The organism is Candidatus Poriferisodalis sp., from assembly GCF_965205175.1.
Classification (GTDB): Bacteria; Actinomycetota; Acidimicrobiia; order Acidimicrobiales; family Poriferisodalaceae; genus Poriferisodalis.
Genome location: NZ_OZ242038.1, coordinates 2,390,001 through 2,804,331, shown reverse-complemented (window position 1 = coordinate 2,804,331; position 414,331 = coordinate 2,390,001). Strand labels below are relative to the sequence as shown.

Below are 414,331 nucleotides of genomic sequence, written 5' to 3'. Positions count from 1 at the left end.
TCGGGGGCGCAGGCAGCGCATCCGCCACTTGCCTAGCCGACTTCATGACGGTTCACCGGACTCGGCGGCGGAGGTCCATTACAGACTTCGTGCCGTACATCAATATCAGCGGGACTTCACGACGGTTCAGCGGACTCGGGGGCGCAGGGCCGATGCCCGCAAGTCTCAGGGCCTGTCGGCCCGCAATTCGTCAAGGCGGCGCCCGAGAAGACGTGACCGCCGGGCCACCGGCTTGGGCTGTGCTTCGTTTCGGCGAGGCGCTCGACAGCGGCGCCGCTGATGCCTGCCCGAGCCGAGTATTCCGCAGTAGGTCGGATGACGATTGTCCTGCCCAATTCAGCTCGCCTGCTGGCGGTCCGGTCGCTGGTGCAGCACCTACTGGGAGCTTGCCTGGCGCATGCAACTGGTAACGGCCGGTTACGGCGTTGTGTTCGACGGTGAAGCCCTGTTGGTGGATGCTGTTGTGGTGGCAGTGGTGGCAGACTGAGACGAGGTTGTCGAGGTCGGTGTTGCCGCCGTGCTGCCATTCGACGATGTGGTGTGCTCGGCAGAGTTCGGGTGATGCGCCGCAGCCGACGCAGCCTTGGTCGCGAACAGCGAGCGCGCTGCGCTGCAGCTCGCTGGCTGAACGGCGGCGTCTGCCCATGCGCAAATCGCCGGTTGCCTTGTTGAAGATCATCGGCAGAATGTCTGCATCGACGGCTACCTTGGCAATCTCGCTGATCGGCACCGTAGTTCCGTTCGCGAGCCGCGCGTTTGCGATCTGTTGGTTGAGAACGTCGTAGTCGGCGACGAGCACCAGCGAAGTGCCCGCTGGTCGGGATGTGTCGGGTTCGCAGCGGAGTTTGGCGACTGCGTCCGCAGTGCGCTGAGCGGGCGTCGAACGACACTTGGGGTCTTCGTCGTGAAACAAGCGGCTTACTGCGGCGTTGACGACTGCGGTAATGCGGGCGCCGACGATCGGATCAAACTGGCCGTTCACCACCGTCATCCCGGTCTCGCGGCTGGTGAACACGCGCGCTGAACGCTGTTGGCGCTGCCGTTCGAGCAGGGAGGCACCGTCGTCATCGGTGCAGTCGGCTACGTGACGGGCAACGGTTCGACGGAATTCGTCGAGGCCTTGCCGCTGAGCGATTTCGACAAGGAACCCTTCGTTGATCGGAGTATCGCTTGCGGCGCGGGCGATGATCTGCGCATGTCCAGCAGGTACCGACCCGGCTGCCAGACCTTCACGAGTAACGTCCAATTTTGCGAGTGCTGCAGCCGTCTTCACGTTGTCGCGGGCAGCGCGAACTGACACCGACAGCACGTTCGCTGCGGTATGCGCGGCGACGGTTTCGCCTTCGCAGCGGGCGATCTCACACAGAGCGGATGCTTCGGCTGCGGCGAGCTGCGACCGGGCATGTCCGATCTGTGCCAGCCGCAACCGCAAGCCGTCTGCATCCAGTGCAGGCACGTCCACTCGCAACCACCTCTCCGACAATGCACCCGACGCCACTCGTGAAGCCGACGGAGCGGCATCCGCAGCACGGTTGCCGCCGCCACGCTTGCCGATACCACGGTCCCCACTCGGTACGCCGATTGCCATGGGGACAACGGTAGGCAGGGGGTGTGACACGGTTGCCAGGGCTTCGCCGCTGTTGGCGAGTTCGCCGCGAAGGTTGATGCCAGTTGGGCAGTTCAACGGCGCAAGCTCGTCGCCGCCTTGATGTCGCGCGTCGGGTTGGCCGCCATCGTACTCGCTGCCACAAGCGTCAATCGCCATGGGGACAACGGTAGGCAGGGGGTGTGACAAGCTCGCGGGTATGTCGGCAACCACCGAAGATGGCAAGCAGGAGCGTTACGGGGTGTGACACGCTCGCGGGCATGTCGGTGCATCGTGCCGGCGCGGCCACTCGGCGTATCGAAGTTGTGTAGGCCATCAGACGATTCGCGCCATGTTCGCTGCTACGCGTGCCGTCGTTCGCTACGGGCACTGCCGTCGGACGGGCCATGAACCCCGGCCAAATCTCACGTGACGACTGGGGCAGACCTTCGAGTCACGGCCACAAACTCTGCAGTGTTCGTCGCCTAGATCCGTTGCCCGAAGTTGACGCCTTTGCGGTGTTGCCCTTCGGATCGAAGCCCGTTACCCAAGAAACACTGCTACGTTTAGGACTCGCTGAGGCTGCAATATAGCCCCAGAAAACACTTGCGTGCGTAGAATGCGCGGGAGGTGCTGCCGTGTCCGGTGCCCTTAGTTCGCGGTTGGATGTAGGTGCCCATCCTCCCTGTCAGTGCATCAAAGCCGCGCCTTGAGTCAGCGATGCACTCCCGCACCAGCTCATAGTCACGCTCAACAATCGTATAGGCTGCGCCAGTCAAGTCAAGCGTCACAACTGCATGTATGGGGGACGGCGACATGACATCATCACCTACGATTCGCGCCACGAGAACGGCCTTGCGAAGCTTTGTCAAGAGATGACTGTGTTCAAAGGGCGTGGTGACAACATGTACGGAATCGATCATGGTTATGGCCATAGTTTCCTTGAATGCCAGATAGCCCGTTTTGCGTCGCTTGATGGGAATGACCTTGAGTTCCCATGATCCAAAATTCGGCGCTCGTGCCGAGTTGAGCTGAAGACCTAAGTACCGTTCGAGAGCGTGTCCTGCCCATCCCTTGTTGACCTTCCCGGTTGGACCATGTACGTTGACCTGGTGTGTGCGGGCTAGAACGTGGACATCGGTTCCAATAAGTTGGTTCAGCTTCGCTACTGCAAGATGCCGCTCCATTATACGAAGCGGCTTTGACGTTCTTGAATAGCATCGCGAAGTCTAGGGATGGCAAGCTGGTCCAAGTATCCTTGATTGGATTCAATGCCAATGAACCGTCTCCCCCCCCCCCGCTTACTGCGGCCACCCCTGTCGTAGCCGAACCACAAAAGGGATCAAGAATCAGGTTCCCGGGCTCCGTGCTGGCCGTAATGATGCGCTCCATCAAGCGAAATGGCTTCTGTGTCGGGTGCCTACCGTAACGTTTCTCAGATGTTCCTGGCGTAGCTATAGCCCAGACACTTCGCATCTGTTTGTTAGGTTTCTTGATGAAATCGGCCCGAAAAGTACCGCGCTTCATGTCAAGGTAATTGAATGTGTGTTTGGCTGTCTTGCCCTTGCTGGCCCATAAGATTGTTTCGTGGCTAGCAGTGAACATCCGACAACCGAGATTAGGTGGAGCGTTTGGCTTAAACCACGCGATGTCGTTCAAGATACGCCATCCTTGAACCTGCAAAGCGTGTCCACAAGCGTAGATGCTGTGATAGGTGCCCGAAACCCAAAGCGTACCATCGGGCTTCAATAGACGATGGCATGCTTCGATCCATGAATAGTGAAAATCGAAGTCTTCTGCAACGCCGCGGCTCTTGTCCCAGCTACCCTTATTCACCGAGACTCGACGACCCGCGTGAACCGAAGTGCCGTCGTTCGACAGATTGTACGGTGGATCAGCGAACACCATGTCGACACTACCAGATGGCATGACGGACATCACCTGTATGCAGTCGCCAAGATAGAGAACGCAGTCCCCGATTTCGGCATATGGCGACACGGACTGCACGGGCTAGTTGTTTCGGCTTCTCTGTGGTGGTGTGCTCTGTCGGAAGCTCATTCCTGCACGTCCATCTCTGCGATTGAGCAGATGCAGCTCATGGTTTCGGCTCGGCTCAACTCTCTGTCAGCGTACGCTTTGGGAGGCACAACGAACATCGCATGATGGTATCCAGCGCTGGCGTGTTTCGATCCGTTAGGCGGGAGGCTTCGGGCGGGGTCAGATCAGCAGGTTGGCTTGGAGTATCTCTAGAGCGGCTGGGTCGAAGCCGTGGTGCAGCAGGTAGCCCTCGGCGCCGCTGCGCACACCGTGGGTATCCCACAGGTCGTGCCTGCTCGGCTCCTGCCCTTGGCTCTGCCTTACCGGCGGCTCTCCTTCGCTCTGCCCGGCCCGGCTCCGCCCCGTCCCGGACGCGTTGGGCAGTTCGCGTTGGCCGTAGCGGTTGTCCAGCTCGTCGAGCACGGTGGCCATCACTGAGCGGGGAGCGCTCAGAATGGGCCGCACGTCGTCGATGGCGATGCCGGCGCGCTCGAACTGCGGCGTCAGTTCCGCGATGCGCTGATGCGACCGGAGCTCGTTCGTAAGGCAGTAGTCGTCGAGCACGGCCTCGCGGGCCACGCCGAGGGCTTCGAGCAGGAGCGCTGCGGCAATGCCGCTGCGATCCTTGCCAGCGGTGCAGTGGAACAGCAGCGGCAGATGGTCGACATCGGCCGCCACGGCAGCGAGCTGAGCGAACCGCTCGCCGTGCTCGGCCACGATCTTCAGGTACAACGCGGCCATGTCGGCTTCGCTGATCGACCGCAATCGACCTTCGAGGATCTGGTCCACCATCGAGATGTCCCCGTCCACGGTGTCACCGACGGGCAGTGAGACGTGTGAGGTCACGCCTCGCCACAGCCGCGAACGGTCCCGCTCGGTCTCCGGCGCAGCGCGCAAGTCGACCACAGTGCGGATGCCACGGCTGGCCAGTTCTTCGAGATCGTCGCTGCTGAGCGCGCTCAAGCGGTCCGAGCGGAACAGTGCTCCCGTACGCACATGGCGGCCGCCTGCAGCGGGGTAGCCGCCTAAGTCACGACAGTTGTTCGCGCCTTCCAGCGCTACCACGGCTTCTCGGCGCACGGGTTCGCAGACTATCGACAGACGGAATTCCTGGCGGGACGGGTATCGGGCAGGCAGTGCCGCCGAGTTCGGAAACCACCTTCGCACACCGACCCGGTCGGGCTACCGTCGTCACCCATGCGCGCAGTAGTCATCCCCGAGTACGGCGGCGTCGAGGTGCTGCAGGTCCGCGACGTCCCTGATCCGGTCCCCGGTCCCGACGAAGCGCTCGTGGAGGTGGTGTGCTCGGCCATGAATCGAGCTGACCTGCTGCAGCGGATGGGCCTGTACCCGGCACCGGGACCCCGCCCCGAACACGAGATACCCGGCTTGGAGTTCGCCGGACGCATCGCAGCGCTCGGCGAGCGCGTCACCGCGTGGTCAGTCGGCGACGAGGTCATGGGCATCGTGTCGGGAGGTGCCGCGGCAGAACTCGTCGTCACCCACGAGCGCATGCTGCAACGCGTGCCAGACTCGGTGAGCCTGCGCGACGCTGCGGCCATTCCAGAGGTCTTCGTCACGGCGCACGATGCGCTCGTCACCTTAGGCGGCCTCGCATCCGGCGGCGCAGCGCTGGTGCATGCAGGCGCCTCCGGTGTCGGCACAGCGGCGATCCAGATCGCCAGAGCCATCGGCGCGCGAGTTGCCGTCACCTGCTCGACCTCCAAGGTGCAAGCATGCGCAGCACTCGGCGCAGACTTGGTGGTCGACTACACCGAGGCCGATTTTGCTGACGCTGTCCGCGACTGGACCGCCGGTCGAGGCGTAGATGTCGTGCTCGACGTGATCGGCGGCGACTACTTGGCTCGCAACATCGCATCGGTGCGAGTCCAAGGCTGCATCGTCCAAGTCGGCGTCATGAGCGGGCCTGCGGCCACGATCCCGCTCGGCGCCTTGCTGCCGAAGCGAGCGGCGCTCATCGGCACGGTGCTGCGCTCGCGGCCCATCGAGCAGAAGATCGAGGCGAACCAGCGATTCTGCGCCGAGCTGCTCCCGCGGTTCGACGACGGCTCGCTGCGACCGGTCATCGACTCCCGCTTCGACCTCGACGACATCGCAGCAGCGCACGAGTACATGGCCACCAACGCGAACGTCGGCAAGATCCTGCTGGATGTGAGCTAGTGTTCTACAGTTTCGCTGGCACGCCGTGCCGAGTTGTCGGGTTTGTGTCGTGCGGTAGTTCTCGGGTCTTGGCGATGTTGGGAGTCTGATGGTGTCGAGTGTTGGGCGTGTAGTGCGTTCTGTGCGTGGTCCTCGGGGGGGGGGGGGTGTTGGGTGGCTGATGGGCTGCGCGCTGGTGCCGGCGGTTGGCGCAGTTCGGTTTGGGGGTTGGTTGGGGTAGTGCTGTTGGCGGCTGGGGTGGTGTTGGTGCCGTCGTCGGTGGGGGGTCAGGGTTCGTCGGGGCCTGCGGCGCCGACGGGGTTTGTGATGGTTGGTGTGTTGGGTGGGGTGCAGTTGTTTTGGGATGATCCTGGGGACAGCAGCATTACGAAGTATCAGTATGCGACGGGTTCGGACAACTGGTTGGACTTGCCTAACACGGACGGGTCGTCGACGTCGGCGGCGCTGTCGGGGCTGTCGGGGACGGTGCGCATGAAGATCCGGGCGTTCAGTTCGGTGGGGGGCGCGGCGACTAATGTTCGTGCGACGGTGGTGCCCACATCGGTGCTGACGGTGTCGGTGGCGCCTGCGACGGTGGCGGAGGGCGATTCGGGGACGGTTGATGTGACGGTTTCGGTGACGTTGCCGGCTGCGGCGCCGTCGGGTGGCGCGACGGTGACGTTGAGCCGTGTGGAGGGGGGCGGCGACAAGGTGACGTGGAACACGAACACTTCGGGTTCGACGTCGTGCAGTGCGCCGTCGCCGGCGTCTGCTGATGTGTGCTGGCCGAACGGGGTGTCGTTCCCGATCGCGCAGGGCAACACGACGGGGTCGATGGTGTTCAAGGTGAGGGCCGACACGGTGCAGGAGGCCGCGACGGAGTATCTGATCTTGCGGGCGGATGCGACGCCGGGCAATGTGCGCGGCTATGCCCGCCTGCTCGTCACCGACGACGACGGCGCGAATGATCCGTTGCCGGCGAGGCCTGCCGGGTTCTCGGTGTTCGGTGTGGTGGGCGGGCTCGGGATGTATTGGCATGATCCGGGGGACAGCACGATTACGAAGTATCAGTATGCGACCGGTCCCACTTGGGGTTCGGCGACTCGTTCGACGGACTGGAAGGACTTGCCGGGGACGGATGCGTCGTCGACGGAGGCGACGTTGTTGTCGGCGTCGTTCACGAACGAGACGTACATCAAGATTCGGGCGGTGAACGCGAACGGGCCGGGCCCGCAGTCTTTTTTGGACTCAGGAGAGTCGGCGAGTTCGGTGATGACGATGACAGTGTCGCCGGCGAAGGTGACCGAAGGCAATTCGGGGACGACGGATGTGACGTTGTCGGTGACGCTGCCTGCTGCGGCACCGGCGGGCGGCACGACGGTGACGATGCAGGGGCTGTCGGTGACGGCGCCGGCGACCGCGAAGTGGAACTCCAATTACACGCCGGCGACGTCGTGCTCGGCGCCGGAGCCCGCCGATGCGGATGTCTGTTGGCCGAACGGGGACAAGATCACGATTGCTGAGGGGCAGACGGAGGGCTCTTTGACGTTCGGCGTGCGCGGGGACACCACGCAGGAGACAGCGATCGAGTATCTGGTGCTGCATCCCTATGTCGGTGATTTGAGGGGCGTGGCGCGTCTGCTGATCGCGGACGACGACGGCGACAACGTCCCGACCACCACCACCACTACGACCACAACATCAACGACCACCACGACTACGACAACGACGACCAGCACTACGACTACGACGACACCGCCGACTACCACCACTACGACTACGACGCCGGCGACGACAACAACCACAACGACCACCACGACCACGACCACGACCACTACGACTACGACGGCGCCGCCGACTACTACGACCACTACTACGACCACGTCGTCGACGACGACGACGACGGTGCCGGTGCCTGCGAAGCCGACGGGGTTGTCGTTCAGTCGGCGTGGCAGCACGAACACGTTCGATGCGTCGTGGACGAATCCGAACAATGCGTCGATCACTCGGTGGGCGTATCGGTGGGGGACTCCTGCGGGGACGAAGTCGTCGTGGAGGAATGTGCCGGGTTCGGGCAGTTCGACGACGTCGTTGGCGTTCAGTCCGCCGTCGGGGATCACTGCGGGCAGGTGGAGGTTGCAGATTCGGGCGCGTAACGCGAGCGGGCTGGGGCCGGTGTCGTCGTGGGCGTCGTTCACCGTCCCCACCACCACCACAACAACCACCACGACCACCACCACCACCACGACGACCACAACAACCACCACGACTACGACACCGCCAACTACGACTACGACGACGGCACCGACGACCACCACTACGACGACGACCACGGCGCCGACTACGACTACGACATCGCCGACTACGACGACTGCTGCGACGACCAGCACGACGACGACGGCGCCGCCGCGGTCTTCGTCGGGTGGAGGCTCCGGCGGCGGTTCAGGCGGCGGCGGGGGTGGCGGCTCCGGCGGTTCTGGTGGTGTGGTGGTGTCTGGGAGGCCGTGGCAGCCGTCGGGGGTGCGGGTCGTGTCGGGCGGCGGTGTGCTGTTGGTGTCGTGGTCGGTGCCGGGGGGCGGTGCTTGTGAGGCGTCGGGGTTTCTGGTGCGGGTCCGAGAACGGCTTCGTGGCGGCGGGTCGGGTGTGGGGCGTGTGGTGGCGGAGTCGCTGGTGCTGTCGGGCACCACGAGCTGGCTGGTGACCGGCCTTGACCCCGGGATGAGCTACACCGCGGAGGTGCTGGCGTACAGTGCTGTGTGCTGGAGTTTTTCGCTGCCGGTGACGCGCGCGTTCGCTGTGACCGCGGCGGGCAGGCCGCCGGTTCCGCCGAGGCGTCCGTTGATGAGCCCGATGCCGGTGCGAGAACTGAAAGTGGACACCGGCAAGCCGGGTCGGGTGACGGTCACCTGGACGAAACCCGCGGCCATGCCCGATGTGCAGCGTGATGTGCGTTGCGCGTACACCCGTGCGGGTGTGCCGCATTGGGTGAAGACCGTCCGTTACGCCTATGAGGTGCGCAATGTGACCACCGGCGAACGCGTGGGGGCGGGCGCCTTCGAGTCCGCCGGCCCCGCTCTCACTCGCACCGTGAGTCTCACCGGCCATGCGGCAGGCGCCGGTTATCGGCTGCGGGTCAGCGTCGTGGCCTATTCGGAGACCTGCAAACGCTGGTCCGCGATACGCCGCGTCTTCTGGTGGACCACCCCATAACCCCCCCCAGCACCGCCAGCAAGCTCACACCGCCGCCGCAGCAAGCCCACCGCACGCGGAGCGCAATGGGACCGGCTTCGGCGAGCAGCACGATGGGCGCGAGACACAGCCCGACCGCCTAGGGCGAACGGTCACACCAGCCATAGCGGAAAGAATGCACTCAAGCAGCGAACAGCCGACCGGTGCCAGTTGTTGGGGGGGCACCTGATCTCTCCGGCGGGGGCGGAATGTTGCCAAGGAAACGGTGAACGACCGAGCAGCATCTGTAGCACGGAGCCGGCGGCCATGTCAGCCACAGCGGTGCATGGGCAGCGGAGCGGCTAAGGACCGACCGGTGACCGCTGTGCGGGGCGAGTGATGTCACCGGTGAGGGCGGAGTGTGGGCAGGGGCCTCCGCGCGCAGTTCTGCGACGCCACGCACCCCGCGCGTTCAACAGATGCGTCGCAGCTGTTTGAGCACGGAGGCCCCTGCCCTCGCTCCGCCCGGACGAGACGTTGCTGGAGGCCCCTGCCCTCGCTCCGCCCGGACGAGACACAGCCGACAGTCGCGCTCGCAGCTGTGCTGTCACCCACCCCGCGCGTTCAGCAGATGCGTCGCAGCCGACAGCATCTCCTGCTCAAGCGCCGACTGAGCGATGCCAGCTAGCGAACGTCGATCGGCAGGTAGTCGCGCATTGCTGGCCCGGTGTACTTCTGGCGGGGCCGGTAGATCTTCTGTTCGGGATCGCCGAGCATCTCCACCCAGTGCGCCAGCCACCCAGGCGTGCGCCCGATAGCGAACAGCACGGTGAACATGTCCAGCGGGAAGCCCATCGCCTCGTAGATGAGACCCGAGTAGAAGTCCACATTCGGATACAGCCGCCGATCCTTGAAGTACGAGTCGCTGAGCGCAACGTCCTCGAGCTTCATCGCGATGTCCAGCAGCGGGTTCGTGCCGGTCACCTTGAACACAGCGTCAGCGGTCTCTTTGATGATCTTGGCGCGCGGGTCGTAGTTCTTGTACACCCGATGTCCGAATCCCTGCAGCAGAACCTCGCCGGCCTTGGCTCGTTCCACGTAGGCCGCGACATTGTCGAAGCTGCCGATCTGGTGCAGCATCCGTATGACCTGCTCGTTCGCTCCGCCATGGAGTGGCCCGTACAGCCCGCAAGTGGCCGCCGCCACCGCCGAGTACGGATCGGCCCGGCTGGAGCCGACTGTTCGCATCGTGGTGGTCGAGCAGTTCTGCTCGTGGTCGGCGTGCAGGATGAGCAGCACGTCCAGCGCTCTGGTGAGTGTCGGGTCGGGCTCGTAGTCGGGATCGGCCACATTCCACATCATCCGCAGGAAATTCGCCGTGTAGCTGAGGTGGTTGACCGGGTATTCGTAGGGCAGGCCCACTCGATTGCGGTAGGTGAATGCCGCCATCGTGGGCATCTTGGCCATCAGTCGGATGATCTGCACCAGGCGGGTGTAGGGATCGTCGATGTCTTTCGCCTCGGGGTAGAAGGTGGACAGCGCAGCGATGGTCGAGACCAGCGTGCCCATCGGGTGGGCGTCATAGCGGAAGCCCTTGATGAAGCGCGTGATGTCCTCGTGGACGTAGGTGTGGAACGTGATCTGATGAATCCACTCGGCGGCTTCGGCTTCGGTCGGCAGGTCGCCGTGTATGAGCAGGTAGGCGACTTCGAGGAAGCTGGACTGCTCGGCGAGCTGCTCGATGGGATAGCCGCGGTAGCGCAGCACGCCGCCGTCCCCGTCGATCTCGGTGATCTTCGAGTTGCAGTTGGCCGTGGACAGATAGGCAGGGTCGTAGAACCACAGGCTCGGATCCAGCTCGCGCAGTGCCGTTGCGGAGATGGTGCCGTCGACCACCGGCACGGTCACCGAGTCGCCGGTCCGGTTGTCGGTGATCGTGAAGCTGTCCTGCGTCATTCGTCCCCCTTGTTCATGCCGCCGAATGTACCCAACGCGTCGCCGCGACGCGGTGCATGATCTCGGCCGTCCGGCCAGGCTGCGCGCCAGCGTGACGCACCGGCGACACCACGGTCACGCGCCGAACGGCACGCGCCGGTTACAGGGGGGCGTTGTCGTGGCGACGCCGCGGCAGCCGTTCGCGCTTGGTGGCCAGCATCCCGAGCGTGTCGATGAGCTCGCGACGGGTGTCGGCGGGGTCGATGACGCCGTCGACGTAGCCTCGTTCCGCGGCGACATACGGGTTCAGGTACGTGTCCTCGTACTCGGCGACGTACTGTGCGAGCTGGCTTGCATCGGCGCCGCGGCGGAGGATCTGGGCCGCTTGGGAGGCACCCATGACGGCCAGCTCTGCACTGGGCCACGCCAAGTACACGTCGTTGCCCATCGTCTTGGAGTCCATCACGATGTAGGCACCGCCGTAGGACTTGCGCAGCACCACCGCCACCCGCGGCACGGTGGCGCGGGCGTAGGCGAAGGCCAGTTGAGCGCCGTGGCGGATCATGCCGCGCCATTCCAAGTCCTTGCCAGGGTAGAAACCTGGCGTATCCACCAAGGTGACCAGCGGCAGGCCGAACGCATCGCAGAGATTGACGAAGCGAGCGCCCTTCTGGCTGGCGGCGATGTCCAGGGTGCCGGCGACGCTCATCGGCTGGTTCGCCAGCACACCTACCGACCATCCGCCCAGCGAGGCGAAGCCCGTGACGAGATTCGGCGCCCATTGCGCCCGCAGCTCGGTGAGCCAGCCGTTGTCGACCAGCTCGACGATGATGTCGCGCACGTCATAGGCGCCCGTCGGCGTGCCGGGCAGCAGTTCGCCGGCGCGTGGAGTCGGACGTCCACGCGGATCACTCGTGCTGATACGCGGCGGCAGCTCGTCGCAGTGCGACGGCAGATAGCTCAGAATTTCGGTGAGCTTGTCGAGCACCGCATCGGCGTGGGTGACCGCCGATGCAGTACCCGAGGCGGTGGCATGTATCGGGGCACCGCCCAGCTCGTGCGGCCCGATGGCCACGCCGGTCATCTCGCGCACCGGAACTGGTCCGCTGACGAACGCGCATGCGTCGTCCGACATCACCACGGCATCGGCCAGTCCGATCAGCAGGGCGATGCCCGAGATGGCCTGTCCCTGCACACCGGCCACGACCGGGACCACGCCCGAGCACTGCACGAGCACGCGAGCGGCCTCACCCCATCCGTGCAGTGCAGCGACGCCGTGGTGCGCGTCCGCGCCGCTGGACGACAGCATGAGCACGACCGGCAGCCGCTTGGCGAGCGCAGCTTGCAGGCCGGCGACGATGGTCTCGCTGTCGGCAGGCGACAGGGCACCGCGCCGGTGGGCACTGTCGGCGGAGATGAGCATGGCTGCCCGCTCCCCGATGGTGGCGATGCCGGCAGTGACGTGCCCGTGCGCGCCGGCGCGCAGCTGCAGGTCCACTGCTAGGAGGTTATGGCTCGTGCGGGGGAGTCATGGGCCGACTTTTCCGGCGTCTCCGGCCTAAGCAGTTCGGGATCGCCGGCTTACGCAGCTGTGACTCCTGGGATGCGGCGCGACACGCGCTGTATCACCGTGCGAAGGATGTCGCGCGCGGCGGCAGCCGGCGCAGACAGCATGCCGCGTCGACGGCTTGCCAGCGCAACCCGGCGAGGAGGCAGATCGGCAACGGTCAGCACGCTCCAGTCGCCCCGCTCGGTCCAAGCCGGGATCGACGTGATGGGCACAATCGCGGGGCCGTAGCCTTGGAAGGCCAGCGTGGCGGTCAGCCGGATCCCGTCGAGCTGCGCCATGGTTCGCAGCGTCACGCGCTGTCGGGCCGCTGCCGTGTCGATGAGCGCACGCATGACCGAGCCGGGCGGCCCGAGCAGCAGCTCGTGCTGCTCGAGTTCGGCGAAGTGTACTTCCCTGTCGCCGAGCGCTGCGAGCTCGTGGCCGGCGGGCGCGATGACGACGAACTCTTCGGTGAACAGCGGGGTCGCCACCAGTTCCTCGTGCTCGAGCGGGGCGTTCACTACCGCGAGATCGAGTTCGCCGCCTCCGAGCAGGCGAGTGAGCGCCAGCGTGGTCGAGTCGACGACGGTTGCGTCGACGTCTGGGTGCCGTCGCCGGAGTTCGTCCAAGAACGGCGGCAGCAGCCAGCGTCCGGGCGTGCCGATGATGCCCAGATGCACGTCGCCGGTCACGTGCGAGGTCATGGACGCCACGTCGGCGCGCATGGCGGCGATCTCGCCGTTGATGCGCTTGGTGCGCGCGAGCACCACTTCGCCCTCGGGTGTCAACGACCCGACTGCGCGATCCACGAGCACAGCGCCCAGCTCCTGCTCGAGCTTGGCGACATGGCTGGACACGTTCGACTGCACCGTGTGCAGCGCACGCGCCGCTGCGGAGAATCGGCCGTGCGCGGCCACTGCCGCGAGCGCGTCGAGATACTTCAAATCCATCAGGCCCACACTAGCAGTGCCGACTCTAATCCATCGCTCAAAGAGATTGAGATTATCTGTGCTAACTGCCGGTCAGATAGCGGGAGGCTGGGTAGCTTGATCATTGAGCGGTCACCCCAAGCCGCTCCACATATCGCACCGCCGCACGGTGTCCCCCCACCCAGGCGGGCGATTGCCGGTTCGGAGTCCCCCCTCTCCGGCCGGCAACAGGTCGAAGCGTACCCCACGCCGAGCGACCTTTGCGAAGGAGCCGGCCCAATGAACGGGCCGGCTCCCTCGCGTGCTGGACTACTTTGGCTTCGACGACCATGGCTGGCGCCGACGAGCATGGCATTGCCTGCGTCGCTTGCTCCGCGCTGTCTGCTCAGAGCGGCCTGCTCAGCACTGCCTGCTCGGCGCGCCCCGGTCAGCGCCTCTGTCGGATGATGTTGAGCGCGGCGCCCGCCTTGAACCACTCGAGCTGGTCGTCGCTGAAGGTGTGGCGGGCCTCGAACGAGATCGTGTCTCCCGACGGCTTGTGTACTTCCACCTCGACGGGCTGCCCGGGTGCCAGCTCCGCGAGCCCGAGGAACGAGAGCCGGTCGTCCTCGTCGATGCGGTCGTAGTCGGCAGGCGCCGCAAAGGTGAGCGGCAGCATGCCCTGTTTCTTGAGATTGGTCTCGTGTATGCGCGCGAAACTGCGGCACAGCGCAACCAGGCCGCCCCGGAAGCGAGGTTCCATGGCGGCGTGCTCGCGGCTTGAGCCTTCGCCCATGTTCTGGTCGCCGATCACCACCCAGTTCACGCCGGCAGCGTGATAGGCCTCGGCAATCTGCGGGAACGGCTGGGTCTGGCCGGTCAGCTGGTTCTTGCCGTGCCCGACGTCGTAGCCGTCGAAGGCGTTCACAGCGCCGAGGTACAGGTTCCCGGAGATGTTCTCGAGATGCCCCCGGTAGCGAAGCCACGGACCGGCCATCGAGATGTGGTCCGTGGTGAATTTGCCCTTCGCCTTGACCAGCACGGCCAGGCGGTGGTAGTCATTGCCGTCCCAGGCCTCGAAGGGCTCGAGCAACTGCAGGCGGCTCGACGTCGGCGAGACCCGCACGTCAACGCTGCGACGATCCGTCGGCGGGGCCACGAATCCGCTGCGGCCCGGGTCGAAGCCGTCCGGCGGCAGCTCTACACCCACCGGCGTCGGCAGTGTGACCGGTTCTCCCGCATCGGTGTGCAGCACGCCGTCGACCGGATCGAAGTCGAGCGTGCCGGCCAGCGCCAGCGCCATCACGGTCTCGGGCGAGGTGACGAATGCCAGTGTCGCGGCGTCGCCGTCGTTGCGCTTGGGGAAGTTGCGGTTGTAGGACGTGACGATCACGTTCGGCTGGCCCGCCACGTAGTTCTCGTCACCGGAGCGGTCCCACTGGCCGATGCACGGCCCGCAGGCGTTGGCCAGAACCACCGCCCCCAGTGCCTCGAAGTCGCCGAGCAGCCCGTCGCGCTCGATCGTGGCGCGTATCTGCTCCGAGCCAGGGGTCACCAGCAGTTGAGTTCGCGCCCGCAGACCCTTCGCTGCCGCATCCCGGGCGATCCCGGCGGCACGGGTGATGTCCTCGTAGCTGGAGTTGGTGCAGCTGCCGATGAGCGCCGCGCTGATGCGCAGCGGCCATCCTTCGTCCCGAGCCTCCGCGCCCAGCGCGGGCACCTCGCGGGCACGATCGGGGGTGTGCGGGCCGTTGATGTGGGGCCGCAGCTGCGACAGGTCCAGCTCGATGACCCGGTCGTAGTGCGCAGCGGGGTCGGCCATGGCTTCGTCGTCGGGCCGCAGGTGCTCAGCGACGGCGTCGGCAGCAGCGGCGACCTCCGCGCGGCCGGTGGCCGACAGGTACCGGGCCATCGCTGCGTCGTAGCCGAACAGCGAGGTCGTGGCGCCGATCTCGGCACCCATGTTGCAGATGGTTGCCTTGCCGGTAGCGCTCAGCGACTCCGCTCCTGGGCCGAAGTACTCCACGATCGCGCCGGTGCCGCCGGACACGGTGAGGATCTCCGCCACCTTCAAGATCACGTCTTTGGGGGCGCTCCAGCCGCTCAGCTCGCCGGTGAGGCGCACGCCGATGATCTGCGGCCAGCGCACGTTCCACGCGAAGCCGGTCATCACATCGACGGCGTCGGCGCCGCCCACGCCGACTGCCAGCATGCCCAGCCCGCCAGCGTTCGGCGTGTGACTGTCGGTCCCGATCATCATGCCGCCAGGAAATGCGTACTGCTCGAGCACGACCTGGTGGATGATCCCGCTGCCCGGCTTCCAGAAGCCCGCGCCGTAGCGAGCGCACACGCTCTCGAGAAAATCGTAGACCTCTTCGTTGCTGTCGGCCGCTGCGAGCAGGTCGCGCTTGCCGTCTTCGCGGGCTTCGATGAGATGGTCGCAGTGCGTCGTGGTAGGCACCGCCACCTCGTCCAGCCCCGCCGTCATGAACTGCAGCCACGCCATCTGCGCCGTGGCGTCCTGCATGGCGACGCGGTCGGGCGCGAGGTCCACGTAGGAGACGCCCGTCACGAGTTCTTGGCGACGGTGGGAGAGGTGCGCGATGAGGATCTTCTCGGACAAGGTGAGCGCGCGTCCGAGTTGGTCGCGGCCGTGTGTCACGGCACCCGCCAAGCCGGCGTATACCGCTTCGATCAGCTCGATCGGCGTGCTCGCGTGAACGGCCATTCGCCCTCCCGTGTTTCTCTGTCGTTGCCAGTAACTCGGTTGCCTTGCTTGCCCTCCAAACTACGGCCCGGACTTCCGGCCCGGACCTCAAGGCCGAACTTCGTAGTAGAGGTTCGCGGCGTCGTTGAAATCGTGCTCGGCGAAGCGTGTGAAGCCGGCGGCCGTAGTCATCTCCCGCGCTACCTGCGGATGCAGACCCAGCGTTCCCAGTCCCATGCCGTCGGGCTCGCTCAGCGCGGACTGCAGGCAGCTCGTCACCGAGAAGCCGTAGAACATTGCCAGCATCGGATTTCGTCGGTCCAGCTCGAAGTCGCCCTTCGAACGGATGTCCTTGATGAGCAGCGTGCCGTCGCCGTCCAGCGCGGCCCGGATCGCTCGCAGCGCCACGTCCGGTCGGGGCATGTCGTGGAGGCAGTCGAAGGCGAGTGCTAAGTCTACATCACCGGTGGCAGGCACCTCGGCGGCAGCGGCCTCGACGAAGGTGGCGTTCGCCAAGCCGTGGCTCTGGGCTCGCTCCTGTGCTTGGCGCACGGCGGTGCCCGACGGATCGAGACCCACGACTTCGGCATTCGGCCACTCCTGTGCGATCAGGCATGCCGACACGCCGGCGCCACAGCCAACGTCGAGCACCTTGGCGCCCCGTTCCAGCTTGGCTGTCACGCTGTCGAGACCGCTCAGGATGACCGAGGTGAGGTTCTGGCGGCTGAAGGGCCCGGTGGTGCGTGCCAACCCGGCAGCCGCACGGGGACCCTGCTGCTCGTAGGTCATCCCGATGCCGGTGCGGAACGACTCCAGGATCAACTCCAGCGCGTCGTCGCCGAGCCCTCCACGAAATGCGCCCATGGCAAAATGCAGCGAACCCTCTTCGTCGACCAGCAGCGCCTCGGCTTCCGGCGACATCGTGAAGGCACCGTCGTGATGCTCGACGAGGCCGCCCGCCGCGACGCCGTACAGCCACTCCCGCACCAGCCGCTCGGAAAGCTCGGTCGCCGCCGCGAGATCATGGCTCGTGGCGGGCTGCGCTGCGGCGAGGGCCGCGAACAATCCCAGCTGGTCGCCGATGTGCAGCAGCGCCGACACCATCTCGCCCTTCTTGTAGGTCCATACCTGGAACGAGAATTGCTTCAGGCGGTCGGGATCGACTTCGCGTCGCTCCGCAGTACGAGTCGCAGCAGACGTCATCGTGGCCACATGGTCATCGGGGTCACGTTACTGCGGCACTGCGGCCAAGTAATTCGGCCAAGTAACTCTGACAGCGCAGCTGCGCATAGCGCGCAGCCGGCGGTGACGGGCAGCCGGCGGTCACGGTCAGCCTGCGCACAGTGCATCTAGGGTGCGGAGCGGTTGGTGGAAGCACAGGATCGCCTCTACGCCGACGTAGGTGAACTCCCACGGCTCGGGCACCGGGCCTTGCCGGCCCCCGTCGGGCGGGTAGCTCGGAATCCAGCCATGCCGCTTGGCGTTGGCGAAGTTGTCGTCCGACAGCCACCGATAGGCAGGAGAGCTGCCGAAGTGGCGATAGCCGACTTGGCCGATGTCGATCGCATAGCCCGTGTGGTGCTTGGAGTAGCCGGGCGGTGCCGACAGCTTGAGCCGTTCTGCGAGGTCGCCGAGCACATACGGCGCCCGCAGCGGCCGCAGGAACACTTGGCGCTGGTACTCATGGCCCCGGTAGGCCGAGTCAAGCCTCAGCGCGAAGCCGTGGTCGGCGGCGTCTTGGCGCAGTGCTCGCCACGCTGCGGCAGCGGGTCGCTGCAGCGCAAGCCCGTCGTCGATGAGCAACATCTGCGCGTTGTCGGCGGGCAGGGGCCGACGCTGGTAGCCGCGTTCGGTGGCCACGGCGCGGATGCGCGCGTCCAGCTCGGCCGAATCGGTGATCGTCGGCAGGGCCGAGATCGGCAGCAGGTTGGCCAGTGTCGCCGTAGTGAACAGTGCGTTGAATTCCGGACCGGTGAAGTGCGGGAATGTCAGCGCTTGCGCACCCGCGGGAACTGCGGGCGTCGGATCGCGCCAACGCGACTGGGGTTCGTCGACGGTCGCCTGAGGTGCCGACGGTGCGATCATCGGCTGTTCGGCCGTGGCTTCCGGTGCCGAGATCGACGCCCCGAGCGCTCCGGTGGACACCAAGCTCGTCAACCCGAAGATCACCGTTGCGATCGCCCAGCGGCAACTCTGCCAGCGGGGCTGCGATGCCAGCCGTCCCGAGCTGGCTGCCGACTGCTGACTGCCGGTTGCCGGTGGTCTGCCAATCTCGCTGTCCGGCGGAACTTCGGTGCGATTGTCCAACAGTCCGGTGTCTAACAGTTCGGTGTCCAACAGTCTGGTGTCCAACAGTCTGGTGTCCAACAGTCCGGCTGCTGGCTGACCTGTTGCAGCGCGTCCGACCGCCAGCAGTCCGTCTGACCGGTTTCCGTCGGCAGCGAGATCCGACATGGCGAGTTCCAAGGTGCCGTGAGACGGGGTGCCGCGGGCTGACGTGATGTGAGCTGAGGCCGTCATCACGATCCAAACCACACGATCCGAACGATACGAGCGCCCCGGCAGAGCACCGCGAATCGGTGAGGCAGACGACGCCTGCGTCCGGCTGAACAGGTGGCTGTTCACGCAACACCTTGGGCTGCTTGGTACACGGGGCTGCTTGGTGCTGCCTGTTTGCTTGCTGTTTGGTGCTGCGTGCAGCGCTACACGAAGGGCCAGCGATGCTTGGCGGCTGATCGCCCTGCGGCACGGTCCGACGATGCGGGCTCGGTCAGCGCCCAGCGGCGGCGCCAAGCCGACACCGCAGGACCCTTGAGGTCGGGGCTGTCGGCACTGTGCAAGCGCCGCCGAGCAGCGAACCAGTTCCCCGTGGCGGTCTCGTCGGCGAGACTCTCCACTGCGGCTTGCAGCCGGTGCGTGAAGCGTCGATTGTTCTCCTCCGCACCGAAGCTCAGCGGACGGCCGAAGTTGACCACGGCGCTGGCTCGCTTGGGCCAGGCACGGCCCTTGCGCAGAATGTCGAAGGTGCCTCGGATGTGTACTGGCACCACCGGCACGCCGGCTCGTTTGGCCAAGAATGCCGCGCCGGGGCGGAACTGCTGGCCCCAACCGTCGCGGGACCGGCCTCCCTCCGGGTAGATCACCAGACTCCAGCCATTGCGCAGCAGCGCGACGGCCTTGTCGATCGTGCGGCGGTTGAGTGCGGTGCGCTCGATGGGAATGGCGCCGACGAACAGCGCGGAGATGGTCGAGGTCACTCGATTGCCGAAGAAGTAGTCGGCTGCGGCGCCGACCACGAGTCGATTGCACCACGGCTCAGGGATCGAGGTGATGATCACCGCAGTATCGGCGTGACTCTGGTGATTGGCGGCGAACACCGCCGGCCCTTCGAGTTCGCTGAGACGATCGACCCCTTTGATCGTGGGCTGGGCGTAGTAGCGCACGAGCGCGCGCGCCACCGTGTCGCGCGCCGCCCGTCGTGCAACCCTGGCCGGGAAGCGCCGGGCCCAATCGGTGTCGTAGTTCGGCCCGCAGTGAGTCGGCAGCGGTGCATGACCACGGGGGGCAACAGCAGCCCGCAGCGGGAATTCGGCGCCGCGCAGGATGCGCGTCACCGAGGCTCGCTTGCGCCGGCTGCGCTTGGTGCTCAGATGCGACAGCTCCCGCTGCCCAGACTTCTGTCCAGCCATCTGCTCAGCCATTTGCTCAGACTACGTCGGCCATCAGCATCGGCGGATTGTGAATATGGGTGATCGACGGGTCGCGTCCTACCACGTCGGTCGCCATCTCGAGCGCGTCACGCAACGTGGTAGCGCACCGGAATCCCAGGCGAGCCACCGCCGCGCTGTCGCCGCCCACGATGATCACCCCGCCCACATGCTCGAGCGCGTGCGCACACCAGTACCACATGTAGAGCGGATGTACGCCGTGGTAAGCGTATGACGTGCGGTACAGGTGCCGATACCACTCGTCTTCCGCATAGCGCCGCTCGTACCGATTCTCGATGACGGCTGGATCGGTGCTGTCGGCAAGCACCTCTTCGAAGAAGTCGATGTAGCTGGGGTGATGTACGGGGTGGAACTCCCACGGAGTGGGGTGCGTCATGATCACAACGCCGCCGCGCCGCACCAGCGGGCGGCCCCGGTACATGTTGAAGAAGTACCCGAGGCCGAGGCAGGCCACCAGGATCGGATTCATGATCGAGTTGACGTTGTAGGGGCACAGATAGGGCAGACCCATCGTCAGCACGTCGGTTTGGCCTTCTACCCGCACGAGATGTTGGCGGTAGACGTGCTCCAGCGTCTGGCGGTGAACCGCTTCAACCTCGCCTGCCTGCACCGAAGTCAGTCCGTACGGCGCTCGGATGCCGTGGAAGATGCGTCGGGCCTGGCGGCGCGACATCAGGTCCAGCGCCGTCTTGGTTCCCATCAGCATCATCCGGTCACGTGCGGTCATCTCCCACTCGCGGCGCTGCAGGAAGCCGTACTGGGCGGGAAACGTGTCATTGTTGAGCGTCGTCTCGATCTGGAACACCTTGACGCCCGCTTCGGCCAGCAGGCGACCTTGACGCCAGTTGCGGGTGTGCAGCTCGGAGTGCTCCGGGTCCATGAACGACGTCGAATGGCGCATCGTGTGGACGTTGTGGTGGTGGCGCAGCGCGGTGTACGGCGACAGCCCGGTGGCGACGCTCTTGTGGCCGCCGTCCATCGACACCAGGTTGATGTTGACGTACACCAGCAGATCCGACTCTGCGGCCCGCTTGGAGATGATTGCTTCCTCGCCGGCTTCGGTGGTGCCCAGATGGGTGAGCGCGTCGGGGTCCTCGGCGTCGAAGTTGTAGAGCTGGCCGTGGGGGGCGAAGGCGTCGTAGACGCGATCGCCGACCGCGTGTCGCAGCTCCGCCTCGGTCATGCGGCGATGCAGCGCCAGCGCAGCAATCAACTCGACGTCGTCGATGCCGGCTGCGGCGGCCAGGTCCAGCACCTGCTCGATGATTCGGCCGCGGATGTCGGGGGCGACCATCGGCGGCAGCGGCAAGGAGACGTCGTCGAAAGCAATCGTCAGCTTCATGCCTGGTCGCATGTAGGAGGCGAGCGGCTCGCGGTCTCCCAGCGGATTCGCCAGAGCCTCGCTGATGGCCAGTTCGGGATCGCGCACTGGTTCCAGCGGCTCGTTGGGGTACACGACGCGGCTGCCGATCGGCAGCTTCTCCAACCGGAGTCCTTCGCCGTGGTGGAAGAGAATCGGCGGAGTCGTGCGGTCGACCTCCAGTACGAGGCCTCTGCGGGCAGTCATGGTGCAGTCACTCTGAAGTCATAGTGCAGTCGCGGCGAAGTCAGAGTGCACTGCGAAGTCATAGTGCAGTCACGGCAGCCACGCGACGCCGTCATGGCAGGTGTGGCCCGGTCGGCCCAGTCGGCCTGCCGCTGGTGGCAGCGCCGGCTCGGGCTCGGCGCGAGAGGTGCCGCGGGTCTGCGGTGCCGGAATCTCTGCGACCGGCATCTGTGCGGTGCGGCTGTCTGCGCCGGGGGACTCTGCGGTCGAACTTGGCGCGCGCACGGGACGGCGGGGCAATCGGCAGCAGCGGCCTGGGACCGCCAGGAGCGCGTTCCCAGTTCTCGCACAGCCACCCCCGCTTGTCGGCGATGGTCACGAGCCGGGTCTCGGGATTGACGGCGACCGGATAGCCCACCGCCTCCAGCATTGGCATGTCCGAGGCCGCGTCGGCATAAGCCACGCCTTGGGCCAGTTCAAGACCCTCTCGGGCGGCCCAGTCGACCATCACTTGGGCGCGCACCTCGCCGGTGGGCGGCACGTCGATCATCTCGCCGGTATAACGCCCGTTTCGGCTGTCGATGCGGGCCGCGATGATGTGGTCGAACAGCGGTGCCAGCGGCTGCACGGCCAACTCGAGCGCGCCGGTGATCAGCACCGTGCGATGGCCGGCTGCTCGGTGCTCACGGACTCGTCGAAGCCCCGCGGGGAATGCCTTGGTCAAGAACAGGTAGCTGAGCATCTCTGCGGCGTCGGCGTCGAGTCGGCTGACCGGTGCCCCCTTGTAGCGCCGGTAGAAGTAGCGCAGGAAGTCGGTGCGGTCGCGGCGGTCCCGTCGCCACAGCCCGGGTGCTTCTGCGAGGGTGCGCAGGGCGAAGCGCACCCGCTGGGGAGTGTCGAGCCGTCGGGTCGCCAGCCAGGCGTAGGTCTCGACGACGTTGCTGGCGATCAGGGTGTTCTCCAGATCGAACGCTGCGAAGTGGCGCTTGGGGTCCAGCACGGCGGACCGCAGTCGCTCGTTGCGGCTCGGCCCGGTTCGGGGTTGCGGCGTGGTCTTGACGCGTGCTTGGGTGATGACCGACGGCAGGTGTACTTCCGCGATGTAGGAGGCCCAGTCGATGACGCGGGGATCGAAGCCGAACGTGTCTCGGTCGGCTTGCGGCAGCGACTCCCACAGTTGCGTTGTGCGGTCGATTTCGTACAGTGCTTCGCACCTGCCGTAGGCGCCGTAGAGCAGTACGTAGTCGCGCATCTGCTCGAGGCTGGCCCGCCGCTTTGCGAGCCGGACGGTGACCTCGTTGCGGCCGCGTATCGGCAGGCGATGCACGACCTTCTCGGCTGCGTCGAACAGCGTCATGGCTCGATCGAGTTGTTCTTCGAGGCCGCTGGCACCGGCGAAGCGCCATTGGGTGCTGGCGGTGGGATGACCTTTGGCGTCGTAGACGGGATGGTCCTGGAACCACTGCATGGTCGTCTCGGTGAGCACCTTGAAGCGCAGCGGGTTGACTGCGCCCGATGCCACTTGGAAGATCTCCGGCTCGGGCACCGGCCCCCGTGCTGCGACCGCGATGATCGCGGCTGCGACCATGTCGACCGGGATCACGTCGATGATGCCCTCGGGGTAGCCCGGGAAGGTGTCGAGTTCGCCTTTCGCGAAGGACACGAACAGTGGCTCGGCCATGCGGAATCCGCGGATCCAGCCTGGTGAGGGTTCGGCGAGCGCCGATTCGATAATGGACGGGCGAACGATGGAGACCGGCACGTCGCCCCGCAGCTCCACCAGCGCTTGCTCGCCGAGCGCTTTCGAGTAGGTATAGACGTCGGGCCAGCCCAGCGAGGTGGCGCGGCTGCGGCCTGCGAGCACCATCTCGGCATCCACCCACTCCAGCCGCAGTTGCTCGGTCTTGGCGGCGAGCAGCGGCAGGCCGGCGGCGCCGAGTTCTTCGCGAGCTGCTCGATGCAGGCGGCTGAGCCGTTGCGGGGATCGACTGGCAGCGTCGAGATCGGCGCGTGCTCGCCGCGCAGCGGCTACTTCGGCCCGCCAGTCCACATCCATCGAGAAGGGCGAGTCCGCCAGGAAGGCTTCGGCCGCTGAGCCCCGCCGGTTCCCGGCCACGTAGCAGGTCGACACGGCGATGAAGTGCGGGGCGGTGCCTTCGCGCTGGCAGGCCTCGAGCAGGCGATTCGGTCCCAGCAGGTTGGTCTCGATCGATGTGTCGAGTGGGCTGTCGAAGCTGACGGTGGCGGCGGCGTGGATGATGACGTCGCAGCTGCACAGCAGCGTGAGATCGGCTGGGGCGAGCCCGAGCCCGTCGATGCCGACATCACCTGGCACGGTGGTGATTCGCCGGTTGCAGATGTCGTCGAAGTCGCTGTCCCACGCTGCACGGAGCCGCTCGAATGCCTCGTTGCGCAGGACCTCGCGCTGCACTCGGCGGTCTGGGTCGCCGCGGCGGCCCGGTCGTACTAGCAGCACCAGCTCGCAGTCAGGCACGCAGCGCAGCAGCCGCTCCACGAGCGCCGTGCCCAGAAAACCGGTGGCACCCGTGATGGCGATGCGCTTGGGTGCCAGGGCCTCGGCAATCACGGCGTGTTGTTTATCCCCAACGAGCCCCCGATGCGCGCTCAGCCCCACCGCACGCAGCCCGCGCTGATGCCGCGCGCTACTATGCGGCGCGCATGAGACGCGTGACTGCCGACATGCTCGCCGGCCCGCCGGAGCTGGGGCGCAGCGTGCTGGTGCGTCCATGCCAAGCTGCGCCAGCACCCTGGCGAGAATGCCCGCGGCCCACGATGCACCCGAACGACTGCGATACAGAGATGCGCTGCCGACTGCGCCGGGCTCTCGCACGATGTGTCCGACGGCCTAACGTAGATGGCTGCTGACAGCAGGAGCCACTGCGTGCCCAAGAAGGTCGGAGTTCACGAGCTATCCAAAGAGTTGGGCATATCGCTCAGAGAGTTGCTCGACACATGCGCCTCGCTGGGCATCAGTGTCAAAACTCACTCGTCCAGCATGAACACCCAACAAGCGGACAATGTTCGGGGCAAAGTCGCTCGTAACAGACTGAAATCTAGGGTTGTAGAACCGCAACAGCGAACGGAGCCTACGGTAGTCTCTGCCGCTCAGGCCAGAGCGTCGCAACCCGCTCTAGGCAATCGATCACTTGCTAAATTGAGGCAACAGCGAGCTTGTATCGTGCAACAGATTCCTGTCGGAATACCAGCCTGTAAGAGCTTGCGAATGTCCGACATTAGTGAGCTGTACCACATCACCCACTATCTCAACTTGCCTTCAATATTCGAACGAGGCATACTGAGTCGTAGTCTAGCTGAGCCGTACAAGCCAAAACAGATCGCTAACCCTGATGTGCCAAGTAAGCGCACCAATCGTACCCCGAAGATGTCGAACGGCGAGCCTGTGCGGCCACTAGATCAGTACGTTAGTCTATACTTCAATCCCAGAAATGCTATGTTGTATGAGGTCACTAGTAAGTATGGATTTGATGTGTGCATCTTATCGGTTTCTTTGAACACGTTTGAACGTCACAATGCTCTTGTGAGTGACGGGAATGCTGCGAGCGAGCGTACCAAGATCTATTCTGTGTCTACCGACTTTGTTCAGGTTTGTCCAGATTGCACTCTTCACAGGGGGTGGTGGAGAGACTTCGGTGAAGACAACGAAAAGGAGCTCAAACGTCGTATGGCGGCCGAAGTGCTGCTACCGAAGCCAATAGCGCCTTCGAATATTACGGCGATCAATGTCAACGACAGATCAACGTATCAAGCTGTTCGAGATATGGAATTGGGTCGAGACATCGTTTGTGGTCCCCAGCGACCTCAGCTCTTTTTCCGCTAAATCCATAATGTTATGCTCGGCAGATTCAAGTGACAGTAGAATCCTGCTGATTTGCGACGGTGATGTCTCCACGGCTGATCGTGAACACGTTGGGGTACAGACGTTGGTGAATACGGTCAACTGCGTCGGTGTGATGGGGAAGGGAGTCGCGCTCGCGTTTCGGGAACAGGAGCGCTTTGCGGCGATGTACCGTGACTATCGGCGGCGATGTACCAATGGCGAAGTGAAGCCCGGTGAGCCGTACATGTTTCCACCGCAATCTAGTGGCGCACTTGAGACTGTCGAACAACGAAGCTTCTTCGATCCCGGCGAACCAATGGCACCTGAAGTGCAGCCAGAGCCGTGGGTGCTCAACTTCCCAACGAAGCAGCACTGGCGGGGCAGGTCAAAAATCGAGTATATCGAGAACGGTCTGGCCCACCTTGAGCGACACTACGAAGAATGGAACATTACTTCGCTTGCTCTGCCCGCGCTCGGCTGCGAGAACGGCGGCCTGCGTTGGACTGTCGTCGGTCCGCTCTTGCGAGAACGGCTCAGCCAGCTGCGTATTCCAGTGTTCTTGTATCTGCCTCGGAACGTACCCGAAGAACAAGCCCGAGCGGAGTACGCAGCCGACAGTACTTGAGTGACAGCGAGCAGAATGAGCTTCTTGGCGGTATCGCTGTTCCTGCGCTCCTCTGGGCTCAGTTGCACGCCCGCTGCTCTGGTTGGCCTGGGTATTGCTTGGGGGCGCCGCGACCCATGCTCACTCGGGCGGCGCTCGGCTCACAGCGTCCGCGGTTGTGCCGGTGTTGGCTGAGGGCCCTGCGGGCGGTTCGCGCGGCGGCTGCTTGGTTGCCGACCTCTCGCTCGGTGCCTCAGTTCGTTCGTTCATGCGGGCGGCGCTCGGCTCGCAGCGTCCGCGGTTGTGCCGGTGTTGGCTGGGGGCCCTGCGGGCGGTTCGCGCGGCGGCTGCTTGGTTGCCGGCCTCTCGGTTGATGGAGTTGCCGGGCTTGGCCGCCGCGCGGCTGATGCCCGTTTGGCCGGCTGTGCGGCTGATGTCTGTTTGGCTGGCTTCGGTTTCTCGGGTAGGACTGTGTCTGGTGGGGGTATGTCGGGTGGCTGGAGCTGGTAGCGGCCGGTGTTGGGGTTGCGTTCGACGGTGAAGCCGTGTTGGTGGATGTTGTGCTGATGACAGCGGTGGCAGACCGACACCAGGTTGTCGAGATCGGTGTTGCCTCCGTGCTGCCATTCGACGATGTGATGTGCGCTGCACTGCTCCGGGGCTGTGCCGCAGCCGACGCAGCCTTGATCGCGTACTGCGAGCGCGCTGCGCTGCAGTTCGTTGGCTGAACGGCGGCGTCGGCCCATGCGCAGGTCCCCGGTGGCCTTGTCGAAGATCGTCGGGAGGATGCCTGCGTCGACGGCGATCTTGGCAATCTCGGAGATCGGCACCGGTGTGCCGTTCGCGAGCCTCGCGTTGGCGAGCTGCTGGTTCACGGCGTCGTAGTCGGCGACGAGCACCAAGGAGGTGCCGGCAGGGCGTGCTGCGTCGGGTTCGCAGATCAGTTTGGCGATCGCGTCAGCGGTGTGCTGAGCCGGAGTCACCTGAGCTTCGGGGCCTTCGTTAGCCTTGGGGTCTGTACTGCAGAACATACGGCTGGTTGCGGCGTCGACGGCTGCGGCGATGCGGGCGCCGGTGATCGGGTCGAACTGGCCGTTCACGACGGTCATGCCGGTGTCACGGTTGGTGAACACCCGTGCCGCAGGCTGACTGCGCTGACGTTCGAGCAGCGAGGCACCGTCGTCGCCGCTGCGGTCAGCGACGTGTCGGGCGACCGTGCGACGGAACTCGTCATGGCTCTCGCGCTTGGCGCGCCCGACCAAGTACTGCTCATTGACCGGCACGTCGCCGGCGGCACTGGTGATCATCTGGGCATGCCCCGCAGGAACTGCGCCCGACACCAGACCGTCACGGGTCGCCGTCAGCTCGCTCAGCGCTGCGGCGGTCTTGACATCGCTGCGCGCCGAGCGAACCGACACGGAAAGCGCCTGCGCAGCGGTGTGGCCTGCTGCGGCCTCGCCTTCACGAGCGGCGAGCGCGTTCAGCGTGTCCGCCTTGGCTGCGGCGAGCTGCGATTCGGCACGACCGATCTCGGCCAGCCGCAGCCGCAGGCCATCGGCATCCAACGCGGGCACGTCCACCCGTAGCCACCGACCCGACAGCGCACCTGAAGCAGCTCGTGCACTCGGCGCAGCGACGCCCGCGGTACGGATGCCATGACGCCGTCCGCCACCGCCAAGACCCGGATCGTTGCCGCCGATCGACATAGCAGCAACCGTAGGGAGGGGGTGTGACACGGTCATCGGCGTGCCGCTGCTGGCTGACGTGCTTGGTCGCCCGGTATCGCTTGGCCCGCTTGAGGGCGCAGGCTCACTGGTGTTGCGCGTCTCGGCATCACAGTCGTAGCGATGGGCGCCGTCGCTGGTCATGTACGTGAATGTAGGGAGGGGGTGTGACACTGTCGGCCACGCACTGGTGTCGGCGGGCTCACCCCGCAGCACAGTGGCACAGCGCAGCACAGTCCTGTTATGAGACTTCCGCAGCAACCGAGTACGACGAGAAGGCAGTTCGGCAACACCGCGCACGATGACGCGTAGCACGCGAAGCGCTTCCTCTTGGGTGTCGAGCACACGGGGCGTCGAGCGCAGCGCTGGCCATCATGGCCGTCACTCCCATCGAAGCCGGACCGCCGTTTGCTGGCCGCGATTGCGTCCGACTTCGTATCGGCTCAGTACTGAAGCTGGGCCGCCACTTGCCGGCAGCGCTACTGCCGACCTCGTATTGGCTCAAGGCTCAGGTTCGGCGGCGGCGAGTTCTGCGAAGAGGCGGGCGCAGGCTCGCACGGCTCTCCATCCGCACGACAGCGCGAAGCGTTCGTAGTCGCTGCCCGGCGGGCCGAAGGTGGCGAGGTCGCGGCACGCAAGAGCGTCGGCGGCACCGCAGCGGTCCCACAGCTGGTCCAGGTAGCTGTCGTCGCCGGGCGGCGGGTTCTCAGGGGAACGACCGGCCAGCGCAGGCGGAGGGCCGTCGTCGCCTACCAGCAAAGCGCAGTCGCGGGTGGTGCGGCCGCCGCAGGTCCACCCGAAGCTGGCGTAGACCGAGCCTCCTGGCGCAGACAGCACCAGCTGCGCGCACCCACGGCTGCTGCCCCCGCCGCAAGCCCGCCACCAGCGGTCCAAGTCGGGAATCGTGCCCGGAGCGGCAGAGTCGGGGTCAAGCTCGAAGCCCAGCAGCCCGGCGTCGGCACCGCGGTCGCCGAGCAGCACGCTGCAGTGCAGATTCTCGCGCCCTCCGCAACTGAAGGCGAACGCCTCGTAGTCGCTGCCCGCCGGCGACGTGAACAGCAACGAATTGCAGGCACTGGCACTGCCTTGCCCGCACTGGGTCCACAACTCGTCCAGTGCAGCATCGTCGCCGGGCGGAGCGTCGTCGGGGTCATAGAGCGCAGGCGCACGCACCAATGATGCGGGCAGTGTGACGTCGCGCTGCTGCGCGGGGGAGCGCACCTGGCGGATTGACGGCGCACTGTCCGAATGCACATTGTCCGACTGCGCATCGTCTGCCTCGTCCCCCGTCGTGGGAGGGTCGCTGCGCAGCGCGCAGACATCCCGTGCGATGTCGGCGAGCGGCTCATCGCCAGGGTCGAGCGGCAACGACAGCTCCGCCGGGTCGCTCAAGCCCAACGCAGCAGCCAAACGCTCGCGTTCGCACATCGTGAGGTCGCTGCTGCGGTCCGACTCGCCGCCGGCGCCTGCGTCCCCCGAACCGCTGCATGCCGCCGAGAGCACGACTGCTGCCGCACACCCGATGAGCGCCCGACGCAGCGGCACCCGATTTGCGGGCCCGATGAGCGCCCGGCGCAGCAGCACCCGAGGCGCACACCCGATGAGCGCCCGGTACAGCGCCACCCATGTCGCAGGCTCGATGAGCGCCCGGCGCAGCGTCACGCGAGCTTCGCGGCGATCGACCCCACGGAGCGCAGGGCAGCGCCGTCGGCACCGTGGGTCACGAAGCGCCGAGCCGGCGCTGCCAGTGCTTCAGCGATGAGATCGTCCAGCAGATCAACGAGGCTGTCGCCCTCGTGGGACCAGAAGTACCAGCTCAACGAGCCGGGGATCGGGTTGATCTCGTTCAGCCACAAACCGCTCGGATCATCCGCGCCGTCCCACAAGAAGTCGATGCGCATGACCGACCGGGCCATCACCAGACCGGCCACGGCAGTCGCCGCATCGCGCAGCGCCTCGGTGATCTGCGGCGGCAGGCTGGCCGGCAGCTCTCGGGGGGCAGTCGCCATGCCGCCTCCACCCGTCAGGTACTTCTGGTCGTAGCCGTAGATGGAACTGTCGTCGCGCAGCGGTCGCTCCACGGCGCTCAGTCGCAGCTGCGGCCAGGTCCGCACCGAGACGTTCAGGTCGACCACCTCGCTGAGGTAGCGCTGCACCACCGCACCGTCGCGCAGCAGCGGTGATGACTTCGCGAGCGCGCGCGCTGTCGCGAGGTCAGCCACGATCTCGATGCCGATCGAAGATCCGCCGTGTCGCGGCTTGACAATCAACGGTCCCTGCGCCAACGCGTCAATGGCGCCGTCGCGGGGCAACTGCTCGGTGAGCAGCCACAGCGGCAGCGTGTGGAGTTCGGCTGCCTGCGCCGTGCCCGCGAACGCCAGCTTGTCCATGCAGAGCGCGGCGCTGTGCTGCTTGGGACCGGTGTAGGGCAGCCCCGCGAGGTCCAGCAACGCCGACAAGCCGCCGTCCTCGCCAGGGCCGCCGTGGCAGCAGTTCACCACCACATCCACAGGCACCGGGCGACGGCGTCGTTCAGCGCGGACGAACCCGCCATTGGGGCCTGTGGTCAGCTCGACGGCAGATGCCGAGCGCGGCAGTCCTTGGGAGAAGGCGGAGGCCTCGATGTCGGCAGGCACTTCGTGCCAGGCACCGACTGGCGACCAGTACAGCGCCACCGGGTCGCGCCCGGCGTCGGTGAGCGCATGCACCGCCTGCAGTCCCGTGAGAACCGAGATGTCGTGCTCCGGCGACGGGCCGCCGAAACACACGCCGGCGCGAGTCATTGGCATCTCACGAGCGAACGTTGGCACACAAGCACGCCTGTCATGTTCTCACGGGATACCCAAGAACGGCACGCGCAAGGCCGGGGCGCGTCTGGGCGGATTGCGCACCCGCGGGAGTGCGCGGCGATGGTGGGTGCCGATGGCAGAATGCGCACGGACGGCGCGCGCAGCCACGATGCACTCATGGACGGCGCTCCTGTGGGCAGCATGCGTTCAGGGATAGTGGTCGGGAAGATCGTTCTCGTAGAGCACTGCGTCACCGTCGCCCAAGTGCTTGCGCACCCAGCGAACGGCCGCCTCGCGATCCTCCATGCAGCGGATCGTGGCGCGCTCTGTGCTGCGGTCATGCACGAGGCTGCGGGCGGAGCGTCCTCGCGTGGCGCGCCGCGCAGTCGCAGCGTCCCAGCTGGCTGCGCCGCCCAGCAGGGCCGTCCGGTTGGTCCGGCCCACGATGAGCACGTCGTCGGCAACCCGCGCGGCCAGTTCGCCGAAGCGACGGTTCTCGCTCGCTTGCGTGCGTCCGAGTTCGACCATGCCCGGCGTGACCACGACTCGCCGCTCCGCCTCCGTGCTGGACAGCATCGACAGCGCAGCGCGTGCCCCGGCAGGGTTGGAGTTGTAGGTGTCGTCGATCACCATGACGCCGCTGGGGCTGCGCACGGCAGTGCGGCGATGCTCGGGCGCAGACAGTCCGGCGAGGCGACCCGCGATGTCGGCATCGGACACCCCCAGCACCGATGCCGCGGCAACGGCGCACGCCACGTTCTCCGGTGCCGCGTCGCCGAGCGGCACGGCGGCGATCGTCCTGCCGAACAACGTGACACGCGGCGCAGTGCCGGCCGCCTCGTCCGTCGCAGCAGCGGGAGTGTGCATGTGCGAGCCGCTGCGGTCGTCGAGGCCACCGTCGTCGGGACCGTCGCAGTTGTCGAGCAGCAGCTGCGCCTCGGCGGTCGCAGCACGCGCAGCCGGCTCCGTGCCGGCGGCGAGCACGGTCACGTCGGCGCTTGGATCGCGCGCCGAGCACCGAATGACGCGTAGGCCTGAAGCCGCCAGACGGTCCGCTTCTGCTGCCAGTCCGTACGCGTCCACATTGAGAATGGCCGTCCTGCTTGTGGCGAAGATCTCCGTCTTGGCAGCCACGATGCGCTCGAGGCTGCCGAAGCGTTCGAGATGGACGGGGCCAATCGAGGCCAGTATCGACACCGACGGGCGCACCCAGCGTGTCATGGCCGCGATCTCCCCGGCGGCGAAGGTGCCCATCTCGGCGATGAACACCTCGGTGCCGGCCGCTAAGTGCTCGTTGACGGTGCGACAGATGCCGGCGGTGTTGTTGAAGCTGGCCGGCGTGGCCACCACGGAACGAGAGTCCTCCAGCAGCTGGCGGAGGTATCCCTTGATGGTGGTCTTGCCGTATGAGCCTGTCACCGCCACCCGCACCGGATCCACGTGATCTAGGCGCTGGCGGGCCCGGCGCACCCAGCGGCGCGACAGCACGGCTTCGAACGGTGCGAGCAGCGCCAGCGAGGCGTCCACCCATAGCGGCATGCCGAACAGCAGCACGGCGACCACCGGTGATGCCAGCCCGACCAGCAGCCCGACGCCGACCAGCACCGCCCACAGCACTGCCAGCGTCGTTGCCACCGTCGCCAGCCGTCGTGTCCAGGCCAGCGGGCCGGTCCGTCCGCGCAGGCCGAGACCGTGCGGACCGGCCGCCACCGCCGCCGCTGTGAGCGCCGGCGCCCACCAGAATGCCCCGCTCAGCACGACGCCGGCGACTGCCAGCAGCGACAGCGAGCGGTTGTGCCAGCCGAGCAGCCACCAGCGCCGTGCAAAGCGTGAGGCGCGCCCGATGCCGTAGTGCTCGCGCTGAGCGACGCGCAGCCAGCGGCAAGCGCCGAGCGCACCCGCCGCCACCGAACTCCACAGAACGATCTGGTTCATCAGCGCTGCCTCATGGACGCAATCTCACGAGCACAGTCTCACGAGCGCGGGTCTCACCGGCACTGGTCTATGAGCACTCGGCAAGCCGCTGCCGGATCGTCGATGCGAGCGCGTCCGGGGCCTCGGTCGGCACGAAGTGGCCGACTCCGTCGAGCACGCTCAGCCGTGCAGCTGCCAGCATCGAGCATGCCCGATGCGCAGTCTGCACCGGCACCGCGTCGTCGTCGCGGCCCCACACCAGCTCGACGGGCTGCGCGATGCGCGCCAGATGGGTTTCGTAGCTCTCGTTGACCGCAGCGACGAGCACCGAGCGCATGACCCCTGCAGCAGCGCGGTAGTCGGCGCTGCCGTAGCGCTGCCGCGCCCGCTCCATCGCGTGCTCTCCGAGCATCCCGCGCCGATGCAGGCCGCGCAGGAGCCGGTAGCCGACGGGAGGCTTCGCTGCAGCGCGGTCGCAGCGCCGCAGCAGCGGAACGCCGCACAGCACCAGTGCCGCAACCACATCGGGCCTGCGAACCGCCAGCTCCGCGGCGATCCGGCCGCCGAAGCTGTGCCCCACCACGACGACGCGTGCTGCACAGTCCTCCAATATGGGTTCCACCAAGTCGGCGTATGCAGCGGCGCCGCCGGCTTGTGCTGGGGCCGGGCTGGCACCGAAGCCTGGCAGGTCGAGCGCGATGGCATCGAGGCCGTCGACGCAACCCAGCCAGTCCCGATGCGTGCGACCCCATCCGTGCAAGCACAGCACTGCGGCGGGCGCAGTCCCCACCTGGCAACCGAACAGGGCGCCTCCGGCGAAGCTGACGAGCGGGCTCAGCGCGCCGGCACCTCTTCGTGTGAGCGGTTGATCGCCGACAGCAGCGCTCGGAAGCTGGCCGTGACGATGTTCGGGTGCAGCCCGACGCCCCAGAACACGTCGCGAGACGGGGTCTCGATCTCCACGTAGGCGGCGGCGGCGGCGTCCGCGCCTGCGCCCACGGCGTGCTCGTGGTAATCGACGAGGCTGACCTCGACGCCGAGCGCGTCGACCAGAGCGCTCTTGAAGGCAGACAGCGGCCCGTTGCCTCGACCCTTGGCCCGCACCTCGCCGTCGGGACCGGCAATGGTGGCCTCGACTTCGGACTCGTCGGACGACTCCGAGTCGAAGTAGCTGCGGTGGCCGACATAGGAGTACGGCGACTCCGCATGCAGGTACGTCTCGTCGAAGGTCTTCTTGATGGCCTCGGGCAGGATCTCGCCGCCTTCGTCGGTGATGGCCTGGATCACGCCGCTGAACTCGATCTGGAGCCGCCGCGGCAGGTCGAGGCCGAAGCTGTTCTTCATCACGTAGGCCACGCCGCCCTTGCCGGACTGGCTGTTCACGCGGATGACGTCCTGGTAGGTGCGGCCGACGTGCGCCGGGTCGATCGGCAGGTAGGGAACCTCCCAGAAGTCGTAGTCGTCGGCCAGCGCTTCGAAGCCCTTCTTGATGGCGTCCTGGTGGCTGCCGCTGAATGCGGTGTACACCAGATCGCCGCCGTAGGGATGACGTGGGTGTACCGGCAGCTGGTTGCAGTACTCCGCGATGCGGCGCAGATGGTCGATGTGGCTGATGTCCAGCTCGGGGTCGACGCCTTGGCTGAACAGGTTCATCGCCAGCGTGACGATGTCGACATTGCCGGTGCGTTCGCCGTTGCCGAACAGCGTGCCCTCCACTCGATCGGCACCCGCCATCACGCCGAACTCCGCTGCCGCCACGCCGCAGCCGCGGTCGTTGTGCGGGTGCAGCGACAGCACCACAGCGTCGCGTGCTTCGACGTTGCGATGGAAGTACTCGATGAGGTCGCCGTAGGTGTTGGGTGTCGCCATCTCCACCGTCGCCGGCAGGTTCAAGATGATCGGGTCCTCGGCGGTGGCGCCCCACTCGGCGCGCACCGCGTTGCAGATGTCCAGCGCGACGCCGATCTCGGTGCCGGTGAACGACTCCGGTGAGTACTGGAAGCGGATTGCGCCGCCGACATGGCGCTGCGCCAGCTCCTTGCACTGTCGGGTGCCGGTGACGGCGATGTCGGCGATGCCGTCGATGCCCAGCCGGTACACCACTCGCCGCTGCAGCTCCGAGGTCGGGTTGTACAGGTGAACGATGGCCTTGTTGGCGCCGGCGATCGCCTCGTAGGTGCGTTCGATCAGCTCCGGTCGGCTCTGGGTGAGCACCTGAATCCACACGTCGTCGGGCACCAGATCCTGCTCCACGAGCTTGCGGCAGAACTCGAAGTCCGGCGCCGATGCCGACGGGAAGCCGACTTCGATCTCCTTGAAGCCCATCTCCACCAGTGCCTCGAACATCCGCCGCTTGCGCGTCACGTCCATCGGGTCGATGAGGGCTTGGTTTCCGTCGCGCAGATCCACCGAGCACCACAGCGGCGCCTCGGTGATGTGCCGGTCGGGCCAGGTGCGGTCCGGAAGGTGCGCCGCGAATGCGTACGTGCCGTACAGGTGGAACGGCATCGAGCTGGGCTGCTGAGCGCTGATGCGCTTGACGTCTGCCATGGAAGCCTCCTGAGAGTGCGGGCAGAGGATTGCGTGAGGGTCGGGAATGCGGGCTGGGGATGGGGGAGCTGGGGGCAGGCCAACAAAAAACCTCCTGGCCAGAGGCGCAGGAGGCAGGGCGAGGACCGGAGCGGTCCCCGCCTAGGCGAGAAGGAGCAGCCCGAATGCGGGATGCGGTGTGGTGTGCGTCGAGACGCGAATCACAACAGCGATCTTAGCAAGAGCAACTGCACGTCGCGGCGAGCACTCGGCTAGCGGTCGCGCCGCTCGGCGTGCAGCGCCAGCATCAGCTCGTGGAGATCGTTCCCGGGGTGACGGGTCCACGTGCCGTCGCTGCCGAGTTCCCAGCGGGCAATTTCGTCGGCGAGGTACATGTCGGTGAGCCTGCGGAGCTCGCCGACGAGTGCAGGCGATTCCACCGGCGCCAACGCCTCGACGCGATAGCGCAGATTGCGCGGCATGGCGTCGGCCGAGCCGAGCAGGATCGTGAAGCCCCGGTCCGACGTCCCGAAGCGGTACACCCTGCTGTGCTCCAAGAAACGGCCGACGATGCTGCGCACGGTGATGTTCTCGCTCATGGCCTCTACGCCGGGGACCAGACAGCAGATGCCGCGGACCACCAGATCGACGCGACAGCCCCGCTGCGACGCCACGTACAGGGCATCGATGACTTCGGTGTCCACGATGGCGTTCATCTTCATGAAGATGTGCCCGTCAGGCTCGGCCGCCTCCGCCTCGATGTGCTCGACGAGCGACTGGCCGAGGCTGTGCGGCGCAACAGCCAGCTTGCGGTAGTCGGTCTTGCGGCTGTAGCCGGTGAGCGAGTTGAACAGCCCCGCTACGTCGGCTGCGAAGTCACGGTCTGCGGTGAAGAGTCCGAAGTCCTCATAGATGCGCGCGGTGTCGGCATTGAAGTTGCCGGTGCCGATGAAGCAGTAGTGGGCGATGCCGCGCGGCTCGCGCCTCACCACCATGGCCAGCTTGCAGTGGGTCTTGAGCCCGACCACGCCGTAGGCGACATGGACGCCCGCGCGTTCGAGAATCCGGGCCCATTCGATGTTGGCGTGTTCGTCGAAGCGCGCCTTGAGCTCGACGACGACGACGACTTGCTTGCCGCGTTCAGCGGCCCGGATCAGCGAGTCCACCAAGCGGGTCCGCTCGGAGGTCCGGTACATCGTCATCTTGATGGCGAGCGCCTCGGGGTCGTCCGCAGCCTGACGGATGAAGGCATCCAGGCTGGTCGTGAATGACTCGTACGGCAGATGCACCAGGACGTCTTCGCGCCTGAGGACACCGAAGACGTCGATGCCGGTCTCGGCATCGTCTGCGGTTCCCGCCCGGCGCCCGGTGCCGCCTGCGAGCAGCGCGCTGTCCTCGGTCGAGGCTCGTAACGGCAGGGGGGTTCTCGGGTTGTGCGGCGGCGTCTTCAGGTCGTCCCGGTCGATGCTGTACAGCTCGGCCAAGTCCGCCAGCCCGAGCAGCCCCGCCGAGGTGTAGACGTCGTCGTGGGTCAGCTTCAGCTCGCGTGTCAGCAGGTCCAGCGCCTCGTCGGCCAAATCCGGTGCGGCTTCGATCCGCACCGCGCCGCCGAAGCGTCGCCGGCGCAGCTCGAGCTCCAAGTGCTTGAGCAAGTCGTCGGTCTCGGTGTCGTCGATGTCGAGGTCTGCATCGCGTGTGACTCGGAACATGCTGTGACTCAGCAGATGCACGCCCGGAAACAGATCGCCGAGGTGGCCGGCGATCACCGACTCCAGCGGGACAAAACGGTGCTCGTCGGGCAGGCGCAGGAATCGCGGCAGGATCGGCGGCACCTTGACACGGGCGAACGACGGTCCGTTCTGGGAGCGCTGCACGAACACGGCGAGGTTCAGTGACAGGTCCGAGATGTAGGGGAACGGGTGAGCCGGATCGACAGCGAGGGGGGTCAGCACCGGAAAGACCTGTTCGCTGAAGCACTCCGCGATCCACGCGCGATGCGCGGCATCGAGCTCCTCGGGCCGGACGAACGAGATTCCCTCCGCAGCCAGTGCCGGACGCAGCTCGTGCTCGAACAGCGACGAGGCTGAGCCGAGCTGATCGGCAGCCGCCGCTCTGATCTGCTTGAGCTGTGCGCGCGCAGTCAGCCCGTCGGCGCCGGCTGTGCGCACTCCGGCTGCGACCGAATCGAGCACCGTGGGAACTCGGACTTGGAAGAACTCGTCGAGATTGGATGCGTGGATCGCGACGAACTTGACGCGCTCGAGCAGCGGCAGCCTTCGGTCGTGCGCAAGAGCGAGGACGCGATGGTTGAAGTCCAGCCAGGACAGCTCTCGATTGAGATAGCGCTGAGATGTTCGGACCCCGCTGGCGTCGGACATGACGGCTCAGGCCCCAATGTGGTCGACGCATGGGACGAGGGGAGTGGCCGACGCAGGGGCCGTGGGGCAAGGCACCTTGCGCTGTCAAGCGTACGCGAACGGCATGGCTCTCGCCGGCGACAGCGCAGCCGGGCGATGCCCAGTTCAGCCCGACGCGAATTCGAAGGAGTCGTTGACGACGATGCCGGCACCGACGAACTCGGATTGCTGCATCTCGTCCATCAGCGACGGATCGCTGCTGCGTGCCCATTGGCGGCCACTGGGTGTGCGCACCGCGGCCAACGCTGCTTCGGGCGCCTCGCGGCCATGCATGACGGTGTATGCCTCTACCGTGGCGCGTCCGGTGTAGCCGGCATCGAGCTCGACGGAGCTGAGCCGGTCGATGTCGCGTTGGCAGTCCTCGTGGCGAAAGCCGTGCTGAGGCGGCGTCGTCGAGTAGATGCCGAACGCGTGCTTGGTGAGGTAGCCGCCGTTTGCGGAGCACAGGCCGATGCTGCCGGGGTGCTCGCGCAGCTTGCCCGCCATGGTGGCGATCGAATGGCTGACGTAGTTGTTCAGTGGGCCTCCGGCGAACGTGAGACCGCCGGTGACCGTCAGCTCGCGCTCGAGGCCGAGGCCCAGTTCTGTCGCCGAGACCTGCACGGCCGACGGGAAACAGGAGTATAGGTCCACGTACTCGATGTCGTCGGCTGCAACTCCGGCCAGTTCCATTGCTCGACGACCGGCTACGCGAATGGCAGGCGAGCTGTGCAGGTTGTCGCGATTGGACACGTGATCGGTGTCGCGGCCGTCGGTGCCGGCATGCGGGAACACCCAGCGGTCGGCAGGCACCCCCGCGGCGGTCGCTGTCTCAGCCGAGCACATGATGAGCGCCGCTGCGAGGTCCAGGTCCCAGTTGGAGTTCATGCACTTCGTGTACGGGAAGCCGACGAGCCGATTCGTCGGGCTCGGCTCGCGTATCTCCTGCGCGGTCATCGGCGTGCGAACCCAGGCGTACGGGTTGGCGACAGCGGCCCGATTGAAGGACTCCCACATGGCCGCAATGCGGTCGCGATGCCCGTCGACGGTCTCGCCCCGCGAAGCCCGAAATGCAGATTCGAACAGCGGGTACACGTTGATCGGGTCGCGCAGACCGCGCTCGATCTCCACCTCGTTGTTCATGACGACGTCGACGCCCAGCAGCTCGTCGGGGGCTTTGTCGGTCTGGCCGGTGTACGGGATGCGCTGGCCTGCGCGGCGGGCACGCCGACGACTCCATATGCCCTCGGCCCCGACGATGAGCACGACATCGGCCTGCCCGGCTGCAATGCGATTGCAGGCCATGTTCACCAGCGTCTGCGGAACGTGGCCGCCGTCGGTGGACAATCCGGTCCTCGCAGCGATGCCGAAGCGCTCATTGAGCAACGCGGCAGGGTCCGAATACGGCCAAGCACCCTTCACGACCCACGTGTGGGTGGCTCGCTTGGCCAAGCCCGGCGCCGCGGCGTCGGCCAAGGCGGCGTTGAGCGCTTCGGCCATCATGGCGACCGGTTCGAGCGCTTCGACGGGCACCTCGGGGCGCTGTTTGAACTGTCCGGCACCCACAAGCACCGGAGTGCGAGGATCGACGTTGGCGCTGGTCATGGCTGGCACCTCGTTGCTGGCACTTCATGGCTGGCGGTTCACGGCTGGCGGGTGAGGGCGGTACGGCCGCGTCTTCTGCGCATGCCTCGGCGGACGGGACGCAATGCGACGATAGCGACCACCGGCGCAGCGCACCGAAGACGGGCACGCCAGTAGCGTCGCGTGCGGGAGGCCTGCCGATGGCCCAGTTGCCCGACCACTACTTGGCGCTCGGCGTGCGTCCCGATGCCGATGTGGCGGAGATTCGGCGAGCGTGGATCCGCGCTGCCCGCGCAAATCACCCGGATCGGCGCGGCAACACCAGCGCGGAGCAGACCGAGCGCGCAGATCGGCGTATGCGAGCGGTCAATGAGGCATGGCGAGTGCTGGGGAGCGCGGAGTCGCGCCGCACCTACGACCGTGTGCGTGCGCAGACTGCCCAGTCGGCGCCATCAGCAGCACGCACCGCGGGACAGGCGCCGGCCGGCGGCGTTGCCACAAACGAACCTGGGGGACCTGGCGGTTTCGTGGTGCGCCATCGCAGTGCGGCACTGGTCGTGCGGGTGCTGCCGTGGCTAGCCATCGCCGTGGTGGGGCTGGTGATCTTCGTGGCCAGTGCGTACATGACGGCGAGTAATGGCGCCGATCAGTCCCCGGTGGCGGCGTTCGAGGTGGGCGAGTGTTTTTGGACGACACCTGACGGCGCACTGGCGACGGTGCCTTGCGACTGGCCCCAGAACGACGGCGTGCTCGACCAGATCATCACGATGTCACCCAGCCACCGGTGTCGCCACCCCGCTGCCGAGGCGCACGCAGCGCCGATCGCCGGGCGCCGGCTCTGCTTGGTTCCCGTTGACCGATGGGTGCCACCCGCGTCGTCATGAGCAGAGGCGGTGCGCCGGCGGCAGTGGAGCGGTCTTGTCACGACGGATTGGCCGCCGGGCGTGTCATTGGTGCGGTGCCGTGAGGTACGTGGCGTGTATCCGGCAGCGGTTGGAGCGCGTGCGGGGCCCGTGTGTCGGGTGACTGGGTGATGGGACAGGGTAGTCTCGGCGCACATTCCTGCCGGATGGGAGCTGTGTCGATGCCGGGTTGTAGTCGCACTGTGCGTTGTGTGAGCCGTTCCCGCGGGGGGGGGTCGGAGCGTAGTTGAGCGGCCGCGTGCCGCTGGTGGTGGGCGTGGGGGTGTGTTGTGGGGTTTGGTGGGGGTGGTGGTGTTGGCGGTGTCGGTGGTAGTTGTGGTGCCGTCGGGTGTGTCCGGTCAGGGTTCGGTGCCTGCGAAGCCTGCCGGGTTCGTGGCGGTCGGTGTGGTGGGGGGACTCGGGATGTATTGGCATGATCCGGGGGACAGCACGATTACGAAGTATCAGTATGTGACGGGTAGCATTTGGACTTTGGTGAATCGTTCGACGAACTGGACGGACCTGCCGGGGGCGGATGCGTCGTCGACGGAGGCGACGCTGTTGTCGCCGTCGTTCACGCGCCAGACGTATGTGAAGATTAGGGCGGTGAACGCGAACGGGCCGGGCCCGCAGTCTAATGTGAGCTCAGGGACGCCGGCGAGTTCGGTGATTACGGTGACAGTGTCGCCGGCGAAGGTGACCGAAGGCAATTCGGGGGAGACTGACGTGACGGTGACGGTGAGGCTGCCGGCGGCGGCCCCGGCGGGCGGCACGACGGTGGCGATTGAGCGCCGGTCGGTGACGGCGCCGGCGACCGCGAAATGGAACCTAAATTACACGAAGGCGACGTCGTGTTCGGCGCCGAATCCGGCCGATGCGGATGTCTGTTGGCCGAACGGGGGCACGATCATGATCGCTGAGGGGCAGACGGAGGGCTCTTTGACGTTCGGCGTGCGCGGGGACACCACGCAGGAGACAGCGATCGAGTATCTGGTGCTGTATCCCTATGCCGGTACTTTGAGGGGCGCGGCGCGTCTGCAGATTGCGGACGACGACGGCGACAACGCTCCGACCACGACAACGACGACTACGACGACGACTGCACCGCCGACTACGACGACAACAACCACAACGCCCACGACCACCACCACCACGACAACGACGACTACGACGACCACCACCACGACTACTACGACTACGACTACTACGACCACGACATCAACATCGACGACGACCAGCACTACTACTACGACGACTACGACGACGACGGTGCCGGTGCCGGCGAAGCCGTCGGGTGTGGGGTTGCAGCGGGTTGGGACGTCTAATCGGTTGAGGGTGTCGTGGAGCGATCCGGGTGATTCGACGATTACGGGTTGGCAGTATCAGTGGCGGCCTCCGGGCGGGTCTGACAGTGGTTGGTATTCGATTGGGGGTTCGGGGGCGTCGACGACGTCGCACACGATTAGGCGGTCGGGGGGTTTGGCTGCGGGTGTGTGGCGGATGCAGGTGCGGGCGGTGAACGCGACCGGCACGGGGCCTGCGTCGGACTGGGCGAGCTTCACCGTCGGCGCCGCCGCGACCACCACTACGACTACGACGACGACCACCACTACGACGACGACCACCACGACTACAACAACGACGACCACGGCACCGCCGACTACGACTACGACGACGACATCGCCGACCACGACAACCACTACGACCACGACCACGCCGCCGACTACGACTACGACGACTGCTGCGACCACTACGACATCGCCGACTTCGACGACTGCTGCGACGACCAGCACGACGACGGCGGTGCCGCGGTCTTCGTCGGGTGGCGGCTCCGGCGGCGGTTCGGGCGGCGGCGGGGGTGGCGGCTCTGGCGGTTCGGGTGGTTCTGGTGGTGTGGTGGTGTCTGGGAGGCCGTGGCAGCCGTCGGGGGTGCGCGTCGAGTCGGGCGGCGGTGTGCTGCTGGTGTCGTGGTCGGTGCCGGGCGGCGGTGCTTGTGAGGCGTCGGGGTTCTTGGTGCGGGTCCGCGAACGGTCTCGTGGCGGCGGGTCGGGTGTGGGGCGTGTGGTGGCGGAGTCGCTGGTGCTGTCGGGCACCACGAGCTGGCTGGTGACCGGTCTCGACCCCGGGGTGAGCTACATCGCAGAAGTGCTGGCGTACAGCGCTGTGTGCTGGAGCTTCTCGCCGCCGGTGACGCGCACGTTCGCTGTCGCCGCGGCGGGCAGGCCGCCGGTTCCGCCGGGGCGTCCGTTGATGAGCCCGATGCCGGTGCAGGAGCTGAAAGTGGACACCGGCAAGCCGGGTCGGGTGACGGTCACCTGGACGAAACCCGCGGCCATGCCCGATGTGCAGCGTGATGTGCGTTGCGCGTACACCCGTGCGGGTGTGCCGCATTGGGTGAAGACCGTCCGTTACGCCTATGAGGTGCGCAATGTGACCACCGGCGAACGCGTGGGGGCGGGCGCCTTCGAGTCCGCCGGCCCCGCTCTCACTCGCACCGTGAGTCTCACCGGCCATGCGGCAGGCGCCGGTTATCGGCTGCGGGTCAGTGTCGTGGCCTATTCGGAGACTTGCAAGCGCTGGTCCGCGATACGCCGTGTCTTCTGGTGGACCAAAGCCCCATAAGCCGCCGGCCCGCTTGGCCGGAGGCACCGCCGGCCCAGTGATCGGCTGCTCAAGCGTGAGCAGTGAGCAGCAGGCGTACGCCGAGGTTGTGCTCTGGCTGAACGACGAACATTGCTTCCTGCCGTTCACCCGCCCCGCATACGTTGACGCGTTGCGCGCCGGGCACGAGGCCGGGGTCGTCGACTTCGAAATGCAGCAGCTGAAGACGTCCGGGCCGGTTGCCCATCCAGTGCGTCATGTTGGGCTCGGTGGGCTGGATCACCCTCAGGTACCACGGCCCAGAACGCAGCGTCACCCAAGTGCCGACATTGGGGTCCTTGCCTTCGTCCTCGCGTTCCATGCCGAGCGGGCCTTCGAACAGGCTGGCTGCCGCTTGGGCATCGGCGGCAAGGTGTACCACTCCGGCTAGGGCGGTGGCGCGCCGGTGTCGAGTGGGTGGCAGCGGCGGTGCGTCGGCCCAGCCGCCGCCTCCGTCCCACGCGACTTGGATGACGATGCCCCAGCTGTCCTTGGGGTGCAGGAACGCCTCTTTCCAGTCGGGATCGTCCTCGTTGACGCCGATGACCTGGTAGCCCGCAGCGGCCAGTGCCCCTATGGTGCCCCGAAAGTCGGGCGTCTTGAAGGTGAAGTGGTGTGGCCCCGGGCCGTTACGGGCCAAGTAACGGCGCAGGAAATCGCTGCCCTCGCATTCGATCGGCTCCAGGATCTCGATCTTGGTTCCGGCGTCGAAGACCATCTGGCAGAAGTAGAAGTCGTCACCTGCGTGCGACGATGGGTCGTTGTCGGGTCCTCCGATCCAACGGCCGCCGAGATCACGCCCGTAGCGGATGACGTTGTCCCACGCGCGCTCGCTGACCACTGCGACATGGTCCATCACGATGTCATCTCTCAGCGTAGTCAGCATGTCGCCACAGGCTACGCGCCGCAGCTCAGCCGAAGTTCATGGCGGCAGGGTTGCCGCCGTCCACCACGACGGTCTGGCCGGTGATGGAATCGGCTTGGCACAGCATCACGGTGGCGTTCGCGATGTCGATCGGGTTGCCGACCTGCCCGAGCAGCGCCCCTCGGCGAGCGCCTTCGGAGACTGCATCGGGCAGCCGCGCGGCCATACGGGTGCCTTCCACGAGGCCCGGTGCGACGCAGTTGACGGTGACCTCCGGTGACATGGCCACTGCCAGGCAATGCGTGAGGTGAATGAGCGCTGCCTTGGAGCAGCTGTACGCGATGCTGCTCGACGCGGGGTACAGGCCGCCCACCGACGCGATGTTCACCACTCGGCCGCCGCCGCCGGCCGTCAGCAGTCCGGCCAAGGCTCGGGTCAGCAAGTACGGGCCGCGCAGGTTGGTTTCCTGCACTCGGTCCCATGTCGATGAGTCGAGCGATTCGAGCTCTCGGAACGGGATGCCGATGTTCCATGCCGCGTTGTTGACGAGTACGTCGCAGCGCCCGTGTTCGGCCACCGCGGCGGCTGCGGCGTCGATGGATGCCTCGTCGCGTTGGTCCAGCTGCAGCACGCTGGCTTTGCGACCGGCTTCGCGCACCCGTGCTGCGCTGGCGTTGGCCCGTTCGAGATCGCCGACATAGGTGACGATCACCTCCGCGCCGGCCGCCGCAAGCGCTTGGCAGATCGCGCGCCCGATGTCGCCCGACCCGCCGGTCACGACGGCCAGCTTGTCTGACAAATCCATGTTCCGACGAGGTCCTTTCGCTTCAGCCCGAGCCCGAGGCGCGGACGAGATCGGCCATGGTCTCGAGCAGCTGCGGCGGGCCGGAAACCTGCAGCGTCGTCACCACCGTGTCATCCCAGCGCCGCAGATCCTCGGCGATCTTGTCCAGCGGCCCGATTAGCGCCACCGCCTCGACCAGCTCGAGCGGGACCGCAGCTGCTGCTTCCTGCTTGCGACCGTCGAGGTACAGCTCTTGCACTTCGTCGGCAACGTGCTGGTAGCCCATGCGGCAGAACACGTCGTAGTGGAAGTTGGCGTCGCGTGCGCCCATGCCGCCCATGTACAGGGCCAGCATGGGGCGGACACGGTTCGCCGCACGCTCGACGTCGTCGTCGGGCACGACGCTGACCGGGCACACCACCTCGAAGCCGGATGCCGCCGGAATGCGGCCGTCGGCGCCGATCAGCGGCTTGCCCGCCGTCGCGAACCCGGCATTCAGCGCGTCTGCGTAGAACTGATTGTCCTTGGGAGCGAAGAACAGCGGCAGCCAGCCTTGGCACAGCTCGGCTGCCAAGGCCACGTTGCGCGGTCCTTCCGCGCCCAAGTAGATGGGCACCTCCGCGCGCAAAGGATGCACGGTGGACTTCAGCGGTTTGCCGAGCCCCAGCCCACCTGGGTAGGGCATCTGGTAGTGGTCGCCGCTGAAGCTGACGGGCTTGTCCCGCTCCAGTACCGCCCGAACGATCTCGATGTACTCCCGGGTGCGCGCCAGCGGGCGAGGATACGGCTGGCCGTACCAGCCCTCCACGACTTGGGGACCGCTCACGCCGAGCCCCAGGATGAACCTGCCGCCGCTGAGGTGGTCCATGGTGATCGCCGCCATGGCAGCGGCGGCCGGCGTGCGCGCCGATATCTGCACGATTCCGGTGCCCAAGCCGATGCGCTCGGTGCGGCTGCCCCACCACGCCAGCGGCGTCAGCGCGTCCGAGCCGTAGGCCTCGGCTGTCCAAAATGAGTGAAAGCCGAGTCGCTCTGCGAGCAGCAGTGACTCCAGCGCATCGGGGGGCGGTCCTGCCGCCCAGTAGCCGACTCCGGTAGCGAGTTTCATGTCACGCCGCCTCGTGTGCAGTGCGGGCACCTGATCCTCGAGAACTCGAGAATCAGGGGTTACCGCAGGATGCCACATCTGGGTGCGATACTGCGGCGTCGCAGATGGCGCGAGGCCAGCTCATGGCGATGCGGCCTCTCATCGATTCTCATCACTACGGCTTCATGCCCCGAGACCGCGCCGGTCATGGCGCGCACCACGTGCCGCACAGGGCGCACAGAAGGAGCACGCAATGGGTACAGCACGCAATGACGGCCCGACCAAGGTGACGCTCGACGAATCCGCCATGCCGACCCAGTGGTACAACCTGATCCCGGACCTGCCCGCGCCGCCCCCGCCGCCGCTGCATCCGGGCACGCGTGAGCCCATCGGCCCCGACGACTTAGCGCCACTGTTCCCGATGGGCTTGATTGCCCAGGAAGTCACTGGCGAGTCCTACATCGACATCCCAGGCGAGGTACTCGACGTGTACCGCCTGTGGAGGCCGAGCCCGCTGTACCGCGCCCGCCGGCTCGAAGCAGCGCTGGACACTCCTGCCAGGATCTACTTCAAGTACGAAGGCGTCAGCCCCGCCGGCTCGCACAAGCCCAACACCGCAGTGCCCCAAGCCTTCTACAACCACGCTGAGGGAGTCACCAAGCTCACTACCGAGACGGGTGCCGGCCAGTGGGGCTCGGCGCTGGCGTTCGCATCGGCTCAGTACGGCCTTGAGTGCGAGGTGTGGCAGGTAGCCGCGTCCTACCGGCAGAAGCCGTACCGCAAGACCATGATGGAAATCTGGGGCGCTCGGGTGCATTCGAGTCCGTCCGAGGTCACCGAGTACGGCAGGTCGCTGCTGGCCGCAGACCCCGAGCATCCCGGGTCGCTGGGGGTGGCGATCTCCGAAGCGGTGGCCACCGCTGCCGCAGACCCCAACGCCCGTTACGCGCTGGGCAGCGTGCTGAATCACGTGCTGATGCATCAAACCGTGATCGGAGAGGAAGCGCTGCTGCAGCTTGCGCAGGTCGACGAAGTGCCAGACGTCATCGTGGGCTGCACCGGCGGAGGCTCGAACTTCGCGGGCCTGGCTTTTCCTTTTCTGCGGGAGAAGCTGGCGGGACGCATGAAACCGACCATTCGCTGCGTCGAGCCGGCTGCGTGCCCCACGCTCACCCGCGGCCAGTACCGCTACGACTTCGGCGACACTGCGATGATGACGCCGTTGCTGAAGATGCACACGCTCGGCCACGACTTCATCCCGCAGCCGATCCACGCTGGCGGCCTGCGCTACCACGGCATGTCGCCGCTGCTGTCGCACGTGTATGACCTCGGATTGGTGGAGGCACTGGCGCTGCCGCAGCAGGAGTGCTTCGCAGCTGCTGTGCAGTTCGCCCGCGCCGAGGGCATCGTGCCCGCGCCCGAGCCCACCCACGCCGTGGCCGCGGCACTGCGCGAAGCGCAAGCTGCCAAGCAGGCGGGCCAGCAACGCACGATTCTGACCGCGATGTGCGGACACGGCCATCTCGACCTGCCGGCCTATGAGGCCTACTTGTCGGGTGCGCTGACCGACGTCGACCTGAGCGACGAGGCGATTGCCGCTGCCATTGCAGGGGTGCCGGCGGTGAGCTGAGCGGCGCCGGCCGGCGGCTGTGTAGGCGGCCGGGGCCGACTACTCCCAGTCGAGCCAGAGCTGCTCGGGGCCGCGGAACGTGATGTTGGGGAACGTCCGGTAGTCCTGCGGCGGCAGTCTCAGCGACGGCACCCGTTGCGTGAGTATCTCCAGCGCAATGCGGGCTTCCATGCGGGCCAGGTTCGCGCCGAGGCAGAAGTGAATGCCCTTGCCGAAGCTGATGTGGCGATGCGGGTCGGGCCGAGCGATGTCGTAGGAGTCGGCGTCGAACGTGTCGGTCTCGGCGAACGCGCACGGCTCGCGGTTCGCCGCCGCGAAGTTCAAGAACACTCGCGTGCCTGCGGGCAGCTGGACGCCGCCGAGTTCGGTGTCGCGGGTGGTCACCCTCCTCCAGGCGACCTGGCTGGAGTCGAACCGCAGGGTCTCCTCTACGGCGGTGGGGATCAGCGTCGGGTCGGCGCACACCGCACTCCACTGCTCGCGTCGTGGCAGCAGGCATCGAAGCGTGTTGCACAGCAGGTTGGTGACCGGATCGTGCCCGGCGAAGGAGATCCCGTAGATGATCGACTCGACTTCCCGATAGCTGAGGCCGGTGCCGCTTCGGGGGTCAGGGTCGGCATCGTGCGCGTCCAGCAGTTCTGAGCAGAAGTCATCGGCGCGGCGGCGATGGCGCTCGGCCACGAACTCCCGGCAGTAGCGCCAGTACGCCAGCATGCCCTCGGCCATGTGCGCCTGCTCGGCGGGCGTCGGCTTGCCCCAGGCGAATGCCTTGCGGTTCACGCACCATGACTTGAGCAGCAGATCGTCCGAGGGCGGAAAGCCGATGAAGCGGAAGACGATCTCCGCCGGCAGCGGGAAGGCCACGGCTGCGACGTAATCGGCGGGCTTGGGGCCACCGAGCATCTCCTCGATGAGCTCGGTTGCCCGCGACCGCATGTAGTCCTCCAGCGTGCGCAGTCGCCGCATGGAGAATCCGCCCCGAGTGTGTACCCGGATGCGGCCGTGATCCGGCTCGGCCCGATTCGACATGACCGCCTGCGGGTCGTAGTCCGGTGCAGCGAGCACCGCGGCTGCAGCAGGTGCCAGCGGGAAGATCGGGTCCTGTACGTTCGACGACGCGTAGGTATCGGGGTCCAGGAACACCGCCTCGATGTCCGCCATGCGGGTCACCACCACGTGGCCCATCTCGGCGGCGTAGAAGACCGGATGGTCCTCGCGCAACTTGGCGGCGACGGGGTAGGGATCAGCCAGATACGCTTCGCTGAGCGGCGACCAGCTGTCGTGGACGGGACACCCCGGCGGTGCCGGTGAGAGTTCCACAGGGGCTGTGTGGTAGCTGTCTGAGCTGTCGTCGTCAGAGCTCATGGCGCCTTCCGGTCAGGGCCTGCTCGTGCTCGCCAGCGTAGAGGGGGCCTATCATCGGTGCCGACGGGCGATTGGCTCAGATGGTTAGAGCGCTGCCTTCACACGGCAGAGGTCACTGGTTCGAGTCCAGTATCGCCCACTGCGCCTCGTCGCCCGGCGCACCCGCTCGCTCATCAGGCTGGGGAGCGGCCATGACCACTGAAGTCATCATTACCGGCACGGGTTCCCCCATCCCCGACGCTCACCGCGCTGGACCGGGGGTGCTCGTGCGCTGCGGCGAGGTCACGCTGCAATTCGACGCAGGCCGCGGCACCGTGCAGCGGCTCGCAGCGCTCGGCATGCACAGCCCGAGCCTCACGGCGTTGTTCGTGACGCATCATCACAGCGACCATCTCACTGGCCTGGCCGATGTCGTGCTCAGCCATTGGGTGATGGCGCGGGGCGACGAGTACACGCCGATGGAGGTCGTGGCGCCCCGAGGACCCGCCGTCGACTACCTCAGCGAGATGCTCCATCCGTGGCGCCACGACCTCGGGGTGCGGGCACAGCACGCGCAGCGCTCGACGCCCGCGCAGGTGCGCATCACGTCGTTCGAGCCGCCGAACGCGCCCGGCGAAGTGTGGCGTCGAGGGGATGTCGCGGTCAGTGCCGCGCAAGTGCGACACGAGCCGGTGTTCCCCGCGGTCGGCTATCGAGTCTGCACTCCCGACGGCACCGTCGTCATCACCGGTGACACGCTGGTCTGCGACGAGGTGGCCGAGCTGGCAGCTGAGGCCGACGTGCTGGTGTACGAAGCGATGCTGTTCGACCGCATCACCGCAGGCCCCCCTGCTCGTCATTTCATTCTCGACTATCACGCCGATGCCCGCCTCATCGGCCGCCAAGCGGCAGCGCTGAACACCCCGACGCTGGTGCTCACTCACCTCATTCCCGCGCCGCAGACGGATGCGCCCGCGGCGCCCGGCCACTCGGTCACCGAACGGGACTACGAGCGCCAGATCCGCGAGAGCGGATACACGGGCGAGCTGCTGGTTGCCAAGGATCTCGACCAAGTAGTGCTCGACGCAGCGTCACCACCCCGCATCGAACGCTGGACCTGACGGCACACCAGCAGCCTTCTCGAACTCTTCAGCGGGATGTGAATGTGCGCCTCGGGAGGCTGGGGGCCGTGGAGGCGGTGGCGCGCGGCGGGGCGATGATGCGCTATCACATTCCCTGTGGCTGAGTTCCGCAGGCCCGACCCGGGCATCGCGGCCTACGACGAGGCGTTTGCTCTCAACGGCGAAGTCCGACCGCTCTATGCGGCCATCGTGAAGCGGTTCTCACAGTTCGACACGGCCGAGCTGCGACGCCGTGAGCGTGTCATCGAAGAGGAGTTCCGTCGTCAAGGCATCACCTTCACGGTGTACGGCGATGCACGCGGCACCGAGCGGACCTGGCCGATGGACCTGTTCCCCCGGCTCATCGCCGCCGCGGAGTGGCGCGAGATCGAGCAGGGACTCACCCAGCGCGTCACCGCGTTGAACAGGTTCCTCGCCGACATCTACACCGGAGAGGGCGCCGCCATCGCAGACGGCGTGGTGCCAGGATGGCTGGTGCGGTCCTCGGACGGCTTCGAGCGCAACGCCTACGGGGTCAGCGTTCCCCACGATGCGCACTGCGTGATCGCCGGCATAGATCTGGTGCGCGATGCGCAGGGCCAGTACCGAGTGTTGGAGGACAACCTGCGAAATCCCAGCGGGATCAGCTACGTCATCGAGAACCGGGCGGCGATGACCAAGGCGTTCCCCCTCGTGTGGGAGGATCACACCGTCGAGCCGGTGGGCCAGTACGGCCGGATGCTGCGAACAGCGCTGGAATCGGTGGCGCCCACCGGTGCCGGCGACCAGCCGCTCATCGTGATCCTGACGCCGGGCATCTACAACTCGGCGTACTTCGAGCACGCTTTCCTGGCGCGGGAAATGGGTGTGGAGCTGGTCGAGGGCCCAGACTTGGTGGTGGACGAGCACGTCGTGTACCTGCGCACGATTGAAGGCTTGGTGCCCGTCGACGTGATCTACCGACGCATCGACGACGCGTTCTTGGACCCGGTGTCGTTCCGCCCGGACTCCACCTTGGGGGTGCCGGGGCTGCTCGGTGCCATGCGTGCCGGCACCGTGACCGTGTGCAACGCCGTCGGCAACGGCGTGGCAGACGACAAGGCCATTCACCCCTACGTGACCGACCTGATTCGGTACTACCTCGGCGAAGCGCCGATCCTCCCCAACGTCGAGACCTACGTGATGTGGGAGCAGGACCAGCGCGAGGCGGCGTTCGAGCGGCTCGACGAGCTGGTCGTCAAGCCGGTGGGGGCGTCGGGCGGCTACGGCATCGTCATCGGGCGCGACGCCACCGACGCCGAGCTGGCGCACGCGCGAGCCCAGATCGAGGCCGATCCGCGCAACTGGGTGGTGCAAGAAGTCGTCGAGCTGTCGACGCTGGCCTCGCTGTGCGACGACACACTCGAGCCGCGCCATCTCGACTTGCGTCCCTTCGTGATCACCGGGGACCGCACGCAGGTGTTTCCCGGCGGCTTGACACGCGTCGCCATGCAAAGGGGTTCCCTGATCGTGAACTCCTCGCAAGGAGGCGGATCCAAGGACACGTGGGTGCTCGCGCCCGAGGATGCCTCGCGCGAGCACCTACGCAGCCCGCCGCCCGGACCGCGCACATGATCCTCGCTCGCCACGCCGATTCGATGCTGTGGGCCGGCCGGTACCTGGAACGAGCCGACACCATCGCTCGGTGCGTGTCGGTCGAGGCCAACGCAGTGATGCATCGGCAGGCGACCGAGGCGCGGCTGGCATCTCGCCGGCTGGTGCAAGCGCTCGGGCTGCAGGACGCCTTCGTCGCAGCGCAGGTCGGCACCGGCCCGTACGCAGTGATGGACTTTCTGGTCTGCGACGACTCGCATCCCGGCTCGGTCGTGTCTGCTGTCGCAGCTGTCAGAGAGAACCTGCGCATCGTGCGCGACCGCATTCCGGTGGAGCTGTGGGAGGAAGCCAACAGCTTGCACATCCTCATGCAGAGCGCGAAGTCGGTCGGTACCTCGGCGCGAGAGCAGACCGGCGGCGAGGTATCCCGCGTTTCGGTCATCACTGCGCGGCGGGGGTGCCGCTCGCTCAGCGGCGTGATGACCGAGTCGATGAGCCGAGACGAGGGCTACGCGTTCATGCAGGCGGGCCGACTGCTCGAGAGATCGATCCTGACGGTGGAGCTGCTCAAGTCCGGTCTGGGAACCGGCGGCGGAGTCTTCGACGGCAACCGCCTGCTGGCGTTCACGCACTCGCTGCAGGCGGCCCGGCGCGAACTGGGCCACTCGCCGCAGTGGCATGCCGTGGCCAAGTTCCTGTTGCAGCACGAGCATCTTCCACGATCAGTGCTGTGGTGTCTTGGCAGAGTCGAACAGCGCCTTGAGGACCTCGCAGCTGCCGCGGGCGCGGTCGCCATTCCCCGACGGCGCGCAGGCGCATTGCGGGCGCACGTGGAGTACGGCGAACTCGACGAACTGCTGCGCGAGCCGGAGGCAGAGCTGTCGCACTTGAGCAGCGCGCTGGCCCAGCTTGCCGGCGCCGTGCATGCCAGCACGGTGGCGAAGTCGGACGCTGCTGAGGTGCATGCGCAATTCGTGCGCCCGGGCGACGGCAGGGCTGCATCGCGATGAGGCTGGACATCGCCTACCGGCTGCACTTCACGTACTCTGCGCCGGTCGCGGAGTCGCAGAACGAGGTCCGGGTGCGGCCCCTCGACGATGTGCGTCAACAGGTGCTGTCGTATCGGCTGACGACGACGCCGGCGACCCGTGTGCTGCAGACCCGCGACTACTTCGGCACCACCGTTGACCATCTGGGCATTCGCTCGCCGCACGACGACCTGCTGGTGGTGGCAGAAGCATCGGTGGAGACAGCAACGACTGCGGCCGCTCACGTGCCGGTGACTGGCGAACGGCTGCGTGAGCAGACGTTCATCAACCAGCACTTCGAGTACTTGACGCCGTCGCAGCACGTGCAGTGGGGAGACCTGGTCGACGAAGTGGCGTCATGGGCGGTCCGCGACGCTGCCGACGATGTGTACGAGCAGGTGCTCGCTGTCGTCCGGGCGGTGCCCACCGTGCTCTCCTACAGGCGCGGATCCACCGCGATCGGCGTGACGTTGGAGGAGCTGATCGACGGGGGCGCAGGAGTGTGTCAGGACTTCGCGCATCTCGCGGTGGGCATGCTGCGGTGCATCGGTGTACCGGCCCGCTACGTCTCGGGATACCTGTTCGCCTTGGACGAGACCCGGCTCGACGAAGGATCACACGACACCGAACCACACGACGCGCGACTTGCCGGCGAACGACCAGACGGAGACCTGCGCTCGGGCCGCGAACGAGCGACCGCCGGTGCAGGCGGCGACGCTAGAGCCGAGTCTGGCGCAGCTGTCGGGGACCAGTCGGCGGCTCGACGTCCAAAGTCTGCCGACCCGACGGCAATCTCGGTGCAGACGCATGCCTGGATCGAGGCTGCCGTGCCCGGATCCGGATGGCTTGGGCTGGACCCGACGAACGGCGGATCGGTCGGCGAGCGGCATGTGGTGATCGGCCACGGACGCGACTACCACGACGTGCCGCCGGTACGCGGGGTGTTCAACGGCACGGCTGAGGCCAAAGTGGACGCCGAGGTGATCATCGCTCAGCCCTCGGCGCCGGTCTCGATGGTCACTGAGCCGATCCGCAGGCAGACGCGCGTCGCAGTGAACGCTGCGCCCGAGGTGCCCACCCAGCAGGCGGCACACCAGCACCAGCAACAGCAGCAGCAGTAACCAGCGGACTCAGTGGCCAGTCGCTGCGTTCGCTGAGCGCGACCTGAGCGACCCGCGCCGGACGCGGCGGTCAGCCCAGCGGTCGGCCGAATGGCAGCTCGTCCTGCCATGTCCGCAGAAACGACTCGGCTCGGTAGCAGGCGGCCATGAACGGGCCGTCGTCGTGGCGGACAGTCTCGGACATGGCTGCGTCGACGGTCTCGGTCACGGCCGAACGCAGGTCGCCGTGGGTGAGTGCCTCATCCGCCCACCAGCACAACGCCGGCCCCGCGGCGGCCACGAAGTCGGCAGCGACCGGAGTGCCTGCGGCGCGCAGCACCGCCAAGGCCTTGGACGACACCGCGGCCGCGCTGTAGGCGACCACCGGCACTGAGGCGGCCACCGACGCCCCCTCTCCGGACATCGCGCCGGGCTTCGACCCGCAGAAGACCACGTCCACATCGTCTGCCCAGATCTTCCATTGCTGCTCGGGCCCGTCATCGCCCGACAGTGCCTCCACGCAACGTTCTGCGGCCGATGCCCACGCGTCTGCGAGTGTCACGGGGTCGAACCTTCCGTTGGCACAGCCCTTGGCGGTCGCGATCCGGGCGACGACCGCTCCCGCCGCAGCCGTTTCGCGCGCGATGCCGAGTCCGGCGGGTCCGAATCCTTCGATCGCCACCCGCTTGCCTTCGAGGTCGCCGAGCAGGCCGGCTGCTGCTGCAGCAGCGCCGACGCCGACGAGTTCGTCATTGAACGAGATGCCGTCGCGGTCGTCGTTGCCGATGAGATTGCGCTGATCGTGGGCCAGCACGGGTGCCAACAGCTCTGCATCGAGTCGCAGGCCCGGGCTGGTCGACAGCCGACCGCTGGAGAAATCGACGGCCAGTTCGGCTGCCAGTGCCTCGACGGCGGCGGCGGCATCGGCGGCGTCGGATCTCAGGCCGATGCTGGCACCGCTGCGCTGCTGTTCCAGCATCGCGAAGATGTAGGTGGTGTGCCGGGCCAGCATCGTCGCATTGCCGGGGATCAGACGGCTGCCCAGCCGCGCCTCTCCGACGTAGTGCTGGGCGCCGGGCAGGTCGAAGATGACGAAACCGGGTGTCGTTTCGAGCTGACGGGTCTCCACAGGCCAAGTCTGCCATCACGCCTGCCGCGCATTCAGGGGCATGGCTGGTGCCTTCTGGTGCCGGGCCGGGTCGTGCCTAGCCTTGAGCATTGTGAGACGAGTCGCATTCGGCGTGTGCGCCCTGCTCTGGATGCTGCTGGCTGTGGGGTGCGGCGGCGAACCTTCGGGGTCCGCTGCGACTGGCGCCGCGGCCGCAACGACGGCAACGAGCGCCGCTGTGTCGATGACCACGGAAGACGCGCCCGCGGGTCCCACGCAAGTGTCGGGCAGGGCGCTGCCGTTGTTCGCGCAATCCCCGAACGACGCCGCGATCGGTCGTGCTGCCCCGGTGGTGCTCGGCACCGACCTGCTCACCGGTGCCGAAGTGCGCATCGAAGCTCAAGGGCGTCCGCTGGTGGTGGCGTTTTACGCTCACTGGTGCCCGCACTGCCAGGCCGAGGTCACCGCGCTCACCGAGTGGCTGGCGACGAACGAGCTGCCCGCCGGCGTGGACTTCTACGCGCTCTCGGTGCTCGAAGACCCCTCGCGCGGCAACCATCCGCCCGCGCAGTGGCTGCGCGACGAAGGCTGGGCGCATCCCGTCGTTGCCGACACGACACGAGGGTCCGCGGTCGAGGCATTCGGATTGGCATCGGTGCCGTATCTCGTTGCCGTGGATGCGGACGGAGCGGTGGCGCTGCGACACGCAGGCAGCGTGGCCCCGCAGGATCTTGCGGCGCTGTTCAGCGCGCTGCTCGAATCGGCTGCCTGACAACAGGCGCACATGCGTTGAACCCCCGACCTGCCCGCAAGCGGCGCGTCGGAGCGGTCCGCAAGATGTCGTCGGAGCGCACGCTGCATCGACCCGCCGTCAGGTTGCACCCGCTGGGCTTTCTGCGGGGTCTGCTGGGCCCCGATGTCATCGGTGCGCGTCAGAGCCTCTCGGCGCTGGCTGTCAGCAGCGTGACGGCCACTGCAGCAGGAGTGCTGCTCGCGGCCGTCACCGGCACGCTTGAGCGCATGCCGGGTCTGCTGGTGCTCGTTCCTGCCGCAATCGGCATGCGGGGCGACATCTTCGGCGCGCTCGGCAGTCGTCTCGCCACCACCATTCACGCGGGCACGTTTCGGGCGACTGCCCGTCGCGACACGATCGTGGGCCAGAACGTCATCGCGGCTGCGGTGCTGACGCTCGTCACTGCCGTCGTGCTCGGTGTGATGACCAAGGTGCTGGCGCCAGTCTTCGGGCTCTCGGGCATCATCGGCGTCGCCGACCTCATCGTGGTGTCAGTCGTGGGCGCCGAGTTGGCATCGGTGGTCGTGTTGATGGTGACCCTCGGTCTGGCGACGATGTCGACGCGCCGAGGCTGGGATCTCGACAACGTCAGCGCTCCGGTCATCTCGGCCGTCGGCGATGTCGTCACGCTCCCGGCGCTGTTCCTGGCGAGCTACCTGGTCGGCATCACCGCGCTCACGCCAGTCCTCGCAGCGGTAAGCACCATCGGTGCTGCAGCCGCGACTGTTTGGGCGTGGCGATCAGGCCTGGATCAGCTCTGGGCGATCTTGCGCGAGTCGATGCCGGTGCTGTGCGTCGGCGGCTTCGTGCTCATCGTCGCAGGTGTCGTGATCGAACATCGCTTGGAGGACTTCATCGACAAGCGGGCCGTGCTGATCCTGGTGCCGGCATGCCTAGCAGCCGCGGGCGCCATCGGGTGCATCTTGTCGGGCCGGCTGGCGAGCAAGCTGCATCTCGGCGTGATCGAACCTCGAGCGCTGCCGCAGCGAGGTGCACGGTTCGACATCTCCTTCGCGTTCGTCTTGACGGCGCCGGTGTGCTTGCTCAACGGCGTGCTCGCGCACGTTGCGGCGGCGGCGTTCTCGCTGTCGACACCAGGTCCGCTCCGGCTCGTGGCCATCTCGCTGGTCGGCGGAATGATTGCGACGGCCTTGGCTGTGTTCATCGCCTACTACGGCACCGTGGCTGCAACGCGGGTCGGCGTGGACCCCGACACCATCGGCATCCCGCTCGTGAACAGCACCGTTGACCTTGCCGGCGCTGCGGCGCTGGTGCTGGCAATCGGCTGGGTGGGACTGTCGTGACCGACGCGGTGCGATCGCCGGTGGTGAATTTGTCCCGGCCCGCCGCGTCACCGTGCCTACGCTGGACGCGGCGATGCCACGCGCTCCCCGAGCCGAACGGCGCCCGTCGCGTCGCTCGCTGACGACCTGCAATGCGATCAGATCCTGAAGACAAGCCGCGCAACCTGAAGTCCATGCTCTCCGAGGCCAAGGACGCCTCCGAGCTCATGGTCGATCTGGCCTATGCGGCGCTGTACTTCGACGACGAGGGCATGGCCGACGCCGTCCTGGGCCTCGAAGGTGACATGTCGGCGCTCGTGCATGAAATGCGCTCGCTGGCGATGCTGGCCGTGCGCCATCCGCGTGAGGTGGACGGCATGAGTTCGGTGCTGCAGGTGGTGTCGTCGATCGAGCAGATCGCCAACGCTGCGGTGGACATCTCCAAGATCGTGCTGCAGCACTTGGGCATTCCCCGGGCGCTCATCGTGGATCTGGCCCAAGCAGCCGAAGTCTCGCACCGGCTGGTCGTGGCGAAGGGCAGCCACCTCGCGAATCGGCCGCTGCGCGACATGGAATTGCCGGTGGCGGTCGGCATGCGTGTCGTGGCCGTCCAGCGGGGCCGTCACTGGCTGACCGACGTCGGCGGAGACAGCATCGTGGAGCCGGGCGACGTGCTGTTCATGCGCGGCGACCCGGCAGGCATCGTTCGGCTGCGGGAGCTGGCAGCGATGGAGCGCTGGCACCCGCCCGAGCCCGACGAGTCGCAGGCCCCGAACGATCTCGACCGGGCCGTGGACACGCTGGTCGAGATGAAGAACCTCTCTGAGGCAGCGATCGGGCTGGCCTATTCGGCGCTTGTGCTGCGTGACCTGTCGCTGGCTCGCGAGGTGCGTTCCATGCACGAGCTGCTCGAAGGCATGAAGGTGTCCATGCAGACGTGGGTGCTGCGTGCCGCGGCAGAGGGTGCCGACCCAGCCCAGGCCGATCCGGCGGCGCTGCGCGGACTGCTGCACGTGGCAGAGGCGGCTGAGGACATCGGGGACCAGGCCCGCAACATCACGTCGCTCATCTTGGAAGACGAGGACATTCACCCGGTGCTGGCGCTCGCGCTCGGCGACACCGAAGATGTCGTCGTGCAGGTTCCGGTAGCGCCTGAGTCGCGAGCCGACGGCTCGACCCTGGGGTCGCTCGGGCTGGCGGTGGACCCCGGGTACCACGTGCTGGCCATTCGCCGCGCCGCCAGCTACGTCTACAACCCGACTCGCACGGTGCGCCTCCAAGTCGGCGACGAGCTGCTGGCGTCGGGTCCCGAGGAGGGGCGCGACCGGCTCGCGGCTGTCTGCGGCTACTTCATGCAGATCGACGAGGAAACCGGACGCGTGCAGCTGACTCCGGCCGCAAAGCCGTCGAGTCCGTAGTCGGCGTCCTTGGAGCGACGCTGCGCACCCACGAGCAGCTCTGGCCGAGGAGTTCTGGCCGGCCCCGCTAGCTTGACCGCCGATGTCGCAAGACACGGGACTGTCTATCCTCGCAGTGCATGCCCACCCCGACGACGAGGCGTCGAAGGGGGCAGGCACCATCCGCCGATACGCCGACGAAGGCATCCGCACCACGCTGGTGTGCTGCACTGGAGGCGAGGAGGGTGACATCTTGAACCCGGCGATGGACCGGCCCGAGGTGAGCCAGAACCTTGAGGAGGTCCGGCGCGCGGAACTCGACGCCTCTGCGGCAGTCATCGGCTACGACGAGGTGGTGATGTTGGGCTACCGGGACTCTGGCATGCCCGACGCCGAGGCCAACTCGCGCGCTGACGCCTTTGCCAACGCTGACCTTGACGAAGCAGTCGCCCGGTTGGTGACGGTGATCCGCCGAGTGCGTCCGCAGGTGATCTTGACCTACCCGCTCGTGCAGTCCCGCTACCCCCACCCCGATCATCTGCAGGTGACCGCCATCTGCGTGCCGGCGTTCGCTCATGCCGGCGAGGCGGCTTGGCGACCGGAGTGCGGTCCGCCGTTCACGCCGATGAAGATGTACGCGCCGGTCTGGTCGCACAAGCGCATGCAGCTCACCCATCAGGCATTCCTGGACTTGGGCTTGGAGTCTCCGTTCGATGAGAAGTGGCTGGGCAGGCCGGGTCGGGACGACCGCATCACTGCGGTCATCGAGGTCGACAATGCGGTGCGGCGCAAGGCGCTGCTCGCCCATGCCACCCAAGTCGACCCGGACTCGCCGTTCTGGTTCGGCTTGTCCGACGACGTCGCCGACACCGTCCATCCCTACGAGGAATTCATGCTGCTTGAGTCGCGTATCTCGACCGAGCAGATGGAGCATGATCTCTTCGCGGGCCTGCGCACCTCTGGACCGCTCAGTTCCGGGCTCAGCGTCTAGGGGACCGGGCAGGTGGACTTCCTCGACGAGGAGTACTTGGCGCAATGGGCCGCCGGCCGCGATGGCGCCCTCGCCGGGGTGTCCGGCACGGTCGTGCTCAAGGCAGTTGGGGGACCAGACGGCAACGCCGCTGTCACGTTGATCTTCGAAGCCGGCGTGGTGACCTCGGCAAAGGCAGGCGCCACCCGCGGTGCTGATCTGACCTTGGAGGCACCGTGGCGCCTCGCCGCGGAAGTGGTCTGCGGCGGCGGCGATCCGGCGCGCCACTACATGGCCGGCGACCTCAAGGTTTCTGGCGACATGGCGCTCTGGCTGCAGTTGTTGCCGGCATGGCGGGCGGCTGGCTCGCTCGCGGCCCCAAACTGACGCTGTACTGACGTCGCCGCAGGGTCCGACTAGCCGGTGCCCGAGCGCTGCATTTCCCGCAGCTCGCGATAGCCCACCAGCCGGATCCCGCTGCGTTCGATGTGAGCTCGCAGCTCGGCGTTGTCCCGCAGGTGGAGCAAGTCCTCCACCCGCGAGCCCCATTCGGCCGTCAGCGACCGCAGCTCCGGCAGGTCAGCCGCAGGCTGGAGCTGCAGCTCGGTCAGCCCCGGTTCGAGCGAGTCCAGCAGTGCCTCGATGCGCCGGTAGCGCCCGATGGTCCCAGGCGGAATGCGCACCACGCGATCAGGGGTCGCCACGCCGGCGGAGGTGACCAGCTCTTCAGCGGGGAACCCCAGCTGGCGTCGTGCGTCGGAGGAGATCAGCCGCACGGGCAGCCCGAACTCGACTGCGAGTTCCAAGTACACGTCGAAGAATTCCGGGCGGACGCTGAGCACGTCGAGATGGCTGTCGAGATGCGTCACATCGAAGCCCCACAGGATTGCTCGCTCGATCTGCACACGGCACTCGCGCCGGACCTCGTCGAGGTCGGCGTGGTCCCACACGTCGGTCACCGTGGCGGGCATGCCGCCGTTGCCGTCGAGCAACGACGGGGCGTAGGTGACCGGTCCCCATCGGTACAGCGCAAATTCGGCGTTCAGTGTGAGCGCGACGCCGATGTCCTCGCCCCGGAATCTGGCTGCAGCCTCGCGCGCCCACGGGCACGGCACGAGCAGCGTGCCGGTGGTGGCCAAGCCGTCGCGCAAAGCGGCGTACACGCCTTCGTTCATGGCGTGCGATCCGCCGAGCCCGGCTGCGCTGATGATCAGCAGCCTGTCGTCGGGGCCGTAACCGAGCCGCTGCGGCAGCGGTGCCACGCCCACACGCTAACGGGCGGGTTCGAGCTGCCGGTTGGGCCCGCCGCAGTCCGCCCAGATGCCTCGGCGGGCGGCACGCGCCTCGGCTTCGGCGCTGTCGAGCACGGCTTTGTGCTCGGTATTGGGCTCGACGTGCATGGTCGCCGCGTAACCGTCGAGCACGAGGTAGAGGTTCACGAACAGGCCGTCGTCGGCTCGGTAGACGTAGGCCAGCAGTCGGTCGTAGCGGTCGATCAGCTCGATGTCGCGCTGCAATAGCACGGGGGTGCCGGGCGGCAGAAGTTCGGACGTGCGCCGAGTAGCCGCATCGCCGCCGCACTCGGCAGCCAGGAAGCCGCCGGTCTTCTCCGGTGTGTCGATGCCGATGAGCCGCACCAACTTGCGAAGTCCGCCGAGGTCTGCCTCGATGGTGTCGCCGTCGATCACGCTGAGCACCGTGGCGTTGGCCTCCAGCGCAGGTTCTACGGCATGAGCAACGGTGTCGGACACGTTCGGAACGAAAGCAGGTGACGCGGCATCGAAGGTTGCCGGCTCAGCGTGATCGGCGAAGCCGCAGCCGCCGAACGCAGCAGCACATGCGACGGCAAACGCCGCGATGCGAAACGGTGCGCGGACGGAGGAAGCGGCTATGCGTTGCTCAGAGTCGCTCGATGATGGTGCCGGTCCCCAGCCCGCCCCCGCAGCACATGGTGACCAGCGCCGTGTTCTTGTCAGCTCGGTGCAGCTCATGCACGGCCTTGGTCAGCAGGATCGCGCCAGTGCCGCCCAGCGGATGGCCTAACGCGATCGCGCCGCCGTTGGGATTGACGCTGTCCATGTCGGGGTTCACCTCGCGCTGCCACGCCAGCACTACCGACGCGAAGGCTTCGTTGATCTCCACCAGGTCGATGTCGGACATCTGCATGCCGTTGCGTTCGAGCAGGTGGTTGGTGGCCTCGATCGGGCCCGTCAGCATCAGCACCGGGTCGCTGCCGACCAAGCACGTATCGACGATCCGTGCCAGCGGGCGCATGCCCAGCTCGTGAGCATGACCGGCCCGCATCAGCAGCACCGCGCCTGCGCCGTCGCTGATCTGCGACGAGCTGCCCGCCGTGTGTACGCCACCGTCCATCACCGGCGAGAGCCCTGCGAGCGCTTCCGCCGTCGTGGGCCTGATGCCGCCGTCGCGCACGACGTGGCGAACCTCGTCGGTGGGCTTGTTGTCCTCGTCGAGCACCGGCGCGTCGATGTCGACGATCTGGGTGGCGAAACGGTCCTCCTCCCAAGCACGAGCCGCGTGGTTCTGGCTCCGCAGGCCGTAGGCGTCGCACTCCTCGCGGCTGATACCCCACTGCTTGGCCAACAGTTCTGCGCCTTGGAACTGCGTCGTGTACTCGTAGTGCTCCTTGTAGCGGCTGGTTGCCGTGCGCTGACCCTTGCGATAGCTCGAGCCCATCGGGTTGCGCGTCATGGACTCGACGCCGCAGCCGATCGCCGAATCGACCACCCCGCTGCGTACCAAGCCGTACGCCAGCGTGGTGGCCTGCTGGCTCGAACCGCACTGCGCGTCGACGGTGGTGGCTGCGACCGACAGCGGAAAGCCTGCGCCGAGCCAGGCCGTGCGTGCGATGTTCGCTGTCTGCTCGCCGGCTTGGCTGACGCAGCCGCCGACGATCTGGCCGATGTCGGCAGGGTCGGCCTGGGTGCGCTCCATCAGCGCAGTCAGCACATCGCTGAGCAGATCGGACGGATGGATGCCGCTCAAGTCGCCGCCGCGGCGGCCGATGGGAGAACGGACGGCATCCACGATGACGATGTCGTCGGGGTGCTGGTTCGCAGGAGTGTTGCTCATGGCCAGCACTGTAGTTGCGCTCTCGCCCCGACTGCGGAGCAATATTGGCCTGCAGAGCAATATTGGCCTGCGGAGCGACATGGGCGAGACCGATGCCGGCAGCGGACTGCCTGCTTGGCCGGTGGGCCGGCTCAGCGGCCATCAGGCGGCGTGGAGATCGATCTGGGGCGGCTGGGGTGTCGCAGCCAACGCGGCCCGAGCCCGAGCAACGCCACGCAGGCCTTCCTGACGGGTAGCTCGGCTGAGCCGGTGCGGCATACGGCTTGTCGTCACCAGACGCAACGGCGGAGCGAGATCAAGCTGTTTGTTCATGCTCTCAGCGTGACCGAGGGGTGTGACACGCTCGCCTGCCGGCGCACAACTAGCCTGCGCCGGGTGAACGACCATCGAGGCGGTTGGCGCTACGGCATCACCGTTCCCTTCGGCGACCCGCTCCGCGCCCAAGCAGACCTGTACCGAGAGTTTGCGGATCTCGGCTACACGGAGTTCTGGAGTTCGGAGGCCGACGGGACCGACGGTTTCACCCCCTTGATCCTCGCCAGCCAGTGGGTTCCCGACGTGCGGCTCGGCGTCGCCATCATCCCTGCCTTCACCCGAGGCCCTGCGCTGCTGGCTCAGCAGACGGCCGCCATCTGCGAGGCAGCGCCGGGCCGCTTCGCTTTGGGCATCGGGGCCTCGTCCAACGTGATCGTCGAGCGCTGGAACGGCGTCCCTTTCGCCGAGCCCTTCAAGCGCACCCGCGACACCGTCCGATTTGTGCGCCACGCGCTCACGGGTGAGAAAGTCACCGAAACCTACGACACGTTCGCCATCGAGGGCTTCCGCCTCGGCCGCCCGCCCGAGCAGCAGCCTCCGATTCTGCTGGCCGCCCTGCGAGCGGGCATGCTGCGGCTGGCGGGCAGCGAAGGCGACGGCGCCATCATCAACTGGCTCTCCGCCGACGACGTGGCCACCGTCCGTCCCTACGTCGACGAGGGAGGCGACGACAAGGAAGTCGTCGCCCGCATCTTCGTGTGCCCCAACACCGACGCCGAGGCGGTGCGAGCGGGCTTCAAGCGCGCGATCGCGGCGTACCTCAATGTCCCGGTCTACGCCGAGTTCCACCGCTGGCTCGGCCGGGGCGACCGTCTCGCCGGCATGTGGCAGCGCTGGTCAGACGGCGACCGCCGCGGCGCGCTCGAAGCCATCGACGACGGCTTGGTGGACGAACTGTTGGTACACGGTCACCCGGCGGCATGCCGCGAGCACATCGACCGCTACCACGCGAACGGCGTCGACGTGTCGGCCATCTCGATCATGCCGTTCGGCGACATCGACCCGGTTCAAGCCGCCCGGGATCTCGCTCCGGCGGCTCGCAGCTGAAGCGCTCGATCAGACAAAAGCATCCTGCATCACGCACGAGGAGAAGCGATGGAACTGGAAACGATGATCTATGAGGTACGCGACGGCGTAGCCCACGTGCGGCTCAACCGCCCCGAGGGTGCCAACGCCGTCAATCCGCAGTTCTCCCGAGAGCTGCGCGCCGTCATGCTGGAGATCGAGTTCGACGACGCGGTCAAAGCAGCGTCGGTCACCGCGGAAGGGCGTGTGTTCTGCGCAGGCGGCGACCTCAAGGAGTTCCATTCCGCAGGCGACGGCTTGCCCCAGCTCGCTGCCGACATGGTCATCGACCTGCATGGAGCGATCAACAAGATGAACCGCACGCCGAAGCCGTTCGTGGCCGGCGTGGGCGGCAGCGTCGGCGGGGCCGGCTTGTCGCTGGCCGCATCGTTCGATCTGGTGGTTGCCGGCGAGTCTGCGAAGTTCACCATGGCCTACACCCGAGCGGGCGTGACTCCCGACGGCACGTCGTCGTACTTCCTGGCCCGCCACATCGGGCTGCGCCGGATGCTGGACCTGACGTTGACCAACCGTGTGCTCAGCGCGCACGAAGCCGAGCAGTGGGGCTTGGTGAACCGGGTCGTCCCCGACGACGAGGTGGATGCGGCAACAGCAGAACTCGCTCAGTCGCTGGCCGACGGCCCGGCATGGGCACTCGGCCACGCCAAGCGGGTGGTGTACGAAGGCATCGACTCGCCGCTCGAGCAAGCCGGCGAGTTCGAAGGCAAGACGATCACCACCGCCATGGGGACCCACGACGGGCGTGAGGGCATTGCCGCTTTCGTGGAGCGCCGAGCGCCGAACTTCACCGGCAACTAGCGCTCGCGTACGACGGGCACACCGGCGCAACAGCTGCGCGCTACCGCTGGCCGCGCTGCTCAGCTGGACGTCGGCGACACAAACGCACGCATGCGATCGACGCGGGGGCGCACGCCGCGGCGGTCGGTCTCGATGAGTCCTGCGCCTTCGAGCCGGTTCAGGTCGCGGGCGAGCGTGCGCGGTCCGGTGCGCGCGTACATCTGCGCGAGCTGAGGTGTGAGCCCGGCTACGTCGGCCTTCGGGACGAATTCGTCCGGTGGCAGCGCCATCACGAGCGCATGCTGGCGTTCGGCAGCGGGGCTGGTGGGGAACTGCGACATGGTCTCCGCGATGAAGCTCTGCCATGCGAGCCGGAGATGCTGTTCGCGCACAGACGCCGAGTGTTCGTTGAGGCCGTCCACGAGCCCTTCGATGCCGTAGGCCAAGAAGCCGAGCACGTCCCGCTGCTGGCTGGCCGCTGCCAGTCGCGCGTAGTACCGGTCGTGGGTGAGGTTGAAGTGGTTCGCCATGAGATTCGCGGCGGCGAGAGGAACCGTGCCCGAGCGGGCCAGGATGAGGTACTCGAGCAGTCTCGCGGTTCGACCGTTGCCGTCGTCGAAGGGATGGATCCACGCGATGTACAGGTGAGCGAGCAGCGCGCTCAACACCGTGAGCGCAAAGCGGACCCGCTCGGCGTCGCTGTCGGCAGCGGCCTGGGGGTGAAACGCTTCGCCGTCGATCCACTCGGCCAATTGCTCCAGCAGTCGCTCGCAGGTCCGCGCTGGCGGACCGAGGTAGGGGCCCACGGCAACCGAATGGGTGCGCAAGACGCCTGGCGTGTACGGGGCCTCAGGGTCGACACCGTCGAGGACCCAGCGATGCATCTCGCAGATCAGCTCGACGCTCAGCGGCGGCCTGCCGTCGGCGGTCACCAAGTCGTCGATTCGATCGAAGGCCGCGAGGATGTTGCGCACCTCACGTTCTTGGTACGCACGCGAACGCGGCGCAGTGAACGTGCCGGCGCGGATGCCCGCAACTTGCTCTTCGGTCAACGTGTTGCCTTCGATGGCGACTGTTGCCTGCGCGCCGCGCACCAGTGCTACCTGGTGAAGTTCCTCGGCGACAGCCGGGGTGAGCGGCGTGCCGGACAGCTCGTTGCACAGCGCGTATGCCTCGCCGAGCCTCATCCACGATCGGTGGTCGAGCCGGTTCGCGACACTGGCGTCGAAGTCGATCCACGGGTGGGTATCGGCCAGGTCGCCTAGTCGGCGGCCCCGATTCACCGCTTGTTCTTCCGTCTAGGAGGCCTCATCAGTCCAGTCTATGTAGGACAATCCCGTTATCTGAACGAAAAATGACCAGCAGATTGACGAGCAGATTGACCAGTGCATTGTCCAACACCGTGACACTCGCACCGACTAGGACCGACTAGCACGGCTGACCGGTACCGCCGATCAGCAAGGCAGAGCTGCACGGCTGAGCATCACCGCTTTGCCGGCCCGACCGGAGCTCAGTTGCTGTGCAGTTCGGGGTTGATGCCCTCCCACCGGCCCGGGTCGCCAATCCGCATCTCGACGGCGCCGGTGGTGCTGTTGCGGATGAGCAGCATGCCCGAGCGGCCCGAGATGTCCCGGCCCTTCACGACTGAGCCGTCGGGCATCGTGACGCGGCTGCCGGCGGTGACGTAGAGGCCGGCTTCGACCGTGCAGTGGTCGCCGAGCGCGATGCCGATGCCGGAGTTGGCCCCGAGCAGACAGTGCTCGCCGATCGACACTCGCTGCTTGCCGCCGCCCGACAGCGTTCCCATCGTGGAAGCACTGCCGCCGAGGTCGGAGTGGGCGCCCACCACGACGCCTGCAGAAATGCGCCCCTCGACCATCGCCGGGCCGAGGGTGCCGGCATTGAAGTTGACGAATCCCTCGTGCATGACGGTGGTGCCGTCGGCGAGATGCGCGCCGAGGCGCACTCGGTCCGCGTCGCCGATGCGCACACCAGCAGGAATCACGTAGTCGACCATCCGCGGAATCTTGTCGACAGCCGAAACCGTGACCGACTGGCAGAGCGCCGCCGCCGCGCTTCGCAGACCGTCCACGCGCTCGGGCAGCACCGGGCCGGCGCTGGTCCAGGCGCAGTTCGTCAGCAGACCGAAGATGCCGTCGAGGTTTGCGTCATGCGGCCGGATGTCACGGCGGCTGAGCAGGTGCAGCCGCAGGTAGGCGTCGGCGAGGTCGGCAGGCGGCGAGCTGAGGTTGTCGATGGTGACCGTGACCGTCTCGCCGACGTTGACGCCGAGTTCGACCGCGAGGCACGACCGCAGCGGCGGGGCATCGGCGGCGCCGTCCGCCGGGAACCAGGCGTCGAGCCGAGTGCCCGTCGCTGCGTCCACGTAGCTGTGCCCGACTGCGCTGATGCTGGCGGAAATGCTCATGGGCGCATCCTGCCAGTTCAAGCGGCCTGCTCCTTGCGCCCTGCGCCGCCCCGTTTGCGCCCACTGCGGAACTGCCGGCGCAGCGCAGCATCTTCGTGGCGCGGTAGGTTCGCCCCATGAAGACACCTGTGTGCCAGATGCTGGGCTGCGATGTTCCGATTGTCGCATTCACCCACTGCCGGGACGTGGTGGCAGCAGTGACCAAGGCAGGCGGCTTCGGTGTGCTCGGCGCAGCCGGCCATACGCCTGAACAGCTTGACATCGACATGGGCTGGATCCAAGACGAGGTGGGCGGCCGTCCCTTCGGCGTGGACATCATCGTGCCCGCGAAGTACGAGGGCAAGTCCGAGGGCGAGCTTTCCGTCAAGGACCTGAAAGCCATGATCCCGCCTCAGCACAGGGCGTTCCTCGACGAGATGATGGAGCGTTACGACGTGCCGCCGCTGCCCGCAGACGACAAGCCGGGCGCCATCGCCGGCGATGCCGAGCCGCCCATGACGTACGCGCAGGCGGTTCCGCTGATGGACGTGGCGTTCTCGTATCCCATCCGTCTGGCCGTCAATGCGCTCGGCCCGCCGCCTCCCGACATGATCGCTCGGGCGCACGACAACGACGTGCTCGTGGGTGCCTTGGCCGGGAAGAAGGTGCATGCCGAGCGCCATGTGGCTTCGGGCGTGGACATCGTCATCGCGCAGGGCCACGAGGCGGGCGGCCACACGGGCGAGATCGCCACCATGGTGCTGGTGCCCGAGGTGGTCGATGCCATCGCTCCCACGCCGGTGCTGGCAGCGGGAGGCATCGCCAGCGGCCGCCAGATCGCCGCAGCGCTGGCGCTCGGTGCGCAGGGGGTTTGGTGCGGCTCTGTGTGGCTCACGACCCAAGAAGCCGAGACGCACCCCGTGGTCAAGGAGAAATTCTTGGCAGCGGGCTCGTCGGACACGCTGCGATCCCGCTCGCGCACCGGCAAGCCCGCCCGCCAGCTCCGCTCGGCGTGGACCGACGAGTGGGAGGGCGAGAACTCGCCGGGAACCCTGCCGATGCCGCTGCAGCCGATGCTCGTCGGCGCCGCCAGCCGTCGCATCGACCGAGCCGCGATGAATCCCGCCAACAAGGGCGCCGTCGAGCTGGCCAACTACTTCGTGGGACAGGTGGTCGGGCAGCTGAACGAGTCGATCTCGGCCACGCGGGTCATCGAGGAGATGGTCAGCGAGTACGTCGACGTGATGGAGCGCTTCGAACAGCTCAACGCCTGAGGCCGGCATCGCCGGCTCAGCTCGGCTGTCGTCGCAAGAGAGGGAGAGACGCAGATGGAGTCCATGGCAGGACGTGTCGCTGTCGTGACCGGCGCGGCATCGGGAATCGGCAGGGCCTTGGCACTGGGATTCGCAGGACAGGGCGCCAACGTCGTGCTCGCCGACATCGAGGAAGCGCCGCTGCGGGAGGCCGAAACCGAAGTCGCAGCGCGAGGCGTCGAGGCCATCGGCGCGGTCACCGACGTGACCGATGCCGACTCGGTCGGTGCGCTGGCGCAAGCGACGATCGACCGCTTCGGCGCCGTACACATGGTCTGCAACAACGCAGGCGTGGGCGGGGGAGGGCTGGTGCGCAACCAGCAGCTCGTCGACTGGAAGTGGGTGGTGGATGTCTGCCTGTGGGGCGTGATCCACGGTGTCCACCACTTCTTGCCGCACCTCATCCAAGCCGAAGAGTCGCACATCATGAGCACTGCCTCGGTTGCGGGGCTCATGTCGGTGCCCGGGCTCGGTCCCTACAACGCGGCGAAGTACGGCGTGGTGGCCATCATGGAGACCCTGCACTTGGAGATGACGCGGGACCCCGATGCCGATGTCGGGGTGTCGGTGCTGTGCCCCGGCGTGGTGCGAACCAACATCGCCACGGCGCAGCGGAACCGTCCCGCCGAGCTGCGGCGGGAGCGTCGCCGCCGACCCGAGAACGAGGCAGCGTCGGACACCGCCGATGCCCGTCGACGCAACGCCAACATCGCTGCTGCACTGGAACGGGGCATGGACCCCGCCGAGGTTGCCGCCAAGGTCATCGAGGCGATGTACGAGCGAAGGTTCTGGGTGCTCTCCCACCCTGAGCTGCTCGCAGACGTGAACCACCGCAACCGGCAACTCGCAGATCTCGAGAATCCGACGCTGCGGAGCAGTTTCGCCGACGGCGGGGAGTAGCGGCGAGGCCCAGCCCAAGCGGCGCGCCTGGAGATGCCCGAAGGAGATGCCAAACGTCTCCGCCGGCCGGTCTCAGGCCGACGCGTGCTGCTCGGCTGCTGCGGCCGCTTCGCGGTCCGGCCGGCGAACGGCGCGCAACACGTTGGTGAGCAACATCGCGAAGAACAGCAGCACCACAGTTGCGAGCGCCATCGTCGCGCCGGCGGCGGTGTCGTGGTGGTAGCTCACGAGCAGACCGATGACAGCGGCAATAGCGCCTAAGCCCACGGCGCACACCATGATGCGCGGCACCCTGCGCACGAGCAGGCTCGCCGTGGCCGCCGGGGCAACGAGGAAGGCCAGCACCAGCAGACTGCCCACCGTCTCATAGGAGGCTACGACCGAGATCGCTAGCAGTGTCAACAATGCGGCATGGGCCAGCCTCGGACGCATGCCCGCGAGCCGTGCCTGCGTCTCGTCGAAGGTCATCACGAAGAACGCCCGGTGCCCGACCACGATGCCGACGACCGAGATCGCAGCGGCGACAGCCTGTCGGCGGAGGTCGCCGTTGTCGATGCCGGTGATGGAGCCGAACAGGAAACGGGTGAGGTCGCCGGAGTACGCGCCCGCACCGCTGGACATGACCACCACCGCCAGCGCCAGGAAGCCCACGAACAGCACGCCGATGGACGTCTCCTCCGACAGTGGCGAGCAGTTGCGGATCAGGTAGATGCCCCCGGCCATAGCCACGGCAGCCGCCAGCGCGCCCAAGGTGGTGCTGAACCCGACGATGTAGGCCGCGGCGATGCCCGGCAGCACGCCGTGTGCAAAGGCGTCGCCCAGAAAGGTCATGCCTCGCAGCACCACCCAAGTGCCTACGACCGACGTGGTCGCAACGGTGAGCAGCGCTGCCCACAGCGCGTTCCGCATGAAGGCACTCTGGGTGAACGGATCGATCCACCAGGCGATGGGATCGGTCAAGAACTGCATGTCGGCGTCCCTGCAGGTCCGTGTAGCCCAGCCCGTTCAGATCGCTAGCTCAGCTCGCCGGCATCAGTGCTTCGACGATGCGTTCGGCGTTGCTGACGAGCATGTCTATGTACGTGCTCGCTGGGCCGTCCGCGCCGGTGAGGCTGCCTGTTGTGAGCTGCACCACCTCGATGTCGTCGAGCACCGAAGCCACGGCCTCCGCAGTGTCGGTCTCGTGGGTGTTCTCGCTGAAGATCGCCGGCACGCCCTCGGCGTCGATGATCTCCGACAGCTCTTCGAGCTGCGCCATGCTCGCTTCGGACCTCGTGGAGCGGGAGGGGATGACGGTGCCGATCACCTCGAATCCGTAGCGGTCGGCGAAATACCCGAAGGCGTCGTGATTGGTCACCATCTTGCGATGCTCGGGCGGCAGCTGGTCGATGAGGCGGGACACTTGGTCGTGCGCATCGTTGAGGGCGTCTGTGTAGTCCTCCAAGCACGCCTCGACTTCGGTTGCGTCGACTCCTTCGATGGCAGAGATCGCCTTCGCTAGCTCCGGCAGCGATGCCGCGACTCGCACCGGGTCGAACCAGACATGGGGGTCCATTCCGCCTGCGTGCGAGTGGTCGTGGCCTTCGTGGCCGTCGTCTTCGTGGTCGTGGCTTTCGTGTTTGTTGTCTTCGTCGTGTTCGTCTTCGTGGTCGTGCCCCTCGTGCTCGTTGTGTTCGTTGCCTTCGTGGTCGTGACTGTCGTGTTCGTCTTCGTGGTCGTGCTCTTCGTTCTCATCCGAGTGATCGTCATGGTCGTCGTGGCTTTCGTCGTCGTGGCCCTCGTGCTCGTCGTGCTTGGCCTCGTCGTGCTCATCGGTGTGATCGTCATGGTCGTGGTGACCGCCTGCGGCCTCGATCGTGTTGATGTGATCGGTGAAGCGGAAGACAGGTATCCCCTCGCCTTCGACTGCTTCGAGCGTGTTGACAAGCCCTTCCTCCAGGCCGAGACCGTTCGCCACAACCAAGTGGGCGTCCGACATGACCGAGCGGTCCTGCAGCGATGCCTCGAACGTGTGCGGATCCGCACCCGGCGGCATGACGGTCACGACCTCTGCGATGCCGTCACATGCCACGTTCGCGACCACATCGGCCCAAATGCTCGTGGTCACCACCATCTGAGGACGCTCTTCGTCCTCCGCGCCGCTCGACATCGCGGTTGTCGGCGTTGCTGCGCTCGATGTCTCGGTATCGCCATCGGTGCAGGCCGCACCGAAGAGCGCCACTGCTGCGAACAGCGATGTCCACGCTGCGGTGCGGCGTCCTCGCGAAGGGCCATGCGACGAGGGAGCGGCGCAATCTGGAGGCGTAGCTGTGGTTTGTGACGTAGCATATTGCATGGATGGCACTATAGTGAGACTCAATCTCACCAACAACCGGCTCACTCCGTCGGTTGGCGCGGCGCTCAAGCATTCGGCGCTGAGGCGCACGCTCTGTCATGCAACCGATGCAGTCTTGGAACCGAAAGCAGGCCCGGTGTTCACTCTTGACGATGTCACGGTGGCGTTCGGCAACCGCACCGCCCTCGCCGTCGACAAGATGCGGCTGGATGCGGGTGCGACAGTGGCGCTGATGGGCTCCAACGGTGCGGGCAAGACGACGCTGCTGCGCCTGCTTGCAGGCTTGCTGGTGCCGACGACGGGCGCTGTGTGCAAGGACTGTGAGATCACCGTCGGCTACGTGAGTCAGGATCACAGCCCTCACGCCTACATGCCGATGACCGTGGACGAGGTGCTCACCATCGGCCGGTATCGCCGGCGCGGGCTGCTCGGCCGGATGCGCTCGTCGGATCACCAAGCAATGGACCGTGCCGCGGAGCAGCTCCGCATCGGCGACCTTCGCAAGCGCTCTTTCGGCCAGCTCTCGGGAGGTCAGCGCCGGAGGGTGTTGATCGCTGCGGCGCTGGCGTCGCAGTCGGACTGCCTGTTGCTCGACGAGCCCATCACCGGACTGGACATTCCGAGCCAGGACATCGTCGTCGAGGTCCTCGAGGCCGAGCGGTTGCGCAACAAGCTGGTGGTGCTGTCGACGCACCATCTCAGCGAGGCATGCCTGTGCGAGCGGATCGTGCTGCTCAAGGGCGGCGTGCTGGCCGACGGCCGACCCGAAGAAGTGCTGGGCGAGAAGAACATTGCTGCGGCATTCGGCGAGAACGCCCTGACGCGTCTCGAACTGGGCGAGGGCAACGGTGCCTCGTCGATATTGGTTCTCGAGGAGCACGACCACTGCATCGATTCCAGCTTCGGTCGCGTGAGCCATGTCGCGGGCGAGTCGCTGTGGTCGATCGGGCCGCGTGAGCGATGGTGACCATGCAACCGACGTCCACTGCACCGCTGGAGTCTGTTGCGCCAGCGGGAGCGACCAGTCAGCGCACTGTGGCGAGCGCGACCAACGAGTCTGGACCGACGAACGCGGACACCGTTGGGCTCGACGTCGTCCACGCCGAAGCAACGGCCCGATTGCAGGAGGCCGGCCAGCGCTACACGAGTGGCCGCCGCCGATTGGTGGAAGTGCTTGCCGCAGCGGCACGGCCGGTGCGTTTGCCCGACATCGAGGCGCTTGCACCAGACCTTGCCCGCAGCTCCGCCTACCGCAATCTGGAAGCGCTGGAGCGCTGCGGCGTCGTCGAGCGACTGAACGCCGGCGGCGACCACGCCTACTTCGAGTTAGCGGAGTCGTTGATCGGCCATCACCATCACCTCATCTGCGAGGACTGCAGCGAGATTGCGGACATCGAGCTGGACAGCGCTCTGGAACATCGTCTGGCCGGCACGCTGGCAGCCATCGCCGACGTTGCCGGCTACGTGCCCTCGCATCACAGCGTGGACCTGTACGGCCGCTGCTCTCGCTGCGTTGCCGCCGGCTGAGCTGCGTTGCCGCCGGCTGAGTCGGGCGTCCGCTCGTCAGCTGCTCGAGCCGGTGTTCACCACCGGGGTGGTCTGCTGCTCGCTGGTGAGCACCACAAGCAGGTTGGCCACCATCGACGCCTTGGCCGCTTCGTCGAGTTCCACCACTGAGCGCTGCGTCAAGAGCTCGAGGGCGTCCTCCACCATGCCTACGGCCCCCTCCACGATGGTTCGACGGGCGGACACCACTGCGGCGGCCTGCTGTCGGCGCAGCATTGCCTCGGCAATCTCGGTCGCATACGCCAGGTGGTTGAGCCTGGTCTCGATCACCTCGACCCCGGCTCGCTCCAGGCGTTCTTGTACTTCTGCGTGCAGCGTGGCGGCCACCGTGTCCGGGTCGGACCGCAGCGACACCCGGTCCCCCTCGAAGTCGTCGTAGGGGTACTGGGTGCCTAGGTGGCGGATGGCTGTCTCGCTCTGGACCAACACGAAGTGCTCGAAGTCGTCCACCTCGAACACGGCGGCAGCGGTGTCCACCACCCTCCACACCACCACGGCGGAGATTTCGATGGGGTTGCCCTCGGCGTCGTTGACCTTCGACACGCTGGTCGTGAAGTTGTGTACCCGCAGGGAAATCTTGCGCGATTCCAGGCGGGTGAACGGATTGGCCAAGTGCCAGCCGGGTTCTGCCACGGTGCCCCGGTAGCGGCCGAACAGGATCAGCACGAGCGCTTCGTTGGGCTGCACCAAGTACTGCCCCGGCGTTGCCGCAATCGCTGCGATCGCGCCGATCGGCACCAGGAAGATGAAGGGCCAAGCCACTGCTGCGGTACCCACGATGCCGCCTGCGACCAGCACCAAGCCCGCCAAGATGATGAGCACGCCGACGATGCCCGGCCTAGTGGGGGCGGTGCGGGCGGTGACGGCTGGCGCGTCGGTTTCGCTGAGCGGTTCGCTGGAGTTGGCGTCGGTGCTGTCGGTCATCGTCGCCAGTGTTGCACGCTGCCGCTGTTCCGCCCAGCAGTAGACAGCGACGCGGTCGCTAGGGCCGCTGAAAGCTGCCCTCATCCGGGCGCATACGCTCTTGCCGAATTCTATTCCGGTTCCTTTCGGGGGGCGAATGGCTGTTCGCAACAACGCTGTGACCTGCGGTTTTGCTCCTTCAGCACCCGCCTTACGTTCTATTCCGGTTCTTTTCGGTATCAAAGGAGCCGTTGAGGCCGGGGTCCGTCGTCAACGGCAATGTCGAGCGTCCAGCGCGCACCACGGCCATGCCCTACGACGCGCACGAGACCGAGATGCCGCAGGTCATCGAGCATCCGACGCGCATCGGTCACGCTGATGTCGAGCTTCCCCGCAAGCTCGCTGCGCGCTGCAGGTTCCTCGGCCAACGCAGCCAGAACAGCCGCTTCGTGTGCCGAGATCGGGTGTCCTTTCCCGTCTGGCGCTAGCCAGTGTCCTCGACGCGGCACGCTGCAGGTCACCGCTGTGCTGTCTGCTGTGAAGATCGGGCGGCCAAGCCCTGCAGCGGCGCACTGTCGCACCATTCGCAGCGTTCCGGAGCCGAGCTGCTCAACGATGCCCCGCCGGTAGAGGCAACCGAGCATGATCGGATTCCAGGGGTACGAGCTGTGAGGTCGGTACAGGTCGGCTGGCGTCAGCCCGAAATGCAGCTGACCCGGCGATGTCACCTCAAGGCGGTCGGCGAATACGCGCACCTGAACCAATCCGGGAATGACGTAGTCGCGATGACCGAACGCATTCGCAAGCGCCTCGCGCACGACTGCGCCGGGAATCTCCGACTCGCTCAATGCCTGCAGCCCGTTCCCGATGCGAAACGGCCGATGAAGATGCTCGTCGCAGAATGCCTGCGCCCGGCGCAGCGAGGCGTACACGTTGGTCTCCAAGAGCACGCCGTCTCGGTATTCCTCGCCCAGCTCGGTGCCGTCGACTGCCACGAGTCGGCAGCCGAGGCTCGGGAATCTGCCGGCGAGTGTCTCCACGTGCCCGAACAGCGCGATCGCTGCTCGGTTCGGCCGGCCATCGTCGTCGAGCAGGTTCAACGCTCGCAGCACTTCTGGGACGTCGGCATCAGGTTCGAACCTTGCCCGCCCGGCCGTGATGGCGTCGTCACGGAAGTGATGCACTTCGCGTTCGTCGATGTGGCCGAAGTCACACTCTGAGGCTTCGAGTTCCCACCGTTGCAGGCCGTGAGCGCGTTCGAGCACCATCGACAGCTGGGTCTCGTCCGGCATGCCCACGGTCGCAGCACCAGATCTCATGTAATGGATGCCATTGAAGCTGTAGGGCTTGTTCGCTCCGGCGGAGACGGTCGCCACGATCAGCTCAAGGTCCGCGGCGCCCGGAAGAGGAATGCGATCGATTGACGGAGGATGTTGCGGATGAATGTTGTTGCAAGCGTTGGTGATGTCCGTGAGGGTGCGTTCCCCGACCTGCTGTCCCGTTGCCTCGCCCTTGGGGCTGACGCCGAAGATGACCCGCCCGCCTCGGCCGTTGAGCATCGCCGAGAGCGTCTTGGCCGCCTCGTGCCGTTGACCGGTGGACGCCTTGAACTCGAGCGTCTCAGATTCGCCTTGCTGTGCGAGGTCTGCGACCTCCTCGGGTGTCATCGCCTGTCAGTATCGCCGAGGCGGCGATCGGTTCGCAGTCATTGCGAGCGCTACGCCGTCTCTAGGTCTGGCGCCTGTCGTGGGTGCATGCTGGTCGGCTGCGCCGGCGGGCGAGCATTGGCGGACGGCCCTCACCGAGGTACCCGTATCCGGGCGCTCAGGCACTTGCCGAATTCTATTCCGCTTCCTTTCGGGAGGCGAATGTCTGTTCGTAACAACGCTGTGACCTGCGGTTTTGCTCCGCTGGCACCCGCCCCGCGTTCTATTCCGGTTCGTTTCGGTTCTATTCTCGGGTTGGGTGCATCGGCCGGCGGTTGGCCTCTAGCCCGATGGAGCGAGAGGGGCCGTGCCAGTGCTGGGCGCCCAGTGCGGAGACGGCCCAGGGTCCGCGGGTCGGGCGGGTGCTCGGTTTACGCTCGCTGGCTACGCAAGCAGCCGCAGCCGAGACGCTGGCTGCCCGGGGTGACGGGTGAACGAGATCTACTTGGACTACAACGCCTCTGCGCCTTGCGATCCGCGAGTGACCGAAGCGGTGACGAAGGCCATGACCGATGGCTTCGGCAATGCCTCGTCGGTTCATCGCTTCGGTCTACGTCAGGCGGCCGCTGTCGACGAGGCTCGTCAACACGTGGCCGCCTTGGTCGGCGGCCGGCCGGCAGGAGTGATCTTCACTTCGGGCGCGACCGAGGCCAACAACCTCGCGCTCGGCGGACTGGTTGCCTCGGACGCTGAGACGTGGGGTCCCCGCACACCGTCGCTGGTCACACCAGAGGCTGAGGCGCCAGGGCCCCTCGCACCGCGGCTGGTGATCTCAACGGTCGAGCACGCATCGGTGAGCCGCACCGCAGAGTCGCTCGCCGCAGCCGGCCGGTGCGAGCTGGAGCGCGCTCCGGTGACACCGGGCGGCTTCGTGGATCTCGAAGCGCTGGCGGCGATGCTGCAGCCAGTCGGACGGGTGCTGCTGGTGTCGATCATGGCGGCCAACAGCGAAACCGGCGTGCTGAATCCCATTGCTGAGATAGCTGACTTGGTGCATCGAGCAGGCGGGCGCTTCCACTGCGACGCCACGCAGATGATCGGCAGGCTGCCGTTCGACATGTCGGCGCTCGGTTGTGATCTCGTCTCGCTCAGCGGCCACAAGATGTGCGGTCCCACGGGCGTCGGCGCGCTCGTGGGCACGCGGCAGACGTTGGCGTCCATGCGCCCGATCGGTTGGGGCGGCGGCCATGAACGCGGCCTCCGCTCGGGCTCGCTCAACGTCGCTGGCATCGTCGGACTGGGGGTCGCAGCGGAGCTCGCTGCCCGCGAACAGGCAGCCGAGGCCCAAGCTGTGGGGGCACTGCGCGACCGCTTCGTGGGGGCACTGCAGCGTCAGCTTGCCGATGTCGCGCAGAACGGCGATGTCGGCCGGCGTCTGCCCAACACTGCCAACTTGCGGTTCCGCAGGGCGGATGCAGACGCGGTGATGGCGAACCTGGACCCGGTCGCAGTGTCTACGGGCAGTGCATGCAGCGCTGGCGCGGTCGAACCGTCGCCTGCGCTGACCGCGATGGGAATGTCGCGCGAAGCAGCGTTCGAGTCGCTGCGCTTCAGCCTCGGCCGTTTCACCACCGCTGCCGACATCAATGCTGCCGTCGGGAAGGTTGTCACAGCGGTCCGTTACGTTCGCAGCATGACCACCGAAGCGGCATGAGATGCGGCTGAGCGAAGCTGCTGAGCCGGTGTTCGCGCGTCACGAGACGTTCCATCCGCGATTCGGCTGGTTTCGGAAGGCCTATGCGGCAGCCGCCCGCGACCCGCATGTCTTCGCGAGCGAAGACGCACCCGTGCAGCTCGGCGTGGGCAAGAACATGGTTCGGTCGATTCGCTTCTGGGGGCTGGCGTCGAAGGTCCTCACCGAGGTGCCCGATCCCGCTGCGCCCTCGTCGGGTCGCAAGCCCAAGCTCGTCGTGCCGACCCGCTTTGGCGAGGCGCTGTTCGGCGCCGGCGGCTGGGACCCATGGATGGAAGACCCGGGCACCCACTGGCTGCTGCACTGGCGCCTGCTGGCGCCGCCGTGTCGCCTGCCGGTGTGGTGGCTCTCGCTGTGCGAGTTCGGCGCTGTCGAGTTCGAGGCAGAGGACCTCGCCACGTCGGTGACCACGCAGCTGCGTAGCGTGCCGGGCTGGAAGGTGCCGAGCGAGTCCGCCGTCCACAAAGACGTCACGGCGTTCGTGCGCACTTACGGACCGGCGACGCGTTCGAGTCGTGAGTCGCTCGACGACGCTGCCGACTGCCCGCTGCGCCTGCTGCGCTTGGTCGGCCGCTCCGAAGCGAGCGGCGCTCATCGCTACCAGTTGGGTCCAAAGCCGACGCTGCCGGGCGCCGTCGCGGCTCACGCGGTACTCGACTGGGTCGCACGCGCAGGGCTAGGTGGACAGACGGCCACGCTCGAGCGGCTGGCAGCCGAGCGCGGCTCGCCGGCCGACGTGTTCAAGCTGAGCGCCGCCGACCTCTTTGCCGTCCTGGTGCCGGCGGTCGAATCGATGCGCTCGTTGGACATTGCAACCCCGGTCGGCGTTCCTCAGCTGGCGTGGCGCGGCGATCCTGGCGAGATCGCTGCGGAGCTGCTGTCGCTCCACTACGGCAGGACCTCGTCGGATTCAGCGGCGGGACCGTCGGGGGACGAGGCGGCGGCGTTCGGGGACGAATCGAACGCCGGCGCGGCGACGCCGGACGTGCTGACGCGCCTGGACAGCTTCCAGGCACGGCGCGACACTGCCCAAGCAGGGCGCCGGCGCGTGCCCGACATGGAGCGAATGCGGTGACGACGCTGGCCGACGTATTGAGCGTGCGGCGCCAGTTCGCCCGGTCGGCGAATCTCGAGCGTGATGCGGAGAACGCCGAGCCGCTTGACGGCTACGTCGCCACGGCGCGGGCGCTCGACGTGGTCGAACGCGTGACCGCTGCGGCACTCGGTCCGGCCGGTGGTGCCTGGTCCATCACCGGTCCCTACGGCTCGGGCAAGTCGTCGTTGGCGTTGCTGCTCGATGCCGCCTTCGGCCCTGCGGGCACGTCGCGCGGTCTGGCGCTCGACAAGATCTCGGCCGCGGCGCCGCACACCGGTGATGATCTGCTGCGCGCGCTGTCACGCCATGACTGCGGCTCAGCCGGTTTCTTCCGAGCCTCGGTCACGGCTGGTCGTGAGCCCGTGGCCCGAACGGTGCTGCGCGGAGTGCACCGGGCGGTGGTGCGGCGCTACGGCAAGGTGCCCGGTTCGGCCGAGTTTCCGGCTTCGTCGGTGCTCAAGCTCGCGCAACGGCGAGCCAGCAGTGCGCAGCAACCGGCAGATGCGTCCTCCGCCGAACTCATGGAGATTGTGTGCTGCATCGCTGCCCAAGCGCCGCTGCTCGTGGTCATCGACGAGTTCGGCAAGAACCTCGAGCACGCGAGCGACGGCCCCGCCGGAGACACGTACCTGCTGCAGCAGCTTGCCGAAGCCGGTCAAGGTGCAGGGCTGCCCATCTTTGTGGTCACTCTGCAGCATCTGTCGTTCGAGGATTACCTCGCCGATGCGGACGACCGCTGCCGCCGCGACTGGGCCAAGGTGCAGGGCCGGTTCGTGGACGTCGCGTTCACCGAATCGGCTGCGCAGACGCGCACGCTGATGGCCGAAGCCCTGCACGTCGACGACCGCCGACTGCGCCGCCGCGTCGATGCGTGGGCTGCATCGCATGCTGCTTGGTTGGCAGCCGCCGGCATCACCGAGTTCAGCGATCCCGCAGCGATTGCAGCCTGTTGGCCGCTGCACCCCGTAGCGACGCTGGTACTGCCCGAGCTGTGCAATCGGTTCGGCCAGCACGAGCGCACGCTCTACTCGTTCCTAGCAGGAGGCGAGCCGGGCACGGTGGCCTCGCTCGCCGCGGGCATCGCAGTGAGCGAAGGGGCGCCGCTGCCGGCTGTCGGGCCCGAAGCCGTCTACGACTACTTCATGGACATCGGCGGTGCCGGCGTGCATGCGGTAGGGCGTCCGGGACGTTGGACGGAGATTGCGACTCGGATCCGCGACGCCGTCGGCCTCTCGGCATCCGAACGGCGCTTGATGAAGTCGGTCGCGTTGTTGAACTTGGTTGCAACGACCGGGCCTGCGCGCGCCAGCGCCGCGGTGCTCGGACTGGTCGATCCAGCTGCTGGGAACGTCTTGACCGATCTCGAGGGTCGTGGCTTGGTCACCTATCGGGCCTTTGCCGACGAATACCGCGTCTGGCAGGGCACCGATGTCGATCTGGCCGACTTGACGGCGGCCGCGTATGAGCGCATTGCTGCTCAGCCGCTGGCAAAGCTGCTCAGCGAGGTGTACCAGCCTGAACCTGTCGTCGCAGCGCGCCACAGCGCTCGCAACGAGACGGTGCGGTGGTTCCGGAGTCGGTTCGCAGTGAGCGGCGAGTTGGTCGACCCGCCAGCGGCGCTCGACGCTGCCGACGGCGAGCTGCTGCTCGTCGTCGACGCCGCCGGCCCGCCTCCACGGCTTTCCGACGAGGCAGCTCGTTCGGCGGCGCGCCGGGGCGCTGTCTCCGGCCGGCGCTGGCAGCTGCGATCCAAGCCTGTGGTGGCCGTGATGCCGAAAGATGTCGCCGAGCTTGAGCGTGCGTCGCGTGAGGCCGCTGCGCTCCTCGATGTACTGTCGATGCCCGAGGTCCGCGACGACTGGGTGGCGCGCCGCGAGGTCGGCGAACGGCTGGCCTCGGCCCGATCGCTGCTGGAAGCGGCGCTGTCGTCGGCCTACGACGGGACTGACTGCCGTTGGACGCTGCTCGACGGGGCTGCGGGCATTCCGTTGCAGGCCGGGCGAGGGAGCGCGCCGTTGTCGGAGGCTGCGGACCTTGCCTATCCGACTGCGCCATACATCCCCAACGAGATGCTGAACCGTGCCGAGCTGACTTCACAGGGTGCGAAGGCTCGCCGCCTGTTGCTCGAAGCCATGATCGAGCGCGGTGCCGAATGTCGGCTGGGGTTGGAGGGCTACGGCCCTGAAGTGGCGATGTACGAGGCGACACTGAGGCATTCGGGCGTTCATCGTCTGCGCAGAGGGGCCAGAGCAGGGGGCGGAGCGTTCGTTTTCGGACGGCCGCCCAAGCGCACCGGCAGCGCCTCGACGGGTGCCGCCGAGCAGACCGAGCACGGCGGCCAAGGCGGTCTCTCGCCGGTGTGGGAGACGATCGAGGCAGCGTTTACGGCGGCGAAGGCGTCGCGCCTGAACCTTGGGGACCTGTACATCCGGCTGGCGTCGCCGCCGCACGGAGTGAAGACCGGCGTGATTCCGGTGATCGTGACCGCCGCGCTCCTTTCGAGAGCCGACCGAATTGCCGTCTACGAACACGGCACGTTTCAGCTCGGACTCTCGCCCGAATTGTCCGAGCGGATGGTGCGCAACCCTCACCATTTCGAGGTCAAGCACTTCGCCAACGTCACGGGCCCGCGTAGGACGGTGCTGGACGCGCTTGCGGCTCGTTTCGGCATCGACCCAGGCATCGGAATCGCGCGGGTCGGTAATGTGTTGACAGTGACACGCCATCTCGCTGCTCGAACTCGCCGGCTGGAGAGCTGGACACGGTGTACGTCGCACCTGAGCCGGCGGGCGCTTGCCGTGCGCGACGCGCTCACGCAAGCCACCGAGCCCGACGTGCTGCTTTTCGAGGCGCTGCCCGAAGCGCTGGGCTACCCGTCGGTTCCTGCCGCGGCTGCGCAGACTGAGACTGGCGCGACCGAGATTCGGGGGGGGGGGGGGGTCATGGCGAGGCGTTCGCGAATGACCTGTCGCGCTGTCTCGACGAGCTCACTGGACGCTGCCGCGAACTAGTACTGGAGCTGCGCGATGAGCTGCTTGCGGCAGCGGGCGAGCGCGCTCGTGCCGCGGTGTCGGGTCCGGCCGTCGGGCTGATCGATGAAGTGCTCGACCCACGGATGCGCAGCTTCGTGCTGGCGCTCGCGAACGATGTCTACGACGACGACCACGACTGGATGGCATCGGTCGCGACGGTGCTGGCGGGCAAGGCGCCGAGCGAATGGACCGACCGGGACGTGGCAGCCGTGCGTGCACGGCTGCCCGAACGGCTCGCGGCGTTCAATCGCCTGAGAGCGCTGCACGCCGAGCGACGGGCAGCGGACGGGCTGCCGTTCGATGCCTTGCGGGTGTGCGTGACCGATCCGTCGGGTGCCGAAGAGGCGCGTCTGGTGGGTGTCGCCCATGACGAGCGGGAGCTCATCGGGTCGGCAGTTGAGGATCTGCTCGACCGTGTTGCTGAGCGGGTCGGTTCCGCGCAGCGGGCTCGTCATGTGGTGTTGGCATTGCTCGCCGAAGCGTTGTTGGCATCGTCTGGCACTCGAGACGCTGAGGTGGAACCGCCCGCGGTCGCGATTGCCGGAGGCGGTGCATGACTTCAGCGGTCCGTCACATCTGCGGCATCTCCGGCGGCAAGGACTCGAGCGCGTTGGCACTGCACTTGCGCGACCGCGTCCCGCAGATGGAGTACTTCTTCTGCGATACCGGCGCCGAACTGCCAGAGACATACGAGTTCTTGACGCGCCTCGAGGTGATGCTGGGCAAGCCGATTGTGCGCCTGAACTCGGCGCGTGGGTTTGACCACTGGTTCGAGGTATTTCGCGGTGCGTTGCCCTCGCCGCAGATGCGCTGGTGTACCAAGGTGATGAAGATCAAGCCGATCGAGGCGTGGATCGGCGATGAGCCTGCGGTCTCTTACGTCGCCATCCGGGCCGACGAGGCAAACCGCAAAGGCTATATCTCCACCAAGCCCAACATCGAGAGTCGGTTCCCGTTCGTCGAGGACGGTATCGACCACGAGGGTGTCCTGAAGATTCTCGCGGATGCCAGCATCGGCTTGCCTGCCTACTACGACTGGCGCACGCGTTCGGGCTGCTACTTCTGCTTCTACCAGCGCAAAGCCGAGTGGATCGGCCTCGCCGACCGTCACCCGGAGCTGTTCGATCGTGCAGTGGCCATCGAGCAGAAGGTCCTGCTCGACGCCGGCGTAGACGGCAACGCCGATTTCGGCGACCGGGCGATGACGGGCCGCCAGTACACGTGGAGCGGGGGCGAGACGCTCGTGCAGCTCCGCGCCCGCCGCACAGAGATCCTCGACCGACACGCCGATTCTCTGGCACGCGCCAAGACCACCCGCCGCAACATCCCGCTTATCGAAGTGCTGGCAGGCGCCTTAGACGAAGACGACGACACCGAGCCATGCACCGTGTGCGCGCTGTGACCACGCCCACTGAACCCGCTACCACTGGCGGCAGCGCACAACACGCTGGCGACGATCGCTCCGATACGGCTCCTGCTGGCGCTGCCACCGCTTCTGACGACACTTCGCACGCTGGCGCCGATCCTGCAGCCACCGGCACGGCCGAGGCGGTGGCAACTGCCCAGTGGCTGCGCCCCGGCAACGAATCGGAGATCGCCCAGATCATCCGCAACGCGATAGTTGCCGTAGAGGCACTGATCGCAGAGACCAACGACGTCGGCCTGCTAGTACTCGAGCAGCGCATCGCAGCCGACGAGCCCGTCGCCCTGGCAGAGATCGGCCGTCAAGTAGGGCGAACCGGGGAGCGTATACGCGGTATCCAGTGGAAGCTGCAATCTCAGATCAATACAGCGCTTGAGCCGTATCTCTCACAGGTAGCCGAGCCGCTCACCGTGTGGCTGGGCGATTTTGTCGGCGGTGACCGGCTACACGGTGCTGTCGCCGCTCTCGCCGGTGCCGAGGGCGGCCTCGCCAACCGGATCATCTCACGACGACTCATGGTGGAGCTCGGATACCAGCAGAAGTGCAATGCCTGGGTCAACAGCTATGCGATCGCTGCTGCGAGCAGCCTCCGCAAGCACGCTCGCGCCGCTGCCGACTGCTACGGCTGCGTCGACGAGGGGGCGCTGCGACAGACCCAACTAGGCCATCGCTGGGCTGACGACTGGGACGAACTGGTGCTGCTCGCCGAGCTGACGCGCGTCTGCGGGATGCTTGTGGTCGCTCCGACTCGTCAGGCACAGATAGCCGCCGCACTGAGATCTATTGGCCGACCGGCATCAAAGGAAGAGATCGCAGATCGGCTAGGCGCCGAGATCGGCGGGCCCGTGACTGGCATCGCTGGAGCTCTCGGTTCCATGAACGGCGTGGTGCGCGCCTCCAAGACCACTTGGGGCTTCGAGAAGTGGGTCGACGACGTTTACGAGGGCATCCCAGCCGAGATTCGTCAGCGCATCGAGGAGGATGGCGGTTCGACGCGGCTCGGCCGACTGCTCGACGAGCTGCCGCGGCTGTTCGGAGTCGGGGTAGGCAGCGTTCGGGCAACGTTGAACACTCCGGCCTTTGTGGTCGAGCACGGTTGGGTGCGGGAGGCCACCGAGGGTCCGACGGTAAGCGGCGATCTCGAAGGGGTAGCCGATGCCGTCACGCACGACGGCGACCTCGTATGGACGTTCGAAGTCGAGAGCGACCATCTGCGCGGCTACAGCCTGACTAATGTGCCGCCCGAGGTGTCGGTTGCGCTCGGCGCCCGGTTTGGGGACAACGTGCTGGCCGAAGTGCGGTCACCCTCCGGTTGTCCCAAAGTCTCCGTCATCTGGCGCAAGACTTCGATGCGCGGGCCCGAGATCGGCCGCCTCGGGGATGCGCTGCGAACCCTCGGAGCGCGAGCTGGATCGCGCATCGGACTGCTGATTCACGGCCCTTCCGCGGTCTCGTTACTCGTTGCCGAGAGCTTCAGGAATCGCACTCGTCAGCACGCAAGCTCGGCGGCTCCCGCTCATGGTGTCGCCTGGATTCCCGGACGACGATTCAGCGGCGTGAGGACGGTTCGCACTCTGCACGCGCATACGCCCAAGCCGGCATCGAGCGGAACTGCTCAGGGGTCGGACAGCACGAGCCAAGGCGAAGTCCCAAGAGTTGTCGGGCCGATCTCGCATGGAGCAGGTCAGATTGCCCGCAGTCACGGTTAAGGAGTCGTCACAAGGTGAATTTTGACGGCTGGTCGCTAGAAGTAACCGAATGGCGTCAGCTGGAATCTGTGCTGCATGGCGCGAAGTGGCGCAGTTTGCCTCTCGATGGCCTCTTTCGTGACAGCGTACCAGAAAGTCCGGGCATCTATCTGCTCTTGACCAAGCGGGACGGCCTAGGCGAGCGCTACCAGATACCCGAAGACTTGGTCAACGCCCTGTATGTCGGCCGTTCCGAAAATCTTCGACGGCGCTTCTTGGAGCACGCAAGTATTTCTCGGAAGAATATCCTGATCGATCGCTGTCGTGAAGTATTCGGACGTTTGAGCTTTTCGTATTCGATGGTCCCGAGTGACCGCCAAGCCGACTACTCTGGGTGGATCGGCGATGCCGAGTCGAGGCTCATATCGGTGCTGTCGCCGCCCGCTAATCGCAGCGTGCCCAGTCGGAGACCAATTGCCGCTCGATTGGGCGAGCCTCAGCCCATCTGACCGCTCACGCAGCATTCAAATGGCCAGCGGAAGCAACTTGCTTAGTGCTCCCTGAAGGAGAAGACAAAATGACCCAGATATACCCAGCGATCCGAGCTAGGATGGGGCGATGGGATTACTTCATGGTGCGAATGTCGATGCGCGAGCTCGCCGAAAATGTGAAGTTCGCCGAGGAAATCCACGCCGCAACCGAACTCTCGGATGCAATACAACGGGTGCTGAAGCAATCTCGGGCAAAGGGTGAGATTGCAAGCTATCTCGCAAGGCACGAGGACCGATTCTTCAATTCCCTAGTGGTTGCTGCGATCGACGGGGAACCACAATGGTATCCCGTCAGCGTCGAAGACATCCCCGAATTTCGGATCCTGCGCGGCGACAGACGGCTGACGGAGGCGTTCGGAGTGCTCACCTTCGACGGAGGTCAGCAATACTACGCGCTCGACGGACAGCACCGCCTCGCTGCGATTCGCTCACTAGTAGAGGGTGACAGCGAATGGTCGGCTCCGGAGGGCTTCAGAAACGAAGAAGTATCCATCGTCATCGTGACTCCTCGTCAGCTTGAACGCATCGAAGATTTCATGGTTCGCTACCGCCGCTTGTTCGGCCATCTCAATCGTTATGCGAAGAACATGTCGGAGTTCGAGAACATTGTGATGGACGAGGATGACGCACTCGCGATCATCACGCGCCGGCTGGTCACGGAGCATCCTTTCTTCACATCTGGAAGTGACCAGTTTGTGTCGAGCCGGATCAAGATGAGTTCCGGCAAGAATGTGACCTTTGGCTCTACCCATTGGACCAGTCTGGAGATGCTGTACAATCTCAACATCGAGTTTCTCAATACTCCCGAGCGCCGCAACAGCGGATGGGGTGCTCGCCACGACAGGCTCAACGACTACAAACGCTTCCGCCCGGAGACCGAAGAGGAGATTGATGCCCTCTACGATGAGCTGAAGGTCTGCTGGGACGGGTTCATTGAGGCGGTACCCGACCTCAGCGAGGATCCGTCGTGTATGCGTGACCACGGTGCAGATGGCGAAAACGAAACACGTGACAATGTGCTGTTTTGGCCAATCGTTCAGTTGCTTGTGGTGAGTTTGGCGCGCGATATGCTCGATGAAGCAATCGCCCGGCAGAGTACGTTTGGCGTTCCCGTGCGGTTAGACGTCACAGCGACGGCAGATGCGCTCCGTCCTTTGGCCCGCATCAACTGGGAGGCTCACTCCCCGCCCTGGAGGCATCTGCTGCTCGTTCGCAACGAGGACGAAAACTGGCGCATCACCAACGAATCGCGGAAGGAACGCCTGCGTGTAGCCGAGCGCATCATCCGCTGGCAGCTTGGACTTGACCCGCAGTCCGAGGACGAGATCATGGGTGAGAACGGTCTACGTGCAAGATGGGAAGCGCTGCTGCCGCTCGATGCCAGCGGCGAGGATGGATCGATGTGGCTGGAGATCGAAGCTGGCGTGCTCGATTGAGCGTGCGACACTGTGCTGCGGAGGTGGGCGATTGAGTGGCAGGAGGCGTCGGCGGTGACTGATCCGATTGATGGCCATGCTGCTCTGGTCGCCCGAATGCACCTGCTGGTCAGTGACGTGCCAGTCGAGGCCCGGCTGTCGCGCTGCAACGGCCGAGGAGTGCTCAGCATCCGCCAAGCGCAATCGGACGCCCCCGCAAAGATCGACGTGTCAACGCGCCGACGTGCCGTTGCTGCTGTGAACTGGCTGCTCACGAATGACGCTGCGGTTGTTCACAAGGTGCGGCGAATGGACGCCGGTCCGCTGGAGTGGAACTTCAACTGCGCTCCGGGGCATGAGCGCGACCACGATCGAGTGCTGCGGCGCGTCCTGCCGCTCCTCCTGCCTCGCAGGATCGACGACTCCCTCTACAAGTACCAGCGACGCGGCGTGCGCTTTCTCATGCGAAGTGATCGCGCTGTGCTGGCCGACGACATGGGGCTCGGCAAGACGGTCCAAGTGATCGCCGCAGTGCGAAGGCTCTATCGCGCTGGCCGATTGGATTCCTGTCTGGTGGCGGCGCCTCGGACCCTCCTGGCCAACTGGGCGCAAGAGTTTCGAAGATGGGCGCCGGAGCTAGCCATATGCGAGCTTGACCGGTGCGGGGGCAAGTTCTCAGGGATGCACTGGCGTAGCCTCGTCACTCGCTCGCACGCCGTCCTCGCCAGCCACGAGGACGTGCGCGACCTGTGGGAGCATATGGCATGCAAGCTGCCCGGCCTGATTGTCGCCGACGAAGCGCATCGGCTCCGAAAGGCAGACTCCCAGCTGAGCAAAGCGATGCGCCGACTGCGTGCCGAGCGGCTTTGGATGCTGACGGGGACACCCGTAGAGCGGGACGCAGCCGACTTGGCGTGCCTGCTGTCGCTGCTGGCGCCGAATCTGTACGCAATTGACGATCACCTGCATTTCGGGACCGACGTGCTTCGTGCCCGTGCGCGCCCCTACTTGCTGCGCCGCACCAAAGAAGGGGTCCTGCCCGAGCTGCCGCGGGCTCGTGAGCATCGAGTTCTGTGCGAACTCCTGCCCGAGCAGCGCGTCGCCTACGAGGAGGCCGTCCAGCGGGCGCTGCGGGCGGCCGACCCGCGGCACTTGGCGGTCTTCAACAATCTGCTTCGAGTCTGCGACGCAGACCCTGCGACAGGCAAGAGTTCCAAGATCGACAGGGCCGTCGAGCTGGTGAAGCGGGCCGCTGTAAGTGGGCGCAAGACGGTGGTGTTCTCCTATACTCTTGACCCGCTGCGGTACCTTCGCGAGCGGCTTTGGCGCAGCAGCACTGGGTGTTTGCTCCTGAACGGAGAGCAGTCCAAGATGGAGCGCGGCCGTGTAATTCAGAACTTCATGGAGGATCCGGACTGCATTGCGCTCGCTGCATCACTGCAAGTGGGCAGCGAGGGATTGAATCTGACGGTTGCTTCACAAGTAGTGTTCCTCAACCGATGGTGGAACCCGTCCACGAACGACCAAGCCGTTGACCGTGTGGTGCGTATAGGTCAGGTTCACGAGGTTGACGTCCACTATCTCACCTGTGTTGATACTGTCGAGGACCGGCTCGAACCGATGTTGGAGCGCAAGTCGATGACGTACCAAGAACTGATCGACAAACTGAAACGCGATCCGGATCCGGCGACGGTCTCCGAGCTCTTCGGCAGCAAACCAGAGGTAACTAGTGCTTCCTGCGGCATGCAGCAGGTCGGATTGATGCCACAGCCTGAGACGGCCTGAGGACAGGTGAGCCTTGATGCTGCCTGATTTCCCTACCGTATGACCGTATCTGGCCAAACGCGGAGCATGAGTGATGCTGATGCCGAAGTGTGGCTTGGCCGACTGCGAGACCTCAAGCAGGGCAAGGCGTTCGGCAAGCCGGCGCCACACAAGCCGCTGCTGCTGCTGTTGGCGATCGGGCGTTTGTTGCACGATCACAACTCGCGCATGACCTTCGAAGGCATCGAGCAGCGGCTCCGTGGGTTGCTGTTCGAATTCGGGCCGCCGACGGCCCAGTTGCACCCCGAGAAGCCGTTCTGGCACCTGCAGGGCGACGGTCTGTGGTCGGTCAGTGCTGCCGACGCCGATGCGGCTGGCCGGAAACTCTCGGTGGATGACTTCGCGCGGACTCCGACACCCGCAGAGTTGAGGCGCCTGGGTGCCATCGGGCGTTTGGATCCCAGCTTCGAGACTGCTCTGTTGCGCGACCGCCGGTTCATGCGCGATGCGGTGCTGTTGCTGCTCGACACCAACTGGACATCCGGCCTGCATGAGGACATCTGCGAGATGGTCGGATTGGATGTCGCCGTGCTTGAAGAGTCCGTTGCTGCTCAACGGATGCCCGAAAGCCTGCCGCCGGAACACCGACACAACCCCATGTTCCGGGAGTGGGTGCTGAACGCCTACAGCTATCGGTGTGCCATGTGCGGCTACGGCGGACGCTTGGGCGCAGCCGCCGTCGGCCTCGCTGCCGCGCATGTGCGTTGGCGAAAGGCAGGTGGGCCGGACTCTGTGGACAACGGCCTGTGCCTGTGTGTCATACATCGTCAGCTCTTCGACCGTGGTGTGCTGGGCGTTACTGCGGATCGGCGCATCATGGTCTCTGAGCAGTTCCGCGGGTGGGGCCGCGCTGACCATGCGCTTGTAACAGCGTTGGTGGGTGCCGACGTGTCCGCGCCGCGCTCGAAGCGCGACGAGGTCAGCGAACAGCATCGGCGCTGGCACGAACGGACGGTCTTCCGAGGCCCGCCGCTCTCAACAGGGTCCGTCCTCAGGTAGGGCCGTCGCTGTCGCAATAGGCCGCCGCGTGGGGCCGCAGGCAGGTGGGCTAACGCTTCGCGCTCCGCCGAGCCGGTAACGATGCCCACGGGCCGCACAGGCTCTCGCACAGGTCGTTATCCGAGATGGGTTGTGAGCCAAGCACCACGATGTCTTTGTTGAGACGGCACGGCGTCTGAATCGAGACGGTCAGCTTGCTGCTGCAAAGCCGCGTCCTACGCTTGGATGCGTGAGCAATCCCGAGGCCGAAGCTTGGCTTGAGCGCGTCCGAGCGATCAAGCGAGGCCGATCATTCGGCCGACGCGCGCCGCACAAGCCGCTGCTCCTGCTGTTCGCGATCGGGCGGTTGTTCCACGATCACCACTCGCGCGTCACGTTTGAGAGCCTTGAGCTGCCGCTCCTGCGGCTGCTGCGTAACTTCGGGCCACCGAGCAAGAAGCCGCATCCCGAGCAACCGTTCTGGCATCTGCAGAGCGATGGCCTATGGACGGTGAGTGCGACTGACATCGATAGGGCGAGTATCGCGCTGGCCAAGGACCGCCTGCCGACAGGCTTCGCTCATTCTCCCACCGCGGCTCAACTGAGACGCCTCGGCACTGTGGGGCAGTTGCAACCTGACTTCGAGGCTGCGCTGCTGGCTGACCGTCGGCTGATGTGCGATGTTGTGCAGACGCTGCTCAAGGCCAACTGGCCGCCCAGCCTCCACGAGGACGTCTGCACGTTGGCCGGGCTCGACATCGCAGCCCTCGAAGGTGCGGTCGCCGCTCAGCGCGTGCGCGAAGCACCTGTGCCAGAGCGCAGACGCGACCCGGAGTTCCGTGTGAAGGTGCTGCGTGCGTATCGCTACCGGTGCGCGATGTGCGGCTACGACGGCCGGCTCGATGCCGCAGCGGTTGGACTCGAAGCGGCGCATGTGCGGTGGTGGGCGGAAGGCGGGCCCGACGAAACGAATAACGGTCTGTGCCTGTGCGTCATGCACCACAAGCTGTTCGACCGCGGCGTGCTCGGCATTCGCCAGGACCGCTGCATCATGGTCTCGGGCCAGTTCGTCGGCTGGGGCAACGCTGCTGAGGAGATCGTCATGGCGTTGGCGGGTCATCACCTTGCGGCACCACGTGCGGGCGAGTCCAAGGTCAGCCAAGAGCACCTGCGCTGGCACGAAGACGAGGTATTCCGCAGCCCAGCGCTATAGGTGCCTCCCCCCCCCCCGGCTCTGCAGGAATCCGCCATTTCTCCGGTGCTCACTCAGCGCCCGGGCTTCCAGCGGCTACGGACTCGGGACAGCAGTCTTGCGACGTGAACAGCCCCGTGACTGCGCGTCCACCGGCAGCGGGCGATGGCGAAGACGCCTTCTGCTAACGAGACTCCCGTGGCCGCGCGTCCACCGGCAGCGCGTTCTCCAGATCGTCGTGTCACACCCCCTTCCTACGGTGTACCGCATGTTCAGAAGTGGCTTGAGCGGCTTGCGGGGTACCAAGGGCACCGATGCCAGCGGCGTTCACGGCCGCTTGCAAGATGCGTTCGAACCGGCAGCCGGCGACGAGACCGGTAGCGGCAGCGAATGGGCGGGGGCAGCCTGCAGCCTCGGCAGCGCAGAGGTTCCCCGCACCCCCGAGTCGCACCGCGTTAGCGGCCGCTCCACCGTGCGCCCGGGGACGCTGGTCGCAGACGTGCCCACGACGCGAGAGCCCAATACGGAGCGAGGCGGCTCGACATCAGCGCCGGAGATGCTGGCGCTGAGACGTTTGAGCGGGGGTGAACTCGCTGAGCTGTCCCGCGACGATCTGGTAGGGGTGCTGGCGAGCATCGAGCGGCTGGCGAACAGTCTGGCGGGCTACCGGGTGGACGTGCTGGGCGCGCTCGAGGAGCTGCGCCAATCCGGTGCGGTCCCCGATGCGAAGCCGCATCTGACCGTGCGCGATGCCACCGGCGTCTCCGAGCGAGAAGCACGCCGGCTGCATCGCGTCGCCGCAAAGGCGCGTGACCACGCTGCGGTTCGTGAGGCTCTCAACGAGGGGGCGATCAATCCGATGCAGGCTGAAGTGCTGTGCGATGCGAGGGTGCCCGAGCCAGTCCGTGCTGGGCTCGTGTCCGCCGCCGCGGCGAGCAACACTGACAGCACACGGCGACAGGTGCGCGAAGCCGAGCGGCAGCACAGCGTCGAGACGGCTGCCCAACGGTTTGATCGCCAACGCACGGCGCGTGGCGCCGGCTGGGGTCGCAACCACGACGGGATGGTTCGGCTGTGGGCGAGCTTCGATCCTGAGACTGGCGCCCGCGTCGAAGCGGCGCTGGATCCATTGCGGCGCGCCCTGTGGCACCACGACAAGTTGCAGCGCACGAACAGGCGCACACCAGCCCAGCGCGACGCCGACACGCTCGCATACGCATTGGCCGGGGTGACCCTGACTGCCGAAGACGCCGCGATCGTCGAGAGATTGTGCGCCGGTGCTCGGGCTGACCACCAGCGCGCCAGCGACGAGTCCGCCCGGACGACGGCTGCTGGCCGGCCGAGCACTCAATCCGCTAACGCTGGAGGTTCGAGTGGCGTCGAGTCGGCCGACGCGCAGTTCTCCGCATCGCACTTGCTTATGGGCTTCCAAGCCGGCACTCGGCCCGCGGCTGCGAGTCGGCCACTGTTCGATCCCGCGACGCAGCGAGAACGACCGCGGCAAGCGCAATCGCCGCAAGAACAATCGCGGCAAGACCAACACAGCCAAATCCGCGACCGCCAAGCTGACCAGCGCAGCTCTGACAGGGTGGTGTCGGCGGGAGTTGTGGGCGCCGCCCTTTACGGCCTGGGTGATGGAGGCGAGTGTGGCTCTTACTGCGCGGTATCGGCGGTATCGGCGGGAGCGCCGATGCAGCGGCTGGGCAGCAGCCAGATCAGCGTGACCATCAGCCTCGACGCACTGCGCGGCCATCTCGACGAGGCTGGCTTCACCGACGCGGGGACCGAACTTGAGCCCGAGACCGTGCGCCGCCTCGCGTGCGATGCGGAGATCATTCCCATCGTGTTGAGGGGACCGGGCGGCTCAGCGGACATCGGACGTGCCCGGCGTACCGTGCCTCTCCGGCTGAGGAGGTTGCTCGTCGCACGCGACAAGCACTGCCAGTGGCCCGGCTGCGATGCACCCCCGTCGCGTTGCGATGCTCACCACGTCGTCCATTGGGCGAACAACGGAACCACCGACTTGGACAACCTGGTGCTGCTGTGCCACGCCCACCATCAGCACCTCCACGAGCACGGCTTTCGGTTCGTGGCTGGCCCGCACGGCTGGGTTCCGTCCCGCTCCCACTCCGGCGCTCAGTCAGCAGCAGAAGTTCGACCTACGAATGAAGGCCGCCCCAGGGGGTCGAGACAACCCAGCGGGTCAAGACAACCCAGTGGGTCAAACCGGTCTGACGGCACGCGACACGAAGCGCGACACGAAGCGCGACACGAAGCGCGACACGAAGCTACCCAGCCTCGAGCGCCCTGACGGTGCTCTCTGTGTGGACTCGAACTTGTTGGCGGATTTGAGCAATGATCGAGCGGGGCGGTTACTGTGAAGCATTCGGGCGACAGCGCGTTGGGAAGCCGCTATCGGCAGCCAGCGCAACGAGCAGGCGCAACGAGCAGGCATCTGCCAGCAGCGATGAGCCCTGATCTGCAGGAATCACAGAACGGAGTTGGCCATGGATCTCGGCGAAGCAGTCCTCACCTCGATGACGACGCGGTACTTCACGACCGACCCGGTGTCGGACGCAACGCTGGAGCGGGCATTCGACTACGCACGCCACGCGCCCCAGGGGGGCAACCGTCAGCCGACGCGCTTCATCGTGGTTCGCGACGAAGCCAAGAAGCGCCAGCTGCAGGAGTGGTACCTCGAGCCGTGGAAGGCCTACCTCGGTATGGCACGATCCGGCGACATCGACATCATCGGAGACAAGACCAGCCGTCTGCTCGACCGCGCCGACCACTTCGCTGAGCACTTCGCCGACGTGCCGGTCATCGTGGTGGCATGCGGCTACATCGACGGCCTGCATCCCACCGACACCGAGCTGGACCGGCTGAGCGTCGTGGGCGGAGGCTCGATCTACCCCGCCGTGCAGAACTTCCTGCTCGGCTGCCGTGAGGCCGGCCTGGGAACGGCGCTCACGACGCTGCTGTGCATGTACGAGCCCCAAGTCGCAGAGATGCTGAGCATCCCCGAAGGTGTTGCTACGGCCGCCCACATCGCCGTCGGCTACCGGGCCACGCCCTTCCCGCGCAAACTCGACCGCCTGCCGCTGTCGGACATCGTCTTCGACGAGACGTGGGGCACCCCTACCTACTAGCGGACCCGCTAGCCGGCTGCTCGCCTGCACCCACGGCCAACAGTCACGGTGCGCGACATGCAGGTGCCGCACAAGCCGCAAGCGCAAAGGCAGACGGTGGCGCGCCGACAGCGGCGAGCGTCCCGTAACGACAGCGATGGAGTCCGGACATGGCGATGACTGACCAGCAGCGACGTGAAGCAGCGGCTGCGCTGCTTCACGCCGAGAACACCCGCGAGTGGATCGACCCGATCACCGACACCTACTCAGGCGCCGACATCGAGGACGCGTACGCCATCGGCCAGTACGTCACCGACGCCAAGGTTGCGGCCGGTCGCGTGATCAAGGGCCACAAGGTGGGCTTGACCTCCAAAGCCATGCGCTCCACCACCGGCGCCACCGAGCCCGACTACGGAACGCTGTTCGACAACTGGTTCCTCGACGAGGGCTCGATCGTGCCCGCCTCCATGCTCAACGCGCCGCTGGTGGAGATCGAGCTCGTGTTCGTGCTGAAGTCCGACCTCGGCGGTCCCGACACCAACGCCATCGACGTCATTCGGGCCACCGAGTTCATCCTGCCCGCCGTCGAAGTCGTGGACCGGCGCTACAACCGGCGCAGCACTCAAGCAGGCGTGGTGGACAGCATCGCCGACGCCGCCTCGTGCGGGTTCATCATCGCGGGCGGACGTCCGACCGAGCTGACCGACGTCGACATTCGCCACATCGGCGGGGCGCTGTACCTCAACGGCGACTTGGAGGAATCCGGCACCGCCGCAGCGGTCATGGGCAACCCGCTCAACTCGGTGGCCTGGCTCGCACGCAAGCTCGACGAGTTCGGCGTGGCCATGTCCGCCGGCCACGCCGTATTGTCGGGCTCGTTCATCCGTGCCCGCACCATTGGTCCAGGCGATGCCGTCGTGGCCGACTTCGGACCCCTCGGTCAGATCAGCTTCGGCATCGGTCCCGTCGATAGCAGCGACGACTGAGCCAACTCCTAAGGCAGAGCGGACACCGTCAGCCTGCCCCCGGATACAGGTCGTCCAGCGTCCAGCAGACCGCCCTGCGGCGCGGCTCGACGACTTCGCGGAATGAGTCGCTGAAGCCGCTCGCCGATACGAAGTAGAACGCAGCGTCGGCCTCCAGTGCCTCGTGGGCCCAGCCGTGGCCGCTGTCGGCGAGTCGCTGCAGCGCATCGACATGTGTGAGATAGGTGCGCGCATCGGCCGGACGGGAGCGGAACTTCACTGATCCGGTGATCACGGCGCCATTGAGTGTGCGGCCCACAAGGTCGATCTCCACGTGCCGTCCAGTGCGGTCTCGGCCGCTCCAGCGCTTCCAATCGGGCACCGCAGGAAGCTCGCGCTCCGCGCCCCAGCGCTGGTATGCCTGTGCAGCGACATCCTCGAAGACATGTTGGCCGACGTAGGTCGGCCACTGCTGAGGCATGACGTGCGTACGCCACACCTGCTCGGCGCCCGCGGTGGCGATCGCCGACTCCAGCGGCAGCGTGATGCCGTAGTAGAAGCGCTCAGCCGGGTCAGCGAGCCGGTAGCGGATGCCGCGGTCGGTGCCGAAATTTGCAGACGCGGAGAGCATCGAGAGATCGACCAGGTGCTGCAGCTGATGGCGGATCGTCTCCCTCGAAACACCGATCGAGGCCGCGATGCTACCCGCAGTCGGCCGACCCACGCCGACGCTTGCCAGGATCGCGCGGTAGCGGGCCACGTTGCGCAGCCCTTCTTGCTGCTCGATCGCCGAATGCACGAGATGTCGGACAGACCCTGAGTCCGCCAGCAGCCCGCTGACGATGTTCTGATCGAGCGCCAGCGAACTGTCGATGCGCGCCAAGTATGCGGGCATCCCCCCGAACGAAGCATACGCGCCTACTTTGTCGGCTGCCGCGAACTGCGGCACCATCTGGCCGGCGTCGAGATAGTCGAAGGGTGTCAGTACCAACGACGCGTCGAGCCGTCCGTACAGCGGTGATCCGCCGCGTTCGAGTTCTGCCAGCAAGGACAATGACGAACCCGACAGCACGAGCAGCAACGGTGCAGTTCGCCGTTGCTGTGGCAGCTCCCACACGGCGTTCAGCTCCGAAGTTACTTCGCGGAGGCCTCGCGAACCCTCGGAGAGGTACTGAAACTCGTCGATGACGATGACGGTAGAAGCATCGGGTCGCAGGCTGAGCAGCATGCCGAACAACGTGCGCCAGGTGGGGTAGTCATCGGCGCGTAGCTCAGTACCGGACCAGCGGGCCGCCTGATCGACCAAGGCGCGTCGGTTGACCTGAGCGCCAGTGTCGGAGGCGATGTAGTAGAGGACCCGTTCAGCCGGCCAAAGACTGTTCAGCAAGTACGTCTTGCCGACCCGCCGTCGCCCCCGCACCAGCGCCAAGGCGAACCGGCCCGAATCGGCCAGCTCTCGCAAGTGCTGCGCCTCTGCCTCTCTATCGATGAGCATGTCGTGTCCTGCCGGTTCGGGACTCGTCGCGGAGCGAGGAGCGCGCTGCCCCGGCGCCGAGCATGAGTCACGTGCGTGTTCACGCAAGTGTACCTACGCGTAAGCATGATGACGCGTAGGTATGACTACGCGAAGATGACGCTGTGCAGGTCAGTCTTGGACGTAGGCGACGAAGGTGCAGGAAATCTGCGCGGGCCCGCCGCCGGGCACCTTCATGTTGTGCCGCGCCGGCCGCGACACCGGGTCAGGGAAACGCTCCAGCCACGGTCCGTTCAGCGCCGGCCGCGATGCCGCCGGGTCGGTGACGTAGAACGTCATCTTCGCCATGTCGTCCCATGTCGCCCCGGCGCCGTCGAGCATCTGGCCGACATGAGTGAACAGGTTCTCGATCTGCTCTTCTAGGGAGTCGGGGATGTCCCGGCTGCCGGGAGTCGTCGGCGGGGTGATGCTCGATACCACCAGCGGCCCGATCCGTGTTGCGGCGGGAATCGGGTTCGCATGCTGGAAGCTCTCGATCTCAATCGACCTGCGGCTCATGGCGCCCTCCTCCTCGGATGGGATGCGGCTTCTCGGACACGCTGCCGCCAACGGGATGCGGCCAATGGGCTAGACGCCTTCGACTGCCATCATCTGCATGTCGGCGGCTCCGGCTCGGACCTCGCGGGCATGACGGTACTGCTCGGAATCGTAGAACGCCTTGGCTGAGTCCATGTCGGGGAATTCCAGCACGACGATGCGGCGGTCCTCCTCGGGGCCCTCGAGTGTGAACGACTCGCCGCCGCGCACGATGAATCTTCCGCCGCTCGCCGCCGCAGCGGCAGGCGACAGCGCCTTGTACTTCTCGTACTGATCCGGGTCGGTGATTTCGACCCGCGTGATGACGTAGGCAGTCACGATGCTCCCTTCGACTCGCCGAGTTCAGCCCCCGGAGTTCAACCTCCCGAGTTCAGCAACGCGTCGCGTTCGTGCCGGAACCTCAAGGACTCGGCGCTGTGGTTGAGCGCCAGCTCGGACTCCGGCTCGCCGGCGATGCGCGTGTGCCACATCTTGCGGGGCTGGGTCATGTCGAACGGCACGCCTTGATGCATCAGCCGGCGGTTGTCCCAGATGACCGCTTCGCCCGCGGTCCAAGCGTGCTGGTAGACCCTCGGCGGCACGCAGGCCTCGGCATTCAGCCGGTCCAGCAGGGCCTCGGACTCGGCCGGATCCATGCCGACGATGTCATGCGCGTGACGGCCGATCAGCAGGTTCGGCCGTCCGGTGTCGGGGTGGACCTTCACCAATGACCGCAGCGACACGTCCATGTCGTGGTAGCCGTACATGCCGTAGGAGCCGTCGTCACGCCGGCGCGGCAACAGACCCATGCGGCCTTGGCTGTAGTACAGCGAGTGGTGAGCCTCCAGCGAGTGAACCAGCTCGCGGTCCGCAGCCGGCAGCGCTTCGTACGCAGCGCGCATGTCCGCCCAGCCGGTGTCGGCACCGTCGGCGGGCACCAGCTCGGCGGTGAACACGGCCCCTTTGGCTTGCAGCGGCATGTAGGTGCTGTCGTGGTGCCAGCCCCAGTTGCCCTTCAGCGACTTCACCAAGTCGTCGCCGGCGTCGTGGTGGACCTTGCCGTCTTTGCTCACGTTCGAGATGGGCGCTGCGCTGAACTCGAGGTTCCCGAAGCGCTCCGCGAACGCATCCTGCTCGTCGTTGGTCAAGAACTGATCCGGGAAGATCAGCAGGGCGTACTCGAGCCAAGCCTCGTGCAGGGACTCGAACGTGGCGTCATCGATGGAGCGGAGCTCGATGTCGCGTATCCAAGCGCCGAAGGTGGCATCGAGCGGCTCGATGTTGAGTGTGACCGCAGCCATGGCCGGATCGTACCACTGGCCCTAGTCCCGTTTCAGCCCAGTCCCGTTTCAGCCCAATCCCGCTTCAGCCGCCGGCCGGCTACATGGTGAAGCGCAGGTTCCGAGCGGCGTGCGCGCCGATCTCGGCGTCCCCGGACCAGCGCACCAAGCCGGCAGCGATCGGCGCCTCGGGGTCGATCCGCCCGCACGCGAGGTCCATGAAGGCCATCGAGTCGCAGTGCAGCGTGACGGTCGGGTGTTCGACATCGTCCACCTCGCGCGCCCGGCCGTCCACCAGCACAGAGATGTCGCGCTCCACTGCACCGGTGATGTCGAAACGCATGGAGTCCCCGTCGGCCAGCCCCACCTTCTTGCCGACGATGTAGCCGATCGACAGGTGAACTTCGTCGAGCGCCATCTCGGCCGCGGGGCCGCCGTTGTCGGTCGGCATGCTCAAGGGGGTGCGACAGTCGCGCTCGTGCATCCAATGGTCGAACTCTCGGATCGCCATGAAGCGGCCATAGGTTCCCGGCCCCACCGGTGTGATCGACGCTCGGTCGAAGACCTCCGGGTCGAGCGCCTCGAGCTGGGCCGCACGGGCCGCCCACACCTCGGCTGCCAGCCCCGCCAGCTCCGGCCCGCTCATGGCCATCGCCGTGGAGACGTAGCCGGCGACCTCGCCGAACGGCGGGGGTGTCTCGGCCGATTCGGGCAGCCAGCCCGACAGGGCCTGCTCCACCGACACCTGATGTGCCAGCACGCCGTGAACCGTCCAGTCCGGGCAATGGGAGGGCACCTGCCACTGGTCGCCTTCAAGCGAGCCGTAGAGCTCGTTGCAGCTCGCCCAGCAAGCCTTGAGGTTGTCGATGATCAGTTGCGGTTGGCTCATGGTGCTGTTTCCAGGGTTGTCCAGTGTCGTTCCGGTGTCGTTCGACGGTTTCGGGCCCTCGCCGCGGAGATCAGCCGGTCTCGGCTCGGATGCGCGCGGCGATCTCGCCCAAGCGTTCGATCATGGCATCGACCGAGCGGGCGCCGGCCTGGAAGACGGCGGTCGCGTTCACCGACGTCCAGTCGAACCCCAACGCCGCCACCACAGCGGCCCGCTCGCCGATGAGGTCCAAGTCCCCGTAGAAGCCCTTGTCGGCCTCCGTGCGCGGTGGCGGGGCCAGCATCAGCTGCATCCCGATGGCGTCGGGATCGCGCTCGAACTCCTCTTCGGCCCGGCGGCGGATCTCCGCCACGGCCTCAAGCGCCCGTTCGTCGCTCACGCCCGACGCCATCCACCCGTCTCCGGCACGGGCCACACGGCGCAGCGCTGCCGGGCTGTCGCCGCCGATCCACAGTGGAAGAGCGGCGCCTTGAGGAGACACCGGTTCCATGCCCATGTCGTGGCTTTGGTAGTGCTCGCCGGCGAACTCGATGCGGCCGCCGGCCCAGTAGGTCCGCAAGAGGTCGATGGCTTCGTCCATGCGTTTGCCGCGGGTGCCGAAATCCTCCTCGAGTGCGTCGTACTCGGAGTCCTGCCAGCCCACCCCGATGCCGAGACGCACCCGCCCGCCCGACAGGGTGTCGAGCGTCGACACTTGCTTGGCGACCAGCACGGGCTGGCGCTGCGGCAGCACGAGGACTTCCGTGGCAAGCGACACGCGTGTGGTTACCGCCGCCACGCTGGACAGCAGCATCAGCGCCTCGAGGATCGGCATCTTGGCGGGGTAGATCGTCGTGCGGCCCTTGCCCGGGTGCCCCATCACCACATGGTCGAACACGGCGATCTCGTCGTAGCCCATGTCCTCGATGGCTCGCGCCAAGTCGAGCACTCGCTCGGGGCCCTCACGGAACGCGATGGACGGGAACACCACAGCGACCTTCATGCGGTGTGCTCGTCATGCATGCGCGCATCTCCTCGTGCAGGCGCGGAGTCGTAGGCCTCCGGCACTGGAATCAGTCGGCACCGCAGGGCAGGCCGACCCTAGCTGTCCCCGGCGTCAGCAGGCGTGCGTAGCGGCGTTCTCGGCAGCCTCCGGCTTCGACGACGCTGGTTGCTACCTCCACCTCGCCCAGCGTGCCCGACGACCCTGGCGCTCTTCGGCGGCCAATACCCTCGTTCGGACCCGAGAGCAGTAGCGTCTGTGCCACAGCGGAAGGACATGCCGTGGCGTTGTGGTCGAGGAAGCTCGAAATCCCCGATGCGCACGCGGCGCTGCCCGGGCGCAGCCAGGCGATGCCGGTGGCGCCGGCGCACACCGTGCTCGAGACGCCGATGACGCCGCCGTTCCCCGCCGGATTCCGGAGCGTCCTGGTCGCCATGGGCTGTTTCTGGGGCGCCGAGCGCATCTATTGGCAGCTGCCCGGCGTCTACACCACCGCCGTGGGGTACGCGGGCGGCACCACGCCGAACCCCAGCTATGAAGAGGTGTGCTCCGGCATGACCGGACACGCCGAAGCGGTGCTCGCGGTGTTCGACCCGGCAAAGACCAGCTACGAGGCAATGCTCAAGGCGTTCTGGGAGGGCCACGACCCGACCCAAGGGATGCGGCAGGGAAACGACGTCGGCACGCAGTACCGATCCGCCATCTACGTTGCAGACGAAGCCGAGCGAGAAGTCGCCGTCTCGTCGAGGGACATCTACCAAGCCGTGCTCGACCGTGCCGGGCTCGGCCGCATCACGACGGAAATCCGCCTCGGGATCCCATTCTTCTATGCCGAGGACTACCACCAGCAGTATCTGCACAAGGTCCCGTGGGGCTACTGCGGGCTGGGCAGCACCGGCTTGGCTTGTCCGGTGGGCGTTGCAGTTGCAGACTGACACCGTGGCCGGCGACATCGTCTGCCTCTTGGCCGGTGCCGGCGGTTGTGTGACGCGTCGGCGAACTGGGTGACCTGACTGAACTGACGGTGGCAGGCGTCGGGCGCAAGATAGGGTGCAGTTCACAACCGTCAACGTCGTCAGGGCAGATGTCGGAAGCGGGGGAGGAACCACGAGTGACCGAGACCACCGAACCGACTCGGACTGCTGAGCCCCGGATCATCACCGATGCGCTGGAAGTCATCGACCATGCGCTCGGAGACTTCTTCAGCCGCGAGCTGGTCTCGTCGGTCGAAGTCACCGACGTGCTGCTCGATGTGCGGACGCTGCTGCGACGCGGCGACGAGACCGCCGATCTGCCGGCCGCCTCCAAGACCCAGCAGGACGTCGCCCGAGCCTGACCCGGTGACAAGTCAGCGCTGCAGCAGCCGGCAGGCCAGCTGCCCCATCGCTTCGCCGAGCACAGCGCCGGCGATGACGTCGCTGGCGTGATGCAAGCGCACATGGATGCGCGAAGCGGCCACGACGGCGGCTGCCAAGCGATAGGCAAGCGCCCACGGTGACCCGCGCGACAGGACCGCAGCGGCAAAAAACGCCGCTGACGCGTGACCCGACGGAAAGCTGGAAGTGATCGGCTGGCGCAGGCGGTGACGGGTCGGGTTCTGTGCCGCAGTCCCCGGCCTGCGCCGCGCGAACAGCCGCTTGACGCCTTGGTTCACCACCAGCGACTCGAGCGCCATGAGCGCGCTGAAACGCAGCGCATCGGCGGCCTCTCGGCGCGGCCCCAGTGCTCGAATCGCCCCGAGCACGTGCCACAGCCGGCTGAACTCGCCGACATCGGAGGCGCCGTACATCACCCGGTTGAGCAGCCCGCGGTTTCGCAGCACTTCCCACCACTCGTCGACAACGGCGTCGAACCGTGCCAGCTGACGTGCCGGCGCCCCTCGATCATCAGCAGCGTCGAGGTTGTCCGGGTCGGGCGACGCCGCGGTCATGGCGATCTCGGCAGCGTGATCGGCGGTGCGGAGGTAGTCGGCAGCAAGGGCGGGAGAATCGGATCGGTGGCAGGAGCGACGGTCAGTGCCGGACCCGCCGCGGCGTCCGGCGGCGGCGGGATCATCAGGATCTGGCCGACGTAGATCACGGTGGGGTCCGCGATGTTGTTCGCTCGCACGAGATCGTTGAGGTGAATGCCGTGCCGTTCGGCTATTCGTATCAGCGTGTCGCCGCGTACCACCGAGTACCGGGTCAGCCTCGGCGGCTCGGTGGTGGAGGCAGGCGCCTCGGCAGCCGGCTGAGTAGTCATGGGCGGGCTGCTCGCCGCTGACGCTTCGGTTCCGGTCGTGCAGCCGATCGCCAAGCTGCAGCTCGCAGCGAAGATCGCCAACGTCGCCAAGCACTGGCGCAGCGCGCCGAGCATCGTGACGCTGGGTCTCGTCACGGGGAACCCTGGCCGCCGACAACCGTCGGTGGGATCACGAGTTGCTCCCCGATTCGAAGCAGGGTGTCCTCCTTGCCGTTCTCGTCCATCAGCGCTTCGACGGTGACGCCGAAGCCGACGGCGATCTTGCCCAGCGTGTCGCCCGGCTGGACGACGTAGATGCGGCGCTGCGGAGGCGGAGCGGCGAGTGTCGTCGTAGTGAGCTGCGGGCGCAGGGTGGTGAGCACAGGGAGCGTCGTGGGGATCGGCTCCGCCTCGGGTTCGGAGTTGCAGGCGCCGATCAGCGCCGCCGCGGCCACGAGAGCCCCAGCAGCACGCAGGCCACCCATGGCTCAGCCGATGTCGGCGCCGGCCGTGCTGAGCTGCCGGGGCCAGGTGCTGGAGTCCAGCTTGTTCGCGACGTCGCCTGAACGAAACGGCTGCGGCTCGTCGTCTTCCACCGTCAGCAGCTCCGCACCGTCATCGGTCACCAGCACGGTGTGCTCGAACTGGGCGGTGCGGCTGCCGTCAGCGGTCGGCGCCGTCCAGTGATCGCTCCAGATCTTGCCGACCCGCGGCACGCTCCCGCCGCCCCGCCGCACCATGGCGATCATCGGTTCCACCGTGAAGGTCATGCCTTCGCGCAGCGCCGTGCGCGCAGCAGCGTCGTAGTAGTGGGGAATGTTGGGCAGGCTGTGGAAGACCTGACCGACGCCGTGACCGATGAACTCGCGGATCACGCCGTAGCCCTCGGCTTCGGCTCGAGCCTGTATGGCGCGGCCGATGTCGCGCACTTCGGCACCTGGCCGAACCGATGCGATGCCGTGATACATGGCCTCGCGGGTGACCTCGACGAGCCGTCGCGAAGCCTCGTCTGCTTCGCCCACCAGGAACGTCTCAGAGTGGTCACCGTGTACGCCGCCCAGATAAATCGTCACATCGCAGTTCACGATGTCCCCGTCGCGCAACGGCCGATCGTCGGGAATGCCGTGGCAGATGACCTCGTTCACCGAGGTACACAGCGACTTCGGGAAGGCATCTGAGCCGTCGTCGAGACCCGATGAGTGCGGACCGGGGTATCCCAGCGGGCTTGGGTAGCCGCCTTCAGCGATGCAGGCGTGGTGACAGACCTCATCGAGCCAGTCTGTGGTGACGCCCGGGGCAATCTCGGCGGCTATCTGAGCCAGCACCCGCCGAGCCGCGCTGCCGGCACGCCGCATGGCGTCGACCGTGGTGCCCTGAGCCAACTGCACGCCGTTGGGCTGTGGACGCGACGCTGCGGCGAGCGCGTACGGAGGCCGCTCAATGGCGGCCGGTACCTCGCGGCGTGGTGATACGGCACCTGCAACGACCGGCCGGAAGTTCGCGGAATTCGAATTCGAGCGCACAGCCGGCATCCGACGCTTGCGCCTGCCCATCGTGGCCACGCTACCGGCGGGCACGCACTCTGCTGTGACGCGCCCCTCGCCGGATCACTCTGGGCGGTGCTCGGGCGACGAGTCTCGTTGCTCGGCCAGCTCTGCTAGGACTTCGTCGTTGTGTTCGCCGAGCTTCGGGGCGCGTCGGTAGATGCCCGGAGGTGTGGCACTCATGCGAATCGGCGGCGCGATCTGCACGATCGGCCGGCCGGCTGGTTGATCGACGGCCACGAGCATGTCGCGAGCGGCGACATGCGGGTCGGCGAACAGGTCGGCGGGATGATTGACCGGGCCGCATGGCACCTTGCCGCCAATGGCCTCGAGCACCTGTGCGTTGGTGCGCGACCCGGCCCACTCGGTCAGTGTGTCGATGATCTGGTCGCGGTGATGGAATCTCGCACGAAGCGTGCGGGTCTCGTCTGCGTGCGCCCATTCCGGCCGCCCGATGGCGACAGCCAGCTCGCGCCAGTGGTTGTCGGTGGGCGCGCCAATCGCCACCGCGCCGTCGGCTGTCGCGAAGACGTCGAATGGCACGATGTGCCGGTTTTGGTTGCCGCTGGGCGGGGTGTCGGGCTTTCCCATGACGCTGTAGCGGGTGACACCGACTTCGCAGAGCGCCATCACCGCGTCGACCATTGACACGTCTACGAACTGGCCCTCGCCAGTTCGCTGTGCGTGAAAGAGCGCTGCCAGCACGCCCATGGCACCAACGGTGCCTGGGTAGGTGTCGCCGATGTAGGGACCCACGACATGGCGGTCGTCGGGGCCGCTGCCGTTCGCTGAGACCATTCCCGACATGGCCTGGGCCACCACGTCATACGCCGGCCAGTCCACATAGGGACTCTCGCCCGAACGCGGGTCGCCGAATCCGCGGATGGCACCGTAGACCAGCCGCGGATTTCGTTCGTGGAGCACTTCCCAGCCCACCCCGAGCGCGTCCATCACCCCGGCGCGCATGTTCTCGACGAGCGCGTCGGCGGTGTCCACCAGCTGCAGGAACTGCTCGCGTTGTGCGTCGTCGGTCAGATCGAGTGCGATGCCCCGCTTGTTGCGGTTGTAGTTCGCGAAGCCCGCGCCGTAGTGCCGTTCGGTGTCCTCTCGCGTGAACGGCGCCATCTTGCGGGCGATCTCGCCTCGCGGTGGCTCGACCTTGACGACATCGGCGCCCAAGTCGGCGAGCATCATCGTCGACCACGGCCCGGCCAGTGCGTGCGTGCAGTCGATGATGCGAACGCCTCGAAGCGGGCCGGCGTTCGCAGCTGCCATCGGGGCCGCCCGCTCGTGTGCGGTCAGGTGCCGATCATCCGGCGATGTCATCACGTCGTCTCCGGGTTCCATGCGGCGCAGCGATCAGGCGAAGTTCGGGCGGCGCTTCTCGACGATGGCGGCATGGCCTTCCCGCGCATCGGCGCCGTCGAAGCCCAGCATCTCCAAGGCCAACGACGTGTCGAAAATCGGCCCAGCCATTCGCATCCAGTTGTTGAGGCTGTACTTCGTCCACCGGATGGCGCTCTGGCTTCCCTTGGCGAGCTTGCGGGCCACGGCAAACGCCTCATCGATCACAGCGTCGTCGTCGACAGCTTTGCTCACGATGCCCATGTCGTCTGCCTCGGCGCCGGTGATCGTGTCGCACGTCAGCAGGTAGTACTTCGACTTCGCCATGCCGCACAGGATCGGCCACACAATCGCTGCATGGTCGCCCGCAGCGACGCCGAGCTTGGTGTGTCCGTCCATGATCCGAGCGTTGCGGCCGGCGATCGAGATGTCGGCCATCAGGGCTGCTGCCAGACCTGCGCCGACAGCGGTGCCTTCGATGGCCGAGACGATGATCTTGGAGCAGTCGATCATGTTGTGGACGATGTCCCGCGCCTCGCGCAGCGCGCGTTGACGCGTCTCGAAGTCGTCCATGATGTCTTGGATCATGTCGAGGTCGCCGCCGGCGGAGAAGGTGCCGTCGGCGCCTCGAATGACAGCCACCCTCGCGTCAGGATCGGTGTCGACGGCGCGCCAGACGTCGGCCAGCGCCAGATGCTTGGCCGCGTCGACTGCGTTCAGCCGGCCCGGCGTGTCGATCACGATCTCGAGCACGCCGTCGTCGTCGGGACCGGTGATGTCGAGCGCGGCGAAGGCTGCGTAGCGGTTCTCCATGGCGCCCGAAGCTAGTAGTTGAGCTAGCGGTCGGCCGCGCCGGCCACCGCGGTCGCGCTCAGCAGCCGATATGCCGGTTCGATGGTGCCTCTCAGCGCGCGCGTCCGCTCCGACGGACGCAGCAGATGGTCGCGCCCGTAACGCGGGACTACGTGCATGTGGAAGTGAAACTGGGTCTGACCGGCTGCACGGCCGTTGTTGTTGAGCAGGTTCACGCCTGCCGGCCGCAATCGTTCGCGCACCAAGCCGGCCACTCGTCGTGCTGCGCGCATCACGTGCGCAGCGTCCGCGTCGTTCAGCTCCCACACATCAGTCACATGACGGCGAGGAATGACGAGGCTGTGGCCCGCCGTCATCGGCAGTCGGTCCAGGAACGCAATGGTGTGCTCGTCCTCGTAGATGCGCCACGCAGGCGTTGAGCCCGCGACGATCGAGCAAAAGGTGCAACCGGGCATCCCCACTGCTCAGTGGTACCGGAGTTCGACGTGATCGACAGCGTGATTGCGACCCTTGGCGAGCACCAGGTCGGCTCGAGCCCGGGTCGGCAGGATGTTCTCCTGCAAGTTGACGAGGTTGATGGAGCGCCAGATGGTGCGAGCCACCGCGTCAGCTGCGGATGCCGGCAGCTCCGCGAACTGGGCGAAGTAGGCGGTCTGCTCGCGGAACACGGTCTTGCGCAGCTGTTGGAAGCGCTCGACGTACCACTCCTCGAGGTCGGCGGCATCGGCGTCCACATAGATGGTGAAGTCGAAGAAGTCCGACACGAAGGGCGTGCTCGACGGAGGACCGGTCTGGAGCACGTTGAGGCCTTCCACGATGAGGATGTCCGGCTGGTTGACGATCTGCACCTCATCGGTCACGTCGTAGAGGTTGTGCGAGTAGACCGGTGCAGCCACGTCGGGATCGCCGCTGGATATCCGCTGCAAGAATTCGCGCAGCTCGCCGCGGCGGTAGGACTCAGGAAAGCCCTTGCGCCCGAGGAGGCCGCGTGCGGTCAGTTCGGCATTGGGCAGCAGGAATCCGTCGGTCGTAATCAGGTCCACCTCGGGATGATCGGGCCAGGAGGCCAGCACGGCTCGCAGGATGCGTGCGGTCGTGCTCTTGCCGGCTGAGACGCTTCCGCCGATGCCGATCAGGTACGGCCGGGGCGGCAGCACCCTGCCGAAGAAGCGCTCGGTGGCAGCGCGCAGCTGACGCTTCGCGCCAAAACGCAGGTTCAACAGCCGCGACAACGGCAGGTAGATGTCCCGCACCATGTCGAGCGTCACGGGTTCCACGAGGCCGGCCAGTGCTTCGAGTTCTGCCTCTGTCACCGAGAGTGGCGTGGCATCGCGCAGCTTCGCCCACTGTTCGCGGGTGAAGCTGCAGTGCCGGTCCTCGGCTTCGTGCCCCAATGCGCTGTCGGAAGATGCCTGGCCGACTGCCGGCGCGTCGACTGCCGGCATGTCGGGCACGGTGGTGTCGGCGCCGGGTGTCACCTGCCTAGCTTGGCCAGCGCGGGGCCTCGTCTGCAACCGGGTCAATGCGCCGTCGCCGACATGGGCGTGGAACTGAACGCACCTCGCGCTCTGGCCATGCCGGGATGCCAACGCCGCGGTGTCGCTGCAGCGGCTCGCGGGTAGTCCTCGAACATCCAGCGAGCGAACTGCCGGCGGGTCCAACCAGACCAGTCCACCGCCCGCAGCGACGCAGCGGCCAAGCCTTCGTGAGCCAGGATCCGGCTGAGGCTTCGCGCCAGTCGGTGGTCCAGTGAGAACCCGGCCGACACCTCGCGCGCGTAGCGAGCTGCCACGCTGCGCGGCGGGCCGCCGCGTGCGATCGCACGCGCCGCGATGCGCCCCATCCCCAGCGCTTGCCCGATGCCTTCGCCGGTCAGCGGGTCGGCGGCCCCAGCCGCATCGCCGCACAGCAGCGATCGTCCACTGGCAAGCTCCAGCTCGCCCAGGCGCGCCGGTATCGGCCACGCCCGCATGGGGCCATCGGGCTCGCTGGCGCCGAGCACGCTTGCGATGTGGCTGCGCTCAGCGAGGCCCGCCCAGACCTCGGCGAGCTGCTTGCCCGACAGCGTGCCAGCTCCGTCGGCAGTGTCGTGGCGGTTGCGGGGCACGCCGAAGCCCAGGTTGACCCGGCCGTCGCCCACGGGGAACGACCACGCGTAGCCGGGCAGCAGGTCGGGTTCGAACCACACCCACATGTCGTGCGCCGCGTCGCCGTGTGAACGCAGGTAGCCGCGGAGTGCGTGCCAATCGCCGCGGTAGCGATGCGGGCCGATGCCCAGCGCCTTGCGCACAGCGGAGTAGACGCCGTCGGCGCCGATCACGAACCGGGTCGCTACCACGCTGCCGTCGCTGAGTCGAACCGAGGTCGTAGCGGTCGATGCATCGGCGTTCGCGAAGCTGTCGAAGGCGACGCCGAGGCGAACCTCGGCTCGCGCTGCGACGGCGAGGTCCATGAGCTGTGCGTCCAGCTCGGCGCGCCGGCACACGCTTGCGAACAGTCCGCGGCCCGTCGGCAGCGGCAGCCGCATCACTCGTCCGCGTGGCGCCCGCACGCACGCGGCCGTCACCGGCTTCCACGAAGCCAGCAGCTCGGGCCGGACGCCGAGCGATTCGAGCTCGCGCAGCGCGAGTGCAGTGAGGCCGTCGCCGCAGCACTTGTCTCGTCCTCTGGCTGCCCGATCGATGAGCAGCACGTCGAGTCCTGCTCGGCGGGCCCAGACCGCCGCAGACGCGCCTGCCGGGCCGGCGCCCACGATCACGACATCGACGGCTGACATCGGTTCAGGAGTCTTCGCCGTCGCTGCCATCGTTCGTGTCGTCGCCGTCGTCGCCGCTGTCGTCGGTCGCGCCGTCGCTGCCATCGTTCGTGTCGTCGCCGTTGGTCGCGCCGTCACCACTGTCGTCGGTCTTGTCAGTGCCGTCGTCGTTCGTGTCGTCGCTGCCGGTGCCGTCCCCGGTGCGGTCATCGCCGCCGTCGGCGCCCAGCGTGCTCAGATCGACGCCGAGGCACGGATCGTCCGGATAGCGGGGCGACGCTGACGTGCGCTCGCCGGGTTGTTCGACGCACTCGAGCGGCGGACATTCCACCACCGACCCGTCCGCACGCGTCGTGCCGTCGTCGACCATGGCGCGTTCGGAATCGCCGGAGTCTGGGGTGTTCTGCGGCGACTGGCCGTCTGCGACCGGCTTGGCGGGTGACAGCAGCGGATCCACGCACTGCCTCGGAACCGAACGCGTACCGTCGCAGTTGCGTCCCGGTTCGGGCCGATAGCGGGCTCGGAAGGTGTCAGTCTCCACGGTGCCGTCGGAGAACACCCGCGTTCGGTCCGTGCTGACTCGGCGGCAGAACTCCTGCATGACCTCGGTCGGCTCGCCGATGGTGACCGCAACGTTGCGGGTGGAGTACAGCTCGACCGTGATGGAAGTGTCGGTGTAGGTCGGCCAGATGAGCAGGCCGTAGGGGGTGGGGTTCGTGAACTTGAGATCAGGCTCCGGGTAGGAGATGGTGGGGTCCAAGCCGTACGGGTAGCGGCTGAGATACAGCGAGTGCGTCTGGTACTCGTCGATGGTCATGCCGGCGCGGATCAGGGCATTGAAGATGGTGGTGGCGAACTGCGACACGCCGCCGCCGATGTCGTCGACCAGCACGCCATGGTGAATGAAGCCGCCTTCGACGAAGCCCCGCTGCGCGGTGCGCCGGCCCACATGATCGTTCAACGAGAGGCTCTGGCCGGGTTCGACGATCGCTCCGCGCATCAGATCTGCGAAGCGATGAATGTTCTTGACTCGTCCTTGGCAGCACGCGTGCTTGGTGGTGTAGCGGCCGACGACTTCGGCGATGCCCAGCGATTCCAAGAGTGCCTGCTCTTGTCGGCTCACCGCCGGGCGCGGCGGCAGCGTCAGCGGTCCGGCGACCCGAGCCCGCAGCGCCTCCTCGATCACGGCGGCTACCTCGTCGGCACAGCACGCGACGCTGCCGTCACCGGCGACGACGGTCGGCGTGCCGTTGACCACCGCCATGGCGGCGGTCGTGGACGGCGCCGATGCGGCGGCGAAAGCTTCCTCGACGTACGACCCCACTTGTGCCTGGTCGAGCGAGATCGTCGGGGGCGTCGCCGTCGTGTCGAGCTGGAGCCACCCGGCGATGGTGTTCATGGTGAGATCGTGGGTCGAGGTGCCGTAGGCGAGCACGAGTTCGTGCCCGTAGCGGCTGTGAGCTGCGTTCACCGCCTGTTGCAGCTCGGGCGTGTTGACGAACGGTTCGCCTGGGATGAGTTCTGCGGCGATCTCGATGCGGGGCACTGCGAGCGTGACGCTCTCCAGCACTCGGTCGACAATCGCATCGGTGTCAACGACTTGGCCGGGCAGGCCGAGGTCGACGGCCAACGTGTCGTTGACAACCACGATCGTCGGGGGCGTCGCCGTGACGCCGATGTCTGCGGCGTCGGACAGCGCGGCCCGGGCCGCGGAGCGGTCGACGCGGTAGCGCCGTTCGGAGAACTGAGGGTCGGTCGACCAGCCGACCCACGCCTGGGTCGCGCTGAGGCCGATTTCGGCGCCCGCTGTTCGCAGTTCTCGCACAGCCTCGAAGGTGGCGTCGGGTTCCAGCGCGATGCCCAGGTCGTCCACCGTCAGTGTCAGCTCGCCGACGTAGGTGCGAATCACGACGGGCGTGCTTGCCAGCTCCGCTGCGAGCGCCGCAATGCTCAAGACCACGGCGTCGGGGCTTACCTCGGTCGCTGGCTCGGTCGAAGGAACCGCCGGCGTGTCCGGCCCGGACGGGGCGACAGGGGTCTGCGTCGTTGCTGCGGGGGCCGACGACGCTGCCGGAGCAGTCGCGTCGGACGGGCCGGCGGAGTTGGCGATCGTCAGCACGGCCGCGCCGAGCCCTGATGCAGCCAAGATCACAGCCGCCGTGATGATCGACCAGCGAGGGGCCCACGTCGGCCAATGCACGAGGGTTGATCGTAGGGGTCACATATCGGCTGCGGACAGCGCTTCTCGCGTGCGATACTCCACGCCGCGGCAGTGGCCTAGCCGGCCGCGCACACGCGCCGTCGCACCTTGACGGCGACAAGACAAGGACAGAGGACATTATGAGCAAGCTGTGCGAGGGTCGGGTTGTGATCGTGACCGGAGGTGCTCGAGGCATCGGGCGTGAACACTGCCTGATGCTTGCCGAGCACGGCGCCAAGGTGGTGTGCAACGACCTCGGTGGTGCCCGAGACGGCACCGGGGCAGATACCGGGCCTGCCGATGACGTGGTGGCCGAGATTGCCGACATGGGTGGACAGGCGGTCGCCAACGGTGACGACGTCTCCGACTGGGAAGGCGCGCAGCGCTTGGTCAATCAGGCCATTGAGACCTTCGGCGACCTGCATGCGGTGGTGAACAATGCGGGCATCCTGCGCGACCGGATGCTGGTGAACATGACCGAGGCCGAGTGGGATGCCGTGATCCAGGTCCATCTCAAGGGCACGTTCGCGCCGGCGCGCTGGGCCAGCACCTACTGGCGTGAGCGGGCGAAGGCCGGCGAGCAGATCAACGCGTCGATCGTGAACACCACCTCGGTCTCGGGCATCTACGGCAATCCGGGCCAGACCAACTACGGCGCCGCAAAGATGGGCATCGCGGCGTTCACCATCATCGCTGCCCGTGAGCTGGCGCGCTACGGCGTTCGGGTCAACGCGGTCGCCCCGGGAGCGCTGACGCGCATGACTGAGGACTTGGGCATGGGCCAAGCCTCCGAGGAGGAGCAGGCCCTGATGCATCCTCGCTACATCGCACCGATCGTGACCTGGCTGTGTTCCGCCGATGCTGCCGGCGTCACCGGACGGGTGTTCGAGGCCTCCGGCCAGCTGCTCGCAGTTGCGGAGGGCTGGGAGCGCGGTCCCACCATCGACACCATCGACGATCCGACGAAGATCGGCGACGCAGCACGTGGGCTGGTGCGCGAGGCTCGCCTCAACAGCGGCATGAACGGTGAACCGGCAGACGGGGGCATCGCCGGCTGAGCCGACCGCATCGGCCGGCACCGGTGCCGCCGCGGTGCCAGGTCAAGTGAGAGCGCTGCTGTCGAAGTGCAGGTTCAACCAGAGACAAGACCAGAAAGGCAGACCAACATGGGGCTCAATCCGGAAGCTGTAGGTGCTACCGGCACGCCGACCACGCGGTCGTGGACGTTCCGCGACTCGCTGCTCTACGCCGTGGGCATCGGCGCCGGTGCGGAGGATCCATTCGGATCCGAGCTGGCGTTCACCACCCACAACTCCAAGGACATCGCGCACCAGTCGTTCCCGACGCAGGGAGTCGTCATCGGATTCGGCGCCGGGGGCGCGATGGCTGGTGCTGGAGACATCGACTGGGGCAAGCTGCTGCACGGCAGCCAAGGGATCACCGTGCATCGCCCTATCCCGACCGAAGGCGCCGTCGAGATCACCGACCGCATCGCGGGCATGTGGGACAAGGGCGAGGGGCGCAATGCCATCATCGACACCGAAGCCAGCGCGGTCGACGCCGACTCCGGCGAGATCCTCTTCGAGCTGCGCAGCTCCGTGGTCATCCGCGGCTCCGGGGGCTTCGGGGGCGAGCCAGGGAGCACAGCGCCCTTGGTGAGCGCTCCCGACCGCGACCCCGACTACGAGGTCACCTACCGAACACGCCCCGACCAGGCACTGACCTACCGGCTGAGCGGCGACTACAACCCCTTGCACAGCGATCCGTGGTTCGCCACTGAGCTGGCCGGCTTCCCCAAGCCGATTCTGCACGGCCTGTGTACCTACGGATTCACCGGCAGGGCGCTGCTGCGCACGCTGTGCGACAGCGACCCGGCCCGCTTCCGGTCGATGGACTCGCGTTTCTCAGCGCCGGTGTTCCCCGGCGACGAGCTGACCATTCAGGTCTGGGACGATGGCGAAGGACGCGCCATCTACCGCACGGTCGCTCAGCAGGGCACCGACGAGCAGCGCGTCGTCATCGACAACGGCCTGTGTACCTACGCCTGACGGCGAGGTTGGGCGCGGCTACTGCCGCGTCGGTCGCTGCATTCGGCGTGCTGGTCTCGGCGACGCCGATGGGCGTGCAGGCCCAGTCTGCTGCTGCATTCGTCGCAGGAGCGGAAGCGTGGACCGAGTCCGACTGCCGAGGCGACCTCCCGATTGTGGTCGGAGCCGATGCGTCCGCGCAGTCAGACATCTACAGCGCAATCACGCTTGCAGGCGCGATTGGCACTGACTGCGTCGTGCTCGCCGGCGCACGCGATCGTGTCATGCCCGCGAGCCAACGCGTCCGGCTTGATGTGGCCGCTGCGGGCGGCTACGTCGTTGGAGGGATTGCCGCAGTGCGTGCCGCGAAGGTTGCAGGACGCGACATGGTGCGCGTTGCGGGTGCGGACCGGTGGGCTACCGCGCAGCGGGTGGGTGCTGTCGCGGTTGGCGCCGACCCATCCGGGACTCCGAGAGTGCCATCGAGATCGAGGCTCGTGCCGGTCGAGTCAGCAGGCGCGCACGTCGCTGGCGGAGAAGGCTGGTTCGGTTCCGACTGCACCGGAGCGGTGCCCATCGTGGTTGGCTCAGACGCTGCCGCTCAATCCGACATCTACAGCGCCGTCACGTTCGCAGGGGTCCTCGGCACCGATTGCGTCGTGCTCGCCGGTGCTCGCGACAGTGCCATGCCGATGAGTCAACGCGGACGGTTGGACGATGCCATCGCCGGTGGATGGATCGTCGGCGGCGAAGCTGCAGTCTCGGCGGTCAAGGTCGCCGGCCGGCAGATGACACGCATCGCCGGACTTGACCGATGGAGCACTGCCGACCTCGTCGGTCAACGCGCCCGCACCGCATCCTCCCGCGGCAAGCGGGACACGGAAGACCGCGATGGCCGCGATTCCACATCCAACGACAGTCGTTATGTCGCCATCAACGCGGGCAGCTACCACACGTGCGCGATACGCGTTGACGGCACGCTGGTCTGCTGGGGCAACAACGAACATGGACAGGCCACCGCACCCGATGGCACCTACACCTCTGTTGCTGCGGGTCTTGGTCATTCGTGTGCGATACGCAGTGATGGAACTGTCACCTGCTGGGGTGACAACAGGTTGGGGCAGGCGTATGCACCCGCCGGCTTCTATAGCGCTGTCGCCGCAGGCGCTACCCATTCTTGCGCTATCGGCGCCCTCGGGAACATCGTCTGCTGGGGCTACGGACCAGAAGGACAGCTGGACGCGCCCGAGGACTCCTTTACCCGCTATAGCGCCATAGCTGCCAGCTGGGACTCTACCTGCGCGCTCCCTTCATTCGGCAAAGTCATTTGCTGGGGCGATGTCGGATTCTTGCGTGGACCGCCGCTTTTTGGCAACTTCAGCGATATTGACGCCAACCTCAGCGTCGGCTCCGGACTGACGTGTGCGACTCGTACTCTCGGCGGCATAGAGTGTTGGGGAGGAGGCACCGCGCCCTTTGATATGCCTAGCTTTTTGATCCAGTCCTTCATCGCAGTCGCAGTCGGCGTGAGTCATGTCTGCGCCATAGGCACGGACTCGTTCGCCGGAATAGCCGGCGAAATCTTTTGTTGGGGGCTGTGGCCGTATGATCCGCCCGGCGGCGAGTTCACGGCGATCGCTGCTGGATCAGCCCATGTATGCGCAATTCGGCTCGGCGGCAACCTCGTCTGCTGGGGGCAAAACAGGCTCGGTCAATTGAACCTTCCGTAGGCATTGATGACGGCGACCTTGAGCCTGCATCCGGCGTGCTCACCACGCGGCTGGCATGACATAGCTAGAAGAGCTTGAGGGCGTCGGCGGTGATGCCGCGCAGCTCGTCGTAGTCGAGGATGACGCAGCGGATGCCGCGGTCCGCGGCGAGCACGCGAGCCTGTGGCTTGATCTCTTGGGCAGCGAAGACCCCGCTCACGGGTGCCAGCCGAGCATCCCGGTTCAGGTAGTCGAGGTAGCGGCAGAGCTGCTCGACCCCGTCGATCTCGCCTCGTCGCTTGATCTCGACGGCCAGCGTTGCGCCGTTGCCGTCCCGGCACAGCAGGTCCACCGGGCCGATGTCAGTGCGGTACTCGCGTCGCACCAACACCGCACCGTCGGCCAGCGTCTCAGGACGTGCGGCCACTAGTTCCTGCAGATGGGTCTCCACGCCGTCGCGCACGAGGCCGGGGTCGATCCCCATGTCGTGCGACGTGTCGCTGAGCACCTCGACGAGACGTATCTCCAAGCGTTCGCCGCGGTCGTTGGTCACGCGCCACAGGTCGCCTTCGTGTACGAGACGGTTGGGCGCGTTCATCCAGTTGAGCGGCTTGTAGGCGCCTCCGTCGGCGTGAATGGCCACGCAGCCGTCAGCCTTCACCATGATCAGCCGAACCGCCTCCGGCAGGTGCGCGTCGAGCCGTCCCGAGTAGTCGACGGTGCAGCGAGCGATGACCAGCCGCACGCCGTTACGCGGCCGAGGTCAGCTCGTAGACCGACGTGAGCTTGGGCTCGCCGCCGTCACCCTCGTCGGCAGCGAGCACACGGGCGCGTCCGGTCTCGACCAGGTGCAGCATGTGCGCGTAGACCGAGCCGGCTGCGGGATACCACAGCCGCTTGTCGTAGGCCGCGTACATCTTCGGCACGAAGTCCGCAATGCGGCACGGACCCGGCCGCAGGTGCTCGATGATCTGGCGCTCTCGGTCGTTGCGGTGCGCAATGAACGAGCGCACGTACGCCGCGGGCTCGGGGATCGGGGGGCCGTGAGTCGGCCAGTACCGTTCGTGGTCGAAGTCGAGCAGCTTGGCCAGCGACGCCATGTAGTCGCGCATCGAGCCGTCGGGCGGGCCCACGACGCTCGTTGCCCAGCCCATGACGTGATCCCCGGAGAAGAGCGCACGCTCTTCGAGCAGCTCGTAGCACAGGTGATTCGAGCAGTGACCAGGGGTGTGAACTGCTCGCAGCGTCCAGCCGTCGCCGGCCACGATGTCGCCGTCGACCAGCGCGACATCGGGGACGAAGTCCGTGTCGGCGCCTTCCCGCTTCAGCTCCTCGGGCAGCTCGTCGAGCTCGGCTTGGTACTGCTCCTGCTCGGCGGCGCTGATGTAATCGGAGAAATCGACCCGGTCGTCGGGGTCCAGCCTCCAGACGCCGGCGTGCGGCCCGAAGCCGTAGCTGAGCGCGCCGGTCGCAGCGACCAGGTCGCCAGTGAGCGGCGAGTGATCGCTGTGCGTGTGGGTGACCAATGCGGCACTGACCGTCTCGCCGGGCTCGAGCGCCGCAAGGATGTCGCCCAAGTGGCTTGCCAGCGGCGGCCCGGCGTCGATCACAGCGACCTCTCCGTGACCGACGATGTAGGTGCCGGTGCCGCGATAGGTGAACGGTGTCGGGTTCTTGCAGATGACACGTCGAATCATCGGCGACACCGAGTCGCAGGCGCCGTAGTCGAAGTCGCCGAGGTCTCGGTAGTGCTCGAGGCTTACCGGCACCAGCACCTCCCAGCGATCACCGCGCCTGCGCGGTCATCCCCGCCGCCGGAACAGCGACAGTGGCCGCAGCTGCACCAATCAAGCCCACCGACAATGTGGCACATATTCCACGTCGCGCACGGTGCCAACCACGTCCGCGGGCCCGCGTCTGGTGCGCTTGGCTGCGGGCCGGTCGCGGCATCCCAGTTTGCGGTCTCACGGGCGTGTCTCCGGATAGCGCGGCGCGCTCCACGGCGTCATCTCGCGTCAAACGTCACATTGCGTCGGGCACTGCGTCGGATAGTGCGCGCGAAGGGTAACACCGTCCTCAGAGTCCACGCAGGATTGGGCACTCGGCGCTCCTGCGCGTGCATGCACGGGCGCGTGCCTCGTTCGGCGGCCACGGGAACGGTGGCGCAGCCGGGACAGGTGGCGCAGGCGGGCATGCCGGCGCCGGCGCCCTGGAAACCCGCATGAACTAGGCGTTCGGGGCGCCTGGCCCAGGTGTCAGCCCCAGCGGATGTCTGCGAGGCGGGCCTGAACGTTCGCGTCGCGGTCTAGCATCACCGCACAGCTTGGCCGGGCGGCCGCCACGAGGGGGATGCGGCTGCCCGGCCCGCTCACCGTCTGGCCGGTTCGGCAGCGCCGGGACACGGCACCGCAGGGAGACAGCATGGCGAACCTGACTGACCGAAGCGGCGGATACTTCGTCGGCACCAAGCCCTCCGAGCGCTTTCCCATCTGGACTCGCGCCAATGTGGGCGAAGTGTTCCCCGATCCGGTGAGGATGAGCACCTTCGACTTCGCGTTCCAGAACGAAGACGGCATCTGCCTGTCTGAGCTGGGGTTCCGCGACGCCTACGTAGAGATGGGTGCTTTCGAGCACGACGAGTTCGACCCGGACAACTGCGTGTTCCTCGGGGTCTTCGGCGGGTACACCTATCTGAACGCCTCCATCGGCCGGGTGTACGGCGCCCGCGCGCCCGGCATCGACGTGGACACCGTGGATCGCACCTTCTTCGGCGAACAGCCCGGCATCCCGCCCTACGAGCCGCATCCCGACGATGCCAGCCCCGAGGCCGAGCAGCGCATCGGCGCGACGCTCTTGCAGCTGTTCACCGCGCCGGCGCTGCCCGAAGTGCATGCCGACGAGCGCAACATCGCCGAGCTGCGCGCGCGGCGGCCGGATTTCACCCAGATGGGCGATCACGAGATCGTGCAGTGGATCAGCGACTTTCTGGAGTCGGGTTACTCCGACTACGCCGACGGTGCTGGCTTCCGTCTGCTGTTCGCCCGGCATCTGCGGGTGTCGTTCCTGGCGGCTGCTCCCTTGGGAGCACTCGAGCAGGTCTGCGCGGCGCTGGGGCGGCCCGAAGACACGCTGAAGCTGGTTGCCGGCTTCGGCGACGTGGCATCGGCGGCACCTTCTGATGCGATGTGGCGCCTCGGGCGACTCGTCGCCGGGTCGAGCGAGCTCGGGGCGATGTTCGACGCTGGGCCGGCGGGCTTGGCGGATCGTCTGTCGGCCGCAGGCGCCGAGGACCCAGCAGGCGAGACAGTGGCATTCACAGCAGCCTTCGATGACTTCGTCTACGAATTCGGATCACGTGGGCCCAACGAATGGGAGATGAGCTGCCCGACGTGGGAGACCGACCCCGACATCGCGCTCGCGGCCATCGACCGCATGCGATTGGCGCCCGACGACGCTGAGCCGGCTCGTCGGCGTGCCGGACTGGCGGCGCAGCGTGAGTCCCTTGCCGGCGAGATTTCCGAGGCCTTGGCGGCAGATCCCGAGACGCAGACGCAGTTCAATCTGGCGCTCGGGGCTGCAGCGGTCTATCTGCCGGGCCGAGAGCGCACCAAGACCAACTGCGTGCGCTACGTGAACGAGTGCCGCGTTGCGTCACGGGTGCTCGGCCAGCGGCTGATCGAGCGCGGCCACTTCGACACCGCAACCGATTTCGGCATGCTGCGGCTGTCCGAAGTCCACCAGATGCTCGACGACCCGACCGGCTGGGGCGAGGTCATCGCCGAGCGCCGAGCGGTATGGGAAGACGCGAACTCGCGCCAGGAACCGTTCGTCATCGTCGGGGATCCGCCGCCGATGTCCACCTGGCCGCGCCGTGGTGCTGTCGATGCGGCGATGCTCGGCGCCGGGGAGGTGCTGGCCGGCCTGCCGGGCTGTCCGGGGATCGCTCGCGGGCGTGCTCGCGTCGTGCTCGACAGCAGCAACCCCACAGCGTTGTCGCCCGGCGACGTGTTGGTGGCGCCGCTCACCGACCCGTCATGGACGCCGCTGTTCGTCAGCGCGAGCGCCGTGGTGGTGGACGTCGGCGCGGCGCTCAGTCACTCGGTCATCGTGAGCCGCGAGCTGGGGCTGCCGTGCGTCATCTCCGCGACCGGCGCCACTGCGCGCATTCCCGACGGCGCGCTCGTCGAGGTGAACGGCGACACCGGCGTGATCACGGTGCTGGAGCTGTGATGCCCGAGAGCTTCAGCGCGGCGGCCACTGCGGCAGCCGGCGCTCGGTGAGCGCGCGAACGCCCTCGCGGTAGTCCGGACTGGGGATCATCTCACGCAGCAGCCGATCTGACTCTGCAACCGCTGTGCCGACGTCGCGGTGCTGGTCGAGGTAGATCTGCCGCTTCGTCGTGGCCAGCGAGCTCGGCGCGACTCGAGCCGCCATGTCCCGCGCGTACTCGTACACACGGTCCAGCAGTCGGCCGGCATCGACGATCTCGTTGAACAGGCCCCAGCCCTCGGTATCGCAGGCCAGGAACTTGCGGCTCGACAGCAGCAGGTCATTCGAACGCGTGATGCCGACGAGCCGAGGCAGCACCCACGACAGTCCGTACTCGGCCGGCAGGCCCAAAGGGCCGTGCGCGGTGGTGAGCTTGGCGCCGGAGGCCGCGAAGCGCAGGTCGCAGTAGCAGGCGAGCACGAGGCCGACCCCTGCCGCAGCGCCGTTCACCGCAGCCACCGTCACCGTGTCCAGCGCCATCATGAACGCGAAATGCTGATCGAACTCGGGGACGATGCCGTAGCCGGGCATTGCCAGGTCCGCCGTGGTGCCGGCGTCGTAGCCGCCCTTGCTGGTGTGGCCCTCCAGCGCTTGGGCGTCGGCGCCGACGCAGAAGTCACGACCTTCGCCGGTGATGACGACCACGCGGACCTGCGGATGCTGTTCTGCCTGCTCCAGCACCCAACGTACCTCGGTGTGCATCCGGCCGGTCCACGCGTTGCGACGATGCGGTCGCGACAGCGTCAGTGTGGCGACGGCCCCGTCGACCGAGTACTTCGTTGTCTTCAGCTCCATGGGCTCCTCTGTATCTCACACTGCGCCAGCTCAGGCTGCGCCGTCGATGACTCTTCGCAGCGCGGCCAAGGCGCTGTCGGCAAACTCCGGGCGGCAGATCAACAGGTCCGGGAGCCACGGGTCGGCGAAGTTGTACTCCAGCTCTGATCCGTCGCACCGGCTCGTGTGCAGGCCGGCAGCGCGTGCAACCGCAACCGGTGCGCAGTTGTCCCACTCGTACTGGCCTCCCGAATGGGCGTAGATGTCTGCCATGCCGAGCACCACGGCCATGGCCTTGGCCCCCGCGGAACCCAGCTGCAGCAGTTCGGCGTCGAGTGCTTGAGCGATGATGACCGCCGCCGCCGGCGGGCGCGACCTGCTGACCACGAGGCGCGGCTGCCGGCCGTCCGACTCCGGCATCAGCGGCCGTGGACAGGTACACAGCGTCGTGCCGAGCGCGGGCAGCGCAACGGCGCCGGCGGTCGGCGAGCCGTTCTCGACCAGAGCGACGTGTACCGCCCAGTCCGAACGGCCCGGCTCAGAGAACTCGCGGGTTCCGTCGAGCGGATCCACGATCCACACCCGGTCCGCGGACAGCCGTGCCGGATCGTCCCGCCCCTCCTCGGACAAGATGGCGTCGTCGGGCCGAGCTTCGGCAAGCCTGCTCACGATATGACGATGTGCCTCGGCATCGCCAGTGTCACGGACTTCCCACGTGCCGGCACCCGAACGGAACAGCCGGTCCCGGACCTCCACCAGCAAGGCGCCCGTCTCGGTGGCCACGCTCGACGCCAATTCGTGGTCGTCGGGCCGCGCCATCGGTCAAGTGTGCCCCGTGCAGGTGCGCCGGTGGCAGATGTTCCTTGCCGGTTCTGAGGTGGCGAGGCCGTACTGACTTGGCTGTTGGCACTGACTTGGCTGTTAGCCTGCGCAGCGATCGGGTGCGGCGGACGGCGTCAACAGCGCATGCCACGCGCCTACTTCGTGGACAACCAATGGAGGGAATGTTCTCAATGACTAGACGATTCGCGCCGATGTCTCGGCGGTCAGCCCTGCGACTCGGCGGTGTGCTCGCCGCGCTCGCCTTGACGGCCGCCGCGTGCGGTTCCGATTCCGGCGACGATCAGCAGGCCGACAGCGACACCCCTGCTGCGACGACGGCGGTGCAGAGCACCACCGAAGCGCCCGACACCGAGGTAACGATGGTTCAGGACGCCGGCGATCTGCTGGCGACGGTGATGAACCGCGGCAGCCTGAACTGCGGCGTCAGCGGTTCGGCGGTGGCCTTCTCGGAGACCCAACCCGACGGCAGCACCACCGGCTTCGACGCGGACTACTGCCGGGCAGTAGCGGCCGCGATTCTCGGTGATGCCAACGCGGTCACCTTCGTGGCGCTCACCGCAGCCGAGCGTTTCACGTCGCTGGAGAGCGGCGACATCGATTTGCTGGTGCGCAACACCACCTGGACGCAGAGCCGCGACACCGACCTCGTCCTCGACTTCGGGCCGACGACCTACTACGACGGCCAGCAGATCATGGCTCGCGCCGATCGGGGATTCACCGCCGCTTCGACGGTGGCAGACCTCGACGGCGCGAGAGTGTGCACCAATGCCGGCACGACCACCGAGAAGAACATGGCCGATGCCGCCAACGCGGCCGGCATCGAGATCCGGCTGGAGACCTTTGAGGACTTCGACATCGTGACCGAGAACTTCATCGCGGGCGCGTGCGATGCGGTGACCACCGACGGCTCGGCGCTCGTGGGTCGCAAGGTGAAGCAGGAGGGCGACCAGAGCTGGGTGATCTTCCCGCCGACGCCGATTTCCAAGGAGCCGCTGGGGCCGGTCTACCCGCAGAACCAGTCGACGTTCGGCGATGTGGTCAACTGGACTGTCTACGCCACCATCATCGCCGATGAGAAGGGCATCACCTCGGACAACATCGACTCGATGCTCCAAGGCGGCGACCTCGACGCAGAGGCGATTCGCCTGCTGGGCGGCGAGGGCGAAGTGCAGACCAAGATGGGTCTGAGCGCCGATGCCTTCTACAACGTGATCAGCCAGGTCGGAAATTACGACGAGATCTACGAACGCAATCTCGGCCCGGTCGGGCTGACCCGCGACGGCTCCGCCAATGCACGCTGGACCGAGGGCGGTCTCATCTACGCGCCTCCTGCTCGCTGAGCGCGTTGGCGTCGGGCGGGCTCGTTTCCCGTCCTGACAGTCGGATGACCGCAGTCTGAGGCTGCGGTTGTCCACCAAGACATGACGCATCGGACCCCGGCCTCGACGGGCCGGGGTCCGATGCGCGTTCGGCCTTAGCCCGAGTATTCGCGCACAATGCCCCAACGATGCGGACCCATCACCTAAGGTGACCCGCCGTGAGCGATCCTCGAACATCAGCGCGTGACGCTGCCCTGAGCACGTTGGGGGCTCGTCCGCCGTTCTACCGGGACGCGACAGTCGTACGTTGGATCGCGCAGATCGGCACGCTCATCGCAGTCCTGGCAGCGATGTGGTTCCTGGCCACTGAGGCGGGAGACAGCCTGCGCGCTCGCGGCGCCAACATCGACTTCGACTTCATCTCCGATTACATCGGCATCAAGGTCGGCTGGGGCATCGACACCAATCCCGACACTGGGGGCCGTGCGCTGTGGGTCGGGATGGTGAACACCATCCGGATGGCGGTCGCCGGCATCGCGCTCGCCTCGGTGATCGGCGTCTTGGTGGGTCTGGCGCGCTTGTCGTCGAACTGGCCGCTGCGGCGCCTGGCCGGTGTGTACGTGGAAGCGCTGCGGAACATCCCGCTGCTGGTGCAGATTCTGGTGTACGCCGCGGTTCTGGTGTCGCTCCCGAATGTGTCATTCGGGACGGGGCCGATCTCGGGCTGGATTCACCTGTCCAACAAGGGCTTGTCCATCCCGCGTGTGTTCCTCGCGGACGGCTTCTACCAATGGGCCGTCTGCTTGCTGATCGGTGCTGCTGTCGCCCATGTCGCCTTCCGCAGGCTGGCGGAGCGACGCGACCAGACCGGGCAACAGACGCGTGCCGGTGCCTGGGCGTTCGGCATCATTGCGGCCTTCGCCATTGCGGGATGGTGGCTGCATCCAGTGTTCGGCTGGCTCGGCAGCGTCGTCAGCGGTCTGGCTGATGCCGTGGGCTCGATCCCGCCGGGTGCCGTGCAGCTGTTCGCAGCGCTCGTCGCTGCGGGGGTCGCGGCGTGGTGGATACGTCGCTTCCTGGAACGGCATCGCACTCCGGCTGGACGCATGCGGCTCACCGACGACGACTGGTTCCGCATGATCTTCGCCGCAGTGGCCGCGCTGCTCGTCGTGCTGTTCGTTGCCGTGCTGTGGCCGGGACTGTCGAGCTGGGCGGTGAACTCTGCTAGCGACGGCCTCGGCGTGCTGGCGGACAAGTTCGGCAACGGCCGCAGCGGGCTGCCGGTCGACGCCATGCGACCCGACATCGTGCAGCCCGGCAACTTCGTCAACTACGGACCGGCCGGTTTGAATTTGCCTATCGGCTTTGCCGCGGTCTACTTCGGGGTGGTCTTCTACACAGCGGCATTCATCGCTGAGATCGTGCGCGGAGGCATTTTGGCGGTGCCGAAGGGCCAGAGCGAGGCTGCGCAGGCGCTCGGCCTGCGGCGCTCGACGGCGCTGCGCCGGGTGACCTTGCCTCAAGCGCTCCGGGTGATCCTGCCGCCGGTGGGGAACCAGTACCTGAATCTCACCAAGAACACGTCGCTGGCCATCGCCGTGGGCTACAGCGATCTCGTGCAGATCGGCCAGACCGTCTACAACCAGACGGGCAAGACGCTGCAGGTCATGGCGGTGTGGATGCTGTTCTACTTGGCCTGTTCGCTGACGATCTCCGCCGTCGTGAACTTCTTCAACATTCGGCTGCGCATCGTGGAGCGCTGAAGTGGTCGATCCCGTGCTGCCTGCCGCACCCTCCGCAATCGCTGCCGATCCGGTGGTTCCGACAGCAGGCCCGACGACGAGTCCGCCCGACCGCCCGAGCCTGCCGCCGGGCCGTTGGATCCGCGAGAACCTCTTTCCCAACGTCCGCAACTCGATTCTCACCGTCTTGGCGGTGCTCATTGCGCTGTACGCCTACCGCGGCCTGCTGAACTTCACCTTCAGCGAAGAGCGCTCATGGATCGCGGTCCGCACCAATCTGCGGCTGATGTTCACGCAGGCCTACCCGGAAGACCAGTACGTGCGCGTGTGGGTGTCGGTCGGCATCGTCCTGGCGCTCGCAGGCCTGAGCGCCGGAATCTGGGCTCGCTGGGGCGGCGTGACCGTGAAGCGACTGATGGGCTGGCTGTTATCGGGTGGTGCGCTCGTCGCTGTCGGCGTGCTGATCCGCGAGCCCAGCGTCTTGATCGACGCAGCTGGCGAGACCGTGCGCGACGACGGCGCACTGGTACGCGAGTCGTTTGCTGCGGCCATGGCCGACCGATGGGTGTGGTGGGTGCTCGTCGTCATCCTGGTCGGACTCGGCCTCGTGCTGTGGCGGAGCTTTGACGACTACGGCCGCCGTGTCACCGAGTTGCCCGTTGCCTGGCTCGTCTTCGGCCTGCCGGCACTGCTGGTGGTGTCGCTGTGGACGGTCCCCTACGGGCACTACGGATTCACCGGCGGCGAGTTCATCGCCGAGCCCGGTCGCTTGGTGGCCATGAGCACCAGGGTGCCGTGGACGATCATGTGGCTGCTGCTGGCGGGCTGCTTCGCGCTCGGACGGCTCGCACGTGCTAGCGCGCTTGCGTTGGCTCGCGCCACAGCCGGCGCCTCGGACACTGACGACGACGACGGCGGCTCAGCCGACGAGCTGCCGCGAGGCACGCTGGTCAAGACGCGGCTGGCGGTCAATCTGGCGTGGGTGCTGAGCCCGTTCTTCCTCTACTGGGTGGTCATGCGCGACCCGCACATCGACTACGCCCATGTGTTCTCGACGATGGTGCCGCTGGCGCTGGCGTTCGCCGCAGGTGGCTCGGCCGCACTGTGGTGGCTGACGCGCAGCGACGCAGGTGAAGCGGGGCGCTTGGCAGCGATCGGGCTGGTGCTGCTTGCAGCATTCCACTGGGTCGCCGCGTTCTTCGGCTGGTACCCGATGCTGCAGGTCGCCCGCATCGCCTTCCTGCTGCTGGCCGTCGCCGGCTTGTTGGCGCCCAACTTCGCGGGCGCTGTTGCCCAGCGCCGGAAGCTGGTCGGGGCGTGGCTGTTCGTGGTGGCGATCCTCTTCTACGGCGCAACCGTCATCAACGCGCCGTCGACGGTGGAGACCCCGACCGACATGTTCATCGGCGGCTTCAGCGTGACGCTGCTGGTCGCCGTGCTGACGATCATGCTGTCGTTCCCGATCGGCGTGCTGCTGGCGCTCGCCCGGACCTCGCGCCTGCCGATCTTCCGAGTGCTCTCGACCGTCTACATCGAGGTGATCCGCGGTGTCCCGCTCATCACGCTGCTGCTGTTCTTTTCCGTGGTGCTGCCGCTGTTCTTGCCAGACGGCATGGAGCTGGCAGAGCTGGCGGCGGCGATTCTCGGCTACACGCTGTTCTCTGCGGCCTACCTTGCGGAGAACGTTCGCGGGGGGCTGCAGTCGATTCGCCGCGGGCAGTACGAAGCTGCCGATGCTGTGGGGCTCACCACCACCCAGCGCACAGGCTTCATCGTGTTGCCGCAGTCGCTGCGGGTGTCGATCCCACCGCTGGTGGGCCAAGTCATCGCCACGTTCAAGGAGACGTCGCTGCTCGCCATCATCGGGCTGTTCGACTTCCTGCGCATGGCCAACTCGGTGATACCGAACCAGTCACAGTTCCTCGGAGTGCGGCGCGAGGGTCTGCTGTTCGTCTCGGCGGTCTACTGGGCTGTTGCGTTCGCCATGTCCAAGTACAGCCAGCGGCTCGAGCGCCGTGTGGGACTGGGCCAGCGATGAGGGCCCGTCGTGGACCACCGCACCAGGCATCGCAGTGGCGTGCCGCTCGGCCGCACACGCAGCAGTCACCAACAGGGAGAAGCTGATCATGCCCACGCTTCCGAGCCATGGGGATGCGACGATCGCCGTATCGGACGAACTCGCCGCTCGCCCCGACATGATCGTGTGCCGTGGTGTCGACAAGTGGTTCGGCGACTTTCAGGCGCTGAACGGCATCTCCGCGACGATCAAGGAACAGGAGATCGTGGTGGTGCTCGGACCCTCGGGCTCGGGCAAGAGCACCTGGATCAGGTGCATCAACCGCTTGGAGGCCCACCAGAACGGTCAGATCATCGTGGACGGCATCGAGCTGACCAATGACCTGCGGAACATCGAGAAGATCCGCTCAGAGGTCGGCATGGTCTTCCAGCAGTTCAACCTCTTCCCGCACTTGACGGTGATGGACAACATCACGCTGGCCCCGATCTGGGTTCGTCGCAAGTCGCGGCCCGAGGCAGAAGAACTGGCTGCGTCGCTGCTGGAGCGCGTCGGCATTCCGGAGCAGGCGCAGAAGTACCCCGGCCAGCTGTCGGGGGGCCAGCAGCAGCGGGTGGCCATTGCGCGTGCGCTCGCCATGGAGCCCCGCGTCATGCTGTTCGACGAGCCCACTTCGGCGCTCGACCCCGAGATGATCAAAGAGGTGCTCGACGTGATGGAGGAGCTAGCGCGCTCGGGCATGACCATGATGGTGGTGACACACGAGATGGGCTTCGCGCGTGAGGTGGCTGACCGCATCATCTTCATGGAAGACGGCGAGATCGTGGAAGTCGGCACGCCGCATCACTTCTTCACCGAGCCTGCAGAGGACCGCACCAAGCTGTTCTTGAGCCAAGTCCTCTAGCCCGGCCAACGAGCTCAGCCAGGCGGTTCGGCCCAGTAGCTCGCCCAAGCAGCCCGGCCAGGCAGCCCGGTCAGGCTTGGGGCTTGCCGTAGGGGAAGCCGGCCTGTTCGTAGCACTCGGGGTGATAGTGCTCGACGCGGTCCCATCGGTTGTTCACGTACACATTACAGATGATCTGTTCGGCACGGATGCGTGCCCGGAACTTGATGAACTCGTCACAGACGGCGCAGTAGGCAGCATTGCCGGCATCCACCGTGCGCGACACCGCCCGGCTCTGCCATCTGGTGCGTCTCGTAGGCCGCTTCGTCGGAGCGGTCGCGGTCACGTCCAATGCCGCCGAATCCGATGCCGCTGACGCCGAGGTGTCCATAATCATGAAGCGACACTCTATCTGTGTTGTATTGGGAGTTCGTTGATGCGCCGAGTCTCCTGTGGCCTGGCCTGCTGTGCGAGCGTGGCAACTGGGCGAACATCTGCGATGACAAGCGCCTTGACTTCGCACGCTGATGCGCTGTGGCGGCCTTGCCTGAGAAGCTGCGGTTGGTCCGGTGGGATACGGCCTCGGCGACCTCGGCATCGGCGCCACATCGGATGGGTGCGCTACGCGGCAAGGGCAGGGAAGTGGCAACGTGACGCGATCAGGCCGGGCGAATGGGCCGTGCGCGATGCCGACGCCCGCTCTGTCCGCGCTCAGCGGCTTGGCTACAGCAGGGGATCTGAGCCCCGCACGGCCGGGTCCCTCTGGCAGTCACCGGGACCATACCGCTGCGAACGGTATACGGACATCACGCACCAAATTGGGTAGAATCGTGGGAAACGATAGATAACGATACTTGGCGCCTCGGAGTGAATGATGAAACGGACGGAAACCTCCAGCTTTGGCACGGGCAGCCGCGTTGGCCACGATGCGAGCAAGTTTTACGGCCAACGCATGTATCAGGGCATCGGTGTCACATCGCCGGACGACGCGCTTGAACCCAACAATGCGCCTGACCAGCTGGACGTGATCCATCTCGGCGACAGCAGGGATATGAAGCAATTGCCAGGTCGCTCGGTTCATTTGATGGTTACAAGCCCTCCCTATAATGTCGGAAAGGACTATGACGATGACTTGACACTTAATGAATACTCGGAACTTCTGGCTGGCGTATTGAACGAAGTGTATCGAGTATTGGTGTATGGTGGTAGGGCCTGTATCAACATCGCAAATGTCGGAAGAACGCCCTACATTCCGCTACACATGTACATTGGCGAGATCGCGCAAGAATGTGGCTTCTTGATGCGCGGGGAGATCATTTGGGATAAGGGCGTCAGCGCGGGCACATCCTGCGCTTGGGGTAGCTGGATGTCCGCCAGTAACCCAGTACTTCGGGATGTACACGAGTACATACTGGTATTCTCCAAGGAGAGCTATAGGCGACACCCTGTGCAGGAAGACAGCATCGGCCGGGATGAATTTTTGGAGCAAACCAAGAGCATATGGCGATTCCCGTCGGCCAGTGCCAGACGGGCTCAGCATCCAGCCCCATTTCCGGTGGAATTGCCACTACGGCTGATGCACCTGTATTCGTATGTGGATGACATAGTCTTAGATCCCTTTATGGGATCTGGGACTACGGCAGAAGCGGCGCTCATGGTAGGCCGACATTATGTGGGCTACGAAATCAACGAACAGTACGTTGAAGTGGCGAAGAATCGTCTTGCGAGCATGGACACTACTCTGAAGCTGCTCTAGAGGTGCCGCCCGTGCCGCCGTGACTCTTGATGACGCGCAGATGTCGTTATGATGTGCCCTATGTCTCATCGCAGAACTCAAGCGGCGCCGAGAGATGAAGGGACTGCTGCTGTGTGCGATCCGGCGGCAACAGGCACCGTGGATGCGGTGATCTTCGACTTCGGCGGTGTCGTCACCGAGAGTCCGTTCGTAGCGTTTAACCGCTACGAGGACAGCATCGGCGTGCCGCGCGACACCATACGGCATATCAACGCCACCAACCCCGACATCAATGCCTGGGCACGACTCGAACGCAGCGAGATCGATGTCGACGAGTTCGCAGAACTCTTCGAAGCGGAGGCCGCCGGCCGTGGCTACGTCATGTCGGGCTCGCAGGTGCTGGCGTGCCTGAACGGCGCACTGCGTCCGCAGATGGTGCATGCGCTCGGTGTGCTCGCGCCTCTCCTGCCGCTGGGGTGCATCACCAACAACGTGAGAACAGGACACGGGGCCGGCATGGCCCGGAATGCGAGTGCTGCCGAGGCGATCGCTGACGTCATGGCGCTGTTCGACGTCGTGATCGAGTCGTCCGTGGTGGGCCTGCGCAAACCTGATCCGCGGATCTACGAGCTGGCGTGTGCCGAGTTGGGCAATGACCCTGCCCGTACCGCGTATCTCGACGATCTGGGCGTCAACTGCAAGCCGGCCGCGGCCATGGGCATGGCGGCCATCAAGGTGACCGACCCGGACGAAGCCCTGCGCGAGCTCGAACTGCTGGTTGGCTTCGACCTGCGCCAGTAACCGACCTTCGCAAGTATCTTCGAATCGGTGCGCATCGCCACGTGGAATGTCAACAGCCTCAATGCCCGGCTGGCGCGGGTCGATGAGTGGCTCGCCTATGCCGAACCGGACGTGGTCTTGCTGCAGGAGACGAAGATGTCCGACCAGCAGTTCCCGTATGGGCACTTCGCTGCCCAGGGCTACGACTCGGCGCACCACGGCCAGGGCCGCTGGAACGGCGTGGCGGTGCTGTCCCGCGTCGGGATCGAGGACCCGGTCGTCGGATTCGCCGACGGTCGCGAACCAGACCCCGACGCCCGGATCATCTCAGCGCGCTGCGGTGGCATCACCGTGAGTTCGGTCTACGTGCCCAATGGACGCGCCCTCGACCACGACCATTACCGCTACAAGCTGGACTGGCTGGGGCGCTTGCGTGCTCACCTTGAGGCCACCTGCGATCGGGCCGATCAGGTGATGGTCGGAGGCGACTTCAACGTCTGCCCCGACGGCCGGGACGCGTGGGACCCCGACAACACAGCGCCGCGCACGCACGTCAGCGACCGCGAACGCGAGGCGCTGCAGGCGGTGTGCGACTGGGGCCTAGTCGACGTGTTTCGAGCGCACTACGACGCCGACGGGCTGCACAGCTGGTGGGACTACCGAGAGGGCGCCTTCTACAAGCGTCATGGTCTGCGCATCGACTTGCTGCTCGCCAGCGCGTCGGTGGCCGCCGCCACACACTTCTGCCTCATCGACCGCAACGCCCGCAAGGGCACCAAGCCGTCGGATCATGCTCCGGTATTCGCTGACATCTCACAGTGAGCCGGCGACCATCAAGGATTGCCCACGGCATCGAGCGTCTTGCGAGCGGCTGCCACGCGGGCGACGGCGTCGGCGGGCTGCAGTGGCGGCGCCTCGGTCGTCGTCGCGGCGATGGCCTCCAGCCACGGCGACGGACGACGATTCCCGCTGGCGTCGCCGTGCCCAGCTCGGTTGCGTGCCCAAGTGAGGTGCAGCGTGCGGATGGCGCGCGAAACGGCGACGTAGAGCAGCCGCCGCTCCTCCGGGTCGTGGCGCCGCAAGGGCACCAGGCCGTCTTCGAGGCCCGCGATCACCACATGGGGCCATTGCAATCCCTTGGCGGTGTGGAATGTGGCGAGCGTCACCGCGCCGGTCTGCGAAGCGAACCGTCTGCCCAAGCGGTCTCCGTCGAGCATGTCGGCGGTGAACTCGCGCCGGCTGTTCGACAGCAGCTCCACCCAGGACACGAAGGCCTGCGCGGTGAGATCCTCGCGCAAGGCGCCACGATGAACGCGCCGGCCTGCGCCATGAGCCATCTCCGCGACGTAGACGCGGGCGAGATCCAGCATTCGTTCCAGCACCGGGCGGAGCTGTTCGTCGGATAGAGCAGCGAGTGCCTCGGCGTGCAGATCCTCCATGACGATGGAGATGTGTGCGTCTGAGGCGCGGTAGCGGTCCAGCAGCCGGCGAACCTCGGCAAGCTGCAACCACGCGCTTCGCTGTCCTGCGAGTCGAGCAGGGATGCCGTGGGACTTCAGCTCGGCCGCGATGTCGTGCAGCTGGGCGTTGGTTCGGGCGAGCACGGCGAATGCATCCCAGCCCACGCGGCCGAGCCGACGTTCGGCGATCCATCGTGCGATGCCGGCTGCCTCTGCTTGGGCGTCGTCGAAGCCGGTCACGGTCGGAGCAGGACCCAGCTCGTGCGGACGAGCCGATGCCTGTGCTGACCCCCGCGCCGTGTCGTGCGCGGAGTCGTCGTCGGGGGCGATCACCGCTCGGGAGGCGGCGACCAGCGATGGGTGGCTGCGGTAGTTGAGCTCCAGCCGGATCACTGCTGCACCCTCGAACCAGCGGTCGAACTCGGCGATGTAGCGGCTGTCCGCGCCGTTCCAACCGTAGATCGCCTGGTCGATGTCGCCGACGGCGCAGATGTCTGCAGTCCCGTTGCGCACGGCGTCGTTGCCGCCGATCCATTCCTGCAGCAGATTCCACTGCAGCTGATTGAGATCTTGGAATTCGTCCACGAAGAAGTGACGGTGGAGCCACCGCTGCGCTGCCGCGAAGTGTTCGTCGCAACGCATGAGGCGCGTGCATTCGGCGAGCAGGTCGTCGAAGTCGAGCAGCCGGCGGCGCGACTTGACGCGCTCGAAGTGACCAAAGAGCGACGCCGCAGCATCTGCGGCCGCCGGTTCGAGCCTGCGTCGTGCGGGCCCACGGCGGTACTCGGCAACCGAGAGGTCGCTGGCCTTGGCCCAGTCGATCTCGCGCAGCGCTCTGGCGACCGTGATCGGCGGCCGCGGGCCGTAGGAATGCCGCAGATGCTCCGACAGCTCGCTGCTGAGCGCAGATCGACTCGCCAGGAGCTTGCGTGCGGCTCGTCCGTGGTCGGCATCGTACTGCTGTAGCTGCGCGAGGGCGATGGAGTGGAACGTGCCGACTGGCCCCATGTCGTCGACCTCGAGCCGGCGCAGCCGCGTTCGCAGTTCTCGCGCAGCACGCCGGGTGAACGTCACGGCCACGGCGTGTCGGGCTTGCATCGACTCGGTCGCGGCGCGCCAGGCGATGCGGTGTACCAGCACGCGGGTCTTGCCGCTTCCGGGTCCGGCCACCACGAGCAAGGCGTCGGCACCCGATCGCACAGCGGCCAGCTGCGCGGTATCGAGCCTGTCGCCGGTCGGCATCGCCTCCTCCGGCCGAGCTTGCGACCAAGCTGTCGATTCCGCACTGTCCACGGGGGCGAAGCTAGGCCACCGCGCCCGTACGCTGGTGCGGCGTTCGCTCCGTGCGCGCCGTGCCGACCATGCGAATCATCAGCCTCGTTCCGAGCGTGACCGAAACGCTGGCCGCGTGGGGCATCGACCCGATCGCTTGCACCAGCTTTTGTGAGCGACCGGATCTGCCGCACATCGGCGGTACCAAGAATCCCGATATCGCTGCCATTGCCGCGCTGGCGCCGGACCTCCTCGTAGTGGACCGCGAAGAGAACCGCAAGGAGGACTACGACGCGCTCGTCGCCAGAGGCATCGAGGTCGAAGTGCTGCACATCGCATCGCTGCACGAAGTCGAGCCCGAGCTGGATCGCTTGGCGGCTCGGATCGGCGTGACCCCGCATGCCGATCCGCTCCCGCGTGCGCTCGGCGCCCTGTGGCATCCCTCGGGTCGCGCGATTCGTGCCTTCGTGCCGATCTGGCGTCGGCCCCTCATGTCCATCGGCGCACCCACCTACGGCGCGTCGTTGCTCGCTTGGTGCGGCCTCGAGGTAGCGTTCGCCAGCCGCGGCGCCTATCCGACGATCGACCCCGACGAAGCGGCACGGGCGAACGTGGACATCGTGCTCGCGCCGACCGAGCCCTATCCGTGGCACCGACGTCACCTTGACGAACTGACTGCCATCGCACCGACGCAGCTGATCGACGGTCAGGACCTGTTCTGGTGGGGCGCACGCACGCCCGCGGCGATCGCACGGCTGGGGGAGACCGTCATCGGGGCACTGCAGCGCTGCGGGCTCCTGTCGGCCTCGCCGAGTAGCGTGACCCAGCGATGACGGCGTCGGTGCCGCAGCGGTCGTTACCCGAAGCAGGCAGCCCCGAAGCAGACGGCCTCCGAACAGATGACCCCGCGCGTGCCGTCGAGCCTGAACGCCGTGAGCCGGATGCTGCACCGCCGCCTGGGCTGGATCGCAAGCTGGTTCCGCTCTACAGCGAAGCAGCAGCCGTCGCCGAGATCTCGCCGGCCAGTGCGTGTGCGCTGGCACGGCTGCTGTTGCGCAGCCTCATTCGAGCGCAAGGCTTGCGTGGCCGGCACCTCGTGCGAGACATCAGCGAGCTGGTGTCGTCCGGAGCACCGGTCGGTCTCTTGCGGGCCTTGGACGTGCTCAAGCTCAGCGACACCGAGGCCCGACGCCCAGGCGAGCTCAATCTGGCCAACGGCCACGGCGATGCGCGGAATCTGCTGATGTTCGTACACTTGTTCACACAGCATGTTCCCTCACCGCAGTGAGCCCTGTACCGCAGCCGTAGCGCAGGTGGATGGAGGCTGTGGCGAGCGATCAGAGCAGCATTGAGCGCTGAGGTCCTCGCCGCCACGCACACGGTGCTCGGCTGGGTGCTGGTGCTGAGCAACGGCGCTGCCGGGCTGTGGGCGATCGGCGCGATTCGCTGGCCTGCGCTGCGGCACGGCGCCATGTGGTGGCTGCTCGGGGCCGCGTGGACGTTGGTGTTCGCACAGATGACTGTCGGCGTCGCTGTCATGCGGATCGGCGGCGTGGACGCCCCGGCCTTCCACGTGTTCTACGGAGTCTGCTGCGCTGTGACGGTCGTGTTCGTCTACGCCTACCGCCAGCAGCTCGAGCACCGCCGCTACGAGCTGTTCGGTCTCGGCGCGCTGTTCATCATGGGCTTGTCGATTCGCGCCATGTTCCTGGGCGGCTGAGCTGCAGTCGCCCAGCAACCGAAGCTCAGCAGCCGACGGTCAGAAGCCGAGACGCTGCTCGAGCAGGTCGAGCTGATGACGCATCTGCGGAGGAAGCCGCTCGCCCAGCCTCTGATAATGAGCCTCGATCATGTCGATTTCGGCGCGCCAGTCGTCTTCGTCGACGCCCACCAGCGTTTCGATCTGTGCCGGGCTCAGGTCCAGGCCGCTGGTGTCGATCGCGTCGGGCGGCGGCACGAGGCCGATAGCTGTCGGCACGGCTTCACCGTGGCCGGCGACCCGCTCGAGCACCCATTTGAGCACGCGAGCGTTCTCGCCGAAGCCCGGCCAGATGAATCGGCCGTCGGCATCCTTGCGGAACCAGTTCACGTAGTACAGCTTGGGCAGTCGGGTTCCCGGCTTTGCGCCGATGTCGAGCCAGTGCTGGAAGTAGTCGCCGAAGTTGTAGCCGCAGAACGGGAGCATGGCGAATGGATCCCGCCGCACTTCGCCGATGGTTCCGGCAGCGGCGGCGGTCATCTCCGAGGACATCACCGACCCGAGAAACACCCCGTGCTCCCAGTCGAAGGCTTCGGCCACCAGCGGCACCGTGGTCGCACGACGCCCGCCGAACAGGATCGCGGAGATCGGCACACCCGCGGGGTCTTCCCATTCGGGCGCGATGGTGGGACACTGAGCAGCCGGTGCGGTGAAGCGGGCGTTGGGATGGGCCGCCGGAGCGCCGGAATCGGGTGACCACTGGCGTCCGCGCCAGTCGATCAGACCCTCGGGCGGTTCGGGTGTGAGGCCCTCCCACCAGACGTCGTCGTCGGGTGTCTGGGCGACGTTGGTGAACACGCAGTTGCCCCACACCGTCGCTAGTGCGCTCGGATTGGTGTGAGCGCCCGTTCCCGGCGCAACCCCGAAAATGCCGGCCTCCGGATTGATCGCGTGGAGTCTGCCGTCATCGCCGAAAGCCATCCAAGCGATGTCGTCGCCGATGGTCTCGATCTTCCAGCCCGGCAGGGTGGGAATCATCATGGCCATGTTGGTCTTGCCGCAGGCCGACGGAAACGCAGCGGCGACGTAGACGGTCTCGCCTTCGGGCGGTGTCACCCCCACGATGAGCATGTGTTCGGCCAGCCAGCCTTGGTCTCGTGCCATCGTCGACGCGATGCGCAGGGCGAAGCACTTCTTGCCCAGCAGTGCATTGCCTCCGTAGCCAGAGCCGTACGACCAGATCTCTCGTGTCTCCGGGAAGTGAACGATGTACTTTCGCTCCGCGTCGCAGGGCCACGGCACATCGGTCTGGCCAGGCGCCAACGGCGCACCGAGTGAGTGAATGCACGGAACGAATGGCGCGTCCCCGAGCACGTCGAGCGCGGCTTGGCCCATGCGGGTCATGATTCGCATGGATGCGGCCACATACGGCGAATCGGTGAGCTGGACCCCGATGTGAGCGATGCGCGATCCGAGCGGGCCCATCGAGAACGGCACGACGTACATGGTCCGTCCTCGCATCGACCCGCTGAACAGGCTGAGCAGCTCGGTGCGCATCTCCGGCGGCGGCCGCCAGTTGTTGTTGGGACCCGCATCGGACTCGTGCTCGGAGCAGACGAAGGTTCGGTCTTCGACGCGGGCGACATCTCCCGGATCGGAGCGAGCGAGGTAGCTGTTGGGACGCGCCTGCGCATTGAGCGGAATGAGCGTCCCCGCTTCCACCATCGTGGCGCAGAGCTGTTCGTACTCCGCTTGCGAGCCGTCGCACCAGTGGATCGCATCGGGTCGCAGCACGCCGGCCCAGTGATCTACCCAATCGGTCAGCTGTCGGTGAGCGGTAGCAGGCAAGTCGTCCTCCGGGTCTGGATCTCGCGCGTGTTCCCCACGATCCGCTACTGGCGACTCGATCGCCGGCCGGGATCTCCGTTCCGACCTCGGGTCACGCTGTTTCCCCCCGGGTCGCGACCCAATCCGGCGTTCCCAGGTCCACTTCCGAACCGAGGCGCAGCCGCGTGGCCAGTCCCCGCTCGTCGAGGTCGTAGACCACGCGCTGACCTTGGCGAACCATTCGGAAGATGGAGCCATCCAAGGCGTTCGGGGCCAGCTCGTGCTCGGCTCGTGTGGTGTCGTCGGTCACGACCCCGACGCTCGACGCCGGGTCGTAAGACTTGATGACGCCTTGCACCTGCGCCTCCAGTGGCCGGGAAACCGCAGAGCCGCCGCGGCCGCTCGCACAGTGACCGGCACGCTACCAACCAGCCACCTCGGGCGCGAGGTAACTTCGGGGTCCACGAAGCCGAGCCAGGCAGGCCGCGGCCGAGCGCGAACAGGTCGTGCTCGGGGCGGCCATCGGCCATGAGCGAGTGCGGCCGGCGACTGCGGGGAAGCGAGAGGTGACCATGGAGTGCCCGTTCTCCCGTGCAGGTTCCAGCAGCTACCGAGCCGGCCCCGTGGACGATGCCCCTTGGCCACGGCCGCGAGCGACGCTGGACTCTGATGCGCTGAGCGCAGTCATGCGCACCTACGGCGCGGCGCTGGGCCAGCACCGGACCACCATCGACCGGCTCAACGTCTACCCAGTGCCCGACGGCGACACGGGAACCAACATGGCTATGACGCTTGCGGCGGTGAGCGATGCACTGCCGCAGTCCGGCGCCTGCAGAGCTGAGGTCTGCCACGCCATCTCCCACGGCGCGCTGATGGGAGCGCGGGGCAACAGCGGGGTGATTGTGAGTCAGCTCCTGCGGGGCTTCGCTTCCGCTGTGGCACCTGGTGACGATCTTGGCGCGGTCGAACCACCGATCACCGCAGCATCGGTGGCCAGTGGCCTAGCGGCAGCCAGTGCGGCCGCTGACAGCGCCGTCATGAGGCCGGTGGAGGGCACGATCTTGAGCGTGGCGCGGGTGTCGGCACAGGCGGCTCAGCGCAAGTTGGACACGCTGGCCGCTGACGGCCGCAGCGGCGATGCCGATGGGCTGGTCGCCGTGCTCGAGAGCGCCAAAGCGGCCGGTCAGCAGGCGCTGGAAGCCACTCCGATGCAGCTGCCGGTGCTGGCGGAAGCCGGAGTCGTGGATGCGGGCGCCGCGGGCTATCTGTTGTTCCTCGACGCCCTGCTGTGCGTGGTCGACGGGCGACCGCTGCCGTCCGAAGTCGATCTGCCGACGGATGTGGCCGCGGCGATTGCCGCGGGAGCTGCCGGATGGCGCCTGACGAGCGATGCGCCCGATGCGGCGTCTGCGCAGCGCGCAGCGCTGCATCGTCACCTCCCCGACGGCGGTGATCACGGGATGCACGACCCGTCCAGCACGCGCTATGAGGTCATGTTCCTGCTCGCGGCGGCTGAGGAGAACATCGAACCGTTCAAGGCTGCTTGGGACGCGCTCGGCGACTCGATGGTGATGGTGGGCGGCGACGGACTGTGGAACTGCCACATTCACACCGACCACATCGGTCCGGTCATCGAGGCCGGCATCGATGCGGGACGACCGCACCGCATCCAGATCACCGATCTGCACGAGCAGGTTGCCGGACTCCAGGGGACCGGCATCGACACAACCGGCCCCGACGCGACGCTTTTGGACCGGCCACAGGTGCGCTGTGCGGTGGTGGCGGTCTCGCCGGCGCCGGGTCTCGACGAGCTCTTCACGTCGCTGGGCGCTCAGCAGATCGTCACCGGGGGCCAGACCATGAACCCGTCGACGGCGGAGTTGCTCGCAGCCGTCGAGGCCGCGCCGGCAACCGAAGTGGTCGTGCTGCCGAACAACGCCAACATCGTCGCAGCGGCGCGGCAGGCCGATGCACAGACCGCGAAGCATGTGGAGGTCGTGGCCACCGAGTCGCTGCCCGCGGGCCTCGCAGCGTTGGTCGGATACGACCCGTCGGTCGAGGCGGGGCGAAATGCGGTGCTGATGGCCGAAGCAGCGAGCGCCGTCGCGGCGGGCGAGGTGACCAGAGCGGTCCGCTCGGTGACGGCGTCGATCGGCCATGTCGCAGCCGGGCAGTGGATCGGTCTCGACGGTTCCGGCATCGTCGCTGCGGGCGAGCAGGCGGCTGACGCTGCCATTGGGCTGCTTGAGCATCTGCTGGCACCCGAGCACGAGATCGTCAGCTTGATCGAAGGGGCGGGCGCCCAGCCGAGCGAGACCGCGGGCATCGAGTCGTGGCTGTCGCAGCACTGGCCTGATGTCGCGCTTGAGCGCCACGTCGGCGGCCAGGACCACTATCGGTATCTCGTCGGCGTCGAATGAGTCCGCCGCCGACGGCCCAGAACTCGAACGTGTCGGCAGCGGGCGCGCCGAGCACAGCGCCGGCTGATCCTCTGACGCTGCGGGATCTCGACTCGATCGACGTGGCGCGTCTGCGTGGGGTCGGACCGCATCGATGCGAGTCCTTGAAGGCGCTCGGCATCGAGTCCGTGTTCGACCTGCTCACCTACTATCCGCGGCGCTACATCGACCGGACGGCCCAAGCGCCGATACGCGATGCGGTTGTCGGATCCGACATCACGATCGCCGCCGAGGTGCTGGCGGTGTCGAGTCGACGCCTGGGCGGCGGCCGTCGGCTGGTGCGTGTCGACATCGGCGACGCCACCGGCGTGATGAGCGTCGTCTTCTTCAATCAGGCGTGGCGGGAACGCCAGCTCTGCGAAGGCCGCTGGGTGACGGTCTTCGGCAAGGTGGAGCACTACCGCGGACGCAAGCAGATGACGAATCCCGTGGTGGACGTTCTCGGCGATCGCACCGGCAAGATCGTGCCCGTCTACCCGCAGTCGGAGACGGCCGGCGTCGCCACGTGGGATGTCGCGAACTGGGTCGCCGAAGCGCGTCGGCGTTGTGCGGCCAGGGGCATCGCCGATCCCGTGCCGGACTGGCTGCGGCTTCGGCTGCATCTCGTCGACCGCGCGACAGCATTGGCCGACATTCATGATCCGCGGTCGTGGTCCGACAAGGCCGCAGCGCGTGACCGGCTGGTGTTCGACGAACTCTTGCGGGTCCAGCTGATGCTGCGGTGTCAGCGCCTGGCACGCGAGTCCCACGAACTCGGCATCGAACACGAGCCGACCGGCGGTCTCATCGAGATCTTCCATCGCAGCCTTCCCTACTCGCTGACTGATGCGCAGCGACGCGTGATGGCCGACATCGACGCCGATCTCCGCTCGACGCGGCCGATGCACCGGCTGCTGCAAGGCGATGTCGGCTCAGGCAAGACCCTCGTGGCGCTGCACGCGCTGCTGATTGCGGTGCGCAACGGTCATCAGGGAGCGCTCATGGCGCCCACCGAAGTGCTCGCCGAACAGCACCTCATCTCCTTGCGGGAACTGCTCGACGGCCTCGTCGTCCCCGACGACGCACGACTCGGCGGCACGAGGCCATTGCGCCTGTGTGTGCTCAGCCGCTCGCGTTCGGCGGCACAGCGCCCAGCGGTGCTGGCAGAGATCGCTGCGGGGCACGCGGACATCGTCGTAGGCACTCACGCCCTGCTGGAGGAATCGGTGCGCTTCTCGTCGCTCAGTGTCGTGGTCGTCGACGAACAGCATCGGTTCGGCGTGTCACAGCGCGCCCAACTGCGTGAGCACGGTCGCGAGGACCGCCGCATCCCTCACTTGCTGGTGATGACGGCAACGCCCATACCTCGCACCGCAGCCATGACGGTGTACGGCGATTTGGACATTTCCGTGCTCGACGAGCTGCCGCCGGGCCGCACGCCCATTGCGACACATTGGGTACAGGGTCCTTTGGCTGCGGCATCTATGTGGTCCCAAGTGCGCGCCGAGGTCGAGTCCGGCCGCCAGGCGTACGTGGTGTGCCCGTTGATCACCGAGAGCGAGCGCCTCGAGGTGAACGCCGCGGAACAGCAGTACGCCGAACTCGCCGCCGGTGTGCTCGCCGGCTGCCGAGTCGGACTGCTGCACGGCCGCATGCCCTCAGCCGACAAGGAGCGCGCGATGGCGCGATTTCGTGCCGCCCAGCTGGACGTTCTCGTTGCCACGACCGTGGTCGAGGTCGGTGTCGACGTGCCGAACGCCACCGTCATGGTCGTGCTGTCTGCTGACCGCTTCGGGATTGCACAGCTGCACCAGCTGCGCGGCCGCGTCGGCCGAAGCAGCCACGCATCGATGTGCTTCCTGGTCAGCGACGACGATCCGACCCCGACCGCCGCGCAGCGGCTGACGGCACTGTCGCAGACCAACGACGGGTTCGAACTGGCCGAACGCGATCTCGAGCTGCGCGGCGAGGGCACCTTGTTCGACGAACGACAATCGGGGCGCAGCGACTTGAAGCTGGCATCGCTGGCGCGCGACGGCACCTGGGTGCAGGCGGCTCGCAACGCGGCCGTTGAGTTGGTCGCAGCCGATGGGGACCTTGATGCGCATCCGGCATTGGCCGACGAAATCGCCTGGCTCGCCGTCCGCCGCGACCCCGACTTCTTGCAGCGCAGCTGACGGTTGCCTCGGCAGGCCGCGCCGCGCCGAGTGCCCGCGTCTTGAGTCTGCACCCCGTGTCAGCTGTCTCGGACACCACGCACTCGCCGAGTACGCGTTACGTGCGTGTCAGCTGCGTACGTACCAGCAACGTGATGACCGGCGTGCCGTAGCGGCGTACTCGGTGTGTTCGCCAGCTGCCGTCGACCTCGGGCTCGATTGCGCGATCCGACTCACACACCAGCATCTCGGCGTTGACGCCACCGAGGACATCGCGCCAACGATCGAATCGGTAGGGCGGATCGGCGAACGCCACGTCGACCGGATCATCATGCGCGAGCACGTGGCTCAGGACATCGGCTCGCACCACCGAGCCGCGCTCAGCGATGCCGAGAGCCGTCAAGTTTGCCGTGACTGTGCGGCACGCGCCGGCGTCGGAGTCCACGAAGGTGGCGTGCGCTGCATGACGCGAGAGCGCTTCGATGCCGAGTGCTCCAGAGCCGCTGAACAGGTCGAGCACACGGGCGCCGCGTGGCATGTCGAGGCTGGCCAGCATGTTGAAGATGGCCTCGCGGGCGCGTTCGGATGTCGGCCGCACAGCGTCGCTTCCGGCCACCGTGAGGCGGCGGCCGCCCAGTGTCCCGCCGACGACGCGCATGGCATCAAGCTAGGAGCATGCGACACGGTGAAGACGTCCGTCTCCGCGCATCATTGCACTGCTCCGGTAGACCTGCCGGGCGGCAAGGCAGGCCATGCAGCGATGCCTGAAGAAACGGTGCCTGACGAAACGGTGCCTGAAGAGATTCTGTGCGTGGACTGCGGCGGCCGATGCCGCTTGCTGAGCGTGCCCGAGCCGGACTGGGGCTTCGGGCCGGGAGACGTCGTCGCCTATCGATGTGTCGACTGCGCTGATCGATGGGACGTCGTGGTGCCCGACACCGAAATCCCAGGCTGATCCGTTGACCGTGAACCGACTCGGCCACGACTGGCCGGGTTCGACAGGCCGGGTTGATGTGCCGAGTTCGATAGGCACAGTTGACTCGCAGATCTGGATTGACTGGCCTTTGAGGGTCCCCCGTTTCGCTCTCGCCGCGCTGTACGGTCGGCTCACCTGAGACAAACCGACCCGGAGGAGCTGTTCTCGGTGGTCACGGCAATGTATCCGGGTTCATTCGATCCCCTGCACAATGGGCATCTCGATGTGATTGTCGCGTCGTCACGGCTGTTCGATTCGATCACCGTGGCGGTGATGCGGAATCCGTCCAAGGCGGCGCCGTTCTTTTCCGACGACGAGCGCGTCGCCATGATCGCCGAATCGACCAGCCACCTGGGCAACGTCTCGGTGGTGCAGTTCGGCGAACTGGTCATCGACCTCGCTCAACGGCTCGGTGTCGAGGTCATCGTCAAGGGCCTTCGCAGCCAGAGCGACTTCGAGTCCGAGCTGCGCATGGCGCACATGAACTACTCGGTCAGCGGCGTCGAGACGGTCTTTGTCCCTCCTCGTACCGAACATCTCTTCGTTGCATCGAACTTCATCCGAGAGATCACCAGTTTCGGCGGCGACTGCTCGCATCTCGTCCCGCCTCCAGTAGCCGCACGGCTGGGCCGTCACGCCGCACACCAACGCACTGCGCACAAGGGGAACACATGAGCATGACCGAGAGCACCGTCACGGTGCCGGCGGCGCATTCGCCATTCGGCACGGCTCCGCATGGCCCCGGGGTGCTTGCGCCCGGCTCGCGTGCCCAAGATGCGCACAGCCAGGCCGCGCCGATGCCGCCCCAGGTTCGCCCCTCAGGAACGCTCGTAGCGCGTTCGGCGTCGGTGACGGCCGAACAGTTCATTCGCGAAGCGATGGACATCATCGACGCTGCGCGGCCGATGCCGTTGTCCACATCGGTGATGATCAACCGCGACGAGGTGATGACCTTGCTCGAGTCGGCGCTGGCAGCGGTGCCCGACGAAACGCGCCAGGCACGTTGGCTCCTGCGCGAGCGCGACGAGGTGCTGGCCCGTGCGCGCGTGGATGCCAATCTGGTTATCGACGAGGCACGCAGCCGTGTCGCCCAGATGGTTCAGCGGACCGAAGTCGTGCGCACGGCGGAGCGAAGGGCACGCCAATTGCTCGACGACGCCCTGATCCAAACCCGGCGTCGTCGTCACGAGGTGGACGAGTACTGCGAACGGCAGCTGGCACAGTTCGAGAGTGCAGTCGACCAGCTCCAGACTGCGGTACAAGCGGCGCGCCGCAAACTGGCCAAGCGCTCTGCGGCCCCCGTTGCCCCGAGCGTCCCGCCCGAGCGCCCCGGCACCGAAGCAGAAGGCGCTCCCGCGGATGGGCCTGCCGCCCGCGGCGCCGACACCCGTCCGGTGGTCTTCGACCAAGATCGCACCTGAGTCTGTTGCACTTGAGTCCAGTGCGCCCGAAGTCACGGCGCTGAACCGAATGGCGAGGTTGGGCTCTCGCGGCCTGTGAGCGACCATGAGCGGTATCGGCAGTCCACACATCAGCCGTCAACCCGGCGGCAGTCAACCCAAGACACCACGGCCATCGCTGCGTGTGCCGTTGAGACGTGTCGCGCCTGGTCAGTGTTTCGAGTGGTCTGCAACGGTGCCGGCCGCTGCGCTGGCGGAGGCTCAAGACGCGAGCGCAGCCGACTCGGCGGAACTGCGAATCGCGGACGTCGAAGTGCCGCTCGACAGCCATGTCGGCGTGGCATTGAGGCTCGAACTCATCAGCGGCGGTCTGCGGGTCGCGGGTCAGATCACCGCGAGCTGGCAAGGTCCGTGCGCACGCTGCTGGCTGCCGCTCGACGGCGACCTGCGCGTGGCGGTGCGAGAGACCTTCACTGCCACACCGCGCGAAGGCGAGCAGTACGCGCTGGGTTCCGAGTACGCGGACCTCGCTCCCATGGTGCGAGAGTCCGTCCTGCTGGCGTTGCCGATCGAGGCGATTCGCTGCCCGCATCCCGAACCGTGCCCGAATCAACCCGGCGAGCTCGCGACGGCGAGCGACGAGCCGTCGTCCGACGACGCGGCCGAGCCTGCGGATCCGCGTTGGGAGGCCCTCGAGGCTCTGCGGGACCGGCTTGGCGGCCAACCGCCACCATGAAGAGCCCGACGCTTGGTCATCCAGCGAGAGCGCCCTCGCGCGCCCGCGCCATGGCTAAACTGCACGCTGCGCTCGAGGAGACCAGCAGTGGCAGTCCCCAAAAGGAAGACATCCAAGAGCAAGACGCGTTCGCGAAGGGCTGCGTCGTGGCGCCTCCGCGAGGCACCACGCAGCTTGTGCCCACGCTGCGCTGCAGCAAAGCTGCCGCACCGCGTCTGCGGGCAATGCGGCTGGTACGGCGGACGCCAGGCGCTCGACATCGCCTGAGGCGGCACGCACGCTGATGACGCTGCCGGTCGCCGTCGATGCAATGGGCGGCGATGACGCTCCGCAAGCTGTCGTGAGCGGCGCGCTCGAGGCCGCAAGAGAGGGCCTCGAGGTTGTGCTCGTGGGCCGCCGCGAGGCGATCGTCGCCGCCGGCGGCGAGTCGCTGGACGTCTTTGAGGCGTCCGAGGTCATCGAGATGTCCGAGGAGCCCAGCCGCGCGGTGCGGACGAAGAAGGACTCCTCGATCTGCCGTGCGGTGAACGCCGTGCGCGACGGCGAGGCGTCGGCGGTGGTCAGCGCGGGCAACACCGGTGCCGTCGCCACGGCGGCGCTGCTGAGGCTGAAACGACTTCCCGGCGTTGCCCGTCCGGCCATAGCGGCTGCATTTCCTGTACCCGGCGCCGCCGGTCGCATCGCTCGCGTCCTGCTCGACTCCGGCGCCATGGCCGACTGCAATGCTCAGTGGCTGCACCAGTTCGCTCGCCTCGGCTCTGCCTACAGCCGCATCCGATTCGGCGTGGCAGCTCCGCGAGTCGGTCTGCTGTCGATTGGCGAGGAGTCCGAAAAGGGCAGTCAGCTCGTCAAGCAGACGCACCAGCTGCTCGCAGCCGACGACGACCTCGACTTCTACGGCAACGTGGAAGGGTCTGACGTTCTCGACGGCCCGGTCGACGTCGTGGTGACCGACGGCTTCACGGGCAATGTGGTGCTGAAATCGCTGGAGGGCACGGCCTCGTACTTCGTGCGCCTCATTCTCGAACGCCTCGCCGGCGGCGGGGCTGCCGGTGAGCAGGCGCTTCGCATCCTTGCCCCACTGGCCGACGAGATGAGCCCCGACAATGTCGGCGGCGCCATGCTGCTGGGCGTCAGAGGAGTCTGTGTCATTGCGCACGGCGCCTCGAGCCCGCGAGCGGTGACCAGTGCGATCAGGGTCGCGCATCGCATGGTCGAGGACGACTTGTTGGGTGCCTTGGAGGCGATGAGCCTCACGCCGTCCGCTGCGGGCCGCCGATAAGCTGCGGGCTCATCTGCTGCACGGACGTTTCGCAACGATGCCCCGATGCGCCGCTGCCGGGATGCTAGGAAGCCTCGAGGCAGGAGTGGCCATGCCCGCCGAGACCCATGTTCGCCAGAATCCTCCTGAGCGAGACGAGGTCGTCGAGCTCATTCGCAACCAGCTCTCCGACATACTGGAACTGGAGCCGTCACAGGTCGCAGAGTCGTCGTCGTTCGTGGACGATCTCGGTGCAGACTCGCTCGCCTTGATTGAGCTGGTCGAGGCGCTCGAGGAGGAGCTGGCGGACCGCACGGTGGGCTTTCGCATCGAAGACGAGGATCTCGAAGACCTCAAGACTGTTCGAGATGCCATCGACTATGTGATGGAGCGTGTCGGCTGAGGTGGCAGTTGCTGGTGCCGAACTCGCTGAGCACGATGGCTTCTCCGAGCGGGTCGGCTATCGCTTCGCAGACACCGGACTCCTGACCGAGGCGCTTTCGCATCGCAGCTGGTGCAATGAGCGCAACGCTGAACGGCCAGACGACGAGCGGGTGGTCTCCAATGAGCGTCTGGAGTTCCTCGGCGATGCTGTGCTCGGCCTGTGCATGTGCGAGCTTGCGATGGCCCGCTGGCCTGATCTGGGCCCCGGTGATCTCAGTGCAGTCCGTGCGGCGGTGGTGAACGCCGGCGCGCTGGCCCAAGCCGCTCGAAGCTGCGGGCTCGGACGTGTGCTGATGCTCGGCAAGGGCGAGTCTGCAACTGGTGGTGCCGACAAGGAGTCGATCTTGGCCGACGCGCTCGAAGCAGTGTTGGGCGCGATCTTCTTGGACGGCGGCCTGGGTGCAGCACGCGAAGCGGCCGATCGCCTGCTGGGCGCACGCCTCGCCACCGCAGCAGGCGAACCGGGTGCACGCGAGGCCAAGAACCGCCTTCAAGAACTCGTGTTTCGCCAGTTCGGCACCGAACCTGCCTATGACGTGTCGACATCTGGGCCTGCGCACCGACCTCGCTTCGTCGCCGCGGCGCGCGTCGCCACGACGGTCTGGGGCCGTGGAGAGGGCGCCACCAAGCGCAGCGCCGAGCGTCGCGCGGCGCAGGCCGCTGTTCTGCGACTGCTGCACGACGGCGCTGACGCAACTGCGGCCGACGAATCCGTATCTCCTGAGGAGCGAGTCCATGGCTGAACTGCCCGAGATCGAAATTGCGCGACGCGATCTGGAAAAGGAGATCGCCAGCCGCCGGATCAAGACCGTCGAGGTTCCCGGGACCAAGAAAACGCTGCCCGCGATGCGGTCGAAGCAGCAGTTCGCCGATCTGCTCGAAGGCAGCAAGATCGAGTCGGTGTCTCGCGAGGGCACGCTGCTGCTCTTCGACCTCGGACCCGAGAAGATCATGGTGGCGCGTCTGGGCGCCACCGGCTCGTTTCGACGAGCAACCTCCAGAACACCTCATGAACCCGGCACGAAAGTGGTCTTGACCTTCACCAAGGGCGGACAGCTGCGCCTAGTTGACACTGGTGCCGAAGCGATACTGCGCGTGTTCGCGAGGAAGCGCTACTTCAAGCTGTTCCCGGGCCAAGCCGACCTCGGCTTCGATCCGGTCGACATGCCGATGCCGTGGACTGACTTCGCCCTGATGCTGCGTGGACGCTCTGAGACCATCCGCGAACTGCTGTTGGACCAGAGCTTCGTTGTGGGGCTCGGACCGATGTACTCCGACGAGGTGCTGCATGCGGCACGGCTCTCCCATGCTCGCGTCGCCAGCAGGCTGAACACTCAGGAAGTCCGTCGGCTCTACCGCGCCATCGTCGAGACGGTTCACAACTCCATCAAGTACCGCGGCGCCGGAACCGGAGGCCATCTCGACATCTTCGGCAAGTCCGGGGGCTTCGATCCCTACCTGGAGGTCTTCGGGCGTGCAGGCGAGCGCTGCCGCAATGGCAGGGGCAACGTCCTGACGACCGTGATCGGAGACATGACGCACCACTACTGCGACTACCAAGTGTAAGCGTCCGCCTGAGCGTCGCGAGCTGTCGTGTTCCTCCGTTCCCTCACCTTGTCGGGCTTCAAGTCGTTTGCCGACAGCGCCACGCTGACCTTCGAGCCGGGCGTCACGGTGGTGGTAGGCCCCAACGGCAGCGGAAAATCGAACGTCGTGGACGCCATTGCTTGGGTGCTCGGCGCGCAGAGCCCGCGCGTGCTGCGTGGTCAACGGATGGACGACGTGGTCTTCGCGGGAACAGATCGCCGCAGCGCCTTGGGCAGAGCTCAGGTCACGTTGGTCATCGACAACGAGTCGCAGGCCCTGCCCGCTCCTACAGCCGAGGTCGCGATCACCCGCACGCTGTTCCGCTCGGGAGAATCGGAGTATGCGCTCAACGGGACGCCGTGGCGACTGCTCGACCTGCAGGAACTCCTCAACGACGCAGGCGTCGGGCGTCAGCAGCACATCATCGTGGCACAAGGCCAGATCGAGCAGGTCCTCGCCGCTCACCCCGAGGACCGGCGCGCGCTGATCGAGGAAGCCGCCGGCGTGTTGAAGTTCCGGCGCCGCAAGGAGCGAGCGCAGCGGCGGCTCGAGCGCACCGAGGCGAACGTCACGCGCCTCGTTGACCTGCAGCGGGAGCTGCGACGTCAGCTGCGGCCGCTCGAACGGCAGGCTGCCGCTGCCCGCCGGCACCGAGAGCTCGGCGCGGAGCTCGCACAGATCCAGCTGTACAACGCCGGACGTGAGCTGGCAGAGCTTCAGCAGGCGCAGGCGGAATGCGATGCCCAGCGAGGCGAGCTGGCGGCGCAGCGCGAGTCCGGTGCAGCGTCGATGGCAGAGATCGACGGCGCAATCGACGATGCGCAGTCGCAGCTGGCCCAACTCACCGCAGGACCAGACGATCGCCTGCCGCGCGTGGCGTCGATGTCGGAACGCGCACGCGGCCTGATCGGCCTGACCTATGAGCGGGTGCGTTCCGTTGAACGAGAGCGCAACGCCATGCTCGACGCCGATGTCATGGCGACGCTGACCGACGAGCACGAGCGCGTCACCGCCGAGCTGGCCGAGCTGGAAACTGCGCCGCAGCAGACGCCGTCGACCGGGGCAATGGGCGACGCGGTGGACTCGGGCGATACCGGCCACCCGCAGGTGCAGTGGACTGCCGTGCAGGCAGCCGAGACAGCACGCGCCGAGGCCGAAGCCCGCCTGCGCGCTGCCGCTGCGGCGCTGGCCGAGTCCGACGAGCATCGGCGCGGCGCGTCAGAGGAGCTGCAGCACTGGATCGGAAGATTCGAAGCGTTGTCTTCGGCTGTCGCCGCCGCACGCAGCGACACGGGCGCCGCCGCGCTGGGGGACTTGGCGGGTGTGGGAGGCGTACTCGGTGAACTGGTGACCATCGACCACGGCTGGGAAGCGGCCGCCGAGGCGGCCGCCGACGGAGCGTTGTCTGCGGTGGTGGTGCGTGACGACCGAACTGCAGCCGCAGCATTGGCGCTGCTTGCCGATGCCGACATGTGCGGCGCCGTGATCTCGCTCGAGAAGCTGCCGCCGGCCGGTTGCCAGAACGATGGGACCGGCGAGTCGCTGCTGCACGCTGATGCGCGGGGAGACTTCGTGCGAACCCATCTGCAGGTTGCCACCGATGCACCGCAGTGGTGCCGGGACCGACTCGAGAGATTGCTCGACGCAGTGGTCGGCGCAGCCATCTGCGTTCGAGGAAACTGGACCAGCGCGTATGACTGCGCGCTCGCGGATCGTGCATCGGTGTTCGTCACCGCGAGCGGCGACCGATTCGGGCCTCGGCGCTGGCGGATCGGCACCGCCGGAACCGCCGCGGCCGCCGCCGTGCTGGCCCAAGCGCGCACCCGCATCGACGAACTGACGCTGCTCGATCGGCAAGCCGGCACAGCGTGGGCCTCGGCGAACCAAGCGCACCGCGCCGCCCTCGACGCCTGCGCGCAGGCACAGCGCAGCGCCGAGACGCTGCGACGTCGAATGGAGGCCGCAGACGCACAACAGGCTGCCGAGGCGCAAGCGTCGCAGGACCGCGCTGCTGCTGCGCGCCGGCGCAGATCGGTGCTCGACGAACGGCTCAGGGCGGTGTCTCAACGGCTCGAGCGTCATGAGAGCGCTCGCGCTGACGCATCGGCTCGGCTGGATCGAATCGATGCCGTCGTGTCGGGCCTCGAACGCCTCGCGCAGCTGCTCTCGCAGTGTCGGAAGCGCCTCGAAGCCCAGGAGCGGCAGCTTCGCGCACGTCACGAGAGCCGCACCGAGCTGGTTCGCCGGCTGACCGAGCGCCTCCATGCGCTCCGTCGAGAACGCGAGGCTGCGGAGGCCCACCAAGAGCATCTGCGCACGAAGCTGACTGCGCTCGACATTGCCGATGCACAACGAGCCGGCGGACGAGACAGCGTGATCTCGCTGCTGCGCACCGAGCTCGCTGCGGATCCCGCAACAGCCCTCGCGGCACCGCCGCCATTGCTGCCGCACGGCATCACTGCAGCGGCGCATGAAGCCTCACTGCGCGCTGACCTGCGGCGTCTCGGCCCCGTGAATCCGCTGGCCCTGTCGGAATTCGAGGCCGCTTCGGAACGATTCGATTTCGTCGCCGGCCAGCTTGCTGACGTACGAAGCAGTCGCCGAGAGCTGAACCAAGTAATCCGCGCCATCGACCAAGAGATCATCGCGAGCTTCACGCTGGCGTTCGACGATGTTGCCCGGAACTTTGCCGAGCTGTTCGAGACGCTGTTCCCTGGCGGCACCGGCACGTTGTCGCTCACCGATCCCCACGAGCCCTTGACCTGCGGCGTCGAACTCGACGTCCGACCGGCGGGCAAGCGCATCGGGCGCCTGTCGCTGCTGTCGGGCGGCGAGCGCTCGCTGGTCGCGCTGGCCTATCTGTTTGCCGTCTTCCGCAGCCGGCCGTCGCCCTTCTACGTGCTCGATGAAGTCGAAGCAGCTCTGGACGACGTCAACCTGCAGCGCTTCTTGCGGCTCGTCGCAGAGTTCCGGCGCGAATCGCAGCTGATCATCGTGAGCCATCAACGCCGCACCATGGAAGCGGCTGATGTCCTCTATGGCGTGTCCATGCCCCCCGGCGGCACCAGCGTGGTCGTGTCGGAGCGGCCGGCAGAGGCCGCAACCGCTCCTCGGTAGCCTGCTCGTCCGTGAGTAGCACGGCAACGCTCATCCTCGTCATGGTCGCCGTCACGGTGCTGCTCGGTGCGCTTCCGTTCATTCAGCGAGCAGTGCAGCGCCGCCGTCGGCCGACATCGCCGGCGCCGACGGGCGGCCGGGCGAGTTCGCCACATGACGCGGACTGCTCCGGCACGGCGCCGCCGCACGCCGACGAGCCGGCAGTGGATCGTGTTGCGTCCGCCGAAGCGAAACCGCTGCCGCGTGAAGCCATGTTCGCGTCTGGACTGGCCGCGGCGCGTCGCAGGCTGCGCGATCGGCTGGCGTCGATCCAGCGGCGCCAAGCCGATTCGACGACATGGGAGCTGCTGGAGGAGGCCTTGCTCGGCGCCGATGTCGGCGTCGCCACGACGATGGCCACGCTGGACCGCCTGCGGCAGACCGCTGCGGAGACCGACATCGTCGATGCAGACCAGCTGACCCAGGCGCTGGCCGACCAGATGCGCCGGACCCTCGTCGCGGATCGCTCGCTGCGCTTGGACTCGCCGACACCGGAGCGCGTCATGCCCGTGTGGCTGTTCGTGGGGGTCAACGGTGTCGGCAAGACCACCACCATCGGCAAGGTGGGCGCCCGCCTGGCCGCCCAAGGCCGGCGCGTCGTCATGGCCGCGGGCGACACGTTCCGTGCCGCTGCAGCATCGCAGCTGCAGAAGTGGGCCGATCGATGCGGTGCAGAGGTGATCTCCGGCAGCGACGGCGCTGATCCCAGCTCGGTCGTGCATGACGCCGTCAGCGCCGCGGCGGCCCGCAACGCCGATGTGGTGCTGGCAGACACCGCAGGCAGGCTGCAGAACCGCAAGAACCTGATGGACGAACTGGCCAAGGTCCGCCGGGTCGCCGACCGGGCGCCCGGGGCGGTCGTCGAGACGCTGCTCGTCATCGACGCCACCACCGGTCAGAACGGCTTGAGCCAGGCGCGCGCGTTCGCTGAAGCCACCGATGTCACCGGCGTCGCGCTCACCAAGCTGGACGGTTCGGCCAAGGGCGGGATCGTCTTCGCCATCGAGGCCGAGCTGGGCCTGCCGGTGAAGCTGGTGGGACTCGGCGAGGGTGCCGACGACCTCGTCGACTTCGACCCCGACCGCTACATCGAAGCACTGCTCGGCACCGGTGCGCAAGACTCCTGCACACCCCAGGACGTTGCAACCAAGGACGGCACAGCCCATGACGGCATAACCCGGGCCGGCCGAGAAGCCCTGATGGTGCAGGACTGAACGATGTTCGACTCGCTGACGGAGCGCTTGTCGGGCACCTTGCGCAGCTTGCGCGGCCGGGCGCGGATGCGGACTGCCGACATCGACGAGGCATTGGCCGAGATCCGGTTGGCCCTGCTCGAGGCCGATGTCCATGTCGGGGTGGCACGCCGCTTCGTGGAGCGTGTCCGACAGCGGAGCACGGCCGGCGAGGTCGCCGCAAGCCTCACGCCTGGCCAGCAGGTCACCAAGATCGTCAACGAGGAACTCATCGACATTCTCGGCGGCAGCCCGCTGAGCGTCCAGTTCGCGCCGAAGCCGCCCACCGTCGTGCTGCTCGCCGGACTCCAAGGCGCCGGAAAGACGACTGCTGCGGCCAAGTTGGCGCAGTGGTGCAAATCTCAAGGTCGCAACCCGATGCTGGTCGGTGCTGACCTGCAGCGTCCCGCAGCGGTGGAGCAACTGCGCCTGCTCGCTCGCAGCATCGATGTAGAGGTGTGGAGCGAACCGGGCGATCCTGTGGCCTGCGCGGCCGGCGGCCTCGACCGCGCCCGGCAAGCGGGCCGCGACGTGCTGATCGTGGACACTGCCGGCCGCCTGGCCATCGATGCGGAGCTCATGTCTGAGGTGGCCCGCATCTCCGATGCCGTCGAACCCCACTACACGTTCCTCGTTGTCGACTCGATGGTCGGACAAGACGCAGTCGCAACCTCAGAGGCGTTCCATGCGACGCTCGAAGTGGACGGGATCATCCTGACCAAGCTCGACGGCGATGCGCGCGGAGGCGCCGCGCTGTCTGTGGCCGAAGTCGTAGGACGTCCGGTGGCTTTCGCCTCGGTGGGCGAGAAGATCGACGATTTCGAGCAGTTCCATCCGGACCGCATGGCGAGCCGGATTCTCGGCATGGGCGATGTGATGACGCTCATCGAGAAGGCAGAGCAGGTCTTCGAGCAGCAAGAAGCTGAGGAAGCAGCGCAGCGTCTCGCCGAAGGCACCTTCACACTCGATGACTTCGTGGACCAGCTTCGTCAGCTGCGCAAGATGGGCAACCTCCGCAGCATCGTGTCGATGATGCCGGGCATCTCCGAGCAGGTCCGCAACGCCGAGATCGACGACGACCGCATCACCACCGCCGAGGCCATCGTGCTGTCCATGACCCCGGCTGAGCGTGTGTCGCCGGAGATCATCGACGCGTCGCGCCGGGCTCGAATTGCCGCCGGCAGCGGCACCTCATCGGCGCAGGTCGGCAACCTGCTCAAGCAGTTCACGCAGATGCGCAAGATGATGGGTGGCATGTTGGGCATGGGTTCGAAACGAAGGCCCTCCAGCAGGACTGCCCGCAAGCGAGGAAAGGGCGCGCCCCGCTCTGGGCGAGGCACCCGCACAGGCGGGACGCGGGTTGGCTCGCGGCAGGCAGCATCGCCGAGCACGATCGCCGCTGTGCGCGACGGCGACATGATCGACTGGGAAGCACTGGACCTGAAGCTGCCTGGCCGCTGAACTCGCCGTGCCGAACCCGGCGCGCTGAATCCTCGGGACCCTCGGGCGGTTGCGAGGCGGTGTGCCGCTAGACTCCAGCGCTCACGCGGCTCGTGCCTCATGCAGCGTGTCGAGCCCCGCTCGCAGGCCCGACGATCCCTCGGAGTCTCCAGCTCACGGGGTCCTTCAACTCACTTGCCTCAACGGGAGCACCATGGCCGTTCGTCTTCGCCTCAAACGCACGGGCAAGAAGAAGCAGCCCACGTATCGGGTCGTCGCTGTCGACGGTCGCAAACCCCGCGACGGCCGCGTGCTGGAGGTCATCGGCACCTACGACCCTCGACGGTCGCCATCGGCGATCTCGATGGTCAATGAGCGTGCAGTCCACTGGCTGAGCCACGGTGCCCAGCCCAGCGACACCGTCTCCAAGCTCCTGACGATCTCGGGAGCATGGGAGGAGTTCCGCTCCCTGCGCGCGCCGGAATCGGTCGACGCCGGCACCGAGGTCGCGACACCAGCAGCGGACGAGCCGGCGTCGGCGCCTCCTGATCTGGTACTCGACGCGCCTGAGCCCACGGCCCACGGATCACCCGCACCTGGATCTGGGCCGGCACCGGACACTGGAGGCGTCCTGTGACCGACGGTCCTGCCGACAACCACAGCGAGACCACCACCGCTGAGGAAGTGCTGCTGTATCTCATCGCCCAGCTGGTCGAGCATCCCGACCAGGTGGAAGTCGAGATCGCGGAGTCGGGCTCGAAGCTGAGCCTGAACGCAACGGTGAGCTCCGACGACATCGGCCGAGTGATCGGCAAGCGAGGCCGCGTCGCCAACGCCATCCGAACGCTGGTGCGCGCAGCAGCCCATCGCGATGGCCTCCAGGTCGAAGTCGACTTCCGGGACTGATCCCCGCCGCCCGTCCGGCCTGCTGGAGATCGCCACCGTCGGACGCGCGCACGGTGTGCGCGGCGAAGTGGTGGTGCATCCGATCACCAACCGGCTTGAGCGATTCGACGTCGGCTCGAGACTCATGACCGCCGGCGGGGAGCGGGCAATCGTGGGGGCCCGCTGCGATGGCGCTCGGTGGCTCATTGCTTTCGAGGGCATCTGCGACCGTGATGCTGCTGTTGCGCTGACGGGTACGACCTTGTTTGCCGAGCCGTTGGACGATCGCGACGAACTGTGGGTACACGAGCTCTGCGGGAGTTCGGTCGTCGATCAGCACGGATTCCGAGCGGGCGAGGTCGTGAGTGTGGTGGCGAATCCCGCTGCTGACCTGCTCGAACTCGACACCGGACACCTCGTGCCGCTGACATTCGTCGTGGACTGTGAGCCCGGCGCCGTCCATGTCGAGGTGCCCGATGGCCTCTTCGAGCTCGGCTAGCACGGCCGGCACGCCGAGAGCGCCACTGGGCCGGCCCGGAGCGAACAGGCCCCGAGCGGGCAGGCCCCGAGCGAGCAGGACTAGTGCGCTGTTGCGCATCGGCCTCTTCTCCGTGTTTCCGGCAGAGCTCGACGCGATGTGCGAGCTGAGCATTCTCGGACGAGCCCGTCACCGCGGTGTGCTCGACATCTGCTGCTGGGACTTGCGGTTGGCGACCACCGACGCGCATCGCACGATCGACGATGCTCCCTTCGGAGGAGGTCCGGGCATGATCCTGATGCCCGAGCCGGTCTTCGCCGCTGTGGAAGCGGTCGCGCCGCCGCGGCCGCTGCTGCTGCTCGATCCTGGCGGCAGGCGATTTGATCACGCGATGGCTGCCGACTTGGCGACTTCGGGCGGTTTCAGCCTGCTGTGCGGTCGCTACGAAGGTGTCGACGAGCGCATCCGAACCGAGCTGGTCGATGATTCGGTCTCGATCGGCGACGTGGTGCTGGCCGGCGGCGAATTCGCGGCGATGGTCATCGTGGAAGCTGTCAGCAGGCTCGTCCCCGGCGTGCTCGGCAACGCGGAATCGACCTCCGGCGAGAGCTTCACGGCGGGGCTGCTCGGCCATCCCCAATGGACCCGTCCGGCATCGTTCCGCGGACTCGAAGCGCCTGCGGTCTTGCGCAGCGGCGACCACGGTCGAGTCAGTCGCTGGCGTCAGGCGATGGCGCTGGTTCGCACCGCCTCGCAGCGCCCGGACCTCCTGGCGGCACGAGGCGTGAGCGACGCTGATCGAGCGCTGCTCGCCGAGTTCGGCCTCGAACTCGACGAGCCGACCGCTAGCCTGCCGAACTCGTCACGCCGATCACCGGAGCCGGACCGCCATGAGCAGCACTGATGTCGTCGAACAGGCCCGTCTTCGGGACGATCATCCCGACTTCGGCCCCGGCGACACGGTGCGCGTGCATGTACGCGTCGTGGAAGGCAACCGGCAGCGCACCCAGGTCTTCGAGGGCTACGTAATCGCACGGCATTCGTCGGGCATCAGCGCGACGTTCACCGTTCGCAAGCTCAGCTTCGGGGTGGGAGTCGAGCGGACGTTTCCGCTGCATGCGCCTACCATTGCGAAGATCGAGCGCATCGCGGTCGGAGACGTGCGCCGGGCGAAGCTGTACTACCTGCGCGATCGGGTCGGCAAGGCAGCACGCATCCGCGAGAAGCGCTTCTAGGGTCACGCCGTCGGTCGCTCCCGAGGGCCGAACGCGCGTGACCGATCGGCGTCAGGCACTCGGCAAGCACGGCGAGGACTTGGTCGAGCGCTGGTACGCAGAGCGCGGCTACCGCGTCCTGGAACGCAACTGGCGATGTTCGCTGGGAGAACTGGACCTCGTGGTGTCAGACGGCTCGCAGTTGGTGTTCTGCGAGGTCAAGACACGGTCCAGCGATCGCTATGGCACCGGCTTCGAGGCGATCACCTCCCGCAAGCAGCAGCAGGTTCGTCGTCTCGCCGCGCACTACGTCCGCTGGCGTGGCGGTTGGAAGGGATCGTTGCGCTTCGACGCGGCCTCCGTGGCGCGTGACGGTGTCAGGGTGCGCTGCAGCGCGTTCTAGCCAGGCTTTCTCGGCGGCGCCGCCCTCGTGGCGTCGCGCCTGTGGGGCTGTTTCGTGCGGTGTGTTGGTCAGCCCAGCAGGGCCCATATGACGAGACCCGCCGCCACGAACGCGGCGGCAGCCACCAGCCAGTAGTCGAGCTGGGTCGTGCGGCGGTTGCGATACGGGTCATAGCCCATCGGTGCAGTATCGCCGGATCGCAAGAGCGCTGGAGTCATGCGCTCGCAGCCCGGCGCCGGTCCGGCGAAAACTCCTGTCGGCGCCGTCGCGCAGCCGTCTAGCTTGAGCGCCACGTTCGCCAGTGCAGCGGTCATCGCCACCTCGGTGCCGCGCCGCTGACCGATGTGGCCGACCGCATCTGATCGTGGCCCCGAGCGGGCCTCCTCGCCACCGCCGGACCGTTCCTCGCAAGGACTTCTCCGGCGCGAACCGCGGGAGGAGGCCCATGCTGGCCACTGCAACGGCCGCGACGCTCGTCGGCGTCGACGGCCACGTCGTCACCGTCGAAGTGCACACCTCGAACGGTCTGCCGTCGTTCACGATCGTCGGGCTGCCCGACGCGGCGTGCCGTGAGGCACGCGATCGCGTGCGAGCTGCGGTGCTGTCATCGGGCTTGAAGTGGCCCGACAACCGCGTCACCGTCAATCTGGCGCCGTCGGGACTGCGCAAGGGCGGCGCCGTGCTGGACCTTGCCATGGCGGTGGCCGTGCTCGCAGTGACCGAGCAGGTGCCGATCGAGTCGTTGCGCGACAAGGCGTTCTTGGGCGAGCTCGGCCTCGACGGCACCGTGAGGATCACCGCCGGCATCCTGCCGCTTGCCGACGCGCTTCGTGACCGTGACGTGGTGGTGGCAACCGATGCCTACCATGTCGCGTTGGCGACTGATCCACGAGCGGTTCACGCCGTGGCGACGCTTGGCGAGCTCGCGTCGGTGCTCGCCGGCCGCGCCGGGTGGCCCACAGCACCACCTGCTCCGCCGCAGCCGCCAGCACCCGCGCTGCCGGATCTCGGTGATGTCGTCGGGCAGCCGCTCGCCCGCCGCGCGGTCGAGGTCGCTGCCGCCGGCGGCCACCACCTGCTGATGCTGGGCCCGCCAGGGGGCGGGCAAGACGATGCTGGCGCGCCGTCTGGCGGGACTGTTGCCCGAACTCGCCCGACGCTCCGCGCTGGAGGCGACGCGAGTGCAGTCGGCTGCCGGCTTGCCGCTGCCGAGGGGACTGGAGACACGCCCGGCGTTCCGCAGCCCGCATCACACTGCCACCGTTGCGGCGCTGATCGGCGGCGGCACGGCGGCCATTCGCCCCGGCGAGATCTCCCTCGCACATCGAGGCGTGCTGTTCCTCGACGAGCTAGGCGAGTTCGCGCCGAGCGTGCTCGATGCCATGCGCCAGCCGCTCGAGGAGGGAGTGGTGCGGGTGAGCCGGGCGGCGGGGGCATGCACGTTTCCGGCCAGGTTCTTGCTGGTTGCAGCCATGAATCCATGTCCGTGCGGTCATGCCGGACGGCCCGACGCCTGTCGCTGTTCCGACAACGTTCGTCAGCGGTATCTGCGCCGGCTGTCGGGTCCGCTGCTGGACAGATTCGACCTGCGGGTACAAGTTCAGCGCCCCGACCCGGACCAGTTGCTCGGCGGCACGCGCGGCGAATCCACAGCGCCGGTCGCAGAGCGGGTGGCTGCGGCCCGCGCCAAGGCCGCTGATCGTGGGGTGGCGACGAATGCCGAGCTGGCACCCGATCAGCTCGACCTCCACGCACCGATCACCGCAGAAGCCCGGCGGGAACTGCGCGTGCGCTTGCGAAACGGCCTGCTGAGCGGTCGCGGGCTCCATCGCGTGCGCTGCGTCGCCTTGACGCTGTGCGATCTCGACGGCGGCCAGGACGTGATCGACGCGCAGCGGCTGCACGAAGCCCTTGCGCTTCGAGCCACCGTTCGTGCCCTGCACGCCCCGGCGACGAGCGCATGAACGGACTCGCCGACCAGCATGCCGCTCAGCATGCCGACGAGCGCGCAGAGCTCGCAGCGCTGATCGAATGGTGCTCGTTGCCGCACATCGGGCCGGCCCGACTCCGAGTCGTGCTCGACGGCCGAACGGCAGTCAGCGCCGTGGAGGACCTGTGCTCAGCTCGCGCGCCCCTCCTCGAAGCGCTGAACGCCTGCCGCGGCGTGAGTGCATCGCTGGTCGCAGCTTGGCGAGACCGTCTCGGTTCTGCGCTGCGGCGAGCTGAGACGACCAACCAGCCGGTCGGGGAAGACAGGCTCAGGGCCCACGAACAAGCGGGCATCTGGTTGCATCGGCCCGCCTGCACCGACGCCGACGGGCTGTGGGACGCAGACCCTGAGCCGCCCGTGCTGCTGTTCGGCCGCGGCGAGCGGATTGACGCACGACCGCGGTGCGTCGGCATCGTGGGTACACGGCGATGCAGCGCCTATGGGCGCACGGTGGCCAAGCTCCTCGGCGCAGGACTCGCCGAGGAGGGTGTCGCGGTGGTGTCGGGACTGGCGACCGGCATTGACGGCATAGCGCAGCGCGCAGCACTCGACGCAGGCGGCCCGGTCATCGGCGTCGTCGGCAGCGGGCTGGACTGCGTGTACCCGTCGGCCAACCGGACGCTGTGGACCGATGTGGCCGCAGCGGGTTCGCTGCTCAGCGAGTACCCGCTCGGCACGCCGGCCGCACCATGGCGTTTCCCCGCGCGCAATCGCATCGTGGCGGCACTGTGCGAGGTGTTGGTCGTGGTCGAGTCAGGCCCGACCGGTGGGTCGATGTACACGGTCGACGCTGCGGCCGAACGGGATCGGCTCGTGATGGCCGTGCCGGGCCCGATCACCAGCGCTGCGTCGGCCGGCACGAATCGGCTCATCGTCGAGGGCTGCGCACCGGCGTGCGGCGTCAGCGATGTCTTGGTTGCGCTGGGCGGCACGGCGACTGCGGCAGGTCCTCGTGCCGCAGGTGCCATGACCGCTGCCGCAGGCGACATCGCTGCTGCCGGGTGCACAACGACCGTCGACCACCACGTGACAGACGACCCGCTGCTCCGCAGCATCTTGGACGAGTTGGTGAGCGGACCGCGTTCGGTCGACGAGCTGGCCTTGGCGCTGAAAGCCTCGCTCGCCGCGCTGACCTCGTCGCTGGCCCGACTGCAGCTGCAGGGCTGGGTCTGCGAGACGGGCGGATGGTGGGAGAAGACCCGATGAGCGCTCCGAGGGGTTGTGGCGTCGGGTGGAATGCAGCCGATGCCGCTCGGTACCGTGGTGTCAGTGGCCGATGCGCCGCCGTCGTGGCGAGTACCCGAGTTCGTGACGTCGCTCACCGCAGCCTCGGATGCCACCAGGCGCGCCTACCGCTGCGATCTGTGCCAGCTGGCCGAGTGGGCCGCTCGGGCAGGGCTCGACTCGCCCGGCGACATCGACAGACGCTGTCTGCGACGCTACATCGCATTCTTGTCGGTTCGCGGCCTCGCGCGACGTTCGGTGGCTCGCAAGGCATCCGTGCTCCGGCGTTACTTCGGATGGTTGGTCCAGCAGGGCGTCAACGAGACGGATCCGGCGCTGGGGCTCGTCGCGCCGACCGGCCAAGGACGCCTGCCACGCGTGCTCAGCGCGGCCGAGGTGACCCAGCTGCTGGGCGACGGCACGGTGCCCGACGATCCGGTCGAGCTGCGAGACCGCCTCGTGCTCGAGTTGCTGTACGGCAGCGGCCTGCGGGTCGCCGAGCTCTGCGGACTCGATCGCGGCGCTGCTGCGCCGCCAGATGCGCACGTCACGGTGATCGGCAAAGGCGCCAAGCAGCGCCGGGTGCCGCTCAGCGAGCCGTCGATGGCATTGCTCGGCGCGTGGCAGGCCGGCGGCAGCGACGAGTTCGATGCGCGCCAGCTGAGCGGACCGACCGAACGGGACCATGCAGCGCTGCTGGTGAACCGACGCGGCAATCGCCTCGGGCCACGCGACGTGCGAAGAATCATCGATCGACGCTCTCCCGCACCGACGCATCCTCATGCATTGCGGCACACCTACGCGACGCACCTGCTCGACGGCGGCGCCGATCTGCGCGTGGTGCAGGAGTTGCTCGGCCATCAGCGGCTCGCGACCACCCAGATCTACACACGGGTCAGCAAAGAGCGTCTGCGACAGGTCTACGAGTCGGCGCACCCGCGCGCCTAGCGGCGGCGCTGCTGCTCGTCGCCGCGACCGTGTTCGCGGTCGGCAGCGATCCGGCTTCAGCGCAATCGGAACCGCCGACTCCTGAGGCGCCCACGCAGTCGGCGCCTCAGCTGGCCTACATCCGACCGGTGCGGGGAACGGTGATCGATCCGTTCCGCCCGCCGGCAGAGCGCTGGGGAGCCGGCAACCGCGGCTGGGAGTTCGCGACCCAGCCCGACTCGCCCTTCTGGGCTGCCGCGCACGGCGTGGTCAGCTTCGCCGGGCCTGTCGGCGGACGGCTGCATGTCACCGTGAGCCACCCTGACGGTCTGCGCGTCTCGTACTCAGGGGTTGCGACCATCGGCGTGCGCCGGGGACAGCACGTCGAGCAGGGCCGGCGGCTCGGCACGACGGGCAAGCGGCTGCATGTCGGCGTGCGCCGTGGAGATGTCTACCTGGACCCGGCTTCGATCTTCGGCCCAGTCGAGCGAAGCGCAAGCGCCTCTGCCTCCGACCGTGTGCGCTTGGTGCCGACCGTGCTGCCGGTGTATCGGCTGCAGCTTCGCTGGATACACTTCGCCGCCGGCAGTCGTGCTCTCGGGCCGGGTGTCCGGTAGTCGATCATGCCGGAAACCCAGCTCCGGCGGCTCGGCCACGCTTCCCTTGCCAGGTCCCCAATGTCAACTGAGCAGCCGGGGCGACCCCACAGTCGCCGCTGTCCAAGCGGCGTCGTCCCCGGCGCAGAGATGCCAACTGTGGGGAGGAGCACCTATGACCGCAGTCGTGACCATGTCCGACCTGCTCGACGCCGGCGTCCACTTCGGCCACCAGACACGTCGCTGGAATCCGAAGATGGAGCGCTTCTTGTGGGGCGAGCGCAACGGCATCTACATCATCGATCTGCGCCAGACGCTCGATCTGCTCGAGGAGGCGTATGCATACGTGCGCGACAGCGTGGCCGGCGGGGGCACCATTCTGTTCGTCGGCACCAAGCGTCAAGCGCAGCATCCCATCCAGCGGCATGCCCACGCGTGCGGCATGCCGTACGTGAATCAGCGCTGGCTGGGCGGAATGCTGACCAACTTCCGCACGATCCGCGGCCGGGTCACCAAGATGCTGGAGTACGAGCGGATGCAAGCTGCCGGCGATTTCGACAATATGCCGAAGAAGGAGGCTTTGGTACACACTCGAGAACTCGCCAAGCTGCAGCGCAACCTGAACGGGATCCGGAACATGGACAAGCTGCCGGACGCCATCTTCGTGCTCGACACTCCGAACGAGCACATCGCCGTGGCCGAGGCTGTCCGACTGAAACTGCCGGTGGTAGCCGTTGCAGACTCGAATTCCGATCCCGATCCGATCACCTACGTCATCCCGGGCAACGACGATGCCATTCGTTCCACCGAGCTGCTGTGCCGGGTCATCGCCGAGGCCGCCATGGAAGGCCGCTACATGGCCGAGCGAAGCGGCGTCGCGGCTGTTCCGGCCGGGGAGCGCTCGCCCGAAGAGCAGGCGCGCATCGATGCCAAGCAGGCCGAAGCACAGCGAGCCGCAGTGGCCGAGGCCGCAGCTCGCGAGGCCCGCATCGCCGCCGAACAGGCGAAGAAGGCAGCGGCGGCAGCAGCCGTTCCCGATATGCGGACCCCGCCCGGCAGTGCTGCGTTCGCCGATGCCGACAGTGACCTGCCCCTCGGCGACGCCGCAGCCGCAGAGCAAGGCAATCAACAGGCCGCGGCCGACGACGCCGACGACGCTGACACGGCCGCCCACGCTGTCGCATCAACAGGAGCTGACTGACATGGCGACGTTCGCTGCCGCCGACGTTCAGGCCCTGCGCCGCGCGACCGGCGCCGGGATGATGGATGCCAAGAAAGCGCTGACGCAATGCGACGGTGACGCCGTGGCAGCAGCACAGTGGCTTCGTGAGAGCGGCATCGCCAAGTCAGCCACGCGGGCCGGCCGCACGAACACCGACGGCATCGTGGTGGCTCGCGTGGTGCGCGACGGCGACCGTTCGATCGGTGCCATCGTGGAGCTGCGGTGCGAAACCGACTTCGTGGCCAAGTCCGACGGATTCGGCGCGATGGCCGAGAAGCTGCTGAGCAAGGTGATCGAGGGCGGTCCTGATGCCGCCGCCGATGCCGCCGCCGACATCGACGACCTGAAGATTCAGCTGGCGGAGAACATCGCAGTCGGAAAGGTAGAGCACTTCGCGGCCCTGCCGGGTGCCTGCATCGACGCCTATGTCCACCATCAGAACGGCCGTGGCGTCAACGCCGTGCTGGTCGAGATCGAAGGTGCCGCCCCTGAGCTGGCCCATGACGTGGCGCTGCACATCGCGAGCAGTCGTCCCACCTACGTCAGCCGCTCGGACGTGCCGACTGAGGTCCTTGACCGAGAGCGAGCGACGCTTGAGGCCATCAGCCGAAATGAAGGCAAGCCCGAGGCTGCGCTGCCCAAGATCGTCGAGGGACGGCTGAAGGGGTACCTGAGGGAGCACACGCTCTTGGAGCAGAAGTTCGTGAAGGATGAGAAACGAACGATTGCCGACCTGCTCGGGTCGGCAATCGTGAGGCGGTTCGCTCAAGTCGAGATCGGCCGCTGAGCACCGCTGTGGCTGAGGCTGTGGGCCCGGCGTCGCAGCGCGCCCGGCGCATGGACGGCGCGTCGAGGTGGAGGCGGGTGGTGCTCAAGCTGTCCGGCGAAGCGTTGGCCGATGTCGGCGGCAACCATGTCAGCGCCGCAATCGTGGACGGGCTGGCCTCAGAGATCGCCGACGTGTGGACCTCCATGGACGTGGACATCGCCGTCGTCGTCGGCGGCGGCAACATCTGGCGCGGGATGGCGGGCTCGGTCGGCGGCATGGACCGCGCCCAGTCCGACCATATGGGCATGCTCGCCACCGTCATCAACGCGCTCGCGTTGCAAGACGCGCTCGAACGCAGAGAGGTGCCCACGCGGGTCATGACCGCCATCGGCATGGCGCAGATCGCGGAGCCCTACATTCGGCGCCGCGCCGTGCGCCATTTGGAGAAGGGCCGTGTGGTCATCTTCGCAGCCGGCACCGGCAACCCGTTCTTCACCACTGACACCGCAGCCGCGCTGCGCGCCGCAGAGGTCGACGCCGATGTCGTGCTGAAGGGCACGCATTCCGGTGTCGACGGTGTATACACGGCTGACCCGCAGGCCGATGACGACGCGCAGCTCCTCAGCGAGGTCACGTTTCTCGAAGTGTTGTCGCGAGAGCTGGCGGTCATGGACTCCGCGGCGATCGCTGTGTGCAAGGACAATGCCACTCCTATCGTGGTGTTCGACCTGATGACGCGGGGCAACTTCCGTCGCGTCCTCGAAGGCGAATCACTGGGCACGCTGGTGCGCTGATCGTCTCTGCTGCATGCGCCTCGCAGATGCGCGGGTCGTGAGTACGCTGGCACATGTGAGCGAATTCGCCGCTGAGGTCTGCGCGGACGCTCGTGATCGAATGCGCAGTGCCGTTGAACACGCCCGCGGCAGCTTCGCCACCGTCCGGACGGGCCGCGCTTCGCCCGCACTTGTCGAGAAGCTCCAAGTGGACTACTACGGCGCTGCCGTTCCCTTGCAGCAGTTGGCCGGATTCTCGGTGCCCGAGGCTCGGATGCTCGTTATTCAACCGTTCGACAGGGCCGCGCTGGATGCCATCTCCAAGGCAGTCATGGAGTCGGAACTGGGCATCAACCCTGCGAGCGACGGCCATGTCCTGCGACTGCTCTTCCCGCCGTTGACCGAGGATCGACGCCGAGATCTGGTGCGGGTAGTGAAGCAGATGGCAGAGGACGGGAGGGTTGCGGTGCGCAACCTGCGTCGCAGTGCCCGTCACGATCTCGATACCCTCGAAAAGGAGAAGGAGATCTCCGGCGACCAGAAGCGCGGCTTCGAGCAACAGCTCGATGCTGACACCGCCTCGTTTGTCGGAGACATCGACCGGGCCTTGGAAGCCAAGGAGCAAGAGCTCCTCGAAGTGTGACTGAGCAGGTCTGCAGGCATATGTCCGACACCAGCGCGCATCCGCCGACGCACTCCGCTTCCGGGCCCAGCGATCCTGCATCTCAAGCTCCGACGAGCAACGACGATCCGATGAGCGACGAGGATCCGCTGGGCTCGACGCAGCCGCTGGTGAGCTTCGACGCTGCCAGAGACGCTGACACCGCCGAGCCAGTCGTTCCGGCTGCCAAGCCGCAACGACGCGGAGGCTCGCGCATGTTTCCCCAGCTGCCCGACGACCCGCGCTTGGTCGGCGAGGCTTCTGCGCTGTCCGAAGCGAGCGCAGCGGCCGGCCATCAGGCTGAACCGAGCGATTCGGCCGGTGAACACAGCGAATCGGGACAGGACCAAGCCCACGGTGCTGCAGCGACGATCTCTGATCCTCACATCGGCTATCAGCCGTTGTTCGATTCGCCAACAGACGGTTCGCCTCCAGCCGTTCCGCCTACTGGCACGGCGCCGACGCAGGCTGATGTGCGGGCGATCCCCCCCGCAGACGTGCCGTCGCCCGCTGCCGGGACAGTGCAGACAGATACCGATCGCTTCGCCCAGTGGGCGGAGCTGGATGCGTCCGCATCTCACTGGCGCGAGGGGAACCAAGACTATGAGGAGCGTGGAATCGTGAGCGATGAGGCCCGGACTGTCGTGCGCGATGCCCCTGACGACACGGGCCGCTCCGGCCGCAATCTGCCGGCTGCTACTGCGGTGGGCGTCGTGCTTGGGGCGCTGTTCTTCGGCGCGCTGCGTCTGGGCGATGCTGTCACCGTTGCGCTCATCGCGATCGTGTTGGTCCTCGCAGCGGCGGAGTTCTACCGGGCTGCTCGGCCGCTGGGCTATCGCCCGGCCACACTCGCAGGCCTTGCGGGTGTAGCCAGCCTGACGGTAGCTGTGCATCTGCGGGGCGTCGAGGCGTACCCGATCGTGCTCGTCATCTCCGCTGCGACGATCTTCTGCTGGTTCCTGTTCGGCGTCGAACGCGAGCATCCGACCGCCAATATGGCCATCACCGCACTGGGCCTGCTGTGGGTCGGCGGTCTGGGGTCCTTTGCTGCGCTGATGCTGCGCGAACCGAACGGAGACTCGCTGCTGATCGGCGCCGTGATCGGGACCGTCGTGTACGACGTCGGCGGATACGTCGTCGGACGCACGACGGGCCAGAGCCGCCTGCCCGCGCGGATCAGCCCGAACAAGACCCATGAGGGGCTCATCGGAGGCATCGTGCTGTCGGTGGTGATCACCACGCTTGTGCTCAATCGCTTTCCTGGCGTGTTCCCGTGGACCGCAAGTCTCCTCGACGCGCTGTGGCTGAGCCTCGCCGTCGGGCTCGCGGCACCGCTCGGCGATCTGACGCAGTCAATGGTCAAGCGAGATGTGGCCATCAAGGACATGGGCAATCTGCTGCCCGGCCACGGCGGTGTCCTCGACCGCTTCGATGCACTGCTCTTCTCGCTGCCGGTCGCATACTTCGTCGGCATGAACGTCGTGGACCTGCCCGCATGAGTGCTCCGTCGGCGCAGCTGTGCGCGAGTGCGTGCGGCGCACGGAGCACCTGCGTCGCGGACTAGACGCATGGGCGCGACGACCGTCGCGGTGCTCGGCTCGACGGGATCCATCGGCACCCAGACGCTGGACGTGGTTCGGTCCGAACCGGACCGGTTCCGCGTGGTGGCGCTGGCCGCGAACAGCTCGGTGCGCGAGCTCGCAGTGCAGGCCGTGGAGTTCGCGCCGGCAGCGGTCGCCATCGGTGATGCCCGACTGGCGCCAGAGCTGCGAGCCGGCTTGCCCGTCGGCGTCGAGGTGCTGGCCGGCCCGAGCAGCTTCGCCGATCTGGCGAGCACGGCCGAGGTCGTCGTGAACGGCGTGGTGGGTTTCGCGGGCTTGGGCGTCACCTTGGCGGCGCTGAGGGCTGGGCGCCGCTTGGCGCTCGCGAACAAGGAGAGCCTCATTGCCGCTGGTCCGCTGGTGCAGCCGCTGCGGTCAGTTCCCGGGGCCGAGATCGTTCCGGTCGACAGCGAGCACAGTGCGCTGCATCAGTGCCTCGCCGGACAGTCGGCGCCACCGGCGCGGCTGATGCTCACCGGCAGCGGCGGACCCTTTCGGGGCCGTCAGGTCGACGAACTGCGCAACGTGACGGTTGCGGAGGCCTTGGCGCACCCCACGTGGTCGATGGGACCCAAGATCACGGTCGATTCTTCGACGCTGATGAACAAGGGACTCGAAGTCATCGAGGCACACGAGCTGTTCGGCGTGAGCTACGACCAGATCGAAGTGCTGATTCAGCCGCAGTCGGTCGTCCACTCGATGGTGACCTTTGCCGACGGCAGCACTGTTGCGCAGCTCTCCTCGCCGGACATGCGCTTGCCGATCGGCTACGCCTTGGCCTTCCCCGAGCGAATCGGCACTCCGTTCGGCACCGTCGACTGGTCCTCGGTCGGCGCTTTGGAGTTCGAGTTGCCGGACACGGAGACCTTCGGCTGCCTGCGTCTGGCGTACGACGCAGGCCGGTCAGGCGGCACCGCACCCGCATGGCTGAACGGCGCCAACGAGCATGCCGTGGGCGCGTTCTTGGGCGGTCGGCTGCGTTGGCACGAGATCGAAGGCGTGATCTCCTGCGCAATGGAGCATCACGACGGCGCCGACGCGAGCAGCGTCGATGCCGTCATCGCCGCTGATGGCGAGGGGCGCCGCTTTGCCGCTCAAGCCGTGACGGACATCTGCGCATGAAGGGTCACGCCTACGAGCCCCGCGCGTTCGGATCCCACGCGCCGAGGCCGGGCACATCGGCGCGTGCCGTCGGCGCGATTGCGGCGCTCGTGGCGCTGGCATTCGCGGTGTGGCGTGCCCCGTTCGTCGTCGGCGTGGCGACGGTGCTGGCCGGCGTGCTGGCGATGCACGAGCTCGGCCACTACGCCGCCGCCCGCGCCGTCGGCATGAAAGTGACCGACTTCTTCTTGGGTTTCGGCCCGCGGCTGTGGAGCTTCCGCCGCGGCGAGACCACCTATGGCCTGCGCGCCCTGCCGCTCGGCGCATACGTCCGTATCATCGGCATGTCCAGCAGCGATGCAGTCAAGCCGGGCGACGAGCACCGGGCCTACCGGACGAAGAGCTACCCCCGTCGTCTGCTCGTCGTGTGCGCCGGTTCGCTGATGCACGTGGCGATGGCGCTGATCGCACTGGTGCTCTTGCATGCAGCGTTCGGCGCGCCGACCCCCCGCTGGCAGGTGGCTGAGGTGACGGGTCCGCACGACGGCGCCGAGCATCCCGCTGTAGCCGCGGGCATCAGCCCGGGAGATCGCATCGTGAGCGTCAACGGCATCGCCACCGAGGACTGGAGCGTCTTCAAGTCCGAGGTGCAGTCTCGACCCGGTGAATCAGTGTTGCTGATGATCGAGCGGGACGGGGCGCTGTTCGGTGCCGAGACGACGTTGGCCACCGACCCCGACAGCGGCACTGGCCGCCTCGGGATCGCGGCAGCCCAGGCGATGACCTACCGGACCGCCGGACTGCCCGTTGCGGCCGGCCGTGCGATCGTCGACGTCGGGCGCATGATCGCCGATTCGGCTCGCGGCATCTGGTCGCTGACCGCGAACTTCGGCCAGGTAGTGGACCGAATTATCTCCCCGCCCGGCGATCGTTCCGCCAACGACGACCTCAGTTCGCGACCGTTGAGCGTCGTGGGCATCGTGGATCTGGCTGCCGACAACCGATGGGGGTGGTCCGAGCGGCTGACGATGTTTGCCGCGGTCAACGTCTTCTTCGGCGTGTTCAACATGTTGCCGGTGCCGCCGTTCGACGGAGGCCACGCGGCCGTTGCGACCTACGAGCGCTGGCGGGAACGAGGCGGACGCAGCCGCTACCTGAGCGATCCGCGCGCGCTGACGCCCATTGTCGTCGTCGTGGCGACCGTGCTCGTCCTGTTGGCGATCGGGCTGGTCTACCTGGACGTCGCCAATCCCGTGGATCTGTAGGAGGCGCGACGCAGTGGCCGAAGCGAGATGAGTCCGCCGGTGACCTACCCCCGACGGCGAACTCGCCGAGTGCAGGTCGGCGATGTTGCTGTCGGGGGCGGAGCACCGATTTCGGTGCAGTCGATGACCACCACCAAGACGTCGGACGTCGATGGCACGCTCGCGCAGATCTACGCGCTGGCCGGCGCCGGCGCCGACGTGGTCCGCTGCACAGCAAACGACGCGGCCGCCGTCGAAGCGCTCGCGCGGATCGTTCCCCGCTCGCCCGTGCCGCTCGTGGCCGATGTCCACTTCCAGTATCGGCTCGCGCTCGCAGCGCTCGACGCAGGCGTGGCCTGCCTGCGATTGAATCCGGGCAATATCCGCAAGCCTGAACAGATTCGCGCCGTCGCGACCGAGGCGCGAGATCGCGGCGTCCCCATTCGCATCGGCGTGAACGGCGGCTCGCTCGATCCTGACATCGAGTCGCGCTTGGGCATGACGCCTGCTGCGCTGGTCGAGTCAGCCAAGCGGGAGCTCGGCTACTTCCAAGACGTGGGATTCGACGACGTCAAGATCTCGGTGAAGGCCAGCGACGTGCCGCTGATGGTGGAGTCGTATCGGATGCTCGCCGACGAGGTGGACTATCCGCTGCATCTCGGCGTCACCGAAGCCGGCCCGCCGCCTGGCGGCCTGGTGAAGGCAACCGCGGGCATCGCGACCCTGCTCAACGAGGGCATCGGCGACACGATTCGCTACAGCCTCACCGCGGACCCGGTCCAAGAAGCCGAGGCGGGACAGCAGCTGCTCCAATCGTTGGGACTGCGGGAGCGCTCGGGCACGGACCTCATTGCGTGTCCGTCGTGCGGCCGCGCGGAGGTAGATGTCATCTCGGTGGCCCACGCAGCGCAATCTGCCTTGAGCGAACTCGACCTGCCCGTGCAAGTGGCGGTCATGGGATGCGTGGTGAACGGTCCGGGCGAGGCCCGCAGTGCCGATCTGGGCATCGCCGCAGGCCGGGGCCGCGGTCATCTGTTCGTCAAGGGCCAGGTCGTGTCGGTGGTGCCCGAGGAGGAGATGGTCGCGGCACTGGTTCGCTGGGCTCGGATCGTCGCGGCCGACGGCATCGAGGCCGCGCTCGCCCGTGCTGACTCCGGTGCGGCGGCAGCAGCTGAGGCGGACCGCGCCGCACTCGTGAGCGAGCAGGGCGACGACGTCAACCACGCCGATGAGCGCATTGCGCTCATCCGTCGTCGTCGTCGGTCTTGACGTCGCCAGTCCCGAATCCGGCCAGGCCGGCTCGCGTACGTCGAATTCCGATGCGCTGTTAGCCTCCCGAGCGCAGGACAGTTTCGGCTGGTCGTCGGCTCTGCGCACGCGTCCTTCCGCCGGCGAACCGCCGCAGGGAGGCACCGACGATGAACAGCCCGGAGATCATGGAGGCGCTTCAAGCGCTCGCGGCCGAGAAAGGCATGGCTACCGACGTCCTGCTCGAAGCCGTGGCGAACGGCCTTGAATCCGCGTACAAGCGCCGCGAAGGCGCTGCGGAGCAGGCGTACGTCATCATCGACGAGTCATTCAACATCACCGTCTATGCCCAGGACGTCGACGAAGAGGGCAACGTCGTGCGGGAATGGGACGACACGCCGGACGATCTCGGCAGAATTGTGGCTCAGACGGTCCGTCAAGTCCTCAATCAGCGCATCCGCGAAGTCGAGCGGGACATGAAGTACGACGAGTACGCCGGGCGCGAGGGCGACATCGTCACGGGCATCATCCAGCAGAACGACGCCCGCTACACCTTGCTCGACTTAGGCCGAGTCGAAGCGCTGCTGCCGCAGTCCGAGCAGGTTCCCTACGAGCGGCCTGAGCCCAACAGCCGCCTCAAGGCCTACATCGTGGAGGTCCGCAAGACCGCCAAGGGTCCCCAGATCGTGGTGTCGCGCACCCATCCCGGGCTGATTCGCGAGTTGTTCAAGCTGGAGGTCCCCGAGATCTCTGACGGCGTGGTCGAGCTCAAGGCATGCGCACGCGAGCCGGGTCATCGAACGAAGATCGCCGTATGGTCCAATGATCAGAACATCGACCCGGTCGGCGCGTGTGTGGGGGCCCGCGGCAGCCGGGTGCGCCAGGTCGTGAACGAGCTCCGTGGCGAGAAGATCGACATCGTCCCGTTCTCCGACGACCTCCACGACTTCGTGGCCAAAGCGCTGTCCCCCGCTCGTGTCCGCGAGGTTCGCTTCCACACAGATGAGGGTGTTGCCGAGGTGGTGGTTCCGGACCATCAGCTGTCACTGGCGATCGGGCGGGAGGGCCAGAATGCGCGCTTGGCGGCGAGGCTGACCGGGTGGCGCATCGACATCAAGAGCGAGACCCAGATCGCTGACGAAGAGGCCGGCTACTCGGGCGAGGAATGGGCCGAGGGGGAGTGGGTGACCGACCCGGACACGGGCGAGCAGACGTGGGTTCCCGCGGACGGCAGCGAAGCAATCACCGCGGGTCAGTGGACCCAAGCGGCTGCCGAACGGCACGATGCCGACGCCGCCCAGAGCCCTGCGGAGGCTGGCACCAGTACCCTGCTGTCGGAGTCGACGACGCCTTGAGGCCGATGGGCCTGCTCCTCGCGTCCCCGTTTCGTTCTCTGGACCCCGCCCAGCGTCCCCTCATCTGCCGACACGTCGGCTGCCGAAAGAAGGACCGACCGCTTGCCCAAGAAAGTCCGCGTTCACGAACTCTCCAAGGAGTTGGGCATTGGGCTCAATGACGTGCTCGACTTGTGCGAGTCGCTGGGCATCGGCGTCAAGACGCACTCGTCCAGCATGGAGGACCAGCAGGCCGACCGCGTCCGACGCAAGGCAAAGCGTGACGGACTGATCGGTGACCAGGCGCCCGCTCGCCAGGACGCCTCACGCAAGACCGCGTCCCGCCAGGGGGCTGCATCGGCGCGGTCCGTCTCCGCCTCCGGGCGTGCGAACGAACGTCGCGAATCGTCGTCTGCGTCCTCGGAGCGGGAGCGACCCGAGCCGGCCGGTCGTCAGTACGGCGCAGATTTCGCGTCGGGAGCACGACATCCCCTGCCGCGCACCGGTACTGCCGCGGCAGCCCATCTTGAGCCCTCGGCTGCGCCGGCTCAGCCGAATGCACCGGAAGGGCCTGCGCCGCGGACAGCCTCGCGAACTGCTGAGGTCGCCGACGTGCCCGCCCCGAAGCCGGACCAGCCGGTCAAGCCGGCTGCCGCCGCTCCGCCGATGCCGCCACCGTCGAGCGCAGCACAGCGGGACACAACGCCCTCCGGCGCCGGCCAGTCGGGTCAGGGGTCGCAGATTGCTGCGTCGTCGGACACCGTCGCGGCCACAGCTGGACCGCCGGACCTGCCGCCGCCGCGGCGGCTCGTCACCTCCAGCGGCCAAGAGTCAGCGCGGCCGGTCTTGCCGCCGTCCGGACGGCCCTCGGCACGCCAGGAGGCGCCGGAGCAGGCACCAGAGCCTCTGCTGCCGCCTCGATTGCCGCTGCCGCCGAAGTCGTCCGACGGCCGCCCGATCCCGCCGCCGCCTCGGTCCGGTTCCGGCAAGCCGATTCCCCCGCCACCGAGCCCGCCTCGCACCTCGGCGCGCAGCGGCGGCCCTGGTCGGTCGGGCCCCCCGGGTGGATTCCGGCGTCCCGCTGGGGGCGGTGACCGTCCCCATCGCAGCGCTGCCGGCGGCGGACGAGCTCACCCCGGAGTGCCTGCGATGCCGGGCGGACGTCCGCCCGGCCCGCCTGGCGCACGACCGTCAGGTCCGCGTGGCGGACGTGCACCGGGGCCGCGCGGTCAGCGCCCGCGTCGTCGTCGCCGGCGTCAGCGCGAGGAGCTGCAGCCCCAGCAGGTCACTGCCTACACGCCGGTCGATGCGCCCGTGCCTGAAGGCGAGGTCACGATCGAGCGGGGATCGACACCTCAAGCGATGGCCCCTCGACTGAATCGCTCGCCTGCTGACGTCGTTCGATTCCTCCTGCAGCAAGACGAGATGGTGACGGCCACGCAGTCGCTGAGCGATGACATGATCGAGCTGTTTGCTGCTGAGCTCGGCGTCGACGTGCGCATCATCGATCCCGGCGCGGAGCAGGAAGGGAAGCTGCTGCGGGCGCTCGAGATCACCTCAGACGACCACGATGCCCGCCCGCGGCCGCCGGTGGTCACCGTCATGGGCCACGTCGACCACGGCAAGACGCTGCTGCTGGACCGGATCCGTTCCACGAATGTCGTCGAGGGCGAAGCGGGCGGCATCACCCAGCACATCGGCGCACATCAGACGGTTCGCAACGGTCACCCGATTACGTTCATCGACACCCCAGGCCACGAGGCCTTCACGGCGATGCGAGCCCGGGGAGCGGAAGCTACCGACATCGTCGTGCTGGTGGTGGCTGCCGATGACGGTGTCATGCCGCAGACGGTCGAGGCCATCGACCATGCACGTGCAGCCGACGTGTCGATCATCGTCGCGGTGAACAAGATCGATCGGCCCGGCGCCGATGTCGAGCGTGTCCGGGCCCAGCTGGCCGAGCGCGGTCTCGTGCCCGAGTCCTATGGCGGCGAGGTGATCACCGTCCCCATGTCTGCCATGACCGGTGAGGGCATCGAGGACTTGCTGGACCAGATCTTGCTCGTTGCCGAACTCGAGGAACTCACTGCACCGGCTGAGTCACGCGCCGTCGGCATCGTGTTGGAGGCGCATCTGGACCGCGGCCGCGGTTCGGTTGCCACCGTGCTGGTGCAACGCGGCACGCTGCGCATCGGCGAGCCGATGGTCGCCGGCGCGGCTTGGGGACGTGTGCGTGCGATGACCGATGATCGCGGCGTTGCGATCAGCGAGGCTGGTCCGTCCACACCCGTGGAAGTGCTCGGCCTCGGCGAGGTGGCAAGCGCGGGCGATCTGTTCGTCGTGGCGCCGGACGAGAAGACCGCAGCCCACGCGGCAGAGACACGCGAGCACTGGCAGCGTCAAGCACGCTTGGCCGGCACTGCCGGCGGAGGCGGCGGTGCACGGCTGGAGGACATCTTCAAGCAGGTGCAAGCGGGGGAGACTGCCACCCTCAACTTGGTGCTCAAAGCAGATGTCCACGGCTCGCTTGAGGCAGTGACCGACAGCCTGCGCAAACTTGAGCGATCCGACGTCAAGCTGGCTTTCGTCAGCCGAGGCGTCGGCGGCATCAATGAGAATGATGTGCAGCTCGCAGCGGCATCGGACGCCACCATTATCGGCTTCAACGTGCGACCCGACCGCAACGCACGCCAGATCGCAGAAGCAGAGGACGTCGAAGTTCGGCTCTATGAGGTCATCTACGACCTCATCTCCGACGTTCAGAACGCCATGGTCGGGCTGCTCGCGCCCGAATTCGAAGAAGTCGTGGTAGGCGAGGCACAGGTTCGTCAGGTCTTTCGCATTTCGGGAGTCGGGCCGGTGGCCGGCTGCGTCGTCGAGCACGGCAGCGTGTCGAGCGGCGCGAAGGTCAGATTCCTGCGTGACGGCCTGATTATCTGGAAGGGTGCGATCGCGTCGTTGCGACACTTCCAAGACGATGTCGCTGCTGTGTCCGCGGGAATGGAGTGCGGCATCGGTCTGAGCGATTTCTCGGACTTGAAGGAAGGCGATGTGATCGAGACGTACACCGAACGCGAGATTGCCCGCGTCGCCTGACGGGGCGCGCATTCGATGGCACGTCGCCCCCGCAGTCGGCGGCGCACCATGCCGACGGCACACCGATTCGAGCGGACCGATCGCGTCGCTCAGCTGGTGCGCAGCGTCGTCGCTTCGGAGATGGAGCGGCTCGACGAGGCATTCGACGGCGTCGTGATCACGGCAGTCGATATCGATCGCGAACTGAGCGTCGCGGTGGTGCACTACGACGTGCGCGACGACGATGCCGCAGAGGCCGCAGCCGCGGCATTCGACGAACTCGGTCATCGTCTGCAGCGGGCGGTGGGCGTGGGCACCAGCTTGAAGCGCACTCCGGTGCTTCGTTTCCGTCGTGATCAGGGCGCCATCGCCGCCGGCAGGATCGAGGAGCTGTTGGCCGGCCTGGCCGATCACAGACCGGTCGTGCCGCTGCCGCCGTCGGACACTGCTGTCGACGACTCGACCGCAGATCAGGATCGGCGGCGCTGAGGACGTGGCGCGACGCCGCCCGGCCACCGTTCATGGCTGCGTCATCGTCGACAAGCCGCCGGGGCCTACCTCCCACGACGTGGTGGTCCTGCTGCGACGCCGGTTCGGGGAACGGCGCATCGGTCATGCCGGCACGCTGGACCCGTCCGCGACCGGCGTCCTGGTGGCCGGCATCGGTCAAGCCACGCGACTGCTGCGATTCGCCGCCGCCCGAACCAAGAGCTACGAGTGCGAGATCGTCTTCGGCGTCGAAACCAGCACGCTGGATGCAGACGGCGAGCCGGTCGCGTGCTGGCCGATGTCGCTTGACCCAGCCGATGTCGCCGCTGCTGCGAAGCGCTTCACCGGCGCGATTGCGCAGCTTCCGCCGATGGTGTCAGCGGTTCGCGTCGGCGGCCGGCGACTGCACGAGATCGCCCGTGCGGGCGCGGCAGCCGAACGAGCGCCGCGAGCGGTCCATGTCGGCCGCTTCGAGGTGCGGCCTACCGAGGATCAGCAGGTGTACCGGGCATGGGTCGACTGCTCGGCCGGCACCTACGTCAGGGCGCTAGGAGCGGATCTGGGTACCGCGCTGGGCGGCGGAGCGCACATTCGCTCGCTTCGCCGAACGCGCAGCGGATCGTTCGCCCTGTGCGATGCGCAGCCCGTGGGCGAAGCGGTGCTGCGCCCGGCTGGTGACCTGGTGCGCGACCTGACCCAGCTCCGACTGTCCGACGACGAGGCCGCCAAGGCCCGCGGCGGCGCTCATCTGGCCGGTCGCCGCTATCGAGGCGACGGTCCATGGGCGCTGCGCGACGCCGGCGGCGAGCTCATCGGGGTACACGAACGCGTCGACGGCCGCATACGGGCCACCGTGCTGCCATTGCAAGGCTGAGGCAGGCTGATGCAGTCGTCGTGCGGCCGGACCTGCGCCGGCCGGCGTGAGTAGCGTTGTCCGCATGGAGGTCATTCGGGACTTGGACTGGTGCCCGGTGCTCGAGCACGGCTGCGTCGTGACGCTGGGGGAGTACGACGGCGTCCATCGGGGACATCGCACGGTGATCTCCGAGATGCACCGTTTGGCAGCGGAGCGGGGATGCTCGACCGCGGTAGTGACGTTCGACCGGCACCCGGCCACCGTGGTGCGGCCAGAATCCGCCCCGCTGCTGCTGTGCAACCTGGACCACAAGCTGGAACTTCTGGCTGAGACCGGCGTCGACTTCACTCTGGTGATCACCTTCGACGAGGCGCAGGCGGCCGTTCCCGCGGAGCGGTTCGCGCGAGAGATTCTCGTCGACTGCCTGTCCGCACGCGCAGTGGTGGTCGGTGCCGACTTTCACTTCGGCAAGGATCGCCGAGGCAACATCTCCACGCTGCGAGAGGTGGGCGGCGCTCACGGCTACGAAGTAGTCGGGCTGCCGCTGGTGAAGCAGATGACCGGCGACGGAGATGTCATCTCCTCCACGTCGATCCGCGAGGCGCTCTGCGGCGGCGATGTGGAGCGAGCGCACCGTCTCCTCGGCCGGCCATTCGAGGTGCGCGGTATCGTGACGCGCGGCGACCGCCGCGGGCGCCGGCTCGGCGTGCCCACGGCGAACCTGCCCACGACTGCTGACTTGCAGGTCCCTGCCGACGGCGTCTATGCCGCGTGGTACGTGTGTCCAGACGGCGCCCAGTACCCGGCTGCGGTGAACATCGGCCGCCGCCCGACGTTTGTCGACTTTGCGCAGCGATCGCTGATCGAGGCGCACCTGATCGGCTTTCGCGGCGATCTCTACGATCAGACGGCCAAGCTGCGCTTCATCCGGCGGCTGCGATCCGAGCGGCGCTTTGACAGCGTCGACGAACTGAAGGCCCAGCTTCGACGGGACATCGAAGACGCTGCCAAGTGTCTGGACGCGTGAATCGCTGATAGTCTGCGTGGCGCAACCAGAAGAGGACATCGACGGCTGGGGTGCCCAGCCGGGTCGCCGCAGCGGGTTTCGCGGCAGCAGACACTGCAGCCGGCCGCTCGGTGCCGCAACGACAGGGAATACAACCACGGCATGAGTGCCAAGAGATCGAGTCCAGCGGCCTCGGCGATCGACGAGCATCGTCACTTTGAGGCCGATACCGGATCGCCCGAGGTGCAGGTAGCGCAGTTGAGTGCTCGTATCGAGCACCTCACCGCGCACCTGCAGACCCATCACAAGGATCACCACAGTCGACGCGGGCTGCTGAAGCTCGTCGGCCGTCGGCGCAGGCTGCTGAATTACCTGATCGCCAACGACATCGAGCGCTACCGAGCCTTGATTGCCAAGCTCGGCCTGCGGCGCTGAGCTGACTCTCACCCTCACAACAGGAGCAGACATGGCTGAAGCCATTTCGGTCACCGGCCCCATCGCGGGCACCGACAAGACCATGACCTTCGAGACCGGCGTCCTCGCCCGACTTGCCAACGGCGCGGTCACTTCCCGGATCGGGGACACGCAGGTGCTCGTCACCGCCACGGCATCGGACCGTCCGCGCGACGGCGCGTCGTTCTTCCCTCTGACCGTGGACATCGAGGAGCGGATGTACGCGGTCGGCCGGATTCCCGGTTCGTTCTTCCGACGCGAAGGGCGTGCTTCCGACGATGCCATTCTCACGTGTCGACTGATCGACCGTCCGTTGCGGCCGAACTTTCCCGGCGACTACCGCCATGACACCCATGTCGTGGGCACGATCTTGGGCGCCGATCACGTCAACCCCTACGACATCGTGGCGCTGAACGGAGCGTCGGCCGCGCTGTGGCTGAGCGGCATCCCCTTCGAGTGCCCCATCGCAGGCGTGAGGATCGCCTACTCCACCCAAGGCGAGTGGATCCCGTTCGCGACGCATCAGGAGTCCGAGGGCGCGACCTTCGAGATGGTGGTGGCGGGCCGACAGCTGGACAACGGCGACATCGCCGTGATGATGGTGGAGGCCGGCGGTACCGAGAAGGCCTTCGAGTACTACGCCGAGGGGGCACCGAAGGTCACTGAGGAGGTGCTCGCGGGCGGTCTCGAGGCTTCCAAGCAGTGGATCAGCGACGTCTGCGAGCTGCAGATATCGCTGCGTCGGCAGGTGGAGGAGCGATCCGGTCCCATCGAGCAGATGGAGTACACCTCCAGCAAGGACTATTCCGACGACGTGCTCGCGCGCGTGCGCGGCGTCGCGTCGGATCGCCTGCGAGAGGTGATGGCCATTGCTGACAAGGCGACGCGGGAGGCTGCGCAGTCCGAGACCGGGAACGCGGTGATCGACGAAGTCGCTGCGGAGTTCGCGGACCTCGACGGCGCGAAGGACCAGATTCGCGAAGCGGTCAGGTCGCTGTCGAAGGAGATCGTGCGGGAACGCATCGTGACCGACGGATTTCGCATTGACGGACGCGCGACCGACGAAGTCAGGCCGCTCTGGTCGATCGCCGGCTACCTGGGCCGGACCGCTCACGGCTCAGGGCTGTTCCAGCGCGGCGAGACCCAAGTGCTGAATGTCACCACCTTGGCGATGTCCAGAATGGAGCAGATCGTCGACACGCTGAATCCCCAGGACCGGCGGCGATTCATGCATCACTACAACTTTCCGCCCTTCTCCACCGGAGAAGCCGGATTCATGCGGGGTCCCAAGCGGCGCGAGATCGGTCACGGTGCGCTCGCGGAGCGAGCGATCTTGCCGGTCGTCCCTTCCAAGGAGAACTTCCCGTACACCATTCGGCTGGTGTCCGACGTGCTCAGCTCCAATGGCTCCACCTCGATGGGGTCTGTGTGCGCATCGTCGCTGTCGCTGATGGACGCCGGTGTGCCGATCGTCGATCACGTCGCCGGTGTGGCGATGGGACTGGTGTATGCGGACGGCAAGTACGTGACGCTCACCGACATCTTGGGCGCCGAGGACGCATTCGGCGACATGGACTTCAAGGTGGCGGGCACCCGAGACGCCATCACCGCGCTGCAGCTCGACACGAAGATCGACGGCATACCCGCCGAGGTGCTGGCCCAAGCGCTGCAGCAGGCGAGGCAGGCCCGTCTGCAGATACTCGAGGTCATGCGAGCTGCGATTGCCGAGCCGCGGCCCGATGTAGGGGAGACGGCGCCGAAGATCACCAGCTTCGAGATTCCGATCGACAAGATCGCGGAGGTGATCGGACCGCGTGGCAAGGTCATCAACTCCATCCAGGAGGAGACCGGCGCCGACATCAACGTGGACGACGACGGCACCGTGGGCATCGTCAGCATCGGCGCGACCGACCGCGCGGTCGTGGCGGAGGCGGAGCGGCAGATTCGCCTGATCGTCAATCCGCCGACGCCCGACTTGGGCGCCACCTATGAGGGTCGAGTGGTCAACATCACCAAGTTCGGCGCATTCGTCAACGTGTTGCCCGGCACTGATGGACTGCTGCACATCTCCAAGTTGGGCGGCAAGCGGCGCTTGAACGCTGTCGAGGAAGTGCTGGAACTCGGCGACGTGGTGAGCGTGGTGATCGAGGAGATCGACCCGAACGGCAAGATCAGCCTCTCGCCCGCCGATCAGACCCAGGTGGGGGGCACAGAGGACGATGGGCAACCCGCAAGCGAGGCGTCGCGCCGCGACCGAGCCCGCGGCAGCGATCGGAGCGGCGCTCCTCACCGCACACGGCACTCGCGGCCAAGCGCGCAGGAAGCTGCGCCGGCAAGTCGTGCCACCGCCGGGGACGGCGACGACGAGGCTGCTGCGAACGGAGCGGCCCCTGCGCCGAGCGGCACGGCCCGCGAGGACGTGTCGTTCGGCGAGCACTTCGAACAGCTCGCTCGGGACGTCTATGGCGATCTGGGACCGGAACTCGAGCAGTCCGGACGGGGATCCGGCCGCCGACGCGGCCGACGCTGACGGTTGCCGACGCGTTCGGAGCCGCCCGCAGAGTTCGACAGATCAGCGCACCCCGCCGACGCCGCCATCGCTAGCGTGACCGCTGTGAGGGTGCTCGTCTTCGGCGCGAGCGGTCGCATGGGCACGACCGTCTGCGAAGCCATCGTCGCCGATGCCGAACTCGAGCTGGTGGCCGGAGTGGACCCCAGAGCAGGCCCAAGCACGCCGCGTGACGGCGACGCCATCACCGTCGCCGTCGCCGTTGACCACGTCGATCCGGCGAGCGTCGATGTTGCTGTGGACTTCACGGTTGCCTCAGCAGCGCGGGAGAATCTTGAGTGGTGCGCGGCCAACGGCGTGCACGCTGTGTGCGGCACCAGCGGCTTGGACGCCGATGACTACGAGCGGTGCCGGTTGGCATTCGGCGCCAGCAACTGTGTGATCGCTCCGAACTTTGCGATCGGCGCCGTCCTGATGATGCGCTTCGCGGCGATGGCTGCACCGTACTTTCCCACCGCTGAGGTCATCGAGCTTCACCACGACAACAAGATCGACGCGCCGTCGGGCACTGCAGTGCAGACAGCGCGGTCCATGGCGGAGGCCTCGAGCGACTGGGTGCCCGATCCCACCCGCGACGAAGTGCTTGCCGGGGCGCGTGGTGCCGCCGGCCCGGGGGGCATCCACGTGCACTCGGTGCGGCTGCGGGGCCTGATCGCGCATCAGCAGGTGATGCTGGGCGCAGCCGGCGAGACGCTGACGATCCGCCACGACAGCTTGGACCGTGCGTCGTTCATGCCCGGTGTCGTGCTCGCCTGCAAGACCATCGCCGATCATCCCGGCGTCACCATCGGCCTCGACGCATTGCTGGGTCTGTGAAGACGCGGTTCTCGAAGCACGCGGGCAGCTAGTCGAGCGAGATCACCGCAGCAGAGATAGCGGGCCGACGGCGCGTGCGCGTGCCGATGAACCGACCGGCGGCACGGCGAACTGCGCGTTCGATCTCGTCGGTGTCGTGTCTGGACCGCGCCGTGTTGTGGTGCCGCTCTGCGGCTCGGGCTACCTCGCCGGTCAGGGCCTTGACCACGTCGCGGTGCTTGGTCATGTCGAGCCAGCCGCGTGTTGCGATGTCGGGAGGTGCCGCGAGACGGCCGTGGCGGTCCAGCACGACGGTCACGTGCACATAGCCGGCCGTCAGGGCCAAGCGCTCCTCGATGACCCCGGCATCGGGATCTTCCAGCGTCCCGTCGACGTAGTGGTACGGCGCAGGCACGCCTGCGCCGACTCGCAGGTCGCTGCCGGTGAGCGTGATCTGGGCGCCGTCGGTCAGCGTCAGCACCCGTTCGGCGTCCATGCCGAGCTCTCGGGCAAGCTGAGCGTGGCGGGCCAGCATGTGGAACTCGCCCTCGATCGGCACGAACCATCTCGGTCGGCACGCTTGGTGCAGTTCGCGCAGCTCGTCGCGCTGAGCATGCCCGGAAGTGTGTACCTGCTCGTGACCGTCGTGGATCACCTCGGCGCCGCTGCGCGCCAGCCGCGACACCATGCGAAAGACCGCACGTTCGTTGCCCGGAATCGGATGGCTGGACAAGATCACCGTGTCGTCGGGGCCGGGCGTGATCTGGCTGTGTGCGCCGGCCGCGATCTGCGCCAGCGCCGAGCCAGGCTCCCCTTGGCTGCCGGTGCAGATCACGCAGACCTCGGCGGGGTCGAACGTGTCGAGCTGCTCGACTCCGAACAGGCAGTTCTGCGAGACGTCGAGCAGGCCGAGCCCGCGAGCGATGCGGACGTTGTTGACCATGGAGCGGCCTGCGGGCACGACCACCCGCCGCTGTGCCACTGCTGCGTCGCAGACCTGCTGGACTCGATGCAGGTGACTGGCGAAGCAGCTCACGACGAGGCGCCGGTCCGGTCGCTCGCTGAACAGTCGCCGAAGCGTGGCGCCGATGCGCGTCTCCGAAGCGGTGCGTCCGGGACGGTCAGCGTTGGTGGAATCGGCCATCAGCAAGGCGATGCCCTCGTCTCCGAGCACCCGCAGCCGTTCCAAATCCGTCAGCCGACCGTCCACCGGTGATTCGTCGATCTTGAAGTCTCCCGTGTGTACGAGTGCGCCCACCGGGGTGTGCAGCACAATGCACAGGCTCTGAGGAACCGAGTGGGTGATCGGCACCGCTTCCACGTCGAACGGGCCGATCCTGCGGCGTTCGCCGTCTTCGATGACGTTGAACGACGTGCGGTCCTCCAAGCGCGCTTCGGTGACCTTGTGCTCGGCGAGCGCCATAGTGAGCGCCGACCCGTACAGGGGAACTTCGATCGTGCGCAGGAAGTGGGGGACACCGCCGAGGTGGTCCTCGTGCCCGTGCGTGACGACGAGCCCGACGACGTCGCGCGCTCGCGAGGCCAGCCAGCCCATGTCCGGAAGCACGTGCTGCACCCCGGGCATGATCGCCGGGTCGCCGAACATGACGCCGAAATCGATGACCAGCAGACGGCCGTCGCACTCCACGACCGTGCAGTTGCGTCCGACATCGCCGAGCCCGCCCAGAAACGTGACCCTGACGGTGGCTCGCGATGCGCCTGCTGCCGACGGGCCGGGCGCCGACCTCGACGGATTCAAGTCTGCTTCAGCCGGGCGTAGACCTCGCGGGCGCGGTCTTCCAAGCCGACGGGCGTGGGCCCCATGGGCAGCCGTGGCTCGCCGACGGGCAGCCCCAGCGTGCGCAGCATCGCCTTGGTCGGCACCGGATTGGGTGCCGCGTCGCCGGATTCGTACTCGAAGCTCTCGAGCAGCGTGGCGTTGATCTGCTGGGCCGTGGCGCTGTCGCCCGCCTCCCACGAGTCGAACATGGCGACATGCTCGGACATCGACCAGTGCGCTGCGACGCTGATCACGCCCACGGCGCCGACGGCGAGCAGTGGCAGCGTGAGGCTGTCGTCGCCGCTGTAGACCTCGAAGCCGGCTGGTGACTCGGCGATGACGCTCGCTGTTGCGCCGGGGTCTCCTGCGGCGTCCTTGACGGCCACGATGTTGGGAATCTGCGCCAGTTCCAGCAGAGTCGGCTTAGCTATCTTGCGGCCGGTGCGGACCGGGATGTCGTACATGATGACCGGCAAGTCGGTGGATTCGGCGACTGCTGAGAAGTGCGCTGCGATCCCGGCAGGCGATGGTCGGTTGTAGTACGGGGTAACGGCCAGCACACCGTCGACGCCGAGCTCGGCGGCCTTGCGGGTCTGGCTCACCGAATGCGCTGTGTCGTTTGTGCCGGTCCCAGCCACCACCGGCACGGTGACGGCCTCGCTGACAGCGCGCCACAGTTCCCAGTCTTCTTCGTCGGTGATCGTGGGCGCCTCGCCAGTCGTGCCCGTGAGGACGAGCCCTTCGGCGCCTTCGGAGACGAGCCAGCGCGCCAACGTCACGCCGGCATCCACGTCCAGCGAGCCGTCGGCTGCGAACGGCGTCACCATCGCCGGAACCACCCGTCCAAATCTGGCGCTCATGCCGGCGAGACTAGTGCTGCATCGGCGCAGCAGCGGCCTTGGCGACCCGAGGCGCGGGCCCCCGCGACGCCTCGAGGTGTGCGCCTGCTTGGCTGCACGGCACCGCAGGCGTCGAGCGCATCAGACGCTGCCCTCGTCAGCCCGATTGATGCCGAGCGTGGCCAGCAGGTCCTCGTGCAGCTCGAACCACACCGTGTGGTAGCTGGGGATCATCGGCTTGGTGAGATAGTCCAGCTCGCCGGCACGCAGTCTGTCCAATGCTGCGGCGCATCGGGGCGCATAGTTGTCGTAGCGCATCATGACGCTGCTGAGCCCCGTCAGTACTTCTGACAGCTCGAGGTGCAGCGCTTCGAGGCGCTCGATGATCTTGGTGTCGTAGGCGGAGTCGCTGTGGTCGTTGAGCCGATGACCGTCGCCGGGTCCGGTGTCGGTGGCGGCCGGGTGGCCGGCAGGCAGCACCTGCCAATCGGTGCACAGCTGCAGCATCACGGGGTTCAGCTCAAGGAACTTCCGGTAGGCAGCGGTCACGGCGTCTCGGGCGGCGTGAGCATCCAACTCCGCTGCCAACGCCGCTTGACCGTCGTCGCGACCGGTCGGCGTGAGGATGAACTTGGGCACGCCGCCGACCTCACGATGCATGCAGTGCCCTGTCGCGTCGAGTTCGGCAAGCAGCGTTTCGACTGCTGCGGGCTCGAGTCCATGGACGGCCGCGATGTCGTCGACCTCGCCGAGACCCTTGAGTCTCAACGCCAGCCACACCAGCAGGAGCGGTTCGGAGCGGTGCGAACCGCTCGCAACAGGTTCAGTGCGGTGCGAACCGCTCGCAACAGGTTCAGTGCGGTGCGAACCGCTCGCAACAGGTTCAGTGCGGTGCGCAACTGATTCGCTCTCGTTCACGCTCGTGTCACTCCACGACCAGGTCCGCGAACCGGTCCCGCAGCGTCTTCTTGGAGAATTTCCCGGTTGACGTCTTGGGTACCTCGTCGATGATCTGGGTCGCGCTCGGCAGCCACCACTTCGCCATTCGCGGCGCGAGGTACTCGATCAGTTCAGCGTGGGTGATGGTCTCGCCCTCCACAGGCACGATGCACGCCATGGGTCGTTCCATCCAGCGCTGCGACGCGACGGCGACCACAGCAGCCTCGGCCACTTTGGGGTGGCTCATGATCTCGTTCTCCACCTCCGCGGAGCTGATCCACTCGCCGCCGGACTTGATGAGGTCCTTGGTTCGGTCGACGAGCCGGATGTAGCCGTGCGGGTCGCAGGTAGCCACATCGCCTGTGCGCAGCCAGCCGTCGTCGGTGAAGGAGTCCGTGGCGTCGGGCCGCTGGTAGTACGACCCGGTTACATAGGGCCCCCGCACCTGCAGTTCGCCGGACGTCTCGCCGTCGTGGGGAATCTCGTTGACAGTATCGGGCTCGCAGATGCGGAACTCCACGGTCGGCAGCACGGTGCCCACCGTCGCGCGCACGTCCGCCTGCGTGTCCTCGTCGAGGTGCTGCTGGCCGGAGCGGACGTGGGCGACTGAGCACAACGGGCTGGTCTCGGTCATGCCCCACGCTTGCAGGATCGGCAGCCCGGTGACTTCCCGATAGGCCTCCGACAGTGCCTTGGGCACCGCCGATCCGCCGCACGGAATGGCACGCAGACTGGAGGTGTCGCGCCCTTCGAGCTCGCCGAGCACCCCCATCCAGATGGTGGGCACACCTGCGGCGAGCGTGACCCGTTCCGCTTCGATCAGCTCGGCAAGCGGCTTGGGCGCCAGGTTGGGACCGGGATTGACGAGCTTCGCGCCCGCCGCAACCGCTGCGTGGCTCAGACCCCAGGCGTTGGCATGGAACATCGGCACCACGGGCATGACCACGTCGGCTTCGCACACGCCGACGGAGTCCACCAGCATCGCCGCCATCGTGTGGAGGTAGGTGGAGCGGTGGCTGTACACGACGCCCTTGGGATCGCCGGTGGTGCCGCTGGTGTAGCACATCGACGCTGCTTGGCGTTCGTCGGCCACCCGGAATCCTGCCGGGGACGCTGCGGCCAACAGCTCCTCGTAGTCGACGATGCGCGGATCGGCGGGGAGCTCGGTCCCTTTGCTGCCCGAAGCGCTCGAGTTGTCGCCGGAGTCGTCCATGACCACGACGTGTCGCACCGTGGCCATCTCCTCCACCATCGGCCAGAGCAGCGGCAGCAACGAGCGGTCGGCAAAAATCACTTCGTCGCGTGCGTGGTTCGCGATGTAGGTGATCTGATCGGCGAACAGTCGAATGTTCAGCGTGTGCAGCACCCGTCCCGAACACGGCGCAGCGAAGTACAGCTCCAGGTGACGATCGGTGTTCCAAGCAAAGGTTGCCACCCGTCCGTCGGAGGAGATGCCCAGATCGTCGAGCGCTCCGCCGAGCAGCCGAGTCCGTTCCGCCCAGCGTCCGTAGTTGGTGCGCTCGATGCCGGTTGCGGTGGCGGTCACGAGTTCCTTGTCGGCAAAGAGCCACTCGGCGCGTTCGAAGATCGGGTCCAAGGTGAGCGGCGCGTCCATCATCGTCGAGTCCATGACGCCGAAGGCTAGAGGACACGATTTGGCGCCCCGTCTGCCCGCTTCGCAGGGCCTCGCTCGCGCCAGTGGCACAGCCGCATAGCCTCCACCGCGGTGGTCGAGGGCGGCGGCGATGATGCAGCGACTGCTGGAGCGGTTGATGGTCACGCGGCGGCGACGCGCCCAATGATCACCGATGCCGATCGACGCCGGATGCAGCTGCTGGCAGCAGTGCCTGTGGGCTTTGCCTTGTTGGCCTACGTGGGGCAGATCTTCTTCGCCCCGCTGATGACCCGGGCGCCGCTGGCGCTGTTGTCGCTCAACGCGACCGATCCGATCCTGCTCGGCGTGGCTCATCAGGCGCCGCTGTGGGCCTTCATGGCCGTCGGCGCGACACGGCTGTTCATCACCGACCCGTTCTTGTACCAGCTCGGATTCGACTACGGCCCCGACGCGCGGGCGTACCTCGCTGCCGAGTTCGGTGCTCGCAGCCGCATCATTCGCACCATGGACTGGCTGGAGCGCTGGTTCCCCCGAGCAGGCTGGCTCCTGCTGTTCGCCGTTCCCGGATACCCGATGTGCTTGCTGTCGGGTATTGCGCGGATGCGCCGATGGCTGTTCGTGCTGGTGAATCTTGCGGGCACCTTCACGCGTCTTGCCCTCGTGTGGTGGGTGGCCGAGCTGTTCTCAGGTCCGCTTGGAGCGATCGTGCAGTTCATCGGCCGCTATTCGATTCCGTTCACCGTGGTGATGCTGGTGCTGGTTGGGGTGCAGACTGTTCGCAATCAGCGCCGGGCATCTCAAGCTGAGCGGGCCGGCACCCCGCACGCCCAGGAGTCCGCCCGCCGGCATCGCAGCCGAACGCCGCATGCGCGCTGATGCCGGCCAAGCGAGAACGTCATGGGTCTGCGATCGGTCTGCTGTGTCTCGGTACTCTCGCTGAAGTGAGCAGGCGTGGCGTCACCGGTGCCGACGGGCCGCCGGGCGCATCCCAGTCGTCGGATGCACGGTCCTCGGATGCGCGGCCGCCCAATTCCGAAGCGTCTTCCAAAGCGTCCGGCGGCGGCTTCTCCGTAGCGGTTCGCCATGGGCTGAGCGGCCGGTCACGCGAAATAGTGGCGCTGTCGCTGTTCGCGCTTGCGGTGATCTGCGCGCTGGGCCTGCTGGGCGACCGAGCAGGCGTGGTAGGCCGCATCCTGGAGCGCACGCTGGCTGCCGCGCTGGGCGTGTTCCGCTACGTGGTGCCGGTGCTGCTGGTCTGGGTTGCAGTAGCGCTCGCACGCAAGTCGGCCTCGGAGCGAAGCGGCCGCGTTGCGTTCGGGCTGGGCCTGCTCACGCTGTGTTTCGCTGGTGTCGCGCACGTGTCGGGACCTGCCGAGGGCTTCGGCTCGCTGGACGACCTGCGACGCAGCGGGGGACTGCTGGGCGCTGCGGTTGCTGAGCCGCTGCGCCGCCTGATCGACGATCCTGCGACATGGGCGGTGCTGATCCTCGTCATGGCGTTTGCCGTCATGATCGTGGCGAACATCGGCCTCGGCCAGGTTCTGCGATGGCTCTGGACCGGACTGTGCGCGGCGGGCAGGATGGCGCGCGGCACCCTCTCCAAGGGTGCCCGCAGCTTGCAGCGAGTCGGCCAAGAGCCCAAGCCGCCCTCGTTCGAAGCTCATCACTATCGGGATCAGAACCATGATGAGCACGACGGCGAGCACGGTACCGACCCACCCCGCGGCGTCTTGGTCCCAGATGCCGACCTGGCTGTCGAAGCGGGCGACGCAGTGTCCCGGTCCGAGGCGGATTGGCCGCAGTCCGAGGTTGCAGACAGCGAGACGGGCTTGGAGCCATCGCCGCCTCGATCGGCGGCCGCTCCCGCCGGCCGCCCGCCGACGGCATCGACCTCAGCGGAGTCCCGTCGCGCAGCCGCCGCACCGAGCGCCGCCGCGCAGACGCGCTGGAAGCTGCCCAGCCAGTCCCTGCTCAAGCGCGGTGGGGCCCGCCAGTTCGACAGGGCGCAGTTGTCGGCGGGTGCTGCGGCGCTCGTGGCGGCGCTTGCCAGCCACGGCGTGGAGACGCACGTCACGGGCTGGGAACCCGGACCGACCGTCACGCGCTATGAGCTGAAGCTGGGACCCGGCGTGAAGGTGTCACGGGTCACTGCCTTGCACAAGGACATCGCATACGCCATGGCAGCGGCTGACGTCCGGATCCTGGCGCCGATTCCGGGCAGATCGGCGATCGGCATCGAGGTCCCCAACCCCGACCGTCACCTGGTCGCGCTCGGCGACATCCTGTCCGCCAAGGCCGCAGCCGAGGCGATGCACCCGCTCGCCGTGGCGATGGGCAAGGACATCTCGGGTCGAGAGGTCATGCTCAACTTGGCCACGATGCCTCACGTGCTGATTGCCGGCGCGACGGGCTCGGGCAAGTCGTCGTGCATCAACTCCGTCATCACGTCATTGCTCATGCGGACGACGCCCGACGAGGTGCGCATGATCCTCGTCGACCCCAAGCGGGTGGAGCTGGGTCAGTACGACGGCTTGCCTCACTTGCTGACGGCTGTGGTGACCGAGCCTCGCAAGGCGGCGAACGCGCTCGAGTGGGCCGTCAAGGAGATGGAGCGTCGCTACGACGTCTTGTCGGAAGCGGGCTTTCGCGACATCAGCGGCTTCAACGCCGCCGTGCTGGACAGCGCATTGCACTGCGACGAGCGCGAGCTGGCGGCGAAGGGTCAGCTGCGCGACTCGATGCCCTTCATCGTGGTGGTCGTCGACGAGCTGAACGACCTCATGATGGTGGCGGCTCGCGACGTGGAGGAATCCATCACCCGACTGGCGCAGATGGCCCGCGCGGTCGGCATCCATCTCGTGGTGGCGACGCAGCGGCCGAGTGTGAATGTCATCACCGGAGTGATCAAGGCCAACATCCCCAGCCGGCTCGCATTTGCTGTCTCCAGTCTCGCTGACAGCCGGGTCATCTTGGATCAGCCCGGCGCCGAGCGACTGGTCGGCCAAGGCGACATGCTGCTGCTGACCGCCAACTCCAGCACCCCGCGTCGCATTCAAGGCAGCTGGGTGAGCGAGTCTGAGATCGCGCAGGTGGTGGCCCATTGGCGCCGCCAATCGCCAGATGTCCGCTACGTCGAAGGCGTGGAGGGCACGCCGGCGCCGCATGGCTCGTCCGGACTTCCGGGCGGCACCACCGGCGACGCCGGCGATGACGAGCTGCTGCGCCAGGCGATGGCCATCGTCGTGGAGACCCAGCTCGGCAGCACGTCGATGCTGCAGCGCAAGCTGAAGGTCGGATTCGCTCGTGCGGGACGGCTGATGGACCTGCTCGAGCAGCGCGGTGTGGTCGGCGCGTCGCAGGGCTCCAAAGCGCGTGACGTGCTGATGACCCCCCAAGAGCTGTCTGACGCCGTGAGAGAGTGACGCCCGGAGCGTGACGCCGCCAGAGCGACAGCCGACCGGTCGGCGCTACCAGCCCACGCGCAGGTGCAGATTGCGGGGGCCGCGCACCTGCACCCCGCCCCACTCCACCCCGCCCCGCCCGATCTCGTCGGCGAGCTCGAACCTCGGAAACCGGGCCAGCCATTCCTCGATCGCGACCCGCAGCTCCATACGGGCCAGGTTCGAGCCCAAGCAGCGATGGATACCGAGGCCAAAGGCGAAGTGTCGGTTCTCCGCACGGTCGATGATGACCTCGTCGGGCCGGTCGAACTTCGCCGGATCGCGATTGCCCGCGCCGAACGGCAGCAGCACCTTGTCGCCCTTGGCCACAGGACAGCCGCCGATCTGAGCCTCATCGGTCGCCGTCACCCGCGCCATGGTGACCGGCGAGTACGCGCGCAGGAACTCCTCGATGGCCGTCGGGACGAGATCGGGTTCGGCCACGAGCCGCTCCCTGTCGGCGGGGTGTGTTGCGAGATGCAGCAGGCTGGCAGAGATCGAGCTCCAGGTGGTGTCGATCCCCGCCAGCAGCAGCAGAAAGCCGGCGCCGGTGATGTGGTGATTGGCCAGCGGGTCGCCGTTGGGCAGCCGCATGTCCAGCAGTCTGGAGGGCAGGTCGTCGGCCCGTTCCTGCCGCCGCCGCTCGGTGAGTTCGCCGAAGTAGTGGAGTACTTCTCGCGTCGCGCCGGCGCGCCGCTCGAACTCGTCGCCGGTGGACTGCAGCACGTCCACCGCCCAGCGGGTGAACTTGGGCTCGTCGGATTCGGGCAGCCCCAGGATGCGGGCGATGACCCGCACCGGAATGTGCTTGGAGTAGGTGTCGGCAGCGTCGGTGACCCCGATGCCGCCTTCGTCCGCTCCGGTCTGTGCGGCGATTGCCTCGATGCGTTCGCGTGCAATGCTGCGGGTGACCTCCACCATGTCCTCGACGGCTTTGGGTCCGAAGAACGGCAACAGCAAGCGGCGAGCATCGGTGTGGAAGGGAGGGTCCGAGGTGATCGGCGGTGCCGTGAGCAGGCCGACGCCCTCTGGTGTCGGCGCCACGGCGATGTCGCGGGAGCTGAAGTTCTCCGTGTCGTAGGCGACCGCTGCGATCTCGTCCCATGTCGTCGGCAGCCAGTGCCCGCCGTTGCGGGAGCTGTGAGCGACGGGACACTCCTCGCGCAGCTGCGCCCACATCTGCGAGGCGTCTTGGACGTATGCGTCGCCGTAGACGTCGAAGTCTCGCTCGACCGTCGAGGAGTCCAGGTCGCCGGCGAGGTCAGCGGTTGCGTTCATCATGGCCCCCTTCGTACCCGGCGCACGACTCTCGACGGAGCGGAGTCCTGCGCGGAGTCCTACCACTGGCGCAGCGTAGGCGACGCACCTACGCTGCGCAGCACACGCGCCCCGCCCAGCAATCGCGCGACGACGAGGAGGCAGTGTGAGCGGACATGACACGCTTGGCGCCCCGCAGCTGAGCGAAGTGGCGCCCAACGTGTACAGCTACGTGCAGCCGGACGGCACCTGGTTCATCAACAACATGGGATTTGTGGTGGGTGCCGATGCGGTCGTCTCGATCGACGCAACCTCCACCGAGCGACGTACGCGTGCCTATCTCGATGCCATCGCCTCGGTGACGCCCCATCCGGTGAGGGTCTTGGTGAACACCCACCATCACGCCGACCACACCCATGGCAACTGCCTCTTTGCCGACGCCACCGTGGTGTCCCACACCGCGTGCCGCGATGTCATGGTGGCTGCAGGCATGCCCGACTACAGCGCAGTGTTTCCGGGCGTGGAGTGGGGAGACTTGCAGTTCCGAGCGCCTGATCTGACCTTCGACGACTCGACCGTGCTGCATCTCGACGATCGCCGCATCGAGCTGTCGGGCTTGGGTTTCGTGGCTCACACCGAGGGCGACGTCTTGGCTTGGCTGCCCGACTGCGGCGTGCTCTTCTGCGGAGACTTGGTGTTCCACGGAGGGACCCCGTTCGCATTGTTCGGTTCGGTGTCCGGGACGTTGGAAGCGCTCGACGTCATCGAGAGCTACGACGCTGAGGTGATCGTGCCCGGCCACGGGCCGCACTTCGGCCGCAGCGACATCGCTCGTGTCCTCGACGAGCAACGGTCCTACCTGCAGTTCGTGCAGGAGGTGGCCGCGCTGGGTCTCTCCGCCGGACGGTCTCCGCTCGAGCAAGCTCGCGAGACCGACTTGGGCATCCACGCCCACGCGACCGATCCGGAACGGCTCGCAGGCAATCTCCATGTCGCGTACCGCGAGTGCGCTCCCGACGGCTACGAATTCCCGGGCATTCCCTCGGCGATCGTGGACATGGCCGCCTACAACGGCGGCGCGTTGCCGCGTTGTCTGGCGTGAGCGGTGTTGCCGCCGGCAGGAGGCGGCCAGTTGGGTCCTGCGCCTACAACGGTGGCGCGTTGCCGCGTTGTCTGGCGTGAGCGGTGTTGCCGCCGGCAGGAGGCGGCCAGTTGGGTCCTGCGCCTACAACGGTGGCGCGTTGCCGCGTTGTCTGGCGTGAGCGGTGTTGCCGCCGGCAGGAGGCGGCCAGTTGGGTCCTGCGCCTACAACGGCGGCGCGTTGCCGCGTTGTCTGGCGTGAGCGGTGTTGCCGCCGGCAGGAGGCGGCCAGTTGGGTCCTGCGCCTACAACGGTGGCGTGTTGCCGCGTTGTCTGGCGTGAGCGCGTGTGCAGTGCGCTCACGCATGCTGTTTCGTGGAGCGGTTGAGGCATTCTTGCGCTCGCCGGTATCGGAGGAACTGCATGGGAGGGTCTTTGCGTGAGCGTCTAGCTGCTGCGCCCATCACGTGGGGTGTGTGCGAGGTGCCGGGATGGGGCTACCAGCTCAGTCCCGAATATGTGCTGTCGGACATGGCCGCGATCGGCTTCACCCACACCGAGCTCGGTCCCGTCGGCTTCTTGCCGGCGGACGGCGAGGAGCTGGCACGACTGCTCTCGCAACACGGGCTGTCCTTGCTCGGCGGCTTCGTCGCCGTAGTGCTCCACGACTCCGTTCGTCTCGAAGCAGAGCTGACGCGCGTGGCCTCGGTCGTGGATCAGATGGCGTCGGCGGGCGGGACGTGGTTCATCAGCTGTCCGATCTCCGATCACGACAGTTGGCAGCGACCTCCGCTCGACGATGCCCAGTGGGACCAGATGTTTCGCGGCTTCGCAGCCATCGACGACATCGCGGCGCGGGCTGGTCTGCATCATGCGTTCCACCCGCATGTCGGCGCGCTGGTCCAGGACGACGTGGAGACCCGCGCGGTCTTGGAGCACACCGACACGCAGCTGGTGCTCGACACTGCGCACCTCACGTTGGGAGGCACCGATCCGGCGGCACTGGCCCGCAGTCACCGGGACCGCATCGGGCTGGTGCATCTCAAAGATGTCGATGCCGGCGTAGCACGGCGCCTGCGCAGCGGCCAGCTCACGCTGATGGCCGCAGTCCAACGCGGGCTGTTTCCCCCATTGGGCCACGGCGCGGTGCCTCTGGCTGAGATCATCGAGACGCTGGAGCATGATGCCTCGGAGACTTGGTACGTGCTCGAACAAGACGCCGCGCTCAGCGGCCCCGATGCCCGTGCAGTGGAACGGTTGCGGAGCGATGTCGCGCGGAGCTTGGAATTTGTGCAACAATGCGAGGCCGCGTTGCGGCGCCCCGGGGGATAAGGAGCGCCTGCGCGGATCTCTGACACGTACTTCGAGAGGAAGCACCCATGAAGCGCATATCCAGACTGTTGGCCGTGCTGGCCGTCATCACGCTGTTCGCAGCAGCGTGCTCGAGCGACGACAGCGACACCGCAGACGAGCCGGACACCCCGGTGCAGACCTCCGCGGACGACTCCGGCGCCGAGGTGACGCTCACCCAGAGCGACTGCGACAAGACCTACCACGTCATCACTCACGGCGATTCGGGCACCTTCTGGTCGGTCGTGGAAGTGGCGGTGAAGGACGCGTCAGAGGCCATCGGCTGCGAAGTCGTCTACTTCGGCGCCAACAATGACGCGCAGGCGCAGTCGCAAGCCATCGAAGGCGCCATCGCCGACGGCTCGGACGGCATTGCGATCTCGCTCGCGGACCCGACCGGCCTCGAGGCCGCAGCTCGGGCAGTCGTAGCCGCAGGCATTCCGCTGTACACGCTGAACTCCGGCGTCAACAACTACAAGGAACTCGGCGCGGTGACCCACATCGGCCAAACCGAGATCGTGGCCGGCAACGGTGCCGGTGAGCGATTCAACGACTTGGGTGCGTCCCACGTGCTGTGCGCTCGCCAAGAGCAGGCCAACATCGGCCTCGAAGAGCGCTGCGAGGGTCTCGCCGACACCTTCAGCGGCCAAGTGACGTCGGAGTTCATCGGTCTCGACGCCAACCCCGACGAGCAAGAGCAGACCATCGCCTCCATCCTCACCGCCGATTCCAGCATCGACGCGGTGCTCGGGGTGGGGCCCAATGTGCCACTGCGAGCGCTCGATGCCGCAGAATCAGCTGGGCGCACGCTGCTCATCGGCGGCTTCGACTTGTCCTCAGACCTGATCGCTGCGATCGAAGCGGGCGACATCGCGTTCACCGTGGACCAGCAGCAGTACCTGCAGGGATACCTTCCGGTGATCCTGATGCACCTGCAGGCAACGAACCAGAACACTGCGGGCGGCGGTTTGCCGATCCTGACCGGTCCCGGCTTCGTCACGCCCGACAATGCAGCTGAGGTCGCCGCGCTGGTCAGCGCCGGCACGAGGTAGTCCAGTCTCATGGCAGCCGCCGCCGGCGGGGCCGATGAACGGCTCGCGTACCGCGGGCCGATCCAGCAACTGCTCACCCGACCTGAAATCGGCGCGTTGCTCGGCCTCGTCGGTGTGTGGCTGCTGTTCTGGTTGACCTCAGAAGCGTTCGGCACCGCTGGCGGGACGGCCAACTTTCTCGACGTGGCGGCGCTGCTTGGCATCATGGCGGTGCCCGTGGCGCTGCTGATGATCGGCGGCGAATTCGACCTGTCGGCCGGCGCCATGACCGGCGCCACGGCCATCTTCGTCATCTTGATGAGCCGCGAGGTGGGTGAACTCGGGGGAGCGGGCTTCAGCCTGCACCTCGCAGTGCCGCTGTCGTTGGCGTTCGCGCTCGCGATCGGCTGGTTCAACGGCACGCTCGTCGAGCGGACCTCGCTGCCGAGCTTCATCGTGACGCTGGGAACGTTCTTCATTCTCATCGGCGCGAAGTTGGGTTTCGGCAAGCTGTTCACCAACAAGGTCATCGTGGAGGGTCTCGACGACGCTGCCGGCTACGCCTTCTGGGACGACATCTTCGGTGCCGAGTGGATCCGCAACCAGCACATCTGGGACGGCCGGGACTGGGCTTGGGCAGGACTGCTGGTGTTCGCCGGCGTGGCCTCGTTCTTGGGACTGCTGGAGATGACCTACGCGCGGCGAGCAGATGTCAGCGGCTGGGCGGCGCTTGGCGGCCTTGCCGGTGCTGTCGTCGCGCCGCTGTTCGGCTTCTTCATGCTGCTGAGCACCGACGGCGTTGAAGCGAATCTGGTGTGGGGGGCGCTGGTCGCTCTGGGGACCTTGGCTGGCGTCGCCATCTGGTGCGCAGCCCGCTACGAGCCGGTCCAGCGTCGAACGCGGTCGTCCGATTCCCGCACGAACAGAGCAATCGGACTGGGTGTCGCAGCGGTGGTCGCGGCCATCGTGGCGGCGCGCGCGCTGGATGCAACGAACGCGGACCAGCTCGGCTTCCTCGGCGGGGGTCTCGGGCGGGCGGTCTTCGCGCTCGGCATTGCTGCGACCGGCGTGCTGGCCGCACTGGCCGCGACCGGTCACGTCCGCACGAGCGCTCCCGTCATCGGGGTGGCGGTGGCGCTGGTGCCCACGGTCAGCTTCATGATGACGGTGCAGGCCGCGCGGGTGGTGCTCTTCGGCGGACTCGCAGTCGCCGGAGTGGTCACGCTGATGCTGACGGGAGCGCGTAACGATCAGTCGCTGTGGCTGCCGATGGGCACGGCGGTCATCGTCGCGGTGGCCGCATTCGTGGTACGGGCCGAATCGGCATCGCGCAAGCTGCGTGTCGAGCTGTTCTCGCTGCTGCTGCTGATTGCCTTGGCTCTGGCTGCGGCAGCGGTGGCCAAGGCCCTGGCTCAGCGTCGAAGCTCAGCAGTGCCGGCGCCGGTGATGGGTCCGTGGGCCCGCGCCGCCGCCATAGCGGGCGCTGCGAACGCCGTGTCTTTCGCAACGATTGAACTGGTCGACGGCGACGGTCTGTTGTACGCGTTGTCGACCGGTGCGGCCAAAGGGGGAGTGGTCGCGCTCGGCATCTATGCGCTGGCCACGTTCTGGCGGTTGCTGTTCGCCGACGGCGCGGGCATCGGCAGATCCTTGGTGACGGTCGGATTGGCGGCTGCGGGCTTGGCGCTTGCCGTCAAGCTGATGTTCATCACCACCGTCGAGGAGCAGGCCACCCAGGCCGTGACACGGTTCCGCGTCTCGGTGCTCTTCTATCTGTTGTTCGCAGCCGTCGGTGCCTGGGTGCTGGCTCGGACTCGCTTCGGCAGCTGGACCTTCGCGGTAGGCGGGAACAAGGACGCCGCTCGGTCGGTCGGAGTGCCTGCCGCCCGCACCAAGACGACGCTGTTCATGCTCGTGTCGGTGTGCGCCTGGGTGGCGGGAATGCTCATCGCCTTCCGTCTCAACTCGGTGCAAGCCAACGTGGGCGACGGCAACGAATTCCGTTACATCATCGTGGCAGTGGTCGGTGGCAACCTGCTCACCGGCGGCTACGGCTCGGCCATCGGCGCGGCGATCGGTGCGCTCATCTGGGGAATGATCAGCCAAGGCATCGGCTTTGCTCGCTGGAACACCGACTGGCGGTTCTTGGTGCTGGGGGGCTTGCTGGTGGTGGCGGTCATCGTGAACAACTACGTGCGTCAGCGGGCGGAACGCTCCCAGTCGGCGCGAGGAGATCCGGGCGACGACGAGCCACCCGGCGGCGACCACCCTGCCCGAGCACCCTCGCCGGAACGTAGCGGCGACCGAGTCGAGCGAGCCGGCAGGTCCGACGAAGCTGCTGCGCAGGGTGCCGAGCGATGAGCGACTCGCTGATCGAGCTGCGGGACATCTCCAAGTACTACGGCAACATCATCGCACTGACGGGCGTGTCCACCACGGTCGATCCCGGCGAGGTGACGTGCGTGCTGGGCGACAACGGCGCCGGGAAGTCCACCTTCATCAAGATTCTCGCAGGAGTGCACCGGCACGACGCTGGCGATCTGCTGCTGGAGGGCGAGCAGGTGAATTTCTCTTCGCCTCGCGCAGCACTCGCCGCCGGCATCGCCACCGTGTACCAGGACTTGGCCATGGTGCCGCTCATGTCGGTGTGGCGGAACTTCTTCCTCGGCGCTGAGCCCACTCGGGGCTTCGGGCCGTTCCGCCAGATCGACATCGAACAGGCCAAACGGATCGCCAAGGAACAGCTGGCGGAGATGGGCATCGACATTCGCGACACCGAGCAGCCGGTCGGCACGCTGTCGGGCGGCGAGCGCCAATCGGTGGCGATTGCTCGGGCCAGCTACTTCGGCGCCCGGGTGCTGATCCTGGACGAGCCCACGTCTGCGCTCGGCGTGAAGCAGTCCGGTGTCGTGCTGCGGCGCATCACCGAGGCGCGCGACCGAGGCCTCGCGGTGATCTTCATCACCCACAATCCCAACCATGCGTACCCAGTCGGCGACCGCTTCGTCATCCTCAATCGCGGCCACTCCATGGGCAACTTCTCCAAGGAGGACATCTCGCAGGCCGAGCTGACGCAGATGATGGCTGGCGGAGCGGAGCTCGAAGCGCTGCAGCACGAGCTGGCGACCCACTGAGCCCACTGCGGTGATCCCACGGCGACTCGGCATCGCGGTTGTCGGATTCGGCTGGATGGGCCAGGCGCACGCGCGCTCGGTGATGCGCATCCCCAGCCTGTTCGACGACCGGTCCTATGCATCCGAGCTCGTCGTCTGTGCCGACACGGTCGCGGAGCGCCGAGCGTCGGCCGGCTCGGGCTTCGGCTTCAGCGAGGTGACTGACGACTGGCGAGCGGCCGTGGACCGTCGGGATGTCGACGTGGTGTATGTCACGACACCCAACATGGTGCACGAACAGATCGTCACCGCAGCGGCCGCAGCCGGCAAGCATGTGTTCTGCGAGAAGCCGGTGGGCGGTACGCCGGCGCAGACCGTTCGCTGCTTCGAGGCAGCCGAAGCGGCGGGCAGCATCACCGGCGTCGGATACAACTACCGCTACGCACCGCTCGTGCGCCACGCGAAGGCGCTCATCGACCGCGGCGATCTCGGGCCGATCACCAACTACCGAGGGCGGTTCTTCTCCATGTTCGGCGCCGATCCGCTGGGCCTGCTGTCGTGGCGCTTCGAGCTGGACCAGGCGGGCCACGGCGTGACGAGCGACATTCTCTCTCACGCGGTCGACTTGGCGATGATGCTCAACGGCCCGATCACCGAGGTGATCGGCAGCGGTGCCACCTTCGTCAGCGAGCGTCCGGTCGCTCAGCCCGGCGCCAGCCACTACGCCCGAGGCCGGCCGGACGATCCGACGGGCCCGGTCACCAACGAGGACTACTTCGCAGCGCTCGCCGTGTTCGCTAACGGCTCGCGGGGCACCTTCGAGGCCAGTCGGACGATAACCGGCCCCGAGAGCCAGATGGCCTTCGACATCTACGGCACCGACGGCGCGGCGAGCTGGAATCTGGAGACGATGAACGAACTGCAGCTGTACTTGGCACCGAAGGACTCGAGCGCGGCCGAGCGGGGCTACATGACGGTGCGCGCCGGCGAGCGGCACCCCGGCCAGCGTGCCTTCGTTCCCGGCGATGCCAATGCCATAGGGTTCGAGGACCTCATCGCGCTCGAGGATCATCAGTACCTCGCTGCGGTGAGCGAGGGGCGCTCGCACGACGCCGGATTCGCCGAGGCTGTGGCCTACGTCAGCGTGCAGGCAGCGCTGTTGCGGAGCTGGGCGAGCGGTGCCTGGGCGGAGGTGATCCCGCTCACCTCGAGCAACGTCGACGAGCTTGCGCCTCGCGATCCCGCCGGCGTCACCGGCCGGCGGGCCGGACCCGCTGCGGACGCAGCGAGATCCCGCTGCAGGGAGGCAAGCGATGGCTGACATCGAGCTGACGACCGCCGGCGCCGTCGTCCGCTTCTTGGCGGCTCAGCGCATTGCGCTCGACGACTTGGACCCCGATGCATCCGACCGACTGTCGGCAATCGGCGACGGCGAATCGGTGCCGTTGTTCGGCGGCGTGTACGCGATCTTCGGCCACGGCAACGTGACGTGCCTGGGTCCGGAGCTGCATCGCTGGCGCCACGTGCTGCCGACTTGGCGCGGACAGAACGAACAGGGCATGGCATTGGCGGGCGTCGGGTTCGCACGAGCGATGAGACGCCGAAGGATCATGGCCGCGACCAGCTCCATCGGTCCAGGCGCCACCAACATGATCACCGCTGCCGCTGCGGCCCACGCGAACCGCATGCCGCTGCTGCTGCTGGCAGGAGACACCTTCGGCCACCGCCTGCCCGATCCGGTGCTCCAGCAGGTGGAGCACTTCGGCGAGCCCTCGACCACGGTGAATGACGCCTTTCGATCCGTCGTCCGCTACTGGGACCGGATCACGACCCCCGAACAGGTGCTGGCGAGCCTGCCGAACGCGATGGCCACGATGCTGGACCCAGCCGACTGCGGTCCTGCGTTCATCGCGCTGCCGCAGGACGCCCAAGCCCACGCGGGCCGCTTCCCCGAGCGCTTCTTCGAGCCCGTCGTCCATCGCGTGCGACGTCCGCGTCCTGACCGACGCGAGCTGGCGGCCGCCGCAGCGGTGCTCACCGCAGCGAAGCGGCCGCTGCTGGTATGCGGTGGCGGCGTTCGCTGGTCGATGGCAGAAGCGGAGCTGCGAACGGTTGCCGAGCGTCATCGCATCCCGGTCGCCGAGACTGTGGCCGGGCGAACGGCCATGCCCTCCAGCCATCCGCTCGCCTGCGGGCCGATCGGCGTGACGGGCTGCGCCGCTGCGAACGCACTGGCGGCTTCTGCCGACGTGATCGTGGCGGTCGGCACGCGGCTGGGCGACTTCGCCACCGGCTCATGGACGTTGTTCGATCATGCCGCGACGTTCGTCGGACTGAACACGGCTCGATTCGACGCGACCAAGCACAGCAGTCGCCCGCTGGTCGCCGATGCGCGCGAAGGCTTGGCCGAGCTGAGCGTCATGCTCGGCGACTACATCGCGCCGGAGGAATGGTCGGCACGCGCTGAGACCGAGACGGCGCAGTACCACGCGTACATCGACAAGATCGCAGCGCCCGAAGCCGACAGTTCGCTGGCAGGCCCGCCGACGTACGCGCAGGTGGTGGGCGCCGTGTCGAGATCGGCCAACGAGCGGACCTACGTGGTGACCGCCGCAGGCGGCCTGCCCGGCGAGACCGTGAACGGCTGGCGCAGCGACGTGGAGCACTCCTTTGACTGCGAGTACGGCTACTCCACGATGGGATACGAGATATCCGGCGCATGGGGAGCCAAGCAGGCGCTGGGAGATCGGGACGTCGTGGCGCTCGTGGGCGACGGTTCGTACCTGATGATGAACTCTGACCTGTACAGCTCGGTGCTGAGCGGCCACCCGATCACCGTCGTGGTCTGCGACAACGGCGGCTTCGCGGTCATCAACCGGCTGCAGCTGGCCCAAGGCGGCGTGTCGTTCAACAACTTCCTTGCCGACACCATGACCTCGGCGCCGACAGGCTCGATGGATCGCCCCCCGCAGGTGCCGGCGCGCGTCGACTTCGCCGCGCACGCTGCGTCCTTGGGGTGCAGCTCGGAGTCCGTCGCCACCATCGCAGAGCTGGAAGCGGCACTGCAGCGTGCCAAGAACGCCGACCGCACCTGCGTGATCGTGCTCGGGACGCACCCCGACGCATGGACGCAGGGCGGCGCGCCATGGCAGGTGGGCGTGCCCGAGGTCAGCCACCGAGCCGAGATCGCCGAAGCTGCTTCCGGCATGGCCGAGGCGATGGCCGCGCAGCGCAGAGGCTGGTGAGCGCATCGCCGGCGCACGGTGAGGCGCCCACTCGGTCGGCAGGCATCGGGCTCATCGGCTGCGGCCGCATCGGCCGGATGCACGCACGTCACATCGGCAGCGTCGCCGGACTCCACCTTGCAGCGGTGTGCGATGCCATTCCGGCCGCGTCGGCGTCGCTGGCAGACGAGCTGGACGTGCCGGCTGCCGAGAGTCCAGCGGCGCTGATGGCCCGCTGCGACGTCGATGCCGTGGCGGTCTGCTCGCCCACCGACACGCATGTCGATCTGATCGTGGCAGCCGCACGATCCGGTCTGCCGGCATTCGTCGAGAAACCGGTCTCGCTGGACCTAGCTGAGGCCGAGCGCGCTATGCGGGCTGCCGACGAGGCCGGCATCGCTGTTCAGCTGGGCTTCAACCGGCGATTCGACCCGTCGCATCGAGCCGTGGCCGAGGCCGCCCACCGCGGCGAGCTCGGGGACCTGCACCTCGTGCGCATCACCAGCCGAGACCCGCAGCCGCCGCCGCACGACTACCTCGCCGCGTCCGGCGGCATCTTCGCCGACATGATGATTCACGACTTCGACATGGCGCGCTTCGTTGTGGGCGCCGAAGTGTGCGAGGTCTACGCTGCCGGCGCCGTGCGCATCGATGCTGCGATCGGCCAGCTCGGCGACTGGGACACCGCAGCGGCCGTGCTGCGGCACGCCGACGGCACGATCACGATTGTCGACAACAGCCGACAGGCGGTCTACGGCTACGACCAGCGGGTCGAGGCCTTCGGCGCCGCCGGTGCGATGACATCACAGAACCCGACTGTCCACGATGCCATCCGATTCGGGCCAGAAGGCGCGACGGCTGCTGCGATGCCATGGTTCTTCACTGAGCGCTATGCCGAGTCGTACCGTGCCGAGTGGGCTGCGTTCGCCGGTGTGCTCGCGGGCCGCCCGCCGCCGGTGACGCTCGAGGACGGCCGCGCGTGCTTGGCGATCGCACTGGCCGCCACCCGCTCGGCGCGCCAAGGTTGCCCGATCGCCATCACGGAACCTGCGCTCTAGCTGTCTCTGCTTCACCCTTGCGTCTTGGCGTCGTCAGGAACGCCTCGGCTGCTGGGCCTATCTGGCGGGGCCGCTGGAATCGCGAACGACGAGTTCGGCATGCAGCACGGAAACGAGCGCGGTGTCCCGGCCGTTCAGCCGATCGCTCAGCATGCTGACTGCTGTGCGTCCGATGTCGGCACGGGGCAGCCGCACCGTGGTCAGTCCGGGCAGCCCGGCCACGGCATAGAGCGAATCGTCGAACCCGGTGACGCTGAGGTCGTCGGGCACGCGCCAGCCGCAGTCGGTCGCGGCGAGCACGGCGCCGCGGGCCTGAGCGTCGTTGACGCACGCGATGGCGGTCGGTCGCCGTGGACGGTGCAGCAGCCGGCCTGCGGCTTGGCGCCCATCTGCCTGCAGGAAGCCGGCAGGCTCGCAGCAGATGTGCGCGCCCAGCCCTCGTCGCTCCATCTCGACGGTGTAGCCGCGGCTCCGGGCTGCGACGTTGGGCATGTCCGCATCGCCGATGAGGGCGATGCTGCTGTGGCCCAGCTCCGCCAAGTGGCTCACTGCTGAGGCCATGGCTGCTTCGTCGTCGGTGACCAGCGTGTCGTAGTGAGCGGAGCGCAAGTCGTACATCAGTGCCAGCGTCGGCACGACATCGGCGTACTCCTCGAGCTCTGGCGCGTCGCGCCGGCCGAGCAATCCCAGCGCAAGCCCGTCCACTCGATACTCGAGCATCCGGTCGATCACCTCGCGTTCGCCGCCGGCGTCCGGCGGACTCGAGAGGTAGAGCGTTCGCATGCCGCGCCGGCCGGCCTCGGCGTCCACGGCGAACATGACCTCGCCCCAGAACGCGTCGAAGAGCCCGGTGACCACGAACCCCAGCGTGTTGCTGCTTGTACCGGCGAGCGAGCGTGCGCCGGCGTGAGCTCGGTAGCCCAGCTCCACCGCCGACTCGACGATGCGCTGCCGCGTGCTCTCGCGGACGTGCCCCTCCCCGCGCAATGCGCGCGAAACCAGCGACTTGGAGACGCCTGCATGCTGCGAGATGTCCTTGATGGTCGGATATCCGCCGCTCCGTTTCGCTGTCATGGCCTCCCTCGCAGTAGGTGACGTGATCGTGCCGATGTGCCGAACAGCCGCCGTATCCGTCGCTCAATCGAGCTGGTCAAGCCGCTTGAGATGCAGGTACAGGACACGCGTGGCCAAGACGCTGCGCAGCTCTGAAGCGAGATCGTCGTAGAAGTGCTCTCGGTATGCGGTGTCGGTCACCGACGACACGGCGAACTGCAGTGCAGACAGGGCGGCGATGAAGCCCGACACCGCGAGCAGTTCGGGCGTCAGCTCGAGATCGTGCCCCAGCACCCGCAGCCGCGCGAGCACGTTCAGCTCTTCGGTGCCGAGCCATTGCGTCAGCGTGGCCGAGTGGATCGCCATGAGCCCGAAGCCGACATAGAACAGGCCCACCACGGCACCGACCAGCACCACGCGGGCGGCCTGTGCGACCAGCATGAGCAGCCCCATGTTCGCGAGGTCCACTCGTTCAAGTGCAGGCACCCGGGCGGGGGTGCCTGTCGTCGGCTGTACCACGTCTTGCAGCGGTGAACTCGACGCGTGCAGATGAACCATCACGCTGGGCCAGTCGTCGAACGTGGCGAGGCCGCGCAGCTCCGCCGGGATCCGGAACACCAGCGATACCAGCCCGATGGCTGTCAGCGTGGCGATGCACAGTCCGTAGAACACCGGCGGCATGGCGTGGGCAACCTGCCAGAGTTCGGCGTTGATGAACAAGAAGGCGCTGAACAGCAGCAGCAGCGGCAGCAGCCGGCCGACGAGCCGGCCGATGAGTGCGATCTGCCGCAAGGCGTATGCCGCCGACCATCTCGCCATCGGTACCAAGCCGAAGCTGACCGTCACGAAGGTGAGGCCCAAGATGACGAGATTCGCGGCTGCCAGCGCCACGCCGTACCGCCAGGTCGCCGCGGACAGCAGTACAGGCAGCAGCGGCGGCAGGAACACGAAGATCGCCACCTCCACCAACCCCACGCGGTCGGGGAGTTGCAGCGGACGCCGGCCTCGCAGCCGATTGACGGCGGCCACCGCGCCTAGGCCGAGCCCTGCTCCCGCGGCTACCACGCCGAACTGGGCCCAGCCAGTGAACCGGTCGCCGAACGTGCCGAACAGCTCCGCCAAGAACACCAGCACCAACACCGGCACGGCACGGGTGAGCACGTCGGTGGTGGCGCGGTAGTCGTCGATGACGTGCGGCACGCCGCGTCGCACGAACCACCGCTCGGTCTGCTCGAGTCGTTCGCTCAGCGTCGCGTCTGCGGCAGTGTTCACAGGTTTGCCGTCCGCAGGCACGGCGTCGGAATGCGAGCGCCTCAGAATGCCAGCCTCAGTCCGGGGCGCGGCCAGCTGCCCACCGCGAGCCGCCCGGTGCTCGACAAGGTGACGTACGCCGTGCGCAGATCGGGGCCGCCGAAGCAGATGTTGGTCGTGACGGTGTCGTCGGTCGGGGCGAACTCGAGTTCTTCGCCCTCGCGAGTGAAGGTGCTGATGCCGCCAGTGAAGATGGTGGCCACGCTCACGTTGCCGTCAGCATCCATCGCGAGGGAGTCGAAGTACTTGCGGCCGCCGGGACGGGCCACGAACCAGCCCCGTGCCGGGACACCGGCGGCCGGCTTGCCGGGGCCTTCGAGATCGAATGCGTAGACGGCGCCTTGGAAGGTCTCAGCCACGTACACGCGGTCTTCGGCGGGCGCGATGCCGACCCCGTTCGGTCCGTCCAGCGGGAAAGCCACTTCTTCGATACGGCACCCGTCGGCGGTGGCGTAGTACAAGCCGCCACGGTCCCGGTCGCGGGCGCGGGTCTTGCCGTGATCGGTGAACCAGAAGCCCCCGGCTGAGTCGAACACGAGGTCGTTCGGGCCCTTCAGCGGCACGCCGTTCACATCGGCGTAAATGATGTCCACCTCGCCGGTGTGGAGATCGATGCGCTCGATCCGACCCGTGGTGTAGTCGGAAGCCACCTCGCCGGGCACGGTTCGCCCGCGGACGGTGATCCACTCGAATCCGCCGTTGTTGCAGACGTAGAGGGCGCCGTCGGGCCCCAGCGCTGCGCCGTTCGGACCGCCTCCCGGCGTTGCGACGACATCCTTGCGGCCGTCGGAAACGTCGATCCGGGTGATCGTGCCCCGCCCGATCTCCACCACCGCCACCGAGCCGTCGGGCAGCACCACCGGTCCTTCGGGGAAGAACAAGCCCTCAGCGATGGTCTCGAAGTGATCCGGCCCGAAGAAGCTCACGCCCTCCGAAGCTACTTCGCGTCTGGGCGCGGTTGCCCGGCTTTGTCCCTGGCATGTCCGGCGGTGCCGGCTGGGGTGGGGGCTTGTGTGCTCGGTTCTTCGTGTTTGTGCGGTGGCGATGCTGCTGTTGGTGGCGGTGGTGGGGTGTGTTGGGTGTGGTGGCCTCGTGCGGTTGCCCGGCTGTTGGGTTGTGTGGTGTTGTCGGGCGGGGGGTGGGGGTGGTAGATTGTGGGCGTTGTTGTTGTCGATTCTCTTCCGCAATTCTCGCGGGGGGGGGGGTCGTGGCTGATGTCTGTTCAGGGTGTTTCGGTTCGTGGTGCGGGCCAGCGGTTGTCTGCCCGTCGTTTGGCTGCCGCTGTGGCGGCTGTGGCGTTGGCGGGGTCGTTGGTGGCGGTGCTGGCGCCGGCGGGGTCGGCGCAGGCGCCGTTGTCGGTGTCGGTGGCGCCGGTGAGCGTGGCTGAGGGTGACAGCGGCAGGACGAGCATGGTGTTTTCGGTGGTGTTGTCGGGTTCGCCGTCTGCTGATGTGTCGTTGCGGGCGCGGGCGGCGCGGTTGGGCGGCACGGCGCGTGGCGGCGCGACGGCTGCAGGCCGCGATTTTTTTGGTTTCCATTCTCGTGCGGTGCGGTTCGCGTCGGGCGCGTCGGGGGACGCGTTGACTCAGCGTGTGACGGTGGGGGTGATCGGGGACACGCTGCACGAGCCGGACGAGACGTTCGGGTTCGAGCTGTACGGGCTGGTTTCGGACGATGCACGTGTGCAGTTCACGGGCGGTGTGGCGAGGTTGAGGGTGACGGGCACGATCACTGACGACGACGATGGGCCCGGCGAGGGCGACCCGGTGGTGTCGGTGCAGCCGGTGAGCATGCTTGAGGGCAGTTCGGGCAAGAAAGACATGGTCTTCCAGGTCACGCTGGCGGGCACGAACACGGAGCCGATCACGATGGAGGCGGTGGCGAAGTCGCAGAGGTCGAACGCGAAGTGGTATCCGGGCACCGCGAAGGGGAGCAGGGGCGCGGGTCGTGATTTCGTGGCGACCGAGCAGACGGTGACGTTCGTGGCGAACTCTGTGGAGCTGACCAAGCAGGTGAAGGTGAAGGTGATCGGCGACGACGTGGACGAGCCGGACGAGACGTTCACGCTGCGTTTGAAGAACCTGACCGGCGCGGTGTTCAAGGGCGGGGACACGTCGATAGCGGTGACCGGCACCATCCGCAACGACGACGCCGAAGACGCACAAGGCGGCACCCCCTCCACCAGCACCACCAGCACGCCGCCCCAGTCCAGCACGACGACCACCACCAGCACCACCAGCACGCCGCCCCAGTCCAGCACGACGACCACGACGACCACGGCGAAACCGGCGGTGGAGACGAAGTCTGTGGTGACAGCCACGATGGCCGGCACCACGATGACGGTGTCGTGGACCGACGCTGTTATCCCCGACTGCGAGATCACGAGGTACTACGTCACTGTGTATGCCTTTGGCGGCACCTTCACTCAAGTGAGGAGAAATGTCACGGACGCGACGAGGACTTGGGAAGTGCCCAACATCGTCCTAGGGCATGAGTACGTGGCCCAAGTGATCGCGTACGGCGCGTGCGGCAAGAGTCTGAAGACGACCAACCAGTTCCCGGTGGCTGATCCGACGGCGACGACCACGACCACGGAAGCGCAGCCTGATGGACCGCCGAGCGATCCGACGAGTCTGACTGCTCAGAAGAGCAATGGCTCGGTGACGTTCACGTGGTCCAGCGGCGGGAACGGAAAAGACGGTGAGTGCCCGACAACAGGCTATGCCGTCCAGCTCAAAGCCACCCAATTTGGGACTGCATTAGTGACAGAGTATCCCACAGGTACGTCGTGGACGCCGAAGATTACCTTGCAGACCGGAACCCAGTATTACTTCCACGTATCCGCTTCCGGCGACTGCAAGAATGCTTACTCAAGAGGTTGGACCGGGATGCATTACACCCACTGATCTGGCCGCCGGGCGGCACACCTGCTCGCGCTGCACGGTGGCGGAGATCTAGGAACCCAGCCCGCCCAACAGCGCAGAATCTGTGCAGCTGGCAGTTCTGCGTCTACAACTCCGACAAGCGCTCCATTGAGGACGACCTGGCACTCGCCGAGCGCACCTTGAGCCTGCTGGCCGACGAAGACATCGACCCCGCGGCCGTCACCGCTTGGCTGGCCGAACCCTGAATCGGCGCCTGCCGGCTCGTGCCCGAACTCAGGTGTAGTCCTGCCGCGCCCGCCGATTCGAGCGAGTCGCAGAGCTGCGTCAGTAGTGTTTCGGGTGGCCAAGGTTCAGGCGACTGCCGGCGTGACGCTGAGAGAGGGGTGTTTCTCCTCGCCGAATTTCCGTGCTTGGTCAGTTGCGAGGCTTCTGCTGTCCGTTGGAGAAGCGGCGCGCGAGTTCACAAGGCATGGAAGGCTGCGGGAGTGCGCCGCCGCGGGCATCTTCGCCGCGCGCGGGCTGCTCTTCGCGGCCGTAGCGCTCTTCGATGTCGTGCCCGTTTGTCAGCGCGACAGCTCGCGCTCGATCTCGGCGGTACCTGCCTGAGCTGACCGACTATGCGGACCGATGCGCATGCCGGTTCGACCCAGCGCGGCTCAACACGAGGCGACTCGACCCAGCGCGATTCGACACGAGGCGTCGTTCGGGCTGCCGGCAGTTTGCCGGAATTTGTGCGCGCAAATGTTTGCTATCTGTGCCAGATGACTGTATACTGAACTGATGTTCGGCGATGTGGTCCGTGAGCTCGCTGCTGTGGGCGGCGACCCGTCCGGCGGCGATGGCTGCGACGGCGGACTGCACGGCTCGGGCGGAGACGCGGCGGGCAGCGCAGCGTCGGTGTGGGCCGCTGCGGCTGTTTCGGGGTGGCCCACGGAGGCGCAGGTGTGGACTGGCGGCCCGTTCGGTCGCTCAGATCACCGCACCGAGGCGGCCAGGTCGCTCGGCGGCGGTCACAGCGTGTCGTCGGGCGCGCAACTGCGTTCGCGTCCGGATTCGCCGTTCGGCTCGCCAACGAATTCGCTTCTGGGGTCGGTGTCCGGCTTGACAGCCGATGCGCGGTCGGGTTCGGGCGTGCAGGATGGGTGTGTCGGGTCGTTCCAGGGAGCGCAGGGAGCATCGGCTGTTGCCGGCTCGGGTGTGTCTGGTGGGTGTGTCGGGTCGTTGCGGCAGACCGCTGACGGCTCCATGGCACCCGGCGTGGCGCCGGTGCTGCGCGGCCGGCGGCCGCCCAGCGTCGCGTCGGCCGGCACCGATGCTGCTGACGGTTCCGGCTCCGGTGCTGTGTTCGGGTGCGATGTCGATCTGGGGACGCTGGGCCACAGCGAGCTGAAAGAGCTGGTGATCACATTGGCCGCGGAGCGTGCCCGTGCAGAAGGCCGGTATCTGGCGGCGGTGGGCGAGCTGGCAGCGCGCAGCGGAGCGCAGTGCGCTGCTCACATCTTGCGCGACCGGACACGGCTGAACTGCACTCAAGCCCGATCAGAAGCGCACCTCGGTGAACGCCTGGTCGCACACGGGTTCACCGAAACGCTCGACGCGATGCAAACCGGCGACATCGGCGTGTCGCATGCGAGGGTGATCGCACGCGAAGCCCCCAAGCCGCATCGGCGCAGCGAATCCGACTTCCTGGAACTGTGCCGCACCTATCCGTCCGATCTCATCGCCCGCCACCCTTTCGCATACCAGAGCCGGCAAGTCGAAGCAGACCTCGCCGCTGAGGCCGCAGCCGCAGGACTCAGCCCGCTGGACGCGCAGCTCGCGTTGCAGCGGACTCAGCGCAGCGGCTCCATGCGCCGAGGCGACGACGGCATGTGGCACCTGCGCGCCACACTGGACAGCCTCACCGGGCGACACGTCAACATCGCACTCCAGGCAGCCGTCCGCACTGCCCGCCACAACACCAACAGCACCGGCAACCGCAGCGGCCACGATTCCGCCGGCGGCAGCGCTAGCAGCGACAGCGGTGCCGACACCGAGGGCACGAACAGCAGCGGCGACGCCGGTGCGGGGCCGACTCGTGGTCAGCTCACCGCTGACGCCATCGCGGACCTGATCGCCGGCACACCCCCGAAGCGGCGGGCCGGCACCAGCCTGATCATCATCGCCGACTACGACCTCGTGAACGACCGGCTGAGCAGGCCACGCCTCGACGACGGCACCCCCCTGTCAGCACGCATGCTCGCCGAGCACGCCCTCCACGCCAAAGTGCTCCCCGCAGTGTTCAACGCCGACTGGACCCAGCTCGCATTGGGACGCACCCGACACGCCAACGACGCGCAACGGCTCGTGCTCGCCGCACGCGACGGCGGCTGCGTCGCCTGCGACGCCGCCAGCGAACACACCCAGCCCCACCACATCACCCACTACCAGCACGGCGGCCTCACCGAGGTCTCCAACCTCGCGTCGCTGTGCGAACCCTGCCACCACAACCTCCACACCCGCCACCGCACCATCACCACCGCACCCAACAACAAACCCCGACCCGACCCACCCGCACCCCACCAGCCACAACACAGCCAGCAGCAGCAGGCCAAACCACGAGCACCGGCCACAACCCCCAGCAGCCCCACCACACCGGCACCGTGCTCACCCGCAACCGACACACCCACACCCCACAACACCCACCCACCCCCCAACAACCAACCAGCGACACCCACCACACCGGCAGCCGCCACAGCCCGCAGCACCCCCATCCACGACACCGAAACGCGAGCAGCCCCCACCACACCGGCACCGGCAACAGCCCGCAGCCCCTAACCCCCACCCAGCAGCCCGACACGCGAGCGGCCCTCAGCGCACCCGCGCCCACAGCAGCCCGCGGCGCCTCGACCGACGACACGTAGACGCGAGCGGCGTCCACTGCATCGACATCGACAACAGCCCGCAGCTCCTGAGCCCGACTCGCGGCCCGGTTGCCGCAGACTGCGCACATAACGCTGCCACCACGTGTTCGCCGTGGATCGCGGCACGCCCATCTGCCGCGTTGCTTCCGCTTGGGTCCAGTCAGCCTCAATCCGCTGCACCAGCCGCAGCCGCCCCGCAGGCCTCAACAGAGCATGGGCGTGCCGCATCGAGTCTCTTGTCGTCGTGATGTCCAGAACCGACACCACGCTCGTGCCGGGCGCTCGACCCATCAGCTACCTGTCAACACCCTCCCGCTACAGCACATCTAGGCCAAGGCGTCGCGCCACGGGGTTACGTCGATGCCGGGGTAGCGGCGCTCGAGTGCCTCCACCAGTTCGCTCGTCCAGTAGGGGTGGCCGGGCAGCGGCGCGCCGAACAGCGCCAGCTCCGCGGGTGAGCAGGTGGCCGCGAAGTTGATCCACGACCGTCCCACGGTCACCGGCTGCACGCAGTCGTAGCCGATCCAGTCGGCGCCGGCGGGCTTGAATGACGCGCTCATCAAGAATCTGCTGCCGCCGGGACGCGTCAGGTCGACGCCTCGGTGCCACACGTCGGGCCGGTACGCGAGAAAGCTCCCGCGGACGCCGGCGGCGGACATCCGATCGCCTCCAGGCGGGCCGTCGTAGGGGCGCGACGCGTCCGCCGGGCCTCCCGCCAGCTCCGTCGGAGCAACATCCGCTTCGACATCGCTCAAGTACAAGAATCCCTCTAGATTCCACCATCCGGGCGCCAGACGGTCAGGTACGACGTTGTGGTTGCGGTCTTGGTGGAACGGCTGCTCATAGTTGGTCACGCCGGTGTACTTGCCCCAGATGCGAGCCTGATAGATGCGAATGTCGTCCATGCCCATCGCCAGCCGGGCGAACTCGCTGATGCCGGGGTGTACCTGCAGCCTGTTCAAGCGAGGCGACTCGTAGGGGAACAAGATGTGCCCCAGGAATTGGTCGGCTCGAAAGGCGGCACCTTCAGTGTCGGCAGCGGGCAGCTTGTGCCCTTGGTCGTAGCTGCGACTGCGGAATCGGTCACGATGAGCAGCATCTCCACGATGAAACTCGTCAGGGTGAGGGTAGAGATCCCAGAGTTCCTCGACAGCGAAGTCGATGTCGGCGGTCGGTACCAGTCCCTCCACGAGCACCCAGCCGTGCTCGCGCCAGTGCTGCGCGGCGGCATCGACGTCGGCGATTCCCGTGCCGGCAACTGCGGTACCCGCCGCGTGCGCATTCGGGGCGCTCACGGCACGGCCGGGTGGGCGCGAGACGCCCAGCGGTGCCTGCACGAGCTCAACCGGCACCTTGGGCGTCGTCAACGGTGATGCAGGCACCGGAGACGACCTCCGACAGCGGCGAGACCAGATACAGCAGCGTCGAGTCGAGCTGCGAGGGCTTGCCCAGCCGTCGACGGGGGAACATCTTGGTGATATCGCCCATGCGTTCCAGCATGCCGTCCATCATCTCGCTCTCGAACGCTCCCGGCGCAATCGCGTTGACATTCACGTGGTAGCGGGCGAACTCTTGGGCCAGCACTTCGGTCATGCGCACCACGGCGCTCTTGGTGATTGCGTACATCGAGGTGCCCGGCGGCGCCCTGAAGGCGGCACCTGAGGCGATATTGACGATGCGCCCAGGCAGATCGGCAGCGATCAGCCGTCGAGCGACCTCGCACGACAGGTGGAACACCGAGGTGAGGTTGGTGGCGATCATCTCGTCCACGAACGCCGGGTCCATCTTGAGCGCCAAGCGAGCATCGGGCTTGCCGGCGTTGTTCACCAAGATCCGCACGGTCCCCAGCTGTGCTTCGGCAGTGGCCACAGCGCCGAACAGCGCCTCGGTGTCGGTCACGTCCAGCGGGATCGGCAGCACGGTGGCGCCGGCGGCCTCCAGTTCGTCGGCCAGCTCTTGCAGCCGTTCGACGCGCCGTCCGCTGATGGCCACGCTGGCACCGCACAATGCGAGCACCGTTGCGAACCGTCGCCCCAACCCGGACGTCGTGCCGGTGACGAGTGCGGTCTGCCCGGTCAAGTCCGCCGACCACTGCGGCGCTGTGAAGCTGGGCCGGCCCGGTTCCGCAGCACTGGCTGCTGTGCTGGTGTCGTTGTCCATTCCCGACCCCTCGTTCCCGCTTGCGGACTGTGTCTCGCAGCGTGCAGCGTATTGGCCCGCGGCGGCCCGAACCGGCCCAAGTCGCTGACGATGGGGAGCATCGAGCTCGGCGCCGAAAGCGTTCTCGTGGTGTTCGCAGGCTCGTTGGGCCGAGGCGTTCTAGCCTCGCCTGAGTGAGGATCGCAGATCAGCTGGCCTCGGCGAACGGCCGCGCACCAAAGAGCGCCCCCGGCGTCCCCGGTGTCGGTGCGGTGTTCCAGGTAGTGCCTACGGTCCAACCGCCGGCGGGCGGCGCAGGCGTGAAGACCAGCAGCGGCACCTTGCCGCTGTTCGTCATGGGCCTCGTCGTCATCTCGTGGGGGCTCGGACCGCCCATATCCAAGCTGCTGACCGCGCCGCCGATGGTGAGCGCGTTCATCCGCTTCGGGATGTCCACGCCCTTCCTGCTGGCAGTGCTGGCACTGCGAGGACGTTGGCTGTCGCGGCAGGTGTGGCGCCAATCGGCACTCCCGGGACTGTCGTTCGGCATCAACATGGTCTTCGTCTTCGCGGCCGTGCAGCACGTGACGATCTCGGTGATGTCGGTGATGATGGCGTTGCAGCCGGCGATGCTTCTAGCGCTGGTCGGTCCCATCCTCGGCGAACGGGTCACCGCTCGCCAGATGCTCTTCACGCTCATCGGCGTGGCGGGCGCAGTCGGCGTGATCTTGGGTGCAGGCGGAGACTTCCGCGCCGGCGGGTTCGGCCTGCTGCTCGCCGCCATGTCGGTGGTGACGTTCACGGTGTACTTCGTGCTGACACGCATAGCTCGATCGACCAGCGCGGTGGACCCGATCGAGTGGATGACGGGAATCAACTTCTGGTCGTTCGTGGCGACGATCCTGCCGACGCTGCTGATGGTGACGCCGAGCCAGTTCGCAACATTCGGCGGTTCGGATTGGCTGTGGATCGTGATCGTGGCCTTTGTGACAGGTGTGTTCGGCCATGTGCTGATGACTTGGTGTCACGGTCACATCGACGTTGCGCGATCCTCGCTGTACGTGCTGGCGATGCACATCGTCGCCGTCGGAGCGGCGTGGCTCATCCACGGCGAGCCGGTCACGCTGCTGCAGTTCGCCGGCGGTGCGGCGGTGTTGGCATCGGTCGCCATGGTCATCCGCACGACGCCGCCTGCGCCCTGAGTACCCTCGGCACAGCGCGCCGCATCAGACGCTGTGCCGCGTCGTCGGGCCCCTGTGGGCGCCGAGGATCTCCTGGCCACACCAGCAGGTCGCAAGCAGATTCGACAGAACGGAGCATCCCGATGGGCCGATTCGCAAATTCTTGGCGGCTGGCCAAGACGTCGTGGTCGTTGCTGAAGCAGGACCGGGAACTGCTGTGGCTGCCGGTCCTCAGCATGGGGGCGATGCTCGTCCTCGCCGCAGCGGCCATCGTGGTGGGATTCGCCGTCGGCGATGTCGAGGAAGGCGGCATCACTGGTTCGATGGCGGTCATCGGCATCGCGTTCGCGGTGGCAATGACTGCGGTGGCGGTGTTCTTCGAGGGAGCGCTCGTTGCCGGGGCCTACGACAGGATGTCCGGCGGCGACCCCACCGTCCGCAGTGCCATGAGCCGGGCGGCGACCCACTTGCCCAGCCTGTTCGGCTGGGCGCTCATCACCGTGACCGTGGGCATCGTGATCCGGTTCCTGCGTGAGCGACTCGGATGGCTGGGGCATCTCCTGTCGTGGGTGGCCGAAGCTGCGTGGGCTGTCGCTACCTATCTGGTGGTTCCCGCAATCGTCGTCGACGACGAGCGAGCGGTCTCGGGCATCAAGCGGTCAGCGTCACTGGTGAAGCAGACCTGGGGCGAGAATCTGATCTCGCAGGCGGGCTTCGGTCTGCTCGGGTTCGTGCTGATCCTCCCCGCTGTGCTCGCAGGTGCGCTGATCGCCATGATCGTGCCAGGCACCGTGGGAGTCGTGGTCGGCACGGCGGTGGGAGTCGCGGGTGTGGTCACGGTGATTGTGGTCATCAGTGCGCTGAGCGTCTACTTCAGGACTGCGCTGTATGTGTACGCGACGCAGGGCGAGGTGCTCGGCGGCTATGACGCAGGCCAGATGCGCAACACCTTCCGAGCCAAGCAGTAACGCGCCGGCGCCACGCGACGCTCAGGCCAGCGCAACAAACGCCGCATCCGCGATGTCGCAGGTGCGTGTGATGTCGTCGTCGGTGTGCGCCGTACACACGAAGTTGTTGTGGTAGCCGAGCAGGTAGGCGCCTCGGCGGACGCACTCGGCCACCCAGCGAGCCCCGATTTGAGTGCCTCCCTCGCCGGTGATGCGCAGATACGGCATGGCCGCCACGCCGGTCACCCGCAGCTCGTGCCCGTGAGCGTTCGCAACCTCCACCAGCGCGTCCCGCAGGCGACCGCCGGTGTCGGTCGCGACTGCGGCTGCATCGGTGGCGCGCAGTTCCCGCAGCGTCGCCAGCGCCGCCGCCATGGGTGCAGCGTTGAAGAACTGGGTGCCGGTGAAGAACGTCTCCCCGGCGACGTCTTTCAGCGCGGCGCTGCCGGCTAACGCTGCAACCGGGTGACCGTTGCCGAGCGCCTTGCCGAAGCACCACAGATCCGGGGTGAACCCGTAGGCAGCGTGCGAACCGGACAAGTCGATGCGAAATCCGCTCCGGACGTCGTCGAGGATCACCACGACGCCCGCGGCCCGGCACGCTGTCTCCACTGCGCTCCAGTAGCCGTCGGCCGGCTGCTCGTTGTCGGCGAACACCGGATGGTGGTACGGCGAGGAGATGAAGCAAGCGATGTCGCCCGGATGGGCAGCGATGGCTGCCCTCACCGCATCGGCGTCGTTCCACGGCACCTCGATGACCAAGTCGTGGTCCTCGTCGACGGTGCCCGTGCTGCCGGGCGCCTGCATCCACGGCGCCGATCCGTGGTAGCCGCCCTCGATCTTCAAGATGCGCCTGCGTCCGGTCGCGGCGCGGGCGACCATCACGGCCAGTCCCGTTGCGTCGGCGCCGTTCTTGGCGAACAAGGCCCAATCTGCGCCGGCCACCAAGTCGACGAGTTCTTCGGCCAGATCCACCAGCACCGGCGCCGCGAGGCTCACCGTGGTGCCGTCGGCCGCCTGTTTGGCGGCGGCTTCCTCGACGCGGGGGTGGCCGTAGCCCAGAATGTTCGGCCCGTACGCGCACATCCAGTCGATGTAGGTGTTGCCGTCCAGATCGGTGAAACGGGCACCCTCGGCGGAGGAGAAGAAGACCGGTCCGTCGTCGATGATGGCGGGTCCGTAGTGACCGTAGACGCCCTTGGGAATGACTGCCTGTGCCCGTCGGTACAACGCGTGCGACTTCGATGTCGGCATCGGTTCGATCATGAGCTGTGGGAACCTCCGGCGTACAGCTCGCGCAGCGAGCGCGCGATGCGGTCGGTCTGGATCTCCGAGCTGCCGTCCACGTAGTTCGCGATGCGTGCGGCGACGAGGTGATGACCCCACGGGTACGAGCTGCGCAGCCCTTCGGCACCCATGGCCTGAATGCAAGCAGCGATGTCCGCTTCGGCCGTCTCGGCAGCGAACTTCTTGGCGTGGGCTGCGGGCAGGATCGCGCCGGAGGCATCGCCGGCACGCAGCGATTCGCTGACTGCCTCAATGGCGCGATCGGTCAGCAGCCGCGCAGCTTCGAGGCGATTCTGGACGCCAGCCAGCTTCCAGGCGAGGCCTTGGTGCCCGATGAGCGGCGCGCCGAACGCTTTGCGCACTGTGCCGTAGCGCACGGCGCCCGCCAGCGTTGCTTGGGTCATCGCGCAGCACATGGCAGCGACGTAGGTGCGAGCGCCGTTCACGCTGGACATGGCCGCGACGAAGGCGTCCCCAGGGGCACCGATGAGATCATCGTGCTCGGCGACGTAACCGTCCAGCCGGAAGCCGCCGGTGCCGATCAGGTGGCCGCCCGCCAACGCGTAGGGCGCCAGCCGCTCGAAGCCGGGCCGCGTCCCGTCGACGAGGAATGCAGCGATGCCGCGGCTGCGGGCGTCGGGCTCGGTCTGCGCGTAGCAGATGACGATGTCGGAGAGCGCTGCGTTGGTGATCCAGGCTTTGGCCCCGTCGAGGCGCCAGCCGCCGTCGACTCGTGTTGCAGTGGTGGCGATGTTGGCGAAGTCGCTGCCCGCACCCGGCTCGGTCAGCGCTGTAGACCCGAAACGACGTCCGGCCATGAGATCCGAGAGGTAGCGCTCACGGTGGGCTGCGGTACCGAGGCGGGCCACGCGGGCAGCGATGTTCGCCGTGTTCACCAAGCTGAACGCGAACGGCATGGAGACCGCGCTCAGCACCTCGACGACGCGGCACTTCTGGGCGAACGTCAGTGCCAAGCCGCCCAGCTCGGCCGGCACCTCCAGCGACAGCAGCCCGAGCGTCGAGGCAGCCCGCAGTGCTTCGGGTGCCATGCGCTTGTCGTCTTCCCAGCGGGCGACGCCGGGCGCCACGATCGTGTCCCGGAACTCGGCGATCTCGCCCAGCAACGCCGCGAATGCCGCAGCGTCCATGCCTGTCTCGTTCGTGCCTGTCTCGCCGCCGGCTGCTGGAGGGTCGGCGGGGACCTGGTCGTGACTGATCTCCGACGCAGCATCGGACGCAGCGGTGCCGACCGGGTTCACCGCAACGACCGTAGCAGCGGCGATCTACGCTATGGCAGCGTGTTCGGCAGCGCGACGCGACGAGGTGGCTTGGCAGAGGCCTTCGCGGCGCAGCCGTTGGCCGAGGTGCTGAACCACACGCTTGACGCCCCGCATCAGGGTCCTACCGCGGCAGTTGCGTGCGTCCTGCGAGCACACGACGCCGGGCCGGAGATGCTGTTCATCGAACGGTCCACCCGCGTCGGCGATCCGTGGTCCGGGCACATGGCCTTTCCCGGCGGACGCACCGAACCGAGCGACGACGACACGTTCGACACCGCAGTGCGCGAGAGCCGCGAGGAGATCGGATTCGACATCGCGGCGCACGCCGGGGTCCGCCGACTCGGCCGACTCGACGACCTCGAGGGCAGTCCGCGTTGGTCGAACTCGGGCCTGCGCGTCACTCCGCACGTGTGTTGGCTTGAGGGCGCCAGGCCGTCACTGCAGCTGAATCACGAGGTCGCCGATGCGCTGTGGGTGCCGGTGGAAGAACTGGCAGATCCTTGCCGTCACATCGACTACCGCTACCCGCCGCGTCCGCAGATGCAGTTCCCCGGCATCGAAGTCGGCCGCGGCCGGGTTGTCTGGGGCCTGACACTGCGCATGCTGCAAGACTTGTTCGCTCGGGTCGGCCATCAGCTGCCGATCGGGTGCAGCCCGGTCCGCTGATCGGCAGTGCTGAGCAAGCGGTGCAGATGAGGTCATGTTGATGAGCGGCATCTTCTTCTGGTCCTACGGTGCGGCAGACGCACCGGTGCTGGCGTGCTTGCACGGCATCGGCTCGTGCGCTGATGCGTTCTCGGATCAGCGAACTCTCGCAGAACGGCTCGGCGTGAGGCTCGTTGCTTGGGACGCTCCGGGCTATCGCTGTTCGGCAGATCCAGCTGCGGCACCCGGCATCGACGGCTGGGCCGACGCTGCCGCGTCACTGCTGAAGGCCCAGTCCGCCGATCCGGTGCTGCTGCTGGGTGTCTCCTGGGGCGGTGTCATCGCAACCCGGCTGGTGCTACGCCATCCAGACCTGGTGTCTGGGCTCGTTCTGGCCGATTCGAGTGTCGGTGCGGGCACGACGCCGGAGCGGGCTGAGGCGATGCGGGCGCGCGCCGCCGACTTCGTCAATCTGGGTCCGGCAGGCTTCGCAGCTGCGCGGGCGCAACGCCTCGTGAGTCCGAGCGCTCCCGACGAGCTGCGCGCTCATGTCGCCGACATGATGACTGCGTCGATCCGCATGCCCTGCTACCAGTGGGCGTGCGGCTCGATGGCTGAAGCGAACCACGGCCCCGAACTCGGGCGCGTCACGGTGCCGACGCTGGTGGTGGTCGGAGAGCTCGACGAGGTCACGCCGCCGCGGGCGTCGCAGCGGCTTGCATCGGGGATCTCCGGAGCACGCTACGTCGAGATCGCCGGCGCCGGCCACCTCGCCAACCAAGAGCTGCCGGTGGCGTTCAACGATGCCGTCGCCGAGTTTCTGGCCGAGGCGGTCGCCTGAGCTTCGGTCGAGCTCGACGCGCCGTGTCGATCAGCGCGCTGGATTCAGCGCGGTCGATCAGCGCGGCGGGAGCCGGATGCCCCCGTCCACGCGGATGACCTCGCCGTTCATGTACGGGTTGGTGATGCACTCCATGACCATGAATGCGAGTTCTTCGCTGTAGCCGAGCCGCTTGGGGAACAGCACGCTGCGCCCGAGGTGCGCCTTGAACTGCTCGGACTGCTCCCCCTCTCCGTAGATCGGCGTGTCGATGAGGCCGGGCGCAATCGTGTTGACGCGAATGCCGGTGGCGGACAGGTCGCGTGCGATGGGCAAGGTCATGCCCACGACGCCGCCCTTGGAGGCCGAATAGGCAGCTTGGCCGATCTGGCCGTCGAATGCGGCCACCGAGGCCATGTTCACGATCGCGCCGCGGGCGCCGTCCGCGTCCACGGGTTCGGTCTTGGCCATCGCTGACGCTGCCTGGGCGAGCATGTTGAACGAGCCGATCAGGTTGACGTTGATCACGAAGCGGAACTGCTCGAGGTCCATCGGCACGTTGCTGCGGTTGATGGTGCGCCCGGCCCGGCCGAGTCCTGCTGAGTTGACCAGTACCCGCAGCGGTCCCATCTCCGAAGCTGCATCCACTGCTGCGCAGGCGTCGGCGACGCTGGTGACGTCACAGTGTACGAACAGACCGCCTACCGACGCGGCGACGCCGGCGCCGAGGTCATCTTGCACGTCGGCGATGACGACGTGAGCGCCGGCTTCGGCAAGCTGGCGAGCGCAGGCCTCGCCGATGCCCGACGCTCCGCCGGTGATGATGGCTGAGACTCCGCTGAGATCAAGGCGCGGCATGGGGCAGTCCTCCACATGGTCGGGTACGTCGATGAGTGACACCGCTGAGTGCCGACCGGGGCGCCGTTTCGAGTGGCGGCCGCCGGCGGCCCGAAACTACCGCCGGATTCGACGCAGGCGCAGGTCGACGAAGGCCCGGGCTTCACTCAGAAGTCGCGCGTCGTTCACCGGTAGCGTCGGCGTTCGGCATGCCCCAGGTTCAGCCCGATGAAGCGAGAACGAGTGCCAACGCCCGACATCGGTGGCCCGCATCACCACAGCAACCACTTCCAAAGCGGGCAGCAAACGGCCGACGCACCTGTTGATCAGGATCGGATGAGTCGGCATCGGATTGGCCAGGATCGTACGGCGACCTTCGCAGCATTGGGAGTGCCGGCCTTTCGTGCTCTGTGGCTGAGCGGCGTGTTCTCGTTCATGAGCGTCCAGATGCAGTTCTTGTTGCGCGGCTGGCTGGCATGGGAGCTCACTCAGAGCACGAGCGCGCTGGGCGTCGTGATGTTCAGCTTCGGCGTGTCGCTGCTGATCGCCACACTGTTCGGCGGCGTAGCAGCCGACCGGCTGCCCAAGCGACCGCTGATGCTGGCCGGCCAGACGGTGCTGCTGCTGACGGCGGTCGGCATGGGCACGGCACTTGCGACCGAGGTCATTGCCTTCTGGATGCTGGCGCTGTCGAGCGCGCTGCAAGGGCTGATGTTCGGACTGATCGGACCTGCGCGCATCTCGATGACCAGCGACTTGGTCGGCCGGGATCGGATGGGCAATGCGATCACCCTCTCGTCGTTGTCGCTGAGCGGCAGTCGCGTCATCGCACCGTCGGTTGCGGGACTCCTTGCCGGATGGGCGATCGTGGGTCTCGCGGGGGCGTACTTCGTAGCGTCGGTTCTGGCTGCATTGAGCCTCGTGTTGCTGTTGCCGCTGCCTCGCGCAACCGGCGGCGGATCATTCGCTTCAGCGGTGGGCCGCAATCCGCTGGAGGAGATACGCCAAGGCATTCGCTACGCCATGACGCACCGGAGGTTGCGCCGAACCATACTCATCTCGCTGTTCGTGATGATGTTCGGCTTCAACTACGTCGCCTTCATGCCGGCGTTGGTCGAAGGCGAGTTCGGCCTCGGGGTGACCTATGTGGGGCTCATCTCAAGCGTCAGCGCGGTAGGCGCGGTCGTCGCCGCGATGCTGCTAGCGAGCCGCGCAGACGGTCCGCACGCCGCCAGCCTGCTCGTCGCCTTCGGATTCGGTTTCGGGGCGACGGTGGCGGTGCTGGGGCTCATGCCGAGCTTCTGGTTTGCGGCCTTGGTATCGCTGGGTATCGGCGCAGCGTCGACCGGCTTCATGTCGTTGAGTCAGACGCTCGCGATGCGCGCGAGCGACAACGAGTACCAAGGCCGAGTGCAGTCGCTCGTGCAGTTGCCGTTCGCGGGGTTCGCCATCATGGCCTTGCCCTTGGGAGGGCTCGCAGAGGCAATCAACGTCCGCGCCGCGCTGGCCGTCATGGGCATCTTGGTCGTCACCGCGATGACGGCACACGTCGCGACGGCCTGGCGGTCTGGCCGACGAACTGCCTGACCGGCACCTCGCCATGCCGGCAGGAACCGTGAACGCTCATACCGTCCGGCAGGCCAGTCCGGCGCCGGCCAGTCAGCCGATGTGCTCGAGGATGGAGGTCTCCGACAGGCTGGTGCGGATGTCGGTGTCGGCTACCGGGGGCACGTCCGGGCACCAGCGCGCCATCGCCGCTTCCAGTGCGGATTTGACGTCTGCAGCGAGTGCTGGAGCGTCGGCGCGGTCGCACTCGACCACGACGCTGTCGTGGACCGTCTGCACCGCGTCGGCCGAGGGATAGCGCGCCAACAGGTCGTGCAGCCGCCCGTAGGCGTCCAGCATGACATCTGCAACGCCCCCCTGAATCGGCGCATTGCGGTAGGCGTTGGCCATCTGGCCGACCCGGGTGTGCAGCGCCTTTTGCAGCAAGAATCGCTGATCGGACTCACCCATGGCAGCACCCACCTCGTCCACCACGGCGCGTCGCAGGTGCCGTTGCTCCAGCAGTTTGTCCACCGCAGGCCGAAGCTTCCCCGCAGCCGATGCCTGCGGCGGAGCGAGGTCGAATCGAGCCAGCACCCGGCGCCACAGCTCCGCAGGCCGAGGCTTCGTCGAGCAGCCGACGACAGCAGCGGCTTCACCGAGCACCCAGTCCACCGAGAAAGTGAACTGCTGCCGGCGCCCGGCGGGGGTTCGGGAGCTGAACGACAGCGGCGAGCCGTCGGGCCGGACCACCACGGGCGCGGCGAACGACAACGACCAGGCCACCTCGGCTGCATCGGTCTCGCCCAGGTTGCCTGCCGACCTGCCGGAGATGCGCACCGGATCGATGGCTGCGGTCCGTTCGGCGGCGAGCAGCGCAGCGTGGACCTCTTCCGCGCTGTGATGGCGGCGCTGCTGGCTGCGCAGCGACCGCCGAGTGTCGTCGGTACGGGGCCACAACGCTCCGAGCCGCAGCGTCAGCGGCCAATCGGCGTCCAAGGCGGTGGATGCGAAGTGTCCGATGGCGCGATCACGCTCGTCCACCCAGCGAGCAATGCCGGGATACGCATCGAGGTAGGCCTCGATGAGGGCGTCGGCTTCGTCGCGGCTGGTCGGCACGCCGGCATCGGTGAGGCCCCGTGACAGACCCGCGCCGCGCTGTCCGTACAGAATCCCGAAGTTGATGCGCTTGGCTTTGGTGCGGAACTCCTCATAGCGAGCCCGATCGAGCGCCGCGAGCCCCGCCGGGCCGTCCATGTGTACGCCGAACATCCGTTGGGCAGTGGCCGTGTGGATGTCTCGCCCTTCCCTGAAGGCCGCCTGCAGCTCCTCGTCGCCGGCGAGCTGGGTTGCGAAGCGCAGCTCAGCTTGGTTCAGATCGCAATAGACGAAGACGCGGCCTGCAGGTGCGGTGATGTAGGGCTTCAGCCGCGGTGTGAAGTTCTGCGCATTCGGATGGCGGCTGGCCAACCGTCCGGTGTTGGTGCCGACGATTTGCAGGTACTCCGGGTGCAACCGGCCGTCGGGCCCGAGATGTTCGCGCATCGTGTGCCCGTAGGTGCTCAACGTCTTGGACAGATCCCGATAGGCCAGCAGTGCATCGCAGAGTTCGCCGCCGATGCCTGCCAGCGCCGACGCGCTGAGCGAATCGGTCGGCACGAGCGCACGGGGCCGACCGTCGGTCCTGTTCGTCCACGCTGCCACTCGATCGGCCGCGAAGCGGTTCAGCAGGTCGCGCGTCTGCGGCTCGCTGTCAGGATTCCAGCTCGGTTCGAGTCCAGCGCCGAACAGATCGCCTTGGCCGCCGCCAGTCAGCTCGGCCAGGCGCGTGAGCACCGCTGAGCGCTGGGTCTCGAGCCCTTCGAGCTCGGTCTCCCATCCGTCGGCATCGAACGGGAGACCAGCGCGTTCCATGCGGTCGAGAAACGGCCGGGCTGCCTGTTCGAGTCGGCAGACCTCGTCCAGTCCTGCGTCGGTCAGCCTCGAGCGCAGCTGATCGGATACCCAGAGCGTCTCGACGGCGTCGGCCGCCGCGTAGCGCACTTGCCCGTCGCTCAACGGCGCGTCGGCGGAGTAGGACAGCTGCGTCGTGGCCTTGCCTTCGACGCGCAATCCGAGGTAGCGCTCTGCTGCCCATGCCAGCCCATGGAAGAAGCTGAAGCCGGTCAGACCTTGGTGGAGCAGTGCATCGGCCAGCTGCGCATCCCACCAGCGCAACGATTCGACCTGCGCCCCGGCGGCGATGGCCGGATGCATGAGATGTGCGTCGATGACCCGGTCGTCGAAGGTCGCGTTCCATGCGTCCGCCGCCAGCTTGGGCTTTCCCACGCCCGCATGCAGTGCTGTGGCCAGTTCGCGTGCATCGTGGTGTGCGACGTCGACGACCCAGGCGCGTTCGGCGCCGCTGCGATCGCGGGTCGCTGCCGAGATCACCCGCAGCCGTGGCACGTGCCCGCGCGATTGCAGGCCGCGCGGCTCGTAGACCGTCTCGGTGTCGAGCGCTCGCGCAGCAGACGCGGCCAGTGCATCCGCGAAGTCGCCCAGCGTGTCGGGGCTGACCATGGTGATCGGCACCTGTGCGGGGTCTCGTGTGGCAGTCGGCCGCGGGTCGAGCCGTCGAGCGTTCTTCGCATCGGCGCAGGCCAGTTCGACAGCATCCACGAGCGGCACCCTAGAACGCCCCTGTCACACCCACCGGTACACGTGCAGCCGGTACGTGCGGGCAGCGCCGCGGCCTCAATCCTCCGTCGCCTTGTCACAGCATGCAGATACTGCGTCAGCGAATCGGTCGAATGAGGGGCTCGTTCCAACTTGACGCGATACGCTGACTATCGCGTCCGCAATACGGATTGCAATACGCGGCGAATCTGCCTCCTCATAGGCCTTTCGAACGCTGCGCTGACCAGTGAGCCGCTTCAGTTCCTCTTTGGGATTGCTGACAGCATCCCAGTTGTGCGCGTTCCGCTTCAGGACATTCTGCCAAGATTCTCGGTAGCTCTCCGTCGCAGCGGGAAACAGAAACCACCATGACTCTATTTCTTCGATTGGTACCACAGCATGTGCTGATGTAAGATCGGCCTTTTGCAGGTTGAGATGCAGATCGCGTTCGGTTGTAGCTGCTGCATCCGGCCCATCTGCATCTTGATGAACAAAGACACAGAGGGGCTCTGGACGATACGTGCTCACCACTCTAGCCACGTTTTCTATCCATTTCGATCGTTTCTCAGGAGCTGCCGTTGGTGGCATGGACTGAGGCCTGGTGATGGCCTTGATTCTGCCCTTCAAGTCAGGGCAGATAGCTCCGATGAGTGCCGCAATGGACCGGCTATCGTTCAAACTCTCACCAAACACTAGGATAGATCCTGTGATGGATCCTGCCCGGTGTGATTTGTGACGATTCCGCGGTGACAACTGTGTTGTCTCAGTCGAGAAAACCGCTAGGAACACCGCCGAGCGCTCCCGAGAACCAAAGTTCGCCCGGCCCTAGGCCGCTGATGCCAATCTTCTCAGCAACTTCTTCGCTGCGTATGCACGGTATGATTGATGCACCCGTAGCAGGATCACGATCGCAAACGACCAGCTCATGCGATTTGAGGCGATTGACAAAGGTTGGAGCATGGCTCGTCAGCAGGAGTTGTGTATGCTGAGACGCAGCTCTGAGACGGTCCACGAGCAGGTCAAGAGCGTGCGGATGTAGGCCGTGATCCGCCTCCTCGATCGCGGTAAATGGCGGCGGATTTGGCTCATGCAAAGCGGTGAGCAGCGCGAGCAGTCGCACTGTCCCGAACGATGCATCGGCGAGCTCAATTCGACGGCGCAATCCGCGTTCGCGAAGGACGACGAATATTCCTCTACCGGGTCCTCCAAGTGACTCAAATTCGACGGCCTCTAGACCTGATAGACACCCGCGCAGATCATCTTGGAGGGTATTGAAAGATTCGGCATCTTCGCGAGACAAGCGGTGCAACGCTGGCGCAAGGTTGCTCGCGTCGTCAGCGAGGTGACCTGGTATCATGCGAGACGGGCGCCGTGCCGCTTCAACATCGGGCTCCAGGACTCTAATTCTGGAAAGAAAGTCTTCTGGAAAGAAAGTCTGCTAATAGTCGGATACCCTCGCCACCATCTTCATCAGACCAATCCGGCAATGTGGCTAAGCCGGTCCGTTGTGCGTCAGCGAGTTCGCGCGTGAGTGGGCTGGAATCGTGAGGATCATCCTTACTGAATTCTACCTTGCTGCCCTTGATGGTTATTCGGCGTCCTTGCCCCTGTGTACGCTTGAATGTGAAGCTCTCCTCGCGGCGCAAGCGGTTTCTCGCAGTCAAAGAAAAAGAGAGTTTGTATTCGTCTAGCGCCGTTCGGCTCGCATTGTTGGTGACTATTCCTTCAATCTCTAGCTTGACGTGCGCTCGCGGCGAACCCTCGCCTTGACGTTTGACGTAATCGAAACCGCCCCATTCATCAACAGCAGCTGCGAGATCGAATCGAACTGTTGATGCCAAAAAGCGGAGAACATTCAGAACGTTGGTCTTGCCGGACCCATTCGGACCGACGAGGACCGTCAATGGACCGAGGGGCAGGTCCACATTTTCGAGAGAGCGGAACTCCTTCGCGCTCACACGAGTCAGTACAGGAGCATTTGTCATCTCGCCGCCATGTCACTTGTCCGATGCTGGCACTACTATGGCATTTTCCGGATGTGCCTCATCAACTGGCTGCGCGCAATCGAGCGGGCCATACTGCACGGCGATGAAGTCGTCGGGTGAGCCGTTGCCGGCAGTGGTCTCGGTTTCTATCAGTTCATGTAGCCGCTTGGCGACCGGCCCCACGACACCGTTGCCGATTGGGGCGCCGTCCCACTCCACCACCGGGAAAACGTGCGTGTCGCCGCCCGACATGATGAGTTCGGCGGCCGCGCGGGCCTCCGCCGCGGGCAACGGTCGTTGCTCCACCGAGCGCAGCAGGCCCTCGGCGCAGAGCACGCTGCGTGCCATCTCCAGCAGGCGTCTCATGGTGGTGCCGTGGAGAATTCCCTCGAATGGGGGAGTGACGAACACGCCCTCGTCGCTCACGCTGCACACGTTCATCACGCAGGCCTCGGCGATGAAGCCGTCGTCGTCCACGATGATGCCGAAGGTGCCGCCGCCGTCGGCTGCCTCCATGTGCGTGAGCACGTTGAGCAGGTAGTTGTTCGACTTGATCTGCGCCAGCAGCGGCGGCTTCATCGGCGTGTCCCGCACGGTCGCCTCCCGAAAGCCGTCCCTCATCGGATCGAACCCGTCGGCCCCGAAGCTCATCGGGTCGAGCACGACGCAGTAGAAGCACGGCGCCTCACACTCCGACGGCATGAACGAGAAGCCGCCCGGGCCGGCGGTCAGCCAATAGCGGACGATGCCGTTGCGGGCACCCGAGGATGCAGCCGTGTCGGCGACCATCTCGATGAGCTGCTCGCGCGACCACGGGACCTCGATGCGAGCGCCGCTCGCGCTCACGAGCAGGCGGTCGATGTGAATGCCGAGCCGGTACAGCCGCCCGTTGACCAGCGAGCACGTGTCGAACACGCCGTGACCTCGGTGGACCATGTGGTCGTCGAGCGGCACGGTCATGACGGCAGGATCGGTGACCACCCCTCCGAGGTAGGAGCTGAACATCGCGTAGCAGCCGCGCTTGCCGCGTCGCTTGGCCGTCATCCGTTCGACCGCTTCGGCGGTGCTGAGCACTCGTCGGCCGGGACGCGGGTCCGGCGCGGCTGTGGCCGGCATGGAGGAATCGCCGGCCGCAACAGCTGTCCCGTGCGTCACGCGCCGATACTAGGTGACCATGCCTCGGACACCTGTGCATCTCTGCGGATCGGGTGCCCGCCGGTCAGTGCCGGTCTCGGTGCCTGCGCCTTGGCCTGCTCGACGCGGTCTGTGCCGGCTCGCGTCGTGGCGTGCGGATTGAACGCCGATCGCAACGCTGCCGGGCGTGACCCGCGCCGGCCCGCGTGGCGGGCGGGTTCGCGTAGTCTCACGCGGCAATGGCGGTTCCCAACGGGGAGGACACGCCCGCGACGTTCGGGCCGACGGCGCTGGTCACACCGGCCAATCTGGTGACGATCGCGCGGATAGCCGCCTCGCCCGTCTTCATCGCGATGGTCGTGTTGTGGGGGGCACGCTGGTCCACGTTTGCCGTCGGCTTCACGATCGCCATGACCGATTACGTCGACGGTCTGCTCGCCCGCCGTCACGGCGCCACACGCGCCGGTGCGTTCCTGGACCCGCTGGCAGACAAGGTGCTGGTGCTCGGCGGGATGGCTGCGCTGGTGGCGAACGGCCAATTCAATCTGGTGCCGGTGGTAGTCATCGCCGTGCGGGAACTGGCGGTCAGCGGCTATCGCTCACGAGCGGGCCGTCGCGGTGTCACCGTGCCTGCAACCAAGCTGGCCAAATGGAAGACGTTCGTCCAGTTGTGGGCGGTCGGCTTTGCTGTCACACCTCCGCTGGCGGCTGAGGCTCACTGGGTCGCCACTGCGACGCTCTGGCTGGCGTTGGTGCTGACGCTGTGGACCGGCTGGTCGTACCTGCGGTCCGCTCGCACGCTCGAGGCTGCACAGCTCAGCGGCGGGGCGATCGGCTGAGTCGACGCTGGGTCAGCCCCGTGCGCTCGGCGCGTGCCCCTAAGGTCACTGCCCGTGAAGACCGAGATCATCGCCGTGGGCACCGAGCTGCTGCTGGGCCAGATCGTCGACACCAACTCTTCGTGGATGGGCGAGCAGCTCGCCTTGGCAGGCATCGACAGCCACTACCAGACGAAGGTCGGCGACAACTTCGACCGTATCGACGCGTCGCTCCGCTTGGCGCTCGACCGCAGCGAGGCCGTCATCGTGTGCGGCGGCTTGGGTCCGACGCAGGACGACATCACCAGGGACGTCCTTGCTTCGGTCATGGGAGTGGATCTGGTGCTCGACGAGCGCATCGCTGAGCGCATCCGGTCCATGTTCTCAAGCCGCAGTCGTCCGATGCCCGAGAACAACCTGCGTCAAGCGATGGTGCCCGTCGGTGCCTCGCCAATTCCCCAGCAACCGGGCACGGCGCCCGGCTTGGTCGCACCGATCCGCTGGATGCCCGGCATCGGCGCGCTGCGGCCCGGCGTGCAGCCTCCCCGCGGCGCAGAGGCGCTGGACCGGGTGGTGTATGCCGTGCCCGGCGTGCCCTACGAGATGCGCGAGATGCTGCAGGGCACCGTGCTGGCGGACTTGCAGCGACGCGCCGGCGTCAGCGCTGCCATCGAGAGCCGGGTGCTTCGCACTTGGGGCCAGAGCGAGTCAGGCCTGGCCGAAATGCTGGCCGGGCGCATCGCCGAACTGGACCGCGCCGCCAATCCGACCCTCGCGTTCTTGGCCAGCGGCATCGAGGGCATCAAGATTCGGATCACCGCCAAGGGTGCCGACTCGACCGAGGCTTGGCAGATCATCGACGCCGAGCAGGCGCGGCTGGCACCGCTGCTCGGCGACTTGGTCTTCGCCTACGACGACGACACGATGGAGACCGCGGTGCTGGCCGAGCTGGATCGGCTGGGCCTGACGTTGGCTGTGGTCGAGACCGTCACCGGCGGTCGCATGGCGAACCGGCTGTCGTCTGCCGACGCTGCGATGCAAGCGGGTAGGCCACTCGGCGGCACGAAGCTGGGCGACGCCGGACTGGCAGTCTCGCCCGTCGGCGAACCGTCGACTCCAGCAGGTCCGCCGACTCCAGCGGGTTCGCGCCGCTTTGCGGGCGGCATCGTGGCCTGCTCGGCGCAACTGGCCGAGCAGTTGCTGGAAGACGGTTCGACGCAGATGTCACCGCTTGTAGGTGATGTGCCGAGCGGTGTACTCCAGCAACGCTCTGCGTCGGAAACTGGGTCGGCGCGACGCCCCGCCAGCCCGGCGCCCCGCCTCGCCAGCCTGCAGGGTGCGCAAGCGCTCGCGCGAGCCGCGCGGCTGCGCACCGGCGCCGGCGTGGGGCTCGCGGTCACGGCTGTGGACCAGCGCGAGTCGGCGACGCCGGAGCATCCCTACGGCACGGCCTTCTTGGCTGTCTCGATCTCGTCGCGAACAGCGTCCGGCAATGCCTCCTCGGTTACGCCCCGCGAACAAGCAGAGCAGATCCGCCTTCCCGGCGATCGCGAACGGCTGGCGGACTACAGCGCCATCTCGGCGCTCAATCTGCTGCGCCTGATGCTGGCCGGCCGCCGTTAGGCCTTCGCAGTCTCGCTCGGTGCCGGTGACCGAAGTCCCAGCAGCCTGAGCCGCGGGTGGCAGGCTGTGGGCATGCGCTTCGGCTTTTGGACCAAGAACGACCAGCACACCTCGGCGATCATCGAGTGCTGCCGCCATGCGGAGGCCACCGGCTGGGACGGCCTGTGGTTCGCAGATCACTTCATGCCCAACGAGGCGAACGTGGATCAGCCGGTTCACGAGGCATGGTCGGTGCTCGCGGCGTTGGCAGTGGCGGTGCCTCGAGTGCGGCTCGGTCCGCTGGTGGCCGGCAATACGTATCGGAATCCGGCGCTGACCGTCAAGATTGCCACCACCGTCGACCATCTGTCCGGCGGCCGCGTGGTGCTCGGCATCGGTGCCGGCTGGCAGCAGAACGAGCACGAGGCATACGGCTTCGAGTTCGGCACGCTGCGCGGTCGCATGGATCGCTTCGACGAAGCTGTCGAGATCATCAGCTCACTGCTCAGCGGTCACCGCACGAGCTTCAGCGGCGAGCACTACACGGTGACCGAAGCTCCGCTGGACCCCAAGCCGGTGCAGTCGCCGCTGCCGCTGCTCATCGGCGGCGGCGGACGGCGCCGCACGTTGCGCACGACGGCTCGTTGGGCGTCGGAGTGGAACTGCTGGGGCATGCCCGCAGACATTGCCGAGCTGTGCAGTGTGCTGGACGCCCACTGCGAGGCGATCGGCCGCGACCCGGCCGAGATCAGTCGGTCCGCTTGCGCATTGCTGTTCATCGGTGAGGACTCGGCCAAGCTGGATCGATTCCGTGCCATGGACCTCGGCCGGGCCACCATTGTGGGCACGCCCGACGAGGTCAGCGAGATGGTCGATCAGTATCGACAGGTCGGTGTCGAGGAGCTGATCATCCCCGACTTCACGTTCGGCCCGATGGAAGCCAAGAAGCACTCCATGGACCTGTTCATCAGCGAGGTGGCGCCGAATTTCCGATAGGCCCCGTTCGTCCGGGTTCAGCCGTCGGTGCTGATCTCGGCCACGAGTTCGGCAATTCGCAGTTCGCCGTCGCGGGTCTGGCCGCCCAGCTCCAAGAACTGCGTCATGGCTGCTGCGGCCTGCCGCGTGCGCATGAGCTGCGCGAAGAGATACCGCTCCTCGAACAGCCCTTCGCGCAGCGGCAGCTCGTCGGCCGCATTGACCGCTTGCTTGGCCAGTGCGACGGCCTGCGGCGGAAAGCGTGCGATGCGATATGCCAGATCGGTCACGAAGGGCCGCAGTTCATCGGCGGGCAGCGCCCGATTAAGGTAACCCCACTGCTCGGCCGTGCGGGCATCGAGATCGATGCCGCCCAGGATCACTTCCATGGCGCGGCCGCGTCCAACCAGCCGCGGCAGCCGCTGCGTGCCGGTGCCGCCGGGCAAGATGCCGATCGGCACCTCCATCTGGTTGACGACGGTGCGTCCGAGCGCGCCGAAGCGCATGTCGCACGACATCGACAGCTCGCTGCCGCCTCCGCCGACTCGGCCGCCGATCTCCACGATGGTGACCTTGGACATCGTCCGGTAGCGCTCGCACATGGCGTGGAACCCGACGTGGGCGTCGGGCCGCTCGGCGGGTCCGTCGGTGGGGAAGCTCAGGATCGCCCTCACGTCGAAGTGCGCGATGAAGAAGTCCGGGTGGTCGCTGCGCAGCACGACCACGCGCACCGAGTCGTCGTCGGCGACGAAGGCGCTGAACTTGGCCAGTTCACGAAACAGCTCCGGCGTCATCACGTTGATAGGCGGAGCGTCGATGGTGACGAACGCGACGCCCGCGTCGCGTTCGATGCGCAACAGCGCGAAGTCTCCGTCGGTCATGGGGTCGTCGGATCGCGGAGACGTTGAGTTCATGTGCGCAGCGTGCCACACGGCTGCGGCTCGGTGCCCGCCTGTGCCGCCCGTCTGTGCCGACAGGCTGATGTTGACACGAACTGATGTTCGGAACTACATTGTTGTCATTCTGTGGTCACGCTGAGCGGTCAGCAGGGCCAGCCCAGCGAAACTTGCCCAGCGAAACCAGCTAACAGAAATTCGGCAGTGTGCTGTCACACCCCGGCCCTACGGTGCTCCAAGACGGCATCGCACGCCGGGTGCGGCCGAACGTGAGTCCACAAGGAGGACGACATGAGTCAACAGGACGCCCAACAGGATCGGGCACTGGACATGACGCTCACACAGATCCGGCGCCAGTTCGGCGAAGGATCGGTGATGAAGATGGGCGAGAAGCATCACATGGCGGTCGAGGCGATCTCGTCGGGCAGCCTCGCGATCGATCTGGCGCTCGGCATCGGGGGTTTTCCTCGTGGCCGTGTGGTCGAGGTGTACGGCCCGGAGGCATCGGGCAAGTCCACGCTCGCGATGCACTTGGTGGCCGAAGCGCAGCGAACCGGCGGCGTGTGCGCCTACATCGATGCGGAGCATGCGATGGACCCGCTGTATGCGAAGAACATCGGCGTCGATGTCGACGAGCTGCTGATCTCGCAACCTGACACTGGCGAGCAGGCACTCGAGATCACCGACATGCTCATCCGCTCCGGCGCCATCGATGTAGTGGTCGTCGACTCGGTGGCGGCGCTCACGCCGCGAGCGGAGATCGAGGGCGAGATGGGCGACACCCATGTCGGCTTGCAGGCGCGCCTCATGTCCCAGGCGCTGCGCAAGCTCACCGCCAACCTGAACAAGACCAAGACGATCTGCGTGTTCATCAATCAGCTGCGCGAGAAGATCGGCGTGATGTTCGGCAGTCCGGAGACCACGTCGGGCGGTCGGGCGCTGAAGTTCTATTCGTCCGTGCGGATCGACATTCGCCGCATCGAGGCCATCAAGGCCGACGGCGAGGTGGTGGGCGGGCGCACTCGGGTCAAAGTCGTCAAGAACAAAGTGGCACCGCCGTTCCGCCAAGCCGAGTTCGACATCATGTACGGGCAGGGCATCAGCCGCGAGGGCTCGCTGCTCGACGTGGGGGTCGATCACGGCATCGTGAAGAAGTCCGGTGCTTGGTACACCTACGAGGGCGAGCAGCTGGGCCAAGGCCGCGAGAACGCCAAGAGGTTCCTGACCGCAAATCCCGAGGTCACGGTGGAGATCGACGGCCGCATCCGCTCGGCGCTCGGCTTGGGGGTTGAGCGCGATCTCGTCGACGTCGACCTCGGTGACGACGACGTCGACGTGCTGGACCGTCTCGACCATGCTCAGGCGGCGCGGTCCGAGGGTGCCGGCATCGACACCTAGCCTTGGATGCCGTGACGGCGAACGAGCGACAGCAGGCGCGCGACGGCCGGCGGAGCTACTTCGTGCGCACCTACGGGTGCCAGATGAACGAGCACGATTCTGAGCGCATTGCCGGCCTGCTGGAAGCCGACGAGCTGGTCGCGGCGCCTACGATGGCCGATGCCGATGTCATCGTCCTGAACACCTGCTGTATCCGTGAGAACGCCGACAACAAGCTCTACGGGCAGCTCGGACACCTCAAGCGCCTCAAGGACGAACGGCCCGAGGTCCAGATTGCGGTGGCAGGCTGCTTGGCGCAGAAGGACCAAGATCTGGTGCGACGGCGCGCGCCCCATGTGGATGTGGTCTTCGGCACCCACAACGTGGCCCGCGCCGCTGAGCTGCTGAGCGACGCACGAGCCGGCGGACCCGTCACCGAGATCCTCCCCGAGTCCGGCGAGTTCCCCTCCGCGCTGCCGGTTCGGCGCGATGCTCAGCATGCCGCGTGGGTGACGATCCAGATCGGCTGCGACAACACATGTGCATTTTGCATCGTGCCTTCGGTGCGCGGCAGCGAGGTCTCGCGTCCCTTCGTCGAACTCGTCGACGAAGTGCGCGGCTTGGCGGACGACGGCGTCAGCGAGGTGACCTTGCTGGGTCAGAACGTCAACAGCTACGGACGCGACATCACCGTGTCGCTGCGCAGCGCTCCCGAACCGCAGCGCTCAGGCGACCGAGACGACGCTCACTGGCGCGCCGGCGGTTCATGGGCCGCCGGGCGGCGCACAGCTCGTCCCCTGTTCGGCGACCTGCTGCGAGCCGTCGGCGGCGTCGCAGGCATCGAACGGGTGCGGTTCACCAGCCCGCACCCCAAGGATCTGCGAGCCGATGTCATCTCGGCCATGGCGGCCACCCGCGAGGCGTGCGAACATCTGCACCTGCCGCTGCAGTCCGGAAGCGATGCGGTGCTGAGCGCCATGCACCGCGGGTACACCGCTCACAAGTATCTCGACCGGCTCCGGTCGGCCCGGGCCGCGGTAGCGGATCTGGCAGTCAGCACCGACGTCATCGTGGGGTTCCCCGGCGAGACCGAGCAGGACTTCGCTGCGACGCTCGAAGTCGTCGCCGAGGCCCGCTTCGACAGTGCCTTCACTTTCGTTTTCTCGCCGCGACCAGGTACCGAGGCCGCCGAGCTGACCGAGTGCTTCGTTCCGCCACCGGTCGCCGCTGAACGCATGAAGCGGCTGCGAGCAGTGGTGGAGCGCTCGGCGCGGCTGGGGAACGAGTCCCGCATCGGACGCATCGAGGAGGTGCTGGTGGAAGGCCGGTCCAAGCGAGACCCGGACATGCTGTCGGGCAGGACCCGCCAGAACCGGCTCGTGCACTTCACCGCGCCGGCACCGCTTCGAGCAGGCACCTACGCGCTGGTGCGCGTGCGCCGAGCCGCCGCATTTCACCTCGGCGGCGACTTGGTCGAGGTCACGAGGCCCGCACGCCACCGCACCCGCATCCCAGTCGCCCCACGCTGATCGGCGGGCTGTCGTGGGCGGCGACAGCGCAGATGCGCCGCTGGTGATCGTCGGCCCTACGGCGTCCGGCAAGTCGAGCCTCGCGCTGGAGTTCGCGCGGCGCGCCCGCGACGGCGCGTGTGCATCCTCGTCGACAGAGCTGGTGTCGGTGGACTCCATGGCGGTCTACCGAGGGATGGACGTCGGCACCGCCAAGCCGACCGCGGCCGAACGATCCGAGGTGCGGCACCATCTCATCGACTTCGTCGATCCGGCGGAGCGTTTCACCGTCGTCGACTACGCCGAGGCGTTCGCATCGGCGATGGCCGACATCGCCGAGCGTCGGGCCATCCCACTGCTGGTCGGCGGCACCGGTCTGTACCTGCGAGCGGTGGTCGACGGCTTGACGCCGCCGCCGGAGTTCCCGGACATCGCCGCCGAGCTGGACAGCGAGGCGCGCGCGCATCCAGAGGGCATCGCGGCGTTGCACCGTCGGCTTGCGCAGCTGGATCCGCTCGCAGCGTCGCGTATGGAACCGACCAACGCGCGACGCGTGGTGCGGGCACTGTCGGTCTGCCTCGGCGCCGGCCGGGCGTTCTCGTCGTACGGGCCGGGTCTGCGCACCTATCCTGACGTGCCGTTCCGCATGTTGGGCATCGACGTCGATCTGCAGACGCTTGACCAGCGCATCGCAGACCGCTGCCGCCGACAACTGGAGAACGGCTTCCTCGACGAGGTGCGGCAGCTGACCGCACGGCCGCTGTCGCGCACTGCCGCGCAGGCGCTCGGCTACAAGGAACTGCGGGCTCATCTCGACGGGAGTTGCACGTTGGAGGAAGCGACGGATGTCATCGTCCGGCGCACCAGACGTTTCGCCCGACGCCAGCGGCGCTGGTTTGCACGCGACCCGCGTATCACCTGGATCGCGCACGGGCACCCGGCGGCCATGGCAGATCGTGTGCAACAGCTGTGCTGCTCGAAGCCGGCAACCTCAGGTTCAACGTGAAGTCGAAGTCTTGGCGGCGAGAGCATCGCCGGCCGAAGGCGCTGCAGCCGGCGGCTCAGCGCAGACGTGATTCGACCATGTCCAGGGCGTTCTCGGTCAGCACCGCAGCCACCCGCACCCAGCCGGCTGCGGACGGGCCGTAGAACTCGCCGGGCGCCACCAGTATTCCTGCCTCGACCAGCAGGGTGTGTGTGAATGCCCACGCGTCGCCTCCCGGTGCCGCCGCCCACAGGTAGAAGCCGCCGCGTGGGAGCGGAGGCACTGGACCGCAGCATCCCACGATGCTCGCCAGGCGATCCAGCCGCGACCTGTAGCGCTCTCGCTGCACGGCCGCGTGAACGTCGTCGCACAGCGCGGCGACGGCAGCTGCTTGGGCCGGGCCAGGCACCATGAAGCCGGCGTGCTTGCGCAGCTCTCGCAGATAGGAGACGAGCTCAGGATCGCCTGCGTAGAAGCCGACCCTCACGCCGGCCAAGTTGGATCGCTTGGACAGCGAGTGGACCGCGACGACACCCTTGGTGTCGGCTCGTCGAGTGCCGCCGCGGCCGGCAGCGGCGTCTGTGGACATGGACGCCGCTGCCAGAATCGTGCGCGGCGGTCCGTCCCAGGTGAACTCGGCATAGCACTCGTCGCTGAAGACCGGAATGCCCCGTTCACGTCCCCAGTCGGCCGCTGCAGCCAGGTCGTCAAGACCGCCCGCGGGATTTCCCGGCGTGTTGACCCACAGCATCAGCGCTCGCTCGGCATCGGCCTCGGCAATGGCGTCGAGCCGGATCGACCACTGATCGTCCGCCGGCACTGGGACCGCCCGACAGCCTGCGAGGGCAGCTCCCATGGCATAGCTGGGGTAGCTGACCTCAGGGAACAGCACGGTGTCGCGATCGGGGGTGCGCAATCGCAGCCAATGGGGCAGCCCGGCCACGAATTCCTTCGAACCGATCGTCGCAGCGATCTCCGTCGCAGCGTCGATCTGCACGCCGAATCGTCGGTCGTACCAGTGCGCCGCGGCTTCACGGAGCTCGGGGGTGCCGATCGACGGCGGATACCCGCGTTCGGAATCCGATCCGCCCAGTGCTGCCAGCACGGCGGGCGTCGGCGGGTCCACCGGTGTGCCGATCGAAAGGTCTACCAGTCCGCCCACATGGCGATCGGCCAGCGGCTTCAGCTCGTCGAGCCGGTCGTGGGGATAGGGCGGCGGCACGAATCCGGCAGGTGCGCTCACTGCCGCATCATTGCCTGCTGCTATGGGCCGCTTCGGCCGCAGTGCTGCGGTTGTCGGCTGCGGTCTCAAATTCGGCGAACAAGCTGCGGGCGACCTCGTCGAGCCGCGCATGCACCACGGTTCCTCGGTCGTCGTGGGACTCCGAGAGCACTTCGCCTTCGCGATGCACGGCTGCGAGCGCGTCGCCGCGCGCATAGGGGATGCGCAGCTCGGTCACCTCGGTGCGTCGTCGGAGGCGGTCGCCGACGGCGAGCAGGAGCTCCACGACGCCGTCGCCGGTGTCCGAGGAAATCGCGTGGGCGCCTTCGTAGGCGCCGAGCAGTCGATGCACGAGGCGTTCATCGGCTGCGTCGCACTTGTTGAATGCGATGAGTTCCTCGACGCCGCCGGCGCCGATCTCACGCAGCACCGAGCGCACGACGTCGATGTGCATCTCGGGCTCTGCCGCCGAAGCGTCGACGAGGTGTACGAGCAGATCGGCCTCGGCCACTTCTTCCAGCGTTGACATGAACGCTTCCACCAGCGAGGTCGGCAGCTTCTTGATGAATCCGACCGTGTCGGTGACCAGCACCGTCTCGCCCCCGGGAAGTTGCAGGCGTCGGGTGGTGGCGTCGAGCGTGGCGAACAAGCGGTCCTCGATGAGCACGTTGGCCCCGGTCAGGCGACGCAGCAGCGTTGACTTGCCGGCATTGGTGTAGCCGACGATTGCCACCGTGCGGTAGCGGGAGCGACGCCGCGACTTGCGCTGATTCAGCCGAGTGCGCCGCAGTCCGCGCAGATCCCGTTCGAGCCGTGTCAGCCGTCGCTGTATTCGGCGGCGGTCCACCTCCAGCTTGGTTTCGCCGGGTCCGCGCGTTCCGATGCCGCCGGCTTGCTGGGACAGCTGTCGCCCGCGGCCCCGCAGTCGGGGGAGCCGGTAGCGCAGCTGAGCCAGTTCCACTTGAGCCTTGCCTTCGAGTGTGGTGGCGTTCTGCGCAAAGATGTCGAGGATGACCGCCGTGCGGTCCAGTGCCGTGCGCTTCAGCAGTCGTTCCAGGTTGTACTGCTGCGCCGGCGTGAGTTCGTCGTCGAAGACCACGGTGTCGGCGTCGTGGGCCATCGAGACATCCAGAATTTCACTGGCTTTGCCGCGGCCGATGAAGGTGGCCGGGTCCGGTGCGTCCCGCCGCTGGACAATCCGGTCCACCGGATTCGCCCCCGCGGTGTCGACCAAGCGTTCCAGCTCGTCGAGATTGGCATCGACCTCGTCAGCAGTGCGATCTGCCGACAGCATGCCCACCAGCACAATCTGCTCGGTGAAGGCGCGATCGATGAGTCCGGACTCCGCCCCGCCGAACTCCCCGAATGCCCCCCGATGGCTCCGCGCGCCCGAGCCGCGCTGCCCGGCTGCGTGCTGTTCGCTGCTCCCCATCAGCGCCGCGCAGCCGCAGCGTCGATGAACTCCGCTGTGGAGCACGCCTCGGACAGCCGAAGCGGAATGTCGGTCTCGATCCGCTCCGCAACGAGCAGCAGTTCGGGCGAGCGCTCGTTGTCGTGCGACACGCATGCAGTGCGCACGCGGTACTCGAAAGGCAGCTCTTCGCACCGGGGAAACGGTGCCGTTTGCATCACGATGGCGTCCATGCTTGGGGCGACGTCAACTCGCTCGTGCCCGTGGTCTGGGCGCCGAGCTGCGCGCCGGTCTTGTGCGCTGCGCACGAATCCCCACCGATGGGCGAGCGTCGCCGCCACCACGGCACCGCTGCCGCAAGCGACCGTGTGTCCTGCGCCTCGTTCCCAAACGGACATCGTCAGCGCGTCGGCCCGCCAGTCTGGGTCCTGCGATGGTGTGGGTGAGTCCTGGCCCTGACCCGAGCGCGAAGACGGCCAGATGAACTCCACATTGATGCCGTCGGGAAAGTACCCCTCGTAGGCACAGCCGAGTTCGGCGACACGATCGCCGAGCGCGTCTGCGTCGATGGTCGGTGCCGTGTCGGCGCTGCGCGCGGAGTAGCTGTCTGGCTCTGCTGAGCCCAGCGCCGCAGCGCTGATGTTCGACTCGCCTCCAAGACGAGCAATCGGAGGCCGCGCCAGCGCGATCACCAAGTGCGGATTGCCCACACTGCCGGTTCCTACGTGCGCCAGATCGGTACCGAAGTCGTCATGGATCCGCCGCATCAGACCTGCGGGAATCTCCGGGCCCGCACACACTCGGTTCATGGACATGCGAACGGCACGTGCGTGATCGCTGCTGGGTCTGGTCTTGGAACTGATGTTGGCCGGACCGACTTCGCATCGCTGCACACCGGCATCGGTTTTGCAGTCAACGGCGCCTTCGCGCACCACGCCGGCGTCAGCGGCGGCAGCCACGAGGCACGCCGCGCCATTGCCGCTGGTCTCAGCGAACGACCCGTCAGCATTGAGCAGATGCATGCGAACGCAGCCCGCAGGCACACTGCCGTCGGCGTGGTGAACCCCGACGATGAAGCCGTCAGCGCCCTTCGAATGCACATAGCCAGCGCGGTTGCCGACCCCATCAGCCCGATCGCACACCGCCCGCGCTACATCGCTGCGCGTCAGACCAAGGCCGCCAAGCGCCGCATCGAACTCGCGCAGCTGCGGTTCAGTCATCAACGCGATGGCGAAGTCATTGCCGTGAGCCTCGTAACGGCCAAGCAAGCGTGAATCCACGGCACCATTGTCACACCTGCACATCGAATTCGGCGAGCACATGGCGCGCCGAGACCGCGCCAGGCCGAAGAACCGAACCAAACAGGGATGGGCGGGGGCACATGTACCCACGCGCAGTTCGCAGCGCCCAGATCCCATCCAACGTTCAGCAAATGGCGCTGCGCATGTTTGAGCATGGGTGCATGTGCCCCCGCCCATCCCGGGACGGCCGCGCGCTGAACCTCGACAGTTCGCCGCGCCGCCGCGCGCTCCGCCCATCCCGGGTGGCGCGCCGCGCACGGCAGAGCGTGCTACGAGGTCGGCTCGCGCCTGCCGAATCCCTTGAACGTGTCGCCGATAGAGGTAGCCACCGAAGCCAGCTTCGAACGCCCGTCGTTGAGTCGCGGTGCAATCTGCGCCAAGCCCTCGACCGTCCAGCGCCCGTCGGCTGCGATGATGTCGGAGTCGGCCAGCGACCAGCCTTGGTACAGGCCCACCTCGTTGCCGCCCACATGGAACACGCCCCCGGTGAAGGGGCAGTCTTCCGTCGCGAGGTACGCCACCAGCGGGCTGACGTTCGCCGGGTCGTACAGGTCGAACTCGCCAGGGTCGTCGGGTGCGCGCACCACTTCCTCGAGCCCAGGCGTCTGCAGCGTCAGACGAGTGCGCGCGATCGGCGCGAGGCAGTTCACCCGCACGCCGTAGCGAGCCAGCTCGCCCGCAGCCACCAGCGTCATGGCGGCAATGCCTGCCTTGGCGCCGGAGTAGTTGAACTGTCCGAGGTTGCCGAGCATGGCGCCTGAGGCAGTGTTGACGACCGAGCCGCTGACCTCCTTGCCGGCCTTGGACTGCTCGCGCCAGTAGGCGGCGGCCCAGCGAGTGGGGCAGAAGTGGCCCTTCATGTGTACATCGACGACGGCGTCCCACTCCGGCTCGGTCATGTTGACCACGACCCGGTCGCGCAGGATGCCGGCGTTGTTCACCAGCACGTGCAGATCGCCGAAGGCCTCGACCGCCTGGTTCACCATCCGCTGGGCGCCTTCCCAGTCGGTGACGCTGTCGCCGTTGGCGACGGCTTCACCGCCCATCGCCTCGATCTCCGCGACGACCTCGCCCGCGGGTCCTTGATCCGCGCCGGTGCCGTCGGCAGAGCCGCCGAGGTCATTGACGACGATCTTGGCGCCCTCCGCCGCCATGAGCAGCGCGTGTTCGCGACCGATGCCGCGACCGGCGCCGGTGATCAGCACGACGCGTCCATCAAGTGTACCCATAGTCGTCCTCCTGTCGTGGTCTGCCCGTGGTGTCGACGCGGCAACGCGTGCTGGATCGCATGACCTGCGAGGGAGCGGATGACCGGGGTCGAACCGGCGACCTCAACCTTGGCAAGGTTGCGCTCTAACCAACTGAGCTACATCCGCGCGGGCGGTTCACTGTAGCAAGCGGCCCCCGGCACGCGCGGTTGGCGACCGGGCTGTCAGGCCGTGGAGTCTTCGGAGGGCCGCAAGTCGATGCGCAGGTGCAGCATCCCGTCGACGAAGGTGGCCTCGGCATCGGCGATCATCGCGTAGTCCATGAAGTCCAGCTCGGCTTGGCGAATGAAGTGTCGCCGCTCCTCGCCGCCGACGGCGGGCAAATTCCGCTTGCGGACTGCCCGAGCGCGTTCCGCGAAGCGCTCGATCATCGCTTGGGGATCAAACGCGTCGCTCATGGATCTCCTTCATTCTGCACACTCGGCGAAGGCTCTGTGGGGCTCGTCGGGAGCTGTGCTCGGTGCGATGCCGTCCGTCGCAGGTACAGCACGAAACCGGTGCCGAATGCCACGGTGGACATGCCCAGCAGCATCACCGCCAGCCACCACATGGCGAGTCCCGATCCGACAGCCTCCGACGGCACGGCGGTGTGCGCATCGGCCAGCAGCCCTGCTGCTGCGTAGCTCAACGGGAGACCGCCAAGGTCCGCGGGCTGTTCTTGTAGACGTCGTCGATGAACTCGCCCATCGGCGGTCCTGTCTGGTCGGGTTCGGTCAGGAACCCGTCGTGGCCGTTGTCGCTGTCGATGTCGACATGCTCTACCCGCATCGCGGGCCGGCGAGACAGCGCCTCCACGATGCGCATCTGCTGGGGTCGGGGGTACAAGAAATCCGTGCGGACGCTCATCACCAGCGTCGGTGCCACGATCCGGGCCAATGCCGCATCGGTGCCTCCCCGACCGCGGCCCACGTCGTGCAGGTCCATCAGCTTGTTCAGCACGAGGTAGGTGTTGGCATCGAAGCGCGGCACGAACTTCGCGCCTTGGTAGTCGAGGTAGCTCTCGACGTCGAATCGGTGGTCGAGCCGCAACGGGAGCAGCGGATTCTCGCTGTGGCGGGCGAAGCGACGGTCGAACTCGTCGCCAGAGCGGTAGTGGATCATGGCGATCCGCCGGGCGTTCGCCAAGCCGCGATGCGGCCCCTCGCCGTCGGCCGCGTCGTAGTAGCGGCCGCCCCTGAAGTTGGGGTCGTCCAGGATCGACTGGCGCCCCGCCTTGCTCCAGGCGATCTGCTGAGCGGAGGCTTCTGCTGCCGACGCGATGACGACCAGCGCGCCGAGTCGACTGGGGTACGTGATGCCCCACTCCAAGGCGGTCATGCCGCCCATCGAGCCGCCGACCACTGCGAGCCAGCGGTCGATGCCGAGGCAGCGGCCCAGTGCTCGCTGCGACCGAACGATGTCGCGATTGGTGACGACAGGAAAGTCCGGTCCGTAGCGGCGCCCGCTGGCCGGGTTCACCGAGGACGGACCGGTGCTGCCCTGGCAGCCGCCGAGCACGTTGGCGCACACCACGTAGTAGCGGTCGGTGTCGAGCGGGCGGCCGGGGCCGATGAAGTCGTTCCACCAGCCGTCGGTGGGCTGCGAGGGCGGGTGGGCGTGGCCGTGTGCGTGCGCGTCCCCGGTCAGCGCATGGCAGACCAGCACGGCATTGGCGGCGTCGGCGTCGAGCGCCCCCCATGTCTCATAGGCGAGCACTGGGTCGGTCAGCGTTCCGCCGCCCTCCAGCGTGAACGGCCGATCGGGGGAGAGTTCGAAGAACATCCGCTCGGCTGCGCCGAGCCCTGGGTGCCATGCACCGGAGGCGGGCAGGGGCCACTTCGACGCCTCGTCGCTTGGGGCGCTCGCGCGCCTGGCAGTATCCACAGCTGAGCCTCCACAGCTGAGCCGTCGTCGGTCAGTGCCCTCGCGCCGCGGCCGGATTGCCGTCGGATCGCCAAGGGTACCGGCCGCCTCTGGGCGGTCCGAAGCGGCTGTCAGGGGCTGTGGTTGTCGCTGCTCGCAGCAAAAGCCGCGACATCGTCGAGGCGCTCGTCGTTGGAGAAGACGTCGTGCAGCCGCAGCCGCAGTCCGAGACGTCGCTGCAGCTGGCGCACGTCGAGTTCTTCATCCCACAAGAACAGGGTCACCGCAGTGCCGCTTCGACCTGCTCGCGCCGTGCGGCCGGACCGGTGCAGGTAGGTCTTGTGCTCGGGCGGCGGGTTGAAGTGGACCACCACGTCGACCTCGTCGATGTGCAAGCCGCGGGCGGCGACATCGGTGGCGACCAATGCCGTCAGCTTGCCTCGGGCGAACGACGCCAGCGCTCGTTCTCGCTTGACCTGGGGCAGGTCGCCGTGAATGGCGCCGGCACGCACGTCGGCGTCCCGCAGCTCTCGTGTGAGCTGGTCGGCGCCGCGTTTGGTGCGGGTGAACAGCAGCGTGCGGCCGTTCGCCTCGATGATGCGGGCGGCAACCCGCACGCGGTCCATCTTGTGTACGGACAAGAACAGGTGACCCATCTCAGAGACAGTCACTTCGCGTTCGGTCACCTCGTGGAAGATCGGGTCTCGCAGGTACCGCTTCACGAGCGTGTCCACGACACCGTCCAGCGTCGCTGAGAACAGCAGCGTCTGGTGCTGCCCGTTGATGCGGCGCAGCACCCACTCCACTTGGGGCAAGAACCCCATGTCGGCCATGCGGTCGGCCTCGTCCACGACCACTCGCTCGATGCCGGACACATCGATGGCACGCCGGTCGATGAGGTCGATGAGCCGACCCGGCGTGGCGATGACGACGTCCATGCCCCCGGACAGCAGCTCGACTTGTCGATCCAGGTTCGTTCCGCCGTATGCGGCGATCGACCGCAGGTCGGCTGACTTGGCCAAGGGCTCGACCACCGTTGCGATCTGGTTCGCCAGCTCCCGGGTCGGCGTGAGCATGAGCGTGGTCGGGTGGCCGTCGGCGGAGCGGGGCGTCAGTGCGAGCATGGGCAAGCTGAACGCCAGCGTCTTGCCGGACCCCGTCTTGGCCTTGCCGCAGATGTTGCGGCCGGCGAGCGCGTCGCCGATGGTCAGTTCCTGAATGGCGAACGGCTCGGTGATGCCTTGATCAGCCAGAGCGTCGCACAAGGGCGCAGGCACGCCCAAGTCGCTGAATGTGGTCACGGGGGTCTCTTCGAAGGTCGTGGCCCGCAGGGATACGCCTTCGCACCCACGAGTGCGGGAGCGGCGACGCTGGGCAGTGGAGCCACGCGGCGAACTGCCTTGGAGAGCAAGTGTACGGGCGACGAGGTGCGCCGCGGTGGATGGCGTCGGCTGCGTCGTCGCCCACTACCCTGCGCAGACGCCGGCGGAGTGGCCGAGTGGTTAGGCAGCGGCCTGCAAAGCCGTGTACGCCGGTTCGAATCCGGTCTCCGCCTCGCCCGCCGGCATCCGCTCCGGCACCGACCATGCCGGTGCTAGCGTGCCTTGGCCCGGTAAGCGATTGGCGGGGCGATTGGCGCAGTTGGTTAGCGCGCTTGCATGACACGCAAGAGGTCACAGGTTCGACTCCTGTATCGCCCACGCGAGGTGGGGGGCGCGTGATTCGCTTGCGCCGCCTCATCGAGCGCTGACAGGCCGTGCCGCCGCGTCGGGCCAGGGAGCGCCTTGATCTCATCGTGGCATCTTCTTGCGGAGCCGTTCTGCCTCCCATCGTCGATGCCCGCGCAAGAAGGCTCGAACCGGCTGTCGGCGCAGAGTGTCATGCGGCCAACGCGATCTTGCGAAACGCATGGACTCAGGTGAAGTCAAGCGGATCGCAGAACTGACCCAAGGAACCGGAAGCAGTGCTTGGCGGCGGCCGCCCGCGCTTCGCACCGTGCGGTCCGCGCCGCGCTCAACTGATTGAGGCCGATAATTCTCGTTGCCGCAGCTAGCGGGTGCCGTATCGTTCTGTCGACGCGAAGGACGCTATGATGAAATGTCGCAGCTCATGCTATTGAAGGATCCCAAGACTGTGCTGAGGACGGCCTTCACGTCAAGTGGGGCTCGGGGCGAGGTGTTCACGCGCCGCTGGGTCGTGGATCTTGTCCTCGACCTTGCTGGCTACCGGGCCGAAACCGACTTGGGGCGTTCAGTGATCGTCGAACCTGCCTGTGGCAGGGGGGCATTCTTGGTGCCGATCGTTGAGCGACTGGCGGAGTCTTGCGCACGTTACGGCCGGTCCCTGGATGGCATGGGTACAGCCATTATGGCATTCGATCTGATGGAACACAATGTCCAGGCGTCGCGCGAATCAGTGGAGGAATGCCTCAAGAGATTGGGCATACGCGCCGATGTAGCCAAGCGCCTAAGTTCTCAGTGGATAACACGTCGGGATTTCTTGCTCGAGGGCTGGAATGCTGACGGTCGCATGAAGACGGATTATGTCGTCGGCAACCCTCCTTATCTGAGACTCGAGGATGTCCCTGCGGACATCGGCGAAGCATATCGTGCTCAGTGCAGTACGATGCGAGGCAGAGCTGACATCTACATTGGATTCTTCGAAAGAGGTCTATCTCTGCTTGCCGCCGAAGGCAGGCTTGCATTCATTTGTGCGGACCGCTGGATGCACAATCAGTATGGCAGACGGTTACGGGCCTTGGTGGCAGCTCAGTATTCTATGGATGCAGTCGTTGTGATGCACCGCGTCGATGCGTTTGAAGAACTGGTCTCAGCCTATCCGGCGATCACGGTACTACGCAACGGAAGTCAGGGAACGGCCCATATCGTGGAGGCTGATGATGGATTCGACGAACTTGACGGACGCACAGTAGCTGACGGTTTGGTCAGAGGTCTTCACCCCGCTTCGGTTCACGGCCACTTCAAGGCTACGAGACTCAATGGCTGGTTCAGTGGTAGCGGTCAATGGCCATCTGGGTCGACGAGAACGCTTGAGTTGGTTTCATACCTCGAATCTAATTTTGCACCGTTGGAGGACCAACATACAGGCACACGCGTCGGTATCGGAGTGGCCACCGGTTGCGACGACGTGTTTGTTGTCAATGAGGCGACAGGAGTGGAACTGTGCCGCTTGTTGCCATTGCTGACAGCGCGCGATATTGTTACAGGTACACCACGCTGGGGTGGACGATTTCTTGTGAATCCGTGGGAGTCTGGCCGCCTAGTGGACCTCGAGAAATACCCCGGGCTAGCGGCTTATCTTCAGCGTCATGACGCGAGAATTAGGGCGCGGTACGTGGCCCGCAAGCGCCCGGCTACTTGGTATCGTACCATTGACCGTGTAGATCCGGACTTGCAAGGGCAACCGAAACTTCTCTTGCCTGATCTCAAGCCTGCTTCTCATCCGGTGCTGGACGCGGGCGGATTCTATCCACATCACAACTTGTACTACATCGTATCAGACACGTGGGATCTAGAAGTGTTGGGAGGGTTGCTGCTGTCCGACTTCACGAACCTCCTCATCGGCGCATATTGCGTCAAGATGCGGGGCGGAACATACCGATTTCAAGCTCAGTACATTAGGAAGGTCCGAGTGCCCCTAGGCACCGGAATCGATTCAGGTTCTGCAGAAGCCCTCGCAAGTGCCTTTAGAAGACGAGACCGCGTTGCTGCCACTGACGCCGCTGCCCCTCTGTATAGAATCAGCATCAGCGACCTGTCCGCAACGGTGACATGAGGCGCGTATCGCAGGCGTTCGGCTGACTACAGCTACGTTGGTGTTGATGAGGTGACTGACTGCGATATGGCACGCTCAAGTTTTGCCGTAATCTGTTGACAAATCAAGGTCCGAATTAGTTGCGATAAACTGGAGGCACCTGCCGTGGATTGCGGCTGCGAATGCCTGAAAGCTCAAAGATATTGACGGGAACCGTGTCGCGGCAGATTGCCGATCCGCGAGTACTACGCATGCAGCGTCTAGCAGTCGCTCTCGAACCATCCGCTCAAAGAAGATCACATATCTGTCCGCATAGCTCGCAGCTTCGAAGACCGGATCTGTTTCCCAAACGGCGGAGCGGCAACTTACCGCTGTGGTGAAGGATACGTTGTCTTCTAGGAACATAAAATAGCCGAGCCAGGGACGAAATGGTCTGATGATGTCTCGCTCCACAGCCTTCCAGACGTCAATTGCTTGGCCTAAGGCTTCGTCAGTGCGGTTATTGTAGTTCCGGCCTGGACTAGTTCCCGCCATTGACTTCAGTTCGATAATTCCGACTACTCGATCTGCCACCATGACTACAATGTCCCAGCTCTTGTCGCGACGGAAATAGCCAGCGATCGGTCGCTTCTTGACATCGATGAGTCTGGCCGGTATGCCGGCATCTACGAACACGTTTACTATCAGTTCCTGAAGCGCATCGAGGTGGCGGCCACCGGTTACCTCGGCCCGAATGCCGGGGTCATGCACTCCGCGATGCTCGGATGCGTCGCGCTGCGAACGTCGCACGCTCCAGAATTTCATGACTGCTGTACGAACTGCATCGGTGTAGTCGGGAAGCTGCTGTTGCATAGAATTGCCCTTCAACTGGCATCGTCGTTGCAGAATCTTACGTGGTGCAGCGGAGCATCATACTATGCCAGCAATAGGGCGTCTACTGGCGCGCCTGGGCCTCTGCGGCTGGCAATCGACTCAGAACCCGCGTGGCTGTCAGTATGCAGTGCCGGCCGAGCGACTGGGCGCAAACGGCCTGATAAACCTAAAGCTGGCATATCGGTGTGAAGGATGTACTTGCGCAGGCGAACTGGGGAGTAGCGTGAGTCCGTGCGGATTGGGGTGCTCACTGGCGGCGGCGACTGCGCCGGGTTGAACGCTGCGCTGCGAGCCGTGGTGCGGATGGCAGGGCACCTGCTCGATCGCAGTGTCGTCGGCTATCGCAGAGGCTGGAACGGAGTGCTCGACGGCGACGCCGTCACGCTGGATGCCGAGGCGATGCGTGGTGTGCTGTCGCGCGGCGGCACCATGCTCGGCACGTCTCGCAGCAGCCGCCGGCTGCAGACCGAGGGCACGGCGCCGCTGCTCGCCCAGCTCGAGCGAGACGGCGTCGAGGGCTTGGTGACGATCGGCGGCGACGGCACCCTGATCACCGCACGGCGACTGTCCGATGCCGGATTCCCGGTCGTTGCGGTACCCAAGACCATCGACAACGACGTGTGCGGAACCGACAGCTGCATCGGTTTCGACACCGCGCTCGGCGTTGCCACCGAAGCCGTCGACCGGCTGCACACCACGGCTGAGTCGCACAATCGGATCATGGTGCTCGAAGTGATGGGCCGCGAAGCCGGGCACATCGCGGCCGGCGCAGGCATCGCCGGGGGCGCCGCGGCCGTCCTGGTCCCCGAAACGCCGTTCGACATCGACGAGATCGCCGAGCGCCTCATCGCGCGCCACCATCGTGACCGCAATGCGTCGATTGTCGTGGTCGCGGAAGGCGCCGTTCCCGATGGCAGCGTCGAGGCGCCCGACACGGGAACCGACGAGTGGGGCAATCGCATCCTGGACGGGATGGGGCAGTTCGTCGGCGACCTGCTGGCCGAACGAACCGGGTTCGAGACGCGTACGACGGTGCTGGGATACATCCAGCGGGGCGGCCCTCCGTCGCCGGCTGATCGGCTGTTGGGCAGTCGTCTCGGCGCTCGGGCTGTGGAGGCGCTCGCCGGCGGCCGCTCGGGACGTCTAGTGGGCGTCTGCTCCACCGGCATCGCATACTCGCCATTAGCAGAAGTGGCCGGCCGGACTCGCTACCTGAGTGCAGACCAGCTCGAACTGCTGGACTACATCTCGACGGCGCCTGCACTCACGCGTCGCAGCGATGGACGGCGCTGGTTCTGAGTCGGAGCTGGCGCTCGCCGCGGCGCAGCGCGTCGCGGCGCAGCGCGCCTGCGGCATGGGGCATCGCGTGTCCGCAGCGTCGCGATAGGGTTATCGTCGCAACACAGACCGGGGAGCCCGTCGGGGCTGAGAGGGCCGCAGCAGCGCTGTGGCCGACCCGAGAACCTGACCTGGGTAATGCCAGCGGAGGAAGCACATGACTGCATGCTCAATGCGCAAGCCGCACGTCTTTGGTGCCATTGTCACGGCGGCGATGCTGGTCGCTGCAGCGTGCGGCGGCGACGGTCCCGAGACCGCCATGCCTGCGGCGGCCCCGCAGACCGAATCGCCGACAACCGTTCCGCCGTCGATCGAGGGCACGACGGTGACGCTGATCACCCATGACTCGTTCGGCCTGTCCGACGAGACGCTCATGGAGTTCACCGCAAAGACCGGAGTGACAGTGGAACGGCTTGCCGTGGGCGACACGGGCACACTCGTCTCCGAGGCGATCCTCACGCGGGAGAATCCGCTGGGCGACGTCCTGTTCGGCATCGACAACACGTTCCTCCAACGCGGCCTCGACGCCGGCATCTTCGAACGGTACGAATCGCCAGCTCTCGCCAATCTGGACGAAGCTCTCAACTTGCACCTCGACGCGCGGCATCGGGTCACGCCGGTCGACTATGGCGATGTGTGCGTGAACTACTGGAAGGACGCCGTGCCGCGGGTGCCCGACACGCTGGACCAGTTGACGCGCGCCGAGTTCGCAGACCAGCTGGTCGTGCCGCATCCCGAAACCTCCTCGACCGGCTTGGCCTTCCTGCTCGGCACCATCGCTGCGTTCCAAGAAAGCTGGGAGATCTACTGGGAAGGCCTGCGCGACAACGGCGTCATGGTCACGTCCGGCTGGGAAGAGGCCTACAACCAAGAATTCATCGCCGGAGGCGGCGACCGGCCCTTCGTGGCGTCCTATGCGTCGAGTCCGCCGGCCGAGGTGATCTACGCCGATCCGTCCGTCGACACTGCGCCCACTGGCGTCCTCACCGATTCGTGCTTCCGCCAGATCGAGTACGCCGGAATCCTGACGGGCACCGACAACCCGGCCGGCGCGAAGGCGCTCATCGACTTCATGCTGAGCGAGACGTGGCAGAACGACATGCCGCTCAACATGTTCGTGTACCCGGTGATCAAGAATGCGACGCTGCCGCCCGAGTTCGTCGCGCACACAGCCGTGGTGGAAGAACCGCTGAGCCTCGATCCGTCCCAGATCGCAGCGTTCCGCGACGAGTGGACCGAGCGGTGGGCGGACATCGTGCTGCGCTGAGCGCAGCGTCCCCCAATCTGACGAGCCGCCGAGCGCGGTGACCTCGGCAGGGCTGCCTCGACGCCGCCGCGCCGTCGCAGCGTTCGGCTGGACCGCAGCCGCGGTGCCGCCGATCGCCTTCATGGCAGTGTTCTTCGCCTACCCGGTGCTGACCGTCGTGGCCGACGGGTTCGCCGGTCTCGGTGAGGTGCTGGGGCGCCCGGCGATCCGCGGGGTGCTGTGGTTCACCGTGTGGCAAGCCGTCGTGTCGACTGTGCTCACACTGGCCGTCGGCGTGCCTGCCGCTGCAGCGTGGGCGCGCCTGCGACCGAGGTCACGGCGGATCGTGCGAGCCGTCGTCACCGTTCCTTTTGTGCTGCCGACGGTGGTGGTGGCCGGCGCCTTCGAGGCAGTCTTCGAACGGTTCGGCCTTCGTGGCGGCGCGCTGTCGCTGCGACACTCCGTGTGGGCAATCTTGGCGGCGCATGTCTTCTTCAATTACGCCGTCGTCGTGCGGACGGTCGGCTCTTGGTGGACCGGCTTGGACGGCCGCAACGTCGACGCCGCGGCGGTGCTGGGCGCAACGCCGCTTCGCGCGTTCCGATACGTGACCTGGCCGCTGCTGCGTCCTGCCGTCGCGGTGGCCGCGACGGTGACGTTCCTGTTCTCGTTCACCTCGTTCGGCGTGATCCTGGTACTCGGCGGCCCCGCACGCGCCACAGTGGAGACCGAGATCTACCGCTACGCCATCACTCGGCTCGATTTTGCGACGGCCTCGGCGCTGGCCCTGTGCCAGCTGGCAGCGGTAGCGGCGTTGGTCGCCTTGGCGGGAGTGGTGGAGCGCCGGCGGGCCTCGGTTCGTCGCGCGCCCCGAAGCGCAGCGCCGCAGCGACACCGCGGCGTGATCGCTGTCAACGCCGCATTGGGCTTGATCCTGCTGGGCGCGCCGCTGATGTCGCTGGTGGAGCGGGCGTTCGCGACCGGCGACGGTTACGGCGTCGCCAACTTCACGGCGCTTGCACGCCGCGTGCAGCTGTTGCCGGCCACAGCGCTCGAGGCCTTGGGCCACTCGCTGGGATTCGCTGCGATTGCGGCACTGATTGCTGCAGTCGTGGGCGCGCTGGCTTCGTCCGTCATTGTCGGAGGCCGGACCGTGGGAAACCGACGCCTTCGTGCAACAGCACCCATCGAAGCATGCGCCGGCGAAACCGACGAGGCGGAATCCCAGGCCGGCTGCTACCGCAGCCGACGACCCCGGCGGGCACTCGGCAGGCCAAGCAGACGGCTTCGCCGCCGCGGCGGGCTGCGCATCGTGTTGGACATCGGGTCGACCTTGCCGCTAGGTGTGTCGGCGGTGACCGTGGGACTCGGCATGCTGCTGGCTCTCGACGTGCCTCCGCTGGACTTCCGCACAGCGTGGTGGATCATTCCCGTTGCGCACGCCTTGGTGGGCATGCCGTTCGTCGTTCGGACGCTGGTGCCGACGCTGCGCTCCATCGACCACCGTCTGCGGGAGGCAGCCTCGGTGCTCGGCGCCACTCCGTTGCGTGCCCGCCGCGAGGTCGACGTGCCGATCGCGTCACGAGCGCTGGCCGTCGGTGCTGCATTCGCCTTCGCCGTGTCGCTCGGCGAGTTCGGCGCAACCGCATTCCTGCCCCGGCGACCCGACACGTTGACTGCGCCGCTGGCGCTGTACCGCTTGCTCGGCACGCCGGGAGCAGCGTTGCGGGGCCAGGCCATGGCGCTTGCGGTCGTGCTCATGGTGGTCACCGCGGCATCCGTGCTGGTCATCGAGGGGATGCGCCGCACCGACGAGTCGCTGTTCTAACCCACCTGAGCCTCGACCAGCAGAGTCGAGTCCACCAAGGCGATCGCGGTCGCGCAACTAAGGTCGGTGCCCATGGATGGCATCTGTGACGACCTCGAGGCCGAGACCGACGCTCTTGGCGACGTGATCGAAGACCTCAGCGAGGCGCAGTGGCGCCTGCCGACGCCTGCTGCGGGCTGGGACAGCCGAGACACGATGATCCATTTGGGCATGACGGACTGGGTGGCGACGGCGGCGGTCGCCGATCCTGAGCGCTTCGAGGACATCAAGGCATCGGCGGCACGCGGCGAGACGGAGCTGCACAGCGCTGCGGGCATCGACTTCGCCCCCATGTCCGGTGCGCAGATCTGGGAGTGGCTGCGCGCCGAGCGAGCCAAGATGCTCGAGGCGGTGCGTCCGCTCGGCAACAAGGACCGCATCGGCTGGTTCGGGCCGTCGATGGGTGCCCGCTCATTCGTCACCGCTCGCCTGATGGAGACCTGGTCGCACGGCCATGACGTCGCCGACACACACGGCCGAGTGCTGCCGCGCACGCAGCGACTGCGTCACGTCGCGCACATCGGCGTCAGCACTCGCGGCTGGAGCTATGCGAATCGCGGCCGTGAGGTGCCCAGCGACCCGGTGCGGGTGGAGCTGGCCGCCCCCAACGGCGATCTGTGGACGTGGGGCCCGCTGGAGGCCGTGAACGTGGTTCGTGGTGACGCGTACGACTTCTGCTTGGCAGTGACCCAGCGTCGCCATCACACCGAGACGACGCTGTCGCTCACCGGACCGCTCGCGACCGAGTGGATGGACATCGCACAAGCGTTCGCCGGGCCGGCCACGGACGCAGCAAGCCGTCGCGCCGCGTGAGTGCTGTTGGGCGCAAGCGTTCGGTGCCGTCGCACGCCGCAGTCGACGCAGCGCGGTTGTGCATCTTGGGGACAGGGTGCTGATTGTCGGCCTGACCGGGGGCATCGGGGCCGGCAAGAGTACCGTGGCGCAACTGCTGGCCGCCCACGGCGCGGCCGTCGTGGACGTGGACGCGCTCGGACGCGAGGTCATTGCTCCGAACGGCCCCGCGGTGCTGCCCGTCGTCGAGCGCTTCGGCGAGCATCTGCGCGGCACCGACGGCGGCATCAATCGTGCGGCGCTCGCGTCGATCGTGTTCAACGACCCCGACGAGCTGGCTTCGCTCAACGCGATCAGCCATCCGGCAATCAACGCGCTGCTCGAGGAACGGATCGAGTCGATTCGTTCCTGCCGACCGGCTGAAGTCGTGGTGCTGGACTTGGCCGTGCTCGTCGAGAGCTCGCTGGGCCGCGACACCCGCTTCCCTTACGAAGTGGTGGTCACCGTCGAATCGCCACCGGACCTGCGACTCGAGCGTCTCATCGAGCGCGGCATGACCGCCGAAGACGCGCGAGCACGACTCGCCTCGCAGGCAACCGACGAGCAGCGGCGCGCCGTCTCGAACTACGTCATCCACAACGCGGGCGGGGCGGACGATTTGGCCGAGGCAGTGGCCCAGCTGTGGCAGGCGCTGAGGCAGCTCGCGCGGGAGCGAGCGAGGTGAGCTCGACAGCACCGCCCGCGAGCTATCCGCCGCAGGACCACATCCTGCGGCACCTCCGTCTCAGCCACCAGATGTCCGACGACGGCACGCTGACGGCGACCATGCCCATTCTCGACGACCTCGCGGACGAACCCTTGGCGCAGGGTGGCTGGCTGAGACTCGGCGCTGTGGCCACGCTGGTGGACTCTGCAGCCGGGCATCATGCCGTTGCGCAAGTGTCTCCCGACTGGTGTGCCACGCTGCACCTCTCGACCGTGCTGAGCGCCCGGGCGCAGGGGACCGCAGTGACCGCCCGGTGCGCGCCGCTGCGGGTCGGTCGCAACCAAGTCGTCACCGAGACATCGGTGATCGACGAGACGGGAACCGAGATAGCGCGCTCCGTGTGTACCTACGCGCGCCTTCCCCGACGCCTCGACACGCCGCACGCGAACTCCATGACCCGCGAGCACACGGTCGACTACCGAGAGGAACGCGAGCTGCACCCCCGGCCGCAGCTCGACGACTACGTGCGGCTCACCCCGGTGCCGCAGGGGGCACGCATAGAGCTGCCGATGCACCACCGCATCCGAAACTCGTTCGGCTCACTGCAAGGCGGAGCGTCGATCGTGGTCGCCGACGCCATGAGCACCCACCTGGCGCGGCTGTGCGGCGGGGATGCGCGGCGCTCGCGCTGCGTCTTCGCCGACATGCACTACTTGACGCCGGCGCGTGGCGGCCCGTTCCGAGTCGACGGCGAGGTGATCGCCCGCACGGAGCATGCAGTGTCCAGCCGCACGCGCATCTACGAGATTGCTCCTGAATCCGATCGGCTGCTGCAGGTCGCGACCGCGACAGCGGCCTATCTCGACTGATCCGACTGATCTGGTCCGACTGAGATGGCGTTGCAGAGGCCTTCGCAGCGCCGGATGTCGCATCCTGCCTCTACCGTGCAGGACATGTACCGGCTGCCTCACCGCACGCTCGCATCGCCTCCGTCGGGCTTGCCGCGCCTCGTTGCGTTCGACATCGACGGCACGCTGCTCACACCGCAGGGCTGCTTGCGCGAGCGCACCGCGACGGCGCTCGCCTCGCTCTCTGAAGCGGGTGTCATCACGGCGCTGGCCACAGGCCGGCCGTGGCCGCAGACCGAGACGGTCGCTCGCCAAGTGCCGACGTTGTCCTACGCCGTCTGCCTGAACGGTGCCACCGTGATGGACGCGACTGCCAACGAACGTATCGCTGATCGATCCATGACCCACGTCGAAGCCGTCGAGGCTGCCGAGATCGTGCGCAAGCATCTGCCCAAAGCGAGCCTCGGGCTGGACATGGCCGATGGCAGGCACCTGTGGGAACCGCAGTTTGCGCCGGGGATGCCGGCCGATCTGCTGGCCGAGCTCAGCGTCGTGCGCGTCGCCGATGCGATTGCAGAGGTCGACGGGGCCGTGCTGACCTGGCTCGTGCACTCGTCGGACTTGGACACGCTCGCCATGGTGGAACTGCTCGCGCCGCGCATGCCGCTCGGAACCGAAATCCGTCCGTCCGGGCTGGACATGGCAGAAATTGCGGCAGCCGGGGTCAACAAGTCCGCGGGGCTGGAGATCGTCTGCGAGCGCTACGGCATCTCCGCCTCGCAGGTGACGGTCTTCGGCGACGGCCTCAACGACATCGAGATGCTCAGTTGGGCCGGGTACGGCGTCGCCATGGCGAACGCGTCCGCCGCGGTGCGCAGCGTGGCAGACCACATCGCGCCGGCCAATGAGGACGACGGCGTGGCGGCGGTCGTCGAGGCCATGCTCGCCGGCAGCCAATGGCCCTCGTCGGCCGAAGCCGCCGAGGTTGCGGTGCCAACCAACGGGGCGCACCTTGGCTGACAGCGGCGCCAGTGCGCCGATGCCGCCCAGTTCGGGCCAAGACGGTTCCGGTTCCAGCGCGGACGCGGTGCCGGGCGAACCAGCTGCCGAGGACTCTCCGGCTGCGGACCAGTCGGCCGAAGAGCCGTCGGAGCGCCTGTCGGTGTGGGAGCGGATGCGGCGCGCCATGGCGGATCACAATGCGAAGGCGCCCCGAGGTCCCATGGGCATCCCGCAGGCAGCCGAGGCCGAGCCGACTGCTGCTGAGGCGGGCGCTGACGACGAGTCCAGCGCCGAGCTGGTGCTCGAACGCATCCACCATTATCGGGACACCATCCGCAGCTACCACGTCCTCATCGAAGGTCAGCGAGTCGGTCAGATCAGAGACGACAAGTCCGAGCGCTTCGTGCTGCGGCCCGGCAGCTACACGATGCGACTGCAGCTGATGTGGCTCTTCAGTCCCAAGGTCGTCGTCGAACTCCCAGCAGGCTCGTGTACGCGCATGATCTGCGGCCCGAACGGCGGGATCGCGCAGTCGTGGCGTATGTTCCTCGCCCCGACAACGGCGATATTCCTGCGCTACCTGCAGGAGTCGCCACACTAGAACTTGGCTTGTCGGGCGCCTTGTCTCGCCGGCACCTGGTCTTGTGGGTGCCGGGGCTCGAGCGGCTGGTCGTGCAGGGGAATCTCTGTTTGGTCGGGCAGTAGCGTTCGCAGCCATGAGCGAGCTGCGAGCATCGACCAGCACCGTTCCGGTTGACGAACTCAGAGCAGAGCTCGACGCATGGCTCGCCGACCACTGGGATCCGGACCTCCGTGTGCGCGACTGGTGGCAGGCGCTGGCTGAGGCCGGCTTGTCGAATCCGACGCTGGTCGAACCGTTCGGCCGCGGCTGGGGCCGCAGCGAGACTCGCGTGCTGGTCGAAGCGATGCGTGCCGCCGGCGCCATCGGCGCGCCGGCGGGGCTGGGCATGCTGCTGGCAGCGCCGACCATTCTCGAGCACGGCACACCCGAACAGGTCGCGCGGTTCGTGCCGGCCATCCTGAACGGCACCGAGTCGTGGTGTCAGCTCTTCTCTGAGCCGGGTGCGGGCAGCGACTTGGCCGGCTTGCAGACCAAGGCCGTTCGCGACGGCGAGGAGTGGATCATCACCGGGCAGAAGGTGTGGACGTCCGAGGGTGCACACGCCGATCTGGGGATGCTCGTTGCGCGCACCGACCCTGATGCCCCCAAGCACCGAGGTCTCAGCTGGTTCGCGTTCGAGATGGATCAAGACGGCGTGGAGGTCCGGCCGCTGCGCGAAATGACCGGCCGGTCGCTGTTCAACGAGGTGTTCATCGACGGTGCACGGGTGCCCGAAGCGCATGTCATCGGCGAGCTGAACGATGGTTGGAGGGTGACCAACACCACGCTGACCGTTGAGCGGGCGGGCATCGGCGGCAGCCACGGACTCGCGTTCGCCGCTGCGCATCCCGGTTCTGTGGCCGGTCATCTCGACCGGGCTGCGGGCGACTTCCGCGGCAGGCGTCTCCCGCTCGCAGCCGGGGGAGTGGGGCCCGGCATGCTCAACCAGCTCAGCGAGCAGGCCCGCATCCGAGGCCGCGACAGCGACCCGGTCGTGCGCCAAGCGCTTGCTGCGCTGCACACCGATCTGGAGGTGATGAGGCTGTCGGCAACTCGCAGCCGACAACGAGGCCAGCGCACCGGCGGCGAAGGCAGCCTCGCAAAGCTGCGCATGACTGCGGCGCTGCGTCGCGCTCGATCGCTGGCCGGCACCATCTTGGGTCCGGACATGACCTTGTGGGGGCCGGCGGCGGCAACCGGCGGCATCTTGCAGGAGATGGCGGTGTTCTCGCCCGCGCCGTCGATCTACGGCGGAACCGATGAGATACAGCGGAACATCCTGGGCGAGCGGGTGTTGGGTCTGCCCAGAGAGCCCGGCCCAGACCCGGCGACGTCGTTTCGGGAGCTGCCTCACAACGCCACCTCGTGGTAGCGATTCGCAGCCCAGGACAGGGCTCGACCGACCTGCGACAGACCTGCCGGCGGGACAGAATGTGAAGCGGTGACCGATCCCGATTCGCCGCGGGGCCCGGAGCTGCAGCAAGACTTGGTGATCCTGCCCGACAGCGGTGCCGACATCGCCAGCGTGCAGGAGACGGTAATCGAGCGGCGGCCGTCGTCGATGCCGCGCTTGGCGGTCTATGCCATGCTCGCAGCGGCTCTGGCCGTGGCTGCGCTGGTCGTGGCCTGGGTGCGCAGCGACGACCCGCCCGTTGCCTCATCGGCGGCGACAACGACCACCACGACCTCAGAGCCGTCGGCGACGACAGCGACGACCATGCCACGGCCACCGCGTACAACGTTGCCCCAGCCCATCGCGCTTGACGGATCGGTCGGCGACCTGCCGCCCGCGCGGCCTGCAGCCGAGCTCATCGGAACGCTCGCCGAACATCCCTCCGGTGATGCGGCCGGCGCGCTGTATCAGCTCGATCTGTTGACGGGAGCGGTTCGCTACGTGCCGCTGCCGGGGCTGCCGCATTCGCTGATGGATCTGGACGGCACCATCGTGGCGGGCATCGGGCGTCAGGTGCTGCGTGTCGATACCCGCAGCGGGGATGTCGTCGTCATCGCCGACGACGTGAGCGAGGTACTGCCCGCGTACAACCCGCCGGGGATTGTCGCAGTCGTGCGAGGCGCCGAGTACCTCCTGGCTCGGGTCGTCGGCCCCGACGGCGTGTTCCGCTCGGCTGTGCAGATGCCCAACGAAGCGGTGGTGCATGGCGCGCTGGGCGATCACGTCGTGGTGTCGATGGCCGGCAGCGTCATGGCGCTGGACGGGCGCAACGATGCGCTGCAGCTGGGTGCCGGTCGGGTGTTGGCCGTCGGCGACAATCACGTGGTGCGGCTGCAATGCGAGGAATACGGCTGCCAGATCACGGACACCTCGTTCAGCGCAACGGTCAGCCTCGATCGTCGTGGCGACTGGTGCAGCGAGGTGTGCGCGGAGGCCTCGGGGAGCTTCGGCGCGGCTGGCGGCCAAGCGGGCCAAGCCGAACGAGCCCAGGACTGCGCGACGATCTGCGCGAGCTATCCGATTGCCACCGGAGCGATCTCGGAACGACGGGTCGAGCTGCCCGCCACGCTGCTCGGCGCCACAGCGGACCGGTGGAGCGAACAGGGCCAGATGTCGCCCGACGGCAATCGCATCGCATTGCGGCTCATGCACGGGGGCGGCGCCTCTTTTGGGATCGTGGTCATCGACCTGTCGCAAGACTGGAGCCGCCACTCACCGGAGATCGGCGTTGGCCTCGGACACTTGGCCTGGGGGCCGAACAGCCGGTTCCTGCTCTACACGTTCGATGACGACGTCATGGTCTGGGACGTCGAAGCGGCGCAAGGGGAGCGCCCGTCGGGCCGGGCGCACCTCAGCGAGCCGCTGGGTCGGATCGTCCTGCGCTGAACACAGTGCTAGGTCGCCGCCCATGACAGCCAGCGGCCGTCGCGCCGTTCCAGCCTCAGCTGGTGCGAGAAGCACTCCGACAGCGAGGCCGCAGTCAGCACCTCGTCGAGGGGACCGCATGCCATGGGCCTGCCGGCGCGCAGCAGCAGTCCGTGGGTGAATGACGGGGGGATCTCGTCGGTGTGGTGTGTCACCAGCACGGTTGCGGGCATGAACGGATCGGTCGCCAGCGATTCCAGGCTCGCCACCAGCTGCTCTCGGCCTGCTAGGTCCAGCCCGGCAGTCGGTTCGTCGAGCAGCAGCAGCTCTGGGCGACCCATGAGCGTGCGTGCGAGCTGCACTCGCTGCTGTTCGCCTCCCGACAGCGTGGCGAACTCCCGGTCGGCCAGCTGCCCAGCGCCGACGCGTTCCAAGCATGCGCTCGCCTCCGCCCGGTCGTCGTCGTCATAGGCGTGCCACCATGTCTCCAGTGCCGCGTAGCGGGCGGTCATGACGAGTTCGAGCGCGTTGATGCTCGGTCGAAACTGCTCTCGCAGCGACGAGCTGGCCAGTCCGATGAGCCGTCGGTGCTCGCGCACGTCCACCGCTCCCCATCGCCGGCCCAGCACCTCGACCGAGCCGGTCGTCGGGAATCGGTAGAGCGACAGGATCTTGATGAGGCTCGTCTTGCCTGAACCGTTGGGTCCGAGTACGACCCACCGTTCGTGCGGCGCGACCTCCCAGTCGAGAGGTCCCAGCACCGCGGTTCCGTCGTAGACGACGGACACGTTCTGCAGTGAGACCGTCGGCCGGCCCGCTCGATCATTCGAGTAGTGCTCTAGACGATGGTTCGACCGACTCTGTGGGTCGTGGCGGTCGGGCTGGTCGTCCGGTGGCTCGGGCCGAGGAGGCAGCTCGCGCACGCGCTCAGCAGTCTTCGGGGTGGCCGTCGCGGGCATGCGCCATCCACGTCGTGTACATGGCTGCATAGCGCCCGCCCAGCGCCACGAGCTCATCGTGAGTGCCCAGCTCCGCCACGCCGCCGCCGTCGATCACGGCGATGCGGTCGGCGCGCATGGCTGTGGCCAGCCGGTGCGCGATGAGCACGGCGGTGCGGCCTTCGAGCAGCAGGTCCAACGCGCCCTCGATCTCTGCCTCGGTGCTGAGATCGACGCTGGACGTGGCCTCGTCGAGCACGATCACCCGGGGCCGGGCCACGAATGCCCGAGCCAGCGCCAGCAGCTGACGCTCGCCGGCCGACAGCGACACCCCGCGTTCGTGTACCGGAGTGTCCGCGCCGGCCGGCAGACGGTCGATCAGCCGGCGCAGTCCGACCAAGTCGAGAGCTGCATCGATGTCTGCGTCCAGCTGCGCGTCGGTGCCGGCGCCGCTGCGCCCGCGCAGTCCGAAGGCGACGTTGTCGCGGATCGTGCCGTGGAACAAGAACGGCTCCTGGGGCACTACACCCAGCTGGTCGCGCAGCGACGGCAGCGTGACGTCCCGCAGATCCCAGCCATCGACCGTGATGCAGCCGTCGGTCGGGTCATAGAAGCGGATGATCAGCTTGGCGATGGTGCTCTTGCCGGCACCGGTCGGTCCCACGAGAGCGAACGTCTCGCCCGGACGTATCTCCAGCCTCACCCCGCTCAACACCTCGGGCGCGTCGTCGCTCGGCTGCTCGTCGGTCCGTACTGCAGTCGCTGCTTCGTCGTCGTAGGCGAACGACACGCTCTCCAGGCGGATGTGGCCGCTGATCGGCGGCAGTTCGGCTGCATCGGGGCGTTGGCGCACGGTCGGCTGCGTGGCGAGCACGCCGCTGATCTTGCGAAGACCGGACTGGCCCTGCTGGTAGGTGCTGTAGAGCTGTGCCAGCTGCTGGATGGGAGCGAAGAACGTCGTGACGTACAGCACGAAGGCGCCAAGTTCGCCGATGGTGAGACTGTCGCGTAGCACCATCGCCCCGCCGACTGCCAGCACCAGCCCCTGCGCTGCGATGCCGATCGCCTCGGTGCTCGGCCCGTAGATCGCCTGCGCCCTCGACATCGACAGGTTGGCGTCGCGGTAGCGAGCGGTGACCTCGGTGTGCCGAACGGTGTTCGCCAAGCGACGTCCGGTTGCCGCGATCACGCGTATTCCCGCCAGGTTCTCGGACAGATCCGCGAGCACGTCGGCGATGCGGTCGCGAATCTCGCCGTAGCCCGCTTCGCTGCGGACACGGAACCACATGGTGAGCCCCACCAGCGGCGGGACGATGCCGACGAGCAGAATCACCGCCAAGGTGACGTCGTAGGTGAACAGCACGACGGTCACGACGCCCACTGTGAGCACCTGGATCAGCAGGTTGACGAAGCCCTCATTGATGAGCAGCGCCACGTACTCCATGTCGGAGGTCATGCGGCTGAGCAGCACGCCGGACTTGGCCGTCGTATACCAGTCCAGCGAGAGCCGCTGGTAGTGACCGAACAGGCGCAGTCGCAGGTCGTACATGACCTGCTCGGCAATGCGACCGTTCAGGCGCTGACGTGCGCGACTGGTCAGAATGCTCGCGGCGATCACGCCGAAGAAGACCAGCACGACCAAATTGAGCGCCGTCCGGTCGCCGGCTCGGATGCCGCGGTCGATGCCCTGCTGGACCAGCACCGGCACCGTCTGCATCGCAGCGGTCTCGAGGCACAGCAGCACCAAGGCGAGCGCGACCGGCCAGCGGTGGGGCACCAGCATGTCTCGCAGACCGAAGGGGCGAGCCTGTTTCGCTTCGGCGCGTTCGGCGACGTAGTCGAAATCGATCTCCGGCTCGGGGTGCTCGGGTTCGAGCGCCAGCAGCTGGTCTGCGCCCCGCTGCATCTCTGTGGGGACGCCGGCGAAGGGCAGGCCCGCTGCCGCGCTGGCCTGGGTGGCGGAAGGCCCGGCGTGCCCAGGGCCGCCGACCATCACCATGATCGGCTGTCCCCGAGGGCGTCATTGGATGCGACGGCCACGCGGTCGAGGTCGTCTGTGTCGCCGTCGGCGGCAAGCACCTCGACGTAGCGGGGTTCGCTCGCCAGCAGCTGCGAGTGGGTGCCGTCGGCAACCACGCGCCCGCCTTCCAGCAAGACCACTCGGTCGGCCAGGCTGATGGTGGACAGTCGGTGCGCGATCACGATGGTCGTGCGGTCAGCCAGCAGCTCGACCAGCGCGTCGTGGATCTTCGCCTCGTGCGCAACGTCGATCGAGCTGGTGGCGTCATCGAGGATCAGCACCGCGGGATCGGCGAGTATGGCGCGAGCAATGGCGATGCGCTGTCGCTGGCCGCCTGAGAGGTCGTAGCCGCGCTCGCCGACCACGGTGTCGTAGCCGGATTCGAGTTCGGTGATGAACTCATGAGCCTGCGCAGCAGCGGCGGCCGCGACCACGTGAGTGCGATGTGCGTCTGGCCGTGCGTAGGCGATGTTGTCGTGAATGCTGGCCGAGAACAGGAACGGCTCGTCGGGCACGTATCCGACCGCACGGCGCAGACTGTCGCCGGTGACGTCGTTCACGTTGTGGCCGCCGATGCGGATCACACCGTCGTCCAGACTGTAGAAGCGCATCAGCAGCCGGGCCAGCGTCGACTTGCCGCAGCCGGTGCGCCCGACGACCGCCACCCGTTCGCCGGCGCCGATGCTCAGGTCCAGACCGCTGAACACCTGAGGCACCTCGTGTGCGGAGGCATCGCGTCGTGGCACATCGCCTCCGTGGTTGCCGACCCCATTGGCGCCGGCCTCAGCGGCCCCGGCGTCGGTGTCTCGCAACCCGACGGCGGCGGACCCGGCGATGCCTCCGACGGTTTCGGTGCCGTAGGTGAAGCTGACGTTGTCGAAGGTCACCTCGAGTCCCCTCGGCGCGCCGGCCGACGTGTGCCGCACAGGCAGGTCGATCGCTCCTGGGCGATCGGCGACGAGGACCGGTTCGTCGAGCACTTCGAAGATGCGCTCCGCTGAAGCCTTGGCGCGTTGGCCGAAGATGAACAGCATCCCGATGAATCGGAACGGCGCGTGCAGCAGCAAGATGTACAGGTAGAAGGTGACCAGGTCGCCCACGGTGAGCGAGTCGGAGATGATGAGGTGCCCGCCCACGAGCAGCACCATGGCCAGCGCAATGCGGGGCAGGTTCTCGATGACCGGCGTGTAGCGGGCCCGGGTGTCATGCTGCATCAGGTTGGCCCAGCGCAACCGCTGAGTCGCCCGCGCCATCTGTTCCACCTGCCGCTGTTCGGCGGCGAACGCCTTCACCACCCGCACGCCGCTCACGCTCTCATGGGTGACGGTCGCTACTTCGGCGTTGCGCGACTGGATGATCCATGACAACGGGAACATGATGCGGCGCAGCCGCTGACCGAGCACATAGACCGCGGGCATGATCAGCATCGTGATGGCCGTGAGCGTCAGGCTGATCCACGCCATCAGCGAGATCGCCACCACAAAGCTCAGCAGCTGCACTGACACGATGGGGGCGAAAGCCAGGTACATCTGCACCGAGCGGATGTCTGAGTTGGAACGGGAGATGATCTCCCCGGTCTGCACGCGGTCGTAGAACGCGAACGACAGCCGGCTCAAATGCGAGAACAGCAGTGTGCGCAGCTGGAACTCGACGCGGTGACCCATGGAGAACAGGCCGTTGCGGTAGGCGTACGTGAAGACGCCTCGCGCTGCCCCGAGCCCCACCAAAGCCACCACGAACGCCCACAAGGGGCCTGAGCCCGTGCCGTCGGGGCCGGGCACGGCCGCGTCGACGGCGTAGCCGGCCACCCGCGGCGCCACGGCCTGTGTGCCCATGGCTGCCACGGCGGCGAGCAGTGAGACGATGATGCGCATCCGGTGTCGGCGCAGCAGCGGCGACAACCGCCTGATCCAGCTCAGCGATGCATCGGCTCGGATCCCGTCGGCGCTGTCGTCGGCCGGCGCCGCCGATCCGTTGAGGCCGGGCGCTCTTGCGGCAGGTTGTTGCGCGCCAGTGTCCGCGTCAGTGTCGTGGGGCTCGGGCTGCGCGTCGGACTCCGCGGGCGCAGTGGGTGGGGCCACCCGCATTCGGGCGAGACTACCGGCGAGGGTCGTCGCCGGGCCGGCGCTGCCCGCTACCGTGATTGCTGCCAACCAGGGCGCTCGGGGGTGTACCGCACCGGCATGACGCTGGGACTCATCGCAGGACTCGCACTCGTCGTCGTGCTGATTGCGCTCAATGGGGTGTTCGTGGCGGGCGAGTTCTGCCTGCTCGCGGTCGACGGTTCGCAGGTCGAGGTGATGTCTGCCGAGGGCAGCCGTCGGGCCCGTGGAGTGCGCGCCCTGCTGAGGCGGCTCAGCTTCCACCTCGCGGGGGCGCAGCTCGGCATCACCTTGACCTCGCTGGTGCTGGGCATCCTCGCGGAGTCCACGATCGGCGGCCTGCTCGAATGGGCGCTCGGCAGCGCCGGCAGCACGCTCTCGGCCACCGGCGTGGTGGCTGTGGTCGCCATCGCAGCCGCTGCCGTCATGCAGATGGTCTTCGGCGAACTGCTGCCCAAGAATCTCGCGGTGTCCCGGCCGATGGGAACGGCCTTGGTGCTGGCGCCGGTGCTACGGCTGTACGGACTCCTCACGGGTCCCGTCACGAAACTGTTCAACGGCATTGCCAATGCCTCCGTTCGGGCATGCGGCCTGCAGCCCGCCGAGGAACTTCGCATCGTGCGGACCCGAGACGAACTGGAGTACGTCGTTCGCTCGTCACGCCGACGCACGCTCAGCGACGCGCAGGCGGACCTGCTGGTGCGAACGCTGCGCCTCGGGCAGAAAGACGCCGCTGACGCGCTCACGCCGCGGACGGCAATGTCAGCAGTCGATGCCGACGCGACGCTGTCGCAGTTGGTGGAGCTCGCCAGGGCAAGCGGTCACTCTCGGCTTCCGGTGCTGGGCGCCAGCCCCGACGACGTGCTCGGCCTCGCCGAAGTGCGTGACGTGTTCGGTGTCCATGCCTCAGCGCGAGACCGGACGCCGGTGCGCCAGATCATGCGACCGATCGTGGCGGTGGCAGAGAGCCGCAAGCTGGACGGGGTCCTGGCGGACATGTCAGCGGCCGACTGCCGACTCTGCGTCGTGGTGGACGAGCACGGCGGCACTGCGGGCATCGTGACACGTGAGGACATCGCCGAGGAGCTCGTCGGCGACATTGCGGACGAGTTCGACGAGCCTGGCGCATTCACTCCGCGCCTCGCCGGCGGATCGGCGACGCTGCCTGGCTCGACCACGCTGGACGAGCTGGAGGCTGCCACCGGACTCGCTGTGCCCGATGGTCCCTACGAGACGCTGGCGGGATTCGTGCTGGAGCGTCTCGGTGCGATTCCCGTGGTCGGCGCGTCATTCGAGTGGAACAGTTGGCTGCTGACAGTCACCGAGCTCGACGGACTGCGCATCGCAGAAGTACAGCTCACCGTTGCGCCCGAGGGTCACCGAGACGGCGACACCAAAAAAAGCAGTCCGATTCAAGACAGCACAGCCGACGGGGCAGCTCCATGACGGCGCTCGCTATTGCAGTCGGCATCGTGCTGATCGTGTTCAACGGCGGCTTCGTGGCGCTGGAGTTCGGTCTCATCGGCGCGAAGCGGGCATCGATCGACCGCAGCGCCGAACGTGGGCAGCGATCCGCACTGGCGGCCCAGCGCATGCAGTCAGATGTGCTGACGACGCTCGGCGCAGCGCAACTGGGCATCACGCTGTGCTCGCTGGCAGTCGGGCGACTCACCGAGCCCGCTTTCGCGCAGCTCGTCGAGAGCGCGGTACACGGGTTCGTCGAGATCCCCGACGCGGCACTGCATGCCATCGGATTCGGCATCGGGCTGGGAGTGGTGACCGTGCTCCACATGGTGTTCGGCGAGATGGTGCCGAAGAACCTGGCGCTCATCGGCCCCGAGCGCACGCTGTTGGCGCTCGCGCGCCCGATGGCTGCCTACCTGTTCGTCGCGCGGCCCGTCGCTCGTTCGCTGCAAGGGCTGTCCAACGGACTGACCCGGCTGTTGCGAGTAGAGCCCACCAACGAGCTCGCCGAGGTGGCGACGCCGGCCGAGCTGGGCCTGATGGCACAGGACTCCTTGGCTGAAGGACACATCGATGCCGCCGACGTGGCGCTGCTCGAACGGGCGATGCGCTTCGGGGCCACCCAGGTGAGCGACGTGATGGCGCCGTCGTCGCAGGTGGCAGCGGTGCGGTTGACTCAGTCGGTCAGCGATGCGGAGCAGCGGTTCGCACGCTCGGGGCATTCGAGGCTCGTCGTGCTCGGCGATGGTCCCGACGACATCAGGGGCATGCTGCACAGCAGCGATCTGGCTGCCTCCTGCGCGCGCAGCGATGCAGAACTGGGGCAGGCCGATCGGCTCGTGGCGGCCGAGCGCGGGTCGGCTCGCGGACTCGTGCGCACGATGCTCCGATTCGCGCCCGACATGTCGCTGGACGAGGGGCTGCGCCGCATGCAGCGCACACGCATCCACCTCGCTGTCGTCGCCGATCCCCGCGGCCGCACGCTCGGGGTCGTGGCGCTGGACGACCTGTTGCGCAGCTTGATCGGGGGACCGGCTTCGGCTGCGACTGCGGAATCGTCGGCGAACGCAGCGATGAGCCCGCAAGCGGGCACTGCTCCTTAGGCTGAGCGTTCCGCCGCCGGCTCCGCCGAGTCCGCCGCGCGACACCGCCATGACTTGGATCGACTCAGCGCTGGACGGCTGCCCGCAGCAGGTGGTGATCAACGATTCCAAGACGCCCAGCGGGCGCGCTCATGTCGGTTCGCTGCGCGGTGTGCTGATCCACGATGCTTTGGCACGAATAGCGCGCGAGCGCGGCCTCGACGCGACCTTCCTGTACGGCTGCGATGACATGGATGCGGTCGACGAGATTCCCTACGGCACCGGAGAACACTACGTCGAGCACCTCGGCAAGCCGCTGTTCAGGGCTCCGGCGCCACCCGGCTTCGAGGCAGCGTCCATGGCCCACGCGTACTTCGGAGAGTTCACCGACACCTTCGGCATGCTCGGCGTCGAGGCCGGCTTCTACTCGATGAGCCGCGTCTACGCGGAGGGCAGGCTTGATGGGACCATCGATGCCTTCTTGCGTGCCAGCCCGAAGGTGCGGGAGATCTACCGCCGCCGCAGCGGCGCGCAGCGGCCCGCGGACTGGCTGCCGTTCCAGCCCGTCTGCGAACGGTGCGGGCGAATCGGCACCACCTATGCCACGGACTACGACGGCGAGACGGTGGCATATCGCTGCAGCGCGGACGTGGTGCAATGGGCCTCAGGCTGCGGGGCACGAGGTCGCATCAGTCCGTTCGGCGGCAACGGCAAGCTGCCGTGGAAGCTCGAGTGGGCGGCTAAGTGGAAGCTCTTCGGCGTGTCGATCGAAGGCGCCGGCAAGGACCACATGGCTGCCAGCGGATCGCACGAGGTGTCCGGCGACCTCGCCCGCCAGGTGCTGGGGAGCAACGTGCCGGTGGCGGTCCCCTATGAGTTCTTCACGCTCGGCGGGGCCAAGATGAGCTCGTCGAAGGGCATCGGCATCACGGCGTCTGAGCTGGCGCGTCTGCTGCCGCCGGAGCTGCTGCGCTACCTCGTGTTGCGCACGCAGCCCCGCCGGGCCATCGACTTCGCCCTCGACGTGCCCGCGCTCACCAAGGCCTTCGTCGAGTTCGAACGGCTCTGGCGGGCTGCTGCGACCGCTGAGCCAGGCCCCAACGAGCGCCAGCTGTTCTCGGTCTCGCGTGCGGACACGGGTGCTGAGGTTCCCGAGGCGCCGACGTTCAGCCCGCCGTTCGATTCGGTGCTGAGCGTCGTGCAGCAGCCTCACGTGCGGTTGGCGGACCACGTAGCTTCGCTCGGGGTCGAGCTCTCGCACATCGATGCCGACTGGCTCGGTCGCAAGGAGGCCGCCGCTCGGCAGCTGATCTCGCACCGGCCGGACCTCGCCGGCACCGTCCGGATGCTCGACGCGACGGCCGCGGCGCGCCGGCGCGAGACGCTTGATGCGCGCCAGCTCGAGTTCCTCGCTGCATGCGCGCGGCGCCTCGCAGCACTTCCGCACTGGGAGGGCCGGGAGATCCAGGACGCGTTGTTCGAATCCGCCCGCGACATCGGGATCGACCCGCGCGCCGATGCAGCGCTCGTCTTCGGCGCGTTGTATCAGGTGCTGTTCGGTGCCCAGACCGGGCCGCGCGCCGGCAGCTACCTCGCGTTCATCGGACGTCACGAGACGCTGCAGCGACTCGGCTGAATCGTTCTCAGGCGCCCATCGCGTGATAGCCGCCGTCCACATGCACGATCTCGCCGGTAGTGCCGCCGAACCAGTCCGACATCAGCGCCAGCGTGCTGCGGGCCACAGTCTCGCCGTCGGTGATGTCCCAGCCCAGCGGGGCGCGTTCGGTCCACGCATCCTCGAACTTCGCAAAGCCGGGGATCGACTTGGCAGCCATGGTGCGGATGGGTCCAGCCGAGATCAGATTCACCCGGATCCCCTGCGGCCCCAGCGATTTGGCCAAGTAGCGCGCCGTCGACTCGAATGCTGCCTTGGCGACGCCCATCCAGTCGTAGACGGGCCACGCCACGCTCGCATCGAAGGTGAGCCCCACCACCGAGCCTCTCGCCTGTGCCAGCAGCGGCGCCATCGGCGCGCTCAGCGCCGCGAGGCTGTAGGCCGAGACGTTCAGCGCTGTGGCCACGTCGTCCCACGGCGCGTGGAGGAAATTGCCGCCTAGGCAGCTCGCGGGCGCGAAGCCGATGGCGTGCAGCATGCCGTCGAGGCGGCCCCACCTGCGTTCCAAGTCGGCACGCACTGCCTCGATCTCAGCAGGCACCGTGACATCGCACGCCAGCACCTCAACAGGCTCGGGCAGCCGCCGCGCAGCTCGCTCGGTGAGCCTGATGCCTCGGCCGGCGCCCGTCAGCACCACCTCCGCACCGTGTTCCTGCGCGAGGCGCGCCACCCCGAAGGCCAACGATGCATCGGTCAGCACACCGGTGATGAGGAACTTCTTGTCTTGCACGAATCCGCCGCTCGTCACGTTGTCGCCTCCGCTCCCCGCTAGAGCCCCGCAGCCTGCGCTGATGCGCGCTGTCGGACGCTACCCCCGACAGCTGTCACCACTCGGCGTGCGCCGTTGCTGCACTCTGCGCCCTGCCGTACCGTGACGCGCGTGCCGGCAGTTGCGAGTCCCGAAACGGCCGCGGACGGCCCAGCCGCGGTCACGCCGGACGAGGACGGCGTCGGGCCGGCGCAGGTGGCAGACGCCACGGTGGCGCCTCGAATCGGCATCATCGGCGGCACCGGGCCGGCGGGCGCCGCCTTGGCCGCACGGCTGGCCGACATCGGCTGCGAAGTGACACTGGGTTCGCGCTCGAAGTACCGGTCGATGGAGGTGGTGGACCGCATCGTCGAGCGCTGGCCAGACCGCCGACTGCACATCCGGCCAGGCGCCAACAGCCTCGCCGCCACCGAGCCCACCGTGGTGATCGCGACGCCGTGGGATGCAGCGGCCATCACTGCGAGGGACGTAGCCGAACATCTGCGCGGCAAGGTGGTTGCAACGATGTCCAACGCGCTCGCACGCGTCGACGACGAATTCGTGCCGCTCATCCCGCCGAGGGGCTCGGTCGCGGCGTCGGTGCAGGCAACCGTGCCTGAAGCGCTGGTTGCCGCGGCACTCCAGCACGTGCCGGCGACCGAGCTGGGCAACCTCGACGAGCCGGTACACGGCGACATCCTGATCTGCAGTGATCACCGCGAGGCCACTTGGCACATCGCGGAGATCGTGGACCGCATGCCCGGCGCACGAGCGCTCGACTGCGGCAACCTGTCCAACGCCACCGCCATCGAAGCATTCACCGCGGTGCTGATGCAGCTCAACACCCGCTACCGCACCCGAGTCGCGCTGCGGCTCGTGGGCTTGGACCACGTGCCGATCAGCGTGCTGGGCGGCGGGCCCAGCCTGCCCGACCGCTCCGTGGACACTGCGCCCTGAATGCCGGTCCGTGAAGCTGTACGACACGCAGCAGCGAGCAGTGGTGCCGCTCGACGCGCGCCCCGGCGCAACGATGCGAATGTACGTGTGCGGCATCACGCCCTCCGATGCCACTCACGTCGGTCACGCGGCCACGTTCTTGGCGTTCGACGTGCTCCAGCGCAGACTGCAGGACTTGGGCTGTCGCACTCGCTGTGTGCGCAACATCACCGACGTGGACGACGACCTGCTGGCACGAGCGCGCGCTGTGGGCGTCCACTATCTGGACCTAGCAGCCGGATCGCTCGCAGCCTTCGATGCCGACATGGACGCACTGGGCTTGCTGCGCGCCGACGCCGAGCCCCGGGCGACCTCGGCCATCCCTGACATCCGGCGGCTTATCGGACGGCTGCTGTCCAGCGGGCACGCGTATCGCTCATCGGGCGGCGTGTACTTCGACACCTCCGCGGCCCAGAGCTTCGGCGAGCTGAGCCGTCTCGACGGCGTTCAGATGGTGGAGCTGGCGCGCCGACGCGGCGGACGGCCCGATGACCCGAACAAGCGCCGGCCGCTCGATTTCGTGCTGTGGCAGCCTTCTTCGGTGGGCGAGCCCGAGTGGTCCGCTTCCTGGGGCTTGGGCCGTCCGGGATGGCACGTGGAATGCTCCGCGCTGGCACTGACGCATCTCGGCGAGACCATCGACGTGCATGGCGGCGGCAGCGATCTGGTGTTCCCTCATCACGAGTGCTCGCGAGCGCAATCGGAGGCTGCGACCGGTCGGCGGTTCGTGCGCCACTGGATGCACACCTCGATGGTGCGCAGCGGCGGTGCCAAGATGTCCAAGTCGGCTGGCAATCTGGTGGTCGTGTCCGACTTGCGTGCTCGCTGGGCGCCGATGGCCGTGCGACTGGCGCTGCTGGGGGAACACTATCGGGCAGATTGGGAATGGTCTGAAGCCAGCGTCGTCACGGCAACGCGCCGTCTTGAGCGGTGGCGAGCCGCCGGCCGCGGCGACGGAGCGCTGGCACAGGTGCGCGAACGTCTCGACGACGATCTCGACACCCCGGGAGCGCTCGACGCGATCGACGCGGCGGCAGCTCGCCGCGTGCCGGTCAGCGATGCGGCGGCACTGCTCGGCGTCACGCTGTAGCCGGGTCTGTGCCCGAGACGGCAGTAGCGTGGTGACGATGGCCGAGCCAGACGATCTCGGCGAGGCACGTGACGAGCTTCCCGCCGACCTGGACCGCGGATTCGTCGGCGCGTACACCTTTCCGGACAACTCGCGGCGCAAGATCACCGGTGCGCTGTGCTTCGCGATCGGCGTCTGGGCGGCAACGGCCGCGCTCGCAGCCGACAGCGACGCCATTCTGCTCAACAGCGGCGTGACCGCAGGCGGGGCGCTGCTGGCCCTCGCCGGCATCTACCAGTACGTCGCGGGCCGCCGATTCGCTGTCAACGAGAACGAGGCACTGGTCGCAGCAGTCGCTGATCTCGGTTTCGCCGTCGGGCATGCCAGCGCTCAGCTCGGCTGGCGCGGCTGGCTGAGCCGCCCGACGTGGCGAGTGCTGGTGTACTCAGCCGAGGATCCGCCCCGCAGCCGGGGCTTGGTGCTGGTGGACGCGCTGAACGGCGCGGTGTTGGAGAAGTGGATGGAAGACAATCCCGAGACGTGGATCGCGACCGCTCCCGAACCTGAAGCCGACGACCCCGACGAGGCTGTGGCGGGCATCGGCGCGGCCTCGGAGAACGCCGACGGGAACTGACGATGTTCGACGGCAAGTTTCGCAAGGGCGTCGACGGCCTCACTGCCCCGGTTGGGCGCGGTCTAGCGGCGATCGGCCTCACCGCGAACGCGCTCACCGGCTTCGGCCTGGTGTCCTCGGGTGCGAGTGCCATCGCCATCGGCACCGGCTGGCTGGGTATCGGCACTGCGCTGCTGGTGGTGACCGCGCTCGCGGACTTGTTCGACGGACCTGTTGCCACAGCACAACAGAGCTCGTCGAGCCGGGGCGCATTCTTCGACTCGACCGCGGACCGAGTTGCCGACGGACTGCTGCTCGGCGGCATCGCCTGGTATCTGGCAGGAGAGCACGGCGGGCGGTGGGCGGTGCTGCCGATGGCGGTGCTGGGCGTCAGCGCGCTGGTCTCCTACGAACGCGCCAAGGCCGAACTGCTGGGATTCGAGGCCAAAGGCGGGCTGATGGAGCGCGCGGAGCGGACGGTGGTGCTCGCGGTCGCTGTCGCATTCGAAGTGCTGCTCGTGCCGTTGCTCTGGCTGTTGCTAGCGCTGACGTCGCTCACTGCGGTGATGCGCTTCGCGAAGGTCTGGCACCAGGCGAGCGCCCACATCTCGCGGTGACTCTTTGGGCGACTGCGCCCTTGCGCGCCTCGCGTGCGAGTGCGCACGGCGGTCGCTTGCGAGCGGCTGCAGGCGGTTGCACCCGACGGTTGCGCAACAGGGCGGTGGTACTGGGTTACCGGGCGGGCGCATCGGCCGCACGGCTGGTGCCGCTGTGGTTCAGCGAGCGGTTGGCAGCGCTGGCGGGACCGGTGCTGGCGCGGTCGATGCCGGCCAGAGCGGCGATGGTCAGGCGCCATCAGGCCCGGGTGCAGCGCTGGATCGCCGCCGGTGCCGCGGACCCTGCCTCGCCGTCGGAATCGGCGTCGGATGCCGACGGGAACCTGCAGGTCGCCGCTGCGGCCGCGTTCAGCTCCTACGCCCGCTACTGGCTGGAGTCGTTTCGCCTGCCCGCAGTGAGCGAGGCGGTACTGGACCGCGGCATCGACGTCCCCGCATACCACCATGTGGAACAAGCCCTCGACCGAGGCAACGGCGCGATCTTGGCGCTTCCGCACTTGGGCGGCTGGGAGTGGGCTGGATTCTGGATGGCAACGGTCAACCGGCTGCCGATCACGGTCGTCGTCGAGCCGCTCGATCCGCCCGATCTGTTCGCGTGGTTCGCCGGGTTCCGTGAGCGGCTGGGCATGCGCGTCGTGCCGCTCGGGAGCAACGCAGGACGCCAGGTGCTGAGTGCGCTCGGACGCAACGAGATCGTCTGCTTGCTGTGCGATCGCGACCTCACCGGAGATGGTGTCGAGGTGACCTTCGGGGACGAGCGCACGACGCTGCCTGCGGGCCCAGCGCTGCTTGCGCTGCGCTCTGGGGCTGCACTGTTGCCCACAGCGGTCTACTTCGCTCCTCGCGGCAGGCACCTCGGCACCGTGCGACCGCCCATCCACGTCGAGCGGCGCGGCCGTCTGCGCGACGACGTCGCGGCGATCACCCAGCGGCTCGCCGACGAACTCGCGACACTGATCGCCGCGGCCCCGCACCAGTGGCACCTCTTCGGCCCGAACTGGCCCTCAGACGAGGCCTTCGACCGGGCCGGCGATGCCTCCAGCAATGCTTCGAGGAGCGGCTGAGTGAGAATCGGGATCATCTCGCCGTACAGCCTGACCAGCGCTGGAGGCGTCCAGGTGCAAGTACTGGGCTTGGCCGATGCGCTGGCCGCGAGCGGCCACGAGGCCAGAGTGCTGGCGCCGTGCGACGGTGCTCCGCCCCAGACCGGCGTCACGCCGCTCGGTGCGAGCATCCCCACCTTCGCCAACGGATCGGTCGCCCCGATTGCCCCCGATTTCGCCTGCACGCTGCGAACGGTGCGTGCGCTGCGAGACGAGGCATTCGACGTGCTGCACCTGCACGAGCCGCTGTGCCCGGGACCGACGCACACCGCGCTGTTCCTGCGCAGTGCGCCTATCGTCGGCACTTGGCACGCAGCGGGGGGCAGCCTCGCGTACTCCGTGCCGGGGACCCGATGGCTGGCGTCGCGAGTCGACATTCGGGCCGCTGTCTCCGCGGACGCCGCGGCGATGGCCCGCGACGGTCTCGGCGGCGAGTACGAACTGGTGTTCAACGGCGTGGAGCTGGACCGATTCGACCACGCGGATGCGGCACCCGCCAAGGTGCCTACGATCGCCTACATCGGCCGCCACGAGCCGCGCAAAGGCCTTTCGGTGCTGCTCGAGGCCATGTCGCAGCTTCCCGAGGGCGTGCGTCTGTGGGTGATGTCCCGCGGTCCGCAGACTGAAGAACTGCAGCGCAGGTACCAGCGCGACACGCGCATCGAATGGCTGGGCCGCGTCAGCGAAGCCGACAAGCTGGCCTACATCAAAGGCGCCGACGTGCTGTGCGCGCCGTCATTGCACGGCGAGAGCTTTGGAGTCGTGCTCTTGGAAGCGATGGCAGCCCGCACGCCGGTCGTGGCCAGTGATCTGCCCGGCTATCGCAACGTCGCCATCGTCGGCGACGAGGCCGTGCTCGTCAAACCCGGCGACACGGCATCGCTGGCTTCTGCGCTCCTGAGCGTGCTCCGGCGTCCTGACCGCGCTGCTGAGTTGGCCGCCGTCGGTCGTCAGCGAGCCGAGCAATTCTCGATGGCCCGATTGGCGGACACGTACGTGGACATGTACGAACGCGCGAGAGCGCACCGGAGCGCTGCGGGCCGCTGATGCCGCAGCGGAGCGAAGCACCGGCTGGCCGGCGCCGTCCGGCAGGCCGGCTGTTTGACCTGTTGGATGTTCCGCGCCGCGTCGCGTGTTGCCGGTGACCGTGGCCGATTGACTGCGGCAAGTGGATTCGCTGCCTGACATCTATCGCAGCCGCGCCGACAGGCTGCTTGCGGAGTTCTGGGCCATGCATCTGGTTGCAGCGGCGATCCTCGGCTCGCTGGCGGCCCTGTTCACCGGGCTCGGCTGGTGGGTGCTGCCGCTGACCCTCGCGGCAGCGTGCATGCTCGCCGCCGCGGAACTCGCTGTCGGCGAGCGGCAGCTGCGGCGCGCGCTCGTTGGTCCGGGCGTGGCGCACAGCACTGCTGTGGACGATCCGCGCCTCGCGAACATCGTCGACGGCGTATGCCTGCTCGTGGGGGTGCCGCCGCCGACGCTCGTCGTCGCCCGCACGACGGCCGCCAACGCGACAGCCTTCGGCCGGCGACCGACACATGCCACCATCGTCGTGACGCAGGGCTTGCTCGACTCGCTGGGTCGCATCGAGCTGGAGGCTGTGGCCGCGCGCCTGCTGACGCAGATTCGTGACGGCCGGACTGCCTGCGCAACGACAGCGGTGACCACCGTGGGGCTCCCGGCGCTGCTGCTGCCCGCTGTGTGGCCGCTCGTCAAGGCCCGCGTGGAGCGGGAAGCCCGCGCGAGCGACGACTTCGACGACGATGCCGAGGCCGTGCGGCTGACCCGCTATCCGCCGGGCCTGGCCAGCGGGCTGGTCGCCATGTCAGCCTCGGGCGTCGATACTGGTGCGCCCGCCGTGACCTGGCCGCTGTGGCTGGCCGACCCGCGAGCCGATTCGGCGGCGGCCGCCGCCGATCTGCCCGACTACCGCTCTGACCTCGACACGCGCATCGCGGTGCTGCGCGAACTCTGAGCGCGCCGGCCGGCCGCGGCCAGACCGTGCAGCGGCATGCTGCGGGCGCCCTTCGACGCATTCCCTACACTGGACACATGAACTCGGGTCCTTCCAGCACAGACCGCGTCGGCGCGTCCGCGTCCGCTGATGAGCGACAGACCGAAGCGCACCTGGTGGGCACCGTGCGCGTCAAGCGTGGGCTGGCAGACATGCTCCGCGGCGGCGTCATCATGGATGTCGTCACTCCCGACCAGGCCAAGACCGCCGAGAATGCGGGGGCGGTCGCTGTCATGGCACTGGAACGCGTGCCTGCCGACATCCGCCGTGACGGCGGCGTAGCGCGAATGAGCGACCCGGCAATGATCGAGGGCATCCAAGCCGCGGTGACCATCCCGGTCATGGCCAAGGCCCGGATCGGCCACTTCGGGGAAGCACAAGTCCTCGAAGCGCTCGATGTGGACTACATCGACGAATCCGAAGTGCTCACGCCGGCCGATGAGGCGCACCACATTGACAAGTGGGCCTTCACCGTGCCGTTCGTATGCGGCGCCACGAACCTCGGCGAAGCGCTGCGGCGCATCTCCGAGGGCGCCTGCATGATCCGGTCCAAGGGCGAGGCCGGCACCGGCAACATCGTGGAGGCGGTTCGCCACCTGCGCTCCATCACCGGCGACATTCGCAAGATCACCCAAGCCGATGCCGCCGAGCTGTTCGACTGGGCCAAGCAACTGCAGTCGCCGCTCGGGTTGGTGCAGGAAATCGCGGAGACTGGTCGCTTGCCGGTGCCGCTGTTCTGCGCAGGCGGCATCGCCACGCCGGCTGATGCGTCGCTGGTGATGCAGCTCGGCGCCGAGGCAGTGTTCGTGGGGTCCGGCATCTTCAAGAGCGAGGACCCGGGTCCGCGGGCCGAAGCGATTGTCGAGGCGACGACCCACTACCGGGATGCGTCGGTGGTGGCCAAGGTCAGCCGGGGTCTCGGCAGTGCCATGCCGGGGCTCGAAATGGAGGGCCTCGAGACCAAGCTCGCCGAACGCGGCTGGTAGGCACTGCATCGCCCGGCGCCCGTGGCCGCGGAAGCAACAGCCGCGGAGAGATCAGCCGCCGCAACAGCGGCCCCAGAGACGGTCGCAGCGGGTGCTGCAGGGCCGCTGATCGGCGTGGTTGCGCTGCAGGGAGCGGTCGGCGAGCACCTCGCGGCGTTCCGCAGAGCGGGCGCGACGGCTGTGGAGGTTCGTAGGCCAACAGACCTCGAAGGTGTCGATGCCGTCGCGCTGCCGGGCGGAGAATCGACGACGATGTCGCGGCTGCTCGCAACGAGCGGGCTGTTCGCGGCGCTGTCGGATCGCTTGGCCGAAGGCATGCCCGCATTCGGGACCTGCGCCGGCATGATCCTGCTGGCCTCCGAAGTACTCGACGGCAGGCCCGATCAGCGGTGCTTCGGCGCCATCGACATCTCGATTCGCCGTAACGCCTTCGGCCGCCAGATCGCCAGCTTCGAGGCAGAGCTGGCGGCGAAGGGCCTCGATGAGCCGTTCCACGCGGTGTTCATCCGGGCGCCGTGGGTGGAGCGTGCCGGCACCGGCGTCGAGGTGCTCGCGACGCTGCGGCCGGCCCGCCGCTCACCGGCCGGCGAGGCTGCCGATGACGATGCCGCTGAGGTGCCGGTGCTGTGCAGATCGGGTCCGATCCTGGTGTCGAGCTTTCATCCGGAGCTGACATCCGATGACCGCATTCATCGGATGTTCCTGGACATGGTCCGAGCTTCGTCCGATGCCTCGTCCGCTCCGCCACGCGACTGCGACTCTGGCATCGGCGCCGGCTCGGTGCCTCCGCCGTACCGGTCAAGCAGTTGAGCCAACCAGTTGAGCCAACGAGACAGGTCAGCCGGCGGAGTCCGCCAGACTTGAGGTTGCACCGTTCTTGGCGTCATCCGGCGCTGCTTGTCTCACATCTCGTTCGGGAGGTACGTCGTGTCCGGTCATTCCAAGTGGGCGACGATCAAGCACCGCAAGGGTGCTGCGGATGCCGCCCGCGGCAAGCTGTTCGCCAAGCTCATCCGCCAAGTCGAGGTGGCAGCACGTGAAGGCGGCAGCGACCTGGAGGCGAACGCCACCCTGCGGACCATGTACCAGAAGGCCCGCGACAACTCCGTGCCGCTGGACACCATCGAGCGAGCCATCAAGCGGGGCACCGGCGAACTGGAGGGCGTCTCCTACGAGCAGGTGACCTACGAGGGCTACGCGCCTGGCGGTGTGGCCATGTTCGTCGACGCTCTCACCGACAATCGCAATCGCACCGGCTCGGAGATCCGCCGCTTGTTCACGCGCGCCGGCGGGTCGCTGGCGGAACCTGGTGCGGTGGCCTGGCAGTTCGAGCGCAAGGGCGTCGTGGTGGTATCGGCGACGGGGCCGCAGCCCGACGGCGCCGCGGCCAACAGCGCAGTGCCTGACGAAGACGAACTGATCTTGGCGGCGCTGGAGGCCGGTGCGGAGGACGTCGTGCAGCAGGACGACATCTGGCGAGTCACCTGTGCGGCCGCGGACACGATGACGGTGCGCGAGGCCGTCGAGGCAGCGGGCATAGCTGTTGCTTCCGCTGACCTGACCTACGTGCCGCAGAACCTGATCGAGCTGACCAGCGCGTCGGAGGCCAAGCAGGTCATGGCAGTCCTCGACGCTCTCGACGATCACGACGACGTGCAGGGCGTGTACGCCAACTTCGACATCAGCGATTCGCTCCTCGCAGCCATCGCCGACTAGCTGTGTCGGACTGGCAGGTCGCGAACCCGCGCAGGGGAGGGCCTGCTATGAATCGGCGCCGCGGCTCGGTGTGTGGCGGTGGCGGATCGGCCCGTCAAGGACGGCGTGGCAATGCTGGATACGACCGTTCCAGCGGTCTAGCTCGTCAGCTGCGATTCCCATGTGCTGCGTGCGGGCGACGACAGCTGATGCAATAGCCAGCGCGGCTGCGCCGTGGGCGCGCAACGCGCGTTCGGTGGGCAAGCCGGGACGATCTGCGACATAGGTGAACCCTTGTCGCCACATGTGCAGCGTCGCGAGGTCTACGTCGCTCCCGGCGAGCGCAGTGAATTCACTTCGCACCGGCGCCGGCTGGTGCCGCAGCAGCTCTGCGATGTTGTGTACGTGCCTGGGCGCCTCACCGAGCGAAGCGATGTGCATGGCCTTGGCGGCGCATTCGACGACGGCCAAGACGTCGGCCATGCCGGCAGACATCACGCTGCCACGGCTGCGACCGGTCGGTTCGGGGCCAGCCGGCGCAGCGCCCGCTGCGCGCTCGGGACCGTGCGTATCGCAGGCGGGCGGGGCGGTGCGCGCTACGGTTCGTACTGATGTTCGTACTGGGAATCGACCCCGGGCTGTCCCGCTGCGGCTACGGAGTCGTCGAACAGATTCCCGCTGCAGGCTCGCAGCGTGCGCGCTCGGAAGCTGTCGGGCTGGGCGTCATCTGCACGGCGCCCAACGAGTCGACGGCGCAGCGCCTCGCCACGCAGATGCGCGAACTGCGGTGCTTGATCGACGAGTTCCGTCCCGCTGTGGTCGCGGTGGAGCGAGTGTTCTTCCAAGTTAACGCACGCACCGCTATGGGTGTGGCCCAAGTGGCGGGCTTGGCGATGGCGCTGGCGTCAGACACCGGCGCCGAGGTCGTCGAGTACGCGCCCAACGAAGTCAAGCAGGCAGTCGCAGGCTGGGGGGGCGCGGACAAAGCCCAGATGCAGCGCATGGTGTGCGAGCTGCTGGCGCTCGACGAGCTGCCCATACCCGCAGACGCAGCCGACGCTGCAGCGGTGGCACTGTGCCACCTGTCGCGAACCGGCTGGCACCGGGCGGCGGCTCGTTCGCGATCCATCGCACGATGACGTACCCGCAGCCATGATCGGCTCGTTGCGCGGGCTGCTGCTCGACAAGGACCCGGCGGGGGAGCTGCTGATCGAAGCGGGCGGTGTCGGCTACCGAGTGGCTGTCACTCCGTCCACGCTGGCCGGCGCAGCTCCGGTGGGAGAGGAGTGCTTCGTGTACGTGCACCACCGTGTGCGCGAAGACAGCTCTGATCTCTACGGATTCTCCGACCTCGACGAGCGACGGTGTTTCGAGGCGTTGCTCGGCGCGCATCGCGTCGGTCCCTCGCTCGCTCTGGCGGTGCTCAGCCACGTGCGGCCCGACGAGTTGCGGAGCGCTGTTGCGGCCGACGACGCTGCAGTCCTCCAACTCGTGCCGGGCATTGGAGCGAAGATGTCCCAGCGGATGTTGCTGGACCTCAAATCGCGCTTGGGCACTCCCGAGATCGCCGAGACTCCTGCTGTCGGCGGGGCCGTCGGCGACGGCACTGCTTCGGTTGTCGCGGATGTGCGAGCTGCGCTGAAGCAGTTGGGCTTCGGCCCGTCGGAAGTGCGCACTGCCATGACTGCCGTCAATGCTGCCGCAGCCGATGACCCTCAAGCGGACTCCGGCAAGCTGCTGAACACGGCGCTGAGCGAGCGAGGCAGGCGATGAGCGCTGAGCAGACCGGTGCCGGCGGGCCGCGCACCGAGGGCTACCGGCGGCCCGAGACCCGCGCACGCCCAGATGCCGGCCGCAGCGAGATGACCGATCCCGCACCGCAGCGCGGCGAGGAGCGCGACGGTGACGCCGGCCTGCGCCCGGCGTCGCTGGCTGAGTTCGTCGGCCAGACCGAGGTTTGCGACCACGTTGCCATCACGTTGCAAGCGGCCCAGGCTCGCGATCAGCCCCCGGACCACCTGCTGTTCGCCGGCCCCCCCGGATTGGGCAAGACCACGCTGGCGGGCATCATCGCGGCCGAGCTCGCAACGGCACTGCATCTCACTTCCGGTCCCGCGGTGGAGCGAGCCGGCGACCTCGCTGCGATCCTCACGAACCTCGCTGACGGCGACGTGCTGTTCGTCGACGAGATTCACCGGCTGCCCAAGGTGGTCGAAGAGGTGCTGTACCCGGCCATGGAGGACTTCGCGATCGACATCGTGCTGGGCAAAGGCCCAGCAGCCCGCTCGATCCGTTTCGAGCTGCCACGTTTCACGCTGGTGGGCGCGACGACCCGCACTGGACTGATCTCCGGGCCGCTGCGCGACCGCTTCGGACTGGTCGAGCGTCTCGACTACTACTCCGCCGCGGACCTGACCAAGATCGTGACTCGGGCTGCTCGCATCCTCGGCGTGCGCATCGGGGCGCAGGGTGCCGCGGAGATCGCGTCGCGCAGCCGAGGCACGCCGAGAATCGCCAATCGGCTGCTCCGGCGAGTGCGCGACTTCGCCCAGGTACGAGCCGACGGCGCAATCGACCTGGACGTGGCGCGCGAGGGCCTCGCCGCATTCGGCGTCGACGAACTCGGCCTCGACAAAGTGGACCGGGCCATCTTGGGTGCGCTTGCGGTCACCCATGCCGGGCGGCCGCTGGGGCTGTCCACGCTCGCCATTGCTGTGGGCGAGCAGACCGAGACCGTCGAGGACGTGTACGAGCCGTTCTTGATTCAGCGCGGCTTGCTGCAGCGCACACCACGTGGCCGCATCGCCACCGCGGCGGCCTATGCCCACCTCGGAGTCGCTGTGCCGCCGACCGCTGCCTCGCTCGCCCCTGAGACCGATGCGGTGACCGATGCCGGCGCAGATGCCGCGGTCAGCCTGTTCGATGTGCCCGGCAATGCCGCCGTCGACACGTTTGCCCAGGCCGCAACAGATGCTCCGGTGGATGTCCCGGCGACGGCGCCTCCGGCGATGCCGGATGCGGTGACGCGAGACGACACCGCGATCGACCGCACGCCGTGGTGATGACGCGCAGCAACGTGCAGCATCTCCTGCAGCGCCAGCCTCCTCAACCGCCGCAGCGGTCGGCCCAGCAGCAGCTAGCAATGTCCGAGTTCGACTACGACTTGCCTGCATCCGCCGTGGCGCATGTGCCTGTCGAGCCCCGCGACGCGGCCCGGCTGCTGATCGACCGCGGACCGCGCGAGGCACCAGAGCATGGCCGCGTCAGCGATCTGCCGATGCTGCTTCGCGCTGGTGATCTGCTCGTCGTCAACGAGACCCGCGTGATGCCTGCCCGCCTGCCGCTGAGAAAGCGCACCGGCGGAGCTGCCGAAGTGTTGCTGCTGGCGCCCCTCGCCGCCGCCACGCCCGCGTCGGCGCCGCAGACTGATGGTCCCGCCAGTCCGAGTCGCAGCGATGTCCGCCATGGCGGCGACCTGGGATGGGCGGCGCTGGTGCGACCGTCTCGGCGGATTCGGGACGGAACGGTGCTGGAGTCCCAGCACGACCCACGCGTGCGAGTCGTGGTCGGCGAACGCCTGGACACCCAGCGCCGAGCGGTGCAGGTGTTCGTCGAGGAGGTGCCGGTCAGCGAGGTGTCGCAGACATCGCTCCTGGATCGAGCGGGAGAGCCGCCGCTGCCGCCCTACATCGATCCCGTCGTAGCACGAGACGCCATCGCCCGCCGTCTCGGGGCCGACGCGGCTCGGGCCGCGTTGGCGGATCGCTACCAGACCGTCTACGCCCGGTCGCAAGGCTCGGCTGCGGCGCCGACCGCCGGGCTCCATCTCACCCAGCGCGTGCTCGACGGACTGCGCTCCGCCGGTGTCGGCGTGGCGACCGTGGATCTGACGGTCGGCTTGGCAACGTTCGCTCCGGTGACGGCCACCTACGCAGAGGCACATGAGATGCACGCCGAGCACTTTCGGGTGCCCGCTGCCACCCTTGCCGCATGCGCCGCCGCGAAGCGGGTGGTGGCAGTGGGAACCACTACGGTGAGAGCGCTCGAGGCGGCAGCACGGACTGTGGGCAATGCCGGCGCTGTCGACGTGTGCGGCTGGACCGATCTCTTTCTGCGGCGGGGTGCGGAGTTTCACGTGGTGGATGCGATGCTCACCAACTTCCATCTGCCGCGGTCATCCCTGCTGTTGCTGATCGACGCATTCGTCGGGCCGCGCTGGCGGCAGTTGTACGAGACGGCGCTGGCGGAGGGCTACCGATTCTTGTCCTTCGGCGATGCGATGCTGCTGTCTCGCAGCGATGAGCCATGAGTTCGGAGTCCAGAGCTGCTTACGAATTGCTGGCCACCGACGGCTCGGCTCGACGCGGCCAGGTCACCACCGCACGCGGGACCTTTCAGACGCCGGTGTTCATGCCGGTGGGCACCCGGGGCGCAGTCGTCCACCTCGACGCCGGCGACTACGAGCACCTCGGCCTTGAGGTCGTGCTGGCCAACACCTACCACCTGCTGGCGCGGCCCGGTATCGATGTCGTGGAAGCGCTCGGCGGGCTGCACGGGTTCTCCGGTTGGAACGGTCACTTCCTGACAGATTCCGGCGGATTCCAGATCATGTCCCTCGGCCGAGCGGACCGTGCTCGGCAGGTGCCGGGTTCGCAGGATGCGATGTCGAGCGTCGATGACGCTGGCGTGACCTTTCGCTCGACCTACGACGGCGCGCGGATGCGGCTGACGCCCGAGGACGCCGTGGATGCACAGTGCCGCCTGGGATCGGACATCCAGATGGCTCTCGACATCTGCCCGGAACTGCCCGCTGCCTGCGAGGATGTCCGGCGGGCGACCGAACGCACCCACCTGTGGGCGGCTCGGGCCGCGGCGGCCATGGAGGCTGCGCGTCGGGCCGGGACCGCCGGGGGCCAAGCGCTGTTCGGCATCTGCCAAGGAGGCGTCGATCCCGAGTTGCGGCAGGCGAGCGCCGAGACCGTCGCGTCCATGGGCTTCGACGGATACGGCATCGGTGGGCTGTCCGTGGGGGAATCCCGCGCCGAGATGGGTCCGGCCCTGCGTGCCGCCACCGAGGTGCTGCCTGTGGACCGGCCTCGTTACTTGATGGGAGTTGGCGACCCGGCGCGCATGGTCGATGCCATCGCCGCCGGAGTGGACATGTTCGACTGCGTGCTGCCCAGCCGGCTGGGACGTCACGGCACGGCGCTCACGCCTCAGGGCCGCATCAACATCCGAAATGCCCGCTTCGCCCGCGACCCCGCGTCGCTGGACCCTCGCAGCGAGCGAACCGGCGGCCGAGTTCCTCCTGGTGCCCGCTTCAGCCGGGGCTATCTCCGACACCTGATGAGCGTGAACGAGCCGACCGCCGGCCGCATTCTGACGCTGCACAACCTTGCGTTTCTCGGCGACTTGGTGAGCGATGCGCGAGCGGCGATCGAGGCGGGCCGTTTCGGCGCGTTCCGCGAACAGGTCAACGACGTCTGGGGCTGAGCGGCGGCACTTGTGGGTGTGAGCCGCTGTCCGCTGTGACGGCGGCCAGACCGCTACGCTGACCCGCCGTGCCGTTCTCGGGTCTGCAGTGCGCTCCGTGCAGCGCGCAACACGCCGGGTCTGCCGGCACGGCGCAGACTGCTGCGCATCTGTATCGCGGACGCTTCGCTCCACTGCCGGCGAGGCGTGCCCGTCCCCACACGCCGAACGTCACCAGCCCCACGACACCACGCTGAGGAGCACCTCATGGGTTCGATCATTCTGCTCGTCGCAGTGTTTGCCTTGATGTACTTCTTCATGATCCGACCGCAGCGCAAGCGTGCAGCCGAGCGCGCTGCGATGCTTCGTGCAGCGGACATCGGTGACGAGGTAGCGACCGTGGGCGGGGTCATCGGCAAGATCGTGGCGGTCGAGGAACAGAACGACGTGCTGTGCCTTGAGGTGGACACGGACGTGGAACTGCGAGTGCAACGACGCGCGGTAGGCGAAATTCTCAATTCCGCCGCCGCCGACAGTGACAGTGCCGGCGACTCGGCCGTAACGGACGGCGTCAACGAATCGGAATGAGCCTGGCGTCAGCGCAGAACCCAGCTCCGCAGAGATCGGGCCCGTGCGATGCTCGACGGTGACCGGCTTGCGTAGGCGCGTGGCGCGGTTGCTTCCGGCTGTGAGGGCGTGACGTGCGTCGTTCGCAGATTGTCTCGCTGCTGCTTGCGATCCTGGTCGGATTCGGATCGCTGGCCGCCGTGCTCGCCGCCGGCTGGGCACCGGTACTCGGCGTGCAGCTGCAGGGCGGCGTGGAGGTGCTGCTGAGCCCAGCGTCTGCCGCCGACGACGAGCAGCTGGACCGCGCCATCGAGATCATCCGATCCCGCGTCGATGCCCTGGGCGTTGCCGAGCCCGACATCACCCGTCAAGGCGAGCAGGTGGTGGTGCAGCTCCCTGGCGTCAAGGACAAGCAACGGGCCGTCGACCTGGTCGGTCAGACTGCCGAGCTTCGGTTTCGTCCCGTGCTGTTGATGTTCAACCCCTTCGACGAGGCTGAATTCCGCTCCGCTCAGGACCTCGCCAACACCTACAACGACACCGGCGATGACGCGGACAACGGCCCGGTCGAAGCCGATGCAGACGTGGATGCAAGCGCAGACGCGGACGAAGATGCAGCGTCCGGCGGGGATGCTGCAGACGATCCTGCGGCTGCCGGTGAAGCGGGCGACGGCGACACTGCCGCGGATGGCGCCGACGGGCCTGCGGCCGAAGGCGCCGAGGCCGATGCTGAGGCTCAGGCGGTCGACGCGGCGGGGTTCCCCGAGTACACCGCGCCCGAGGCCGACGTTGCCGAACGCGCGGTGCTGCTGCCGGGCCGCGACCAGTTCACCGGCTATGTGCTGGGCAGCGCCGAGCTGACCGGCGACGCGGTTGCTGAGGCGGCGGCAACGTTCAACAACGAATGGGTGGTCAACGTCGATCTCACCGGCGAGGGCGCAGCGGGCTTCGACGCCATGGCCGCCCGCCACTACGGACAGCAGGTGGCGATTGTGCTCGACGGCGTCGTCGAGTCCGCTCCGGTGATCCAAGCCACCGAGTTCGGGGGCACAGCGGTCATCTCGGGCAGCTTCGACGAGGAGGGCGCTAGGGATCTGGCCGTGGCACTGCGCTTCGGCGCCCTGCCTGTGGAGTTCGAGCAGGACGACGTGCGCACCGTTTCGGCAACCCTCGGCGAGGGCACGCTGCGTGCGGGCGTGATCGCCGGCATCGTCGGGCTGATCCTCGTGGGTCTGTACATGCTGCTGTACTACCGGCTGCTCGGCATCGTGGCTGTGGCCAGCTTGGCGATCAGCGGATCGGTGCTGTGGTCGCTCATCAGCTGGCTCGGCGAGAGCCGCGGGCTGGCGCTGACGCTGGCCGGCACCACCGGCATCATCGTGTCGATCGGTGTCCAGGTCGACTCCAACATCGTCTACTACGAACGGATCAAGGAAGAAGTCCGCCGCGGCCGAGCTGTGCGGTCTGCTGCCGATGCCAGCTTCGCCGGTGCCTTCAGGACCATCGTGTGGGCGGATTTGGCCTCGCTGATCGGCGCGGGCGTGCTGTACCAGCTCACCAGCGGGACGGTTCGGGGCTTCGCTCTGTACCTCGGGTTGGCGACGCTCATCGACTTGGCGGTGTCGTACTTCTTCATGCGTCCGCTGGTGGTGTTCATCGCTCGACGGCTCGTGAACGAGGAGCCCCGCCGCCTCGGCGTGCAGCGGAGCGTTGAGCGTGATGCGGCGCCGGCAGCAGTGCCCGCGGGAGGCACAACGTGATCGCAGCTCTGCGCACCTTCTATCGAGGCGAGAACAGCTGGGACGTCTTGCGTCTGGCTCGCAAGGTGCTCATCGGCTCGGCAGTGGCTGTGCTGGTGTGCGTGGTGGCGCTGTTGGCGCGCGGGCTGAATCTCGGCATCGAGTTCGAAGGCGGATCGGTGTGGGAGATCCCGGTGAACGCGCCGTCCGGCAGCGCCGACGAAGCGACGGATGCTGACGCGGACGCCGGCGCCGGCGCAGACGATGCCCAGGCAGATGCCGATGCGGACGATGCCGAAACAGCGCAAGCCGGTGCCGGTTCCGGCGATGGCTCCGGTGGTGCCACAGCGCCGGGGCTGACCACCGACGATGTCGCTGCGGCGGCCGCAGCAGCAGGCGTGCCCGATGCGCGAGTGCAGTTCGTGGTGGTGACCGGCTCGGAGGACATCTTTCGGGTGCGGGGCGTGCTCGGACCCGGCGCAGACGGCGCGGCCGTTGCCCAAGCACTGGCCGACGCCGTCGGTGTGGATGTAGAGCGGCTGTCGTCACGGCAGGTCAGTCCGTCGTTCGGCGATGCGGTGGCAGGCAAGGCGCGCCGTGCGCTCGTGGTGTTCTTCGTGCTGATCGCGCTGTACCTGTGGTTCCGCTTCGAGTGGAAGATGTCGGTCGGCGCGTTGGTCGCGGTAGCGCACGACATCGTGTTGACCGTCGGCGCATATGCGCTGTTCGGGTTCGAGGTGACGCCCGCGACGGTGGTGGCGTTCCTCACCATCATGGGCTACTCGCTGTATGACACGATTGTCGTGTTCGACCGTGTGAAGACCAATGAGCGGTCGTTGCCGGCACGCAGTCACTTCACGTACCACGCGCTGGCGAACGTGTCGCTCAACCAAGTGCTGACGCGCTCGGTCAATACGTCGGTGACGTCGGTGCTGCCGGTGCTGTCGCTGCTGGTCGTAGGTGCCGGGTTCCTCGGTGCCGGCACGTTGGCCGAGTTTGCGACGGCGCTGTTGATCGGCCTGCTCGTCGGTTCCTACAGCTCCATCTTCGTGGCGATGCCGGTTGTTGCATGGTTGAAGGGCCACGAGCCCGGCTGGGCCGGCGCGCAGGTCGCCGCCGATGCCGCCGGCCGTTACGACTCGATGGAGGTTGCTGCCCAGGCGCTTGCCGCCGAGAGCTACACCCGCAGCGCTCCGCCCCGGCCACGCAAGAAGGGCCGCCGCCGCTGAGCCTTCGTGACGTCGCTGCTGAGACTCCGCAGCGGTGCTGGCCTCTTGCCGGCTGATCAGGGGCCAAGCGCAGTGATGGGAATGACAGCCACGCCGTCTGGTCGCGTGTAGGCCGCGCGGACGGCGGTGACGACCGCGAGCAGCGCCAGCTGACCCGTTCGCCGCGGATGAACCTTGTCTCGCAGACGCTTGAGTGCCACAGCCGCCTCCTCAATCTGGCGCGGACCCGAGTTCAGCTTGACTTCGAAGGCGGCCCACGTGCCGTCCAGCCCTTGCAGCACCATGTCGGCCTCGTTGCCGTCGGAATCGCGGTAGTGGTACGCACTGAACCCCAACGGCTGCGCATACACCCGCAGGTCGCGCACGACCAGCGATTCGAACAGGCTGCCGAACATGGAAAAATCTGCCATGAGTCGATCCGCGGACGCTCCGATCAGCACGGCAGCCAGCGACGGGTCCACGAGATGCCGCTTCGGCGCCTTGCGCACTGTGGCTCTTGAACGCAGCTCCGGAGACCACGCCGGAAGATCCTCGAGGACGAAGATGCGCCCCAGAGCGTCCAAGTACGAGGAGATCGTCTGAGCTGCCGGCGGCGAAGCCGGGTTCATGTCGCGTGCAAGCTTGGCGGCGGAAATCGGAGCGGCCGAGCTGTGCGCAATGAGGCGGAGGAGACGTTCGAGCGCATCAGGATTGTGGCGCACCCCGACGGCATCTTCGATGTCTGCCCGAACCGACTCCGCCACGTACTCCCGTGCCGCAGCGATTGCGTCGGAGAGGGAGAGTCCGAGGTTGGCCGGCCAGCCTCCTCGGCAGACGGCATCGGCAACGTCGGTTAGCGCGGCATGGCTCTCGGCCACAGGTCGCGCGGCGTCGGTGAGCAATTGGCGCAGCGACACTTCGCCGGACGATGCCCCTGACTCGCTCAGCGTCATCGGCCGCATCCGCACCCGCGAGATGCGCCCGGTGCCGGTGTGTCGGGTGATGAGATCGGTCGGCCGGGCAGATCCGGTCAAGATGAAGTGTCCGGTGCCGGACCGGTCGTCGCAGGCCCGGCGAATGCGGTCCCACAGTGCGGGGGCATGCTGCCACTCGTCGATCAGCAGCGGAGCGGGGCGGTCGAGCAAGTAGTCCGGGTCGGTGTTGGCGATAGCGAGCATGTCAGGATCGTCGAGGCGCGCTTCGGAACGGGCGTGATTGCGCGATGTCCATGTCTTGCCGGTGCTCCTTGCACCCTGCACCAGCACAGCGCCTCGGCGCTGCAGGGCGGCTGCCACCTCTGCACCGGCGACCCGATCCCGGTAGCCGGGCATGGTCAAGGTTGCTGCTTCTGCCACCGTTACACTTTAGCAAATGACGGGAATGCATGTATGGCTATATTGCTCATGCATCTATAGATTTATGGTACTTTCATATAGGGACATATGACAATTGTGCCTGCAGCTCTCGGACCGCGCTACGCGAGACTGCACGCGCACCGCGGCCGCCGAGGCTTGCGAGCTGCGCCGGCACCCGTTGTTCAGTCCCCGGGGATCCTGCTGCGCCGCCCCGGAGTCGGAGCTTCAGGCCGGGTTGGCGGCCTGCTGCGGGTCCGTCGCCGACCCGGTGGAGGCTCGTGCGGTGCCGCCGCCGGGCGCTGGTGCGGCTTGCTCGTGTGAACCGGTGTCGATGTCCGGCGGGGCGGCCGGGCCCAAAATTGCGCCTTCGAGTCGGGACACTCGCTGGGCTAGGTCTGAGATGACTGCGGTCTGGGCGGTGATGTCGTGGCGTACCTGCCGCAGTTCCTCGTTCATCTCGGTGCGCAGTGAGTCGGTGCGCTGTTCGATCTTGGTGCTGAGTTCGGTGCGTCGAGCGTCGATTTTGGCTTCGAGCCGCTCGTGACGCGCGTTGGCGCCGCGGTTCTGCCAGAGCAGCCCGAGCACGCCGAACGCGAAGGTGGCGGCGAGGATGAGCGACGGCGCGTGCTCCACGTCACGCAAGCTACCGCCCCCCAGCAGCACCCCCGGCGGCATTTTCCGCGCGCCGAGCCGACGCCTCAACCCGCATCATGTTCGGCTCATGTTCGGCGGGCTGCAGGCGCGAGGCACGCCGTCGAGCTTCATGCGGCGCGCCGAGACGATGCGACCGAGCGAGCCGACCGCTAGTATCGCCGCCCGCAAGGAGGCAGCCGTGGGCTGCTGCTAGTAGAGGGGACCACGGGTGACGCTGGCAGCCGGACCGCCACCTCCGCCTCCGCCACCCAAGCCAGGGTTGGCCCCACCGCAGTTGGGGGGGGGGGGGTCACCAGCCACCCTTTAGTCCGGCGGCGGCCGGCAAAGCAGCCGGACCGCCGATACCGAGTTTCGTTGCGACTGTGGCGGTGCTGCTTTGCACCCTGCTCAGCTTCCTGCTGGGCGCACGCGTCGAGTACGGCATCGCCGCGACCGGCCGCGAGGTCGACTTCAACACGCTCGGCTACCTGATCGGCTGCTTCGTCAGCATCTTGACGCTGTACCTGTTCTTGAAGGCCGACAACAAGGCCCGCGCCACCCTGAGGTACAATGACTGGCGCCCCAGCGCCCGAAAGATGGTCGGCTGGGCCACGTTCGGCAGCTGGGTGTTCGGCGCGCTTCACCTGTGGTACTGGGCGCAGGACCTGACGAGGCCGTGAGCCACCCGCCCCGCACCGACAGGCTGCCCATCAGCTGCGTCCACAGTGGCCGTAGCGCCCGACGCGTGCTGGCTGTGCTGTGCACTGTGCTGATCGCAGCGCCGTTGTTGACCCTCGCCGGCGGTGCTCACGCGGGCGCGCAGTCCGGCGGCTACACGCCGTGCCCCGATCAGAGTGACATCGACGTGTTGGTGATGATGGACGCGTCGGGGTCGCTGAACGCGCCGCGATCGGGCAGCGACCCTGCCGGCCGGCAGCGCAGCACGGCGCTGAGGATGTTCCGCGACAAGTTGGTCGCTCTGATCGAAGAGCTCCGTGCGATGCAAGACGACGAGGCCGCCGAGGTGGGCAAGGTGCGGCTGTCGCTGTGGCGTTTCGATACTCGTGTGGCCCGGGTGGCCGGCTTTGAGCAGATCACCTCACTGCATCCGTCCGACGAGGCGATCGACGATTCGCTGGGCGAGCGCAGGGCGGACGGCAGCCGTCGCGTCAGCCACACCAACTACCTCGCTGCGCTCAATGAGATCGAGCAGGCGTTCCGGCGCGACAGTGCCGCCGACGCGTGCAAAGTGCTGCTGTTCTTCACCGACGGCTTGCACGACCCGACGGGGCAGATGACCTCGCGGTCACCGGATGAACGGTTGCTCAGGCAGGAAGCTGAGGAGTTGCGGCATGAGGTGTGCGGTCCGCTGAAGCGTCGCTACGAGGATGCGGGCATTCAGACGTTTGCCGTGCTCATCGGCGACGATTTCCGGCGTCAGCAAGAGCAGAGTGACGAGCGTGGCGCCAAGGACGAGATGGCCGACGCACCCAAGCAGATACTCCGCGCGCTGACCGGCGACGCAGGACTGCCGAGTCCGGTCGGTCTTCCGGAGTCACTCGGCATCGACTGCGCGCAGTGGAGCGACGACCCGCAGGCCGACCGCCGCGGCGAAGTCATCAGTGGCAGCGAGTTGGGAAGCTTAGCCGATCTGCTGATCGAGAAGCTGGAGCAAGCCATCCGCGACCTAGAGGAATGGCCGGATTGCGGTGCGAACCTAGCCCCCGGAACGTTCTCAGAAGAGATGCCCGCAGGCCGGTACATCCGTGAGATCGTCGCATACCCGCGTGATGGGGCGCAAATCAATGGGTACAAGATTGATCCGGCGGGCAACGTACCCGAGATCAACGGCAGCGGCAGCGGCACGGAACCACTTCGCATTCGCAGTCAGGAGCTGTCCGGCCTCGCCGCCGGCTGGCGCCTGCTGATTGAGACCGCAGGCAATGAAGGTGCGCTCGTCACATGCTACGTGCTCCGCAACATCCCCGACCGGCAAGACGTCGATGCCGAAGCTGTCGGACCTGGACCGGAAGAAAAGCCGCTTGAAGACGTCATTCGAGCACCCAAGCGGGGGCCTGCACCTGACGACGAGAGCGGTGAGAGGCCGGACGGGGGTAGCCCTGACAACGGCGAGAGCGGAGAACAGCCCGACGGAAGTGGCCCTGCCAGCGACGAGAACGGCGGGCGGGGAGACGGCGCGACGCGCGACGGACGCGACTTTGACAGCGGCGAAGATCGGGAGTCGGTCGGCATATCGGGTCGAGTCACGAGTCCCATACTCGACGGCAGTCGAATCATCGTGAATCCTGCACCGCAAGGCCTGTGCGACAACCTTCCCGACGAGTGGCTCGACGAACGGGTACACCGCGTGTATTGCGAGCGCGACGACGACCGCGCTGAGGACGACGACCGCGCTGAGGTTGACGACCGAAGAGTCGTATTCGAGCTGAAACCTCTTGAGTGCCAAGAGCCGTACGACTTCACCCGACCGTTCGAGTACAGGTGGGAACCGCCACTCACCGAGGAAATGTTCGGGCCTGGCCAGATAGAGGAGCACGTCCGGATTCGGGTCGTCGGACCCGCCCAGCGGTTGTACGACTGCGTCGGTGCTCCTGCGCTTGCCTGCGATTCGGGCCCCGACGGAGTCAGCGCGCTGGAAGTCCTACCGGCGCAAGACGAACTTCCCCGCGAACCCCTGCGCGGCGAGTCGGCCTGCTATCTGACGCCGCCGGAGACAGGTACTGCGGTGCTGACCGCGCGATGGCAGCCTGACCTGTCTGACAGCTCCGACACGGGCGCTGCAGACGACAACCAACTTCTTGATTGGCGTTTCGACTCCGCTCGGCACGGCCGCCCTGATGCCGGGGCCCTCAGTGAGGACGGCCTGACACTGCGGCTCGATGCCGATGCCGACTTGGTCGACGGCAGAATGCGGCTGTATTTCGTCACTCCTGACGAACTGGCCAACGGTGACTGGAGCATCGACGGCGTCATCCGGCTGCGTCTCGAGTGGCAGACCGCCCAAGACGATGACGCCTTCAACACTCTCGCTGCTGAGCAAATGGCAGACCAACGCGCAGACCTGCCGGTCGATGCCTCATACGCAGCGCGCAGTGATTCGGGCGTGGCGCGCTGGCTCACGATCCTGCTGCTCATCGCCAGTCTGCTGGTCAGCTATGTGCTTTTCTGCTTGGCTCTATGCTCAACCTTCAGCTTGCCCAATCCAGCCGCCTTCCGGTGGCATCGCGCCGCCTTGAGGATTCACAGCAATGGCGGGCGGACCCACTCATTCGAAGACGATCCTATAGCCGCGCTGCAGTCAGCGCCTGGAGAAGCCATATTGGGGCGAGTAGTCGGCCAGACTAAGCCTCGCTATCGGCGATGGAAGGGTCCGGCATCACAATCGGGAACCAGCAGCATCAGTGTACTGCTTCGTCGTTCCCCGCGATTTTGGTTGCCTGGGTTGCTACGCGGACCGTGGAGCGAGGTACAAGCTGCCAATGGCGTGATCGCAGTTTCACCGAAAGGCCGCAGGCAGTCTAAGCGCTCGACCGTAGCGGCAGCTCCAGCGGAATTCGATCGACTACTGATCGTGGGCATTCTAGATACAGACAATATCGGCAACTCCGCCGTGGCAAACATCTGGTTGGCCTTGCCACAAGCTAGTGACATGGGAATGATCCAAAATTTTGAAGCGACGAATTTGCTCGAGCAAATCATGGACTCGGCCGAGGTGCGCAATGTCAGTCAGCCTGATATCAAGATGAATCAGCGTCCTGCTAGTGATCCTGACGTTGGCGACGCCAAAATGCAACTGCCTGATATGGACGCTGACCCACCGCCGCCACCGCCGTCGCCCACAAACTGAGGTCATATGGTGGCACGGGCTTGAGTAGCGACGACTCGATGGCCTTCCTCATCCCTCTGCGCACTCATAAGTAATCTTCTCAAGTAAACTAAAGAGATAAGAATCGAGTATAACAAGTGTACAATAGGTTTCTGTTTGTTGGTTTGGGCGGGTCCGGTGGCAAGACACTTCGGTTTCTCAAGCACGCAATGGCAACGTGGCTAGCGTCACGTTCCCCTGGCAGTTCCATCCCCAGCGCATGGCAGTTTCTGCATATTGATACACCAACCCAGGCTGACGGACAAGAAATCGATGATCGCGTACCGAATCTTGCTGACGATGAATATCTTGGTCTCATTCCTCCCGGTATGGATTTCGAGTCGTTGCAGACCATCTTGGATGGCATGCCTCCCCCCATCATCGATGAATTGCGGACCTGGCGCGTAGAACCAGCTGGTGTCCAAGTGCAACTTGATCAAGGCGCTGGTCAGTGGAGAGCTATCGGCCACTCTGTGGCGCTAGCGTACGCGCGGACGATCCACAACTCCTTGAGAGCCAAAATTCAGGATATGACTGGACCTGAAGCTCAAGCCCAGCTGGTTCAGCTTTCTGCGAACGCTAATCCTGGACTATTCGCCGGGTCAACCAAAGCACCCGTGATGTCAATAATTGTTGTTGGTTCATTAGCAGGTGGCGCTGGTTCTGGCCTCTTGACGACCGTCTGTGACGTGCTGCGAGCGATGAATACGCCGGCTGCTGAGCGCATCGTTGCACTGCTCTACACTCCAGAAGTGTTCGAAGCTGTGAATGTCGCGCAAACTGAAGGAGTCTACCCCAACAGTTTCGCCGCCATTTGCGAGATGTTGAACGGACAATGGTGGCACGGAAGCGTCAAACAGGCTACTGGTCTCCCGGAACCAAAGACAAACCCGCTACTAAGCAAAATCGGGCTGCCGAAGCCGCAAAAGAGAAGCGGCCCTCAGTATCCTTTCTTGGTGGGCCGAAGGTCATCAGGGAATGTTGACCATGGCACGCCCGAACGCGTATTTGAGATCGCCGCGCGTGCCATGTTGTCGTGGGTGACAGATAACACCGTCTGGAATCACATCAGTGGATACACGTTGACAAACTGGGATCAAACAGCTGCAAAGGCTAATGCAAGCGCAGGCGAAGTATTGGTTAACCTTGGCAAGCCCTACGAAGTTGGCCCGCCGTGTATATCTGCTGTTGGCTTCTCTCGTCTGTCAGTCGGTGGTCATTACTTTGGGCTCTTCGCTAAGCGGCGTCTTGTGCGCGAGGCAGTTCGGCATCTAACCAAGTTTCATACGGATTCTCATCTTGCGACGCAGACCGGCCAAAAGCTAAAGAGTCAGCACCCGGACCAAATCTTGAATGCCATGTCAGAGCTACTGCTAACAAGTGTCCTGTCTGTCACCGGACTCGCTGGTACCAAATTCGAGAACCATCAGATCATTCGTCAGCTGCAACCAGTTCGCCGACTGGATGATGAACTAGAGCGGTCGGTTCGAAGCAACTCAGGAGTCGATGGTGATGCCACTGTGAAACTGAAAGCGACACAATGGAAAGAGCAGATTGTCGCTGCAATCGATGCGGCGAAGAACAAGTATTTGTTGGATTATCGTAATGAACTCGATACCTCGACGATGGCTTGCCGCGGCATCATTCAAACGCAGATACTTGATGAAATCGAACGTTGTATCGGCCTTTACGGCTTACGCTTGACCGCGAAACTGTCTGATGCAATCGCTGATAAGCTGTTTCATGACGTTCACACCCTGCGTACTGAGGCTTCGCGCCGCGAAGCGTGGGCTAGCACAGTTGGCACTGAAGTCACACAGGTGTTGGTTAACATCAAAGGGAAAATTGGTGCTAACGACCGGCGCCTTGCTGAAGCCATAAGACAAGGCGTTTATCTTGCCCAATTTGACGGCGCCGCTTTACTCGGCCAACGGGCGGCTGACTTGGCCGAACAAATCGCAAAAGGCATTCTGCGGCCCTTGGCGAATGCGTTACGTGCCGCAGCTGATGACCTAGATCAGGATTTTCGGCAGACAAACGCTTGGCCAGCTTGGGACGGTGCTGCACCGGCTGACAGCGAGCGACCACCTAAGGGCGATTATTCGCTAATTGATCCCGCACACTATTCGGACATATTTTATGAGTTGTTGGCGCGTGATATCGGACTGGCAACAACAACTTCGGCCCAGCGCGAAAAGATCAGGAGCGATGTCATCACCGGTTGTTTTTTCAAGGACGGATCTCAGCTACAGCACCATGACTGGCGTTCCTGTGTGTATATTCAGCAGGACTGGAATCCGGAACTGCCTTCGCTAGATAGGGCGTTAATGGATGGCCCACCTTCTTCGCTGTCGGTGACGATCATGACGCGTATCGATGCTCTTGAGAAGAGGGCCCATCATCGACTACGGGACACCGGCTCGGTATGGGAACGTCTTATCAATTGCTCACTTCGAGAATTTGTGGACGGCGGAGATGGCAATAGTGCTGTACTAGCGGCGGCGAATTTTGCGAACGTAACGCAGAGGCAATCACGCGTCATGGGTCAACTCGGTGCTGCGATGGCAGGCGCTGCACCTCTGGTCAGCGTTGACCAGCAACTGTTGGGTAAAGTTCAACCGGCACAGGCGACTAATGTTCGCCCGAAGATCTACCTTTCCGAGATTCCGTTTGCTGGCAGTGTGGTCCAAGATGAGGTGTTGGCAGCACTAAAGAACTGGGGAGTCGACAGCCAGGTCGCTAAGGAAGCGTTAGGAAATGATTGGTCGCTAAAGGACATCGACATCACGACGATCCTCGACCCGCCAATCTCGGTGCTTGTCGTCGATTCACTGTTACGACCGATTGTAGCACGATGGGCTGAATGTAGTACCTCGATGGAACGCCAGAACTTTTGGCAATATCGTCGCGCTCAACCATTAGAATCTTTCGTACCGGCACCGCAGGCACTGATTCGATGCATGACGCGAGGTTGGTTCACAGGTCGGTTGCTAGGTCAGATACGGTTCGATGTCGAACAGCGTATGTGGGAAATCTGGATCTCGAAACGGAAAGCCTATGAATTGTTTTCAGCCGGGTGCTTATCAACGTCGAGCGCCGAAGGTGATGATGATGCGTTGCCGCTGACTCTAGAAGCGCTCGCCTTGTCTTACTTGGAAGTAAATCGACAGGCGGATCCGGGTCCGCTTGTACCGTACATTGAGCTGAGAGATCTTGGACGCGCGGCGGTGTCTAGCCGAGTTGATGGGTCACTCGTGCAGGAGTTGTTTGCATACAAGCGCTTGAATGCGTCACTATTGCGGTATGTGGAGCTTGGCCAGATAGATGCTGGTACGAAATGCCGGGCTTGGCTTGATGCTGAATCGGACAGCGTTGTTGTTTCGCCGGAATGGCGCGCGAGTCATGTCGCGGAGGAGTGTCGCAAATTGATGCGCATTTACGACGACAAATTCACCAAGCTTCGTGATGATTGGAGGAACGAACCGGCGCTACTCTCTGATGCTCCACAGTGGACGGGATTGTGGCAGCGCCATATGAGACCGGCACTCGAAGACATAATGCAGGCTGCCGAAACGCGCGCTCAAGCATAGACCGATGAGAGCTACTGATATGAGTATTGCCTCCGTTGGGGCGGAGGAACACGAGGATAGCAGTAAGACGGATCTGTCTTTCGCTTCTCGTGCGGCAGATGGGACGAAGGGCGTTGCGATTGTGCTCTACCGCGCTGACGACGGAGCTATGGTGTCGGCGCTTGATGTCTGGACGGGCCTGTCGGCGGCGTTGCAGCTGTCGCCGATCATGTGCGTGGAGTGCTGTGCGCCCGTAAGTGACGATCCGGCACCACCGGACCTTGGGCGTTCTTCGCGTCTGCTCCATGCGGGCGAATGGCGGTCGGTGGGGCTGATGTACGAGCTGCACGGTCAAGGTGCGCTGAGCCGGGTTGACATCGTGACTGTCTGTACAGCCGACCTCGGCCCGACACAGCAGGTCGAACTAGCGCGGGCGGACCGAATGCTGCGGCACGACCTGCAACGGATCATGCCAGAGCACACCCGAGTCGCTTCACACCGGGTATGGGTGCCTCGTTACGGCGATGACGGGCTCGTGCCCGGCGAGGATTTTGCCAGCCCTGAGGCCAACAGCGCTCTGGTGGTGCTGCCGTCGGATCGGCAGTTCGAACGCGCAGCAGCGATGCCTGTGGGGGACGGAGAACCTGACGATGCAAGCCATGACGAGGTCTACGCGTGGCACGTGGCCGTCGAAGTTGCCTCCCTAGCTGGTTTCTGGTCGACCATGGACGGCGCACCGGTCGAGTTCGTTCCAAGCGCCGTGAGCGGTGTAGGCAGACCCTTGGTTCGGCTGGTGCGCTCGATGTGCCGTGCCGCTCGTATCCACACGCCGTCGCCGGAGCAGTCGCTAGACGGCACGGGGCTGTTGCCGCTGACACCCGGGCAGCTGCCCGCCCCCGATCCTGCGTACACCGTTCGGGCTGCTGCGCCGTACATCTATCCGCGGGATTATCGCGTGCCAGCCGACATGTCAGACGGCAGCCTGCACGAAGCCAACGCAGTTGACGGGGCCGCAGCTACGCCCTACAGCGAGGTGCGCAGCTTGATGCCGCTGTCGCAGACCGCCAGCGCACGCCGTCTCGCCAGTGAGACGATCAGTAGCGCGCTCGAGCGCGATCAGGACGTGGCACAAGCCGCATCGAGACTTGACGACTACGTCAAACAGACTGCGCAGGTTGCGCCGTGGACTGCACCGCTCGTCGAAGGCACAGACGATTTCGACGACACCAGCAGCATGTCGTCAAGTGTTCGACAGAAGGCCAAGCAACTGCTGGACGCTGGCCGCCCGCCGGTCTCCATCGAACGTGTGCCGACCGACGGCTGGGACGCGCTGCTCGACGGTGTGTTCGGCATGGCGGACGCGGCATCGGGCGCTGACCATGTGCGAGACGAGATCGCCGGCGCCCGCTATGTGGTCGTCGACCCCGATGCGCTGGCGCCCGATGCCGACGAGCTGACGCAGGCCGTTGCCATGCTCGACCCGAACGCGCACCTGTCTTCGGCGGCTGACGGCGCCAGCATCAACACCGCAGCGCCAGACTCGGGCTCCGGCGATGCGCAGGGTGATGACCCTCCCGACAACGACGAATCAGACGATGAATCGGGCACATTGCCGCTTGCGGATGCTGGCGACTCGGGCTGGCAAGACGAGCCGACGCTGCTCGCAGAAGTGACGCGCCAGTTCGACGAGGAGATCGAGCGCTCCGAACGAGACGTCGAGCATCACATCGGCCTCTTGCAGCAGCACATCGACCCGAAGACCCGGCCCGAGCCGGGGGTCACCTCGTTCGTCGCCTATGCCTTGCTGGCTTCGGTGCTGATCGGCGCCGGCTCGTTGTTGACCTTGACCGAGCTGCGCGAGGTGTTCACGCCTGACCGGCTCTCCGAGGATCAGAGAATCACTTCGTTCTTGCTGCTGTCGCTGGCGGCCACCGTGCCGCCGATGCTTCGGCTGACGCCGAGTCGCAGCTGGTCCGCACAGATTCGCCTCACGCTAGTGGCGGCGGTCTACGCCGGGACCGCAGCCGTGACGGTGGTAGCGGCATCGGCCATCGAGCAGAGCTGGCTCAGCCGGCCGGGCCAGTGGATGCCTGCCATCACGGTGGTGTCAAGCGTGATGGCGTTGGCGATCGCAGCCTGGGTCCGCGGATTCGCCGGCGACAGCGGATTCGCCGGCGACAGAGGCCTGCTTGGTCCGCTGGCAGCACTGGTGGGGGATCGTGTGGCCGGAGCGGTGCCCTTCGTCTACGCGTTCGTCATTGCCGTCGCGGGGCTCAACTTTGATGCTACGGCCCCGACGATCTTCGAAGACCGCAGCTGGCGGCTGCTGACCGTGCTGTTGACCGTTGCCGTGGCCGTGGCAGTCGCCACGGGCGGACTGGTGTTGCTCATTCGCCGACGCGACCGGCAACAGGTGAGCGCTTGGCGGGACCGCATCGACGAGTTGGTCGACGAGTGCGAGGCGGCGGCGGCACGCACCGCAGCGCTGGAGACGCTCAAGGCTCACTGGCTGACCACAGCAGCAGTAGTCGCCCGGCTGCTGCACCGTCCCTTCGGTTCGCACCACGCCGCAGCACCTCCCCAGGACCCGACCCCGGCAGTCCGCAAACTGCTGATGTTCGACCTCCAGCTGACCGATGAGACACGGGACGCCTTTCTGGGCGAGCTGTTGCCGGAGCTGGCACCGAGTGGCTGGCTGCGCGAGCAATACCGCCGAATGTCGTCGCGGTTCGTCAGCAGCGAACGGACCAGATTCGGCATCGGCGCCGACGGCTTCATGCCGCCGCCGGAGCACGATGCCTATCCGATGCCGCTGGACTCCGTGCTGCGCGGCGAGGGCACTGGGCCGCGCTGGCGTTTCGCCCAGCGTGTGTACTCCGGCGAATTCGACCCGCTGCTGCACGAGACCGCACTGGACGCGCTGAACCGGGCGATGGCCAAGACCTTCATGTCAGATCGGATCACCGTGTCGCTGGGCCGCAGCGGCACCGGCCGCCAAACGCTGCCACAGCTGCTGGGAGAGCTGCTGCCGGCAGGGGAGAAGCGGCTGCCGTCGGGCACGCTGCCGCCGAGCATCGAGGCCCCGCCCGAGTACGAGTCGCGGGTGTGGTGGCCCGAAGCGGTCGCGATGCCAGAAGGCGAGGCCCCGGCGGAGCATCGTTGCCGCGACCTGCGAGCGCATGGCACGGTGCTGTTCCATGCAGTGCGGGTGGACATCTCCGAACCTGTTGATCTCAAACGTCTGACGTCGCTCGCGCGACTTGACGCAGCCGCCGATGACGATGCGGCCTCGTCCGACAGCGCCGAGGCGCCTGCAGCGCTGCTGATGTGACCGCTGCCGGCGTTGTGCCGTACTTCGGCCCCGAGTTGAGCCCCGTGCTGCTGGGCAAGCCGGGTCGGTGAGCGCCACTCTCAGCATTGCCGGTGCGGTTCTGGTTGACTTGACAACCGTGCCGCGGGGCGTATTGCTGGTCGATGCACCGACCCAGCGCCAAACGTGACTGTTCGGGTGCTGGCGCGCCAGTCTTCAACTGCGGTTGGCGTGACGCATAGCGCGGAGCGGGTCGCTGTCTGAGCCGAGGCCTCCACGGCCCGGGCGACCGCGACCCGGCCGCGGCAATCCACTGCGGCCTGAGCCGACCTCGCGTCGGCCGCCGCCTCGAGAATCGGGGCAGCACCTAGAGCAAGGCCCCGCTGGCGACCGATCGCCGCGTGTTCGGCCACGCGTTGCCCCGCCAGCGCACACTGCGCCTCCGGCGCCGCCGCCCACAAAGCGAGGCGCTGCGCCACCGCCTGAGCGAGGACACGCCTCCGCGCGCGCTCGGCGGTCGCCAGCACCCACTGCTGCTTGCGGGACCAGCGGGCGCAGGTTCATGGCTTGGGCAAAGCGCAAGCCGGTACTCGCTGGTCTGGGCGCGCTGGCCTCACTGTTGGTGGTGGTCGCTTTCGCCGGCGCCCTTCTAGAAGACGACAGCGACACCGCTGGTGCCGAGCCTGCGTCGCGTGACGAAGCGACTCCGGTCGCGACGAGCGTTGCGGACACCTCACTGCCACGCGACGAGCCTGATGCGCCGGCAGACGGACCCGCAAACGCCGGAAGCGAAGCGCCGACGGCGCCGACGGTGCTGGGCGGACCGGACGACGAGAGCGCTCCCAGCGATGACCCGCCGCCCGACGAGGCGCCGGCCGTCACTGTTCCCGGGACACCGGCCGTCACCGACGAAGAGGTGCCCGACTGGGAGCGGCTTGCGCGGTCGGTGGTACAGGTCTACTCCGAGGGGTGCGACCAGGCCGGCTCGGGCATCGTCGTCGGCGACGGCGGATTCGCGTTGACGAACTCGCACGTCGTGCGGTCCGAGACCGATGGCGCGGTCTGCGATGTCGTCATCGGGTTCGCACAGCGCTTCGAGGATCCGCCGGACTGCTGGCAGCCAGCCGAACTCGAAGCCGACGACTCGGCTCGGGACCTAGCGGTGCTGCGTCTGTCCGCAGCGGGGCTCTGCTCCGCTCCACCGCTTCAGGTCGAGCGGGACGATCTGGCGTTGGGGGCACAGATCACGATCTTGGGCTATCCGGGCTTCGGCCAGAGCCAGCAGACGCTCACGCTGACCAGCGGCACCTTCTCGGGCACCAGTGTCAGTCCTGCGGGTCACCGGCAGCTAAAAGTCGATGCACTGCTGGACTCGGGTGTCAGCGGTGGAGCGATGTTCGACGCGACCGGTCGCCTGGTCGGGGTGCCCACCGGCGGCTACGAGGGCGAGGGGGGCACGCTCGGCATTGCCATCCCCGGCACCGAAGTGCTGGAGTTTCTCGCCGAGCGCGGCCTCAGGCTGCTGCGGGACGACAACGGCGACGAGTCCGCTGCACCGACGACCTCCGTGGCGACGACGGTGCTGCCGCCGGTCACGTTCCCCGATGCGTCGGTTCGCGACCCGGAAGCCGAAGCTGCCGACCTCGAACGCCGCCGCAGCGTGATCGGCTTGTTCGAGCGTCTGCGGGTCGAAGCGGAGATGCGCAGCGGATACAACCGAGACGCGGTGTTCGGCGATTGGCGCCGCAGCGGCGGCAAGACCACGCGGCAGCATGTCCTCGCCGACGAGCAGCTGCCCGACGGCAGCTGGTACTCCGCCTACGACAACACCGTGGTCGAGACCGCTTCACAGCTCGACATCGACCACCTCGTGCCGCTGGCGGAAGCTTGGGATTCCGGCGGCCACGCTTGGTCTGAGGACAGGTGGAAGCGCTTCGGCAACGACCTTGGCGATCCGCGGGCGCTCATCGCCGTCAGCTATTCCACCAATCGCAGCAAGGGCGCACGCGACCCGGGAGAGTGGTGGCCGCCCAACGATGAGTACCACTGCCAGTACGCAGTGGACTGGATCGCGGTCAAGACACGCTGGGATCTCGCCATCGACACCGTTGAGCAAGACGCACTCGAAGCAAAGCTCGAACAATGCGACGGCGACGACTTCGCGTTCACCGCCCCCGAGCCTGCCCGCACCAACGGCTAGGCAAGTCCCCGCCAGTGGTCGGGTGCCGGAACCTCAAGCAGGCAGCCGTCACCAGGCGCGACCTTGAAGATGCGCGAACTCCGGACGCGCGAATCTTGGCTTGGATCGAGGGCAGAATGAGCCCATGAGCTTGCGCCGTCTCGGGCCGACCAGCGTCGCGCGCCTGCACGAGCAGCAGGCCTAGGGCAATGTCCGCGGTGTCGCGCGTCCTGCCGTGGCGGCGCTCCGCCAGCACGATCGCCGCCGACATCTCGCCGGTGGTGGAGCGCTACCGGCAGCGCTGGCCGAAGCAGTCGCCGGAGCTGGTGATCCGGGCCTACGAAGCGGCGGCACAAGCGCACGAGGGCCAGCGACGCCGCACCGGCGAGGCCTACATCACCCATCCGGTGGCGGTGGCCCGGGTGGTCGCCGACCTCGGCCTCGACGACACCTCGATTGCCGCCGCGCTGCTGCATGACGCCGTGGAGGACACCAGTGTGGAGCTGGTCGGGCTGGCCGACGAGTTCGGCCCCGAGGTAGCTGCGCTCGTGGACGGGGTCACCAAGCTCGACAAGGTGCGCTTCGCGTCCAAGCAGGCACGCCAGGCCGCCACCTTGCGCAAGATGCTGGTGGCGATCGCCAACGACCCTCGTGTGTTGATGATCAAGCTGTCGGACCGGCTGCACAACATGCGCACGATCGGGGCGCTCGGCGCTGCCAAGCAGGCCGACGTGGCCCGTGAGACGCTCGACATCTACGCTCCGCTCGCTGACCGGCTGGGCGTGGCGCAGGTGCGCGACGAACTCGAGGACCTCGCGTTCGCTGCGCTCTACCCGAAGCGCTACGCCGAGATCGACCGCATGCTCGCTGAGCGCGCGCCCACCCATGAGCGCTACGTGGACCAAGTGCTGGACGAGGTCCGCCGGCAGCTGTCCCGCATGCGCATCGACGCCGCCGTCACGGGTCGCAAGAAGCACCACTGGAGCGTCTATGAGAAGATGGTCATCAAGAATCGCTCATTCGACGAGATCTTCGACCTCGTCGGCATACGGGTAGTGGTGCCGACCATCCGCGACGCCTACGCAGCGCTGGGCTCCATTCATGCGACCTGGAAGCCGGTGACCGGCCGGTTCAAGGACTACATCGCCATGCCCAAGTTCAACCTCTACCAGTCGCTGCACACCACCGTGGTGGGTCCCTCGGGCACCGCAGTGGAGGTGCAGATCCGCACCCATGAGATGCACCAGCGTGCCGAGTTCGGCGTGGCAGCTCACTGGCGCTACAAGGCGGATCGCAACGGCAGCCCCGCCGCCGAGGCCGACATGCCTTGGCTGAGCCGGCTGGTCGAGTGGCAGGCCGAGTCCGACAACCCGGCCGAGTTCATGCGCACTATCGCCAGCGACCTCGGCCACGGCGAGGTGTACGTGTTCACGCCCAAGGGCGACGTGATCACGCTTCCGGCCGATGCCACTCCCATCGACTTCGCGTACAGCATCCACACCGACATTGGCGATTCGCTCATCGGCGCCAAGATCGACGGCCGGCTGGTGCCGCTGGATCGGCGCCTGCGCTCGGGCGACACGGTCGAGGCGTTCACCTCCGACGATGCCGGCACGCGGCCGTCTCGGGACTGGCTGGACGTCGCGGTCACGCCGCGTGCCCGCAACAGCATCCGACGCTGGTTCGCTCGCACCGAGCGGTCGGAGTGGGAGGCTGCCGGCCGGGAGGCCGTCACCGACGAGCTGCGCTCCGAAGGGCTCATTGCGCCGCTGCTCATCGACGGCGACGAGATGCGGGCCGTGGCACAGCAGTTCAGCCGGGCCGACCCGGATCAGCTCTTCGAAGCGGTCGGCAAGGGCGATGTGCGCCCGCACTCCGTGGCGAAGCGGCTCATCAGCAACCTGCGAGGCGAAGGCGACGGGGCGCAGCTGCCGGCGCGTCCTGCACGCCAGCGGGGCTCGCGGCGCCGCCGCTCCGCCGGCGTACACGTCGAGGGTCACGACGACGCACTGGTACGGCTGGCCCGCTGCTGCAGCCCCGTGCGCGGCGACGAGACGCTGGGCTTCGCGACGAGCGGGCGCGGCATCTCGGTGCATCGTGCCGACTGCGCCAATGCGGCCGAGCTGGCCACGGCATCGGGCGCCCGTCAAGTCGAGGTGGAATGGGACGAGACGTGGGCGGGCGAGTTCGTCGCAGCGCTGGAAGTCCGCGGCTTGGACCGCAACCGGCTGCTGCTCGACGTGGTGCAGGTGGTCTCGGGCCGCCATGACCTGTCGGTGGCCAGCTGCGAGACGTTCGTCGGCGACGACCAAGTGGCCGTGATGCAGTTCGAGGTCGAAGTCGGCGACCCGATCCTGCTCGACCAGCTGCTCGCGGCACTGCGAGACGTGCCCGGCGTGTTCGACGCGTACCGCACCATCGAAGGCCTCGCCCGCACCGAGTACTGAACGACGCGCGCAACCGCCCGACCGGGGCGCCGGCGGAGCAGGTCACCGCAGGGCCGTAGCCTGCGCGGGTCATGTCCGGCCCGCAGCCCACTTCTCTAGGCGCGCTCGGCGTCGCAGACGCGGCGGCGCCGAGGTCGTTCCGGACGCCCATCGGTACGCACGACCTCATGCCGCCCGAGTCGGGCCGCTGGGTGGCGCTGATGGGGGCGTTCGTCGCTGCGGCCGAGCGGGCCGGCTTCGACTACGTGGCGACGCCGATTTTCGAGGATGTCGGCGTGTTCGCTCGCATCGGCGAAGGCACCGACGTGGTGGGCAAGGAGATGTACGAGTTCTTCGACCGCAGCGACCGCCACCTGGCGCTGCGCCCCGAATGCACTGCGTCGGTGTGCCGCGCGTTCGCACAGCACCGCCCGACCACGCCGTGGAAGGTGTGGTACCAAGGACCGTTCTTCCGCTACGAGGCGCCCCAGGCCGGCCGCTTCCGGCAGTTCCACCAAATCGGCGCCGAGACGCTCGGCACCGACGACCCTGACGCGGACGTCGAGATCATCGCGCTCGCGGCGACGTTCTTCGACGCGGTCGGGCTGCAGCGAGCGCCGCTGGCGGTGAACTCGATGGGCGACGCCGACACCCGCGCCGCGTACGGCGATGCGCTCACTGCCTACCTGCACCGGCGCAGAGCAGACCTGGATCCGCAAGACCGAGACAAGATCGAGCGTCACCCGCTGCGCATCTTGGACTCCAAGCGGACCGCGACCGCTGCCGTGGCGGACGAGGCCCCACGGATCGCCGACTACCTGACCACCGAGACCGCGTCCCACTTCGAGCGGGTGCGCAGCGGCCTCGACGCACTCGGCATCGAACACCACCTCGAGCACCGACTGGTGCGGGGTCTGGACTACTACACCCGCACCACGTTCGAGTTCCGTGCAACCGGCCTCGACGCCGCGCAGAACGCGATCTGCGGCGGCGGGCGCTACAACGGCCTGGTGGAGGCGCTCGGCGGCCCGCCGACGCCGGGCATCGGCTTCGCGCTGGGCATCGAGCGTCTGTTGCTGGCCTGCGACGCCGAAGGCGTCTTCGAGGTGCCACACCGTCGAGCGGAGGTGTGGGTGATCGACACGACGGGGGGAGCGGCCGCTCGCGACCTCAGCCACTACCTGCGAGGCTTGGGCATCCGAGCCGACCGCTGCTTCGACGACCGGTCGATGCGTGCGCAGATGCGCGCCGCGGACCGTTCCGGTGCAGAGATCGCGCTGATCGTGGGGGCCGACGAAGCTGCCGCAGGCACCGTCACAGTCCGCCCGCTGCGATGTCCCGACGGTACGGGCACCCAGATGGCGCAGCAGACCGTGCAGCGGAGCAGCTTGGCGAGCACGCTGAGGGACGTCTTCGATGCGCTGAATTCGCCGGCGCCCGCTGTCGTCGGCGAATCGAACGGCGCCTGATCACCACGAACCCGACAACGACGCATCCACAACGACCCGGCCACCCGAGAGACTCGCCCGCAAAGACCAGCCCGCAAAGACCAGCCCGGAAAGACCAGCCCAGTGGACACTCCCATGCGAACCGACTACTGCGGACGGCTCGGCCGCGCCGACATCGGCCGGGAGGTCACGGTGTGCGGCTGGGTCTCGCGTCGCCGCGAGCACGGCGAGCACCTGGCCTTCGTGGACGTGCGCGACCGCACCGGCATCGTGCAGTGCGTGGTGGACCACGCTCACGACCTGCGCCCGGAGTACGTGCTGGCGGTGACGGGCACCGTGCGTGAGCGGCCTGCCGACACCGCCAATCCGGAGTTGGCCACCGGCGAGGTGGAGATCGGCAACGCCACCGTGGACGTGCTGTCGCGTTCGGCGCCGCCGCCGTTCCGGATCGACGGTCGCACCGAAGTGGACGAGACGCTGCGCATCCGCCACCGCTACCTGGATCTGCGCAACCCGCGCATGCACGCCAACCTCGTGAAGCGGGCGCGGGTGAACTCGGCCATCCGCCGCTCGGTGGAAGCAGCGGAGTTCATCGAAGTGGAGACGCCCACGCTGGTGGCCTCCACGCCCGAAGGCGCCCGCGACTTCGTGGTGCCCAGCCGGCTGCACCGCGGCCGCTTCTACGCCCTGCCGCAGAGTCCGCAGCTGTTCAAGCAGCTGTGCATGGTGGGCGGCATCGACCGCTACTACCAGATCGCCCGCTGCCTGCGAGACGAGGACTTGCGGGCCGACCGCCAGTTCGAGTTCACCCAGCTCGACCTGGAGATGAGCTTCGCCGACGGTCCGCAGGTGCGGGCCGTGATCAGCGAGGCCGTGGCCCAGGCAGTGCAGGAGATCACCGGGGCGCGCCCCGGCGCCATGCCCGAGATCACGTGGCGGGAGGCGATCGACCGCTACGGCACAGACAAGCCGGACTTGCGCTTCGGGCTGGAGATCGTCGAGCTGAGCGATCTGTTCGCCGACACCGGCTTCAACGCCTTCAAGGCGCCTGCGGTGCGCGGCATTCGGGTTCCCGGCGGCGGCGGCATCAGCCGCAACGCAGTGGACGACCTCACCGCTCAGTGCCGACGATGGGGCGCACCGGGACTCGTGTGGATGCGGGTAGGCACCGGTGCGCCGCTGCCCGACGGGGCCCGCAGCGCAGCGGCAGGCAGGCTGGCCGTCACTTCGCCGGTCGCGAAGTTCATGTCCGACGCCGAGGTCAGCGGCGTGCTGGAGCGCCTAGGCGCCGAGCCGGGCGACATGTGCTACTTGGTGGCCGATACCTGGCGCCGGGCGAGCGGCGTGCTCGGACTGCTGCGGTTGGAACTGGGCCGCCCGCCGGTGAACGAAGGCGGCCTGTGCTTCGTGTGGGTGACCGACTTTCCGCTGTTCGAGGACCTGAGCGCCGACGGCGTTCCGATCCCGGCGCACCATCCCTTCACGATGCCTCACCCCGACGACCTCGAGGCTGTTGCAGCAGCAGCACAGCGCATGACACGAGGCGAGGACGTGGATGCTGACGCGCTGCTCAGCGTGCGATCGCAGGCGTACGACTTGGTCCTCAACGGCTGGGAACTGGGTTCGGGCAGCGTCCGGATCCACCGAAGCGACGTGCAGCAGCAGATCTTCGATCTGCTCGGCATCGACCCCGCTGCTGCGCAGGAGCGTTTCGGCTTCCTGCTGGACGCATTCCGATTCGGGGCACCGCCTCATGCCGGCTTCGCCTTCGGCATCGACCGGCTGACGGCGTTGCTGTGCGGCGAGGAGAACATCCGCGAGGTCATCGCCTTCCCCAAGAGTCAGTCCGGCGCGGACCCGCTCACCAACGCCCCGAGCCGTATCTCAGCGGCGCAGCTGGAGGAGCTGGGCCTTGCCGTCGTCGCACCTGACGACGAACAACACCACGAGCACCACGACGCGAGCAGCAGCACAGCGGCCGACACGTCCGGCGAGGAGCGCTCGTGACCGGCGGGGACCTCGCAGCCGTGGTGGTGACCGTGTGCGTGCTGGTCGCCTTGGCCGCGCTCGTCGCGGTGCTGGCTCAAGCGTTCGCGTTGATTCGAGAGTTCCGACGCAAGCTGGAGGACTTCGATGCCCGAGTCGAGCCGGCGTTGCGCCAGCTCGCGGAGACTGCCGAGATGGCCCAAGTCGAGATCGGCCGGCTGCGCGACCTGATGAACCTCGCGCAAAAGGTCGCCGGTCTGGCCGAGTCCGCCGGGGCGGCCACCGCCCGCGTTGCCGCAGCGCCTGTGGACAAGGTCCGTTCGGCGCTGTCCGCGTTGCGTGGATCGCAGTCCGGCGACAACACGAGCGGCGCGGCGAAGCGTGATGCTCCCACTGGCAGGGGGTCCGCGGCCCGCAGCGAGACTTCTGGCGATAGGCGGGAAACGGAGCGTTGAGATGCTGAAACGGCTGCGCTGGATGACCTTGGGCGCAGGACTGGGCGCCGCCGCGTCGTTATGGCTGCAACGGCGGCTTCGCTCGCTCCTGGATCGTTACGCACCAGTGCGAGGGACGGCCAATGTCATGGGCACTGCCCGTCAGATGCGCCGCGACTTGCGAGCGGCTTGGCGGGACGGCAAGCGCCAGATGGCCATTGCCGAGCAGCGCTTGCGCGACGAGCGAGATCGTCGCTGGGCTCAACGTCGCCAGCGCCGAGACGCAGCCCGAGACGAGGCAGCCTGAGACGAGGCAGCCTGAGACAGCGCCGAGGCGTCAGTATCCTTGCGCGGTGCTCGCCGGCGAACTGCGTGAGGCATTCCGCTCCTTCTGGGCGGAACGAGGCCACGAAGTTCGCGACTCTGCGAGCCTGATTCCGCACGAGCCTTCACTGCTGTTCACCGTGGCCGGCATGGTGCCGTTCATGCCGTACTTCCTCGGCGAGGAGGTGCCGCCGACGCGCCGCATGGTCACGATTCAAAAGTGTGTCCGGGCGGGTGGCAAGCACAACGACTTGGACGACATCGGCCGCACGAACCGCCATTTCACCTTCTTCGAGATGATGGGCAACTTCAGCTTCGGCGACTACTTCAAGGCCGAAGCGATCCCGTGGGCGTGGGAGTTCGTCACCGAGGTGCTCGGCCTCGAGCGGGACAAGCTGTGGGTGACGGTGCATGTCAGCGATGACGATGCCGCCGAGATTTGGCGCTCGGGCGTCGGCGTCCCGGCCGAGCGCATTCAGCGGCTGGAGGGGGACAACTGGTGGGCTGCGGGCGATGTGGGGCCGTGCGGGCCCTGCAGCGAGATCTTCTACGACCTCGGACCGGAGTTCGGCGACGACGGAGGTCCGGCGCACGGTGGCGAGGACCGCTTCGTCGAGATATGGAATCTGGTGTTCATGCAGTTCGCTGCTGACGGCGCCGGCGAGCTGACGCCGCTGGAGGCGCCTGGGATCGACACCGGTGCGGGGCTGGAGCGCATCCTGGCGGTGCTGCAGGGTGTGCCCTCCGCTTGGGACATCGACCTGTTCGCGCCGCTGCTGGCTGAGGCCGAGCGCATCTGCGGCACCGCCTACGGCGCCGATCCCGAGACGGACGTGTCGATGCGCATCTTCGCCGACCACGCGCGCACGACCGCGATGCTGATCTCCGACGGGGTCTTCCCGTCCAACGAGGACCGTGGCTACGTGCTTCGGCGGATCATCCGCCGTGCTGTGCGCCACGCCTGGGTGCTCGGCGTCACCGAGGTGGTGATGCCGCGGCTGGTGGAGGTGGTGGTGGACGTGATGGGCGACCACTACCTCGACGTGGTCCAGCAACGCCAGTTCATCATCGACGTCGTGACCCGCGAGGAGGAGCGCTTCCGGGCCACGCTCGCTGCGGGACAGCGAATTCTCGACGAGGAGCTCGAGCGCATTGGCGCCGACGCCGGGTCGGGTGCTTCGCAGGCCGACGCCGCTGCGGGCGAGCGCTCGATGATGCTCGCGGGCGACGTGGCGTTCCGCCTCCATGACACGTTCGGATTCCCGGTGGAGGTGACCGAGGAGATTCTGGCCGAACGCGGCGTCAGCCTCGACCGGGACGGATTCGAGGCTGCCATGGAGGGCCAGCGCGAGCGTGCCCGCGCTGGGCGAGCCGGCGGCCCGACCTTCGCCGACGAGCGCTATCGGGAGCTGGTGTCTCAGTTCGGGCCGACCGAGTTCGTTCGGCACGCGTCGACGGTGACCGATGCCCGCGTCTTGGCGGTGTTCGACGCTGCGTCGGGTGGCGGCGGCGACATGAGTGCCGCGCAGCCCGGCGGGGCGGATGAGCGCTTGGTGGAGGTGTTCTTGGACCGCACGCCTTTCTACGCCGAGAGCGGCGGGCAGATCGGTGACATCGGAACCATCGCCGGTCCCGCCGGGGACATCGAGGTGATCGACTGCACCTTCGCGCTGGCCGACTTGCACCGCCATCTCGGCCGGGTCGTGGGCGAGGGCGTGGCGGCCGGATCGCTGGTGCGAGCCGAGATCGACGGCGAGCGGCGGTCCGCCATTCGGCGCAACCACACTGGCACCCACGTCCTGCACTGGGCGCTGCGAGAGGTGCTGGGCGAGCACGTCAAGCAGGCGGGCTCGCTGGTGGCCCCCGATCGCCTGCGTTTCGACTTCAGTCACTACGAAGCCGTCAGCCGAAGTCAGCTGCGCGAGATCGAGCGCGTCGCGAACGCGGAGATCATCGCCAACGGCCGATGCCGCCACTACGAGACCTCGATGAGCCATGCCAAGTCCATCGGCGCCATTGCCTTCTTCGGCGACAAGTACGGCGATGTCGTTCGGGTGCTGGAGGCGGGCGAGCATTCCACGGAGCTGTGCGGCGGCACTCACGTGGACGCCCTGGGCGATATCGGGCATCTGCGCATCGTCTCCGAATCCAGCATCGGTTCGAACATGCGTCGCATCGAGGCGGTCACTGGTCTTGCGACGGTCGATCGGCTTGCCGACGCTGAGGACACGTTGGACTCGCTGGCGCAGTTGCTCAATGCGCCGCCCGACGACCTCGCTGGGGCGTTGCAGCGACGGCTGGACGAGACCCGCGACCTGCGCCGCCAAGTGCGGGACCTGCAGCGTTCCATCGCCTCAGGCCAGGCCGAGGACTTGGCGGCCAACGCCGACGACGGCGTGGTGGTCGCTGATCTCGGCGATCTCGAACGTGACGCGCTGCGAGACCTTGCAGTGTCGGTGCGTGACCGCAACGGCATCCGCGCAGTGGTGCTGGCCTCTGCGCCAGCGGCGGGCGGAGTGGCGTTGGTGGCAGCGGTGGACCCCGACGGCTCGTTGTCTGCGGCCGATCTGCTGCGCGATGCGGCCCGAACGGTCGGCGGCGGCTTCGGCGCCAAGGGCGACCCGCCGCTAGTGGTTGCCGGGGGCCGCAATCCTGACGGCATCGGCAGCGCCTTGGCCCAGGCCCGAGCTGCGGCACTCGGGGCGTGAGCCGCCGCGTCCGCTGATGCGGGCTGCGGGGGTGGACTTGGGTGCGGTGCGCATCGGCGTGGCGTTCGCACCGGCAGACGCTCCGGTTGCGGTGCCCTATGAAGTGCTCGAACGCAGCGGCGGGCGCGCCCGTGACCATCGAGCGCTCGCAGCTATGGTCACTGAGATGGGGGCGGAGGTGGTCGTCATCGGCTTGCCGATCTCGCTCGACGGCAGCGAAGGGCCGGCTGCAGCCGGTGTGCGCGCTGAGGCTGAGGAAATTGCCGCTGCGCTTGAGGTGCCTGTCGTGCTGCACGACGAGCGGTTCACGACCGTGAGCGCTGAACGCATGCTCGCCCAGCAGGGCGTGCGCGGCCCAGCGCGGCGAAGAGTCGTCGACAAGGTGGCGGCCACGGTCATCTTGCAGTCGTGGCTCGACGGGCGTGACTGACGGCGCCGAAGCTGCCGGCGGTGGCAGCTCGGGCAGCTCGGCCAGCGGCGCTGCGGGAGTGAGGGCGTCGCCGCAGTCGGGGACGCGCCGACTGGCGGGGCGGCTGGGTGCTGTCGTCGGGCTGATGCCGCCCGGCGACGGTGCTCGTGAAGCCGAGCCGGGGCTGACACCGAGCGTGCGAGTCCGCGCAAGTCAGCAGGCGCCATCGGTGGCTGCCCGCGGCACCTCACACCCGTCGCCCCAAGCCCGTGCGGCGCCGGTCCGCGCCCGCGGGCGTCCTCCCGCCGGCGTCTTTGCTGGTGCCAGGCGGAAGCGCACGGCGAGCCCGTCGGCCGCCGGTGGTGCCGGAGACGAGTCGGCGCAGGCCGTCCGCGGCCGCCGCGGGGTCGACTACGAGGTGGTCAGCACCCGTCGCGGCCCTGGCACGTGGGGAGCGGTGCTGTTTCTCGTGCTGCTCGCTGTGGTTGCCTGGGTGGCGGGCAGCCGTGCGTATCGCTGGGTGAGCGAGCAGCTCGATCCCCCTGGCGAGCCCGCTGGCGAGATCGTGCTGACTCTGCCGCTCGGGTCGAGCACGGCGAGCATCTCGGACTTGCTCGCCGAGCGTGGCGTAGTGCCGAGTTCGCGGGCCTACGAGTGGTACGTGAGGATCAAGGGCGGACCGGCGTTCCAAGCCGGCGAGTACACCTTCCAAGCCAATTCGTCGGTGTGGGAGACCTTGGCGGTGCTCGAGGCGGGGCCGAGTCGCATTGCGCAAGCCGATCAGCAGTCGCTCACCATTCCCGAGGGCTGGACGGTGGCGCAGATGGCCGACCTGTTCGACCAAGCGCAGGACCTGAGCTTCAGCGGCACGGAGTTCCGCGCGGCGGTGCGGGAGCGTGCTGTGCTCTCGCTGGTGGCGCCTGCGCCGAGCGTGCTGCCCGCTGGGGTCATCGACCCTGCCGAGGGACAGCTCTTCGCCGACACGTATTTTGTGGATTCTCAGACCACCGCGGAGCAGCTGGTGGCGCTGATGACCGACCGGCTGGACGCCGTGCTGACGGAGCTGGGCTATGACGAGGCGCCGCGGCGGGTGGGTCTGACGCCCTATGAGGCGCTGATCGTGGCGAGCATGATCGAGCGGGAGGCTCAGCGGCCTGAGGACCGAGCCAGAGTTTCCAGGGTGATCTACAACCGGCTTTCCCAGGGCTGGTCGCTCGGTCTGGATGCGACCGTCGTCTACGCGGTGGGCACGTCGGAGCTCACTGCGGAACTGCTGGCGGTGGATTCGCCGTACAACACCCGAGTGCTGACGGGGCTGCCGCCGACACCGATCGCGGCGCCTGGCCGCGCGTCGCTCGAAGCGGCGCTGAATCCCGCGGACGGGCCGTGGATGTACTTCGTGCTCACCGACGCGGACGGCACCCTGTCGTTCTCCGAGACCGACGAGCAGTTCCAGCGCGACAAGGCCCTCTGCCAAGCACGAGGCCTCTGCGGCTGAGCCCGCCGAGCGTGCGGAGAACGCCTGCGCAGCCTTCGTTGCGTGCTCCAGTGCCGCCCCTCCCGAGGCACGACACAGCGCTAGCGACGCGGCCATTCAGCACATCGCAGGCCCGGCCAGCCCCGCTGCGGTCGGTTTTGGCAGCCGACCATTCCCTGACCTGCTAAAGTGCAAATGAAACTTGGTACTGTCGAACATAAGTTTTGGCAGCCGACCATTCCCTGACCTGCTAAAGTTCATTGTCAGAGTATCCTTTGGTTTGATTTGTTTTGGCAGCCGACCATTCCCTGACCTGCTAAAGTTGTCAGAATGGCCGGGCATTCGGCATATGAGTTTTGGCAGCCGACCATTCCCTGACCTGCTAAAGTTTTCTGCTGTTCTGCTTGTCTCTCTGATAAGTTTTGGCAGCCGACCATTCCCTGACCTGCTAAAGTATACGTTGCGCGCACAATACCGCCACCGTTGTTTTGGCAGCCGACCATTCCCTGACCTGCTAAAGTCAGCCGAGCATCGAGGCACATCGTCAGCCGTTTTGGCAGCCGACCATTCCCTGACCTGCTAAAGTTCTACCCAGTTTTACGGAAGAATCCTCAGGTTTTGGCAGCCGACCATTCCCTGACCTGCTAAAGTGTGAGCTAGTGAGGTCAGTCCACGTCGCCTGTTTTGGCAGCCGACCATTCCCTGACCTGCTAAAGTCCCTAAGCGCTGTAGGTACTTGCCCCTAGGGTTTTGGCAGCCGACCATTCCCTGACCTGCTAAAGTCGATTACGCTTGAACTCGGTTCTAGTTGCAGTTTTGGCAGCCGACCATTCCCTGACCTGCTAAAGTTCGGCGCAAGCGGTTGTAATGTGCGAGAGTGTTTTGGCAGCCGACCATTCCCTGACCTGCTAAAGTACGCTTGTATTTGCTTGCTTCCACGCGGTAGTTTTGGCAGCCGACCATTCCCTGACCTGCTAAAGTTCCGGCTCTGCCACTACCGACACGTCTGTCGTTTTGGCAGCTGACCATTCTATTCGCTGGTGACTCGGTGCCGTTAGAACAGCAGGAGTTGGCCTCGTGAAGTGTCTCGTTCTTGGCGTGCGCCGCCGTTGAACACTCGCATTTGACCGTATTGCTTATCGGTAAATGACAATATGCTGACGTTGCCTTCTGGCGGTATTCGTGACTGTACCCGATATGCTAGCGCATCGACGGCGGGCCGGCTACCGCTGAACTTCATGTAGACCGAGAATTGCGCCATCTCGAACCCGAGATCAAGCAGGTCGTTCCGAAAGAGCGTAGCGCGTCGGCGTTGAGGCTTCGTGAGCACCGGCAAATCGAACATCACCATCGTCCACATGAATCTGTACCCGCTGAATTCTCTCATCCGCCGATTGCCTCGCCCGACGGCAAGCTGATGTGGGGTACTCTCTCAAGCACGGCTCTCGTCAGCGACTGCGCGGCCCATTCGACGCAGCGGCTGAGCGGTGCGGTGCCACGCTTGGTGTCCACACTGCGAGCCAACGCTGTTGCGAGCACTGGCTTGGTCTCGGCATCAACGGAGCGATGTCCCTCATTCCACAGCGTCACGACGATTCTGTCAACCGCGGGTCGAAAGGGCTCCATCAAGTCATCAGCCAGGCAGAACGCATTGAAACGGTTGTGATGTTGAAGGCCGAGTGAAGGGTGCAGGCCAGAAGCACAGATACTTCGCGCCGCAGTTGCTCGCAATACAGCATAGCCATAGTTCAACAGACCATTCGGAGGTGAACCGTCCTGTCTCCGGCGAAAACTCTCGCCGAAGAGGGCTGTCCAATACTGCCGCGCTCCGTGCGCTTCCAATGCAGTGCAATTGTCCGGCAAGACACGGGCGGCGAAGTCGTAGAGGGCTGTAGGGTCACGCTGCTCGCACTTGAGGACCGTTGCCTGTGCCTCTAGCTTTGTCTGCACCAGCTCTGCCCAGATCGCAGTGCGAATATTGTCGGGCACCGCCGCTTGCGCTGTCATGCGCCTGCTCTGCTCATAGTTGCTCTGTATCGGCCAGAGCCAAGCAGCCGGCATGTGGTGCGTGTCACAGCAGACTAGCGGTATGCCTCGGCGGGCGAGTTCAACGACCAGGCTGTTCGAGTAGGAAGCTTGCGGCGTATGCACGATGATCGACTCGATTTCGTCGAACGGCACGAGCTGCTCCGAATCGTCATCTGAATCAGATCGACTGACTACAACGAGGGAACCCCGCTTCTTCGACAGGTAGCGCCGACCGCTCGCGATGTCGAGGACCCGGCGTTCCATGGACTCAATCCTTAGGCCGCCGTTGCGCCGTCGCGTCGGGCGGCCCGCTGTCACGCACTCGTCCCAAGATGTCAACGCTGATCTTTCGGAATCCGTCAGCCTGCAGCTTTGCGGCGCTTTTGCTCCAAGTGGTCATCGCTTTGGCTGGACCTCCCTGCTGATGCTCAACGAGAAACACACTCTGTCCGCTGAGCTTCAAGACTCGGTAAATCTGGCGGCCGTCACCCGTGCCCACAGCCATCATGTCATCGCGGTGTAGCCTCATGATCTTGCGCGCTGTCGGGTAACAGCGCTTGATCTCTGAGCTGTAGGTACGATCATGCGCGTGAAATCGAGAGACCGTCTCACCCTTAGTCTTGCTGTTCGGAAGAAGCCAGATGTCCATATAGGCGTTGCCGTCTGTCTTGTATGCCTTGTAGGTGCCGCGAGAGGGGTCGCTGACGAAAGCCAAGCTGGACTCTTTCATGTTCGTCAGCAGTCGAAGACGCCGTATGCCCAGCTTCTTCCGAATGTGCTCAACGAACCGCTGCCACTGCTGAGGTTCACTCTCGCTCGGATGTTGTGTTTGCACGCGTTCCCAGAGCGAACGCAACCTGACTCTGAGCGCGCGATCGCGGACTCGTTCAAGATCCGACGGATTCATAGCAACGGTACTGACGTCCTTGCGTTCCACAAGCGTCATCATTCCCTTGTCGTCTGGGCCGTCAACGATGCCATAGGCGGTATCGTTGTGAAGACCACCGCTCGTGACATCCCGCCCAGACGTGCGGCGCTGTGGCTTGTCTTGCAGTACCGTGAAATGGTCGGGTCGGTGACGGACCACGCACGAATCGACGAGTGATTGGACATCGCTGCGGAATTGCGGCCACGGCGGTTCGATGTATGATGCAATTCGTTCGACATCGACACCGCGGCCGGAAGCATGGGCTATGCGTTGGAGCAGCGAGCGTGATGTCATGCCGACAACTGCGGCATCGATCATGTGGTGGCGGTGATCCTCGCGGTTCTTTCCGCTGGTGCCTGAACCTGTCAAGACGCTCTCTAGTCCCCAAGCTCGACGCAGAAGTGCTGTCATCCTTCCGGGCGTTACCCAGACATTGCGGTGATCTACTGCACACTCGAGGTACTCACGGACTAGTCGCGACAAGTAGCGATTCTCATTGAGCTGACGTTCCAAGAAGCGGTTGTCCTTCTTGAACGTGTCTATAGCGTCCGCCTCGAATCTCCATCGTTTGCCTCGTGGCAGAGATTTGGCCCAAGCGAGAATCTGGCCGTAGCGTGCTTGATCAGATCCCCAAGCTTCGAACGGCGTCCGGTTGGCTTTGTCGCGATTTGCCGAACGCATGGCCACAACGGTATTGTTCATGCTGTTGTCGAGAGAACGGCTGTAGGGGAGCAGGTGCTCGATCTCAGTCTCGGCGGACAGGACCCGCTCGATCGAGAGTGCTGTGCCCGTGAACGGGCAGATTCGCTCGTTGGCTTTGCCTTGTTCTTCCCACAGCCGCAGTTTGCGCATGTGATGGGCAGATGGTTCGGGGAAACCGGCGCGTGCCGCGCAGTCGCGAAGGCGTTCATTGCGTGCGCGGTTCTGGCGCTGCCGTTCCTCGTCCTCGCGGCGCTGTTCCTCGGTTTGCTTGAGGTCTCGTGACAGCTCCACCACCACTTGGCTGGGCTTGCCGTACTCGTGGACGATGGCATTGAACAGTCTGCGAACTTGTCCGAGCGCGATATGAACGGTCGGATTCGCGACGCGTCCGTAGCGTGCCGCGTCGCTGCTCGCACCAGGCTTGGCGCCGGTGACGTGCCGAGCCAGCACCTCGCCGTAGTACGGCAGCAGATCATGACTCGCATCGGCATGGCGATCCGAATGGTGGCCCAGTCCTGCAGCTTTCACCGCATCGGGATAGCGCATGCCGGCTTTCAGGTGAGGCAGCAGTCGCTCAATCGCAGCCTTGGACAGGTTGCCTGTGCCTGGCGGCAGCCTGGCGGCTGAGACGCCTTCTGCTGCAGCCTCGTCGAGTCCGTGCTCGTCGATCAGCCAGTCAATCAGGCGTTCGGTGTCCGCTTCGTCGAGCAGGCGCTCCACGATGAGCTGCTGATCCATGATGCTGCGCTTGTTCCAAGTGCTCCCGAAGCACTTCTTGGAACGGAGCGCCTTAGCCGTGAGGTCGCCGTCCAGCTTCTCTCGCGCCGTCGATCGCAGGTTGACGCGGGTGCCTTCTGGCAGTCCAGCATCGATCGTGAGCTGTTCGAAGGTGCGCTGGGCGCTGCGACGCAGCTTGTCGGCGGCCCGCCTGCGTTCTTCATCAGTCAGCGGTCGATGGGATTCGCCGGGCGGCGTCACTTCCACGTTGTTGACTTCTTGGAGGATGCGGAAGTACTGAAACAGCGGTTCTGCCTTGAGAATCCGGCGCTCGCCCTCCAACAATGTACACCAGCCGCGTTCGACCGGGCGCAATGGTCGTTGGTGGAGCAGACTGGCGATGACGAAGTCCCAGTCGCCTGCGGCCAGAAGTGGGTGATGAGGTGCCTGAGCGGATTGGATCGCTTCGAGTTCGCGCTCGATCATCGATCGCTCTGGGTAGAGGCCGTTGCCGAGCCGGGCGCGCACCGTCTCGCCTCGTTGGCGCCGGCGCCACAGGTACTCGCCAAGTGTTCGAGCCTCCGATTGCTCGATGCGGCGCTGAAGCTCGGCGTTGTCCTTGCGGACTTTGCCGTCCTCGCCGCCGTCGGTCTGACGGTTGCTCTTGAAGCCGCGCCGGTCCGCGAACGAGAGCAGCACCCGCGCGAGTTCACTGGGTTCGAGCGGCCGGTCCAGTGCCTCCCCTCGCAGTCGCAGGGGGTCGAGCCGGCGCCATTCCGTTCGGTCTGCTGAGGCGTCAGGCAGCAGTCCGCAACTGCGCAGGCGTGCTGCTACTCGTCGGCGCCGGCGGAGCACGCGATCGCGATTGCGCCTCGGTCCGCGCTTGGAGCGACGGTCGGCCGCATTCGAGGCTCGGCTCTTCGGATTGCGTCCGTCGCTGTGAATCGAGACGCCACCGGCCACGACTTCCACCGGCTCGGCATTGTTCAGCCGATACAGCACCCACCCGATGCTGTTCGTGCCCAAGTCGAGTCCGAGTCGCAGCATGCGATTGCCCCCTCAAGCGGTGCGTGTGAACGAGTGGGCAACACACGATAGCCTGTCCTCAGGGAATGGTTGGCGGTAGCTCCGGCTGCCAACAACAAGCAGAGTCCCGCTTGGCGGGGCAATATGCATCACGTTGCGAGGCGGGCTCCGGCCCGCCTCGTTCCTTCGGTGTTGACTTCAACCGGACGCAGTAGGTCGCTGCGACGACCTCAAACCCGACGCTGGACTCAGCGGCCGCGTTGGCGCTCTCGGCGGCCGAACGCTTGACTGAGTGGCCCAGTGCCGCGTTGCTTGCGCTTGTGGCGGGTGTCGGGCTGCTAGGGATGGGGCCGTGATGTTGGTGAGCGGTCGGACGCGTGTTGCTGGGGTCATCGGGTATCCGGTGCGGCATTCGCTGAGTCCGGCGCTGCACAACGCGGCGTTCGCTGCACTGGGGCTGGACTGGGTCTACGCAGCGTTCGAGGTGCCCGCCGGCGCGGGCGGCGATGCCGTGGCGGCGATGCGGGCGTTGGGCATCGAGGGACTGTCGGTCACCATGCCGCACAAGGACGCTGCCGCCGCCGCGTGCGATGAGCTGTCCGCGACGGCGATGCTGCTCGGCGCAGTGAACTGCATCCGCCGCGACGGCAGCCGGCTGATCGGTGAGAACACCGACGGCACCGGCTTCATCCGATCGCTGCGCGAACAAGCGGGGATGGAACCCACGGGCCGGCGTGCAGTGGTGCTGGGGGCGGGCGGCGCAGCGCGCGCCGTCGTCGTAGCGCTGGCAGCCCACGGCGCGTCGGTGACGGTGGTGAATCGCTCGGCAGCTGCCGCGGAACGCACAGCCGAAGTCGGGAACGTGGCCGCCTCCGCAGCAGGGACGTCACAGGGCAGCGTGAGCGTCGGCACGGCCGAAGCGGTGCGCGACGCAGACCTCGTCGTGAACGCCACGCCGCTCGGCATGGCCCACAACGATCCGCTGCCGACAGATCCGGCGCTGCTGGGCGAAGGCCAGACCGTGACCGACCTCATCTACCGGCCCCAACGCACGCCGTTCCTCGATGCTGCCGCCCGCGCGGGCGCGACGACGCTCAACGGCACCGGAATGCTCTTGTTCCAGGCCGCCGAGCAGTTCACCATGTGGACCGGCCATGCCGCTCCTGTCGATGCCATGGCAGCAGCCGTCGGCCTCGCCATCGCCGGGTAGCTCCTGCTCCCCGGGCGCAAAGCGGCCCCGCCGGCCGCAGTCCGATCAGTAGGGGGGCCAGTCAGCATGACCATGGTGGTGACAGAACTCAGCATCGCAGCTCCGGCGGCAGCAGCGGCAGGGCTGGGAGGGGCGGCAGCCGGCCTTGTTGCCGTTCGCTGCGCGAGGCGCTGTTTCGGAGTGGCTGCGTACCCGTTGCCGGTCGTCGCTTCCTGCATCGCCGTGGCCGCCATCTTCGCGCTGCGTCTTGGCCACAGCGCTTACCTCGCGCCGCTGCTCGCACTCGCCTGGGCCGGCGTGTTGATCTCGGCCATCGATCTGCGGACGCACCTGATCCCCACGCGGCTGCTGCGCGCCTGCGCGTGCGCCGCCGTGCCGCTGGTGTGCGCTGCTGCACTGGCAGACGGCGGCATCGCGGGCCTGGGGCGCGCTTCGGTGACGGCGGGCCTCGGGTCGGCGCTCGGCTGGGCGACGATGCGCATCGTCTGGCGCGCCGCACGCGGCGGGCTGGGCTACGGCGACGTGCGACTCGGCGCCTACCTCGGACTGCACTTGGGGCTTGGCGGGCTCGCAGCCGTCTGGACCGGTCTGCTCGCAGGCTTCGCGATAGCAGCCGCGGTCGGCGGCATCGGGGTGGTAGCACTGGGCCACAGCCCCGATCACCGGTTCGCGCTCGGTCCCTCGTTGGTCGCCGGGGCACTCGCCACCGCCTGGTGGACAGTGCCGTCAGGCCTCGCCGCCTGAGCATCGACCCGTCGAACCGGCGCGTCACCCGAACGGCAGTACAGCGGCTCGATGCCGTCCCGGTAGCTCGATGCAGAGCAGGCAGCCAGCCTCGAAGCCGCGGCAGGCGCATCGCTACCCTCGCCTGCGATGACCGCGCCGGCGACAGCACCGATCATCGTGGTTGTGCCGCTCGGCAAGCGTTCCTATCCGGTGCTCGTCGGCGAGGGTGTGCGCGCCGAGCTGTCGCACGTCATGCCGCCCGAGGCACGGCGAGCTGCGCTGGTCACCCAACGCGGCATCGAGGTCGAGGTGGACCCGGGCGTCGCGCATCGAACGTTCACGATCCCCGACGGCGAGCACGCCAAGCAGATCACGACGGTGCAGGATCTCTGCAGCGGCTTCGCTCGGTTCGGCCTCACCCGCCAAGACGTCGTGCTGGCCGTCGGCGGCGGCGTGGTCACCGACGTCGCCGGGTTCGCGGCGGCGGTCTACCACCGCGGCGTCGCCGTGGTGCATGTCCCCACCACGCTGCTGGGCCAGATCGACGCAGCCGTCGGCGGCAAGACGGGGGTGAACTTGCCCGAGGGCAAGAATCTGATCGGCGCGTACTGGCAGCCGAGCGCAGTGCTGTGCGACACCGCAGTGCTCGACACGCTGCCGGCGCGAGAGCTGCTGGCCGGCTACGGCGAGCTCGCCAAGTACCACTTCATCGGCTGCTCTGCGCAGGCTGCCGCGCTGATCGGACCCCAGCGAGTCGCGCATGATGTCCAATGGCCTGCCGGCGACGCCGCGCCGGGCGCCGCAGATGTCTCACCCGGCGCGAACGGCACGGCCGGGCGCCAGGCCTCACCGCTCGGACGTTGCCGCGACCGGCTCGTGCGGCGCGGACTGCGGGGCGACGAGCTGCGCAGCCGACTGGCCGCAGGCGTCGGACTGGCCGACTTGGAACGCCCGGAGCTGGTTGCTGCCTGCGTCGCCGTCAAGGCCGAAGTGGTGGGCGCGGACGAGACCGAGGGCGGTCGGCGGGCCCTGCTGAACTACGGGCACACGCTGGGCCACGCGCTCGAAACAGCGGGACACTTCGATTTGCGCCACGGCGAGGCCGTAGCCGTGGGGCTGCGGTACGCGGCGCTGGTCGCGCGCAGGCTCGGGCGCATCGACGACGAGCGCGTCGCCGAGCACGAGCGCGTGCTCGCCGCGTACGGACTCGAGACGGCTCTGCCGCAGGGAATCGATCACGACGAGATCATCGAGCTGTTCGGGCGGGACAAGAAATCCGTCGACGGCATCACCTTCGTGCTCGACGGCCCCGACGGCCTCGAAGTGGTCCCTCGCATCGATCCGGCAGTGCTGCGCGACGCGCTCGAAGGGATGTGAACGGCGTCATGCCTCGCCGAGTCGTGCTGCTGCTGTCGGGTCCGAACCTGAACCTCTTGGGCACCCGCCAACCGGAGATCTACGGCACCGAGACGCTGCTCGACCACGTGCGGGCGGCACGCCGGGCCGCGACCGCGCACGGATGGGACCTCGAACACCGCCACAGCAACCACGAAGGCGACCTCGTCGACGCAGTCCACGAAGGCATCGGCCGGGTCGCGGCCATCGTGGTGAACCCCGGCGCGCTGACCCACTACGGATGGTCGCTGCATGATGCGCTCGCCGCCTTCGAGGGCCCGATCGTGGAATTGCATCTGTCCGAGCCCCGCGAGCGCGAGCAGTGGCGGCACCTGTCGGTGGTCGAGCCGCTGGCCTGCGCGCGGGTGGCGGGGGAGGGCGCTGCCGGCTACCCGCGAGCGGTGGAGCTGGCCGTCGCCGCAGCCGCGTCCGCAACAGACGTCGCGCAGGCCGGCGCGCTGCCACCCGACGCTGCCGGCGACCCTCCGCACGCGCCCTGAGCGCGTCGGCACTGGTGCGTCGCCTGTACCGTCTGGTCGCTCATCGTGCGCACGGCACGCTGCCGGACTGCGGCCGATGAGCCTGAGCGACCGCCCGGTGCGGGACGGCCCCGCGTCGAGCTTGACCCCGCGAGGTTGACATGGCCATCTCCACGGCGGATTTCCGCAACGGCATGACGCTTGAGCTGGCCGACGGCCTGTTCCAGCTGGCGGAGTTCCAGCATGTCAAGCCGGGCAAGGGCGGCGCCTTCGTGCGAACCACGCTGCGCAACGTCCGCACAGGCGCCACGCTCGAGCGCACGTTCAGGGCAGGCGAGCGCATGGAGCGAGCCGTCATCGACCACCGCGACATGCAGTACCTGTACGCGGACGGCGAGACGCTGGTGTTCATGGACACCGACACCTACGAGCAGCTCCCGGTCAGCCGCACGGCGGCGGCCGGCGCCACGAGCTTCCTCGTCGAGGGCGAGACGGCCACCGTCGTGCGGCACGGCGACGAGGTGCTGGGCGTGGAACTGCCTGCGTCGGTCGTGCTCGAGGTGGCCGACACCGATCCCGGCGTGCAAGGCGACCGGGTGTCGGGCGCCCGCAAGCCGGCCACGATGTCCACCGGGCTGGTGATCCAGGTGCCGCTGTTCATCGAGGCCGGCGAGCGGCTGAAGGTGGACACTCGCAACGGCGACTACATCGAGCGGGCCCGCAGCTGAACCGCAGGTTCCCTGCGATGAGCCGTTCAAGCGACCCGTTCGCGGCGCCCGACGAGCCGACCCGTCGCAGAGAGGCGCGTCAGCGCTCGGTGGAGCTGCTGTACGAGGCCGAGATGAAGTCCTGCAGCCTGGCAGAGGTGCTGGCCGAGCAAGTCAGCGACCTCGACACGTTCGCGCGCGAACTCGCCACTGGCGTCGCGGACCGCCGAGACCAGCTGACCGCGCGACTCGGGCAGTTGCTGAACACGGGGTGGTCGCCGGGCCGCCTCGGCGCCTGCGACCGGCTGATTTTGCTGCAGGGCTTGTTCGAGCTGGACCGCGGCGCTGCCCCTGCCGCAGTCGTCATCAACGAAGCCGTCGAGCTGGCACACCGGCTGGGTGCGACAGACCGCAGCGGGGCATTCGTGAACGGCGTGCTCGCCGCCGCGCTCGACAGCCTCGACACCCTCGACAGCCCGTAGCAGCGCCGCAGCCGTCGCTGGGTGCGCTGCCGGCCGCCGTGGCGTGGCCGGGGCGGTGCTGTCCAAGCGCTGAACGTCTCCAAGCCTGTGCGCCGTGAAGTGCTGGGTGTCTTGCAGCGTTGAGCGTCGTGAGACGGCGAAACGGTGAGCATTGAAAACCATTGGAAATGCATGACATCGCTCATCTAGAACTCACTGCATTGCCTCAGCGTCGGTCTCGACTCAGCGAGACGGCTGCGGGCAGCGAGCTCTGGGGAGCGGTGCGATGGTCATCCGACGAAGGCGAAACGCAGGCGGCGCAGGCAACGCAGGTGGCGCAGGCATGGGCGGCGGACGCTTGGCGTTCGCAGCGACGGCGATGGTGCTCGGCGCAGCATGCAGCGGCGACCAGGCTGCGCCTGCCGACACCGGATCGCCGATCTCGGCTGCGCCCAGCACTGCTGTCACCGAGTCGAGCGACGCATCGCCGCTCCCGCGAGACGTCACCGAAGCACGGCCGATCATCGCCGGCGACGGCAGCTTCCCGACTCCGGTGCGCAAGCAGCAGTTGCAGTCGCCGCCGCTGCCTGGCGCCGTCGACATCGGCAGCGGGCGCATCTGGGTGCCCTGGCCGCCGTATCCCGAGGCCTTGGCCGCTGCAGAGGCTGCTGCGGCGCCCGTCGCCGAGCCTGCCGCGAGAGGATCGCGCTCGGCTCTGAGCGACGACGTGGCGGCTGGTCTGCGCTACGTCGTCGATCAGCGTCGGGAATGGGAAGCGATGCCGCCGTATCTGGCGGATGCACGCGACGCGCTGGAACAAGGAGAAGGGATCGCGCGGCGACGTGCGGGCACCGAGACCGCCTGGGAGCTGGTGATCGACCCGTCCGGCCTCGACTACCAGACGCGACTGTCCGCAGATCGCAGCGCTGCCTACGACCACGCAGCGCTGTGCCCGCCGCATCCCACACCGCAGGCGCTGGGAATCGACGTCGGCGACAGCGCCCAGCAGCGCGACCGCGCAGCCGCCGCCGTGGAGGCATTCATCCTGGGCATGCGGTCGCCAGGAGATCGGCCGATGCACTCGTGGGGCACGACCGTCAACGACGTTGCCAAGCTGCTCGTCTACAGCCCCGGCGAGCCGATGGAGCTGGCGCTCGGCGGCCACAGCCTGACCGACATGGGGTTCTTCCCTGGCGACTGGTCAGCGCAGGCCAAGCGCTGGCTCACCCTCAGGGCCGCTCACGGCGCCGTCACGGACTCGCTGGTCGGCCACGCCGCGGTCAGCACCGGCCCGGCGTCCTTGTGGGAAGCCTGCAGCGACCTGGCCACCATCATCCCGGGCGTCTACACGGCATCGCATCGCACGCGCCAGCTCGAATCGCTGTGGGCGCGCGGCCTGCGCCTGGAGTTCGCCTTCCCGCCGGTCGAGCGGGCCTGGGTTGGCGACCTCAGCGCTGCCGGACAGGCGCTGGCGGTGATCTGTCACCCGCCGGGGCAGTCGTTCCTCGTCGACGCATCGTCGGGCGAACGCCTCGACGCCGGCACCGACCATCCGGCGCAAGTCGAAGCCATGTGGCTCACGTGGTCCCGCCTCAGCTTCAGGGTGCTTCGCAATGAGCTGTTCGAGGGCGGCTGCGACGGCGACGCCTTCGAGCGCGCGCGCCAGTGGCTCGCCGACGCCCAGCAAGCCGACGCTGCGTCGGTCGACTGGAGCGAGCCTCGGGTGTGGGCCTCGGGCGTGCGCAATCGGTGGGTTGCCGTCCGTGAATGGGTGGACGTGCCCCAGCGAGAGGCGTGGACGGCACACCGCGATCACCGGTGGCACCTGGAGTGGTGGTGCCAAGCCGGCATTCCTGTCGGCACGCTGGTCGACGGCGAGCTGCATCGCCCTGAGCTCGAGCCGCACTGCACGTCTGCGCAGTGGAGGGCGCTGGCCGCCGCGGCGCCTGCGGTGACCTCCGAGCTGTCGGCCACTGCCTGGGATCCCGGCGCGAGCTGGCATGAACGGATGTACCTCTCGCCGTTCAAGTCGTTCGAGGTGGTGTTCGGCTGCTCTGGCGACCCCAGCGTCATCGATGAGGCGCTGGCACGGCCAGTGGAGCGGCGAGCAAAGAAGCCGTGGCCGCCGGGCTCGCTGCCGCTCACCGAGTCCGAGCGCGCCTACCCGCGGCCGATGCCGCCGTGTCCCGAAGCCGGCTGGCCGCCGCAGACCGATCGCTACTGGTGGCCGGCCGCCGCGTCGCTGTCTGAGGCCCAACTGCCCTCGGCTGGGGGCTCGTCGTGACCTGGGTTCGCCCGGCGCCGTCGGCCGCCGGCGTGCGACGCGCCGGCGGGTGGCACCTCGTGGTGGCGCTCGTCGCGCTCGGCAGCGCAGTCCTCGCTGCCAGCGGCGACGACGCGGCAGCCCAGACTGCGGTGACGCCCGTGCTGAGCTGCAGCGGCGGCATGGTGCTCGACAGCGGCAGCGGACGATGTCTCACGCCCCGCACCCAGACCGTGGCCCGCTCCTCGTGGTGTCCGGCCGGCTCGACGCTGGTCGCCGGTCGCTACGGCGGCTCGGTGTGCCAGTATCGGGTGACCACGACCGTGGACACCGGAAGGACGCGGCAGGTCTACAGCCACACCACCTACGACCGGGTGTGGATGCCGACGGGCACCAAGAGGGTCCGCACCGGTACCGATCGTGTCTGGGTGAAGCCGCGCACCTACGTCGAGCCGCTGGTGCCACCCGTTCGGGTGAGGGTCGGCACCAAACGGCGCTGCAACTTCGACCCGATCTCTTTGACGTCCTACGCCTGTCGCACCGTGCCTGTGTACGAGTATCGGCTCTCGACCAAGGTCACGATCCCTGGCTACTGGCGCGAGGTGCCGGTGTACAGCGAGGTGGAGACCGGCTACTGGGATCGCGTGGCCAACCGGCACTACACGACAGAGCGGGTCTTGGAGACCGCGACCCGCTGGGTGACGTCGCCCGCACGGCTGGGCCCGTGCGGTGCAGGCTGGCGGACCGTCGGCAGTGAGTGTCAGCGCACGGTGCTGGGTGCCCCGTCTGCTCCCGCGAGCCAGAGCTGCCCGGCGGGTTCAGTCCCGCGCTATGCCGACGCGCTGGGCGGCGCCGGCCTGTCCGCGCTGACGTGTCGCACGCCCGCGCCGGGCGCAGACACCGGCATCGACCACGACGACAAAGGCGGTCCTGGGACCTCGCGTGACGGCACTGCACGTCCGCCCGCTCACCTCGCGAGCGAGAGCGACGAACGTCTGGCGGAGCTGGGAATACACCGCTGCGCCAATGGACTGTTGTCGTACGTGCCCTGCGGGGAGATGCCCGGACGCACGTGGAACAGCGACCCGGAGGTGTGCGACGGCATCGACGGCACCAGCTATCGGCCCGACCATGGCGGCAGCTGCGTGACCCCGACGGATCTGCTCACCAAGTGCACGTCTCCCGGCGACTGCGAGAAGACCACGATTCGCACCTACTGCCCTGCCATCGGCCAATTGGCGAAGACCGAGATTCAAGAGCACGTCCACCGGGTTCGTGGCCCCGAGACGTACCGCGTGTGCATCTTCGATTGCTCCAGCTTCGCCCAGCTGCCCCGCTACGTCCGAACGCGCATCGACGGTTCCAACGACTACGCCTGTCTGCCCGCTGCTGAGCCCGACGCGGCCTCCCCGGACACCACGACCACGTCCACGATCACCACCTCGACATCGAGCCCCACATCGACCACGACGACGGCGTCGACATCGACCACTGCTGCGGTCAGCGGCGAGACCAGCACCTCGACCACTGTGCCTTCCGCCGCCGGGCGAGCGCCCACCCGCACCACCGTGCCGCTCCGCCGACCACAGCCGCCGACGCGGACCACGGCGCCTCCTGCGCACGAGCCGCCTCCCGCAGCCACGCCGGCACCATCGGACGAAGACTGCCCGTCAATGCCGCCGCCGGCATCGGCACAGCGTGCGCTCGCGGCGCTGGGGCTGGGCTCCCACGTTCGATCGGCAGGCGGCGCGCCTTCCCCGCAGCAGCACCTGCCCGGCGGCGGGCGCTACCTGCAGGTGGCACCCGGCCGCGGCTGGGCCGAGGTTCGAGGCCCAGTCGACGTCGACGAGTCCGGCTGCCGCTGGATCGCCACCTGGGTGCGCGTCGGCTGGGCGGACCAGCGACCGTGGGTGCCTGCTGAGCGCGACGCGATGCGGGCGGGAACCGGCATGGGGCACCTGCTGGAGCGTTGGGAGCTGCTGAGCGCGCAGGAACGCGACACCCTCAGGCGCTGGCATCGGGCCGGAGCGGTGCCCGGCGAGGTCGTGTGCGCTGTGGCGGACGCGGCGGGGCCGAACGCCGCGGCGTCGTGCGGCTGGGTGCTGGTGCGTTCTGCGGCGTACGCCTGGCACGCCGCCATGTGCTTCGAGCTCGAGCAGCTTCCCGATGAACCGTTGGGCGAACCGAGCCCCGCACGCGGCGCCTCGGGCGAGCCGACGGCCGACGATGCGTGCTGGATGCCGGCGGGTTCGGGGGTGGACTGGATTCGCTCGACCGGCGACTACGCCAGCGACCGAATCACCCTGGACCGCAGCGGGAACGGCTCGTGAGCTTCACTGCGCCGACCGCGTACGCAGGCCAGGAGCGGCCTGCGATGCCCGCGACAGGGTCAGCCGCTGGGCCCGCCGGTCCGCAGCGGCGAGGACCGGAGCCGTGGCGCCTCGCGGTCGCCGCACTGATCGTCGCCACCGTGGTCGCGGCCGTCTGGCTGTGGGGTCGCCCCCACCGCGAACCGCCGGGAGTGCTGGTAGCGGTTGCGTCTGAGCCGTGGAGCGCAGGTCAGCCGCCGGGCGCCTTCGAGGTGATCGAAGTGGCTCAGCCGCTCGCCGAACGGTTCGCTGACCTCACGGCCATCGCGGAAAGCGTTTCGAGCCACGACCTTCCCTCGGGGACGTTCGTGACGCCCGAACTGCTCGCTGACCCCGCCGGTGTCAGCGGCGGGCTGACTGCGATGCGATTCGAGGCCGACACCTCCGCGTGGCCGACGGCAGCGCCCAGCGCCGGCAGCGTCGCGGTGGTGGCCGACGTGCTGGGCGGCTGCGCACTGCAGGTGACCACGCTGGTGGACGGCGCTGAGGGCAGCGTCGTGGTGCGCGTCGATGCGCCCGCTGCGGCGCGGCTGGCAGCGGCCGCCGGTCTCGACGGCCTCGTGGTCTGGCCGGCGCCGCCCGATGGGTGGCCGCTGTGCCGCAGTCCGGGCGCCACGTCTGCGAACCGAGTCGTGCCGAACCCGTTTGGGTCGGGCCCTGTTGCTCCAGCCGGCGGAGGCTGAATCGTGCTGCTCGTGCTGTGTGACGATGCCGTGGCCGTGCCCACCCGCGACTGGTTCTGTGAAGCGCTGTGCGCAGGAATGTCCGCCGCAGCCGGCGAGGTCTCGGTGTGGGCCCACACGGCGTCGATGTCGCCTGCCGAGTCCTCGGGCGAACCGTGCGTTGTGTGGCTGACGAGCAGCGCAGAGCGCGACGCGATACACACAGCCGCTGCAGCCGCCGTCGAGATCGTGCTGCTGCTCGGCACCTGCGTCGGCGTCTCTGCGGCGCGAGGCGACGATCGGCACCATGGGGCGCTGGCATGGCAAGCGGCCGCGGCCGCCGCGGTGCCGCGGGTCGCGGTGTGGCTTCCTGCGCCCAGCGGCGGCCGAGGCGATCCCACCGGCGAGCTCTCCGAGGTGCTCAGGGCGGATCGGGTCGTGCGCCTCAAGCGGCTGGGCACTCGCGGCGCCACCCGCAGAGTCCAGCGGCTGGGCGGCGCCTTGACCGGCGCAGCATGCGCACCTCAGCGTCTGGACCGCTCCGACGGTGCGGTGCGGCGACGCAATGCCGCACGCGCTGCCACCGACGCACTGGAGGACCTGCTGGCCGAGTCCGATGTTGAGGAGTTTCAGATTCGGGGCGGCGAGTCGATGCTGGTGCAATATGCCGGCGGCCGCGTAGAACGTCGGCCTTCGCCGTTCAGCGCCGACGAGGACCTCATCGAGGCAGTGCGGTTTCTCGCCGGCTACTCCGGCGATCGTCCGCAGCGCTTCGACGAGCTGGACCCGCGTCTCGACGTGCGCGTCGGAGACCGCTGGCGCCTGCACGCCGAGGCGTTCGTGACCAGCCCGCCGAACGTGGTGCTGCGTTCCAACATGGCCGGCCGCATCCGGCTCGACGAGCTCGGTGTCGCCTCGCCTGAACTCAACAGCTTGCTGGTCGAGGCCATCACCGGTCGCGTGCGGGCCAATGTGGTGGTCGCCGCGGCGATGGGCGGCGGCAAGACGACCTTGTGCCAAGCGCTGCTCGCCGCGGTTCCCGCTCACGAGCGCATCGACACGATCGAGGACACGCCCGAGCTGCGCCTGCACGAATACGGCATCCACCCGAACACCTACGAGCGATTGACCCGCGATCCCAATCAGGACGGCCACGGACGCCACTCGATGGCAGATCACATCCGGGACGCCAAGCGAGCGAATGCCGCCAAGCTGGTGGTGGGGGAGATCCGCGGCGAGGGCTGCGAGGCGTTGCTCGACGCCATGTCCTCCGGGCTCGACGGCTGCTTGGTCACCCTGCATTCCCAGCCCGGCCAGGGCGTGCTCGAAAAGCTCGTGGCGTACGCGTGCTCGGAAGGCGCCGAGCCGGACTACGCCCGCCGCCAGATCGCCTCAGCAGTGGACCTGTGCGTGTGGCTCGGCCGCAATGACGCAGGCGATCGTGTTGTCGCAGACGTCACCCAGCTCACTGGCATCGACCAGATGACGGGAGTCATCTCCACGACCTGCCTGTGGGCGCTGCACCCGGGAGACCGCTGGGCGACGCCTCGCGGCCGTCCGGTGGGGCGAGTGGCTGCGGTCTACGCAGCCGCCGGGGTCGCGGCAGACGACATCGGCGTTCCCATCGGCGCGACGCTGTTCTCGCGCATCGTGGATGCTCCCGCTCCCGACAGCGCGCTGCAGCCTTCGCCGGCTGCGGTGCGCGCTGCAGCGTTGCGCGACGGGTCGGCACCTCACGGTGTTGCATTGCCTGCGGCTGTGTCGGTGGGTGCTGCGGATGCGCGCAACGGATCGACAGATCATGGCGCAGGGACGCATGCGAGCGCATCGACCAGCGCTAGGGGCGCTCACGACGGACCGCTGCTGAGCGGGCCGCTGTTCGACGCGCCGTCGTGCGAGCGAGCCGAGCGGAGCGAAGTCATGTGGGATCCGGGCCCGCTGGTTCCCATCGACAACCCGCCGCCCTATGAGCCGCTCGTCGCCGAGGACGCGGCGTGCTGAAGCCGGTCGCTGTCGGCATGGTCGGCGCGGGTGCCGCGCTGTGGATCCTGTTCGGCGAACTCGGCGCGAAACGGCGCGCCGCCGGACCGCACCCAGAGCGTTCGTCGGTTCGCTGGCCTTGGCTGACGAGCGGGGTTGCAGCGTTCGTTGCCGGGCTGGCATTCGGCCCGGCAGCGGCCGGGCTGACCGGCGCGGTAGCCAGCATGTGTACGTGGTGCGCCGCGGTGGTTGTGCGCAGCCGCCAGCGTGTGCTCGCCGCGGAGTCCGTCGCGCAGTTCGCCGCCGTGCTGGCCAACCAGGCACAGGTTTCGCGAACCGTCGTGGACGCGCTGGAGACCTCGGCACCGCTGGCGTCTGGGCCGATTGGGCCCACCGTGGCCAATTTCGTGTCCGAATGCCGCAGCATCGGGGTCGAGGCGGCTGCGGTGCGCTTCGCACGCGGCGAGCAGGGCGCAGTGGCTGCGTGGCTGGCCGATGCCGTGGCGGTAGCGGCCTCCAGCGGAGGCGAATGGGTGCCGATCCTGGAAGTCGTGGAAGCCGAGGCAGCGGAGGCTTCTGCGACGGCCCGGCACTTTCATCGTCATGTTGCAGCCAACCTGCCACAACTCGGGCTGGCCGCAGCGCTTGGCGCCGCAATTGCCTTGGGCAGTGCGCTGGTCAGCCCCGACGCGTGGGCGTGGCTGAGCGGTCCGCAGGGTCAACGCATTGGCCTCGCAGCGACGGTCGTGGCGGTGGCCGTGTGCGCCCGGCCGCTGGCCGCGGCGTGGGAGATGTTGCGATGACCGGGATACTGCCGCCGCCGAGTGTTGGCGCGCTGTGGATCGTGGCGGGTCTCGGTGCTGCGGCGGCGCTCAGCTCGCTCTCGACGAGCGAACGCAAGCAGCGCAATCGCCGACGACTGGCCGCGCTGGGCTGGAGTGCGCCTCGCCTGGCCACGATCACCGTCGTTGTCGCGGTGGCGGCCGTCGGCATCGGGTTCGTGGCCGGTGGCCGACTGCCCACAGCGGGCACTGCGGCACCCGCCGCTGCGCTGGGCTGGGCGCTGCTGGCCGCGGTGGTTGCGTCGTGGGCGGTGCCGGCGGTGATCGCTGCCGTCGTGCTGTCGGGGCATCGTCGTCGCTTAGACGGAGCGGTGCTGATGTGGCTGCGTCGCATCCGCCTGTTCGTTGCGGCGGGTCGGCCCATCAGCGTGGCCGTGCTCGACGCGGCCGAGCGTGTGGTGGACCCGGCATTCGCCCCGGCCGCCGGTGCGGTCAACGCTGCGGTGATCGGCGGCCGTGATCCGCTCGCAGCCGTTGCCGCGCAGCTGGCGGACTCACCGACCACGTCGCTGCTGCGCACCGTCGACGTGGCGGAACGGTCCGGCGCTGCCGCATCTCAGCTGCTGGACCGTGTGCTGGACCGCGTGGTCCGAGCCATCGACGACCGCCGCCGCGAAGCCATCGACCGGCTGGGCCGGTCCGTGGGCGCGTCGGCGGCGCTGCTGGCCGTCGTGGCCTCGGCGATGGTGATGGTGACGATCGTGATGACGCTGCCGTCCGTCTGAGCCGCCGTCCCAGAGCGTCTGGCCTTGGGCAGCCGGTCCTGGCCCTGCGCAACCGGAGCAAGCGAAGCCGCCGAGCAGCTGACCAAAGGCCCGCCCAGACGCCAGCCACCCAGCAAGCGAACCGCAGCCAGCCCAGAACCAAACCCCGAAGGCCACCCGAAGCAAACCCCGAAGGCCACCCGAAACAAACAAGGAGCACCACCATGGACTCACCAGTCACCAAGCTGATCTTCATTGCCGCCGCCGTCGCCGCTTCGGTGCTGGTCGTGGCAGTGATGTGGACGACGCTCGGGGCAAACGCCCCCGAAACCGACGGTTCCGTCGAATACGCAGAGATCAGAACGAAACAGCTGTGCGATGCCGTCGGCGGCAACTGGGCCGGCGGCGCGTGCAAGGGGTAGCCCGACCAATGCTGCATCGCCGCAGGCACGATGCTGTCCGGTCGACACGTCAACGTCTCTACAGTTTGAGACATCGGGTGCGACATGGGTAGCTCGCTGTCGATCCTGCGACTGTTCAGCGTTTTGGCGGTGTTCATGGCGCTGGTGATCTCGCTGTTCGGCCGCCAAGTCGGAGCAGCTGTGGCGCAGGGCGCTGCCGACGCGGCAGCCATCGCGGTGACCGACCTGCTGCCACCGGACTGGACCTGCGCCGAGTCCGATCTGCCGTCCGACGCGCTCGCAACCGCTTCCCGCGCCGCTGCCGGCCGTGCCGCGCAGCTCGCGTCGGTCACGCCAACTGCGGTCGAGGTGCGAACCGACGGCACCTGCTCGGTGATCGTGTCGGTCCGCGTCGCATCACACGGCTGGCTCGCAACAGCGGGGGCGCTGGGCGTGGCCTGCCGCCGTCCGTCGTTCGCACGAGGCGCAGCGTTGCAGGCACCGCTGCCGCCGCCGTGCTGATGCCGCACGCGCACGCGGACTCGCTCGGTCGAGCCTGCTCACGAGGGGTGTCTGTCGATGGATGAGAGCATCGGCATGCTCAGCGTCGCAGCGGTGCTGGTGTTCGGCGTCTGGCTGGTGGACTACGCAGGCGACGCGACCCGTGCCTCTCACAGCGTTCGCGCGGCAGGCATCGAGGCGGCGCACTACGCCGCCGGCGCCGTAGCGTCGCCACCAGACGGCGTCGATGCGGCCGAGATGCAGCGCGCCGTTCAGGCCGTCGCCGAGCGCATCGTGGGTGCTGCGGCAGTGTCCGATTGCGACACCGCTGATCCCGGTTTCGAGGTAGAAGCGACCGTGCATCGGCTGCGGAGCGACGGCGCGCCCGCGGCCGTCAGCGTCGAAGTGGACTGCCCGCTGTCGGTGTCGCCGCTGTTCGCCGACACCGTCCGGGCTCGGGCAGCGGCGGCCGTGCCCGGCGATCTGGCAGCGCCGCAGTGAGCGCACCGATCCTCTCGCTGGCGCTGGCGACGATGTGCGCGCTGTTCAGTGCAGCTGCCGCAGACACTGCGCAGGCCCTCGGGCTGCGCAACCAGGCAGCGGACCAAGCGCGCCGGGTGGCAACAGCCACGCTCGATGCGTGCGCCCTCAGCAACAGTGCGACCCGGCAGTGCGCACCGCCGCCGGGCTGCGCAGCTCCGGCTTGCACGGTGTGTCGGCGCGGCGATGCTGTGCGAGCCGATGTCTCGCTGGACTGGGCGCCGGTGATGCTGCGGGGCCTCACGCCTGCACGCGGCCGGCATGCGTTGAGCCTCGAAGCGCTCGATGTCGCGGATCTGTCGGGTGCCGGCGTGCCCGCATGTGCCTGACGCAGCGTCGCCACTTGGCATCGGGGTTAGGGCAGCGCGGTTAGGCTGGCGGTCTGACCGTGAAGCGAGTCCCGTGAGGCTCGTACGGACAGGAAGGACCTGCGCGTGGCAGACCGCGAACGACGCATGACGCCCCCGTACGGGGGCGTCTTCGTTGCGCGAACCACCGTCTTGGACGCCGGCGGGGTTCACCGGGCACTGACCCGCATCGGCCATGAGATCGTCGAGCGCAACAGCGGCTTGGCCGATGTCGCCGTCGTGGGCCTGCAGACCGGGGGCGTGCAGATCGCGCTGCGCATCGTCCGGCTGCTGTTCGAGATCGAAGGAACCGACGTGCCCTTCGGCACGCTCGACGTGGTGATGCACCGTGACGACATCGCGCTGCGGCCGGTCATGGCCGAGGCGGTCACCGACATCCCGTTCGACCTCGACGGCATGACCGTCGTGGTGGTCGACGACGTGCTGTTCACCGGCCGCACCATCCGCGCCGCACTCGATGCGCTCAACGACTTCGGGCGGCCGCGAGCCGTCCAACTCGCCGTCGTCATCGACCGTGGTCACCGAGAGCTGCCCATCCGCCCGGACTTTGTCGGCAAGAACCTGCCCACGAGCCGCGACGAAATGGTGGACGTCACGCTCGAAGGCGTGCTGCTGGGGGAGATGCGCAAGTGAGCGGTCACCTGCTGACACTGCGCGAACTCGGCGACGAAGGCATTGCCGACGTCTTGGCGCTGACAGATCGCTTCGTCGAGGTCGGCCGCAGGCCGATCCCCAAGGTGCCCGCCTTGCGAGGCCGCACCGTGGCCACACTCTTCTTCGAGGAATCCACTCGCACCCGCCTGGCGTTTGAGATCGCCGCCAAGCGACTCTCCGCTGACGTGCTGAGCTTCGCAGCAGCGTCGTCGTCGCTGGCCAAGGGCGAATCGCTGCGAGACACCTTCGAGACCGTTCAGGCCATGGGCATTGACGCTGCGGTCATCCGCCACCGCAGCGCCGGCGTGCCCGAACAGATGGCGCGCTGGGCCGACGACCGAGTTGCCGTCGTCAACGGCGGTGACGGGTGGCACGCCCACCCCACACAAGGATTGCAGGACGCCTACACGCTGTGGCGGCACTTCAGCCCGCTGCGAGACGGTCACCGTCCCGAGAGCGCCACGTCGAACGGCGCCAGTCCCGCCGACACGCCGGCCGACGTGCCCACGCTGTGGGGACGGCGCATCGGGATCGTGGGGGACATCGTCCACAGCCGCGTCGCCCGCAGCGACATCGAGGCCTACACCGCCTTGGGCGCAGGCGTCGTGCTCGTGGCGCCGCCCACCTTGTTGCCTGCGGCGCCCCGTGAGTGGATCGACGGATGGCTGCCGGCCGACGCCGCTGCCCGTGTCGACATCTCCCACAGTCTCGACGACGTGCTCGGCCAGCTCGACGTCGTGGGACTGCTGCGCTGCCAGCGCGAACGCATGGCAGACGGCTTGATCGGGTCTGTTCCCGAGTACGCCGCCCGCTACGGCCTCACCGCGCAGCGAGCCGAGCGCCTGCGCCCAGGCGCCGTCATCACCCATCCCGGCCCGGTGAATCGCGGCATCGAGATCGCGGGTGCGGTGCTTGAGGACTTGGCCGCGAACCGGGTGCTCATCACCCGGCAGGTGTCCCACGGCGTAGCGACCCGCATGGCCGTGCTGTTCGGCTTGGTCGGATCGAGCACTGCGCTGCCCGGTGCGGGACCGCTCGCCGACCTCACGCCCGCTGCCGAACCGATCAGCAGCAGTGACCGAACAGCAGTGCCTGACAACAGTCATCGGCAGTCATCGGCATCGACGGCCGAGCGTCAAGTGATAGAGCACGAGACCGATGGCTGAGACGGCGGCGCACGCGCCGGGCACAGGCGCTCCGCTGGTGATCGCCGGCGGCGAGATCGTCGAGCGCTCCGGCCGACGCCGAGCCGACATCGCCGTGATCGACGGTCGGATCGCTGCAGTGACGCCGTCCGCGACTGAGCGCGGCAGCGCCGCCGCGCAAGACGACGACACCGCTGAAGCTGCTGCGCGCTGTGCCGGCACGGTGATCGACGCGGCGGGCTGCGTGGTGAGCTCCGGTCTGGTCGACCTGTTCTGCCGCCTCGGCGAGCCGGGCAACGAGGAAGCCGAGACCGTCGCCACCGCCACGGCAGCCGCAGCGCTCGGCGGATTCACGGCGGTGCTCGCACAGCCGGACACCGATCCCCCCCTCGACCGGCTGGGCGAGCTGGCGCAGCTGCGCCACCGAGCGACCGGCGGGCGCTGCTCGGTCCTCGCCGCCGCCACGATCAGCGCCGATCGGGCAGGGCACCGGCTGTCGCCCATGGCGGAGCTGGCCGATGCCGGCGTCCGCTGGTTCACCGACGTCGGTCCGCTGGCGCACGCCGGCCTGCTCCGTCGCGCCTTGCAGTACGCCGGACCGCTGGGCGCGACGGTGTCGGTGCGACCGGCTTGCTCGCAGCTCGGAGGCGGTGCGGCGATGGCCGAAGGCGCCGTCTCTGCGCGCATGGGTCTCGCCGGCGAGCCCGCTGCCTCCGAAGAGCTGGCGGCGGCCGCCGCCATCGGTGCTGCACGGATGACCGACGGGCGGCTGCACCTGGATCGCATCAGCGCTGCCCGCACGGTCGAGCTGGTGCGCGCAGCCAAGGCGGAAGGCATTGACATCTCCGCATCGGTCGCCGCCGAGCACCTGCTGTTCGTCGATGCCGACGCAGAGGGCTACGACACGCTGCTGCGAGCCGATCCGCCCTACCGCACCGCGCATGACCGTGACGCGCTCGTCGCCGGCGTGAACGACCGCACCATCGACGCGGTGGTCAGCGGTCACTCGCCCGTGCCGCCTCAGGCGAAAGACCTGCCATTCGAACAAGCACCGCCAGGCGTCGCAGCGCTGGAGACCTGTGCGGCCATCGTGCTGGACCACCCCGACATCCCTCTGTTGACGGCGCTGGATGCGCTAGCGTGGCGGCCCGCGGCACTGGCGGGTGCAGCTCACCTCGGCGGAGGCGCGATTGAGCCCGGTCAGCCGGCGAACCTGGTGGTGATCGATCTCGACCGGCCGTGGACGCCGGCTGCACGCGGCAGCGCTTCCATGGCGCGCAACACGCCACATCTCCACCGCCAGATGCACGCACTGGTGCTGGCGACCGTGGTTGCCGGACACGCCGTCGTCGCTGACGGGGTGCTGTGCGGCCACGTCGGCACCGTCGCTGCGCTCACGTCAGGAACGACTCGATGACCACACCTGGCGCACTGGTGCTGGCGGACGGCACCGTCTTCGACGGCGACATGATCGGCGCACCGCTTGCAGCATCAACGGGCACCGCAGAGCCGGGCGCCTCAGGGTGCATGGCGACCGGCGAGGTCGTGTTCAACACGGTCATGACCGGGTACCAGGAAGTCATCACCGATCCGTCGTATGCGGGCCAGATCATCGCCTTCACGTACCCGCACATCGGCAACTACGGCACCGCAGCGGCTGACGCCGAGTCTCGCCGCCCGGTCTGCCGGGGCGTCGTCGTCCGGGACTTGGCCCGTCGCCGTTCCAGCTGGCGCGCCGATGCCGACTTAGGCGCGTATCTGGCCCGTCACGGCATCGCCGGCATCGCCGGGGTGGACACGCGGCGGCTGACCCGACATGTGCGCGAGTTCGGCTCGATGCCCGCCGCCTTCGGGCCGGTCCATGTCGACGATGCGCTGGAGCGCCTCGCGGCAGCGGCCGCAGCCGAGCCCGGCACTGCAGGCGTAGACCTCGTCAGCCAAGTCACCACTGCGGTGCCTTACACCGTCGGCGACGGCCCATGGCGCGTCGTGGCCTACGACTTGGGCGTCAAGCGAGCCATCACGGTCGGCCTCGGGCGCATCGCCACCGTGGAGGTGGTGCCGGCTGCCACCACTGCCGCCGACGTGCTCGCACGCGAACCCGACGGCGTGTTCCTGTCCAACGGACCCGGCGACCCGCAGATGGCAGGCGCCGTCATCGCAGCGCTCGACGACCTGCTGGGCATCGTGCCGATCTTCGGCATCTGCCTCGGTCAGCAGGTGCTGGGGCTCGCCCTGGGCGGCCGCTCCTACAAGCTGACCTTCGGCCATCACGGCGGAAACGTCCCAGTGCGCGAGCAGGCCACCGGCCGCATCGAGATCACCAGCCAGAACCACAACTTTGCCATCGAGTCCGGCTCGGTGCCCGGCGTGGAGGAGACCCACGTGTGCCTCAACGACGGAACGCTCGAAGGGTTCGCGGCCCGCGACGTGCCGGCGTTCGCCGTGCAGTACCACCCGGAGGCGAGCCCGGGTCCGCATGACTCGCGCTACCTGTTCGACCGCTTCGCCGACCTCATGTCGTCGTTCTGGCGCACCGCACCACGCCGGCACGGCGCCGGCGCCGACCCCGAGGCGAGCCGCTGATGCCGCGCCGCGACGACATCGACTCGATCCTCATCATCGGCTCGGGACCCATCGTCATCGGGCAGGCCTGCGAGTTCGACTACTCGGGCACGCAAGCCTGCAGGGTGCTGCGCCAAGAGGGCTACCGGGTGATTCTGGCCAACTCCAACCCGGCCACCATCATGACCGACCCCGAGTTCGCCGACGCCACCTACATCGAGCCGCTGGACGCCGCCGTGCTCGAGGCCATCATCGCCCGCGAACGACCCGACGCGCTGCTGCCCACGCTCGGCGGTCAGACGGCACTGAATCTTGCGACGCAGCTGTCGGCAGGCGGCGTGCTCGACCGCTACGGCGTGGAGATGATCGGGGCATCCGAGCAGGCGATCGACACCGCGGAGGACCGCGACCGCTTCCGACAGGCCATGTCCGAGATCGGACTGCAGTGCGCCCGCTCGGCCATCGCGCACACGCCCGAACAAGCACGCCAGGCGCTCAGCGAGGTGGGGCTGCCGGTCATCATCCGGCCCGCGTACATCCTGGGCGGCCAAGGCACCGGCTTCGCCGCGACGGCCGCAGAGTTCGAGACCGCGGCAGCCGCAGGCCTCGACGCCAGCCCGATCAGCGAGATCCTCATCGAGCAGTCGGTGAAGGGCTGGAAGGAATTCGAGCTCGAAGTGATGCGCGACAGGGCCGACAACTGCGTGGTGGTCTGCGCCATCGAGAACTTCGATGCCATGGGAGTCCACACCGGCGACTCGATCACGGTCGCGCCGACGCAGACCCTGTCCGACGTCGAGTACCAGCAGATGCGTGACGCGGCGTTCGCCTGCATGCGGCGCATCGGCGTGGAGACGGGCGGCTCGAACGTGCAGTTCGCGGTGAACCCCGAGGATGGCAGCCAGATCGTCATTGAGATGAATCCGCGGGTCAGCCGCAGCTCGGCGCTGGCGTCGAAGGCAACAGGCTTCCCGATCGCCAAGATCGCCGCCAGGCTCGCCGTGGGCTACACGCTGGACGAGATCCGCAACGACATCACGGGCGAGACTCCGGCCAGCTTCGAGCCGACCATCGACTACGTGGTCACCAAGATCCCTCGCTGGGCGTTCGAGAAGCTGCCTGGCGCTGCACCCGTTCTCGGTCCGCAGATGCAGTCCGTCGGCGAGGTGATGGCCATCGGCCGCACGTTCGCCGAGAGCTTGCAAAAGGCGCTGCGCAGCTTGGAGCAGGGCCGTTTCGGCCTGAACGCCGACGCCGGAGAACCGCAGTACGCCCAGCGTTCCACGTCGGCGCTCATCGAGGCAGTGCGCGTGGCCACGCCTGAGCGCATCTTCGAGATGGGCGAGCTGCTGCGTCGGGGCGTGGACCCGGCCGCGATCTGCGAGGCCACCGGTGTGGACCCATGGTTCGTGGACCAGATGCTCGCCATCGTCGAGGAACGCACCGCGCTGGAGTCTGTGCGCGGGCCCGACGCCATGGACCGCCGCTCGTGGCGCCGGGCCAAGCAGCTCGGCTTCGCCGATGCGCAGCTGGCGTGGCTGTGGGGGGTGGACGAAGCCGAGGTCCGCGCGGCGCGTCTGCGTGCCGGGGTGCGCGCCACGTTCAAGACGGTGGACACCTGCGCCGCCGAGTTCGATGCGCGCACGCCGTACCACTACTCCACGTACGAGGACGAGGACGAGATCCGCCCCGGCACCCGCCCCCGCATCGTCATCCTGGGCTCGGGGCCCAACCGCATCGGCCAAGGCATCGAGTTCGACTACTGCTGCGTGCATGCCAGCTTCGCACTGCGCGATGCCGGCTACGAGACCGTGATGGTGAACTGCAATCCCGAGACGGTCTCTACCGACTACGACACCTCGGATCGGCTGTACTTCGAGCCGCTCACTGCCGAGGACGTGCTCAACGTCATCGACGCGGAGGATCCGGTGGGAGTCATCGTCGGTCTCGGTGGCCAGACGCCGCTGAAGCTGGCAGCAGCGCTGCCCGACGCGTTGGTGTGCGGCACGCCGGCTGACTCCATCGATCTGGCCGAGGACCGCGAGCGCTGGAACGCGCTCTGCGCTGGCCTCGACATTGCGCAGCCTTCGGGCGGAACCGCAGTCGGCCACGCCGAGGCTGCCGCCGTCTGCGAGCAGATCGGCTTTCCCGCATTGGTGCGTCCCAGCTACGTGCTCGGCGGCAGGGCGATGACGGTCGTCTACGACCAGGACGAACTCGCCGCCGCCATGTCCGAGCTGGCGCAGTTCGCCTCGCTCGGACGCGAAGGGGGACTGTCGGCGCAGCGACCGGTGCTGGTGGACCGCTTCCTCGAGGACGCCGTCGAAGTCGACGTGGACTCGCTGCGAGACAGCACCGGTGCCTGGATGCTCGGCGGGATCATGGAACACGTCGAGCAGGCAGGCGTCCATTCGGGCGACAGCGCCTGCGCCATCCCGCCGCCGAGCCTGAGCGCTGCTGCCCAGCAGACCATCGTGACCTACACGCGCAAGCTGGCCGAGGCGCTCGGCGTGGTCGGGCTGCTGAACGTGCAATTCGCCGTGAAGGCCGGCGAGGTCTTCGTGATCGAGGCCAATCCTCGGGCATCGCGCACCGTGCCGTTCGTGGCCAAGGCCACCGGCGTGTCGCTCGCATCTGCTGCATCGCGAGTGATGACGGGCGAGACGCTGGATGCGCTGGTGGCTTCCGGAGCGCTGCCCGGGTGGGCCCGCGACCAGCATCTGCCTGGCGCCTCACCTGCGCCCCGCTACGTCGCGGTCAAGGAGGCAGTGCTGCCGTTCAGCCGGTTTCCGACGGTGGACACGGTGCTCGGGCCTGAGATGCGTTCGACGGGCGAGGTCATGGGCATCGACGTCAGCTTCGGACTGGCGTTCGCCAAGAGCCAGATAGCTGCGGGCGAGGCACTGCCGTCGGGTGGCATGGCGCTGCTCACGCTCGCCGACCGCGACAAGCCGGACGGGCTGGAGGCGGCACGCCAGCTGCAGCAGCTCGGCTTCGAGATCGCCGCGACCGCCGGCACAGCTGCCTACCTGCGAGCGCGCGGCGTAGCGGTGAACGTGGAGGTGGCCAAGCTGTCGGCGGACGGCCACGCGTCGTCGCGGGGCGAAGACGCTGTGCAGCTCATCTCGGCCGGCCGGGTGGCGCTGGTGGTCAACACGCCACGCGGGCGAGGCGCTCAGCTCGACGGCCGCCATATCCGGGCGGCGGCCCGTGCCCATCACCTGCCGTGCCTGACGACGGTGGCAGCTGCACGCGCTGCCGCGACCGGCCTGAGCGAGTGGCTTGCGAGCGACCTCCGGGTGCGGCCGCTGCAGGAGATCCACGCTGAGCTCGACGCCTCCATGCGACGCGACCGTGCCTGATGCCGGTGCCTGATGTCGGTGCCTGAGGGCCGCGCCCGAGCTGCCCGAGAGGCCGACGTCGCCATGTCGGTGCGGATCGGCAGCGTGGAGCTGCCCAACCCGGTGATGACAGCGTCCGGCACCGCCGGATACGGGACGGAGGTCAGCGCATACGTCGATCTGGGTTCGCTGGGCGCAGTCGTGACCAAGTCGTTGTCGCCGTTCGCATGGGACGGCCATCGGGGGCCGCGCGTGGTGGGCACGCCCGCCGGGATGCTCAACGCTGTCGGCCTGCAGAACCCGGGTGCGCACGCGTGGGTCGAGCGTGAACTGCCGCGTCTGCGCGGCACCGGCGCCCGCATCGTGGCGAGCATCTGGGGCCTAACCGCCGACGACTACGCCGCAGCCGCGGCCACGCTTGCCGGCGCCGGCCTGACGGCGCTGGAGGCAAACCTCAGCTGCCCGAACCTGGAAGGCCGCGGTCAGATGTTCGCCTGCCATCCGGGCGCCTGTGCCGAGGCGGTCAGCGCGTCGGCCGCTGCCGGGGTGCCGGTATGGGCGAAGCTGAGCCCGAACGTCACCGATCTCGTCGAGATCGCCGAGGCAGCACTGGGGGCAGGGGCCGAAGCGCTCACGCTGATCAACACCGTGCTCGGCATGGCGATCGACCCGGTGACTGCGCAGCCCACGCTCGGCAATGGCGGCGGCGGCTTGTCGGGTCCCGCGCTGCGTCCGGTGGCCGTGCGAGCCGTCTACGACGTTCGGGCGGCGCTCGGCGACGTGCCGATCGTGGGCGTGGGAGGCGTTGCACGCGGCGAGCACGCCGCCGAGCTCATGGCAGCCGGCGCGTGCGCAGTGCAGGTGGGAACGGCGTCGTTCTGGGATCCTCGGGCGCCGGGCAGCGTGCTCGAACAGCTGCGGAGCTGGTGTGCCCGACATGGCGTGCGCGCCGCCGCCGACTTGACCGGCCGCGCGCATCAGTGACGGCCTTGGCTGAACGCCTCGCGGTGCGTGATCGCCTGGCGCTCGCGCTCGACGTGTCGGATGCGCCTGCCGCGATGGCGCTGGCGGAGCGCTTCGGACCGTCGTTCGGCGTCATGAAGGTCGGTCTCGAGCTCTTCGTCGCCGCCGGTCCCCGCATCGTCCGCGACATCGCGGCGTCGGGCTGCCGCGTTTTTCTGGACCTCAAGCTCCACGACATACCCAACACGGTGGAGCGAGCAGCTCGCAGTGCCGGCGCACTGGGCGCCTGGCTGCTCACCTTGCACACCCAAGGCGGCCCCGACATGCTGGCCGCCGGCGTGCGTGGCTTCCGTGAGGGCGCTGCGCAGGGGCGCTCGGACGCTGCGTCGAGCGGGCCCGAGCCCGTCGCGCTCGGTGTCACGGTGCTCACGTCGGACGCGACCGCGCCGCCCGAGGTGTTGGCGGGGCGAGCGGCGCTGGCCCGCGACTCGGGGTGCGGCGGACTGGTGTGCGCCGCCGGCGACCTGGCTGCGATTGGCGCCGCGGCACCCGAGCTCCTGCGGGTAGTGCCCGGCATCCGGACCGCCGGGGCAGCACTCGGCGATCAGCGACGTGTCGCGACGCCGGCATCGGCGTTGGCAGCCGGCGCCGACCTGCTCGTCATCGGTCGCACGGTCACGGCCGCAGCCGATCCCGACGCCACAGCCGCAGCCGTGGTCGCCGAGGTGACCGCGCAAGCGCGTGTGCTCGAGCCGGCGGACCCGGCGCCCGGCACGGCAGGCCAGGCAGCGGGCAGCGCTCAGCGCCCAAGAGTTGCCGAACTACACTGCCCGCAATGAGTCCGCCGTCTCCGCTGCCGGAGCTGAGCGACGAGCAGCGCACCGAGGCCTTGGCGAAGGCCAAGGAAGCCCGAGAGGTCCGCGCAGCCGTCAAGCATCGGTTGAAGCTGGGCCTGCTCACCTTCGACGAACTGCTGGCCGAGGCCGACACGGTCGACCATGTCGGAAGGATCAAGACGCTCACGGCCTTGGAGTCGATGCCCGGTCTCGGCAAGGTTCGGGCCCGCCGCCTGATGGCGGAGGTCGGCATCGCCGACAGCAGACGGCTGCGAGGTCTCGGCGACACGCAGCGCCGCCGACTGCGCGACCATTTCGCACAGGATTCCGACACAGGCGCGTGATCTGGGCCACATGACCGACCCGGCGCTCCGCTGCGCTGCGAGCTGTGCCGCGCCGTGCAGTGTCGACGTGTATGTGGTGTGCGGTCCCGGCGGCGCCGGCAAGGGCACGATCGTGGCTGCGCTGGTGGCACAGGATCCGGCGCTCGTGCTGAGCCGATCCTGGACGACCCGCCCGCGTCGGGTCGGAGAGTCGGCTGAGGCCTACACCTTCGTGACCGACGAGCAATTCGATGCCGCGATAGCCGCCAACGGTTTCTTGGAGTGGGCCGATTTCTTCGAGTACCGCTACGGCACGCCGATGCCGCCTGCGGACATCGACCGAGACCTCGTGCTCGAGATCGACGTGCAAGGCGCTGTGTCGGTGCGCGAACGCGATCCTGGCGCGCAGGTGATCATGGTGTTGCCCCCGAGTCGCGCCGAGCAGGAACGGCGCATGCGCCGTCGCGGCGACCCAGAGAGCGAGGTGGTTCGACGGCTCGCCAAAGCGGACCAAGAGCTGGCCGTCGGCTATCGGATGGCTGACCTCATCGTGGTGAATCGGGACATCGCGGGCACGGTGGACGAGATAGCGGCGTTCGTGGGTCGCGTCAGATCACGCCGAGAGCAGTCTCGCCGGTAGCCTCCGAGCTGCTATGGCTGAGTCAACCGACACCATGATCACCCCAGGGCTCGAAGACCTGCTCTCCAAGGTCGATTCGAGGTTCACGCTGGTGAGTCTCGCCGCCATGCGCTCGCGGCAGATCAACTCGTACTACAACCAGCTCGACGGCGGCATCGGTGCCGTCGTGCCGCCCCAAGTGGCGTCGGTCGCACGCAAGCCGCTGTCGATCGCTTTCGAGGAGATCGATGCCGACAAGATCACCTTCGAGCGATTCGACCCGGAAGAACGGGCGCGGGAAGCGGCCGAAGCGCTGGCAGCCGCGCAAGCCGACGGTGTGCAGCTCGAAGTCCTCGAGGGTCTTTGCGACTAGTCCGCCGCTCGGTACCAGCCGACCAGAGCTGGCTGCTGAGCGCCGCGCATCACATCCTGGTCGCTGAAGGCCATGTCCTGGCGGGTTCGCAGTGTCGCGCTCGGGAAGCAGCGCCTACCCTGTCGCTGCAGTGAGCGACTCTGCCAATCGCCCCGGTGCTGATTGCCCGAGCATCGATCAGTCGGGCGTTGATGGCCCCGATGCAGATGCTGCCGGAGCGAACGCAGTGATCTCGCCCGTTGCCGGGCGACGCGTGGTGCTCGGCGTCAGCGGCGGCATCGCCGCGTACAAGGCCGTCTTGCTGTGCAGGCTGTTGGTGGACGCCGGTGCGCATGTCATCCCGGTGATGACCAACGCTGCGCAGCGTTTTGTGGGCCGCGCCACCTTCGACGCACTGGCCAGCGAGCGGACACGCACGTCGATCTTCGACGACCACGATCCGATCCCGCACACTACGCTCGGCCAGACCGCGGACGTGGTCGTCGTGGCGCCTGCGACGGCGCGGGTCATCGGCAGCTATGCGGCGGGCATCTCCGACGGCCTGCTCACCGCGACGCTGCTGGCCACGCGCGCCCCGGTAATCATTTGCCCGGCGATGCACACCGAGATGTGGGAGCACCCCGCAGTGCAGCGCAACGTCGAGGTGCTCGCCGGTCGGGGCGTACACATCGTGGTGCCCGAAGCCGGTCGGCTCGCCGGCGGCGACGTCGGCGCAGGCCGCGTTGCTGAACCCGGCGCCATCTTCGATGCGGTCGCTGCCGTGCTGGCCGCCCGCGCAGAATGGACGACGCCGGAACCGGTGGCGCCGCAACCGACGATGCCCCGCGCGGCGACGCGAAGCGACTTCGCGGGCATCAACGTGACGATCGCCGCCGGAGGCACGCGCGAGCCCATCGACCCGGTTCGTTTCATCGGCAATCGGTCCTCGGGCAAGCAGGGGTACGCCATCGCCGCCGCGGCGCGCGACCGCGGCGCGCAGGTGACGCTGGTCACTAGCGCCGCGCTGCCGCCGCCGGGCGGGGTGCGCACGGTCCAAGTCTCCTCCGCCGCGGAGATGGAAGCTGCGGTACATGCCCACGCGGACGCCGAGGTCATCGTTATGGCAGCAGCGGTCGCAGACTTCCGGCCCGTCAGCGTCGCCCCGCAGAAGATCAAGAAAAACGCCGGCGCGCCGGCGGTCATCGAGCTGGAACCCACCGCCGACATCCTGGCAGGGCTCGGCGCCAGAAAGCCCCCCGGTCAGGTGCTCGTGGGCTTCGCCGCCGAGACAGCCGACGTGCTGGACAATGCGGCACGCAAGCTGGCCTGCAAGAACCTCGACGTCATGGTCGCGAACGACGTGTCGGCCCCCGGTGCCGGCTTCGCGCACGACACCAACATCGTGACCATCCTGCTGGCCGACGGCAGCGCACGTCCGCTGCCGATCTGCTCGAAGCGGCAGGTGGCCGATGCCGTCCTCGACGCCGTTGCCGAGTTGCGGACGAGTTTGCGGACCGGGCCGCGCACGAGCTGACGCAGCAGCGAGCACGCTCACTGGATTGACGGCCTCGACTTGACGGGCCCGCTGGGCCGGCATCGAGACAGGTCGTCGGCACGCCCGCTGTGCTGCGATGTCGTTGGTCTAGCCTTGCGACGCGGCTGCGGGCTGCTGCGGCGACGAACCGGCACGGAGTCGCTCGCGCTCGGGCCGATCACCACGAGCCGATCACGACCGAAGCGGGAGCCACGGTGAGCCAGTGGACCTTCACCTCAGAATCGGTGACGGAAGGCCATCCGGACAAGATGGCCGACCAGATCTCTGATGCCATCCTCGACGCGCTGATCGCACAGGATCGCGACGCTCGCGTGGCTGTGGAGACGCTGGTCACCACCGGCTTGGTCGTCGTGGCCGGTGAGGTCTCCACCGAGGCATACGTGGACATCCCCGCCGTGGTACGCGGCACGGTCACCGGCATCGGCTACGACCACGGCGAACTCGGCTTCGACGGCAGCACCTGCGGCGTCATGATCGCGCTCGACGAACAGTCCCCGGAGATCGCCAAGGGCGTCTTCGGCAACGCGGACCAGGGCGCCGGGGACCAGGGCATGATGTTCGGCTACGCCTGTCGAGAGACCGACGCGTACATGCCGCTGCCGATTCAGATCGCGCACCGCATGGCCGAGCAGCTCACCGAGGCCAGGCGCTCGGGCTGCATTCCGTACCTGCGACCGGACGGCAAGACGCAGGTGAGCGTGGAGTACCGCGACGGCGAGCCGGCGGCGCTGCGCACGGTGGTCGTGTCCGCCCAGCATCGCGAGGGCACTTCGATCGAGCGCATGATGCGCCCCGATCTGCTCGAACAGGTCGTCATGCCCACGCTGCCGGAGCAGTTCGCGGACGACCCCTTCGAGCTGCTGGTGAACCCTTCGGGCAGCTTCGTCAACGGCGGGCCAGTCGCCGATGCCGGGCTCACGGGCCGCAAGATCATCGTGGACACCTACGGCGGCTACGCCCGTCACGGAGGCGGAGCGTTCAGCGGCAAGGACCCGTCCAAAGTGGACCGGTCGGCGGCCTATGGAGCACGCTGGGTGGCCAAGAACCTGGTCGCCGCCGGGGCGGCAGACCGCTGCGAGATCCAGCTGGCTTACGCCATCGGGCGAGCGGCGCCGATCTCGGTGCTCGTGGAGACCTTCGGCACGTGCCAGGTGGACCCCGACGCCATTTCCGCTGCCGTGACCGAGGTGTTCGACTTGCGACCTGCGGCCCTGCTGAACGATCTGGAACTGCGCCGGCCCATCTATGGGGTCACCGCGGCCTACGGCCACTTCGGCCGGGAGGCACACGGCGAGACGTTCCCGTGGGAGCGTCTGGACCGTGTCGAGGACGTGAGGTCCGCCCTGGGCCTGTGAGCTGAGCCGCCAGGAGAGCGGCCTCGGGGTCGACGAAGCTGCGTCGCGCCGACGGTGCCGGCCGCGCCGATGGCCCCGACCCCGATGACCCAGAACACGATGGCCCTGGCCAGAATCACCTGAGCTACGCTGCCCATCAGGAGAGCGATCCTTTGGGGGCTCGGGTTGCTGACCACCGAGACGGTTGAGCCGTCAGACCGATTCGAGTACTGGCGCGAGGTGATCTGCCGGGTCTACGTCCGGCTTGAGGCCGACCCGGTAGGCGACGGCCTCTTCTCCGGCACCGTCGATGTCGCATCGTTCGGGGACGTGCAGGTCTCCACGGTGGTGGCCGACGGCCAAGTCGTCACCCGGGTCCTCGACGGCGAGAGCGACGACTGCCTCGTGAGTCTCCAGACCGCCGGAGTCGGCAGAGTCAGCCAGAGCGACCGCACAGCGGTCTTGAGGCCAGGCGATCTGGCCCTCTACGACGCCACCCTCCCGTACGAGCTGGCATTCGACGACGCATTCCGCCAGATCGTCGTGAAGTTCCCTCGGCGGCAGCTGATCGAACGCAACATCGACATTCCGGCTGCGGTCGGCCTGCGGACGTTGGGCAGCGAGAGCCTCGCACGAGTCGCGGGCGGCTATCTGCGCGCACTGCGAGGCCACGACATCGAATTCGCTGATCCGCATCGCCGCGTCCTGGGCAACCACGCCGTCGACCTCCTTGCCATGGCCTTGAGCCCCCATGTCGGCACTGCGACGTCGGCACCAGCCGCCAGGACGTACAGCCGACAGCAAGCGCTCGACTATGTGGCAGCCAACATCAGCGATCCGCGACTGTCGGTCAGCCGCGTCGCCTCAGCTCTCGCCATGTCGCCGCGCAGCCTGCAAAAGCTGTTCGCCCAGGACGAATGCGGCCTTGGCGAACGAATCCGGCGGGCTCGCCTGGCTCGGGCACGAGCGGCGCTGGCAGACCCTCTGCGCAGACATCACAGCATCGCCCGAATCGCCGCGGATCACGGGTACGCCGATGCCGCTCATTTCTCTCGTGCCTTCCGGGCGATGCACGGCCAGACACCCCGTGACTACCGCCGAGGTCTCGACGCTGGGTTGGCTGAACATGGGCCGGCTGAACGCCGGGCCGGCTGAACATGGGCCGGCTCAAGTCCGGGCCGGGCTCGCGCTGCGTTCGCAAATTGGCCACCACCGGTTCGCTGTTGTTCAAGACCGTGGTGCCCCCGCTGGCGTGAACTGGGGCCGGACCGCCGGAACTGGACAGCCGGACCTGGACAACCGGAACTGGGCCGTCGGACCGTGACCCGACGGGCCGCTCGATTGAGCGGCCCAGACGTCACAGCCATCAGGTCACAGCCATCAAGTCACAGACATCAAGGGAGGAACCCATGCTGCAGCGAACAGTGCGAGTGGCTGCCGTCCAAGCCGAGCCGATGTGGTTCGACATGGAACAGACCACCGACAAGGCCATTTCCCTCATCGGCGAGGCGGCAGGCAACGGTGCTGAGCTGATCGCCTTCCCGGAGACGTTCGTCCCCGGCTACCCGTGGTGGATCTGGCTCGACAGCCCAGCGGCCGGAATGGCATTCGTGCCCCGGTACCACGCCAACTCGCCTGCGGCCGACGGCCCTCAGCTCGCGCGCATCGCGGCCGCAGCAGGCCGCCACGGCATCAACGTCGTCGTCGGGCTGAGCGAAAACGCCGACGGATCGCTGTACATGGCCCAAACGGTCATCGACCACACCGGCGCCATCGTCAGGACCAGGCGCAAGCTCAAGCCGACCCATGTGGAGCGATCGGTCTTCGGCGAGGGCGACGGTTCGGACCTGGACGTGTTCGACCTGTCGGTCGGCAAGGTCGGCGCGCTCAACTGCTGGGAGCACATCCAGCCGCTGACCAAGTACGCGATGTTCAGCCTCGGAGAGGACATTCACTGCGCAGCATGGCCGTCGTTCTCCGTCTACCGAGGGGCGGCGAACGCACTCGGGCCTGAGGTCAACACCGCGGCCTCGATGATCTACGCCGTCGAAGGCCAAGTGTTCGTGGTTGCACCGTGTGCCGTGGTGGGCCGAGCAGCGCTCGACACGTTCTGCGACACCGACGCCAAGCGGCAGATGCTGCAGCCCGGAGGCGGCTTCGCTCGCATCTACGGACCTGAAGGCAGCTCGCTGGCAGAACCGCTGCCCGAGGACGAGGAAGGCATCTTGTACGCCGACTGCGACCCGGCATTGCAAGCCATCGCCCGGTCGGCGGCTGATCCGGTGGGCCACTACAGCCGCCCAGACGTCACCCGGCTGCTGATCGACCGGTCGCCCCGTCCGCCGACGGTTGCCGCGGCGACGTCTGACGGCGAACGCCTCTTCGAGTCAGTCCTCGGCGATCACGATGCCGGGGCCGCGCCGAGCGTCGAGGCCGTCTGAGAGCGCCCGCATCGGTGGGCACCCGAATCCACGAGAACTCGCATCGAGGAGGTACCGCATGGAGTTCTACACCGACAGCCAACGAGAGGTTCAGGCCAAATTCGACTGTCGTCCGCTGGCGGACCGGCTGACCGAGACCATCATCGTGGACGCCATCGAGGACTTCCACCGAGAGTTCATCGAGTCCCGCGACTTCTTCTTCCTGTCGACGGTCAACGGTCGAGGCGAGCCCACGGTGTCCTACAAGGGCGGCGCCGTGGGACTGGTGACCGTGCTCGACCCCCAGACCGTGGTGTTCCCCAACTACGACGGGAACGGCATGTTCTTGTCGATGGGGAACATCGCCGAAACCGCCAAGATCGGTCTGCTGTTCATCGACTTCGAGACACCGAATCGGATACGCATCCAAGCGACCGCTCGCTTGGTCGACGACGATCCCGAGATGCAGCGTTATCCGGGTGCCTTGCAGTTGGTGCGAGCCAGCGTCGACAGCGTGTATCTCAACTGCGCTCGCCTCATTCACCAGCACACCAGAGTCGAGACGTCGCCCTATGTGCCTGACGCTGCCGGCGCCACGCCCTACCCGGCCTGGAAGCGCATCGACATCGTCCAAGACGTGCTGCGGCCCGGCGATCAAGGCCGTGCCGACGATGAGGGCGGCGTGATCACCACGGCGCAGTACGGCGAGAAGCTGGCCGCCGGGCAGTCGTAGCAGATCTGGCTGCCAGACGGGGTGGGCCGCGGCCGCCGGCTGCGGGGCAGACTGCGGCGATGCCACAGGCGGTGCGGGTGCTGGTCGACGAGCCGGCCATCGACCGAGAATTCACCTACCTGCTGCCTGCCGAGCTGGCATCGGGTCGCGTGCCAGTGCGCGTGGGCATGGTGGTGCGGGTGATGCTCAACCGTCGCCGCCTGCGCGGCTGGGTGACCGAACTCGATGCGCCGACGCTCGGCAGTCGGGAGCTGGCGGCCATCAGCTCGGTGGTCGGCGTAGGGCCGCCGCCCCATGTCGTCGAACTGGCGCGCTGGGCGGCTTGGCGCTGGGCCGGAACCTGGGTGCACTTCCTGCGCACCGCCAGCGCCGATCGAGTGGTGGCGGGCGTGCCCGACACCGGTCTTGCCCGCCAAGATCTCGCCCGCACCGACCTTGCCCGCACCGACCTCGCACGGCCAGCCAACCCAGCTCACTCAGCCAGCCCAGCCAATCCAGCCAACCCGGTGTCGGGACCGCGCGAAGGTCCGCACGCCGACGACGGCACCGGGCCCGACACGGCGTGGGTCGCAGCGGCGTTCGCCCGCGGCGCGACGAAGCCGGCCGCGGTGCGCCTCGGTCCGTGCGCAGACGCCTGGCCGCTCGTCGCGGAGGCGCTGCGGCGAGGGCGTCTGCTGGTGCTGACGCCGACGGCGGCGTGGGCAGCACGGTTGGCCGGCCGGCTGCGGCGCGCCGGCGTCGCTACGGCGCTGATGCCACGCGAGTGGGCCGCGGCGGTGTCCGCGCAGGCCGTGGTGGGCGCTCGCGCCGCAGTTTGGGCACCGTGCAGTCGTCTGGACACCGTGCTCGTGCTCGACGAGCACGACGAGGCCTACCAGTCCGAGGCGGCGCCGACCTGGAACGCCCGAGACGTCGCAGCCGAACGCGCCCGGCGCGACGGCGCCTCGTGCCTGCTGGTCGGCGCCATGCCGTCGCCCGACGCGCTGCGCTTGGCCGGTGCGGGCGGCACCGAAGGCCTCGGCCGGGTCGTCGCAGCTCCGAGAGCCTGCGAGCGCGAATCGTGGCCACGGGTGGCGATTGCCGACCGGCGTCTGGACGACCCTGCCACCGGCGAGTGGTGCGGCGAGGCGCTCGGCGAGGTGCTGCGCAGCGGTCGCACCGTGGTCTGCGTGCTCAATCGCACCGGTCGGGCCAGGCTGGCCTACTGCGCCTCCTGTGGCGAGCTGGCCTGCGCGCCCAGCACGGGGCGACCGCTGCGGCTCGAAGCCCAGCAGTTTGTGGATCCCGACAGCGGCGAGGTGCGCCCAGCGGTGTGCGAAGCGTGCGGCGCCATGAAGTTCCGCCGCGCTCGCGTCGGGGTGAAGGGCGTCGCCGACGAAATGGAGCGGCTGGCCCGTCGCCCGGTCGTCCAGGTGGTGGGAGATGCGCCGTTGCCTGTCGTCGGGGGGCCTAGACAGAGCGCCTCCAAGGCGCCGCTGTACATCGGAACCGAGGCGGTGCTGCACCGCGTGCCGTCCGCGGACGTGGTCGCCTTCGTGGACTTCGACCAAGAGCTCACCGCGCCGCGCTACCGCGCCGGCGAAGAGGCATACGCACTGCTCGTGCGCGCCGCCCGACTGCTCGGCCCGCGCAGCCACGGCGGCCACATCCTGGTGCAGACACGCCTGGCGGACCATCCGGTGCTGCGCGCAGCAGTCGAGGCGGACCCGACCGCCTGGGCCCGAGCAGAGACAGCGCGCCGCGAGGCCATGGCGCTGCCCCCGGCGTCCACCTGGGCGCTGATCTCCGGCGCGGCAGCGGGCGCCTACGTCGAGCGCGTGTCCGAGCACGACGCATCTGGCGAGATCGACGTCGCCGAAGCCGCCTCCGGATCAGCGGGAAGCACTTGGAGGCTTCGCAGCCGCCGGCGCGAGGCCCTGCTCGACGCACTGGCGCGGATGCCGCGACCGTCGGGTCGGCTGCGGGTAGCGGTCGACCCGATGCGGGCGTGAGCGACCCGACCTCAATTGCGCAGCCTCAATTACGCAGCCTCACGTACGCAGATAGCCTCGCAGACGCATGGCAGGCGCCTTCGAGATCAGGCTGATGGGCGATCCGGTGCTGCGCCGGCGTGCCAACGAGGTCACCGACATCGACGGTCGCGTGGCACGCATCGTCGAGGACATGCTGCCTGCCATGTACGGGGCCGAAGGCATCGGGTTGGCGGCGCCCCAAGTCGGCGTTCAGCTGCGCCTGTTCGTATTCGACCTCGACGAGGGCGACGGACCCCAGACGCTCGTCAATCCCGAGATCGTGGAGAGCGATGGCGAATGGACCTTCACCGAAGGCTGCTTGTCGGTGCCGGGGATGGCGTTCGACATCGTGCGACCCAAGCAGGTCCACATCGTCGGCTTGGATCTCGACGGCAACGAGGTCAGCATCGAAGCCGACGAGTTGGCAGCGCGCCTGTTCCAGCATGAACTGGACCATCTCGACGGCGTGCTGCTGGTCGATCATCTGGAGCGGACCGAGCGCAAGGCGGCACTGCGGGACTGGCGCCGACAGCGCCAGTCGGCTGCCGGCAGCCCACCGACGAACGGCAGCATCTCGCCGGCCGGCCACAGCGCCGCCGCCGGCACTAGCGGCTGATCCAGCGAGCAGATCGAGCCGTGGCGTCGCCGGCCCCCACGCAGGGGTCGTTGCCGACGGTTCCGCCGCGGCCGCGCCGCGTCGCCTTCGCCGGCACGCCTGCCGATGCGGTGCCTGCGCTGCGCGCACTCGTCGAGGCGGACCGCGAGGTGCCTGTGGTCGTCACCGGCGAGCCGCGTCGCCGAAGCCGCCGCGGCCTCCCCACGCCGAGTCCGGTGGCCGCCGTCGCTGCGGAGCTGGGCTTGTCGGTCAGCCACGATCCGACGGACCTCGGGGACTGCGACGCCGACTGCGCCGTCGTGGTGGCCTACGGACGGCTGATCAGCGGCGAGCTGCTCGCTGTCACCCCCATGCTCAACCTGCACTTCTCGCTGCTGCCGCGCTGGCGCGGCGCGGCACCCGTGGAATCGGCGCTGCTGGCCGGTGACGACCGCACGGGCGTGTCGCTCATGGCGCTGGAGGTGACGCTCGACACGGGTCCGGTGTACTGGCGCCACGAGGTGCCCATCGGAGCAACGGACACCGCAGCGAGCTTGCGCCGCCGGTTGGCACACGAGGGCGCGCAGCGCCTCGCGGCATCGCTCACCGACGGTCTGGGCACGCCGCAGCCGCAAGCCGGCGAGCCCACCTTCGCTGGCAAGCTGACCCCGGCCGATCGACGGATCGACTGGACGCAGCCCGCGGTCCACATCGACCGTCAGATCCGCGTCGGCGGTGCGTGGACCACCTTGGGCAGTCAGCGGTTCGTCATCCGGGAGGCCACGCTGGCGCCGTCGCCCCCCGGTTCCGTACCGGGCACACTGGTCGACGACGCTGTCGTCACCGGTGACGGTCTGATCCGATTGCGCACGGTGCAGCCCGCCGGCCGAGCGGCACTCGACGTTGCGTCGTGGCGCCGCGGCGCTCGCCTCGCGCAGGAAACCCGATTCGACACCGCTGCGCAGGAGTGAACATGACCCACGACACGCAAGACAAAGAGGCATGGCTGGCCGCCACCGTCGAGCAGCCGATCGATCCCGGCGAGGAGATCGTGGATCCGCATCATCACCTCTGGGACTTTCCGACCGGCACCTACTTGGTGCACCAGCTCCACGCCGATACCGGTGCCGGTCACCACGTCACCCAGACGGTCTTCGTGGAGTGCGCAGCCGGGTACCGCACCAGCGGACCCGAGCACTTGCGCCCCGTCGGCGAGACCGAGTTCGTTCGCGAGCAAGCCGAGATCTCCGCGACCGCCGACGGAGCGACCATCTCGGCCATCGTCAGCTTCGCCGACCTCACCCTCGGAGCTGCCGTCGAGGAAGTGCTCGCCGCGCACGACGAGGCCGGCGCGGGACTGTTCCGCGGCATCCGGCACGCCAGCGCCTGGGACGCCAGCGACCAGATCCGCGAGAGTCACACCAAGCCGCCGCCGCAGCTGCTGGCCGACCGAGATTTCCGGGCGGGCTTCGCGACGCTTGGCAGGATGGGCTTCAGCTTTGATGCGTGGATGTTCCACCCGCAAGTGGCCGAGCTGGTCGAGCTAGCGCACGCCGTGCCCGACACGCCGGTGGTGCTCGACCATCTCGGCGGCCCGTTGGGAATCGGCCCCTACACGGACCGCCGAGACGAGGTGCGTGCCGTGGTCCGGCCGGCGCTGGAGGCGCTTGCCCGCCATCCGCAGGTCTCCGTCAAGGTCGGCGGAATCGGCATGAGCATCTACGGGGCCGGCTTCAAGCGACTGGCCCAAGCTCCGTCGTCGGAGCATGTCGCGGCGACCTGGAGCGACGACATCCGCCACTGCATCGAGACCTTCGGCCCCGACCGCGCCATGTTCGAGAGCAATTTCCCGGTGGACCGGCAGGGCTGTTCGTACACCGTGCTGTTCAACGCCTTCCAGCGAATCTGCGACCAGGCGGGCTACACCGCTGCTGAACGAGCGGACTTGTTCGCGGGCACGGCGCGCCGGTTCTACCGACTGGAGCGGCCTGCCTGAAGCCGAACCGCAGGCCCGGGCGCAGTGACTTCCGCTTCAGCGAGTCCGGGCCCAATAGCTTGGCCCAATAGCTTCCGGTTCCCGCCTTGGGTCACACCGTAGGGCTCACCTCAAGCCGATGCCCTCGTGGGGCAGCGTGGCCCACTGGCGGTCGTCGTGCCCGTACAGCAGGCGGCAGCCCTGCTCGTCGCGCATCGACTGCAAGCGGCGCATGGATGCCAGCTGCATCTCGTGGTCGAAGCCGAACGGCGGCAGCAGCATCCGGTCGAGCACGTCCTCCCAATAGACGCAGTCGCCGGTCAGCACGACGGGCCCGCTGTCCAGTTCCACGCGCAGCGACTGGTGTCCTGCGGTGTGGCCCGGCGTGGGAATGCACGTCACCGAGCCGTCGCCGAAGACGTCGTGCTCGCCGTCGATGAGCAGGACGTCGTGCCCGAGGTCGAAGTCGTCGGGCGTGTACACCTCGTGCTCCACCAGCTTGGGGTGGTGCCCGGATTCCCACTCGGCGCGCTGGCAGACCAGCCGGGCGTTGGGCAGCAGCCCGGTACCGCCGCAGTGGTCGAAGTGCAGGTGGCTGAACACGACCACGTCCAGCTCGGCCGGGTCCACCTCGGCGCCCTCCAGCCGCGCGGAGACCTCCTCGCCCGCCGAGTACTCCGCAGTGAACGACTTTGCCAGCCGCGGGTAGCGAGCATCCACGCCGTCTTGCACCGCGGGATGCATGCCGGTGTCGAACAGCAACGTCGTGCCGCTGGGGTGGCGCACCAGCCAGCTAGGGATGGGCAGGCGCACACGGCCGGGCGCATCAGCGATCACCGATGCGGCCGCTGTGGACAGCCAGCCGCACTCCAGCGGCAACAGCGAGAGCTGTGTCATGCGCCGCGCCGCCGTGTGTCGCGCCGCAGCGCGCCGTGCCCCACTGTGTACTGCGCTGCTGCGTGATGCCGTGTGCGCGCGGTGCTCATGTGCCGATGCCGTGGTGCAGCGGGCGATGGTCAGCAAAATCCGGGTCGCGCCGGTCCACCTGCGCAGCGAAGGCCTCGCCCATGTCGTCGGTGTCGAACATCGCAGCGTTCCACGTGGCGATGTACTCCAAGCCGTCGGCCACGGAGTGGTCGCGGCTGTAGTTCATGGACTGCTTCGTGCCCCAGATGGCCATAGGGCTCTTGGCTGCGATCTGGCGCGCCACGTCGTCGACCGCATCGGTCATGGCGGCGTGATCCTCGTACACGGCGTTCACGAATCCTCGTTCGAGGGCCTCCTGGGCGCTCATGGCGCGTCCGGTGTAGGCCAATTCTCGCACGACGCCTTCCGGCATCAGCTTGGGCATGCGCTGCAGCGTGCCCACGTCGGCGGTCATGGCGATGTTGATCTCTTGGATGACGAAGTAGGCGTCGTTGGTCGCGTAGCGCAGGTCGCAGGCCGAGACCATGTCGATGCCGCCTCCGACGCACGCTCCTTGGATTGCGGCGATGACCGGCAGCCGGCTGTGCTCGAGTACGCTGAAGCTGTGCTGCAGCCTCAGTGCGGTCGCCCGGAATTGCGCCCGCATGCGGCTGCCGTGGCCGCCATGAGCGGTGTTGTCGGGCCCGCCCGCATTGCCGAACACCGACAGGTCCATGCCTGAGCAGAAGTGGCGGCCCTGCGCGGCGAGCACGATGACGCGGGCATCGGTGCCGGCGGAGATGTCCTCCACCAGGTCCGGGAGTTCGCGCCAGAACGGTGCGATCATCGAGTTCGCCTTCTCCGGCCGGTTCATCGTGAGACGAGCGACATGGTCGCGCACCTCCACCTCGAAGCAGCGGTAGCCGGATCCGGTCATCAGTACGCCCCTCCCGTCAAGCAAGGTCGCGCCAGTCAAGCGCGTGAGCGGAGAATTTGCTGACGGAGCTAGAGCATCACGCCGAAGAGCAGCGCGGTGAGGCCGCACAGCAGCGAGACGCCGGCCGCGATTCCTCGCTTGGCCGGGTGGTCGCCGGCGTTTTGATGCACCAGTGCTCCGATGCCGGAGATCAGCACGAGCAGCATCTTGATGCCGAGCAGCATGGACCAGCCCCTGCTCGTCTGCTCGCTGGGAATGGCAAGCATCGACCACAGCCCCGTCGCGACCGCGATGCCGAATGCCGGCCACGCCACCCGCGAGAAGGCTCTCGCTGCGACCTTGCCGGATCCGGGGTAGGCGCGGCCGACGACCGGCACGACCGCGCCCACCACGATCTGGCCGCCGATCCACACCGTGATCGCCAGCACGTGCAGCACGACACGGACCGTGTCCAAGTCGAACACGACGACCCGGCTCACTTCGCTGATTGCTGTCATGGTCGACCTCGTGATGTCGGTTCAGGCGGCTGCCTCGGTCACGGTTGCCCAAGCTCCTCAACAGGCACGAGTGCTCAGCAGGCACGAGACATGCCAAGAGTATGCTGATTGCTGAGTTCGTCAAGCGGATCGCTGCGGTGGAGGTGCTGTCCGCCACGTGTCTGCGTGCCTTGCGCGAAGACGCCTGCGACCGACGGGCTGCGAGGGCGGAGCGTGTGCAGGGGTGTCCGCGCGCAGTTTTGCGACGCCACCCACCCCCAGCGTCCAGCAATGGCGTCGCAACTGTTTGAGCGAGGAGGTTGAGCACGGAGGCCCCTGCCCACGTTGCGCCCGGGCATCGAGGCCAGCGGTAATCTGCGACAGTGTGCGACAGTGGACGAACCGCAAGCGGCGCCCCATCACACCCACCATGCACCCACGCACCCGATGACAACGCTTGTCGCCCGGTGATCGAGGCTGAGACTCCGGCGGCCGGGCGAGCAGCGAAGGTGCTGACCGTGTCCGACGGCGTGATCGCAGGCACCCGCGAGGACCGCAGCGGCGATGCACTCGCCGCAGCGTTGGCCGCCGACGGATACGACGTGATCGAGCGCAGGGCGGTGGCCGACGGCGTCGATTCCGTGGCCGAGGCGCTGCGAGCAATGTCGACTGGCTTCGCAGGACTCGTCGTCTCCACGGGCGGCACCGGCTTCACCGAGCGTGACCTCACGCCCGAGGGCACACGTGCAGTGCTGGAGCGCGAGGCGCCAGGACTCGCCGAAGCCATGCGGCTGGCGAATCCGCTCGGCCGCCTGTCGCGTGGCGTGGCGGGCATCATCGGACACACGATCGTGCTGAATGCGCCGGGCTCAACCACCGGATGCGTCGAGTGCTACGGTGCCGTGGCCGACGTGCTGCCGCACGCCTTGGCGCTGCTGGCCGGCCAACGACTGCACTGATGTCCGCCGATGCCGACCGCGCGCTGATGCGGCGTGCGGTCGAGTTGGGCGAACTGGTGCGCGGCACCACAGCGCCGAACCCGTGGGTCGGCGCTGTGCTGTCGATCCGCGACGGCGCAGCATTCGACGGCGCCACCCAGCCGCCGCCGGGCCGTCACGCCGAGATCGTGGCGCTCGAGGCGGCCCGCGCTCGCGGTGCAGACCCAGCCGGGGCAACCCTGTTCACCACGTTGGAGCCGTGCTCGCACACGGGCCGTACGCCACCGTGCGTCGAAACGATCATCGCAGCAGGAGTCGAGCGGGTGGTCATCGGCACGGCTGACCCGGACCCCAACGTGTCCGGTACGGGGATTGAGGCGCTGCGCGCAGCGGGCATCGAGGTCGTCGCCGGGGTTGGCGCCTCCGAAGTCGAAGCCTCGCTGCGCCCCTACCTGCACCAGCGCCGCGCCGGCCGGCCGTGGGTGGTGCTCAAGCTGGCCTCCACGCTCGACGGACGCACCGGCGCGCCTGACGGCTCGTCGCAGTGGATCACTGCTACGGCTGCACGTGCCGACGCTCATGGGCTGCGCGCACGCTGCGATGCGGTGCTCGTGGGTGCACGGACGGTGCGCGCTGACAACCCTCGCTTGACGGTCCGGGATCTGCCCCTCGACGATCCCCGCCGACCGCTGGTCGCGCTGCGCGACGGGCAACAGCCGACCTGCCGTCTGCCGATCACGCCGAGTGCGGCTGCTCGCCTCGATCCGCGCCGCTACGTGCTCGGCACGGCACCTGCGCGCGCCGAGATACGGCCTTGCGTCGAACTCGGCGGACCGCTGCCGGAGGTGCTGTGCCGGCTCGCAGCCGACGGTGTGGTGGAACTGCTGGTCGAAGGCGGCGCTCGCGTCGCAGGCGACCTGCACCGCGCCGGCCTCGTGGACGAGTACGTCGTGTACGTGGCGCCGGCGCTCATGGGCGGCGATGACGGGCGGCCGCTGATGGCGGGCGCCGGCGCGGGCACCATGGACGCACTCTGGCGCGGTCAGATCGCCGATGTCCGCCGGGTGGGTCCCGACGTGCGTCTCGTGGTCCATCGGCTCGCTGCCCAGCCCGCGCAGCACTCGGGCGGAGCGTGCCCCGCTACCGTCGGCGCCGATCCGCTCGCTGCGAGCGCGAGCTGACGTGGCCTGGCTTGAGTTGACCAGATCGGCCGGACCAGACCGGCCAGACCAGACCGGCCAGACCAGACCGGCCAGACCAGACTGGCCTGACCAGACCGGCCCGGCCCGAGAGGACGCCCGATGTTCACCGGACTCGTCGAAGAACTCGGCAGCTTCGCCTGCAGGATCGGGACGCGATATCGGTTCAGTGCGGAGGTCACCCTGCGCGACTCGGCGGTCGACGACTCGATTGCCGTGAACGGCTGCTGCCTGACCGTCGTCGAAGTAGGCAACGGCTGGTGGGAGGCCGACATCAGCGCGGAGACAGCTCGCCGAACGGCGCTGGGCTCGCTGCAGCCGGGCGACCCGGTCAACCTCGAACGGTCGCTGCGCTACGCGGACCGGCTCGGCGGTCACCTCGTGCAAGGACACGTCGACGGGGTTGCGACGATCCTGCAGTCCGCTCCCGACCTGCGTGTCGCCGTGCCTCCCGCGGGCGCCTTGCGCCGCTACATCGTGGAGAAGGGCGCTGTCACGCTCGACGGCGTCAGCCTCACCTGCTTCGACATCGCCGACGATGCGGCTGGAGGCTGCGAGTTCTCCGTGGCCCTCATCCCGCACACCATGTCGATGACCACGTTGGGCGCCGTGCAGCCCGACGACGTGGTCAATCTCGAAGTCGACGTGCTGGCCCGTTACGTCGAGCGATTGCTGGGGCACACTGAGGCTGCAACCGACGATGACTGAGTCCTCCATGACCGACCGATCCGCGGCAAACGACACGCCTGAGGCATCGCCGTTCGCTGACATTCCCGACGCAATCGCCGCGATCGGCCGCGGCGAGATCGTGGTCGTGGTCGATGACGAGGACCGCGAGAACGAAGGCGACCTCATCATGGCGGCCGAGCACGCCACGCCCGAGACCATGGCGTTCTTCGTGCGCTACACCTCCGGCGTGATCTGCGCTCCCTTGGTGGGGGACCGTCTCGACGAACTCGCCTTGCCGCTGATGGTCTCGGTCAACACCGAGTCGATGCGCACCGCGTACACCGTGACCGTGGACGCGGCGGAGGGGACGACGACGGGGATCTCCGCGGCGGACCGTGCGCACACGCTGAATCTCCTGGCTGACCCGACATCGGGTGCCAACGACTTCAACCGTCCCGGCCACGTGCTGCCGCTGCGCTACCGTCCCGGCGGCGTGCTCAAGCGGGCCGGTCATACCGAGGCCGCCGTGGACCTGGCCCGCCTGGCTGGCTGCCAGCCTGCCGGCGTGCTCTGCGAGGTCGTCAACGACGACGGCACTATGGCTCGACTGCCGCACCTCGTGCAGTTCTGCCGGCAGCACGACCTGCTGCTGATCTCCATTGCCGACCTGATTCGCTACCGACGGATCAACGAACGCTTGGTGGACCCGGTTGCCCAAGCCCGCATTCCCACCATCTACGGCGAGTTCACCGGGCACGTCTTCCGCGACTTCGACGACACGGAGCACTTGGCACTCACCTTCGGCGCGGTCATGGGCGCCGAACCGGTACTGGTGCGCGTCCACAGCGAATGCCTGACCGGCGACATTCTGGCCTCGATGCGCTGCGACTGCGGCGCACAGCTGCACGCTGCGCTGGAGGCCATCGCCGAGGCAGGCGCAGGCGTGCTCGTCTACCTGCGCGGGCACGAAGGCCGTGGCATCGGCATCGGGCACAAGATCGCCGCGTACTCGTTGCAGGATCGCGGTCGCGACACGGTGGACGCGAATCTCGAACTCGGCCTGCCGGTGGACAGCCGGGAGTACGGCATCGGGGCGCAGATCCTGGCCGAGCTCGGCGTTCAGCGGATGCGGCTCATCACCAACAACCCGAACAAGATCGGCGGACTGTCCGGCTACGGACTCGAGATCACCGAGCGAGTGCCGACGTCGGCGGGTGCGAACCCGCACAACCAAGCGTACCTGCGCACCAAGAAGATGCGCATGGGCCACCTCATGGACGACCTGGTGGACGACACAGTGGACGACATCGCTGTCGCTAGGGGATGATCTTGGAGATCGGCATCTCCACGATGTCGGTTGCGCCCCGCTCGATCAGCTCGGGGATGAGCACGTTGATCTCGTGCTTGGGTGCAACGGTCTCGACCGCGTAGGCCTCGCCTCCCCACAGCTCGTTCACGGTCGGCGCCTTCATCGAGGGAAGCACGCCGACGACCGCGTCGAGATGCGTGCGGGTCACATTCAGCTTCACCAGCACTTTGCCTCGCGCATCGAGCACGCCGTCGAGCAGGGTCTTGACTTGCGTCATCGCCCGACGCTTCGCCGGGTCACCGTAGGCGGCGCGATTGGCGAAAATCTCGGTGTAGCTCACGAGTATCTCGTCGATGATGCGCAGGCCCGCGGCATGCAGCGCCCGGCCAGTCTCGGTGAGGTCCACCACTGCGTCCACGATCTCGGGGGCCTTGGCCTCAGTGGCGCCGTAGCTCAGCCGAACATCGGCCACTACGCCTCGATCCGCGAAGAAGCGCCGGGTGAGCTCGGGGTATTCGCTGGACACGCGCACGCCGTCGGGCAGATCGCCCAGCGACTGGTAGTCGCTCTGCGCGGGCACCGCCACGACGATGCGCACCGGCCGCGACGTGGCCTTGGAATAGCGCAGCTCTCCCAACGGCAACACGTCGGCGCTGGTCTCCTCGATCCAGTCCCGTCCCGAGATGCCCACGTCGAACAGGCCGTCGGCCACGTAGGAGGGAATCTCCTGCGGGCGCAGGATGCGCACGTCATCGATGCGCGGATCGTCGATCGTGGCTCGATAGTCCACTGCGGATCCCCGGCGAACAGGCAGGTCGGCGTCTGCGAAGAGCTGGAGGGTTGCTTCCTCCAGCGAGCCCTTGGGCAGCACGAGCTTGAGCACGGCCGGCAACGGTACCTCAAGCTCATTCGCGAACCAGTCTCTGTACATGACACCTTGCGCTGCCGGCAGTTCGGTCGGGCCGCACTGGGGGCGTGGCGGGGGAGGCTTGCGGCCTGCCGGTCTTTGGACTGTGGTTGGGCGCGCGGTCCGGGCGTACTCGGGGCGTGGCGGGTTCGGCGCGATGACCTTGCGCTGCCAGCAGTTCGGTCGGGGCGTGGCGGGGGAGGCTGTTCTCGTGGTGGTCAGGAGCGAGAATCAGACCGGGCGGTGTGCGAGCATCGGTCCGGGCGGGCCGGCCGCAGGGTTTCGGCCATCGGAGTTGCGAGCCGTGCTCGCGCATCAGTCCGGAGCGGTGCGGGGGCAGGGTCAAGGACGCCGTGCCGCTGACCCTTTCGATCGATGACCCTGGGGTCCGGGTAGGGGCAGCTCAGGACCTGTCGGCCCCAAGTTCATGCAGGCGGGGCTCGGGTTGTAGTGCCCGCGGTGGTACTGGTGTCGGTTGTGGGCCGTCCGTCCGGCTCGTGCGGCGGCTGCTTGGCTGCTTGGCTGGTGGCTGATTGCCGGCGGCACTGGCAGCGACTATTGGGGCTGGTTTCGCTGATGAGCTGTTGGCTGGCGGCGTGTTGGCCGGTGACGGTGTGTCGGGTTGCTGCGGGCCGCGAGCATCTGGTCGTTCGGCTGGCGGCGATGCGGCTGGTTGGGGTTTGGTGGGTGGCAGGAGTTGGTAGCGGCCGGTGTCGGGGTTGTGTTGGACGGTGAAGCCGTTGTGGTGGATGTTGTGGTGGTGGCAGCGGTGGCACACCGACACGAGGTTGTCGAGGTCGGTGTGTCCGCCGTGCTGCCATTCGACGATGTGATGCGCACGACACAGCTCAGGTGCTGCTCCACAGCCGACGCAGCCTTGGTCGCGCACGGTGAGCGCGCTGCGCTGCAGCTCGGTGGCGGAGCGGCGGCGTCTGCCCATGCGCAGCTCGCCGGTGGCCTTGTCGAAGATCGCTGGCAGCACGCCCGCATCGACGGCGATCTTGGCGATCTCAGAAATCGGCACCGGGGTGCCGTTCGCGAGCCGTGCGTTCGCAATCTGTTGGTTGACGGTGTCGTAGTCGGCGACGAGCATCAGCGAGGTGCCCGCAGGACGAGCCGCGTCCGGCTCGCACAGGAGCTTGGCGACCGCGTCGGCGGCGCGCTGTGCCGGAGTGAGACGCGCATCAGGGTCTTCATCGCGTAGCAGGCGTGCTGTTGCGGCGTTGACTGCTGCCGCGATGCGGGCGCCGGTGATCGGGTCGAACCGGCCGTTGAGCACCGTCATGCCGGTCTTAGTGCTCGTGAACACGCACGCTTCGCGCTGACGGCGCTGCCGCTCCAGCAGTGAAGCGCCGTCGTCGCCGCTGCAGTCCGAGACGTGACGGGTGACGGTGCGACGGAAATCGTCGTGGCCTTCGATTTGCGCGCGTTCGGCCAGAAACTTCTCGTCAATCGGCGCGTCGCCCGCGGCGCGGACGATCATGTTCGCATGCCCCGCGGGCACCGCGCCCGACACCAGACCCTTACGAGTCGCATCCAGGCTGCCGAGCGCTGCTGCGTTCTTGACGTCGCTGCGCGCCGCACGGCCCGACACCGACAGCACATGCGCCGCCGTGTGCGCGGCGGCAGCTTCGCCGTCCCTTCGGGCGATCTCGCTCAATGCCGCAGCCTCGACTGCTGCCAGCTGCGACCGAGCGTGCCCGACCTGCCTCAGCCGCGACCGCAGCCCCGCGTCGCTGAGCCCCGACACCTCGACGCCCAGCCACGCATCGGGCAGCACACCCGCCGTGCCCGACCCCACACCCGCCGCCGCGCACCCGCCGTCACGTGCTCCGTTGCACTCACCGCTGGTCATGGACACGAACCTAGGCAAGGGGTGCGACACGACCTTCGGCGTGACGCTGCTGGCCGGTTCGTACGGCGGCGCAGCGCTGCTCGGACCGCTCGAGGGCGCGGACTGGCCGTTGCACTCACCGTTGGTCATGGATATGAACCTAGGCAAGGGGTGTGACACGACCTTCGGCGTGACGTTGCTGGCGGGTTCGTACGGCGGCGCAGCGTTGCTCGGACCGCTTGAGGGTGCGGACTGGCCGTTGCACTCACCGTTGGTCATGGGTATGAACCTAGGCAAGGGGTGTGACACGACCTTCGGCGTGACGTTGCTGGCCGGTTCGTACGGCGGCACAGCGTTGCTCGGACCGCTTGAGGGCGCGGACTGGCCGTTGCCCTGCTGGTCACCAGTGCGGTCGCTGCTGCGGGCGCGGTCGCCGGTCACGAAAGAAACCGTACGCAAGGGGTGTGACACCGGCCGTCGCGCCTCGGTGGTGGGCACGGACCGCGATGTCGCTGCTGGTCATCTGCAAGAACGAGTGCAAGGGTCTGACCGACATAGTGCAAGGGTCTGACCGACATATCGGCATGCCGGCACGCCCCAGTCGGCCAGGCTGTTCGGCGATTCAGCCTCCAGTCGATTCAGCCTCCAGTCGACTCAGCCTCCAGTCGACTCAGCCTCCAGTATCAAGGTGATGCGTCAGCAGGTTCACGCGAGCGGTCACCTCGCCGCGGTTCGCTGCGCCGGCATGTTCGACAGCCTGACGCGGTCGGCGCCTACTCGGCAGCGGTGAGGTGCTTGTGAACCTCGACGTAGGCGAGGCGAATCTGCTGCAGTGCGCCTCGCAGCGTGTCTGCGGCGGGCAGCTCGTCTGCCAATTGGTCCACCAGGAGTCCGAGTGCGTCGATGGGCAGCTTGGCTTCGGCCAGGTCGGGCGGATCCCTGCGCAGATGCAGTGCAGCCAGCTCGAACAGCCCCATCATGTGGTTCTGGACGATCTCCGCAGAGGGAACCGACACCAGCTGCTCTTGAGCCTCGCGCAGCCGATCGTTCATCTCGGCCAGCTCTTCGGGGTCGAACGGCTCACCGGTGCGCGGATCGATGGGGTACCCGGTCTCGGGGTCGATGTCGAACGCCGCGCCGAAACCGCCTGGGTCGTCGGCCGTGCGTGACGCATCGGCGCCAGATGCGCTCGCACCGCCGGCGGTGCCGTCGGAACGGTCCGGCGACGGCCCAGCGGGCGTCTCGCGAGGAACTCGATGTTCGCCCCCCGGCGTCCACAACGTGCTCATCGGCGCTCTCCTCGCTCGTCCTGCCGTCGCCGGCGCCACGCTGCGGCCTCATCGCCGGGAACTGCTGGGGCCGCCGATGGGGTCGGAGGTGAGGCTGTGCTGGGCGGCTTCGGCTCTGTTACCCTACGGCGCTCACCACGCAAGCAAGCGGGGTCTGACCCTCACCGAACCGCCGCAGGGCGAGTTTCGGTGCTGGGCACACAACACACTCCGACTGGACGAGGAGCATCCTTTGGACAAGCGAGTACGGCCATAGCACGCGCAAGCGACGGTGACGCCCGAATCAACGAGGACATCAGGGTCCGCGAGGTTCGCTTGGTTTCACCCGATGGCGAGCAGATCGGCATCACATCGGTTCCTGAGGCCTTGCAGATCGCCCGCAACCTGGACCTCGACCTGGTCGAGGTTGCGCCGAACGCGGCGCCGCCGGTCTGCCGGATCATGGACTACGGCAAGTACAAGTACGAGGCGGCGCAGCGGGCAAAGGAATCGCGACGCAAGTCGACGCACGCGGGGCTCAAGGAGATGAAGTACCGGCCCAAGATCGGGTCCGGTGACTTTGGCACCAAGACGGCCAAGGTCAGCAAGTTCCTCGAGGAAGGCCACAAGGTCAAAGTCACCGTGATGTTCCGGGGGCGCGAGGTCTTCCATCCTGAGCTCGGCGGCCAGATCCTGGAACGGATCGCGCAGGAGGTCGCCGACGTGGGCAAGGTCGATCAGTTTCCCCGACTGGACGGGCGCAACATGACGATGCTGCTCAGCCCGGACCGCGTATCGCGCCAGCGCCGCAGAGCAGCAGACTCGCCCAGCGATTGAGTACACGAGCAGAGCAGCAGCACCATGCCCAAGATGAAGACCCACAGCGGCGCCAAGAAGCGCTTCAAGACCACCGGCACCGGCAAGCTGGTGCGTCGCAGGAGAAATCGCAATCACCTGCTGGAGAAGAAGTCGTCGGCGCGCAAGCGGCGTCTGGCGCTCGAAGGCGAGGTCTCGCCGGCCGATGCGAAGCGAGTCAACCAGATGCTGGGCCGCTGAGCCGTTCCGCACAGCCCCAGCCCAGTCCAGCACTGGCTAGACGCCCCAGCAGGCACTAGTCAGCCCAATCTCGACCAGCCCGACCCCGACCAGCCCAACCCCGACCAGCCCAACCCCGACTAGCAAGGACGAAGCAACGTGGCGAGAGTCAAGCGTTCTGTAGCCAGCCGCACTCGTCGCAAGGCGACGCTGCGCAAAGCCAAGGGCTACTACGGCAACAAGAGCCGGTCGTACCGGGCCGCCAACGAGCAGGTCATGCACAGCGGGCAGTACGCGTACCGCGATCGCCGGGCCCGCAAGGGCGAGTTCCGCCGACTGTGGATTCAGCGCATCAATGCCGCTGCCCGGCAGAACGGCACGACCTACAGCCGTCTGATGCACGGGCTCGACGCCGCAGGCGTGGCCGTCGACCGCAAGCATCTGGCGGACCTCGCCGTGAGCGATGCCGCAGCATTCGCGGCGATCGTCGAGCGTGCCCAGGCAGCCGTTTCCGAGACAGCCCTGCCGAGCGAGGCAGCCGTTTCCGAAGCGCCCTCGCCACGCGAGCCTGCAGCGGCCGGGGCAGCCGTCCCCAGCGAGGCAGTCTGAGCACTCGCGCCCCGGCACCCTCGAAGGCCGCGCTCGCACGGCTGTCGCGTTTGGTGCGCGACCGGCGCCGGCGAGACGCCACCGGCATGGCGGTGGTGGAGGGACCCAGAGCGATCGATGGGGCGCTGGCCAGCGGTGCCACGCTCGAGGCCGTGCTCGCCAAACCCGAGCTGGTGGACCGTTACGCGCCTTGGGGCCTCGACGAAGACCATCCCGACGCGTGTCGGCTCGGCGCAGGCTTTCGGCAGCGGATCGGCACGATCTACGCCGTCCCCGCTGACGTGCTCGACCCCCTCGCTGATGCCATGAACCCGCAAGGCGTCATGGCCACAGCGCCCTTCGCGGACACGTCCCTCAGCGCGGCAGTCCAAGCCGAACGGGTGGTGGTGCTCGAGGCCGTGCGGGACCCGGGCAATGCAGGCGCAGTGGTTCGCAGCGCAGCAGCCGCGGGATTCGGCGCGGTCATCGCCACCGAAGGCACGACCGACCTGTGGAGCCCGAAAGCGCTGCGCGGCGCAGCAGGGCTGACCTTCGGGCTGTCGGTATGCCGTGGGCAGTCGACTGCCGATGTGCTCGACGCGCTGCACGACGCCGGCCACATGCGGGTGCGAGCTACGCCCGCGGGCGCGCTCGGGCTCGATGCGGTGCCGTGCGCTGAGCGGATGGCGCTCGTGGTGGGCAACGAGGCGCACGGGTTCTCCGCGCAGGCGGTAGACGGCACCGACATCGCCGTCGCCATACCGATGCAACCGCCAGTGGACTCGCTCAACGTGGCCGTGGCAGCCGCCGTGCTGATGTATGCCATGCGCCCACGCGAGGTCGGCGACGGCGTGGCCGGCAGTTCGTCCAGTCTCGTACCCTGCTCGGTGTGAGCGGCACCGACACGGACGGCCATGGCAGCGGCGGCTCAGCCGGAGAGCCCGCTGTCGAGGCTTCCGGCGCCACGCTGCTCGCCGAGATCGAGGCGGCGCGTGGTGCAGGGCTGGCTGCAGTAGCGGCGGCTGCCGGCGTCGAGGAGCTGGCACAGGTGGAGTCGACGCTGTTCGGGCGCAAGTCCTCGCTGGGACACATCAAGCAGACGCTGGGCTCGATTCCTGCGCAGCAGCGAGCTACCGTCGGGCGGGCGCTCCATGAGGCACAGCAGGCGTTGCGCGCAGCCCATGCGCGAGCAGCCGAGCAGCTCACCTGCGCTGCACGCAGCGTGCAGCTGCAGCGCGAGTGGATGGACCTCACCGAGATTCCGACGGGCCCCCAGCGCGGTCACCTGCATGTGGTCACCCAGACCACCGAACGGCTCGAAGACGTGTTCGTGGGCATGGGATTCACGGTCTCCGAGGGTCCCCAAGCCGAGTCCGACTGGTACAACTTCGAAGCCCTGAACCTGCCGGTCGCACATCCCGCTCGTTCCATGTGGGACACGCTCTACCTGGACATGGGCGCATCCGACATGGGGGCGTCCGGTGTGCTGTTGCGCACCCACACCTCACCGGTGCAGATCCGGGTCATGGAGGCACAGCCGCCGCCGATCTACACCGTCTGCCCGGGGCGGGTGTTCCGGCGCGACACCGCAGATGCCAGCCACATGCCGGTCTTCCACCAGATCGAAGGTCTCGTCGTGGACCGGGGCATCTCCTTCACCGACTTGGCGGGCACGCTTGAGGAGTTCACCTCGGCGTACTTCGGCACGTCCATCTCCTCCCGGCTGCGACCTTCGTACTTCCCCTTCACTGAGCCCTCAGCCGAGTTCGACATCAGCTGCGGCCTGTGCGACGGCTCGGGCTGTCAGACCTGCGCGCGCACCGGCTGGATCGAGCTGGGCGGCTGCGGCATGGTGCATCCCAACGTGCTGGTCAACTGCGGCATCGACGCCGAGGAATGGACCGGGTTCGCCTTCGGCTTCGGCATCGACCGCCTGGCGCTGATGCGCCACAGCATCGACGACCTGCGGGAGATGTACACCAACGACCTCCGTTTCCTGCGGCAGTTCTGATGGCAGGCCCGATGGCAACACTGATGGCAGGCCTGACGGCAACACCGACGGCAGGTCTGACGGCGCGCCGCGCGGACGTGCGTATCGAACGAATCGAACGAGACGAGCGAACCCGAGGCCGAGCCAGATGAAGGTGCTGCTGAGCTGGCTGCGCGAGTTCGCGTCCATCGAGGGCGAACCGGACGAGCTGGCGGATCACCTCAGCGATCTCGGCATGGCCGTGGAAGAGATGCGCCTGCTGCCGAGGCTCGACGGGGTCGTGGTGGCCCGCGTCGCCGGTCTGCGGCCCCACCCCGACGCGGACCGCATCCAGCTGGTCGACGTCGAGCTTCCGAGTGCCGATGGCGCGGGCGCTGATAGGGCCAGCACCGGCGGAGCGCTGCAAGTGTGCTGCGGGGCCTTCAACATGGCCGTCGGCGATCTGATACCGCTCGCCACGCTCGGCACCACCATGCCCGGCGGTCTGGAGATCGGCAGGCGCCGCATGCGCGGCGAGGTCTCCGAGGGGATGTGCTGCTCCGCAGCCGAGCTGGGGCTCGGCGCAGATGCAGACGGCATCATGGTCCTGCCGAGCGACATGGAACTCGGTGCTCCGCTCATGTCCCAGCTGGGGCTGGCAGGCGACGTGCTGTACGACCTGGAGGTGAACCCGAACCGACCCGACGCCATGTCGGTGGCCGGTGTGGCCCGCGATCTCGCAGCACGGCTCGGTGCGCCGTTTCGGATTCCGCAGCCCACCGTGGTCGAGTCCGGCCACGACATCGGCGCCGTTGCTTCGGCGGAGATCATCGACCGGGAGCTCTGCGGCAGATTCGGCGTTCGTGTCGTCAGCGAGGTGTCCGTCGGCGAGTCGCCGCTGTGGATGCAGGCTCGCCTCGCCCTGTGCGGCATGCGTCCGATCAACTCCGTCGTGGACGTCTCGAACTACGTGATGCTCGAGCTGGGCACGCCGAACCACACCTATGACCTGGGGAGGGTTCCCGCTGGACATCTCGCGACCCGTCGCAGCACTGGTGGCGAACGTCTGGTGACGTTGGACGGCGTCGAACGCGACATGCAACCAGGTGACGGCCTCATCGTCGATCGCGATGACCGGCCGATCGGCATCGCCGGCGTGATGGGCGGCGAGAGCACGGAGATCAGCACCGAGACTTCTGCCGTGCTCGTCGAGCTCGCGTCGTGGGACCGCCTGTCGATCACCCGCACCTCGCAGCGTCTCGGCCTGCGCTCGGAAGCCTCCATGCGATTCGAGCGAGGCACCGACTACGAGCTGGTGCCGGTCGCCTTGGATCGGTTCTGCGAGCTGCTGGACGCCGCAACCCCCGGCGGTGTGTCGGTGCGCCGCGGCCGACTCGACGTGCGTGGCGAGCTTGCTGCGCCTGCTCGTGTACGCGTGCGCCCGGGTCGCATCAGCCACCTGCTGGGGCGGTCATTCGCCGCCGCAGAGCTGAGCGGGCTGCTCGATCCCATCGGATTTGGCTGTGCTGTGGCCGGCACTGTTGCGGCCGAGCGCGATGCCGCAGGGCTCGACGGTGTGCCCAGCGACGCACTCGACGTCGCGTTGGACGTCACCGTTCCCAGCTTTCGGCCCGATGTCGTCACCGAGACGGATGTGGCCGAGGAAGTCGCACGCCACTACGGCTACGGCAGGCTCGGACGCACGGTCCCGCGTTCGCCCGCGCCGGGCAGGCTGACGCCGGCTCAGCACCTGCGCCGCGACCTGCGTCGCGTCGTCGTCGGGGCCGGGGCGAGCGAGGCCATGCCCAATCCATTCTTGGCGCCCGACGCGCTGCGTCGCGCCGGCATGGAGAACGCCGAGCCGACCAAGGCCGAGCCGATCAGGCTGCTGAACCCGCTCGCGGCCGAGGAATCGGTGTTGCGCCCGTCACTGCGTCCCGGTCTGCTCGCTGCCGCCGCCTACAACGGCGCTCACCGCAACGATGCTGTGTGCCTGTTCGAGCTGGGCGTGGTGTTCGCTCGGCCTCCCGTTGACGTGCCGTCTGACGCACCCGCATCCGTCGATGCGATCTCCGCGGGTGCTGCTACGGGGGCATTGCCGGTCGAGACCGAGCAGCTGGGCGTCATCTGGGCCGACAGCGGTGCTGCAGCCGCAGTGCAGCTGTGGCATCTGATCGAAACGGCCTACGGTCTCGACGGCTCGCTCGCCAATGCACGCGATCTCCCGGGCATGCACCCTGCGCGCGCGGCTCGCGTCCTGATCGCCGGGCAGGCCGTGGGCGTGGTGGGCGAGATCGACCCGGCCGTGTGCGATCGCCACGGTCTCGGGCAGCGCTGCGCTTGGCTGGAGCTCGACGTCACGCAGCTGCTCGCAGCCGCAGCCGCGGCGGCGCACCGTCCCTATCGGCTGGTCTCGACCTACCCGTCCAGCGACATCGACCTGGCGTTCGCCGTGCCGGATCACGTGCCGGCATCGGCGGTCAGCGATTCGCTGCGCGCCACCGGCAGCCCGCAGGTGCGATCGGTGGCTCTCTTCGACGTCTACCGGGGCGACCAGATGCCCCCCGGCACCCGCTCGCTGGCGTATCGGCTCCGGCTGCAGGCCGACGACCGCACGCTGACCGACGATCACGTGGCCGAGGTGCGCCGGCGCTGCATCGACGCCGTCGAACGCGAACACGGCGCCCAGCTCCGCTAGCTTCCGGCGAGCCAGCTAGCTTCCGACGAGCCGTCGTTGAGTAGCCAAGCTGTCGTTCAGTAGCGAAACCGACTCAGTAGCCAAACCGGGTCAGTAGCCCAGCTCGACGAAGACCGGACCGATCAGCGGTTCGCCGGCGATCCTGCGTGCCACGTTCGCAGCGACGCGGTCGGCGAGCAGTGCCAAGCCCATCTCAGGCGTGTTGGCGATGTGCGGCGTGATCAGGCAGTTGGGGAGCGTCCACAGCGGATGGCCCTGCGGCAGCGGCTCGGGGTCGGTGACATCCAGTGCTGCGCCGCCGATCTGGCCCGAACGCAGCGCCGTCACCAAGTCGTCGGTGACGATGTGACCGCCCCGTGCCACGTTCACCACCCAAGCGTGCGCCGGCAGTGCTGCCAGCTCCGCAGCGCCGACGATCCCGGCAGTGTCGGGGGTGAGCGCCAGCGCCAGCACCAGCACGTCCGTGCCCGCCAGCACCTCCGCCAGCGCAGCGGGGCCTACCACCCGCGCCGCGCCCTCCATGGGCTGCGGCCGATTGCGCAGCACGGTCACGCTGGCGCCGAACGGTGCCAGCAGCCGCAGCAGCGATTCCGCGATGCCGCCGCCGCCGAGCACCGTCACCGATGCGCCGAGCAGATTGCGCCCTTGCGGCGTGCTCCACCGGTCGGTGCGGGCGTAGGCGGCCATGCCGCGCAAACCCGCCAGCGTCAGCATCAGCGCATGCTCGGCCACAGGTTCCGCGTAGACGCCCTTGCCGCAGTACCACTCGATTGACGGCCGCGCGGTCACGATGTCCGCCACCGGCTCGATCCCGGCGTAGGGGAGCTGCACCCAGTCGATGCCGCCGTGGGCGTCCACGAAGTCTCCGATCAGGTGTGCCTGGGCGGGCTCGGCCCACACCAGCCCGGTGGCCTGCTCGGGCGCGCTCAGCGTGCCTCCGCCTCGCACGACAGCGTCGGCGAGCGCAGGCCGCCTCCAGCAGTCGGGCGCCACCGCAACCAGCGACCGCGTCATGTCACGTCGTGCGGCTTGCCCACCCTGGAGGTGAGGCGTTCGCGGCGGCCGCGGATGAGCCTCCACGTGACGCGTTCGTGCCTGGGGGAGATGCCCATCGCCTGACGGATGACGCGTTCGTCCACGTCCTCAGGTGCCGGCGTGAAGCCGATCGCGGTAGCCATGCGCACCCCGTTGCGCGCGAAGAACGACGAGGCGATGCGCTCGAACTGAGCCAGCACTTCCATCTCGGGTTCCAGTTCGCTGATCACCGAGCAAAGGTAGGCGAAGTTCTTGATGAACAGCATCAGCTCCTTGGGTATGCGTGCGCCGTTGGCCAGCAGTCCCGAGATGAGCGCTCTGAACTCTGCAGTGAACTCCGCCTCGCTGAGCTCCAAGGGGTCGAAGTCGGGCCGGTCGAGGCGCAGCTCTTCGATGACCCGCTGGGGATCGCTGCCGGGTCCGAATGCGCCCAGTTCGATCATCCCCGCGATCTGCGCTTGCAGGTCGCCGGTGAGCAGGCCGACCACGTAGCGCAGGAACGCCACACGCTTGGGTCCTTCGAGGCGTCCGGTGATGCCGAAGTCGACCAGTCCGATGACCGGCGGCTGGCCAGGCGGCGTGCCTTCGGTGTCGATGAACACGTTGCCGGCGTGGAAGTCGCCGTGGAACACGCCCGTCATGCATGCGCCGTGGAGCAGCGCGTCGTTCATCTGGCGGAAGAGCGCAGCCGCATCGCCCTCGCCGAGGTCCTCGGGCTGCAGCTCGCTGAGCGGACGACCTGCCACCGGGCTCATCACGATCACCCGCTCGGTCACGCCGTCAAGCACCGGTTCGGGCACCTGCCAGCGGCCAGTGGCGACCGAGCGCAGCGCCCTGCGCACCTCGAAGAGGTTCGCGACCTCCACTCGAAAGTCGAGCTCTTCGGAGATCGTCTCGGCGAAGAGCTCCACCAGCGCCGGCGGGTTTGCCAGCGCAGCGATCGGAATGCGGCCCACCAGCTTCGGCGCGATCCACGCCAGCACAGCGAGATCGCGTTCGACGCTCCTGCGGATGTCGGGCCGCTGCACCTTGACCACGACCTGCGTGCCGTCGGCCAGCCGAGCTTTGTGTACTTGGGCGATCGACGCGGCTGCGGTGGCCACAGCGTCGAACTGGGCAAAGCGTTCGTCGATCGGGCCCAGCTCTGCCTCCACCACGCCGCGGACTGCCGGCCACGGTGCCGCGGGCACCTGATCACGACACAGCCGGCATTCGGCCACCAGCGCGTCGGGGAAGACGCCCTCGCCCGCAGCGATGAGCTGTGCCAGCTTGATGTAGGCAGGTCCCAGCTTGGTCGCTGCCAGCCGCAGTCGCCGATAGGTCTGCTCCCGACGCTGTTCGGGGTCGAGCCGCCGGTCCAGCATCCGGCCGGCGTACACCGCCCAGCCGATGCGTGCCGCGGTGACGACCAGCCTTCCCAGCGGCGGAAATCGCGGCCGCTCCACGAGCGCCGGCACGCCTGCAGCGATGGCTCGCCGCAGCGGCGCCACCTCCGCAAGGTAGCGGTCCTGGGGGGCCGAGGTTCCGACATCGATATGCGTGTCGGCGGGCGGCAAGGTGCCGGCTTCCACGCGCCCTCCCGGCGATGGTGCGGTCGCCGGCGTTGTCGTGTTCCCAGGCGCGTGCAGGTTCCCAGGCGCGTGCAGCCGCAGTCGCATGCGCGACGGGCCCCAGATGCCCATCGAGAGCGGCTTCCATTGGACCGGTTCGGCCAGCTCGAAGCGCTCCACCCGCTCGACGAAGGCGCGCAGAGCCTCTTGCAGTTCCGCCCGCGCCAAGAACGCGCCCAGGCAGTGGTGTGCGCCGCTGCCGAAGCTGAGGTGCGGATGCTCGCGCGTCACCGTCGGATCGAACTCGTACGGGTCTGGGGCCGACGGGTCCGGGCTTGGCGGTGCCGGGCCTGAAGACGCTTGGCCTGAAGACGCTTGGCCCGAAGACGCTGGTGCCGACACGTCGGTTGCGTGCGCTGGGCAGCTTCCGCTCAGGCTGGCGGCGTGCAATCCGATCATGACGACCGTGCCGGCTGGGAACAGCAGACCGTCCACCACGACGTCGGCAGTGGTGATGCGCATAGCGGTGCGCACGGCGCCGATGTAGCGAAGCGACTCTTCGACGTAGGCGGGGATCTGTTCGGGATCGGCTCGCAGCGCTGCGTAGCGCTCTGGCCTGTCCGCCAGCACCGCGAGCATCGCACCGAGCTGATTGCGGGTGGTGTCGGCGCCTGCGATCAGCAACGCTTCGACCATGCCGATGAGTTCGTCACCGCTCAGCCGGTCGCCTTCGTCGCTCGCGTCGATCCATTCGGTCAGCAGGTCGTCGGCGGGTTCGCGGCGTCGGCGCTCGATCAGGTCGACGACGTAGGCACCGAGTTCGGCTCGGGCTGTGGCGATGTCGCCGAGCTTGGCCAACACCGCTTCGGCGTCGCCGTCGAACAGCCCGAAGATGGTCTCGGCCCAGCGGCCGAACTGACCCCAGTCATCGTCGGTCACGCCGAGCAGGCGGCAGATCACCGGCACCGGATACGGATCGCACAGTTCCGAGACGACTTCGCCGTCGCCTTCGGTCACCATCGGGTCGATCAGGTGCCCAGCGTGGGAGGCCATGAACGGCCGCAGGCGGTCGGCTGCAGCCGGCGTGAACGAGGGGCCGAAGAGCCGACGCAGACGGCGGTGATCGTCACCTTCCATCGCCAGCACGTTCGGCCGTGCCTGCATGGCCTCGCCGTTGCTGCCGTTGCTGCTGCCGGCGGCAGGTGTGTCGCCACGGACTCGCGACATGAGTGCGTTCACGTCCATCGCAGCCTGCTGCCGGCCGTCCAGCATGGCGATGCCCGCGAGCACCGAGATCCAGGTGGGGTCGCGCAGGATCGTGCGGGCTTGGCGGTAGCCGTGAACGAACAGCCCGAACGGTGTGCGCACGACCCAGTCGCCGGTGCGGTTCAGCTCTCGGCTCATCGCCACCAAGTCGGCAAACTCGCCGATGGCGAAGTCCGCGAACGGCACCGCGCCCTCGTCATCGACCGAACGCATCGCCTCGTGCTGCGGTCCGGGCGCCCTGGCTGAGGCTTCGCTGGAGGTCTTGGCGGGTGCCGTCGTCGGTCTCGTCTTGGGTTCGGTAGCGGAGTTCGTCGTCGGTTCGGTCGTGGGGGTCGTGGTGCTGTCGCTCACGGGACCTATCTCACCATGAGGACCCGTTCATTCCACCGCGCGAGGTCGACACAGGTCGACACAGGTCGACACGCGTCGGTCGTCACGGCACGCGAATCGACCTGCGGTTCGGACTCGGGACCGACGGGACTCTGCATTACGGCTGTCGTCACGGCACGCGAATCGACCTGCGGTTCGGTCTGCGCAGTGGTGTCGCAGCAGCGTGGTGCCACGACGACGCTGTGCCACGACAGGCTTGGCGCAGGTCGGTCGTTGCTACGGGACTGCGCGTGAGGGCGCTGCGTGCGAGACTCGGCGTCAAGCCGCGCCGAACGCTGCGCGGGTCAGCCGTCGCGACAGACTGCGCCGGTGCGAGTCTTGATGCGCGGTCTGACGTTGGCGTGTCCGGCGTGCGGCGGGCGAGGCCTGTTCACGTCGCCCATGTTGCGCATTCGTGAGCGGTGCCCGACCTGTGGACTGCGCTTCGAACGTATCGAGGGTCACTGGCTCGGCGCGGTCGCACTCAACACCGTTGCCAGCGCAGCGGCGGTGCTGTTGTCCGTGGTCATCGCCATGCTGGTGTTCGGGACCGACACTGGGCTCCGCACGTTGCTCGCTGTGGCGCTGCCAGTCGGCGTGGTGTCGCCCGTGCTGTTCGATCCGTTCTCCAGAACGCTGTGGACGGCGACGGACATGTTGTTGCGCCCGCTCACGTCGAGCGACTTCGAGGAGCGCCCGCCATCCGACAGCAGCGTCGGCAGCCGTGCCCACCGCAGTCGCGATGCCGGCGCTCATAACCGACGGGGACCTTGACGCGCGCGGCGATCTGGACGTGCTGTTGCGCACCGACAGGTTCGGTTCCGACAGGTTCGGTTCCGACAGGTTCGGTTCGGACGGGCTTGGTTCGGACGGGCTTGGTTTCGCCGGCTCGGTTCAGACGGGCTCTGCCAAGTCAACGCAAGTCCACGTCGGCGCAGGCAAACTGTGTCGCAGGCAAGCTCAGGCAAACTGCCGAGACGTCTCCACAGCGCGCTCCCCGACATCCCCGACATGGACACCCCCACCGCCCGCGTAGAACTCGCCGAACGGCTCACAGCGTCCGCCGACAACATCCATGTCGCATACTTGCTGCGGTCAGCCAACGGCAGGGGCGAACGGACACGCAAGACATGACCGAAGTTGCAGCAGCTCGCACCCTCACAGCGTCGATCCTCGAGCGCCCCGGCACACACGACCGCATCCTCGCGGCGCCACTCATCGCAGCAGGCTGCTTCGCAGGCTCGGCCATCGTCGCCATGCTGCACAGGCGGTGACTGCCGCTGTGAGTTCGTCGCGCCGACGCGCTCGCCGCTGGGCAGCGCCGCTCGCTGCGGCGGTGTTGGCGCTCGCGGGCTGTTCTGTGGAGGAGTCCACTCGCGGCGGCGGACTCGTCCCGCCTCAGGCGGCAGCGGCCGCGTCGCCCGCGACCGTCGTCATCACCACCGCGCTCGAGCCGCCGTTGGATGTAGACGACTCGTGGTTCGATGCAGACGACTCGCCGTTCGATGACCCGCTGCTGGATACGGACGGCGTGGAGTGGCTCGATCCCGACGCGGCGACCACGTGGCCCGCGCCGGACCGGGTGCGCGACCCGCTGGCGCATGCACTGCATGTGCTGGAGGCAGCGACGCCGCCGGACGGCTTCGGCGAAGGCACGTTGATCGTGGAAGGTCCCCAGGGGGCGCTGTTGTGGCCGATCATCATCGCTGACACGCCCGAGGCACAGCGGCAGGGACTGATGGGCGTGGAGGACTTCTCTGCGCTGGGCGGGTACGCCGCCATGGCGTTCGTGTACGACAGCGACACCACCGGCGCGTTCTGGATGCGCGACACGCCGCTGCCGTTGCAGATCACGTTCTTCGATGCCGCCGGCGCCTACGTGTCGACTGCGGACATGGAACCGTGCATGCCGCCGACGCCCGACGCTGAATGCGAGCGCTACAGCTCCGACGGTCCGTATCGCATCGCCATCGAGCATCCGGTTGACCCGGCATTCGACATCGGCCTTGACGACGCTGATCGGGTCGAGATTATTGCCGGCGATGGCGGGTGATGAGCGGGCTGCCCGGGATGCGCGGCCTGCCGCCGGGCGGTGTGGCTCACACTGCTGGCCCGGCTCGCACTGCTGGCCCGGCTGACACTGCTGGACCGGCCGGCATCGGATCGCGTCGCTGTCAACTACGCTGCGAAGCAGCCGCTGCGGCGCAGGCGATGCGCCACTGGACATGACGAGAGTCGGATCGGAACCATGCTGAGATTCGCCGAAGAAATCCTGCTCCTGCTGCTGCGAGACGACGACGGCAAGCTGATACACGTTCCCGAGCGCACGTTGGATCGGGTCATCGCGGGCGCCGTGCTGATGGACCTGGCGATGGAGAATCGCATCGACACCGATCTTGAGAACCTCATGCTCATCGACTCCGCGCCGATCGGCGACGGGCTGCTGGACCCCACGCTGGCTCACATCGCCGAGCAACAGGGGGAGGGAGATGCTCGCTACTGGGTGGAGCACGTGGCGTCACGAGCCGAAGCCATCCGCGAGGAGGCATTTGCCCGCTTGGTGGACCGGGGGATTCTGGAGCGCAAGGACGACCGTCATCTGTGGGTGTTCCGCTCTCGCCGCTACCCGATGATCGACGGCAAGGCCGAGCGCGAGGTCAAGCTGCGCATCATGGGCGTGCTGTTCAGCGACGAGATCCCCAGCCCGCGTGACATTGTCATCATCGCGCTGGCCGATGCGTGCGGGATCTTCGGGGAGCTGCTGTCCAAGTCTGAGCTCGAGCAGGCGAGACCCCGCATCGAGCAGGTGCGCAAGCTGGACCTGATCGGCCAAGCCATGACACAGGCGATCCGCGACATCGAGATGTGGCTGGCCAGCGCCACCGCCGGCCGCTTCATGATGTAGCGGCTCCGCGGGTGCCGGCGGGCGGCGAGCCCAGCGCCCGCAGTAATCGGCCCAGTGGCGTGAACCGGCCACAGCTAACGCCCGATATGGCGGCGCGGATGTTTCTGCCGACGAGGCTCAGTTGGTGTTGCGCCGCTACTCCGCTTTTTCTCCGCCCTTTTGCGCACGCGAGATCCTTGAGCCAGCGTGCTTGGCTTCACGGATCCGCACGCTCGCTTACCGGATAGAAATAGTAATATAGATCCCAGTAGCCGTAGTCGTCATTCGACCAGTAGTCGTAGATGCTGTTGGGCTCATCTTCGTCTTCATATCTCATCGGCTCATCACTGCGGTATTCGTATTCGTATTTGTATTCGTCAATGCTGTATCGCTTCGGCGGCTCAAACTTGGGCACGTGGTGATTGACACGGTCATCTTCTTCGTCGTCGTGCCAGTCTTGGTCCTCTTCGTCTCTGTCGTGCCACGCGGAGGTTCCGCTACCGTGGCCGCATCGAGATGCATCACCGGTTCCATAGCCGCTGCGGATCGCGTCACCATTCCCATCGCCAGCTCGGATAGCGTCACCATCGCCGCTGTCGCTGCGGGTCGCATCGCCGTCGCCGCTGCCGCGGCGGATTGCATTTCCGTTGCCGGCTCCTTCTCGAAAGGAATTTCCCTCGCCAGCTCCGTCTCGAATAGCGGCTCCGTATCCACCGTGACTGCGTATGGAATGGCCGTACCCTTGCCCGGTGCGGAATGCGCTTCCGCAACCATTACCGCGCCTGATCGCGTGTCCGTTGCCGGTGCCATCTCGAATCGCGCGTCCATCGCCATTGCCGTCGCGGATTGCGGTGCCGCGGCCGCTGCCGGTCAACACGACAGTAGCTAACCCGTCGCCGCGAACTTCGAGGTTGTTGCTCTCATCGTGAGAAAGGTCGAGGCTGAGGCACCTGGAGGATGCGTTCCACCTGACGCCCGGTGGTAGCGGTGCCGTCGGACCGTGAACGCTGATCTCGACGCTGTAGGTCTGGTCGGCCCAGCACACGCCGTTGACGATCTGATCGGTCACTATCGGATTTCGACGCTGTAGGTCTGGACGGCCCAGTAAAGCGTCGCCTTGGCCCAGTAAACGTTGCCTGCTCCGATGTCGAGTGTATCTGCCGACGCGTATGAGTCGGTCGATCCGTCTGCAGAATCGATAGCGGATCGTTCGGTCAAGTGCGACATCGATTCGGTATAGGCATGAGTATGTGCCATGTTCGCGGCGGGTCTAGTGGGTCAGTTGGCTAGTATCGTTGCTGCTTGTTGGACAGCGTAGACGGCTGAGTTGAGTCCGGACTCCCTCCGTTGGCCGGCTGCCCAATTTGGTTTGGTTGCTGGCTGCCTAGTTTGGTTGGTGGTCAGTTCAGCAATGCAGCATTGAGCGGTGTTGCGCCGCCGGGCGACGTCGGCCAAGCCGGCGCTTGCGCGCCGAAAAGCGTATCGCACCCCTTGTCTAGGGTTGCTGCTGTGACTGGGGACCGCTCCACCGACAGCATGAGCCTGCGAAACGGTGCTGGGTCTAGCGGCTCCGTCGGTGCCGAACGGCTGCACAGGCCGCCCGCCGGGTGCGTGTCGGGGAGTGTGTCACACCTTCCGCTTATGTTCACGCTCATGGCCGGTGCCAGCGTCGACCCCTGCATCAACGACAACGACGACCACGGCAGCGCTGCGCGCTCGGTTGTTTCTGATGGTGCTGCCGGTGCCGAACGACTGCGCAGGCCGGCGGGCGGTCGCACGCCAGCGGGTGTGTCACAGCCCTTGTCTATGTTCATGCGTATGGCTGATGCTGGCGCCTGCGGCGATGTTTGCGGTAGCGATGTGGGCGCGGCTGTTGGGTCGGTGGCGTCTGGTGGTGGCTCCGTCGGTGTCGGGCGGGTGTGCGAGCCGGTCGACGGTGGCGTGTCGGTGAGCGTGTCACACCCCTTCACTACGGTTGCTGCTATGTCGATCAGTGAGGCAAACGCGAACCCCGTTATCAGCGGGCGGCGTGACGGCGGCCGGTTTCATGTCAGCGGTGCTGTGGGTGGTGTGGCTGTGAGCGAGCGGATTGTCCAGGGCGCGCCTGGTGTGTTGTCTGCTGCGTGGCTGGGGGTGGACGTGCCGGCGTTGGATGCCGACGGTCTGCGGTTGCGGCTGGTGGAGATCGGTCGCGCGGAGTCGCAGCTGGCCGTCGCCAAGGCAGACGCTCTGAACGCTCTGGCCGCGCGTGAGGGCGAGGCCGCGGCGGGCCACACTGCGGCGCAAGCGTTGTCGGTGTCGGGTCGTGCGGCGCGCAGCCACGTGAGGACGGCTGCGGCGCTCAGCGAGCTGGCGGCGACCCGTGAGGGTCTGTTGACGGGCTCCGTGCCAGCAGGGCATGCCCAGCTGATCGCTCGAGCCGCGGGCGACGCACCGGTCGATGAACAGTTCTTGGTTGAGCGTGCCGAGCGGCAGAGTCATGACGAGTTCCGCCGCACCGTGGCGTGTCATGTCGCTGAGCGCAGCGGCGACGACGGCGCTTCGCTGCTGGAACGGCAGCGTCGGCAGCGTTCGGCGCAGGTGTTCACCAGCCGCGACACGGGCATGACCGTGCTGAACGGCCAGTTCGACCCGATCAGCGGGGCGCGCATCGCCGCAGCAGTTGACGCCGCGACGAACCGCCTGTTGCGCGATGAAGACCCCAAGGCACGCTCGACGCCCGCGCAGCGCACCGCTGACGCCATCGCAACGCTGCTGTGCGAGCCGGACACGTCGCGGCCCGCGGGCACCTCGCTGGTGCTCGTCGCCGACTACGACACCCTCAATCAGCAGCTCGCCAACGCGCGGCTAGCGAACGGCACCCCCGTGCCCATCGGCGAGATCGCGAAGCTCGCCGTAGACGCCGGGATACTGCCCATGATCTTTGACACAGCATCTGGCGACTTGCGGATGGGCAGACGCCGCCGCAGCGCCAGCGAGCTGCAGCGCAGCGCGCTGGCCGTGCGCGACCAGGGCTGCGTCGGCTGCGGTGCCGCTCCGGAGCTGTGCAGAGCGCATCACATCGTGGAATGGCAGCACGGCGGACACACTGATCTCGACAACCTCGTGTCGGTGTGCCATCACTGCCACCACCACAAGATTCACCACGACGGCTTCACCGTCCAACAAGACCCGACAACAGGCCGCTACCACCTGCGACCACCCGACAGGCTCTCACCAGGCACAGCGCCACCCACCAGACGGACATCGCCAGCAGGACGGACATCGCCAGCGGGACGGACGTCACCAGCAGGTCCGAAGGCCCAGCAGCCCCTATCCGGTCAACTTGCGGCCACGCGGCCTGCGTCATCGCTGTCAGCGACGAGCAGAGCAGCGCAACCGCAGCGAGGCACAGCACCGACCGGCGAGGCGTCTCCAGGTGAGTTTCCGCCACGCTGGCCGCCCGAACAATCGCCTGCCGGTGCCGAGACCCCACCACCGCCAGGTGAGTTTCCGCCACGCCAGCCGCCCGAACAATCCGCAGCCGACATCGGTGCTGCCGCCGACACTTCGAGCGCAACTACTCGGGCATCGCCTCGATGAAGATGAGGCCGCGGGGCGGCTGACTGGCCGGCCGAGACCCCGACAGCGTCAGAGCCGGGCTGCGCGCAAGAGGCTCTCGTCATTGTCAGCGGTGCGTCGCGCTCGCCGAAAGATGCTGGCAGTCTCGCTGAGGCTCGTGACGAGTTGCCTGTCTGCTTCGGTGTCCGATGAGGTTGAGCCGGAGGTTGAGCTGGAGGTTGCGCCATCAGCGGACGCACAGGCGCTGGCCTTGCTACCGTAGCATAACCGGCGGCCGCTGGCCGGCCAGCGCTGCTGCGGCTGGGTTCAGGGCAGTTCGGCGGCGCGATTGTCTGGAGATTTCCTCCAGTTCAGATTGCGGCGGACACTGATGGCTTCGCCGTTGCCGCGATGCTGCGCTGCTCCGAGGCCGTCGCCGGCAGCTATCGCCTTGCCATGACCGGATCCGTCGCGTAGAGCATTGCCGTCGCCGTCACCGCGTCGTACCGAATCACCGTCGCCAGGTCCGTCGCGCACGGCGTTGCCGTCACCGTCGCCCAAGCGCAGCGCCATACCGTCACCCGAGTCGACGCGGATGGCATCGCCCTTGCCCGTGCCCGCGCGAACAGCGTTGCCTCCGCCGTCACCGCTTCGGAGCGCGTTGCCGTCACCGGCATGCTCCCACGTCCAGATTGGTTCATTGGCCGCGTCCTGGCGATGCACCCTGGGGAAGCTGCTGCCGCTCTTGGTCGCATTGCCGAAGCCGTCTCCGCTACGCGCCGCATCGCCTTGGCCTGCGCCCACTCGGACTGCGTCGCCGCGGCCGATCCCGTCGCGGATGGCATCGCCGCTGCCTGCGCCGCCGCAGAGTGCGTCACCGCCGCCGGCACCGCTGCGTTCCGCGTTGCCGGTACCGCTATTGAAGGTGAGTCCGTCGCGTATGGCGTTGCCGTTGCCGCCATCTCGCCGGATCGCGTTGCCGTTGCCGTCGCCGTGCCGCAGCGCCATGCCGTCGCCCGCGCCGACGCGTAAGGCATCGCCGTCACCGTCACCGACGCGTTCCGCGGATCCCTCGCCGTCGCCGCGGCGTATGGCGTCTCCGTTCCCGCCCTTTCCGTAGTGGATTGCGTCGCGGTCGCTGAAGCGACTTGCGTTCCCGCGTCCAGCGCCTTCACGAACGGCATTGCCGTCGCCTGCACCTCGGCGGACCGCGCTGCCGTCGCCGTCGCCCTTGCGGATGGCATCACCGTCGTTGTCGCTGCTGAGGATCGCATGGCCGTTGCCCTTGCCGTCGCGGACCGCGTTGCCGTTGCAGTTGCCGTCGCCGTGCCGCAGCGCCATGCCGTCGCCGTCACCCTCGCGTATGGCGTCGCCGTCACCGTCACCAATGCGCTCTGCGTTCCCCTTGCCGTCGCCACGGCGAATCGCATCGCCCGTGCTGCCTAGGCCGTTATGGACTTCATCGCGGTAGCAGTAGCGCCCCGCGTGCCCGTCGCCGCTGCCTTCGCGGATTGCAGTGCCCGCGCCCGCGCCTCGACGGGTCGCATTGCCGTTCCCGTCGCCATCGCGGGTGGCGTCTCCGTCGGCGTCGCCGCTGCGGAGGGCGTTTCCCTCGCCGTCGCCGCGTCGAATGGCGTTGCCGTCACCGGCGCCGTCGCGAGTTGCGTCGCCCTTGCCGTCGCCGTGCCGCAGCGCCATGCCCTTGCCTGCGCCGAGACGCACCGCGTCACCGATGCCGTTGCTCAGGTCCAAGCTGGTGAGCCCGCCCGTCCGCACGGCGTCCCCGTCCCCGTCACCCTCGCGAACAGCCTTGCCGTTGCCGTCGCCGCTTCGCAGAGCCGATCCTCGACCTGCGCCGCTGCGGCTTGCGCTGCCGGCGCCGTCACCGCGTCGTATGGCATCCCCACCCCCGTCGTCTTCGCGATAGGCATCGCCATGTCCGTCGCCTTGGCGAACCGCTGCGCCAGAGCCGCTGCCGCTGCGGATTGCATGGCCGTGGCCTTCACCGGCGCGATATGCGTTGCCGTCTCCGTCGCCCGAGCGTTCGGCGTTGCCCGTGCCGTCGCCGCCGCGCCCGGCCGTGCCGTCGCCGGTGTCGCTGCGGATCGCATGGCCCGTGCCGTATCCCCACCGCTGCGCAAAGCCGTCGCCGGCGTCGGAACGGACGGCGTCGCCATCGCCGTCGCCATCACGAAACGCGTGGCCGTCTCCGGCGCCGGAACGGTAGGCACCGCCATTGCCTCCGCCATCGCGAATCGCGTTGCCGTCACCGTCACCGCCGCGCGCTGCCTGGCCCTCGCCGTCGCCGCCGCGTGCCGCATGGCCAGTGCCTTCACCCATGACGAGGCAGTGGGCGAGTCCGGCGCTCAGCACTACCAAGTTGCGAGTCTCGCCAGGCGGCACTTTGAGGACCAAGAACCGTTTCGACGCATACCACGTGACTCCGTCTGGCAGTGGCCGTGTCGGGCCGTCGGCATCTACCTCGACGCATATCGACGACGGGTCTTGCGCAAGCCCCTTGGAAGTCAGATCGGGCTGCAGTTCATGGGCCGTCAGGACCTCAGCGTCCAGCTCGCTCAGCCAGCCGTAGGTCTCGGGCGCCAACAGCGGTTCGGCGGCATCGGCGGTGGCACGTATGCCGGAGCGTCTGCTGCTGCCTTCGGCGCCGTGTGCTGCTCGCCGTGACGGTGGTGCAGCCGTCGGGACCACGGGTGTTGGTCGCTGACGGCGGCGGAAACCGAACCGACTTCTTGCCATGCTTCCAACCTACAGAGGCACCCAATTTGGCCCGCTAGGCCCGTTGTCCCGGTAGGCCCGGTTGGCTCGGCTCGGCTCGACCCGGTTAGACCCAGTTCGTCCGGCTCGGCCCGGCTCGCTGACCGTCACGGCGACGCTGCCAAGCCGAGGGATTGGTCTGGCTTGGTCCGGCTGGCTGTGGGTCTGGTTTGGTCGGGCTCGCGCGGACGTTCGACTCTTGGCGTGCTTCGGTCGGTGCTTACTCGGTGCTTGCTCTGGGTCTGGTTCGGTCCGGTCTGGTTTGGTCTGATTTGGTCTGGGCTGGCTTGGTCTGGTTTGGTCTGGCTGGCTCGGCTTGGTCCGGCTGGCTGTGGGTCTGGTTTGGTCGGGCTCGCGCGGACGTTCGACTCTTGGCGTGCTTCGGTCGGTGCTTACTCGGTGCTTGCTCTGGGTCTGGTTCGGTCCGGTCTGGTTTGGTCTGGCTGGCTCGGCTTGGTCCGATTTGCTGTGGGTCTGGTTTGGTCGGGCTCGCGCGGACGTTCGACTCTTGGTGTGCTTCGTTCGGTGCTTGCTCGGGGCTGGTTTGGTTTGGGCTGGCTCGACCCGGTTCGGCCCGGCTCGCTGACTGTCACGGCGACGCTGCCAAGTCGAGGGTTTGGTCCGGCTTGGTTTGGTGTGGCTCAGTCCGGCTGGCTCGGCTTGGTCCGGCTTGCTGTGGGTCTGGTTTGGTCGGGTTGGCTCGGCTTGGTCCGATTTGCTGTGGGTCTGGTTTGGTCGGGCTCGCGCAGTCTTCGTGCGCATCGCCCTGGCGGACTGCGGCTTGCTTTCGGTCGGGCTCGCGCTGGGTCCGACTCGGTCTGACTCGGTTCGGCTGCGCGCTACCGACTCGCAGCGTCGGGTGCGGTCGCGATCTCGCTTTGTGCTTCACTCTCGCTCGCGGTCTCGCTCTCGGTCTGCATTTCATCCTCGGTCGCGGTCTCGCTCTCGCGGTACATGGCGTCGCGGCGGGACTCGCTGATGTAGAGCTGCACGGCGTCGTCGAGCGGCGTGCGTGTTGCATCCCAGCGTCCCCAGTGGATGAGCGCATCGAGGGGATGGCGATAACGCGACTGCGCGCGTCGGTGCGGCCAGCCGATGGGCACGGTGGCGATGGGCGCCAACGGCTCTGGCACACAGAGCAGCGAGCGCAGTTCTCGAGCGGTCGTGTCCTCGCCGCCACCGCTCAGCCACGCAGTCGTCAGGCCATACGCAGCCGCCGCCAAGTGCATGTTCTGCGCCGCAGCCCCGACGGATGCCAGCAGGATCTTGTCGTTGTTGGCGGCGTACTCGTCGCGCCAGCCGTCGTGGTCGCTGACCGGATAGGAGTCGACCCATCGTGGATCGCAGAACAGCAGCACGATGGCCAGCGAGTTGTGCAGCCAGTGCTTCTTGTGGACATGCGGAAAGCCCCGGCAGTGTTCGACCAACCGGTCGGCTTGTCGCACGAACACCTCCGACACCGCCACGACATCGGTGCGCTCCGCTGCGATCACAAAGTGCCACGGCTGCGTGTTGGCACCCGACGGCGCCCAGCGACCTGCCTCGCAGATGCCACGCAGCACCTCGAAGGGCAGCGGCGCGGTCGGCGGCTCGAAGCTGCGCACCGACCGGCGCAGCCGGATCACCTCCATCAGCGACGCATAGCGCTCGGCCATCAGGTCAGCAGCCTGGCCAGCAGTCCGGCCAGCCGCAAGGCCTGCAGTCGGGCCGGCCGTAGGGCCAGTAGCTGGACCTACGGCCGGGCTATCGCCGCACTGCATCTACATCGGTATCCGCATCGGCATCTGCGCCTGCGTCTGCATCTGTGTCGGTATCGGCATCTATGTCTGCACAGGCATGCCTGCAAGCTAGTGCTGGCGCCTTGCAGGCCAAGTTCATTGCCCCAAGTTCGTTGCCGCGATGCCGCGTCGGCGCGTTCTCTCGCGATGCTCAGCGAGGCGCGGGCACCCCCGCTCTGTCGGCGCGAGACACGCCGACGCAGCCGCAGCAAGCAGCGGAAGCGCTATGCGGGCGGGGTGGTCTTGCCCCAGCTGTCGCTGCCCCAGCAGGCGATGGCGTGGTTGTCGCGTCGGACTCCGCAGGAGTGGTTGGGGCCGACCGCAATGGAGGCGAACTGGTGGCCAGGAGGGTTGCTTCTGCCCAAATCGTAGTTGCCCCAGCAGGTGACGGTGTGGTCGGTGCGGATCGCGCAGGCGTTGTAGTCGCCGACTGATACGGCCCGGTAGGTGCCCTCGGGCACGAAGCGCAGGACTTGGTGCCAGGAATAGCTGCTGCCTAGGTGTCGACGCGTGTCGCCCCAGCAGGCGAGGGTGCCGTCGGTGCGGACTGCGCACGCAGCGCCGGTGCCGACCGACAGGTCGGTGAAGGTGCCTGTGGGCGGGTCGGCGATGCGCCAAGGGCCTTCGTGGTGGTCGCCCCAGCAGGCGAGGGTGCCGTCGGTGCGGATCCCGCAGGCCCACTGGTAGCCGATCGACACCGCCGTGAACTTGCCGGCAGCGCTGATCGATCTGCCGCGTCGGGTGTCGTCCCAGCATTCCACCGTGCCGCTGAGGCGCAGTCCGCAAGTCATGTAGTAGCGCACCGGTTTGGTGTTGGCCCAGTTGGCGATAGCGACGAAGCCGCCTGCCGGTGTGTCGGCTTTTCCTTTTCGTCTGTCTCCCCAGCACTCCACGCTGCCGTCGTCACGCAGTCCGCACGCGGAGTGCATGCCCACGGAGATCCGCGCGAATGTGCCCTCGGGCGCGTCGGTTTCCCCTTTGAAGTTTCGGCCCCAGCACACCACCGTGCCGTTGTTGCGCAGACCGCACGTATGGCCTTCTCCCACACCGACAGCGGCAAACCCGGTCGTCGGTGTCGTCGGCCTGCCATCGGTCTCGTCAGGCGTCTCGTCAGGCGTCTCGTCAGGCGACGTGCCCGACTCCTCGTTTGGGTCACGCTCAGCATCGTCGTTGTGGATCGTGCCGGTGGCGTCAAGCTTGCGGCCTCCGCCTGCGAAGATGACGCGGCTGTCGTCGGACTTGAGCCTCTTGAGGCGCAACACGAACGTCTCGTCCGGCTCCGGCTTGCTGTCACCGATGATGCCGACAGTGACCGTCTGGTAGAGGTCCCAGCCGGTCGCATTGGCGGCAAACTCGATGCGTCGCTTGGTGAATCCGACGTAATCGCCCTCTGCGTCCGGGCTGTCCGGCGTCGCCGTGCTGTCGCGCAACGACACCGCCGCTGCTCGCAGACGTACTGCGTGACTCGGTGAGCCGCTCAGCCTGACGTCGAATTCCATCTCGGCAAAACCGGTGTCGCCCTCGGTGATTCTGGCATCGCTAATGGAGATCGTCAGCTTCTCTGGCTCAAGCTTCCCTGGCTCGGTTTGTGCTGGTTGTGCTGGCGCGGTGGTCGTCGTGGCGACGGGAGTGGTGGTCGTAGTGGGTGTGGTCGTAGTCGTCGTTGTCGTCGTGGTGGGCGGCGAGGTCGTGGTGGTGGTTGTCGTAGTCGTGGTGGTGGGCGGCGTAGTCGTCGTCGTGGTAGTAGAGGTTGTGGTAGTGGAGGTTGTGGTCGCTGGGCTGTCTTGTTGTCGCTGCGCTTGGGCTTGTTGTCGCTGCGCTTGGGGCGCGGCGGCGACCTTGAACTTGGCTGATGCGGAGCTGCCCCAGCGATTGCAGTCGTTGGAGTAGGCGTACACGTTCACTTGGTGCCGGCCGCTGCCTGTCAGGTCCAGCGTCAGGCCGCTGCCCGGATAGGGCACGCCGTGTTGGGCGACCGTGTCACCGCTGCTGTCGTACACATACACCCAGTAGTGCGAGGTGGCGCAGCTCGCCTTGTTTGCCTTGTTGCGCTTCTTGCGGGGCTCGTCGCCGCGTGTCCACTCCAGCGACACGCCGCCGTCACGGGCTGTTGTGGTCAGCTCCACCGAGGCGTCCACCGACACCGCAGTCTCCTGCGCCGCAGCAGCAGCGGGCGGCACGATTGCCGCCGTGCCTGCCAGCAGCGCCGACACCACTACACCACGCAGCAGCCTCACACCAGCCTTCATCACATTCAGCCCTTCTGTCATTGCACGCAATCACGCGCGGGAGGTTTACTCACAGGGCCACAGGGCCACAGGGCCACAGGGCCACAGGGCCACAGGGCCACAGGGCCACAGGGCCACAGGGCCACAGGGCCACAGGGCCACAGGGCCACAGGGCCACAGGGCCACAGGGCCACAGGGCCACAGGCAATATAGCACACGTTTCGGGTCAAGCGGTGGCAGGCTGCCGCGGAGTTTCTGTCGCCGAGCTTCCGGCTGCGCCGGCTGGTGAAGGCGCAGCCCTCTGGTGTGGTGTGCGGCCGGCACCGTGGGCGGTCGGTGTCGTTGGTGGCGGGCCTCGTGCGGAACGCAGCATCGCGAGCACCGAAGCTGACCGAAGCTGACGGTGCAGGGCCGGCACCGTGGGCGGTCGGCGTCGTCGGTGGCGGGCCTCGTGGGCAGCGCAGCATCGCGAGCGACGAAGCTGACAATGCGGCGGCCGGCACGCGCTCCGCCTGGCGCAGTCCGGCGCGGTCTCCACTTTGGGCGTAGCATCTGGGGCGCTGTATCTGACTGGGCCGCTGAGTGCTGAGTCCTCATGGGCTCTGGCTGGCCAGCCGCCCCAAGGATGGCATCGGCACACGCGGGCCGAGTCCTCACGGGCTCCGGCTGGCACGCGCCCCGGCTGGCGCAGTCTGGCGCGGTCTCCACTTCGGGCGCAGCAGCGGCCTCCAGCTCGGGCGTAGCATCTGGGATGCTGCATCTGGCTGGGCCGCTGAGTGCCAAGTCCTCATGGGCTCCGGCTGGCCAGCCGCCCAGGGATGGCATCGGCACACGCGGGCCGAGTCCTCATGGGCTCTGGCTGGCACGCGCCCCGGCTGGCGCAGTCGGGCGCGGTCTCCACTTCGGGCGCAGCAGCGGTCACCAGCTCGGGCGCAGCATCTGGGGCGCTGTATCTGGCTGGGCCATCGAGTGCTGAGTCCTCATGGACTCTGGCTGGCCAGCCGCCCAGGGATGGCATCGGCACACGCGGGCCGAGTCCTCACCGGCTCTGGCTGGCACGTGCCCCGGCTGGCGCAGTCGGGCGCGGTCTCCACTTCGGGCGCAGCAGCGGTTACCAGCTCGGGCGCAGCACCTGACCGCCAATTCCGAACAGGCGCCAGCTTGCAACAGGAACCAGCTAGCACAGGCCTCCGCTGGCACGAGCCCCGGCCAGCCGGTGCATCCCGGCGCGGACAACATCTAGGGTCGCGGCATGGCAGCCGACACCGCCGAACCAGCCGACACCGCCGAACCAACAGACCCAGCCCAGCTTCCGCTTCCCGAACTCGACGCGGCGTACGCCGCGATCATGGGACAGATCGTGGCCACCGGCGTTGCGCCTCACTATGCGGAGCTGGCTCGCACGCTCGGCATCCCCCCGCTGCGTGCCAAGGCAGTCGTCGCTCGCATCATGGACCTCACGCCGGGCTGGCTGCACCCGGGCACCGACTACATCGCGTCGTTCCCGCCGTTCAACAATCAGCCCACTCAGTACCGAGTCAGCGTCGCCGACGAGGTCCAAGGCGAGACCGAAGACGAGACCGCAGGTGAGGCCCAAGCCGAGGCTGTGACCCAAGACGAGGCTGGCGCCGAAGCCAACGGCGAGACCGGCGGCCAACTCGGTCACAAGACCGCCAGCCAGGCCGCCAGCCAGACCGACAGCCAGGCCGACAGCAAGACTGCCAGCCAGAGCGAAAGCAAGCTCACCGGCGGCCAGCGCTGGTTCGCCCAGTGCGGCTTCGAGGCGCTGGCGTGCCGCTGGCTGTTCCCGGGACGAACCGTGACGGTGGATGCGCCGTGCCTGCTCGGCGACGAGCCGCTGCGGATCGTGATGCGCGACGAGGAGCTGCTGCAGGTCGAGCCGCCCACGATGGTCGGCTACACCCGCAGCGTGGTCGGCGGCGACGCCGCTACCCGCCCGTTCCGCTGAGCGGGCATGAACCTCTTCCGGTCGGAAGAGCACGCCCGCCGCTGGGAGGAGTTCGACCCCCGCATGGCACACCTGCTGCGCCCGGTGCAGTGGTGGGCCGACACGTTCGGGCTGGAGATGTTTCGGGCGCGCGCCCGCAGCGACTTCATGTCGTGGATGACCGGGCCGGAGGCCGCCGCGTCGCTGGCTGAGCTGCGGGAGCGCATGGCGCCGCCCCGCCCCGACGTTTGGGCCACCACTGCGGCCGCGGCAGCGCTGAGCAACGTCGACATCAGCGTGGTCCAAGGGGCGTCCCCCGACGACCGCAGCGTCGAGCACCTGCTGCTGAGGGTGTGGCCGGCCTCGGTGCCGGTCGAGATCGCCCGCAGCTGGCGTGACACCGCCCGCTCCATGATCGTCGCCGTTCCCGCCGACCCGCTGCCGGAGGCGGACCCGCTCGCCTGGACCCAGACTCGACGCTCCGCGGTGCGCAACGCCCAGGCCGCCACCGGCTGGATCGCACGGGCCGACGTCGGTGTCGGAGATGTGCGCCTCACGCATCGTCTGGCACAGATGGGCTGGCGGGGCGAAGTCGCCGACCAGCCGGCTTGGACCGCGATGGAGCAATCTGCTCGAGCGGTCCTGAAGTGCCTCTCGCTGCGAGACTTGGCCTGACGGACGGTGGACACAAGCCATCTTGCCGCCGGTCCCAGCCGCCGCTCCTAGCCGCCGCTCCGGTCTGGTTCGCCGACTGGCTCCGCGCGACGGCAGTCCGCGGTGCCTGCCGGTCCGGCGGTCTCAGCGAAGAGGGCGGAGCGTGGGCGGGGGCCTCCGCGCGCAGTTTTGCGACGCCGGAAACCCCGAGCGTTCAGCAAATGCGTCGCAACTGTTTGAGCACGGAGGCCCCCGCCCACGCTCCGACCGGACGCGATCGCCACGGCGTCGGTCACCTTGTGTGTCGCAAGTTGTGTGTCGCAAGCGCCCGCTCACGCTGCGCCTAGACGCAGCATCGCTGCGGACGTCCAAGCTAGAGTTCTGCCTGTGCTTGGGAAGCTTCGGCTACGATCCGCCAGTGCCGGGCAGCAGCTGGCACACCACGTGAAGGGAGCTGGGATGGGAGCTGGGTCGATGGGAGCTGGGTCAACGTTAGGTGATGGCCGCACTGCGAACTCGATGGGCCGCCTTCGGGGGGGGGTCAGGGCGTGGTCGGTAGGCGCCGTGCGGTCGTGGGCGGCTGGCGACGCGGCGGTTGGGGGTTGGCTGGGATAGTGGTGTTGGCGGCCTCGGTGGTGTTGGTGTCGTCGTCGGGTGTTGGGGGCCAAGGCACGGCGCCTGCGAAGCCGAAGGGTTTTGTTGTTTTTGGTGTGGCGGGCGGGTTGCAGTTGTGGTGGAGTGATCCGGGGGATACGACGATTACGCATTATGAGTATGTGGCTGGGACTGATGAAGCAGCTGTTGGGTCGTCGACGAGTTGGGTGGACATGAGCGGCACGGATGCGTCGTCGACGTCGTTCAGTATTTCGTCGTTGGCGACGAATGCGGACTATTATGTGAAGATTCGGGCGGTGAACGCTGCGGGCAACGGCGCGGCGTCTGATGTGTACGACTCGTCCGTGGTTCAGCCGACTGCGCCGTCGCTGTCGGTGTCGCCGACGACGGTGACTGAGGGCAACTCGGGTCACAAGACTGTGAGGTTGACGGTGTCGTTGTCGTCTCCGGCGCCGCAGGGCGGTCAGGTCATGACGATCGAGCAACCGGCCATCGGCATCAGTGATCCTTCGTTCGGGACGTACAACTCGAACCAGATTGGGGCGACGAGCTGCACGACGTTGAAGATTCCTGCGACCGCTGACATTTGCTGGCCGAACGGCCGTCAGGTGACGATACCGGGGGGTGGCACGTCGGCGACGCTGACGATGGGGGTGTTGGGGGACACGACCGAGGAGGCCGCGACCGAGTACATGTATCTCGCGGTGACCACTTCCATTGAATCCAACACTCGAATCGGTTATGCGCGGTTGTTGATCACTGATGATGATGGTGCGAACGCTCCGGCTACGCCGGCGAAGCCGGTGGGGTTTGTGGCTGTGCGGGGTGTGGGTGGGTTGCGGTTGTTGTGGGTGGATCCTGGTGATTCGTCGATTGAGAAGTATCAGTATGTGGTGACGCAGGGTTCGCGTCAGGCGGCGAGGGATGCGACGGGGTGGGTGGACATGGCGGGTTCGGGTGCGTCGACGGTGTCGTTCACTGCGCCGGCGTCTGCGGCGAGTTGGGTGAAGATTCGGGCGGTGAACGCTGCGGGGAACGGCGAGGAGTCGGATCCGCAGAGCGACGCGCCGGGGACGTCCGCGAATGTGATCGTGGCGCGTGCGAGTCCGGTGTTGGTGACGGAGGGCGATTCGGGGACGACGAATGTGACCCTGTCGGTGACGTTGCCTGCTGTTGCGCCGGTGGGGGGCCGGTCGGTGAGGGTGAGGGCGGTGTCGGGTCAGACGGCGACGGTGAACTCGAATTACGATTCGTCGACGTCGTGCAGTTCGCCGTCGTCGGGTGCGGATTACTGCTGGCCGAACGGGGACACGATCAGCATCGCCCCGGGGGAGACGCAGGGGTCGTTGGTGTTGGGGGTGCTGGGCGACGAGGTCGACGAGGACAGGCACGAGTCGGTGTACCTGCGGGCGGGCTATTCGGACGGGGACACCTCGGTGCTGGGGGTGGCGGCGTTCGCGATCGTGGACGACGACGAGGGCAGCTCGGGCGGGGACCGGTCGGACAGGTTGCCGCCGAAGCCGTCGGGGGTGACCTTGGAGCGGCGTGCGGGGACGAACACGTTCGATCTGTCGTGGTCCGATCCGGGTGATTCGTCGATCACGAGCTGGCGGTACAGGTATCGGAAACCGGACGGGACGGAGTTGGGGTGGTTCACGGTGTCGGGCTCGGACGCGGAGACGACTACGGTGGCGTTCACTCCGAGCGGGGGCATCGGCGACGGGACCTGGAGGGCGCGTGTGCAGGCCCTCAACGCGAACGGCGAGGGCGCCGCGTCGGACTGGGCCAGCGTCCGCATAGGCGAGATCGGCGCCACCACCACCACGTCCGCCACCAGCAGCACGTCCACCTCGACGTCCACGACTTCTGTGTCGACGACGGTTGCGGCGGGGGTGCCGGCGAAGCCGTCGGGGTTGTCGATGTCGTGGGATTCGTTCGCGGAGCGGTTTACGGTGTCGTGGTCGAATCCGAATGACGCGACCATCACGGTGTACAGGTATCAGACGCAGACTCCTGGCGGGACGCAGTCGCCGTGGGCGAATGTGTTGAGCTCGAATTCGTCGACGACGTCGTTCGGTTATGCGCCTTCGGGCGGTCAGCCTTCGGGTTGGCAGGTGCGGATACGGGCACGCAACAGCAACGGCCTGGGGCCGATCTCGGACTGGGCGTCGTACGCCGGCGGCGCCACAACAACCACCACCACCACGACTACTGCTGCCACGACAACGACCACCACTGCTGCGACGACCACGACGGCTGGTGCTACGACGACGACTGCTGCGACTGCTACGACGGCGCCGAGGGTCCCCTCCGGAGGCGGAGGCGGTTCTGGCGGCGGGGGCGGAGGCTCGGGCGGCGGTTCTGGCGGAGGCTCGGGTGGGTCGGGCGGTTCTGGTGGTGTGTCGGTGTCGGGGAGTCCGTGGGCGCCGTCGGGGGTGCGCACTGTGTCGGGGGGCGGCGTGCTGCTGGTGTCGTGGTCTGCGCCCGCCGGCGGCGCTTGCGGGGCGTCGGGGTATCTGGTGCGCATCCGCGACAGCGGGGGGCGTGTGGTGGCGGAGTCGCTGGTGCTCTCAGGCGTCACGAGCTGGCTGGTCACCGGTCTGACGCCCGGCGTCGGGTACACGGTGGAGGTGCACGCCTACAGCGCAGCGTGCTGGAGCTTCTCCCCGCCCGCCGCGCGCACGTTCACCGTCACCGCCACAGGCGACCCGCCCGATCCGCCCAAGCGGCCGTTGGCGGCGCCGACGCCGGTGCGGGACCTGAGCGTGGACACGTCCAGACGCGACCGCGTCACCCTCACCTGGGCCAAGCCGGCCGCGATCAGCGACGCGCGACGCGACTCTCGCTGCGCGTACACCCGTCCGGGGGAGCCGCATTTCGCGAAACGCGTCCGCTACGCCTATGAGGTGTACAACATGACCACCGGCGAACGCGTCGCGGCAGGCAGCTTCGAGTCCAACAGCCCCACCCTCACACGCACCGTGACGCTCACCGGTCACGCAGCAGGGGCGGGGTATCGGCTGAGAGTCAGCGTCGTGGCCTACTCCGAGTCCTGCAACCGCTGGTCACCCATCCGCCGCACCGCCTGGTGGACCACCCCATAACCCCACCCCACGAGCAGCGCCGGCCGAGCGCGCCCCGCGCCAGCCGCAGCCGGCTGTTGGACAGCTCGACAGGCTGATGCTGTCACCGCCGCGAGCCCCCAACGAGCAGGCGGCGAATCATCTCACCAACCAGGGCGGGGTGTGGGCAGGGGCCTCCGCGCGCAGTTCTGCGACGCCACGCACCCCGCGCGCCCAGCAGATGCGTCGCAGCTGTTTGAGCACGGAGGCCCCTGCCCACGCTCCGCCCGGACAAGACACAACCCGCAGTCGCGCTCGCAGCTGTTCGGGCACGGAGGCCCCTGCCCACACCCCGCTCGGACGCGACGTTGCCACGGCCACATGCAGTGCGCCACGCAGGCCCCGGCCCGCAGCCTGTCCGGACAAGGCCCAGCTGGTTGGTTGTTGGGGTGTATCGTAGGTGCGGCGTGTTGAGTGCTCTGTCTTGCCTGCCGGCTCGGCTGGGTTGTTGGCGCGTTCGCGTGTGTCCGATGAGGGACGACGCGACTGGGGCGACTGATGCGGGATCGCAGATGAGAGACGGCAGATGACGGGGCTGTTACGGACAGTTTGTCGCTTGATGTGCCACTCTGAAGTCGTCTTGTGAGGTTGGGAGTTTGATGATGTCGAGTCTTGGTCGCGTAGCGCGTGTGGTGCGTCGTTCCCGGGGGGGGGGGTCTGCGCGTGCTGACTGTGTCGGGTGGCGCGGCGCGGGTTTGGGGGCTGCTGGGGGCAGTTGTTTTTGCGGCGGGTGTGGTGTTGGTGCCGTCGTCGGTGGGGGGTCAGGGTTCGTCGGTGCCTGCGGCGCCGTCGGCGGTGGAGATCGTGCCGACGGTTGGCGGGGTGAGGGTGTTTTGGCTGGATCCGGATGATTCGACGATCACGAAGTACCAGTATGCGTTAGGGAGCAGCGGCACGTCGTGGCTTGACGTGACCGGTTCGGGTGCGTCGACGACGTCGTTGGAGGTGTCGGGGAGCGGGACGATTGAATTGAGGGTTCGGGCGGTGAACTCGGCCGGTGCGGGTACGGCGTCGGCTGCGGTGTCCGAGACCGCTGGCACCTCGGCCAGCGTGATTTCGATGCAGGTTGATCCTGTGCAGATCGTGGAGGGCGACTCGGGCCACAAGAACGTGACGGTGTCGTTCACGCTTCCGACTGCGGCGCCGCAGGGCGGTGTGGAAGTCGCCGTCGATACGGTGGGCACCGGCACTATCACGGAGAACACCGTCACCGGCAGTTCCGGGCCGAGCAGCAATGCGTGTACTCATCCGACTCCTGCGACTGCTGATCTGTGCCTCCTTAACGGCGACATCGTGACGGTGAATGAGGGGGAGATCCAGGGCAGTCTGGTGATCGGCGTCAGGGGGGACACGACGCAGGAAGCCCGCAGAGAGGTCGCGTACCTGTTCGCCGACGCCACTATCGGCGGCACTTCGGCATATGGTGTTGTGCCGTTGGAGATCATCGACAACGACGGCACGAACGCGGGAACTGCCACCACGACGACCACAACATCAACGACGACGACGAGCACATCGACAACAACAACCACGACTACGACTACGACGACTACTTCTACGACAACGACAACCAGCACCACGACCACGACGACGACGGCGGCGGGGGTGCCTGCGAAGCCGTCGGGGTTGTCGTTCAGTCGGCGTGGCAGCACGAACACGTTTGATGCGTCGCGGACGAATCCGAATGACGTGACGATCACTCGGTGGGCGTATCGGTGGGAGTATCCGGATGAGACGCGTTCGACGTGGAGGAATGTGCCGAGTTCGGGCAGTTCGACGACGTCGTTGGCGTTCGGTCCGGTGTCGGGGATTACTGATGGCAGGTGGAGGTTGCAGATTCGGGCTCGTAATCCGTCCGGCTGGGGGCCGGTGTCGGACTGGGCGTCGCATACTGTCGGTGCCACCACAACGACCACTACAACCACCACCACGACTACGACCACCACGACCACGACGACCACCACGACTACGACGACCACGACGACCACTACGGCGCCGACGACTACGACTACGACGACCACTACGACATCGCCGACTTCGACGACTGCTGCGACGACCAGCACGACGACGACGGCGCCGCGGTCTTCGTCGGGTGGCGGCTCCGGCGGCGGGGGCGGCTCCGGCGGCGGTGGGGGCGGCGGCTCCGGCGGTTCGGGTGGTGCTGGTGGTGTGGTGGTGTCTGGGAGGCCGTGGCAGCCGTCAGGGGTGCGCGTCGAGTCGGGCGGCGGTGTGCTGTTGGTGTCGTGGTCGGCGCCGGGCGGCGGTGCTTGTGAGGCGTCGGGGTATCTGGTGCGTGTCCGCGAACGGTCTCGCGGCGGGTCGGGTGTGGGGCGTGTGGTGGCGGAGTCGCTGGTGCTGTCGGGCACCACGAGCTGGCTGGTGACCGGCCTCACCCCCGGGGTGGGCTACACCGCAGAAGTGCTGGCGTACAGCGCTGTGTGCTGGAGCTTCTCGCCTGCGGTGACGCGCACGTTCGCTGTCGCCGCGGCGGGCAGGCCGCCGGTTCCGCCGAGGCGTCCGTTGATGAGCCCGATGCCGGTGCAGGAACTGAAAGTGGACACCGGCAAGCCGGGTCGGGTGACGGTCACCTGGACGAAACCCGCTGCCACGCCGGATGTGCAGCGTGATGTGCGTTGCGCGTACACCCGTCCGGGTGTGCCGCATTGGGTGAAGACCGTCCGCTACGCGTACGCAGTCCACAATGTGACCACCGGCGAACGCGTCGGCGCGGGCAGCTTCGAGTCCGCCGGCCCCGCCCTCTCCCGCACGGTCACGCTCACCGGTCACGCAGCAGGCGCCGGCTACCGGCTGCGGGCAAGCGTCGTCGCCTATTCGGACACCTGCAAACGCTGGTCCCCGATACGCCGCGTCTTCTGGTGGACCACCCCATGACACCCCCCAGCACCGCCAGCAAGCTCACACCGCCGCCGCAGCAAGCCCACCGCACGCGGAGCGCGATGGGACCGGCTTCGGCGAGCAGCACGATGGGCGCGAGACACAGCCCGACCGCCTAGGGCGAACGGTCACACCAGCCATAGCGGAAAGAATGCACTCAAGCAGCGAACAGCCGACCGGCGCCAGTTGTTTGGAGGCGAGTGATCTCGCTGGCGAGGGCGGAATGTTGCTAGGGAAACGGTGAACGACCGAGCAGCATCTGTAGCACGGAGCCGGCGGCCATGTCAGCCACAGCGGTGCATGGGCAGCGGAGCGGCTAAGGACCGACCGGTAACCGCTGTGCGGGCCGAGTGATGTCACCGGTGAGGGCGGCGTGTGGGCAGGGAAACGGTGAACGACCGAGCAGCACCCGTTGTCTGGGGCGAGTGATCTCATCGGCGAGGGCGGGGTGTGGGCAGGGGCCTCCGCGCGCAGTTCTGCGACGCCACGCACCCCGCGCGTTCAGCAGATGCGTCGCAGCTGTTTGAGCACGGAGGCCCCTGCCCACACCCCGCCCGGACGCGCCATTGTCACGGCCACGCTCAGCGCGGCACGGAGGCCCCTGATCACGCTCCGCCCGGACGCGAGACTGCCAAGAGCTCTTGCTCTCGTCCCGCCCGGACGCGACGCAGCCAGCAGTCGCGCCCCGCGCGTAGCTGCGACTCAGCTTGCCAGCGCCAGCACGGCGTGCAGCGTGGCCTGAGCGCCTGCGGTGGCGTGTTCCGGCAAGATCGATTCTGCCTCGTTGTGGGACAGACCGTCGGCGCAGGGAATGAACAGCATCCCCGCCGGCGCCACCCTCGACACGTAGCAGGCATCGTGGCCTGCCCCCGAAGTGATGTCCATGGCCTCGAAACCGGCAGCCGCAGCGCCGGCGCGCACTGCCTCGACCACGACCGGATCGAACACGATCGGAGGGGAGTACCAGATCGGCGTGATCTGCGGACGGGGGAGCGAACGGCCACGCAGGTCTCCGGCGCCGCTCGCCTCGTCGTTGCTGGGGCCGCCACTGGACTGTGGTCCGAACAACGGCCCCTGCGCGGCGGCCAGCAGCTCTTCGTGCATCGCTGACAGCTCGTCGGCATCTGGATGACGCAGATCGACGGTCAGCGTTACCGAGCAGGCGACCGTGTTGCGAGAACCGGGGCCGACGTTCAGCGTGCCGACCGTGGCGCGTCCTTCCGGCGCTCGGCGAGCGGCGATCTCGTCGACTTCGCACACCAGCCGTGCCGCGGCCAGCATCGCATCGCTGCGGTGCTCCATCGGCGTGCTGCCCGCGTGTGCTGACTGCCCGTTGATCGTCACGTCATACCAGCGGATGCCCTGCACTCCGGTGACCGTTCCCAGCGCCACTCCGGCAGCTTCCAAAATCGGGCCTTGCTCGATGTGCGGCTCGATGTAGCAGCCGATCGGGCGGCGTCCAGACCCGTCCGGCGCACCCTGGGGCGCGCCGTCGGACATACCCGCTGACACACCCGCGGGCACACCGCACGGCACCTCGCCCGCGTAGCCGATGCGCTCCAGCTCGGCGCCCAGCGTGGTGCCGTCGATGCCAGGGGCGGCGAGGCCTTCCACCAAGCTGAACGCTCCCGCGTACACGCCTGAGCCGATCATCGCGGGCGGGAAACGGGCGCCTTCCTCATTCGTCCACGACACGACTTCGACCGGGGCAGCAGTGCGCACGTCGTGGTCGTGCAGCACGCGCAGCACTTCGAGTCCGACCATCACGCCGTAGGCGCCGTCGTATCGGCCGCCGGTGGGCTGGCTGTCCAGATGACTGCCGACCACCACCGGCAAACGCTGCGGATCGCTGCCGTCGCGGCGCGCGAACAGGTTGCCCATCTGGTCCACATGAACGGTGCAGCGCAGCTCGCGAGCCCAGGCAACGAACTGGTCGCGTCCCGCCCGGTCCTCGTCGGTGAGCGCGACTCGGGCCACACCCCCGGCCGGCGTCGCGCCGATCTCGGCCAACTCAGCCAGCGTCCTCCACAGGCGCTCGCCGTCCACTGCGTACGTGCTTGCGTTCACGGTGGACAGTCTGGCCGAACAGCTGCTTGTCTGGGGGACCGCAGCACAAGGTGAACGCGATGTCGAGCGGCGTCGTTGCGCATCGCCGCTGTGCGGTCGGTCAGCCGAGCGGCCGAGCCGTCGGCGGTATGGGCCGGGGCAGGTCGGTGCGGCCCATCAGCGCTTCGTCCACGGCCGCTGCGCATGCTCGGCCCTCGGCGATCGCCCACACGATGAGGCTCTGGCCGCGGCCCATGTCGCCGCACACCCACACGCCCTCGACGCTGGTGCGGTAGTCGTCGTCGCGCAGCACGTTGGACCGTGCATCGGTCTCCACGCCGAGCTCGGCAAGCAGGCCGTGCTGCTGGGGCCCGACGAAGCCCATCGCCAGCAGCACCAGCTCGCAGTCGAGCTCGAAGTCGGTTCCCTCCACCTTGGTGAACCGGCCGTCGCGCAGCACCACCTCGTGCGCCCGCAAGGCCCGCACCGCGCCCGCGCCGTCACTCAGGAACTCCTCGGTGTTCACCGAGTACACGCGCTCGCCGCCTTCCTCGTGAGCGGAGGAGACTCGGTAGACCATCGGATAGGTGGGCCATGGGTTGGCCGAGGGTCGCTCGTCGGGCGGCCTCGCCAAGATCTCGAACTGGTGTACAGAGGCAGCGCCTTGACGATGCGCCGTGCCGAGGCAGTCGGCGCCGGTGTCGCCCCCGCCGATGATCACCACCCGCTTGCCCTGGGCAGTGATCGGCACGTCGCCTGGGTCGAGGTCTCCCTCCTGGGCCCGATTGGCCCAAGGCAGGTACTCCATTGCCTGGTGGATGCCGTCGAGCTCTCGGCCCGCGACCGGCAGATCGCGCCACGCGGTGGCACCGCCGGCCAGCACCAGCGCGTCGAAGTCGGCCTGCAGCTGCGCGGCCGGGAGGTCCGTGCCGACGTCCACCCCGGTGCGGAACGTCGTTCCTTCGGCGCTCATCAGGTCGAGCCGTCGCTCGATGTGCCGCTTCTCCATCTTGAACTCGGGGATGCCGTAACGCAGCAGGCCGCCGAGCCGGTCGGCACGCTCGAACACCGTCACGTCGTGACCGGCGCGGGTCAGCTGCTGTGCTGCTGCCAGCCCGGCGGGCCCAGAACCCACCACTGCCACGCTGCGACCGGTGCGCAGGGCGGGCAGCTCCGGGCGGACCCAGCCCATCTCGAATGCCTTGTCGATGATCGCGACCTCAACCTGCTTGATGGTGACCGGGTCGGAGTTGATGCCCAGCACGCAGGCGCCCTCGCACGGCGCGGGGCACAGCCGGCCGGTGAATTCGGGGAAATTGTTGGTCGCGTGCAGTCGCTCGATGGCCTCGCGCCAGCGATTGCGGTACACGAGATCGTTCCAGTCGGGAATGAGGTTGCCGAGCGGGCAGCCGGAGTTGCAAAAGGGAACGCCGCAGTCCATGCAGCGGCTCGCCTGGGTCTGCAGGTCTGCATCGGCGAAGGGCTCGTACACCTCGCGCCAGTCGCGCAGGCGCACCGGCACCGGACGCCGCGTCGGCAGCTCCCGGCCGTGTCGCATGAAGCCGCGCACGTCACCCATGCGCAGCCCCAGCGCTGGTCGAACGGCGGCTGCGCTGCGTTCGAGTGATCAGCGATTCAGCCATGCGCAGCCGCCATGACTGCTTCGTCGGGGTCCTGGCCGAGTTCGCCGGCGGCCGCCCGCGCCTCGAGCACGCGGCGGTAGTCCTTGGGCATCACCTTGCGGAAGCAGCGCACCTCGCTGTGCCAGCGACCCAGGATGCGCTGCGCCGGCGCAGAATCGGTCTCCGCGAGATGTCGACGCAGCACCGAACGCAGCGTCTGCGCATCGGTGTCGTCCAGCTGGGGCTCCAGGTCGACCATCTCGGTGTTCAGGCGCCTCCAGAAGACGTCGTCGGGGTCGTACACGAACGCCACGCCTCCCGACATGCCGGCGCCGAAATTGCGGCCGACGCTGCCGAGCACCACCACCAAGCCGCCGGTCATGTACTCGCACGCGTGGTCGCCCACTCCCTCCACCACCGCAGTAGCCCCGGAGTTGCGCACGCAGAAGCGCTCGCCGACGGTCCCGCGGACGAATGCCTCGCCGCTGGTCGCGCCGTACAGGATGACGTTGCCGGCGATGACGTTGTCCTCTGCCACGAATGCAGGGTGCGTCGTCCGAGGCGGCCGCACCACCAGGCGCCCGCCCGACAGCCCTTTGCCGAGATAGTCGTTGGCGTCGCCCCACAGCCGCATCGTCAGCCCGCGTGGAGCGAAGGCGCCGAAGCTCTGACCGGCCGACCCGACGAAGCGCAGGTCGATCGTGTCGTCGGGCAGGCCGTCGCCGCCGTGGGCGGCGGTGATGCGATGGCCGAGCATGGTGCCCACGGTCCGGTTCACGTTGCTGATCGGCAGCTGCGCGCTCACCGGCTCGCGCCGCTCCAGCGCGGGCGCCGCCAGCTCGATCAGCTGCTGATCCAGCGCCCGCTCCAGGCCGTGATCCTGGCTCTGGGAGCAGTAGCGGTCCTGGGGCCAGGGCGTCTCGGGCTCCGCCAGGATCGGCGACAGATCCAGCCCGTGCGCCTTCCAGTGCGCGATCGCCGCGGTGGCGTCGAGCCGGTCCACCCGCCCCACGGCCTCGCGCAGCGACCGAAAGCCCAGCGCTGCCAAGTGCTCGCGGACCTCTTGGGCGACGTACTCGAAGAAGTTCACGACGAACTCGGGGCGGCCGCTGAAGCGCTTGCGCAGTTCGCGATTCTGTGTCGCAACGCCCACCGGGCAGGTGTCGAGATGGCAGACGCGCATCATGATGCAGCCCGACACGACCAGCGGCGCCGTGGCGAATCCGAACTCTTCGGCGCCCAGCAGCGCTGCCACGATCACGTCGCGCCCGGTCTTCATCTGCCCGTCGGTCTGCACCACGATGCGGTCGCGCAGCCCGTTCAGCAGCAGCGTCTGCTGTGTCTCCGCGAGGCCCAGCTCCCACGGCGCCCCAGCGTGCTTCAGCGACGTCAACGGCGACGCGCCGGTGCCGCCGTCGTGTCCGGAGATCAGCACCACGTCGGCCTTTGCCTTGGACACGCCGGCCGCGACGGTGCCGACGCCGACCTCGGCCACCAGCTTCACGTGTACACGCGCCGCGGGGTTGGCGTTCTTCAGATCGTGGATGAGCTGCTTGAGGTCCTCGATGGAGTAGATGTCGTGGTGGGGCGGCGGGCTGATGAGCCCGACGCCGGGCGTGGAGTGGCGGGTCTTGGCGATCCACGGCCACACCTTCGGTCCGGGCAGCTGCCCGCCCTCGCCCGGCTTGGCGCCTTGGGCCATCTTGATCTGCAGGTCGTCGGCGTTGGCCAGATACTCAGAGGTGACGCCGAAGCGGCCCGACGCCACCTGCTTGATGGCCGAGCGCCGCAGATCGCCGTTGGGGTCCGGCCGGTAGCGCTGGGGATCCTCGCCGCCCTCGCCGGTGTTGGACTTGCCGCCGATGCGGTTCATCGCGATGGCCAGCGTCTCGTGCGCCTCAGCGGAGATCGATCCGTAGCTCATCGCCCCGGTGGAGAATCGCTGCACGATCCGCGAGACCGGCTCCACCTCCTCGATGGGGATCGGACCGCCGGGGGCCGGTCGGAGCTCGAACAGGCCGCGCAGGGTCGCCAGCTCGGCGGACTGATCGTCCACCAGGCGCGTGTACTCCTTGAAGACCTCGTAGCGGCCGGCGCGTGTGGAGTGCTGCAGCTTGTAGACGGTTTCCGGGTTGAACAGGTGGTACTCGCCCTCGCGCCGCCACTGGTACTCGCCGCCCGCCCACAGGTCGCGGTGCGCGGCTTCCGCAGGATTGTCGAGATGAGCGAACCGGTGGCGGGCGGCCACCTCGGCAGCGAGCACGTCGAGGCCCACGCCGCCGAGCTTGGAGGTGGTGCCGGCAAAGCAGCGGTCGATGAGGTCCGCTCCGAGGCCCACGGCTTCGAACACCTGCGCACCGGTGTAGCTGGCCACCGTGGAGATGCCCATCTTGGACATCACCTTCAGGACGCCCTTGGTGCAGGCCTTGATGTAGTTGCGTTTGGCGGTGCGCTCGTCGATCTCGGTGATGATGCCGCTTCGCACCATGTCGTCGATCGACTCGAACGCCAGGTACGGATTGACGGCGCTGGCGCCGTAACCCAGCAGCAACGCCATGTGATGCACCTCGCGTGCGTCGCCGCACTCGGTCACCAGCCCTGCCATCGTGCGGGTCTTATTGCGCACCAAGTGGTGGTGTACCGCGCCGGTCAGCAGCAGCGAGGGAATCGGCGCGTGCTGCTCGTCGCTGTAGCGGTCCGACAGGACGATGATGCGGGCGCCGCCGGCGATGGCCTCGTCCACCCGCTCGCAGACCTCAGCGAGCGCTCGTTCCATGCCCGCGCCGCCCTCGTCCACCGGGTAGAGGCCGTCCACCGCGAAAGGCCGATACAGCCACTCGCCGCCGTGCTCGCTCTCGGGCGTGCTCTGGTGCCGGCCGCCGTCGGCAGCGCCGGAAGCTCCGTCGGTGGCGAGCCGGTCCTCGTCGATGTACAGGAGCTTGGCGAGGTCCTCATTCGACAGGATCGGGGAAGGGAGCACCACCTGCCGGCACGACGCCGGGCCAGGCTGCAGCAGATTTGCCTCCGGGCCGATCTTGGCCTTCGTCGAGGTGACGAGCTCCTCGCGGATCGCGTCCAGCGGCGGATTGGTGACCTGCGCGAACAGTTGGCTGAAGTAGTCGAAGAGCAGACGCGGCCGCTGCGACAGCACCGCGATGGGAGTGTCGGTGCCCATCGACCCGATCGGCTCCGTGCCGCTGCGCGCCATCGGCGCCACGAGCAGCCGAAGCTCCTCGGTGGTGTAGCCGAACTTGCGCTGCCGCAGCGTCACCGAGGAGTGCTGCGGAGTCAGACTGAATCGGGGCGGCAAGTCCTCCAGATGAGCGAGTCCGTCGGCGAGCCAGTCGCCGTAGGGCGCAGCGTTCAGGAGATCGCGCTTGATCTCCTCGTCGCCCACAATGCGGCCCTGTGAGGTGTCCACTAGGAACATGCGTCCCGGCTGCAGGCGGCCCTTGCGGATGATGCGGCGCTGGTCGAGGTCGGCCACGCCGACTTCCGATGCCATCACGACGAGTCCGTCGGCGGTCACCCAGTAGCGGGACGGCCGCAGGCCGTTGCGGTCGAGCACGGCGCCGACGACGGTGCCGTCGGTGAAGGCGATGCTGGCCGGCCCGTCCCACGGCTCCATCAACGAGGCGTGGAATTCGTAGAAGTCGCGCTTGTCCTGAGGCATGCGCGCGTGGTTCTCCCAGGCTTCGGGGATCATCATCAGCACGGCGTGGGGCAGGCTTCGGCCGCCGAGATGGAGCAGCTCGAGCACTTCGTCGAAGCTGGCGGTGTCCGACGCGCCCGGCGTACACACCGGGAAGGTGCGCTCCAGTCGGTTCGTCCCGTCAGGGTCGCGAAACAGCGGGCTGGACAGCGTGCCCTCTCTCGCACGCATCCAGTTGCGGTTGCCCATCACGGTGTTGATCTCGCCGTTGTGTGCGAGCATGCGATAGGGATGCGCGAGCGGCCACGACGGAAAAGTGTTGGTGCTGAAGCGAGAATGCACCACGGCCAGCGTGGAGGCCAAGCGGGCATCCACCAGGTCGGGGTAGAACTCCGCGAACTGCCTGCAGGTCAGCATTCCCTTGTAGACGAGCGTTCGGCACGACAGCGACGGGAAGTAGGGAGCGGGTTGCAGCTCGCGCTCCGTGCGCTTGCGGGCCACATAGACCCGTCGTTCCAAGTCCAGCGTTGTCAGTCCTGCCGGCCTGCCCGGCGCCCCGGGGCGTTCATGCGCGGGCGCTGCCACGAACAGCATGCGGAACAGCGGCATGGGGTCGGTCGCGAACGAGCCGAGCGATGACGGATCGGTCGGCACCTCACGCCAGCCGAGCACCTCGAGCTGCTCCTCGCCCATGATCGCTTCGATGGAGGCGGCTGCGCCGTCGGGATCCTCGCGCGGCAAGAAGGCAATGCCGACTGCGTACTGGCCGACGGGCGGAAGCTCGAATGCGCAGACCTCGCGCAGGAACCGGTCCGGCACGCAGATCGTCATGCCGATGCCGTCGCCGACGTTGGCCTCGGCACCGGTGGCGCTGCGATGGTCCAGATTGATCAGGCACTGCAGCGCTTGGTCGACCACGGCACGGCTGGGCACTCCGGACATGTCCGCGACGAAGCCGACGCCGCATGCGTCGTGCTCGAACGCCGGGTCATAGAGGCCTTGGGCCGGCGGCGGCCCGTCACACGGGCTGGTGCTGATGCCGGCCGAGGGGTCGGCACAGGCGTCGGCAGAACCACCAGTGCGGACGTCTGGACGGCCGGACGCACATGGTGCAGCGTGTGCATTGGCAGTCTCAGTGGCCGGCATGGGCGACGTCCCGGTGAGATGAGTCAATTCCTGTGATGAGTGCCCGTGATGAGTGCCCGAGCAGGGACTCAGCGGTTCTCAGATCGGTGGTTCTCGGTGGTTGCAGGGACGTCGTTGGCCCTGAGAGCGTGCGCAGTGTAGCGGCGATGCGCCCAAAGGCCACAAGACTGTGCCGGTGCCGAGACGTGCCCGAGTGCATCCAGGGCCTTAGTGAATAAGCTTGCAAATTGGTGCAATCCACATGCGAACTCTTGGTATCGTGACCGAGGCTTGCAGCGACTGGCAGCGAAGTCACCAGCGACAGTCACTCGCAGACCTGACCGCAGTGCCCGACGCGAGACTTCACAACCGAGCTTCGACAACTGAGCCGACAACAGCCGAACCGACGACGAGGGAGCCGGACGCCACGCCATGGACCCACAGCCCAGCCTGAAGCACAACAGCGCGACGACCAGCGCGACGACCGATGCAGCGAAACCTGCATCGTCCGACAGCGCGGGTTCGTCTGTTCGCGTGGGCATCGTGGGCGCATCCGGCTACACCGGCTCGGAGCTAATGCGGCTGATGGCGGGGCATCCGTTCTTTGACGTGGTGGCCATTGCTGGCGACACGCAAGCGGGAACGGCGGTGCGCGACCTGTATCCCAGCCTGGCCGCCGACTACGGCAGCCTGCGCTACAGCACCTATGACCCTGGCGAGTTCGTCGGGCTCGACGTGGTGTTCCTGGGGCTGCCGCACATGGCCAGCGCCCCCGTCGTGGCCGATCTGTACCGGCGGGTGGGCTGCGTGGTCGATCTTGGCTCGGACTTTCGGCTGCTGGACGCGGAGGCGTACCCGAAGTGGTACGGCGCGCAGCATCCGATGCCGGAGCTGCTGGGCGAGCTGCCCTACGGGCTTCCCGAGCTCGGACGTGCAGCACTGCGCGGCGCCGCGGGCATCGCCGTGCCCGGCTGCTACCCCACTGCGGCTGCGCTGGCGCTGGCGCCGTTCGCCCGCAACGGGCACATCTCGACCGAGGGTGTGGTCGTCGATGCGGCGTCGGGTGTCAGCGGCGCGGGCCGCGGGCCCAAGCCCGCTACGACGTTCTCCGCGGTCGACGAGGACTTCGTGGCCTACGGCCTGCTGGACCATCGCCACACGCCCGAGATCGAGCAAGCCACCGGGTGCGAAGTGCTGTTCACCCCGCATCTGGCGCCGATGGTGCGCGGCATTCTGGCGACGTGTTACGCGAGGCCGGCCGGGGAGCTGACCACCGAGGAGGCGCTCGACGTGCTGAGCGCCTTCTACGCGGACGAGCCCTTCGTGGTCGTGCATTGCGACGCCCCACACACCAAGGCCACGCTCGGTGCGAACACGTGCCATCTGAGCGCACGGGTGGACAGCCGCACCGGCTGGCTGGTGGTGCTCAGCGCCATCGACAACCTGGTCAAAGGTGCCTCCGGCGCAGCAGTGCAGTGCGCCAACCTCGCGCTCGGGCTGCCGGAAACAGCAGGCTTGCCGACGACCGGGTTGATGCCGTGAACGCCGGCGACGACCGTCGTGGCCAGGGGCCGGCGGCTGGTGGTGCCGCTGCCGGCATCGGCGAACCGCGCCCCGCGGCCTCCGAACGCGCCGAGCTGCTCGTGGAGATGCTGCCCTACATCAGCCGCTGGCGAGGCAAGGTGATGGTGGTCAAGTTCGGCGGCAGCGCCATGGTCGATGCAGCGCTGACCGACGGCTTCGCCGCCGACATGGTGCTGCTGCGCCAGATCGGCTTGGCGCCGGTGGTGGTACACGGCGGCGGACCTCAGATCGGCGAGCTCATGGCGCGACTCGGCAAGACGTCGGAGTTCCGGGACGGGCTGAGAGTCACCGATGCGGAGACGCTGGACATCGCTCGCATGGTGCTCGTCGGCAAGGTCAACCGCGACATCGTCGGCGCCATCAACGTACACGGCCCGCTGGCTGTGGGCATCTCGGGCGAGGACGGCCGGGTCATCACCGCCACTGCCCGGAACCCCGAGCTGGGATTCGTGGGCGAGGTGACCGACGTCAACACCGACTTGCTGGAGCGTCTCCTCGCCGAAGGCTTGATCCCGGTGATCTCCACCATCGGCGCGGACACCAAGGGTCAGGCGTACAACATCAATGCGGATACCGTCGCCGGAGCGGTGGCCTCCGCGCTGGAAGCAGAGAAGGTCGTGTACCTGACCGATGTCGCCGGGCTGCTCGACGACGTCGACGATCCGGGCTCGCTCGTGCGGCGGACGACGGCAGACTCGCTTGCTGCTCGACTGCGCACCGGGCGCGTCGCCGGCGGGATGATCCCCAAGATCGAAGCCTGCATCAGCGCCGTGCGCGGCGGCGTCAACAGCGCGCACCTGCTCGACGGCCGCGTGCGCCACGTGGTGCTCGCCGAGCTGTTCACCGACGAAGGAGTCGGCACCATGATCACCGCCGATCGGCCTGCCGGCCGCCGCGGCCACCAGCTGAACTCCCCGTGACGAACGACGAAGTTCACCAACGACCAACGCAGCCAGCACCACAAGGCCAGGACCACATGACCCGCGACCCAGACCTCCACGACAGCCCGCTGATGCCCACCTATGCGCCGCCGACCGTGCAGTTCGTGCGGGGGAGCGGCTGCGAGCTCTACGACCGCAGCGGCAAGCGCTACCTGGACTTCTTGGCCGGGCTGGCCGTCACCTCGCTCGGGCACGCCCACCCCGCAGTCGCCGAAGCGCTCAGCGAGCAGGCACGCACGCTCTTGCACGTCTCCAATCTGTTCGGCACCGAGCCGCAGCTCGAGGTCGCCCAGGTCATCGACCGCCTGCAGGGCGGCGGCGGCCAAGTGTTCTTCGCCAACAGCGGCGCCGAGTCGCTCGAAGCCGCGATCAAGCTGGCCCGCAAGTTCGGAGGCCGAGGTCGCCATGTCGTGGTCAGCGCGCTGCGGTCGTTCCACGGGCGCACGCTCGCGACGCTGCACGCCACCGGTCAGCCGGAGAAACACGAGACGTTCCAGCCGCTGCCGCCCGGCTTTCGCCACGTGCCCTACAACGACGCAGACGCCTTGGAAGCTGCGCTGGATCCCAGCTGCTGTGCCGTGCTGCTCGAAGTCGTGCAGGCCGAGGGCGGCGTCAACGTGGCCGACAGCGCCTACCTGCGCAACGTTCGCCGCATCTGCGACGAACGTGAGCTGCTGCTGATCATCGACGAGGTCCAGACCGGGCTGGCGCGCACAGGCCGGTGGTTCGCTTGGCACCACCACTTCGAGCCGTCCGGCGGGCCGACCGGCGCGGCGCGTCCGGACATCGTGACGATGGCCAAGGCGCTCGGCAACGGCGTGCCGATTGGCGCCGTGTGGGCTCGCCGCGAGGTTGCGAGCGCGTTCCGGCCGGGCGACCATGCCACCACCTTCGGCGGGCAGCCGCTGGCAGCGAGCGCGGCCCGTGCGGTGCTGCGCACGATGGAAGCCATCGATGCGCCGGCCGTGGCAGCAGCCCGCGGCGAGGAGCTGGCCGGCCAGCTCATGGGCGTCGAGGGAGTGGTCGACACCCGCGGGCTCGGCCTGCTCATTGCGGCCGAGCTGGATGCCGGCGCTCTCGGTCGCAGCGGCCCTGAGGTTGCTGCTGAGTGCCTGGCGGCTGGTCTGGTGGTCAACGGGGTCACTCCGACCGCCGTGCGCTTCACACCGCCGCTGGTGGTGTCGAACGAAGAGATCGACGAAGGCCTGGCGATCTTCGCGAGCGTGCTCGACGGTCGCGGGCCTGCCGATGCTGGGTCCGCTGGTACTGGGCCTGCCGATACTGGGCAGCCGGGCTGATGCGGCACTTCCTCGACGTCGACGATCTCTCGCGCGACGAACTGATCTGGGTGCTGGACGCCTCATTGCGTCCCGCTGCGGACGCGTCTGCGGTGCTGGGGGGGCGAGGCGTCGCCTTGATGTTCGAGAAGGCCTCGAACCGCACGCGCAACGCCATGGAACTGGCCGTCACGCAGCTCGGCGGACACCCCGTCTACATCCGGCCCGAAGAGGTCGGGATGGACACGCGCGAGTCCGCCGAGGACATTGTGCGAACGCTGGCCTGCTACCACGAGATCGTGGCGGCGCGTGTCTTCGGTCACGCTCAGCTCGAACGGATGGCGGCCTGCAATGCTGTGCCGGTGGTGAACCTGTTGTCCGACCAGGCCCATCCCACCCAGGCGCTGGCGGACTTGCTCACCATTGCGCAGTGCGTGGGGTTCGAGCACACCGAGCGAGTGGCGTTCGTCGGCGATGCCAACAACGTGTGGCGTTCCCTGGCGGTCGGCTGCGCCATGCTGGGCATCGAGAGCGCGCTGGCGGTGCCGACCAGTTACGCACCCGCTGCTGCGACCCTGGCGCAGCTCGACGCAGTCGGAGGCCGGTGTACCGTCACCGACGACCCGACCGAGGCAGTCGAGGGCGCTGCGGTCGTGTGTACCGACGTGTGGACCTCCATGGGCCAAGAGGACGAGCAGGCAGATCGCATCGCTGCGTTCGGCGCTTACCAGGTCACCGCTGAGCTCATGTCGCAGGCCGCCGACGGTGCAGTGTTCCTGCACTGCTTGCCGGCCCGTCGAGGCCAGGAAGTGGCCGCCGAGGTCATCGACGGCCCGGCCAGCCGGGTGTGGCAACAGGCCGAGAACCGGATGCACGCAGCGCGGGGTCTGCTGGCGTTCCTGGCCGGAGCCACGTCATGAGCGTGACGTCATGAGCGCCAAGATGCGGCGGCAGCATCTCATCCGCGAACTGCTGTCCAGCCACGAAGTCGGCAGCCAAGCGCAGCTGGTCCAGCTGTTGGCAGAACACTCCGTGGAGGTTGCCCAAGCCACCGTCTGTCGCGATCTGGTGGAGCTGGGCGTGGCCAAGATGCGAACGGCGGGGCGGACAGTGTACGCCATTCCAGCAACTGACGCTCCTGAGGCGCTGCGGTCGGGCACGTTGCGCCGCGTGTTCTCCGACTGGGTGCTCGAGGTGCGCAGTTCGCTCAACCTCGTCGTGCTGCGAACACCGCCGGGCTCTGCCCATGTCGTCGCCTCGGCCATCGACCGCAGCGGCAACGGCATCGAGGGCGTGGTCGGCACCGTGGCGGGCGACGACACGCTGTTGGTCGTGGCGTGCGAAGAGCTCGGCGGCCGCGCCGTCGCCGAGCGCTGCCGCGAGCTGGCGGGCCTGTGAGCCCCCAGGCGATGCCGACAGACCGCGCGTCCGCCGACGGTGCCGCCACGTTGTGGCACGGCCGATTCGACAGGGCGCCTGCGGCGGCGGCCGCGATGCTCAACGACTCGCTGTCGTTCGACCGGCGCATGTTCGCGCAGGACGTCGCTGCGTCGCGGGCTCACGTCTCGATGCTGGCAGGCGTCGGTCTGCTGTCGATTGCCGAGCGTGACGACATCGTGGCTGCGCTCGATCACGTGGAGCACGAGATCTCCGAAGGCCAGATGGTGTGGGCGCCGACCGACGAGGACATTCACACCGCGGTCGAACGGCGAGCCACCGAGCTCTGCGCCGCCGCCGCCAAGATGCACACTGGCCGCAGTCGCAACGATCAGGTGGCGACCGACCTGCGCCTGTGGACGCGCAGCGCCATCGACGAGCTGACGGGGCTGCTGCTGGGTTTGGCTGCGACGCTCGCCGCGCGGGCCCGCGAGGCTCATGCTGCGGGCATACGGCTGCCTGGCTACACGCACTTGCAGCAGGCCCAGCCGGTGGGGCTGGCGCATCACCTCGCCGCCCACGCGTGGGCCCTGCTGCGAGACGTCGGGCGCCTGGGCGATGCGAGACGTCGAGCCGACGTGTGCCCGCTCGGCGCGGGAGCGCTGGCCGGTTCCACGCTGCCGCTGGATCCTGCAGCGACCGCTGCGGAACTCGGCTTCGCGGCAGTGTTCGAGAATTCGCTCGACGCCGTCAGCGATCGTGACTTCGTCGCCGAGACGTTGTTTGCGCTCGCCATGGTGGGGATCCACCTGTCTCGCCTCGGTGAGGAGCTGGTGGTGTGGTCGAGTGCGGAGTTCGGCTTCGTGAGGCTCGACGATGCCTATGCAACCGGGTCGTCGATGATGCCGCAGAAGAAGAACCCCGATGTCGCCGAGCTGGCGCGCGGCAAGGCCGGGCGTCTCATCGGCTCTCTGACCGGCCTGCTGGCGACGCTGAAGGGACTCCCGCTGGCGTACAACAAGGACCTCCAGGAAGACAAGGAACCGCTGTATGACGCAGTCGACACGGTGCGGCTGGTGACCGTGGCGTTCGACGGGCTCATGCAGACCGTCGAATTCGATGCCGAGGCCATGGCGACTGGCGCAGACGACCCGCTGGCGGCGGCCACCGACGTGGCCGAATGGCTGGTGAAGGCCGGCATGCCGTTCCGCGACGCCCACGCCCTCGTCGCCGGGCTCGTGCGTCAAGCCTTGGCCGAGTCGTTCGACGAGGCAGAGCCAGTGGAGGCAGAGCCAGAGGTCGGGTCCACCGAATCAGCGGTCGCGCCGCAGATCACGAGCGCGTCCGACCGATTGACCGAACTGGTGGCCGTTCACCCGGCGCTCGGACCCGAAGCAGCCCGATTGCTGAGGCCCGGCGCCGCATACCTCAGCCGCAACACGCCGGGTGCGAGCGGCCCCGATGCCGTGGCGGTGCAGCTGGCACGGCTCCACACGGCGCTGGTCGATGCTGGGCTGGCCGGCGCCGGGCTGGCTGACGCCGGGCGAGAGCCGGCCGGCAGCACAGACCGCGGGCCACAAGGGTGATCAGGCACTGCGCGTGTCGGCAGGTGTCCCGCTGCCGAGGGCGTTCTACGAGCGCCCGGCCACCGATGTCGCTCCGGACCTGATCGGCAAACTGCTGGTACACGAGAGCGGCACTCGCACGGCGGGACGCATCGTGGAGGTCGAGGCGTACTGCGGCGTCGGTGATCCTGCGGCGCACTCGCGCCGCGGCCCGACGGCTCGCAACGCCTCGATGTTCGGGCCTCCCGGGCATCTCTACGTGTACTTGATCTACGGCCTGCACTGGTGTGCGAATGCCGTGTGCGCACCGGCAGGCGTCGGTGACGCAGTGCTGTTGCGCGCCCTCGAGCCGACGCACGGTGTGCGACACATGGCTGTCCGCCGACGTGTCGCGGACTGCCGGAGCTTGTGCTCGGGGCCGGCCAAGCTGACTCAGGCACTCGGCATCGGCGGCGAACACGACGGCTGCGACCTGACGTCGCCCAGTGGCCTCAGCATCTGCGACGACGGCGTGGTGCCGTCAGACGTCGCGCGGTCGGCGCGCATCGGCATCAGCAGCGGCACGGATCTGCTGTGGCGCTGGTACGACGCTTCCAGCGCGCACCTCAGCAGGCGATGAGTTCGGCGCAGTGGATGCCCGGCAACGAGTTCGAGGCGACGCGCCCGCGTTCGGCACCGGCTGCGCCCGGGCGCGGCGGGTTCGCGAGGCTGCCCGCCGCCGCTCTGTCGCGGGATGGCCATATGGCTGTCGACCGTGAAGCTGTCGTCCCTGAAGCTGTCGTCCGTGAAGCGGGCGATCTCGGTGCCGCCATGGCGGTGGCTGAGGCGTTCAAGCCCCGTGATCGCGTCCAGGCGACGCATCGGCGTCGGATGATCGACTTCATGGCCCGTCACCCCGACGCGCTGCATCGCTCGTGCGAAGTCGGCCACGTGACGGCGTCTGCGTGGGTGGTGAGCGACGACGCGACCAAGGGACTGGTCCTCCTGCACCGCAAGATCGGTCGATGGCTGCAGCCGGGCGGACACGCCGACGGCGAGAGAGCCCTCGCCGGGGTTGCTCTGCGCGAAGCCACCGAGGAAACCGGCATCGACGGCCTCGAGGTCTGGACAGAGCCAATCGACATTGACATACATCTGGTTGTCAGCCGTCTGGTTGACAGCCATCTGGCTGTCAGCGATTTGGCTGTCAGCGATTTGGTTGTCGGCCATCAGGCAGTCGGCCAGGGGCATGCAGAGCCAGACCACCTGCATTTCGACGTGCGCTACCTCGTCCGCGCCCCTCGCCATGCCGTGCCGAGCGGCAACCACGAGTCCGAGCAGCTGCGGTGGATCGGGCGCCATCAGCTCGATGAGCCTCGGCTGAATCTCGATGCCAGCACGCGTCGGCTGGCTCGCTACGGCTTCGAGCTCGCCGCTGCTGTGGCCCTTCGACGCCAGTAGCCCATCGCCGATGCACGCGCCGGCCAAGCGAAGGCGCGTGCGCCGGTAGCGTGGCTGCGTGGGTATCGGCACCGTGCTGGTCGTCGCCTGCGCGTCGGCAGCGCTGATCATGGCCGCCGGGATCATCGACATCCTGCGGCTCGGCCGCGAACGGTTCGGGGCTGCTGGCAAGCGTCGCTGGCACTGGATCCTGCTGATCGTCTACAGCGGTCCGCTCGGTGTCCTGCTGTATGCGGCGGCCGTTCGACCTCAAGTGCGCTGGCCCCACCGCTACGCCGACCCCGAGCCTGGCGCTGAAGACTGATCGCTGAAGACTGATCGCTGAAGACTGATGCTGACGACTGATGCTGACGACCGATACGGACGGCTGATGCCGAAGACTCATGCCGAAGACTGACTGGGGCCTGGGTGACGACGTGCGTTCGGGCGATGCATCGTTCGGGCGATGACCGCGGCACGCCTCGCGATCGAGGTCACCCAGCTCTGCAAGCGCTACGGCGAGCTTGAAGCGGTCAGCGGCGTCGACTTGACGATCGCGACCGGCGAGGTCGTGGCGTTTCTGGGTCCCAACGGTGCGGGCAAGACCACCACCGTCGAGATTCTCGAGGGTCTCCGCACCGCAACGTCGGGCACGCTGCGGGTGCTGGGCGCCGACCCGGCGCGCGCCGGCCCGGACTGGAGGGAACGGATCGGCGTAGTGCTGCAAGGCGCAACGCACGAAGGCGACTTCACCGCTGAGGAAATCGTCACCATGTGGTCGGCCTACTACAGCGCGCCCCGACGCCCTGTTGACGTGTTGGCCCAAGTCGGACTGGTCGAGGCTTCCGGTATGCGCACGCGTCGCCTGTCCGGGGGTCAGCGACAGCGACTGGCGGTGGCGCTGGCGCTCGTCGGCAACCCGGAGCTGGTGTTCTTGGACGAGCCGACGACCGGCTTTGACCCTGCCGCTCGGCGCGAGGCGTGGCAGATGATCGGCGGTCTGGGCTCGCTGGGCGTGACGGTGATGCTGACGACCCACTACATGGACGAGGCCGACCAGCTGGCGGATCGCATCATCGTCATCTCGCGCGGCCGCATCGTGGCCGACGGCACCGCGTCCGAACTGGCGGCACGCGTCTGTCTGCCGTCGCACATCAGCTGGGACGCGGCGGAACTGAGCCGGCGGCAGCTGCCCCAACGTCTTGCAGACCTGCTCGTTTCGGCGAGCACGTCCGACCGGGCGACCGACTTGGCGACCGATGCAGCGACGAGCCCGAGCACCGCAGCTCAGCTCATGGAGCGGCCGGCGATCGCCACCCGCGACATCGACGGCGTGGTGCGCGAGCTGCTCGCCGCTGCTGCTGGCGCCGGGGTGCGACTGGATTCGCTGGCTGTCGCCCCGCCGACGCTGGAGGACACGTACCTCGCGCTGACCCGCCCCGCCTCGACTGGCCCCACCCTCGCAGGCCCCACCTCGACTGGCCCCACCTCGACTGGCCCCACCCCAACCAGCAATCCAGCATGAGACGCCTGCGTCAGCTGCGAAGCGAGGTGTCGTTCAACCTGCTCAGCTTCCGGCGCAGCGCGGCGGCCACCTTCTTCACGGTGCTGTTGCCCTTGATCTTCTTGGTGATCTTCACGTCGATCTTCGGCAATGAGGTCATCAGCTCGACCGGCGCGCGTGTCGCGACGATGTACGTCCCGGGGATACTGGCGCTGGCGTTGGTCTCGGCGAACTTCATGAACGCTGCCATCGTCACGGTCATCCGGCGCGAGAGCGGCGTGCTCAAGGCGATGCGGGCGACCCCGCTGCCGCCTTGGGTCTACGTCGGCGGACAGGTCGGCGCGTCGCTGGCGCTGACCGGGCTGATGACGGTGCTCGTGGTGGGCATCGGCCGGTTCGGCTACGGCGTCGGCGTCCAGCTCGCGGCCGTGCCGAGCCTGTTGATCACGCTCCTCGTCGGCGCAGCGGCGTTCTCGGCGCTGGGGCTCGCCGTCACCTGCGCCTGCCCCAGCGAGCAGGCCGCGCCGGCGGTCACCAACATGTGCGTGCTGCCGCTGTACTTCGTCTCCGACGTGTTCATCCCTTCAGCGGGAGCGCCGCGCTGGATGAGCGTCATCGGCGACGTCTTCCCCATCAAGCACTTGGCGCTGGCGCTGGGCCGCACGTTCGATCCGTTCGGCCAGGGTGTGCCCATGCCGGTGTGGCGCTGGACGATCATGCTGGCCTGGGGAGTGGTAGGAGTGCTGATCACGCTGCGCTGCTTCCGCTGGACGCCGCGCGGCTAGCCGGCTGACCTCGCTCGCTGGTTTCGCGCACCCCGCTCCGGCAGACTGGCTGCGTGGACGTGCTGGCGGACCTCGACGCACGGGGACTGATTCATCAGACGACGGACCGGCGGGCGCTCGCTCAGCGTCTGGGGACGGGGCCGATCACCGTGTACTGCGGCTTCGACCCCACCGCCGCGAGCCTGCACGTGGGCAATCTGTTGGGGCTGCTGACGCTGCGGCGCCTGCAACTCGGCGGCCATCGGCCGATTGCGCTGGCAGGCGGCGCCACCGGGATGGTCGGAGATCCCAGCGGGCGCTCGACGGAGCGGAACCTGCTCGACGACGACGCCTTGGCCCGCAATCTCGAAGGCATCGTTCCGCAGCTGCGCCAGTTCCTGGATTTCGATGACGGACCGCACGCGGCCCGGCTGCTGGACAATCGTGCGTGGACAGTCGGCGTCGGGGTGCTCGATTTCTTGCGAGACGTCGGCAAGCACGTCACGGTGCAGCAGATGATCGGCAAGGAATCGGTGCGCAGCCGGCTCGACGAGGGCGACGGCCTGTCGTACACCGAGTTCAGCTACATGCTGCTCCAAGCCTATGACTACCTGTGGCTGGCGGAGAACGTCGAGTGCGAACTGCAGGTCGGAGGCTCGGACCAGTGGGGCAACATCGTGCTCGGCATCGACCTGATCCGGCGCCGGCTGGGCCGTCCCGCCCATGCGCTGACCTGGCCGTTGCTCGCTCGCAGCGACGGCGCCAAGTACGGCAAGACCGCAGCCGGCGAGACGTTGTGGCTGAGCGCGGACGCCATGAGCCCCTACCGCTTCTATCAGGCATGGATCGGCGTGGACGATGCCGATGTCGCGAAGCTGCTGGCGCAGCTGACCTTCCTCGAAGTGTCCGAGGTGCGCGACATCGCCGCAGCGCACCTGGCCGACCCGGGCCGACGCGCGGGTCAGCGGCGGCTGGCAGCAGAGGTGACGCGCATCGTGCACGGCGACGAGGCGGCATCGGCTGCGGCGCAG

General features: G+C 67.4%; 344 protein-coding genes, 4 tRNA genes, 4 pseudogenes, 1 CRISPR repeat array and 1 riboswitch (1 of these 354 running past the window's edge). Of the genes and pseudogenes, 233 read left to right on the top strand and 119 right to left on the bottom strand.

What is annotated here, in order from left to right; all coding sequences use genetic code 11:
* Positions 1-190 precede the first annotated feature (190 nt).
* The 4 genes and pseudogenes from ACOGI4_RS12055 to ACOGI4_RS12040 form a co-directional block, all read right to left on the bottom strand.
* Positions 191-1,462 (bottom strand): DUF222 domain-containing protein, encoded by a 1,272-nt coding sequence (locus ACOGI4_RS12055; protein ID WP_419841909.1) that lies wholly within the window; start codon positions 1,460-1,462, stop codon positions 191-193.
* Positions 1,463-2,151: 689 nt separating this feature from the next.
* Complete coding sequence (locus tag ACOGI4_RS12050) at positions 2,152-2,772, bottom strand: MutH/Sau3AI family endonuclease (RefSeq protein WP_419841908.1); 621 nt, start codon at positions 2,770-2,772, stop codon at positions 2,152-2,154.
* Between the two features lie 178 nt (positions 2,773-2,950).
* Positions 2,951-3,493, bottom strand: a pseudogene (locus tag ACOGI4_RS12045) (DNA-methyltransferase); the annotation flags it as partial.
* A 309-nt stretch (positions 3,494-3,802) separates the two neighbouring features.
* The gene (locus tag ACOGI4_RS12040; protein WP_419841907.1) at positions 3,803-4,702 is read right to left on the bottom strand and encodes a tyrosine-protein phosphatase; all 900 of its coding nucleotides are present in this window, start codon (positions 4,700-4,702) and stop codon (positions 3,803-3,805) included.
* A gap of 117 nt (positions 4,703-4,819) precedes the next feature.
* On the opposite strand from ACOGI4_RS12040, the gene ACOGI4_RS12035 reads away from it, so the two are divergent.
* Positions 4,820-5,803 (top strand): NAD(P)H-quinone oxidoreductase, encoded by a 984-nt coding sequence (locus ACOGI4_RS12035; protein WP_419841906.1) that lies wholly within the window; start codon positions 4,820-4,822, stop codon positions 5,801-5,803.
* A 374-nt stretch (positions 5,804-6,177) separates the two neighbouring features.
* On the opposite strand, the gene ACOGI4_RS12030 is transcribed toward ACOGI4_RS12035, so the two are convergent.
* On the bottom strand, positions 6,178-6,642 hold the full coding sequence (locus tag ACOGI4_RS12030; RefSeq protein ID WP_419841905.1) for a hypothetical protein: 465 nt from the start codon (positions 6,640-6,642) through the stop codon (positions 6,178-6,180).
* On the opposite strand from ACOGI4_RS12030, the gene ACOGI4_RS12025 reads away from it, so the two are divergent.
* Complete coding sequence (locus ACOGI4_RS12025; RefSeq protein ID WP_419841904.1) at positions 6,629-8,992, top strand: hypothetical protein; 2,364 nt, start codon at positions 6,629-6,631, stop codon at positions 8,990-8,992. The genes ACOGI4_RS12030 and ACOGI4_RS12025 overlap by 14 nt on opposite strands.
* Before the next feature lie 642 nt (positions 8,993-9,634).
* Here the strand turns inward: ACOGI4_RS12025 and ACOGI4_RS12020 are convergent.
* From ACOGI4_RS12020 to ACOGI4_RS11980, 9 genes are all read right to left on the bottom strand, one after another.
* On the bottom strand, positions 9,635-10,906 hold the full coding sequence (locus ACOGI4_RS12020; protein WP_419841903.1) for a citrate synthase: 1,272 nt from the start codon (positions 10,904-10,906) through the stop codon (positions 9,635-9,637).
* A gap of 139 nt (positions 10,907-11,045) precedes the next feature.
* Entirely contained in the window at positions 11,046-12,383 is a 1,338-nt protein-coding gene (locus ACOGI4_RS12015) for an acyl-CoA carboxylase subunit beta (protein ID WP_419841902.1), read from the bottom strand.
* 83 nt (positions 12,384-12,466) lie between these two features.
* Entirely contained in the window at positions 12,467-13,384 is a 918-nt protein-coding gene (locus ACOGI4_RS12010; RefSeq protein WP_419841901.1) for a LysR family transcriptional regulator, read from the bottom strand.
* Positions 13,385-13,790: 406 nt separating this feature from the next.
* Positions 13,791-16,070: an aconitate hydratase gene (locus ACOGI4_RS12005; RefSeq protein ID WP_419841900.1), complete on the bottom strand. Its 2,280-nt coding sequence runs from the start codon at positions 16,068-16,070 to the stop codon at positions 13,791-13,793.
* Between the two features lie 87 nt (positions 16,071-16,157).
* Complete coding sequence (locus ACOGI4_RS12000) at positions 16,158-17,252, bottom strand: class I SAM-dependent methyltransferase (protein WP_419841899.1); 1,095 nt, start codon at positions 17,250-17,252, stop codon at positions 16,158-16,160.
* 126 nt (positions 17,253-17,378) lie between these two features.
* Entirely contained in the window at positions 17,379-18,584 is a 1,206-nt protein-coding gene (locus tag ACOGI4_RS11995) for a D-alanyl-D-alanine carboxypeptidase family protein (RefSeq protein WP_419841898.1), read from the bottom strand.
* Between the two features lie 167 nt (positions 18,585-18,751).
* On the bottom strand, positions 18,752-19,750 hold the full coding sequence (locus tag ACOGI4_RS11990; protein ID WP_419841897.1) for a lysophospholipid acyltransferase family protein: 999 nt from the start codon (positions 19,748-19,750) through the stop codon (positions 18,752-18,754).
* Between the two features lie 4 nt (positions 19,751-19,754).
* Positions 19,755-21,344 carry a lactate racemase domain-containing protein gene (locus ACOGI4_RS11985; protein WP_419841896.1) on the bottom strand — a complete coding sequence of 530 codons (1,590 nt, stop codon included), beginning with the start codon at positions 21,342-21,344 and terminating at the stop codon, positions 19,755-19,757.
* Between the two features lie 91 nt (positions 21,345-21,435).
* The gene (locus tag ACOGI4_RS11980; RefSeq protein ID WP_419841895.1) at positions 21,436-23,910 is read right to left on the bottom strand and encodes an HAD-IB family phosphatase; all 2,475 of its coding nucleotides are present in this window, start codon (positions 23,908-23,910) and stop codon (positions 21,436-21,438) included.
* A 288-nt stretch (positions 23,911-24,198) separates the two neighbouring features.
* Between ACOGI4_RS11980 and ACOGI4_RS11975 the strand changes: the two genes are divergently transcribed.
* Together ACOGI4_RS11975 and ACOGI4_RS11970 are read left to right on the top strand one after the other, a co-directional pair.
* On the top strand, positions 24,199-25,182 hold the full coding sequence (locus ACOGI4_RS11975) for a translation initiation factor IF-2 N-terminal domain-containing protein (protein WP_419841894.1): 984 nt from the start codon (positions 24,199-24,201) through the stop codon (positions 25,180-25,182).
* 106 nt (positions 25,183-25,288) lie between these two features.
* Positions 25,289-25,807, top strand: a complete 519-nt coding sequence (locus ACOGI4_RS11970; RefSeq protein WP_419841893.1) for a macro domain-containing protein — start codon at positions 25,289-25,291, stop codon at positions 25,805-25,807.
* 245 nt (positions 25,808-26,052) lie between these two features.
* On the opposite strand, the gene ACOGI4_RS11965 is transcribed toward ACOGI4_RS11970, so the two are convergent.
* From ACOGI4_RS11965 to ACOGI4_RS11930, 8 genes are all read right to left on the bottom strand, one after another.
* Positions 26,053-27,492: an HNH endonuclease gene (locus ACOGI4_RS11965; RefSeq protein ID WP_419841892.1), complete on the bottom strand. Its 1,440-nt coding sequence runs from the start codon at positions 27,490-27,492 to the stop codon at positions 26,053-26,055.
* 519 nt (positions 27,493-28,011) lie between these two features.
* A complete protein-coding gene (locus tag ACOGI4_RS11960; RefSeq protein WP_419841891.1) occupies positions 28,012-29,172 on the bottom strand; it encodes a hypothetical protein in 1,161 nt (386 codons plus the stop codon).
* Positions 29,169-30,299, bottom strand: coding sequence for a hypothetical protein (locus tag ACOGI4_RS11955; RefSeq protein WP_419841890.1), 1,131 nt, complete (start codon positions 30,297-30,299; stop codon positions 29,169-29,171). Before ACOGI4_RS11955 ends, ACOGI4_RS11960 begins: the two co-directional genes overlap by 4 nt.
* Before the next feature lie 207 nt (positions 30,300-30,506).
* Positions 30,507-32,234, bottom strand: coding sequence for a Mur ligase family protein (locus tag ACOGI4_RS11950; protein ID WP_419841889.1), 1,728 nt, complete (start codon positions 32,232-32,234; stop codon positions 30,507-30,509).
* A gap of 67 nt (positions 32,235-32,301) precedes the next feature.
* Positions 32,302-33,003: an alpha/beta fold hydrolase gene (locus tag ACOGI4_RS11945; protein ID WP_419841888.1), complete on the bottom strand. Its 702-nt coding sequence runs from the start codon at positions 33,001-33,003 to the stop codon at positions 32,302-32,304.
* Between the two features lie 44 nt (positions 33,004-33,047).
* On the bottom strand, positions 33,048-34,763 hold the full coding sequence (gene leuA, locus ACOGI4_RS11940) for a 2-isopropylmalate synthase (RefSeq protein WP_419841887.1): 1,716 nt from the start codon (positions 34,761-34,763) through the stop codon (positions 33,048-33,050).
* Between the two features lie 251 nt (positions 34,764-35,014).
* Positions 35,015-37,120 carry a polyphosphate kinase 1 gene (gene ppk1 / locus ACOGI4_RS11935; protein WP_419841886.1) on the bottom strand — a complete coding sequence of 702 codons (2,106 nt, stop codon included), beginning with the start codon at positions 37,118-37,120 and terminating at the stop codon, positions 35,015-35,017.
* Between the two features lie 144 nt (positions 37,121-37,264).
* Positions 37,265-38,743, bottom strand: coding sequence for an acetyl-CoA acetyltransferase (locus ACOGI4_RS11930; RefSeq protein ID WP_419841885.1), 1,479 nt, complete (start codon positions 38,741-38,743; stop codon positions 37,265-37,267).
* A gap of 179 nt (positions 38,744-38,922) precedes the next feature.
* On the opposite strand from ACOGI4_RS11930, the gene ACOGI4_RS11925 reads away from it, so the two are divergent.
* Positions 38,923-39,606 (top strand): J domain-containing protein, encoded by a 684-nt coding sequence (locus ACOGI4_RS11925; RefSeq protein WP_419841884.1) that lies wholly within the window; start codon positions 38,923-38,925, stop codon positions 39,604-39,606.
* 303 nt (positions 39,607-39,909) lie between these two features.
* Entirely contained in the window at positions 39,910-42,246 is a 2,337-nt protein-coding gene (locus tag ACOGI4_RS11920) for a hypothetical protein (RefSeq protein ID WP_419841883.1), read from the top strand.
* 49 nt (positions 42,247-42,295) lie between these two features.
* On the opposite strand, the gene ACOGI4_RS11915 is transcribed toward ACOGI4_RS11920, so the two are convergent.
* Genes ACOGI4_RS11915 through ACOGI4_RS11905 form a run of 3 tightly spaced genes read right to left on the bottom strand, consistent with a single transcriptional unit; the run spans position 42,296 to position 45,021 of the window.
* Entirely contained in the window at positions 42,296-43,150 is an 855-nt protein-coding gene (locus ACOGI4_RS11915) for a VOC family protein (RefSeq protein ID WP_419841882.1), read from the bottom strand.
* Between the two features lie 25 nt (positions 43,151-43,175).
* Entirely contained in the window at positions 43,176-43,934 is a 759-nt protein-coding gene (locus ACOGI4_RS11910) for an SDR family NAD(P)-dependent oxidoreductase (RefSeq protein WP_419841881.1), read from the bottom strand.
* A gap of 22 nt (positions 43,935-43,956) precedes the next feature.
* Positions 43,957-45,021, bottom strand: a complete 1,065-nt coding sequence (locus ACOGI4_RS11905; protein WP_419841880.1) for an LLM class F420-dependent oxidoreductase — start codon at positions 45,019-45,021, stop codon at positions 43,957-43,959.
* Between the two features lie 232 nt (positions 45,022-45,253).
* Between ACOGI4_RS11905 and ACOGI4_RS11900 the strand changes: the two genes are divergently transcribed.
* On the top strand, positions 45,254-46,630 hold the full coding sequence (locus tag ACOGI4_RS11900; RefSeq protein ID WP_419841879.1) for a TrpB-like pyridoxal phosphate-dependent enzyme: 1,377 nt from the start codon (positions 45,254-45,256) through the stop codon (positions 46,628-46,630).
* Between the two features lie 39 nt (positions 46,631-46,669).
* Here ACOGI4_RS11900 and ACOGI4_RS11895 read toward each other — a convergent pair whose 3' ends face one another.
* Positions 46,670-47,995, bottom strand: coding sequence for a cytochrome P450 (locus ACOGI4_RS11895; protein ID WP_419841878.1), 1,326 nt, complete (start codon positions 47,993-47,995; stop codon positions 46,670-46,672).
* A gap of 65 nt (positions 47,996-48,060) precedes the next feature.
* Here ACOGI4_RS11895 and ACOGI4_RS11890 point away from each other — a divergent pair.
* The 5 genes from ACOGI4_RS11890 to ACOGI4_RS11870 all read left to right on the top strand — a co-directional run bounded on the left by ACOGI4_RS11890 (position 48,061) and on the right by ACOGI4_RS11870 (position 52,837).
* Positions 48,061-48,134 (top strand) — tRNA-Val (locus ACOGI4_RS11890).
* A gap of 52 nt (positions 48,135-48,186) precedes the next feature.
* Positions 48,187-49,095: an MBL fold metallo-hydrolase gene (locus ACOGI4_RS11885; RefSeq protein WP_419841877.1), complete on the top strand. Its 909-nt coding sequence runs from the start codon at positions 48,187-48,189 to the stop codon at positions 49,093-49,095.
* Positions 49,096-49,212: 117 nt separating this feature from the next.
* Positions 49,213-50,709, top strand: coding sequence for a circularly permuted type 2 ATP-grasp protein (locus ACOGI4_RS11880; RefSeq protein WP_419841876.1), 1,497 nt, complete (start codon positions 49,213-49,215; stop codon positions 50,707-50,709).
* On the top strand, positions 50,706-51,698 hold the full coding sequence (locus ACOGI4_RS11875) for an alpha-E domain-containing protein (RefSeq protein ID WP_419841875.1): 993 nt from the start codon (positions 50,706-50,708) through the stop codon (positions 51,696-51,698). Before ACOGI4_RS11880 ends, ACOGI4_RS11875 begins: the two co-directional genes overlap by 4 nt.
* Complete coding sequence (locus ACOGI4_RS11870; protein WP_419841874.1) at positions 51,695-52,837, top strand: transglutaminase family protein; 1,143 nt, start codon at positions 51,695-51,697, stop codon at positions 52,835-52,837. Before ACOGI4_RS11875 ends, ACOGI4_RS11870 begins: the two co-directional genes overlap by 4 nt.
* Before the next feature lie 70 nt (positions 52,838-52,907).
* On the opposite strand, the gene ACOGI4_RS11865 is transcribed toward ACOGI4_RS11870, so the two are convergent.
* Positions 52,908-53,945: a hypothetical protein gene (locus tag ACOGI4_RS11865; protein ID WP_419841873.1), complete on the bottom strand. Its 1,038-nt coding sequence runs from the start codon at positions 53,943-53,945 to the stop codon at positions 52,908-52,910.
* 91 nt (positions 53,946-54,036) lie between these two features.
* On the opposite strand from ACOGI4_RS11865, the gene ACOGI4_RS11860 reads away from it, so the two are divergent.
* From ACOGI4_RS11860 to ACOGI4_RS11840, 5 genes are all read left to right on the top strand, one after another.
* Positions 54,037-54,696: a TlpA family protein disulfide reductase gene (locus ACOGI4_RS11860; protein ID WP_419841872.1), complete on the top strand. Its 660-nt coding sequence runs from the start codon at positions 54,037-54,039 to the stop codon at positions 54,694-54,696.
* A 17-nt stretch (positions 54,697-54,713) separates the two neighbouring features.
* Positions 54,714-56,021 carry a magnesium transporter gene (locus tag ACOGI4_RS11855; RefSeq protein ID WP_419841871.1) on the top strand — a complete coding sequence of 436 codons (1,308 nt, stop codon included), beginning with the start codon at positions 54,714-54,716 and terminating at the stop codon, positions 56,019-56,021.
* 131 nt (positions 56,022-56,152) lie between these two features.
* Positions 56,153-57,418 carry a potassium channel family protein gene (locus ACOGI4_RS11850; protein WP_419841870.1) on the top strand — a complete coding sequence of 422 codons (1,266 nt, stop codon included), beginning with the start codon at positions 56,153-56,155 and terminating at the stop codon, positions 57,416-57,418.
* A gap of 82 nt (positions 57,419-57,500) precedes the next feature.
* A complete protein-coding gene (locus ACOGI4_RS11845) occupies positions 57,501-58,388 on the top strand; it encodes a PIG-L family deacetylase (RefSeq protein ID WP_419841869.1) in 888 nt (295 codons plus the stop codon).
* 12 nt (positions 58,389-58,400) lie between these two features.
* The gene (locus ACOGI4_RS11840; RefSeq protein WP_419841868.1) at positions 58,401-58,754 is read left to right on the top strand and encodes an SCP2 sterol-binding domain-containing protein; all 354 of its coding nucleotides are present in this window, start codon (positions 58,401-58,403) and stop codon (positions 58,752-58,754) included.
* Positions 58,755-58,783: 29 nt separating this feature from the next.
* Here ACOGI4_RS11840 and ACOGI4_RS11835 read toward each other — a convergent pair whose 3' ends face one another.
* The 3 genes from ACOGI4_RS11835 to ACOGI4_RS11825 all read right to left on the bottom strand — a co-directional run bounded on the left by ACOGI4_RS11835 (position 58,784) and on the right by ACOGI4_RS11825 (position 61,460).
* Positions 58,784-59,629, bottom strand: a complete 846-nt coding sequence (locus tag ACOGI4_RS11835) for a ChbG/HpnK family deacetylase (protein ID WP_419841867.1) — start codon at positions 59,627-59,629, stop codon at positions 58,784-58,786.
* A gap of 9 nt (positions 59,630-59,638) precedes the next feature.
* Complete coding sequence (locus ACOGI4_RS11830) at positions 59,639-60,118, bottom strand: thermonuclease family protein (protein ID WP_419841866.1); 480 nt, start codon at positions 60,116-60,118, stop codon at positions 59,639-59,641.
* Positions 60,119-60,266: 148 nt separating this feature from the next.
* Positions 60,267-61,460, bottom strand: coding sequence for a steroid 3-ketoacyl-CoA thiolase (locus tag ACOGI4_RS11825; RefSeq protein WP_419841865.1), 1,194 nt, complete (start codon positions 61,458-61,460; stop codon positions 60,267-60,269).
* On the opposite strand from ACOGI4_RS11825, the gene ACOGI4_RS11820 reads away from it, so the two are divergent.
* The 3 genes from ACOGI4_RS11820 (at position 61,459) to ACOGI4_RS11810 (ending at position 63,659) form a co-directional block, all read left to right on the top strand.
* A complete protein-coding gene (locus ACOGI4_RS11820) occupies positions 61,459-61,689 on the top strand; it encodes a hypothetical protein (RefSeq protein WP_419841864.1) in 231 nt (76 codons plus the stop codon). The two genes, ACOGI4_RS11825 and ACOGI4_RS11820, sit on opposite strands and share 2 nt — an antisense overlap.
* Before the next feature lie 146 nt (positions 61,690-61,835).
* Positions 61,836-62,822 (top strand): LLM class F420-dependent oxidoreductase, encoded by a 987-nt coding sequence (locus tag ACOGI4_RS11815; RefSeq protein WP_419841863.1) that lies wholly within the window; start codon positions 61,836-61,838, stop codon positions 62,820-62,822.
* Positions 62,823-62,870: 48 nt separating this feature from the next.
* On the top strand, positions 62,871-63,659 hold the full coding sequence (locus ACOGI4_RS11810) for an enoyl-CoA hydratase/isomerase family protein (RefSeq protein WP_419841862.1): 789 nt from the start codon (positions 62,871-62,873) through the stop codon (positions 63,657-63,659).
* Positions 63,660-63,718: 59 nt separating this feature from the next.
* Here the strand turns inward: ACOGI4_RS11810 and ACOGI4_RS11805 are convergent, their stop codons facing one another.
* Together ACOGI4_RS11805 and ACOGI4_RS11800 are read right to left on the bottom strand one after the other, a co-directional pair.
* Positions 63,719-64,921 (bottom strand): Fic family protein, encoded by a 1,203-nt coding sequence (locus ACOGI4_RS11805; protein ID WP_419841861.1) that lies wholly within the window; start codon positions 64,919-64,921, stop codon positions 63,719-63,721.
* 227 nt (positions 64,922-65,148) lie between these two features.
* Complete coding sequence (locus tag ACOGI4_RS11800; protein ID WP_419841860.1) at positions 65,149-66,066, bottom strand: DapH/DapD/GlmU-related protein; 918 nt, start codon at positions 66,064-66,066, stop codon at positions 65,149-65,151.
* A gap of 116 nt (positions 66,067-66,182) precedes the next feature.
* Here ACOGI4_RS11800 and ACOGI4_RS11795 point away from each other — a divergent pair, with 116 nt between their 5' ends.
* On the top strand, positions 66,183-67,319 hold the full coding sequence (locus ACOGI4_RS11795) for a nitronate monooxygenase (protein WP_419841859.1): 1,137 nt from the start codon (positions 66,183-66,185) through the stop codon (positions 67,317-67,319).
* A 54-nt stretch (positions 67,320-67,373) separates the two neighbouring features.
* Positions 67,374-68,258 carry an SDR family NAD(P)-dependent oxidoreductase gene (locus ACOGI4_RS11790; RefSeq protein WP_419841858.1) on the top strand — a complete coding sequence of 295 codons (885 nt, stop codon included), beginning with the start codon at positions 67,374-67,376 and terminating at the stop codon, positions 68,256-68,258.
* 72 nt (positions 68,259-68,330) lie between these two features.
* On the opposite strand, the gene ACOGI4_RS11785 is transcribed toward ACOGI4_RS11790, so the two are convergent.
* A complete protein-coding gene (locus ACOGI4_RS11785; protein ID WP_419841857.1) occupies positions 68,331-69,227 on the bottom strand; it encodes a metal ABC transporter permease in 897 nt (298 codons plus the stop codon).
* Positions 69,228-69,276: 49 nt separating this feature from the next.
* Positions 69,277-70,407 carry a metal ABC transporter solute-binding protein, Zn/Mn family gene (locus tag ACOGI4_RS11780; protein WP_419841856.1) on the bottom strand — a complete coding sequence of 377 codons (1,131 nt, stop codon included), beginning with the start codon at positions 70,405-70,407 and terminating at the stop codon, positions 69,277-69,279.
* Between the two features lie 322 nt (positions 70,408-70,729).
* Between ACOGI4_RS11780 and ACOGI4_RS11775 the strand changes: the two genes are divergently transcribed.
* Complete coding sequence (locus ACOGI4_RS11775; protein ID WP_419841855.1) at positions 70,730-71,560, top strand: metal ABC transporter ATP-binding protein; 831 nt, start codon at positions 70,730-70,732, stop codon at positions 71,558-71,560.
* Positions 71,561-71,628: 68 nt separating this feature from the next.
* Positions 71,629-72,120 carry a Fur family transcriptional regulator gene (locus ACOGI4_RS11770; protein WP_419841854.1) on the top strand — a complete coding sequence of 164 codons (492 nt, stop codon included), beginning with the start codon at positions 71,629-71,631 and terminating at the stop codon, positions 72,118-72,120.
* 36 nt (positions 72,121-72,156) lie between these two features.
* On the opposite strand, the gene ACOGI4_RS11765 is transcribed toward ACOGI4_RS11770, so the two are convergent.
* On the bottom strand, positions 72,157-73,083 hold the full coding sequence (locus tag ACOGI4_RS11765; RefSeq protein WP_419841853.1) for an SPFH domain-containing protein: 927 nt from the start codon (positions 73,081-73,083) through the stop codon (positions 72,157-72,159).
* 218 nt (positions 73,084-73,301) lie between these two features.
* A complete protein-coding gene (locus tag ACOGI4_RS11760; RefSeq protein WP_419841852.1) occupies positions 73,302-74,729 on the bottom strand; it encodes an RNA-binding domain-containing protein in 1,428 nt (475 codons plus the stop codon).
* A gap of 469 nt (positions 74,730-75,198) precedes the next feature.
* Here ACOGI4_RS11760 and ACOGI4_RS11755 point away from each other — a divergent pair, with 469 nt between their 5' ends.
* The 14 genes from ACOGI4_RS11755 to ACOGI4_RS11690 all read left to right on the top strand — a co-directional run bounded on the left by ACOGI4_RS11755 (position 75,199) and on the right by ACOGI4_RS11690 (position 93,774).
* Positions 75,199-76,422: a cysteine desulfurase family protein gene (locus ACOGI4_RS11755; RefSeq protein ID WP_419841851.1), complete on the top strand. Its 1,224-nt coding sequence runs from the start codon at positions 75,199-75,201 to the stop codon at positions 76,420-76,422.
* Between the two features lies 1 nt (position 76,423).
* Positions 76,424-77,536, top strand: a complete 1,113-nt coding sequence (locus ACOGI4_RS11750) for a DUF4007 family protein (RefSeq protein WP_419841850.1) — start codon at positions 76,424-76,426, stop codon at positions 77,534-77,536.
* On the top strand, positions 77,533-80,568 hold the full coding sequence (locus tag ACOGI4_RS11745; protein WP_419841849.1) for a hypothetical protein: 3,036 nt from the start codon (positions 77,533-77,535) through the stop codon (positions 80,566-80,568). Before ACOGI4_RS11750 ends, ACOGI4_RS11745 begins: the two co-directional genes overlap by 4 nt.
* Before the next feature lie 56 nt (positions 80,569-80,624).
* Complete coding sequence (locus ACOGI4_RS11740; RefSeq protein WP_419841848.1) at positions 80,625-81,146, top strand: hypothetical protein; 522 nt, start codon at positions 80,625-80,627, stop codon at positions 81,144-81,146.
* A complete protein-coding gene (locus ACOGI4_RS11735) occupies positions 81,143-81,991 on the top strand; it encodes a phosphoadenosine phosphosulfate reductase family protein (protein ID WP_419841847.1) in 849 nt (282 codons plus the stop codon). The genes ACOGI4_RS11740 and ACOGI4_RS11735 overlap by 4 nt, the downstream gene beginning before the upstream one ends.
* The gene (locus ACOGI4_RS11730) at positions 81,988-83,721 is read left to right on the top strand and encodes a hypothetical protein (protein WP_419841846.1); all 1,734 of its coding nucleotides are present in this window, start codon (positions 81,988-81,990) and stop codon (positions 83,719-83,721) included. Before ACOGI4_RS11735 ends, ACOGI4_RS11730 begins: the two co-directional genes overlap by 4 nt.
* Positions 83,722-83,735: 14 nt before the next feature.
* A complete protein-coding gene (locus tag ACOGI4_RS11725; protein ID WP_419841845.1) occupies positions 83,736-84,209 on the top strand; it encodes a hypothetical protein in 474 nt (157 codons plus the stop codon).
* A gap of 68 nt (positions 84,210-84,277) precedes the next feature.
* A complete protein-coding gene (locus ACOGI4_RS11720) occupies positions 84,278-85,687 on the top strand; it encodes a DGQHR domain-containing protein (protein WP_419841844.1) in 1,410 nt (469 codons plus the stop codon).
* Between the two features lie 54 nt (positions 85,688-85,741).
* Positions 85,742-87,451 carry a DEAD/DEAH box helicase gene (locus tag ACOGI4_RS11715; protein ID WP_419841843.1) on the top strand — a complete coding sequence of 570 codons (1,710 nt, stop codon included), beginning with the start codon at positions 85,742-85,744 and terminating at the stop codon, positions 87,449-87,451.
* 66 nt (positions 87,452-87,517) lie between these two features.
* Positions 87,518-88,489, top strand: a complete 972-nt coding sequence (locus ACOGI4_RS11710) for a phosphorothioated DNA-binding restriction endonuclease (RefSeq protein WP_419841842.1) — start codon at positions 87,518-87,520, stop codon at positions 88,487-88,489.
* Positions 88,490-88,718: 229 nt separating this feature from the next.
* Positions 88,719-89,681, top strand: coding sequence for a phosphorothioated DNA-binding restriction endonuclease (locus tag ACOGI4_RS11705; RefSeq protein ID WP_419841841.1), 963 nt, complete (start codon positions 88,719-88,721; stop codon positions 89,679-89,681).
* A gap of 247 nt (positions 89,682-89,928) precedes the next feature.
* The gene (locus ACOGI4_RS11700; RefSeq protein ID WP_419841840.1) at positions 89,929-91,971 is read left to right on the top strand and encodes a hypothetical protein; all 2,043 of its coding nucleotides are present in this window, start codon (positions 89,929-89,931) and stop codon (positions 91,969-91,971) included.
* Between the two features lie 196 nt (positions 91,972-92,167).
* Positions 92,168-92,809, top strand: a complete 642-nt coding sequence (locus ACOGI4_RS11695; protein WP_419841839.1) for a nitroreductase family protein — start codon at positions 92,168-92,170, stop codon at positions 92,807-92,809.
* Between the two features lie 149 nt (positions 92,810-92,958).
* A complete protein-coding gene (locus ACOGI4_RS11690; protein WP_419841838.1) occupies positions 92,959-93,774 on the top strand; it encodes a 2-keto-4-pentenoate hydratase in 816 nt (271 codons plus the stop codon).
* 28 nt (positions 93,775-93,802) lie between these two features.
* On the opposite strand, the gene ACOGI4_RS11685 is transcribed toward ACOGI4_RS11690, so the two are convergent.
* The 7 genes from ACOGI4_RS11685 to ACOGI4_RS11655 all read right to left on the bottom strand — a co-directional run bounded on the left by ACOGI4_RS11685 (position 93,803) and on the right by ACOGI4_RS11655 (position 99,219).
* A complete protein-coding gene (locus ACOGI4_RS11685) occupies positions 93,803-95,248 on the bottom strand; it encodes an AAA family ATPase (protein ID WP_419841837.1) in 1,446 nt (481 codons plus the stop codon).
* Between the two features lie 150 nt (positions 95,249-95,398).
* Complete coding sequence (locus ACOGI4_RS11680) at positions 95,399-95,785, bottom strand: RidA family protein (protein ID WP_419841836.1); 387 nt, start codon at positions 95,783-95,785, stop codon at positions 95,399-95,401.
* A gap of 69 nt (positions 95,786-95,854) precedes the next feature.
* Positions 95,855-96,142, bottom strand: a complete 288-nt coding sequence (locus ACOGI4_RS11675) for a DUF1330 domain-containing protein (RefSeq protein ID WP_419841835.1) — start codon at positions 96,140-96,142, stop codon at positions 95,855-95,857.
* A 38-nt stretch (positions 96,143-96,180) separates the two neighbouring features.
* Positions 96,181-97,104 carry a TauD/TfdA dioxygenase family protein gene (locus ACOGI4_RS11670; RefSeq protein ID WP_419841834.1) on the bottom strand — a complete coding sequence of 308 codons (924 nt, stop codon included), beginning with the start codon at positions 97,102-97,104 and terminating at the stop codon, positions 96,181-96,183.
* Positions 97,105-97,183: 79 nt separating this feature from the next.
* On the bottom strand, positions 97,184-97,972 hold the full coding sequence (locus tag ACOGI4_RS11665) for a maleylpyruvate isomerase family mycothiol-dependent enzyme (protein ID WP_419841833.1): 789 nt from the start codon (positions 97,970-97,972) through the stop codon (positions 97,184-97,186).
* Between the two features lie 70 nt (positions 97,973-98,042).
* Positions 98,043-98,954 carry a TIGR03619 family F420-dependent LLM class oxidoreductase gene (locus tag ACOGI4_RS11660; RefSeq protein WP_419841832.1) on the bottom strand — a complete coding sequence of 304 codons (912 nt, stop codon included), beginning with the start codon at positions 98,952-98,954 and terminating at the stop codon, positions 98,043-98,045.
* Between the two features lie 70 nt (positions 98,955-99,024).
* Complete coding sequence (locus tag ACOGI4_RS11655; RefSeq protein WP_419841831.1) at positions 99,025-99,219, bottom strand: hypothetical protein; 195 nt, start codon at positions 99,217-99,219, stop codon at positions 99,025-99,027.
* A gap of 85 nt (positions 99,220-99,304) precedes the next feature.
* Here ACOGI4_RS11655 and msrA point away from each other — a divergent pair, with 85 nt between their 5' ends.
* Complete coding sequence (gene msrA, locus ACOGI4_RS11650; RefSeq protein WP_419843143.1) at positions 99,305-99,889, top strand: peptide-methionine (S)-S-oxide reductase MsrA; 585 nt, start codon at positions 99,305-99,307, stop codon at positions 99,887-99,889.
* Between the two features lie 176 nt (positions 99,890-100,065).
* A complete protein-coding gene (locus ACOGI4_RS11645; protein WP_419841830.1) occupies positions 100,066-100,290 on the top strand; it encodes a hypothetical protein in 225 nt (74 codons plus the stop codon).
* A 12-nt stretch (positions 100,291-100,302) separates the two neighbouring features.
* Here ACOGI4_RS11645 and ACOGI4_RS11640 read toward each other — a convergent pair whose 3' ends face one another.
* From ACOGI4_RS11640 to ACOGI4_RS11595, 10 genes are all read right to left on the bottom strand, one after another.
* Complete coding sequence (locus ACOGI4_RS11640) at positions 100,303-100,884, bottom strand: phosphatase PAP2 family protein (RefSeq protein WP_419841829.1); 582 nt, start codon at positions 100,882-100,884, stop codon at positions 100,303-100,305.
* A complete protein-coding gene (locus ACOGI4_RS11635) occupies positions 100,881-101,330 on the bottom strand; it encodes a LysM peptidoglycan-binding domain-containing protein (protein WP_419841828.1) in 450 nt (149 codons plus the stop codon). Before ACOGI4_RS11635 ends, ACOGI4_RS11640 begins: the two co-directional genes overlap by 4 nt.
* Complete coding sequence (locus tag ACOGI4_RS11630) at positions 101,327-101,659, bottom strand: LysM peptidoglycan-binding domain-containing protein (protein WP_419841827.1); 333 nt, start codon at positions 101,657-101,659, stop codon at positions 101,327-101,329. Before ACOGI4_RS11630 ends, ACOGI4_RS11635 begins: the two co-directional genes overlap by 4 nt.
* 3 nt (positions 101,660-101,662) lie before the next feature.
* Positions 101,663-102,562, bottom strand: coding sequence for a type I methionyl aminopeptidase (gene map, locus ACOGI4_RS11625; protein ID WP_419841826.1), 900 nt, complete (start codon positions 102,560-102,562; stop codon positions 101,663-101,665).
* 219 nt (positions 102,563-102,781) lie between these two features.
* A complete protein-coding gene (locus ACOGI4_RS11620; RefSeq protein WP_419841825.1) occupies positions 102,782-104,065 on the bottom strand; it encodes a CaiB/BaiF CoA transferase family protein in 1,284 nt (427 codons plus the stop codon).
* Positions 104,066-104,077: 12 nt separating this feature from the next.
* On the bottom strand, positions 104,078-104,875 hold the full coding sequence (locus ACOGI4_RS11615; protein WP_419841824.1) for an enoyl-CoA hydratase/isomerase family protein: 798 nt from the start codon (positions 104,873-104,875) through the stop codon (positions 104,078-104,080).
* A gap of 23 nt (positions 104,876-104,898) precedes the next feature.
* Positions 104,899-105,330 (bottom strand): HIT family protein, encoded by a 432-nt coding sequence (locus ACOGI4_RS11610; RefSeq protein WP_419841823.1) that lies wholly within the window; start codon positions 105,328-105,330, stop codon positions 104,899-104,901.
* Between the two features lie 9 nt (positions 105,331-105,339).
* Positions 105,340-106,353, bottom strand: coding sequence for a type I pantothenate kinase (gene coaA, locus ACOGI4_RS11605; protein WP_419841822.1), 1,014 nt, complete (start codon positions 106,351-106,353; stop codon positions 105,340-105,342).
* Positions 106,354-106,394: 41 nt separating this feature from the next.
* Positions 106,395-107,651, bottom strand: a complete 1,257-nt coding sequence (locus tag ACOGI4_RS11600; RefSeq protein ID WP_419841821.1) for an NAD(P)/FAD-dependent oxidoreductase — start codon at positions 107,649-107,651, stop codon at positions 106,395-106,397.
* Positions 107,652-107,655: 4 nt separating this feature from the next.
* Positions 107,656-109,830, bottom strand: a complete 2,175-nt coding sequence (locus tag ACOGI4_RS11595) for a VanW family protein (RefSeq protein ID WP_419841820.1) — start codon at positions 109,828-109,830, stop codon at positions 107,656-107,658.
* A 140-nt stretch (positions 109,831-109,970) separates the two neighbouring features.
* Between ACOGI4_RS11595 and ACOGI4_RS11590 the strand changes: the two genes are divergently transcribed.
* The 3 genes from ACOGI4_RS11590 (at position 109,971) to ACOGI4_RS11580 (ending at position 113,587) form a co-directional block, all read left to right on the top strand.
* Entirely contained in the window at positions 109,971-110,888 is a 918-nt protein-coding gene (locus ACOGI4_RS11590) for an SDR family oxidoreductase (protein WP_419841819.1), read from the top strand.
* A 108-nt stretch (positions 110,889-110,996) separates the two neighbouring features.
* Complete coding sequence (locus ACOGI4_RS11585; protein WP_419841818.1) at positions 110,997-111,878, top strand: MaoC/PaaZ C-terminal domain-containing protein; 882 nt, start codon at positions 110,997-110,999, stop codon at positions 111,876-111,878.
* 671 nt (positions 111,879-112,549) lie between these two features.
* The gene (locus tag ACOGI4_RS11580; protein ID WP_419841817.1) at positions 112,550-113,587 is read left to right on the top strand and encodes an RCC1 domain-containing protein; all 1,038 of its coding nucleotides are present in this window, start codon (positions 112,550-112,552) and stop codon (positions 113,585-113,587) included.
* Between the two features lie 64 nt (positions 113,588-113,651).
* Here the strand turns inward: ACOGI4_RS11580 and nucS are convergent, their stop codons facing one another.
* Entirely contained in the window at positions 113,652-114,311 is a 660-nt protein-coding gene (gene nucS / locus ACOGI4_RS11575; RefSeq protein ID WP_419841816.1) for an endonuclease NucS, read from the bottom strand.
* A 4-nt stretch (positions 114,312-114,315) separates the two neighbouring features.
* Positions 114,316-115,335, bottom strand: a complete 1,020-nt coding sequence (locus tag ACOGI4_RS11570; protein ID WP_419841815.1) for an MBL fold metallo-hydrolase — start codon at positions 115,333-115,335, stop codon at positions 114,316-114,318.
* A 652-nt stretch (positions 115,336-115,987) separates the two neighbouring features.
* On the opposite strand from ACOGI4_RS11570, the gene ACOGI4_RS11565 reads away from it, so the two are divergent.
* Positions 115,988-117,796, top strand: a complete 1,809-nt coding sequence (locus ACOGI4_RS11565; RefSeq protein ID WP_419841814.1) for a PEP-utilizing enzyme — start codon at positions 115,988-115,990, stop codon at positions 117,794-117,796.
* Between the two features lie 12 nt (positions 117,797-117,808).
* On the opposite strand, the gene ACOGI4_RS11560 is transcribed toward ACOGI4_RS11565, so the two are convergent.
* Both ACOGI4_RS11560 and ACOGI4_RS11555 read right to left on the bottom strand, forming a co-directional pair.
* Positions 117,809-118,630: an enoyl-CoA hydratase-related protein gene (locus ACOGI4_RS11560; protein WP_419841813.1), complete on the bottom strand. Its 822-nt coding sequence runs from the start codon at positions 118,628-118,630 to the stop codon at positions 117,809-117,811.
* 30 nt (positions 118,631-118,660) lie between these two features.
* A complete protein-coding gene (locus tag ACOGI4_RS11555; protein WP_419841812.1) occupies positions 118,661-119,428 on the bottom strand; it encodes a 3'(2'),5'-bisphosphate nucleotidase CysQ in 768 nt (255 codons plus the stop codon).
* 215 nt (positions 119,429-119,643) lie between these two features.
* On the opposite strand from ACOGI4_RS11555, the gene ACOGI4_RS11550 reads away from it, so the two are divergent.
* The 4 genes from ACOGI4_RS11550 (at position 119,644) to ACOGI4_RS11535 (ending at position 125,431) form a co-directional block, all read left to right on the top strand.
* Entirely contained in the window at positions 119,644-120,792 is a 1,149-nt protein-coding gene (locus ACOGI4_RS11550) for an amino acid ABC transporter substrate-binding protein (protein WP_419841811.1), read from the top strand.
* 197 nt (positions 120,793-120,989) lie between these two features.
* Entirely contained in the window at positions 120,990-122,534 is a 1,545-nt protein-coding gene (locus ACOGI4_RS11545; protein ID WP_419841810.1) for an amino acid ABC transporter permease, read from the top strand.
* Between the two features lies 1 nt (position 122,535).
* Positions 122,536-124,551 (top strand): ABC transporter permease subunit, encoded by a 2,016-nt coding sequence (locus ACOGI4_RS11540; protein WP_419841809.1) that lies wholly within the window; start codon positions 122,536-122,538, stop codon positions 124,549-124,551.
* A 157-nt stretch (positions 124,552-124,708) separates the two neighbouring features.
* Complete coding sequence (locus tag ACOGI4_RS11535; protein ID WP_419843142.1) at positions 124,709-125,431, top strand: amino acid ABC transporter ATP-binding protein; 723 nt, start codon at positions 124,709-124,711, stop codon at positions 125,429-125,431.
* Positions 125,432-125,501: 70 nt separating this feature from the next.
* Here the strand turns inward: ACOGI4_RS11535 and ACOGI4_RS11530 are convergent, their stop codons facing one another.
* On the bottom strand, positions 125,502-125,807 hold the full coding sequence (locus ACOGI4_RS11530; protein WP_419841808.1) for a hypothetical protein: 306 nt from the start codon (positions 125,805-125,807) through the stop codon (positions 125,502-125,504).
* 477 nt (positions 125,808-126,284) lie between these two features.
* Between ACOGI4_RS11530 and ACOGI4_RS11525 the strand changes: the two genes are divergently transcribed.
* Genes ACOGI4_RS11525 through ACOGI4_RS11515 form a run of 3 tightly spaced genes read left to right on the top strand, consistent with a single transcriptional unit; the run spans position 126,285 to position 128,747 of the window.
* Positions 126,285-127,166 carry a DNA-methyltransferase gene (locus ACOGI4_RS11525; protein ID WP_419841807.1) on the top strand — a complete coding sequence of 294 codons (882 nt, stop codon included), beginning with the start codon at positions 126,285-126,287 and terminating at the stop codon, positions 127,164-127,166.
* 60 nt (positions 127,167-127,226) lie between these two features.
* Positions 127,227-127,946, top strand: a complete 720-nt coding sequence (locus ACOGI4_RS11520; RefSeq protein WP_419841806.1) for an HAD-IA family hydrolase — start codon at positions 127,227-127,229, stop codon at positions 127,944-127,946.
* Positions 127,947-127,973: 27 nt separating this feature from the next.
* Positions 127,974-128,747, top strand: coding sequence for an exodeoxyribonuclease III (locus tag ACOGI4_RS11515; protein ID WP_419841805.1), 774 nt, complete (start codon positions 127,974-127,976; stop codon positions 128,745-128,747).
* 11 nt (positions 128,748-128,758) lie between these two features.
* Here the strand turns inward: ACOGI4_RS11515 and ACOGI4_RS11510 are convergent, their stop codons facing one another.
* Positions 128,759-130,627, bottom strand: coding sequence for an ATP-dependent helicase (locus ACOGI4_RS11510; RefSeq protein ID WP_419841804.1), 1,869 nt, complete (start codon positions 130,625-130,627; stop codon positions 128,759-128,761).
* A 119-nt stretch (positions 130,628-130,746) separates the two neighbouring features.
* On the opposite strand from ACOGI4_RS11510, the gene ACOGI4_RS11505 reads away from it, so the two are divergent.
* The 3 genes from ACOGI4_RS11505 to ACOGI4_RS11495 are packed head-to-tail and all read left to right on the top strand — an operon-like array spanning position 130,747 to position 132,377.
* Positions 130,747-131,490: a helical backbone metal receptor gene (locus ACOGI4_RS11505; protein ID WP_419843141.1), complete on the top strand. Its 744-nt coding sequence runs from the start codon at positions 130,747-130,749 to the stop codon at positions 131,488-131,490.
* On the top strand, positions 131,487-131,945 hold the full coding sequence (locus tag ACOGI4_RS11500; protein WP_419841803.1) for a hypothetical protein: 459 nt from the start codon (positions 131,487-131,489) through the stop codon (positions 131,943-131,945). Before ACOGI4_RS11505 ends, ACOGI4_RS11500 begins: the two co-directional genes overlap by 4 nt.
* A 60-nt stretch (positions 131,946-132,005) precedes the next feature.
* Positions 132,006-132,377, top strand: a complete 372-nt coding sequence (locus ACOGI4_RS11495; protein WP_419841802.1) for a hypothetical protein — start codon at positions 132,006-132,008, stop codon at positions 132,375-132,377.
* 39 nt (positions 132,378-132,416) lie between these two features.
* Here ACOGI4_RS11495 and ACOGI4_RS11490 read toward each other — a convergent pair whose 3' ends face one another.
* On the bottom strand, positions 132,417-134,204 hold the full coding sequence (locus ACOGI4_RS11490) for a phosphoenolpyruvate carboxykinase (GTP) (RefSeq protein WP_419841801.1): 1,788 nt from the start codon (positions 134,202-134,204) through the stop codon (positions 132,417-132,419).
* A 91-nt stretch (positions 134,205-134,295) separates the two neighbouring features.
* Positions 134,296-134,493: a hypothetical protein gene (locus ACOGI4_RS11485; protein ID WP_419841800.1), complete on the bottom strand. Its 198-nt coding sequence runs from the start codon at positions 134,491-134,493 to the stop codon at positions 134,296-134,298.
* Between the two features lie 262 nt (positions 134,494-134,755).
* Here ACOGI4_RS11485 and ACOGI4_RS11480 point away from each other — a divergent pair, with 262 nt between their 5' ends.
* On the top strand, positions 134,756-136,603 hold the full coding sequence (locus ACOGI4_RS11480; protein WP_419843140.1) for a DAK2 domain-containing protein: 1,848 nt from the start codon (positions 134,756-134,758) through the stop codon (positions 136,601-136,603).
* Positions 136,600-138,798: an ATP-dependent DNA helicase RecG gene (recG, locus tag ACOGI4_RS11475; RefSeq protein WP_419841799.1), complete on the top strand. Its 2,199-nt coding sequence runs from the start codon at positions 136,600-136,602 to the stop codon at positions 138,796-138,798. The genes ACOGI4_RS11480 and recG overlap by 4 nt, the downstream gene beginning before the upstream one ends.
* Positions 138,799-138,895: 97 nt before the next feature.
* Here the strand turns inward: recG and rsmD are convergent, their stop codons facing one another.
* Positions 138,896-139,435: a 16S rRNA (guanine(966)-N(2))-methyltransferase RsmD gene (gene rsmD / locus ACOGI4_RS11470; protein ID WP_419841798.1), complete on the bottom strand. Its 540-nt coding sequence runs from the start codon at positions 139,433-139,435 to the stop codon at positions 138,896-138,898.
* Positions 139,436-139,537: 102 nt separating this feature from the next.
* Here rsmD and ACOGI4_RS11465 point away from each other — a divergent pair, with 102 nt between their 5' ends.
* The 18 genes from ACOGI4_RS11465 to ACOGI4_RS11380 all read left to right on the top strand — a co-directional run bounded on the left by ACOGI4_RS11465 (position 139,538) and on the right by ACOGI4_RS11380 (position 153,989).
* A complete protein-coding gene (locus ACOGI4_RS11465) occupies positions 139,538-139,732 on the top strand; it encodes a hypothetical protein (RefSeq protein ID WP_419841797.1) in 195 nt (64 codons plus the stop codon).
* A gap of 201 nt (positions 139,733-139,933) precedes the next feature.
* Positions 139,934-140,428 (top strand): pantetheine-phosphate adenylyltransferase, encoded by a 495-nt coding sequence (coaD, locus tag ACOGI4_RS11460; RefSeq protein WP_419843139.1) that lies wholly within the window; start codon positions 139,934-139,936, stop codon positions 140,426-140,428.
* Positions 140,425-141,174, top strand: coding sequence for a hypothetical protein (locus ACOGI4_RS11455; protein ID WP_419841796.1), 750 nt, complete (start codon positions 140,425-140,427; stop codon positions 141,172-141,174). The genes coaD and ACOGI4_RS11455 overlap by 4 nt, the downstream gene beginning before the upstream one ends.
* Before the next feature lie 214 nt (positions 141,175-141,388).
* Positions 141,389-141,889: a YceD family protein gene (locus ACOGI4_RS11450; protein ID WP_419841795.1), complete on the top strand. Its 501-nt coding sequence runs from the start codon at positions 141,389-141,391 to the stop codon at positions 141,887-141,889.
* Positions 141,890-141,976: 87 nt separating this feature from the next.
* The gene (gene rpmF / locus ACOGI4_RS11445) at positions 141,977-142,156 is read left to right on the top strand and encodes a 50S ribosomal protein L32 (protein WP_419841794.1); all 180 of its coding nucleotides are present in this window, start codon (positions 141,977-141,979) and stop codon (positions 142,154-142,156) included.
* Between the two features lie 16 nt (positions 142,157-142,172).
* Positions 142,173-143,171 carry a phosphate acyltransferase PlsX gene (gene plsX / locus ACOGI4_RS11440; RefSeq protein WP_419841793.1) on the top strand — a complete coding sequence of 333 codons (999 nt, stop codon included), beginning with the start codon at positions 142,173-142,175 and terminating at the stop codon, positions 143,169-143,171.
* Positions 143,172-143,262: 91 nt separating this feature from the next.
* Positions 143,263-143,553 carry a phosphopantetheine-binding protein gene (locus ACOGI4_RS11435; RefSeq protein WP_419841792.1) on the top strand — a complete coding sequence of 97 codons (291 nt, stop codon included), beginning with the start codon at positions 143,263-143,265 and terminating at the stop codon, positions 143,551-143,553.
* On the top strand, positions 143,543-144,337 hold the full coding sequence (rnc, locus tag ACOGI4_RS11430; RefSeq protein ID WP_419841791.1) for a ribonuclease III: 795 nt from the start codon (positions 143,543-143,545) through the stop codon (positions 144,335-144,337). The genes ACOGI4_RS11435 and rnc overlap by 11 nt, the downstream gene beginning before the upstream one ends.
* Complete coding sequence (locus ACOGI4_RS11425; RefSeq protein ID WP_419841790.1) at positions 144,330-145,160, top strand: DNA-formamidopyrimidine glycosylase family protein; 831 nt, start codon at positions 144,330-144,332, stop codon at positions 145,158-145,160. The genes rnc and ACOGI4_RS11425 overlap by 8 nt, the downstream gene beginning before the upstream one ends.
* A 27-nt stretch (positions 145,161-145,187) precedes the next feature.
* Positions 145,188-148,298, top strand: coding sequence for a chromosome segregation SMC family protein (locus ACOGI4_RS11420; RefSeq protein WP_419841789.1), 3,111 nt, complete (start codon positions 145,188-145,190; stop codon positions 148,296-148,298).
* Between the two features lie 11 nt (positions 148,299-148,309).
* Positions 148,310-149,551, top strand: a complete 1,242-nt coding sequence (ftsY, locus tag ACOGI4_RS11415; protein ID WP_419841788.1) for a signal recognition particle-docking protein FtsY — start codon at positions 148,310-148,312, stop codon at positions 149,549-149,551.
* 3 nt (positions 149,552-149,554) lie between these two features.
* Positions 149,555-151,030: a signal recognition particle protein gene (gene ffh / locus ACOGI4_RS11410; RefSeq protein WP_419841787.1), complete on the top strand. Its 1,476-nt coding sequence runs from the start codon at positions 149,555-149,557 to the stop codon at positions 151,028-151,030.
* A 193-nt stretch (positions 151,031-151,223) separates the two neighbouring features.
* On the top strand, positions 151,224-151,646 hold the full coding sequence (gene rpsP / locus ACOGI4_RS11405) for a 30S ribosomal protein S16 (protein ID WP_419841786.1): 423 nt from the start codon (positions 151,224-151,226) through the stop codon (positions 151,644-151,646).
* The gene (locus tag ACOGI4_RS11400) at positions 151,643-151,915 is read left to right on the top strand and encodes a KH domain-containing protein (protein WP_419841785.1); all 273 of its coding nucleotides are present in this window, start codon (positions 151,643-151,645) and stop codon (positions 151,913-151,915) included. Before rpsP ends, ACOGI4_RS11400 begins: the two co-directional genes overlap by 4 nt.
* Entirely contained in the window at positions 151,881-152,393 is a 513-nt protein-coding gene (gene rimM / locus ACOGI4_RS11395; protein WP_419841784.1) for a ribosome maturation factor RimM, read from the top strand. Before ACOGI4_RS11400 ends, rimM begins: the two co-directional genes overlap by 35 nt.
* 91 nt (positions 152,394-152,484) lie before the next feature.
* Positions 152,485-153,276: a tRNA (guanosine(37)-N1)-methyltransferase TrmD gene (gene trmD / locus ACOGI4_RS11390; protein WP_419841783.1), complete on the top strand. Its 792-nt coding sequence runs from the start codon at positions 152,485-152,487 to the stop codon at positions 153,274-153,276.
* Positions 153,263-153,607 (top strand): 50S ribosomal protein L19, encoded by a 345-nt coding sequence (gene rplS / locus ACOGI4_RS11385; RefSeq protein ID WP_419841782.1) that lies wholly within the window; start codon positions 153,263-153,265, stop codon positions 153,605-153,607. Before trmD ends, rplS begins: the two co-directional genes overlap by 14 nt.
* Before the next feature lie 37 nt (positions 153,608-153,644).
* On the top strand, positions 153,645-153,989 hold the full coding sequence (locus ACOGI4_RS11380) for a YraN family protein (protein WP_419841781.1): 345 nt from the start codon (positions 153,645-153,647) through the stop codon (positions 153,987-153,989).
* 68 nt (positions 153,990-154,057) lie between these two features.
* Here the strand turns inward: ACOGI4_RS11380 and ACOGI4_RS11375 are convergent, their stop codons facing one another.
* Positions 154,058-154,303, bottom strand: a complete 246-nt coding sequence (locus tag ACOGI4_RS11375) for a hypothetical protein (protein WP_419841780.1) — start codon at positions 154,301-154,303, stop codon at positions 154,058-154,060.
* Positions 154,304-154,434: 131 nt separating this feature from the next.
* Between ACOGI4_RS11375 and ACOGI4_RS11370 the strand changes: the two are divergent.
* From ACOGI4_RS11370 to ACOGI4_RS11300, 15 genes and pseudogenes are all read left to right on the top strand, one after another.
* Positions 154,435-155,049 (top strand): annotated as a pseudogene (locus ACOGI4_RS11370) (magnesium chelatase domain-containing protein); the annotation flags it as partial.
* 52 nt (positions 155,050-155,101) lie between these two features.
* On the top strand, positions 155,102-155,953 hold the full coding sequence (locus ACOGI4_RS11365; RefSeq protein WP_419841779.1) for an ATP-binding protein: 852 nt from the start codon (positions 155,102-155,104) through the stop codon (positions 155,951-155,953).
* Positions 155,950-157,185 (top strand): DNA-processing protein DprA, encoded by a 1,236-nt coding sequence (locus ACOGI4_RS11360; protein WP_419841778.1) that lies wholly within the window; start codon positions 155,950-155,952, stop codon positions 157,183-157,185. Before ACOGI4_RS11365 ends, ACOGI4_RS11360 begins: the two co-directional genes overlap by 4 nt.
* Before the next feature lie 39 nt (positions 157,186-157,224).
* Entirely contained in the window at positions 157,225-158,151 is a 927-nt protein-coding gene (locus ACOGI4_RS11355) for a tyrosine-type recombinase/integrase (RefSeq protein WP_419841777.1), read from the top strand.
* Between the two features lie 29 nt (positions 158,152-158,180).
* Complete coding sequence (locus ACOGI4_RS11350) at positions 158,181-158,747, top strand: murein hydrolase activator EnvC family protein (protein ID WP_419841776.1); 567 nt, start codon at positions 158,181-158,183, stop codon at positions 158,745-158,747.
* A 154-nt stretch (positions 158,748-158,901) separates the two neighbouring features.
* A complete protein-coding gene (gene rpsB, locus ACOGI4_RS11345; RefSeq protein ID WP_419841775.1) occupies positions 158,902-159,927 on the top strand; it encodes a 30S ribosomal protein S2 in 1,026 nt (341 codons plus the stop codon).
* Between the two features lies 1 nt (position 159,928).
* Complete coding sequence (tsf, locus tag ACOGI4_RS11340) at positions 159,929-160,735, top strand: translation elongation factor Ts (RefSeq protein WP_419841774.1); 807 nt, start codon at positions 159,929-159,931, stop codon at positions 160,733-160,735.
* Positions 160,736-160,785: 50 nt separating this feature from the next.
* Entirely contained in the window at positions 160,786-161,511 is a 726-nt protein-coding gene (pyrH, locus tag ACOGI4_RS11335; RefSeq protein WP_419843138.1) for a UMP kinase, read from the top strand.
* Positions 161,512-161,566: 55 nt separating this feature from the next.
* Positions 161,567-162,133 carry a ribosome recycling factor gene (gene frr / locus ACOGI4_RS11330; RefSeq protein WP_419841773.1) on the top strand — a complete coding sequence of 189 codons (567 nt, stop codon included), beginning with the start codon at positions 161,567-161,569 and terminating at the stop codon, positions 162,131-162,133.
* A gap of 20 nt (positions 162,134-162,153) precedes the next feature.
* The gene (locus ACOGI4_RS11325; RefSeq protein ID WP_419841772.1) at positions 162,154-163,650 is read left to right on the top strand and encodes a phosphatidate cytidylyltransferase; all 1,497 of its coding nucleotides are present in this window, start codon (positions 162,154-162,156) and stop codon (positions 163,648-163,650) included.
* Positions 163,651-163,719: 69 nt separating this feature from the next.
* Positions 163,720-164,874 (top strand): 1-deoxy-D-xylulose-5-phosphate reductoisomerase, encoded by a 1,155-nt coding sequence (gene dxr / locus ACOGI4_RS11320; protein WP_419841771.1) that lies wholly within the window; start codon positions 163,720-163,722, stop codon positions 164,872-164,874.
* Positions 164,871-166,118: a M50 family metallopeptidase gene (locus ACOGI4_RS11315; protein WP_419841770.1), complete on the top strand. Its 1,248-nt coding sequence runs from the start codon at positions 164,871-164,873 to the stop codon at positions 166,116-166,118. The genes dxr and ACOGI4_RS11315 overlap by 4 nt, the downstream gene beginning before the upstream one ends.
* 27 nt (positions 166,119-166,145) lie before the next feature.
* A complete protein-coding gene (gene ispG / locus ACOGI4_RS11310; protein WP_419841769.1) occupies positions 166,146-167,366 on the top strand; it encodes a flavodoxin-dependent (E)-4-hydroxy-3-methylbut-2-enyl-diphosphate synthase in 1,221 nt (406 codons plus the stop codon).
* Positions 167,367-167,515: 149 nt separating this feature from the next.
* Positions 167,516-168,700 (top strand): transcription termination factor NusA, encoded by a 1,185-nt coding sequence (gene nusA / locus ACOGI4_RS11305; protein ID WP_419841768.1) that lies wholly within the window; start codon positions 167,516-167,518, stop codon positions 168,698-168,700.
* A gap of 102 nt (positions 168,701-168,802) precedes the next feature.
* Positions 168,803-168,940: pseudogene (locus ACOGI4_RS11300) on the top strand (translation initiation factor IF-2 N-terminal domain-containing protein); the annotation flags it as partial.
* A gap of 467 nt (positions 168,941-169,407) precedes the next feature.
* Here the strand turns inward: ACOGI4_RS11300 and ACOGI4_RS11295 are convergent.
* Positions 169,408-169,668, bottom strand: coding sequence for a hypothetical protein (locus ACOGI4_RS11295; RefSeq protein WP_419843147.1), 261 nt, complete (start codon positions 169,666-169,668; stop codon positions 169,408-169,410).
* A gap of 325 nt (positions 169,669-169,993) precedes the next feature.
* Here ACOGI4_RS11295 and infB point away from each other — a divergent pair, with 325 nt between their 5' ends.
* The 7 genes from infB to dapB all read left to right on the top strand — a co-directional run bounded on the left by infB (position 169,994) and on the right by dapB (position 177,943).
* Positions 169,994-171,775: a translation initiation factor IF-2 gene (gene infB / locus ACOGI4_RS11290; RefSeq protein ID WP_419843137.1), complete on the top strand. Its 1,782-nt coding sequence runs from the start codon at positions 169,994-169,996 to the stop codon at positions 171,773-171,775.
* A gap of 48 nt (positions 171,776-171,823) precedes the next feature.
* On the top strand, positions 171,824-172,243 hold the full coding sequence (locus tag ACOGI4_RS11285; RefSeq protein WP_419841767.1) for a ribosome-binding factor A: 420 nt from the start codon (positions 171,824-171,826) through the stop codon (positions 172,241-172,243).
* Positions 172,244-172,247: 4 nt separating this feature from the next.
* Positions 172,248-173,117, top strand: a complete 870-nt coding sequence (truB, locus tag ACOGI4_RS11280) for a tRNA pseudouridine(55) synthase TruB (RefSeq protein ID WP_419841766.1) — start codon at positions 172,248-172,250, stop codon at positions 173,115-173,117.
* Positions 173,118-173,181: 64 nt separating this feature from the next.
* A complete protein-coding gene (locus ACOGI4_RS11275) occupies positions 173,182-174,126 on the top strand; it encodes a bifunctional riboflavin kinase/FAD synthetase (RefSeq protein WP_419841765.1) in 945 nt (314 codons plus the stop codon).
* A 141-nt stretch (positions 174,127-174,267) separates the two neighbouring features.
* Positions 174,268-174,540, top strand: a complete 273-nt coding sequence (gene rpsO / locus ACOGI4_RS11270) for a 30S ribosomal protein S15 (RefSeq protein ID WP_419841764.1) — start codon at positions 174,268-174,270, stop codon at positions 174,538-174,540.
* 31 nt (positions 174,541-174,571) lie between these two features.
* Positions 174,572-177,088: a polyribonucleotide nucleotidyltransferase gene (locus ACOGI4_RS11265; RefSeq protein WP_419841763.1), complete on the top strand. Its 2,517-nt coding sequence runs from the start codon at positions 174,572-174,574 to the stop codon at positions 177,086-177,088.
* An 84-nt stretch (positions 177,089-177,172) separates the two neighbouring features.
* On the top strand, positions 177,173-177,943 hold the full coding sequence (gene dapB / locus ACOGI4_RS11260; RefSeq protein WP_419841762.1) for a 4-hydroxy-tetrahydrodipicolinate reductase: 771 nt from the start codon (positions 177,173-177,175) through the stop codon (positions 177,941-177,943).
* 28 nt (positions 177,944-177,971) lie between these two features.
* Here the strand turns inward: dapB and ACOGI4_RS11255 are convergent, their stop codons facing one another.
* From ACOGI4_RS11255 to ACOGI4_RS11240, 4 genes are all read right to left on the bottom strand, one after another.
* On the bottom strand, positions 177,972-179,681 hold the full coding sequence (locus tag ACOGI4_RS11255) for a ribonuclease J (RefSeq protein WP_419841761.1): 1,710 nt from the start codon (positions 179,679-179,681) through the stop codon (positions 177,972-177,974).
* Entirely contained in the window at positions 179,678-180,562 is an 885-nt protein-coding gene (gene dapA, locus ACOGI4_RS11250) for a 4-hydroxy-tetrahydrodipicolinate synthase (RefSeq protein WP_419841760.1), read from the bottom strand. The genes ACOGI4_RS11255 and dapA overlap by 4 nt, the downstream gene beginning before the upstream one ends.
* A 120-nt stretch (positions 180,563-180,682) precedes the next feature.
* Positions 180,683-181,309 carry a transcriptional regulator gene (locus tag ACOGI4_RS11245; protein WP_419841759.1) on the bottom strand — a complete coding sequence of 209 codons (627 nt, stop codon included), beginning with the start codon at positions 181,307-181,309 and terminating at the stop codon, positions 180,683-180,685.
* 157 nt (positions 181,310-181,466) lie between these two features.
* Entirely contained in the window at positions 181,467-183,110 is a 1,644-nt protein-coding gene (locus ACOGI4_RS11240) for a long-chain fatty acid--CoA ligase (protein ID WP_419841758.1), read from the bottom strand.
* A 96-nt stretch (positions 183,111-183,206) separates the two neighbouring features.
* Here ACOGI4_RS11240 and ACOGI4_RS11235 point away from each other — a divergent pair, with 96 nt between their 5' ends.
* Positions 183,207-183,971 carry a DedA family protein gene (locus ACOGI4_RS11235; protein ID WP_419841757.1) on the top strand — a complete coding sequence of 255 codons (765 nt, stop codon included), beginning with the start codon at positions 183,207-183,209 and terminating at the stop codon, positions 183,969-183,971.
* Positions 183,972-184,036: 65 nt separating this feature from the next.
* Entirely contained in the window at positions 184,037-186,517 is a 2,481-nt protein-coding gene (locus ACOGI4_RS11230) for a DNA translocase FtsK 4TM domain-containing protein (protein ID WP_419841756.1), read from the top strand.
* A 45-nt stretch (positions 186,518-186,562) separates the two neighbouring features.
* Here the strand turns inward: ACOGI4_RS11230 and ACOGI4_RS11225 are convergent, their stop codons facing one another.
* Positions 186,563-187,813: a cytochrome P450 gene (locus ACOGI4_RS11225; RefSeq protein ID WP_419841755.1), complete on the bottom strand. Its 1,251-nt coding sequence runs from the start codon at positions 187,811-187,813 to the stop codon at positions 186,563-186,565.
* 145 nt (positions 187,814-187,958) lie between these two features.
* Between ACOGI4_RS11225 and ACOGI4_RS11220 the strand changes: the two genes are divergently transcribed.
* The 8 genes from ACOGI4_RS11220 (at position 187,959) to iolG (ending at position 198,648) form a co-directional block, all read left to right on the top strand.
* The gene (locus tag ACOGI4_RS11220) at positions 187,959-188,894 is read left to right on the top strand and encodes an MBL fold metallo-hydrolase (RefSeq protein WP_419841754.1); all 936 of its coding nucleotides are present in this window, start codon (positions 187,959-187,961) and stop codon (positions 188,892-188,894) included.
* A gap of 401 nt (positions 188,895-189,295) precedes the next feature.
* On the top strand, positions 189,296-190,204 hold the full coding sequence (locus ACOGI4_RS11215; RefSeq protein ID WP_419841753.1) for a sugar phosphate isomerase/epimerase family protein: 909 nt from the start codon (positions 189,296-189,298) through the stop codon (positions 190,202-190,204).
* 47 nt (positions 190,205-190,251) lie between these two features.
* Positions 190,252-191,274, top strand: a complete 1,023-nt coding sequence (locus ACOGI4_RS11210) for a substrate-binding domain-containing protein (RefSeq protein ID WP_419841752.1) — start codon at positions 190,252-190,254, stop codon at positions 191,272-191,274.
* A gap of 9 nt (positions 191,275-191,283) precedes the next feature.
* Positions 191,284-193,614, top strand: coding sequence for an ABC transporter permease (locus ACOGI4_RS11205; protein ID WP_419841751.1), 2,331 nt, complete (start codon positions 191,284-191,286; stop codon positions 193,612-193,614).
* Entirely contained in the window at positions 193,611-194,387 is a 777-nt protein-coding gene (locus ACOGI4_RS11200; protein WP_419841750.1) for an ATP-binding cassette domain-containing protein, read from the top strand. Before ACOGI4_RS11205 ends, ACOGI4_RS11200 begins: the two co-directional genes overlap by 4 nt.
* Before the next feature lie 10 nt (positions 194,388-194,397).
* On the top strand, positions 194,398-195,687 hold the full coding sequence (locus ACOGI4_RS11195) for a Gfo/Idh/MocA family protein (RefSeq protein WP_419841749.1): 1,290 nt from the start codon (positions 194,398-194,400) through the stop codon (positions 195,685-195,687).
* Positions 195,680-197,611, top strand: coding sequence for a 3D-(3,5/4)-trihydroxycyclohexane-1,2-dione acylhydrolase (decyclizing) (gene iolD, locus ACOGI4_RS11190; RefSeq protein WP_419841748.1), 1,932 nt, complete (start codon positions 195,680-195,682; stop codon positions 197,609-197,611). The genes ACOGI4_RS11195 and iolD overlap by 8 nt, the downstream gene beginning before the upstream one ends.
* Positions 197,608-198,648, top strand: coding sequence for an inositol 2-dehydrogenase (gene iolG, locus ACOGI4_RS11185; protein WP_419841747.1), 1,041 nt, complete (start codon positions 197,608-197,610; stop codon positions 198,646-198,648). The genes iolD and iolG overlap by 4 nt, the downstream gene beginning before the upstream one ends.
* Before the next feature lie 57 nt (positions 198,649-198,705).
* Here the strand turns inward: iolG and ACOGI4_RS11180 are convergent, their stop codons facing one another.
* From ACOGI4_RS11180 to ACOGI4_RS11170, 3 genes are all read right to left on the bottom strand, one after another.
* Positions 198,706-199,722: a LacI family DNA-binding transcriptional regulator gene (locus ACOGI4_RS11180; RefSeq protein WP_419841746.1), complete on the bottom strand. Its 1,017-nt coding sequence runs from the start codon at positions 199,720-199,722 to the stop codon at positions 198,706-198,708.
* A gap of 63 nt (positions 199,723-199,785) precedes the next feature.
* A complete protein-coding gene (locus tag ACOGI4_RS11175) occupies positions 199,786-200,994 on the bottom strand; it encodes a hypothetical protein (RefSeq protein WP_419841745.1) in 1,209 nt (402 codons plus the stop codon).
* Between the two features lie 20 nt (positions 200,995-201,014).
* Positions 201,015-201,938, bottom strand: coding sequence for an SMP-30/gluconolactonase/LRE family protein (locus ACOGI4_RS11170; RefSeq protein WP_419841744.1), 924 nt, complete (start codon positions 201,936-201,938; stop codon positions 201,015-201,017).
* Between the two features lie 357 nt (positions 201,939-202,295).
* On the opposite strand from ACOGI4_RS11170, the gene ACOGI4_RS11165 reads away from it, so the two are divergent.
* Entirely contained in the window at positions 202,296-203,918 is a 1,623-nt protein-coding gene (locus tag ACOGI4_RS11165; RefSeq protein ID WP_419841743.1) for a Calx-beta domain-containing protein, read from the top strand.
* 759 nt (positions 203,919-204,677) lie between these two features.
* Positions 204,678-206,714, top strand: a complete 2,037-nt coding sequence (locus tag ACOGI4_RS11160; RefSeq protein ID WP_419841742.1) for an HNH endonuclease signature motif containing protein — start codon at positions 204,678-204,680, stop codon at positions 206,712-206,714.
* 412 nt (positions 206,715-207,126) lie between these two features.
* Here the strand turns inward: ACOGI4_RS11160 and ACOGI4_RS11155 are convergent, their stop codons facing one another.
* Positions 207,127-208,182 (bottom strand): hypothetical protein, encoded by a 1,056-nt coding sequence (locus ACOGI4_RS11155; protein WP_419841741.1) that lies wholly within the window; start codon positions 208,180-208,182, stop codon positions 207,127-207,129.
* Positions 208,142-208,960, bottom strand: a complete 819-nt coding sequence (locus ACOGI4_RS11150; protein ID WP_419841740.1) for an SDR family NAD(P)-dependent oxidoreductase — start codon at positions 208,958-208,960, stop codon at positions 208,142-208,144. The genes ACOGI4_RS11155 and ACOGI4_RS11150 overlap by 41 nt, the downstream gene beginning before the upstream one ends.
* A 173-nt stretch (positions 208,961-209,133) precedes the next feature.
* Here ACOGI4_RS11150 and ACOGI4_RS11145 point away from each other — a divergent pair, with 173 nt between their 5' ends.
* Complete coding sequence (locus ACOGI4_RS11145; protein ID WP_419841739.1) at positions 209,134-210,141, top strand: DMT family transporter; 1,008 nt, start codon at positions 209,134-209,136, stop codon at positions 210,139-210,141.
* Positions 210,142-210,263: 122 nt separating this feature from the next.
* Positions 210,264-211,088, top strand: a complete 825-nt coding sequence (locus ACOGI4_RS11140; RefSeq protein ID WP_419841738.1) for a DUF6159 family protein — start codon at positions 210,264-210,266, stop codon at positions 211,086-211,088.
* A gap of 21 nt (positions 211,089-211,109) precedes the next feature.
* On the opposite strand, the gene ACOGI4_RS11135 is transcribed toward ACOGI4_RS11140, so the two are convergent.
* Positions 211,110-212,321: an aminotransferase class III-fold pyridoxal phosphate-dependent enzyme gene (locus tag ACOGI4_RS11135; RefSeq protein WP_419841737.1), complete on the bottom strand. Its 1,212-nt coding sequence runs from the start codon at positions 212,319-212,321 to the stop codon at positions 211,110-211,112.
* An 8-nt stretch (positions 212,322-212,329) separates the two neighbouring features.
* On the bottom strand, positions 212,330-213,613 hold the full coding sequence (locus ACOGI4_RS11130) for an acyl-CoA dehydrogenase family protein (protein WP_419841736.1): 1,284 nt from the start codon (positions 213,611-213,613) through the stop codon (positions 212,330-212,332).
* A 39-nt stretch (positions 213,614-213,652) separates the two neighbouring features.
* On the opposite strand from ACOGI4_RS11130, the gene ACOGI4_RS11125 reads away from it, so the two are divergent.
* On the top strand, positions 213,653-214,300 hold the full coding sequence (locus ACOGI4_RS11125) for an NUDIX hydrolase (RefSeq protein ID WP_419841735.1): 648 nt from the start codon (positions 213,653-213,655) through the stop codon (positions 214,298-214,300).
* A 40-nt stretch (positions 214,301-214,340) separates the two neighbouring features.
* On the top strand, positions 214,341-215,120 hold the full coding sequence (locus tag ACOGI4_RS11120; protein WP_419841734.1) for an alpha/beta fold hydrolase: 780 nt from the start codon (positions 214,341-214,343) through the stop codon (positions 215,118-215,120).
* 57 nt (positions 215,121-215,177) lie between these two features.
* Here ACOGI4_RS11120 and ACOGI4_RS11115 read toward each other — a convergent pair whose 3' ends face one another.
* Positions 215,178-215,957: an SDR family NAD(P)-dependent oxidoreductase gene (locus ACOGI4_RS11115; protein ID WP_419843136.1), complete on the bottom strand. Its 780-nt coding sequence runs from the start codon at positions 215,955-215,957 to the stop codon at positions 215,178-215,180.
* 315 nt (positions 215,958-216,272) lie between these two features.
* Between ACOGI4_RS11115 and ACOGI4_RS11110 the strand changes: the two genes are divergently transcribed.
* Positions 216,273-217,523, top strand: a complete 1,251-nt coding sequence (locus ACOGI4_RS11110; RefSeq protein WP_419841733.1) for an MFS transporter — start codon at positions 216,273-216,275, stop codon at positions 217,521-217,523.
* 72 nt (positions 217,524-217,595) lie between these two features.
* Here the strand turns inward: ACOGI4_RS11110 and ACOGI4_RS11105 are convergent, their stop codons facing one another.
* From ACOGI4_RS11105 to ACOGI4_RS11085, 5 genes are all read right to left on the bottom strand, one after another.
* Positions 217,596-220,142: a DNA polymerase gene (locus tag ACOGI4_RS11105; RefSeq protein ID WP_419841732.1), complete on the bottom strand. Its 2,547-nt coding sequence runs from the start codon at positions 220,140-220,142 to the stop codon at positions 217,596-217,598.
* A gap of 75 nt (positions 220,143-220,217) precedes the next feature.
* Entirely contained in the window at positions 220,218-220,667 is a 450-nt protein-coding gene (locus ACOGI4_RS11100; RefSeq protein ID WP_419841731.1) for a hypothetical protein, read from the bottom strand.
* A gap of 235 nt (positions 220,668-220,902) precedes the next feature.
* A complete protein-coding gene (locus ACOGI4_RS11095; RefSeq protein ID WP_419841730.1) occupies positions 220,903-221,439 on the bottom strand; it encodes an AAA family ATPase in 537 nt (178 codons plus the stop codon).
* A 100-nt stretch (positions 221,440-221,539) separates the two neighbouring features.
* Positions 221,540-222,097: an AAA family ATPase gene (locus ACOGI4_RS11090; RefSeq protein ID WP_419841729.1), complete on the bottom strand. Its 558-nt coding sequence runs from the start codon at positions 222,095-222,097 to the stop codon at positions 221,540-221,542.
* Between the two features lie 39 nt (positions 222,098-222,136).
* Positions 222,137-223,279: an aminotransferase class IV gene (locus ACOGI4_RS11085; RefSeq protein WP_419841728.1), complete on the bottom strand. Its 1,143-nt coding sequence runs from the start codon at positions 223,277-223,279 to the stop codon at positions 222,137-222,139.
* Positions 223,280-223,497: 218 nt separating this feature from the next.
* Here ACOGI4_RS11085 and pgsA point away from each other — a divergent pair, with 218 nt between their 5' ends.
* The 3 genes from pgsA to ACOGI4_RS11070 all read left to right on the top strand — a co-directional run bounded on the left by pgsA (position 223,498) and on the right by ACOGI4_RS11070 (position 226,674).
* Entirely contained in the window at positions 223,498-224,097 is a 600-nt protein-coding gene (pgsA, locus tag ACOGI4_RS11080; protein ID WP_419841727.1) for a CDP-diacylglycerol--glycerol-3-phosphate 3-phosphatidyltransferase, read from the top strand.
* 54 nt (positions 224,098-224,151) lie between these two features.
* Positions 224,152-225,699, top strand: coding sequence for a molybdopterin-binding protein (locus tag ACOGI4_RS11075; RefSeq protein ID WP_419841726.1), 1,548 nt, complete (start codon positions 224,152-224,154; stop codon positions 225,697-225,699).
* 72 nt (positions 225,700-225,771) lie between these two features.
* A complete protein-coding gene (locus ACOGI4_RS11070) occupies positions 225,772-226,674 on the top strand; it encodes a TIGR03560 family F420-dependent LLM class oxidoreductase (protein WP_419841725.1) in 903 nt (300 codons plus the stop codon).
* Positions 226,675-226,691: 17 nt separating this feature from the next.
* Here the strand turns inward: ACOGI4_RS11070 and ACOGI4_RS11065 are convergent, their stop codons facing one another.
* Positions 226,692-227,567, bottom strand: coding sequence for an enoyl-CoA hydratase/isomerase family protein (locus tag ACOGI4_RS11065; RefSeq protein WP_419841724.1), 876 nt, complete (start codon positions 227,565-227,567; stop codon positions 226,692-226,694).
* A gap of 273 nt (positions 227,568-227,840) precedes the next feature.
* Between ACOGI4_RS11065 and recA the strand changes: the two genes are divergently transcribed.
* From recA to miaA, 3 genes are read left to right on the top strand one after another with little or no spacing between them, the layout of a single operon-like run.
* Positions 227,841-228,947 carry a recombinase RecA gene (gene recA, locus ACOGI4_RS11060; protein ID WP_419841723.1) on the top strand — a complete coding sequence of 369 codons (1,107 nt, stop codon included), beginning with the start codon at positions 227,841-227,843 and terminating at the stop codon, positions 228,945-228,947.
* An 11-nt stretch (positions 228,948-228,958) separates the two neighbouring features.
* On the top strand, positions 228,959-230,455 hold the full coding sequence (locus tag ACOGI4_RS11055; protein ID WP_419841722.1) for a MiaB/RimO family radical SAM methylthiotransferase: 1,497 nt from the start codon (positions 228,959-228,961) through the stop codon (positions 230,453-230,455).
* A gap of 13 nt (positions 230,456-230,468) precedes the next feature.
* Positions 230,469-231,440, top strand: a complete 972-nt coding sequence (gene miaA, locus ACOGI4_RS11050; protein ID WP_419841721.1) for a tRNA (adenosine(37)-N6)-dimethylallyltransferase MiaA — start codon at positions 230,469-230,471, stop codon at positions 231,438-231,440.
* Between the two features lie 55 nt (positions 231,441-231,495).
* On the opposite strand, the gene ACOGI4_RS11045 is transcribed toward miaA, so the two are convergent.
* The 9 genes from ACOGI4_RS11045 to ACOGI4_RS11005 form a co-directional block, all read right to left on the bottom strand.
* Positions 231,496-232,662, bottom strand: coding sequence for an aminotransferase class I/II-fold pyridoxal phosphate-dependent enzyme (locus ACOGI4_RS11045; protein ID WP_419841720.1), 1,167 nt, complete (start codon positions 232,660-232,662; stop codon positions 231,496-231,498).
* A gap of 7 nt (positions 232,663-232,669) precedes the next feature.
* Complete coding sequence (gene hflX / locus ACOGI4_RS11040; RefSeq protein ID WP_419841719.1) at positions 232,670-234,073, bottom strand: GTPase HflX; 1,404 nt, start codon at positions 234,071-234,073, stop codon at positions 232,670-232,672.
* Positions 234,073-235,332 carry a hypothetical protein gene (locus tag ACOGI4_RS11035; RefSeq protein WP_419841718.1) on the bottom strand — a complete coding sequence of 420 codons (1,260 nt, stop codon included), beginning with the start codon at positions 235,330-235,332 and terminating at the stop codon, positions 234,073-234,075. Before ACOGI4_RS11035 ends, hflX begins: the two co-directional genes overlap by 1 nt.
* A gap of 290 nt (positions 235,333-235,622) precedes the next feature.
* Complete coding sequence (locus ACOGI4_RS11030) at positions 235,623-236,582, bottom strand: SDR family oxidoreductase (protein ID WP_419841717.1); 960 nt, start codon at positions 236,580-236,582, stop codon at positions 235,623-235,625.
* Between the two features lie 73 nt (positions 236,583-236,655).
* A tRNA-Gly gene (locus ACOGI4_RS11025) sits at positions 236,656-236,729 on the bottom strand.
* A 56-nt stretch (positions 236,730-236,785) separates the two neighbouring features.
* Positions 236,786-237,019, bottom strand: coding sequence for a hypothetical protein (locus ACOGI4_RS11020; RefSeq protein ID WP_419841716.1), 234 nt, complete (start codon positions 237,017-237,019; stop codon positions 236,786-236,788).
* Positions 237,016-237,249, bottom strand: a complete 234-nt coding sequence (locus ACOGI4_RS11015) for a hypothetical protein (RefSeq protein ID WP_419841715.1) — start codon at positions 237,247-237,249, stop codon at positions 237,016-237,018. Before ACOGI4_RS11015 ends, ACOGI4_RS11020 begins: the two co-directional genes overlap by 4 nt.
* Positions 237,246-238,484: a homoserine O-acetyltransferase MetX gene (metX, locus tag ACOGI4_RS11010; RefSeq protein ID WP_419841714.1), complete on the bottom strand. Its 1,239-nt coding sequence runs from the start codon at positions 238,482-238,484 to the stop codon at positions 237,246-237,248. Before metX ends, ACOGI4_RS11015 begins: the two co-directional genes overlap by 4 nt.
* A 110-nt stretch (positions 238,485-238,594) precedes the next feature.
* The gene (locus ACOGI4_RS11005; RefSeq protein WP_419841713.1) at positions 238,595-239,764 is read right to left on the bottom strand and encodes a DEAD/DEAH box helicase; all 1,170 of its coding nucleotides are present in this window, start codon (positions 239,762-239,764) and stop codon (positions 238,595-238,597) included.
* 183 nt (positions 239,765-239,947) lie between these two features.
* On the opposite strand from ACOGI4_RS11005, the gene ACOGI4_RS11000 reads away from it, so the two are divergent.
* The 3 genes from ACOGI4_RS11000 to ACOGI4_RS10990 all read left to right on the top strand — a co-directional run bounded on the left by ACOGI4_RS11000 (position 239,948) and on the right by ACOGI4_RS10990 (position 242,258).
* Positions 239,948-240,018 (top strand) — tRNA-Cys (locus ACOGI4_RS11000).
* 71 nt (positions 240,019-240,089) lie between these two features.
* A tRNA-Val gene (locus ACOGI4_RS10995) sits at positions 240,090-240,163 on the top strand.
* Positions 240,164-240,560: 397 nt separating this feature from the next.
* Positions 240,561-242,258 (top strand): Eco57I restriction-modification methylase domain-containing protein, encoded by a 1,698-nt coding sequence (locus ACOGI4_RS10990; protein WP_419841712.1) that lies wholly within the window; start codon positions 240,561-240,563, stop codon positions 242,256-242,258.
* A 75-nt stretch (positions 242,259-242,333) separates the two neighbouring features.
* Here the strand turns inward: ACOGI4_RS10990 and ACOGI4_RS10985 are convergent, their stop codons facing one another.
* Positions 242,334-243,089, bottom strand: a complete 756-nt coding sequence (locus tag ACOGI4_RS10985) for a PaeR7I family type II restriction endonuclease (protein ID WP_419841711.1) — start codon at positions 243,087-243,089, stop codon at positions 242,334-242,336.
* Positions 243,090-243,341: 252 nt separating this feature from the next.
* Here ACOGI4_RS10985 and ACOGI4_RS10980 point away from each other — a divergent pair, with 252 nt between their 5' ends.
* The 10 genes from ACOGI4_RS10980 (at position 243,342) to ACOGI4_RS10935 (ending at position 254,370) form a co-directional block, all read left to right on the top strand.
* Positions 243,342-244,409 carry a 6-phosphofructokinase gene (locus ACOGI4_RS10980; RefSeq protein WP_419841710.1) on the top strand — a complete coding sequence of 356 codons (1,068 nt, stop codon included), beginning with the start codon at positions 243,342-243,344 and terminating at the stop codon, positions 244,407-244,409.
* A 99-nt stretch (positions 244,410-244,508) separates the two neighbouring features.
* A riboswitch (TPP riboswitch) is annotated at positions 244,509-244,618 on the top strand.
* On the top strand, positions 244,606-245,715 hold the full coding sequence (locus tag ACOGI4_RS10975) for a thiamine ABC transporter substrate-binding protein (RefSeq protein WP_419841709.1): 1,110 nt from the start codon (positions 244,606-244,608) through the stop codon (positions 245,713-245,715). (Overlaps the previous riboswitch by 13 nt.)
* Before the next feature lie 37 nt (positions 245,716-245,752).
* Entirely contained in the window at positions 245,753-247,522 is a 1,770-nt protein-coding gene (locus ACOGI4_RS10970; protein ID WP_419841708.1) for an ABC transporter permease, read from the top strand.
* 72 nt (positions 247,523-247,594) lie between these two features.
* Positions 247,595-248,374, top strand: coding sequence for a TIGR03084 family metal-binding protein (locus ACOGI4_RS10965; RefSeq protein WP_419841707.1), 780 nt, complete (start codon positions 247,595-247,597; stop codon positions 248,372-248,374).
* A gap of 76 nt (positions 248,375-248,450) precedes the next feature.
* Complete coding sequence (gene coaE / locus ACOGI4_RS10960; protein ID WP_419841706.1) at positions 248,451-249,077, top strand: dephospho-CoA kinase; 627 nt, start codon at positions 248,451-248,453, stop codon at positions 249,075-249,077.
* The gene (locus tag ACOGI4_RS10955) at positions 249,074-249,928 is read left to right on the top strand and encodes a hypothetical protein (protein WP_419841705.1); all 855 of its coding nucleotides are present in this window, start codon (positions 249,074-249,076) and stop codon (positions 249,926-249,928) included. Before coaE ends, ACOGI4_RS10955 begins: the two co-directional genes overlap by 4 nt.
* Before the next feature lie 84 nt (positions 249,929-250,012).
* Positions 250,013-250,927, top strand: a complete 915-nt coding sequence (locus ACOGI4_RS10950) for an HAD family hydrolase (RefSeq protein ID WP_419841704.1) — start codon at positions 250,013-250,015, stop codon at positions 250,925-250,927.
* Positions 250,920-251,510, top strand: coding sequence for a hypothetical protein (locus tag ACOGI4_RS10945; RefSeq protein WP_419841703.1), 591 nt, complete (start codon positions 250,920-250,922; stop codon positions 251,508-251,510). Before ACOGI4_RS10950 ends, ACOGI4_RS10945 begins: the two co-directional genes overlap by 8 nt.
* 115 nt (positions 251,511-251,625) lie before the next feature.
* Positions 251,626-252,903: an acyl-CoA dehydrogenase family protein gene (locus tag ACOGI4_RS10940; RefSeq protein WP_419841702.1), complete on the top strand. Its 1,278-nt coding sequence runs from the start codon at positions 251,626-251,628 to the stop codon at positions 252,901-252,903.
* A gap of 69 nt (positions 252,904-252,972) precedes the next feature.
* On the top strand, positions 252,973-254,370 hold the full coding sequence (locus ACOGI4_RS10935) for a hypothetical protein (RefSeq protein WP_419841701.1): 1,398 nt from the start codon (positions 252,973-252,975) through the stop codon (positions 254,368-254,370).
* Positions 254,371-254,378: 8 nt separating this feature from the next.
* Here the strand turns inward: ACOGI4_RS10935 and ACOGI4_RS10930 are convergent, their stop codons facing one another.
* The 3 genes from ACOGI4_RS10930 to ACOGI4_RS10920 are packed head-to-tail and all read right to left on the bottom strand — an operon-like array spanning position 254,379 to position 259,394.
* Positions 254,379-255,308 (bottom strand): ABC transporter ATP-binding protein, encoded by a 930-nt coding sequence (locus ACOGI4_RS10930; RefSeq protein WP_419841700.1) that lies wholly within the window; start codon positions 255,306-255,308, stop codon positions 254,379-254,381.
* Positions 255,277-257,286, bottom strand: coding sequence for an ABC transporter ATP-binding protein (locus tag ACOGI4_RS10925; RefSeq protein ID WP_419841699.1), 2,010 nt, complete (start codon positions 257,284-257,286; stop codon positions 255,277-255,279). Before ACOGI4_RS10925 ends, ACOGI4_RS10930 begins: the two co-directional genes overlap by 32 nt.
* Positions 257,280-259,394, bottom strand: a complete 2,115-nt coding sequence (locus tag ACOGI4_RS10920; RefSeq protein WP_419841698.1) for an ABC transporter ATP-binding protein — start codon at positions 259,392-259,394, stop codon at positions 257,280-257,282. The genes ACOGI4_RS10925 and ACOGI4_RS10920 overlap by 7 nt, the downstream gene beginning before the upstream one ends.
* A gap of 96 nt (positions 259,395-259,490) precedes the next feature.
* Between ACOGI4_RS10920 and ACOGI4_RS10915 the strand changes: the two genes are divergently transcribed.
* Genes ACOGI4_RS10915 through lysS form a run of 3 tightly spaced genes read left to right on the top strand, consistent with a single transcriptional unit; the run spans position 259,491 to position 263,591 of the window.
* Positions 259,491-260,855 carry a hemolysin family protein gene (locus tag ACOGI4_RS10915; RefSeq protein WP_419841697.1) on the top strand — a complete coding sequence of 455 codons (1,365 nt, stop codon included), beginning with the start codon at positions 259,491-259,493 and terminating at the stop codon, positions 260,853-260,855.
* Positions 260,852-261,976 carry a hemolysin family protein gene (locus ACOGI4_RS10910; protein WP_419841696.1) on the top strand — a complete coding sequence of 375 codons (1,125 nt, stop codon included), beginning with the start codon at positions 260,852-260,854 and terminating at the stop codon, positions 261,974-261,976. Before ACOGI4_RS10915 ends, ACOGI4_RS10910 begins: the two co-directional genes overlap by 4 nt.
* A 49-nt stretch (positions 261,977-262,025) precedes the next feature.
* Positions 262,026-263,591 (top strand): lysine--tRNA ligase, encoded by a 1,566-nt coding sequence (gene lysS / locus ACOGI4_RS10905; protein WP_419841695.1) that lies wholly within the window; start codon positions 262,026-262,028, stop codon positions 263,589-263,591.
* 7 nt (positions 263,592-263,598) lie between these two features.
* Here the strand turns inward: lysS and fabI are convergent, their stop codons facing one another.
* Positions 263,599-264,378, bottom strand: coding sequence for an enoyl-ACP reductase FabI (fabI, locus tag ACOGI4_RS10900; RefSeq protein ID WP_419841694.1), 780 nt, complete (start codon positions 264,376-264,378; stop codon positions 263,599-263,601).
* Between the two features lie 132 nt (positions 264,379-264,510).
* On the opposite strand from fabI, the gene npdG reads away from it, so the two are divergent.
* The 10 genes from npdG to ACOGI4_RS10850 all read left to right on the top strand — a co-directional run bounded on the left by npdG (position 264,511) and on the right by ACOGI4_RS10850 (position 273,492).
* Entirely contained in the window at positions 264,511-265,335 is an 825-nt protein-coding gene (npdG, locus tag ACOGI4_RS10895; protein WP_419841693.1) for an NADPH-dependent F420 reductase, read from the top strand.
* Positions 265,336-265,345: 10 nt separating this feature from the next.
* Positions 265,346-266,464, top strand: a complete 1,119-nt coding sequence (locus ACOGI4_RS10890) for a cysteine--tRNA ligase (RefSeq protein WP_419841692.1) — start codon at positions 265,346-265,348, stop codon at positions 266,462-266,464.
* A 37-nt stretch (positions 266,465-266,501) separates the two neighbouring features.
* A complete protein-coding gene (locus ACOGI4_RS10885; RefSeq protein ID WP_419841691.1) occupies positions 266,502-267,077 on the top strand; it encodes a hypothetical protein in 576 nt (191 codons plus the stop codon).
* 2 nt (positions 267,078-267,079) lie between these two features.
* Positions 267,080-267,673: a CDP-alcohol phosphatidyltransferase family protein gene (locus ACOGI4_RS10880; protein WP_419841690.1), complete on the top strand. Its 594-nt coding sequence runs from the start codon at positions 267,080-267,082 to the stop codon at positions 267,671-267,673.
* Between the two features lie 89 nt (positions 267,674-267,762).
* Entirely contained in the window at positions 267,763-268,737 is a 975-nt protein-coding gene (locus tag ACOGI4_RS10875) for a phosphatidylinositol mannoside acyltransferase (protein ID WP_419841689.1), read from the top strand.
* Entirely contained in the window at positions 268,738-269,823 is a 1,086-nt protein-coding gene (locus ACOGI4_RS10870) for a glycosyltransferase family 4 protein (RefSeq protein WP_419841688.1), read from the top strand.
* A 121-nt stretch (positions 269,824-269,944) separates the two neighbouring features.
* Positions 269,945-270,751 carry a hypothetical protein gene (locus ACOGI4_RS10865; protein ID WP_419841687.1) on the top strand — a complete coding sequence of 269 codons (807 nt, stop codon included), beginning with the start codon at positions 269,945-269,947 and terminating at the stop codon, positions 270,749-270,751.
* Positions 270,752-270,828: 77 nt separating this feature from the next.
* The gene (gene pdxS, locus ACOGI4_RS10860) at positions 270,829-271,776 is read left to right on the top strand and encodes a pyridoxal 5'-phosphate synthase lyase subunit PdxS (RefSeq protein ID WP_419841686.1); all 948 of its coding nucleotides are present in this window, start codon (positions 270,829-270,831) and stop codon (positions 271,774-271,776) included.
* Positions 271,777-271,881: 105 nt separating this feature from the next.
* Complete coding sequence (gene pdxT / locus ACOGI4_RS10855; RefSeq protein ID WP_419843135.1) at positions 271,882-272,586, top strand: pyridoxal 5'-phosphate synthase glutaminase subunit PdxT; 705 nt, start codon at positions 271,882-271,884, stop codon at positions 272,584-272,586.
* Between the two features lie 117 nt (positions 272,587-272,703).
* A complete protein-coding gene (locus ACOGI4_RS10850) occupies positions 272,704-273,492 on the top strand; it encodes a YebC/PmpR family DNA-binding transcriptional regulator (protein ID WP_419841685.1) in 789 nt (262 codons plus the stop codon).
* Between the two features lie 45 nt (positions 273,493-273,537).
* Here ACOGI4_RS10850 and ACOGI4_RS10845 read toward each other — a convergent pair whose 3' ends face one another.
* Positions 273,538-273,954: a hypothetical protein gene (locus tag ACOGI4_RS10845; protein ID WP_419841684.1), complete on the bottom strand. Its 417-nt coding sequence runs from the start codon at positions 273,952-273,954 to the stop codon at positions 273,538-273,540.
* Positions 273,955-274,082: 128 nt separating this feature from the next.
* On the opposite strand from ACOGI4_RS10845, the gene ruvC reads away from it, so the two are divergent.
* From ruvC to secF, 8 genes and pseudogenes are all read left to right on the top strand, one after another.
* Complete coding sequence (ruvC, locus tag ACOGI4_RS10840; protein WP_419841683.1) at positions 274,083-274,610, top strand: crossover junction endodeoxyribonuclease RuvC; 528 nt, start codon at positions 274,083-274,085, stop codon at positions 274,608-274,610.
* Between the two features lie 13 nt (positions 274,611-274,623).
* On the top strand, positions 274,624-275,244 hold the full coding sequence (ruvA, locus tag ACOGI4_RS10835) for a Holliday junction branch migration protein RuvA (RefSeq protein ID WP_419841682.1): 621 nt from the start codon (positions 274,624-274,626) through the stop codon (positions 275,242-275,244).
* Positions 275,241-276,317: pseudogene (gene ruvB / locus ACOGI4_RS10830) on the top strand (Holliday junction branch migration DNA helicase RuvB); the annotation flags it as partial. The gene ruvA and the pseudogene ruvB, both read left to right, overlap by 4 nt.
* 296 nt (positions 276,318-276,613) lie before the next feature.
* Positions 276,614-277,780, top strand: coding sequence for a tRNA preQ1(34) S-adenosylmethionine ribosyltransferase-isomerase QueA (gene queA, locus ACOGI4_RS10825; protein WP_419841681.1), 1,167 nt, complete (start codon positions 276,614-276,616; stop codon positions 277,778-277,780).
* Positions 277,777-278,964, top strand: coding sequence for a tRNA guanosine(34) transglycosylase Tgt (tgt, locus tag ACOGI4_RS10820; RefSeq protein WP_419841680.1), 1,188 nt, complete (start codon positions 277,777-277,779; stop codon positions 278,962-278,964). Before queA ends, tgt begins: the two co-directional genes overlap by 4 nt.
* Before the next feature lie 246 nt (positions 278,965-279,210).
* Positions 279,211-279,531 (top strand): preprotein translocase subunit YajC, encoded by a 321-nt coding sequence (yajC, locus tag ACOGI4_RS10815; RefSeq protein ID WP_419841679.1) that lies wholly within the window; start codon positions 279,211-279,213, stop codon positions 279,529-279,531.
* 113 nt (positions 279,532-279,644) lie between these two features.
* Positions 279,645-281,270: a protein translocase subunit SecD gene (secD, locus tag ACOGI4_RS10810; protein WP_419841678.1), complete on the top strand. Its 1,626-nt coding sequence runs from the start codon at positions 279,645-279,647 to the stop codon at positions 281,268-281,270.
* Positions 281,267-282,478, top strand: coding sequence for a protein translocase subunit SecF (secF, locus tag ACOGI4_RS10805; RefSeq protein WP_419841677.1), 1,212 nt, complete (start codon positions 281,267-281,269; stop codon positions 282,476-282,478). The genes secD and secF overlap by 4 nt, the downstream gene beginning before the upstream one ends.
* Before the next feature lie 56 nt (positions 282,479-282,534).
* On the opposite strand, the gene ACOGI4_RS10800 is transcribed toward secF, so the two are convergent.
* Entirely contained in the window at positions 282,535-283,812 is a 1,278-nt protein-coding gene (locus ACOGI4_RS10800) for an ATP-binding protein (protein ID WP_419841676.1), read from the bottom strand.
* Positions 283,813-284,037: 225 nt separating this feature from the next.
* Positions 284,038-284,445 carry a hypothetical protein gene (locus tag ACOGI4_RS10795; RefSeq protein ID WP_419841675.1) on the bottom strand — a complete coding sequence of 136 codons (408 nt, stop codon included), beginning with the start codon at positions 284,443-284,445 and terminating at the stop codon, positions 284,038-284,040.
* A 389-nt stretch (positions 284,446-284,834) separates the two neighbouring features.
* On the opposite strand from ACOGI4_RS10795, the gene ACOGI4_RS10790 reads away from it, so the two are divergent.
* From ACOGI4_RS10790 to mltG, 13 genes are all read left to right on the top strand, one after another.
* A complete protein-coding gene (locus ACOGI4_RS10790) occupies positions 284,835-285,125 on the top strand; it encodes a hypothetical protein (RefSeq protein ID WP_419841674.1) in 291 nt (96 codons plus the stop codon).
* A 275-nt stretch (positions 285,126-285,400) separates the two neighbouring features.
* A complete protein-coding gene (locus ACOGI4_RS10785) occupies positions 285,401-288,313 on the top strand; it encodes a vWA domain-containing protein (RefSeq protein ID WP_419841673.1) in 2,913 nt (970 codons plus the stop codon).
* A gap of 116 nt (positions 288,314-288,429) precedes the next feature.
* Positions 288,430-291,921, top strand: coding sequence for a tubulin-like doman-containing protein (locus ACOGI4_RS10780; RefSeq protein WP_419841672.1), 3,492 nt, complete (start codon positions 288,430-288,432; stop codon positions 291,919-291,921).
* A 151-nt stretch (positions 291,922-292,072) separates the two neighbouring features.
* Positions 292,073-295,231, top strand: a complete 3,159-nt coding sequence (locus ACOGI4_RS10775) for a hypothetical protein (RefSeq protein WP_419841671.1) — start codon at positions 292,073-292,075, stop codon at positions 295,229-295,231.
* A 541-nt stretch (positions 295,232-295,772) separates the two neighbouring features.
* Positions 295,773-297,410 carry a trypsin-like peptidase domain-containing protein gene (locus tag ACOGI4_RS10770; protein WP_419841670.1) on the top strand — a complete coding sequence of 546 codons (1,638 nt, stop codon included), beginning with the start codon at positions 295,773-295,775 and terminating at the stop codon, positions 297,408-297,410.
* Positions 297,411-297,598: 188 nt separating this feature from the next.
* Positions 297,599-299,836, top strand: coding sequence for a RelA/SpoT family protein (locus tag ACOGI4_RS10765; protein ID WP_419841669.1), 2,238 nt, complete (start codon positions 297,599-297,601; stop codon positions 299,834-299,836).
* A gap of 71 nt (positions 299,837-299,907) precedes the next feature.
* A complete protein-coding gene (gene hisS / locus ACOGI4_RS10760) occupies positions 299,908-301,284 on the top strand; it encodes a histidine--tRNA ligase (RefSeq protein WP_419841668.1) in 1,377 nt (458 codons plus the stop codon).
* Between the two features lie 114 nt (positions 301,285-301,398).
* Positions 301,399-303,270 (top strand): aspartate--tRNA ligase, encoded by a 1,872-nt coding sequence (gene aspS, locus ACOGI4_RS10755; protein ID WP_419841667.1) that lies wholly within the window; start codon positions 301,399-301,401, stop codon positions 303,268-303,270.
* Positions 303,267-303,704: a hypothetical protein gene (locus ACOGI4_RS10750; protein ID WP_419841666.1), complete on the top strand. Its 438-nt coding sequence runs from the start codon at positions 303,267-303,269 to the stop codon at positions 303,702-303,704. The genes aspS and ACOGI4_RS10750 overlap by 4 nt, the downstream gene beginning before the upstream one ends.
* 1 nt (position 303,705) lies before the next feature.
* Positions 303,706-303,990 carry a hypothetical protein gene (locus tag ACOGI4_RS10745; protein WP_419841665.1) on the top strand — a complete coding sequence of 95 codons (285 nt, stop codon included), beginning with the start codon at positions 303,706-303,708 and terminating at the stop codon, positions 303,988-303,990.
* A 46-nt stretch (positions 303,991-304,036) separates the two neighbouring features.
* Complete coding sequence (gene alaS / locus ACOGI4_RS10740) at positions 304,037-306,715, top strand: alanine--tRNA ligase (protein ID WP_419841664.1); 2,679 nt, start codon at positions 304,037-304,039, stop codon at positions 306,713-306,715.
* Positions 306,716-306,731: 16 nt separating this feature from the next.
* Positions 306,732-307,145, top strand: coding sequence for a Holliday junction resolvase RuvX (gene ruvX / locus ACOGI4_RS10735; protein ID WP_419841663.1), 414 nt, complete (start codon positions 306,732-306,734; stop codon positions 307,143-307,145).
* The gene (gene mltG / locus ACOGI4_RS10730; protein WP_419841662.1) at positions 307,138-308,622 is read left to right on the top strand and encodes an endolytic transglycosylase MltG; all 1,485 of its coding nucleotides are present in this window, start codon (positions 307,138-307,140) and stop codon (positions 308,620-308,622) included. The genes ruvX and mltG overlap by 8 nt, the downstream gene beginning before the upstream one ends.
* 134 nt (positions 308,623-308,756) lie before the next feature.
* A CRISPR array of direct repeats spans positions 308,757-309,582; the repeat unit is 36 nt; unit sequence GTTTTGGCAGCCGACCATTCCCTGACCTGCTAAAGT.
* Between the two features lie 73 nt (positions 309,583-309,655).
* On the opposite strand, the gene cas2 is transcribed toward mltG, so the two are convergent.
* The 3 genes from cas2 to cas9 are packed head-to-tail and all read right to left on the bottom strand — an operon-like array spanning position 309,656 to position 314,023.
* Entirely contained in the window at positions 309,656-309,952 is a 297-nt protein-coding gene (cas2, locus tag ACOGI4_RS10725; RefSeq protein WP_419841661.1) for a CRISPR-associated endonuclease Cas2, read from the bottom strand.
* A gap of 32 nt (positions 309,953-309,984) precedes the next feature.
* A complete protein-coding gene (cas1, locus tag ACOGI4_RS10720) occupies positions 309,985-310,893 on the bottom strand; it encodes a type II CRISPR-associated endonuclease Cas1 (RefSeq protein ID WP_419841660.1) in 909 nt (302 codons plus the stop codon).
* 4 nt (positions 310,894-310,897) lie between these two features.
* A complete protein-coding gene (gene cas9 / locus ACOGI4_RS10715; protein WP_419841659.1) occupies positions 310,898-314,023 on the bottom strand; it encodes a type II CRISPR RNA-guided endonuclease Cas9 in 3,126 nt (1,041 codons plus the stop codon).
* A 340-nt stretch (positions 314,024-314,363) separates the two neighbouring features.
* On the opposite strand from cas9, the gene aroE reads away from it, so the two are divergent.
* The 35 genes from aroE to ACOGI4_RS10540 all read left to right on the top strand — a co-directional run bounded on the left by aroE (position 314,364) and on the right by ACOGI4_RS10540 (position 351,053).
* Entirely contained in the window at positions 314,364-315,212 is an 849-nt protein-coding gene (aroE, locus tag ACOGI4_RS10710) for a shikimate dehydrogenase (RefSeq protein ID WP_419841658.1), read from the top strand.
* A gap of 66 nt (positions 315,213-315,278) precedes the next feature.
* Positions 315,279-315,956 carry a prepilin peptidase gene (locus ACOGI4_RS10705; RefSeq protein WP_419841657.1) on the top strand — a complete coding sequence of 226 codons (678 nt, stop codon included), beginning with the start codon at positions 315,279-315,281 and terminating at the stop codon, positions 315,954-315,956.
* Positions 315,957-316,085: 129 nt separating this feature from the next.
* On the top strand, positions 316,086-317,315 hold the full coding sequence (locus ACOGI4_RS10700) for a 3-dehydroquinate synthase family protein (protein ID WP_419841656.1): 1,230 nt from the start codon (positions 316,086-316,088) through the stop codon (positions 317,313-317,315).
* An 8-nt stretch (positions 317,316-317,323) separates the two neighbouring features.
* Positions 317,324-317,833, top strand: coding sequence for a type II 3-dehydroquinate dehydratase (locus tag ACOGI4_RS10695; protein ID WP_419841655.1), 510 nt, complete (start codon positions 317,324-317,326; stop codon positions 317,831-317,833).
* 140 nt (positions 317,834-317,973) lie between these two features.
* On the top strand, positions 317,974-318,540 hold the full coding sequence (efp, locus tag ACOGI4_RS10690; RefSeq protein WP_419841654.1) for an elongation factor P: 567 nt from the start codon (positions 317,974-317,976) through the stop codon (positions 318,538-318,540).
* Positions 318,541-318,557: 17 nt separating this feature from the next.
* Positions 318,558-319,001, top strand: a complete 444-nt coding sequence (locus ACOGI4_RS10685) for a transcription antitermination factor NusB (RefSeq protein WP_419841653.1) — start codon at positions 318,558-318,560, stop codon at positions 318,999-319,001.
* Positions 319,002-319,323: 322 nt separating this feature from the next.
* A complete protein-coding gene (locus ACOGI4_RS10680; RefSeq protein ID WP_419841652.1) occupies positions 319,324-321,264 on the top strand; it encodes a hypothetical protein in 1,941 nt (646 codons plus the stop codon).
* Entirely contained in the window at positions 321,261-323,573 is a 2,313-nt protein-coding gene (locus tag ACOGI4_RS10675) for a hypothetical protein (RefSeq protein WP_419841651.1), read from the top strand. The genes ACOGI4_RS10680 and ACOGI4_RS10675 overlap by 4 nt, the downstream gene beginning before the upstream one ends.
* Positions 323,574-323,617: 44 nt before the next feature.
* On the top strand, positions 323,618-324,295 hold the full coding sequence (locus ACOGI4_RS10670) for a hypothetical protein (protein ID WP_419841650.1): 678 nt from the start codon (positions 323,618-323,620) through the stop codon (positions 324,293-324,295).
* 3 nt (positions 324,296-324,298) lie between these two features.
* The gene (locus ACOGI4_RS10665) at positions 324,299-326,275 is read left to right on the top strand and encodes an ATPase, T2SS/T4P/T4SS family (RefSeq protein ID WP_419841649.1); all 1,977 of its coding nucleotides are present in this window, start codon (positions 324,299-324,301) and stop codon (positions 326,273-326,275) included.
* Complete coding sequence (locus ACOGI4_RS10660; RefSeq protein WP_419841648.1) at positions 326,269-327,057, top strand: hypothetical protein; 789 nt, start codon at positions 326,269-326,271, stop codon at positions 327,055-327,057. Before ACOGI4_RS10665 ends, ACOGI4_RS10660 begins: the two co-directional genes overlap by 7 nt.
* Entirely contained in the window at positions 327,054-327,821 is a 768-nt protein-coding gene (locus ACOGI4_RS10655; RefSeq protein ID WP_419841647.1) for a type II secretion system F family protein, read from the top strand. Before ACOGI4_RS10660 ends, ACOGI4_RS10655 begins: the two co-directional genes overlap by 4 nt.
* Positions 327,822-328,024: 203 nt before the next feature.
* Positions 328,025-328,222: a hypothetical protein gene (locus ACOGI4_RS10650; RefSeq protein ID WP_419841646.1), complete on the top strand. Its 198-nt coding sequence runs from the start codon at positions 328,025-328,027 to the stop codon at positions 328,220-328,222.
* An 84-nt stretch (positions 328,223-328,306) separates the two neighbouring features.
* Positions 328,307-328,723, top strand: a complete 417-nt coding sequence (locus ACOGI4_RS10645; protein ID WP_419841645.1) for a hypothetical protein — start codon at positions 328,307-328,309, stop codon at positions 328,721-328,723.
* Between the two features lie 57 nt (positions 328,724-328,780).
* Positions 328,781-329,203, top strand: coding sequence for a hypothetical protein (locus ACOGI4_RS10640; RefSeq protein ID WP_419841644.1), 423 nt, complete (start codon positions 328,781-328,783; stop codon positions 329,201-329,203).
* The gene (locus ACOGI4_RS10635) at positions 329,200-329,571 is read left to right on the top strand and encodes a hypothetical protein (protein WP_419841643.1); all 372 of its coding nucleotides are present in this window, start codon (positions 329,200-329,202) and stop codon (positions 329,569-329,571) included. Before ACOGI4_RS10640 ends, ACOGI4_RS10635 begins: the two co-directional genes overlap by 4 nt.
* Positions 329,572-329,697: 126 nt before the next feature.
* Positions 329,698-330,243 carry a bifunctional pyr operon transcriptional regulator/uracil phosphoribosyltransferase PyrR gene (pyrR, locus tag ACOGI4_RS10630; protein WP_419843134.1) on the top strand — a complete coding sequence of 182 codons (546 nt, stop codon included), beginning with the start codon at positions 329,698-329,700 and terminating at the stop codon, positions 330,241-330,243.
* Positions 330,240-331,430 carry an aspartate carbamoyltransferase catalytic subunit gene (locus ACOGI4_RS10625; protein ID WP_419841642.1) on the top strand — a complete coding sequence of 397 codons (1,191 nt, stop codon included), beginning with the start codon at positions 330,240-330,242 and terminating at the stop codon, positions 331,428-331,430. Before pyrR ends, ACOGI4_RS10625 begins: the two co-directional genes overlap by 4 nt.
* Entirely contained in the window at positions 331,423-332,826 is a 1,404-nt protein-coding gene (locus tag ACOGI4_RS10620) for a dihydroorotase (RefSeq protein ID WP_419841641.1), read from the top strand. The genes ACOGI4_RS10625 and ACOGI4_RS10620 overlap by 8 nt, the downstream gene beginning before the upstream one ends.
* The gene (carA, locus tag ACOGI4_RS10615; RefSeq protein ID WP_419841640.1) at positions 332,823-333,995 is read left to right on the top strand and encodes a glutamine-hydrolyzing carbamoyl-phosphate synthase small subunit; all 1,173 of its coding nucleotides are present in this window, start codon (positions 332,823-332,825) and stop codon (positions 333,993-333,995) included. The genes ACOGI4_RS10620 and carA overlap by 4 nt, the downstream gene beginning before the upstream one ends.
* Entirely contained in the window at positions 333,995-337,336 is a 3,342-nt protein-coding gene (gene carB / locus ACOGI4_RS10610; RefSeq protein WP_419841639.1) for a carbamoyl-phosphate synthase large subunit, read from the top strand. Before carA ends, carB begins: the two co-directional genes overlap by 1 nt.
* Positions 337,337-337,348: 12 nt before the next feature.
* Positions 337,349-338,299, top strand: a complete 951-nt coding sequence (locus ACOGI4_RS10605; protein ID WP_419841638.1) for a dihydroorotate dehydrogenase — start codon at positions 337,349-337,351, stop codon at positions 338,297-338,299.
* A 5-nt stretch (positions 338,300-338,304) separates the two neighbouring features.
* The gene (gene pyrF / locus ACOGI4_RS10600; RefSeq protein WP_419841637.1) at positions 338,305-339,117 is read left to right on the top strand and encodes an orotidine-5'-phosphate decarboxylase; all 813 of its coding nucleotides are present in this window, start codon (positions 338,305-338,307) and stop codon (positions 339,115-339,117) included.
* The gene (gene mihF / locus ACOGI4_RS10595) at positions 339,114-339,458 is read left to right on the top strand and encodes an integration host factor, actinobacterial type (protein ID WP_419841636.1); all 345 of its coding nucleotides are present in this window, start codon (positions 339,114-339,116) and stop codon (positions 339,456-339,458) included. Before pyrF ends, mihF begins: the two co-directional genes overlap by 4 nt.
* 10 nt (positions 339,459-339,468) lie before the next feature.
* Complete coding sequence (locus tag ACOGI4_RS10590) at positions 339,469-340,077, top strand: guanylate kinase (protein WP_419841635.1); 609 nt, start codon at positions 339,469-339,471, stop codon at positions 340,075-340,077.
* Between the two features lie 13 nt (positions 340,078-340,090).
* Positions 340,091-340,429 carry a DNA-directed RNA polymerase subunit omega gene (gene rpoZ, locus ACOGI4_RS10585; protein WP_419841634.1) on the top strand — a complete coding sequence of 113 codons (339 nt, stop codon included), beginning with the start codon at positions 340,091-340,093 and terminating at the stop codon, positions 340,427-340,429.
* Between the two features lie 130 nt (positions 340,430-340,559).
* Complete coding sequence (locus ACOGI4_RS10580) at positions 340,560-341,942, top strand: bifunctional phosphopantothenoylcysteine decarboxylase/phosphopantothenate synthase (RefSeq protein ID WP_419841633.1); 1,383 nt, start codon at positions 340,560-340,562, stop codon at positions 341,940-341,942.
* Positions 341,943-342,157: 215 nt separating this feature from the next.
* Complete coding sequence (metK, locus tag ACOGI4_RS10575) at positions 342,158-343,318, top strand: methionine adenosyltransferase (RefSeq protein ID WP_419841632.1); 1,161 nt, start codon at positions 342,158-342,160, stop codon at positions 343,316-343,318.
* 165 nt (positions 343,319-343,483) lie between these two features.
* On the top strand, positions 343,484-344,452 hold the full coding sequence (locus ACOGI4_RS10570) for a helix-turn-helix domain-containing protein (protein ID WP_419841631.1): 969 nt from the start codon (positions 343,484-343,486) through the stop codon (positions 344,450-344,452).
* 254 nt (positions 344,453-344,706) lie between these two features.
* The gene (locus ACOGI4_RS10565; RefSeq protein ID WP_419841630.1) at positions 344,707-345,738 is read left to right on the top strand and encodes a carbon-nitrogen hydrolase family protein; all 1,032 of its coding nucleotides are present in this window, start codon (positions 344,707-344,709) and stop codon (positions 345,736-345,738) included.
* 58 nt (positions 345,739-345,796) lie between these two features.
* Positions 345,797-346,450 carry a pyridoxamine 5'-phosphate oxidase family protein gene (locus tag ACOGI4_RS10560; RefSeq protein WP_419841629.1) on the top strand — a complete coding sequence of 218 codons (654 nt, stop codon included), beginning with the start codon at positions 345,797-345,799 and terminating at the stop codon, positions 346,448-346,450.
* A 59-nt stretch (positions 346,451-346,509) separates the two neighbouring features.
* Positions 346,510-348,441, top strand: coding sequence for a hypothetical protein (locus tag ACOGI4_RS10555; RefSeq protein ID WP_419841628.1), 1,932 nt, complete (start codon positions 346,510-346,512; stop codon positions 348,439-348,441).
* A gap of 67 nt (positions 348,442-348,508) precedes the next feature.
* Positions 348,509-349,078: a peptide deformylase gene (gene def, locus ACOGI4_RS10550; RefSeq protein WP_419841627.1), complete on the top strand. Its 570-nt coding sequence runs from the start codon at positions 348,509-348,511 to the stop codon at positions 349,076-349,078.
* 20 nt (positions 349,079-349,098) lie between these two features.
* On the top strand, positions 349,099-350,028 hold the full coding sequence (locus tag ACOGI4_RS10545) for a methionyl-tRNA formyltransferase (RefSeq protein WP_419841626.1): 930 nt from the start codon (positions 349,099-349,101) through the stop codon (positions 350,026-350,028).
* 2 nt (positions 350,029-350,030) lie between these two features.
* The gene (locus tag ACOGI4_RS10540; RefSeq protein WP_419841625.1) at positions 350,031-351,053 is read left to right on the top strand and encodes an amidohydrolase family protein; all 1,023 of its coding nucleotides are present in this window, start codon (positions 350,031-350,033) and stop codon (positions 351,051-351,053) included.
* A 105-nt stretch (positions 351,054-351,158) separates the two neighbouring features.
* Here ACOGI4_RS10540 and ACOGI4_RS10535 read toward each other — a convergent pair whose 3' ends face one another.
* The 3 genes from ACOGI4_RS10535 to ACOGI4_RS10525 form a co-directional block, all read right to left on the bottom strand.
* On the bottom strand, positions 351,159-351,929 hold the full coding sequence (locus ACOGI4_RS10535; RefSeq protein ID WP_419841624.1) for an N-acyl homoserine lactonase family protein: 771 nt from the start codon (positions 351,927-351,929) through the stop codon (positions 351,159-351,161).
* Between the two features lie 85 nt (positions 351,930-352,014).
* Positions 352,015-352,875, bottom strand: a complete 861-nt coding sequence (locus ACOGI4_RS10530) for a crotonase/enoyl-CoA hydratase family protein (RefSeq protein ID WP_419841623.1) — start codon at positions 352,873-352,875, stop codon at positions 352,015-352,017.
* Positions 352,876-352,943: 68 nt separating this feature from the next.
* Entirely contained in the window at positions 352,944-353,372 is a 429-nt protein-coding gene (locus ACOGI4_RS10525; RefSeq protein WP_419841622.1) for a hypothetical protein, read from the bottom strand.
* 446 nt (positions 353,373-353,818) lie between these two features.
* Here ACOGI4_RS10525 and ACOGI4_RS10520 point away from each other — a divergent pair, with 446 nt between their 5' ends.
* From ACOGI4_RS10520 to ACOGI4_RS10505, 4 genes are all read left to right on the top strand, one after another.
* Positions 353,819-354,310 carry a MogA/MoaB family molybdenum cofactor biosynthesis protein gene (locus ACOGI4_RS10520; RefSeq protein WP_419841621.1) on the top strand — a complete coding sequence of 164 codons (492 nt, stop codon included), beginning with the start codon at positions 353,819-353,821 and terminating at the stop codon, positions 354,308-354,310.
* Entirely contained in the window at positions 354,310-355,470 is a 1,161-nt protein-coding gene (ribD, locus tag ACOGI4_RS10515; protein ID WP_419841620.1) for a bifunctional diaminohydroxyphosphoribosylaminopyrimidine deaminase/5-amino-6-(5-phosphoribosylamino)uracil reductase RibD, read from the top strand. The genes ACOGI4_RS10520 and ribD overlap by 1 nt, the downstream gene beginning before the upstream one ends.
* 120 nt (positions 355,471-355,590) lie before the next feature.
* Positions 355,591-356,196: a riboflavin synthase gene (locus ACOGI4_RS10510; protein ID WP_419841619.1), complete on the top strand. Its 606-nt coding sequence runs from the start codon at positions 355,591-355,593 to the stop codon at positions 356,194-356,196.
* 7 nt (positions 356,197-356,203) lie between these two features.
* Complete coding sequence (locus tag ACOGI4_RS10505) at positions 356,204-357,484, top strand: bifunctional 3,4-dihydroxy-2-butanone-4-phosphate synthase/GTP cyclohydrolase II (protein WP_419841618.1); 1,281 nt, start codon at positions 356,204-356,206, stop codon at positions 357,482-357,484.
* Here the strand turns inward: ACOGI4_RS10505 and hisG are convergent.
* Positions 357,474-358,349 (bottom strand): ATP phosphoribosyltransferase, encoded by an 876-nt coding sequence (gene hisG, locus ACOGI4_RS10500; protein ID WP_419843133.1) that lies wholly within the window; start codon positions 358,347-358,349, stop codon positions 357,474-357,476. The genes ACOGI4_RS10505 and hisG overlap by 11 nt on opposite strands.
* Before the next feature lie 427 nt (positions 358,350-358,776).
* On the bottom strand, positions 358,777-360,228 hold the full coding sequence (locus tag ACOGI4_RS10495; RefSeq protein WP_419841617.1) for an HNH endonuclease: 1,452 nt from the start codon (positions 360,226-360,228) through the stop codon (positions 358,777-358,779).
* Here ACOGI4_RS10495 and ACOGI4_RS10490 point away from each other — a divergent pair.
* Positions 360,227-360,778: a hypothetical protein gene (locus ACOGI4_RS10490; protein ID WP_419841616.1), complete on the top strand. Its 552-nt coding sequence runs from the start codon at positions 360,227-360,229 to the stop codon at positions 360,776-360,778. The genes ACOGI4_RS10495 and ACOGI4_RS10490 overlap by 2 nt on opposite strands.
* A gap of 202 nt (positions 360,779-360,980) precedes the next feature.
* On the opposite strand, the gene ACOGI4_RS10485 is transcribed toward ACOGI4_RS10490, so the two are convergent.
* Positions 360,981-361,496, bottom strand: a complete 516-nt coding sequence (locus ACOGI4_RS10485) for a hypothetical protein (protein WP_419841615.1) — start codon at positions 361,494-361,496, stop codon at positions 360,981-360,983.
* Between the two features lie 252 nt (positions 361,497-361,748).
* On the opposite strand from ACOGI4_RS10485, the gene infC reads away from it, so the two are divergent.
* The 6 genes from infC (at position 361,749) to pheT (ending at position 367,765) form a co-directional block, all read left to right on the top strand.
* Positions 361,749-362,312, top strand: coding sequence for a translation initiation factor IF-3 (gene infC, locus ACOGI4_RS10480; RefSeq protein ID WP_419843132.1), 564 nt, complete (start codon positions 361,749-361,751; stop codon positions 362,310-362,312).
* A 24-nt stretch (positions 362,313-362,336) separates the two neighbouring features.
* Positions 362,337-362,531: a 50S ribosomal protein L35 gene (gene rpmI, locus ACOGI4_RS10475; protein ID WP_419841614.1), complete on the top strand. Its 195-nt coding sequence runs from the start codon at positions 362,337-362,339 to the stop codon at positions 362,529-362,531.
* A 138-nt stretch (positions 362,532-362,669) separates the two neighbouring features.
* The gene (gene rplT, locus ACOGI4_RS10470) at positions 362,670-363,119 is read left to right on the top strand and encodes a 50S ribosomal protein L20 (protein ID WP_419841613.1); all 450 of its coding nucleotides are present in this window, start codon (positions 362,670-362,672) and stop codon (positions 363,117-363,119) included.
* Between the two features lie 53 nt (positions 363,120-363,172).
* Positions 363,173-363,991, top strand: a complete 819-nt coding sequence (locus tag ACOGI4_RS10465; RefSeq protein ID WP_419841612.1) for a TrmH family RNA methyltransferase — start codon at positions 363,173-363,175, stop codon at positions 363,989-363,991.
* Between the two features lie 74 nt (positions 363,992-364,065).
* A complete protein-coding gene (pheS, locus tag ACOGI4_RS10460) occupies positions 364,066-365,109 on the top strand; it encodes a phenylalanine--tRNA ligase subunit alpha (RefSeq protein ID WP_419843131.1) in 1,044 nt (347 codons plus the stop codon).
* Positions 365,110-365,236: 127 nt separating this feature from the next.
* Positions 365,237-367,765 carry a phenylalanine--tRNA ligase subunit beta gene (gene pheT / locus ACOGI4_RS10455; RefSeq protein WP_419841611.1) on the top strand — a complete coding sequence of 843 codons (2,529 nt, stop codon included), beginning with the start codon at positions 365,237-365,239 and terminating at the stop codon, positions 367,763-367,765.
* 90 nt (positions 367,766-367,855) lie between these two features.
* On the opposite strand, the gene ACOGI4_RS10450 is transcribed toward pheT, so the two are convergent.
* A complete protein-coding gene (locus ACOGI4_RS10450) occupies positions 367,856-368,779 on the bottom strand; it encodes a D-isomer specific 2-hydroxyacid dehydrogenase family protein (RefSeq protein WP_419841610.1) in 924 nt (307 codons plus the stop codon).
* Positions 368,776-371,967, bottom strand: a complete 3,192-nt coding sequence (locus ACOGI4_RS10445; RefSeq protein WP_419841609.1) for a cytochrome P450 — start codon at positions 371,965-371,967, stop codon at positions 368,776-368,778. The genes ACOGI4_RS10450 and ACOGI4_RS10445 overlap by 4 nt, the downstream gene beginning before the upstream one ends.
* A gap of 360 nt (positions 371,968-372,327) precedes the next feature.
* Between ACOGI4_RS10445 and ACOGI4_RS10440 the strand changes: the two genes are divergently transcribed.
* The 4 genes from ACOGI4_RS10440 to ACOGI4_RS10425 all read left to right on the top strand — a co-directional run bounded on the left by ACOGI4_RS10440 (position 372,328) and on the right by ACOGI4_RS10425 (position 374,890).
* Positions 372,328-372,759, top strand: coding sequence for a DUF983 domain-containing protein (locus ACOGI4_RS10440; RefSeq protein WP_419841608.1), 432 nt, complete (start codon positions 372,328-372,330; stop codon positions 372,757-372,759).
* Between the two features lie 356 nt (positions 372,760-373,115).
* A complete protein-coding gene (locus ACOGI4_RS10435) occupies positions 373,116-373,259 on the top strand; it encodes a hypothetical protein (RefSeq protein ID WP_419841607.1) in 144 nt (47 codons plus the stop codon).
* Positions 373,256-374,038 carry a DUF192 domain-containing protein gene (locus tag ACOGI4_RS10430; protein WP_419841606.1) on the top strand — a complete coding sequence of 261 codons (783 nt, stop codon included), beginning with the start codon at positions 373,256-373,258 and terminating at the stop codon, positions 374,036-374,038. Before ACOGI4_RS10435 ends, ACOGI4_RS10430 begins: the two co-directional genes overlap by 4 nt.
* Positions 374,039-374,233: 195 nt before the next feature.
* Entirely contained in the window at positions 374,234-374,890 is a 657-nt protein-coding gene (locus ACOGI4_RS10425) for a GOLPH3/VPS74 family protein (protein ID WP_419841605.1), read from the top strand.
* 196 nt (positions 374,891-375,086) lie between these two features.
* Here ACOGI4_RS10425 and ACOGI4_RS10420 read toward each other — a convergent pair whose 3' ends face one another.
* Positions 375,087-375,938: a hypothetical protein gene (locus ACOGI4_RS10420; protein WP_419841604.1), complete on the bottom strand. Its 852-nt coding sequence runs from the start codon at positions 375,936-375,938 to the stop codon at positions 375,087-375,089.
* Positions 375,939-376,852: 914 nt separating this feature from the next.
* On the opposite strand from ACOGI4_RS10420, the gene ACOGI4_RS10415 reads away from it, so the two are divergent.
* Positions 376,853-378,451, top strand: a complete 1,599-nt coding sequence (locus tag ACOGI4_RS10415) for a DUF222 domain-containing protein (RefSeq protein WP_419841603.1) — start codon at positions 376,853-376,855, stop codon at positions 378,449-378,451.
* 285 nt (positions 378,452-378,736) lie between these two features.
* Here the strand turns inward: ACOGI4_RS10415 and ACOGI4_RS10410 are convergent, their stop codons facing one another.
* The 3 genes from ACOGI4_RS10410 to ACOGI4_RS10400 form a co-directional block, all read right to left on the bottom strand.
* Positions 378,737-381,166 carry a hypothetical protein gene (locus ACOGI4_RS10410; RefSeq protein WP_419841602.1) on the bottom strand — a complete coding sequence of 810 codons (2,430 nt, stop codon included), beginning with the start codon at positions 381,164-381,166 and terminating at the stop codon, positions 378,737-378,739.
* Between the two features lie 857 nt (positions 381,167-382,023).
* Positions 382,024-382,839, bottom strand: coding sequence for a nitroreductase family protein (locus tag ACOGI4_RS10405; protein WP_419841601.1), 816 nt, complete (start codon positions 382,837-382,839; stop codon positions 382,024-382,026).
* Positions 382,840-383,186: 347 nt separating this feature from the next.
* Positions 383,187-385,211, bottom strand: a complete 2,025-nt coding sequence (locus ACOGI4_RS10400) for an RCC1 domain-containing protein (RefSeq protein WP_419841600.1) — start codon at positions 385,209-385,211, stop codon at positions 383,187-383,189.
* A 1,231-nt stretch (positions 385,212-386,442) separates the two neighbouring features.
* Between ACOGI4_RS10400 and merB the strand changes: the two genes are divergently transcribed.
* The 3 genes from merB to ACOGI4_RS10385 all read left to right on the top strand — a co-directional run bounded on the left by merB (position 386,443) and on the right by ACOGI4_RS10385 (position 391,511).
* The gene (gene merB, locus ACOGI4_RS10395) at positions 386,443-387,159 is read left to right on the top strand and encodes an organomercurial lyase (protein WP_419841599.1); all 717 of its coding nucleotides are present in this window, start codon (positions 386,443-386,445) and stop codon (positions 387,157-387,159) included.
* Between the two features lie 6 nt (positions 387,160-387,165).
* Positions 387,166-387,813, top strand: coding sequence for a hypothetical protein (locus ACOGI4_RS10390; RefSeq protein ID WP_419841598.1), 648 nt, complete (start codon positions 387,166-387,168; stop codon positions 387,811-387,813).
* Positions 387,814-388,406: 593 nt separating this feature from the next.
* Positions 388,407-391,511 carry a fibronectin type III domain-containing protein gene (locus ACOGI4_RS10385; RefSeq protein WP_419841597.1) on the top strand — a complete coding sequence of 1,035 codons (3,105 nt, stop codon included), beginning with the start codon at positions 388,407-388,409 and terminating at the stop codon, positions 391,509-391,511.
* 779 nt (positions 391,512-392,290) lie between these two features.
* Here the strand turns inward: ACOGI4_RS10385 and ACOGI4_RS10380 are convergent.
* Complete coding sequence (locus tag ACOGI4_RS10380) at positions 392,291-392,569, bottom strand: hypothetical protein (RefSeq protein ID WP_419841596.1); 279 nt, start codon at positions 392,567-392,569, stop codon at positions 392,291-392,293.
* Positions 392,570-392,588: 19 nt separating this feature from the next.
* On the opposite strand from ACOGI4_RS10380, the gene ACOGI4_RS10375 reads away from it, so the two are divergent.
* Entirely contained in the window at positions 392,589-394,421 is a 1,833-nt protein-coding gene (locus tag ACOGI4_RS10375; protein ID WP_419841595.1) for a fibronectin type III domain-containing protein, read from the top strand.
* 705 nt (positions 394,422-395,126) lie between these two features.
* On the opposite strand, the gene ACOGI4_RS10370 is transcribed toward ACOGI4_RS10375, so the two are convergent.
* From ACOGI4_RS10370 to gltB, 3 genes are all read right to left on the bottom strand, one after another.
* Positions 395,127-396,491, bottom strand: a complete 1,365-nt coding sequence (locus ACOGI4_RS10370) for a Zn-dependent hydrolase (RefSeq protein ID WP_419841594.1) — start codon at positions 396,489-396,491, stop codon at positions 395,127-395,129.
* Between the two features lie 100 nt (positions 396,492-396,591).
* Positions 396,592-398,049 (bottom strand): glutamate synthase subunit beta, encoded by a 1,458-nt coding sequence (locus ACOGI4_RS10365; RefSeq protein ID WP_419841593.1) that lies wholly within the window; start codon positions 398,047-398,049, stop codon positions 396,592-396,594.
* Between the two features lie 56 nt (positions 398,050-398,105).
* Complete coding sequence (gene gltB, locus ACOGI4_RS10360; protein ID WP_419841592.1) at positions 398,106-402,890, bottom strand: glutamate synthase large subunit; 4,785 nt, start codon at positions 402,888-402,890, stop codon at positions 398,106-398,108.
* Between the two features lie 411 nt (positions 402,891-403,301).
* Here gltB and argC point away from each other — a divergent pair, with 411 nt between their 5' ends.
* The 12 genes from argC to tyrS all read left to right on the top strand — a co-directional run.
* Positions 403,302-404,411, top strand: coding sequence for an N-acetyl-gamma-glutamyl-phosphate reductase (gene argC, locus ACOGI4_RS10355; RefSeq protein ID WP_419841591.1), 1,110 nt, complete (start codon positions 403,302-403,304; stop codon positions 404,409-404,411).
* Positions 404,408-405,373, top strand: a complete 966-nt coding sequence (gene argB, locus ACOGI4_RS10350) for an acetylglutamate kinase (protein ID WP_419841590.1) — start codon at positions 404,408-404,410, stop codon at positions 405,371-405,373. Before argC ends, argB begins: the two co-directional genes overlap by 4 nt.
* Before the next feature lie 56 nt (positions 405,374-405,429).
* Positions 405,430-406,692 (top strand): acetylornithine/succinylornithine family transaminase, encoded by a 1,263-nt coding sequence (locus ACOGI4_RS10345; protein ID WP_419841589.1) that lies wholly within the window; start codon positions 405,430-405,432, stop codon positions 406,690-406,692.
* Complete coding sequence (gene argF / locus ACOGI4_RS10340) at positions 406,692-407,591, top strand: ornithine carbamoyltransferase (RefSeq protein WP_419841588.1); 900 nt, start codon at positions 406,692-406,694, stop codon at positions 407,589-407,591. Before ACOGI4_RS10345 ends, argF begins: the two co-directional genes overlap by 1 nt.
* A 10-nt stretch (positions 407,592-407,601) precedes the next feature.
* Positions 407,602-408,069 (top strand): arginine repressor, encoded by a 468-nt coding sequence (locus ACOGI4_RS10335; RefSeq protein ID WP_419841587.1) that lies wholly within the window; start codon positions 407,602-407,604, stop codon positions 408,067-408,069.
* A gap of 11 nt (positions 408,070-408,080) precedes the next feature.
* Positions 408,081-409,634 carry an argininosuccinate lyase gene (gene argH / locus ACOGI4_RS10330; RefSeq protein ID WP_419841586.1) on the top strand — a complete coding sequence of 518 codons (1,554 nt, stop codon included), beginning with the start codon at positions 408,081-408,083 and terminating at the stop codon, positions 409,632-409,634.
* Positions 409,635-409,647: 13 nt separating this feature from the next.
* Entirely contained in the window at positions 409,648-410,232 is a 585-nt protein-coding gene (locus ACOGI4_RS10325) for a DNA-3-methyladenine glycosylase (protein WP_419841585.1), read from the top strand.
* A 122-nt stretch (positions 410,233-410,354) separates the two neighbouring features.
* Complete coding sequence (locus ACOGI4_RS10320; protein ID WP_419841584.1) at positions 410,355-411,053, top strand: NUDIX hydrolase; 699 nt, start codon at positions 410,355-410,357, stop codon at positions 411,051-411,053.
* A 58-nt stretch (positions 411,054-411,111) separates the two neighbouring features.
* Positions 411,112-411,357, top strand: coding sequence for a hypothetical protein (locus tag ACOGI4_RS10315; protein WP_419841583.1), 246 nt, complete (start codon positions 411,112-411,114; stop codon positions 411,355-411,357).
* Between the two features lie 141 nt (positions 411,358-411,498).
* A complete protein-coding gene (locus tag ACOGI4_RS10310) occupies positions 411,499-412,557 on the top strand; it encodes an ABC transporter ATP-binding protein (protein ID WP_419841582.1) in 1,059 nt (352 codons plus the stop codon).
* Positions 412,554-413,321, top strand: a complete 768-nt coding sequence (locus tag ACOGI4_RS10305) for an ABC transporter permease (RefSeq protein ID WP_419841581.1) — start codon at positions 412,554-412,556, stop codon at positions 413,319-413,321. Before ACOGI4_RS10310 ends, ACOGI4_RS10305 begins: the two co-directional genes overlap by 4 nt.
* 53 nt (positions 413,322-413,374) lie before the next feature.
* On the top strand, positions 413,375-414,331 hold the 5' portion of the coding sequence (tyrS, locus tag ACOGI4_RS10300) for a tyrosine--tRNA ligase (protein WP_419841580.1). 315 nt of this gene lie beyond the right edge of the window; only the first 957 of its 1,272 coding nucleotides appear in the window; its start codon is at positions 413,375-413,377; the stop codon falls past the right edge of the window.

Coding starts and splice junctions, on each gene's coding strand:
- ACOGI4_RS12050 (WP_419841908.1), bottom strand. CDS start 2,772: ATGGAGCGGCATCTTGCAGTAGCGAAGCTGAACCAACTTATTGGAACC.
- ACOGI4_RS12035 (WP_419841906.1), top strand. CDS start 4,820: ATGCGCGCAGTAGTCATCCCCGAGTACGGCGGCGTCGAGGTGCTGCAG.
- ACOGI4_RS12020 (WP_419841903.1), bottom strand. CDS start 10,906: ATGACGCAGGACAGCTTCACGATCACCGACAACCGGACCGGCGACTCG.
- ACOGI4_RS12010 (WP_419841901.1), bottom strand. CDS start 13,384: ATGGATTTGAAGTATCTCGACGCGCTCGCGGCAGTGGCCGCGCACGGC.
- ACOGI4_RS12005 (WP_419841900.1), bottom strand. CDS start 16,070: ATGGCCGTTCACGCGAGCACGCCGATCGAGCTGATCGAAGCGGTATAC.
- ACOGI4_RS12000 (WP_419841899.1), bottom strand. CDS start 17,252: ATGACGTCTGCTGCGACTCGTACTGCGGAGCGACGCGAAGTCGATCCC.
- ACOGI4_RS11990 (WP_419841897.1), bottom strand. CDS start 19,750: ATGGCTGAGCAGATGGCTGGACAGAAGTCTGGGCAGCGGGAGCTGTCG.
- ACOGI4_RS11985 (WP_419841896.1), bottom strand. CDS start 21,344: ATGACTGCCCGCAGAGGCCTCGTACTGGAGGTCGACCGCACGACTCCG.
- ACOGI4_RS11975 (WP_419841894.1), top strand. CDS start 24,199: ATGGCTGCTGACAGCAGGAGCCACTGCGTGCCCAAGAAGGTCGGAGTT.
- ACOGI4_RS11965 (WP_419841892.1), bottom strand. CDS start 27,492: ATGTCGATCGGCGGCAACGATCCGGGTCTTGGCGGTGGCGGACGGCGT.
- ACOGI4_RS11955 (WP_419841890.1), bottom strand. CDS start 30,299: ATGCCAATGACTCGCGCCGGCGTGTGTTTCGGCGGCCCGTCGCCGGAG.
- ACOGI4_RS11950 (WP_419841889.1), bottom strand. CDS start 32,234: ATGAACCAGATCGTTCTGTGGAGTTCGGTGGCGGCGGGTGCGCTCGGC.
- leuA (WP_419841887.1), bottom strand. CDS start 34,763: ATGGCAGACGTCAAGCGCATCAGCGCTCAGCAGCCCAGCTCGATGCCG.
- ppk1 (WP_419841886.1), bottom strand. CDS start 37,120: ATGTCCGACGCCAGCGGGGTCCGAACATCTCAGCGCTATCTCAATCGA.
- ACOGI4_RS11930 (WP_419841885.1), bottom strand. CDS start 38,743: ATGACCAGCGCCAACGTCGATCCTCGCACTCCGGTGCTTGTGGGTGCC.
- ACOGI4_RS11925 (WP_419841884.1), top strand. CDS start 38,923: ATGGCCCAGTTGCCCGACCACTACTTGGCGCTCGGCGTGCGTCCCGAT.
- ACOGI4_RS11915 (WP_419841882.1), bottom strand. CDS start 43,150: ATGCTGACTACGCTGAGAGATGACATCGTGATGGACCATGTCGCAGTG.
- ACOGI4_RS11910 (WP_419841881.1), bottom strand. CDS start 43,934: ATGGATTTGTCAGACAAGCTGGCCGTCGTGACCGGCGGGTCGGGCGAC.
- ACOGI4_RS11905 (WP_419841880.1), bottom strand. CDS start 45,021: ATGAAACTCGCTACCGGAGTCGGCTACTGGGCGGCAGGACCGCCCCCC.
- ACOGI4_RS11900 (WP_419841879.1), top strand. CDS start 45,254: ATGGGTACAGCACGCAATGACGGCCCGACCAAGGTGACGCTCGACGAA.
- ACOGI4_RS11895 (WP_419841878.1), bottom strand. CDS start 47,995: ATGAGCTCTGACGACGACAGCTCAGACAGCTACCACACAGCCCCTGTG.
- ACOGI4_RS11885 (WP_419841877.1), top strand. CDS start 48,187: ATGACCACTGAAGTCATCATTACCGGCACGGGTTCCCCCATCCCCGAC.
- ACOGI4_RS11875 (WP_419841875.1), top strand. CDS start 50,706: ATGATCCTCGCTCGCCACGCCGATTCGATGCTGTGGGCCGGCCGGTAC.
- ACOGI4_RS11870 (WP_419841874.1), top strand. CDS start 51,695: ATGAGGCTGGACATCGCCTACCGGCTGCACTTCACGTACTCTGCGCCG.
- ACOGI4_RS11850 (WP_419841870.1), top strand. CDS start 56,153: ATGCGATCAGATCCTGAAGACAAGCCGCGCAACCTGAAGTCCATGCTC.
- ACOGI4_RS11845 (WP_419841869.1), top strand. CDS start 57,501: ATGTCGCAAGACACGGGACTGTCTATCCTCGCAGTGCATGCCCACCCC.
- ACOGI4_RS11820 (WP_419841864.1), top strand. CDS start 61,459: ATGGCCAGCACTGTAGTTGCGCTCTCGCCCCGACTGCGGAGCAATATT.
- ACOGI4_RS11825 (WP_419841865.1), bottom strand. CDS start 61,460: ATGAGCAACACTCCTGCGAACCAGCACCCCGACGACATCGTCATCGTG.
- ACOGI4_RS11810 (WP_419841862.1), top strand. CDS start 62,871: ATGGAACTGGAAACGATGATCTATGAGGTACGCGACGGCGTAGCCCAC.
- ACOGI4_RS11800 (WP_419841860.1), bottom strand. CDS start 66,066: ATGAGCATTTCCGCCAGCATCAGCGCAGTCGGGCACAGCTACGTGGAC.
- ACOGI4_RS11795 (WP_419841859.1), top strand. CDS start 66,183: ATGAAGACACCTGTGTGCCAGATGCTGGGCTGCGATGTTCCGATTGTC.
- ACOGI4_RS11790 (WP_419841858.1), top strand. CDS start 67,374: ATGGAGTCCATGGCAGGACGTGTCGCTGTCGTGACCGGCGCGGCATCG.
- ACOGI4_RS11785 (WP_419841857.1), bottom strand. CDS start 69,227: ATGCAGTTCTTGACCGATCCCATCGCCTGGTGGATCGATCCGTTCACC.
- ACOGI4_RS11780 (WP_419841856.1), bottom strand. CDS start 70,407: ATGTCGAGCGGCGCGGAGGACGAAGAGCGTCCTCAGATGGTGGTGACC.
- ACOGI4_RS11765 (WP_419841853.1), bottom strand. CDS start 73,083: ATGACCGACAGCACCGACGCCAACTCCAGCGAACCGCTCAGCGAAACC.
- ACOGI4_RS11760 (WP_419841852.1), bottom strand. CDS start 74,729: ATGACACCCGAGGAGGTCGCAGACCTCGCACAGCAAGGCGAATCTGAG.
- ACOGI4_RS11750 (WP_419841850.1), top strand. CDS start 76,424: ATGCGGCTGAGCGAAGCTGCTGAGCCGGTGTTCGCGCGTCACGAGACG.
- ACOGI4_RS11735 (WP_419841847.1), top strand. CDS start 81,143: ATGACTTCAGCGGTCCGTCACATCTGCGGCATCTCCGGCGGCAAGGAC.
- ACOGI4_RS11720 (WP_419841844.1), top strand. CDS start 84,278: ATGACCCAGATATACCCAGCGATCCGAGCTAGGATGGGGCGATGGGAT.
- ACOGI4_RS11710 (WP_419841842.1), top strand. CDS start 87,518: ATGAGTGATGCTGATGCCGAAGTGTGGCTTGGCCGACTGCGAGACCTC.
- ACOGI4_RS11700 (WP_419841840.1), top strand. CDS start 89,929: ATGTTCAGAAGTGGCTTGAGCGGCTTGCGGGGTACCAAGGGCACCGAT.
- ACOGI4_RS11695 (WP_419841839.1), top strand. CDS start 92,168: ATGGATCTCGGCGAAGCAGTCCTCACCTCGATGACGACGCGGTACTTC.
- ACOGI4_RS11690 (WP_419841838.1), top strand. CDS start 92,959: ATGGCGATGACTGACCAGCAGCGACGTGAAGCAGCGGCTGCGCTGCTT.
- ACOGI4_RS11685 (WP_419841837.1), bottom strand. CDS start 95,248: ATGCTCATCGATAGAGAGGCAGAGGCGCAGCACTTGCGAGAGCTGGCC.
- ACOGI4_RS11680 (WP_419841836.1), bottom strand. CDS start 95,785: ATGAGCCGCAGGTCGATTGAGATCGAGAGCTTCCAGCATGCGAACCCG.
- ACOGI4_RS11670 (WP_419841834.1), bottom strand. CDS start 97,104: ATGGCTGCGGTCACACTCAACATCGAGCCGCTCGATGCCACCTTCGGC.
- ACOGI4_RS11665 (WP_419841833.1), bottom strand. CDS start 97,972: ATGAGCCAACCGCAACTGATCATCGACAACCTCAAGGCTTGCTGGGCG.
- ACOGI4_RS11660 (WP_419841832.1), bottom strand. CDS start 98,954: ATGAAGGTCGCTGTGGTGTTCCCGTCCATCGCGTTCCGTGAGGGCCCC.
- msrA (WP_419843143.1), top strand. CDS start 99,305: ATGCCGGTGGCGCCGGCGCACACCGTGCTCGAGACGCCGATGACGCCG.
- ACOGI4_RS11640 (WP_419841829.1), bottom strand. CDS start 100,884: ATGACCGCGGCGTCGCCCGACCCGGACAACCTCGACGCTGCTGATGAT.
- ACOGI4_RS11630 (WP_419841827.1), bottom strand. CDS start 101,659: ATGGGTGGCCTGCGTGCTGCTGGGGCTCTCGTGGCCGCGGCGGCGCTG.
- ACOGI4_RS11620 (WP_419841825.1), bottom strand. CDS start 104,065: ATGGAACCCGGAGACGACGTGATGACATCGCCGGATGATCGGCACCTG.
- ACOGI4_RS11615 (WP_419841824.1), bottom strand. CDS start 104,875: ATGGAGAACCGCTACGCAGCCTTCGCCGCGCTCGACATCACCGGTCCC.
- ACOGI4_RS11610 (WP_419841823.1), bottom strand. CDS start 105,330: ATGCCCGGTTGCACCTTTTGCTCGATCGTCGCGGGCTCAACGCCTGCG.
- ACOGI4_RS11600 (WP_419841821.1), bottom strand. CDS start 107,651: ATGTCAGCCGTCGATGTCGTGATCGTGGGCGCCGGCCCGGCAGGCGCG.
- ACOGI4_RS11590 (WP_419841819.1), top strand. CDS start 109,971: ATGAGCAAGCTGTGCGAGGGTCGGGTTGTGATCGTGACCGGAGGTGCT.
- ACOGI4_RS11585 (WP_419841818.1), top strand. CDS start 110,997: ATGGGGCTCAATCCGGAAGCTGTAGGTGCTACCGGCACGCCGACCACG.
- ACOGI4_RS11580 (WP_419841817.1), top strand. CDS start 112,550: ATGAGTCAACGCGGACGGTTGGACGATGCCATCGCCGGTGGATGGATC.
- ACOGI4_RS11565 (WP_419841814.1), top strand. CDS start 115,988: ATGGCGAACCTGACTGACCGAAGCGGCGGATACTTCGTCGGCACCAAG.
- ACOGI4_RS11560 (WP_419841813.1), bottom strand. CDS start 118,630: ATGGAGCTGAAGACAACGAAGTACTCGGTCGACGGGGCCGTCGCCACA.
- ACOGI4_RS11555 (WP_419841812.1), bottom strand. CDS start 119,428: ATGGCGCGGCCCGACGACCACGAATTGGCGTCGAGCGTGGCCACCGAG.
- ACOGI4_RS11550 (WP_419841811.1), top strand. CDS start 119,644: ATGTCTCGGCGGTCAGCCCTGCGACTCGGCGGTGTGCTCGCCGCGCTC.
- ACOGI4_RS11535 (WP_419843142.1), top strand. CDS start 124,709: ATGATCGTGTGCCGTGGTGTCGACAAGTGGTTCGGCGACTTTCAGGCG.
- ACOGI4_RS11530 (WP_419841808.1), bottom strand. CDS start 125,807: ATGATTATGGACACCTCGGCGTCAGCGGCATCGGATTCGGCGGCATTG.
- ACOGI4_RS11525 (WP_419841807.1), top strand. CDS start 126,285: ATGAAACGGACGGAAACCTCCAGCTTTGGCACGGGCAGCCGCGTTGGC.
- ACOGI4_RS11520 (WP_419841806.1), top strand. CDS start 127,227: ATGTCTCATCGCAGAACTCAAGCGGCGCCGAGAGATGAAGGGACTGCT.
- ACOGI4_RS11510 (WP_419841804.1), bottom strand. CDS start 130,627: ATGCCGACCGGCGACAGGCTCGATACCGCGCAGCTGGCCGCTGTGCGA.
- ACOGI4_RS11505 (WP_419843141.1), top strand. CDS start 130,747: ATGCGAATCATCAGCCTCGTTCCGAGCGTGACCGAAACGCTGGCCGCG.
- ACOGI4_RS11500 (WP_419841803.1), top strand. CDS start 131,487: ATGACGGCGTCGGTGCCGCAGCGGTCGTTACCCGAAGCAGGCAGCCCC.
- ACOGI4_RS11480 (WP_419843140.1), top strand. CDS start 134,756: ATGGAGTGCCCGTTCTCCCGTGCAGGTTCCAGCAGCTACCGAGCCGGC.
- recG (WP_419841799.1), top strand. CDS start 136,600: ATGAGTCCGCCGCCGACGGCCCAGAACTCGAACGTGTCGGCAGCGGGC.
- rsmD (WP_419841798.1), bottom strand. CDS start 139,435: ATGCGCGTCGTCGGCGGGACACTGGGCGGCCGCCGCCTCACGGTGGCC.
- ACOGI4_RS11465 (WP_419841797.1), top strand. CDS start 139,538: ATGCCTGAAGAAACGGTGCCTGACGAAACGGTGCCTGAAGAGATTCTG.
- coaD (WP_419843139.1), top strand. CDS start 139,934: ATGTATCCGGGTTCATTCGATCCCCTGCACAATGGGCATCTCGATGTG.
- ACOGI4_RS11455 (WP_419841796.1), top strand. CDS start 140,425: ATGAGCATGACCGAGAGCACCGTCACGGTGCCGGCGGCGCATTCGCCA.
- plsX (WP_419841793.1), top strand. CDS start 142,173: ATGACGCTGCCGGTCGCCGTCGATGCAATGGGCGGCGATGACGCTCCG.
- ACOGI4_RS11435 (WP_419841792.1), top strand. CDS start 143,263: ATGCCCGCCGAGACCCATGTTCGCCAGAATCCTCCTGAGCGAGACGAG.
- ACOGI4_RS11425 (WP_419841790.1), top strand. CDS start 144,330: ATGGCTGAACTGCCCGAGATCGAAATTGCGCGACGCGATCTGGAAAAG.
- ffh (WP_419841787.1), top strand. CDS start 149,555: ATGTTCGACTCGCTGACGGAGCGCTTGTCGGGCACCTTGCGCAGCTTG.
- rpsP (WP_419841786.1), top strand. CDS start 151,224: ATGGCCGTTCGTCTTCGCCTCAAACGCACGGGCAAGAAGAAGCAGCCC.
- rimM (WP_419841784.1), top strand. CDS start 151,881: ATGGCCTCCAGGTCGAAGTCGACTTCCGGGACTGATCCCCGCCGCCCG.
- rplS (WP_419841782.1), top strand. CDS start 153,263: ATGAGCAGCACTGATGTCGTCGAACAGGCCCGTCTTCGGGACGATCAT.
- ACOGI4_RS11375 (WP_419841780.1), bottom strand. CDS start 154,303: ATGACCGCTGCACTGGCGAACGTGGCGCTCAAGCTAGACGGCTGCGCG.
- ACOGI4_RS11365 (WP_419841779.1), top strand. CDS start 155,102: ATGCTGGCGCGCCGTCTGGCGGGACTGTTGCCCGAACTCGCCCGACGC.
- ACOGI4_RS11360 (WP_419841778.1), top strand. CDS start 155,950: ATGAACGGACTCGCCGACCAGCATGCCGCTCAGCATGCCGACGAGCGC.
- ACOGI4_RS11355 (WP_419841777.1), top strand. CDS start 157,225: ATGCCGCTCGGTACCGTGGTGTCAGTGGCCGATGCGCCGCCGTCGTGG.
- rpsB (WP_419841775.1), top strand. CDS start 158,902: ATGACCGCAGTCGTGACCATGTCCGACCTGCTCGACGCCGGCGTCCAC.
- tsf (WP_419841774.1), top strand. CDS start 159,929: ATGGCGACGTTCGCTGCCGCCGACGTTCAGGCCCTGCGCCGCGCGACC.
- pyrH (WP_419843138.1), top strand. CDS start 160,786: ATGGACGGCGCGTCGAGGTGGAGGCGGGTGGTGCTCAAGCTGTCCGGC.
- ACOGI4_RS11325 (WP_419841772.1), top strand. CDS start 162,154: ATGTCCGACACCAGCGCGCATCCGCCGACGCACTCCGCTTCCGGGCCC.
- dxr (WP_419841771.1), top strand. CDS start 163,720: ATGGGCGCGACGACCGTCGCGGTGCTCGGCTCGACGGGATCCATCGGC.
- ACOGI4_RS11315 (WP_419841770.1), top strand. CDS start 164,871: ATGAAGGGTCACGCCTACGAGCCCCGCGCGTTCGGATCCCACGCGCCG.
- ispG (WP_419841769.1), top strand. CDS start 166,146: ATGAGTCCGCCGGTGACCTACCCCCGACGGCGAACTCGCCGAGTGCAG.
- nusA (WP_419841768.1), top strand. CDS start 167,516: ATGAACAGCCCGGAGATCATGGAGGCGCTTCAAGCGCTCGCGGCCGAG.
- ACOGI4_RS11285 (WP_419841767.1), top strand. CDS start 171,824: ATGCCGACGGCACACCGATTCGAGCGGACCGATCGCGTCGCTCAGCTG.
- ACOGI4_RS11275 (WP_419841765.1), top strand. CDS start 173,182: ATGGAGGTCATTCGGGACTTGGACTGGTGCCCGGTGCTCGAGCACGGC.
- rpsO (WP_419841764.1), top strand. CDS start 174,268: ATGAGTGCCAAGAGATCGAGTCCAGCGGCCTCGGCGATCGACGAGCAT.
- ACOGI4_RS11265 (WP_419841763.1), top strand. CDS start 174,572: ATGGCTGAAGCCATTTCGGTCACCGGCCCCATCGCGGGCACCGACAAG.
- dapA (WP_419841760.1), bottom strand. CDS start 180,562: ATGAGCGCCAGATTTGGACGGGTGGTTCCGGCGATGGTGACGCCGTTC.
- ACOGI4_RS11240 (WP_419841758.1), bottom strand. CDS start 183,110: ATGGACTCGACGATGATGGACGCGCCGCTCACCTTGGACCCGATCTTC.
- ACOGI4_RS11225 (WP_419841755.1), bottom strand. CDS start 187,813: ATGAACGCAACCGCTGACCTCGCCGGCGACCTGGACTCCTCGACGGTC.
- ACOGI4_RS11215 (WP_419841753.1), top strand. CDS start 189,296: ATGGGAGGGTCTTTGCGTGAGCGTCTAGCTGCTGCGCCCATCACGTGG.
- ACOGI4_RS11210 (WP_419841752.1), top strand. CDS start 190,252: ATGAAGCGCATATCCAGACTGTTGGCCGTGCTGGCCGTCATCACGCTG.
- ACOGI4_RS11205 (WP_419841751.1), top strand. CDS start 191,284: ATGGCAGCCGCCGCCGGCGGGGCCGATGAACGGCTCGCGTACCGCGGG.
- ACOGI4_RS11200 (WP_419841750.1), top strand. CDS start 193,611: ATGAGCGACTCGCTGATCGAGCTGCGGGACATCTCCAAGTACTACGGC.
- iolD (WP_419841748.1), top strand. CDS start 195,680: ATGGCTGACATCGAGCTGACGACCGCCGGCGCCGTCGTCCGCTTCTTG.
- ACOGI4_RS11180 (WP_419841746.1), bottom strand. CDS start 199,722: ATGACAGCGAAACGGAGCGGCGGATATCCGACCATCAAGGACATCTCG.
- ACOGI4_RS11160 (WP_419841742.1), top strand. CDS start 204,678: ATGTTCGGCGATGTGGTCCGTGAGCTCGCTGCTGTGGGCGGCGACCCG.
- ACOGI4_RS11150 (WP_419841740.1), bottom strand. CDS start 208,960: ATGGACAACGACACCAGCACAGCAGCCAGTGCTGCGGAACCGGGCCGG.
- ACOGI4_RS11140 (WP_419841738.1), top strand. CDS start 210,264: ATGGGCCGATTCGCAAATTCTTGGCGGCTGGCCAAGACGTCGTGGTCG.
- ACOGI4_RS11135 (WP_419841737.1), bottom strand. CDS start 212,321: ATGCCGACATCGAAGTCGCACGCGTTGTACCGACGGGCACAGGCAGTC.
- ACOGI4_RS11120 (WP_419841734.1), top strand. CDS start 214,341: ATGAGCGGCATCTTCTTCTGGTCCTACGGTGCGGCAGACGCACCGGTG.
- ACOGI4_RS11115 (WP_419843136.1), bottom strand. CDS start 215,957: ATGCCGCGCCTTGATCTCAGCGGAGTCTCAGCCATCATCACCGGCGGA.
- ACOGI4_RS11110 (WP_419841733.1), top strand. CDS start 216,273: ATGAGTCGGCATCGGATTGGCCAGGATCGTACGGCGACCTTCGCAGCA.
- pgsA (WP_419841727.1), top strand. CDS start 223,498: ATGGCGGTTCCCAACGGGGAGGACACGCCCGCGACGTTCGGGCCGACG.
- ACOGI4_RS11070 (WP_419841725.1), top strand. CDS start 225,772: ATGCGCTTCGGCTTTTGGACCAAGAACGACCAGCACACCTCGGCGATC.
- ACOGI4_RS11065 (WP_419841724.1), bottom strand. CDS start 227,567: ATGAACTCAACGTCTCCGCGATCCGACGACCCCATGACCGACGGAGAC.
- recA (WP_419841723.1), top strand. CDS start 227,841: ATGAGTCAACAGGACGCCCAACAGGATCGGGCACTGGACATGACGCTC.
- hflX (WP_419841719.1), bottom strand. CDS start 234,073: ATGGGGAGCAGCGAACAGCACGCAGCCGGGCAGCGCGGCTCGGGCGCG.
- ACOGI4_RS11030 (WP_419841717.1), bottom strand. CDS start 236,582: ATGGGTACACTTGATGGACGCGTCGTGCTGATCACCGGCGCCGGTCGC.
- ACOGI4_RS11020 (WP_419841716.1), bottom strand. CDS start 237,019: ATGAGCGACGCGTTTGATCCCCAAGCGATGATCGAGCGCTTCGCGGAA.
- ACOGI4_RS10990 (WP_419841712.1), top strand. CDS start 240,561: ATGTCGCAGCTCATGCTATTGAAGGATCCCAAGACTGTGCTGAGGACG.
- ACOGI4_RS10985 (WP_419841711.1), bottom strand. CDS start 243,089: ATGCAACAGCAGCTTCCCGACTACACCGATGCAGTTCGTACAGCAGTC.
- ACOGI4_RS10975 (WP_419841709.1), top strand. CDS start 244,606: ATGACTGCATGCTCAATGCGCAAGCCGCACGTCTTTGGTGCCATTGTC.
- ACOGI4_RS10965 (WP_419841707.1), top strand. CDS start 247,595: ATGGATGGCATCTGTGACGACCTCGAGGCCGAGACCGACGCTCTTGGC.
- ACOGI4_RS10950 (WP_419841704.1), top strand. CDS start 250,013: ATGTACCGGCTGCCTCACCGCACGCTCGCATCGCCTCCGTCGGGCTTG.
- ACOGI4_RS10940 (WP_419841702.1), top strand. CDS start 251,626: ATGAGCGAGCTGCGAGCATCGACCAGCACCGTTCCGGTTGACGAACTC.
- ACOGI4_RS10930 (WP_419841700.1), bottom strand. CDS start 255,308: ATGCCCGCGACGGCCACCCCGAAGACTGCTGAGCGCGTGCGCGAGCTG.
- ACOGI4_RS10925 (WP_419841699.1), bottom strand. CDS start 257,286: ATGGTGATGGTCGGCGGCCCTGGGCACGCCGGGCCTTCCGCCACCCAG.
- ACOGI4_RS10920 (WP_419841698.1), bottom strand. CDS start 259,394: ATGCGGGTGGCCCCACCCACTGCGCCCGCGGAGTCCGACGCGCAGCCC.
- ACOGI4_RS10915 (WP_419841697.1), top strand. CDS start 259,491: ATGACGCTGGGACTCATCGCAGGACTCGCACTCGTCGTCGTGCTGATT.
- ACOGI4_RS10910 (WP_419841696.1), top strand. CDS start 260,852: ATGACGGCGCTCGCTATTGCAGTCGGCATCGTGCTGATCGTGTTCAAC.
- lysS (WP_419841695.1), top strand. CDS start 262,026: ATGACTTGGATCGACTCAGCGCTGGACGGCTGCCCGCAGCAGGTGGTG.
- ACOGI4_RS10885 (WP_419841691.1), top strand. CDS start 266,502: ATGGCCGAGCCAGACGATCTCGGCGAGGCACGTGACGAGCTTCCCGCC.
- ACOGI4_RS10880 (WP_419841690.1), top strand. CDS start 267,080: ATGTTCGACGGCAAGTTTCGCAAGGGCGTCGACGGCCTCACTGCCCCG.
- pdxS (WP_419841686.1), top strand. CDS start 270,829: ATGAACTCGGGTCCTTCCAGCACAGACCGCGTCGGCGCGTCCGCGTCC.
- ACOGI4_RS10845 (WP_419841684.1), bottom strand. CDS start 273,954: ATGGCCGACGTCTTGGCCGTCGTCGAATGCGCCGCCAAGGCCATGCAC.
- ruvC (WP_419841683.1), top strand. CDS start 274,083: ATGTTCGTACTGGGAATCGACCCCGGGCTGTCCCGCTGCGGCTACGGA.
- ruvA (WP_419841682.1), top strand. CDS start 274,624: ATGATCGGCTCGTTGCGCGGGCTGCTGCTCGACAAGGACCCGGCGGGG.
- queA (WP_419841681.1), top strand. CDS start 276,614: ATGTCCGAGTTCGACTACGACTTGCCTGCATCCGCCGTGGCGCATGTG.
- tgt (WP_419841680.1), top strand. CDS start 277,777: ATGAGTTCGGAGTCCAGAGCTGCTTACGAATTGCTGGCCACCGACGGC.
- yajC (WP_419841679.1), top strand. CDS start 279,211: ATGGGTTCGATCATTCTGCTCGTCGCAGTGTTTGCCTTGATGTACTTC.
- ACOGI4_RS10785 (WP_419841673.1), top strand. CDS start 285,401: ATGTTCCGCGACAAGTTGGTCGCTCTGATCGAAGAGCTCCGTGCGATG.
- ACOGI4_RS10770 (WP_419841670.1), top strand. CDS start 295,773: ATGGCTTGGGCAAAGCGCAAGCCGGTACTCGCTGGTCTGGGCGCGCTG.
- ACOGI4_RS10765 (WP_419841669.1), top strand. CDS start 297,599: ATGTCCGCGGTGTCGCGCGTCCTGCCGTGGCGGCGCTCCGCCAGCACG.
- hisS (WP_419841668.1), top strand. CDS start 299,908: ATGTCCGGCCCGCAGCCCACTTCTCTAGGCGCGCTCGGCGTCGCAGAC.
- aspS (WP_419841667.1), top strand. CDS start 301,399: ATGCGAACCGACTACTGCGGACGGCTCGGCCGCGCCGACATCGGCCGG.
- ACOGI4_RS10745 (WP_419841665.1), top strand. CDS start 303,706: ATGCTGAAACGGCTGCGCTGGATGACCTTGGGCGCAGGACTGGGCGCC.
- ruvX (WP_419841663.1), top strand. CDS start 306,732: ATGCGGGCTGCGGGGGTGGACTTGGGTGCGGTGCGCATCGGCGTGGCG.
- cas2 (WP_419841661.1), bottom strand. CDS start 309,952: ATGGTGATGTTCGATTTGCCGGTGCTCACGAAGCCTCAACGCCGACGC.
- cas1 (WP_419841660.1), bottom strand. CDS start 310,893: ATGGAACGCCGGGTCCTCGACATCGCGAGCGGTCGGCGCTACCTGTCG.
- cas9 (WP_419841659.1), bottom strand. CDS start 314,023: ATGCTGCGACTCGGACTCGACTTGGGCACGAACAGCATCGGGTGGGTG.
- ACOGI4_RS10705 (WP_419841657.1), top strand. CDS start 315,279: ATGACCATGGTGGTGACAGAACTCAGCATCGCAGCTCCGGCGGCAGCA.
- ACOGI4_RS10700 (WP_419841656.1), top strand. CDS start 316,086: ATGACCGCGCCGGCGACAGCACCGATCATCGTGGTTGTGCCGCTCGGC.
- ACOGI4_RS10695 (WP_419841655.1), top strand. CDS start 317,324: ATGCCTCGCCGAGTCGTGCTGCTGCTGTCGGGTCCGAACCTGAACCTC.
- efp (WP_419841654.1), top strand. CDS start 317,974: ATGGCCATCTCCACGGCGGATTTCCGCAACGGCATGACGCTTGAGCTG.
- ACOGI4_RS10685 (WP_419841653.1), top strand. CDS start 318,558: ATGAGCCGTTCAAGCGACCCGTTCGCGGCGCCCGACGAGCCGACCCGT.
- ACOGI4_RS10680 (WP_419841652.1), top strand. CDS start 319,324: ATGGGCGGCGGACGCTTGGCGTTCGCAGCGACGGCGATGGTGCTCGGC.
- ACOGI4_RS10670 (WP_419841650.1), top strand. CDS start 323,618: ATGCCCGCGACAGGGTCAGCCGCTGGGCCCGCCGGTCCGCAGCGGCGA.
- ACOGI4_RS10655 (WP_419841647.1), top strand. CDS start 327,054: ATGACCGGGATACTGCCGCCGCCGAGTGTTGGCGCGCTGTGGATCGTG.
- ACOGI4_RS10650 (WP_419841646.1), top strand. CDS start 328,025: ATGGACTCACCAGTCACCAAGCTGATCTTCATTGCCGCCGCCGTCGCC.
- ACOGI4_RS10645 (WP_419841645.1), top strand. CDS start 328,307: ATGGGTAGCTCGCTGTCGATCCTGCGACTGTTCAGCGTTTTGGCGGTG.
- ACOGI4_RS10640 (WP_419841644.1), top strand. CDS start 328,781: ATGGATGAGAGCATCGGCATGCTCAGCGTCGCAGCGGTGCTGGTGTTC.
- pyrR (WP_419843134.1), top strand. CDS start 329,698: ATGACGCCCCCGTACGGGGGCGTCTTCGTTGCGCGAACCACCGTCTTG.
- ACOGI4_RS10620 (WP_419841641.1), top strand. CDS start 331,423: ATGGCTGAGACGGCGGCGCACGCGCCGGGCACAGGCGCTCCGCTGGTG.
- carA (WP_419841640.1), top strand. CDS start 332,823: ATGACCACACCTGGCGCACTGGTGCTGGCGGACGGCACCGTCTTCGAC.
- carB (WP_419841639.1), top strand. CDS start 333,995: ATGCCGCGCCGCGACGACATCGACTCGATCCTCATCATCGGCTCGGGA.
- ACOGI4_RS10605 (WP_419841638.1), top strand. CDS start 337,349: ATGTCGGTGCCTGAGGGCCGCGCCCGAGCTGCCCGAGAGGCCGACGTC.
- mihF (WP_419841636.1), top strand. CDS start 339,114: ATGAGTCCGCCGTCTCCGCTGCCGGAGCTGAGCGACGAGCAGCGCACC.
- ACOGI4_RS10590 (WP_419841635.1), top strand. CDS start 339,469: ATGACCGACCCGGCGCTCCGCTGCGCTGCGAGCTGTGCCGCGCCGTGC.
- rpoZ (WP_419841634.1), top strand. CDS start 340,091: ATGGCTGAGTCAACCGACACCATGATCACCCCAGGGCTCGAAGACCTG.
- ACOGI4_RS10565 (WP_419841630.1), top strand. CDS start 344,707: ATGCTGCAGCGAACAGTGCGAGTGGCTGCCGTCCAAGCCGAGCCGATG.
- ACOGI4_RS10560 (WP_419841629.1), top strand. CDS start 345,797: ATGGAGTTCTACACCGACAGCCAACGAGAGGTTCAGGCCAAATTCGAC.
- ACOGI4_RS10555 (WP_419841628.1), top strand. CDS start 346,510: ATGCCACAGGCGGTGCGGGTGCTGGTCGACGAGCCGGCCATCGACCGA.
- def (WP_419841627.1), top strand. CDS start 348,509: ATGGCAGGCGCCTTCGAGATCAGGCTGATGGGCGATCCGGTGCTGCGC.
- ACOGI4_RS10540 (WP_419841625.1), top strand. CDS start 350,031: ATGACCCACGACACGCAAGACAAAGAGGCATGGCTGGCCGCCACCGTC.
- ACOGI4_RS10535 (WP_419841624.1), bottom strand. CDS start 351,929: ATGACACAGCTCTCGCTGTTGCCGCTGGAGTGCGGCTGGCTGTCCACA.
- ACOGI4_RS10530 (WP_419841623.1), bottom strand. CDS start 352,875: ATGACCGGATCCGGCTACCGCTGCTTCGAGGTGGAGGTGCGCGACCAT.
- ACOGI4_RS10525 (WP_419841622.1), bottom strand. CDS start 353,372: ATGACAGCAATCAGCGAAGTGAGCCGGGTCGTCGTGTTCGACTTGGAC.
- ribD (WP_419841620.1), top strand. CDS start 354,310: ATGTCCGCCGATGCCGACCGCGCGCTGATGCGGCGTGCGGTCGAGTTG.
- ACOGI4_RS10510 (WP_419841619.1), top strand. CDS start 355,591: ATGTTCACCGGACTCGTCGAAGAACTCGGCAGCTTCGCCTGCAGGATC.
- ACOGI4_RS10505 (WP_419841618.1), top strand. CDS start 356,204: ATGACCGACCGATCCGCGGCAAACGACACGCCTGAGGCATCGCCGTTC.
- ACOGI4_RS10490 (WP_419841616.1), top strand. CDS start 360,227: ATGGACACGAACCTAGGCAAGGGGTGCGACACGACCTTCGGCGTGACG.
- ACOGI4_RS10495 (WP_419841617.1), bottom strand. CDS start 360,228: ATGACCAGCGGTGAGTGCAACGGAGCACGTGACGGCGGGTGCGCGGCG.
- ACOGI4_RS10485 (WP_419841615.1), bottom strand. CDS start 361,496: ATGAGCACGTTGTGGACGCCGGGGGGCGAACATCGAGTTCCTCGCGAG.
- rpmI (WP_419841614.1), top strand. CDS start 362,337: ATGCCCAAGATGAAGACCCACAGCGGCGCCAAGAAGCGCTTCAAGACC.
- pheT (WP_419841611.1), top strand. CDS start 365,237: ATGAAGGTGCTGCTGAGCTGGCTGCGCGAGTTCGCGTCCATCGAGGGC.
- ACOGI4_RS10450 (WP_419841610.1), bottom strand. CDS start 368,779: ATGACGCGGTCGCTGGTTGCGGTGGCGCCCGACTGCTGGAGGCGGCCT.
- ACOGI4_RS10440 (WP_419841608.1), top strand. CDS start 372,328: ATGCGCGGTCTGACGTTGGCGTGTCCGGCGTGCGGCGGGCGAGGCCTG.
- ACOGI4_RS10435 (WP_419841607.1), top strand. CDS start 373,116: ATGACCGAAGTTGCAGCAGCTCGCACCCTCACAGCGTCGATCCTCGAG.
- ACOGI4_RS10425 (WP_419841605.1), top strand. CDS start 374,234: ATGCTGAGATTCGCCGAAGAAATCCTGCTCCTGCTGCTGCGAGACGAC.
- ACOGI4_RS10415 (WP_419841603.1), top strand. CDS start 376,853: ATGTCGATCAGTGAGGCAAACGCGAACCCCGTTATCAGCGGGCGGCGT.
- ACOGI4_RS10410 (WP_419841602.1), bottom strand. CDS start 381,166: ATGGCAAGAAGTCGGTTCGGTTTCCGCCGCCGTCAGCGACCAACACCC.
- ACOGI4_RS10405 (WP_419841601.1), bottom strand. CDS start 382,839: ATGGCCGAGCGCTATGCGTCGCTGATGGAGGTGATCCGGCTGCGCCGG.
- ACOGI4_RS10400 (WP_419841600.1), bottom strand. CDS start 385,211: ATGAAGGCTGGTGTGAGGCTGCTGCGTGGTGTAGTGGTGTCGGCGCTG.
- merB (WP_419841599.1), top strand. CDS start 386,443: ATGGCAGCCGACACCGCCGAACCAGCCGACACCGCCGAACCAACAGAC.
- ACOGI4_RS10390 (WP_419841598.1), top strand. CDS start 387,166: ATGAACCTCTTCCGGTCGGAAGAGCACGCCCGCCGCTGGGAGGAGTTC.
- ACOGI4_RS10375 (WP_419841595.1), top strand. CDS start 392,589: ATGCAGGTTGATCCTGTGCAGATCGTGGAGGGCGACTCGGGCCACAAG.
- ACOGI4_RS10365 (WP_419841593.1), bottom strand. CDS start 398,049: ATGGGTGACGTGCGCGGCTTCATGCGACACGGCCGGGAGCTGCCGACG.
- gltB (WP_419841592.1), bottom strand. CDS start 402,890: ATGCCGGCCACTGAGACTGCCAATGCACACGCTGCACCATGTGCGTCC.
- argC (WP_419841591.1), top strand. CDS start 403,302: ATGGACCCACAGCCCAGCCTGAAGCACAACAGCGCGACGACCAGCGCG.
- ACOGI4_RS10345 (WP_419841589.1), top strand. CDS start 405,430: ATGACCCGCGACCCAGACCTCCACGACAGCCCGCTGATGCCCACCTAT.
- argF (WP_419841588.1), top strand. CDS start 406,692: ATGCGGCACTTCCTCGACGTCGACGATCTCTCGCGCGACGAACTGATC.
- ACOGI4_RS10335 (WP_419841587.1), top strand. CDS start 407,602: ATGAGCGCCAAGATGCGGCGGCAGCATCTCATCCGCGAACTGCTGTCC.
- argH (WP_419841586.1), top strand. CDS start 408,081: ATGCCGACAGACCGCGCGTCCGCCGACGGTGCCGCCACGTTGTGGCAC.
- ACOGI4_RS10320 (WP_419841584.1), top strand. CDS start 410,355: ATGGCTGTCGACCGTGAAGCTGTCGTCCCTGAAGCTGTCGTCCGTGAA.
- ACOGI4_RS10310 (WP_419841582.1), top strand. CDS start 411,499: ATGACCGCGGCACGCCTCGCGATCGAGGTCACCCAGCTCTGCAAGCGC.
- ACOGI4_RS10305 (WP_419841581.1), top strand. CDS start 412,554: ATGAGACGCCTGCGTCAGCTGCGAAGCGAGGTGTCGTTCAACCTGCTC.